Raw genomic sequence first — 408,593 nt, 5'->3', positions numbered from 1 at the left:
GTGTTCATGCCTGACCAGGATCGTTTGAAACGATCAGGACCGCGGATCATAGCCTAAACTGAGCAAGAGATCTTCTGTTTCTCACAGATTCTTCCCGATTTATCCACAGGACTTTCCAGGAAAGGATAAGTGTAATCGATCCTGGGGAACTCCTGTACGCTTTCGCGCGCATATTGAAAAAATTAATAGGTAAAGGTGAGCAGACGCCTAAAAGATCGCATAAAGATCCAGGGCGATCCTTGCGCTTTACCTGGCAGTCCGTATAATTCTCCACCCGTCGCGCAATGCCCGTCATATGGCGTCAACGCTGCTTATTTTCCGCACAAAAAGGCGTGGAAAATCGCGGGAAAATAAGGAAAGAGAATTGACTCCGGAGTGTACAATTATTACAATCCGGCCTCTTTAATCACCCACACTGTGGCGTAAGTCGTTCAAAGTTTGTTCGGGTATACGCAAAAGTCAGTGAATTTATTCAAGTTTAGGTAGAAATCGCCATGAAACGCACTTTTCAACCGTCTGTACTGAAGCGCAACCGTTCTCACGGCTTCCGTGCTCGTATGGCTACTAAAAATGGTCGTCAGGTTCTGGCACGTCGTCGTGCTAAAGGCCGCGCTCGTCTGACCGTTTCCAAGTAATAAAGCTAACCCCTGAGTGGTTAAGCTCGCATTTCCCAGGGAGTTACGTTTGTTAACTCCCGCTCATTTCACATTCGTCTTCCAGCAACCTCAACGGGCTGGCACGCCGCAAATCACCATCCTCGGCCGCCTGAATTCGCTGGGGCATCCCCGTATCGGTCTTACCGTCGCCAAGAAAAATGTTCGACGTGCGCATGAACGCAACCGGATTAAACGTCTGACGCGTGAAAGCTTCCGTCTGCGCCAGCATGAACTTCCTGCAATGGATTTCGTGGTGGTGGCGAAAAAAGGGGTTGCCGACCTCGATAACCGTGCTCTCTCGGAAGCGTTGGAAAAATTATGGCGCCGCCACTGTCGCCTGGCTCGCGGGTCCTGATAGCCCTTATTCGGGTCTATCAACGCCTGATCAGTCCGCTGCTTGGGCCGCATTGTCGTTTCACGCCAACGTGCTCAAGCTACGGAATTGAGGCATTGCGCAGGTTTGGAGTGATAAAAGGCAGTTGGTTGACGGTGAAACGCGTATTAAAATGCCACCCTTTACACCCTGGTGGTGACGATCCCGTCCCGCCCGGACCATTTGATACCAGAGAACACTAACGATGGATTCGCAACGCAATCTTTTAGTCATCGCTTTGCTGTTCGTGTCTTTCATGATCTGGCAAGCCTGGGAGCAGGATAAAAATCCGCAACCTCAGACTCAACAGACCACGCAGACAACGACCACCGCAGCGGGTAGCGCCGCCGACCAGGGCGTACCAGCCAGTGGCCAGGGGAAAATGATTACGGTGAAAACCGATGTGCTTGATTTGACTATCAACACCCGTGGTGGTGATGTCGAGCAGGCCTTGCTCCCGGCTTACCCGAAAGAACTGGGTTCCAACGAACCGTTCCAGCTGCTGGAAACCACCCCGCAGTTTATCTATCAGGCGCAAAGCGGCCTGACAGGCCGCGACGGCCCGGATAACCCGGCGAACGGCCCGCGTCCGCTGTACAACGTCGAGAAAGAGGCGTTTGTACTGGCCGACGGTCAGAACGAACTGCAGGTTCCGATGACTTATACTGACGCCGCAGGCAACACGTTTACCAAAACGTTTGTCTTTAAGCGTGGCGATTATGCGGTTAACGTGAACTATAGCGTGCAGAACACCGGCGAAAAACCGCTGGAAGTCTCCACCTTTGGTCAGTTAAAACAATCCGTCAACCTGCCTCCTCATCGCGACACCGGCAGCAGCAACTTTGCGCTGCATACGTTCCGCGGCGCAGCGTACTCCACGCCGGATGAGAAGTATGAGAAATACAAATTCGACACTATTGCCGATAACGAAAACCTCAACGTCAGCTCCAAAGGCGGTTGGGTGGCAATGTTGCAACAGTATTTCGCTACCGCATGGATTCCGCGTAACGACGGCACCAACAATTTCTACACCGCCAATCTGGGTAACGGCATTGTCGCTATCGGCTATAAAGCGCAGCCGGTACTGGTACAGCCAGGCCAGACTGGCGCGATGACCAGCACCCTGTGGGTCGGCCCGGAAATTCAGGATAAAATGGCGGCTGTTGCACCGCACCTGGATTTGACCGTGGACTACGGCTGGTTGTGGTTCATCTCTCAGCCACTGTTCAAGTTGCTGAAGTGGATCCACAGCTTTGTGGGCAACTGGGGCTTCTCCATTATCATCATTACCTTTATCGTTCGCGGTATCATGTACCCGCTGACCAAAGCGCAGTACACATCAATGGCGAAGATGCGTATGCTGCAGCCGAAAATTCAGGCGATGCGCGAACGTCTTGGCGATGATAAACAGCGCCAAAGCCAGGAGATGATGGCCCTGTACAAAGCGGAGAAGGTTAACCCACTGGGCGGCTGCTTCCCGCTGATCATCCAGATGCCTATCTTCCTGGCGTTGTACTACATGCTGATGGGTTCCATTGAACTGCGTCATGCGCCGTTCGCGCTGTGGATTCATGACCTGTCCGCACAGGACCCGTACTACATTCTGCCGATCCTGATGGGCGTAACGATGTTCTTCATTCAGAAGATGTCGCCGACCACCGTGACCGACCCGATGCAGCAGAAGATCATGACCTTTATGCCGGTCATCTTTACGGTGTTCTTCCTGTGGTTCCCGTCAGGTCTGGTGCTGTACTATATCGTCAGCAACCTGGTCACCATCATTCAGCAGCAGCTGATTTACCGTGGTCTGGAGAAGCGTGGCCTGCATAGCCGCGAGAAGAAAAAATCCTGATTCGGTGTAGGCCGGATAAGGCGAAGCCGCCATCCGGCAAGGCGCGCCGGTCAGCCTGATGGCGCTAACGCTTATCAGGCCTACAATCAAAAGGCGGTCATATGACCGCCTTTTTTTATTGCAACAAAGTTGAGACTAACCATGAGCCATAACGACACTATCGTCGCCCAGGCAACCCCACCGGGACGCGGTGGCGTGGGTATCCTGCGTATCTCTGGTCTGAAGGCGCGCGACGTTGCGCAAGAGGTGCTGGGCAAGCTGCCGAAGCCGCGCTATGCCGACTACCTGCCGTTTAAAGACGTTGACGGCAGCGCGCTGGATCAGGGTATTGCGCTGTGGTTCCCCGGCCCGAACTCCTTCACCGGTGAAGATGTGCTGGAGCTACAAGGGCACGGCGGTCCGGTGATCCTGGACCTGCTGTTAAAACGTATCCTGACGCTTCCAGGCGTGCGCATTGCCCGACCGGGCGAGTTCTCCGAGCGAGCGTTCCTCAACGATAAGCTCGATTTAGCCCAGGCGGAAGCCATTGCCGACCTGATCGATGCCAGTTCCGAACAGGCGGCGCGTTCGGCGCTAAACTCGTTACAGGGGGCATTTTCCGCCCGCGTTAACCACCTTGTGGAAGCACTTACTCACCTGCGAATCTACGTCGAAGCGGCTATTGATTTTCCGGATGAGGAGATCGACTTTCTCTCTGACGGCAAAATCGAAGCGCAGCTCAATGGCGTCATCGCCGATCTTGACGCCGTGCGCACCGAAGCGCGCCAGGGTAGCCTGCTGCGCGAAGGGATGAAGGTAGTGATTGCCGGACGCCCGAATGCCGGGAAATCCAGCCTGCTGAATGCGCTGGCAGGCCGTGAAGCTGCCATTGTCACCGATATCGCCGGTACCACGCGCGACGTGTTGCGCGAGCATATTCACATCGACGGGATGCCGCTGCATATCATCGATACCGCCGGACTGCGCGACGCCAGCGACGAAGTTGAGCGTATCGGCATCGAACGCGCCTGGCAGGAGATTGAACAGGCCGATCGCGTGCTGTTTATGGTGGATGGCACCACGACGGACGCCGTTGACCCTGCCGACATCTGGCCGGACTTTATCGCCCGTCTGCCCAAAAATCTACCGATTACCGTGGTACGTAACAAGGCGGATATCACCGGCGAAACGCTGGGTATTAGTGAAGTAAATGGTCACTCACTGGTTCGCCTCTCGGCGCGTACCGGCGAAGGCGTCGACGTGCTGCGTAACCACCTCAAGCAGAGCATGGGTTTTGATACCAATATGGAAGGCGGCTTCCTGGCCCGCCGCCGTCACCTGCAGGCGCTGGCGGAAGCCGCTGAACATCTTGAGCAGGGCAAAGCACAGCTATTAGGCGCGTGGGCGGGGGAACTGCTGGCGGAAGAGTTGCGCCTGGCGCAGCAAAGCTTAAGCGAGATTACCGGCGAGTTTACCTCCGACGACCTGCTGGGACGGATTTTCTCCAGCTTCTGTATCGGCAAATAACGTTATGTTGCCCGGTGGCGCGATGCTTACCGGGCCTACAAACCCCGTAAGCCGGATAAGGCGTTTATGCTGCCATCCGACAGCAATGATTTCCCATGCGGAAATCACTGTTGTCCAAATGGCAACTCGTCTCGCGCAACGTCGCCCCGTATTCTTAGCGCCACACTTTTCGTGAGGCCGCTATGAAACGTTTTCTACTGTGTAGTTTTGCCCTGGTTTTACTCTATCCTGCCGGTATTGATATGTATCTGGTCGGTTTACCGCGTATAGCCGCCGATCTGAACGCCAGCGAGGCGCAGTTGCATATCGCCTTCTCCGTTTACCTGGCCGGAATGGCGACGGCCATGCTGTTTGCCGGGAAGATAGCCGACCAGTCAGGCCGCAAGCCGGTCGCGATCGTCGGCGCGCTCGTCTTTATGACGGCCTCACTGCTTTGTTCACGGGCGTCGGAAGGCTCGCTATTTCTGAGTGGGCGTTTTCTTCAGGGGGTAGGAGCAGGCGGCTGCTATGTGGTGGCGTTCGCCATTCTGCGCGACACGCTCGACGAGCATCGTCGGGCGAAAGTGCTGTCATTATTGAATGGGATTACCTGTATTGTGCCGGTACTCGCCCCGGTGATGGGGCATTTGATTATGCTTCGTTTCCCCTGGCAAAGTCTGTTCTATACGATGTCCGCGATGGGCATTATTGTGGGCCTGTTATCACTGTTTATCCTGCGCGAGACGCGCCCGGCAAGGCTGGCTCCACGCGATTTATCACGATCGTCGCCCGCCGCCGAGTCGCTGGTTAACCGTTTTTTCGTCAGTCGACTGGCGATCACCACCCTTAGCGTGTCGGTGATCCTGACCTTCGTCAATGCCTCTCCAGTGCTGCTGATGGAGGTGATGGGATTTAGCCGTGGCGACTATGCCATTACCATGGCGCTCACCGCAGGCGTCAGCATGGTCGTCTCTTTTTCTACCCCTTTTGCGCTTGGGTTATTTAAGCCGCGAACCTTAATGCTCGTCTCACAGGGGCTGTTTTTGACGGCTGGCGTGACGTTAAGCCTTGCTCATACCAATACCGTCACGCTCTTTGGCCTGACGCTTATCTGCGCCGGATTCTCGGTTGGTTTTGGCGTCGCGATGAGCCAGGCGCTGGGGCCGTTTTCGCTGCGCGCCGGAGTGGCCAGTTCCACGCTGGGTATCGCGCAGGTTTGCGGTTCATCACTGTGGATTTGGCTGGCGGCAATACTCGGTATCAGCGCGATGAATATGCTGATCGGGATTCTGATTGGTTGTAGCATAGTGAGTATTCTGCTGATCTTCTCCGTCACGCCCAACAGGTCCGTAGCCGAGCATGAAGAAATCCCTTACCAATCTCGATCTTAATCTGCTGTTATGCCTACAGTTACTCATGCAGGAGCGCAGCGTCACTAAAGCTGCAAAACGGATGAACGTAACACCCTCTGCGGTCAGCAAATCGCTGGCGAAACTCCGGGCATGGTTTGACGATCCGCTGTTCGTCAATACGCCGCTGGGCCTGGCGCCGACGCCGCTGATGGTCAGTATGGAGCAAAGTCTGGCGGACTGGATGCAGATGGGGAACCAACTGCTTGATAAGCCGCATCATCAAACGCCGCGCGGTTTAAAATTTGAGTTGGCGGCAGAGTCGCCGCTGATGATGATTATGTTTAATTCACTGTCGCAGCAGATTTATCAGCGCTATCCGCAGGCTACCATTAAGGTTCGCAACTGGGATTATGACTCGCTGGAGGCGATTACGCGTGGGGAAGTCGATATCGGATTTACCGGACGCGAAAGCCATCCCCGCTCGCGAGAATTGCTCAGTCTGTTGCCGCTCGCGATTGATTTTGAGGTGTTGTTTAGCGATTTGCCGTGGGTCTGGCTGCGGGAAGATCATCCGGCGCTGCGCGAAGCGTGGGATCTGGACACATTTCTGCGCTACCCGCATATCAGTATTTGCTGGGAGCAAAGCGATACCTGGGCGCTGGATGATGTCCTGCAAGAAATGGGACGCAAACGCCATATTGCGTTGAGCCTGCCGGGGTTCGAGCAGTCGCTCTTTATGGCCGCCCAGCCGGATCACACCCTGATAGCAACCGCGCCGCGCTATTGCCAGCACTACAATCAGCTCCACCAGCTACCGTTAGTGGCGCGCCCCCTGCCTTTTGATGCGCAACAGCGGGAAAAGCTGATGGTGCCGTTTACCCTATTATGGCACAAACGTAATAGTCATAATCCCAAGATTGTGTGGCTACGACAGGCTATCAACACGCTCTGCCGTCGCCTTATCTGACCACCTGCGTTGATAAATTAACCTTCCTCTTACCAGAAATATCACCGTCTGATTAAAGAACCTTCTGAAATTGAATTTTTAGCGCGTAAAACCTGTCCATAATTTACGTTAATGTTACTCTCGTCATTATCACGGCCCATTAATCACGGAGCGAAAAATGGCGACTCACTTTGCCAGAGGGATACTTACGGAGGGACAGTTGGTTTCAATTCGTCTCTCTTCGTCTTGCCATATTGAAGCCAGAAACCTGCCTGCTCACCGACGAACGCGTTTTCTCGCCTCCAGAGGCCTTCTTGCCGAACTGATGTTTATGCTGTACGGAATTAGCGAGCTGCCGGAAATCATTATTCAGGCGAAAGGTAAACCCGCGTTTCGTGACAAAAATCTGCCAGGTTTTTCTATCTCCTACGCCGGAAATATGGTTGGCGTGGCGTTGACCACCGAAGGAGAGTGCGGGCTGGATATGGAATTACAGCGCACCTCCCGCGGCTTTCACCATCCGCATTCGCTCGAACGCCACCCTTTCTCCCGCAATGAAAACTTATGGGTAGCCAATCAAAACGATCCCAACGAAGCGCGAGCGCAACTCATCACATTGCGCCAGAGCGTGTTAAAACTCACCGGCGATGTCATGAATGACGATCCGCGGGAGCTGCAACTTTTACCCGTTGCCGGACGCCTGAAGTGCGCGCATGTCACACAGCTTGAAGCCGTATGCGATGCGGAAGATGTGCTGGTATGGTCCGTAACCGTTACGCCAGCGATAGAAAAATTAAAAGTGTGGGAGTTCGATGGCAAACTGGGCTGGAAAAGCCTGCCCGATATCCAGACGCGCGCCAATGAGCCAACCGGCCGTCTGATGCGATTCGCCCAACTCCCCGCCGCCAAATCGTATACGCTTAATCGTTCATAATGAAAAAAGGGGCACGTATGTCTGAAACGCTGAATGTGGTTACACTGCTGGGAAGTTTACGCAAAGGTTCCTTTAACGGGATGGTGGCGCGTACGCTGCCTAAAGTCGCGCCGGCAGGAATGACGGTATCGCCGCTGCCTTCGATCGGGGATATTCCGCTGTATGACGCCGATATCCAGCAGGAAGAGGGATTTCCAGCCAGCGTAGAGGCGCTGGCGGAGCAGATTCGCAACGCTGACGGCGTCGTCATTGTGACGCCGGAATATAACTATTCCGTTCCCGGCGGCCTGAAGAATGCCATCGACTGGCTATCCCGTCTGCCTGAGCAGCCGCTGGCGGGTAAGCCCGTTCTTATCCAGACCAGTTCAATGGGGGCGATTGGCGGCGCGCGCTGCCAGTATCATCTGCGCCAGATTCTGGTGTTCCTTGATGCGATGGTGATGAATAAACCGGAGTTTATGGGCGGCGTGATTCAGAATAAAGTCGACCCGCAGACTGGAGAAGTGGTGGATCAGGGAACGTTAGATCATTTGACCGGTCAGCTGACCGCATTTGGCGAGTTTATTCAGCGCGTTAAAGCGTAAGTTATTTAAAAACCCTCCCCCGATGGGGCGAGGGTTCATTTCATCAGTGTGCGTCAATAAACACAATCTTCAGCACGAATAACAGCGCGACAATCACTACGCACGGGCTAAGGTCGCGTAGGCGGCCTGTCCCGATTTTCATCACGCAGTAAGAGATAAAGCCCAGCGCGATACCTTCGGTGATCGAGAAGCTAAACGGCATCATTACCGCCGTAATAAACGCCGGGACCGATTCGGTTAAATCCTGCCAGTTTACCCGCGCCAGGCTGGAGGTCATCAGCACGCCGACGTAAATCAGCGCGCCCGCCGCCGCGTAAGGCGGCACCATGCCCGCCAGCGGCGACAGGAAGATAACCAGCAGGAACAAAATACCGACCACCACCGCCGTCAAACCGGTGCGACCGCCCACCGAAACGCCGGAAGACGATTCAATATAAGCGGTCACAGAAGACGTTCCGACAAATGCGCCAGTGACGGAAGAGATACTATCAACAAACAGTGCCTGCTTCATGCGCGGGAATTTGCCTTTCTCATCCGCCAGGCCGGCTTTATCGGTCACGCCAATCAGCGTACCGGAGGAGTCAAACAGGTTTACCAGCATGAAGGAGAAAATAACCCCCGCCAGGCCAAGATTGAACGAGCCTGCCAAATCGACATGCCCTACCACGCTGGTGACGCTTGGCGGCGCGGAGACAATGCCGTTGTAGTGTACATCGCCCATCATCCAGCCAAGCAGCGTCGTGACGATGATGGACACCAGCACCGCCGCATGAATGTTGCGCGAAGCGAGAATCGCAATAATAAAGAATCCGAGAACCCCCAGCAGCACGCTGTGCGAGGTCAGGTTGCCGATGCTGACCAGCGTTTCCGGATTTGCGACAATCACGCCGGCGTTTTTCAGCCCCATCATGCCAATAAACAGGCCGATGCCGCTGGTGATGCCCACGCGCAGGCTGACCGGAATGTTGGCGATCATCCAGTAACGCACGCGGAAGATAGTCAGCAATAAAAGACCAACAGCGCCCCAGAAAATGGCGCCCATGCCTACCTGCCACGGCAGTCCCATTGCCTGAACAACCACGAAGGCAAAGAACGCATTCAGCCCCATCGCGGGCGCCAGCGCCACCGGCAGGTTAGCGAACAGGCCCATCAGAATGCTGCCAAAGGCTGCAATCAGACAGGTGGTCACAAAGACGGCGCTGGTGTCCATGCCAGCTACGCCCAGAATTTGCGGGTTAACAAAAACGATATAAACCATCGTCAGGAAAGTGGTAAAACCGGCGATCACTTCGGTTCGTGCCGTCGTGCCATGTTCGCGCAGTTTAAACACGCGTTCCAGCATACCCTGACCAGAAGCCTGGGTGGTGTGTTGTTGACTCATTATCAATTTCCGGAGAAAGGAGGGAAAATTCGCCGTTATCCTATACCAAAATGCGACACCTGGCGCAGTTGTGTGGTAATTTTTTTCACTCAATTTGTTAGTACGGCAACGATTGCGTCCCCTCATTCAGCATTACGTAAACGTTAAACTTGTTAAAATGGAAATGACATGTCCCAAATCGAAGCGGTGTTTTTTGACTGTGACGGCACGCTGGTCGACAGTGAAGTGATTTGCTCGCGCGCCTATGTCACTATGTTCCGGCAGTTCGGCATTACGCTTGAGCTCACGGAAGTATTCAGACGCTTTAAAGGCGTAAAGCTCTACGAAATTATCGATACCATCAGTAAAGAGCATGGCGTTGCGCTGGCAAAGGCGGAGCTGGAACCCGTGTATCGCGCCGAGGTTGCGCGCCTGTTCGATACCGAACTGGAAGCGATCGCGGGCGCAAATACCCTGCTGGAGAGCATTAAGACGCCCATGTGCGTGGTATCCAACGGGCCGGTCAGTAAGATGCAGCATTCGCTGGGTAAACTGGGCATGTTGCATCATTTTCCCGATTTGCTGTTTAGCGGTTACGATATTCAACGCTGGAAGCCCGATCCGGCGCTGATGCTCCATGCGGCGAACGCCATGAAGGTCAATGTTGAGAAGTGTATTCTGGTGGATGATTCCAGCGCAGGCGCGCAGTCAGGAATTGCGGCGGGAATGGAAGTGTTTTATTTCTGCGCCGATCCGCATAACAAGCCGATCGATCACCCTAACGTGACGACGTTTACCGATTTGGCGCAGTTGCCGGGATTGTGGAAAGCGCGCGGGTGGGAGATTACGCGTTAACTGAAATGCCGGATGGCGCTGACGCTTATCCGGCCTACAGCATCTGTACCTGTAGGCCGGATAAGCGCAGCGCCACCGGGCAAAAGAATGAGATTTACTCTTTCGGATCTTTCCCCGCCAGCAGCTTATCCAGCTCATCGCCGCCCACGTGACGGAAATCTTGCCCCTTCACGAAGTAGAAGATGTATTCGCAGATATTCTGGCAGCGGTCGCCGATACGCTCGATAGAGCGCGCGCAGAATAACGCGGTCAGCACGCTGGGAATGGTGCGCGAGTCTTCCATCATGTAGGTCATCAGCTGACGCACGATGCCTTCATATTCCTGGTCAACTTTCTTGTCTTCACGGTAGATACGCACCGCTTCGTCGAGATCCATGCGCGCGAACGCATCCAGCACGTCGTGTAGCATCTGCACGGTGTGGCGACCCAGCGACTCCAGGCTGACCAGCAGTGGCTGGTGCTGCTGGGAGAATTTCTCCAGCGCGGTACGGCAGATTTTATCCGCCACGTCGCCAATGCGCTCCAGTTCGGCGATGGTTTTGATAATCGCCATTACCAGGCGCAGGTCACTCGCCGTCGGCTGGCGCTTGGCGATAATACGCACACAGGCTTCATCGATGGCGACTTCCATCATATTAACCTGATGGTCGCCTTCTACCACGCGCTTCGCCAGCTCGCTGTCCTGGTTGTGCATGGCGGTGATAGCGTCAGAAAGCTGCTGCTCCACCATGCCGCCCATGGTCATTACCTGAGTGCGGATGCTTTCCAGTTCTGCGTTGAACTGGCCGGAAATATGTTTATTAAGGTTCAGACTGTCCATTACGCACTCCTGAATTAACCGTAACGACCGGTGATATAGTCTTCTGTTTGTTTCTTCGCGGGCTTGGTGAACAGATCGTCCGTGTTGCTGAACTCAATCAACTCGCCCAGGTACATAAACGCCGTATGATCGGAGCAACGTGCCGCCTGCTGCATGTTGTGGGTCACGATCACCACGGTGTAATCCTGTTTCAGCTCGGTGATCAGCTCTTCAATACGCCCGGTGGAGATCGGATCCAGAGCTGAACATGGCTCATCCAGCAGCAACACTTCCGGGCGAATGGCGATACCACGCGCAATGCACAGGCGCTGCTGCTGACCACCGGAGAGAGAGTACCCGCTCTGGTGCAATTTATCTTTGGTTTCGTTCCATAATGCGGCTTTGGTCAACGCCCACTGCACGCGCTCGTCCATATCGGCGCGAGACAGCTTCTCAAACAGACGCACGCCAAAGGCGATATTGTCATAGATGGACATCGGGAACGGCGTCGGCTTCTGGAATACCATCCCCACTTTTGCGCGCAGCAGCGCGATATCCTGGGTGTTGGTGAGAATATTGTCGCCATCCAGCAGAATTTCACCTTCCGCGCGCTGCTCCGGATAAAGCGAATACATTTTATTGAAGGTACGCAGTAGCGTTGATTTACCGCAGCCGGATGGCCCGATAAATGCCGTTACCTGATTCTTCGCGATATCCAGATTAATGTTCTTCAGGGCATGGAATTTGCCGTAGTAGAAGTTCAAATCACGAACCTGAATCTTACTCGGGGCAGTTTCAACCATACTCATTTCACTCTTTTCCTCATCCAGCGCCGCATCCGCCACGCCGTAAAATAATGCCTGATGGCGCTACGCTTATCAGGCCTACAATGTCTTTAACCGTGTTTTTTCTTCGCGAAAACAACACGCGCCAGAATATTCAGCAGCAGTACGCACAGGGTAATAATCAGCACGCCCGCCCAGGCTAATTGTTGCCATTCGGCAAACGGGCTCATCGCGAATTTAAAGATGGTCACCGGCAGGTTGGCGATCGGCTGCATCATGTCGGTGCTCCAGAACTGGTTCGAGAGCGCGGTAAACAACAATGGCGCCGTTTCCCCGGCGATACGGGCAATGGCCAGCAGAATACCGGTCATAATGCCGGAGATAGAGGCTTTCAGCGTAATCGCGGAGATCATCTTCCACTTCGGCGTACCCAGCGCGTAGGCGGCTTCACGCAGGCTATCCGGCACCAGCTTGAGCATGTTTTCAGTGGTACGGATAACGATCGGTACCTGCAACAGCGCCAGCGCAATCACCCCTGCCCAACCGGAGAAGTGCTGCATCTGCGCCACCACGATGGTGTAAACAAACAGCCCCACAACAATTGACGGCGCGGAAAGCAGAATGTCGTTAATAAAGCGAATGACTTCGGCGAGCCAGGATTTACGGCCATATTCCGCCAGATAGATCCCGGCCATAATCCCCAGCGGCGTACCCAATACGGTAGCCCAGAGAATCAACAATCCACTCCCCGCCAGGGCGTTCGCCAGCCCGCCGCCCGCCGTGTTCGGCGGCGGCGTCATTTCGGTAAACAACGCCAGCGACATACCATCAATGCCGCGCGTGATGGTGGACATCAAAATCCAGATCAGCCAGAACAGGCCAAATGCCATCGTCGCCATTGAGAGCGTTAGTGCGATACGATTCTTCATGCGGCGACGCGCCTGCATCTTGCGACGGGATTCCGCGAGCTGCGCGGTGTTCTGCATATCAAGCGTAGCCATTAACGTGCTCCCTCGTTCTTCGCCAGACGCATAATCATGAACTTAGACGCCGCCAGGACGATAAAGGTGATCACAAACAGGATCAGCCCCAGCTCCATCAACGCTGCCACGTGCAGACCCGATTCCGCCTCAGCGAATTCGTTCGCCAGCGCGGAAGTGATGCTGTTGCCCGGCATGTACAGCGACGCGCTGTCGAGCTGGTAGGTGTTGCCGATGATAAAAGTGACCGCCATCGTTTCACCCAGAGCACGGCCCAGTCCCAGCATAATGCCGCCGATCACGCCATTTTTGGTGAACGGTAGCACGATGCGCCAGATAACTTCCCAGGTAGTACAGCCGATACCGTAAGCGGACTCTTTCATCATTACCGGCGTTTGCTCGAAGACGTCGCGCATAACCGCCGCAATGTAGGGAATGATCATGATGGCGAGGATGACGCCCGCCGCCAGAATGCCGATACCAAACGCCGGGCCGGAGAACAGCGCGCCGACAAAAGGAATGTTGGAAAGAATATTGCCGACCGGCTCCTGGAAGTACGTCGCAAACAGCGGCGCGAAGATAAACAGCCCCCACATGCCGTACACGATACTGGGAATTGCCGCCAGCAGTTCAATGGCGATGCCGAGCGGACGCTTTAGCCAGCCTGGCGCCAGCTCGGTTAAAAACAGGGCAATGCCGAAACTGACCGGAACGGCGATCAGCAGTGCGATAAAGGAGGTCACCAGCGTGCCGTAAATGGGCACCAGTGCGCCGTAGATATCGTTTGGCGCGTCCCATTCCTTAGTCCAAAGAAATGAGAAACCAAATTTCTGAATACTTGGCCAGGAGGAGATGATCAATGAGACGATAATACCGCCCAACATCAATAGCACAATCAGCGCAGCCAGTTTTACCAGCGCGCTGAAAATCATGTCGCCTTTTTTACCCGGCGGGTTAAAAGCAGGCTTGGTTGCAGCCATAAATTACTCTTTCCATTAAACGCGTTTTACGACGTTGCCCCCTGCCGGATGGCGCTACGCTTATCCGGCCTACAACGTGGGCCTGCGGTCGAAACCGTAGGGCGGATAAGCGTAGCGCCATCCGCCAATTCGTTAATTAATACAGCGCCTTACCGTTGCTGTCTTTTATACTGGTCTTCCAGGCAGTACGAACCTGCTCAACGACGTTATCCGGCAGGCTGGCGTAGTCCAGATCATTCGCCTGTTTAGCGCCATTTTTGTAGGCCCAGTCGAAGAACTTCAGCACTTCAGCACCCTGCTCAGGTTTCTTCTGCGCTTTGTGGACCAGGATAAAGGTGGTGGAGGTGATTGGCCACACATCGTCACCTTTCTGGTTGGTCAGATCCTGCGCGAAGGTTTTGCTCCAGTCTGCGCCTTTCGCCGCATTAGAGAAGCTCTCTTCCGTCGGGCTTACCGGTTTGCCGTCGGCAGAAACCAGTTTGGTGTAGGCCAGGTTGTTCTGCTTGGCATACGCATACTCAACGTAGCCAATAGCGCCTGGCAGACGCTGTACAAATGCCGCGATGCCGTCGTTACCTTTACCGCCCAGGCCGGTTGGCCAGTTCACGGTAGAACCCGCGCCCACTTTCGATTTCCACTCGTCGTTGACTTTCGCCAGGTAACTGGTGAACACGAAGGAGGTACCGGAACCGTCAGCGCGACGCACCACAGCGATGTTCTGAGAAGGCAGCTTCACGCCTGGGTTCAGTTTGGTGATGGCTTCATCATCCCACTTTTTGATTTTACCGAGGTAGATGTCACCCAGCGTTTTACCATCCAGCACCAGTTCGCCGGATTTGAGGCCTGGAATATTCACCGCCAGCACCACGCCGCCGATCACAGTCGGAAACTGGAACAGGCCTTCCTGATTCAGTTTTTCGTCAGACAGCGGCGCATCGGAAGCGCCAAAATCAACGGTATTCGCGGTGATTTGTTTCACGCCGCCGGAAGAGCCTATCCCCTGGTAATTAACTTTGTTACCGGTTTCTTTCTGGTAGGTATCCGCCCATTTGGCATACACCGGCGCAGGAAACGTTGCACCGGCACCTGTCAGGCTTGCTGCTGCAAAGGCAGAGAACGCGCTCATCGATAAGGTCGCGGCGACAACAGTTGCGACAGTGGTACGCATAACTTTCATAATGTCTCCTGCACGGTTTCGGTAAATCATTGTTTGAGTTGCTACGATGAGCAAAATAGGACAAATTGATGACAGTTATATGTCTTGATTATGACGGTTTGATGACAATGGAAATAAAAAAGCTGGCCCGGGGAGACACCAGACCAGCCTGCAGGGGGAGATGAATTAAACTGTTTGCGCAACCACAGACGGTTTCAATAGCGCGTACATCAGGCCGCAGACAATCGTGCCCAGGGCAATCGAGAGCAGGTACTGCATCACATGTTCCACCGCATGCGGGATCGCCAGGACAAAGAGGCCGCCGTGTGGCGCCATCAGTGTACAACCGAAATACATGGACAGTCCCCCGGCGATTGCGCCACCGACCATCGTGGAAGGGATGACGCGCATCGGGTCTCGCGCGGCGAAGGGAATCGCCCCTTCAGAGATAAAGCACAGCCCCAGGATAAAAGATGCATTACCCGCTTCATGCTCAGCGGCATTGAATTTCGCTCTGGCCGCCCAGGTTGCGACGCCCATTCCTAATGCCGGTACCATCCCTGCCGCCATAATAGCCGCCATTGGCATATAAGAATGAGAAGCCAGTAAACCAACGCCGAAGGTATACGCAGCTTTATTCACCGGCCCGCCAAGGTCAAAACCTTGCATTGCGCCCAGCAACATTCCCAGCAAGATCGCATTCGTAGAGGTCATATTCCCCAGGAACGTCGTCAGCCCCTCCATCACCGCAGAAACGGGGCCACCCACCACGTAAATCATGATAAGGCCGATAATCAGCGTAGACAGTAGCGGCAGAACCAGCACAGGTTTAAGCGCTTCCATCGACGCCGGCAGCTTAATATTTTGCGCCAGAAACCGTACGCTGTAACCGGCCAGAAAACCGGCCACAATCCCACCCAGGAAACCAGCGCCGCACAGGCTGGCCAACATCCCGCCAATAAGCCCCGGGGCCAGACCCGGACGATCGGCAATTGAGAAGGCAATAAACCCAGCCAGTACCGGCACCATCAGCGCAAAGGCCGCCTTACCGCCGATTTGAAATAACGCAGCCGCCAGCGTGTCCGGCTCGTTGAAGGCCTGGATACCGAAGACAAAAGAGAGCGCGATACACAACCCTCCCGCAACCACCAGGGGAAGCATATGGGATACGCCGGTCATTAAATGCTTATAAACGCCGGGTAGCTCTGTTTTACCAGCTGAAGAAGAGCGCCCGGCACTCCCCTGATAGACCTCGGCGCTATTGAAAGCATTATCCATTTCCTGCGCACTCTTTTTTAGCGCCGCGCCGGTACTGGTGCGATAGAGTCTTTTGCCAACAAAGCCTGACAGATCCAGTTCAATATCCGCCGCGATAATCACCACATCCGCCTGCGCTATCTCTTCCGCGGTCAGCGTGTTCTTCGCCCCGACGGAACCGCGGGTTTCAACCTTGATCCAGTCACCACGCTTGCGGGCTTCAATTTCCAACGCTTCTGCCGCCATAAAGGTATGGGCGACGCCCGTCGGACAGGCCGTCACAGCAACAATTTTTTTAGTCATAGTAGGGTACCCTGTTCTTTTAATTTAAAGAAAAAGCGGGAAAAAAATGTTACAGACGTGACCAGGCCGCGGCTTTCTGGAACAGCGCGTCATCCGGGCGAATCCCGGTATAAAGGACAAATTGCTCCACGGCCTGAATAGCAAACACTTCGGAACCGGTAATCACGGTTTTACCGCGTTCACGGGCGTAGCGGATCAGCGGCGTGACGGGCGGTAGCGCCACCACATCAAAGATAACGCTTGCCTTATCCACTTCCTGTTCGGAATAAGAAAGTTTGTCGGCATCATTACCGCCAGCCATTCCGATAGGCGTGGCGTTAATTAACAAATCAGCTTCAATACCGTCGGTATCCGGGCGCCATTCATAGCCATAGAGTTCGGCCAGTTGTTTACCTGACGCTTCATCAATCGCGACAATATAACCACGGGTAAACCCCGCATCCTTCAGCGCGCAGGCCACCGCCTTTGCCATACCACCGCTGCCACGCAAAGCAAACACCAGGTCGGGAGAGACCTTGTAATTCGCCAGCAAGCGAGCTATTGCAATGTAATCGGTGTTGTACGCCTTCAGATGGCCATTGGTATTCACAATGGTATTAACTGAGTGAATGGCCTGAGCGGAAGCATCCAGTTCATCCACCAGCGGAATGCAGGCTTCTTTAAATGGCATAGAGATCGCGCACCCACGGATCCCCAGACCGCGCACGCCGCTAATGGCCTGCGTAAGATCGGTCGGCGAGAAAGCTTTGTAGAGATAATTGAGATCCAGCGCTTCGTACAGATAGTTGTGAAAGCGTGTACCGAAGTTACTTGGGCGTGCCGCCAGGGACATGCAGACCTGCGTGTCTTTATTAATGCGCTTTGTCATGATGAATCCTCATAGAAGTTGCGATAGAGAAAATCATCGGCTAAAAAGGGGATATTAAAAATTGCTCATTCCCGTTCGGGAAATTTCACCTTTTATGACAACCCGGCACACTGAACAAAAATATTTAAAGCTACTCCAGCACTATGGCGACAAGCCTGTTAGCGTGACATTACAGGAGCTGGCGGATGTGTTGTTCTGCACCCGGCGGCATATGCGTAATCTGTTGCTTCAGATGCAGGAGGCAAAGTGGCTCATCTGGCAATCACAGGCCGGACGTGGGCATCGCGCCCGGCTTCACCTGCGCTATAAACCAGAACAGCTGTTAAGCGAAAAGGCGGAGCAGTTGCTGGAGTCTGGTCATGTTGATCAGGCCATTCAACTGCTGGGTAAAAATAAGCACCAGGTGGCGCAACTGTTGCGTTCAAAGCTGGGCTATAGCGTGCGGGCAGACTATCAGCGGCTGTGCATCCCCTATTACCGGACAATGCCGTCGCTATGCCCCGGCATACCGTTGCGTCGCTCTGAGCAGCATCTGGTCAGGCAGATTTTTAGCGGCCTGACGCGCATAAATGAGGAAAAAGGTGAAATCGAAGCCGATCTTGCCCACCACTGGCGGCAGATTGATCCACTGCGCTGGCGTTTTTATCTGCGCCCCGCCGTCCTCTGGCATGATGGTCAGGAGCTGACGATCGACGCGGTTATCGCTTCACTGACCCGCAGCGCTAAGCTGCCGTTGTTCTCGCACTTGCAGACCATTCAGGCCACCGGGCCGCTGAGTCTTGAAATTACGCTGGCGCACCCGGATAACCGACTGCCGCTGCTGCTCAGTCATATTGATGCCATGATCCTACCGCCTGATCATACACAACGCGCTGATTTCCCGGCACATCCTGTGGGGACTGGCCCTTATGAGGTGGTGGAAAACAATGGCTTTCATCTGCAAATGAAGGCCTTTGACCACTACTTTGGTCTGCGCGGGCTGCTGGATGAAGTGGAGGTCTTTATCTGGCCGAATTTAACGGAGACAGACAACCTGGCGGAATCGCTGTCGGATAACGACACGGCAGCCTGGCTCAGCTCCAGCCTGAGCGATGAGGATTACGTTTCCGGACGGCTTAGCCAGGTAGCGGGCAAACCTTCTGACAACCTGCGCGAGATGTTTCTTGAGCGTGGAGGCTATTTTTTATTATGCGACAGCCGCTCCCCGCACTGGCATACCGCCGAACATCGCCGCTGGCTGCGGGAAACACTCAGCCCTTACGCCATACTCCAGCATCTGAGTGAGGCAATTCGCCCCTTCTGGGTACCGGGCGGCAGCCTGCTGTCCTCCTGGTTTCATACTATTGAGGCGGGCCCGGCCTGTTCACCTTTTATCTCGTCGTCGCCCTACGCGAAACTGCGTCTGGCCTATCACGATCAGCACCCTGAATTTCCAATGCTTCTGGATATCATGCAAAAGATCATGCGCCAGCAGGGCATTTTACTTGAGGGCGTTGCACTGAATTATGATGACTGGGCAAGCGGCAAGGCCGAGGTTGATCTCTGGCTGGGGACAGTTAATTTCCCCATTCCCGAAGAGTGGAACGTCGGTACATGGCTGCTGGGCTCCCCTTTACTGCGCCACGCCATCAGCGGTGGGGATGATGCGCTGCTGGCCCAATGGGAAACCCAGTGGCATGCCGAAACCATCAGCGCGGAACAACTGGTCAGGGAAACCACCCGTTCAGGCTGGCTACAACCGCTTTTTCACCACTGGATGCGACTCAAAGGCCCCGACCGGGCCAGGGGGATCCACCTGAATAACCTGGGGTGGTTTGATTTCCGATCCACCTGGATTGAGCCAGGGCCTTAAAGAAGAGAATGTGACCGGGTGCCCGTAGCGCAGGCCGGCGTAGCACCTCTTAGTCGCTCTTCAGCCACCATAGAGAAAGAACAGCGCCTGTCACGGCGCACAAAAAAAGGCCGTCTATCGACGGCCTTCTGCCTGGTACTACATTTGTACTTACTCTACGGTAACCGATTTCGCCAGGTTACGCGGCTGGTCAACGTCGGTGCCTTTAATCAGCGCCACGTGATACGCCAGCAGTTGCAGCGGAACGGTGTAGAAGATAGGCGCAATGACCTCTTCCACATGCGGCATCTCGATGATGTGCATGTTGTCGCTGCTCACAAAACCCGCATCCTGATCGGCGAAGACGTACAACTGACCGCCACGCGCGCGAACTTCTTCGATGTTGGATTTCAGTTTCTCCAGCAGTTCGTTGTTCGGCGCCACCACAATCACCGGCATATCGGCGTCAATCAGCGCCAACGGCCCGTGTTTCAGCTCGCCTGCAGCATAGGCTTCCGCGTGAATGTAAGAGATCTCTTTCAGCTTCAGCGCGCCTTCGAGCGCAATCGGATATTGATCGCCACGCCCCAGGAACAGCGCATGGTGTTTGTCAGAGAAATCTTCCGCCAGGGCTTCGATACGTTTGTCCTGCGACAGCATCTGCTCAATACGGCTCGGCAGCGCCTGTAGGCCATGAACGATATCATGCTCAATGGACGCATCCAGACCTTTCAGACGCGCCAGTTTCGCCACCAGCATCAACAGCACGGTTAACTGGGTGGTGAAGGCTTTGGTAGATGCTACGCCAATTTCCGTACCCGCGTTGGTCATCAGCGCCAGATCGGATTCACGCACCAGCGAAGATCCCGGCACGTTACAAATGGCCAGAGAGCCCAAATATCCCAGCTCTTTCGACAGACGCAGGCCAGCCAGGGTATCTGCCGTTTCGCCAGACTGTGACAGGGTAATCATCAGGCTGTTACGACGCACGGCAGATTTGCGATAGCGGAATTCAGAGGCGATTTCAACGTCGCACGGAATACCTGCCAGCGATTCAAACCAGTAACGGGAAACCATACCGGAGTTGTAAGACGTACCGCAGGCGAGGATCTGAATATGCTCAACCTTTGACAGCAGTTCGTCGGCGTTCGGTCCCAGCTCGCTTAAATCCACCTGACCGTGGCTGATGCGCCCGGTAAGGGTGTTTTTGATCGCGTTCGGCTGTTCGTAGATTTCTTTCTGCATGTAGTGGCGGTAAATACCTTTATCGCCCGCGTCATATTGCAGATTGGATTCGATATCCTGACGTTTTACTTCCGCGCCGGTGTTATCGAAGATATTTACCGAACGGCGAGTGATTTCAGCGATATCGCCCTCTTCAAGGAAGATAAAGCGACGAGTCACTGGCAACAGCGCCAGCTGGTCAGAAGCGATAAAGTTTTCGCCCATACCCAAGCCAATCACCAACGGGCTACCAGAACGTGCCGCCAGTAGGGTATCCGGGTGACGGGTATCCATGATCACTGTACCGTACGCACCACGCAGTTGCGGGATAGCACGTAGAACAGCCTCACGCAGAGTACCTCCCTGTTTCAGTTCCCAGTTTACCAGGTGTGCAATCACTTCGGTGTCGGTTTCAGAAACGAAGGTATAGCCACGCGCTTTTAATGCTTCACGCAGCGGTTCATGGTTTTCGATGATGCCGTTATGCACCACCACAATGTGTTCAGAAACATGCGGATGCGCGTTAGCTTCTGAAGGTTCACCGTGCGTCGCCCAACGCGTGTGAGCAATACCGGTGCCGCCATGCAGAGGATGTTCTTCCGCTGCCTGAGCCAGCATCTGGACTTTACCGAGGCGACGCAGACGGGTCATATGACCTTCTGCATCAACCACGGCCAGACCGGCAGAGTCATATCCGCGGTATTCCAGACGACGTAAACCTTCGAGAAGGATTTCAGCTACATCACGCTGCGCGATAGCGCCAACAATTCCACACATAGTTTTATTTCCTGATTATGGCATTACGCCATGCGTTGTCGCTGACCTGTATGCCCGTCGTTGCGGGCGCCCCGAGCCTTGTAGAGAGTGGGGTTATTTTTATAAGTACTGCTCATGGAGCGGAGGATTATTTTATCCTCTCATCTCCGGTCTGCCGGATGGCACTGACGCTTATCCGGCTTACAAAATCACTTTTTCTTCACCGGACGCTGCCAGCCTTGCTTATGTACCTGCGGCACGCGGCTTAATACCAGTTCATTGTCGGCTACATTACGAGTGACGGTAGTCCCTGCGGCGATGGTGGCACCTTTACCAACAGTAACCGGCGCCACCAGTTGGGTATCGGAGCCGACAAACACATCGTCGCCAATAACCGTTTTGAATTTGTTCGCGCCATCATAGTTACAGGTGATGGTCCCCGCGCCGATATTCACGTTGTCGCCAATTTCCGCATCGCCCAGATAGGTCAGGTGACCGGCTTTAGAACCTTTACCCAGACGCGCTTTTTTCATCTCAACAAAATTGCCGACGTGAGCGCCCGCTAACAGCTCTGCGCCGGGACGCAGGCGAGCAAACGGACCGATGGTGCAGGCCGCTTCCAGATGCGCATCTTCCACCACGCTGTATGGGCTAATTTCGCAGTCATCGCCAATAACGCTGTTTTTAATAATGCACCCCGCGCCGATCTTCACGCGGTGACCGAGCGTCACGTTACCTTCGATGATAACGTTAGCGTCAATTTCCACATCACGCCCGTGAGCCAGATTACCGCGCAGATCAAAACGAGCCGGATCGCGCAACATAACGCCGGATAACAGCAGTTTCTCCGCCTGTTCGGCCTGGTAAATACGCTCCAGACGAGAAAGCTGTAGACGGTTATTCACGCCGTCCGTTTCGCTGATGCGAGCCGGATGCACCGCGGCGATTTCCCGTCCTTCATGATAAGCCAGCGCAATGATATCAGTGATGTAATATTCACCCTGCGCATTATTGTTAGTCAGCTTAGACAACCAGCGTTTCAGGTCCGCGCCGTTGGCGATCAGAATACCGGTGTTAATTTCCTGGATCTGACGCTGTTCATCAGTGGCGTCTTTATGTTCAACGATGCCGGTCACTTTACCGTTTTCACGCGTAATACGGCCATAGCCGCTCGGATCGTCCAGCTTCACGGTTAATAACCCAATACCACCCTGCGGTTTGGCATCGCGCAGGCGCTGTAAGGTTTCAACCGAAATCAGCGGCACGTCGCCGTAAAGCATTAAAATATCTTCATCGTCGCTAAAGAAGGGCGCGGCCTGCTGCATTGCGTGACCTGTTCCCAACTGTTCCGCCTGAAGCACCCAGTTCAGCTTGTCATCTTTCAGGGTCTGTTTTAACAACTCGCCACCGTGGCCATAGACCAGATGAACCTGTGCGGCCCCTAATTTAGTAGCTGCATCAATGACATGCTGCACCATGGGTTTACCCGCCAGCGTGTGCAGCACTTTAGGAATATCGGAATACATGCGCGTGCCTTTACCTGCGGCAAGGATCACTACGCTCATAGCACTATTTAACATACGCGTCCTGACTGTAATTTGAGAACGAATTTATACTGTTTCACGTTGAAAATACTACATTTTTTTCATCGTAAAATGGAAGAAGGATAAAACGCTCACCGGGATAACATCCCCGCCTGCTAATGAATCATTTTCGTTCATTACCGCGCCTCTTGTCTCCTGAAAAGTAAAAACACCCGCGTATTGGCAACGTAGCCCGATGTTTTTGCTGTTTTTTTACTCCATAAATAAAGAAGATAACGTAATAAAGCGCAGGGGAGCCAGAAAAGCAAAAACCAGCGACAGAGGCCGCTGGTTTTCCGTTGCGCGTATTTTTTACTTAATTACGCGACATAAAAATCCGCAAAATATACCAGAACATGGTCGCGATAGAAGCAAACAGATGTAATGCCGCGCCAGCAGGGCGATCGGTAGGGTAATGGTGAATAATGTTAGAAGTATCGTAAAGTATAAACCCGGCGCACAGCAGTACCATTAGCGCAGAAAACCAGACACCCAGCGAGAAGCCGCAGATGACGCTGGCAATAATCGCGCCAAAAGCAATGAACCCAGCCATAGTCAGAAACGAGCGCAGAAAAGAAAAGTCTTTTTTTATGGAAAAAGCGGTAAACGTCAGACCGCCGACCAGCAACAGAGTCGTTATTGCCGCCGCGCCAATGCTCGACGGGTTAATATACGCCGCCACCGTTAACAGGGGGGCAAAAATCAGGGATTCTGCCAACACATAAATCCCCAGCCCGATAAGTTGCGTTTGATTAGTCCACGCATTATCCGCCAGACAGGTCGCCAGCATTCCCACCAGCATAAAAGCGCCGAGAACAACCAACCAGCTATATCTTCCACCAGCCAGCAGCACATCAAGCGCATACTCCCCGACCCCTATAAAACTCCACGCCGCGCTCAACACGATAAAACCGACGATGGCGACGGCGAGATGAAGATAAGCGCGACGAATAAAGGTAGTACGATCAATCCTTGAGTCGGGTTGTGGACCCGCAAAGGATGGCTGAAATGACATAGTAATAATCCCTCATTTTATGCAATAAAAACGCATCCATTCCTTCCTTCTTCGCACAATGTGCAGATGCCAATGCCAGAAAGAAGGATTTAATGAAAACAGCGCTGTCGCTGAAAACGCATCGCCTTCAGCCGCTTGTTTTTGTCGTTGCTAGTTTATCGAATAAAAATTGAGAGGATAAAAAAAAACCAGTCCGCAATCAGACTGGTTTTATGCTTTCAAGCCGGTGTTACATCGCTTTTTTGGTCAACTCGATAACGCGCAGTTTAGCGATCGCTTTGGCCAGTTCCGCAGACGCCTGAGCGTAATCCACGTCACCGTGCGAGCTCTTAATGTGCTCTTCGGCTTTACGCTTCGCTTCCAGGGCTCGCGCTTCGTCGAGATCCTGACCGCGAATCGCGGTATCCGCCAGAACGGTCACGCTGCCAGGCTGCACTTCCAGAATACCGCCGGACAGATAGATAAACTCTTCATGACCGTGCTGCTTAACGATGCGAATCATACCAGGCTTAATGGCGGTGAGCAGCGGCGCGTGCCCCGGGTAAATCCCCAGTTCGCCTTCGCTACCCGTAACCTGGATTTTCTCGACCAGACCGGAGAACATTTGTTGCTCCGCGCTGACGACATCCAGGTGGTAAGTCATTGCCATATCACCCTCCGATTAAGGCGTTAAAGTTTTTTGGCTTTTTCCACGGCTTCGTCGATGGAACCGACCATGTAGAACGCCTGCTCCGGCAGGTGATCGTATTCGCCTTCCATGATGCCTTTAAAGCCACGGATGGTGTCTTTCAGGGAGACGTATTTGCCCGGAGAACCGGTAAATACTTCCGCCACGAAGAACGGCTGGGACAGGAAGCGCTGAATTTTACGCGCGCGAGCTACCACCAGTTTATCTTCTTCAGACAGTTCATCCATACCGAGGATGGCGATGATGTCTTTCAGTTCCTGATAACGCTGCAGGATGGACTGAACGCCACGCGCGGTGTCGTAGTGTTCCTGACCAACAACCAGCGGATCCAGCTGACGGCTGGTGGAGTCCAGCGGGTCAACGGCCGGGTAGATACCCAGGGATGCGATCTGACGGCTCAGTACCACGGTTGCATCTAAGTGCGCAAAGGTGGTGGCTGGAGACGGGTCAGTCAAGTCATCCGCCGGTACGTATACCGCCTGTACGGAGGTGATAGAACCGGTTTTGGTGGAGGTGATACGTTCCTGCAGAACGCCCATCTCTTCCGCCAGAGTCGGCTGGTAACCTACTGCGGAAGGCATACGGCCCAGCAGTGCGGATACTTCCGTACCGGCCAGGGTGTAACGATAGATGTTATCGACGAACAGCAGTACGTCACGACCTTCGTCACGGAATTTCTCCGCCATGGTCAGGCCGGTCAGTGCAACGCGCAGACGGTTTCCCGGCGGCTCGTTCATCTGGCCATACACCAGGGATACTTTATCGATAACGTTGGAGTCGGTCATTTCGTGGTAGAAGTCGTTACCCTCACGAGTACGTTCACCTACGCCCGCAAACACTGAGTAACCGGAGTGCTCGATCGCGATGTTACGAATAAGCTCCATCATGTTTACGGTTTTACCTACACCCGCACCACCGAACAGACCGACTTTACCGCCCTTCGCGAACGGACACATCAGGTCGATAACTTTGATACCGGTTTCCAGCAGTTCCTGAGAGTTTGACAACTCTTCGTAGGAAGGCGCTGCGCGGTGAATCGCCCAACGCTCTTCTTCGCCGATCTCGCCTTTCATGTCGACCGGTTCGCCCAGGACGTTCATGATACGACCCAGCGTGGCTTTACCTACCGGGACTTCGATCGGGTGTTCGAGATCTTTTACATCCAGACCGCGACGCAGACCGTCAGAAGACCCCATCGCGATGGTACGCACAATACCGCCGCCAAGCTGCTGCTGAACTTCCAGCACCAGCTTCTCATTACCATTCTGCACCTCAAGAGCATCGTACACGCGTGGTACGGCATCCTGAGGGAACTCGACGTCGACCACGGCGCCGATTACCTGGACAATCTTTCCAGTAGCCATCTTAAATCCTCTACGAAATAACCTGGTTAAACCGCGGCGGCCCCCGAGACGATCTCGGTGAGTTCCTGAGTAATGCTGGCCTGACGAGCTTTGTTGTATACCAACTGCAGCTCTTTAATCAGGCTGCCGCCATTATCGGTTGCGGCTTTCATCGCCACCATTCGTGCGGCCTGCTCGCTGGCCAGGTTTTCTACCACGCCCTGATAAACCTGAGACTCCACATAACGACGCAGGAGAGTATCCAGCAGCGCTTTCGGGTCTGGTTCATACAGGTAATCCCAGGCTTTACGCTTCAGATCATCATCTTCTGACGCCGGCAGCGGCAGCAGTTGAGTGATCGTCGGCACCTGAGACATGGTGTTAATAAATTTGTTGCTGACAATGTAAAGCTTGTCCAGACGGCCTTCGTCGTAGGCCTGCAACATCACTTTAACCGGACCGATCAGTTCGGACAGAGAAGGGTTATCCCCCATACCTGTCACCTGAGCGACAACGTTGCCGCCTACGGAATTAAAGAATGACACGCCCTTAGAGCCGATCATTGCGAGTTCGCACTGAACGCCTTTATCGGACCATGCCTTCATATCCGCCAGCAGCTTTTTGAACAGGTTAATGTTCAAGCCACCGCACAAACCACGGTCGGTCGACACTACCAGGTAGCCCACGCGTTTAACGTCGCGCTCTTCCAGGTAGGGGTGCTTATATTCCAGATTACCGTTCGCAAGGTGACCAATCACTTTGCGCATGGTCTCTGCATAAGGACGGCTGGCCGCCATGCGATCCTGCGATTTACGCATTTTGGAAGCGGCGACCATCTCCATCGCTTTAGTGATCTTTTGCGTGTTCTGGACGCTTGCGATCTTACTACGTATCTCTTTTGCGCCGGCCATGAGCTTCTCCTCAATGCCTTACGGCCTGCCCTAAGGCAAGCCGCCAGACGTTACCAGGACTGGGTTGCTTTGAAGGAATCGAGGATGCCTTTCAGCTTGCCTTCGATTTCGTCGTTATAGCCACCGGACTGGTTGATCTCTTGCATCAGCGGAGCGTGATCACGGTCGACGTAAGCCAGCAGTGCGGCTTCGAAGCTACCGATTTTCGCCAGTTCGACATCCGCCAGATAACCACGTTCTGCTGCGAACAGAACCAGAGACTGCTGCGCGACGGACATCGGCGCATACTGTTTCTGTTTCAGCAGTTCGGTCACTTTCTGACCGTGGTCAAGCTGTTTACGGGTGGCATCGTCAAGGTCGGATGCAAACTGAGAGAACGCCGCCAGTTCACGATACTGCGCCAGCGCGGTACGAATACCACCGGACAGTTTTTTCATGATCTTGGTCTGGGCTGCGCCACCTACACGGGATACCGAGATACCCGGGTTAACCGCAGGACGAATACCGGCGTTAAACAGGTTAGATTCCAGAAAGATCTGACCATCGGTAATGGAAATTACGTTGGTCGGAACGAACGCGGAAACGTCACCTGCCTGCGTTTCGATAATCGGCAGCGCGGTCAGAGAGCCGGTTTTCCCTTTCACTTCACCTTTGGTGAAGGCTTCGACGTAGTCGGCGTTAACACGCGCAGCACGCTCCAGCAGACGAGAGTGGAGGTAGAATACGTCGCCCGGGAATGCTTCACGTCCTGGCGGACGACGGAGCAGCAGGGAGATCTGACGGTAAGCAACAGCCTGTTTAGACAGGTCATCGTAAATGATCAGCGCATCTTCGCCGCGGTCGCGGAAGTATTCGCCCATTGCGCAACCGGCATATGGCGCCAGGTATTGCAGCGCAGCGGATTCGGACGCGGTCGCCACCACAACAATGGTGTTAGCCAGCGCGCCGTGTTCTTCCAGTTTGCGCACCACGTTAGAGATGGTGGACGCTTTCTGGCCGATAGCGACATAGATACATTTAATGCCGGAATCGCGCTGGTTGATGATGGCGTCGATAGCCAGCGCGGTTTTACCGGTCTGACGGTCACCGATGATCAGTTCACGCTGACCACGACCGATTGGGATCATGGAGTCAACGGCTTTATAGCCGGTCTGCACCGGCTGATCGACAGACTGACGATCGATAACGCCCGGCGCAATCGCTTCAACGGCAGAGAAGCCGTCATTATCAACCGGACCTTTACCGTCGATTGGCGCACCCAGGGTGTTTACCACACGTCCCAGCAGGCCGCGGCCAACCGGAACTTCCAGGATACGACCCGTACATTTAACCTTCATGCCTTCGGCAAGGTCAGCGTATGGACCCATGACTACCGCACCCACGGAGTCGCGCTCCAGGTTCAGTGCAATAGCGTAACGGTTACCCGGCAGGGAGATCATTTCACCCTGCATACAATCGGCCAGGCCGTGAATGCGGATAACACCGTCACTGACAGAAACAATAGTACCTTCGTTGTGAGCTTCGCTCACCACATTGAACTGAGCAATGCGCTGCTTGATCAGTTCGCTGATTTCGGTGGAATTCAGTTGCATGCTCCAGTCCCCTTAAGACTGCAAGACGTCTGCAAGGCGCTCAAGACGGCCGCGTACGCTGCCATCAATGACCATATCACCCGCCCGGATGATAACGCCTGCCATTACAGACTTATCGATTTTGCAATTCAGCTTCACTTTGCGTGACAGACGTTTTTCCATCGCGGCGCTGATTTTCGAAAGCTGCTCTTCACTCAATGCGGTTGCCGACGTAACTTCTACCTCGGAGGTAGCTTCACTGGCGGCACGCAGATGAATAAACTGCTCCAGAACATCCGGGAGCGCGTTCAGACGATTATTTTCAGCCATCACCCGAATCAGGTTCTGACCGTTTTCGTCTAACTGCTCACCGCAGACTGCGATAAACGACTCAGCGAGCGTTTCCGGCGCCAGCGCGCCAGAGAGAAGCTCTGCCATTTGTTCGTTCTTGGTTACCTCGGCGGCAAACGCCAGCATATCCTGCCAGCGCTCTACACTTTGGTGTTCAACGGCAAAGTCAAAAGCTGCTTTGGCGTAGGGGCGAGCTACCGTAACAAATTCAGACATCAGCCCCTCCCTCCTTACAGTTCAGCGACAAGTTTATCCACGATGTCGCTGTTAGCAGCTTCATCCACGGAACGTTCGATGATCTTCTCGGCGCCAGCAACAGCCAGGATAGCAACTTGCTTACGCAGCTCTTCACGGGCGCGTTTACGCTCGGCTTCAATTTCCGCCTGCGCCTGCGCCACGATTTTAGTACGTTCCTGCTCTGCTTCAGTTTTGGCTTCGTCCAGGATCTGAGCGCGGCGTTTGTTTGCCTGCTCGATGATTACCTGAGCTTCCGCTTTCGCTTTTTTCAGCTGGTCGGTCGCGCTGGCCTTTGCAAGGTCAAGATCCTTATGTGCTCGTTCAGCAGAAGCGAGACCGTCAGCAATTTCTTTCTGACGTTTCTCGATGGCTGCCATTAACGGCGGCCATACGTACTTCATGCAAAACCAGACAAAGAGAATAAACGCGATGGCCTGGCCGAGGATTGTTGCGTTAAGATTCACAGCACAATGCCTCTATCTAGTTAACCTTCTGATATTGCTCTTAATTCAAGCAACGCTTACTACGCGACAGCGAACATCACGTACAGACCCAGACCTACAGCGATCATCGGGATAGCATCCACCAGACCCATAACGATAAAGAACTGAGTACGCAGCAGAGGAATCAGATCAGGTTGACGCGCCGCGCCTTCCAGGAATTTACCCCCGAGGATGCCGATACCGATCGCAGCACCGATTGCCGCCAGACCCATCATCACAGCGGCAGCCATGTACAGCAGATCCATATTCAGGTTTTCCATGACAGTCTCCAGTTTGTTTCAGTTAAAACGTAGTAGTGTTGGTAAATTAATGCTCTTCGGACGCCATCGACAGATAGACAATCGTCAGAACCATGAAAATGAAGGCTTGCAGCGTAATAATCAGGATGTGGAAAATGGCCCACGGCACATTCAGAATCCACTGTGACCACCACGGCAACAGACCAGCAATCAGAATGAAAATCAGCTCACCGGCATACATGTTGCCGAACAGTCGCAGACCGAGAGAAACCGGTTTGGACAGCAGACTTACCCCTTCAAGGATTAAGTTGACAGGAATGAACGCCCAGTGATTGAACGGCTGCAGCGTCAACTCTTTAGCGAAGCCGCCGATGCCTTTCATTTTGATGCTGTAGAACAGAATAAGGATGAATACGCCCAACGCCATCGACAGGGTGATGTTGACGTCAGCAGACGGCACCACGCGCGTTGCCGGCAGACCCAGCCAATGCTCAGCGATATACGGCAGCAGGTCGATAGGCAGTAAGTCCATCAGGTTCATAAGGAATACCCAGACGAAAATCGTCAGGGCCAGCGGCGCAATCAGCTTGCTTTTGCCATGGTACATGTCTTTGACGCTGCCATGCACAAAGCCGACTATCAGCTCAATCGCGGTCTGAAACTTGCCTGGCACGCCGCTGGTCGCTTTTTTAGCAACGCTACGGAACATCACCAGAAACAACAGACCCAGCACCACCGAGAAGAACATGGAGTCAATATTGAGCGTCCAGAAGGTGGCTGGGGGGTTCTGCGGATCCACCAGCGAGAAAGTACGCAGGTCCAGCTGAAGGTTATTCAGATGGTGTCCTATGTATTCCTGCGGCGTCATATTTTCTGAAGCCATGATGCCTTTTACCCTTTGTTGTTAATTACAGCCGGCGCCAGTATCTGAACCACCAGCACCAAAACCCACGTAACGATCAGCGGCAAAAACACCGCCTTTAAAACCGCCAACGCCACCACCAGTAAAACCAGCATCGCTAACACCTTGAAGGCTTCACCGAAGGCGAAAGTCCAGGACACGCGGCCCTTAGCAGGTGTATGCGCCTGGTGACGCCAGGCAAATATCATAAACAACATATTAGGCAGTGCCACTGCCAATCCCCCACATACTGCGGAGATGCCCCAGAAGGGGTCTTTGAGGCAAAACAGCAATCCACTTGCTATTACCGCCAGAAACTGAATGAACAGAAGCTTACGAGCAACGTTTCGACTCACGAGCGACACAGACATCACGTTTTTACTCCTGCTCACTTCGGGGTATGCCGCGTGTCGTATAAAACGTTCTTTAAGACTTAGAGTCAAGCATCAAAAAGCGGTCAAATTATACGGTGCGCACCCGTGATTTCAAACAATAAGTAGCCAAAAGGTGAATAAATGTTTAAATATTTTTCTCTGGCCCGCATTTTTAACTTTTAGCCAAAGTGTGAACGATCGTACAAAACTGCAAATAGCGCGAAAACACTGGCGATAAAGCGTGCACCAGATCACACATTAAACATATTCATGCTTACGCAATTCATTTACGTGTCAATTCATGCCTTTTCATCTTTTTGATATTTAAGCGTAAAACCAGGTACTGTTTTAAAAATACCAGCTTACACCTTAAAAACGCCCCATTGACATTTATAATAAAAATTTAACAAGCAAAAGTGATTTTTCGATTCGATTTTTAGCAGACTGATATTTACAAAGTTGATTACTCTCTGTTTTAACAAAAGAAGCGACGTTGTCATGTTGAAACGAAACCGTAAATCCAGAGTTAAATGTAACAACGCTGAAATGCGTTATACCTGTCGATTTTTAACACAAGCCGCGTCGTTTTTTTTCTATTTTTTTTGATAAAAATTAAACTTTGTTTGACTTAATAATCACCAGATGCCGCTCGCCTTCCAGTTGCGGAACCCGTAATTTTTCAACAGATTCGACGCTAAAATCGTCAGGTAGTGAGGCAATTTCATCCCCTGGCAAATGCCCTTTTAAGGCATAAAAACGCCCTTTCTCTCCCGGCAGCTGGTGACACCAGCTCACCATATCATTCAACGATGCGAAAGCGCGGCTGATAACGCCATCAAACGGCGGTTCGGAAGGATAGGCTTCAACGCGGCTTTGAACCGGCGTGATGTTTTCCAGTTTCAGTTCGTGCTGAACCTGACGCAGAAAACGTACCCGCTTGCCCAGGCTGTCGAGTAAGGTGAAATGCGCGTCAGGGAGAACAATAGCCAGCGGGATGCCCGGCAGCCCCGGTCCTGTTCCTACATCGATAAAACGCTGTCCCTGAAGATACGGCGCAACGACTATGCTGTCGAGAATATGGCGTACCAACATTTCGTTGGGATCCCGCACTGACGTCAGGTTGTATGCTTTGTTCCATTTGTGCAGCATATCAACGTAGGCGACCAGCAGCGTTTTCTGGTGATCGGTAAGAGAAATACCGGCATCAGCCAGCAGACGAGAGAGTTTGTTGAGCACGGTCATTACCTGTTAATAATCAAATGCCCGATGCGCTTTCGCTTATCGGGCCTACAAATTTGTAGGGCGGGTAAGCGAAGCGCCCCCGCCAAATTAGTGTTATCAAGCGCTACGACGCAGCATACCTTGTTTTTTCAGCCATACCAGCAGAATGGAGATTGCCGCAGGCGTAACGCCGGAGATACGCGATGCCTGGCCGATAGACGCCGGTTTATGATCGTTCAGCTTGGCGATAACTTCGTTCGACAGACCGGAAACCTGACGATAATCCAGCGTGGCAGGCAGCAACGTATTCTCGTTACGTAGTTGTTTTTCAATCTCATCCTGCTGGCGAGCGATATACCCTTCGTATTTGACCTGGATTTCCACCTGCTCAGCGGCTTGCTCATCTTCAAGCGCAGGCGCGAATGCGGCAAGCGAAGTGAGCTGCGCGTAGGTCATTTCCGGACGACGTAACAGATCTTCGCCGCTGGCCTCACGGGAGAGAGGCGTGGTCAAATGCGTATTCACTTCATCGGCGGATTCCGCAGACGGCGTTACCCATGTCGATTTCAGCCGCTGACGTTCGCGTTCGATATTTTCCAGCTTCTCGTTGAAGCGCGCCCAGCGTTCATCATCCACCAGACCCAGCTCGCGGCCCATTTCGGTCAGACGCAGATCGGCGTTGTCCTCACGCAGCATCAGGCGATATTCGGCGCGGGAGGTAAACATGCGATACGGCTCTTTGGTGCCCAGCGTACAGAGATCGTCCACCAGCACGCCGAGATAAGCCTGAGAGCGCGCAGGCGCCCAGCCCTCTTTGTCGGCGGAAAGACGCGCGGCATTCAGACCAGCGAGCAAGCCCTGCGCCGCAGCCTCTTCATAGCCGGTAGTACCGTTGATTTGACCAGCAAAGAACAGGCCGTGAATAAATTTACTTTCCAGAGTCGGTTTCAGATCGCGCGGGTCGAAGAAATCGTACTCAATCGCGTAACCAGGGCGAACGATCTTCGCGTTCTCCATACCCTGCATGGAACGGACAATCTGCATCTGCACGTCAAACGGCAGGCTGGTGGAGATACCGTTAGGGTAAATCTCGTTAGAGGTCAGTCCTTCCGGCTCAAGAAAGATCTGATGCTGGTTACGATCGGCAAAACGCATCACCTTGTCTTCGATCGAAGGACAGTAGCGTGGGCCGATCCCTTCGATCACGCCAGCGTACATTGGGCTACGATCGAGGTTATTACGAATCACGTCATGGGTTTTCTCATTGGTATGCGTGATGTAACACGGCACCTGTTGCGGATGCTGAGAAGCATTCCCCATAAACGAGAAAACCGGCATCGGGTTATCGCCATGCTGTTGAGCCAACACGCTGAAATCGATAGTACGCGCATCAATACGCGGCGGTGTGCCGGTTTTCAGGCGGCTGACGCGTAGCGGGAGCTCACGCAGACGGCGAGACAGCGGGATGGATGGCGGATCGCCAGCACGACCGCCGCTGTAGTTATCCAGACCAATATGAATTTTGCCGTCCAGGAAGGTTCCGACGGTCAGCACCACCGCTTTCGCGCGGAATTTGAGCCCCATTTGGGTCACTGCGCCGACAACGCGATCGTTTTCGACAATCAGATCTTCAACCGCTTGCTGGAAGATCATCAGATTCGGCTGGTTCTCCAGCGCGGTACGCACCGCCTGGCGGTATAAGACTCGATCCGCCTGAGCCCGGGTAGCGCGAACGGCCGGACCTTTGCTGGCGTTTAGTATCCTAAACTGAATACCTGCCTGATCGATCGCTTTCGCCATCAGACCGCCGAGCGCATCCACCTCTTTTACCAGATGTCCCTTTCCAATACCGCCGATCGCCGGGTTGCAGCTCATCTGTCCCAACGTGTCAATATTGTGTGTCAAAAGCAGAGTCTGTTGACCCATACGCGCCGCGGCCATCGCGGCCTCAGTGCCTGCATGACCCCCGCCAATAATAATGACGTCAAAAGGATCCTGATAAAACATGGTAATTGCCTCGCATAACGCGGTGTGAAAATGGATTGAAGCCCGGGCGGTGGATTCTACTCAACTTTAGCCGATGGAGAAAGCCCCGGGATCCGGGCTATTAAAAAGAAGATCTTTTTATTTAGAGATCTGTTCTATTGTGATCTCTTATTAGGATCGCACCAGGCTGTGGATAACCCGGATCCTGTAATAAAGATCAACGCGTTGGAAAGGATCACTAGCTGTGAATGATCGGTGATCGTGGCCCGTATAAGCTGGGATCAAAACGGGTACTTATACACAACTCAAAAAGTGAACAACGGTTATTCTTTGGATAACTACCGGTTGATCCAAGCTTTCCACCAGATTTATCCACAATGGATCGCACGATCTTTACACTTATTTGAGTAAATTAATCCAGGATCCGAGCCAAATCTCCGCTGGATCTTCCGGAATCTCATGTTCAAGGATGTTGATCTTCAGTGTTTCCCCAACCTGTTTTGCGCCAGCGCCTTTCAGTTCCGCTTCTATTTTCTCAATCGCGCCGCAAAACGTGTCGTATTCTCGACTGCCAATGCCAATTGCGCCGAAACGTACCGCGGAAAGATCGGGTTTCTGCGTCTGAAGGTCTTCATAGAAAGGGGTCAGGTTGTCCGGAATGTCTCCGGCGCCGTGCGTTGAGCTGATTATCAGCCAGATCCCGGAAGTTGACAGATCCTCGAATAACGGACCGTGCACCGTTTCGGTTGAAAAACCGGCAGCTTCCAGCTTTTCCGCCAGATGTTCCGCGACGTATTCGGCGCCGCCCAGGGTGCTGCCGCTGATAAGAGTAATGTCTGCCATTGATCGCTCGCTCAGGTAAAGAGGCTGCATTGTACTCTGTGAACGAGCTGGGATCTACCTGTGGAAAAATGTGGGATTAAAAAAGCCGATCATGGCTTGATGGTGCGCATGATCGGGTTCTGCAAGACGATCAGTGTCTCAGTGGACTGAATTTCATCAATTGTTTGGATCTTGTTGATAAGTACGTGCTGAAGCGCGTCGATTGATTTACACATTACTTTTATAAAGATGCTGTAGTGACCGGTGGTGTAATACGCTTCCGTCACTTCATCCAGGCTTTCCAGCCGGGCCAGTGCGGAGGGATAGTCTTTGGCGCTTTTGAGAATGATGCCAATAAAGCAGCCCACATCGTAGCCCAGCTGTTTGGGGCTGACGTCAATCCGTGCGCCAGTAATAATCCCGGCCTGCTTCATTTTCTCGACGCGAACGTGAATGGTTCCAGGGCTAACGCCAAATTGTTTGGCCAGTTCGGCGTAGGCAGTGCGGGCATTTTCCATTAAGGCGTCAAGTATGCCGCGGTCCAGATTGTCGATCTGATAATTTTCCATCGCTTTTTCTTATTCAGATTAATGATTATCTCTATTTTAGCCATTATTTTTAACGAATCAAAACCGAAGTTAGCTTTTTATCTGTTGATTATTGAATAGTGCTCTCGTTTTGTTGCTTAATCATAGGCAACAGGACGCAGGAGTAAAAAAATGAAAACCGCTTACATTGCCAAACAACGTCAAATTAGCTTCGTGAAATCACATTTCTCTCGCCAGCTGGAGGAGCGTCTGGGTCTGATTGAGGTCCAGGCGCCGATCCTGAGTCGCGTAGGAGATGGTACGCAGGATAATTTGTCCGGCTGTGAAAAAGCGGTGCAGGTAAAAGTGAAAGCGTTGCCTGACGCCCAGTTCGAAGTGGTGCATTCACTGGCGAAGTGGAAACGTCAAACCCTGGGGCAGCATGACTTCAGCGCGGGCGAAGGGCTGTACACGCACATGAAAGCCCTTCGCCCCGATGAAGACCGACTCTCTCCGCTCCACTCGGTCTATGTGGATCAGTGGGACTGGGAGCGTGTCATGGGCGATGGCGAGCGCCAATTTTCCACCCTGAAAAGCACAGTAGAGGCTATATGGGCAGGTATTAAGGCGACGGAAGCGGAAGTGCATAAACAGTTTGGTCTGGCGCCGTTCCTGCCAGAGCAAATTCAGTTTGTTCACAGCCAGGAGCTGTTGTCTCGCTATCCGGATCTGGATGCGAAAGGGCGCGAACGCGCGATCGCCAAAGAACTTGGCGCCGTTTTCCTGGTGGGGATCGGCGGTAAACTGAGCGATGGCCACCGCCATGATGTACGTGCGCCTGATTATGATGACTGGAGCTCCGCATCTGAGCTGGGCTACGCCGGTCTGAACGGCGATATCCTGGTGTGGAACCCGGTGCTGGAAGATGCGTTTGAGCTTTCCTCTATGGGTATCCGCGTAGATGCCGATACGCTGATGCGCCAGCTGGCGTTGACCGGTGATGAAGATCGTTTGCAACTGGAGTGGCATCAGGCGCTGCTGCGCGGCGAAATGCCGCAGACCATCGGCGGCGGGATTGGGCAGTCGCGTCTGACGATGTTGCTGCTGCAATTGCCGCATATTGGTCAGGTGCAGTGCGGCGTATGGCCCGCGCAGGTTCGCGAAAGCATTCCTGCTATTTTATAAGCCGTTAGCGCCGCCAGCGTCTCAGCAGGCGGCTTCGCATCCCGGTGTCAAAGCGCCAGATATGATCGAAAATGCGCATGATGCCGGGTTTGCCGTGCGCCGACATCGCCACCGCATGGAATCGATGCTGGTGAAGACGCTGCAACTCTCCCACTTTGCTCACCACGTCATCCGGCAAGCGCTGGGCGATAAAATCCGAAATGACCACCGCATCGGCATCAAACCATTCCCGTCCCTGCATTCTTTCAATAATGGCGCGAAAACAGCTGGCGATATCCGTGCCGCCGCGAAAACGTTGACTTAAAAAGCGGATGGCCTGCTCGATACCTTCCGGGCCGGAGAGTTCATAGCGCACAACGTCAGTGGAAAACAGCATAATAAAGCAGCGGCGGTTATCCGCCAGCGCAACGCGCATCAACGCCAGGCAGAACGCTTTTGCGCACTGCTCGTTAAATCCCCCCATCGAGCCTGAAGTATCGACGCAGACAATAAACGGTCCGCGCGGCTGCTCGTCGACATCCTGGTGTACTACCGGCCGTTCGGTCACTTTCTCACGCCACGCTTCGCCATGCAGGCGATAGGTGAGGAGCTGTTTTTCCACTAACCGGCGGTAAAATTCATATTCCAGCTCGGTGATGCCGAGCGTCGCCAGCTCTGGCGGCAACAGGCGCAGAATATCATCGCTTTGCTGAATACCGTCAACCTGCTCCGGCACCGTAGCGGGTTCGCGTACCAGTGTACGAAAGGTTTCCATCGGCGCGTCTTTTTTCGGTACCGATTTGGCTTCCCGCGAACGTCCCAGTTGTTCCGCCAGTTGCATTAGCTCCGGCTGGGCGGCGAGAAATTCGCCGTATTTGACGATCAGTTGATAATCACCACGTTTAAGCTGGCCCGCGCTCATATCCCACAGGCGGCCTGCGGCATTATCATTTTCCGCTAGCGTCGGTTCCAGTTGCCCGCTCAACGTCATCCGTTCCTGAACGTCACTCAGCAACTGCTCGCGCTCTTCTTCCAGTAGTTGCTGGTTTAACGTGGTGGCCTGCACCACCAGACTTAACCGCCAGCGTTGCAAAAAAAGCGTGTGTAGCGCAGGGGTAAAGGTACTGTTGCTCTCCGTCAACTGCTTCGCCTGCGCGGCATACGGTGAATGCAGGCGGTGAAGCAACGCCAGTATTTGCGGCAGTTGCACGATGAACTGTGGTGTAGAGAGAAGCTGGCTTTGCTGATAACACATGACCTCTTCCATGAGTTCCGGCGGAACGTGTGCGTCTTTAAGACGGCTGCGTAGCGCTTCCCGCCAGCGCGGGAGATCGGCGGTCACGGCGTTTTTTAAACGCGGAAACTTTTCAAAGAAAATGACCAGCTGTGGGGAAGCCAGTAGCGCAAGGATCATCTCTTCGACCATTCCCTCTTCGCTGACGGCCAGCATGGTATTTAGCGTATCCAGCGTCAGCATTGTTGCGCCTGGCGGATCTGTTCTCCTACATCCTGCAGGCTGGCCTCAATGCGCCCTAACCAGTCGCTGTGAATAAACAGGCAATGTTGCTGCTCGCTGAAGCGGGTATGCTGCTGGCGCCAGTCGTTTTCTAACGTTTCCAGCTGCTGTTTGATCTCCGCAGGCATACTGTCTTCAGCCGCTCCCGGTAACGCCAGACGGGTACCTTGTAGACTGATGTCGCGCACCACCAAATGTTGAGCGTTATCGACTTCCATATTCAACGTTTGGGCAAAGCCGATCCCGTTCAGTTTGCCGCGGATCTCGCCGCCTTTGGTCAGCCAAAGTTCCAGCGCGCTGCGGTCAAAGGTAATATGGATCACTTCCATATCATGCAGTTTTAGCGGTTTTTGTAGCAATAACGTCAACGTTGACGCGCTGGCTTCCGGCGGTAAAGTGTAATGCGGGCGGCGGCTGAACATACCGCCTTCTTTAATGACGGTGAAGGCGGTTTTATCGCTTTGCTGTTGCTGCAACTGGAGGCGACGCTGGACGATACCGCCGAGGCGAGTCAGCATGGCCTGCTGCTGCCAGGCGTGTCCGGTCATCAATATTTCCAGTTGCTGTTGCATGAGATTCAGACTCTGCGCGTCATACCACAAGCAATCTTTTAGCAGGATAAGGTCAATCGGCGCAACCGCGTCGCGTCCGCTAAAGAAGGCGCTGGCCTGTAACAGGCGGATGGCTTTCTTCCAGCGACGGTCGGAGACATAAGGCGCATTCGGCAAATTATCCAGCTGTTGGCGCAGAGTAAATATCAGCTCAAAGATCGGATCAGGGAGTGAAATCGCGCCGATATCTTTTTGCCACTGTTGATATTCTTCGTCGCTAACCTGTAACGAGGCAGGGACCGGGTTATCGCTCTCATCCTGCTGATTAACCAGCATGGAGCGGAAATTGGCTTTATCCTGAACTTTATCCAGCCACAGGCGAATCAACATTCGGTCGTACAAGGCTTCCAGGCTGCTGTCCGCTTCGGGCAGTTCGTTAGAGGCCGCCACCAGCAGCCGCATCGGAATTTTTTCCTCAAACGCGCCGTTGCGGAAATGGCGTTCGTTAATGGCGGTCAGCAATGTGTTCAGGATAGCGGGCCCGGCTTTCCAGATTTCATCCAGAAAAACGATTTCGGCTTCGGGAAGGTAGCCGGTCGTTAAGCGTTCATAGCGACCTTCATCTTTCAGCGCCTGAATAGAGAGCGGTCCAAAAACCTCTTCCGGCGTGGAAAAGCGTGTCATCAGATATTCAAAAGCGCGGGCGCGCTGGAAAGCAAACTTCAGGCGGCGGGCAATCAGACTCTTGGCGATACCGGGCGGGCCCAACAAAAAGACGCTTTCACCGCTTAACGCCGCCAGTAGGCACAGGCGTATGGCGTGACTACGTTCATACAGCCCCTTCTCAAGGGCGCTGCTCAGACGGGAAATTCTTTCCGCTAATAAATGTGGGTGAGCCATAATAAAGAGGCGTCCTTTCGACAAATGGATCATGCTAATTGCGAGTATAGACGTTTCACCACCGGGGCTATAATCGTCTGATGCGCTGTTTATTTTTCTTTGAGCCAGGTTAATCTGGCTTCATTTAGGGGTACGATTTTATGATTAATCGTGCATACTGTGCGCTTTTTTGTGGGCCAAGGGACTAAGCACACATTTCATATCTATACACTCATTCATTCAAACTACATCAAGGCGGCAAAGGAGTGAATCCCCTGGCACTGACTTAAACGTGTGACTGGGGTAAGCGAATGCAGCCGACAAGGAGGTAGCGTGAAGGGTGACGTGTATAAACGAAAGATGAGTCTATGAGCACTGATAATAAGCAATCGTTGCCTGCGATTACCCTCGCAGCTATTGGGGTTGTCTACGGTGATATTGGTACCAGCCCGCTTTATACGCTTCGTGAATGTTTGTCCGGTCAGTTTGGTTTTGGCGTTGAACGAGATGCCGTGTTTGGTTTTCTGTCGCTGATCTTCTGGCTACTCATCTTTGTGGTTTCCATCAAATATCTCACCTTCGTGATGCGCGCCGATAACGCGGGTGAAGGTGGAATTTTGACGCTGATGTCGCTTGCCGGGCGTAATACCTCGGCGCGCACCACATCCATGTTAGTTATCATGGGACTGATAGGCGGCAGCTTCTTCTATGGCGAAGTGGTGATTACGCCGGCGATTTCGGTGATGTCGGCGATTGAAGGCCTGGAGATTGTCGCGCCGCAGCTGGATACCTGGATTGTCCCACTCTCCATTATTGTGCTGACTCTGTTGTTTATGATTCAGAAGCACGGTACGGGAATGGTAGGGAAACTCTTTGCGCCGATCATGCTGACCTGGTTTTTAATCCTGGCGGTACTTGGCCTGCGCAGTATCATCGCCAATCCTGAAGTGTTACATGCGCTGAATCCTGTCTGGGCGGTACGTTTTTTCCTTGAATATAAAACCGTATCATTTATTGCGTTGGGCGCGGTGGTGCTGTCGATTACCGGCGTAGAGGCGTTGTACGCCGATATGGGACACTTCGGTAAGTTCCCGATTCGCCTGGCGTGGTTTACCGTGGTACTGCCGTCGTTAGTACTGAACTACTTTGGTCAGGGCGCATTGCTACTAAAGCATCCGGAAGCGATTAAAAATCCCTTCTTCCTGTTGGCGCCGGACTGGGCGTTAATTCCGCTGCTGATTCTGGCCGCGCTGGCGACGGTGATCGCCTCCCAGGCGGTCATTTCCGGCGTCTTTTCGCTGACGCGTCAGGCCGTGCGTCTTGGCTATTTGTCGCCAATGCGCATTATCCATACCTCCGAGATGGAGTCCGGTCAGATCTATATCCCTTTCGTTAACTGGCTGCTTTATTTCGCGGTCGTGGTTGTTATTGTTAGCTTTGAGCACTCCAGCAACCTGGCGGCGGCCTATGGCATCGCCGTGACCGGCACGATGGTGCTGACGTCTATTCTTTCTACGACCGTGGCGCGTAAGAACTGGCACTGGAACAAATATTTTGTCGCGCTGATCCTCATCGCGTTCCTGTGCGTGGATATCCCGCTGTTCTCGGCTAACCTCGACAAATTGTTGTCCGGCGGTTGGCTGCCGCTGAGCCTGGGTCTGATCATGTTCACGATCATGACCACCTGGAAGAGCGAGCGTTTCCGTCTGTTGCGTCGTATGCATGAACACGGTAATTCGCTGGAAGCGATGATTGCTTCACTGGAGAAGTCACCGCCGGTTCGGGTGCCGGGTACTGCCGTATACATGTCGCGCGCGCTCAGTGTGATCCCTTTTGCTTTATTGCATAACCTGAAGCACAACAAAGTGTTGCATGAGCGCGTAATCTTATTGACGTTGCGTACGGAAGATGCGCCTTATGTGCATAACGTTCGCCGGGTGCAGATTGAGCAGTTGTCTCCGACATTCTGGCGCGTGGTGGCCAGCTACGGCTGGCGCGAAACGCCAAACGTTGAAGAGGTGTTCCACCGCTGCGGTCTGGAAGGGCTTAGCTGTCGGATGATGGAAACGTCGTTCTTTATGTCGCACGAGTCGTTGATTGTCGGCAAACGCCCGTGGTATTTGCGTTTGCGCGGTAAACTGTATTTGTTGCTGCAACGTAACGCTCTGCGCGCGCCGGATCAGTTCGAGATCCCGCCTAACCGCGTGATTGAGTTAGGAACGCAGGTCGAGATTTAACCTCCTATCACCATGCCGGGGGCCGCGTTGGCTTACCCGGCCTGGCCAATCCGTAGATTCCCACAAGATAATCGCCATCGGGCGATTATCTTCATCTGATTTCCGCTAGCGAAACGTTTCGACGGCGATCACAATTCTGTTACGTCATGATGGTTTTATGAACACATCCAGGGTTACACTGCGGCCAGCGAAACGTTTCGCTAGTGGAGCAGAAAAATGAAGAAAGGCACCGTACTCAACTCTGAAATCTCGTCGGTCATTTCCCGTCTGGGGCATACTGATACTCTGGTGGTCTGTGATGCGGGTTTACCTATCCCGAATAGCACCGCGCGTATCGATATGGCACTAACCCAGGGCGTACCTTCTTTTATGCAGGTGGTGGATGTTGTGACCCGGGAAATGCAGGTTGAGGCGGCGATTCTTGCAACGGAAATCAAACAACAGAATCCGCAGCTCCACGAAACGTTGCTCACTCACCTTGAGCAACTGCAGCAACACCAGGGAAACACCATAAAAATTAGTTATACGACACACGAACAATTCAAAAAATTGACTGCAGACAGTCAGGCGGTGATTCGCAGCGGGGAGTGTTCCCCGTATGCGAACGTCATTCTTTGCGCTGGCGTCACTTTCTGAGGCCGCTATGGACGCATTACTGCAACTCAAAGGGATCGATAAAGCGTTCCCCGGCGTGAAGGCTCTCTCCGGCGCCGCGTTAAACGTTTATCCTGGCCGCGTTATGGCGCTGGTGGGGGAAAACGGCGCCGGAAAATCCACCATGATGAAAGTATTAACCGGCATCTATACGCGAGATGCAGGATCGTTGTTATGGCTGGGTAAAGAGACCACCTTTAACGGGCCTAAATCGTCTCAGGAAGCCGGGATCGGCATTATTCATCAGGAACTGAACCTGATTCCGCAGTTGACCATTGCGGAAAATATCTTCCTGGGCCGTGAATTTGTGAATCGCTTTGGCAAAATCGACTGGAAAAAGATGTATGCCGAAGCCGACCACCTCTTAGCCAAACTCAATCTGCGCTTTAAGAGCGATAAGCTGGTGGGCGAACTCTCTATCGGCGATCAGCAAATGGTGGAAATCGCCAAAGTGCTGAGCTTCGAATCCAAAGTCATCATTATGGATGAACCGACCGATGCGCTGACCGACACTGAAACCGACTCTCTGTTCCGCGTTATCCGCGAATTAAAATCGCAGGGGCGCGGCATTGTCTATATCTCTCACCGTATGAAAGAGATTTTCGAAATTTGCGATGACGTGACGGTCTTCCGCGATGGGCAATTTATCGCCGAGCGTGAAGTGGCCACGTTGACCGAAGATTCTCTTATCGAAATGATGGTGGGACGTAAGCTGGAAGATCAGTACCCGCATCTGGATAACGCGCCGGGTGAGATTCGCCTCAAGGTCGATAATCTGTGCGGACCGGGCGTGAATGATGTCTCTTTTGTGCTGCGAAAAGGCGAGATTCTTGGCATTTCCGGCCTGATGGGCGCCGGTCGCACCGAGCTGATGAAAGTATTGTACGGCGCGATGCCGCGAACCAGCGGTTACGTGACGCTTGATGGACACGAAGTGGTGACGCGTTCTCCGCAGGACGGGCTGGCCAATGGCATCGTTTATATCTCTGAAGACCGTAAGCGCGATGGACTGGTGCTCGGCATGTCAGTTAAAGAGAATATGTCGCTGACGGCGCTGGACTATTTCAGCCGCGCTGGCGGAAGCCTGAAACACAAAGATGAGCAACAGGCGGTGGGGGATTTTATCCGTCTGTTCAACGTCAAGACACCGTCAATGGAACAGGCGATAGGCCTGCTTTCTGGCGGTAATCAGCAAAAAGTGGCGATTGCCCGCGGGTTGATGACGCGCCCGAAAGTGCTCATTCTCGACGAGCCGACCCGCGGCGTGGACGTCGGCGCCAAGAAAGAGATTTACCAGCTTATCAACCAGTTTAAGGCCGACGGCCTGAGCATCATTCTGGTCTCATCTGAGATGCCAGAAGTATTAGGCATGAGCGATCGCATCATCGTCATGCATGAAGGGCATCTCAGCGGTGAATTTACTCGCGAGCAGGCCACCCAGGAAGTGTTAATGGCTGCCGCAGTGGGCAAGCTTAATCGCGTGAATCAGGAGTAAAAAAGATGACAACCCAGGCTGTTTCTGGTCGCCGTTATTTCACTAAAGCGTGGCTTCTTGAGCAGAAGTCGCTCATTGCCCTGCTGGTGTTGATCGCGATTGTTTCGACGTTGAGCCCCAACTTTTTTACCGTTAATAATCTGTTCAATATTCTTCAACAGACCTCCGTCAACGCCATTATGGCGGTGGGGATGACGTTGGTGATTCTGACATCGGGGATCGATCTGTCCGTCGGTTCCCTGCTGGCGCTCACCGGCGCGGTTGCCGCTTCAATCGTCGGCGTTGAAGTGAATGCGCTGGTCGCGGTTGCCGCCGCGCTGGCGCTGGGCGCTGCGATTGGCGCCGTCACTGGCGTTATCGTCGCGAAAGGCCGCGTACAGGCGTTTATCGCTACGCTGGTGATGATGCTGCTACTGCGCGGCGTGACGATGGTTTACACCGACGGTAGCCCTGTCAACACTGGCTTTACCGATAACGCCGATCTGTTTGGCTGGTTCGGTATCGGCCGTCCGCTGGGCGTTCCTACGCCGGTCTGGATCATGGCCATCGTCTTTATCGCCGCCTGGTATATGCTGCATCACACCCGTCTGGGACGCTATATCTACGCGCTGGGCGGTAACGAAGCGGCGACGCGTCTGTCTGGCATTAGCGTGAGCAAAGTGAAAATTATCGTCTATTCACTTTGCGGCCTGACAGCGTCGCTGGCGGGCATCATTGAAGTGGCGCGCCTCTCTTCCGCGCAGCCGACGGCGGGTACCGGCTATGAGCTGGATGCTATTGCCGCCGTGGTGCTTGGCGGCACCAGCCTTGCAGGCGGTAAAGGACGCATTGTTGGGACATTGATCGGCGCATTGATTCTCGGCTTCCTTAATAATGGTTTGAATTTGTTAGGTGTTTCCTCCTATTACCAGATGATCGTCAAAGCGGTGGTGATTTTGCTGGCGGTACTGGTAGACAACAAAAAGCAGTAACAACGACTACAGGACATCTGAAATATGAACATGAAAAAACTGGCTACCCTGGTATCTGCTGTTGCGCTGAGCGCCACCGTGAGCGCGAATGCAATGGCGAAAGACACCATTGCGCTGGTGATCTCTACCCTCAATAACCCCTTCTTCGTGTCGTTAAAAGACGGGGCGCAAAAAGAGGCGGATAAACTGGGTTATAACCTGGTGGTGCTGGACTCCCAGAACAACCCTGCCAAAGAGCTGGCGAACGTGCAGGATTTAACCGTTCGCGGGACCAAAATTCTGCTGATCAACCCGACTGACTCCGATGCGGTGGGTAACGCGGTGAAGATGGCGAACCAGGCGAAGATTCCGGTTATCACGCTTGACCGCCAGGCAACCAAAGGCGATGTCGTCAGCCATATCGCGTCTGATAACGTGCTGGGCGGTAAGATCGCTGGCGACTATATCGCGAAAAAAGCTGGCGAAGGCGCTAAAGTGATTGAGTTGCAAGGCATTGCCGGAACATCTGCGGCGCGTGAGCGTGGCGAAGGTTTCCAGCAGGCGGTAGCCGCTCACAAATTTAATGTCCTGGCCAGCCAGCCTGCCGATTTCGACCGTACTAAGGGTCTGAACGTCATGCAGAACCTGTTGACCGCGCATCCGGATGTTCAGGCTGTCTTCGCCCAGAACGATGAAATGGCGCTGGGCGCACTGCGCGCGCTGCAAACTGCCGGTAAAGCAGATGTGATGGTGGTTGGATTTGACGGTACGCCGGATGGCGAAAAGGCCGTAAAAGATGGCAAACTGGCAGCGACTATCGCTCAGTTACCGGATCAAATCGGCGCCAAAGGCGTTGAGGTGGCGGATAAGGTGCTGAAAGGCGAAAAAGTTCAGGCCAAATATCCGGTTGACCTGAAACTGGTCATCAAGCAGTAATAAACGACACGGGTCAACTATGGCCTGATGGCGACAGAAATACGCGAGCCTCCGCTGAGGTGAACGTAAAAAAAGAAAAGCAGGGCACGCGCCACCCTAACCGGTGGCGCACTTTGACGTGGAACCCCGAATATGAAAACCGCAGGTAATCTCATCGTCCTTGGCAGCATTAATGCCGATCATATCCTTAATCTTGAGTCCTTCCCTACCCCGGGTGAAACGGTAACCGGTAGCCATTATCAGGTCGCGTTTGGCGGGAAAGGCGCGAATCAGGCGGTTGCTGCGGGACGTAGCGGGGCAAATATTGCGTTTATCGCCTGCACGGGCGATGACGATATTGGCGACAGTATTCGTAAACAATTAGTCAGCGATCGTATTGATATCGCGCCAGTTAGCGTCATTAAAGGCGAGTCTACCGGGGTGGCGCTGATTTTCGTTAATGGCGAAGGCGAGAATGTCATCGGTATTCATGCCGGAGCGAATGCCGCGTTATCGCCGGCGTTGGTTGATGCGCAACGTGAACGTATCGCGCAGGCGGATGCGTTACTGATGCAGCTGGAATCGCCGCTGGAAAGCGTACTGGCGGCGGCGAAAATCGCCCATCAACATCATACTACTGTTGCGCTTAACCCGGCGCCTGCCCGTGAGCTACCGGATGAACTGCTGGCGCTGGTGGACATCATCACGCCAAATGAAACGGAAGCTGAAAAGCTGACGGGCGTGCGTGTGGAAAATGACAACGATGCCGCGAAAGCTGCGCAGGTTTTGCATGATAAAGGCATTCGAACCGTATTAATTACCTTAGGAAGCCGTGGCGTCTGGGCCAGCGTAGACGGCGAGGGCCGCCGCGTTCCTGGATTTAGCGTTGAGGCTGTCGATACCATTGCCGCCGGAGATACGTTTAACGGCGCCTTTATCACCGCGATACTGGAGGAGACGCCGTTGCCGGAAGCGATTCGCTTTGCCCATGCCGCCGCCGCGATTGCCGTAACGCGTAAAGGCGCGCAACCGTCCGTTCCGTGGCGCGAAGAGATAGAAGCGTTTTTACATCAGCAGGGGTAACGCTTGGCTACTATGAAAGATGTTGCCCGCCTGGCGGGAGTCTCTACATCGACGGTCTCTCACGTTATTAACAAAGATCGCTTTGTGAGTGAGACGATAACCGAAAAAGTTGAAGCGGCGATTAAATCACTTAACTATGCGCCTTCCGCGCTGGCGCGAAGCCTCAAGTTAAACCAGACCCGCACGATTGGTATGCTAATTACCGCCAGTACCAACCCTTTTTATTCCGAACTGGTGCGCGGCGTTGAGCGAAGCTGTTTTGAGCGCGGTTATAGTCTGGTGCTGTGCAATACCGAAGGCGACGAGCAACGGATGAACCGTAACCTGGAGACGCTGATGCAAAAACGGGTAGACGGTTTACTGCTGCTGTGTACCGAAACGCATCAGCCTTCTCGGGAAATCATGGAGCGTTATCCGTCTATTCCTACCGTCATGATGGACTGGTCGCCGTTTGATGGTGAGGGCGATAGCGATCTCATTCAGGATAATTCGTTGTTAGGCGGCGATCTTGCGACCCAACACCTTATCGATAAAGGATTTACCCGAATAGCCTGTATTACCGGCCCGCTGGACAAAACGCCAGCGCGTTTGCGGCTGGAAGGGTATCGGGCGGCGATGAAACGCGCAGGGCTGGTTATTCCGCAAGGCTATGAGATCACCGGCGATTTTGAATTTGGCGGCGGCTTTGACGCCATGCAGGCGTTACTCGCCCATCAACAGCGACCGCAAGCGGTTTTTACCGGAAACGATGCGATGGCTGTCGGCGCCTATCAGGCGCTATATCAGGCGGGGCTTCGTATTCCGCAGGATATGGCGGTCATTGGCTATGATGATATTGAGCTGGCGCGCTATATGACGCCGCCGCTGACGACTATCCATCAGCCGAAAGATGAATTGGGCGAGCTGGCTATTGATGTGTTGATTCATCGGATGGCGCAGCCCGCCTTGCAACAACAGCGACTTCAGCTTACTCCGGTTTTGACGGTGCGTGGGTCGGTTTAGATTTATGCCGTTCTTTAATCAGATTGTTGCCGTCTTTGGCTCTTAGCAGCATAAACATCAGCGCGGACACGATAGTGATCGCCCCCATCGTGATAAAGGTGTAGTGGAACTGTTCCACGGTACTGGTGCCCGCAAAACCTTCATAAATACGTAACACCGCCGCGCTGATCGCCACGCCTAAACTGATAGACAATTGCTGCGTAACCGCCAGAACGCTGTTGCCGCTGCTGGCGTTATCGTCCGTCAGATCCGCAAGAGTAATTGTATTCATTGCCGTAAATTGAGTGGACATCGCCATTCCAAGAATGAATAGCGGCAGTACGAGCATCCAGATCGGCATGGCGGGAGATTGAAACGAAAACTGGGCAATCATCAGACCGATAAATACCGTAATGCCGACCAGAGTCTTCCGGTATCCCAAACGTCGCAAAACCTGCGTTACGGTCGATTTCGCGATAATAGAACCCAAAGCTGTCGGCGCCATCATGCAGCCGGCGATCAGAGCCGGGTAGCCAAAACCAACCTGTAGCATTAACGGCATCAAAAAAGGTACGCAGCCTGTCCCCAGACGCGTGGCGAGGTTGCCGGCAATACCGACGGAAAATGTGCGTGTCTTAAACAGCGATAGTGATATTAACGGTGTCGGATGACGGCGGGCGTGGCGGATATAGGCCAATAGTAGAACGATACTGCAAAAAATAATGGCGGATGCGATCCATGTCGCCACAATCTTTTCGCCAAACAGTTCCATTCCGCTGGAAAATAAAACCAGACTTAACCCAAAAAGAAAGAAGCCGGTCATGTCAAACTTGCGACGCGGCGTGGTGAAGTTGGGCATATATTTGCGGGCATACAGAATGCCTGCAACACCAATGGGAATATTAATCAGGAAGATCCAGTGCCAGCTTGCCCAGGTCACCAGTACGCCGCCTAATACCGGCCCCAGAATCGGACCTACCAGCCCCGGCATAGTGACAAAGTTAAGAACAGGCAGCAGCTCACTACGCGGATAGGCTCGCAATAACGCAAGCCGCGCCACTGGCATCATCATCGCTCCGCCGACGCCTTGTACGACGCGAAAAATAACCAATTCAGATAGTGAACTGGAGAGCGCGCAGGCCAGCGAGCCTAACGTAAACAGACTTACGGCAACCATAAAGACGCGACGCGTACCGAAGCGGTCAGCCAGCCAGCCGCTTACCGGAATTAACATAGCTACTGTCAGGGTATAACTGATAATAGCGGACTGCATGGCGAGTGGTGAACGGTTAAGGCTATGCGCAATAGCCGGTAAAGCGGTATTCAAAATGGTGGCGTCTAGCGCCTGCATAAAGAAGGCCATCGCCGCGATCCACGGCAGGCCAGCCATACTGCGCGCTTTTTTGCTGGTCATTCAATATCCTGTTAATTATCTGGTCTTTCATTGGGCGCTATTAACAACGCCTGGCAGGCCTGGAAAGCGCGTTCGCCGTCGCCATCAGCGATGGCATCAACAATGGCCTGGTGCAAATCCAGCTTTACCACCTCGTTATAGGTGATTGAGGTAAAGTAAGTGTGATAAACCGAATGAAATAGCGTCGCAAAAGAGATTAGAAAGGGATTGGCGCTCATTTCGTAGATATGCTCGTGCCATGCCATATCCACTTCAATCCATCGTTCACGCTTAAAATGCTTTTTCAGCGCGACCATCTCTTCCATTAAGGCATTAAGCCGCGCTTTCTGCTCCGGTGTGCCAAGAGTCGCCGCCAGCAGGCAGGCTTGCGGCTCCAGGCTAATACGCATCACCAGAAAATGATCTACCACCTGATGAAAATTTTCTTCCGTCATCCACCAGGTCAGCAGCTCTTGATCCAGAAAGTTCCAGTTTCCCTGCGGCATCACCCGCGTACCAATGCGCGGACGGGGTAGCACCATACCTTTAGCCGTCAACGTTTTCACCGCTTCGCGAACTGCCGTTCGACTTACGCCGTACTGCTCGCCCAGTTCTATTTCGCCGGGAAGAATCGTACCAGGGGCGTAGTCACCCTTTAATATCCGCTGCGCCAGCTTTTCAGCCAGAACATAGGATAGATTTTTCTGTGCGGCTAATTGTTGTGCGCTTAAAGGCATGAATGTTCTTCCTTTCTCTTTCGTTTGGTTATTAGTATGCCACCTGGAAGTGTGATTGCAGTTGCAATAACGGCAATTTGCTTATTTTATGGCACGTTAAGCACGCCATTGATGAAAAAAGAGACACTCAGAAAATTATTTTAAATTTCCTCTTGTCAGGCAGAAATAACTCCCTATAATGCGCCACCACTGACACGGAACAACGGCATACAGGCCGCCGGGTCAGCGGGGTTCAGACCAGAACCTCACGGAGAAAAGCGAAAATAAACGCTTGACTCTGAAGCGGGAAAGCGTAATATGCACACCCCGCGCCGCTGAGAAAAAGCGAAGCGGCACTGCTCTTTAACAATTTATCAGACAATCTGTGTGGGCACTCGAAGATACGGATTCTTGACGTCGCAAGACGAAAAATGAATACCAAGTCTCAAGAGTGAACACGTAATTCATTACGAAGTTTAATTCATTGAGCATCAAACTTTTAAATTGAAGAGTTTGATCATGGCTCAGATTGAACGCTGGCGGCAGGCCTAACACATGCAAGTCGAACGGTAACAGGAAGCAGCTTGCTGCTTTGCTGACGAGTGGCGGACGGGTGAGTAATGTCTGGGAAACTGCCTGATGGAGGGGGATAACTACTGGAAACGGTGGCTAATACCGCATAACGTCGCAAGACCAAAGAGGGGGACCTTCGGGCCTCTTGCCATCAGATGTGCCCAGATGGGATTAGCTTGTTGGTGAGGTAACGGCTCACCAAGGCGACGATCCCTAGCTGGTCTGAGAGGATGACCAGCCACACTGGAACTGAGACACGGTCCAGACTCCTACGGGAGGCAGCAGTGGGGAATATTGCACAATGGGCGCAAGCCTGATGCAGCCATGCCGCGTGTATGAAGAAGGCCTTCGGGTTGTAAAGTACTTTCAGCGGGGAGGAAGGTGTTGTGGTTAATAACCGCAGCAATTGACGTTACCCGCAGAAGAAGCACCGGCTAACTCCGTGCCAGCAGCCGCGGTAATACGGAGGGTGCAAGCGTTAATCGGAATTACTGGGCGTAAAGCGCACGCAGGCGGTCTGTCAAGTCGGATGTGAAATCCCCGGGCTCAACCTGGGAACTGCATTCGAAACTGGCAGGCTTGAGTCTTGTAGAGGGGGGTAGAATTCCAGGTGTAGCGGTGAAATGCGTAGAGATCTGGAGGAATACCGGTGGCGAAGGCGGCCCCCTGGACAAAGACTGACGCTCAGGTGCGAAAGCGTGGGGAGCAAACAGGATTAGATACCCTGGTAGTCCACGCCGTAAACGATGTCTACTTGGAGGTTGTGCCCTTGAGGCGTGGCTTCCGGAGCTAACGCGTTAAGTAGACCGCCTGGGGAGTACGGCCGCAAGGTTAAAACTCAAATGAATTGACGGGGGCCCGCACAAGCGGTGGAGCATGTGGTTTAATTCGATGCAACGCGAAGAACCTTACCTGGTCTTGACATCCACGGAAGTTTTCAGAGATGAGAATGTGCCTTCGGGAACCGTGAGACAGGTGCTGCATGGCTGTCGTCAGCTCGTGTTGTGAAATGTTGGGTTAAGTCCCGCAACGAGCGCAACCCTTATCCTTTGTTGCCAGCGGTCCGGCCGGGAACTCAAAGGAGACTGCCAGTGATAAACTGGAGGAAGGTGGGGATGACGTCAAGTCATCATGGCCCTTACGACCAGGGCTACACACGTGCTACAATGGCGCATACAAAGAGAAGCGACCTCGCGAGAGCAAGCGGACCTCATAAAGTGCGTCGTAGTCCGGATTGGAGTCTGCAACTCGACTCCATGAAGTCGGAATCGCTAGTAATCGTGGATCAGAATGCCACGGTGAATACGTTCCCGGGCCTTGTACACACCGCCCGTCACACCATGGGAGTGGGTTGCAAAAGAAGTAGGTAGCTTAACCTTCGGGAGGGCGCTTACCACTTTGTGATTCATGACTGGGGTGAAGTCGTAACAAGGTAACCGTAGGGGAACCTGCGGTTGGATCACCTCCTTACCTTAAAGAAGCGTACTTTGCAGTGCTCACACAGATTGTCTGATGAAAAGTGAATAGCAAGGCGTCTTGCGATTGAGACTTCAGTGTCCCCTTCGTCTAGAGGCCCAGGACACCGCCCTTTCACGGCGGTAACAGGGGTTCGAATCCCCTAGGGGACGCCACTTGCTGGTTTGTGAGTGAAAGTCACCTGCCTTAATATCTCAAAACTGACTTACGAGTCACGTTTGAGATATTTGCTCTTTAAAAATCTGGATCAAGCTGAAAATTGAAACACAGAACAACGAAAGTTGTTCGTGAGTCTCTCAAATTTTCGCAACGCGAAGTGAAACATCTTCGGGTTGTGAGGTTAAGCGACTAAGCGTACACGGTGGATGCCCTGGCAGTCAGAGGCGATGAAGGGCGTGCTAATCTGCGATAAGCGCCGGTAAGGTGATATGAACCGTTATAACCGGCGATACCCGAATGGGGAAACCCAGTGTGTTTCGACACACTATCATTAACTGAATCCATAGGTTAATGAGGCGAACCGGGGGAACTGAAACATCTAAGTACCCCGAGGAAAAGAAATCAACCGAGATTCCCCCAGTAGCGGCGAGCGAACGGGGAGGAGCCCAGAGCCTGAATCAGCATATGTGTTAGTGGAAGCGTCTGGAAAGGCGCGCGATACAGGGTGACAGCCCCGTACACAAAAGCGCATGTGCTGTGAGCTCGATGAGTAGGGCGGGACACGTGGTATCCTGTCTGAATATGGGGGGACCATCCTCCAAGGCTAAATACTCCTGACTGACCGATAGTGAACCAGTACCGTGAGGGAAAGGCGAAAAGAACCCCGGCGAGGGGAGTGAAAAAGAACCTGAAACCGTGTACGTACAAGCAGTGGGAGCACCCTTTGGGGTGTGACTGCGTACCTTTTGTATAATGGGTCAGCGACTTATATTCTGTAGCAAGGTTAACCGAATAGGGGAGCCGGAGGGAAACCGAGTCTTAATTGGGCGTTAAGTTGCAGGGTATAGACCCGAAACCCGGTGATCTAGCCATGGGCAGGTTGAAGGTTGGGTAACACTAACTGGAGGACCGAACCGACTAATGTTGAAAAATTAGCGGATGACCTGTGGCTGGGGGTGAAAGGCCAATCAAACCGGGAGATAGCTGGTTCTCCCCGAAAGCTATTTAGGTAGCGCCTCGTGAATTCATCTCCGGGGGTAGAGCACTGTTTCGGCTAGGGGGCCATCCCGGCTTACCAACCCGATGCAAACTGCGAATACCGGAGAATGTTATCACGGGAGACACACGGCGGGTGCTAACGTCCGTCGTGAAGAGGGAAACAACCCAGACCGCCAGCTAAGGTCCCAAAGTCATGGTTAAGTGGGAAACGATGTGGGAAGGCCCAGACAGCCAGGATGTTGGCTTAGAAGCAGCCATCATTTAAAGAAAGCGTAATAGCTCACTGGTCGAGTCGGCCTGCGCGGAAGATGTAACGGGGCTAAACCATGCACCGAAGCTGCGGCAGCGACGCTGATGCGTTGTTGGGTAGGGGAGCGTTCTGTAAGCCTGCGAAGGTGGCCTGTGAGGGTTGCTGGAGGTATCAGAAGTGCGAATGCTGACATAAGTAACGATAAAGCGGGTGAAAAGCCCGCTCGCCGGAAGACCAAGGGTTCCTGTCCAACGTTAATCGGGGCAGGGTGAGTCGACCCCTAAGGCGAGGCCGAAAGGCGTAGTCGATGGGAAACGGGTTAATATTCCCGTACTTGGTGTTACTGCGAAGGGGGGACGGAGAAGGCTATGTTGGCCGGGCGACGGTTGTCCCGGTTTAAGCGTGTAGGTGTGTGTTCCAGGTAAATCCGGTTCACTTTAACACTGAGGCGTGATGACGAGGCACTACGGTGCTGAAGCAACAAATGCCCTGCTTCCAGGAAAAGCCTCTAAGCATCAGGTAACATCAAATCGTACCCCAAACCGACACAGGTGGTCAGGTAGAGAATACCAAGGCGCTTGAGAGAACTCGGGTGAAGGAACTAGGCAAAATGGTGCCGTAACTTCGGGAGAAGGCACGCTGACACGTAGGTGAAGTGATTTACTCATGGAGCTGAAGTCAGTCGAAGATACCAGCTGGCTGCAACTGTTTATTAAAAACACAGCACTGTGCAAACACGAAAGTGGACGTATACGGTGTGACGCCTGCCCGGTGCCGGAAGGTTAATTGATGGGGTCAGCGCAAGCGAAGCTCCTGATCGAAGCCCCGGTAAACGGCGGCCGTAACTATAACGGTCCTAAGGTAGCGAAATTCCTTGTCGGGTAAGTTCCGACCTGCACGAATGGCGTAATGATGGCCAGGCTGTCTCCACCCGAGACTCAGTGAAATTGAACTCGCTGTGAAGATGCAGTGTACCCGCGGCAAGACGGAAAGACCCCGTGAACCTTTACTATAGCTTGACACTGAACATTGAGCCTTGATGTGTAGGATAGGTGGGAGGCTTTGAAGTGTGGACGCCAGTCTGCATGGAGCCGGCCTTGAAATACCACCCTTTAATGTTTGATGTTCTAACGTGGACCCGTGATCCGGGTTGCGGACAGTGTCTGGTGGGTAGTTTGACTGGGGCGGTCTCCTCCTAAAGAGTAACGGAGGAGCACGAAGGTTGGCTAATCCTGGTCGGACATCAGGAGGTTAGTGCAATGGCATAAGCCAGCTTGACTGCGAGCGTGACGGCGCGAGCAGGTGCGAAAGCAGGTCATAGTGATCCGGTGGTTCTGAATGGAAGGGCCATCGCTCAACGGATAAAAGGTACTCCGGGGATAACAGGCTGATACCGCCCAAGAGTTCATATCGACGGCGGTGTTTGGCACCTCGATGTCGGCTCATCACATCCTGGGGCTGAAGTAGGTCCCAAGGGTATGGCTGTTCGCCATTTAAAGTGGTACGCGAGCTGGGTTTAGAACGTCGTGAGACAGTTCGGTCCCTATCTGCCGTGGGCGCTGGAGAACTGAGGGGGGCTGCTCCTAGTACGAGAGGACCGGAGTGGACGCATCACTGGTGTTCGGGTTGTCATGCCAATGGCACTGCCCGGTAGCTAAATGCGGAAGAGATAAGTGCTGAAAGCATCTAAGCACGAAACTTGCCCCGAGATGAGTTCTCCCTGAGACTTAGAGTCTCCTGAAGGAACGTTGAAGACGACGACGTTGATAGGCCGGGTGTGTAAGCGCAGCGATGCGTTGAGCTAACCGGTACTAATGAACCGTGAGGCTTAACCTTACAACGCCGAAGATGTTTTGGCGGTTGAGAGATGATTTTCAGCACTGATTCCGGATTTTCGGGAACGAAAGATAAAAGATTCGTTTCCGGCAACAGAATTTGCCTGGCGGCACTAGCGCGGTGGTCCCACCTGACCCCATGCCGAACTCAGAAGTGAAACGCCGTAGCGCCGATGGTAGTGTGGGGTCTCCCCATGCGAGAGTAGGGAACTGCCAGGCATCAAATTAAGCAGTAAGCCGGTCATAGACTGGTGGTTGTAAAAGAATTCGGTGGAGCGGTAGTTCAGTTGGTTAGAATACCTGCCTGTCACGCAGGGGGTCGCGGGTTCGAGTCCCGTCCGTTCCGCCACCCTAATTAGGGGCGTAGTTCAATTGGTAGAGCACCGGTCTCCAAAACCGGGTGTTGGGAGTTCGAGTCTCTCCGCCCCTGCCAGAAATAATCCTTAGCATCTGCTAAGGATTTTTTTTTGCCTGAAATTACCTGATTACCTGGTCAGGTAATCGTAAGTTCCCTTCTTTTTCTTTTCATCATTTTCATTGGTCATCCAGCACATCCGTTTTTAACAGATCGCAGATCAGCGAGTATTTATCGCTATTTTGCAGCCAAATGGCGTATAGCGGCCGTGAAAGCGTTGCGCTGTCGGCAACGGTATGTAATCCGCCCTTTTCATTTACCCAGTTTACAGGAAGCCAGCTACAGCCATTTAATGCGCTAAGCTGCTGTCGGGCGAGTTCGGCTGAGCTGGTTGTTAATACCGGCACTTCATCTGCTGCGATCAGCCCTGTTTCATGCTGTTGGAAGTCTGGTCCCCACTCCAGCCGCAGATAATTGAGTTCTGATTTCTTACGGGCAGGGCTGCTGCAATATAACGCCAAAGTGAAGTGCCCTAACAGCTGACTGCTGAACTCATCCATTTTGGGCGCTTCGGTAGTAATGAGGAGATCAAGCTGGCGTTCATGAAGTTGCTTCACAAGCGATTGCCGTTGAGCGATTCTGGCTTCGAATTGCAGGCCGCTTTGCGGCTCCTGTAGTTGGTACAGTCGACCCAGCCAGGCGTTAAGCATACACTCCCATAAAGACGCGCTGGCGCCGATGGAAAACTCGTTATGGCGTGAGGTATGCGCCACCTCTTTACGTGCCGCCTGCCACGTATTCATCAGCGTTTCCGCATACGGTAAAAGTTTTTCGCCAGCCGTGGTTAAACGGATATTGTTTCTGTGCCGCGTAAAAAGGTTTACGCCCAGTTGATTCTCCAGTTGCCTGATACGAAAGCTCACCGCGGATTGCGTCAGGTAAAGTGCTTCTGCGGCCCGCCCGAAATGGCGTGTCCGGCTAACTTCCAGGAAAGTTTTTAACAATTCCGTATCCACTGTGCTCTCCACAAAATTATTTGTCGTTATGATTTAAATGTTTTGTTTTACACTCTGTCAAGCGTAACTAATACTCCGCGCCATAAATAGCTCAGACAAAGAATTAGGAGCGTGCAGGATGGCGGAAAGCTTTACGACGACTAATCGATATTTTGACAATAAACATTATCCACGTGGATTCTCTCGTCACGGTGATTTTACGATTAAAGAGGCACAACTGCTTGAGCGTCATGGTCATGCCTTTAATGATCTGGATCTTGGCAAGCGTGAGCCTGTGACTGAAGAAGAGAAGCTGTTTGTAGCGGTATGCCGCGGTGAACGCGAGCCGGTAACGGATGCAGAACGCGTCTGGTCCAAGTATATGACGCGTATCAAGCGTCCAAAACGCTTCCACACCTTGTCTGGCGGCAAGCCGCAAGTTGAAGGCGCAGAAGACTACACCGAAGCTGATGATTAATAAAAAGGGCGTAATGCCCTTTTTTTACGCCAACAGCTTTTGCAAATGAATTAACAACCTGTCTATCGCCCGATAGCTTACCGCCTCCTGCAAATGCTGACGCGAGATCTGGTCAGCCAGTTCTATGTCGGCAATGGTTCTGGCCACTTTTAGTAAACGCTGCCAGGCGCGAATGGATAATCCAAGATGCACCAGCGTGTCTTCAAGCCAGCGGGCGTCATCGTGATGCAATACACAATATTTTTGGATTTCGCGACCCTCCAGACGCGCGTTTAACTTCTTCTGGCGTCGGTACTGCCGTTCATGGGCGGCGATGACCCGCTTTTTTACCGTAGCGCTGCTCTCACCCTTTGAGGCATGTTGGCTAAGAATCCCGGGCGGTGGAAGCGGTATCTCAAGCGAAGGTCAAAACGATCAAGAAACGGGCCTGACAACCGATTAAGGTAACGTAGTGTCTGTTCTGGCGTGCAGCGATTATGGTTTCCCTGATAATGTCCGGTCGGGCTGGGATTCATTGCGGCGATTAACTGGAACCTCGCAGGGTACGTTATTTTCGCTCTGGTACGGGATAAATGGATTTGACCGGATTCTATAGGTTCACGTAGCGCATCCAGTGTGCGTCGTTCAAATTCAGGCAATTCATCAAGGAACAAAATTCCGTTGTGCGCCAGCGATATCTCTCCTGGGGCGGGTATTGCGCCGCCGCCGACCATAGCAGTAAGTGAGGCGCTATGATGAGGTGAGCGAAAGGGGCGTTGCTGCCATCGTTTTTGTACCGTATCGGCATTAACCAGACTGAGGATCGCGGCGCTTTCCAATGCTTCTTCATTGCTTAATGGTGGAAGAATCCCGCTCAGTCGACTGGCCAACATGGTTTTACCCGTACCCGGCGGGCCGATCAATAGCAGATTATGTCCCCCTGCCGCTGTAATCTCCAGGCCGCGTTTACCCTGCTCCTGACCGATCACATCGCGAAGATCGGCAGTTGCGGTAGGCGATGCCATATCCTGAGCTAAAGGTCTTTCCAGGGCGTGTTTCCCTTCCAGAAAGGCGCAGACGGTTTGTAGATGATCGGCGATAAAACATCCTTCTTTGCTGATAAGCCCAACCTCCGCCGCGTTCTCTGTTGCGACGATAATATTTCTGCCGGCCCTGATGGCTTCCGTTGCACTTGATATTGCGCCAGGAACGCCGCGTAATGCGCCTGTAAGCGCTAACTCACCCACCAGCTCATATGCCTCAAGATTCGACGCTGTAAGCTGCTCAGACGCGGCCAGAAGCGCAACAGCAATAGGCAGGTCATACCTTCCGCCCTCTTTCGGTAGATCGGCTGGAGCAAGGTTAATGGTTATTTTTTTAGCCGGAAATTCATATCCGCTATTAATAATCGCACTACGTACCCGGTCACGCGCCTCTTTTACCGTGGTTTCCGGTAGGCCAACCATGGTTAGTCCCGGTAATCCATTACTGATATGCACCTCTATAGTGATAGGCGGCGCATTGACGCCAAGTGCGGCGCGGGTATGAACAATCGCCAGTGACATAATCCCTCCTGTTACGTGGATTATGCGGAATAGAAGAGAAAATCGAATTACTGACTTTTTGTTTTTTAGCGGCTGCTTCCTGAATTTTGGCGTCATTTTCAGGCAAGAAACATCAAACTGGAAGAACGCTCGCAGAAGCGAAAAGAAGGAAAACAGGGTGTAGAGTGCGCCAAAAGGGGGAGGAAAACGTGAAAATTTTTCAGTTGCTAATTTTTCTTATAAAAAACAAAGCCCTTGTAGGCATTCACCTGCATTATCTGAAACGTGGTTAAAAAAATATCTTGTGCTATTGGCAAAACCTATGGTAACTCTTTAGGTATTCCTTCGAACAAGATGCAAGAATAGACAAAAATGACAGCCCTTCTACGAGTGATTAGCCTGGTCGTGATTAGCGTGGTGGTGATTATTATCCCACCGTGCGGGGCTGCACTTGGACGAGGAAAGGCTTAGAAATCAAGCCTTAACGAACTAAGACCCCCGCACCGAAAGGTCCGGGGGTTTTTTTTGGCCTGAAAAACTTAAGCGAGGAGCAGAGCGTGAATAACAGCATAAAATTCTGTTTCTCAAGATTTACGACGGGGATGTAACTATGAACGGGGCACAGTGGGTGGTACATGCTTTGCGAGCGCAGGGGGTGAAAACCGTATTTGGTTATCCTGGTGGCGCAATTATGCCGGTTTACGACGCGTTGTATGACGGTGGTGTGGAGCATTTGTTGTGCCGACACGAGCAGGGTGCCGCAATGGCGGCAATCGGTTATGCCCGTTCTACCGGCAAAACCGGTGTTTGTATCGCCACTTCCGGCCCTGGCGCCACTAACCTGATCACTGGCCTGGCGGATGCGTTGTTAGATTCGGTCCCCGTCGTCGCGATCACGGGTCAGGTTTCCGCCCCGTTCATCGGCACTGATGCGTTCCAGGAGGTGGATGTGTTAGGGCTGTCGCTGGCCTGTACCAAACACAGCTTCCTGGTGCAGTCGCTGGCAGAGCTGCCTCGTATCATGGCGGAGGCTTTTGAAGTCGCCAACGCTGGTCGTCCTGGCCCGGTTCTGGTGGATATCCCGAAAGATATCCAGTTGGCCAGCGGTGAGCTGGAACCCTGGTTTACTACCGTTGATAACGAAGCGACTTTCCCGCAGGCTGATGTGGAACAGGCGCGCCAGATGCTGGAACAGGCGAAAAAACCCATGCTGTACGTCGGCGGTGGAGTTGGTATGGCGCAGGCGGTTCCGGCGCTGCGTAAATTTATCGCGGTAACGCAAATGCCAGTTACCTGCACGCTGAAAGGGCTGGGAGCTGTTGAAGCTGATTATCCGTACTATCTGGGCATGCTGGGAATGCACGGTACTAAAGCGGCTAATTTCGCGGTGCAAGAGTGTGATTTACTGATCGCCGTTGGTGCACGTTTTGATGACCGGGTGACCGGTAAGCTGAATACGTTTGCGCCGAACGCCAGCGTAATCCATATGGATATCGACCCGGCGGAAATGAACAAACTGCGTCAGGCACACGTCGCGTTGCAGGGCGATTTAAATTCGCTGTTGCCGGCATTACAGCAACCGCTGAAGATCGACGCATGGCGTCAGTCCTGTGCAGAGCTGCGCGCAGAAAACGCCTGGCGCTATGACCATCCTGGCGAGACTATCTATGCGCCGTTGTTGTTGAAGCAATTGTCGGAACGCAAACCCGCAGACAGCGTGGTGACGACGGATGTGGGGCAGCATCAGATGTGGTCAGCCCAGCATATGACTTACACCCGCCCGGAGAACTTCATCACTTCCAGCGGTCTGGGGACGATGGGATTCGGCTTACCGGCGGCCGTTGGCGCGCAGGTAGCGCGACCGAATGATACCGTTATCTGTATCTCCGGTGACGGCTCATTCATGATGAATGTTCAGGAGTTGGGCACCGTAAAACGCAAGCAGTTACCGTTGAAGATAGTCTTACTCGACAACCAGCGGTTAGGGATGGTTCGACAATGGCAGCAACTGTTTTTCCAGGAGCGATATAGCGAAACCACCCTGACCGATAACCCCGATTTCCTCATGCTGGCCAGCGCCTTCGGCATTCCAGGCCAGCACATTACTCGTAAAGACCAGGTTGAAGCGGCACTCGACACGATGTTGGCAAGCGAAGGGCCGTACCTGCTTCACGTCTCAATCGACGAACTTGAAAATGTCTGGCCGTTGGTGCCGCCTGGCGCCAGTAACTCTGAAATGCTGGAGAAATTATCATGATGCAACATCAGGTCAATGTATCGGCACGCTTTAATCCAGAAACCTTAGAACGTGTTTTACGCGTGGTGCGCCATCGTGGTTTTCAGGTGTGCTCCATGAATATGGAAGCCGCGACCGATGCGCAGAATATAAATATTGAATTGACCGTTGCCAGTCCCCGGTCGGTCGACTTACTGTTTAGTCAGTTAAGTAAACTGGTAGATGTTGCGCATGTCGCAATCTGCCAGAGCGCTGCCACATCACAACAAATCCGCGCCTGAGCGCAAAAGGAAGAAAAATGACGACGAAAAAAGCTGATTATATTTGGTTCAATGGCGAGATGGTGCGCTGGGAAGACGCGAAGGTTCACGTAATGTCTCACGCGCTGCACTACGGTACGTCGGTATTTGAAGGGATTCGGTGCTACGACTCTCACAAAGGCCCGGTAGTGTTTCGTCATCGTGAACATATGCAGCGCCTGCGCGACTCAGCAAAAATTTATCGTTTTCCGGTTTCCCAGAGCATTGATGAGCTGATGGAAGCCTGCCGCGACGTAATTCGTAAAAATAATCTGACCAGCGCCTATATCCGTCCGTTGGTATTTGTCGGCGATGTCGGTATGGGCGTTAACCCGCCCCCGGGATACACCACTGACGTCATCATCGCCGCGTTCCCGTGGGGGGCATACCTGGGCGCCGAAGCGCTGGATCAGGGGATCGATGCGATGGTTTCTTCCTGGAATCGCGCTGCGCCGAACACCATTCCAACCGCTGCGAAAGCGGGCGGTAACTACCTCTCCTCACTGCTGGTGGGTAGCGAAGCGCGCCGCCACGGCTATCAGGAAGGCATCGCCCTGGATGTAAACGGCTATATCTCCGAAGGCGCAGGTGAAAACCTGTTTGAGGTAAAAGATGGCGTGCTGTTTACTCCGCCGTTTACCTCTTCCGCGCTGCCAGGCATTACTCGCGACGCGATTATCAAACTGGCGAAAGAGCTGGGTATTGAAGTGCGTGAGCAGGTGCTGTCCCGTGAATCGCTGTATCTGGCCGACGAAGTGTTTATGTCCGGAACCGCGGCAGAAATTACTCCGGTACGCAGCGTTGATGGTATCCAGGTAGGTGAAGGCCGTTGCGGCCCTGTTACCAAGCGTATTCAACAAGCCTTCTTTGGTCTCTTCACTGGAGAAACCGAGGATAAATGGGGCTGGTTGGATCCGGTAAATTCATAATAAATAAAATTAATATTTTCCCAAAATAATTTGCGTCACAGGAAGGCGGCAACGCAGCGAATCCCCAGGGCTTACTGTAGTAAGTGACTGGGGTGAGTGAGGCAGCCAACGCACCTGTGGCGTGAAGTATGAAGGGAAAAGATGGGGAGTAAATAAAGCATGCCTAAGTACCGTTCCGCCACCACCACTCATGGTCGTAATATGGCGGGTGCCCGCGCGCTGTGGCGCGCCACCGGAATGACCGACAGTGATTTTGGCAAACCGATTATCGCCGTGGTGAACTCATTCACTCAGTTTGTGCCGGGTCACGTTCATCTGCGCGATCTCGGTAAGCTGGTCGCCGAACAGATTGAAGCTTCCGGCGGTGTGGCGAAAGAGTTCAACACTATTGCCGTGGATGACGGGATCGCCATGGGGCACGGGGGTATGCTCTATTCACTGCCGTCGCGCGAGCTGATCGCCGACTCCGTGGAGTACATGGTGAACGCTCACTGCGCTGACGCGATGGTGTGTATCTCTAACTGCGACAAAATCACCCCAGGGATGCTCATGGCCTCGCTGCGCCTGAATATTCCGGTGATCTTTGTTTCCGGCGGACCGATGGAAGCCGGGAAAACCAAACTGTCCGATCAGATCATCAAGCTCGATCTGGTTGATGCCATGATTCAGGGCGCGGACCCGAAAGTCTCTGACGATCAAAGTAACCAGGTTGAGCGCTCCGCGTGTCCAACCTGCGGCTCCTGCTCCGGCATGTTTACCGCTAACTCCATGAATTGCCTGACCGAAGCGCTGGGCCTGTCGCAGCCGGGCAACGGTTCGCTGCTGGCGACCCATGCTGACCGGAAGCAGTTGTTCCTCAATGCCGGTAAGCGGATTGTTGAACTGACTAAACGCTATTACGAGCAGGATGACGAAAGTGCACTGCCGCGTAACATCGCCAGCAAAGCCGCGTTTGAGAATGCGATGACGCTGGATATTGCGATGGGCGGTTCGACCAATACCGTTCTGCATCTACTGGCGGCGGCGCAGGAAGCGGAAATCGACTTCACCATGAGTGATATCGACAAGCTGTCCCGCAAGGTGCCGCAGCTGTGTAAAGTGGCGCCAAGTACCCAGAAATACCATATGGAAGACGTTCACCGTGCCGGCGGTGTGCTGGGTATTTTAGGCGAGCTGGATCGCGCCGGGCTGCTGAACCGCAACGTGAAAAACGTATTAGGCCTGACGCTGCCACAAACGCTGGAACAGTACGACATCACGGTTACGCAGGACGAAGCGGTTAAAAAAATGTTCCGTGCTGGCCCTGCCGGTATTCGTACTACCCAGGCATTCTCGCAGGATTGTCGCTGGGATTCGCTGGATGACGACCGCGCAGCGGGTTGCATCCGCTCGCTGGAATATGCCTATAGCAAAGACGGCGGTCTGGCGGTGCTGTATGGCAACTTCGCCGAAAACGGCTGCATCGTTAAAACCGCGGGCGTCGATGATAGCATCCTTAAATTCACCGGCCCGGCGAAAGTATATGAAAGCCAGGACGACGCGGTAGAGGCGATTCTCGGCGGCAAAGTAGTGGAAGGCGATGTAGTCGTGATCCGCTACGAAGGGCCGAAAGGCGGGCCGGGAATGCAGGAAATGCTCTATCCGACCAGTTTCCTGAAGTCGATGGGGCTGGGCAAAGCCTGCGCGCTCATCACCGATGGGCGTTTCTCCGGCGGTACTTCGGGTCTTTCCATCGGCCACGTCTCGCCGGAAGCGGCCAGCGGCGGCACTATTGCGCTGATTGAAGATGGCGACACCATTGCGATTGATATCCCGAACCGCAGCATTCAGTTGCAGTTGAACGAGGCTGAAATCGCCGCACGCCGCGAGGCGCAAGAAGCTCGTGGCGACAAAGCCTGGACGCCGAAAAATCGTCAGCGTCAGGTTTCGTTTGCCCTGCGTGCCTACGCCAGCCTGGCGACCAGCGCCGATAAAGGCGCGGTGCGCGATAAATCGAAACTGGGAGGTTGATGATGGCGGAATCTCAACCTCTGTCAGTCGCGCCGGAAGGGGCGGAGTATCTGCGCGCGGTGCTACGCGCGCCAGTATACGAAGCGGCGCAGGTGACGCCGCTGCAAAAAATGGAAAAGCTCTCGTCACGTCTGGATAACGTTATTCTCGTCAAACGCGAAGACCGGCAGCCGGTACATAGCTTTAAGCTGCGCGGCGCTTACGCGATGATGGCCGGATTGACCGAAGAACAAAAAGCCCACGGCGTGATTACTGCGTCGGCGGGGAATCATGCACAGGGCGTGGCGTTTTCCTCTGCGCGGCTTGGCGTGAAGTCGCTGATCGTCATGCCAAAAGCAACGGCGGATATTAAAGTCGATGCGGTACGCGGTTTTGGCGGCGAAGTGCTGTTGCACGGCGCTAATTTTGATGAAGCGAAAGCGAAAGCTATTGAGCTGGCGCAGCAGCAGGGTTTTACCTGGGTGCCGCCGTTTGATCACCCAATGGTGATCGCCGGGCAGGGCACGCTGGCGCTGGAGCTGCTTCAGCAGGATTCGCATCTCGATCGTGTCTTTGTGCCGGTTGGTGGTGGCGGCCTGGCTGCTGGCGTAGCGGTACTGATCAAACAACTGATGCCGCAAATCAAAGTGATTGCCATCGAAGCGGAGGATTCCGCCTGCCTGAAAGCGGCGTTGGAAGCCGGTCATCCAGTGGATCTCCCGCGCGTTGGGTTATTTGCTGAAGGCGTGGCGGTAAAACGTATCGGCGACGAAACCTTCCGCCTGTGCCAGGAATATCTCGACGATATTATTACAGTCGATAGCGACGCGATCTGCGCGGCGATGAAAGATCTGTTTGAAGATGTGCGTGCGGTGGCGGAGCCGTCCGGCGCGCTGGCGCTGGCGGGGATGAAAAAATATATCGCCCAGCACAATATTCGCGGCGAACGCCTGGCGCACGTCCTTTCCGGCGCCAACGTCAACTTCCACGGCTTGCGCTATGTGTCTGAACGCTGCGAGCTGGGGGAACAGCGCGAAGCGTTACTGGCGGTGACCATTCCGGAAGAAAAGGGGAGCTTCCTCAAATTCTGCCAGTTGCTTGGCGGGCGTATGGTCACTGAATTTAACTACCGTTTTGCCGACGCGAAAAATGCCTGTATTTTTGTCGGCGTCCGCGTCAGTCAGGGGCTGGAGGAGCGAAAAGAGATTATCACCCAACTGTGCGACGGCGGTTATAGCGTAGTGGATCTCTCCGACGATGAAATGGCGAAGCTGCATGTGCGCTATATGGTCGGCGGACGCCCCTCCAAGCCATTACAGGAGCGTTTGTATAGTTTCGAATTTCCGGAGTCGCCCGGCGCGTTGCTCAAATTCCTGCATACGCTTGGCACGCACTGGAATATTTCGTTATTCCATTACCGCAGCCACGGTACCGATTATGGCCGCGTGCTGGCGGCGTTCGAGTTAGGCGATCATGAGCCGGATTTCGAAACCCGGCTGCATGAGCTGGGCTATGAATGCCATGATGAGAGCAATAACCCGGCGTTCCGGTTCTTTCTGGCGGGGTAGGAATAGTGATGACCGGAAGAAATGTCTCCTTCCGGTCATCTGCATAGACGGCGCGTCAGGGAGTGGGATAATAAACTGACGATCGCTATGAGTAAGGGCAAAAAGATGGCTGGACGCTTTCAGGGATTTGCACAAGAAGGGCTCAATTTTCTTCAGCAGGTTTGTATTGAGAACGACAAAGCCTGGTTCGATGAGCACCGCTTTATCTACGAAAGAAGCCTTCTGACTCCATTCCGCGCGCTGGTGGACGACCTTGCTCCAGCGATGCTGGAAATCGATCCACTGCTGGAAACCCGACCCGCCATCGGTAAAACCCTGTCGCGTATTCACCGCGATACCCGTTTCTCGCACGACAAATCGCTGTACCGCAGCCGGATGTGGCTGACCTTTAAGCGTTCAGCTAAAAACTGGATCGATGCGCCAGCCTACTTTTTTGAAATCAGCCCCGATACTCTACGCTATGGGTTGGGTTACTACAGCGCCAGCAAATCTACGATGGATCTGTTTCGCCATACGTTGAGGAAGCGGCCTGATGCGTTTTTACAGGTTGCCGAATGCTGCAGCCCGCCGTTTGAGCTGGTGGGGGAAAGCTATAAGCGGCTGCTGGCCAAAGATCTCGACCCGGCGATACCCGACTGGTATCAGCGTAAAACGTTTGCCGTGATGGTGACGGATAATGACGTAGAAAAACTCTTCCATGCCGATCTGGTCACACGGCTGGCCGAGAGTTTCCAACAGTTGGAGCCGCTGTACCAGTGGCTGATGACGGTGGAAACCATGAAGCAGGTGAACCCGGCGGATTTATAAAAGATTGCCGTTATGTATTAACATTTTTCGGGATAAAGTGTATTTCCAGGAATCGCCCTTTACCTACCTGGTGAGGCCCTTCCATTATAACAAATAACTGATTTTCCCTGATCTGGAGATAATGCTCATCATTGAATGTGAAAGCCAGGCTAACAATGAAAGGGAAATCAAAAAGTTCAATTTCTCCTTCGACAAAGGTGATGCCCCAATATTCATCCGTGAGGGACGGTATGACAATGTCGGGTCGATACCCTTTTATCGGTAAGAGTTTTCGCTTCGTAGAATCAAATTCTACTTCTGCACGGACATAGTTGCCTGAATTTCCGCCCATAGCAGCATGGGGCTCCTTAAAGATACGCGCAGTCTTACTGTTTTTTGGGAGCATAAGCCGACTCTTGTTATTTCATCACTGTCTCTCGAACGTATTTATCTAATTTGTCCGATTCATAAAATGCCATACACCGCTCCAGCACGTTATTAGCGTCTTTAGCGCTATCGGGGTGGAGCGCCATCGTTAAGCGGTCAAAGCCTTCTGTTTCTTTGGCGACGAATTTAAGGAATGGTTTCCATTTCCCGGCATTATCTAACGCGTAGGTTTTAACTAAAAACGACATATCATGGCCTGGAGCATAAAAAGCATCCGGCGGAATGCGTTTATGATAGTTATCAACAAGGCACTGCTTTAACGCCAGATGCTTTACATCCTGTACGGTAATGCCCGTCGGTTTAGCCTGTACGCTGAAGCATATCGCTACCAGTGCAGATAACAGCATTATTTTTGTGCGCATTTTATTACCTTATCAACCCTGAACAATTTTCCAGAACGCATCAATTAGCGGCTCATGCAGCCGCTTTTTTTGCGCGCAGACGCCAAGCTCAAACGGCGTTTTTTCATCGCTGCGTTCTAAAATCATCACCCGGTTGCGCACCGGTTCCGGGCTGTTTTCCAGCACCACTTCCGGCAGCAGCGCCACGCCGCAGCCCAGCGCCACCATTGAAACCATCGCTTCATGACCGCCGACGGTGGCGTAAATCTGCGGATTGCTGATTTTATGGCGGCGAAACCACAGCTCAATGCGGCGGCGTACCGGCCCCTGATCGGCCATGATAAACGGCACCGTCGACCAGTCGGGCTTATCGACCGACACCTGATTGCGCACCGGGCAGGGCAGCGCCGGGGCGATCAGCACCACCGCCAGATTTTCCAGCATCGAAAACGCCACCGCGCCGGGTAGCGTTTCCGGCTTACCAGCAATCGCCAGATCGGCCTCGCCGGTGACCACTTTGTCCATGGCATCGGCGGCGTCGCCGGTGGTGAGCTTAATTTCCACCGAGGGATGTTCGGCGCGAAAACGGTCGAGGATCGGCGGCAGATGACTGTATGCCGCGGTCACCGAGCAGAAAATATGCAGTTCGCCGGAAAGGGATGGCCCCTGCTGATCGAGGGTATGGCGCAACTGCTGATATTGCAAAAGCGTCTGTTGGGCAAACACTCGCAGCTCTTCGCCGGCTTCGGTCAGCGTGACCGTGCGGTTATCGCGCACAAACAGCGGCTGGCCGAGATCTTCTTCCAGCCGCTGAATCTGCCGGGAGAGCGTGGAGGGACTGACGTGCATCGCCCGCGCGCTGCGGCCAAAGTGGCGGCTTTCCGCCAGATGCAGGAAGGTTTTTAGATCGCGTAAATCCACAGACAGACCTCCGGTTTTTGACGTTGCATAAACCGCAACATAACGTTGTGAATATATCAATTTCCGCAATAAATTTCCTGTTGTAATGTGGGTTCATTCGCACAGATAGCAATCTGTAAACCGAACAATAAGCGCGACAACACAACATCACGGAGTACACCATCATGGCTAACTACTTTAATACACTGAATCTGCGCCAGCAGCTGGCGCAGCTGGGTAAATGTCGCTTTATGGGCCGCGACGAATTCGCCGATGGCGCGAGCTACCTGCAGGGTAAAAAAGTGGTCATCGTCGGCTGTGGCGCTCAGGGGCTGAACCAGGGCCTGAACATGCGTGACTCCGGTCTGGATATTTCCTACGCCCTGCGTAAAGAAGCCATTACTGAGAAGCGTGCTTCCTGGCGTAAAGCGACCGAAAACGGCTTCAAAGTGGGTACCTACGAAGAGCTGATCCCGCAGGCTGACCTGGTGGTTAACCTGACGCCAGACAAACAGCACTCCGACGTGGTGCGCTCCGTACAGCCGCTGATGAAAGACGGCGCGGCGCTGGGCTATTCACACGGCTTCAACATCGTGGAAGTGGGCGAGCAGATCCGTAAAGACATCACCGTGGTGATGGTGGCGCCGAAGTGTCCGGGCACCGAAGTGCGCGAAGAGTACAAACGTGGTTTCGGCGTGCCGACGCTGATCGCCGTTCACCCGGAAAACGACCCGAAAGGCGAAGGCATGGCGATTGCGAAAGCCTGGGTTGCGGCCACCGGCGGTCACCGTGCGGGCGTACTGGAATCTTCTTTCGTTGCGGAAGTGAAATCTGACCTGATGGGCGAGCAGACTATTCTGTGCGGTATGCTGCAGGCCGGTTCTCTGCTGTGCTTCGACAAGCTGGTGGCAGAAGGCACCGACCCGGCATACGCCGAAAAACTGATTCAGTTCGGCTGGGAAACCATCACCGAAGCGCTGAAGCAGGGCGGCATCACTCTGATGATGGACCGTCTGTCTAACCCGGCGAAACTGCGTGCTTACGCGCTGTCCGAGCAATTGAAAGAGATCATGGCACCGCTGTTCCAGAAACACATGGATGACATCATCTCCGGCGAATTCTCTTCCGGCATGATGGCTGACTGGGCTAACGACGATAAGAAACTGCTGACCTGGCGTGAAGAGACCGGCAAAACCGCGTTCGAAACCGCACCGCAGTTTGAAGGTAAAATCGGCGAGCAGGAGTACTTCGATAAAGGCGTGCTGATGATTGCGATGGTGAAAGCGGGCGTTGAGCTGGCGTTCGAAACCATGGTCGATTCCGGCATCATCGAAGAGTCCGCTTACTACGAATCACTGCACGAACTGCCGCTGATCGCCAACACCATCGCCCGTAAGCGTCTGTACGAAATGAACGTGGTTATCTCCGATACCGCAGAATACGGTAACTACCTGTTCTCTTACGCTTGCGTACCGCTGCTGAAACCGTTTATGGCGGAATTGCAACCGGGCGATCTGGGTAGTGCTATCCCGGAAGGCGCGGTAGACAACGCACAGCTTCGCGACGTGAACGATGCGATTCGTAGTCATGCGATTGAGCAGGTAGGTAAGAAACTGCGCGGCTATATGACGGATATGAAGCGTATTGCGGTAGCGGGTTGATATACCTTGTCGGGTGGCGCTAGCGCTTACCCGACCTACAAAATCAAGCAGACGATGTAGGCCGGGTAAGGCGTAGCCGCTACCCGGCTTTTTATTTGCGATACAATACTTTAATGATGTGGTAACCGAACTGGGTATGCAGCGGGCCGGTTGGCTCCAGTACCGGGCAGGAAAATACTACTTTATCGAATGCCGGAACCATCTGGCCCTGACGAAATTCGCCTAAATGACCGCCTTTTTTACCGGATGGGCAGATAGAATGCTTCTTCGCCAGCTTCTCAAAATCGCCGCCGTTTTTAATTTGCTCCAGAAGATCTAAAGCCAGTTTCTCTTCTTTTACAAGAATATGCAGTGCTGCTGCCATTTTTGCCATTATTGAGTTCTCACGTCGCAAAGATTGGCCGTCACTTTATCACTCCTTAGGCCGTCAGACATATACTCTTCGCCATTACAGGACAGATGTCCCGCCTGATTTAATGAACCGGGAGATAAGCGGCATTTTTAGCGGGCGTATTTCGGATGCGCGGGACGGCGGTCCTGTCCTTTCTGACAAGGGGCGAGATACCATGAACATAATGAAAAACGCAGAATTTCCAGACGACTGGCTTTTAGGGCTACGCCAGGTTGTACGCGACCCAGTGCTCTATGAATTACTCAAATACTGCCCGTTGGAAATCATGCAGTGTTGGCGATTTGACGACATTTCCCGCGGCGCGCTTATCTGCCGCCAGGGGGAAATATGCCAGCAATTTTCACTCATCGTGGCCGGTGAAGTGGATGTTTTTTACGAAGCTGAAGATGGACGCCGTTACCGGCAGGCGCGTTATGGCAAAGGAGACATGCTGGGTGAGCTAGAGATATTTGAGTCGCGGCATTACATCTGTTCTGTCGTAGCCGTCGGCAATGTACAGCTACTCAGCCTGCCGCAAGCGCATTTTTGCCGCTGGCTGACGCTGGATAACCACTTTAACCAGCGAATGCTGCGGTTTTTCAGCCAACAGTATTACCAGTTGTCGAAAAAGGCCAGTAGCGACAATTTGTACTCGCTGCATCAACGCGTATGCCAGGCATTATGGCTGCGTTATCAACAATATGAATCAACCACTATTTTGCTTGATAAGCAGAATCTTGGTCAGGAATTTGCGGCGACGACGCGCAGTATCAACCGGATACTGCACGATCTGAAATCGCTGAACATTATCGATACCGACGGTGAGCGGATCATTTTACTGGCTTCTGAAAAACTCAAACAGGAGGCGGAAATCTGAACCTCTCAGAACAATAAGGAGACGGGAGATGCAACCCCATATTCGGCTTAACACAAGCATGACCCGCGCGAAATATGCGCTTTTGCCCGGCGATCCCGGACGGGTGGATAGAATCGCCCGTTTTCTTGATAAGGCTGAGATTCTGGGGCAAAACCGGGAGTTTCGCGCGGCGCGCGGTTGGTACCAGGGTGTTGAAATAGTCGTGCTTTCCACGGGAATCGGCGGACCGTCAACCGCTATCGCCATTGAGGAGTTACGCCAGGTTGGCGTCAACTCGCTAATCCGTATCGGTAGTTGCGGCGCGTTGCAGGACTCGCTGGCGTTGGGCGATGTGATCATCGCCCACGGCGCGGTGGCTGACGACGGCGCCAGCAAAACCTATGCGCCCGCCAGTTATCCGGCCTGTGCGGACCCGTATCTTACCGCCACGCTGATACAGCAGGCGAAACAGATGAACATCTCTGCCGTTTGCGGGCTGGTGCGCAGCCATGACAGTTTTTATACCGATCGCGAAGCTGAACTGGATGCCGAATGGTCGGCCAGGGGAGTTCTCGGCGCGGATATGGAAACCGCCGCGCTGATGGTGGTGGGGGCGTTACGTGGGCTGCGTACCGCGTCGTTGCTAAACGTGGTCGTCGCGCATAGTGGCTGTCTGGAGAGCAGCATTAACCATTATGTTCAGCAGGAAACCTTGTGCCAGCAAGGTGAAGAGCGCCAGATTTCTTTGGCGCTTCAGGCCATTTATTTCGATAGTTTGCAAGGAGAGCAATGATGGACTTTTTCATCATTAACAATGTAATGGTCAACATTCCTCTCGGCGAGGGAGGGTATGCGCTGTCGTGGATTGAGGCTATCGGCACCGTCTTTGGCTTATTGTGCATCTGGTGCGCCAGCCGGGAAAAAATCATTAATTACCTGTTTGGTTTGATTAACGTCACTCTGTTTGCCGCCATCTTTTTTCAGATTCAACTGTATGCCAGCTTGCTACTTCAGGTGTTTTTCTTTGCGGCGAATATTTACGGCTGGTACGCATGGAGCCGGCAGAATGACGCCCGGGAAGCCGCTCTGAAAGTACGCTGGCTTTCTCGTCAACAAACATGGAGGTTGGGGGGCATATGTATTATCGCCATTCTGCTGATGACGTGGTTTATCGATCCGGTCTTCGCTATGTTGACCCGCGTTATGCTCGCTCTGCTGCAAACGATAGGTATGCAGGTGGCGATGCCTGAACTCCAGCCGGACGCGTTCCCGTTCTGGGATTCCACCATGCTGGTGTTGTCGATTGCGGCGATGGTGCTGATGACCCGCAAGTACGTGGAAAACTGGCTGCTGTGGGTGATTATTGATGTAATTAGCGTCGTGATCTATGCAGTACAGGGCGTTTATGCGATGTCGCTTGAGTATGTTCTGCTGACGGCGATCGCGCTAATGGGTTCTTACAGTTGGATCAAGAGCGCACAGCGTAATGGCTATACGCCGCTTGCCGCCAGAGCCTGCTGATTGACCTTTTCCAGGCTGCCTGAAAAAGCAGCCTGGTCTTCTCTGGGCCTCGCTTTCTGCTACAATCCCTCCCCCGTTCGAAGATTGAGCACTATTCCCATGCGTTTAAATCCCGGCCAACAACACGCTGTCGAATTCGTCACCGGACCCTGCTTGGTGCTGGCAGGAGCGGGTTCTGGTAAAACTCGCGTAATTACCAATAAAATCGCCCACCTGATCCGCGGATGCGGCTATCAGGCCCGGCATATTGCGGCGGTGACGTTTACCAACAAGGCCGCGCGTGAGATGAAAGAACGCGTCGGGCAGACGCTCGGCCGTAAGGAAGCGCGCGGTTTGATGATCTCCACCTTTCATACGCTAGGGCTGGATATTATTAAGCGCGAGTACGCTGCGCTGGGGATGAAATCGAACTTTTCATTGTTTGACGATACCGACCAGGTCGCCTTGCTCAAAGAGCTGACCGAAGGCCTGATCGAAGACGACAAGGTTCTGTTGCAACAGCTGATCTCCACGATCTCCAACTGGAAAAACGATCTCAAAACGCCTGCGCAGGCGGCGGCCGGGGCGAAAGGTGAACGCGATCGTATTTTTGCTCACTGCTACGGGCTTTATGACGCCCATATGAAGGCATGCAACGTTCTCGATTTTGATGATTTGATTTTGCTGCCGACGCTGCTGCTGCAACGCAATGACGAGGTGCGCGAGCGCTGGCAGAATAAAATTCGTTATCTGCTGGTGGATGAATATCAGGATACTAACACCAGCCAGTATGAGTTGGTTAAGCTGCTGGTCGGGCAACGCGCGCGCTTTACGGTCGTAGGCGATGACGATCAGTCTATCTACTCCTGGCGCGGGGCGCGTCCGCAAAACCTGGTGTTACTGAGCCAGGACTTTCCGGCGCTGCAGGTGATTAAACTGGAGCAAAACTATCGTTCTTCGGGCCGCATCCTGAAAGCGGCGAATATTCTCATCGCCAACAATCCGCACGTTTTTGAAAAGCGCCTCTTTTCCGAGCTCGGTTACGGCGCGGAACTCAAAGTGTTAAGCGCAAACAATGAAGAGCATGAAGCTGAGCGCGTTACCGGCGAACTGATTGCCCATCACTTTGTAAACAAGACCCAGTACAAGGATTACGCCATTCTGTATCGCGGGAATCATCAGTCGCGGGTATTTGAAAAATTCCTCATGCAGAACCGTATTCCGTACAAAATTTCCGGCGGCACCTCATTTTTCTCCCGTCCGGAGATTAAAGACCTGCTGGCCTACCTGCGGGTGTTGACCAACCCGGATGATGACAGCGCTTTCCTGCGCATCGTGAATACGCCAAAACGCGAAATCGGTCCGGCCACTCTGCAAAAACTGGGTGAATGGGCAATGACGCGTAATAAAAGCCTGTTTACCGCCAGCTTTGATATGGGGCTTAGCCAAAAGCTGACCGGACGTGGTTACGATTCATTGACGCGTTTTACCCACTGGCTGGGGGAAATCCAGCGTCTGGCCGAACGCGAGCCTGTCGCCGCCGTGCGCGATCTCATCCACGGTATTGACTATGAATCCTGGTTGTACGAAACCTCGCCGAGCCCCAAAGCGGCGGAAATGCGTATGAAAAACGTTAACCAGCTCTTTAGCTGGATGACTGAGATGCTGGAAGGCAACGAACTCGATGAGCCGATGACGCTGACCCAGGTGGTTACACGCTTTACGCTGCGCGATATGATGGAGCGCGGCGAGAGCGAAGAAGAGCTGGATCAGGTACAGTTGATGACGCTTCATGCATCGAAAGGACTGGAGTTCCCGTATGTCTATATGGTGGGAATGGAAGAAGGATTTTTGCCGCATCAAAGCAGCATTGACGAAGATAACATTGAGGAAGAGCGTCGGCTGGCCTATGTCGGGATCACTCGCGCGCAGAAAGAGCTCACCTTTACATTATGTAAAGAGCGCCGTCAGTATGGGGAACTGGTGCGCCCGGAACCCAGTCGCTTCCTGTTAGAACTGCCGCAGGATGATTTAATCTGGGAGCAGGAGCGCAAAGTGGTAAGCGCTGAGGAGCGAATGCAAAAAGGGCAAAGTCACCTGGCTAATCTGAAAGCCATGATGGCGGCAAAGCGAGCGAAATCGTAGGCCGGATAAGCGAAGCGCCATCCGGCAATCAGACTACGGTTAGCGAACGTCCAGCGGCCAGTGTACATAGCTTTGCCACTGGCTTTCCTGATCAATCAACTCTTTACCCAGCGGGTGATGCGCCAGCCAGTCGCCAGGCAAGGTTAACGTCAGATTTTCATTTAGCGCCTGTAGCGTAATTTCTGGTACCAGATCGTCACGACGGCGACCGGCAAAAAGAATCGCCAGGCGCAGCAAACGGCATAGCTGTTCCGCAACACGGGGCGGTACCGCGTTTTGCTGATGAAGCGAAGAGAGATCGACCGGATTGGTCTGATTCAGTAAGAGGGTGGCGAGCAACTTTTTCTGCGCGGGCGTATAGCCAGGCAGATCCAAATGGCGTACTAAATAGGCGGCATGATAGGGCGCCTGTTTAAAATCAACGCTCAGACCGATCTCATGCAACTGGCAAGCGCTAAGCAACAGTTCACGACTGATAGGCTCAATATGCCAAGCATTTTCTACCTGTTTGAGGAAGTTATCTGCCAGCTTCGCTACGCGGTTCGCCTGATCGGTATCGACGATAAACCGACGCTGAATGTTTCGCAGCGTGCGGCTGCGGATATCCTGATCTACCGCCAGATGCAACATCCCATACACCAGCCCTTCGCGTAACGCGCCGCCTGCCAGCGTCATGCTCTGGATGTTCAGCTCGGTAAATATCGCGATCAGAATAGCCAGCCCACTTGGGAAAACCAGCGCGCGTTCCAGCGTCAGGCCTTCGATTTCCAGCTCTTCCAGACGCCCGCACTGTATCGCGCGTTGTTTTAGCTGCTGCAGTTTGGCGAGCGTAATGCGCTCGTCCATCCCCTGCGCCATCATGATTTCCTGCAATGCCTGTACGGTGCCGGAGGCACCCACGCAGACCTTCCAGCCATGAAAACGCAGTTCATCGGCGACCGGACGCAGTACATCGCGCGCGGCCTTCTCCGCATCATCAAAGTTTTCTTGCGCCAGATTACGATCGCTAAAATAGCGTTCAAGCCACGTTACGCAGCCCATCGACAGGCTAAACAGCGACGTGGTTTGCGCGCCAGTGCCGGTAACCAGTTCAGTGCTGGCGCCGCCGATATCCACCACCAGCCGCTGATCTGCGCCGCCGGTGGTATGAGCGACCCCCTGATAAATTAGCCGCGCCTCTTCTTCGCCGCTGATAACCTGCACCGGACAACCAAGGATAGTCTGCGCTTTCGCGATAAATTCCCCTGCATTGACGGCGAGACGCAATGTTGCGGTGGCAACCACGCGGATTTGCGGCTGCGGAATATCCTGCAAACGTTCAGCAAACAGACGCAGGCATTGCCAGCCGCGTTCCATCGCTTCGGCTGAAAGGTGGTTGTCGTTGTTCAGACCCGCGGCCAGACGCACCTTGCGTTTTATTCGGGTCAGCGTCTGGATGCTTCCCGCCGCCTCGCGCACGACCAGCATATGAAAACTATTGGAACCGAGATCAATAGCGGCATACAACGAGGTGGAATTCATACACTTCATCCTTCAACCTGTATCCGTGTTGGCTGCGTACTCTTCCTAAGCTCATCGGGATTTGTTTTCTTGCCGCCTTGATACAGGCTAAATGATTTTGTGTATGGCATAACTTTTCTTAACCTGAACGACGACGATTACGCGGAGCGCCAGCGCGGCGCGGACCATTGCCAGGACGCGAACGCGTCAGGCGCAACGGCTTGGGCAGATCGTTCATGAGCGCTTCCGGATTGTATTTGCTGACCGGAATCGAGTGGCCGATATAGCTCTCAATGGCGGGCAGATTCAGCGCATACTCTTCGCAAGCCAGGCTGATGGAATGTCCGCTGGCGCCAGCGCGACCGGTACGACCGATACGGTGAACATAGTCTTCACAATCATCTGGCAGATCGTAGTTAAAGACGTGCGTTACGGCGGGGATATGCAACCCGCGCGCCGCGACATCGGTCGCCACAAGAATATCCAGATCGCCGCGGGTGAACTCATCCAGAATCCGCAGGCGCTTTTTCTGCGCGACGTCACCGGTCAGCAGACCAACACGATGACCATCTGCCGCCAGATGTCCCCAGATATCTTCGCAACGATGCTTGGTGTTGGCGAAAATAATGGCGCGATCCGGCCACTCTTCTTCGATCAGCGTTTGCAGTAAACGCATTTTCTCTTCATTAGAGGGGTAGAAAAGCTCTTCTTTAATGCGGTGGCCGGTCTTTTGCTCCGGTTCCACTTCAACATATTCGGCGTTGTTCATCTGTTCAAACGCCAGCTCGCGAACCCGATAAGACAGGGTGGCGGAGAACAACATGTTCAGACGCTGCGCAGCCGGCGGCATACGACGGAACAGCCAGCGGATATCTTTAATAAAGCCCAAATCGTACATGCGATCGGCTTCATCGAGTACGACGACCTGAATGGCGCCGAGGTTAATGTGGTTTTGTTTGGCGTAGTCGATCAGTCGGCCCGTCGTACCAATAAGAATATCAACGCCGCTTTCCAGCACTTTAAGCTGCTTGTCGTAACCATCGCCGCCGTAAGCCAGGCCTAATTTTAAGCCTGTCGCTTGCGCCAACGGCTCCGCGTCTGCGTGAATTTGTACGGCTAATTCACGCGTCGGCGCCATGATCAGCGCGCGCGGCTGGTTCACCTTGCGATCGTCGATCGCGGGATGAGAAAGTAAATAATGAAACGTTGACGTCAGAAACGCCATCGTTTTCCCGGTACCGGTTTGCGCCTGCCCTGCAACGTCACGACCCGCCAGCGTTAGCGGAAGGGCCAGTGCCTGAATGGGCGTACAATTATAAAACCCTTTTTTTTCAAGGGCTTCAACCACCTGTGGGTGCAGGGCGAAGTCGGAAAACTTCTGTTCTGTTAAATGTGTTTTGCTCATAGTGTGGTAGAATATCAGCTTACTATTGCTTTACGAAAGCGTATCCGGTGAAATAAAGTCAACCTTTGTTGGCGAAGTTAACATCAGCACCTCGTTGGTTAATGCTACACCAACACGCCAGGCTTATTCCTGTGGAGTTATATATGAGCGATAAAATTATTCACCTGACTGACGACAGTTTTGACACGGATGTACTCAAAGCGGACGGGGCTATCCTCGTTGATTTCTGGGCAGAGTGGTGCGGGCCGTGTAAAATGATCGCTCCGATTCTGGATGAAATCGCTGACGAATATCAGGGCAAATTGACCGTTGCCAAACTGAACATTGACCAGAACCCAGGTACTGCGCCTAAATATGGCATCCGCGGTATTCCGACTCTGCTGCTGTTTAAAAACGGCGAAGTGGCGGCAACCAAAGTAGGCGCACTGTCTAAAGGTCAGTTGAAAGAGTTTCTCGACGCCAATCTGGCGTAATACCTTTTATACGTCGAATGACAAAGGCGCTGTATGGTCAGGCGTCTGTCATTCGACGAATGATTAAGGTATCAGGCAGTTTCGTGGCGTCTGTTGTCCTTACGTTATTCTTAAATTGTCAGGATCTCTGGACGCCCGGTCTGAGTCGTGCTAAGTTAGTATTGACTTCGAATTAAACATACCTTATTAAGTTTGAATCTGGTTTTATCCGTCACTTCCCGTTTTTTCTCGCACGAGAAGTGGAAAGATTCCTGGCTCTTCGCTCATTCCGTCTTGTCGTTTCAGTTCTGCGTACTTTCCTGTGACCAGACAGCGAACAGACATGAGTTGATAGCCGTAAACAGGCATGGATGACCCTGCCATACCATTCACAACATTAAGTTCGAGATTTACCCCAAGTTTAAGAACTCACACCATTATGAATCTTACCGAATTAAAGAATACGCCGGTTTCTGAGCTGATCACTCTCGGCGAAAGTATGGGGCTGGAAAACCTGGCCCGTATGCGCAAGCAGGACATTATTTTTGCCATCCTGAAGCAGCACGCAAAGAGTGGCGAAGATATCTTTGGCGACGGTGTGCTGGAGATATTGCAGGATGGATTTGGTTTCCTCCGTTCTGCAGACAGCTCCTACCTCGCCGGTCCTGATGATATCTACGTTTCCCCCAGCCAAATCCGCCGTTTCAACCTCCGCACTGGTGATACCATTTCTGGTAAGATTCGCCCGCCGAAAGAAGGTGAACGCTATTTTGCGCTGTTGAAAGTTAACGAAGTTAACTACGACAAACCGGAAAACGCCCGTAACAAAATCCTCTTTGAGAACTTAACCCCGCTGCACGCAAACTCTCGTCTGCGTATGGAGCGTGGTAACGGTTCTACCGAAGACTTAACGGCACGCGTTCTGGATCTGGCTTCGCCGATCGGTCGCGGCCAGCGCGGTCTGATTGTCGCGCCGCCGAAGGCGGGTAAAACCATGCTGCTGCAGAACATCGCGCAGAGCATCGCGTATAACCACCCAGACTGCGTGCTGATGGTGCTGCTGATTGACGAACGTCCGGAAGAAGTGACCGAGATGCAGCGTCTGGTGAAAGGCGAAGTGGTTGCGTCTACCTTTGACGAACCGGCATCCCGCCACGTTCAGGTTGCCGAAATGGTTATCGAGAAGGCGAAACGTCTGGTTGAACACAAGAAAGACGTTATCATCCTGCTCGACTCCATCACCCGTCTGGCGCGTGCCTATAACACCGTGGTGCCGGCTTCCGGTAAAGTACTGACCGGTGGTGTGGACGCTAACGCCCTGCATCGTCCGAAGCGTTTCTTCGGCGCGGCGCGTAACGTGGAAGAGGGCGGTAGCCTGACGATCATCGCGACGGCGCTAATCGATACCGGTTCCAAGATGGACGAAGTTATCTACGAAGAGTTTAAAGGCACCGGTAACATGGAGCTGCATCTCTCGCGTAAGATCGCTGAAAAACGTGTCTTCCCGGCTATCGACTACAACCGTTCCGGTACCCGTAAAGAAGAGCTGCTCACCACTCAGGAAGAGCTGCAGAAAATGTGGATCCTGCGTAAAATCATCCATCCGATGGGTGAAATTGACGCGATGGAATTCCTCATTAACAAACTGGCGATGACCAAAACTAATGACGACTTTTTCGAGATGATGAAGCGCTCATAACCTGGTCTTTACCTGAAAACGCCACGTTTTTACGTGGCGTTTTTGTTTTGCGATTCATCTTAGCGTCATGTCATATAAACTGGTCATCGGGATATGCGCTACAGAGTAACACCATGCACAATACACATTGTTTGCGGTAAAAAGTGTAATGTTCTAACAGGTCTCTTCTAGGAGCTGGCGTAACGCATTATACTTTAAGGAAATGATATATGCTGAGAGCACATACACTGTGAAGTTACTCACCGCTTTATCTGAGCTAATCAGTATTTTTTTATTCACGACCATTTTTATTTTTCTTGCGCGAAAAGTAGCCATAAAAATTGGTTTAGTGGATAAACCAAACTTTCGTAAACGACATCAGGGTGTTATCCCATTAGTCGGCGGGATTTCTGTGTTTGCAGGAATCTGCTTTATGTTTGGCCTCTCGGATTACTACATACCGCACTTATCGCTATATCTTATTTGCGCTGGTGTATTGGTTTTTGTTGGTGCGATGGATGACCGTTTTGATATCAGTGTAAAAATTCGTGCTGTGGTTCAGGCCGTTATTGCGGTTGTAATGATGGTTATCGCAAAACTTCACTTAGGTAGCCTTGGTTACATCTTTGGGCCTTGGGAGTTAGTGCTTGGCCCCTTTGGCTATTTCCTTACCCTGTTTGCGGTATGGGCGGCGATCAACGCTTTCAATATGGTGGACGGTATTGACGGCCTGCTGGGGGGGTTATCCAGCGTCTCATTTGCGGCGATGGGGCTGATTTTATGGTTTGATGGTCAGACTAGCCTGGCAATGTGGTGCTTTGCCATGATCGCCGCGATTCTGCCTTACATTATGCTTAATCTCGGTATTTTGGGGCGGCGTTATAAAGTCTTTATGGGCGATGCCGGTAGTACACTGATTGGCTTTACCGTCATCTGGCTCTTACTGGAAACGACGCAGGGGAAAACTCACTCTATCAGCCCGGTTACTGCGCTATGGATTATCGCTATTCCATTGATGGATATGGTGGCGATTATGTATCGCCGTCTGCGTAAAGGGATGAGCCCCTTTTCCCCTGATCGCCAACATATTCATCATTTGGTTATGCGAGCAGGGTTTACTTCCCGCCAGGCATTTGTTCTTATTACGCTCGCAGCGGCGATTCTGGCGGGAGTAGGCGTAACGGCAGAATACTCTCATTTTGTTCCTGAATGGGTTATGTTGGTGCTCTTTTTGCTAGCATTCTTCCTCTATGGCTACTGCATTAAGCGGGCCTGGAAGGTGGCGAGATTTATTAAGCGTGTGAAGCGTCGCCTGCGCAGGCAACGTGAGAACCGGCCAAACTTAACCAAGTAAATGAGGATACGATGACACAACCATTACCGGGGGCACGCGCGGTGAGCGCTGAAAATGAACTGGATATTCGCGGGTTGTTTCGTACTTTATGGGCTGGCAAATTCTGGATTATCGGCATTGGCCTGCTATTTGCCCTTATCGCGTTAGCCTATACCTTTTTTGCTCGTCAGGAGTGGAGTGCGACGGCGATCACCGATCGCCCAACCGTAAATATGTTGGGCGGTTATTACTCCCAGCAGCAGTTTCTGCGCAACCTGGATATTAAGACCGATCCTGCTTCTTCCGATAAACCCTCGGTGATGGATGAAGCGTATAAAGAGTTCATCATGCAACTTGCCTCCTGGGATACGCGTCGCGATTTCTGGTTACAGACGGACTATTACAAGCAGCGAATGGTCGGGAATAGCAAAGCTGATGCGGCGATGCTTGATGAACTGATCAATAACATACAGTTTACGCCCGGCGATTTTACACGCGCCATCAACGACAATGTGAAGCTGATTGCTGAAACTGCGCCGGACGCCAATAATCTGCTGCGTCAGTATGTCGCATTCGCCAGCCAGCGGGCGGCGAGCCATCTGAATGATGAATTAAAAGGCGCCTGGGCTGCGCGTACCGTGCAGATGAAAGCGCAGGTCAAACGGCAGGAAGAGGTTGCGAAAGCGATCTATTCACGTCGTGTAAACAGTATTGAGCAGGCGCTCAAAATTGCGGAACAACATAATATTTCTCGTAGCGCGACGGATGTCCCGGCGGATGAATTACCGGACTCAGAGCTTTTTTTACTCGGTCGCCCTATGTTGCAGGCGCGTCTTGAAAATCTGCAAGCGGTTGGCCCTGCGTTCGATTTGGACTACTTTCAAAATCGGGCAATGTTGAATACGCTTAATGTGGGGCCGACCCTGGACCCTCGTTTTCAGACCTATCGTTATTTGCGTACGCCGGAAGAACCGGTAAAACGTGATAGCCCACGCCGAGCCTTCCTGATGATTATGTGGGGTATCGTTGGGGCGCTAATCGGTGCGGGCGTTGCCTTAACCCGTCGCCGCACGATTTAGCAACACCTCTGCAGTAGGGGGCTGGGCCCCTGCTGTCTATTCGAAGAGAATCGATGTGAAAGTACTGACTGTATTTGGTACACGACCGGAGGCCATTAAGATGGCGCCTCTGGTCCATGCGCTGGAAAAAGATCCTCATTTCGAGGCCAAAGTATGCGTTACTGCGCAGCATCGGGAGATGCTTGATCAGGTATTAACTCTTTTTTCTATTGTGCCTGATTACGATCTCAACATTATGCAGCCGGGACAGGGGTTGACGGAAATTACCTGCCGAATTCTGGAGGGATTAAAGCCGATCCTGGCAGATTTTAAACCTGATGTGGTGCTGGTTCATGGCGATACCACCACTACGATTGCTACCAGCCTGGCGGCTTTCTATCAACGAATTCCGGTAGGGCACGTAGAAGCCGGGTTGCGAACCGGCGATCTCTATTCCCCCTGGCCGGAAGAGGCAAACCGCACGCTGACCGGACATCTGGCGATGTACCACTTTGCGCCGACGGAAAACTCGCGGCAGAATCTGTTGCGGGAGAACATTCCGGATGAGCGCATTTTTGTCACTGGCAATACCGTTATCGACGCGCTGATCTGGGTACGCGATCGCGTTCTGACGAGCGATACATTACAGGCTGAACTGGCCGAGCAGTATCCTTTCCTCAACGCGAATAAGAAGATGATTTTAGTGACCGGTCATCGGCGTGAAAGCTTTGGTCAGGGCTTTGAGCATATCTGCCAGGCGCTGGCGGAAATCGCCGCCGCGAACCAGAATGTGCAAATTGTCTATCCGGTGCATCTCAATCCCAACGTCAGCGAACCTGTCAACCGTATCCTCGGCCATGTTGAAAACGTGGTACTGATTGAGCCGCAGGACTACTTACCTTTTGTCTGGCTGATGAATCACGCCTGGCTCATTCTGACCGATTCCGGCGGTATTCAGGAAGAAGCGCCGTCATTAGGTAAGCCGGTATTGGTCATGCGTGAAACCACAGAGCGTCCGGAAGCCATTACCGCTGGTACGGTAAGACTGATCGGCACGGACTCCCGGCGCATTGTGGCGGAAGTTATGCGTCTGCTGCACGACGAAAATGAATATCAAACTATGAGCCGCGCCCATAATCCTTATGGTGACGGGCAATCATGCGCGCGCATTTTACAGGCGTTAAAAAGTTATCGGGTATCGTTATGAGTTTTACGACCATTTCTGTTATTGGGCTGGGGTATATCGGATTACCGACTGCGGCCGCTTTTGCTTCCTGCCAGAAGCAGGTTATCGGCGTGGATATCAACCAACATGCGGTAGACACCATAAATCGCGGTGAAATTCACATCGTGGAGCCGGCGTTGGGCAATGTGGTGAAGATGGCGGTGGAAGGCGGCTTTCTGCGTGCGACGACGACACCTGTCGAGGCCGATGCGTACCTGATTGCCGTGCCGACGCCATTCAAAGGCGATCACGACCCTGACATGGCCTATGTGGAAGCCGCGGCGAAATCCATTGCGCCGGTATTAAAAAAAGGGGCACTGGTGATTCTGGAATCAACATCGCCGGTCGGCGCAACGGAGCAAATGGCCGGCTGGCTGGCCGGGATGCGCCCAGATCTGACCTTTCCCCAGCAGGCGGGCGAGCAGACCGACGTGAATATCGCCTATTGTCCGGAGCGTGTGCTGCCGGGTCAGGTGATGGTGGAACTCATTAAAAATGACCGCGTGATTGGCGGTATGACGCCAGTATGTTCGGCTCGCGCCAGCGCGCTGTACAAAATTTTCCTTGAGGGCGAATGCGTTGTCACCAACTCGCGCACCGCAGAGATGTGCAAGCTGACGGAAAATAGCTTCCGTGATGTGAATATCGCATTTGCGAATGAATTGTCGCTGATTTGCGCCGAACAGGGGATTAACGTCTGGGAATTGATCCGTCTGGCGAACCGCCATCCGCGCGTCAATATTTTGCAGCCGGGCCCAGGCGTTGGCGGGCACTGCATTGCGGTCGATCCGTGGTTTATTGTGGCGCAAAATCCGCAGCAGGCGAGACTGATTCGCACCGCGCGTGAAGTGAACGACGGCAAACCGCACTGGGTGGTCGATCAGGTAAAAGCCGCGGTCGCAGATTGCCTGGCGGCCACCGATAAACGCGCCAGCGAAGTGAAAATCGCCTGTTTTGGGCTGGCCTTTAAGCCGAATATCGACGATCTGCGCGAAAGCCCGGCGATGGGGATCGCGCAAAGTATCGCCCGCTGGCACAGCGGCGAAACCTTGGTCGTCGAACCGAATATCCATCAGTTGCCGAAAAAATTGGACGGACTTTGCACGCTGGCGAAACTGGACGCGGCGCTGGCCGCCGCCGATGTGCTGGTGATGCTGGTCGATCACGACGAATTTAAAGCGATTCCCGGCGATGCGGTTCATCAACGTTATGTGGTTGATACCAAAGGAGTCTGGCGCTGATGAAACGCATTCTGGTGACCGGCGGCGCGGGCTTTATCGGATCTGCGGTGGTGCGGCATATCATCCATGAAACGGCAGACGCGGTGGTGGTGGTGGATAAACTCACCTATGCGGGCAACCTGATGTCTCTGGCGTCGGTGGCGCAAAGCGACCGTTTCGCCTTTGAGAAGGTGGATATCTGCGATCGGGCATCACTGGAGCGAGTTTTCCAGCAGTATCAGCCCGATAGCGTGATGCACCTGGCGGCGGAAAGCCATGTAGACCGTTCCATCGACGGCCCCGCGGCGTTTATTGAAACGAATATCGTTGGTACTTACACCTTGCTGGAAGCCGCTCGCGCTTACTGGTCCGCGCTTGACGCGGACGCTAAAGCGGCGTTCCGCTTCCACCATATCTCCACCGATGAAGTGTATGGCGATCTGCATACTGCAGACGATTTCTTCACCGAAACCACGCCATATGCGCCAAGCAGCCCTTATTCCGCCTCCAAAGCCAGCAGCGACCATCTGGTACGCGCCTGGTTACGTACCTACGGTTTGCCTACGCTTGTCACCAACTGCTCTAATAACTACGGGCCCTACCATTTCCCGGAAAAACTGATCCCGCTGATGATTCTGAACGCGCTGGCGGGTAAACCATTGCCGGTCTATGGCAACGGCCAGCAAATTCGCGACTGGCTGTATGTGGAAGATCATGCCCGTGCGTTGTATCACGTGGTGACGAACGGCGCGGTGGGCGAAACGTATAATATCGGCGGTCATAACGAACGTAAAAATCTGGATGTGGTCAGGACGATCTGCGCTCTGCTGGAGGAACTGGCCCCGCAAAAACCGCAGGGTGTGGCGAATTATCACGATCTGATTACCTTCGTCGACGATCGACCCGGCCATGACTTACGTTATGCCATCGACGCGTCGAAAATCGCCCGCGAGCTGGGCTGGACGCCGCAGGAAACCTTCGAAAGCGGGATGCGAAAAACCGTTCAGTGGTATCTCGCCAATGAGGCCTGGTGGAAACCCGTGCAGGATGGCAGTTATCAGGGCGAACGCTTAGGACTGAAACGCTAAACGGCAGGTTCTTACTCCTGGAGGAGAAACGAATGAAAGGCATCATTCTGGCGGGAGGTTCCGGTACCCGGTTGCATCCCATTACGCGCGGCGTATCAAAGCAGCTTCTGCCCGTCTACGATAAACCGATGATTTACTATCCGTTATCGGTGCTAATGCTGGCGGGCATTCGTGAGATCTTGATCATCACCACGCCGGAGGATAAACGCGACTTTCAGCGTTTGCTGGGTGACGGCGCAGCGTTCGGTATCGATTTACACTATGCCGAACAGCCCAGTCCGGACGGGCTGGCGCAGGCCTTTATCATTGGCGAAACGTTCCTCAACGGTGAACCCTCATGCCTGGTATTGGGCGACAATATCTTTTTTGGTCAGGGTTTTAGCCCCAAACTCCGTCAGGTCGCGGCGCGTACCGAAGGCGCTACAGTATTTGGCTATCAGGTCATGGACCCGGAACGCTTTGGCGTCGTGGAGTTTGACGATGATTTTCGCGCGCTCTCGCTGGAAGAAAAGCCGAAACAGCCTAAATCTAACTGGGCGGTCACCGGCCTCTATTTCTATGACAGCAAGGTCGTCGAGTATGCGAAGCGCGTGAAACCGTCCGGGCGTGGCGAGCTGGAGATCACTTCTATCAACCAGATGTATCTGGAGGAAGGTAAGCTGACTGTTGAACTGCTGGGCCGCGGTTTCGCCTGGCTGGATACGGGCACCCACGACAGTCTGATTGAGGCGAGCACTTTTGTGCAGACGGTGGAAAAGCGCCAGGGCTTCAAAATTGCCTGTCTGGAGGAAATTGCCTGGCGCAACGGCTGGCTGGATGATGATGGTTTGAAACGCGCCGCCAGTCAGCTTGAAAAAACCGGCTATGGCCAATATTTACTGGAGTTGCTCCGTGCCCGTCCGCGCCAGTATTGAACCGTTACTCTGGGAAAATACGTTCTTTGGCGTGAATAGCGGCATTGTGCGTATCGATGCCTCAGCGCCCGAATTAACGCCAGAAGCGCTGCAGGCGTGGCAACGCGTGCAGGTAAAAGTGCCGGCTGAAAACATCGCCTGGCTGTCGGCGTTGCAATCGCTGGGATTCTCTTTGGTTGAAGGCGAAGTGGATTTTGCGTTGCCGGTAAAAGGGCATCGCGACCAGCATGGCGCGGAAATTGCACACCTTACGGACATTCCTGCTTTGCGTCAGTTGGCCGGAGAGGCGTTTACGCAGAGTCGTTTTCGCGCGCCGTGGTATGCGCCCGACGCCAGCGCCCGTTTTTACGCCCAGTGGATTGAGAATGCGGTACGCGGCACGTTTGATCACCAATGTCTGGTGCTTCGCACAGAGACAGGCGCTATCCGCGGTTACGTCTCGCTGCGGGAATTGAATGATACCGACGCGCGCATTGGCCTGTTGGCCGGACGCGGCGCGGGAGCGGAACTTATGCAGGCGGCGATCTGTTGGGCGCAGAGTCGCGGCAAAGCAACATTGCGGGTGGCGACCCAGTTGGGCAACACCGCCGCGCTTAAACGTTACATACAAAGCGGTGCCAACATCGAAAGCACTGCGTACTGGTTATACAGGTGACAACATGATTCCTTTTAATGCGCCGCCGGTGGTGGGAACCGAACTCGAATACATGCAGTCTGCAATGAGCAGCGGCAAACTGTGCGGCGACGGCGGCTTTACGCGCCGTTGCCAGCAGTGGCTGGAGCAACATTTCGGCAGCGCGAAGGTGTTGCTGACGCCTTCCTGTACCGCGTCGCTGGAGATGGCGGCTCTGTTGTTGGATATTCAGCCCGGCGATGAAGTGATCATGCCGAGCTTTACGTTTGTCTCCACCGCTAACGCTTTTGTCCTGCGCGGCGCGAAAATTGTGTTTGTCGATATTCGTCCGGATACGATGAATATTGACGAAACGCTGATTGAGGCGGCAATTACTGATAAAACCCGCGCTATCGTGCCGGTACACTACGCTGGCGTCGCTTGTGAAATGGACGTCATCATGGCGCTGGCGGATAAGTATAATCTGTTCGTTGTCGAGGATGCCGCCCAGGGCGTGATGTCCACGTACAAAGGGCGCGCGTTAGGAACGATCGGTCACATCGGCTGTTTTAGCTTCCATGAAACCAAAAATTACACCGCTGGCGGCGAAGGCGGCGCGACGCTGATCAACGATCGTACGCTGATTGAACGCGCGGAGATCATCCGCGAAAAAGGCACCAACCGCAGCCAGTTCTTCCGTGGTCAGGTGGACAAATACACCTGGCGGGATATCGGCTCCAGTTATTTGATGTCCGATCTGCAGGCTGCCTACCTGTGGGCGCAACTGGAGGCCGCCGATCGTATCAATCAACAGCGTCTGTCGCTGTGGCAGACTTACTACGATGCGTTAACGCCGCTGGCGCGCGCCGGGCGTATCGAGCTGCCTTCTATTCCGGAAAACTGCGGGCATAATGCCCACATGTTTTACATCAAACTGCGGGATATCGCCGATCGCAGCGCGCTGATTAATTTCCTGAAAGAGGCGGAAATCATGGCGGTATTCCATTACATTCCGCTGCATGATTGTCCGGCGGGCGATAAATTTGGCGAGTTTATCGGGGACGATGTCTACACCACAAAAGAGAGCGAACGTTTGTTGCGTCTGCCGCTGTTTTATAACCTTGCGCCCGTCGATCAACGAACGGTGATTACTACCTTGCTAAATTATTTCTCCTGATATGTCGCTTGCTAAAGCCTCCCTGTGGACGGCGGTCAGTACGCTGGTAAAAATTGGCGCCGGACTGCTGGTGGTGAAACTACTGGCCGTCTCTTTTGGTCCGGCGGGCGTCGGACAAGCGGGTAACTTCCGCCAGATGATCACCGTGCTGGGCGTATTGGCTGGTGCCGGGATATTTAACGGCGTTACCAAACTCGTCGCACAACATCATGATAACCCGGCGCAGTTACGTACCGTGGTGGGAACCTCCTCCGCGATGGTATTGGGTTTCTCTACGCTGCTGGCGCTGGTCTTCCTGCTGGCGGCGGCGCCGATTAGCCAGGGACTGTTCGGTCATACGGACTATCAAGGGCTGGTGCGTCTGGTTGCGCTGGTACAAATGGGGATCGCCTGGGCGAACCTGCTGCTGGCGCTAATGAAGGGCTTTCGTGACGCGTCGGGTAATGCCTTATCGTTAATTGTCGGCAGCTTTTTGGGCGTCGTCGCCTGGTATCTCTGCTACCGTGTCGGCGGCTATGAAGGCGCTCTGCTTGGCCTGGCGCTGGTGCCGGCGCTGGTGGTAGTGCCAGCCGGTATGATACTGATTAAGCGCGGCACCGTCCCGCTACGCTATCTCAAGCCCTCCTGGGACAACGGTCTGGCAGGGCAGCTTAGTAAATTTACCCTGATGGCGCTGATTACCTCCGTTACGATGCCGGTCGCCTATGTGATGATGCGAAACCAACTGGCCGCGCACTATAGCTGGAGCGATGTCGGGATCTGGCAGGGCGTGAGCAGTATTTCTGATGCCTATCTGCAATTTATCACCGCCTCCTTCAGCGTTTACCTGTTACCTACGCTCTCACGCCTGACGGAAAAACAGGACATTACGCGTGAAGTGGTAAAAGCGCTGAAATTTGTTTTACCGGCGGTCGCGGCGGCGAGTTTTACCGTCTGGCTACTGCGCGATTTTGCTATCTGGCTGCTTTTTTCCGCCAAATTCACCGCGATGCGCGATCTGTTCGCCTGGCAGTTAGTGGGCGACGTGCTGAAAGTCGGCGCCTATGTTTTCGGTTATCTGGTGATTGCCAAAGCGTCGTTGCGATTTTACATTCTGGCCGAAATTAGCCAGTTCATTCTGTTAACGGCGTTCGCTCACTGGCTGATTCCCGCTCACGGCGCGCTGGGTGCGGCACAGGCTTATATGGCCACCTATATTGTCTATTTTTCACTTTGTTGCGGCGTATTTTTACTCTGGCGTAGGCGAGCATGACTGTACTGATTCACGTCCTGGGATCGGATATCCCTCACCATAACCACACCGTGTTGCGGTTTTTCAATGATACGCTGGCCGCCACAAGCGAGCACGCGCGTGAATTTATGGTTGCTGGCGAAGATAACGGCTTCACGGAAAGCTGCCCGGCGCTCTCGCTTCGTTTTTATGGCAGTAAGAAAGCGCTGGCGCAGGCGGTCATCGCCAAAGCGAAAGCAAATCGTCGGCAGAGATTCTTCTTTCACGGTCAGTTCAACACCAGCCTGTGGCTGGCGCTGTTAAGCGGCGGTATTAAGCCAGCTCAGTTTTACTGGCATATCTGGGGCGCGGATCTCTACGAAGTGTCCCACGGGCTGAAATTCCGCCTTTTCTACCCGCTTCGTCGTATCGCGCAGGGACGAGTAGGGGGCGTATTCGCGACGCGCGGCGATCTCAGCTATTTTGCGCGCCAGCACCCGGGCGTACGCGGCGAGTTGCTCTATTTCCCGACGCGCATGGATCCTTCCCTGAACTCTATGGCAAAAGAGCGCCAACGTGCGGGAAAATTGACCATTTTGGTAGGGAACTCCGGCGATCGCAGTAACGAGCATATTACGGCGTTACGGGCGGTGTATCAGCAGTTTGGCGATACGGTAAACGTGGTGGTGCCGATGGGCTATCCGGCCAATAACCAGGCCTATATTGATGAGGTTCGTCAGGTCGGTCTGGCGCTATTTAGCGCCGAAAATCTACAAATTCTTAGCGAAAAAATGGAATTTGATGCCTATCTTGCGCTGTTGCGCCAGTGCGACCTCGGTTATTTTATTTTTGCCCGCCAACAGGGGATCGGGACGTTGTGCCTGCTAATTCAGGCCGATATCCCGTGCGTGTTGAATCGCGACAATCCTTTCTGGCAGGATATGGCGGAACAGCATCTGCCCGTTCTGTTTACCACGGACGATCTTAATGAGCAGGTCGTGCGCGAGGCGCAGCGTCAGCTCGCATCGGTAGATAAAAGCGGCATCACCTTCTTTAGCCCCAACTACCTGCAACCGTGGCATAATGCGTTGAGAATCGCCGCAGGAGAAGCCGAATGAGTTTAATGCAATTCAGCGGGCTGCTGGTGGTCTGGCTGCTCTCTACGCTGTTTATCGCCACGCTGACCTGGTTTGAATTTCGCCGCGTGCGTTTTAACTTCAACGTTTTCTTTTCGTTGCTGTTTTTGTTGACCTTCTTTTTTGGTTTTCCGCTAACCAGCGTGCTGGTATTTCGTTTCGACGTTGGCGTCGCGCCGCCGGAAATCTTATTGCAGGCTCTATTATCCGCCGCCTGTTTCTACGGCGTGTATTACGTGACCTATAAAACGCGTTTACGCAAACGCGTTGTGGATGTACCACGCAAGCCGCTATTTACCATGAACCGGGTGGAAACCCACCTTACCTGGGTGATCCTGATGGGCATCGCGCTGGTGAGCGTGGCGATTTTCTTTATGCATAACGGCTTTTTGCTGTTCCGGCTGCACTCCTACAGCCAGATCTTTTCCAGCGAAGTCTCCGGCGTGGCGTTAAAACGGTTCTTCTATTTCTTCATTCCGGCGATGCTGGTGGTCTATTTCCTGCGCCAGGACAGCAAAGCGTGGCTGTTCTTTCTGGTGAGCACCGTCGCGTTTGGTCTGTTGACCTACATGATTGTCGGCGGCACGCGCGCTAACATCATTATTGCGTTTGCTATCTTCCTGTTTATCGGCATTATTCGGGGCTGGATCAGCCTGTGGATGCTGGCAGCGGCGGGCGTGCTGGGGATTGTCGGTATGTTCTGGCTGGCGCTCAAACGCTACGGATTAAATGTGAGCGGCGATGAGGCGTTCTATACGTTTCTTTATCTGACGCGCGATACCTTTTCGCCGTGGGAGAATCTGGCGCTGCTGTTGCAAAATTACCACAATATCGATTTTCAGGGGCTGGCCCCTATCGTGCGTGATTTCTACGTCTTTATTCCCACTTGGTTATGGCCGGGACGACCCAGTATCGTGCTGAATTCTGCGAATTACTTCACCTGGGAAGTCCTGAACAACCATTCTGGCCTGGCGATATCGCCAACGCTTATCGGATCGCTGGTGGTCATGGGCGGGGCGCTGTTTATTCCGCTCGGCGCGATCGTCGTCGGGCTGATTATCAAATGGTTCGACTGGCTATATGAACTGGGTAACCGGGAGCCCAATCGCTATAAGGCGGCGATTCTGCACAGTTTCTGCTTTGGCGCCATCTTTAATATGATTGTGCTGGCGCGAGAAGGGCTGGATTCGTTTGTCTCGCGCGTGGTTTTCTTCCTGGTGGTTTTTGGCGCCAGCCTGCTGGTCGCTAAGCTTCTGTTCTGGTTATTTGATAGCGCCGGACTGATTCATAAACGTACAACTTCGCTCCCTCAGGCACAGGTGGAAGGAAAACTATGACTAACAATGCCGCTGCGCCCCTTTACTCGCTGCGAGGATTACCTCTGATTGGCTGGCGCGACATGTCACACGCGCTGAATTATCTGTTTACCGATGGACAACTGAAGCAAGGTACGTTGGTGGCAATCAACGCCGAAAAGCTGCTGACGGCGGAAGATAATCCGGAAGTCCGCGCGTTGATAGCGGCGGCGGAATTTAAATATGCCGATGGCATCAGCGTGGTGCGTTCAATACGTAAAAAATTTCCGCAGGCGCAGGTTTCTCGTGTGGCTGGCGCTGACCTTTGGGAAGCGTTAATGGCGCGCGCGGGTAAAGAAGGCACGCCGGTATTTCTTGTCGGCGGCAAGCCTGAGGTGCTGGCGCAGACGGAAGCAAAACTGCGGACGCAGTGGAACGTCAATATTGTGGGTAGCCAGGACGGTTACTTTACGCCGGAGCAGCGTCAGGCGCTATTTTCGCGTATCCATGCCAGCGGCGCGAAAATTGTCACCGTCGCGATGGGATCGCCAAAACAGGAATTGCTCATGCGCGATTGTCGGGAAGTGCATCCCCATGCGCTATATATGGGGGTGGGCGGTACCTATGATGTGTTTACCGGTCACGTCAAACGCGCCCCCAAAATATGGCAGAACCTGGGGCTGGAGTGGTTGTATCGTCTGCTTTCTCAACCGAAGCGTATTACCCGCCAGATGCGTCTGCTGCGCTACCTTCGCTGGCACTATACTGGCGATCTCTAATTCTCCCTTCTGATGACTTGAGCAGCGGATTGTGCTTATGGCGCTGCTCATTTACAACACAATCGATGATTTCTTACACAATAAGTGCATTTTTTTAATGCTCCATTTGCCATTTGTCCAAATTTAAGAAAATATTCGCAACAATCGATGTACCCATAACAATAACCGGTACTACCGGAACCGTTGCAAACACGACATGAGGATTTATGGCAGAGAAAAAACCGGAGCTACAGCGTGGGCTGGAAGCTCGTCATATTGAATTGATTGCCCTTGGGGGCACCATCGGCGTCGGACTCTTTATGGGCGCCGCCAGTACGCTGAAATGGGCGGGCCCGTCAGTGCTGCTGGCGTATATCATCGCCGGATTGTTCGTCTTTTTCATTATGCGTTCGATGGGGGAGATGCTCTTTCTGGAACCTGTTACCGGCTCCTTTGCCGTGTACGCCCACCGGTATATGAGTCCTTTTTTTGGCTATCTTACCGCCTGGTCATACTGGTTTATGTGGATGGCGGTCGGGATCTCGGAAATTACCGCCATTGGGGTCTACGTCCAGTTCTGGTTTCCGGAGATGGCGCAGTGGATACCGGCGCTGATTGCCGTCGGACTGGTCGCGTTGGCGAATCTGGCTGCGGTGCGCCTGTATGGTGAAATCGAGTTCTGGTTTGCGATGATCAAAGTCACCACGATTATTGTGATGATCATCATCGGTCTGGGGGTGATTTTCTTCGGCTTTGGTAACGGCGGCCAGGCGATTGGCTTTGGTAATCTGACCGAGCATGGCGGCTTTTTTGCTGGCGGCTGGAAAGGCTTTCTGACCGCATTATGTATCGTGGTGGCCTCTTATCAGGGGGTTGAGTTGATCGGTATTACCGCCGGTGAAGCGAAGAATCCGCAGGTGACGTTGCGTAGCGCGGTGGGTAAGGTGCTGTGGCGTATCCTAATTTTTTATGTTGGCGCGATTTTCGTGATCGTCACCATTTTCCCGTGGAATGAGATTGGCAGCAACGGCAGCCCCTTTGTACTCACCTTCGCGAAAATCGGCATCACCGCCGCGGCAGGCATTATCAACTTTGTCGTGCTGACGGCGGCGCTCTCCGGCTGTAACAGCGGAATGTATAGCTGTGGGCGTATGCTTTACGCGCTGGCGAAAAACCGTCAACTGCCGGCGGCAGTCGCGAAAGTCTCTCGCCACGGCGTGCCGGTCGCGGGCGTGGCGCTCTCTATTTTGATTTTGCTGGTAGGTTCTTGCCTGAACTACATCATCCCCAATCCGCAGCGCGTCTTTGTTTACGTTTATAGCGCCAGCGTACTGCCGGGGATGGTGCCGTGGTTTGTCATTCTGATTAGCCAACTGCGCTTTCGTCGGGCGCATAAAGAAGCGATTGCGGATCATCCTTTTCGTTCCATTATGTTCCCGTGGGCGAACTATTTGACGATGGCGTTTCTGGTTTGCGTTTTAATCGGCATGTACTTTAATGAAGATACGCGCATGTCGCTGTTTGTCGGCGTCATCTTCCTGCTGGCCGTCACGCTGGTCTACAAAGTTTTCGGTCTGAATCGTCACGGAACCGCCCACAAGGTGGGGGAATAAGCGCCAAAATGCGCAAAGCATAACCAAACGCGCATTTTATTTAAAAAGGCACTGGACAGCGGGGTGTGAAGTCCGTATTATCCACCCCCGCAACGGCGCTAAGCGCCCGTAGCTCAGCTGGATAGAGCGCTGCCCTCCGGAGGCAGAGGTCTCAGGTTCGAATCCTGTCGGGCGTACCATTTATTTAGGTGCTTGAGCTGCGGTGGTTTAATACCGCGTAAAAAGTTTCAGTGGTGGCTATAGCTCAGTTGGTAGAGCCCTGGATTGTGATTCCAGTTGTCGTGGGTTCGAATCCCATTAGCCACCCCATTAATATAGAGTTGTGAAACGCGAAGGTGGCGGAATTGGTAGACGCGCTAGCTTCAGGTGTTAGTGTCCTTACGGACGTGGGGGTTCAAGTCCCCCCCCTCGCACCACGACTCAATGAATTGAACTAAAAATTCAAAAAAGCAGTATATCGGCGAGTAGCGCAGCTTGGTAGCGCAACTGGTTTGGGACCAGTGGGTCGGAGGTTCGAATCCTCTCTCGCCGACCAATTTTGAACCCCGCTTCGGCGGGGTTTTTTGTTTTCTGTTTCTTTTCAACCGCTTATCCCGCACGTGTTGCCATTATGGTTTATTGGCGATATCCCAGGCTTTATTTGTCGCTATTCGGTGACGAATAATCTATTGATTTATAATCACTTTATAAAAAACATCCTGTTCTGTCTCCGCCAGGCGACACGCTAAAACCTCGCCAGCGGCGGGGGGATGACAATCGCGTGAATTCTCTACGTTTTTTTAATACCTGCGCCTGTTTTTTAGCGGTGCAAAGATGGCACGTTATGTGCAATAATGTACGGGTAGATGCTCATTCCATCTCTTATGTTCGCCTTCTGGCCTCATAAACTCAGGAATGATGCAGAGCCGTTTACGGTGCTTATCGTCCACTGACAGATGTCGCTTACGCCTCATCAAACACCCTGGACACAACGTTGAGTGAAGCACCCCTTTATGTTGTCATACAGACCTGTTTTGACGCCTGCCCCTTAACCGGGCAGGCGTTTTTTTATGCATCCCGAATGATTTTGTGTAGGCGGTAGGCCCGGTAAGCGAAGCGCCACCGGGCAAGGGGGGATTACTGCGGGGGATTGTTCTGTAATGTCAGCATCAGGCCGTCGCGCCGCATGGCGGCGGCCTCTTCCGGTTGATGCAGTCGATCAAGCGCATCGGCAAGCCAGGCATAATCATACGCGTCCGGGCGTTGTTTCAGCGCGGCGCGGAAAGCCAGAGTCGCCTCCTGCCATTCACCGTGTTTCATTAGCGACTGACCGAGTGTGCTCCATAACAGCGGGCGATCGCCTACTGTCTTAATTTGCTGGCGCAGCACTTTCTCCAGTTGTTCCGGATTATTGGTTCTGAGGCGAGGAATGGGCAGCACCAGTCGATCGTCATACTGGCGTTTCAGACCGTCGATGATAATCTGCTGCGCCATATCATGATCGTCACATTCGATCAGATGCTCGGCCATCGCGACCTGCAGCGCCACCTGATGGCGGGTTTTACGGCTTTGGTTTTTCCACCAGGTGCGTAATCCTTCGCTGCCCTGCTCGGCGCGCGCCTGATCCATGAGTCCTATCCACGCCTGTTGTTCGAGCATGGCGCGATGCGCTTCATCGCCAACGTGCGCTTTCGCCATGGATGGGATGATATCCAGTAAAGAACTCCATGCGCTGGTGCGAATATAGGCCTGCTCCGCCAGACGCAGAACTTCCGGGTGACGCGGCGTGACCTCCAGCAGTTTGTCCACGCCGTGACGCGCCGCGTGATTTTCATTGCGCGCCAGCTGTAAGCGCACGCGTGTAATCTCGACCGGGATGGTGTCGTTCCCCGCCAGCTCTGCCGCACGTTCAAGGTGCTGATTAGCGCGTGCTTCATCGCCGCGCTGCTGCGCCGCTTCTGCCGCCAGCAGATAATTTACCACCGGTTGTTCAGCATGGTCGGCATTTTTTGACATCAGCTTTTCAACCTGCTGATAGTCGCCCTCCGCCAGCTTCAGCAGCGCCTGTTCGGTCTGCTTGCGGGCGCGACGGCGTTTACGGCCGGCAAACCAACCGCGGGTGTGCGCGCCGGTACGAAACAGACGGCGTAGCAACCACTCAATGGCGAATAGCACCACCATAGCGACGATGAGAATGATCGCCAGGCCGGTGACGCTGGTTTCAATGTTGTAGTTATCGGTCTGGATTAACACATAGCCCTGGTGACCGGCTATCATCGGGCCGACCACGATACCCGCGAGCAACAACACAAAGAGCAATAATACTTTTAGCATCATTATTCTCCTTGCGGCGCGGCTGCCGGAGCGTCTGTCTGCGTGGCAGGCGCTGCCGTAGAGACTGTCGGTTGCGCCAGCAGATTACGCACGCGGGTTTGCATCAGTTTTTCAAGAATCGCCTGGCTTTCCAGGGTTTCCGGCAGATCCATCGTGATATTTTGCTGGCTTAATTTATCGACCTCCTCCAGGAAGGCTTTTGTCGCGGCGTCGTCAGTATCGTAATAAGCGCGAACCCAGGTCGAAACGTTATCCAGCGCCTGACGGTATGTTTCTTCCTGATGGCGTGGCACGGCCTGCGCGGCGACTAACAGGCGAGAGCGAATATTTTCGCGTAAATAGACGTCCTGGTTGGGCGCCAACAGCGGTACAGCGGTATCATCGCGGCGGCGAATGGTAATAAAGCTGTCCATAAAGTTCTGCCAGCTTTTTTGCAGGTTAACGCGCCATTCGCTTAGCGAGCTGGACAGCTCGCTGCTGTCTGAATCCATCGGCGAACCATCGGTATCGTTATCCGCCAGACGCAAGTTATCGATTTGGTTAGAGAGCTGATTGAGCTTGAGAATAATGCCGTCGTAGTCGATCTGCGCAACGGATGACAGGCTGGCGATATCGTCAGTAATCGCGCGTCGTGCGGTAATGAGGCTGGGGTCATTCATGTCCGCCAGACTGGCGTCAGCGCTTTTGAGCAACGCAGCGGCGGTAGTGACGTCCTGATCGCTCCACAGCTTACGTCCGGCGAGTTTCACCAGGAAATCAGCCTGCGCCAGCAGCCAGGTTTTAGCATCGCTGCCGGAAATAGTGGCGACTTTTTGTTGTACTTCATCAAGCTGTTTCGCCAGCGCCGCCTGTTGGCGATTCGCGTCATCTAACTGCGCCGCTTGTTTTTTGATAATCCCTTCCAGCTCCGCTTTTTGGCTCTCCTGTGCCTTTTGCAAGGCGGTTAGTTGCGTCGCCAGCGCATCGCTGGTTTCCGTTTGCGCGGTTGCTTGCTGTTTCCCCCAGCCATAAAGCCCAATACCTGCCGCCAGGGCAATCGCAATCGCCACCGCGCTTAATACCAGCGCGGCGCCGTTCTTACTTTTTTTCTCGGTATTAACTGGCTGTGGCGTGGTTTCCACGCTCTCCCTGGTCTCATCAACCACGGCGGAGGATTTTTCTTGTTCCGTCATTATGGCATCCCATTATGAGAGTTATTGTAATGCGCGCAACAGCGCATCGTTGTCGGCGTTATCAGCGACCTTAATATCTTGCCAGCCCAGTTCCCGGGCGAGGTGCGCCAGACGCTCACTGACGACCAATAGCCGACAGCGTAGTAACCAGTGCTCACGATACCACTGGGGAGTCAGCGACCAGAGCCGTTGCAACATCTCGCCGCTGGTAACAACAAGTGTTGTTACGCCGCGAGTATGCCAGCGCATCGCTTCTTCCGCGCCATCGTAATGTTTCGCACATCGTTGATAACATTCACAAAAACTGACTTCGGCTCCGCGAGCTGTCAGGGTTTCGCCCAGCAGTTCGCGGCCGCCATTGCCACGCAAAATCAGCGCGCGTTTGCCCGCAATATTTTGTAATTCAGGTAATTGTAGCAAGGCTTCGCTGATTTCCCGATCCAATGGATAACGAATATCGAACCCGCTAACGGTATGAAGGGCGAGCGCCGTGGTGCGGCCAATCGCGAAATAGCGCGGCGACGCAGGCCAGTTTCGACCATCCCGCTGGAGCTGGGCGTGAGCAAAGGCGACGGCGTGCTGTGAAAGGGCAAAAACCAGATCGTTTTCCGTCAGAGTCGCCAGGCGGTCGGCCAGGGTGGGTAGCTCCCGACCGGCGACAAATTCAATCAGTGGAAAACTCCAGGCCACCTGCCCCAGTGCGCGCAGACGGCTCACTAACGCTTCCCCTGCGGGAGAGGGGCGGGTGATCAGAATACTCATGCGGGCGTCTCGCCGTTATAAACTTCCGTCAGAATCGCGCGCGCGCCGTTTTCCAGCAGTTCCTCTGCAAGCGAGATGCCCATTTGCTCCGCCTGCTCGGGAGAACCACGACGTTCGCCGCGCACCATCACCGAACCGTCCGGCGCGCCAACCAGCGCGCGTAACCAAATTTCACCGTTGATGATTTCTGCATAGCTGCCAATCGGCACCTGACAACCGCCTTCCAGGCGGGTGTTCATAGCGCGTTCCGCCGTTACGCGTAGCGCGGTTTGCGAGTGATTCAACGGTGCGAGCAGCGCCTGCGTTCGCGCGTCGTCAAGACGACACTCAATCCCGACGGCGCCCTGGCCTACGGCAGGAAGTGAAACGTCGGGCGGCAAGGCTGTGCGAATGCGCGACTCCAGACCTAAGCGTTTCAGACCGGCCACGGCCAGGATAATGGCGTCATAGTCGCCGTTGTCCAGCTTGCCGAGACGTGTGCCGACGTTGCCGCGCAACGAACGGATAATGAGGTCCGGACGGCGCTCCGCCAGTTGACACTGACGACGCAAACTGGACGTCCCGACGATACTACCCGCGGGCAGATCGTCCAGACTGTGATATTTATTCGAGACAAACGCGTCGCGCGGATCTTCGCGCTCGCAAATGGTCACCAGACCGAGACCATCCGGGAAGGCCACCGGAACGTCTTTCATAGAGTGCACGGCGATATCAGCGCGCTTTTCCAGCAGCGCGATTTCAAGCTCTTTAACAAACAGTCCCTTACCGCCCACTTTCGCCAGGGGAGTATCGAGAATCACGTCGCCGCGTGTGACCATCGGCACCAGTTCTACCGTCAGTCCCGGATGGGTTGCCATCAATGCGTCTTTGACATAATGTGCCTGCCAAAGCGCAAGGGGACTTTGGCGTGTGGCAATTCTTAAAACATTGTCTAACATGCTTGTTACCGTCATTATCAATCATTGACCATCCTAACATCCTTATAGAGAGTATGTTAGTTTTCCGGTCACCGTGAGTGAGAGGATAAGGCGCAGTGTCGTCAATGACAGTGAATAATGACGAGAAACCGCCAGCCCGTATTTAAGAATTTACACGCAGCGAACGGTGCTACACTTGTATGTAGCGCATCTTTCTTTACGGTCAATGAGCAAGGTGTTAAATTGATCACGTTTTAGACCATTTTTTCGTCGGTATTGGATAAAAATATGCAGGCGAGAATGGGTAACGGTTATTTTTGACATACGGTTTATCCCGAATGGCGACGGTCAAGTACTGACCTGCACCATGACGGGTAGCAACATCAGGCGATACGTCTTGTACCTCTATATTGAGACTCTGAAACAGAGACTGGATGCCATAAATCAACTGCGTGTGGATCGCGCGCTTGCTGCCATGGGACCCGCTTTTCAGCAGGTTTACAGTCTTCTGCCGACATTATTGCACTATCACCATCCACTGATGCCGGGTTACCTTGATGGTAACGTTCCCAGCGGTATTTGCTTCTACACGCCTGATGAAACCCAACGCCACTATCTGAACGAACTTGAGCTGTACCGCGGTATGACGCCGCAGGACCCGCCGAAGGGCGAGCTGCCGATTACCGGCGTTTACACCATGGGCAGCACCTCCTCGGTCGGGCAGAGCTGCTCGTCCGACCTGGATATCTGGGTGTGCCATCAGTCCTGGCTCGACGGTGAAGAGCGTCAGTTGCTGCAACGTAAGTGTAGCCTGCTGGAAAGCTGGGCCGCCTCGCTTGGCGTTGAGGTGAGCTTCTTCCTGATCGACGAGAACCGTTTCCGCCATAACGAAAGCGGCAGTCTGGGCGGGGAAGACTGTGGTTCTACGCAGCATATCCTGTTGCTTGATGAGTTTTATCGTACCGCTGTGCGCCTGGCCGGGAAGCGTATCCTGTGGAGTATGGTGCCGTGCGACGAAGAAGAGCATTACGACGACTATGTCATGACGCTCTACGCGCAGGGCGTATTAACGCCAAATGAATGGCTGGATCTGGGGGGCTTAAGCTCGCTCTCCGCCGAAGAGTACTTTGGCGCCAGCCTGTGGCAGCTATACAAGAGCATTGACTCGCCGTACAAAGCAGTGCTGAAAACGCTGCTGCTGGAAGCCTACTCATGGGAATATCCCAACCCACGTCTGCTGGCGAAAGATATTAAACAACGTCTGCATGACGGTGAAATCGTATCGTTTGGACTCGATCCCTACTGCATGATGCTGGAACGGGTCACTGAATACCTGACGGCGATTGAAGATCCGACGCGGCTGGATTTAGTCCGCCGCTGCTTTTACCTGAAAGTGTGCGAGAAATTAAGTCGCGAGCGTGCCTGCGTAGGCTGGCGTCGGGAAGTATTAAGCCAGTTAGTCAGCGAGTGGGGATGGGACGACGCGCGTCTGACCATGCTCGATAATCGCGCAAACTGGAAAATCGATCAGGTGCGCGAAGCTCACAACGAATTGCTCGACGCCATGATGCAAAGCTATCGTAATCTGATTCGCTTTGCGCGGCGCAACAACCTCAGCGTGAGTGCCAGCCCGCAGGATATCGGCGTACTGACGCGTAAGCTGTACGCGGCGTTTGAAGCGTTGCCGGGTAAAGTCACGCTGGTGAACCCGCAGATATCGCCGGATCTGTCCGAGCCGAATTTAACCTTTATCCATGTGCCGCCGGGACGCGCCAACCGTTCAGGCTGGTATCTCTACAACCGCGCGCCGAACATGGATTCCATCATCAGTCATCAGCCGCTGGAATATAACCGTTATCTTAATAAGCTGGTCGCGTGGGCGTGGTTCAACGGCCTGCTGACGTCGCGAACGCATCTGTTTATTAAGGGCAACGGTATTGTCGACCTGCCTAAGTTGCAGGAGATGGTCGCCGATGTTTCGCACCATTTCCCGCTGCGCTTGCCTGCTCCGACGCCGAAAGCGCTCTACAGCCCCTGTGAAATTCGCCATCTGGCGATTATCGTTAACCTCGAATATGACCCGACGGCGGCGTTTCGCAATAAAGTGGTCCATTTTGACTTCCGTAAGCTGGACGTTTTCAGCTTTGGCGAAGAGCAAAACTGTCTGATAGGCAGTATCGACTTGTTATATCGCAACTCGTGGAACGAAGTGCGTACTCTGCACTTTAACGGCGAGCAGGCGATGATCGAAGCGCTGAAAACGATTCTGGGGAAAATGCACCAGGATGCCGCGCCGCCGGATAGCGTCGAAGTGTTCTGCTACAGTCAGCATCTTCGCGGTTTGATTCGTACCCGCGTGCAGCAGCTGGTCTCCGAATGTATCGAGCTACGTCTTTCCAGCACCCGTCAGGAGACCGGTCGATTCAAGGCGCTGCGGGTTTCCGGGCAGACGTGGGGACTATTCTTCGAACGCTTGAATGTCTCGGTGCAGAAGCTGGAGAACGCTATCGAATTCTACGGCGCGATTTCGCATAACAAGCTGCACGGGCTGTCGGTACAGGTGGAAACCAACCAGGTGAAATTGCCGTCAGTGGTGGATGGCTTCGCCAGCGAAGGGATTATCCAGTTCTTCTTTGAAGAAACGGGCGATGAGAAAGGCTTTAATATTTATATTCTGGATGAAAGTAACCGGGCGGAAGTGTATCACCACTGCGAGGGTAGCAAGGAAGAACTGGTGCGCGACGTCAGCCGCTTCTATTCGTCATCGCACGATCGCTTCACGTATGGCTCCAGTTTTATCAACTTTAACCTGCCGCAGTTCTACCAGATAGTGAAAACCGATGGCCGCGAGCAGGTGATCCCATTCCGTACGCAGCCTATCAACACCGTGCCGCCAGCAAACCAGGATCATGACGCGCCGCTATTGCAGCAGTATTTTTCCTGAGGATTTTTGCCCGGTGGCGGCTACGCCTTACCGGGCCTACAGTAAGCCGGATAAGCAAAGCGCATCCGGCAAATAAATCAACGAAAACTCACCTTTTCACCCGCCTGCTGCGTTGCCGCCTGCCCCAGCAGATCCCAGAAGGTTTCGCCGCTGCGATCGCAAATCCACTCGTCGCCTTTCAGGTCAAAGTGATAGCCGCCCTGTTTGGTCGCCAGCCATACCTGATGCAGCGGCTCCTGACGGTTAATAATGATTTTACTGCCGTTCTCAAAGCTGAGGGTCAGCACGCCGCCGTTGATTTCGCAGTCGATATCGCTGTCGCCGTCCCAGCTATCGAGGCGTTCTTCAATGGTGAGCCACAGGGCGTCAGCCAGGCGATGAAATTCACTGTCGTTCATTGTTTTATCCCGCTATTGAGTGATAGCGCCAGTATAAGGGGAAGCGTCAGCTTCTGGAACCGATACGCCTTAGCGTTGTGAGCGGTAAAGAATAAAACCCAGCGGTAGATAAATGGCGATAAATAGCGCACTGGCAATGAGGATGACGGACGCATTAACCGGGAAATGGTTCAGAGCCGACAGCATTGCTACCATCAGCACGACGCAGCTGCCGCAAAGGAGAAAATGCAGCAGGATTAGGGGATAGCGTGGCTTTGCTTTGATATCCAAAAGAGCGCTAAGCAGACCGAGTACCGCGCTTATCGTCAGGACTCCGGCAGCTTCAACACCGTTTATCGTGCCGTGCATAATGCTTTCAATAATGACGTAAATGCATGAACCGATCCCCACGCCCCGAAGGGCGTTTTTCAAATGTTTATCCAAGCGCGCAAAACGGCTTAGCGGCGTGATTTTTGGCATTCCTGTGCCTGCGTTATGATGATGATGTCTTTATTGTTGGTGTACCTGACGTTCCTATTCAGAGTATGCGTCTTATCCGGGCAGGGGGATGCTGTTCGGTAAAGCTGGCTGCCAATCCACGTATAAACGTAGCGGTTGTCATACGCAAAACGCTCGGTGACTTTTAGCGGCCCATTGATGCTAAACATCTGAATACCCTGACCTTGTTGGCTATCACGCATAAAATAGCTGTGCTCTTTTCCGGCGTTAATTTTCCGGTTCAGGAAGGGGGTTGCGCTATCCAGTTCCAGCGTTTCCAACTGGTCTTCGCCAAAAGGTGAGAGCCTCGCAATGTATAGCCGGTTCTTATATTGCGCTATGCGATCGTTAACCAGATGAAACTGACTCGGGTCAACGTTGGGAATGGTTTGCCAACGGCCCCACTCGCCGTCAGGTGACAGAGACTTGCGCCAGCGAACCGCTGTTTTGCCGATGTCAAAGGTGCCATCGGTTTTAACATAGGCTGTTTTTACGGAAGGATCGCGCGGGATACCCGTGGCGATAAAAGAGCCATCCTCCATGAGAGCGCCATCTAACTGGGCTATGCGGTAATCCACCCAATAGCCGTATCCTGAGTACGTTGTTTGCCATTTCACGCGTAGAGCTTTGGGATTGGGCGTGGGATAGCGCCACAGTTGAGCGCCATCAAACGCGTAAACATAGCGATCGTCGCGCGCGTACCATTTTTTGTAATGTGGGCTGTCGCCCAGATGCGCTTCTGTCTCGCCCGGAACGTGATAGTCCATCAGAATAAGCGGGCCAGCCGACTCGAATACCTGCAATCCGTCTTCTTCCTTAAAGTCGGATCGCGTTTTAGTGAGTAAATAACCGTGATGCCGCCCGGCATTAAAACGCTTGTCTATCACCAGATTTGGGTTATCCAGCGTGACGACATCCAGTTGGTTTTCGCCGAATTCCGTTTTCCTGATGACATAAAGCCGATCCTGATACTGCGCCACCGCATTACTGAGCGGATGAAATTGTTCCGGGTCAAGGCCGGGGATTTCGGCAAATTTACATCCCGGACCTTTACGCCACAGAACGCGTTTTTCCTGCAGGTTGAACGCATCACAGTGTTTTTCAATTTGCATGTCCCAATCCAGGTTGTTCTGGTTGAGAACGTAACGGTGCAAGCCGTTTTTATCGCGCCAGGTCAATAGAGAACCGGGCATCCAGCGCACCACGGAAAAGGTATCCGGATCGGCGTCCAATAGTTCGCCATTGAGCATTATTTTTGTACGCGTGCGGGCCAGCGTATCCCAGGGACCAAAGGGGACAGCGACACACGGATTAAATGTGGCGGAAAATTTACCGCGCTGATCCCAGGGCTTTTGCGCCAGAACGGTGAAACTGTCCGGGTCGCTCAGGCGATGCCCTTCGACATAAAGAAAGCGATCGTCGCGCAGCGTCAAGCCCATCAGGTCTGGTTTCCACTGGCTGCTGAATTCAACTTTGCGCAATGACTGTAAATTAACGCGGTTTTCGCCGCCGTTGTCATCCGTTCGTTTGCCTTCGTAATAGAGACTATTTTTATCAACACCGATTTTGCCAAAGGCGCGAAATGAGGCGACATCTACCGATGGCGTCCCCGGCGGATTACGCATGATTTTTCCACCGTACAGAATAACGCGTCCGTCGCTGTAGTAGGAAAAGTGCGGGAAGATAGCCTGTGCACCGGTATGAACGTGATCGGTCGTCAGGTCGGTGAGCGGTGGTTCCCTGTCCCACTCATCCTGAGTTGCTGGGTTAATCAATGAATTGGGTAACCGACGCAGGCGTTTGAAATTCACCTCCGGCAACGAAAGATTGTTCTCCTCTTCTGGCTGGAGATAAACCACGCCGCTGCCTTGCCGTTGATAAACATTGTGCGGAGATTCACTTAGCCGGCATCCCCAGGCGGGAGGCAGCAGAAGTGAAAGCGAAAAAAGGCAAAACAAATTACGATATTGCATAAGGTCATCCGGACGTGGTACGTAAACCTAAAGTGATTAGCAAAGCATGTTTCCTGATGTAAATGCGCAATAATCATGGCAACGCGCCGCTTTTCAGATTTTATAAAGAGCCCCTAAACGCTTGCTTTTACGCCTTCTCCTGCGATGATAGAAAATAGAAAGCATGAACTTACAGGCAATCCATAATGAAAAACGTGTTTAAGACACTCGCTGTACTTCTGACTCTGTTCAGCCTGACGGGCTGCGGTTTGAAAGGGCCGCTTTATTTCCCGCCAGCCGATAAAAATGCGCCGCCGCCGACGAAAAAAGTCGATTCGCAAACGCAGTCCACGATGCCCGATAAGAACGATCGCGCAACGGGAGATGGCCCGTCCCAGGTCAATTACTGAGGATAGTTTTCTGTCCCCGTGTGAACGGAGTGAATGATGCAATTCTCTAAAATGCATGGCCTTGGCAACGATTTTATGGTCGTCGACGCGGTAACGCAGAATGTCTTTTTTTCGCCGGAACTGATTCGTCGGCTATCCGACAGACACCTGGGCGTAGGGTTCGATCAGCTGCTGGTGGTTGAGCCGCCCTATGATCCTGAGTTGGACTTTCATTACCGCATCTTCAACGCCGACGGCAGTGAAGTCTCGCAGTGCGGCAATGGCGCGCGCTGTTTCGCGCGATTTGTTCGCCTGAAAGGGCTAACCAATAAACGCGATATTCGGGTCAGTACCGCGAATGGCCGGATGGTACTGAGCGTCACGGAAGATGAACTGGTGCGGGTGAATATGGGGGAGCCAAACTTTGAACCCGCGCAGGTGCCTTTTCGCGCCAACAAAGCGGAAAAGACGTATATTATGCGAGCGGCGGAACAGACCATACTGTGCGGCGTGGTTTCAATGGGCAATCCGCACTGTGTCATTCAGGTTGATAATGTCGACACGGCGGCTGTTGAAACACTGGGGCCGGTTCTGGAAAGCCATGAGCGTTTTCCGGAACGCGCCAACATTGGTTTTATGCAGGTTGTAAGACGTGAGCATATCCGGCTGCGAGTCTATGAACGCGGCGCAGGGGAGACCCGCGCGTGCGGCAGCGGCGCGTGCGCTGCCGTTGCCGTGGGGATTCAGCAGGGGCTGCTGGCTGAAGAAGTACGCGTGGAATTACCGGGCGGTCGGCTGGATATCGCCTGGAAAGGTCCGGGTCATCCGTTATACATGACTGGTCCGGCGGCACATATCTACGACGGATTTATCCATTTATGAAGCAACCAGAGGAAGAACTACAGGAAACGCTCACGGAACTGGACGATCGAGCGGTCGTCGATTACCTGCGCCACCACCCTGAGTTTTTTATCCGTAACGCCCATGCCGTGGAAGCGATGCGTGTTCCACATCCCGTGCGGGGAACGGTTTCGCTCGTTGAGTGGCATATGGCCCGCGCGCGTAATCACATCAATGTGCTTGAAGAAAATATGACGCTGCTGATGGAACAGGCTCATGCCAATGAAAGCCTGTTTTATCGCTTGCTGCATCTGCAAAGCCGTCTGGTCGCCGCGGATAGTCTGGATGAGATGCTGATGCGGTTTCACCGCTGGGCGCGCGATTTGGGGCTTGCCGGCGCGACGCTGCGTTTGTTCCCGGATCGGTGGCGTCTTGGCGCGCCATCGCGCTATACGCATCTGGCTTTAAACCGTCAGGCCTTCGAGCCGCTGCGTATTCAACGACTGGGACAGTCGCAGCATTATCTTGGCCCGCTAAACGGCCCGGAACTGCTGGTGGTCTTGCCGGAGGCGAAAGCTGTAGGCTCGGTAGCTATGTCGATGATGGGCAGCGATGGCGACCTCGGGGTGATTCTCTTCAGCAGCCGTGACCCGCACCACTATCAGCCTGGGCAGGGGACGCAGCTTTTACAGGAGATCGCGCTGATGCTGCCGGAACTGCTGGAACGCTGGATTAAACGCGTATGACGGATGTCGCGCTTTCTCTGGATGTCTCGCGGTTCCTGCGCTATTTAGGCGTGGAGCGCCAGCTTAGCCCCATTACCCTGCAGAACTACCAGCGTCAGCTTGATGCCATTATCGCTTTAGCCGGAGAAACCGGGCTGAAAAGCTGGCAACAATGTGACGCTGCGATTGTGCGCAGTTTTGCGGTGCGCAGTCGGCGTAAAGGGCTTGGCCCTGCCAGTCTGGCGCTACGTCTCTCGGCATTGCGAAGCTTTTTTGACTGGTTAGTCAGTCAGGGCGAATTGAAAGCTAACCCGGCGAAGGGTGTCTCCGCACCGAAAGCGCCGCGTCATCTGCCGAAAAATATTGATGTCGACGACGTTAACCGCCTGCTGGACATCGATCTTAACGATCCGCTCGCCGTACGTGATCGGGCGATGCTGGAGGTCATGTACGGCGCGGGACTGCGTTTATCCGAACTGGTTGGCCTGGATATAAAGCACCTCGATCTCGATACCGGCGAAGTGTGGGTAATGGGTAAAGGCAGCAAAGAGCGACGCCTGCCGATTGGCCGTAACGCGGTGACGTGGATTGAGCACTGGCTGGATCTGCGCGGACTGTTCGCCAGCGATGAAGAGGCGTTATTCCTGTCGAAGCTCGGCAAGCGTATCTCCGCGCGCAATGTCCAAAAACGGTTCGCCGAATGGGGCATAAAGCAGGGGCTAAACAGCCACGTGCATCCACATAAGCTGCGCCATTCGTTCGCGACCCATATGCTGGAATCGAGCGGCGATCTGCGCGGCGTGCAAGAGCTGCTGGGTCATGCCAACCTTTCCACCACCCAAATTTATACTCATCTTGATTTTCAACATCTTGCTTCAGTGTACGACGCGGCGCATCCGCGCGCTAAACGGGGGAAATAATGCGTTTTTACCGGCCTTTGGGGCGTATTGCCGCGCTCACCTTTGACCTGGATGATACCCTTTATGATAACCGTCCGGTGATTTTGCGTACTGAGCAGGAAGCGCTCGCTTTTATGCAAAATTATCACCCGTCGCTACGTTCGTTTCAAAACGTCGATTTACAGCGGATACGGCAGGCGGTGCGTGAAGCGGAGCCGGAAATCTATCATGACGTTACCCGCTGGCGCCATCGCGCGATAGAGCAGGCCATGCGGGATGCGGGATTATCGGCGCAGGAGGCCATTGCCGGCGCGAATGCGGCGATGATGCATTTTGCCAAATGGCGCAGCCAGATTGAGGTTCCGCAGGCTACCCATGAGACGTTACAGCAGCTTGCGAAAAAAAGGCCGCTGGTGGCGATCACTAACGGCAACGCCCAGCCGGAACTGTTTGGCCTCGGCGATTACTTTAAGTTTGTACTGCGCGCCGGCCCGGATGGACGTTCCAAGCCGTTTAGCGACATGTATTTCCTGGCGGCGGAAAAGCTGCATGTGCCGATCGGCGAGATCCTGCATGTCGGCGACGATCTGACTACCGATGTGGCTGGCGCTATTCGCTGTGGGATGCTGGCCTGCTGGATTAAACCTGAAAATGCCGACCTGATGCGGACGCAGGACAGCCGTTTACTGCCGCATATCGAAATTTCGCGGTTGGCATCTCTCACCTCGCTGATATAATCACCAGTAGTTCTGTATAAATTCCCAGTTATTCTGGCGGATGGCGTTATGCTTATCCGCCCTACGATAAGTAGCCCCGGTAAGCGAAGCGCCACCGGGCGTTTTTAGTTTTCATGTTTTTACGCGGCGGTGCCAATGGACGTTTCTTACCTGCTCGACAGCCTTAATGATAAACAGCGCGAAGCGGTGGCCGCGCCACGTAGCAACATGCTGGTGTTGGCGGGCGCGGGAAGCGGGAAAACCCGCGTGCTGGTGCACCGTATCGCCTGGTTACTGAGCGTAGAAAACAACTCGCCATATTCCATCATGGCGGTGACCTTTACCAACAAAGCGGCGGCGGAAATGCGCCATCGTATTGGCCAGTTGATGGGGACCAGCCAGGGCGGAATGTGGGTTGGGACGTTCCACGGTCTGGCGCACCGCCTGCTGCGCGCGCATCATATGGACGCTAATTTGCCGCAGGATTTCCAGATTCTCGACAGCGAAGATCAGATGCGTTTGCTTAAACGCCTGATTAAGGCGATGAATCTTGATGAGAAGCAGTGGCCGCCGCGTCAGGCGATGTGGTACATCAATAGCCAGAAAGACGAAGGGCTACGCCCGCACCATATCCAAAGCTATGGCAATCCGGTGGAACAGACCTGGCAGAAGGTGTATCAGGCCTATCAGGAAGCGTGCGATCGCGCTGGTCTGGTGGATTTTGCCGAGCTACTGCTGCGCGCTCATGAACTATGGCTGAACAAGCCGCACATCCTGCAACACTATCGCGAGCGGTTTACTAACATTCTGGTGGACGAATTCCAGGATACCAACAATATTCAGTACGCCTGGGTTCGTCTGCTGGCGGGCGATACCGGTAAAGTGATGATTGTCGGCGACGATGACCAGTCGATCTACGGCTGGCGCGGGGCCCAGGTAGAAAACATCCAGCGCTTCCTCAATGATTTCCCCGGCGCGCAGACCATTCGTCTGGAGCAGAATTACCGCTCGACCAGCAACATCCTTAGCGCGGCGAACGCTCTGATTGAGAATAACAATGGGCGTCTGGGTAAAAAACTGTGGACTGACGGCGTTGATGGCGAACCGATATCGCTGTACTGCGCTTTCAACGAACTGGATGAAGCGCGCTTTGTGGTTAACCGTATCAAAACCTGGCAGGACAACGGCGGCGCGCTTGCGCAATGCGCCATCCTTTATCGCAGCAACGCCCAGTCGCGCGTGCTGGAAGAAGCGTTATTACAGGCCAGTATGCCGTACCGGATTTACGGCGGTATGCGCTTCTTCGAACGCCAGGAGATCAAAGATGCGCTCTCTTATCTGCGTTTGATTGCCAATCGCAACGATGATGCCGCCTTTGAACGCGTGGTGAACACCCCGACGCGCGGCATCGGCGACCGTACGCTGGACGTGGTGCGCCAGACCTCGCGCGATCGCCAGCTAACATTGTGGCAAGCGTGCCGTGAATTGTTACAGGAAAAAGCCCTGGCCGGGCGTGCGGCCAGCGCGCTACAACGCTTTATGGAACTGATCGATGCTCTGGCGCAGGAAACCGCCGACATGCCGCTGCATGTGCAGACTGACCGGGTGATCAAAGATTCCGGCCTGCGCACCATGTATGAGCAAGAAAAAGGCGAGAAAGGCCAGACGCGCATCGAAAACTTAGAGGAACTGGTGACGGCGACGCGGCAGTTCAGCTACAACGACGAAGATGAAGATTTAATGCCGTTGCAGGCCTTCCTCTCTCATGCGGCGCTGGAAGCGGGCGAGGGGCAGGCGGATACCTGGCAGGATGCAGTACAGCTGATGACGCTGCACTCGGCCAAAGGGCTGGAGTTTCCGCAGGTGTTTATCGTCGGTATGGAAGAGGGCATGTTCCCCAGCCAGATGTCGCTGGATGAGGGCGGGCGTTTGGAAGAGGAGCGTCGTCTGGCCTACGTCGGCGTTACCCGTGCCATGCAGAAACTAACGCTAACCTATGCCGAAACGCGTCGTCTGTACGGTAAAGAGGTCTACCATCGCCCGTCGCGTTTTATCGGCGAACTGCCGGAGGAGTGCGTGGAAGAGGTCCGTCTGCGCGCCACCGTCAGTCGTCCGGTGAGCCATCAACGAATGGGAACGCCGCTGGCGGAAAACGACACAGGCTACAAACTCGGCCAACGCGTGCGCCATGCGAAGTTCGGCGAGGGAACTATTGTCAACCTGGAGGGCAGCGGCGAGCATAGCCGGTTGCAGGTGGCTTTTCAGGGGCAAGGGATCAAATGGCTGGTTGCCGCGTATGCGAAGCTGGAAACGGTTTGACCGGCTCTCATATTGCCGGATGGCACCTCTTATCCGGCCTACGCGCTGGCTAACATTTTGATTTGTAGGCCGGATAAGGCGAAGCCGCCATCCGGCGATATAGTGATGTTAATATTCTGAAATCATAGATAAATACTCTCACTCTGCTAACCTTTCTGCATAAGGGGAAATTATTGCTTTTTCGCGTTTCGTTGCGTGTTGACGGCAAATTTTTGCTGGCGTAACATGCGCCCACGATTACGCTAAGAGGACATTCGCCTTGGACACACCCAGTAGATACTGGCTCATTATCCTGTTATCCAGGATCAACTCCTAAGGCTATCCCTTTTTGCTGATAGCCTTAGCGGTTGTCAGCGACCTTTCATTTTTTCCCGTCGCGTTGAGTCAGGCTGTTTAATGGTCTGAAACCCAATTTGTTTCTGTGTGCCCATCTGAACTGTCCGATATTTTTACGCATTGGGAGTCCCGGTCATGCTGAGCGCATTTCAACTGGAAAAAAACCGACTGACCCGGCTGGAAGTCGAGGAGTCACAAAGCCTGATTGATGCCGTATGGGTTGATTTGGTCGAACCGGACGACGACGAGCGATTGCGCGTACAATCTGAGCTGGGCCAGAGTCTGGCGACGCGTCCTGAACTGGAAGATATCGAAGCATCCGCGCGCTTCTTTGAAGACGAAGACGGATTGCATATCCACTCCTTCTTCTTCTTCGAAGATGCGGAAGATCATGCCGGTAACTCTACGGTGGCATTCACTATTCGCGATGGCCGTCTGTTTACGCTGCGTGAACGCGAACTGCCCGCCTTCCGTCTGTATCGTATGCGCGCCCGCAGCCAGGCGATGGTCGACGGTAATGCATACGAATTACTGCTCGATCTGTTCGAAACCAAAATTGAACAGTTAGCGGATGAAATCGAAAACATCTACAGCGATCTGGAAAAACTGAGCCGCGTCATTATGGAAGGGCATCAGGGCGATGAATACGACGAAGCGCTCTCCACGCTGGCGGAACTGGAAGATATCGGCTGGAAGGTACGCCTGTGTCTGATGGATACCCAGCGCGCGCTGAACTTCCTGGTGCGCAAGGCGCGCTTACCGGGCGGGCAGCTGGAGCAGGCGCGTGAGATCCTGCGCGATATCGAATCTCTGCTGCCGCACAATGAATCGCTGTTCCAGAAGGTGAACTTTCTGATGCAGGCGGCGATGGGTTTTATCAACATCGAGCAGAACCGCATTATCAAAATCTTCTCGGTGGTTTCCGTGGTGTTCCTGCCGCCGACGCTGGTCGCTTCCAGCTATGGGATGAACTTCGAGTTTATGCCGGAACTGAAGTGGAGCTTTGGTTATCCAGGCGCGATTATCTTTATGATTCTGGCGGGGCTTGCGCCGTATCTGTACTTTAAGCGCAAGAACTGGCTGTAATATTGTGCCTGGTGGCGCTACGCTTACCAGGCCTACAGGATCAGGCATTTACGTCGCCATCCGGCAAAAAACGCTACATTTTCATGCGCGGTCTGCGATGGGTATAGACAGCATCCATCACGAAAATCGCCAGCGCGACCCAGATAAACGCAAATGTCACCATCTTATCCGCGCCCGGCACTTCGCCATAAAACGTCACCGCCAGTAAAAACATCAGCGTTGGGCCGATATACTGAAAGAAGCCCAGTGTAGAAAGACGCAGACGCGTAGCCGCTCCGGTGAAGCACAGCAGCGGAATCGTAGTGACCACACCCGCCGCCATTAACAGCAAGTTCAACGATAGTGCGTTTTGCCCCATATGGCTGGTAGGGCTATCGGCGATGCCAAACAGATAAATTGCCGCGACCGGCAACAGCCATAGCGTTTCGACCAGCATACCCGTCTGCGCTTCAACGGCGATCTTCTTACGCACCAGGCCGTAAAACGCAAAACTAAACGCCAGCCCCAGCGCGATAATCGGCAGCGAGCCAAAGGTCCAGAGTTGCACCAGCACGCCGCACACCGCCAGAATCACCGCCAGCCACTGCATTCGACGGAAGCGTTCGCCAAGAAAAATCATCCCCAGCAAGATGTTAACCAGCGGATTAATGAAATAACCCAGGCTGGCCTCCAGCATATGGTGATTATTTACCGCCCAAATGAACAATAGCCAGTTACCGCCGACCAGTACGGCGGACAGGGCCAGCAGAAAAATCTTCTTTGGCGTTTTCAGTAAGCGCTTAACCTGTCGCCACTGCCGGCTGACGCTAAGCAGCGCCATCATAAAGAAAAATGACCAAATCACGCGGTGCGTCAGGATCTCATCTGCGGGAACGTAATAGATCAGCTTGAAATACGCGGGGGCGATCCCCCAAATAAAATAGGCGGCAAGAGCGAGTAATACGCCCTGCCGTGTTTGTTTTGCGTCCATCCGGAAAACTCGTATCTGAAGTGTAACAACAGTTTACCTGCTTTTATCCCACCATATAAGTAGCGGTGGCGCTGGCGATGTACAGCTGATCTTCATTGTGTAATTCCACGCGGGCGACGGCCACTTTATTCCCTGCGCGCAGCAGGCTACTGGTGGCCGTAAAGCGGTTGCCTCTGCCCGGACGCAGGTAATCGACGCGCAGGTCAATCGTTCCCATCCGCGACAGGCGCTGGCGTAGTTCATCTTCGCTGATGGTTTCGTGGCGAGTTAGCGTGCTGCCGACGCATACCAGTCCGGCGGCGACATCCAGCGCAGAGGCGATCACGCCGCCGTGTAAAATGCTTTGCGCCCAGTTGCCGACCATCATCGGCTGGTTGTTAAAGGCCAGTTGGGCGAACGCTTTTTCATAGCGTTCCAGCTCCAGCCCTAACGCCCGATTAAACGGCATGTGGTAGACAAACATTTCACCCACTAATTTCAGAGCTTGTTCAGCGGTAAGTACAGCGGACATAGATTCCTGACACCTCATTGGTTAATGAAATGTTGATATTATGCTTCTTAATTGTTGTTTTCTACTTTAAGAAGGGATAACTAACGGCTATGTGTGTAAATATGTAAAAATGGTTGGCAGAGAATGATTCAAGCTGAAAATACTTCGTCAGGAGAACGTCAAGAATGCGGGCGATTTTGAGAGGGTTGTTGCCAGCCACGCTACTGCCATTAGCGGCATATGCACAAGAAGCTACGATAAAAGAGGTTCATGATGCGCCTGCAGTACGGGGAAGTATCATCGCTAACATGCTACAGGAGCATGATAACCCTTTTACGCTTTACCCTTATGACACGAACTACTTGATCTACACGAACACCAGCGATCTGAACAAAGAGGCCATAAGTACCTACAACTGGTCTGAAAACGCACGTAAAGATGAAGTGAAATTTCAGTTGAGCCTGGCGTTTCCGCTGTGGCGCGGAATACTGGGGCCGAACTCGGTACTGGGTGCTTCCTATACGCAGAAATCCTGGTGGCAGCTTTCCAACAGTAAAGAGTCTTCGCCGTTTCGCGAAACCAACTACGAACCGCAGCTTTTTCTTGGTTTTGCTACCGATTATCGCTTTGCCGGCTGGACGTTGCGCGACGTAGAGATGGGCTACAACCATGACTCTAACGGACGTTCGGACCCCACCTCGCGTAGCTGGAACCGTCTGTATACCCGTCTGATGGCCGAAAACGGTAACTGGCTGGTAGAGGTCAAACCGTGGTACGTGATTGGCAGTACCGACGATAATCCGGACATCACCAAATATATGGGTTATTACCAGCTTAAAATCGGTTATCACCTGGGCGAGGCGGTATTAAGCGCCAAAGGCCAGTACAACTGGAATACAGGCTACGGCGGCGCGGAAGTTGGATTAAGCTATCCGGTCACTAAACATGTCCGGCTTTATACTCAGGTGTACAGCGGCTATGGCGAATCGCTGATCGACTATAATTTTAATCAGACACGTGTCGGCGTCGGCGTGATGCTTAACGATATCTTCTGATTGGATTGTGTTTTAAACATTGCAGTTTCTCTCGCAGGCGCTGAAAATAGCGCCTGTTTTGATTTATGGTGAACGGGGTTAATGTGGCGCAGGCGGAAGTGTTGAATCTGGAATTAGGGGCCAAACAGGTTTTGCAGGAAACCTTTGGCTACCAACAGTTTCGCCCGGGCCAGGAAGCGATTATTGATACTGCGCTCTCCGGCCGCGACTGTCTGGTCGTCATGCCCACCGGCGGCGGCAAATCTCTGTGCTATCAAATCCCCGCGTTGTTGCTGGACGGATTGACCGTCGTCGTTTCGCCCCTGATCTCGTTGATGAAAGACCAGGTCGATCAGCTACTGGCGAACGGGGTGGCGGCGGCGTGCCTGAACTCTACTCAAAGCCGCGAGCAGCAGCTTGAGGTGATGGCGGGGTGCCGTACCGGACAGATTCGTCTGCTGTATATTGCGCCGGAACGTCTGATGCTGGACAACTTTCTTGATCATCTGGCGCACTGGAATCCGGTATTGCTGGCGGTGGATGAAGCGCACTGTATCTCGCAATGGGGACATGATTTCCGTCCGGAATATGCGGCTCTCGGTCAGCTTCGCCAGCGTTTTCCCGCTTTGCCGTTTATGGCATTGACCGCCACCGCCGACGACACCACGCGCCAGGATATTATTCGTCTGCTTGGGCTTAACGATCCGTTAATCCAGATCAGTAGCTTTGACCGACCGAATATCCGCTACATGCTGATGGAGAAGTTTAAGCCGCTCGACCAGCTAATGCGCTATGTTCAGGAGCAACGCGGCAAATCGGGTATCATCTACTGCAACAGTCGGGCGAAAGTGGAAGATACCGCCGCGCGCTTGCAAAGTCGTGGCATTAGCGCGGCGGCCTATCATGCGGGGCTGGAAAACGCTATTCGCGCCGATGTGCAGGAAAAATTTCAGCGCGACGATCTGCAAATCGTGGTGGCGACCGTCGCTTTTGGAATGGGCATAAACAAACCTAACGTACGTTTCGTCGTGCATTTCGATATCCCGCGCAATATTGAATCCTACTATCAGGAAACGGGCCGCGCCGGGCGCGACGGACTGCCTGCGGAAGCCATGCTATTTTACGATCCGGCTGACATGGCCTGGCTACGTCGTTGTCTGGAAGAGAAACCAGCCGGACAGCTTCAGGATATTGAACGGCATAAACTGAATGCGATGGGCGCTTTTGCCGAAGCGCAAACCTGCCGTCGCCTGGTGTTGCTTAATTACTTTGGCGAAGGCCGACAAGAACCGTGCGGCAACTGCGATATCTGTCTCGATCCGCCCAAACAATATGATGGCTTAAACGATGCCCAGATTGCGCTTTCTACCATTGGTCGGGTTAACCAGCGTTTTGGCATGGGCTACGTTGTCGAGGTGATCCGCGGCGCGAATAACCAACGCATCCGCGATTTCGGTCATGACAAACTCAAGGTTTATGGCATGGGACGCGAAAAGAGCCATGAGCACTGGGTGAGCGTGATTCGCCAGCTCATTCATCTGGGGCTGGTAATGCAAAATATTGCGCAGCACTCCGCATTACAGTTGACGGATGCCGCGCGTCCGGTACTCCGTGGAGACGTTCCGCTAAAGCTTGCGGTGCCGCGCATTGTCGCCCTCAAACCCCGCGTGATGCAGAAATCGTTCGGCGGTAATTACGATCGCAAATTGTTCGCTAAGTTGCGCAAGCTGCGTAAAGCTATCGCTGATGAAGAGAATATCCCGCCGTATGTGGTCTTTAACGACGCCACGCTGATAGAGATGGCGGAACAGATGCCGGTTTCCGCCAGCGAGATGTTAAGCGTTAACGGGGTTGGGATGCGCAAACTGGAGCGCTTCGGGAAAGAATTTATGGCGCTCATCCGCGCGCATGTCGATGGTGATGACGAAGAGTAGTCAGCCCGGCAAAAAAGTGCCAGGATGGTGACTCACTGAACTATTTCCCCGCGAGCCATTTTTATGTTGATGCTATTTTTCACCGTGGCAATGGTGCACATCGTTGCGCTAATGAGCCCCGGCCCCGACTTTTTCTTCGTGTCTCAAACTGCTGTCAGCCGTTCGCGTAAAGAAGCGATGATGGGCGTACTGGGCATTACCTGCGGCGTGATGGTATGGGCGGGCGTGGCGCTGCTTGGCCTGCATCTCATCATCGAAAAAATGGCCTGGCTGCATACGATCATTATGGTAGGCGGCGGCCTGTATCTGTGCTGGATGGGCTATCAGATGCTGCGCGGCGCGCTGAAAAAACAGGATGCGGCGGCGTCTTCTCCGCACATTGAACTGGCGCAGAGCGGGCGCAGCTTTCTCAAAGGGCTGCTGACCAATCTGTCGAATCCTAAAGCGATTATCTATTTTGGTTCCGTTTTTTCACTGTTTGTCGGCGATAACGTCGGCGCTGCGGCGCGCTGGGGTATTTTCGCGTTAATCACCCTGGAAACGCTGGCCTGGTTTACCGTAGTCGCCAGCCTGTTCGCGCTGCCGAAAATGCGCCGCGGCTATCAGCGTCTGGCGAAATGGATTGATGGCTTTGCCGGCGCTCTGTTTGCGGGCTTTGGTATTCACCTGATTATTTCGCGTTAATTTACCTCCGGGCCGGATAAACATCATCCGGCACGACTATCACGCGTGTCTTGCCAACGCCAGGAGCGCGCCTACCAGCATAAACAACGAACCAAACGCTTTATTCAGCGCCTTCATCTGCTTTGGTCCTTTAATCCAGGCGGCAATGCGCTGCGCCAGCGTGGCGTAACCGGTCATCACAATCATATCCACCACAATCGTGGTGACGCCGAGAATGAGGTACTGCGCCAGTTGCGGTTGCTGCGGCATGATGAATTGCGGAAACAGGGCGGCAAGAAAGACAATGCTTTTGGGATTGGTTAGATTGACAAATATCGCCCGTTTGAAGAGCCGACCCCGTGATTGCGTCTGGGCGAGAGTATGCAGATCGATAGCGCCTGCGGCGCGCCATTGCTGGATACCCAGCCAGATAAGATAAGCCGCGCCAGCCCATTTCAGAATTTCAAAAGCGAGGAGCGAGCGCGAAAAGAGCGTACCCAGTCCGACGCCCACCAGTACGATATGTATCCCCAGCCCGGTCTGGAGTCCGGCGATAGAAGCCGCTGCGCCACGATATCCATGGTTGATAGACGTCGTCATGGTATTGATGGCGCCTGAACCCGGAGAAAGACTCAGCAGAGTTGAGGTCAGTAGATAGGCGAACCACCATTCAAAGGTCATGCGAAACTCCCTGGTTGTCTGTTTTTGTGCCACAATACGCTACTGCCGCTGTGTTGTGTCAGGCACGACGCAAAAAACGATTTTACCTGGTAAACGAGGCCGAAAACCCGATGTTTCAGCAGCAAAATGACTGGGAAACAAGAGAAAATGCGTTTGCCGCTTTTGCTATGGGGCCGCTGACCGATTTCTGGCGTCAGCGGGAAGAGGCGGAGTTTATCGGCGTGGGTAACATTCCGGTGCGCTTTGTCCGTTTTCGGAATGATTCTAACGATCGGACGATCGTCATTTGTCCTGGCCGCATTGAGAGTTATGTAAAATACGCTGAACTGGCGTATGACCTTTTTCATCTCGGTTTTGATATCTTCATCATCGACCACCGTGGTCAAGGGCGCTCCGGGCGGATGTTATCGGACCCGCATCGGGGTCACGTTGATCATTTTAACGATTATGTTGAGGACTTAGCGGCGTTCTGGCAGCAGGAAATTGAGCCGGGGCCGTGGCGTAAGCGTTATATCCTGGCGCACTCAATGGGGGGCGCGATAGCCACCCTGTTCCTGCAACGCCATCGTGTGCGGTGCGACGCTATTGCGCTCACTGCGCCGATGTTTGGTATTGTGATACGCTTGCCTTCCTTTATGGTGCGCCATATTCTCGACTGGGCCGAAGGGCATCAGCGTATCCGTGAAGATTACGCTATTGGTACCGGTCAGTGGCGGGCGTTGCCGTTTGGGATGAATGCGCTGACCCACAGCCGCCAGCGTTATCAGCGCAACTTACGATTTTATGCCGACGAGCCGCAGCTGCGCGTTGGCGGCCCCACCTGGCATTGGGTACGCGAAGGCATTCTGGCGGGTGAGCAGGTACTGGCTGGGGCGAGCGATGACACGACGCCTACGCTACTGATTCAGGCGGAAGAAGAGCGGGTAGTGGATAACCGCACCCACGATCGTTTTTGTGAAATTCGCGCCGCGGCGGGATACCCTTGTGAAGGGGGAAAACCGCTGGTTATCAAAGGCGCGTACCATGAGATCCTTTTTGAAAAGGACGCCATGCGCTCAGTCGCGCTTAACGCCATTGTTGAATTTTTCAACAAGCCTAATTTATCCAGCGGAAATCGCTTTGCTTAGAGGTTAAATTTTATTATGTATCAGGTTGTTGCGTCTGATTTAGATGGCACGCTGCTCTCCCCCGACCATACGTTGTCCCCTTATGCCAAAGAGACTCTGAAGCTGTTGACCGCACGCGGCATCCATTTTGTCTTTGCCACTGGTCGTCATCATGTCGATGTAGGGCAAATCCGCGATAATCTTGAAATCAAGTCTTACATGATCACCTCCAACGGCGCGCGAGTGCACGATACCGACGGGAATTTGGTTTTTACGCATAATCTGGACAGCGACATTGCCAGCGACCTGTTCGGGGTGGTGAATGCGAACCCGGACATCGTGACTAACGTTTATCGCGACGACGAATGGTTTATGAATCGTCATCGCCCCGATGAAATGCGTTTTTTCAAAGAGGCGGTATTTAACTATTCGCTGTTTGAGCCTGCGCTGCTGGAGCCGGAGGGCGTCAGCAAAGTGTTTTTCACCAGCGACACTCATGAAAAGTTGTTGCCGCTGGAGCAGGCGATTAACGCGCGCTGGGGCGATCGGGTAAACGTGAGCTTCTCTACGCTAACCTGTCTGGAAGTGATGGCGGGCGGAGTGTCGAAAGGTCATGCGCTGGAAGCGGTCGCTCAGGCGATGGGGTACAGCCTGAAAGAGTGTATCGCCTTTGGCGACGGAATGAACGACGCTGAAATGCTCACGATGGCGGGCAAAGGCTGCATCATGGGCAATGCGCACCAGCGTCTGAAAGACCTGTATCCCGAACTTGAGGTGATCGGCATCAACGCGGATAACGCCGTGCCGCATTACCTGCGCGATCTTTTCTTACGTTGATGTGATTGTTTGTTATTTGACCAGTTGTCAACTTCACTCTCCGCTACAATGGGTGTTCCCTGTTTTAAGAGACATCCATTGTGGCGCTACTCATCATTACCACTATCCTGTGGGCTTTCTCCTTTAGTCTATTTGGCGAGTATCTTGCCGGGCATGTCGATAGCTATTTCGCGGTGCTGATACGCGTTGGGCTGGCGGCGCTCGTTTTTCTGCCGTTTTTGCGTTCTCGCGGGCACAACCTAAAAACCATCAGCCTGTATATGCTGGTGGGGGCGATGCAGCTTGGCATCATGTATATGTTGAGCTTCCATGCTTACCTCTACCTGACCGTATCCGAACTGTTGCTGTTTACCGTTCTGACGCCGCTCTATATCACGCTGATTTACGATGTGATGAGTCAGCGTCGTTTGCGCTGGGGCTATGCATTTAGCGCGTTGCTGGCGGTGATTGGCGCCGGGATTATTCGCTACGATCGCGTGACCGACCATTTTTGGGTCGGTTTGCTCCTGGTGCAGCTTTCTAATATCAGTTTCGCTATCGGAATGGTGGGGTATAAACGTCTGATGGAGACCCGTCCCATGCCGCAGCACAACGCCTTTGCGTGGTTCTATCTGGGGGCGTTTTTGGTGGCGGCGGTGGCGTGGTCGCTGTTGGGGAACGCGCAAAAGCTGCCGGAAACCACGCTGCAATGGAGCATTCTGGTGTTTCTCGGCGTGGTGGCGTCCGGCATTGGCTACTTTATGTGGAACTATGGCGCTACCCAGGTAGACGCCGGGACGCTGGGTATCATGAATAATATGCATGTTCCCGCAGGACTACTGGTTAATCTTGCCATCTGGCATCAGCAGCCCCACTGGCCAAGCTTTATTACAGGCGCGGCTGTGATCCTGGCTTCGCTGTGGGTGCATCGAAAATGGGTCGCTCCGCGCTCCGCACAAACGGCAGATGATCGCAGGCGTGATCCCGCGTCGAGCGAATAAACGCCTCGGTCACCGCCTGACGCTGGTCGCCGTCGCGCACGGCGGCATACAGGCGGCTCCACAGACCATCGCCCAGGGTTTTGGTCACCACCAGACCCTGGCGCTCAACGCTTTCCACCACCCAGTGCGGCAGGGCGGCAATGCCCATTCTGGCCGCCACCATCTGAATCAGCAGTAGCGTATTATCCACGCTTTTCAGCAGCGGACTGATACCCGCCGGTTGCAGGAAATGTCGCCAGACATCCAGTCGGCTGCGCTGCACCGGGTAAATCAACAGCGTTTCGCTGGCTAAATCTTCCGGCGTAATCTGCGTTTTGCTGGCCAGCGGATGGTCGGGCGCCAGCACCAGTCGGACTTCAAAATCAAACATCGGCGAATAATGCAGCCCGCTGCGCGGCAAAATATCCGACGTCATCACCAAATCCAGCTCGCCTTGTTGCAAGGCCGGTTGCGGATCAAAAGTGACGCCGGATGTGAAATCCATTTCTACCTGCGGCCAGCTTGCACGGAAGTTTTCCAGCGCCGGGGTCAGCCACTGAATACAGCTATGACATTCAATAGCGATGCGCAGACGAGTTTGCTGCGGTTCGTTGCACGCCTGCAGCGCACGGCTGATTTGCGGCAGCACCTGGTTTGCCAGTTGCAGCAGAACTTCCCCCTGCGGCGTAAAGCGCAGCGGCTGGCTTTTACGCACGAACAGGCGGAAGCCAAGGCGTTGTTCCAGATCGCTGAACTGATGAGACAGAGCGGATTGGGTCTGGTGCAGCACCGCAGCAGCAGCAGCCAGCGATCCACTATTCCGCAATGCCTGGAGTGTTTTCAGATGTTTAATTTCGATCATGAAAGTCCTTCACTTCGCCATGAACAAATTGCGCTTGAGGAATATACAGTACCTTTACATTATGGATGTGTAAACATCCAGACGTCTAAAACTCGTCATATTTCGACTTGCAGATGCGTTGGCTTCCTTGCTTACCCCAGTCACTTACTTCAGTAAGCTCCTGGGGATGCGCTGTGTCGCCGCCTTCCTGCAAGCCGAACTATTTAGAGTTTTACTTTCAGATTCAATAAAATAAGAGAGGAAGTAAAATGACAATATTGACTCACACCCTCGGTTTTCCTCGCGTTGGCCTGCGTCGCGAGTTGAAAAAAGCGCAAGAGAGCTACTGGGCGGGGAACTCAACGCGTGAAGCGTTACTGGCGGTGGGGCGCGAACTGCGCGCGCGTCACTGGGAGCAGCAGAAACAAGCGGGTATTGACCTGTTACCGGTAGGCGACTTTGCCTGGTACGACCATGTTCTGACCACCAGCCTGCTGTTAGGCAATGTGCCGGCTCGTCATCAGAACAACGACGGTTCCGTGGACATCGACACTCTGTTCCGCATTGGCCGCGGTCGCGCGCCAACCGGCGAACCGGCGGCGGCAGCGGAAATGACCAAATGGTTTAATACTAACTATCACTACATAGTACCGGAGTTCAGCAAAGGCCAGCAGTTCAGACTCACCTGGACACAGTTGCTGGAGGAAGTGGACGAAGCGCTGGCGCTGGGGCATAAGATCAAACCCGTACTGCTGGGGCCTGTCACGTATCTGTGGCTGGGTAAAGTGAAAGGCGAGCCGTTTGACCGCCTGACGTTGCTGAAAGACATTTTGCCAGTGTATCAGCACGTGCTGGCTGAACTGGCGAAGCGTGGTATTGAGTGGGTCCAAATTGATGAGCCAGCGCTGGTGCTGGAACTGCCGCAGGCGTGGCTGGATGCCTTCAAACCGGCTTACGACGCGCTCGCCGGCCAGGTGAAGCTGTTGCTGACGACCTATTTTGAAGGCGTGACGCCAAACCTGGACACTATTATCGCGCTACCGGTACAGGGGCTACATGTTGACCTCATTCATGGTAAAGATGATGTAGCGGAACTGCATCAACGTCTGCCGGTCGACTGGCTGCTTTCTGCAGGCTTGATTAACGGGCGTAATGTCTGGCGCGCCGATTTGACCGAAAAATACGCGCAGATTAACGCCATTGTGGGCAAACGCGCGCTGTGGGTAGCATCCTCCTGCTCTTTGCTGCACAGCCCGATCGATCTCAGCGTCGAAACGCGTCTGGATACGGAAGTTAAAAGCTGGTTTGCCTTTGCGCTGCAAAAATGCGGTGAACTGGCGTTGCTGCGCGATGCGCTGAACAGCGGCGAAACGGCGGCGCTTGAGGAATGGAGCGCACCGATTCAGGCTCGTCGTCACTCCCGCCGCGTACATAATGCCGCGGTAGAAAAACGCCTGGCGGCGATCACCGCGCAGGACAGCCAGCGTGAGAATCCGTATGAGGTGCGCGCTGAAGCGCAACGCGCCCGCTTTAAACTTCCCGCCTGGCCGACGACGACTATCGGTTCGTTTCCGCAAACCACGGAAATTCGCGGCCTGCGTCTGGACTTCAAAAAGGGCAACCTCGACGCGAATAACTACCGCACCGGCATCGCCGAACATATCAAACAGGCTATCATCGAGCAGGAGCGTTTAGGGCTGGATGTGCTGGTACACGGCGAAGCCGAGCGAAACGACATGGTGGAATACTTCGGCGAGCATCTGGACGGCTTCGTCTTTACCCAGAATGGTTGGGTGCAAAGCTATGGCTCCCGCTGTGTGAAACCGCCGGTAGTGATTGGCGATATCAGCCGTCCGGCACCGATTACCGTGGAGTGGGCGAAATATGCCCAGTCGCTGACCGACAAGCCGGTAAAAGGGATGTTGACCGGCCCGGTGACTATTCTTTGCTGGTCATTCCCCCGCGAAGACGTGACCCGCGAAACGATTGCGAAACAGATTGCGCTGGCGCTGCGTGATGAAGTCGCGGATCTGGAGGCGGCGGGGATTGGGATTATTCAGATCGACGAACCGGCGCTGCGCGAAGGTCTACCGCTGCGTCGCAGCGACTGGGACGCCTATCTGGAATGGGGTGTGGAAGCCTTCCGCATCAACGCGGCGGTGGCGAAGGATGAAACCCAGATCCACACCCACATGTGTTACTGCGAGTTCAACGACATTATGGATTCGATCGCCGCGCTGGATGCGGATGTGATCACCATTGAGACCTCCCGCTCGGATATGGAGTTGCTGGAGTCGTTCGAAGCGTTCGATTACCCGAACGAAATCGGGCCAGGCGTGTACGATATTCACTCGCCGAACGTGCCGAGCGTCGAGTGGATTGAAGCCCTGCTGAAGAAGGCGGCACAGCGTATTCCGGCGCAACGCCTGTGGGTGAATCCGGACTGCGGTCTGAAAACTCGCGGTTGGCCGGAAACCCGCGCGGCGTTAGCGAACATGGTCAAAGCGGCGCACAATCTGCGTCAGGCGAAATAACCCATCCTGGCCGCTGCGTTTATCCGACAGCAATGCGGCGCTACCTTTTGACGGGTAGCGCCCGTGTCTGACCTGATTAACAGCGCCTCTTTCTTCTCATTTCCCTTTTTCTTATTTTCCGCGCTGTCTTTTTCAGGATCTGGCTATTTGGCGATCTTGATAATAAAAAGGTTCTCCGTATGAATAACAATCAGGCGGATAGTGTCCCCGGAAGCAGCGCGGCGGATTTTATTGCCTCGCAGATCGTTTTTCCTGTCATGATCGCCCAGCGCTCTCATAGCACAAAACGAGGTTTTCCATTCTGTTATGTTCCCTGGCGACGGTAAACGTCGCATTGTCTCATGGCGCTGGTGAACCTTATTTTTTAACGGAGATGTCTGACATGGCGGTAGCAGGTTGTCACGTAATGACCAAACCCGGCGGCGCGATCTGCAATATTGATTGCACATATTGCTTCTATCTTGAAAAAGAGGCGCTGTACCCGGAACGCAATAAAAACTGGCGAATGTCGGACGAGACGCTGGAACAGTTTATACGCCAGCATATTGCCGCGCAGAGTGGCGACCGCATTGACTTTGCCTGGCAGGGCGGCGAACCGACCATGATGGGGCTACCGTTTTTCCGCCGGGTTGTCGCATTATGTGAAAAGTACGGCGATGGGCGAAAAATCACTCATGCGTTGCAGACGAACGGCATCCTGGTGAATGACGAGTGGGCGCGCTTTTTCGCTGAACAGCATTTTCTCATCGGTCTCTCTATCGACGGCCCGGCGTCGTTACACAACCACTATCGGCTTAATCGTGCTGGAAAAGGAACTCATGAACAGGTCGTCGCAGCAATGGCGCGGCTTAAAGCGCACCATGTCGACTTTAATACCTTAACCGTCGTGGGAAAACATAACGTCGGTCATGCAGCAGACGTCTACGAATTTCTTCTGGCGGCGGGATCGCGTTTTATTCAGTTTATCCCGCTGGTGGAGCGAATGAGCACCGATAACTCATCGGTACTTAATCTGGTGATGCCCGGCGAAAGCGCGGCGACGCTGGCGCCATGGACGGTACCGTCGTGGCAATATGGCGAATTTCTCAACCAGATCTTTGATATCTGGGTTCGTCGCGACGTAGACCGCGTCTATGTGCAGATGTTTGACGTGGCGTTAGCCGCCTGGACGGCGCAGAAGCCGATACTGTGTGTGCATTCCGAGACTTGTGAACATGCCTTCGCGTTGGAGTCGAACGGCGATCTCTACAACTGCGACCACTTTGTCTACCCGGAGCATCTGCTGGGGAATATCCACCAGCACAGCATCAAAACCTTAAATAATAGCGAGCGGGCTATTGCGTTTGGCGAGGCCAAGCGGGAGACCCTGACCGCCGATTGTCGTCGCTGTGACTACCGCTTTGCGTGTCATGGCGGCTGTCCGAAGCATCGCTTTGCCGTCTCGCCGTCCGGTCATCCTGCGCATAATTACTTGTGTGCGGGCTATAAGCATTTTTTCCAGCACGTTACGCCGTATATGAATGTCTGGCGGGAGCTGCTGGCGCAAGGCTATCCGATGGCATCGATCATGCGCTGGCTGGCGCAGGACGCGCGTAAAGATACAGGAGCCGTCAGTCGTAACCATCTCTGTCCCTGCGGCAGCGGCAAAAAATATAAAAAATGCTGTGGTAAAGCATAGCTAACGTGGCGATGACGCTTTGTTGAGCCTACACCGACTCCGGTCTCGTAGGCCCAACAAACATCGTAATGCGCTGTGGTTAGCCTTTTTTCCCACCGTACTGCGCGAACCATTCCAGCATTCTTTGCCAACCGTCTTTCGCTGAGGCTTCGTGGTAGCCCGGACGATAATCGGCATTAAACGCGTGCCCTGCATCGGGATAGACCACGATTTCCGCCTTCGCATTAGCGGCGCGTAGCGCCTGACGCATGGTTTCCACGCTCTCCTGTGGAATACTGGTATCCTGCCCGCCGTATAAACCCAGTACCGGCGCGTTAAGATCGGTGGCGATGTCAACGGGATGCTTCGGCGAATTGAGTGACGTGTCGCCTACCAGCTTGCCGTACCACGCTACCGCCGCTTTTAACTGTGGGTTGTGCGCGGCGTACAGCCAGGTAATCCGGCCTCCCCAACAAAAACCGGTGATCATTAGCCGATGCGCATCCCCGCCGTTGCGCGAAGCCCAACTGGCGACGTGATCCAGGTCGGCAAGGACTTGCGAATCGGGTACTTTAGCCACCAGCCCGCTCAATAATGTGGGTATATCGGCGAAATCATTGGGGTCGCCTTCGCGGAAATAGAGCTCTGGCGCGATAGCGAGATAGCCTTCCAGCGCCAGTCGTCGGCAAATATCGCGAATGTGTTCATGTACGCCAAAAATTTCCTGTACCACAATGACCACAGGCAATGCGCCGTCGCTCGCTTTTGGTCTGGCGTAATAGGCGGGCATATCGTCGCCCTGAGAGGGGATCGACGTTATCCCCGCGCTAATGGCCCCATCAGGCGTATGAATCATCGTAGGGGCAAGTGGGGAGGCTGCAGGTGCAAAGCCGGATGGATGTGTCGTTGTCATGGTATTCTCCGTACCCTTAAAAAATAGCGCAATCTTAACTATAGACAGTGTGTAACAAACCACATTGCCTTAAAGCGGCTATCTTTTGTGCAATGCCTGGCGATATTGATTATTTATTGTGATGTGCATCACTTTTTAATGGTAAGCGAGTGCAATTGTTTTACACCATAGTGATGGCTGTCACGAAAATATCTTTATGCCTTAGGTAAAGTGTCTTTTTGCTTCTTCTGACAAACCCGATTCACAGAGGAGTTTTATATGTCCAAGTCTGATGTTTTTCATCTCGGCCTCACCAAAAACGATTTACAAGGGGCCCAGCTCGCCATCGTCCCTGGCGATCCTGAGCGTGTGGAAAAGATCGCCGCGCTGATGGATAAGCCGGTTAAGCTGGCATCTCACCGCGAATTCACCTCCTGGCGCGCTGAGCTGGATGGCAAAGCAGTTATCGTTTGCTCTACCGGTATCGGCGGCCCGTCTACTTCTATTGCCGTGGAAGAACTGGCGCAACTGGGTATTCGTACCTTCTTGCGTATCGGCACCACGGGGGCTATTCAGCCGCACATCAACGTCGGCGACGTTCTGGTAACGACCGCATCCGTACGTCTGGATGGGGCGAGCCTGCATTTTGCGCCGATGGAATTCCCGGCGGTTGCCGACTTTGCCTGCACCACCGCGCTGGTTGAAGCCGCGAAATCGATTGGCGCCACGACTCACGTTGGCGTAACCGCCTCTTCCGACACTTTCTATCCGGGTCAGGAACGTTACGACACCTATTCTGGCCGCGTTGTTCGTCGCTTCAAAGGTTCTATGGAAGAGTGGCAGGCGATGGGCGTGATGAACTACGAAATGGAATCCGCTACGCTGTTAACCATGTGCGCAAGCCAGGGTTTACGCGCAGGTATGGTGGCGGGCGTTATCGTTAACCGTACCCAACAAGAGATTCCGAATGCGGAAACGATGAAACAAACTGAAAGCCACGCGGTGAAAATCGTCGTGGAAGCGGCCCGTCGTCTGCTGTAATTCTCCTCTCTTTTGCAAAGGCCGACGCGTTCGGCCTTTTCTTTTTGCGTGGCGCCTCGCAGGAAATTCCTTTTAAACTGGACGTTTATACAGCACAATTCTATTTTGTGCAGGACAGTGTGGTTCCAGGAGAGGTGTTGTGGATATTACTCTTATGATAAGCGCCGTCGTGGCGCTGGCGGCTGGGGCGGTGATTGGCTGGCTGGCGACGAAAGCGCACGCCGATCAAATCCGCGCCGATCTTATCGAAGAACGGCGTGAGCTGGATATCGAACTTAGCGCGGCCCGGCAGCAATTAGCGCAAGAAGCGCACTGGCGTAGTGAATGCGAGTTACTTAATAACGAACTGCGTAGCCTGCACAGTATCAATACCTCTCTGGAAGCCGATCTGCGTGAAGTCACGACCCGTCTGGAAGCGACTCAACAACACGCGGAAGACAAAATCCGTCAGATGATCAACAGCGAACAGCGTTTAAGCGAGCAGTTTGAAAATCTGGCGAACCGTATCTTTGAACACAGTAATCGTCGCGTAGACGAACAAAACCGACAAAGCCTGAATAGCCTGCTAACGCCGCTGCGTGAGCAACTGGACGGTTTTCGCCGCCAGGTTCAGGAGAGTTTTGGCAAAGAAGCGCAGGAGCGGCATACGCTGGCGCACGAAATTCGTAATTTGCAGCAGCTTAACGCGCAAATGGCGCAGGAAGCGATCAACCTGACGCGCGCCCTGAAAGGGGACAATAAGGCGCAAGGAAACTGGGGCGAAGTTGTGCTGGCGCGGGTGCTGGAGGCATCCGGACTGCGTGAAGGCTACGAATACGAAACCCAGGTCAGTATTGAGAACGATGCGCGCTCGCGGATGCAGCCGGATGTCATCGTCCGCTTGCCGCAGGGCAAAGATGTGGTCATCGACGCTAAAATGACGTTGGTCGCCTACGAGCGTTACTTTAACGCTGAAGATGACTACACGCGCGAGGCCGCTTTACAAGAGCACATCGCCTCGGTGCGCAATCATATTCGCTTACTGGGGCGTAAAGACTACCAGCAGCTTCCCGGCCTCCGCTCGCTGGACTATGTTCTGATGTTTATCCCCGTAGAACCCGCTTTCCTGCTGGCGTTAGATAAACAGCCCGAACTGATAACCGAGGCGCTAAAAAATAACATTATGCTGGTAAGCCCCACGACGCTGCTGGTGGCGTTACGGACAATCGCCAACCTGTGGCGCTATGAACACCAGAGCCGCAATGCGCAGCACATCGCAGACAGAGCCAGTAAGCTCTACGATAAAATGCGGTTGTTCGTTGATGATATGTCAGCGATCGGTCAGAGTCTGGATAAAGCGCAGGATAACTACCGCCAGGCGATGAAAAAACTTGCGTCGGGGCGTGGCAACGTTTTGGCGCAGGCAGAGGCCTTCCGGGGGCTAGGCGTGGAAATCAAACGCGAGATTAATCCGGATTTAGCGGAACAGGCCGTTACGCAAGATGAAGAATATCGTTTACGATCGATCCCTGAAGGGCGGCAGGATGAACATTATCCCAATGATGAACGGGTGAAGCAGCAGTTAAGTTAACCCATACGGAGTAGTTTAGCCCTGGCGCAGAGTAGGGCAAATTGGCCCAATCTGTTACACTTCTTGAACATTTTTATCGATAAGCAGGCACTGAGATGGTGGAAGATTCACAAGAAACGACGCACTTTGGCTTTCAGACCGTCGCTAAAGAGCAGAAAGCTGACATGGTGGCCCACGTTTTTCATTCTGTGGCGTCAAAATACGATGTGATGAATGATTTAATGTCATTTGGCATTCATCGTTTGTGGAAGCGCTTCACCATTGATTGCAGTGGCGTGCGTCGTGGACAAACCGTTCTCGATTTAGCGGGTGGTACGGGCGATCTTACCGCGAAATTTTCACGTATGGTCGGGGAAACTGGCAAAGTTATCCTGGCGGATATTAATGATTCTATGCTCAAAATGGGGCGTGAGAAGCTGCGTAATATCGGCGTGATCGGCAACGTAGAGTATGTGCAGGCGAATGCCGAAGCTCTGCCTTTCCCTGATAATACGTTTGATTGCATTACCATTTCGTTTGGTTTGCGCAATGTAACGGAAAAAGAAAAAGCGCTGCGGTCAATGTTCCGTGTGTTGAAACCCGGCGGACGTTTACTGGTGCTTGAATTTTCCAAGCCTATCATTGAGCCGCTGAGTAAAGCGTATGACGCCTATTCTTTCCATATTTTACCGCGTATTGGCTCGATGGTCGCGAACGATGCGGATAGCTATCGGTATCTCGCGGAATCCATCCGTATGCATCCCGATCAGGATACCTTAAAAGCCATGATGCAGGACGCCGGATTTGAGAGCGTGGATTATTACAATCTGACGGCGGGCGTTGTGGCATTGCACCGTGGTTATAAATTCTAGGAGGGTGGAATGCCTTTTAAACCCTTAGTGACCGCAGGAATTGAAGGTCTCCTCAATACGTTTCTGTATCGTTCGCCAGCGCTGAAATCAGCCAGAACGCGATTACAGGGAAAAGTACTGTGTGTGAAGCTAAAGGGATTTTCGACGCCATTAGTCCTGGTATTCAGCGAACGCCAGGTTGATGTGCTGGGGGCATGGGAAGGCGAAGCGGACTGTACGGTAATCACTCAAGCTAGCGTTTTGCCAAAACTACGCGATCGTCAGCAGTTGGCCGCGCTTATTCGCAGCGGCGAACTGGAAGTGCAGGGCGATATTCAGGTCGTGCAAAATTTTGTGGCGCTCGCCGATCTCGCCGAATTCGATCCTGCGGAGCTGTTGGCGCCATACACGGGTGATATCGCGGCGGAAAGTATCGGTAAGGTCGTGCGTGGCGGGGCTAAATTCCTGCGCCACGGGTTTCAACGCCAGCAGCGTTATGCCGCTGAAGCGATCACTGAAGAGTGGCGTATGGCGCCTGGCCCGCTGGAAGTCGCATGGTTTGCCGAAGAAACCGCGGCTGTTGAGCGCGCCGTAGATGCTCTGACCACACGGCTGGAAAAACTGGAGGCCAAATGACGCCAGGTGAAGTACGGCGCCTATATTTCATCATCCGCACGTTTTTAAGCTACGGCCTTGATGAACTCATCCCCCGAATGCGTCTTACACTGCCACTCCGATTATGGCGCTATTCGCTGTTCTGGATGCCAAACCGGCATAAAGATAAATTGCTGGGTGAACGATTAAGACTGGCGTTGCAAGAGCTGGGACCGGTCTGGATCAAATTTGGTCAGATGCTCTCCACACGCCGTGACCTGTTCCCGCCGCAAATCGCCGATCAGCTCGCTTTGCTCCAGGATAAAGTCGCGCCATTCGATGGTCGGCTGGCGAAAGCCCAGATTGAAGAGGCGATGGGGGGGCTACCAGTCGAAGCCTGGTTTGACGACTTTGATATCCAGCCTTTAGCGTCGGCGTCAATCGCCCAGGTACATACCGCGCGATTGAAATCAAACGGTAAAGAAGTGGTTATTAAGGTCATTCGCCCGGATATTTTGCCGGTAATTCAGGCAGACCTGAAACTGATTTATCGCCTTGCTCGCTGGGTACCACGCCTGTTGCCGGATGGGCGTCGTCTGCGCCCGACGGAAGTGGTGCGTGAGTATGAGAAAACGCTGATCGATGAGCTGAATCTGCTGCGGGAATCGGCCAACGCGATTCAGTTACGCCGCAATTTTGAAAATAGTCCCATGCTGTATATCCCGGAGGTGTACTCCGATTACTGTAGCCAGAACATGATGGTGATGGAGCGGATATACGGCATTCCGGTTTCGGATGTGGCGGCGCTGGAAAAGAACGGCACCAACATGAAACTGCTGGCGGAACGCGGGGTTAAAGTTTTCTTCACCCAGGTTTTCCGCGACAGCTTTTTCCATGCGGACATGCATCCGGGAAATATTTTTGTCAGCCATGAACACCCTGAAAATCCGCAATATATCGGCATTGACTGTGGTATCGTCGGGTCGCTAAACAAAGAAGATAAGCGCTATCTGGCAGAAAACTTTATCGCGTTTTTTAACCGCGATTACCGAAAGGTGGCGGAGCTGCATGTCGATTCAGGTTGGGTTCCGCCAGATACCAACGTTGAAGATTTTGAGTTTGCCATCCGCACCGTCTGTGAACCTATCTTTGAAAAGCCGCTCGCGGAAATCTCGTTTGGTCATGTGTTGTTAAACCTTTTCAATACAGCGCGTCGATTTAACATGGAAGTCCAGCCGCAACTGGTGTTGTTGCAGAAAACATTATTGTATGTTGAAGGGGTTGGGCGGCAACTTTATCCTCAGCTTGATTTGTGGAAAACGGCGAAGCCGTTTCTTGAGTCCTGGATCAAAGATCAGGTGGGTATTCCGGCTCTCACGCGGGCTCTTAAAGAAAAAGCGCCGTTCTGGGTCGAAAAAATGCCAGAAATACCTGAACTGGTGTACGACAGTTTGCGCCAGGGCAAATATTTACAGCACAGTGTTGATAAGATTGCGCGCGAGTTACAGGTAAACCATGTGCGCCAAAGCCAGTCTCGTTACTTATTGGGAATTGGCGCAACGCTGTTACTGAGCGGGTCATTCTTACTCGTTAACCGCCCTGAATGGGGATTGATGCCTGGCTGGCTCATGGTCGGCGGCGTAGTTGTCTGGCTGGTTGGCTGGCGTAAAACTCGTTGAGATTTTTTTATCGCTCAACGCCGGTTGTGTCACGCAGGTACATATTATCACTCGAGGCAGTACTCAGGCCGCAAGTCAATGTCGTCCCGGTCGTATGTAAAAGTATGTGAATAGGGCGGGCGAAAGCGGTTAACAAAGAGGCAGCGCGAAGGATAATGTGTATAATGCGGCCCTAATAATTCATCATCTATCACAGAGGAACATGTATGGGTGGTATCAGTATTTGGCAGTTGTTGATTGTTGCCGTTATCGTTGTACTGCTGTTCGGCACCAAAAAACTCGGTTCCATCGGTTCCGATCTTGGCGCGTCTATCAAAGGCTTTAAAAAGGCCATGAGCGATGATGATGCCAAACAGGATAAAACCAGTCAGGACGCTGATTTTACCGCTAAATCTATCGCGGATAAGCAAGGCGAAGCGAAAAAGGAAGACGCTAAAAGCCAAGATAAAGAGCAGGTATAATCCGTGTTTGATATCGGTTTTAGCGAACTGCTGTTAGTGTTCGTTATCGGCCTCATTGTGTTGGGGCCGCAACGATTGCCAGTAGCGGTAAAAACGGTAGCGGGCTGGATTCGCGCGTTGCGATCCCTTGCGACAACGGTTCAGAATGAACTGACTCAGGAACTGAAACTTCAGGAGTTCCAGGACAGTCTGAAAAAAGTCGAAAAGGCGAGCCTGGAAAATCTGACTCCCGAACTGAAAGCATCTATGGATGAACTGCGTCAGGCGGCGGAGTCGATGAAACGCACCTACAGCGCTAACGATCCCGAACAAGCGAGCGATGAAGCGCATACCATCCATAATCCGGTGGTAAAAGGGAACGAAACGCAGCATGAGGGCGTCACCCCTGCCGCCGCTGAAACACAGGTGAGCGCGCCGGAACAAAAGCCGGAGCCCGTTAAAGATAACGTGCCTGAGTCGACGGAAACCGCTTCCGTAGCCACGATAGACGCCGAGAAGAAATCCGCTGCGCCTGTTGTCGAATCTTCCCCCTCGTCGAGTGATAAACCGTAAACATGGCTGTAGAAGATACTCAACCGCTTATCACGCATCTGATCGAGTTGCGTAAGCGCCTGCTAAACTGCATCGTCGCAGTACTTCTGATTTTTCTGGCGTTAATTTATTTCGCCAATGATATTTATCATTTAGTCGCCGCACCGCTGATTAAACAGATGCCGCAAGGGGCGACAATGATTGCGACGGATGTGGCGTCGCCGTTTTTTACGCCTATCAAACTCACCTTCATGGTGTCTTTGATCTTATCCGCGCCTGTCATTTTGTACCAGGTTTGGGCCTTTATCGCCCCGGCGCTATATAAGCATGAGCGTCGTCTGGTCGTACCGCTGCTGGTATCCAGCTCGCTGCTTTTCTACATTGGTATGGCCTTCGCCTATTTTGTCGTATTCCCTTTGGCCTTTGGTTTCCTGACGCATACGGCGCCGGAAGGGGTACAGGTTTCGACAGATATCGCCAGCTATCTTAGCTTTGTCATGGCGCTTTTTATGGCCTTTGGCGTAGCCTTTGAAGTGCCGGTGGCGATTGTGTTGCTGTGCTGGATGGGCATCACCACGCCAGAAGATTTGCGTAAAAAACGGCCTTATATCCTGGTCGGGGCATTCATTGTGGGAATGCTGCTTACGCCGCCAGATGTTTTCTCGCAAACGTTGCTGGCGATACCGATGTACTGCCTGTTTGAAATTGGCGTTTTCTGCTCACGCTTTTATGTCGGTAAGCGACGGACGCGCGACGAAGATAACGAGGCCGAAACCGAAAAGGCCGAGCACACTGAAGACTAAACACAACCGCCCGCCAGGGCGGTTGTCATATGGGGGCAAGCATGTTTGATATTGGCGTTAATTTAACCAGTAGCCAGTTTGCAAAAGATCGTGATGATGTGGTCGCCCGTGCGTTTGCGGCGGGAGTAAAAGGTATGCTACTGACCGGAACGAACATCCATGAAAGCCAGCAGGCGTTAAAACTGGCGCGGCGCTACCCCCATTGTTGGTCGACGGCTGGCGTCCATCCCCATGACAGCAGTCAGTGGTCATCCGCGTCTGAAGACGCCATTATTGCGCTGGCGAACCAGCCGGAAGTCGTCGCTATCGGTGAGTGCGGGCTGGATTTCAATCGCAATTTTTCCACGCCGCAGGAGCAGGAGCGTGCCTTTCAGGCGCAGCTACAAATTGCCGCCGAATTGCAGATGCCAATCTTTATGCACTGCCGGGACGCGCATGAGCGATTTCTGGCATTGCTTGATCCCTGGCTGGATAGTCTTCCTGGTGCAATACTGCACTGCTTTACCGGTTCACGCCAGCAAATGCAGGCCTGTGTGGACAGAGGGCTCTATATCGGTATTACCGGGTGGGTTTGCGACGAACGACGCGGGCTTGAGCTACGTGAACTCTTACCGTTTATTCCAGCGGAAAAGCTACTGATAGAAACCGACGCGCCGTATCTGTTGCCTCGCGATCTTACGCCGAAACCAACGTCACGACGCAACGAGCCCGCGTATCTGCCTCACATCCTGGAGCGCATTGCGCTATGGCGTGGTGAAGATCCGCAATGGTTAGCGGCGATGACAGATGCCAACGCCAGAACCTTATTTGAGGTCGTATTCTGAACGATCGCTAAATCTTGCGAAAACCGGTGTTTTTTACGCTCTGCTTCACTTCTTTATTGAGTAAATTAAGCAGTAACATCGAACGCGTTTCGCCATCCGGTTCGGTAAAAATCGCTTTCAGCCCTTCAAATGCGCCTTCCGTGATGATGACGCTATCGCCGGGATAGGGGGTTTCAGGATCGACAACGCCTTCGGGCTTGTAGATAGAAAGCTGATGAATAACGCTGGAAGGCACGATCGCAGGATGCGCGCCAAAGCGCACAAAATGGCTGACGCCGCGCGTGGCGTTGATTGTAGTGGTATGTATCACTTCCGGATCAAATTCAACGAACAGATAATTAGGAAAGAGCGGTTCGCTGACGGAGGTACGTTTTCCGCGTACCATTTTTTCCAGGGTGATCATCGGTGTCAGGCAACTTACCGCTTGTCTTTCGAGGTGTTCCTGAGCACGCTGAAGTTGCCCGCGTTTGCAGTACAGTAAATACCAGGATTGCATAATGACTCTTATCCGCTTGTTCGGGGCGCAAGCATAGCAAAAGCCATGCGCGAAGTTAATTATACACTTCATCCTTTAAGCCGTATCTGGATTAGCGTTGGTTGCCAGAGTTCACGCTAATTTAACAAAAATACAGCATCCCGATGATGAACGCCGTATAATGATGCGCTTACCAAGAGGCTACAATGGACGCCATGAAATATCACGATTTACGCGACTTCCTGACGCTACTTGAGCAGCAGGGGGAACTAAAACGCATCACGCTACCTGTGGATCCTCATCTGGAAATCACGGAAATCGCTGACCGCACGCTGCGTGCCGGTGGACCGGCGTTGCTGTTTGAAAATCCTAAAGGTTACGCCATGCCGGTGCTGTGCAACCTTTTTGGCACGCCAAAACGCGTGGCGATGGGCATGGGGCAGGATGATGTTTCCGCATTACGGGAAGTGGGTAAATTATTAGCGTTTCTGAAAGAACCTGAGCCGCCGAAAGGCTTTCGCGATCTGTTTGACAAGCTGCCGCAGTTTAAGCAAGTGCTGAATATGCCGACGAAACGGTTACGCGGCGCGCCTTGCCAGCAGAAAATCGCGTCTGGCGATGATGTCGATTTAACGCGTCTTCCTGTCATGACCTGTTGGCCGGACGACGCCGCGCCGCTGATTACCTGGGGACTGACGGTAACGCGTGGTCCGCACAAAGAGCGGCAAAACCTGGGCATTTATCGTCAGCAGTTGATAGGTAAAAATAAGCTGATTATGCGCTGGCTGTCTCATCGCGGCGGCGCGCTGGATTTTCAGGAGTGGTTAGCCGCGCGTCCGGGTGAACGTTTCCCGGTCTCCGTCGCATTGGGCGCCGATCCGGCGACGATTCTTGGCGCCGTGACTCCTGTTCCCGATACTCTGTCGGAGTATGCCTTTGCGGGCTTGCTGCGCGGCACGAAAACTGAAGTGGTTAAATGCCTTTCTAACGATCTGGAAGTGCCTGCCAGCGCCGAGATTATCCTTGAAGGTTACATTGAGCCGGGAGAGATGGCGCCGGAAGGACCGTATGGCGATCATACGGGCTATTATAATGAAGTGGATAACTTTCCGGTCTTTACCGTCACGCATATTACGCAGCGTGAGGATGCCATCTATCACTCCACCTATACCGGGCGTCCGCCCGATGAGCCTGCGGTATTAGGGGTGGCGCTCAATGAAGTCTTCGTGCCTATTCTGCAAAAACAGTTTCCGGAAATCGTCGACTTTTATCTGCCGCCGGAAGGGTGTTCTTACCGCCTGGCGGTAGTGACGATGAAAAAGCAGTACGCTGGTCATGCGAAACGCGTCATGATGGGCGTCTGGTCGTTTTTGCGCCAGTTTATGTATACGAAATTTGTTATCGTTTGCGATGATGACGTTAACGCACGCGACTGGAATGATGTGATCTGGGCGATTACCACCCGTATGGACCCTGCGCGGGATACGGTGCTGGTTGAAAATACGCCGATTGACTACCTGGATTTTGCCTCGCCGGTCTCCGGGCTGGGTTCAAAAATGGGGCTGGATGCCACAAACAAATGGCCGGGCGAAACCCAACGCGAGTGGGGTCGTCCTATTGTTAAAGATCCTGAAGTTACCGCGCGTATTGATGCGATTTGGGATGAGCTGGCTATCTTTAAATAACTGAAAGCGGACATCGACATTTCAGGCTGCGGCGACTCGGCTTGAAAAATGTCGGTATTGACCCGACACCCGACAGAGGGAGCGCATGACAACCTTAAGCTGTAAAGTGACCTCGGTAGAAGCTATCACCGATACCGTATATCGGGTTCGTTTAGTGCCGGACGCGGCGTTTACATTCCGCGCTGGTCAGTATTTGATGGTCGTAATGGACGAGCGTGACAAACGCCCGTTTTCGATGGCCTCAACGCCGGACGAGAAAGGGTTTATTGAATTACACATTGGCGCTTCCGAGCTCAATCTGTATGCGATGGCGGTCATGGATCGGATTCTGAAAGACCGGGAAATCGTCGTCGATATTCCGCATGGCGACGCCTGGCTACGTGACGATGAAGAGCGTCCGTTGATTCTGATCGCGGGCGGTACGGGCTTTTCTTATGTGCGCTCCATCCTGTTGACGGCGTTAGCGCGCAACCCGAACCGCGATGTTACTATTTACTGGGGCGGCCGCGAAGAAAAGCACCTCTATGATCTCTCTGAGCTGGAAGCACTCTCTGTTAACCATCCGAATTTGCGTATTGAACCTGTTGTTGAGCAGCCGGAAGAAGGCTGGCGTGGACGTACAGGAACGGTACTTACGGCGGTATTGCAGGATTATGGTACGCTGGCGGGGCACGATATTTATATTGCCGGACGTTTTGAGATGGCGAAAATCGCCCGCGATCTGTTCTGTCATGAGCGTAACGCGCGGGAAGATCGTCTGTTTGGCGATGCGTTCGCATTTATTTAACTATTCTATGGGACGCAGTAGCGTCCCTTTTTACGTTAGCCTACCTAAAAGTCCTCTTAAATATTAATTAATCGTCAACTATAAAACCTTATGATATTGAATATCTACAGGCTTTGTATTGCGTGTAATAAATTAAGTAATATTATGTCCTGAGGCTATCAATAAAAATAGTTAATTATATATGCTTCATTTATTTTTATAAAAGAAACATAAAATGGAAAGTTAGTTATTTATTTATAAGATGGAGAGTGTTATGAAATTTAAATATGCTTTAACTTCTCTCGCATTATCTGTTGCAATTTTGTCATCAGTACCTTCTACTGCTTTCGCCATCGGCGGCGCCAGCGGCGCTAAAGTGGACTATCAGGTCCAGGGGAAAATTGGCGAAGTTGTTATGAACCCCTATGATATCGCGCCGCTAACCGCCGTTATTCGTAATGGCGGTTACCAGTTACGTGACGTGCATGTACGGATTGTACCCAAAGAAAATGGCCAGGAGATCGCGTATAAAGTTAATAATAAATACCTTTTAACGTATGGCGGTATTCCCGTCTTTGGTCTTTACCCAGATTATGTCAATACCGTTGAAGTTGAATATACAAGAATCCAGGGTAGTAAAACCGAAAATATAAAAGAAAGCTATAAAATGTATGCACCGCCTGCCTATATTGAATCAGCGGGTACAAAGGAAGAACAATCAGCACTCTTTACTATCGATGTTAAAAAGGTTTCCCCAGAATTTAAAGATCGCTTGTATCTTTTGAATAATACGAAAGATAAGTCTGGGAATGGAACGCGTACTGTCTGGAACAACCCTACTGGGGGTGCATTAGAATGGAACTTCACTACAGCTAACGCTATTATCGACACCTCCGGTGATATTCGTTGGTTTATGAATCCAAGTTCAATTTATGATTTAAAGTCAATTTATCGTGCTGGCGTTATGATGGGCTTTAAACAAAACCAGGATGGCGCACTATCGTGGGGCTACGGTCAGCGTTATGTGAAATACGATATCATGGGGCGTGAAATCTTTAACCGCCGCCTGCCGGATAATTATAACGATTTTTCACACTCAATGGATAACGCGGCCAACGGTCACTACTTCCTGCGTGTAGCCAGCTCTAACTATAAACGTCCTGATGGAAAAAATGTTCGTACCGTGCGTGATGTGATTGCCGAAGTTGATCAGAACGGCGTGGTAGTGGATGAATGGCGTCTGTTTGATATCCTCGATCCTTATCGTGATGTGATAATGAAAACCCTCGATCAGGGCGCTGTGTGCCTGAATATCGACGCCAGCCAGTCCGGCCATACGTTGAGCGAAGAAGATCTGGCGGCGCTGGACTCCTCCGACAAATTCGGGGATATCGTGGGTAGTGGGGCTGGCCGCAACTGGGCGCATGTCAACAGCGTCGACTATGACAGTGAAGATGATTCCATCATCATCAGCTCCCGCCACCAGAGTGCGATTATCAAAATCGGCCGCGATAAGAAAGTGAAGTGGATACTGGGTACGCCTGCTGGCTGGAAAGCGCCATTTAATGCCGCAATTCTGACGCCAGTGGATAGCAAAGGCCAAAAAATCGCCTGCCAGGACAGTGGCTGCGAGGGTGACTTCGACTGGACATGGACGCAACATACGGCCTTTAAAATTGATAGTAAGAGTAAAGGCGATATCTTATACCTTTCCGCTTTCGACAATGGCGATGGCCGCGGCTTAGAACAGCCTGCTATGCAGAGTATGAAATACAGCCGCTCCGTGATTTACAAAATCGACCAGAAAAACAAGACCGTCCAACAGATCTGGCAATACGGTAAAGAGCGCGGGAACGAGTGGTTTAGCCCGGTAACCTCTATCACCGAGTACCAGACTGACAAGAATTCTGTGTTCGTGTATTCCGCAACAGCAGGTGGTGCGTTTGATTTGTCGGTAGGCGCATTTACCAGCTTGCCTAATCCGTATCTGGAAGAGTTCAAATGGGGAGAAAAAGAGCCTGTGGTCGAAATGCAAATACATGGTGCGCGTGGATATCAGGCTATGCCATTTAGCCTGACCAAAGCGCTTACTGAGTAGAGCGGGCCATACGGTGAAAAAACCCGCCCCTGACGGGCGGGAAAAACGGCAACTAAACTGTTTCCCGTCATAATTCGCGCAGCCTCTTTGTTGGCTGCCTTTGCTCACCCCGGGCACATAGTTATCTATGTTCCCGGGGATTCGCTCAGTTGCCGCTGCGCTGCAATGCGAGTTATTTAGGGGATATTATCTTTGATTAAACCCGCTCAAACACCGTGGCGATGCCCTGACCCAGACCAATACACATCGTCGCCAGACCAAACTGCGCGTCTTTGCGCTCCATCAGGTTGATAAGCGTGGTGCTGATACGTGCTCCGGAGCAGCCGAGCGGATGACCAAGCGCGATCGCGCCGCCGTTGAGGTTGATCTTCTCGTCTATCTGCTCCATCAATCCCAGATCCTTAATGCATGGCAGGATCTGTGCGGCAAACGCTTCGTTCATCTCAAACACATCGATATCGCTGGCCGACAGTCCCGCTTTTTTCAACGCCAGTTTTGACGCCGGAACCGGCCCGTAACCCATAATTGACGGATCACAACCAACCACTGCCATTGAACGAATACGGGCGCGAGGTTTCAGGCCCAGCTCACGGGCACGACTTTCGCTCATTACCAGCATGGCGGCTGCGCCATCGGAAAGCGCGGATGAGGTGCCCGCCGTGACCGTGCCACTAACCGGATCAAATGCCGGACGCAGCGTTGATAGCGCTTCGACCGTGGTTTCCGGGCGGATCACTTCATCGTAGCTAAACTGCTTCAACACGCCGTCTGCATCATGACCGCCAGTTGGGATAATCTCCGTTTTGAATGCACCAGACTGGGTGGCGGCCCAGGCGCGAGCGTGAGAACGCGCGGCGAACTGGTCCTGCATTTCCCGGCTAATGCCGTGCAGGCGGGAGAGCATTTCCGCCGTTAGCCCCATCATCCCTGCCGCTTTGGCGACGTTGCGACTCAGACCCGGGTGAAAATCCACGCCGTGACTCATCGGCACGTGCCCCATATGCTCCACGCCGCCAACCAGACAAACCTGCGCATCGCCGGTCATGATCATTCGCGCTGCATCGTGTAACGCCTGCATCGAGGAACCACACAGACGGTTGACGGTGACCGCCGGTACCGAATGGGGAATTTCTGCCAGCAGCGCGGCGTTACGGGCAATGTTGAAGCCTTGCTCCAGCGTTTGTTGTACGCAGCCCCAGTAAATATCATCGAGGGTCGCCGCTGTAAGCGACGGATTACGCGCCAGCAGGCTACGCATTAAGTGGGCGGAGAGATCTTCTGCCCGCACGTTGCGAAACGCGCCGCCCTTCGAACGGCCCATCGGGGTGCGAATAGCATCGACAATGACAACCTGTTCCATTGTGACTCCTTAAGCCGTTTTCAGAGAACCAACCGGACGGGCTGGTTCAACCGGGGGATAATACGGTTCGTTATGGCGCGCTTTATTACGCAGCCCCTCCGGCACCTCATACAGCGGGCCGAGGTGTTGATACTGCTGCGCCATATCAAGATATTTCGCGCTGCCCTGTGTATCCAGCCAGCGGAATGCGCCGCCGTGGAACGGAGGAAAGCCCAGGCCGTAGACCAGCGCCATATCGGCTTCCGCCGGGCTTGCGATAATGCCTTCTTCCAGACAGCGAACCACTTCGTTAATCATCGGGATCATCATACGGGCGATTATCTCGTCGTCGCTGAAGTCGCGTTTCGGCTGGCTGACGCTTGCCAGCAGGTCATCCACCGCGGCATCTTCTTCTTTCTTCGGCTTACCCTTGCTGTCTTCTTTATAGCGCCAGAAGCCCAGACCGTTTTTTTGCCCAAAACGGCTGGCGTCAAACAATGCGTCGATCGCGTCGCGATACTCTTTCTGCATCCGTTGTGGGAAGCCTGCCGCCATTACCGCCTGCGCGTGGTGGGCGGTATCAATACCCACCACGTCGAGCAGATAGGCCGGGCCCATCGGCCAGCCGAACTGTTTTTCCATCACTTTATCGACCTTGCGGAAATCCGCGCCGTCGCGCAGCAGTTGACTGAAACCGGCGAAATAGGGGAACAGCACGCGGTTAACAAAGAAGCCGGGGCAGTCGTTGACTACAATCGGCGTCTTGCCCATTTTGCTTGCCCAGGCGACGACTTTGGCAATGGTTTCGTCTGAACTCTTCTCACCGCGGATGATTTCAACCAGCGGCATCCGGTGTACCGGGTTGAAGAAGTGCATTCCGCAAAAGTTTTCCGGACGTTCAAGGGCGCTTGCCAGTTCGCGAATTGGGATGGTAGAGGTATTTGAGGCCAGCACGGTTTCCGGGCGCACTTTCTGCTCGGTTTCCGCCAGTACCGCTTTTTTGACTTTCGGATTTTCGACCACCGCTTCGACAACAACATCTACGCGATCGAAACCGGCATAATCGAGAGTCGGGTGGATGGTCGAAATGACGCCCGCCAGCTTCAGACCGTCGATCTTGCCGCGCTCCAGCTGTTTGTTCAGCAGCTTGGCCGCTTCGGTCATGCCGAGGTTCAACGATTTATCGTTGATATCTTTCATGATAACCGGTACGCCTTTCCAGGCCGACTGGTAAGCGATACCGCCGCCCATAATGCCCGCGCCCAGTACGGCTGCCTGTTTCGGCGTCTCAATATCTTTGGTCAGCTTTTTGGCTTTACCTTTTACATATTGATCGTTGAGGAAGATACCGACCAGCGCACGAGCCTCATTGGTATGCGCCAGCGGAACAAAGCTTTTATTTTCCAGATTCAGCGCTTCTTCACGACCAAAACGCGCGGCGGCTTCAATGGTTTTCACTGCGGTCATCGGCGCCGGATAATGTTTACCCGCCGTTTGTGCGACCATGCCTTTAGCGATGGTAAAGCTCATCGCCGCTTCAATCTTACTGAGTTTCAACGGTTCCAGTTTCGGCTGGCGTTTAGCTCTCCAGTCGAGATCGCCGGTAATGGCCTGGCGTAATACGGCTATTGCGCCGTCGATCAGCTTCTCTTGTTTCACCACGCCATCGACCAGACCGATTTTCAGCGCCTGTTCGGCGCCGATATCTTTCCCGGCGGCAATGATCTCCAGCGCGCTGTCCGCGCCCAGCATACGCGGCATTCGCACCGAGCCGCCAAAGCCCGGCATGATGCCCAGTTTAGTTTCCGGCAGGCCAATACGGAGGTCTGGCGTCGCCAGACGGTAATCGGTGGCCAGCACGCATTCGCACCCGCCGCCCAGCGCATAGCCGTTTACGGCGGCAAGGGTCGGTACGGGTAAATCTTCCAGACGGTTAAAGACGCTATTAGCGAAATGCAGCCATTGGCTTAACTGCTCTTCGGGGACGAGGAACAGTGAAAGAAATTCGGTGATGTCCGCGCCGACAATAAAGGCCGCTTTATTCGAGCGCAGCAGCAGCCCTTTTAAATCGTGTTGCTTTTCCAGCACCTCAAGCGCCTGGCCGAGGCTGGCGACGGTTGCGGTGTCGAGTTTATTGACCGAGCCTGGAGCATCGAACACCAGTTCGGCGATGCCATCTTCCAGCCAGTCGAGGTACAGGGTGTCGCCTTTATAAAGCATGTCAGTCTCCTGAATCCACAAGGTGATCTGGTCGTACCAGATGAAGCGAAGTGTGTATTTTGTGTTAATAAAATGCAAATAAATGATTAAAGAAATGCCGATGTGATCACGCTCGGCAGAGATCACGCTCTCGTGGGGCGATGTGCTAAGATGCGGGAACTTGAGGTCAAAAAAACAGAAGGGTAAAAAATGGAATCACTGGCCGCGCTCTATAAAAATCATATTGTTACCTTACAAGAACGGACGCGCGATGTTCTGGCGCGCTTTAAGCTGGATGCGTTACTTATTCATTCCGGCGAGCTTTTCAACGTCTTTCTCGACGATCACCCTTATCCGTTTAAGGTCAATCCACAGTTTAAAGCGTGGGTGCCGGTAACTCAGGTTCCAAATTGCTGGCTGCTGGTCGATGGCGTCAACAAACCCAAATTGTGGTTTTATCTGCCGGTCGATTACTGGCATAACGTTGAACCGCTGCCAACGTCCTTCTGGACAGAAGAAGTCGAGGTCGTCGCCTTACCGAAAGCGGATGGCATCGGCAGCCAACTGCCTGCCGCGCGTGGCAATATCGGCTATATCGGCCCGGTTCCTGAGCGCGCGCTACAATTGGATATCGCTGCCAGCAACATCAACCCGAAAGGTGTTATCGACTATCTGCATTACTACCGCGCCTATAAAACGGATTATGAACTGGCCTGTATGCGCGAAGCGCAGAAAATGGCGGTGAGCGGTCATCGGGCGGCGGAAGAGGCCTTCCGTTCCGGCATGAGCGAGTTTGACATCAACCTGGCGTACCTGACCGCCACGGGACATCGCGATACCGATGTTCCGTACAGCAACATTGTGGCGCTGAACGAACATGCCGCCGTGCTGCATTACACGAAACTGGATCATCAGGCACCGTCTGAAATGCGCAGTTTCCTGCTGGATGCGGGCGCGGAATACAACGGCTACGCGGCGGATCTGACGCGAACCTGGTCGGCGAAAAGCGATAACGACTACGCCCACTTGGTGAAAGATGTTAACGACGAACAGTTGGCGCTGATCGCTACCATGAAGGCGGGCGTCAGCTATGTGGATTATCATATTCAGTTCCATCAACGCATCGCGAAGCTGCTGCGTAAACATCAAATCATTACCGACATGAGTGAAGAGGCGATGGTGGAAAATGATCTCACCGGGCCGTTTATGCCGCACGGTATTGGTCATCCGTTGGGTCTGCAGGTACACGATGTGGCCGGGTTTATGCAAGATGATTCCGGTACGCATCTCGCCGCGCCGTCCAAATACCCGTATCTGCGCTGCACGCGTGTGTTACAGCCGCGAATGGTGTTGACCATCGAACCGGGGATTTACTTCATCGAATCGCTGTTAGCGCCGTGGCGCGAAGGGCCATTCAGCAAGCACTTCAACTGGCAGAAAATTGAAGCGCTCAAGCCTTTCGGCGGTATTCGCATTGAAGATAACGTGGTCATCCACGAAAACGGCGTGGAAAACATGACGCGGGATTTAAAACTGGCGTAATGGACAGTTGGTTAATCCCTGCAGCGCCGGTCACCGTTGTTGAAGAGATCAAAAAAAGCCGCTTTATTACGCTATTGGCGCATACCGATGGCGTAGACGCGGCGAAAGCGTTTGTTGAGTTAGTCAGAGCTGAGCACCCTGATGCGCGCCACCATTGTGTGGCGTGGGTGGCGGGTGCGCCGGACGACTCACAGCAACTGGGCTTTTCAGACGACGGCGAACCGGCGGGAACGGCGGGCAAGCCGATGCTTGCGCAATTGATGGGCAGCGGCGTCGGAGAAATTACTGCCGTCGTCGTGCGCTACTATGGTGGTATTCTGCTGGGTACGGGCGGGCTGGTAAAAGCCTATGGCGGCGGTGTGAATCAGGCATTACGTCAGCTTGCCACACAACGCAAGACGCCATTAACCGAATATACTTTGCAGTGTGAGTACGGTCAGTTGGCCGGAATCGAAGCATTATTAGGACAGTTTGCCGGGAAGATCGTTTCCAGCGATTATCAGGCGTCTGTTCGGCTCAGGGTGGCGCTTCCTTTTGCTCATGTGAATGCATTTTCCACAAAACTGGCGGATTTTAGCCGTGGTTCATTGCAATTGTTAGCGATTGAAGAATAATCCCCACCTCATTTTTAAGAATAAAGGAAGCGGCAGAGATGCATTTTCGCGCCATTACCCGAATCGTTGGACTACTGGTTATCTTATTTTCGGGGACAATGATTCTCCCGGGACTGGTAGCGCTAATATATCGTGATGGCGCAGGAAGAGCGTTCACGCAGACCTTTTTTGTCGCGCTGGCGATCGGTTCCATACTGTGGTGGCCGAACCGTAGGGAAAAGGGCGAGCTGAAATCCCGCGAAGGATTTCTTATCGTGGTGCTGTTCTGGACCGTGCTGGGCAGCGTGGGTGCGCTGCCGTTTATTTTCTCGGAAAGCCCAAACCTCACCATTACCGATGCTTTTTTTGAATCGTTCTCCGGGTTAACCACCACGGGCGCCACTACGCTGGTGGGGCTGGATTCATTACCGCACGCCATTCTCTTTTATCGTCAGATGCTGCAATGGTTTGGCGGTATGGGGATCATTGTGCTGGCGGTGGCGATTCTCCCTATCCTCGGCGTCGGGGGGATGCAGCTCTATCGGGCAGAAATGCCGGGGCCGTTGAAAGATAACAAAATGCGCCCGCGTATTGCCGAGACGGCGAAAACGCTGTGGCTTATCTATGTCTTGCTAACGGTAGCCTGCGCGCTGGCGCTATGGTTTGCAGGGATGCCTGCGTTTGACGCTATCGGACACAGCTTCTCCACTATTGCTATCGGCGGCTTCTCAACGCATGACGCCAGCGTAGGCTATTTTGATAGTCCCACTATTAATACCATCATCGCTATTTTCCTGCTGATCTCCGGTTGTAACTATGGCCTGCATTTCTCTTTATTAAGCGGGCGTAGCCTGAAAGTATACTGGCGCGATCCGGAATTCCGCATGTTCATCGGCGTACAGTTGACGCTGGTGGTGATCTGCACGCTGGTACTGTGGTTCCATAATATCTACGACTCGGCGCTGACAACGCTAAATCAGGCGTTCTTCCAGGTTGTGTCGATGGCGACAACGGCAGGGTTTACCACGGACAGCATTGCGCGCTGGCCGCTGTTTTTGCCCGTCTTGCTGCTATGTTCCGCGTTTATTGGCGGTTGCGCCGGGTCAACGGGCGGGGGGTTAAAGGTCATCCGTATTCTGTTGTTGTTTAAACAGGGGAACCGCGAACTCAAACGTCTGGTGCATCCGAATGCCGTTTACAGTATTAAGCTGGGGAACCGGGCGCTGCCAGAACGTATTCTGGAAGCCGTCTGGGGATTCTTTTCTGCCTACGCGCTGGTATTTATCGTCAGTATGCTGGCTATTATCGCTACAGGCGTAGATGATTTCTCGGCTTTCGCCTCGGTAGTGGCTACGCTTAATAACCTGGGACCGGGGCTGGGGGTGGTTGCTGATAACTTCGCCAGTATGAATCCGGTTGCGAAATGGATACTCATCGCCAACATGCTATTTGGTCGTCTGGAAGTATTCACTTTGCTGGTACTTTTTACCCCGACTTTCTGGCGTGAATAATGGAGTAACACGTGAAAACATTGATTCTTTTCTCTACCCGGGACGGACAAACGCGCGAAATTGCCTCTTATCTGGCTTCTGAACTCAAAGAGATGGGGATCTGGGCCGATGTCGTTAATCTGCATCGCGCAGAAGAGCCGGACTGGGATAGCTATGATCGCGTAGTGATTGGCGCGTCTATTCGTTATGGTCATTACCACAGCGCCTTTCAGGAGTTCGTTAAGAAATACGCCACGCGGTTGAACGGAATGCCGAGTGCCTTTTATTCCGTTAACCTGGTGGCGCGTAAAGCTGAAAAACGGACGCCGCAGACTAACAGCTACGCGCGTAAGTTTTTAATGAGCTCTCCGTGGCGACCTGACTACTGTGCCGTCATTGCAGGCGCGCTTCGCTATCCCCGCTATCGCTGGTATGACCGTCTGATGATCAAGCTTATTATGAAGATGTCGGGCGGCGAAACGGATACCAGTAAAGAGGTGGTGTACACCGACTGGGAGCAGGTTACGCACTTTGCCCGTGAAATAGCCCATTTAACCAACAAATCGTCGGCAAAATAAACGCAAAGAATAAAAAGTGCGCACTCAGAAAATTATTTTAAATTTCCTCTTGTCAGGCAGAAATAACTCCCTATAATGCGCCACCACTGACACGGAACAACGGCATACAGGCCGCCGGGTCAGCGGGGTTCAGACCAGAACCTCACGGAGAAAAGCGAAAATAAACGCTTGACTCTGAAGCGGGAAAGCGTAATATGCACACCCCGCGCCGCTGAGAAAAGCGAAGCGGCACTGCTCTTTAACAATTTATCAGACAATCTGTGTGGGCACTCGAAGATACGGATTCTTGACGTCGCAAGACGAAAAATGAATACCAAGTCTCAAGAGTGAACACGTAATTCATTACGAAGTTTAATTCATTGAGCATCAAACTTTTAAATTGAAGAGTTTGATCATGGCTCAGATTGAACGCTGGCGGCAGGCCTAACACATGCAAGTCGAACGGTAACAGGAAGCAGCTTGCTGCTTTGCTGACGAGTGGCGGACGGGTGAGTAATGTCTGGGAAACTGCCTGATGGAGGGGGATAACTACTGGAAACGGTGGCTAATACCGCATAACGTCGCAAGACCAAAGAGGGGGACCTTCGGGCCTCTTGCCATCAGATGTGCCCAGATGGGATTAGCTTGTTGGTGAGGTAACGGCTCACCAAGGCGACGATCCCTAGCTGGTCTGAGAGGATGACCAGCCACACTGGAACTGAGACACGGTCCAGACTCCTACGGGAGGCAGCAGTGGGGAATATTGCACAATGGGCGCAAGCCTGATGCAGCCATGCCGCGTGTATGAAGAAGGCCTTCGGGTTGTAAAGTACTTTCAGCGGGGAGGAAGGTGTTGTGGTTAATAACCGCAGCAATTGACGTTACCCGCAGAAGAAGCACCGGCTAACTCCGTGCCAGCAGCCGCGGTAATACGGAGGGTGCAAGCGTTAATCGGAATTACTGGGCGTAAAGCGCACGCAGGCGGTCTGTCAAGTCGGATGTGAAATCCCCGGGCTCAACCTGGGAACTGCATTCGAAACTGGCAGGCTTGAGTCTTGTAGAGGGGGGTAGAATTCCAGGTGTAGCGGTGAAATGCGTAGAGATCTGGAGGAATACCGGTGGCGAAGGCGGCCCCCTGGACAAAGACTGACGCTCAGGTGCGAAAGCGTGGGGAGCAAACAGGATTAGATACCCTGGTAGTCCACGCCGTAAACGATGTCTACTTGGAGGTTGTGCCCTTGAGGCGTGGCTTCCGGAGCTAACGCGTTAAGTAGACCGCCTGGGGAGTACGGCCGCAAGGTTAAAACTCAAATGAATTGACGGGGGCCCGCACAAGCGGTGGAGCATGTGGTTTAATTCGATGCAACGCGAAGAACCTTACCTGGTCTTGACATCCACGGAAGTTTTCAGAGATGAGAATGTGCCTTCGGGAACCGTGAGACAGGTGCTGCATGGCTGTCGTCAGCTCGTGTTGTGAAATGTTGGGTTAAGTCCCGCAACGAGCGCAACCCTTATCCTTTGTTGCCAGCGGTCCGGCCGGGAACTCAAAGGAGACTGCCAGTGATAAACTGGAGGAAGGTGGGGATGACGTCAAGTCATCATGGCCCTTACGACCAGGGCTACACACGTGCTACAATGGCGCATACAAAGAGAAGCGACCTCGCGAGAGCAAGCGGACCTCATAAAGTGCGTCGTAGTCCGGATTGGAGTCTGCAACTCGACTCCATGAAGTCGGAATCGCTAGTAATCGTGGATCAGAATGCCACGGTGAATACGTTCCCGGGCCTTGTACACACCGCCCGTCACACCATGGGAGTGGGTTGCAAAAGAAGTAGGTAGCTTAACCTTCGGGAGGGCGCTTACCACTTTGTGATTCATGACTGGGGTGAAGTCGTAACAAGGTAACCGTAGGGGAACCTGCGGTTGGATCACCTCCTTACCTTAAAGAAGCGTACTTTGCAGTGCTCACACAGATTGTCTGATGAAAAACGAGCAGTAAAACCTCTACAGGCTTGTAGCTCAGGTGGTTAGAGCGCACCCCTGATAAGGGTGAGGTCGGTGGTTCAAGTCCACTCAGGCCTACCAGATTCGCTCCCGTGCTTTGTTGTGGCAAAGCTCGCATACTTCAGTATGCTTCGCTTCACCACGCCGCGCCCGGAAACGAATCAAAGGTAAGAGGTTCTGACTACACGATGGGGCTATAGCTCAGCTGGGAGAGCGCCTGCTTTGCACGCAGGAGGTCTGCGGTTCGATCCCGCATAGCTCCACCATCTCGTGAGTGTTTACGAAAAAATACTTCAGAGTGTACCTGAAAGGGTTCACTGCGAAGTTTTGCTCTTTAAAAATCTGGATCAAGCTGAAAATTGAAACACAGAGCAACGAAAGTTGTTCGTGAGTCTCTCAAATTTTCGCAACACGATGATTAATCGCGAGAAACATCTTCGGGTTGTGAGGTTAAGCGACTAAGCGTACACGGTGGATGCCCTGGCAGTCAGAGGCGATGAAGGGCGTGCTAATCTGCGATAAGCGCCGGTAAGGTGATATGAACCGTTATAACCGGCGATACCCGAATGGGGAAACCCAGTGTGTTTCGACACACTATCATTAACTGAATCCATAGGTTAATGAGGCGAACCGGGGGAACTGAAACATCTAAGTACCCCGAGGAAAAGAAATCAACCGAGATTCCCCCAGTAGCGGCGAGCGAACGGGGAGGAGCCCAGAGCCTGAATCAGCATATGTGTTAGTGGAAGCGTCTGGAAAGGCGCGCGATACAGGGTGACAGCCCCGTACACAAAAGCGCATGTGCTGTGAGCTCGATGAGTAGGGCGGGACACGTGGTATCCTGTCTGAATATGGGGGGACCATCCTCCAAGGCTAAATACTCCTGACTGACCGATAGTGAACCAGTACCGTGAGGGAAAGGCGAAAAGAACCCCGGCGAGGGGAGTGAAAAAGAACCTGAAACCGTGTACGTACAAGCAGTGGGAGCACCCTTTGGGGTGTGACTGCGTACCTTTTGTATAATGGGTCAGCGACTTATATTCTGTAGCAAGGTTAACCGAATAGGGGAGCCGGAGGGAAACCGAGTCTTAATTGGGCGTTAAGTTGCAGGGTATAGACCCGAAACCCGGTGATCTAGCCATGGGCAGGTTGAAGGTTGGGTAACACTAACTGGAGGACCGAACCGACTAATGTTGAAAAATTAGCGGATGACCTGTGGCTGGGGGTGAAAGGCCAATCAAACCGGGAGATAGCTGGTTCTCCCCGAAAGCTATTTAGGTAGCGCCTCGTGAATTCATCTCCGGGGGTAGAGCACTGTTTCGGCTAGGGGGCCATCCCGGCTTACCAACCCGATGCAAACTGCGAATACCGGAGAATGTTATCACGGGAGACACACGGCGGGTGCTAACGTCCGTCGTGAAGAGGGAAACAACCCAGACCGCCAGCTAAGGTCCCAAAGTCATGGTTAAGTGGGAAACGATGTGGGAAGGCCCAGACAGCCAGGATGTTGGCTTAGAAGCAGCCATCATTTAAAGAAAGCGTAATAGCTCACTGGTCGAGTCGGCCTGCGCGGAAGATGTAACGGGGCTAAACCATGCACCGAAGCTGCGGCAGCGACGCTGATGCGTTGTTGGGTAGGGGAGCGTTCTGTAAGCCTGCGAAGGTGGCCTGTGAGGGTTGCTGGAGGTATCAGAAGTGCGAATGCTGACATAAGTAACGATAAAGCGGGTGAAAAGCCCGCTCGCCGGAAGACCAAGGGTTCCTGTCCAACGTTAATCGGGGCAGGGTGAGTCGACCCCTAAGGCGAGGCCGAAAGGCGTAGTCGATGGGAAACGGGTTAATATTCCCGTACTTGGTGTTACTGCGAAGGGGGGACGGAGAAGGCTATGTTGGCCGGGCGACGGTTGTCCCGGTTTAAGCGTGTAGGTGTGTGTTCCAGGTAAATCCGGTTCACTTTAACACTGAGGCGTGATGACGAGGCACTACGGTGCTGAAGCAACAAATGCCCTGCTTCCAGGAAAAGCCTCTAAGCATCAGGTAACATCAAATCGTACCCCAAACCGACACAGGTGGTCAGGTAGAGAATACCAAGGCGCTTGAGAGAACTCGGGTGAAGGAACTAGGCAAAATGGTGCCGTAACTTCGGGAGAAGGCACGCTGACACGTAGGTGAAGTGATTTACTCATGGAGCTGAAGTCAGTCGAAGATACCAGCTGGCTGCAACTGTTTATTAAAAACACAGCACTGTGCAAACACGAAAGTGGACGTATACGGTGTGACGCCTGCCCGGTGCCGGAAGGTTAATTGATGGGGTCAGCGCAAGCGAAGCTCCTGATCGAAGCCCCGGTAAACGGCGGCCGTAACTATAACGGTCCTAAGGTAGCGAAATTCCTTGTCGGGTAAGTTCCGACCTGCACGAATGGCGTAATGATGGCCAGGCTGTCTCCACCCGAGACTCAGTGAAATTGAACTCGCTGTGAAGATGCAGTGTACCCGCGGCAAGACGGAAAGACCCCGTGAACCTTTACTATAGCTTGACACTGAACATTGAGCCTTGATGTGTAGGATAGGTGGGAGGCTTTGAAGTGTGGACGCCAGTCTGCATGGAGCCGGCCTTGAAATACCACCCTTTAATGTTTGATGTTCTAACGTGGACCCGTGATCCGGGTTGCGGACAGTGTCTGGTGGGTAGTTTGACTGGGGCGGTCTCCTCCTAAAGAGTAACGGAGGAGCACGAAGGTTGGCTAATCCTGGTCGGACATCAGGAGGTTAGTGCAATGGCATAAGCCAGCTTGACTGCGAGCGTGACGGCGCGAGCAGGTGCGAAAGCAGGTCATAGTGATCCGGTGGTTCTGAATGGAAGGGCCATCGCTCAACGGATAAAAGGTACTCCGGGGATAACAGGCTGATACCGCCCAAGAGTTCATATCGACGGCGGTGTTTGGCACCTCGATGTCGGCTCATCACATCCTGGGGCTGAAGTAGGTCCCAAGGGTATGGCTGTTCGCCATTTAAAGTGGTACGCGAGCTGGGTTTAGAACGTCGTGAGACAGTTCGGTCCCTATCTGCCGTGGGCGCTGGAGAACTGAGGGGGGCTGCTCCTAGTACGAGAGGACCGGAGTGGACGCATCACTGGTGTTCGGGTTGTCATGCCAATGGCACTGCCCGGTAGCTAAATGCGGAAGAGATAAGTGCTGAAAGCATCTAAGCACGAAACTTGCCCCGAGATGAGTTCTCCCTGAGACTTAGAGTCTCCTGAAGGAACGTTGAAGACGACGACGTTGATAGGCCGGGTGTGTAAGCGCAGCGATGCGTTGAGCTAACCGGTACTAATGAACCGTGAGGCTTAACCTTACAACGCCGAAGATGTTTTGGCGGTTGAGAGATGATTTTCAGCACTGATTCAGATTACATCAGAACGTAAAAACGGTCTGATAACAGAATTTGCCTGGCGGCACTAGCGCGGTGGTCCCACCTGACCCCATGCCGAACTCAGAAGTGAAACGCCGTAGCGCCGATGGTAGTGTGGGGTCTCCCCATGCGAGAGTAGGGAACTGCCAGGCATCAAATAAAACGAAGGGCCCTGTCGGAAGACAGGGCCTTTTGTTTTATCTGTAGTCTGTCGGTGAGCACTCTCCTGAGGAGGACAAATCCGCCGGGAGCGGATTTGAACGTTGCGCAGCAACGGCCCGGAGGGTGGCGGGCAGGACGCCCGCCATAAACTGCCAGGCATCAGACAAGTGAAGAAGCCCGTCCGTCAGGACGGGCTTTTTTGCGTGTGTGGTAACTGTAAAACCGTAGGCCTGATAAGCGCAGCGCCATCAGGCAACCGGCACCGCCGGATGGCAGCTTCGCCTTATCCGGCCTACAAGGTGCGTGCTTTCTCTAACCACCGCAAAATGAAGGCAGAAATCTGCGATACATCATTAAGATCCAAAACGGGTACCGCTACGGCAAGTGGAATATCACTGGCAACCGCAATAACATGCTCATCAAGAATTAATTCTTCCTCGTTGTGCCCACATCCCTGACGAAAAAGTAAGATCTTCGCAACTGCTTCGTGTTTAAACCCTTCTACCAGCACCATATCTAGCTTTGATGCATCCATCCGGCTCACCAGCCATGCCAGATCCAACTCTTCTTGCCCCGGCGTTTCAGTCATTAACGCCCAGCGCTGCTGACTGGCAACCAGCGTCTGTGCCGCCCCGGCCTTACGTAATTCGTAGCTATCTTTACCCGGTTTATCGACATCCATATCATGATGGGTATGCTTAATCAGCCCTGGCCGAATACCGTGCGCACAAAGTGCTGGGATCAGTTTTTTCAGCAGTGTTGTTTTTCCCGTGCCGCTCCACGCGGCAATGGCGAGTAGCGGTATCATGGTCTCTTTTGCCATTTCGCGAGTTCCTCCGGCGTGTTGACGTTCACAAATGCCTCCTTACAATCGCTGAAATCAACGGCGTGTCCGCCTACCTGGCGCATAAAAATCATTACCCGCCGCTCGCCTGCTTGCAAATAATCTGCCAACTGGGGCTCAACGGCACGATTAATCAACGCGATCGTTGGATGATCGCGTTCTCCATCATGAACCCAAACCACGGGTGCGCCATGACGCTGCGCTGCTAAACGATCGACCAGGTTGTGGGGGATACAGGGATTGTCACAGGGACAAAACAGAAACCAGTCGCCTGCTACCTGCTGAAAAACGGAAAGCATACCCGCCAGCGGACCGGGAAAGTCAGCGATTGAATCCGGAATGACTTTCAGGCCGCTGGCCTGGTAGATATCCAGATGGCGATTAGCACTAATGACGACCGTAGCAAGTTGTGGCGCGAGCGCGTCGGCAACGTGTCGCCAGAGCGGTTTCCCGTCCAGTTCAAGCAAACCTTTATCCGCACCTCCCATCCGCCGGGCTTTACCGCCTGCCAGCACCACGCCGGTTATTACTTCATCCAGATTCACCGATATCGCCTCTTTTATTGTGGGATTGACCCTGCTACCGTGTCTGTATCAAGAATAAGGAGCACAGCTATGAAATGTAAACGCCTGAATGAAGTCATTGAACTCCTCCAGCCAGCCTGGCAGAAAGAGCCTGATCTTAATCTGACGCAATTTTTGCAGAAACTGGCGAAAGAGTCAGGTTTTGACGGCAAACTGGAAGATTTAACTGATGATATCCTGATCTACCATCTGAAAATGCGCGATTCCGCCAAAGACGCCGCCATTCCAGGGATTCAAAAAGACTATGAAGAGGACTTTAAAACGGCGCTTTTACGCGCCCGCGGCGTTATTAAAGAGTAAAACCTTGTAAGCGGCGCCACCGAAATCGTCACGAAATGATATCCTGAATCATTCGTAGTATTTTCCGGATGATGGGATGAACGACAACGCTTTTACTTTCCAGACGCTACACCCGGAAACCATCATGGATGCGCTGTTTGAACAGGGGATCAGGGTGGATTCCGGGCTGACTCCACTAAACAGTTATGAAAACCGCGTCTATCAGTTTCAGGATGAAGACCGTCGACGTTTTGTCGTTAAGTTTTATCGTCCTGAACGCTGGTCTGTTGATCAAATTCGGGAAGAACACCAATTCGCGCTTGAACTGGTGAAGGATGAGGTTCCGGTTGCTGCTCCGCTCGCGTTTAATGGCCAGACGCTGTTAGCGCATCAGGGCTATCATTATGCCATTTTCCCCAGCGTAGGCGGTCGTCAGTTTGAAGCAGACAATATTGATCAGATGGAGGCGGTAGGGCGTTATCTTGGTCGATTGCATCAGACGGGGCGAAAACGTCCTTTCACTTTCCGGCCTGACATTGGGCTTGCAGAGTATCTTTTTGAACCTCGTCAGGTATTCGAAGATGCCGCACTGATTCCCTCCGGGCAAAAAGCGGCTTTCCTGAAAGCCACTGATACTCTACTGTCTGCAGTTACCGAATGCTGGCGCACCGATTTCGCCACGCTGCGATTGCACGGCGATTGTCATGCCGGCAACATTCTATGGCGTGATGGACCGCTGTTTGTCGATTTAGATGATGCCCGTAACGGTCCGGCGATACAGGATTTATGGATGCTGCTGAACGGCGACAAAGCCGAACAGCGAATGCAGCTTGAAACCATTATTGAAGCTTATGAAGAAGTTAGTGAGTTCGATACGGCTGAAATTGGCCTCATTGAACCTTTACGTGCCATGCGTTTAGTTTATTATCTTGCCTGGTTGATTCGTCGTTGGGGCGATCCTGCGTTTCCAAAAAACTTTCCCTGGTTAACAGGGGAAGATTACTGGCAGCGACAGACAACGACTTTTATTGAGCAGACTAAAATTTTGCACGAACCCCCTTTACAATTAACGCCAATGTATTAATCGGAGAGAGTTGATCATGAAAAAGATTTGGCTGGCGCTGGCTGGTATGGTTTTAGCTTTTAGCGCCTCGGCAGCACAGATCAGCGACGGTAAACAGTATATCACGCTGGATAAACCGGTCGCTGGCGAACCCCAGGTACTGGAGTTTTTCTCCTTCTACTGCCCACATTGTTATCAGTTTGAAGAAGTGCTTCATGTGTCTGACAATGTGAAGAAAAAGCTGCCGGAAGGCACCAAAATGACCAAGTACCACGTTGAGTTCCTGGGGCCGTTGGGCAAGGAGCTCACCCAGGCATGGGCGGTGGCGATGGCGTTGGGTGTAGAAGATAAAGTCACGGTCCCGCTGTTTGAAGCCGTACAGAAAACCCAGACAGTACAATCTGCCGCGGATATCCGTAAAGTGTTCGTTGATGCGGGCGTCAAAGGCGAAGATTACGATGCGGCATGGAACAGCTTCGTGGTGAAATCACTGGTTGCGCAACAGGAGAAGGCCGCGGCTGACCTGCAACTGCAGGGCGTTCCGGCGATGTTCGTCAATGGCAAATATCAGATTAACCCACAAGGCATGGATACCAGCAGCATGGATGTTTTTGTTCAGCAGTATGCTGATACCGTGAAATATTTGGTTGATAAAAAATAAAAAGAACGCCGGTCACTGACCGGCGTTTTTATAAGATGTTTTAATCTCTTCTATCTGTATATCTTTCTTATCCCACAGCGTATTAAGCCAACGTTGAAAACGGCGTTTGAATGTTTTGTCGTTCACGTAATCGCCGTGCAGTTCTTCATTTATGGGTTCCAGTTGCACCCGAATAACAATACGCGTCAGCCTACCGCTTAGCATATCGTAGAAGGGGTGACTATCGTTGTTTGGGTAACACAACGTAATATTAAGCAGCTTATCGAACTGTGAGCCTAAAACATTAATCGCCATTGCAATCCCGGCTGCTTTTGGCGGCAACAGATGTTGATAAGGTGAATGCGTTTGCTGACGTTTCTCATGCGTAAATCGCGAGCCTTCAACAAAGTTAACGATAGTGGTGGGATACCGACGAAACTTTTCGCAAGAGCGACGAGTTGTTTCAACATCTTTGCCGCGTCGATCGGGGTGGCGGAGCAGGTAGCTACGGGAGTAGCGCTTCATAAACGGCATATCTAATGCCCAGCACGCCAGGCCAATGAACGGCACCCAGGCCAATTGCTGTTTAAGAAAGTACTTATTCATTGGGATATGCTTGCGGAACAGAACGCAAAGCACAACGATATCGGCCCAGCTACGATGATTACAAATCAGTAAATACCAATTTTTCTTGCTCAGCCCTTCTAACCCTTCTACATCCCATTGCAAGTGCGGATTAAGGCGTAACAGCGCTGCAAGACCAGCACACCAGCAATACATCATGAAATTGCAGAAAATGGAGACCTTGCGCCAGATACCGGGAACAGGCAAAAGGAGCTTTACCATACCGGCAATGATGATCGGTACTGAGCAAACAATAGTGACCAGGATGGTCAATACGATACTCAATGGGAGCGTGATAGCCGCGAGTATTCTCGTCATAATAAATTATTCAAAAGTTAGCCATAAACGGTGCGCGAAAAGGGCGCAAGAGGCTGATTCTATCAGAAAACGATGCTAATGATGGCACTGAGTGAAATAGAAACACTCGTAACAACTATCCACATTATGATAACGGCATGAATCAGATAATCAGAAAAACGTGATGTTAACAACTCATTGAAAATAATGGGTAATTATTAAGAGGAGAAGGCTATCGCGCTGATTTTAAAGTAATGGTAAGAATTTACACACAAAGTTATCCACAGGTTTTTTTGCGAGCGATCCTGAAGATCGACAAAACTTTTCCGCAAATGCGGCGAAAAACTCAAGTTTTCCTCCTGTATGTGGCATCCTTTAACCATAATCTGTTAAACAGGCACGGACATTATGGTTCAGATCCCAGAAAATCCACTTATTCTCGTAGATGGCTCATCCTATCTCTATCGCGCCTATCATGCGTTTCCGCCGTTAACCAACAGCGCGGGAGAACCTACGGGCGCAATGTATGGTGTCCTCAACATGTTGCGCAGCCTGATCATGCAGTATCAGCCGACGCATGCTGCGGTGGTGTTTGACGCCAAAGGAAAAACCTTCCGTGATGAGCTCTTTGAACATTACAAATCGCATCGCCCTCCGATGCCGGATGATCTGCGTGCGCAAATAGAGCCGTTACATGCCATGGTTAAAGCCATGGGGTTACCTCTGCTGGCGGTCTCTGGCGTAGAAGCGGATGACGTTATCGGTACACTGGCGCGAGAAGCGGAGAAGGTGGGGCGTCCGGTATTAATCAGCACCGGCGATAAAGATATGGCACAGTTGGTGACGCCGAATATTACGCTGATCAACACCATGACTAACACCATCCTCGGCCCGGATGAAGTCGTTAATAAGTACGGTGTGCCGCCTGAGCTGATTATCGACTTTCTGGCGCTGATGGGGGACTCCTCGGATAATATTCCAGGCGTACCTGGCGTGGGTGAGAAGACGGCGCAAGCTTTGCTTCAGGGATTGGGCGGCCTGGATACGCTGTACGCCGAGCCGGAAAAAATTGCCGGTCTCACTTTCCGCGGCGCCAAAACGATGGCCGCTAAATTAGCGCAGAATAAAGACGTAGCGTACCTGTCTTATAAACTCGCCACCATTAAAACGGATGTTGAACTGGAGCTGACCTGCGAACAGCTTGAAGTACAGCAGCCGATTGCGGATGAACTGCTGGGCCTGTTTAAAAAATATGAGTTTAAGCGCTGGACGGCGGACGTTGAGTCCGGCAAATGGCTACAGGCAAAGGGCGCGAAACCGGCGGCCAAACCGCAGGAAACGGTCGTTATTGATGAATCGCCCAGCGAACCGGCAGCGGCGCTCTCTTATGAAAATTATGTCACTATTCTGGACGACGTTACGCTGGAAAGCTGGATTGAAAAGCTGAAAAAAGCGCCAGTTTTTGCTTTCGACACGGAGACCGACAGCCTGGATAATATCGCCGCCAACCTGGTGGGCCTCTCGTTTGCCATCGAACCTGGCGTTGCCGCGTATGTACCTGTCGCGCATGATTATCTGGACGCTCCGGATCAAATTTCCCGCCAGCGTGCTCTGGAACTGCTGAAGCCGCTGCTGGAAGATGAAAAAGTGCGCAAAGTGGGGCAAAACCTCAAGTACGATCGCGGCGTCTTGCAAAATTACGGTATTGAGCTGCGCGGTATCGCCTTCGATACCATGCTTGAGTCTTACATTCTGAACAGCGTCGCCGGACGCCATGATATGGACAGCTTGTCCGATCGTTGGCTGAAGCACAAAACTATCACCTTTGAAGACATTGCCGGTAAAGGTAAAAACCAGCTCACCTTTAACCAGATCGCACTGGAGGAAGCGGGGCGCTATGCGGCAGAAGATGCGGATGTCACGTTACAGTTGCATCTCAAAATGTGGCCAGAGCTCCAGCAGCACAAAGGCCCGCTGAATGTTTTCGAAAACATCGAAATGCCGCTGGTGCCGGTGCTGTCACGCGTTGAGCGCAATGGCGTAAAAATCGATCCTGCCGTCCTGCACAAACATTCGGAAGAAATCACACTACGTCTGGCGGAACTGGAAAAGAAAGCGCATGACATTGCGGGCGAGGCGTTCAACCTGTCCTCAACGAAGCAGTTGCAGACCATCCTGTTTGAAAAGCAGGGTATTAAGCCGCTGAAGAAAACGCCTGGCGGCGCGCCGTCAACGTCGGAAGAGGTGCTGGAGGAGCTGGCGCTGGACTATCCGCTGCCGAAAGTGATTCTGGAGTATCGTGGTCTGGCGAAGCTAAAATCCACCTATACCGATAAGCTGCCGCTGATGATTAACCCGAAAACCGGGCGCGTCCACACCTCCTATCATCAGGCGGTAACGGCGACGGGACGTTTATCGTCCACCGATCCGAACCTGCAAAATATTCCGGTGCGCAATGAAGAAGGCCGCCGCATTCGTCAGGCATTTATTGCGCCTGAGGATTATCTCATCGTATCTGCGGACTATTCACAGATTGAGCTGCGTATTATGGCGCATCTTTCCCGTGATAAAGGACTGCTTACGGCGTTCGCCGAAGGGAAGGATATTCACCGCGCAACGGCGGCGGAAGTCTTTGGCTTGCCGCTGGATAGCGTGACCGGGGAACAGCGCCGAAGTGCGAAAGCCATTAACTTTGGCCTGATTTACGGGATGAGCGCCTTCGGTCTTTCTCGCCAGCTTAATATTCCGCGTAAAGAGGCGCAGAAGTATATGGATCTCTACTTCGAACGCTACCCTGGCGTGCTGGAATATATGGAGCGCACACGCGCTCAGGCAAAAGAACAAGGTTATGTGGAAACGCTGGAGGGACGCCGCCTTTACCTGCCGGATATTAAATCCAGCAACGCGGCGCGGCGCGCGGGGGCGGAACGCGCGGCGATCAATGCTCCCATGCAAGGAACGGCTGCCGATATCATCAAGCGCGCCATGATTGCCGTCGATGCCTGGCTACAGGCCGAGCAGCCGCGCGTGCGGATGATTATGCAGGTACACGATGAATTAGTGTTCGAGGTGCATAAAGACGACTTAGATGCGGTATCAAAACGTATCCATCAGTTGATGGAAAACTGCACGCGTATTGATGTGCCGTTGCTGGTGGAAGTCGGTAGCGGAGAAAATTGGGATCAAGCGCACTAAGCATTTAAGGAATAACGCGCTTTTTTCGTAATTAAGCAACATAAGCACGGGGGTTTTGTGATGGGTATTAGAATTCCCTATGTAAAGAATGAAAAAAAATTACGAAAAGGTCTTTCTGTGTTGCTCAAAAAAGAGTAAAGTTATTCACGTAGGGTACAGAGGTAAGATGTTCTATCTTTCAGACCTTTTACTTCACGTAATCGGATTTGGCTGAATATTTTAGCCGCCCCAGTCAGTTTATGACTGGGGCGTTTTTTATTGGGCGTAAAAAAAGTTTCGCTCGCACCGTAGGCCGGATAAGACGCGCAGCGGCGCCATCCGGCATAGCGGATGATTATTCCCCGTCCTGAATCTCTTCGACCGGTGCCAGTTCGCTAAACCAGCTATCCAGCTTCTGACGTAACTTATCCACTCCCTGCTTTTTCAGCGAGGAAAACGCTTCTACCTGCACATCGCCATTAAAGGCCAGCACGGCTTCACGTACCATATTCAACTGCGCCTTGCGCGCGCCGCTGGCCAGTTTGTCCGCTTTGGTCAGCAGAACCAGAACCTGGATATTGCTCTCTACAGCCCACTGGATCATCTGCTGGTCGAGGTCTTTCAACGGATGGCGGATATCCATTAAAACGACTAAGCCCTGTAGGCTTTGACGTTTCTCCAGATATTCCCCCAGCGCGCGTTGCCACTTGCGTTTCATCTCTTCCGGGACTTCCGCGTAGCCATAGCCCGGCAGGTCGACCAACCGTTTGCCATCTACGACTTCAAACAGGTTAATCAATTGGGTACGGCCCGGCGTTTTAGAGGTGCGCGCAAGGCTTTTTTGGTTGGTCAACGTGTTCAGGGCGCTGGATTTGCCTGCATTGGAACGGCCAGCAAAAGCCACTTCAATTCCGCAATCGGAAGGTAAATGGCGAATATCAGGCGCACTCATCACAAAATGCGTCTGTTGATAATTCAGGTTAGTCAAAGCGGTCGTCTCCGTCAGTCAAAGCATTGTGGCGATTATACCTGAACGCCAGCAAAAGACGGATTTTTCGGCGCGGCGGTGCTGTAAGTAAAAGCCATACGCTTTGTGAGACATTGTCCATTGCATTTATGCGACATGACAGAGTCGTTGTCAGGCTCAAAGCCAGTTAATATAGTTAAATCATGAATTTATAGAAAGGTAATTGTCTGAAAAAAAGGGATTTGCCGTGTCGGTATCTTGTGAGTTTACCCCAAAAGAGTAAAGTAATGCACATAGCGAGGACGCTAACAGGATCAACGACTCAGGATGAGGGTCAGGAGCGCCAGGAGGCGAAGACACAGGATTGTCAGGAAGACAAACGTCCGGAGACGTTAGTAAAAGGAAATGGAAACAACATGGAATGTTCCAGGCTAAGGGAAAAACAGGGCGTGTTGATAGCCAACAGGGATGGTGGAACCCGTTAAGGGTCGTGAGTCAAGAAAAAAGGCGGCAGATTACTCTGTCGCCTTTTTTCTTTGCTTGCTTTCTGCTAGATTCCGCCTCAATTCTATACTGAATAAAACGGCTTAAAGATCTGACATCATGAAAAAACCAACCTCTGCACCGCGCAGTAAAGCCTTTGGCAAACAGCGTCGTAAAACGCGTGAAGAGTTAAACCAGGAGGCGCGCGACCGTAAACGCCTGAAAAAACATCGCGGTCATGCGCCGGGAAGTCGCGCGGCGGGCGGCAATTCCGCTTCGGGCGGCGGCAATCAGAATCAACAAAAAGATCCACGTATTGGCAGTAAAACACCTGTTCCATTGGGCGTGACTGAAAAAGTGACCCAACAGCATAAACCGAAAAGTGAGAAACCTATGCTTTCACCGCAGGCGGAGTTGGATTTACTGGAAACGGATGAGCGCCTGGATGCGCTGTTAGAACGTCTGGAAGCGGGCGAAACCCTGAGTGCGGAAGATCAAGCCTGGGTAGATGCCAAACTGGATCGTATTGATGAACTGATGCAGAAGCTTGGTCTGTCTTACGATGACGACGAAGAAGACGACGAAGAGGACGAGAAGCAGGAAGATATGATGCGCCTGCTAAGAGGCGGCAACTAACGGGTTTACACCGTGGGCTTGCCCGTCCTGCTTATAACCCTTCCGGTTATATGTTATCTGGTGTGGTTATTCGTTAAACTACAGCGATTGTCGCGGCGACAGAAATGGCTGCGCAGCCGGCTTGCCGCCCGTCATGGCGTGAAGCCGGTACGCCGTACCCGCCAGAGACGCCATCGGAAGGAGTGAGCATGTCTGAACAGCAAATAGACTGGGATCTGGCCCTGATCCAGAAATATAACTATTCCGGGCCACGATATACCTCGTACCCAACCGCGCTGGAGTTTTCTGAAGACTTCGAGGACGCCGCATTCTTGCAGGCTGTGGCGCGTTATCCTGAACGTCCGCTCTCGCTGTATGTGCATATCCCGTTTTGTCACAAGTTGTGTTATTTCTGCGGCTGCAACAAGATTGTCACCCGCCAACAGCATAAAGCTGACCAGTATCTTGACGCGCTTGAGCAGGAAATTCGTCATCGCGCGCCGCTGTTTGCAGACCGTCATGTCAGCCAGCTTCACTGGGGCGGCGGTACGCCTACTTACCTGAATAAAGCGCAAATCAGCCGCTTAATGACGCTGTTGCGTGAAAATTTCCACTTTAATACCGACGCGGAAATCTCGATCGAAGTCGATCCCCGTGAAATTGAGCTGGATGTGCTCGATCATTTACGTGCGGAAGGTTTTAACCGCCTGAGTATGGGGGTGCAGGACTTTAATAAAGAGGTGCAGCGCCTGGTTAACCGCGAGCAGGATGAAGAATTCATCTTTGCGCTGCTTAATCACGCCCGCGATATCGGCTTTACCTCGACCAATATCGATTTGATCTACGGTCTACCGAAACAGACGCCGGAAAGCTTCGCTTTCACGCTGAAGCGTGTGACGGAACTGAACCCCGATCGTTTGAGCGTCTTTAACTATGCGCATCTGCCAACGCTTTTTGCCGCCCAGCGTAAAATTAAAGATGCCGATTTACCCAGCGCGCAGCAGAAACTGGATATTTTGCAGGAGACGATCGTATCGCTTACTCAGGCTGGTTATCAGTTTATCGGGATGGACCATTTTGCCCGTCCGGACGACGAACTGGCCGTCGCGCAGCGCGAAGGCGTGCTGCACCGTAATTTTCAGGGCTATACGACCCAGGGCGATACCGATCTGCTGGGGATGGGGGTTTCTGCTATCAGCATGATTGGCGATGGCTACATGCAGAACCAGAAAGAGCTGAAGCGTTATTACCAGCAAGTGGATGAGCGGGGCAATGCGCTATGGCGTGGCATTACGCTGACCCGTGATGATTGCATTCGTCGCGATGTTATCAAAGCGCTGATTTGTAACTTCCGCCTGGATTTTAACGCTGTCGAACAGCAGTGGGGTTTGCATTTCGCTGAGTATTTTGCCGAAGATTTGCAGTTACTGTCGCCGCTGGCGAAAGATGGGCTGGTGGATATTAGCGAGAAGGGAATTCAGGTGACGGCGAAAGGTCGTTTGCTGATCCGCAATATCTGCATGTGCTTTGACGCGTATCTGCGCCAGAAAGCGCGGATGCAGCAGTTCTCGCGCGTCATTTAGCCGGGTTGCCCGGTGGCGCTGCGCTTACCGGGCCTACACGTTGCGACAACCTGTAGGCCGGATAAGCATTAGCGCCATCCGGCACATTGTCAGCTGAACAGTCCCACCAGCGCGGCACACAACACGGCGGCTAGCGCAGTTTGTGGCGTGTGGCTGTCGACCGCTCCACTCGATACCAGATTAATAATAGATTCTAACATAATGAATCCCCCCGTTTGCCGGGCATGATCATACTGAACTCATCGGAACAGTAAAGCGCAAAATAGCAGCGTTTTGCGCTCAATTATTAATCTTTACACTCGCGGGTAATGTTTACTCCATTCCCAGCTCTTTCAACTTCCGCGTTAGGGTGTTTCGCCCCCAACCGAGCAGCCTGGCGGCTTCCTGTTTATGACCCTGCGTATGGCGTAACGCCGTGGTCAGTAGCGTTCTTTCCAGTTCTGGCTGCGCTTCAGAAAGCAGGTTTTGATGACCGGATCGCAAGGCGCGGTCCGCCCATTGCGCCAGTAATGTAGCCCAGCTATCCGGCGGCAGGTGGGACGGGCTATCCGGCGCCGAGGCTTCAAACAGTTCGCCCGGTAAATCCTGGATCAATACCTCCTGTCCGGCGGCCATGACGGTGAGCCAGCGGCAGGTATTTTCTAACTGACGCACGTTACCAGGCCATGCCAGGCGCGTTAACGCCGTTTCGGTTTCCGGATGTAATAATTTGGCTTCCACGCCTAATTCACGGGCGGCGACCTGCAAAAAATGGCGCGCCAGGCGCGGAATATCCTCACGGCGCTCGCGCAACGGCGGAAGATGGATACGAATCACGTTCAGGCGGTGGAACAGGTCTTCGCGGAATTTCCCTTCCTGAACGCGTCGTTCGAGGTTCTGGTGGGTGGCGGCGATAATGCGCACATCCACTTTTACCGGCGCGTACCCGCCCACGCGGTAGAACTGTCCGTCAGCCAGCACGCGTAACAGACGAGTCTGGACATCCAGCGGCATATCGCCAATTTCGTCCAGAAACAGCGTGCCGCCGTCAGCCTGCTCGAAACGGCCCTGCCGGATGGTATTCGCCCCGGTAAAAGCGCCTTTCTCATGGCCAAACAGTTCGGATTCAATCAAATCTTTCGGGATGGCCGCCATATTGAGCGCGATAAACGGCGCTTTGGCGCGTGGGCTATGGCGATGTAGCGCATGGGCGACCAGTTCTTTACCGGTTCCTGATTCGCCGTTAATCAGCACGCTAATCGAAGAACGCGACAGCCGACCAATAATGCGAAACACATCCTGCATGGCGGGCGCTTCGCCTATCATGTCTGTTGTCGGGCCGTTAACCTCGATATTACGCGGCTGCTGCTGCTCCTGATAGTGGCTAATCGCGCGCTCGACCAGAGCGACGGCTTCATCAATATCAAACGGTTTAGGCAGATAATCAAACGCCCCCTGCTGATAGGCGCTCACGGCGGCATCTAAATCGGAATGCGCGGTCATAATGATGACCGGAAGCATCGGGTGACGCTGTTTAATCTGCTTTAATAGCGCCAGCCCGTCCATTCCCGGCATTCGGATATCCGACAGCAAGACGTCCGGCGTTTTACTGGCCAGCGCAGCCAGTACTTCATTACCATTCTCAAAAGTGGTACAGGTCAACCCTGCCCCGGCGAGAGCACGTTCAAGCACCCAACGGATGGAACTATCATCATCGACGACCCAGACTATTCCTCGTTGCATAAACACCTCTATTTCCGAATCGGCAGGTAAACCGAAAACTCGGTATGCCCCGGCCAACTGGTAAATTCAATTTTGCCGGCGTGTTGATCGATAAGATTGCGGGCGATAGATAACCCAAGCCCGGTGCCGCCTTCGCGACCGCTGACCATCGGGTAGAACAGCGTATCCTGTAAATGGGGAGGAATGCCCGGCCCATTGTCTTCAACGTCTATACGCGCCGCCAGGCGATAGCGTTCGCCATGCAGCGTTAACTGGAAGGCGGTACGGGTACGCAGCGTAATTTCGCCGCCTTCCGGCCCCAGCGCCTGCAAGGCATTGCGGACAATATTCAGCAGTACTTGCTCAATTTGTTCCGGGTCGTGCGGCAGTTCTGGCAGACTGGGGTCGTAATCGCGGATAAGCCGGACATTATCCGGCAGTTCCATCGACACCAGCGCCACCACGCGCTCCGCGACTTTATGTATGCTCTCGGTAATGTGCATTCCCGGGTGCTGCGGCCCCAGCAAACGATCGACAAGGTTGCGTAGCCTGTCGGCCTGTTCAATGATGACTTTGGTATATTCCGTTAGCGCCGGGTCGGGCAGCGCCTTGCTGAGTAGCTGCGCCGCGCCGCGCAGGCCGCCGAGCGGATTTTTGATTTCGTGTGCCAGACCGCGCACCAGATCGCGGGCGGCGATTTGCTGCGCGTGCTGCAACTGCTCCTGACTCAGACGACGCTGGTTATCCATCGGCGCCATTTCGAGCAGTATAAAATCGTCGGGCAGACGTTGGGCGGTCAAAGAGAGAATATGCGAGCGACTATCAATCACCAGCGTCACTTCGTTATCGGTAAAGCCTTGCCCTGCCGCTAAACTTTCGCGCATCAGGTCAATGTTTAACGAAAAATAGCTCAACAGTTCAGGTAACGGCGTCCCGAACAGTTTGCGTGAGCTTTGCGCGAGCAACTGCTGCGCGGCAGGGTTGGCGTAATGGATTGCCAGCGCGTCGTCGACCACCAGCACGCTGTTGATTAACGAATTGAGGATCTGCCCAGCATCGGGCTGTATGCCGCTTGCCATTCAGCAGTCTCCTGGAAAAGGTTGCACCATTTTAGTGCATTATAGCTTTTTACCACTAAAAAGCGCGTGAGATCAGATTGTTGGTGGAGAAAAAAGCCCATCCTGGGATGGGCTGAAAGTTTCCACGGCAACTCAAAAACTCCTGACGCCTTTCACGCTGCTGCTGCGTTGGCTGCCTTCGCTTACCCCAGTCTCATCGCTATCTATGCTCCTGGGGATGTGCTCAGTTGCCGCCTTGCAGCAACGCGAAATTCGTCGGATTTTTAATATACGATTAAACGCTGTAGTACAGCTCAAACTCTACCGGGTGCGGGGTCATACGCACGCGGTCATCTTCTTCGCGACGCAGCGCAATATACGCATCGATCGCTTCATCCGTGAACACGCCGCCTGCTTTCAGGAACTCGCGGTCCAGGTCCAGCGCGTTCAGCGCTTCTTCCAGAGAACCCGCTACCTGTGGGATCTCTTTCGCTTCTTCCGGCGGCAGGTCATACAGGTTTTTGTCCATGGCTTCGCCCGGGTGAATCTTATTCTTAATCCCGTCCAGACCGGCCATCAGCAGGGCGGCAAAGCACAGATATGGGTTAGCCGCCGGGTCCGGGAAGCGAACTTCGATACGGCGCGCTTTCGGAGACGCCACCACCGGAATACGGATGGAGGCGGAACGGTTACGGGCGGAGTAGGCCAGCATCACCGGCGCTTCGTAACCCGGGACCAGACGCTTGTAGGAGTTGGTGGTCGGGTTCGCCAGGGCGTTGATGGCTTTGGCGTGTTTGATGACGCCGCCGATGTAGTACAGCGCCTGCTCAGACAGACCGGCATATTTGTCGCCAGAGAACAGGTTGGTGCCGTTCTTCGCCAGCGACATGTGGCAGTGCATACCGGAACCGTTATCGCCGAACATCGGTTTTGGCATAAAGGTCGCGGTCTTACCGAAGCGGTGAGCCACGTTATGTACGACATATTTGTAAATCTGAATTTCGTCGGCTTTTTTGGTCATGGTGTTAAAGCGGGTCGCCACTTCGTTCTGACCTGCGGTCGCTACTTCGTGGTGGTGCGCTTCAACGACCAGGCCCATCTGCTCCATGACCAGACACATTTCAGAACGGATATCCTGCGCGGAGTCAACTGGCGGAACCGGGAAATAACCGCCTTTCACGCCCGGACGATGGCCTTTGTTGCCGCCTTCGTACTTGGTAGAGGAGTTCCAGGCGCCTTCAATATCGTCAATCGCCACATGTGAGCCGGAGATAGATGCGCCGAAGCGGATGTCGTCGAACAGGAAGAATTCAGGTTCCGGCCCAAACAGGACGGTATCGGCGATACCGGTCGCGCGCAGGTAGTCTTCCGCACGTTTTGCGATGGAACGTGGGTCACGGTCATAACCTTGCAGAGTGCCAGGCTCCAGGATGTCGCAACGGATAATCAGGGTAGAGTCCGCGAAGAACGGGTCGATAACCGCAGTGGACGCATCGGGCATCAGCACCATGTCGGATTCGTTAATGCCTTTCCAGCCGCCGATAGAGGAGCCGTCAAACATTTTGCCTTCTTCAAAGAATTCGGCATTTACCTGATGAGCAGGAATCGTGACGTGCTGTTCTTTGCCTTTGGTATCGGTGAAGCGCAGATCGACAAACTTCACTTCGTGCTCGTTCAGCATCGTCAAAACGTGTTCAGCGGACATACTTGTACTCTCCCGGATTGGTCATGGTCGGTCGTCGTGGTAACGAGATCTTCAATTCTGCTGGCCGTGTCGCCGTAAAAATATAAAGCGAAATCTGTGCCAACTTTCACATTGCCCCTAAAAGGCGTTATCATGCGCACCATCGTGCAAAAGGGCTGCACCACGGTGACTATGTTGCACCAAAATAGTGCTTTAATGTGAACATTAAGCACCACATTGGTGCAATAGAACGCAAGCCACCCTTTTAACGCTCCGTGAAAGCGATCACAAAGAGACTCTGCAATACTTGTTTGCGGAGGATGTTTGTGATCCTGTTTTGTAGTGCGATTAATCCGTGTACAATAACGCGCTATTTCTAATGCCTGAGGCAAAGTTGTGATCGAAAATTTGCGTAACATCGCCATCATCGCGCACGTTGACCATGGTAAAACTACCTTGGTTGATAAGCTGCTCCAGCAATCCGGTACGTTCGACGCGCGTGCCGAAACTCAAGAGCGAGTGATGGACTCCAACGATTTGGAGAAAGAGCGTGGTATTACTATCCTCGCTAAAAACACCGCTATTAAATGGAATGATTACCGTATCAACATCGTTGATACTCCCGGGCACGCTGACTTCGGTGGTGAAGTAGAGCGCGTCATGTCCATGGTTGACTCTGTGCTGCTGGTGGTTGACGCATTTGACGGCCCGATGCCGCAAACGCGCTTCGTGACCAAAAAAGCCTTTGCTCATGGCCTGAAACCTATTGTGGTTATCAACAAGGTTGACCGTCCTGGCGCGCGCCCTGACTGGGTTGTTGACCAGGTATTCGACCTGTTTGTTAACCTCGACGCGACCGACGAACAGCTGGACTTCCCGATCATCTACGCTTCGGCGCTGAACGGTATCGCGGGTCTGGACCACGAAGATATGGCGGAAGACATGACCCCGCTGTATCAGGCGATCGTTGATCATGTTCCGGCGCCGGACGTTGACCTCGATGGTCCGTTGCAGATGCAGATCTCCCAGCTGGACTACAACAACTATGTTGGCGTTATCGGCATTGGCCGTATCAAACGCGGCAAAGTGAAGCCGAACCAGCAGGTCACTATCATCGATAGTGAAGGGAAAACCCGTAACGCGAAAGTAGGTAAAGTGCTGACGCATCTGGGTCTGGAGCGTATCGACAGCGATATCGCCGAAGCGGGCGATATCATTGCGATCACCGGTCTGGGCGAGCTGAACATTTCCGACACCATCTGCGACCCGCAGAACGTTGAAGCGCTGCCGGCGCTGTCCGTTGATGAGCCAACCGTGTCTATGTTCTTCTGCGTTAACACCTCGCCGTTCTGCGGTAAAGAAGGTAAGTTTGTGACTTCTCGTCAAATTCTTGACCGTCTGAACAAAGAGCTGGTGCATAACGTGGCGCTGCGCGTTGAAGAAACCGAAGATGCGGATGCGTTCCGTGTATCCGGTCGTGGCGAACTGCACCTGTCCGTGCTGATTGAAAATATGCGTCGTGAAGGTTTCGAACTGGCGGTTTCCCGTCCGAAAGTTATCTTCCGTGAAATCGACGGTCGTAAACAAGAGCCGTACGAAAACGTGACGCTGGACGTCGAAGAGCAGCACCAGGGGTCTGTCATGCAGGCGCTGGGCGAGCGTAAAGGCGACCTGAAAAACATGAATCCGGACGGTAAAGGCCGCGTACGTCTCGACTACGTGATCCCAAGCCGTGGGCTGATTGGTTTCCGTTCAGAATTTATGACCATGACTTCCGGTACGGGTCTGCTGTACTCCACCTTCAGCCATTACGACGATATTCGTCCGGGTGAAGTGGGCCAGCGTCAGAACGGCGTACTGATCTCCAACGGTCAGGGTAAAGCGGTGGCGTTTGCGCTGTTCGGTTTGCAGGATCGCGGTAAGCTGTTCCTGGGTCACGGCGCGGAAGTTTACGAAGGCCAGATTATTGGTATTCACAGTCGCTCCAACGACCTGACGGTAAACTGCCTGACCGGTAAGAAACTGACCAACATGCGTGCGTCCGGTACGGATGAAGCGGTGATTCTGGTTCCGCCAATTAAAATGAGCCTTGAGCAAGCGCTGGAGTTCATTGATGACGACGAACTGGTAGAAGTCACCCCTACCTCTATCCGTATCCGTAAACGTCACCTGACGGAAAACGATCGCCGCCGTGCGAACCGTGGTCAGAAAGAAGAGTAATTAACGCTCTTACGGATAAAAACCCTGCCGAAATGAAAACTCGGCGGGGTTTTTTTATTCACATTGATAAAGGGATAAGGTTGCCAAAAAATCAGCAATCGCTGGCGTATTATGCCGACCAATGACGCTATCCGCATAAACCTTTGCCCGAGCGCTGGCATTCCCCATCGCGACGCCCAATCCGGCTAAACGTAGCATTTCCGCATCGTTATCATTATCGCCAAACGCCATCACTTCACGCATTGCGATATGCTGTTGCTGTGCATATCTGGCGAGGCTTTGTCCTTTGCTACACCCCTTCTGGAGAATATCCAGTTGATGATGCCAGGACCAGGTACAGCTTAGCTGTAATTCATGCTGTATAAACTCAGCAATATTTTGTAGTTGTTTTATGTGCCGATGAACGATGCTGATTTGCCAAATATTCTCCCTACTGCTTAGCTCATCAGCCTGAAAGATTATTTTATCATCAGCACGAATTGTCGGTTTAAGCGGATATACCCGCGCCAGTATTTTTTCCGTTTGTAAGTGCGTCAGCGGCTGCGGATGAAGGATCTGCTGTTGAGCCGGTTGATAAATATAACTTCCGTTACAACAGATCATCGGTTCGGTGAGCGCCAGCGTTTGATAATACGCATAGGCTTCACGATGAGAGCGACCGGTAACAAGCATTATTCGGCAGCCCATGTCCTGCATCTGACGGATAGCGGTTAGCGACTCTGGCAGAATTTGTTTATTACGGTTTAGCAGCGTTCCATCAAGATCAAAAGCGATTAAACGATATCGCATGAGCGCCCGATCCTAAAACAGCGTGAGGCATCCAGATGATTCAGCAATGGAATATCGAGACGGTGCTGATAAGCGAGAAAACAGTGGCATTGTTTTGCCTGGCAGGCGGGAGAATTAAGCCGTTGCTGATATAAATTACCCATTTTAATTTTGCTGATATGACAAGCAAAAAGATCGCCTTCTGCATTCATAAAAATACTTTTTCTTCCTGCGGTACAGATATCCAGCTGCGCTGGCCACTGCTGCGTTTCAATCACATACAGCGGATCGAGTTCGCCGAAGGCGATGGTTTCCTCAACGGTATGCCGGGTATTGGCACACTCGTTGGCGTTAAACCAAAAATAATTCTGGTCAGGCAACTGCTGGCGTAGCCAACGAAACTGGTCGATATCTTTCATACTGGCGACAGCCCCCGCGCACCAGGTTATTCCGGCGGCAGAGAGCGCTAAACACTGCTGGAGAAAGCGCTCAGCGGTAATTTGTGAGGGATGAAAAGAACACCATAACCGAAGCTTTGAGATATCTCCGCCGCCAGCATGAAATGACTCCAGCAATGACATTAACGAAAAAGAGGCGTTAGTTTGTATGCCGACCGCCTGAACATGAGGATAGCGGCTAATTTCTGCCAGCGCCGCCATGTAATAACGCAAGCGTAGCGCCTCGCCATAAGGCGTAATCATCACATTCAACGGCGTACCTAAAAGAGGCAAATGGTCAACCATGCGCCATAGCGCGGCTTCGTCGCGTTTTTTATCGTTGCGGGCGTGTTTATGGAACGGGCAATAGCCGCAATGATAATTACACGATTTAAGGTAGCCGCGATAAAACAGCGTGTGAATATCGCGCAGGGCGGGGATGCTCATCTCTGCCGATTCTCCCGTAGCATCACCTCAGGCGAAACGAACACAGGAGCAAGGCAATCGGATAATGCCATACCGGTCTCCGTTAGCCGGAGGCGACTGCCATTCTGATAGCAGTAACCCTGCCGTATGAAGAGTTCAAGGTCGGGGAAATCCCTTAGCGCATCGCTGGCAAAATATTGCTGATAATCGCTAAGAGAAAGTCCCTGCCAGAAAAATAGATTTTTAATGATAAAGCGGCGTTTCATTTCATCAGGGGGGAGCAGATAACCGTGATTAATGACGGTTTTATCCGCGCTGTCGATAAACGCCTGAATGATTTTTCGTGATGTTTGCAGGTTCGACGACCACGGCGAACAGTAATGCAGATTGCCAAGATAACTTCTGCCGCCCGCGCCGAGCGCCAGTGAGTTTTCAAATCCGCAGCTTTCCGCCGCGGCGAATGGCGCTGGATTAAGGACGAAACGGCGCATGGACGTTTGGGTGTAGCCCGCGTTGCGTAAAAGATCGCGGGCTACAACGTAGTAGCTATGCATATTTTCCTGGCGAGGCATATTATAAAGCGGATAAATAAACAGCTCTTCCGGTTGATAAACGAGCGCCTGATGTAACGATTCCGTCAGGCTTGCGTGAGTCTGGCCGGGAATGCCGTAAATAATATCAATATTGAGTGATGGAAAATGACCCGCCTTTAGCCACTCCAGCGCCTGGTGCGCGCTGGCGGCATTGTGGCGGCGATGCAGCGTATGTAACTCGCTATCATGAAAACTTTGTACGCCAATACTGACGCGATTAACGGAAAAGGCGTTTAATAGCGCTACTTTTTCTGCTGTGGTATCCGTAGGGGAAGTTTCAATTGTTTTATAAATATTCCAGTCAACATTGAGCACCTCAAAGACGGAAAAAAATAACTTTTCTAATTGCGCAATGTTTAATAGCAGAGGCGTGCCGCCGCCTACGGTAAAGCTTGCCCAGTGGACGGGCGCCAGCGCCATTTGTCGGCCCTGGGTAATAATCGCATCGATATAGCTATCAATGAACGTATTATCTGCGCCTGTGCAGGTAAATAAATTACAGAACCCGCAGCGACTTTGACAAAAGGGCATATGAACATACAGATGTGTGTCGTGCTCGTAAATGCGCGGTTTTACTTCGCTAAAGCTGACGTTCTCCAGCTCCCGATAAGCCGTCTTATGCGGATAACTGTACATATACTGACGATAAATATCATTGTTATTCATATTAATGATTACAGCTCAGCAAGAAATGCATATAGGGAACGGTATTAACGATCGGATGGTTAAAACTATGGAAATATTTCCCGTCTTCGCCATAGCAGGTACCGTGATCGGAGCAGACAATAACGAACGTTTCGCCGCCGGTTTGGCGGAAAATGTTCAGTAATCCGTCGATGCGGGCGTCGATATAGCGTAGCGCGGCGGCATGGGTCTCAACGGTATCGCCAAGGGCCGCGCCCTCCACGTAAAAATGGTTAGGATAATGAATCGTATCGATATTGATATACATCATGACCGGTTGGCTGCCAGCACGCTCGGCCATGATTTTCTGGATATAATGGATCTGGTTATCCATACTTTCTTTAACCGTACAGGCAAAGCGTGGATGCCAGTAACTCTCTTTAAACATCGACGGGAACACTTTTCCCATGCCGGAGCGGTTATTAAAGAAAGAGACGCCGCCAATACAGATGGTCTGGTAGCCTTTATTTTCCAGACTTTTTATCCATGTTGCGTCATCAAAGGCAAATGCATTTTTCGGCCCTTTACGACCAAGTCCGATATCTTTTGGGAAAAACAGCATGGTCTGATTAACGGTATCATCAATAGGTTTTGGCATAAAACCTGAAAACATGGCGTGATGCGAAGGCCAGGTAAAATTACCGGCCGCCTCGCATTTCGTCCATTGTCCATAATGATTAAGGTTGGGCGTATTTCCGGCGGTTTGTTCCTGAAGCGCAATATCGTAGCGTAACGAGTCCAGCACAATAAAAAGAATATGAGCGTTATTACTAATTAGCGCATTCATATCGAGTTCGCCATCGCCGGTGTCAATCGACGCGTGCAGCGAGACGGGGACTTCATCCATTGAATTATACATTTTGCTTCCTCATGGCCCGGATTTGCGCCTGATAAATTAGATTGTTCTGCTGCGCATCCTGATAAATCAAATCACCCTGGCCATTAATTTCAATAATATACGGCGTCAGGCTGGTGGTAAGTAAAACATCAATACCCGCTAAGCGAATGCCAGGGAAAAGTCGCATGGCATTTTGACAGAGCGTATCGATCTCAGTCACTTTTGCGGCAGATAACTCCAGACTTTCGAAGCAGTAAGCCTGGTTTTGCAGATGTAAGTTAGTAATGGGCTGCGAGGAGGTTCTGACCACTCGCCAGATAATTTCGCCATCCAGGCAGACGATGCGTAAATCATAGGTTTTATGCTTTACGCTGGCTTTGGGCAGCCACTGTTCGACGAGGTTTTCCTGCTGAAGAACGCCATCAATAATGAGCTGGATATCTTCTTTTTGACGATACTGTTGGATTTTTTTGCTGTTAAATAGCTGTTGTCCTGATATGGCAACTGCGCTGTAAAGCACCTGCTTTATGCCATCAGGATGGCGGCGCAAAGCGATAACGCCCGCCGCGCCAGAACCCAGCGAGGGTTTAATGAACACGCTGGCGACCCTTTTTTCCTCCATGATGGCGGTGAGATGTGCAAAACTTTTTACGTCTTCCGCTACCAACGGCGGCGTGGGGATGCCGTGTTCCAGTAAGCGCCGCTTGCAGCGTTTTTTATCCAACAGGTGAATGAGGCCCGCCGGATGGTTAAGCCATGTGACGCCAGGACGCGCCGCCATGTTCTGCAAAAAATGGATATAGTCCAGGCCGATCGCGTTTATTTTGCGGATGTCAGTTTCACTGTGTACTGGCGGGTCGATTTTAACGATGCCAGAGGTCAGCGAAGCGTCCAGCGCGTGCGGATGAGTCAGCGCCGTGACGGATTCCCCAAGTACGGCGGCAGCCTGCATAAAATAATGCGTGCGCTTGCTCTGACGGGGGCCAATGAGCGTAATCACAATAAATCCCTTTATCGGTGAGTAGGGGAATGTGCACATTCCCCAACACAATCACTCGGTGTACATCGCATTCATATAAATATCGCCATCGTAATCTTCAGGCTCCAGAGCTTCTGAAAGATTCAGGTTTATCGGCAGTGTGGCTTTTAGCTTTTCCTGCATCTCCGGCGTCAAATAGTGGTGGTGGAGATCGAGTGTTTCCAGATGCGCAATTCGGTCTTTATGCTCCAGCAGCGCCTCTGCGCCGTTGTCCGTTAAGGTACCGCATGAGAGTTCCAGCACTTCAAGCTGCGGCAGGATATTACTTTCCAGCACCCGGCGGGCGATATCATCCTGCTCTTCGCTGTTCATCAACCCCAGATGGGTGAGCTGAGGGAAAAGATCTTTCGATGCCAGCGCCATCACGTCATCCAGCGAACCGTCAAAACCGTATTCCTCTACGCCCAGGAAGAGCTTCAGCGTTTTTAATGCAGGGAGCTGCGCATTTTGTAGTTCGGCAAGTACGTTAGAAGGGATGCCGCCGGAAATGATTTCCAGGTGCTCCAGTTTCTCATGATGTATAGCGCCCAGTCGCAGATCCGACGCGCCTTTAATAATCAGTTCTTTCAGATTGGGTAACGCCGCATAGAGCCTGGAATAGTCACCTTGTTTAATCCAGGAGATCTCGCAGTCTTCGCTCTCCATATCACCGATAAACAGTGATTCCAGGTGAGCAAAGCGGGGGGCGTTCTCCACAATCATATCAATAATAGGCTGGCAGGTTTCGTCTTCCCAACAATCACCCCAGTTACCAATGGTCAGCGAGCGAAGCTTTGGCAGATCTTCATCGGTTAAAATTAAATTAATGAGCTGTTCCTGGGTTAATTCATTGTCCCAATCAATATTAAATCGCTTATTCATTTGTTTCCCTTCTCTATAAGCATGAATATGGTAAAACGCTTTGCGAATATTATCATGGCGCTTAGAGGCGGGATATCGGGAGTCTGATTCAGGATGAATGAGCGGGCAGAACAACTACCCGCTGTGATGCAGATTCGGAAAATAGAGGCGATAATATCAGAAGAAATACTTCGCCCCGATACGAATCTGGTTTTGCTCTCTATGGTAGGGGCCCACGTTACGATCTAACCAGCGTAATTCAAAGTAGGGCAACCAGTGTTCATTGATACGATAACGGAAGGTATTAGTGATTTCCCAATGATGCTTCGTACCATTACTACTATTAAAATCATTAACGTTATAAAAATAGTGTGGTTCAAAGGTATAAGAAAATTTATCGGTAATGGTAAAATTCCAATAGTTACCGATTTCATAGCTGTCATTATTATCCAGTTCGCCATTCAAATCGGTTGAACTATAATTATTGTGATTATATCGGTTACGTACCGTAAGATTAAACCACGGGGTAAATTTATAGTTAACATCCAGATAGACGGCGCCGCCGGAACCAATGCTTTTGTCGTTTATTAACCCCCCTGGCTGAATGGTTAATTTATCTGTAGGTTTAAATAACGGATACCAGCCCTCAATCTCATTATAACCATGCTTTAATTCATCATCACGCTGTAGCGTATAGGTATTGGTCAACATAATTCCGGCCCCCATATCGGAGTTATAGCCGACGCGCAGCATAAACTCCATTTGGTCAGACGCCAGGTTATAGGCCTCACGGTTTTCTACATAAGCGCCAGCAAAAACAGAGGTGGATATTACTGAAGTTAATATCACTAGAGTATTCAGAGATTTCATAATAAATCCATTTTTCAAATATAGGGAAGCCGCCACCCATCGGGATGGATAAAGCGGCAAGCGTCGTTTAATTATTTACAGTAGAAATACTTTGTTTATTATTAGTCGCGACAATTTGATTACCTGTTTTCTTTCGTTGGGCAATTTCCTCGATAATAAAAGCGAAACGTTGTTCATTGAGCTTATAAAAAAAGCCCATCGTTAGTGCTGCGATAATGGCAAGACCGCAAGGCCATAAAAAAATGAGCTGACGCAAACCAAGCAACGTGGTGTCACTTTGAGCTATGTTGGGGATATAACCGATTTGCGTCAGCATAATACCTGGCAAAAAGCCAGCAAGCGCAGCGGAAATTTTGCGGGAAAAGGTATAACCCGTATACACCGAGCCTTCAGCGCGAATACCCGTTTTCCATTCACCGTAGTCAACCGTATCCGGAACCAGCGCCCAGTTCAGGCTGTTGACGAAAGCGGTACCGAAAAAGGCGATACAAGAGAAAATAACAAACAGGAATGACGTTCCACCCCAGATAAAATTCAGGATATCGCCAACGGCCCACAATATCAGACCACCAAGATAAACCTGTTTTTTCCCGAAGCGTTTTACCGCAGCAGGTACTAATAAAACACCAATCAGGATACAGCCCATGCTGAAAAAACCCATCCATGACAACAAATGAATATCGTTCAGCACGTACTGAGAGTAATAAACCTGAATGGCCAGCTTGATATTAAAGGCGGCCAGCGTGCACAAATTGGCAACGCAGAGCACCAGCAGCGGCGGATTACGAAAAATCGCGCAGAAGGACTTCAATATGCTAGGTTTATGCGTGTCAGGCACGGTTTCGATATACCGTTCTTTCACCCCGCTAAAGCACCACCACATGCTGAACAGCCCGCAGACCGAAAAGATGACTGCTGCAATCAGATAACCCAGCGAAGGGGAACGGGTAAACAGCGCCTGAATAGGCATAAAACCTACGGTACAAAGAAGAAGGCCAATGGTAGCGCCGCCTTGTCGCCATGCGGCGAGCTGGGCGCGCTCATGCGGATTTTTGGTAATAGCGGGTACCATCGCGCCGTATGAGCAGTTCATCAGGCTGTAGAACAGACCGAACAACATAAACAGCACCGTCGCGAAGGCTGTTTTAACGGGTAAAGTAAAGTGAGTGGCAAAGAATTGCGCAGTAGCAACCAGAGCGACCGGAAATGACGCATACAGAATAAAAGGCCGAAACTTTCCTTTTGCGCCAATATTACGGCGTGAGTCCAGCAATACGCCGGTGAGCATATCGGTAAAAGCGGTGAAGAATTTCGCCACCAGAAAGATAATTCCACCGTAATATGCAGGCATCCCGAGTTCATCGGTATAAAACTTCAGTAGATACAGCGTACCGATACACAGCATCAGATTTGAGCCGAAATCGCCCACGCCATAGGCGCATTTTTCCCGCAGGCTCAACTTTAGCGTTAGCGGATCATGATTAGACATAATCGCCTCTCAAAACGCCCCGCAGGGCGTTATATTTTATTGTTGTTAAACCGTATGTTTCCGGGCCTCAATCTCTTCCACAATTCGCACGTACATCTTCTCGTTGAGGTTGTAGAAACAGCCCATCGCAATAATGGTGATGACCGCCAGCACGCAAGGATAAATAAAGATCAACTGGCGTAGGCCTTCGACGGTGCCTGCCGATTGCACCACATTCGGGATATAACCGATTTGCGTCAGCATCCAGCCGGGGAAGAACCCTGCCAGCGCCTGGGAGACCTTACGGAAGAAGGTGAAGCCGGTGTAAACCGTCCCTTCCGAGCGGACGCCGGTGCGCCATTCACCGTACTCCACCGTGTCGGAAACCAGCGCCCAGTTCAGGCTGTTGACGAAGGCGGAACCGAAGAACGCCAGGCAGGAGAAGGCGACAAAACTGACCGAGCCGCCGCCAAAGAAGTAGTTGAGCAGATCGCCCGCCACCCATATTAACAGCCCGCCGATATAGACTTTCTTCTTGCCAAAACGCCTTACAGCGCCGGGCATCAAAAAGACGCCGATAAAAATACAGCCCATGCTAAAGAAGCCCATCCAGGAGAGGAGGATCGGGTCGTTAAGAACGTACTGGGTGTAATAAACCTGAATCGCCAGTTTGACGTTGAAGGCGCCGAGAGTACAAAGGTTGGCGATACACAGAATAAACAGCGGACGGTTACCGGCGATGGCGCGGAACGACTGCAATAATCCGGGCTTTTGCGCGTTATCGACAGGTTTCACTTCGACGTAGCGCTCTTTAACGCCGGCGTAGCACAGCCACATAAATAGCAGGCCAAACAATGAAAATAGCGTGGCGGCGAAAATATAGCTGAGTTGGGCATTGCCTTCGATCAGGTTCATGACCGGCACAAAGCCAACGGTACACAGCAGCAGGCCGAGAGTGGCGCCGCCCTGACGCCACGCGGCAAGCGAGGCGCGTTCATCCGGGTTCTTGGTAATCGCGGGCACCATCGCGCCATACGAGCAGTTCATCATGCTGAAAACCAGCCCATACAGCATAAACAGCATCGTTGCGACGACGGTTTTTCCCGTCACCTCAAACGGTGTGCCGACAAAGTTAGCAATCGCCAGTAGCGTTACCGGAAATGCCGCGTAAAGCACGAACGGGCGGAATTTGCCCTTCGGACCAATTTTACGCCGCGAGTCGAGCATAATGCCGGTACCCATATCGGTAAATGCGGTAAAAAATTTGGCGATCAGGAAAATGATCCCGCCGTAAGTCCCTGGTAAACCCAGCACATCGGTATAAAATTTGAGTAAATAGAGGGTCCCGATATCTAACAGGATATTGGAACCTAAATCCCCCAGTCCATAGGCAAGTTTTTCTTTAAACGGCAAGCGTAGGGTTGCCGGATTCGATGATGTTTGACTCATTATTCTTCTCCATCTGCCCGCAGGTTTCCCTGCGGGCGAGCCGTATTAGATATTCCGTAAAGAAGCAAAAAGTGAAGCCCACTCGCTCTTCGCGCGATAGAAGACCGGCGGCTTGCCAATGGGCGCATCCACGGTAATTTCACCGCCGTGGTGAGCTTCGCCGGTCCAGATATTCACCCAGTGATCTTCCGGCAGGTACAGCGTCCAATCGCAACGCCCCTGCTCATAAACCGGCGCGACCAGCAGATCCTGACCGAGCAGATATTGATATTTCAGGGCGTAGGTTGCGGCATCGTTCTCGTAGTGCAGGAATAGCGGACGCATGACCGGCAGACCGGTAGCCGCGTTTTGCGCCACCGCCTGCTTGAGATACGGTTTCAGCGTGGTAAAGACGGTGGTCATGCGGGCAAAGTGGGCAATAGTTTCCGCGTCGCCGTCGAACTGCCAGTTATCGCCGGGGCGGTTGCCTTCATGGGTGCGCATCATCGGCGTAAAGGCGCTGAAATCGCACCAGCGCAGCAGCAACTCTTTGCTGCGTTTCATGTCAAACAGGGTGGTGTAGCCGCCGATATCGCTGTGATGCAGACCATGGCCGGTCATCGCCAGCGACAATGCCGCAGGTACTACCGAGGCCAGACCATCATCAAGGCTCCAGTCAACGTTCTGGTCACCTGCCCACATCATGGTGGAATACTTCTGGCTACCGGTGTAACCCGCACGCATAAAGAACAGGATCTCGCCGAGTTTGCCGGTCTCCTGTAGCGCTTCGTAGTTACATTTCGCCCACAGCGCAGGCCAGGCGTTATGCATGATCTCGGCGCTGACGCCGTTGTGCAGATACGTGTCGGTCGGCAGATATTCGCCGAAATCCGCCATCCAGCCGCTGCAGCCGAGCGCGATCATGTTCTTTTTGATGACGTCTTTGAACCAGTCGTAAGCTTCAGGATTGGTCAGATCGACCACGCCGCCATAGAATTCGCCAAACTCGACCAGATAGTCGCCGCCCGTGGCGTCTTTCGCCAGATAGCCGTGTTTCGCCGCCTCGGCGCAGAGGTCTTTATCACTGGCGACGTATGGATTGATATAAGAGAGGAACTGGACGCCTTCTTCTTTCCACTGTTTGATCCGGCTATCCAGTTGCGGATAGTTGTCGCTATTCCACTTCCAGTTCCACATCACGCGCTTGCCAAAGGAGGTCATGCGGATACCGGACCAGTCCTGCGCCCAAATACCGTTCACTTTTACGCCAGCGTTGCGCATGGTATCCAGTTTTTTCTGGCAAACTTCCGTACCGCCCTGAATGCCTAACGTGACGCCGTCGTAAACCCAGTCCGGCAGCTCCGGCTGGCGGCCTAACAGCGCAGTCAGTTTTTCCAGCAGGGCGATGTAGGTGTCGGCACACTCAAAACGCAGCGTAGTTTTATCTTCCCACAGCGCCAGTTCGTGATACTCCGGCGCGCTGAAGTCGAAATTCATATAACAGCTATTTTCAACGTGGCAGTAGTATTTTTGCGTGCTGACAAAGGTCGGTTGCGGGAAGAAGGTCCAGTAATAGTCGCCGCCGGCGTTCTCTTTGCAGTCTGCCTGCCAGGTGACATAGCTGGTTTTATTACGGCCAACGCCCTGTTCGCTGGTCCACAGCGGGAACGGCTTGCCGCGCAAATCGAAATAAGAGAACTGTTCGCCGCAGCCGTAGATATGGTCGTCTGGATTAGCTGCGAGGCGTAACCAGATACGGTTATGGTGCAGGTCGTCGTTTTGCAGATCCAACGTCAGGCGTCCCGCCTCATCGGCGGAGATGCGAAGGGTGGCGCTAATTGTTGCGCCACGGCTGAATTGTACCAGCCAGCCGTCGGGTAGCTCGCTGACCGTGGCCTCCGTTAATGCAATCTTCTCGTTAAGTTTGTCTTTGATACTAAAGTTGCCGCGAAACATATCAATGTCGGCAACGCCCGCGCCAATCCACAGACAGGGGGTTTCGGCGCTGTGGCGTAAAATCAGGCGCTGCTGCCAGCTAAGTGCAAAACCATCCTGTGATGTTGTCAGTTCAAAATCGGTTGACCGTTGTGGTAGAGAATTCATTGTAATCTCCGTGAATGTAGGGTAATTCGGTAATCCATTTGGGCTAGTCGCAGCCGATGGAAAAATGCAGTTGATGGATCGCTTTTGGGGCAAGATGAATCAGCGCGATCCCGGAATTAAATGCATCGGGCGGGCAGCTCATAGGCTCTACCGCGAGACCTTTTCGGCTGAGTTTTTCGCCGGTATAGATCTGTAGCCAGGGTTGGTTGCTGCGTAAAAATGTAGACATGTTCTGCGTTGGGCTGGTAAGTCTGACCTCCCACTCAGCCGGGGTAGTCGCGGTCTTAACCGCATGATCAAGGCGCGTTTCGCCGAGCAGGCATGATGCGGAAAAATCCCTGCCTGCGGGCAATTCTTCGCTTACAGGCAGTGTTAATACACAGCTATCGATGCTTTGCAGATTACAAGTCAAATAAGGATGTGCGCCCGCGCCATAAGGGGCTGATTTATCGCCAATGTTTTGCGTACGAATCAATACGTGCAGCCCACTGGCGGCATCTAACCGATAAATCACTTCCGATATCAACGCAAAGGGATAGCCGTAAGTGGGCGGCAGAAAAATCGTTAGCGACGCTTCCGTCGCCGACTGATAATTAATCTGCCAGTCTCGCCAGGCTAACAGACCGTGAATGGCGGTCTGCGAAACCGGGTCGTTAACGGCAAGCTGGAAAACCTTGCCGTTATAGGAGTAGCAGCCATTTGTCACGCGATTGGGCCAGGGAATCAATACTTTCCCCAGATGCGCCATGGGTATTTCTTCCGGTTTATGCGGGATGACCACATGGCGTCCATGATGGGTCAGTTCCGCCAGACCTGCGCCAACCGTGACGATTTTCGCCTGGTAATGGCCCGCATTAAGCTGAATAGTTTTTCCACCGCTGTGCATGGCTGCCATCCTCATGACCTATTTCGCGTTGATATCCAGGAGACCCGCCGCGACCGCTGGAGCCAGGCCCGGCGCCAGTGGCAGACGAGGAATGACCAGACAGTGCAGCAGATGGTAAATATCTTGCTTGCCGTCCCACACTTTGGTGGTCACTTTGTTATCGGCGTCCAGCTCTTGCCACCAGGAACCATTTTCATAGTCCATCAGGTACTTAATGCAGTAGTCCCACCATTTCTGATACCACTCTTCATACTGGCTATCGCCCGTCAGGGTGTAGAGGGCGTAGGCCGTACCCATCGCTTCCACAATCGGCCAGCGCACGCGTTCACGTACGATAGGTTTACCGTCCCAGTCGACTGAGTAGACAAAGCCGTCTGCGCCATCTGGCGCCCAGGCGTCGCGGATAGTGGCATGGAACAGACCTTTCGCGTCTTCCAGCAGCCAGGCGGGTGGCGTTTCGAAGCGGGCCTCCAGCGCAGCATGGAGATGGAGCATCAGACGGCCCCACTCAATCCAGTGACCTGGCGTACCGCCGTAGGCGCGGAAACGGTGGGCAGGATTATCTTTGTTGTAGTCGCGGATAGGGTTCCACTGTGAATCGAAGTGTTCATTGACGCGGTAATCACCGTTGCGCGCCACATCATGAATAATTACCGACGCGATACGCAGCGCGCGATCCAGCCATTTTTTGTCATGGGTAACGTCATAAACAATCAGGAACGCTTCGACGGCGTGCATATTGGCGTTGCCGCCACGGTAGTCTTCGGTTTTGCTAAAGGCTTCGTCCCAGGACTCCAGGCACATCTGCTCTTCTTCACTCCAGAAGTATTTCTCAATCACTTCTATGGTGTAATCCAGCAATTTCCTGGCTTCAGGATGCCCGGTCGTGACGGCGCTGGCCGCGCCCAGCAAGGCGAAGAAGTGTTGATAACCCTGTTTAGAGGCATCTACCACGCCCTGATCATTAACGCAGGCATACCAGCCTGCCGTATTTTTTGTCGCGCAGCGCGCCGTTCATGGCTTTGATGCCATGATCGACCAGATCATAAGCGCCCGGTCGGCCCATCGACGCCGCCACGGAATAAACGTGCAGCATACGCGCCGTGATCCAAAGATGGGTGCCCATCTCTTCTTTGATTTGCCCTTTATTTCCCAGCCAGCCGAAGCCTGTCGGCACCGCGGCGTTTTTACCGAAATTAAAGATGCGGTCGGTTTCCTGCTCCAGCCAGCGGTTGTGGCTCAACGTGTTAAACCATTTCATTCTTTCATCCTCGTATTAACGACGTTTTGCCATCATTTCATCGACGATCTCGCCCAGACGTTGCAATTTAGGCGCGGAAACATCACGTAGCATCAGCTCGGTATCCGGTAAACCAATCACTGATGACCAGACCGCGCGTCCCGCCAGGAACCCGGATGCGCCAGCTTCCATGGCGACCCTGACCGCGCGAGGGAACAGTTTTTCGTCCACACCGGAAGAGAGGATGACCCACGGCATATTGATATGCCCATTCAGGCGTTGTGAGGCGGTAAGAAGATCGGAACGCGCGCCTTTGCCGTAGAGCGGCATTTCAACTTTGTAAAGATCGGCGCCGCTGTCGCCCAGCTCTTTGGCCGCATCGATAATCGCCTGCTCGCGATCGAACTTGTCGCCGCAGCGCGGCGGACGTACAACCGGTTCGATAATGCTCAGCAAACCATTGGAGTGACATAATTCATTGAATTCTTTGACCATATCCAGACGCTGCTGCGCGTCTTCGTCGCTGCGCCACAGCACCAACAGTTTTAAGGCTTTCGCGCCATCCCGTTTTACCGCCTGCGCATTAATTTTTTTATCAATGACCACGTTATCAACGGGAATACCGTTGCCCGGGATGAAATCATCCGCCGCGACGATCATGGCGCAGCTTTTAGCGACCGCGTTTTGTTCTACGGCCTGGCGATAACAGAACTGCTGATCCAGCAGAACGGCAGAGGCATACGGGGAAAGAATTTTCGCCGCATTCACTTTGAAATCCGTCAGCACGCTATCGGCAACGGGTGTTTTCGCACCAGCAGCAGCAAACATTAAACGCATCGCCTCGCGCTGATCGACAGCCAGCATGGCAAACCCGCCGGACGCTCGCGTAATGTCTTTGATGGTGTAGTTGTTCATTCAATTTTCCTTTATACAGTCGTTACTTTTTTACGTTGGCGGTCAGCCCGGCGCTGATGCGCACCTGCTCCAGGATGGCGCTCCAGTCTTCCCGACCGCGGCCTGCGGCCCGCGCCAGGTTATAAACTTCCCGGGAGGCGGCACCGAGCGGCATCGGTACGTGCAGTTGATTGGCGACATCCAACGCGATGCCAAGATCTTTGTGCGCCAGATCGATCATGAAGGCGGGAGACAGATCCCCTTTCATCACTTTATTCGGCCAGGTGGTGGTGAAATGCCCTTTGCCTGCGGCAGTGCCGCTCATCACTTTTAAAGCCACGTCGAAGGAAAGCCTCAGCGCTTCACACAGCACGGCGGCTTCGGCGGAGAGCGCATTTAGCGCAATACTCATGTAGTTGTTGATCAGTTTTACGCGAATACCCATTCCCGGGCCGCCGGTGTTGACCAGCTCATTACCCATCGCCATCAGAACAGGGGTAGCGCGCTCTACTTGCTCCGCCGTACCGCCTGCCAGCAGCAACAATGTGCCGGTAATCGCGTTGTCGGATGTCCGGCCTACCGGCACATCCATCATGCTGAACCCTTTGCTCTGCATGTCGGCAATCAGCTTATCGGTTTGCAACGGATGAATAGTGGACATATCAATGACCAGCGCTTCACGGGAAAGAGTTTCACAAACGCCTTGCTCGCCAAACAAAACGGAACGAACCAGATCGCCGTTCGGGAGCATGGTGATAACAAATTCAGCGCCGATGGTTGCCTGAGCCGGGCTGCTTGCAGGTTGCGCGCCTTTGTCTACCAGACGCTGTACGGCGTCGTGATTAACATCGAAGACGCTGAGTTGATGGCCCTGCTTTAGCAGATTGCTCGCCATAGGAGAGCCCATCTGTCCCAACCCGATAAATGCTATAACTGCCATATCGTTCTCCTGAACACGGTGGTGTCATTTTTTGTCATTAATGAGCCTTTTCTGTCTGTTTGTGATCGTATTTGTAATTTATAGTCAAAAAATTGACAGCCGTCACTTTTTAAACATTTCGTGAAATTAAAATGAGCACATCGAAAATGCTTGAGGAATGACCATGGTTCGTATTGCTTGTGTAGGTATTACCGTGATGGATCGCATCTATTACGTGGAAGGATTACCGACAGAAGGGGGTAAATATGTGGCGAAGCGCTATACGGAAGTGGGCGGCGGGCCTGCGGCGACCGCTGCCGTGGCTGCGGCGAAATTGGGCGCGCAGGTGGACTTTATTGGCCGTGTGGGCGATGACGACACCGGAAACAGCCTGCTGGCGGAACTGGAATCCCTGGGGGTAAATACCCGCTATACCCGCCGCTACACGCAGGCCATGTCGTCGCAGTCAGCGATTATGGTGGATGCCAAAGGAGAGCGGATTATCGTTAATTATCCCAGCCCGGATTTATTGCCTGACGCCGACTGGCTTAACGACATCGATTTTTCGCAGTGGGATGTGGTGTTGGCGGATGTGCGCTGGCATGACGGCGCAAAACAGGCGTTTACGCTGGCGCGTCAGGCTGGCGTCATGACTGTTCTTGATGGCGATATTACGCCGCAGGATATTAGCGAGCTGGTGGCGTTAAGCGACCACGCCGCCTTCTCCGAGCCAGGGCTGGCACGCCTGACGGGGATGAGCGAAGCCATTGATGCGCTAAAAAAAGCACAAATGCTCACAAATGGACATGTCTATGTCACGCGAGGCAGTGAAGGCTGCAACTGGTTGGAAAAAGCGGCGGTACGCCACCAACCGGGTTTTACCGTGGAGGTGGTGGATACTACCGGCGCGGGCGATGTTTTTCATGGCGCACTGGCATTTGGCCTGGCAAGCGGATACGCCATCGAAGAGGCTGTCAGATTCGCCAGCGGCGTTGCCGCGCTGAAGTGTACGCGCCCAGGTGGCCGGGCGGGTATCCCTGATTGTGAGCAAACCCGATCTTTCTTGTCACTTTTTGTATAATATGAGCAGTAGGAAGCTTTTAGAGGAATGCTCATGAGTCTTACCGAACTGACCGGTAATCCGCGACACGATCGGCTGTTAATGCTAATTGATGAGCGCGGCTATATGAATATCGATGAGTTAGCCAGTTTGTTGGAGGTCTCTACCCAGACGGTTCGCCGCGATATTCGTAAATTAAGCGAGCAGGGGCTGATTACGCGTCATCACGGCGGCGCTGGCAGAGCGTCCAGTGTGGTCAATACCGCCTTTGAGCAGCGAGAGGTCTCCTGGACGCAAGAGAAAAAAGCCATTGCGGAAGCCGTGGCTGACTATATTCCGGATGGCTCCACGATATTTATCACGATTGGAACGACGGTTGAGCAGGTGGCGCGCGCGCTGCTCAACCATAATCATCTGCGCATTATCACCAATAGCCTGCGCGTCGCGCACATTCTTTATAATAACCCTCGCTTTGAAGTGATGGTGCCTGGCGGCACGCTGCGCCCGCATAATAGCGGCATTATCGGGCCATCCGCGGCGGCGTTTGTGGCGGGGTTCCGGGCTGACTATCTCGTCACCAGCGTAGGCGCGATAGAGAGCGATGGCGCGTTACTGGAGTTTGATGTCAACGAAGCCAGCGTAGTGAAAACCATGATGGCTCACTCGCGACATATTTTGCTGGCCGCCGATCATACGAAATACCATGCTTCTGCGGCGGTTGAGATCGGCAATGTGTCACAGATTACCGCTCTGTTTACGGACGAGTATCCCGGTCCGGCATTACAGAATTTACTTCAATCCCAGCAAATCGAAGTGGTTCAGGTGAGTCCTTCGCTGGACGACGCCGTTTCAGCGTGACAAGCGCCCTTGCGCCGGAGGGTCGCGTCAGCGCTTTATCCGGCCAATAAAACGGCGCTGTGATGCAGGCGATATTGAACATCGTCTACGTTTCTATTGTCTTTTTGTTAATTGATTTATAAAGGGATACATAGTCAAACTTCTCCTTTCCCGCTACAGTTATTCATCCCCGGTTAGCAAGGAGAATGACATGCTCTACATCTTTGATTTAGGTAATGTGATTGTCGACATCGACTTTAACCGCGTATTAGGTGTGTGGAGCGATCTGAGTCGAGTACCGCTGGCTTCGCTGAAGCAAAAATTTACGATGGGCGAGACTTTTCACCAACATGAACGCGGTGAGATAACGGACGAAGCGTTTGCTGAAGCTTTCTGTCATGAAATGGCGTTATCGCTCAGTTATGAACAATTTGCGCACGGCTGGCAGGCGGTATTTGTCGGATTACGGCCCGAAGTGATTGCTATCATGCATAAACTGCGCGAGCAGGGGCATCGCGTGGTGGTGCTATCCAATACTAACCGACTGCATACCCACTTCTGGCCGGAGGAATACCCGGAGGTGCGCGCTGCCGCCGACCATATCTATTTATCGCAGGATTTGGGAATGCGTAAGCCGGAAGCGCGTATTTATCAGCACGTCCTGCAGAAAGAAGGTTTTTCCGCTGCCGATGCGGTCTTTTTCGACGACAATGCCGATAATATAGAAGGGGCCAACCAGTTGGGGATCACCAGCATTCTGGTGAAGGATAAAGCCACCATCCCTGACTACTTCGCGAAGCTGTTATGCTAAAAACCGTTCACCAAAAAGCTGGACGCCATACGCGCCCTGTTCGGGCCTGGCTCAAGCTATTATGGCAGCGTATCGATGAGGATAATATGACGACTCTGGCGGGAAATCTCGCCTATGTCTCATTACTCTCCTTAGTACCGCTTATTGCCGTCGTTTTTGCCCTTTTCGCTGCTTTTCCGATGTTTTCTGATGTCAGCATTCAGTTACGCCATTTTATTTTTGCTAACTTTATGCCAGCCACCGGAGACGTGATTCAGCGCTATATTGAGCAGTTTGTCGCTAACTCCAACAAAATGACGGCGGTGGGCGCCTGTGGACTGATTGTGACGGCATTGCTGTTGATGTACGCCATTGATAGCGCCTTAAACACTATCTGGCGCAGCAAACGCACACGGCCAAAAGTGTACTCTTTTGCGGTGTACTGGATGATCCTCACGCTCGGCCCGCTTCTCGCTGGCGCCAGCCTGGCGATCAGCTCCTACCTGCTTTCTTTACGCTGGGCCAGCGATCTGAATACGGTCATCGACAATGTATTGCGCATCCTTCCGCTGCTGCTCTCGTGGATCTCATTCTGGTTACTTTACAGTATTGTCCCAACAACTCGCGTACCGAACCGTGACGCCCTTGTCGGCGCGTTTGTCGCAGCGTTGCTGTTCGAGGCCGGAAAGAAAGGTTTCGCGCTTTATATCACCATGTTCCCGTCATATCAGCTCATTTATGGCGTACTGGCAGTGATCCCTATCCTGTTTGTCTGGGTATACTGGACCTGGTGTATAGTCTTGCTTGGCGCAGAAATAACTGTCACTCTCGGGGAATACCGAAAACTCAAACAAGCCGCAGAACAAGAAGAAGCTGACCAACCATGATTGCATTAATTCAACGCGTAACCCGTGCCAGCGTCACCGTGGAGGACGAGGTGACGGGTAAAATCGGCCCAGGACTTTTGGTGTTATTGGGTGTCGAAAAAGAAGATGACGAACAAAAAGCGAATCGTCTGTGCGAGCGCGTGCTGGGATACCGTATCTTCAGCGATGCTGACGGCAAGATGAATCTGAATGTACAACAGGCTGGCGGCAGCGTGCTGGTGGTGTCGCAGTTTACGCTGGCGGCAGATACCGAGCGCGGTATGCGACCAAGCTTTTCCGGCGGGGCTGCGCCGGATCGCGCGCAGGCGCTTTATGAATATTTTGTCGAACGCTGCCGCCAGCAGGCGATAAACACGCAAACCGGACGCTTCGCTGCCGATATGCAGGTTGAGCTGGTTAATGACGGTCCCGTGACATTCTGGCTCCAGGTATGAGTCAGCTTCCGGCGTGGCCGCGGATAACAAGAGAGAGTACGGCTATGTATCACCTTCGAGTTCCGCAAACAGAAGAAGAATTAGAACGTTACTACCAGTTTCGCTGGGAGATGCTGCGTAAACCGCTGCACCAGCCGAAAGGGTCGGAACGGGATGGCTGGGATGCGTTGGCGCATCATCAAATGGTGGTGGACGAAGAAGGAAACTTAGTTGCAGTGGGCCGCCTGTATATCAATGCAGATAACGAGGCGTCTATTCGTTTTATGGCTGTACATCCCTCGGTACAGGATAAAGGGCTGGGGACATTAATGGCGATGACCCTGGAGTCTGTTGCCCGCCAGGAAGGCGTTAAGCGCGTCACCTGCAGCGCGCGCGAAGATGCGGTTGAGTTCTTTGCCAAACTCGGATTTGTCAATCAGGGGGAGATTACTACGCCCACAACCACGCCAATCCGCCATTTTCTGATGATTAAACCGGTAGCATCGCTGGATGATATCCTGCATCGCGGTGACTGGTGCGGGCAGCTTCAGCAGGCCTGGTATGAGCACATTCCATTGAGCGAAAAGATGGGGGTGCGCATTCAGCAGTACACCGGGCAAAAATTTATTACCACGATGCCGGAAACCGGTAATCAAAATCCGCATCATACGGTGTTTGCCGGCAGCCTGTTCTCCCTGGCGACGCTGACCGGATGGGGACTTATCTGGCTGATGCTCCGTGAACGCCACCTGGGCGGGACGATTATTCTTGCTGACGCCCATATTCGCTACAGTAAACCGATTAGCGGAAAGCCAAACGCCGTGGCTGATTTGGGCTCGCTAAGCGGTGATTTGGACAGGCTGGCGCGGGGTAAAAAAGCGCGTGTCCAGCTGCAGGTTGAACTCCTGGGCGGCGAGACCGCTGGGGCAATTTTCGAAGGCATTTATATCGTACTACCTGCGAAACCGTTCGGCCCGTATGAAGAGGGCGGGAATGAGGAGGAGTAGCTGGACATATCCAACTACTCGATGAAGGCATCCGCTGGTAGTTTAAAGCGTTGTGTAAGCGCTTTAATATGATTAACCGTTAGTGCTCTGCGGCCATTTAAGATGTTGCTGACGTTCGATTTAGAACCAAGTTCGTTGGCAAGATCTGCTGCTTTGAGACCGTATTGATCCATGAGCGTTCGCAATACTGAAACGCCAGGGGGCGTTTTCTCCAGGTGTTGGTTGAGTGCTTTGAATTCCGGCGCATGTTTTTCGTATTCACTGATTCGGGCACAGAGCAATTCAAATAGTGGGTTTTCAAGATCGTCGTGGTCGACCAGAAACTCCACTAGCGCTAGTGCCCTGCGATACTCATTGTCATTTCGGTCTTCCCCCATCAGTGGGACGCTTTTTACCGCATCGCTGAAGGTATCAACGATCTTTTTTGCGCTGGTTGCATCCATCTGACGATGAGTTCTCATTCTTTATTACCCCGATAATATGCGGTCAGTTTGTCATATTCGGCATGGGAAACGATATGTTTCACAAATATCTTATGTAACCTGAAATCTATGTAGGAAATGAGTCTCAGGCTGTTACCAGAAACATCAATCACCCACCATTTATCTCTGTACTTAAAATTATCCAGTGAAGGAATATACCGCTTCATCTCTTCAGGCTGAGTGAATGTTTTTTTCTCAAGAACATTCAGCAACTCAGTGAGGGCAAGCTCATGGTTTGGATACATGAGCATCGCTTCATTGAACGGTTTTCGGCTGATAACATGCACAATGTAGTTCCATTACAAAGTTTTCAACCTGAAAACAATTTAGCGCAACGTTATCCAGTTTTCAAGTTGAAAACAAAATTGAATTTTAGGTCATTTTGCCTGTTGATGGACTTACAACACGCCAGGCCACATCTCGCATGGCGCTTCGTGCCGTCTTGCTCACGCCGCCCAATTGGAAAAAACCGTGGATAACGCCGAGATAGCGCTGGCAAGTACACGCCACGCCCTGGTCGTTCAGACGGTGATATAGCGCTTCGCCTTCATCACGCAGTGGGTCGAACTCTGCGGTGAGGATATGCACCGGCGGTAAACCGGCAAAATCTTCACGCCATATCGGACTGGCTTCCGGGTGACGGAGGTCGGTACCCTGGAGATACATTTCGAAGCCTGATAGTAGTGTGTCGCGGGTGATGATGTAGTCTTGCCCGTTGCTGGCATAGCTGGGGAAACTGGCAGTAGCGTCAAGCATCGGGTAGATCAACAGCAGCTTCGCCGGAGACCAGTGGGCGGTGGATTTCAGGCGTAGCGCGCTGACCAATGCCAAATGCCCGCCTGCGCTATCGCCAGCAAGCGTGATACGTTCACGATCGATACCTAACTGCTCCGCGTATTGATGGACGATATTGGCTCCGCGTTCAGCGTCGTCATGAGCCGCAGGGAAGGTGTGCTCTGGCGCAAGGCGATACTGAATGGCAATCACCTTACAGCCGCTTTTCCAGGCCAGTTGCCGTAGCTGGGGGTCATGAGTCAGAAAGCCGCCGCTAACAAAACAGCCGCCGTGATAGTAGAGGATACAGGGTAGCGAACCTGATGCGTTTAGCGGCGAAACGACGCGAAATGTCATCCCTTCCAGCACGATATCTTCAGATTTTACGCGAATCTCTTTCTCGCCCGCCAGCGACGTGCTGGCAATATAACCCGCCCTCCGATCATCAATATTCTGCTCTCGTGAAGAGGGGCGGCCCGCAGCGATAAACCCGGCGACCAGTTCGGCAATTCCTTTTTCCAGTGGCATATAAGGCTCCTTAAGCTGTATGTATGTACAGTTTATAACCTGATTTGTTGGGGATGGAAAGTGGTGAAATGAGGGGATAATGATTCTGGATAGAGGTTCGCAAAAAATGGAATGCGGTTGGCGCTGGGTTTTTAATTTTTGTACTGTGAAATGATGATGCTATACGCCATTGACGTATAGATTATTTTCACTACTATAAGCCAATGGCGTAGGGAATATGCAATTCATAGAAACGGAACTCTTTACTGAAGATGTTAAAAAACTGCTCGATGATGATGAATACCATAAGCTTCAGGTTTTTATGGCTCAGCATCCAGATTGTGGTGATGTCATTCAGGAAACGGGCGGCCTGAGAAAAATGCGCTGGGGAGCGCGAGGCAAAGGAAAGCGCAGTGGCGTACGAATTATCTATTTTCATCGTAGTCAACGGTATGAGGTTCGCTTGCTTCTGATTTATCAAAAAGGCATTAAAGATGATCTCACGCCGCAGGAAAAAGCGGTGCTTCGTATGCTGAATGAGAGGTGGTAGATGGATAAAGTGTTATTTGAGCGATTAACTCAAAGTATGTCTCAAATGAATGAAATCATTGAAGGGACCCGTGAGCCTTCTCGTACCTTTCATATTGATGCAATGAAGATTAAAGAAATACGGCAGGCATCTGGGTTGTCGCAATCTAAGTTTGCAGAACTGATTTCGGTCAACGTGGATACGCTGCGCAACTGGGAGCAAGGAAGACGTTCACCGACAGGGCCAGCCAAAGCGTTACTTCGCGCCATTGCCAACGACCCGAGAAACGTTATACAAGCATTGCGTTATTGAGCAATGATCCGGCTAACGTAGATTGCTAGCCGGTATACCAGAGAACTTATTCCCCTTCGCCAGGGAACAGGAACGGGTTGATGGAACTGCGGGCGAAGCCCTCCTGTTCCATGCGCGCGTCCAGCACCAGCGAGGCGAGGTCGTCGGCCACTGCTTCTACTTTCGGGTCTTTTTCCTGATACAGAATCTTCAGGTAAGTCCCGCAATCGCCGCAGCTTTCGGCTTTCACCGCAGCCTGCTCATTTTCCAGCGACCAGTAGTGTAAGTCGCGGCTCTGTTCGCAGTTACTGCATTTTACGCGCACGACATGCCATTCGGTTTCGCACAGGTTACAGTGCAGATAACGCAGCCCCTGCGTGGTGCCGATCTGCACCATGCTGGAGACCGGCATCGAACCGCACACCGGGCAATACTGGCGCGCTTCACCGTATTCCGCGCGGGCTTTGCCTGGAATCAAGCTGGCCATTTGCGCCCAGTAAAGGGAGAGCGCGGCCCAGATAAACGGGGCTTTATCGCTGCTGACGGAGGCAAAATCCGAGGCAAACAGCGCGCTGGCCATCTGCTCCAGTTCCTGCTCTGAGGCTTTCTCCAGGTTCTCAATCACCGCCAGCGCGGGGCCGCTCATCTCGGGTTTTAGCTCGGCAATTAACGAATGCAGCAGTTTTTGCCAGTGCTTATCACGCGGCAGCACGTGGATATCCAGCGGCGGCTTGCCCTGGTCGTTCGCTTCTTTAATACGTGCGGTCAGATCCATCTCCAGCGGATGGTCGTACAGCACCACTTCCTGCGCGTGCGCGATAAGCGCGGCAAAGCGCAGGTAATCGCCCAGCGGGTTATTTTCAGCCAGCTCGCGCAGACGTTCGGCGCGGCGGTTGTAGACGTTTTTGAGTCGGGGGAACAATAACGGCGGAATCATATCCGCCGTACGTTTCTCGCTCGACCCCAGCTCATCTTGCGGGATTATGCGAATACTCATTCAGTTTCTTTTTCCGTTGTCTTGCGGACTTCTCGGTACCAGCGTGGGTGATGTTTCTTCGCCCACGACCGGGTTACCCAGCCTTCCACCATCGCGGTAATGGTGCCTTTCACCCAAAGGGCGGCGTAGATATGCACCATGATAACCACAATTAACGCTACTGCGGCAAAAGAATGCAACATTAACGCGAATCGGATCACCGGGATTGAGAAAGCAGGCGCAAAGTACGGACGCCAGATAATTACCCCGCTTACCAGCAGCAGCACCAGGAAGATAATCGCCGCCCAGAATACGCATTTCTGGCCGAAGTTATAACGCCCGGTGTCACCCACTTCCTCGTTGACGACGATCTTACGAATATTCTTCGCCCAAAAGATATCATCCCGATTGATTAGATTGTGGTGCCAATAACGGAAAAACATGATGATGAACGAGGCAAACATAACCACGCCCACAAACGGGTGCAGAATTCGCGCCAGTTGTGGGGTGCCCAGGATATGCATCAACCAGTTGAAGGATGGGAATAAAAAGCCCAGCCCGCTCACCGCCGCCAGCACGAAGCAGAAGGCGACGATCCAGTGGTTGATGCGTTCCGGCGCCGTATAGCGCACGATGGTGTCACGTCGTTTCATTTGCGCACCTCGTCTTTCTCTTCATGCAGGTTGTCATCTTCCTCTTCCGCGCGGTTCGGACCGACGCCGACATAGTGGAAGACGCTGGCGGCAAAGGTCGCGGCAAAACCGAACGCGGCGAGCGGTTTCCAGACGCCTTTCCAGAACTTAACGGTTTCGCTGATTTCCGGGTTTTCCGGCAGACCGTGATACAGATTCGGCTTGTCGGCATGATGCAGCACGTACATGACATGCGTACCGCCTACGCCCGCCGGATCGTACAGACCCGCATTGTCATAACCACGGGTTTTGAGTTCCGCCACCCGCTCGCCCGCCAGCGTTTTCATATCCTCTTTCGAGCCAAAATGAATGGCGCCGGTTGGACAGGTCTTCACGCAGGCCGGCTCCTGGCCGACCACCACACGGTCAACGCACAGCGTACATTTATAGACGCGGTTGTCTTCCGGGTTGAGGCGCGGCACGTTGAACGGGCAGCCAGCGATACAGTAGCCGCAGCCGATACACTGCTCGGACTGGAAGTCGACAATACCGTTAGCGTACTGAATGATCGCCCCTTCCGCCGGACAGGCTTTCAGGCAGCCTGGATCGGCGCAGTGCATACAGCCATCCTTACGGATCAGCCACTCCAGTTTGTCGTTCTGTTCCACTTCCGAGAAGCGCATCACCGTCCAGGATTTCGCGGTTAAGTCCGCCGGGTTGTCATACACCCCGACGTTATTGCCCACTTCATCACGGATGTCGTTCCACTCGGAGCACGCCACCTGACACGCTTTACAGCCGATACAGGTGGTGACGTCGATGAGTTTCGCCACCTCTTCCTGGTGGTCCCGCGCCTGGGGCGCGGGGGTGAAACCGTTAGTGGCGGAACGACGAATGATGTCTTGCGATTGATAAGCCATAGGTCGTCTCCGTTACACCTTTTCCACGTTCACAAGGAAGGATTTAAACTCCGGCGTTTGCGTGTTCGCATCGCCGACGAAAGGCGTTAACGTATTGGCGATAAAACCTTTTTTCGCCACGCCTTCGTAACCCCAGTGAATAGGAATACCGATGGTATCGATATCCTTGCCGTCCGCTTTCAGCGTGCGAATACGCTTGGTCACCACCGCTTTGGCTTTGATATAGCCGCGGTTTGAGGAGACCTTCACGGTATCGCCATGCGCGATGCCGAGCTTATTCGCCAGTTTCTCGCCAATTTCCACAAACTGTTCCGGCTGGGCGATAGCGTTAAGCAACGCGTGCTTGGTCCAGTAGTGGAAGTGCTCGGTCAGACGGTAAGTGGTTCCGACATACGGGAACTTATCCGCTTTACCCAGCGCGTCGGCATCGTCTTTAAAGATACGGGCGGCAGGGTTAGAGATAACGTTCGGGTGCAGCGGGTTAGTGCCCAGCGGCGTTTCAAACGGCTCGTAGTGTTCCGGGAACGGCCCTTCCGCCATCTTATCGATGGCAAACAGGCGACCCATCCCTTCCGGCTGCATGATAAACGGTCCGACGTCGCTGCCGGGCGCGGCGGCGCTGTAGTCCGGAATATCCCATCCGGCCCATTTTCCGCCTTCCCATTTCAGTAGCTGACGTTTCGGGTCCCAGGGATTACCCTGCGGATCGGCGGAGGCGCGGTTATAGAGGATGCGGCGGTTAAGCGGCCATGCCCATGCCCAGCCCAGCGTGTTGCCGAGACCAGACGGGTCGGCGTTATCACGACGCGCCATCATGTTGCCTTCCGGCGTCCAGCTACCGGCGAAAATCCAGCAGCCGCTGGACGTCGTACCGTCATCGCGCAGTTGCGCGAACGAACTGAGCTGTTGACCTTTCTTCACCACCACCGCGCCGGTTGCCGGGTCGATAAGATCGGCCAGCGCTTTACCGTTACTTTCCATCGCCACTTCTTCAGAGGCGGGTTCGTATGGTTTGGTGTAGTTCCAGGTCATATTCAGCACCTGTTCCGGGTTGGCGCCGCCCTGTTCAGAGTACATCTTACGCAGGCGTAAGAAGATACCGGCGAGGATTTCGCCGTCGGTCATGGCAATTCCCGGGGCGTCTGCGCCCTTCCAGTGCCACTGTAACCAGCGACCGGAGTTAACGATGGAACCATTTTCCTCGGCAAAACAGGTGGAAGGCAGACGGAACACTTCGGTCTGGATTTTTGCGGGATCAACGTCGTTCGACTCACCGTGGTTTTGCCAGAAGGTGGACGTTTCGGTGTTGAGCGGATCGATAGTCACCAGGTACTTCAGTTTGGAAAGCGACGCGACCACTTTGTTTTTGTTCGGGAATGAGGCCACCGGGTTAAAGCCCTGGCAGATATAGCCGTTGACCTTGCCCTGTTTCATCATCTCGAAGTACTGCAACACGTCGTAGCCTTTGTCCCACTTCGGTAGCCAGTCGAAGCCCCAGCTGTTTTCCGCTGTCGCTTTATCACCAAAGAAGGCCTTCATCATTGAGACGAAGAATTTCGGATAGTTACCCCAGTAGTTGACCTGATCCTTCAACAATGGCTTCGGCGTATTGGCAGCCAGATAGGTTTGCAAATCGGTCTGTTTTTCGCTCGGCAGCGTCAGGTAGCCCGGCAAACTTTGCGACAGCAGTCCTAAGTCGGTCAGTCCCTGAATATTGGAGTGACCGCGCAGGGCGTTAACGCCGCCGCCCGCCATCCCCATGTTACCGAGCAGAAGCTGGATCATCGCCATAGTACGGATGTTCTGCGCGCCGATGGAATGCTGCGTCCAGCCCAGCGCGTACAGGAACGACGCGGTTTTATCTTTTGCGCTGGTTTCTGCAATGTACTCGCACACTTTCAGGAAGTCCGCTTTCGGCGTACCGCAGATATTTTCTACCACGTCCGGCGTATAGCGTGAGACATGCTGTTTCAACAGATTCCAGACACAGCGCGGGTGTTGCAGTGTCGTATCGCGTTTGGCAAAACCGTTTTCGTCCAGCTCATAGTGCCAACTGGTTTTATCGTACTGCCGCTTATCTGCGTCGTAGCCGGTGAACAGACCATCATCGAAGCCAAAATCTTCACGCACGATCAGGCTGGCATTGGTATAGGCCTCGGTGTATTCACGGTTGTATTTTTCGTTGGTCAGCAGATACAGCATCACGCCTGACAAGAAGGCAATGTCAGTACCAGAGCGTATTGGCGCATAGAAATCGGCCACCGACGCGGTACGCGTAAAGCGCGGATCGATCACAATCAGCTTCGCGCCGTTGTGAATTTTGGCTTCCATCGCCCAGCGGAACCCGACCGGGTGAGCTTCTGCGGCGTTACCGCCCATCACCACGACGAGGTTGGCGTTCTTGATGTCGACCCAGTGGTTGGTCATCGCACCGCGACCAAATGTTGGAGCAAGACTTGCTACCGTTGGTCCGTGTCAGACACGCGCCTGGTTGTCGACCGCGAGCATACCCAGCGCGCGGGAGAATTTTTGCGTTAAATAACCCGTCTCGTTACTGGATGCGGAAGCGCACAGCATCCCGGTGGTGAGCCAGCGGTTAACGGTAACGCCTTCGGCGTTCTGCGCCTGATAGTTGGCGTCGCGATCTTCCTTCATCAGTTTAGCGATGCGGTCAAAGGCTTCTTCCCAACTGATCTGTTGCCACTTATCTGAACCCGGCGCGCGGTATTGCGGGAATTTCAGGCGGCTTTCAGAGTGGATAAAGTCCACCAGACCGGCCCCTTTCGGGCACAGCGCGCCACGGCTTACCGGATGATCCGGGTCCCCTTCGATATGGAAAATAGATGCTTTGGCGTTTTTCGCACCGTCGCCGAGGCTGTACATTAACAGCCCGCAGCCAACGGAACAGTAGGTGCAGGTGTTACGGGTTTCGCGGGTGCGCAGCAGTTTATATTGCCGTGTTTCCGCTAGCGCTACGCCGGGCGCGAAGCCCAGTGCCGCCGCCGTGGTGCCTGCCATACCGCCAGCGCAGATCTTAAAGAACTGCCTTCTGCTGACCTGCATGGTTTGCTCCTTGTTTCGACATTGTCACTTCTCTTTCACATTTCTCTATCCGAAACGCTCAGGGAGTGGTTGTTATTTTTCTTTGCGGACGGGCCCGCAAAGGTTCAGAATTGGATAAATTTTCCTCCATCCGGGAGGAGTTGTAACAGAATACCATAATGTTGGTGTGTGTGTTCTTATATGGTTAAAAGAAAGTGAACAATATACTGTCTGAAGAAGTCCTAAATGTGACTGATTTCACAACCTCACGCCAGTTGGCTCTCTGGAAACGCGAGGATTTGCAGTCCCCCCAACTTGATGATGTTGCCGAGGAAGTGCCTGTGGCACTGGTGTATAACGGTATTTCGCATGTCGTTATGATGGCCTCTCCAAAAGATCTGACGCATTTTGCAATGGGGTTTTCTCTGTCGGAAGGGATCATTGACAGCCCGCGTGAAATCTATGGCATGGACGTTGTACCGTCCTGTAACGGACTTGAAGTGCAGATTGATCTTTCCAGCCGTCGATTTATGGGGCTGAAAGCGCGTCGTCGCGCGTTGGCCGGACGCACCGGTTGCGGCGTGTGTGGCGTGGAACAGCTCAATGACATCGGTAAGCCGGTGCAACCGCTGCCGTTTAGCCAAACGTTTAATCTCGGTAACCTTGATCGCGCGTTAAAACATCTGAATGATTTTCAACCGACGGGTAAGCTGACGGGTTGTACGCACGCTGCGGCGTGGGTCATGCCGTCGGGTGAACTGGCGGGGGGCCATGAAGATGTCGGACGCCACGTTGCGCTGGATAAACTGCTCGGCCGCCGCGCCACGGAGGGTGAGGAATGGCGGCAAGGCGCGGCGCTGGTTTCCAGTCGCGCGAGTTACGAAATGGTGCAGAAGTCGGCGATGTGCGGTGTGGAAATTTTGTTTGCGGTTTCTGCTGCCACCACGCTCGCGGTTGACGTCGCTGAACGGTGTAATCTTACGCTGGTGGGGTTCTGTAAGCCGGGTCGGGCGACGATTTATACCCATCCGCAGCGGTTAATCGCAGACTAAAATAGTACCCTCTACATTTGCGTAAAATATATATTATTAATTTAATATATATTTTATGTAGAATGATGGTGTATGAAATATATATTTTCTGGATTTTACAGCCTCTCTTAATAACGGAATGACGTATAGTGGCGAGGCCATATTTTCGTTAAAATAAGAGAACCCCAATGTAAATATACAAAAGGCAATTAAATGAAAAGGAATTTATTATCCTCAGCGATAATCATTGCGCTAATGACCCTGGGCGCAACAGGATGTGATGACAATAATGTTAAAACCGAGGCGACTCCGGCCGCCAGCAGTCAGCCTGCGACGCCAGCGCCTTCTCAGACGCCGGAAACGCAATCTGACGAAAGTCCAGCGCAGCCCTCAGCAGCGAAGCCAGAAACGGCAACTCAGCCCCTGGCGGCGAAGCCAGAAACGCCAGCTCAGCCGGAGGTTGACGCTGAAGAAGTTTATAGTGAAAAAATGGATGTCTATATCGATTGTTTTAATAAACTTCAATTGCCCGTTCAGCACAGTCTGGCGCGTTACGCGGATTGGGTGAAAGACTTTAAAAAAGGTCCGACAGGGAAAGAGAGCCTGGTTTATGGCATTTATGGTATTACGGAGTCTTACATAACGAATTGCCAGAAAGAGATGAAACAGGTGGCCGCCTTAACGCCATTGCTTGAGCCTATTGATGGCGTTGCCGTTAGCTATATTGATAGCGCCGCCGCGCTGGGTAATACCATTAACGAAATGGAAAAATATTATACCCAGGAAAACTATAAAGATGATGCCTTTGCTAAAGGTAAGGCGCTGCATCAGACATTACTGAAGAATATTGAGGATTTTAAACCCGTCTCGGAAAAATATCATGAGGCTATTCAGGAAATAAATGACAAACGGCAATTGACACAGTTGAAGAGAATAGAAGAAGCGGAAGGTAAAACATTTAACTATTATTCTCTGGCTGTCATGATCTCGGCAAAGCAGATCAACAAGGTTATTTCTGCCGATACCTTTGATGCCGAAGCGATGATGAAAAAAGTCGCGGAACTGGAAACAATGATTGCGCAATTGAAAGAAGTGAATACTGATGGCCGTAATTCTTCATTCATCAGCTCTGCGGCTGATTATCAGCTACAAGCTAAAAAATATATTCGTCGCATCAGAGACAATGTTGAGTATTCTGATTTTGAAAAGAAACGGGTGCAGGACCCTGCAACAGGATGGATGGTTGCGGATTCTTATCCGGCGTCGTTGAGAAGTTATAACGAGATGGTGGATGATTATAACCGCCTGCGTTGAGTGACGGCACATTATCTGTGTGCAGGCTGGCGCAAGTGCCTATAAAATTACGCTATAACGCCAATAAAAAGCGCCGATCAGGCGCTTTTTTCGTTTATGTATTCTTCATCAGGCAATATCCGTAAAAATAGCTGACGTAAACATTAACTAAAGAGAGCTATTAGAAAAACCAGTAATCTGAAGCTATCATAAGATGTTGACGTCACGCTGGAAGGTACTGGTAGTGTAATTGAGGATCGGCATTTATATGGAAAGCATTTATCCCGCCTGATGCGAAAATTCTGAGCCACTTCAGCATAGGGCGGCCCAGCCTTCATCACTTATAGGGTGTCACGTCCAACTGTTCTGTAAGACGTTAATTAATACCCGCCATTCGTAATAACGCGGTCACTACCGCAGCGGCGATAATCACCACAATAAGCGGCATTTTACGCCAGGCTAAAAATACGGCGAAGCCAACCCCAAGAACGCGCGCCATTCCGGCAAAATGTTCGCCTTCGTAAAAGGTGGTCGCCAGCGCGACGGAGAATAGCAGCACCGTTGCCGCATCCGAGAGCAGCGCCTGTGAACGCTCAGACAGCGCCAGACGGCTGCCAAGTTTCGCGCCGCCGAGGCGCATCAAATAGGTTCCCGCAGACAAAAGAGCAATACCGATAATAAATAGCGTCATATTGCCCATTATTTTTTCCTCGCCAGTAGGCCAAGCAGCGAAAGCAACACCGGCAATCCGGCAGCCACAAAGGGAACGGCGGCAAGCGACAGCGCGGCGCCGCTGCAACCACGAATCAATGTGGTGCGGTTTTTAAACGCCGGGATCACCAGCGCCAGTAAGATTGCCGGAAATACGGCATCCAGACCGATGGTTTCTGGGGCAGGGAGCAGTTTGCCGACACCTGCGCCAATCAGTGTGCCAATCGGCCAGAATAGGGCGACGCCCAGACCGCATAGCCAGTAGGCGGCTTTACGTTGTTCGGGTGTTTTTTGCGACAGGCCGAACACCACGCTCTCATCATTCATAATATGGCAGCCGAAAAAGCTGGCGGCGCGGGTGCCAACCAAATCGCGCACCGTTACGCCAAACGGCACGTGGCGCGCATTCACCAGCAGTCCTGCCGCCGCCGCCGCTAACGGATTGCCGCCGCTGGCAACAATGCCGATAAACATAAATTCGGACGCGCCCGCCAGCACAAAAATAGAGAGGACAAACGGCACCCACAGAGGGAAACCGTAGGCCATCGCCAGTGAGCCATAGGACATGCCGACGACGCCCACGGCCAGGCACACTAAAAATATCGCTTTTATCGTGTCTCCCTTGAGACAGGAAAAATAGTGTTTCATCTTCTTTAGTCATATCGAACGAATTTTCATTATAATGAACGGAACAGATTTGCTTTACAAGACGAACATTTCGTTCGTTATAGTGAACGTTGGATGCTTTATGACACAACCTATTAGCGTCATTGCCAGAAGTCTGGTACGCGAACGCCAGCGAACCGGACTGTCGCTGGCGGAGATTGCGCGGCGCGCAGGCATCGCTAAATCTACGCTTTCACAACTGGAAGCAGGGAACGGCAACCCCAGTCTGGAGACGTTATGGTCGCTATGCGTCGCGCTCGACATTCCCTTTGCCAGGCTGCTGGAGCCGCAGGTACAAAAAACGCAGGTGATTCGCCGCGGAGAGGGCACCAAAGTCGTGGCGGAGCAGGCGCATTATCAGGCGATATTACTGGCGGCGTGTCCGCCCGGCGCGCGGCGTGATATCTATCTGCTGTTGACGCAGCCGGGGGCCGACCGGATCTCTCACCCGCATCCGCCGGGGTCGGTGGAACATATTATTGTTACGCAGGGAAAAGCCCTCGTCGGCTTAACCGAGGCGCCGGAAGAGCTGGCGGAGGGCGATTACATTTGTTATCCCGGCGACCAGGCGCATATCTTTAAAGCGCTGGAACCGGATACTCAGGCTATCCTGGTAGCGGAGCAGAATTGAAATTGCCGGATGGCGGCGTAACCGCCTTATCCGGCCGACAAAAAATAAAACCGTAGGCCCGGTAAGCTTGCGCCACCGGGCACACGACTTACTGCAGATAGAACACCTCTTTTAGCTCTGCGCTGACCGGGCTGTTATCCGGATTCGCGGGCATAACGTCACGCATATGTTTCCACCAACGCTGGCAAACGTCGGTGCTGGCAACGGCATTCCAGCGCTCCTCGGATTCAATCTCAACGGTGGCGAACAGCAGATTGCGCTCCTGATCGAGATAAATCGCGTAGTGATGCGCGCCGTGAGATTTTAATACGGCTTCCAGCTCCGGCCAGATTGGGTTATGACGACGCTGATACTCCTCGTGCGCGTCGGCATTTACCTGCATCACAAAGGCTTTGCGGATCATAACGCCTCCAGGTACAGCTCGCGAACTTCATCGCGGCTGGCGGTGCGCGGGTTACACGGCGCGCACGGGTCGGCGAGGGCTTTATCCAGCCAGCCTTCGATATCTTCTTTTGTGACGCCCAGCTTGCTGAAACCTTCTGGAATGCCGACGCGTTTGCTCAGCGTACGGATAGCGTTAATCGCTTCCTGACTTGCGGCTTCGTCAGACATACCGCGCGTCTCCACGCCCATCGCCTGTGCGATGCGGGCAAAACGCGCGACGGCGTTCGGACGGTTAAAGTTCTCGACAATTGGCAGCAGGATAGCGTTGCAGACGCCGTGCGGCAGATTGTGGGTTGCGCCCGGCTGGTGCGCCAGCGCGTGAACCAGCCCCAAACCGGCGCTGTTGAACGCCATACCCGCCAGGTACTGGCCGAATGCCATTTGCTCACGGGCTTCGAGGTTATGGCCATCGTCAACCGCTTTCGGTAGCCACACATTGATTAAGCGAATCGCTTCCAGCGCGTTAGCGTCGGTGAGCGGATGCGCGCCAACGGAGACATAGGCTTCCACCGCATGGGTCAGGGCATCCATGCCGGTTGCGGCGGTCACAGACGCCGGGATTTCCAGCATGACGCTGGCGTCATCCACGGCAATATCCGGGATGATATTCGGGTCGATGATCACCTCTTTGACCTTACGGGCAGAGTCGATAATCACCGCGTTGCTGGTCATCTCGGCCGCGGTACCTGCCGTAGTATTAATCGCTACCAGCGGTACGCCGGCGTTTTTCACTTTGCCGACGCCGGAGTAGGCGGTAGATGGACCTGGGTTGGCGGTCAGAATTTTCACCGCTTTAGCGGTATCGATCGGGCTGCCGCCGCCGAAGGCGATAATGTAGTCACATTCTGCGCTCTGATACGCCGCAAAACCTTTCTGCACCAGCTCTTCTGTCGGGTTTGGGAACACCTCATCAAACAGGTGGTAAGACATTTGATGTTCATCCAGTGCGCTAAACAGGCTATCCAGCAGGCCCAGCTTTACCAGTTGACCATCGGTAACGATCAGCGCTTTGCCCCATTGCTTATTCGCCACGAGGTTCACCATATCGGCAATCGCTCCAGCGCCATGCAGGCTAATTTTTGGCAGTGCCAACATAAAGCTCATCACTATTCTCCTTAAAAAAATTCCCTGTTGCCCGATGGCGCTACGCTTATCGGGCCTACGGTAAAATGCGCACCGACCTGTAGGCCGGATAAGGCAAAGCCGCATCCGGCGTTGAGTTGGGAGGTATTAGTACAGCGCTACGGCGCTGGCCAGCGGTGTCACGCCAAAACGTTTGCCGAGGGCGACCAGTTCTTCGCGCGTGATGGTCTGCTTCATACCGCCCATCGAATAGATTTTGACTAATACCTCAGCGGATTTCTCTGCGGTATCTATCAAACCGAAGGTTTCATCCAGCGTAGGTCCGCTTCCGAACACGCCGTGGAACGGCCACAGTACCAGCGAATGTTTCTGCATTTCTTGCGCGGTGGCCTGGCCGATTTCATCGGTGCCTGGCACCATCCACGGCAGAATGCCGACACCGTCCGGGAATACCACCAGGCATTCGGTGCTGCCTTCCCACAGTTTGCGGGTGATCAGCGCAGTGTTGTTTTCCAGTACGTAGGTGAGGGCGATCAGGTTAGTCGCATGGCAATGCATAATGACGCGGTCTTTGCCGTGGGTGGCTTTGATGCGTTCGCAGTGGGAGAGGAAATGCGCCGGGAGTTCAGAGGTGGGGACCGCGTCGTGGGTTAAGCCCCACAGAATGTGGTAGCCTGCGCCGTCGCTGTCGATTTTGACCACGCCTAAATTAGCTGCCGGATCGAGCTGCACGTTGCGGAAGAATTTGCCGGAACCGGTAACGATAAACGGCGTATTCGCCAGCAGCGGCATGGGTTGACTTAGCGCGATATAGCGCGGTTTTTCGTGGAAATTAGCCGCAAAAGGCGCGATATCGGTTTCATCCAGACGCAGCGTCAGGTTACCGCCATTACGTTCGTCCCACCCTTTCAGCCACGCATCAGACGTGGCTTTAATCATGCCCTGGACAAACCAGGAATCGGTAATATTTTGCATGTTCGTGTTCCCATTCATTGCCCGAAGGTTATTCGGGTCTTACGTAGGCCGGATAAGCGCAGCGCCATCCGGCAATCGTGTTTCATTTATTGCCGGATGGCGACGCGGGCGTCTTATCCGGCCTACAAATCAGGTGTCGCTGTCAGCTACGTTTGCTCAGGATCTCTTTTTCGTAGGTGCGAACGCTGTCCAGCCACTGGCTGCCAGTCGGCGTGTCGTGACGCTGGCAATACATTTCCCAGACGGCCTGCCACGGCAGAGATTTCTGCTCTTCCAGCAGCGCCAGACGCGCGGTGTAATCGCCGCTGGCTTCAAGCTGACGCAGTTGATCTGTGGGTTCCAGCAGAGCGCGCAGCAGCGCTTTTTTCATGTTGCGGGTACCGATAACCCACGCGGCGACACGGTTGATAGAGGCGTCGAAGAAATCCAGGCCGATATGCACACGGTCGAACAGGTTATGACGGACGATCTCGCTGGCAATTGCCTGGGTTTCATCGTCCAGGAGCACCACGTGGTCGCTATCCCAGCGTACCGGGCGGCTGACGTGCAGCAGCAGCCGTGGCACGTAGAGCATGGCGGCGGAAATTTTGTCGGAAATCACTTCAGTGGGATGGAAGTGGCCCGCATCCAGGCACAGCGCGGTCTGACGGCTGGTGGCGTAGCCCATGTAGAACTCATTGGAGCCGACGGTGTAGCTTTCCGCGCCGATGCCAAACAGTTTGCTTTCGACGGCGTCGATGTGGTGCGCCGGGTCGAATTTCTCGCTAATGACCTCATCCAGCGCTTCCAGCAGGCGCTGGCGCGGGGCTAAACGGTCGACGGTAATGTCTTTCATGCCGTCCGGGATCCAGATGTTCATCACCGACGGCGTACCGAGCTGCTCACCAAAGTATGCCGAGACGCGGCGGCTGGCCTTGCAGTGATCGATCCAGAACTGGCGAATTTTCGCGTCTGGATGAGAGAGGGTAAAACCGTCAGCGCTCAGTGGATGAGAAAAACAGGTGGGGTTGAAATCCAGCCCCAGCCGGTTCGCTTTCGCCCACTCCACCCAGTTTTTAAAATGCTCCGGTTTGATCTGGTCGCGGGCAACCGGCGTATCCGACTCAAGGTAGATAGCGTGCAGGTTCAGCCGTTTTGGGCCTGGGATCAGGCGCAGCGCCTGTTCCAGATCGGCGCGCAGTTCGGTGGCGTTACGCGCTTTGCCCGGATAGTTGCCGGTTGACTGAATTCCGCCCGTCAGCGAACCTTCCGGGTTCTCGAATCCGGCAACATCGTCGCCCTGCCAGCAGTGCATGGAAACCGGCAGGCGATCGAGCTGGCGCAGCGCCTCCTCGACATCAATACCTACTGCGGCGAAACGTTGTTTTGCCAGTTCCCAGGCTTGTTCCAGTTGAGTGGTCATGCGCAAAGCTCCTTTGTCTGTCGTTTGGGTTGAAACTGCGCAACGTGGCGGGCAATTTCACTATCAGGATTAGGGATATAGGTTGTCAGGTCGTAGTTAGCGCTGACGACCTGACGGAAGTCATCGACGTTGTTTAATTCGTCGAGGGTCATAAGCTGAATACCAATATTGCCAAGGGTGGAGGCTTCAACCGGCCCGGCCATCACGCGAATACCACATGCATCGGCGCACAACTGGTTGAGTAGCGCGTTTTGGCATCCGCCGCCGACAATATGCAGTTGGGTAAATTTTTCACCGCGCAGATTTGCCAGTTCGTGCAGAATGTCGGCATACAACAGCGCCAGACTGTCGAAAATGCAGCGCGCCAGTTCGGCATCGCTGACGGGAACGGGCTGGTCGGTCTCGCGACAGGCGGCCTGGATTTCAGCGCGCATATCGTCAGGATTGATAAAGCGATCGTCATTCGGGTTAATCAGGAAACGGCAGGCCGGCAGCGCTTCTGTTTGGGCAATAAGCGCAGGCAGATCGGTAATGCGCCGTTCTTTCAGCACACGCTGGAGCAGCCACAAACCCATAATGTTTTTCAGTACCCGATAACGCCCTTCTGCGCCGCCTTCGTTGGTGATATTGGCAGCCAGCGCCTCGTCAGTGGTGTAGGGCATTTTGCTTTCAAAACCCATCAACGACCAGGTGCCTGAAGACAGGTAAGCGCTATGTTTATTTGCCAGCGGAGAGGCAATAACGGCGCTGGCGGTATCGTGGCTGGCGACGGCTACCACCGGAATACGGTTGCCCTGCGGGCAAATCCAGTCGCCGATAACATTGCCAGGGTGCGAGGGGCGGCCGAACCAGCCCTTTTTCGCGCCAGTCCACGCCAGCAGGGTATCGTCCCAGTCATCGGTATTGATATTGACCAATTGGGTGGTCGTGGCGTTGGTGTATTCCCAGTTCATTTCACCGGTCAGGCGGTAGCTGAAATAATCGGGCATCAGCAGCGCATGAGCGACCTGCGCCGTTAACTCAGGCTGTTGCTTCGTCAGCGCGCGTAACTGATAGATGGTGTTAAACGGCAGAAACTGAATCCCGCTGCGGCGATAGATTTCGCTTTTGCCGATCTGGACCAGCGCTTGCGACATGATGCCCGTGGTACGGTTATCGCGGTAGGATACCGGCAGGCCGACACGCTGACCTTGTTTATCCAGCAGGACATAATCGACGCCCCAGGTGTCGATGCCGATGCTGTCGATAAGAATGCCTTCATTGCAGACTTTCTTCAGACCAAGACGGATATCCTTTTCCAGACTGTCGATGTCCCAGGTGTCAAACCCGTCTGTTTTTTGTAGGCAGTTCACAAAACGGTGAATTTCACGTAGCGTCAGGGTACGGTGTTTGCTGTCGTAACGCGCCAGCATCACGCGCCCGCTGGATGCGCCGAGATCAACCGCGACACAATGGCGAAAAGTCATAATCAGGTCCTTCTTAGAGTCATTGCGCACAGTCTAAAAAAGCCCTCAAAGACCTACCTTCTCGTTACTGACAGGAAAATGAGCCGCTGGCAACAAGGCAAAGATGAACGTGATAGCGTTCACAGTTTCTACTAATAGGCCGGTGTGATGTCGTCCGCATTTCCCGCTTTTTCCCGCCTTTTCTTGAAAAAAAGACCATGTTTGCGCGCTTTAGCGTCAAAAATTTAAGGTGAGGCCGATAGCCCTTAATTACTATTCGGACATGTTGAATTCAGGAGGAAGCAACCATGACCGTACTGCATAGCGTGGATTTTTTTCCATCAGGTAAAGCGCCCGTGGCGATTGAACCCCGTCTGCCGCAAGCCGCTTTCCCTGAACATCATCATGATTTTCATGAAATCGTGATTGTGGAACACGGTACGGGCATTCATGTATTCAACGGGCAGCCGTATACCATCAGCGGCGGTACCGTGTGTTTTGTTCGCGATCACGACCGGCATTTATATGAACATACCGACAACCTATGCCTGACGAATGTACTGTGGCGTTCGCCGGACGCTTTCCAATTCCTGGCGGGGCTGGATCAATTGCTGCCGCAGGAGCAGGATGGTTACTATCCTTCGCACTGGCGGGTGAATCAGAGTGTGTTGCAGCAGGTGCGCCAGTTGGTCGGTCTGATGGAGCGCGCCGGAGACAGCATGGATGCGCCTGCCGTGGCGAATCGCGAAATTTTGTTTATGCAACTACTGGTGTTGTTGCGCCGCAGTAGCCTGATGGAAGGCGCAACCAATAACGACGCCAAACTCAACCAACTGATGGCATGGCTGGAAGAACATTTTGCGGAGGAGGTCTGCTGGGAGGCGGTAGCTGAACAGTTTTCGCTGTCGCTACGCACGCTGCATCGTCAGCTTAAACAGCATACCGGGCTGACGCCGCAACGTTACCTTAATCGCCTGCGTTTGATCAAAGCCCGGCATTTATTACGCCATAGCGATCATAGCGTGACAGAAATCGCGTACCGCTGCGGTTTTGGCGACAGTAACCACTTTTCGACTCTGTTTCGCCGAGAATTTAACTGGTCGCCGCGGGATATCCGTCAGGGACGCGATGCGATAATCCAGTAACGCGAACGCTATCAACGTTTTCGTCGCCAATATGCTGATAATTATACCCTTTAATACCGGATGGCGGCTGCGCCTTACCTGGCCTACGGCGGCGAGCGGTAGACAGAATAAGCGTAGCGCCATCCGGCAAGCATTCAACATGAGGTGCTGCGGTGGCAAATCAGTTAATCCTTTTGAAAAAAGATTTTTTTACTGATGAGCAGCAGGCCGTTACGGTTGCCGATCGCTATCCACAGGATGTTTTTGCGGAACATACGCATGAGTTTTGTGAACTGGTGATGGTCTGGCGGGGCAATGGCCTACACGTTCTTAATGAGCGCCCATACAGAATTACCCGCGGCGATCTGTTTTACATTCGTGCTGAAGACAAACACTCCTATACCTCCGTTAACGATCTGGTGCTGCAAAATATCATTTACTGCCCGGAGCGTTTGAAACTCAATGTAAACTGGCAGGCGATGATTCCCGGCTTTCAGGGAGCGCAGTGGCATCCTCACTGGCGGCTGGGCAGTATGGGAATGAATCAGGCGCGGCAGGTCATTAACCAGCTTGAACATGAGAGTAATGGGCGCGATCCGCTGGCGAATGAGATGGCGGAATTGCTGTTTGGTCAACTGGTGATGACGTTAAAACGGCATCGCTACGCGACCGACGATCTTCCGGCAACCTCCAGAGAAACCCTGTTGGATAAATTAATTACCGCTTTGGCTAATAGCCTTGAGCGTCCCTTTGCGCTGGATGCGTTTTGCCAGCAGGAACAATGCAGCGAACGGGTGCTGCGGCAGCAGTTTCGCGCCCAAACCGGGATGACGATTAATCAATATTTACGCCAGGTCCGTATTTGCCACGCGCAGTATCTGCTTCAGCATAGCCCGCTGATGATTAGTGAGATTTCGATGCAGTGCGGTTTTGAAGATAGTAATTATTTTTCAGTGGTGTTCACGCGGGAAACCGGGATGACGCCGAGCCAATGGCGCCATCTCAGTAATCAAAGCGATTAACTGGCCATGCCTAAACCGACAATATTCGCCGCGATAATAATTACCACGCAGCCGAGGCTTAATACGGCAACGGGACGGCGGCCAGCATTTTTCCACTCTTTTAGCACCAGACCGACAAGCCCCCCGCACAGCACATAGAAGCTCATGTGCAGCATCCAGCTCATGTAGTCATATTGCGCTGGAATGCGCGCGTGACCCCAGGCATAGAAAAAGAACTGCAAATACCACATCAGACCGCCAAGCGCGGACAGCAGAATATTGCTGATAATCAACGGTCTTGCCAGCGAGAAGTCGGCTTTTATCGACAGATTTTGTACTTTTGCCAGGCGGATAAAACAGAAACCGAGGTTAACCAGCGCGCCGCCGCCCATAATCACCACGTAACTCGGCAGCGCGACATAGAGCGGGTCAACGCCAAGCGCGGCAGCAGCTTCATGCATCGGTTTCGCGGCGTTCATGGCAAAAGACATCCCCGCCGAGAAAATACCGCACATCACTGCCAGCAGAAGCCCTTTCTTCAGATTGAACTCCTCCGCTTTAATGCCCATTTTGCGTTCTTTTAACTGTCCGGCGCGCGTCACAATCCCGACGCCGATCAGCGCGACAAAAACGCCAAGTAGCGTCATGCGTCCCCCTTCGGTATGGATTAACACATCGAAGTTACCGTTGATGATAGGCGTCATCAGCGTGCCGACGATAAGCGTAATGCCAATAGCGATGCCGATACCCATCGACATCCCGAGATAACGCATAGTCAGACCGTAGTTAATATTGCCGATGCCCCACATGGCGCCGAACAGAAAAACCGGTAAAAGGGTGGAGAGGTTAAACTGTCCATAATAGGCCCAGAAATCAGGCAGTAACAGAGCGCTAATTGTCCACGGCAGAATAAGCCAGGAGACGATGCCGCCCACTGACCACATGGTTTCCCATGACCACTGTTTCACTTGCTTGAACGGAGCATAGAAGCAGGCTGCACTGGCCGCCCCTATCAAATGCCAGAAAATACCCATCGTAATCGCGTTACTCATGACATGTTCCTCATTATTTTTTATGGACGGGATACCCCTTCCGTTTGCATGAGTTTAAAAATTACGCCGCCTGGTAACCTTATAACGATTGCCGCCGTTGGGTGTATTCTGGCAATCAGCACGTTAATGAAGTGATTAACTTCACGTTTTAAAAAAGTCGGAGCGCATCATGACCGTCTGGATGTTATTTAAATCAGTGGGTAATATTGGTTTTCTAAAATACCTTCATCATAACGACACGAAACGACTTAGCTGGCAGCAATGCAAAGAAAACGCTGCGTGAGCTCACATAATGGGAATAGTCTGACTTACCGTTTGATAAAAAGGTAGTTATACAGTAATTATTTAGTTGTTTTATTTGTATTTACAATTTAAATATATTGAAATTAACGTTAGGAATCAATGAAATATAAATATAGGGAAATCCCTATATTGGCTTTGTTGATGGTGTTTTGATTTTTATGTTATATGGCGAATATAAATTTCATTTATTTTATTTTGCTTTTTGAACATTATCCCAATTTTAAATTAAAGATCTTTGCCTATATTGTCGCCATTCACATTGCGTATTATGGTTGTAACGGCCTGACATAAAACAACGTTTTAATTTTAAATTAAATGGATTCTGTTATGAGAAAATCTCTTTTCTTACTATTACCTCTTGTTGTAACAAATGCGCATGCAGTATATGTCGATGTTCGTCATGAATATCTTGACGACAGTAAAGCTAACTATGACCGTGCGTATATTTCTCATCGGTTTGCGAATGGTTTTGGTTTTGCGATAGAAGCTATCTCAAAATCAGGCGGGGATGACACCAATAAAGCGTTTAATGACCTGGAAACACAGGGCAACGAATATACGATAAGCTACCAATTTAAAACCGGTGATGTCGCCTGGCAACCGGGTTTTGTGCTGGAAACCGGCAATGGTTACTCTACCTATAAGCCTTACTTCCGCGCGACGTGGACATTAAATGAAAGCTGGTGGGTTGGTGCGCGCTATCGTTTTGAATATGTACGCCGTTCTTCTGATATCCGTGATGATGATACCATCAATCGTATGGATGTCTGGGCGGGTTATAAATGGAACAACTTTGACTGGACAATCGAAGGAATTTATAAGAAAGCTGATAAATATGATCTTTACGATGGCGGCAAAGATAACTATGAATATAACTTCAGAACTGCCTATATTATTGATCAATGGTCGCCATTCGTTGAGGTAGGTAATGTTTCCGTCAATAGCAACAGCGATGAAAGACAAACCCGTTTCCGCGTGGGTATAGGCTACACATTCTAATCATTATCCCTGTTTATTATTTATTCCCTTTTCCGGCTACTTTATAGGTAGCCGGTTTTTTTTACCTGGTGATGACCTGCGGATAATTATTATCGTGCGTTGGCCGGATAAGACGCGAATCGCCATCCGGCAACGAGATGTGCAGGAAACTATGCGCTTACATGATGCCCAGTAGACGGGGTAAGAACAGTGTGATTTCCGGAATGTAGGTAATTAATAACAGAACGCCGATAATCGCGCCGTAAAAAGGCAGCAACGGTTTAATCACTTCCTCAACTTTGACCTTACCGACGCTCGCCCCGACATATAAACCACTGCCAACTGGCGGCGTAATAGTGCCAATCGCCAGGTTATAGATCATGATAATGCCGAAATGCACCGGATCGACGCCCAGTTTAGCCATGATCGGCAGCAGAATCGGGGTAAAAATCAGAATGGCCGGACCGATATCCATAAATGCGCCGATAATCAACAAAAAGACGGTAATGACTAACAGGATAACCAGTTTATTGGCGGAAATACCGAGGATCATATCGCTCAGCGCCGCAGGAATATTGGTGATCGACATCGAGAAGGACATCGCCGAAGAGGTTGCCAGCAGGAACATGATGACCCCGGTCATTACCACTGTCTGGAGCAAAATCGAAGGCAAATCCTTAATTTTCAGCGTGCGGTAAAACACCATCGTCAGCAATAACGTATACACCACGGCAATCGCGGAGGCTTCAATGGCGGTGAAAATCCCCTGCACAATGCCGCCGACAATAATCACGATCAGCAGCAGGCTGGGAATGGCCTCAACGGCAACTTTTAGCGCCATGCCTTTTTGGACGGTGAAGAAAACCCGATAATTTCGACGCTTAGCGACCACCAGCGTGACCAGCATACAGCCAACGCCCCACAGCACACCCGCAACCAGACCGCCGGCGAACAGAGCGGCAATCGATGTTCCCCCGCTTGCCAGCGCATAAAGGATAAAAGCCGTGGTGGGCGGAATTAACATTCCCGTCGGCGCGGAGGCGATATTCACCGCGGCCGCAAAGCCGCGATCGTAACCTTCGCGCGCGCTCATCGGCACCATCACGCCGCCGATGGAGGTTGAGGCGGCAATTGCCGATCCGGAAATTGCACCAAACATCATATTGCCGACGATGTTGGTGTAAGAGAGCGAGCCGGGCAGTTTGCCAGTAAACAGTTTGGCAAAATTGACCAGCCGGGCGGCAATTCCCCCGCTATTCATGATCACCCCGGACAAAACGAAGAACGGCACGGCCAGCAAGGCAAAACTGTCCAGGCTGGAGAACATTTTTTGCGCGGTGGCGAACATCGAAATATCGAAAGGCAGTACCAGCATCATGGTGCTGAAAGAGGCGATAACGATGCAGATCCCGATAGGCGCGCCCATGGCCAGTAAAACAACAAAGACGGCAATTAGCGTACAGGACGCAAAAATAGGGTCAATCATGTGATTTCTCCAGAGTGTGCTCAGTGGTATCCGTGGCGGAATGGATAGCTTTCAGGGCGTCAACGATATTCAGCAGCCCATAGAGGATGATCAGTACGCCCGCGCAGGGGAGCGCGTAATAAATTTTCCCCATCGGGATGCCCAGCGCAGGGGAGATTTGCAGCATAGAAATCGCAGAAATCTTTAAGCCGCCGATAATCAATACCCAAATGGAAAATGCGATAAAAATGACCTGCAGGATAATATCCCACCAGCCGCGAATCGTCGGCGACACCTTATCCAGTAAGAGAGTCAGGCTAATATGCTGTTTCTGACCGGCGACAAAAGCCATGCCCAGCATTGATACCCACACCAGGAGAAATCGCAGCATCTCTTCGGTAAGGGTGCTGGGAACGCCCAGAATGTAGCGGCTCACCACCTGCCAGCAGGCGATGCCAACCATTATCGCCAGCACCAGGCAACAGATAGCGCCCAGCAATAAATCAAGTCCTTTTCTGAATGTGTTCATCTTAATTTCCTGATTAGATTAATTTTTTGCTGTCTGGATACGTTGATACAGCCCGTAAAGCCGCGGTTTGTTTTTCAGACCGTCGTAAATAGGCTGTACTGCCTTCTGGAAGGGTTTTTTGTCGATCTCGTAGAATTCAACGTTGAAATCTTTTACCGCCGCCAGCCTGGTTTTCTCTATTTCCTTGTCCCATGCGGCTTTCTCAAATTCGATCGACGCCTTGATGGCGGCTTCGACGATGCGCTGCTGTTCCGGCGTCAGCTTTTCCAGCGTGAGGGTACTCATTAGCAGGATATCGGGAATGCGGGTGTGCATATCGTAGGTGTAATAACGGGCGACTTCGCCGTGGCGGGCGATGGTGAGAGCGAACTCATTGTTTTCCGCGCCGTCGAGAATGCCTTGTTGTAACGAGGTATAGACCTCCGCCTGGCTCATGGCGATGGGCGAAGCGCCCAGCAGTTTGAGAGTTTGGATCGCCGTCTCACTCTGCATGACGCGGATCTTCTTCCCGCGTAAATCCTCAATGCGTTTAACCGGCGCTTTGCTCATATAAAAATTACGCGCGCCGGAATCATACCAGCCTACGCCGACAAACCCCTGTGCGGCGGTGGACTGATAAACAGGCTCCATCACCTGTGGGTTATCCATTACGCGGTAGTATTCATCGACGGTGGCAAACAGGTAGGGAAGTGAGAACACGCCGTACTCAGGCGAAAAACTCTCCATCAGCCCGGACGACACTTTAGTGATGTCGACGACGCCGACCTGCGTCAACTCCACCAGTTCGCGCTCGCCGCCAAGCTGTCCGTCCGGGAAGTACTGTACTTTGATATCGCCGCCCGTTTTCTCTTCAACTTGCTGCCCCAGGAAGTGCAACGCATCTTTTACCGGCTGGCTATTTTCAGCGTAGGCCAGGCGCAAAATGGTTTCGCCGTGGGAGAAGAAAGAGAGTGTGGAGAGTAAGGCCAACGTAGCCAGACGTATAAAACCAGGTTGCTTCATAATTCCCTCGCAATTGTAATAATTTACCGGGAATGTAATTGCATGGTGAAATTATAACCTTCTTGATTTTGCCACCGATGACAAAATTTGGCACCAAAAGAAAGATTTTGAAACCCTGTTTCACATTTCATGATTTCCAGGAATTCATCAACAGGCGGTTTCGGTTGGAGGCGTAAAAAACGGTTTTTTTCAGCGGATGCCGTAACGTTTATAACCCTGGAAAAAGTACGGCATTGATAATCATTTTCAATATCATTTAATTAACTATAATGAACCAACTGCTTACGCGGCGTTAACACTGTGCCGCTCGACAATAATGGAGATGATTATGAGTTATACACTGCCATCCCTGCCGTACGCTTATGATGCACTGGAACCGCACTTCGATAAGCAGACGATGGAGATTCACCACACCAAACACCATCAAACCTATGTCAACAACGCTAACGCGGCGCTGGAAAACCTGCCTGAGTTTGCTGACCTGCCGGCTGAAGAACTGATTACTAAACTGGACCAGGTGCCAGCGGACAAAAAAACCGTGCTGCGTAACAACGCCGGCGGCCACGCTAACCACAGCCTGTTCTGGAAAGGGCTGAAAAAAGGCACCACTCTGCAGGGCGACCTGAAAGCGGCTATCGAGCGTGACTTCGGTTCCGTTGACAACTTCAAAGCTGAATTCGAAAAAGCAGCAGCAACCCGTTTCGGCTCCGGCTGGGCGTGGCTGGTGCTGAAAGGCGACAAACTGGCTGTGGTTTCTACCGCAAACCAGGATTCCCCGCTGATGGGTGAAGCCATTTCCGGCGCTTCCGGCTTCCCGATCCTGGGTCTGGACGTGTGGGAACACGCTTACTACCTGAAATTCCAGAACCGCCGCCCGGACTACATCAAAGAGTTCTGGAACGTGGTGAACTGGGACGAAGCAGCAGCGCGTTTCGCCGCTAAAAAATAATTTGCATTGCACGTCTGTAGAAGCGAGTCTGATGACTCGCTTTTTTTGTATCCGCGTAAGGAGCAGCAGATGCATTATCCGGTTGACGTGTTTATTGGCAAAATTCGTGACTATGACGGCAGCCGCCCGAGCGCTATCGCCAAGGTGCAAATCGACGGCGAACTTATGCTGACCGAGCTGGGTCTGGCAGGCGATCAGCAGGCCGAAAAGAAAATCCACGGCGGCCCCGACCGCGCGCTATGCCATTACCCCCGTGAACACTATGCTGATTGGATTCGCCAGTTCCCCGAGCAGGCGACGCTGTTTTGCGCCCCGGCGTTTGGCGAGAATCTGTCGACGGACGGAATGACCGAACACAACGTGTTTATTGGCGATATCTACCGCTGGGGCGAGGCGTTGATCCAGGTCACTCAGCCGCGCTCTCCATGCTTTAAACTTAATTTCCACTTTGCCATCAGCGACATGGCCCTCCTTATGCAGAACAGCGGAAAAACCGGCTGGCTGTATCGGGTCATTGCGCCAGGTAAAGTCTCCAGCGATGCGCCGCTGGAACTGGCGTCGCGTCTGAGCGATGTCTCGATTCATGAAGCGGGTGTTATCGCCTGGTCTATGCCGTTTGATGACGAACAATATCATCGGCTGCTGAGCGCCGCCGGGCTGTCGGCGAGCTGGAGCCGCACCATGCAGAAGCGTCGTTTGAGCGGCAAAATTGAAGATAGCGCCAGACGGCTGTGGGGTGATAAAACTCCGCCAAAATGAAAGGAAGGGTTATGACTGAAGCTGAAAATGCGGTGGCGATCGTAAAAGAATTTTTGGTGGCCTCGATGATTCCTGATGCTGAACGCGCCGCAACGTATATGCACCCGGAGGTGAAAATTACCTTCACCGGAGGCCGGGCGATGGCGGGCGCGGCAGATATCGCGCAGTTTAACGGCGCTCGCTACAAGTGGGTGAAGAAGGCGCTGGGCGAGTTTGATGCGGTGCAGCATGATGATTACGTTGTGATTTATTCCAACGGTACGTTGTATGGCGAATGGCCCGACGGTCGCCCGTTTGCCGATAACCGCTTTATCGACCGCTTCGAAGTGCGCGATGGCAAAATTACCCGGATGGACGTGTGGAATGACAGCGCCGAGTGGATTTTAGCGCCAGACATTTCCCGGTAAATCTCGACGGCGAGATAAAAAATCGGCCTGCATTCGCAGGCCGATGGTTTTTAGGTTCGCTTGTACAGCGGTAGCCACAGCGTGAGCCGCAACCCGCCGAGCGGGCTATCGTCAGCCTTAACCCAGCCGCGGTGCTGCTGCATGGCGCTTTCGACAATCGCCAGACCCAGGCCAGTACCACCGGATTCACGGTCGCGCGCCTCATCAGTGCGATAGAACGGACGGAAGATCTGCTCGCGGTCTTCAGGGCTGACGCCCGGCCCGTCGTCATCGACCGTGATCGTAATACCGTCTTTATCCACCGAGAAGCCGACTTCAATCTTCGTATGTGAATAGCGCAGCGCATTACGAACAATATTTTCCAGCGCGCTTTCCAGCGCGTTTGGGTTGCCATAGAGCGGCCACGGCCCCGGCGGATAATTTACCGTTAACGACTTGCCCATCTGTTCGGCTTCAAAGGCGGCGTTATCCAGCACTTCGCCCCATAGCTGATTGGCTTTCATCGTTTCGCTGACCAGCGCGTTTTTCTGTTGGTTACGCGACATCACCAGCAGGTCATTGATCATGCTGTCCAGACGCTGCGCTTCGGTTTCAATACGCTCCAGCTCTTTGCTTTCGCCGCCACGACGACGCAGCAGCGCGGTACCCAGTTGCAGGCGCGTAAGGGGCGTTCGCAGCTCATGGGAGATATCTGACAGCAAACGCTGCTGCGAGGTCATCATCCGTTCCAGCGCCGTCACCATCTGGTTAAAACTGGCGCCAGCGGCGAGGAACTCCTGCGGACCCGCCTCCAGCTCCGGATGCTGACGCAGGTTGCCTTGCGCCACTTCATCAGCCGCGTTTTTCAACTTACGCGCCGGTTTCGCCAGACTCCATGCCAGCCATAGTAAGAGCGGCGAACTGACCAGCATCGTGACAATGAGCAACAGGAGCGGGCGGTCAAACAGCAGATTAATAAAATCGGATTGCGAACTGCTGGCCGGTCGAATCAGGTAAAGCTGGTAATTATCCTCTCCGTCGCGAACGGAGAACGGCCCCACCATCTCTACGCGGCCATATTTTTTCTTCTGCGGATGATCGGCGTTATCCGCCTGACCAATGAAGTTACGAATGATCTGCATTTCGCTGCGTTCAGCGCCGATCACGCGTCCTTCAGAGGTCACCAGTAATAACCGCTGTCCAGGCGGCGCCCACTTATCGATCGCGCGGAACAGGCGACGCCACCACATCAGGTCGTTGGGTGGATCGTTCGCAAGTTCAGCTTCTACATGTTGCTCTATCATCAATCCCTGGCGCTGCTCGCTGTCCAGCAGCTCGGTCATCTGGCGTGAATCGAGCTTGGGCAACATCAGTACCAGCATTAGCACCAGCGCCAGCGTCAACCAGAAGATGGCGAAGATGCGCGCGGTTAAACTTCCTATCATGAAGCGGAAACCATCAGATAGCCGCGACCACGCAATGTTTTAAACCACGGGTGACCGTCTTTGCGTTCCGGCAGTTTGCGGCGCAGGTTAGAAATATGCATATCAATAGCGCGATCGAACGGCGTCAGGCGCTTGCCCAGCACTTCCTGACTTAAATGTTCACGGGAAACCACCTGGCCGAGGTGTTGCGCCAGCAAATAGAGCAGGGTGAACTCCGTACCGGTCAGCTCCAGCGTTTGGCCATCGAAACTGGCTTCCTGGCGGCCCGGATTAAGGCTTAGCGCATCGACTTCCAGCGTCGGCGAGCCGTTGTCGCTGCTCTGCTGCTGTTCGCTCCAGTGGGAACGGCGCAAAATAGCCCTGATGCGCGCTACCAGCTCGCGGTCGTTAAACGGTTTGGGCAAATAGTCGTCCGCGCCCAGCTCAAGGCCGAGAACGCGATCCAGCTCGCTGCCGCGCGCGGTCAGCATAATGACAGGCGTCTGGTGTGTCTGGCGAAGCGCTTTCAACGTATCGATACCGTTTTTCTTCGGCATCATGACGTCAAGCAAAAGTAAATCGATGCTGTCATCCAAAAGCTCAAGCGCCTGCTCGCCGTCGTGGGCCACCAGGACATTAAAACCTTCCATTTCGAGGAGCTCTTTTAACAGGGAAGTCAGCTCTCGGTCATCATCAACTAACAGGATTTTATTCATTGTTTACGTACCTCCGAGGCAGAAATTACGTCATCAGGCGTCGCTAATCCATGACTTTACGTTGTTTTACACCCCCTGACGCATGTTTGCAGCCCGAATCGTAAACTGTCTCTCGTTGAATCGCGACAGAAAAGATTTTGGGAGCAAGCGATGCGCAAAGTTACCGCTGCTGTTATGGCCTCAACGCTGGCATTCAGTTTTTTAAGCCACGCAGCTGAAGTTGTTACAAGCGATAACTGGCACCCCGGTGACGGGACCACGCAGCGTAGCGCGCAAAATCATATGTTTGACGGCATAAGTTTAACCGAACATCAGCGTCAGCAGATGCGAGATCTTATGCAACAGGCAAGGCACGAACAGCCTCCTGTTAATGTTAGCGAAATGGAGACAATGCATCGGCTTGTCACCGCAGAAAAATTTGATGAAAGCGCTGTGCGCGCTCAGGCAGAAAAAATGGCGCAAGAGCAGGTTGCCCGCCAGGTCGAAATGGCCCGCGTGCGTAACCAGATGTATCGCCTGTTAACGCCGGAGCAGCAAGCGGTTTTGAATGAAAAGCATCAGCAACGAATGGAGCAACTGCGCGACGTGGCGCAATGGCAAAAAAGTTCATCGTTGAAATTATTGAGTAGTAGCAACTCACGTTCCCAGTAACAACCCTGTTTTCCTTGCCATAGACACCATCCCTGTCTTCCCCCACATGATGTGGGGGTTTTTTTTATCTCCAGTTTGTCATTCTGTTATTAGCTTACTGTTTTAAACCATCCGTTATACTACCGGCAGAAGATAGCGGGAGTATTTATGAATCAAACTTATGGACGGCTGGTTAGCCGGGCGGCTATCGCGGCAACAGCGATGGCATCAGCGTTACTTTTGATCAAAATTTTTGCGTGGTGGTATACGGGATCGGTGAGTATTCTGGCGGCGTTGGTGGACTCGCTGGTGGATATTGCCGCGTCATTGACGAATTTGTTGGTCGTGCGTTATTCGCTGCAACCCGCAGATGATGAACACACGTTTGGGCACGGTAAAGCGGAGTCGCTGGCGGCGCTGGCGCAAAGTATGTTTATTTCCGGTTCGGCGTTGTTTCTGTTTTTGACCAGTATCCAGAATCTGATTAAGCCGACGCCAATGAACGACCCCGGCGTGGGGATTGGCGTTACCGTCATCGCTCTGATATGCACTATTATACTGGTCACGTTTCAGCGCTGGGTGGTACGCAAGACCCAAAGTCAGGCGGTACGGGCGGATATGCTTCATTATCAGTCTGATGTTATGATGAACGGAGCGATTCTTATCGCGCTGGGGTTATCCTGGTACGGTTGGCATCGTGCGGATGCCCTGTTTGCGTTAGGTATCGGCATCTATATTTTGTATAGCGCGTTACGTATGGGGTATGAGGCGGTGCAGTCATTATTGGATCGCGCGCTGCCCGATGCGGAACGACAGGAAATTATTGATATCGTGACGTCATGGCCGGGAGTCAGCGGCGCGCACGATCTCCGCACGCGGCAGTCAGGGCCGACCCGCTTTATTCAGATTCATTTGGAAATGGAAGATAATCTGCCGCTCGTTCAGGCGCATTTAGTGGCTGAACAGGTAGAGCAGGCGATTTTGCGGCGTTTTCCGGGTTCAGATGTCATTATTCATCAGGATCCCTGTTCAGTCGTCCCCACGGAAGGCAAGAAGTTCGAGCTTGTATAATTGATTGTTAAAAAGTGAGCCAGGCCAGCATTTTGTGTATAAATTACCGCCATTTGGCCTGACCTGAATCAATTCAGCAGGAAGGGATTGTTATACTATCTGTATATTCGTTGGATCGTTTCGAAGTGCGAAATCGGCTTCCGGCAATAGATTTCATTTTGCATTCCAAAGTTCAGAGGTAGTCATGATTAAGAAAATCGGTGTGTTGACAAGCGGCGGTGATGCGCCGGGCATGAACGCGGCAATCCGCGGTGTTGTGCGCGCAGCGTTGACGGAAGGGCTGGAAGTCATGGGCATTTATGACGGCTATCTGGGCCTGTATGAAGATCGTATGGTTCAGCTTGACCGTTACAGCGTATCTGACATGATCAACCGTGGCGGTACTTTCCTCGGTTCCGCCCGTTTCCCGGAATTCCGTGACGAAAATATTCGCGCTGTCGCGATCGAAAACCTGAAAAAACGCGGTATCGATGCGCTGGTAGTTATTGGCGGCGACGGTTCTTATATGGGTGCAAAACGTCTGACTGAAATGGGCTTCCCGTGCATCGGTCTGCCAGGCACTATCGATAACGACATCAAAGGCACCGACTACACTATCGGCTACTTCACTGCTCTCGGCACTGTAGTGGAAGCGATTGACCGTCTGCGTGACACCTCCTCTTCTCACCAGCGTATCTCTATCGTTGAGGTGATGGGCCGTTATTGCGGCGACCTGACGTTGGCGGCGGCTATTGCTGGCGGCTGTGAGTTTATCGTGGTGCCGGAAGTTGAATTTAATCGCGAAGATCTGGTGGCGGAAATCAAAGCCGGGATCGCGAAAGGGAAAAAACACGCTATCGTCGCTATCACCGAACATATGTGTGATGTTGATGAACTGGCGCACTTTATTGAAAAAGAAACGGGCCGTGAAACGCGTGCGACGGTGCTCGGCCACATTCAGCGCGGTGGTTCCCCGGTACCTTACGATCGCATTCTGGCTTCCCGTATGGGCGCGTATGCTATTGACCTGCTGCTGGAAGGCCATGGCGGTCGTTGTGTTGGTATCCAGAACGAGCAGCTTGTTCATCATGACATCATCGATGCGATTGAAAACATGAAGCGTCCGTTCAAAAGCGACTGGATGGAGTGCGCGAAAAAACTGTACTGATTGTTTTTGCGCGCCTGATGGCGCTACGCTTATCAGGCCTACAGGTTGCAGAAACGTGTAGGCCGGATTAGGCGCTAGCCGCCATTCGGCAATCCCTCAGATTTATTCCTCGAAGTTATAGCCAATCTTTTTTTATTCTTTAATGTTTGGATCTCTTTCTGGCACGCTTTGCTCATCACAACACAACATAAGCGAGTCGGGCGATGAAAAAGTGGGGCGTGGGGTTCACATTATTGCTGGCGTCAACCAGCATTCTGGCAAAGGATATTCAGTTACTTAACGTATCGTACGATCCAACGCGTGAGCTGTACGAGCAGTACAACAAAGCGTTTAGCGCGCACTGGAAGCAGGAAACCGGCGACAACGTCGTGATCCGCCAATCGCACGGCGGTTCGGGTAAACAGGCGACTTCCGTTATTAACGGCATTGAAGCCGATGTCGTGACGCTGGCGCTGGCTTACGATGTGGACGCTATTGCGGAACGTGGTCGTATCGATAAAGACTGGATCAAGCGTTTGCCGGATAACTCAGCACCTTACACCTCCACCATCGTTTTCCTGGTCCGTAAAGGCAATCCAAAACAAATTCATGACTGGAACGATCTGATTAAACCCGGTGTGTCGGTGATTACGCCAAACCCGAAAAGCTCCGGCGGCGCACGCTGGAACTATCTGGCAGCATGGGGCTACGCCCTGCACCACAACAATAACGATCAGGCCAAAGCGCAGGACTTTGTCAAAGCCCTGTTTAAAAACGTTGAAGTGCTGGACTCCGGCGCGCGCGGCTCAACCAATACTTTCGTTGAACGCGGTATCGGTGATGTGCTGATTGCCTGGGAAAACGAAGCGCTACTGGCGACGAATGAACTGGGTAAAGATAAATTCGAGATAGTGACCCCGAGTGAATCTATTCTCGCAGAGCCGACCGTGTCCGTGGTGGATAAAGTCGTTGAGAAGAAAGGGACGAATGCGGTGGCGGAAGCGTATCTGAAGTATCTCTACTCGCCGGAAGGGCAGGAGATAGCAGCGAAAAACTTCTACCGTCCGCGCGATGCTGACGTGGCGAAAAAATACGACGATGCGTTTCCGAAGCTGAAGCTGTTCACCATTGACGAGGTGTTTGGCGGCTGGGCGAAGGCGCAAAAAGATCACTTCGCTAATGGCGGTACGTTCGACCAAATCAGCAAACGCTAAACCGTTTATAAACCCGGTAACGTATTATGTTACCGGGTTTTTTCTTTGCCACAATTTTGCGTTACTCTTCCCCGTCTATGGGTCACAGGGAACGCATATCATGAAAAAAACAGGTTACTTTTTACTGGCGGTGATAGTGATTGTCGCCGCGGCGGGCGTCGGTTACTGGAAATTTTCCGGCAACCCTGATGCATTACGGGAAATCGTGCTTGAACAATGCCTGCCCGATCAGTTACAGCATCAAAATCCAGCGCCTTGCGCGGAAGTCAAACCTCGCGCCGGCTATGTCGTCTTTAAAGATCGTCACGGTCCGTTGCAATATTTATTGATGCCCACCTACCGTATCAACGGTACAGAAAGCCCGCTATTGCTGGAACCCGCTACGCCCAACTTTTTCTGGCTGGCCTGGCAGGCTCGCGGCTATATGAGTAAAAAATACGGGCATGATATTCCGGATAGCGCAGTCTCGCTGGCGATTAATTCGCGGCTTGGTCGTTCACAGGACCATTTGCATATCCATATTTCTTGCATCCGTCCTGACGTTCGGGAACAATTGGATAACGATCTCACGCGCATCAGCACTCGTTGGCTTCCGCTACCGGGCGACCTGATGGGGCATGAATACCTGGCGCGCCGGGTAACCGAGAGCGAACTGGCGCAGCGTAGTCCGTTTATGATGTTGGCGGAAGAGGTGCCGGAAGCGCGCGATCATATGGGACGCTATGGGCTGGCGGTGGTACGCCAAAGCGATGGCTCTTTTGTCCTGCTGGCGACCGAGCGTAATTTACTGACCTTCAACCGCGCATCGGCGGAAGAGATTCAGGACCATAGTTGCGCCATTTTGTCTTCCCGCTGATTTTCGTTCCACCCCCTGCTCATTATCTTATTGATTCTTATCCCGGTTTAAAACTGGGGTAAGATCGTGTCTATAAAAATATGTGAAACCGATCAAAAGATATAAAGGTATACCTTTATATCTTTTTGTGGTTAGTTACACTCTCTTCATAGCCTCCATAGATTGTCTGGTGGATGGCTTATATAAAAACGTTTTTATTTCATGTAGTGACATCATTAATTGTTCACCAGATTTGCGCTGTTAAGCGTAAAGGAATATCAACATGAAACTTTCTATCGTGGAAAAAATCGGCTTCGGCGCGGGAGATATGGCGATAAACGTTGTGATTATCGCCATGCAGCTGCTCCTCGCCTATTTCTATACCGATATCTACGGCCTGAGCGCCGCTGATGTTGGCGTACTGTTTGTGGTTGTGCGGATGATTGATGCCATTATCGATCCGGCCATGGGGGTTCTGACCGATAAACTGAACACGCGCTGGGGGCGTTACCGCCCGTGGCTGCTGTGGTTTGCCATTCCTTTTGGCTTTGCCGTTTATTTGATGTTTATTACGCCTGATATGGCTTATATGGCCAAACTGGCATGGGCCTATGGCACCTATATTCTTATGACCCTGGTCTATACCGCGATCACCATTCCCTATATTTCGATGATTGGCGTGATTACCAGCGACCCCGTCGAACGGTTAAGCGCCAACGGTTATCGTTTTGTGATGACCAAGATTGCCGCTTTCCTGGTGACTATCGTCGTACCGATGCTTGCCGTCTGGCTGGGGCAGGGCAACAAGGCGCTGGGCTATCAGTTTTCGATGGGGCTGATGGGGGCGATGGGCGCCCTGCTGTTTATCTTCTGTTTTCTTACCACGCGTGAACGCAGCGAGCCGGAAATTACCTCGCTATCGGTGGGGAAACAGTTTAAATATCTGTTACGTAACGATCAGTGGATTATTCTCGGCGTTGTTATTCTGCTGCTGATGTGCGGTTATGTTATTCGCGGTTCCGTTGCCGCTTATTACGCTAAGTATTATCTGAACGGCGGAGATAACCTGATTTCACCCTTCCTGACTACCGGCGTCATCGCTTCAATTTTAGCGATGATCGCCACCACCTGGATAACCAAGTTCTGGGACAAAATTAAGATGTTCCGCTACACCCAGATTATTACCTTTGTCCTGAGCGCGCTGATGTATTTCTCCGTCGGGCGTGAAAATCTTGTCCTGGCGTTTGCGTTCTATTTTCTTATTAATTTCTTCTGCGATATGCAAATGCCGGTGTTCTGGTCCTCTATCGCCGAAGCGGTGGATTACGGAGAAAAGAAAACCGGCCTGCGCGTTTCCGGGTTGGCGTTTGGCGGCATCCTCTTCTTCCAGAAGTTTGGGATGGGGATCGCGGGCGGGATACTCGGATTCCTGCTGAGCCACTTTGGCTATCAGGCCGATGTTGAACAGACCGCACGTTCGCTCACCGGTATTGCGCTGATGATGACGCTCATTCCGGCTCTGTTCCACCTTGCGGTTGGGCTGCTTATGAAAAAGTATCTGATTAATAATGAATATTATCGAGATATTCAGCTTGCCCTGGCGCAGAAACAGGCATAAGGAGGCGCAAATGAAGGCCATGAATAAGGTTTGGGTTATCGGCGATGCCTCCGTTGACCTGGTACCGGAAAAGCAGAACAGCTATCTGAAATGCCCCGGCGGAGCGTCGGCGAATGTGGGGGTATGCGTTGCCAGGCTGGGCGGAGAGTGCGGTTTTATTGGCTGTCTTGGCGACGATGACGCCGGCCGTTTCCTGCGCCAGGTTTTTCAGGATAACGGTGTGGATGTCTCTTTTCTACGCATGGATCCGGCCCTGACCAGCGCGGTGCTGATCGTCAACCTGACGGCTGATGGGGAGCGCAGCTTTACCTATCTGGTGCATCCGGGTGCCGATACCTACGTCTCGCCGCAGGACCTGCCGCCGTTCAGGCAGCACGAATGGTTTTACTTCAGCTCAATTGGCCTCACCGACAGGCCCGCTCGCGAAGCATGTCTTGAGGGAGCGAGAAGAATGCGTGAAGCGGGTGGTTACGTACTGTTTGACGTCAATCTGCGCAGCAAAATGTGGCGCAATACCGATGAAATCCCTGAGCTGATCGCCCGCTCCACCGCGCTGGCTTCTATCTGTAAAGTCTCGGCAGATGAGCTGTGCCAGCTCAGCGGCGCCAGCCACTGGCAGGATGCGCGTTATTACCTGCGCGATCTGGGCTGCGACACCACCATCATTTCGCTGGGGGCCGATGGCGCGCTGTTGATTACCGCCGAGGGGGAGCTCCATTTTCCCGCACCGCGCGTCGATGTCGTCGATACCACCGGGGCAGGCGATGCTTTTGTCGGCGGCCTGCTGTTCACCCTTTCCCGCGCAAATTGCTGGGATCATGCCCTGCTGGCGGAAGCCATCAGCAATGCCAATGCCTGCGGCGCTATGGCGGTGACGGCAAAAGGCGCAATGACCGCTCTGCCGTTTCCCGACCAGCTAAACACTTTTCTGTCCAGCCATTCGCTGGCACAAGCCATGACCGTGAAATAAGGAGTCATCATGCACGTTGATCAAAACAAAATACTGGGATGCCTGGTGGGTGCCGCCGCCGCGGACGCGATGGGAGCCGCGACGGAAGTACGCACCCAGCAGCAAATAAAAGACTATTTTGGCGGCTGGGTGACGACCTTTCAAAAACCGCCTGCGGACACGTTTGGCCGCTGCAACGAAGCAGGGATGTGCACGGATGATTTTATTCAGGCGAAGTACATTATGGACGCGCTGCTGCGCCATCAACGCCAGGTCAGCGACGAGGCGATGCGCGAGGCTTTTCAGCAGTGGCTGGATTACCCGTACTACGCCAACTTTACCGGCCCGACGACGCGTGCGGCAATGAAGGCAATATTCAATGATAACCGTGCCTCTTTACAGGGTGAGCTGGAAGGCGAGAAACAGTCGGTACAGATTATTAATAAGGGTAACGCGGAGGCAACGAACGGCGCCGCCATGAAGATTTGGCCAGCGGCGGTGCTGCATCCGGGTGATATTGACGCGGCGATTGACTGCGCGCTGCAGATTTGCCGCTTTACCCATAATAACGTGCTGGCGATGTCCGGCGCAGCGGCGATGGCGGCGGCAACCAGCGAGGCGTTAAGAGCGCAGACCAACGCAGACAGCATTATTGCCGCCGGTATTTACGGTGCGCAAAGAGGCTATCTGCTGGCGCAGGAGCAAGGTGCGATGATGGTGGCAGGTCCTTCCGTTGCCCGACGCATTGAGCTGGCCGTAGATATCGGTAAACGTCATCGCCATTGGGAAACGGCGGTGGTGGAACTTGCTGATATTATTGGCTCCGGGCTGCACGTGAGTGAAGCGGTGCCGGCGGCCTTTGGCCTGTTCGCGTGTTGTCCGAATTCTGCCGTAGATGCTATTATCTCCGGCGTTAATATCGGCAATGATACTGATACTGTCGCCACCATGGTCGGGGCGATTTCCGGCGCATTCCATGGCGTGGAGGCTTTTCCCGCCGATTATTTAACGACTTTGGATCGTATGAATCATTTCGATTTGGCAGAACTGGCCAGGCAAATCGCAGGGTAGCGAATTCACCCTGCCGGGGACGGTAAAACGTCCCCTGCTGGCGAAGACGTGAGGTGCGCAGCTTGCAGGTTGATAAAACGAGCTTTACTCCGCTTTATAAGCAACTATTTTTTATCATCTGTCAGCAGATCCAGAACGGGTCTTTGCCTTTAGGCAGCCAGTTGCCGACGCAAAAAGAGGTCGCCAGGGCTTATAACGTTTCGCTGATTGTGGTTAAACAGGCCTGGAGCGAACTGATCAATGCGGGCATTATTTCGTCGCAGCGCGGGAGTGGTTCGGTGGTGTGCTCGGTACCGGAAGGCGTGAGCTACGGGCACACGTTTCGCGGTATTACCCGCGATCTCCAGGACGCCAGCGTGGCGATTGAGAACCGTATTCTGGAAATCGCGCCGCGCCGCGCGCGCGACGCTCAGGCAGACGGCTTGAGCCTGCCCGCACAGCATCACTATCTCTATATTTCGCGTATTCGTTGCCTGAATAACCGTCCATTTAACCATGAGAAAATTTATCTCGATCTTAGCTTCTTTCCCGATCTGCAACTCACACCGCAGGCGCTGGAGCATACGTCGCTTTATTCGTTATTAAACGTCACAAGCGACTCGGCGATAGAAAAAGTTGAGGCGATTTTACCTTCCGCTGACCTGTGCGAAAAATTGCAAATCGCCGCCAATAAACCGCTGTTATCCGTCGCCAGGCAGACGTTTCAGGCCGGGAAGGACAGCCCTTTTGAGTATTGCCGCTATTACGTGCTGTCTGAATACTTTGGTGAAATTCATTATCACTGATCTGTCCGCTTAATCCTGCGATAACCCCACTATATCTGGCGTTTACCTGCCTGACTGTCCGTCGTATTCTTGCTGAAAAAATCGTCAGGAGACAGGTATGTCGCTCTGGTTGTCCCATCCTCTTTTCCTCCCTTCCATCATCGTTGGCGTTACTATCCTTCTGTGGGCGACTTCGCTACTGCCGGAGTTTATGACCGCACTGCTATTTTTTGCTGTGGCGATGGGACCAGGGAAAGTTCCTGCGCGGGCGGGGATGCTGTGATGTATCGCGCTGGCGGGGGTACGCCAAAGCGATGGCTCTTTTGTCCTGCTGGCGACCGAGCGTAATTTACTGACCTTCAATCGCGCTTCTGCCGAGGAAATTCAGGATCATCAGTGTGATATCTTGAACCAACAGGTCATCAAATGACAGCTTGATATTGCATTAACGAATGCCGTTTGGAGGCCGGACAAGGCTCTCGTGGCGCTATCCGGCAAAATCTGGCGATGGCGCGGGCGTTACCAGGCCGGTGGATCCGCGGGGTGGCTGTCATTTTCCAGATGCGGCGATTTAATAAACACGCCTTTCCAGGGTTTATCGCCGTTATTAATGAGATAATGCGCCTCCCCAGGTTCGCACTGTAAAACATCTCCAGTTTGCAGGATATGAGGTGTTCCTTCCAGATACAGGCACACTTCACCGCTTAGGGTATAAAAAATCTCACAAGCGGTATTATGGCGATGGTTAGGGAATGACTGCCCTGGTTGTAGTATGACGACGCCCATATCGCAGCCCGGCCCACGGATTAAGTATTTAGGGCCATTATCGCCAAAGCGGTATTCATGATTCTTCTCATTCGTTTTTTGCATGCTTATTCTCCTGTTACAGGCCTGGCGCTTTCCAGAGGGATGTCGTTAAGCCACCATCGACCAGCGCGCGTTGATCCTGATAAACGGCCTGCCATTTTTCTCTGGCCTGCTGGTAGACAGCGAAATTTTCAGGATTAGGTTTATGCTCCCGATCCCAGCGCACTAGCTTTTCTCCCGTTTCCGCCAGCGATGGCCAGATACCCACGCCAACGCCTGCGGCAATAGCGCACCCTAGCGCGGTAGCTTCTTTGACGACAGGTACGTGAACGGTGAGTCCCGTAACGTCGGCAAGGATTTGGCTCCATAATTTGCCTTTAGATCCTCCACCGGCAAAAACCAGCGAGTCGGCCTGTACGCCGGAAAACGCGGCAATTTGCTGTAAATTGCAGGCGGAAACAATGGCGGCATTCTCTTCCAGCGCGCGAAATAGGGTCGCTTTATTACACTTTTCAGGATCGATAGACAGATTGATAAACGACGGAGCGGCATGGTACCAGCGTTTAAAACGCATAACGTCAGAGAAGATGGGCATCACACCGTGCGCGCCGGGAGGAACCCGGCTGGCCATATCTTCCAGCAGGGAATACGCATCAATACCTAACCTTTCAGCGATTAGTTTTTCCTCGGCGCAAAAGGCGTCGCGGAACCAACGCATCGTTAACCCAGTAAAAAAGCTAATAGATTCGGTTTGTACCATACCGGGGATCACATGAGGATTGATGCGAACGTTCATGTTTGGGTCGGTGACCGGCGTGGGAAGATTGACGACCTGTTGCCAGAAGGTTCCGCCCAGCACGGCCGTTTGCGCCGGGCGTACGACGCCCAGCCCCAGACAGCCTAACTGCACATCGCCGCCGCCAACGATGACCGGCGTACCCGCTTGCAGGTCGCACTGTTCAGCCGCTTTCTGTGAAATGTGACCGAGCAGCGTCCCGGTTTCTTTTACCGGCGAGAGAATGTCAGAACGCAGGCCCGCCATCTGTAACAGGCTACGTTTCCAGTTGCGGGTCACCAGATCCAATAACCCCGTCGTGCCTGCGTTGGAGGGATCGACCGCCAGTTCGCCGCTGAGCATAAAGGCCATCCAGTCGCTGATCATAGTGACGGTTGACGCGCGATGATAAATATCCGGACGATGGTGGGCAAGCCAGAGCAGACGCGGAATAGCGCTGAGCGCCAGCGTTTGCCCGGAGCAACGATAAACTTCCTCCTCAAAGGTGTTATCGTGCAGCTCTTTTAATTCACTGACTTCGTGCGCCGCGCGGGCGTCAACATTAGCGCAGGCCCAAATTGGTTCGCCGTTACTGTCATAAATAACAATGCCTTCACGCATCGAGCAGGCCGATACGGCAGCGATAGCCGTTGCAGGGATGGCGGCTTTCTGTAGTGCCTGACGGATACACTGGCAAGCCAGTTGCCAGTTTTTGGCAAGATCAAACTCCATCGAACCAGGCACATCCGGCACGGCCAGATGCTGCCATTCCGCTTGACCGACAGCTATTTGCTTTCCTTGTAGATCAAAAATTACTGCTCTGACGCTACCGGTACCGGCGTCAAGAGCCATCAGGTAATGTCCTGATTCAGTATGGGTACAGAGTCGAGCCATTTTTTTATCCTCGGCTATTTTTACATCGTTACATAAAATCCTGTCAGTTATTGTTTATTGAATTGAGGTAAGTGTTATTTTATTTTTTATTTTTCAATAAGTTGAATTATTTTCCCTGCGGTTTTCTGATCGGTAACCAGCGCATTGATATAGTTACCGCGCATAGCGGCAATAATAGCTTCTGCTTTTTGTTCGCCGCCGGCGACGCCAATCACGGTTGGGATCGTGGAAAGTGAATTTAACTTCAGGCCAATTAATTCGTTATGGATTTTGATGTCTGGAATAATTTCGCCATGAGCATCAAAAAAATAGCCCAGAATATCGCCTACTGCGCCTTTGCGGCCAATCATGAGTTGTTCACCCTGAGTGATATAGCCGGATTTTAAGATACTGGCTTGATCTTTCTGGTTAATTGCCCCAATCCCCACGATGGCGGCATCGGCAGCTTGCGCTGTGAGCATCACATCCCGCACGCTATTTTCATTGCGCAGCGTGCAGGCAATTTCCTGCGATGATGCGCGCAGCGGCGCGGGCATAATACTTACGCTACAAGCGGCATCAAGCTGGCCTATTCCGGTCATATACGGCCCCACGCCGCCGGATAACGTGACCAGTCGGATTTGTTGCGCCGAGATAAATCCGCTGAGGCGTTTTAATGTGGTCATCGTGGCTTCGCCAAAGCCGACGGCCAGTAGTTGCTGTGGCCGCAGTGACTCCATCAACATATGGGCGGCGCCGATTCCTAAGCGCAGACCAATATCGGCATCGGGTAATGCCGGCAGCACGCGGATATTCTGCAATGCGAAGTGGTTACGCAAGGCATTTTCATACTCAAGACACCCTTCGAAACGGGAGTTGATTTGTACGCGAATAATACCGGACTGATGCCCTTTCTCCAGCAGACGAGAAACCTTTAGCCGGGTTAGCCCCAGACGCTCGCTGATTTCACTCTGCGTCAATCCATCGTGATAGTAGAACCAGGCAATACGCGCCACCTGCTCTTCTTCGCACATTCCATAATCAGATACCAACGTATTATCGCTCATTGTCATAACCTGGCTTTACTTTGAACATTTCTAAATCATTAACACAATTGTTCAGTTATCACTCCGAAATAACCGTGATTAACGCCACAAAAACGCGCCAAATCTGAACATTTATCATCTAAAAATTCATTTATTCAGAAAACGTGATCTGGATGAGAGTTTTTTGACCAAATAACTACTACCGTTTTGAACAATTTCTTTTTCAAAAAACATTTGTTCAGTCCCGTCAGTCAACATTGAGGGAGCGGAGGCAACATGCAAATCAGTCACAATACTGCATCCCCTCTGATTTGTGTGCAGAACATTTATAAAAGTTATTCCGGCGTCGAAGTACTAAAGGGAATTGACTTTACTCTGCATGCGGGAGAGGTGCACGCATTGCTTGGCGGCAATGGTGCGGGTAAATCAACATTAATGAAGATTATTGCCGGTATAGTCCCGCCAGATGGAGGGACTATCGATATTGCTGGTGTGCGTTGCAGTCATTTAACGCCTCTGAAGGCGCACCAGTATGGCATTTACCTGGTTCCCCAGGAGCCTCTGTTATTTCCGAGTTTATCTGTGCGGGAAAATATCTTGTTTGGCTTGCAGGGACGTCAGGCCTCCACGGAAAAAATGCAGCAGCTATTAAAGGCGATGGGATGCCAACTCGATCCGGCGAGCGCTGCGGGTACGCTTGATGTTGCAGACCGCCAGATCGTTGAAATTATGCGCGGCTTGATGCGCGACTCGCGAATCTTAATTCTTGATGAGCCCACGGCGTCGTTAACGCCAGCCGAAACTGACCGGTTATTTACGCGTTTGCAAGAGTTGCTGAAAAAGGGTGTCGGAATTGTATTTATTTCTCATAAGCTACCAGAAATTAGACAGTTAGCTCACTGCGTTAGCGTGATGCGTGACGGTAAAATCGCATTATTCGGAAAAACGCATGACCTTTCTACCGACGAGATTATTCAAGCTATCACCCCGGCAACGCAGGGCGTCAGTCTTTCCGCGAATCAAAAGTTGTGGCTGGAATTGCCTGGCAGCCGCCCGCAGAACGAACGCGGCGCGACGGTATTAGCGCTGGAGTCACTGACGGGCGAAGGTTTTATGAATATCAACCTTGAGGTGCGGGCAGGCGAAATACTTGGTCTGGCCGGGTTGGTCGGCGCGGGACGCACAGAACTGGCTGAAACGCTGTACGGTATTAGACCGGTCAATGCGGGGCGGATGCTGTTCAATGGTGAAGAAATTAACGCCCTGACAACCCAACAGCGGTTGCAGCTCGGCCTGGTCTATTTGCCGGAAGATCGGCAGTCATCCGGGCTGTATCTTGACGCTTCCCTGGCATGGAATGTCTGTTCGCTGACCCACAACCAAAAAGGATTTTGGATAAAGCCCCAGCGGGATAACGCCACTCTTGAACGTTACCACCGCGCGTTAAATATCAAACTCAATAATGCCGAACAGGCGGCGCGTACTTTATCCGGCGGTAACCAGCAAAAAGTATTGATTGCTAAATGCCTGGAAGCCTCTCCGCAATTACTGATTGTCGATGAACCGACCCGCGGTGTCGATGTCTCCGCCCGCAGCGATATTTATCAGCTGTTGCGCAGTATCGCGCAACAAAATGTCGCAGTGCTGTTTATTTCCTCCGATCTGGAAGAGATAGAGCAGATGGCCGATCGCGTATATGTCATGCACCAGGGGGAACTGGGGGGGCCTGCGTTATGCGGCGAGGAAATTAACGTTGATACCATCATGCACGTTGCGTTTGGCGAACATGGTGCGTCGGAGGCAACATGTTGAAATTCATCCAAAATAATCGGGAAGCGACGGCACTGCTGGCAATAGTCTGTTTATTCGTGTTTCCTGGCGCGCTGGATAGCCAGTATTTGAGCGTGCAAACGCTGACAATGGTTTTCAGTAGCGCGCAAATTTTGATGCTGTTGGCGATTGGCGCGACGATGGTAATGCTCACCCGCAATATTGATGTATCGGTGGGCTCGACGACAGGCATGTGCGCGGTATTGCTGGGAGTGATGTTAAACGCCGGCTATAGCCTGCCGGTCGCCTGCCTGGCCACACTAATATTAGGAATTGTCGCCGGATTTTTTAATGGCGTACTGGTTGCCTGGTTGAAGATACCCGCCATTGTCGCCACGCTGGGAACGCTGGGCTTGTATCGTGGGATCATGCTGCTATGGACAGGGGGGAAATGGATTGAAGGATTACCCGCAGGCTTAAAGCAACTCTCTGCTCCTGTGTTTCTGGGAATTTCCGCAATCGGCTGGTTTACCCTGGTGTTAGCGCTGCTTATGGCCTGGCTCCTGGCGAAAACCGCCTTTGGCCGCAATTTTTACGCCACCGGCGATAACCTGCAGGGTGCCCGGCAATTGGGTGTCCGTACCGAGATGGTACGCATCATGGCATTTTCACTTAATGGCGGTATGGCGGCATTGGCTGGAATCGTGTTTGCCTCGCAGATTGGCTTCATTCCCAATCAAACCGGCACGGGGCTGGAAATGAAAGCCATCGCGGCCTGCGTATTGGGGGGAATTAGCCTGTTAGGCGGGTCAGGCACGGTCATCGGCGCTATTCTCGGCGCTTATTTTCTTACGCAAATCGATAGTGTGTTAGTGCTGCTGCGTATCCCCGCCTGGTGGAACGATTTTATTGCTGGCCTGGTATTGTTGGGCGTACTGGTATTCGATGGGCGGCTGCGTTGTGCATTACAACGCAATCTGCGCCGCCAGAAATATGCCCGTTTTATATCACCACCCACTCCACTACAGACGGAAGCAAAAACGCACGCACAACAGAATAAAAACAAAGAGGTGGCATAATGAATCCATGGCGACGCTATAGCTGGGAAATTGCGCTGGCAGCCTTATTGATCTTTGAAATTCTGGCTTTCGGTCTGATTAATCCACGTTTATTAGATATTAATGTCTTACTTTTTAGCACTAGCGATTTTATTTGTATCGGTATTGTCGCTTTGCCGCTAACAATGGTTATTGTCAGCGGTGGTATGGATATTTCATTTGGTTCTACAATCGGGCTATGCGCGATTACCCTGGGTGTGCTGTTTCAGCTCGGTATGCCGCTACCTTTAGCGATTATTATTACCCTACTACTCGGCGCAATATGTGGGCTGATAAATGCCGGACTTATTATTTATACCGGCGTAAACCCGTTGGTGATTACCCTGGGAACCATGTATTTATTTGGTGGTAGCGCATTATTGTTATCTGGTATGGCTGGCGCCACGGGTTATGAAGGTATTGGTGGATTTCCCACAGCGTTCACTGACTTTTCCAATATTTCATTTCTTGGTATTCCCATGCCGCTTATTTTTTTTCTTGTGTGCTGTCTGTTTTTCTGGCTGCTCATGCATCGCACGCATATGGGACGCAACGTTTTCCTGATTGGCCAGAGCGCCCGTGTCGCGCAGTACAGCGCGATCCCGGTGAATCGCACGTTGTATACCGTGTATGCCATGACCGGATGCGCCTCCGCGATCGCCGCCGTATTACTGGTTTCTTACTTTGGCTCCGCACGTTCGGATCTGGGCGCCTCTTTCCTGATGCCGGCTATTACGGCGGTTGTGCTGGGAGGCGCCAATATTTATGGCGGCTCCGGGTCGATTATGGGGTCCGCGTTGGCGGCGCTGCTGGTGGGATTTTTACAGCAGGGGCTACAGATGGCCGGAGTGCCGAATCAAATTTCCAGCGCATTGTCCGGTGCGCTTCTCATTGTTGTTGTCGTTGGTCGTTCCGTCAGTTTGCATCGTCACCAAATCCTTGAATGGTACTCACGCCGTCGCAATGCGCATCAGGCATGATTTCCTTTTGAAATTTATGGAGAAAAAAATGGCAAGACACAGCATTAAAATGATCGCCTTACTCACTGCGTTTGGTCTGGCATCTGCGGTAATGACCGTGCAGGCGGCAGAGCGGATTGCTTTTATTCCCAAACTGGTTGGCGTGGGCTTTTTTACCAGTGGCGGCAATGGCGCGCAGGAAGCGGGAAAAGCGCTGGGTATTGACGTAACTTACGATGGCCCTACAGAGCCCAGCGTCTCAGGCCAGGTTCAACTGGTGAATAACTTTGTCAATCAGGGGTATGACGCCATTATCGTTTCTGCCGTTTCGCCTGATGGCCTGTGCCCGGCGTTGAAGCGGGCAATGCAAAGAGGCGTGAAAATATTAACCTGGGATTCCGATACCAAGCCGGAGTGCCGTTCTTACTATATCAATCAAGGGACGCCAAAACAGCTCGGCAGCATGCTGGTAGAGATGGCCGCTCATCAGGTGGACAAAGAGAAAGCGAAAGTCGCTTTCTTCTATTCCAGCCCAACGGTGACCGACCAGAACCAGTGGGTAAAAGAAGCTAAAGCCAAAATTAGCCAGGAACATCCGGGGTGGGAGATAGTCACTACCCAGTTTGGCTATAACGATGCCACGAAATCGCTCCAGACGGCGGAAGGTATCATCAAAGCGTATCCCGATCTGGATGCCATCATCGCGCCTGACGCTAACGCTTTACCTGCTGCGGCACAGGCGGCGGAGAACCTTAAACGCAATAATCTCGCGATTGTTGGTTTTAGTACGCCGAATGTAATGCGCCCTTATGTTCAGCGCGGCACTGTTAAAGAGTTTGGCCTGTGGGATGTCGTCCAACAGGGAAAAATTTCCGTATATGTCGCCAACGCGTTGCTGAAAAATATGCCAATGAATGTCGGTGATTCACTGGATATTCCCGGCATCGGCAAAGTCACCGTTTCACCTAATAGTGAGCAGGGATATCACTATGAGGCAAAAGGTAACGGCATTGTGTTATTGCCGGAGCGTGTCATTTTCAACAAAGACAATATCGACAAATATGATTTCTGATAACTGTTATGTATCGACGGAGTAAAGAATGGCTGATTTAGATGATATTAAAGATGGCAAAGATTTTCACACCGATAAACCACAAACTAACACTTTGTTCGCATTAAAAGGCTGTGGCGCGCTGGATTGGGGAATGCAGTCCAGACTGGCGAGGATTTTTAATCCCAAGACCAGAAAAACGGTCATGCTGGCCTTTGACCATGGATATTTCCAGGGGCCGACAACCGGACTTGAGCGTATTGATATCAATATTGCGCCGCTCTTTGAATATGCTGATGTCTTAATGTGTACTCGCGGCATATTACGCAGTGTGGTACCTCCGGCAATCAATAAACCAGTCGTTTTACGCGCGTCCGGGGCGAATTCTATTCTCACTGAATTAAGCAATGAGGCGGTTGCGGTGGCGATGGATGACGCTGTGCGGTTGAATAGCTGTGCTGCTGCCGCACAGGTTTATATTGGTAGTGAGCATGAACATCAGTCGATTAAAAATATTATTCAACTGATTGATGCCGGGTTACGCGTCGGGATGCCAATAATGGCAGTGACCGGGGTGGGTAAAGATATGGCTCGCGACCAGCGTTATTTTTCACTGGCAACGCGTATCGCTGCGGAAATGGGGGCGCAAATTATCAAAACGTATTATGTCGATAAAGGTTTTGAGCGTATTGCGGCAGGTTGTCCGGTGCCGATTGTCATCGCCGGCGGTAAAAAACTGCCTGAACGTGAAGCATTGGAAATGTGCTATCAGGCGATTGACCAGGGGGCTTCTGGCGTAGATATGGGGCGTAATATATTCCAGTCAGAAGATCCGGTAGCCATGATTAAAGCGGTACATGCTGTCGTTCATCATAACGAAACAGCAGAGCGTGCTTATGAGCTGTTTTTGAGTGAGAAAGGTTAAATGAGATCGCTTCCCCATCTTTTACCGATGCGAGGAGATGGGGATGACTGTTATTTTATTTGGAATAATCAGGGGGTTAATGATGCACGTTACGCTGGTTGAAATTAACGTTCATGATGACAAGGTTGAACAATTTATCGATGTTTTTCGGCAAAATCATCTGGGCTCAATTAAAGAGCCGGGTAACTTGCGTTTTGATGTTCTGCAGGATCCGCAGGTGCCTACGCGATTTTATATTTATGAAGCCTACGTTGATGAACAGGCCGTCGCTTTTCATAAGACAACGCCACACTATAAAACTTGCGTGGAGCAGCTTGAACCGTTGATGACCGGTCCTCGGACAAAAAAAGTTTTTATGGGTTTGATGCCTTAAGGAGCGCTCATGAACAGCCAGTTTGCCGGATTAACGCGCGAAGCATGTGTGGCATTGTTAGCGTCATATCCGCTTAGTGTGGGTATTCTGGCAGGGCAGTGGATTGCGTTGCATCGCTATCTGCAACAGTTGGAAGCGTTAAACCAGCCGCTGTTGCATTTGGATTTGATGGATGGTCAATTTTGCCCGCAGTTTACCGTTGGGCCATGGGCAGTTGGGCAACTGCCGCAAACCTTTATCAAAGATGTTCATTTGATGGTAGCGGATCAATGGACGGCGGCGCAAGCCTGCGTGAAGGCGGGCGCACACTGCATCACGCTTCAGGCTGAAGGCGATATTCATCTGCATCATACGCTAAGCTGGCTTGGTCAGCAGACCGTGCCCGTTATTGGCGGTGAAATGCCGGTGATCCGGGGGATTAGTTTATGCCCGGCAACGCCTCTGGATGTCATTGTCCCCATTCTGAGCGACATCGAGGTTATTCAACTACTGGCAGTGAACCCTGGATACGGCAGTAAAATGCGCTCCAGTGATTTGCACGAGCGCGTGGCGCAGCTTCTCTGTCTACTTGGTGATAAACGCGAAGGTAAAATTATCGTTATTGATGGGTCGTTAACGCAGGAGCAATTGCCTTCGCTGATTGCACAGGGCATCGATCGTGTTGTTTCTGGTAGTGCGTTATTTCGTGATGATCGGCTGGTTGAGAATACGCGGAGCTGGAGGGCGATGTTTAAGGTTGCCGGGGATACTACTTTCTTACCCTCCACAGCATAAATGCCGGATGGCGGCTTTACCTTATCAGGCCTACATAAGCACTCGGCTGGTAGGCCTGATAAGCACAGCGCCATCAGACATTGATCGGCAATTAAGCCTGTTTAGCAGCTTCTGCTGCTTTCACGATCACCGCGAAAGCGTCAGCTTTCAGAGAAGCACCGCCAACCAGCGCGCCGTCGATGTCCGGCTGCGCGAACAGTTCGGCTGCGTTGGAGGCATTAACAGAACCGCCGTACTGGATAATGACCTGTTCAGCGATTTTCGCGTCAGCTTTAGCAATGTGGTCACGGATGAATTTGTGAACCGCCTGCGCCTGCGCAGGAGTTGCAGATTTACCGGTACCGATCGCCCATACGGGTTCATAAGCGATAACCGCGCCTTCAAAGGCTGCCGCGCCCTGCGTTTTCAGTACCGCGTCGATCTGGCGTGCGCATACTTCTTCTGTTTTGCCCGCTTCGTTTTCCGCTTCGGTTTCACCGATGCACAGTACCGGCGTCAGACCTTGTTCTTTCAGTACGGCGAATTTTTTGGCGATCAGCTCGTCAGATTCTTTGTGATAAGTACGACGCTCGGAGTGGCCGATAATAATGTACTGCGCGCCGATATCCTTCAGCATTTCAGCCGAAGTTTCACCGGTGAATGCGCCAGACAGATTCAGATCAACGTTCTGCGCGCCCAGCATGATGTGGCTGCCGGCAGCAGCGCGTTTCGCCAGATCGATATACATTTCCGGCGGAGCGATTGCCACGTCGCAGCCTGCTACGCCCGTCAGTTCTTTACGCAGGTTAGCCACCAGTTCGTTTACCATGTGGCGGCTGCCGTTCAGTTTCCAGTTACCCATCACTAAAGGATGTCGCATTTCATTTCTCCACGCTTAGTCAGCGAATTAAGGAAGATGGCCGCTCGTCAGAGCAGCATGGTCTGTGAAACAGTATAGAGATTCATCCCCGGAAAGGCTTTGCTTTTTGTCATCAATTCGCCCCTTCCAGATTTTCAGATAACGCCAGCTTAATCGGTTCAACCGCGAAGGTCAGCCCCTTTTCGCCGTTATCTGCGACAACATAACGTACCGCGCCTTCTGTCTCGGCGTAATAGTGTTTACCTTTACCGGCGATAAGCATCTTTTGCAGTTTTTTCTGGCTTTGCTCTTTTGTCAGCAACGGGGCGACAGTACGAATAATGGCGGCCATATATTCCAGCGCTTTCGCTTTCGCCGCTTTCTGTTCCGGCCCCTGAATGGGCAGCCAGGTAATCTGCATACTTTTCACTTTGAGCGTACCGCGCTCCAACGCCGTGGAGGCATACAGATTTTCGTTAATCTTACTGGCGGCGCGGGTCAGATTCGCCTTATCGCGGCTATTCTCAATGGCGCGAAATTCATTGAGCGGCAGATCGGGATTCTGGCGGTTAAAGTTCTCACGAAACTGGCTAATAGAAAGATCAAAGGTTGGCGAGCCCGCCAGCAGATAGGGCGCTGTCGTGGTCGATGAAGAGAGCTGCGCGTGCGCCGTTATGCTGGCGGTGAGAGCAGAAAACAACAGTAGAAACAGAGTACATCCTGGCTTCATCAATCTTACCTTTCGTTAGGACTGCTCACGATTAAAACGATAACTGTCGGGCTTGTCAAAAGGGTAAACTGTAGCGGAAGGCAAAATATAAGGAACTTACATGACCATACAGCAATGGTTATTCTCATTTAAAGGGCGTATCGGACGCCGTGATTTCTGGATTTGGATCGGCCTCTGGTTTGCCGGGATGCTGGCGCTATTTTCGCTGGCGGGGAAAAATCTGCTTGATATCCAAACGGCGGCATTTTGCCTGGTGTGCCTGCTGTGGCCGACCGCCGCCGTCATGGTCAAACGTCTGCATGACCGGGGACGTTCCGGCGCGTGGGCGTTGCTAATGATTCTGGCGTGGATGCTGCTGGCCGGAAACTGGGTGATGCTGCCGGGGATGTGGCAGTGGGTCGTCGGGCGATTTATTCCGACGCTGATCCTGGTGATGATGCTTATCGATCTGGGCGCGTTTGTCGGTGTTCAGGGGGAAAATAAGTTTGGGAAAGCGACACAGGACGTGAAGTTTAAAGCAGAATCGTAAACGGGCGGTAAACCGTAATTTGCCCGGTGGCGCTGACGCTTACCGGGCCCACAGATTGGTGATGATTTGCAGGAGGCCGGATAAGCCCCAGCCGCCATTCGGTAAAACATCACCAGTAATGTTCAGCCGTCATCTGCCCCGGTCGGCGGCGCAGATGTTTAGTCATCTGTCGGGTCTCTTTCAGCAGTTGCTGCGTATCGCGCACCATCTGCGGGTTCCCGCACAGCATGACGTGGCTGGTCTCTTTATCCATCGGTAATCCAACGGCTTTTTCCAGCTCGCCGTTTTCAATGAGCGCTGGCACGCGTCCGGTAAGCGAGCCTGGCACGCTCTCCCGGCTGACCACCGTTTGGATGCGCAGCTTGCCTTCATAACGCTGTTGCAGTTCCAGCATTAGCGGCAGATAGCTTAAATCGGCGGCGAAGCGTGCGGCGTGGACCAAGACCAGATTTTTAAAGCGCGCGACATCCTGGCCATATTGCAGAATAGACAAATACGGGCCAATAGCGGTTCCGGTTGCCAGCATCCATAGCGTCTCGCAGTCAGGCACTTCATCCAGTACAAAGAAACCCGACGCGTCGCTGACCACTTGCACCTCATCGCCAGGTTTTAGCGCTGCCAGCCGCGGGCTGAGCTTTCCTTGCGGCACCGTCACCAGATAAAACTCTAAATTCGGATTGTCAGGCGCATTGACATAGGAATACGCGCGCTGAACGCGCTCGCCATCGATCTCCAGTCCGAGTTTGGTAAATTGGCCTGCAGTAAAAGGATTAATGGGGGCGTGAACGGTCAGGCTGAACAGTGCGTCAGTCCAGTTTTGCACCTTAGTGACTTTACCTGTTACCCAATCGGCCATGGTTTTCTCCTGTTCTGAATCGCTAACCTTATCTTCGTTCGTCAGGAGAAAGATTTCCAGCCCCGCGAGGCTGGAAGGCTCTAACTAACAAATGCGCTAGAGGATATGCGCCTGCACATCCGGATCTTTACGATCAAGATAGTGGATCGACTGAATGCGGCGGATGGTGCGTGATTTGCCGCGGATCAGCAGTGTTTCCGTCGTGGCAATATGGCCTTTTCGGCTAATTCCTTCCAGCAGATCGCCTTTCGTGATGCCGGTCGCGGAGAAAATAACGTTATCGCTACGCGCCATATCGCCCAGGCATAACGCCTTGCCCGCTTCAATGCCCATTGCTTTGCAGCGCGCCAGTTCCTGTTCGCCAATGCGGCGGTTTTCTTCGCTGTCGCCTTTCACGTCATGGCGCGCCAGCAGACGCCCCTGCATATCGCCGTCCAGCGCGCGGATCACCGCTGCGGATACCACGCCTTCTGGTGCGCCGCCAATCCCGTACAGCACGTCGACTTCGCTATCCGGCATACAGGTCAGAATTGAGGCCGCGACGTCGCCGTCAGGAATGGCAAACACGCGTACGCCCAGTTTAGCCATCTCTGCGATAACCTCGTCATGACGCGGTTTTGCCAGAATAGTCACGGTCAGATCGCCAAGCGGTTTACCCAGCGCATCCGCGATGTTGCGCAGGTTATCCGCCAGCGGCAGGTTGAGATCAATTGCCCCTTTGGCGCCCGGACCGACAATCAGTTTTTCCATATACATATCGGGCGCATTCAGGAAACAGCCTTTATCGCCGACCGCCAGCACCGCCAGCGCGTTCGCCTGACCCATCGCCGTCATGCGCGTGCCCTCAATCGGATCGACGGCGATATCTACCGCATCGCCGTGGCCAGTACCGACTTTCTCGCCGATATAGAGCATCGGGGCCTCGTCGATTTCGCCTTCGCCAATCACGATGGTGCCGTCAATGTTGACCTGGTTGAGCATGATACGCATGGCGTTGACCGCCGCGCCGTCCGCGGTATTTTTATCGCCGCGTCCCAGCCATTTGTAGCCAGCCAGCGCCGCCGCTTCGGTCACACGGGAAAATTCGATGGCAAGTTCTCGTCTCATAAAAAACTCGTAGCAAAAAGGAGTGGCGCGCAGTGTAGCACAGGGGAAGGAGGGAATAATTGATGTGTGTGCGGAGTTGCCCCCGCACAAAGATTTTGCCGGATGGCGACCTTACTTGTCGTGCTCTTCCCACGCCATTGCGCGTTTAACCGCTTTCTTCCAGCCGCTGTAACGGTAGTTACGCTCGGTGGTTTCAATGCCGGGGCGGAATTCTCGTTCAATGACGGCTTTTTCCTGCAGCTCGTCCAGGTTCTGCCAGTAACCGACGGCCAGACCAGCCAGATAGGCGGCGCCCAGCGCGGTCACTTCGCGCACTTCCGGGCGTTCCACCCGCGTGCCGAGAATATCTGACTGGAACTGCATCAGGAAGTTGTTGGCCACTGCGCCGCCGTCCACACGCAGAGCGTGCAGGCGGATACCGGAGTCGGCCTGCATCGCTTCCAGTACGTCGCGGGTCTGGTAAGCGATGGATTCGAGCGTCGCGCGGATAATGTGATTAGAGTTCACGCCGCGGGTCAGGCCAAAAATGGCACCGCGGGCATACGGATCCCAGTACGGCGCGCCCAGACCGGTGAAGGCCGGAACCACGTAGACACCGTTGGTATCTTTCACTTTCGTGGCGAAATATTCGGAGTCGAACGCGTCGCTGATGAGCTTCATTTCATCACGCAGCCATTGAATGGACGCTCCCGCCATAAACACCGCGCCTTCCAGCGCATAGTTGACTTCGCCGCTTGGGCCGCAGGCGATGGTGGTCAGCAGGCCGTTTTCCGATTTTACCGCTTTCTCGCCGGTGTTCATCAGCATAAAGCAGCCGGTGCCGTAGGTGTTCTTTGCCATTCCTTCCTTTACGCACAGTTGGCCGAATAGCGCGGCCTGCTGATCCCCGGCAATCCCGGCGATAGGAATACGTGTACCGCCTTTACCGCCAATATTGGTCTGGCCGTAGACTTCGGAGGACTTACGTACCTGGGGCAGCATCGCGCGTGGGATATCCAGCACGTCCAGCATCTTATCGTCCCAGTCCAAATCATGGATGTTGAACAGCATGGTTCGTGAGGCGTTGGTGTAATCCGTAACGTGGACGCGGCCCTGCGTCATCTTCCAGATAAGCCAGGTATCCACCGTACCGAACAGCAGCTCGCCACGCTTCGCGCGTTCGCGCGAACCTTCCACATGGTCAAGGATCCATTTCACTTTAGTGCCAGAGAAGTACGGGTCGACGACCAGACCGGTATTGTCGCGGATGTAATCTTCCAGGCCGTCGCGTTTAAGCTGTTCGCAAATATCGGCGGTACGACGGCACTGCCAGACAATAGCGTTGTATATCGGTTTGCCGGTTTCACGTTCCCAGACGATCGCGGTTTCACGTTGGTTGGTGATACCGATAGCGGCAATCTGATCGGAACTGATATCGGCCTTAGCCAGCACTTCTACCAGCGTTGAGCTTTGGGACGCCCAAATTTCCATCGGGTCGTGTTCTACCCAGCCTGGCTTAGGATAAATTTGCTCAAATTCACGCTGTGATACGCTGACGATATTCGCGTCATGATCCATAACGACCGCGCGGGAGCTGGTGGTACCCTGGTCGAGCGCAACGATATATTTTTTTTCAGTCATAATTTTGTCCCGTAATCAGATTACAGCGAAGCATTTTGTTGTGTGGTCGCGGTGGAGTCCTTCTCTTCCACGACGCAGGTATCGCACGGCAAATGACGGCCAATAAATTTGCGATAAGCAAACGCGCCCAGAATGGCGCCGACGATGGGGCCAAACAGCGGCACCAGGAAGTAAGGAATGTCTCTACCGCCGGTAAACGCAATTTCACCCCAGCCGGCAAGCCCGGCGAACATTTTGGGGCCAAAGTCACGCGCCGGATTCATCGCAAATCCGGTCAACGGCCCCATAGAGGCACCGATAACGGCGATCAGTAAACCAATGAGCAGTGGCGCAAGCGGACCGCGAGGTACGCCGTTGCCGTCGTCGGTCAGCGCCAGAATCAGCCCCATCAGAATAGCGGTAATCACCATTTCAACCGCGAAGGCCTGCACAAAATTGATATGAGGATTCGGGTAAGTTGAGAAAATGCCTGCGAGATCGAGACTTTCAACGCTGCCACGGACGATATGGTGGGTTTGTTCGAAGTCCACAAAAAGATTGTAATAAAGCCCGTAAACTAACGCCGCTGCGCAAAAGGCGCCGGCAACTTGAGAAATAATAAAAGGAACAACTTTACGTTTGTCGAAACAGGCAAATAGCCAGAGTGCGATGGTCACTGCCGGGTTCAGGTGTGCGCCAGAAACACCTGCCGTCAGGTAGATAGCCATCGCTACTCCCAGACCCCAGATGACGCTGATTTCCCACTGTCCAAAAGTAGCTCCGGCAACTTTAAGCGCAGCGACACAACCCACACCGAAAAAAATCAACAACCCGGTACCGAGGAATTCAGCAATGCACTGGCCTTTTAAGGTTGATGTTTGACTCATAATCGGATCCTGAAGAGTATGTAATGATTATTGGTATGCGAGGAGGTCATGGACATCCACGATGCCCTGTAGGCACACTGTTAATTTATCGTTAACGAGCAAAAACGAGAAATATCGAAATCAAAATGTGTGTACTGCGTCAATAAAATGAGCGTTATCGCGCCATGAGGCGCATTTTGAGACAGCAGAAGAGAGTGAATTGAATCATTTCATTAACCAATATGTTAACACTTTTAAGTTATTGAATGAATGTTACCAGGAGATGGATGAAAATTGCTGCAAACCGCGATCTACGCGGTATGTCGCTGGACAGCGAGAGCGGGGCTTCATACAATCGACACTATATATTGTGCGCGTTTACGTGAAGCGTCGCCTTGCAATTCAGGAGAGGTAAGATCATGTCTTTAGAAGTGTTTGAGAAACTGGAAGCAAAAGTACAGCAGGCGATTGACACCATCACCCTGTTACAGATGGAAATTGAAGAGCTGAAAGAAAAGAACAACAGCCTGACGCAGGAAGTGCAGTCTGCACAGCATCAGCGTGAAGAACTCGAGCGTGAAAATAATTCTCTGAAGGAACAGCAGAGCGGCTGGCAGGAACGTTTGCAGGCGCTGCTTGGTCGTATGGAAGAAGTCTAATCCTCGTCATATTTCACGTTATGGCGGCGTTGGCTGCGTGCGTTCACCCCAGTCACATAGTGGCCTATGCTCCTGGGGATTCACTTACTTGCCGCCTTGCCCTGACGCGAAATCTATAGAGGATTTAGAATGCGGATACCGGTGGGCCGGATAAGGCGTAAGCTGCTATCCGGCAATCAGCGACAACGCATAAAAAAGGCGCCTTACGGCGCCTTTTTTGATCACTCGATATCAAGCGGGTCTTCGGAAAGGATAATCCCGGTGTTGTCGGCATAGAGATGATCGCCGGAGAAGAACGTCACGCCGCCGAAATTGACGCGCACATCGCTTTCCCCAATGCCTTCACCTGCGGCGCCAACCGGAATGGCGGCGATCGCCTGAATGCCGATATCCAGCTCTTCCAGATCGTCCACCTGACGCACCGCGCCATAGATAACCAGCCCTTCCCATTCATTTTGCGTGGCCAGACGCGCCAGCTCCGCATCGACTAATGCACGGCGGACAGAACCGCCGCCATCGACCAGCAGAACCCGACCACGGCCATTTTGTTCGAGCAGATCGTACAGCAACCCGTTGTCCTCGAAACATTTTACCGTGATGATTTGTCCGCCAAACGACGACCGTCCTCCAAAATTGGAGAACAGCGGTTCCACGACGTTGACATCTTCCTGATAGATGTCACAAAGCTCGGAAGTATCGTATTTCATAGGCTTAACGTTCAGTTGCTGCGAGAATTTTTAGTATATCGCGCTAAGTATACTGTTGGCAAAATCATCAATTGTTAATTGATATTTGTCAGTTAAACGGCCCACTGACTTAAGAGTATCCCAATCACAAATAACAGGTTGGTTAACAACGCGCCTTTAACGGTACGTTCAAGCATCGGGCGCATTGCCGCAGGCTCCCTTTCGCGCATTACGTAGCGCGCTTGTTTAATGAGCAATGGCGCGGCCAGAATAAACAACCATCCCCACGGACTGTGTAGCGAGAGCAGATTAAACAGCGCCAGACAGAGCAGCGCGCCTAGCAACAGGCAGGCGTGATAACGACGCGCGTTGACATCGCCGAGTCGTACCACAAGGGTGTTTTTGCCGTTCTCTCTGTCGCTATTAATATCGCGCAGATTATTAATATTCAGCACCGCCGTCGCCAGTAAACCGCAGGCGGTGGCCGGGAGAATTAGCGCCGGAATCAACGTATGCGCCTGGAGATACCAGCTCCCCATGACACTTAGCCAGCCAAAGAATACCAGGACAGAGATATCACCCAGCCCGATATAACCGTAGGGCCGATTACCCACGGTGTAGGTGATGGCGGCGATAATCGACAGCCCGCCCAAAATCAGGAAGCCGACAAAATCGGTTAACGTATGGCACGCGACCGCCACCAGCGCCAGTCCGGAGATACAGATCAGCACGACGGTAATGATTAACGCCCGCTTCATCTCCTGCCGGGTGATGACGCCTTTTTGCATCCCCCGCAGCGGCCCGATGCGATCCGGTTTATCACTGCCTTTGACAGCGTCGCCGTAATCGTTGGCGAGGTTGGATAAAATTTGCAGCAGCCCGGCGGTGATAAGGGCCAGCAGTGCGACCAGAGGATCGAAATAGCCTTGCCACCATGCCAGGGCCGTACCGACGATAATCGCCGCAAAGGCGAGGGGTAAGGTTTTGGGTCGTAAGCTTTCCAGCCAGGCCTGGGTGCGGCTAATTTGTTGTTGTTCAGTCATATTTAGCGCCAATAAAAATGGGGCTTTTCAGCCCCATCAACAGTGATGAAAATGCATTGGACGCGATTATAAGATAAAACGACTTAGATCTTCATCTGCGACCAGCGCATCCAGATGTTTGCTCACATATTCCGCATCAATTGTGATGTTTTGGCCGTGCAGATCGCTGGCGTTATAGGAAATCTCTTCCATCAGACGCTCCAGTACGGTATGCAGACGGCGCGCGCCGATGTTTTCGGTGGTTTCGTTAACCTGCCAGGCGGCTTCGGCAATACGTTTAATACCGGAATCGGTGAACTCGATATTGACGCCTTCAGTTGCCATCAGCGCTTTATACTGCACGGTGACGGAGGCGTTTGGCTCGGTCAAAATGCGTTCGAAATCGCTGGTGGTCAGCGCCTGAAGTTCAACGCGAATCGGCAGACGGCCCTGCAGTTCCGGGATCAGATCAGACGGCTTCGCCACCTGGAACGCGCCAGAGGCGATAAACAGAATATGATCCGTTTTGACCATCCCGTGTTTGGTCGAAACCGTGCAGCCTTCTACCAGCGGCAGTAAGTCGCGCTGTACGCCTTCGCGTGAAACATCCGGGCCGGAGGTTTCGCCACGCTTACAAATTTTGTCAATTTCATCGATAAACACGATGCCGTGCTGTTCAACCGCGTCGATAGCGTCCTGTTTCAGCTCTTCCGGGTTGACCAGCTTAGCAGCCTCTTCTTCAACCAACAGTTTCATCGCGTCTTTAATTTTCAGCTTACGCGGTTTCTGTTTCTGACCACCCAGGTTCTGGAACATAGACTGCAACTGGCTGGTCATTTCTTCCATGCCCGGAGGCGCCATAATCTCTACGCCCATCGGCGCGGCGGCGAGGTTAATCTCGATCTCTTTATCGTCGAGCTGGCCTTCGCGCAGTTTTTTGCGGAACGTTTGACGGGCGGCAGAAGGCTCCTGCTGCTGTTCGGCCTGGCCCCAGTTATTTTTTGCGGGTGGGATCAGTACGTCGAGAATACGTTCTTCCGCCAACTCTTCCGCACGATAGCGGTTTTTCTCGATAGCCTGTACGCGAACCATTTTCACAGCGGCATCGGTCAGATCGCGGATGATAGAGTCCACTTCTTTCCCGACGTAGCCCACTTCGGTGAATTTGGTGGCTTCGACTTTAATGAACGGCGCGTTGGCGAGTTTCGCCAGACGACGGGCGATTTCGGTTTTACCGACGCCGGTTGGGCCAATCATCAGAATATTTTTCGGCGTTACTTCGTGGCGCAGCTCTTCATCAAGCTGCATACGACGCCAGCGGTTACGCAATGCAATCGCCACGGAACGCTTTGCGTTATCCTGGCCGATAATGTGTTTGTTCAGTTCGCTGACAATTTCGCGTGGGGTCATTTCAGACATGAGAGGTCCTTACGCTTTGGCGGTCAATTCTTCAATGGTGTGGAAATGGTTGGTGTAAATGCAGATATCGCCTGCAATATCCAACGCCTTTTCAGCAATTTCGCGCGCGCCGAGCTCGGTATTTTCCAACAGAGCGCGAGCGGCAGCCTGGGCATAAGGACCGCCGGAGCCGATAGCAATTAAATCGTTTTCAGGTTGCACGACATCGCCGTTACCCGTGATGATGAGCGAGGCGGTTTCATCCGCGACGGCCAGCAACGCTTCCAGTTTGCGTAGCATACGGTCGGTACGCCAGTCTTTCGCCAGTTCAACGGCGGCTTTGACCAGGTGCCCCTGATGCATTTCCAGTTTACGTTCAAACAGCTCGAACAGCGTGAATGCATCCGCAGTACCGCCCGCAAAGCCCGCAATGACCTTGTCGTTGTAGAGGCGGCGGACTTTCTTCACGTTGCCTTTCATTACTGTGTTACCCAGTGTGGCCTGACCATCACCGGCGATTACCACGTGGCCGTTACGGCGTACGCTTACTATTGTTGTCACGAGCAGACCCCTTGGTTACTAATGCTGAATTGCGGCCCCGTACGGCGTACGGGGCATAATGCAAGTATAGATGGGGGAGATTTTGAGGGTTTCAACCCCCGGTGGCGAGTCGAATGCAGTTTGTATGGCCCGCCATCTTCAGACGGTTAATGGTGCTGTCGGCATTTTCTTTACCTTTCACCGGCCCGATAACCACGCGATTCCAGCCGTTATTGGTGGTAATTTTGGAGTCAAAGCCTTCAAACGCCAGCTGAGCGCGGACGCTTTCTGCCTGCTCGGCGCCTTTGAATGAACCACATTGCACCATCCAGCGACGCTCATCTTTTTTCTCTGCTGTCGCCTTCGGCGCTTCAGGCGCGCGCGTAATTGGTGCGGCTTTCGGCGCTGCCGCGCTGGTATGCGCCGGCGTTTGCAGCAAATCCTGATAAGGTTGCTGCGAGGCCGTCTGCTTCGGCGGCTGACTTTGGCGCGCGGGTTGCGCCGGGGCGGACTGTACCGTGCGTGTTTGTGGCTGCTCGTTTACCCGCGGCTGCGTACGTGGTTGCTGAACAGGCTGCGTTTGAGCCCACTGCTGCTGCTGCTGCTGCGCCTGACGCTGGCGCTGTAGCGTTTGCTGGCGTTGTTCTGGCGTCTGCTCGTTCCACGGCACTTCGTTAAGTTGCGTCGGCTGCTGACGCATATCCGCCTGCATCTGCTCCAGGAGTTGACGCTGCTCGCTGGTGAGCTGATTCGGATTCATGACTTCGCCGCCGGCGGACGGTTCCGTTGGCGTGCGCACGCCCGGCTGGCGACTTTCCAGCTCTTTGATGTAACGCCAGCGCTCTTCCGGTTTTGGCGGAAGCCCATTGCCGGTGACTTTCTGGTTTTGTAGCGTTTCGGACTCTTCTTTCTTATGGTGAGTAATGAAGTACAGACCGCCGATAAAGGTCACAAGGACGGCTGCCGCAATCGCGACCATTGCCGGCGAGACGGCAGGCATGTTGCTTTGCTTCTTCCGTGAGTTCCGTGAGGTGCTCTTTTTGCGCCGCGAAGGAGCCGGTTGGCCGCGACGTACATAATCTCGTTGTGCCACTATCGTTTCGCTGTATTTATTCGTTCGTCAGCCCGTCATGTTACTGAAGCGGCGGGCCTTTGACCAGACAGGTGAGTCTTAAAGCTATTTACTTTAGGGTAAAGCGCGCGTAGAACCGCGAATAATCAGCTCGCAATCCATTAAACGCGAGCCGCTGCTCACATTTTGCCCCTGCATCTGATCGAGTAACAGCAGCATCGCCTCGCGACCAATGTCAAAACGCGGCTGCGCCACGGTTGTCAATGGAGGATCGCAAAACTCGGCCAGCGCGATATTGTCAAAGCCGATAATCGACAGATCGTCAGGCACTTTCAGACCCTGGCGCTTGGCCCAGGAGAGGGCGCCCAGCGCCATTACGTCGCTATGACAAAAGACGGCGGTAGGCGGCAACGGTTGCTCAAGCAACTGCTTTAATGCGTTTGCCCCGGCTTCAAAGGTAAAGTCGCCACGGGCGATGTAATGCGGATCGACCACAATGCCACTGCGTCTTAATGCCTGTACGTAACCTTGTAAGCGATAGTGACAGAGCGGCATATCTTCCGGCCCCGCAATACAACCAATCCGCTTGTGGCCCAAATCCAACAGGTAGTTCATGGCATTGAACGCGGCGGTGAGGTTATCGATATGTACCGTCGGCAGTTCAAGCTCCGGCGCAAACTCATTCGACATCACCATCGGGGGCAAATTGCGCTGCTCCTCAACGCTGGCGTCAAAGGGCAGTCGGGAACTGAGAAGTACCATGCCGTCGATCTGTTTGGTGATGATGAGATTAAGAAAGGTTTTTTCTTTCTGGTTTTGATGGGCGCAATCGCCAATCAGCACCAGATACCCCTGTTCTGCCGCGGTCACTTCGATACCGCGGATAATTTCACTGAAGAAGGGATCGCAAATATCCGGGACAATCACCAAAATCGTACGGGATTCATTGCGTTTTACATTTCGCCCCATCGACTGCGGGAAATAACCCACTTCAAGCGCGGCCTGTTCAACCCGGCTACGGGTCGACTGGGAGACTTTATCGGGGTTCATTAACGCGCGGGATACGGTTGCCGTAGAGACTTTCGCCTTCAACGCAACATCCTTCATCGTAGCGGCAGTAACCTGCTTGTTCGATTTCACTCTTTCTCCTCGCCTGGGAACTGCTGGCGCAGATCTATCCCTGGTAACACTCATCGAAAACATTTTTATCAGATAGTGCGTGGAAGCGGTTACAGAATTTTCATAAAAAGTGTGATGGATCTTTAATTTTACGATCCGCCTCGCATCGTGAGGACTATCCTTCAATCGGATCGACGTCCAGAACCCATTTAACTTTCCGCGCTTCAGGGAGCGTATTGATCAACGCCAGCGTGCCGCTGATGATGTGTTGCAGGCGAATCCGTGAAGGATGCTGAAGTAAAATTTGCCAGCGATAGCGGCCGCCGCGTTTTGGCGCGAGGGCCGGAACCGGACCTAAGATCCACAGCTTATCGTCTGATAGCGGGCTGGCCTGAATCAGATTACGCAACTGCTGGAGAAAGACGGGCGCCTGCTGATTGTTGTGATCCTCTGCGCGAATAATGACGTGGCTGGTCCACGGCGGAAGCTGGAGCGTTTGCCGTTCCGCCAGCGCCTGCTCCGCAAACGCATCATAGCCTTTATACAGTAACGTTTGCAGCAGGGGATGCTCAGGATGGTGCGTTTGGAGCACCACTTCGCCCTGTTTACCCGCGCGCCCGGCGCGGCCGGAAACCTGAGTGTAGAGCTGGGCGAAGCGTTCCGCCGAACGAAAATCTGCGGAAAAAAGCGCGCCATCGACGTCCAGCAACGCCACCAGCGTGACGTCCGGGAAGTGATGGCCTTTCGCCAGCATTTGTGTGCCTATCAGAATGCGCGCTCCGCCGCGGTGAACTTCCGCCAGATGCTGCTCCAGCGCGCCTTTACGACTGGTGGTATCACGGTCGATTCGTGAGATCGGCACGCCGGGGAAGAAGGGCGCCAGCACCTGCTCCAGCTGTTCCGTCCCTAACCCAACCGGTAGCATATGTGTGGAGCCGCAGGAGGGGCACTGACGCGGTACCGGACGCTGGCTGTCGCAGTGATGACAGCGTAAATGATGCTGCGCCTGGTGCAGCGTGTAGTAGTGATCGCAACGCGGGCACTCCGCAATCCAGCCGCAGTCGTGGCAAAGCAGCGCGGGCGCGAATCCCCGGCGGTTAAGAAATAAAATTACCTGATTGTCGGCCTGGAGATGTTGGCGCATACGGGCGATAAGGGCGGGCGCCAGTCCCGCCTGAAGACGCTGGCCTTTTAAATCCAGTACATGCTGCAGGGCTGGGCGGGCGTTGCCTGCGCGCCGCGTCAGACGCAGCATCCGGTATTTTTTCTGCCGCACGTTGCATAGCGTTTCCAGGGCTGGGGTGGCGGAGCCGAGAATAATCGGGATCTGTTCGCTATGGGCGCGATACACAGCCAAATCGCGGGCATGGTAGCGCCACCCTTCCTGCTGTTTATAAGAGCTGTCGTGCTCTTCGTCGATGACAATCACGCCAAGATTTTTAAACGGCGTAAACAGCGAGGAGCGCGTGCCGATGACAATCGCCGCTTCGCCGTTTTTCGCTTTCAGCCATGCCGAAAGACGCTCGCTGTCGTTTAGCCCGGAATGCAGCACTTCCACCGGCGCGTTAAAACGTTCGCGAAAACGGGCGATCGTTTGCGGCGTCAGGCCGATTTCCGGCACCATCACCAGCGCCTGTTTGCCCTGGGCGAGGACGTTTTCCAGCACGCTCAGATACACTTCGGTCTTGCCGGAACCGGTTACGCCTGCCAGCAACCAGGCGGAGAAACCGTCCGACGCGCTGTGAATCGCGCCGACCGCTGTCGCCTGTTCGGTATTTAGCCGCAGGCGCTCTCCTGCGACGGCATAATGCTCCCGCCAGTCGGTAAACGCGGGCGTTTCACTGGCAAGCTCACAAAGCCCCTTACGCCGCAGCGTTTGCAGCGTGGCGTCAGTAAAATCAAGCTCGGCTACCTGATAGCGCCAGATCTTTCCTTGCCGTAGCGCCGCCAGCGCCTGTTGTTGTTTGGCGGAGCGTTTCAGGCTGTTGATGTCGGCGGCTTGCCCCTCTTCGGTGGCGAACCAATACCATAGGGGCGCGTTGCTGGCTGGTTTTCCCTGACGCAGTAAAACCGGCAGAGCGTGAAACAGAACGTCGCCGAGGGGATGGTGGTAGTAATCCGCCGCCCAGAGGAGTAAGCGCCAGATGGAGGGAGAAAAGATGGGCTCGTTATCCAGGATTTCAATGACCGATTTTAATTCATCGAGCGGCAATTCGCTGTGGTCGCTAACCGAGACGACAATGCCCACGCGCTCTTGCTGCTTGCCGAACGGAACGCGCACGCGGCACCCGGCTTTGGCGACCTCGCCTTCCGGCAGCAGGTAATCAAAGGTTCGGGGAAGCGGAACGGGCAAGGCAACGTGCGCGACGGACATAGCATCTTCCTGACTTGAAATTTCGTCGGGTAGTATACACATTACGATAAGGGAGCGCGGATCAGTTTGCATACGGTGGTCAAATTCTGTATGATTCGCCGCCTTTGGTGCGTGTTGTGAGCATCAAACCCTTTACTATTAACTTCGCGTGGTGTCTGGCGTTAGGGCTGGAAGAGCGACGCGGCCTTACACTGAGGTTCCCCATGAAAAAAGGTATTCACCCGAATTACGTAGAAATTACTGCAACCTGTTCTTGCGGTAATGTTATCAAAACCCACTCTACCGTGGGTCACGACCTGAACCTGGACGTGTGCGGCAAATGCCACCCGTTCTTCACTGGTAAGCAGCGTGTTGTTGATACCGGTGGTCGTGTTGAGCGCTTCAACAAGCGCTTCAGCATCCCTGGCAGCAAATAAGTTACCGCCAGAAAAAAAGCGCCGCAGGGCGCTTTTTTTGTTTTCTAGGGATAACAGTATTTGTTCAGACACATTCTGTGATCCGTAATCGCTTTCATTACGCTTCCTGCCGTGAGTTTTAACGAAGGATTTATAGTCAGTCCCGCGCTTTCCAGCCCCTTCGCTGTCCATTTATTGCAGGTATTGAGTATGCCGTAGCGGCCATTCGCGGCGTAAAACTGGCTATCGCCGTAAATTCCTTGTTTTAACGGAATCAGATTACCCTCTGCGTCACGCGCAAAGCTGCGGCCCAGATAACGCATCAGACTGTTACGCTGGTTTGTGTGCAGGAGCAGTGATTTTATCTCGCTACCGGCGAAATAGCGTTCTGGTTTACCGGAAAAGGCGACGATGTGCATAACCGCGCCGGATGACCAGAACATGGCCTGGAGCGTAAGCGCGGTGGTTATTTCTTGTGACTGATAAAAGCCCTTATCTCCCCAGCCGATTTCATACCACTGCGTCTCCTGAGCGAACCGTTTTTTAAGCTGTGGCAGAACGGTATTAACATCATGGGCCGGCGCAATAATTCCCGTGTGCCAGCCATGACTGACGATATAGATTTCCGTCGGGGAGGGATGTCCGCCTGTCGTAGGTTTTACGGCTTGTGGAAAGGTTGTGCAGCCATATAGCAATAAACTTAACCAGGCGATAAAGAGATTTTTCATGACATATCACCAGTAAAGGCGCGGTATGTTGTGGCGTTTGTCTAATGACGCAGCGCTTATCGGGTCGGTACCGGATTGGTAATCCATTGATATTTTTACATTCCTCTTCGAGGGCAATAAGGTGGATGTCGTAACTACAATACGTTTTAACCATTCAGGCGGAAGTTGGCTTCCGCCTGTTTTACTTTTACTATCTCGCTTTATTTTTTAAACATCTGCTCTGGATCGATAATCAGCGCCCGATAACCCAGCATACCGGCACGGTTACTGTGTACTTTTAGCTCCAGCATCACATCCTGAGTACCGTCTTTGACTTCATCCAGAACGGAAACGATCGGTTTTGTACCGCTCATTCCCGCTGTAGCCGAGTACATGAACATCGTTTTGGTTTCCGGGCGATATTCCGTGACGGAAGTAATGGCGCTGTACCAGTCAAAACCGCGCTCTTTACCATATTCCCACATTTGGGAAACCGTCATATTTTTTTCGTCAATTTGATATTCCACGCCGCGGGAATATTTCATTGATGGCATGGCCGGTTGTTCCATGCCGCGCGCATCGCCGTTATCAAAGGCGGTCACGACGGTTTTACCTCCGGTGCTTTTGGATGGCACTAACCAACCGGTATGTTGTGTCCATGTCCAGTCAAATCCACCGTCGCAGTGGTGCGCTTCGCAGGTTAGTGGTTTACCGTTGCTGTCTACGGGTTTCAGCACTTTTTTCGCCAGTTCGCCTTTCCAGCCGGATGGATCGGAAAGTATCCATTTCACTTTTTTATCGCGACCAATTTTGATGATGGCAGACTGGTGGCGCGAGCTAATGATAATGCTGTCGTCGCGAGGATCGTAGCTGACGGAGTTAACATGTGCCCAGTTGCGGCCCGGGCCGGAGCCCGCGATATCGCCGAAGGGTTGTTTTGCAAGCTGCTCTTTGGTCATGACCTGACCGGAATGTTCGGCATCGACGCTCAAACATACCGCTCCCTGATCCATCGCCAGAATAACGTCGTCACGATAGGGGTCGAGGATTTTTGGCAGATCCCAGTAATCGACGGTATCGCCGTTCTGGTCAACTTCAAGAATATGATCACGCACAGTATTGATGGTGTATTTACCATTTAATGGATAATTTTCTTTTGCGACACGCAGCAGGTAGGTGCCTTTCGGCGTTTCGGTAATGGCGTGCGAAAAATCAATAAATCCTTTTGGCAGTCGTTTATCGGAAATAACGCGGCCTAAGAAATCATATTTAAAGTAACGTTGACCCTGACCAAAAATAAGATTGCCATCGTTAACCTGATGGAAGCTCATCATGGAACCAAAGCGCGTTATATCATCCTGGTTACGGAATTTATCAATATTCATATAGCCGCGAACGTCGCCATTCGTATCGCTAATCCAGTTGATACCGGTATAATCCCAGTTCGCCGCGCCGCCTGCGACATGCATAATGTGGCCGGCTCTTGGCATCCCTGTTATATGGTTAAAAAGATATAAGCGATTTTTAAGCGAGCTATCGACTTTAACCGGTTCTACCGTAGGAAGAACGGCAGTTTGCCCGGTAGTAGAGGGCAATGATACCGGTGCGGCGTAAATGGACCACGTATAAGTTTGTTTTTTACCTTCTTCAGTCCAGTCAACTTTAACCTTATTGACATAATCTGGATACAAGCCAAATACAGGTATGCCGTCATGGGTATTTATAGCCTGCGGGCCGACATCATAACTGATCGGGATGCCTTTTTCCCCTTTCCCTAAAACGGTAACCTTCACGTCCTGTACATTATGATTGGCTTTATTAATGATTGCTGTTAATGGGAAAACGCCGCCGTAGGGAGCGACATCGACCATACCTAATGGCCCTTCATGTACTGGAATGACATCTGCTGATGCGACCATTGGCCTGTTTGGGTCTAAAACGCCTGAGGCTAAAACGCTGCCGCTCAAACACAGGCAACATAATACAGGTAAGACTTTCCTTGTAAATAACATGTTTATTTCCCCATTCGATATTATCGATAAGTTGAATGTATATTAACTTCCTTATTTGTTGGAGATGAAAAAACATTTAAAAAAGTAAAACAATCCGCGGAGGGGAATAATGATGCTGGTCACAAATATGAGGTATTCATGGTCTTTTTAACAATACTCATCGTTATACTATTTGTTCAGTAAATATATGGTGGTGTATTATTATTCATGTGCGCTTTGCTACGTGAAACTTTAAATAAAGATTGGAAGTTTAAATATAATAAAATTATATCGGTTATGGCATGTCGGGAATTTTTTTTCAGGAAAGTAACGAAGAGAAACTTATCATGTCTGACAAATTTATCTATCGAGGGCTATTCGGGAAGATGAACATTTAGAAAAATGTCGGAGATAGCCGCGTACAGGGGGAATCGTTAAAAAAGCGCGGCCAGAGGCGTTCTGACCGCATGCTTTGCTATCAGTATTCCCACGTTTCCGGGTCAATCCCCATCTCACGCATGATCTCTTTTGCCGCTTCCGGGATTTCATCGCTGCGCTCTTTTCGCAGATCGGCATCATCCGGCAAGGGTTGCCCGGTAAAGGCGTGCAGAAATGCTTCACACAACAGCTCGCTGTTGGTGGCGTGGCGCAGGTTGTTCACCTGACGACGCGTACGTTCATCGGTGAGGATTTTTAACACCTTCAGAGGAATGGAAACCGTAATTTTTTTGACTTGCTCACTCTTCTTACCGTGCTCAGCGTATGGGCTGATATATTCGCCGCTCCATTCAGCCATGAGATACTTAATCCTCTTCGTCATTAATATTGAGGTCTGAACCTGAGCCCGGACCATAATCGCGCGTAGTTTACCGTAGTGGCGCGGCCCTGACACGAAGTTAGCGGTCGCAGATGTGCGCTAATGCATATAATTTTAACGGCTATTTGCGGTTTGCTCAATCTATACGCAAAGAAGTTTAGATGTCCAGATGTATTGACGTCTATTGTGGTAGTGGTTAATCTGTGGCCTGACTTTCACCGACTCAGCCAGGAATATCTTCATATGACGCGTAAACAGGCCACTATCGCAGTGCGTAGCGGATTAAACGACGACGAGCAATACGGCTGCGTTGTGCCGCCAATCCATCTCTCCAGTACCTATAACTTTACCGGTTTCAATGAGCCGCGCGCGCATGATTATTCCCGCCGCGGTAATCCCACGCGTGATGTGGTTCAGCGCGCATTAGCGGAACTGGAAGGCGGCGCGGGCGCGGTATTGACGAATACCGGCATGTCGGCGATTCATCTGGTCACCACCGTTTTCCTCAAGCCGGGCGATCTGCTGGTCGCGCCGCATGATTGCTATGGTGGCAGTTATCGTCTGTTTGACAGTCTGGCGACACGCGGCTGTTATCGTGTGCGGTTTGTCGATCAGGGCGATGAACGTGCCTTACAGGCGGCGCTGGAAGAAAAACCGAAGCTGGTGCTGGTAGAAAGTCCAAGTAATCCATTGTTACGCGTGGTGGATATTGCGAAAATCTGTCGGCTGGCGCGCGAGGCGGGCGCAGTGAGCGTCGTTGATAACACGTTTTTAAGCCCGGCGCTGCAAAATCCGCTGGCGTTGGGTGCCGATCTGGTGTTGCATTCATGCACGAAATATCTCAACGGTCATTCGGATGTCGTGGCCGGCGTGGTGATTGCTAAAGATCCGGAAATGGTCACTGAACTGGCGTGGTGGGCGAATAATATTGGCGTGACGGGCGGGGCGTTTGATAGTTATCTGCTGCTGCGTGGTTTGCGAACTCTGGTGCCGCGTATGGAGCTGGCGCAGCGCAACGCGCAGGCGATTGTGGATTACCTGCAAACCCAGCCGTTGGTGAAAAAACTGTATCACCCGTCGCTGCCGGAAAATCAGGGGCATGAAATTGCCGCGCGCCAGCAAAAAGGCTTTGGCGCAATGTTGAGTTTTGAACTGGATGGGGATGAGGAGACGCTGCGTCGTTTTCTGGGCGGGCTGTCGCTGTTTACGCTGGCGGAATCTTTAGGGGGAGTGGAAAGTTTGATCTCTCACGCCGCCACCATGACGCATGCCGGTATGTCGCCGCAGGCGCGTGCCGCCGCCGGGATCTCCGAAACGCTACTGCGTATCTCCACCGGTATTGAAGATGGCGAAGATTTAATTGCCGACCTGGAAAATGGCTTCCGGGCTGCAAACAAGGGGTAAACATGAGTGTGATTGCGCAGGCAGGGGCGAAAGGTCGTCAACTGCATAAATTTGGCGGCAGTAGTCTGGCGGATGTGAAGTGTTACCTGCGTGTCGCAGGCATTATGGCGGAGTATTCGCAGCCTGACGATATGATGGTAGTGTCCGCCGCAGGCAGTACCACCAACCAGTTGATTAGCTGGCTCAAGTTAAGCCAGACCGATCGCCTTTCTGCGCATCAGGTATTACAGACGTTACGCCGCTACCAGTGCGATCTGATTAGCGGGCTGCTTCCCGCCGACGCGGCAGATGACTTAACCAGCGCTTTTATCAGCGATCTGGAACGTCTTGCCGCCTTGCTCGACGGCGGCGTAACGGATGCCGTCTATGCCGAGATTGTCGGACACGGCGAAATTTGGTCGGCGAGATTGATGTCCGCCGTCCTGAATCAGCAGGGGCTGGATGCCGCCTGGCTGGACGCGCGCGCATTTTTACGCGCCGAACGCGCCGCACAGCCGCAGGTTGATGAAGGGCTATCTTATCCTTTATTGCAACAGCTACTGGCGCAGCATCCTGGCAAACGTCTGGTCGTGACCGGCTTTATCAGCCGCAATCATGATGGCGAAACGGTCCTGTTAGGCCGGAACGGTTCCGACTATTCCGCCACGCAAATCGGCGCGCTGGCGGGCGTTTCCCGCGTGACCATCTGGAGCGATGTCGCGGGCGTTTATAGTGCCGACCCGCGCAAAGTGAAAGATGCCTGCCTGCTGCCGTTGCTGCGTTTGGACGAAGCCAGCGAGCTGGCGCGTCTGGCGGCGCCTGTTCTGCACGCCCGCACGCTACAGCCAGTGTCCGGCAGCGATATCGATTTGCAGTTGCGCTGTAGCTACACGCCGGATCAAGGTTCAACCCGAATTGAACGGGTGCTGGCTTCCGGGACGGGCGCGCGTATCGTGACCAGTCACGATGATATCTGTCTGATTGAGTTTCAGGTGCCCGCCAGCCAGGATTTCAGGCTGGCGCATAAAGAGCTCGACCACATTTTAAAACGGGCGCAGGTGCGTCCGCTGGCGGTGGGCGTGCATCGCGATCGCCAGTTATTACAGTTCTGCTATACCGCCGAGGTAGCGGATAGCGTACTGAAACTCCTCGACGATGTCGGGCTGCCGGGCGAATTGCGCCTGCGGCAGGGGCTGGCGCTGGTGGCGATGGTCGGTGCGGGCGTTACTCGCAATCCGCTACACTGCCATCGCTTCTGGCAGCAGTTGAAAGGTCAGCCAGTGGAGTTTACTTGGCAGTCGGAGGAGGGCATCAGTCTGGTGGCGGTGCTGCGTACCGGCCCGACTGAGAGCCTGATTCAGGGGCTGCACCAGTCTGTTTTCCGCGCCGAAAAACGCATTGGCCTGATGCTGTTCGGTAAGGGGAACATCGGCTCCCGTTGGCTGGAACTATTTGCCCGTGAACAAAGCACGCTTTCCGCGCGTACTGGTTTTGAATTTGTGCTGGCGGGCGTGGTGGATAGCCGCCGTAGCCTGTTGAATTATGAAGGGCTGGACGCCAGCCGCGCGCTGGCATTCTTTGATGATGAAGCCGTTGAGCAGGACGAAGAGTCGCTATTCCTGTGGATGCGTGCGCATCCGTATGATGATTTAGTGGTGCTGGATGTGACAGCAAGCGAGCAACTGGCCGATCAGTACCTTGATTTCGCCAGCCACGGTTTTCATGTGATTAGCGCCAATAAACTGGCGGGCGCAAGCGCCAGCGATAAGTATCGCCAGATTCATGACGCGTTTGAAAAAACCGGGCGTTACTGGCTGTATAACGCCACCGTGGGCGCGGGATTGCCGATCAACCACACTGTGCGGGATCTGATTGACAGCGGCGATACGATTCTCTCGATCAGCGGGATCTTCTCCGGGACGCTATCCTGGCTGTTCCTGCAATTTGACGGTACGGTGCCTTTCACCGATCTGGTGGATCAGGCCTGGCAGCAGGGGTTGACGGAACCCGATCCGCGCGTCGATCTTTCCGGAAAAGATGTCATGCGTAAGCTGGTGATTCTGGCGCGCGAGGCGGGATACGACATCGAGCCGGATCAGGTGCGTGTAGAATCGTTGGTGCCGGCGCATTGTGAAGAAGGGTCTATCGATCACTTTTTCGAAAACGGCGACGCGCTGAATGAACAGATGGTACAGCGTCTGGAAGCAGCCCGCGAACTGGGGCTGGTGTTGCGTTATGTGGCGCGTTTCGACGCCAATGGCAAAGCGCGCGTCGGCGTTGAAGCGGTGCGTCCGGAGCATCCGCTGGCGGCGCTGCTGCCGTGCGATAATGTCTTTGCTATTGAAAGCCGCTGGTATCGCGATAACCCGCTGGTGATCCGTGGGCCGGGCGCGGGTCGCGATGTGACCGCCGGGGCGATTCAGTCTGACATCAACCGCCTGGCGCAGCTATTGTAATACGCCTGCCTGCCGGATAGCGGCTTCGCCAGATCCGGCAGCGGGCAAACCGGGGTATCTGTTTATTCTTCGTCAGATGCGTTTTCTGCATTGGCGACGATAAATCGGTTCATCTTCGCCTGAATAATGGCTATGCCGACAGGGGGGAACAGCAAGGCCCAAAATAGCGCCCAGCCGCTCTGTATCCCCGTATTTTCGTTTGCATTCTCCAGCAATGTTCGGATTTCATCGCTAAGCGTCAGACACAATATTGCTGTGCTATGATAAGCCTGACTACGTCAGATGGGCCATTTACGCAAACGAGAATAACACCAATACGATCGGCTGGAATAGACAGTGATTTACTCCAAAAATAAACACCATACGACGATCCCAGCGAACTGATAAAAGAGAGCACCAAAAAGAAAAAAGTGATCCCCCAGAATCGATAGCTACTCAGGAGATCGGCGCAGGTCCATTTTTTATCTGACATTGACGGTAAAGTAATTTCCATATTTATCCCTTGTTTTCCATAGAAAATAAGAATGTATAGAACTATTTAACTTGATAATAAATATTGATTATGTGAACAACGTTTATAGCCGATCTTAACTTAAAACGAAGGGCCATTTTATCAAATAGTTCTATTCTTTTTCAGCGTGTAAAAGCAGGATGTGAGGTGATTAAATCTATAACGCCTCCTGAATGATATTCTGTGATTTTTTATGCGTGGCATTACATCATTGGGTTAAATGTGATTCCATTGTGAGTTATATTTTTCCGTCAGCAAATACAGAATTTGCGTGACGCGTTTGGCGGAATAGTGGGCGCTTTGCTGGAATTCAGGTTGTTGCCATAGCCAGGTAACAAAGCGGCGACTGGCCGCCAGATTAACGGCGACACCTTGTTCTAAGTGGGAACCAGTTAACGAACAGACCATTTTGCGGTTGTGACCTTGCCCCCAGAGTTGCCACTGATTTTGCCACCATCCCTGCCATGTTTTGCCTAACAGTTGCCACTCTGCGCGGCAATCGTCATCGTTTATCTCTTCCTCAACGAACCACAGCGAGGAGAGACGCTGGCGAAACCGCTCCGCCCATGCCGTAATGACCGCGCCGCGCAAAAAACACTCATGGGCAATGATGTGTGTCGCGACATCAGGAAAGCGGTTTTTCAGCACCCGAAAATGACCATGCGCCGTAATGACCGGGCGAAGTATTGTTCCTTGCGCGTTACGTTTAAGCGCCGCCGGGCCATACTGAATCTCATCGAACTGGCTGCGCTGTAAAAATTGCCGTTCTTTAATGGCGATACGGTGGATAATATCGCCATCCTCACCCTCGGGCGGCGCAATTCCTTTCCAGTGGTAATGCAAACTCTTTCCGGCATAAAGTAACGTGAAATTGCTGGAAAGGTGAAGAATATTGCCGCGAACAGCGTCAAAACTGAATAAAAAGTACAATTGCTGGAAGGCATTCGCTCCCTGAAACGGTACGAGCAGCGGAATACTGCAAATCTGTTCCGGCGTTTCGGCGGCATTCAGCGCGTGCTGTTTTGGCGTCCAGACCTTCTTACAGTACTGGCACTGAAGTCGCTGCGTTCCGCCGGGATTACGTCCATAACGAATGCATGCTTTTTGATAGCAGTCGGGACAAAAGTAACCATGCTCTTTGGCATATTGCGCGATATAAGCAGACGCCCAGCGGCGAAATTCCCCCTCGTTGAAGAGCGGCGGATAGCTGCCGCAGGCTCGACAATGCAATGCCGGATAACCCAGGCGATAGTCCGGCCACACATAATCCGGCGAGTCAGGCAGCCCAAGATTGCGACAACCAGCGCTTTTGCAGGCATTAATGGTGAACAGAGGCGGCATACATTTTACCAACGATTTTTGCAGGTCGTTGATTCTGCCTTCATAAAACGGTACGCGGGTGTGAGGACTCTCACATAAAAAAACCTTTCAGAACGTAACGTAGCGAATCTTTATATGACTGAAAGGGACTTATTTATGAAAGTAAAACTGCTTGCTGCCGGTATTTTGTTCACGCTGCCGTTCTGGGCCTGCGCCAAAGATGTCACCATTATTTACACCAACGATCTACACGCCCATGTGGAGCCTTATAAAGTGCCGTGGATTGCTGACGGTAAACGCGATATTGGCGGTTGGGCCAATATCACTACGCTGGTGAAGCAGGAAAAAGCCAAAAATAAGGCGACGTGGTTTTTTGATGCCGGAGATTACTTTACCGGACCGTATATCAGCAGTCTGACGAAGGGTAAAGCGATTATCGATATTTTGAATACCATGCAGTATGACGCTGCCACTATCGGTAATCATGAGTTCGATCATGGTTGGGACAATACATTGTTGCAACTGAGCCGGGCAAAATTCCCTATCGTGCAGGGCAATATTTTTTATGAGGACAGCAGTAAATCCTTCTGGGATAAGCCGTACACCATTGTTGAAAAAGATGGCGTCAAGATTGGCGTAATCGGCTTACACGGTGTCTTTGCTTTTAATGATACGGTTTCCGCCGCGACGCGCGTAGGCATTGAGGCACGCGATGAAATTAAGTGGCTGCAACGTTACATTGATGAACTTAAAGGTAAAGTCGATCTGACCGTCGCGCTGATTCACGAAGGCACCCCGGCCCGCCAGTCCAGCATGGGAAATACCGATGTGCGACGCGCGCTGGATAAAGATATTCAGACCGCAAGTCAGGTAAAAGGGCTGGATATTTTGATTACCGGCCACGCGCATGTCGGTACGCCGGAACCGATTAAAGTCGGTAATACGCTGATCCTCTCAACGGACAGCGGCGGCATTGATGTCGGCAAACTGGTGCTGGACTACCAGGAAAAGCCGCATCAGTTTACGGTGAAGAACTTCGAGCTGAAGACCATTTTTGCTGATGAGTGGAAGCCCGATCCGCAAACGAAACAGGTGATCGACGGCTGGAACAAAAAGCTCGATAAAGTCGTGCAGCAGACGGTGGCCCAGTCGCCGGTTGAGTTGACCCGCGCGTATGGCGAATCGTCGTCGCTGGGGAATCTGGCGGCGGATGCGCTGCTTTTTACGGCGGGGAAAGACACCCAGTTAGCGCTTACTAACTCTGGCGGTATCCGCAACGAAATCCCGGCTGGCGCGGTGACGATGGGGGCGGTAATCAGTACCTTCCCGTTCCCTAATGAACTGGTCACGATGGATTTAACCGGTAAACAATTGCGCAGCCTGATGGAGCATGGCGCCGGATTAAGCAACGGCGTATTGCAGGTGTCTAAAGGGCTGGAGATGAAGTATGACAGCAGCAAACCTCTCGGCCAGCGGGTTACCGTGCTGACGCTCAATGGCAAACCGATTGACGATGCGGCGGTTTATCACATCGCCACCAACAGCTTCCTTGCCGACGGCGGCGATGGTTTTGCGGCGTTCACGGAAGGCCAGGCGCGGAATACCTCCGGCGGCTACTATGTGTCGAATGCGATAGTTGATTACTTTAAGGCGGGCAACACCATCACGGATGAGCAGCTCAAAGGGATGCGCGTTGCGGATGTGAAGAAGTAATTTCCCCTGCCGCGGCGCGTTCAGTGTCGCGGCGTGACATGAAGAAAATTCAACTTTGCTGAATATTCCTCATTCTTTGGCGTGATTTTTCAGTTGACGTCCTTCTGCTTTTCCGTCATTTTTACATCTGGACGTCTAAACGGATAGATGTTTACAACACAACAAATAATAACATGCGATTGATGAGGTAAGGTATGAGCTTTTTTCACGCCAACCAGCGGGAAGCCCTGAATCAGAGCCTGGCGGAAGTACAGGGTCAGATTAACGTTTCGTTTGAATTTTTCCCGCCGCGCACCAGTGAAATGGAGCAAACCCTGTGGAACTCCATCGATCGCCTGAGCAGTCTGAAACCGAAGTTTGTTTCGGTAACGTATGGCGCCAACTCTGGAGAACGTGACCGCACTCATAGCGTTATTAAAGGCATTAAAGAGCGTACTGGGCTTGAGGCCGCGCCGCACCTTACCTGTATTGACGCCACGCGCGATGAGCTGCGCACCATCGCCCGCGACTACTGGAATAACGGTATCCGCCACATTGTTGCTTTGCGCGGCGATTTGCCGCCGGGCAGCGGTAAGCCGGAGATGTACGCCGCCGATCTGGTTGGTTTGCTCAAAGAGGTGGCCGATTTCGATATTTCAGTAGCGGCCTATCCGGAGGTACATCCGGAAGCGAAAAGCGCGCAGGCCGATCTGCTTAATCTGAAGCGTAAAGTGGATGCTGGCGCTAACCGCGCGATAACCCAATTTTTCTTCGATGTGGAAAGCTATCTGCGTTTTCGTGACCGCTGTGTTTCCGCCGGTATCGACGTAGAAATTATTCCCGGCATTTTACCGGTGTCTAATTTTAAACAGGCGAAAAAATTTGCCGATATGACCAATGTCCGCATTCCGTCCTGGATGTCACTGATGTTTGAGGGGCTGGATGATGACGCAGAAACCCGCAAGCTGGTGGGCGCTAACATTGCGATGGACATGGTGAAAATTTTAAGCCGCGAAGGAGTGAAGGATTTCCACTTCTACACGTTGAATCGTGCGGAAATGAGTTATGCCATTTGCCACACGCTGGGCGTAAGACCCGGTTTATAATCTCCAGCTCCCTGCCGGGAGCTTTATTACACCTCATATTGATCTACATCTCTGTAACTAAAAATATAAAAGGTATTAGCTATCGAATCTGTGGATTAATTCAACTATATCTATTTGCTCCTGGTGTATATCGTAACGGTAACACTTTAAAAGGGAGCTGAGATATGAGCACGACCGACGATACCCATAACACGTTATCCACTGGAAAATGTCCTTTCCATCAGGGGGGGCATGACCGAAGCGCAGGCGCAGGGACAGCCAGCCGCGACTGGTGGCCGAACCAGCTTCGTGTGGATCTTTTGAATCAACATTCCAACCGTTCTAACCCGTTGGGTGAAGACTTTGACTACCGCAAAGAGTTTAGCAAGTTAGACTACTCCGCCCTGAAAGGGGATCTCAAGGCGCTGCTGACCGATTCACAACCGTGGTGGCCCGCCGACTGGGGCAGCTATGTCGGTTTGTTTATTCGTATGGCCTGGCATGGCGCTGGCACCTACCGTTCTATTGATGGTCGTGGCGGCGCGGGTCGTGGTCAACAGCGTTTTGCGCCGCTTAACTCCTGGCCGGATAACGTCAGCCTGGATAAGGCGCGTCGTTTGTTGTGGCCGATTAAGCAGAAATATGGCCAGAAAATTTCCTGGGCCGACCTGTTTATTCTGGCGGGTAACGTGGCGCTGGAAAACTCCGGCTTCCGTACCTTCGGTTTCGGCGCCGGGCGTGAAGATGTCTGGGAACCGGATCTGGATGTGAACTGGGGCGATGAAAAAGCCTGGTTGACTCACCGACACCCTGAAGCGCTGGCAAAAGCGCCGCTGGGCGCGACCGAGATGGGCCTTATCTACGTTAACCCGGAAGGGCCGGATCACAGCGGCGAACCACTTTCTGCCGCCGCCGCTATTCGCGCTACCTTTGGCAATATGGGGATGAACGACGAAGAGACCGTGGCGTTGATCGCTGGCGGGCATACCCTCGGTAAAACCCACGGCGCGGCAGCGGCATCCCATGTAGGGGCCGATCCGGAAGCCGCGCCGATTGAAGCGCAGGGCTTAGGTTGGGCCAGCAGCTATGGTAGCGGCGTTGGCGCGGATGCTATCACCTCCGGGCTGGAAGTGGTCTGGACGCAGACGCCGACCCAGTGGAGCAACTATTTCTTCGAGAACCTGTTCAAATATGAGTGGGTACAAACCCGTAGTCCGGCTGGCGCTATCCAGTTTGAAGCGGTAGACGCGCCGGACATCATCCCGGACCCGTTCGATCCGTCGAAAAAACGTAAGCCAACCATGCTGGTCACCGACCTGACGCTGCGTTTTGATCCGGAGTTCGAGAAGATTTCCCGTCGTTTCCTTAACGATCCGCAGGCCTTTAATGAAGCCTTTGCTCGTGCCTGGTTCAAACTGACGCACAGAGATATGGGACCAAAAGCGCGTTACATCGGACCGGAAGTGCCGAAAGAAGATCTGATCTGGCAGGACCCGTTGCCGCAACCGCTCTATCAGCCAACGCAGGAAGACATTATCAACCTGAAAGCGGCGATCGCTGCATCCGGGCTTTCTATTAGCGAGATGGTTTCGGTTGCCTGGGCATCCGCGTCTACTTTCCGCGGCGGCGATAAGCGTGGCGGCGCTAACGGCGCGCGTCTGGCATTAGCGCCTCAGCGCGACTGGGAGGTCAACGCCGTTGCGGCTCGCGTTCTGCCGGTATTAGAAGAGATCCAGAAAACGACGAATAAAGCCTCGCTGGCCGATATTATTGTGCTGGCGGGCGTGGTTGGTATCGAGCAGGCGGCCGCTGCTGCGGGTGTCAGCATCAGCGTACCTTTTGCGCCGGGCCGGGTGGATGCGCGTCAGGATCAGACCGACATCGAGATGTTCTCGCTGCTTGAACCGATTGCCGATGGATTCCGTAACTATCGTGCGCGTCTGGATGTGTCGACGACCGAATCGCTGTTGATTGATAAAGCGCAGCAGTTAACGTTGACCGCGCCGGAAATGACGGTACTGGTTGGCGGGATGCGTGTGCTGGGAACCAACTTTGACGGCAGCCAGAACGGTGTCTTTACCGACAGACCGGGCGTGCTCAGCACAGACTTCTTCGCTAATCTGCTGGATATGCGTTACGAGTGGAAGCCCACCGACGACGCTAATGAGCTGTTCGAAGGCCGGGATCGTCTGACTGGCGAGGTGAAATACACGGCAACCCGCGCCGATCTGGTGTTTGGTTCCAACTCCGTACTGCGCGCGCTGGCGGAAGTTTACGCGTGTAGCGATGCGCACGAGAAGTTTGTGAAGGACTTCGTCGCGGCATGGGTGAAAGTGATGAACCTGGACCGTTTCGATCTGTTGTAAATCTTATGCCGGATGACGCTAACGCTTATCCGGCCTACCGTCTCATATGCCCACCGGGCAAAAAAATCCCCGCGCAATTGCGGGGATTTTTCATTGCAAGCCGACCTTATTCCCATTCCTGCAAAAAGCGTTGACCATACTGGTCGGCGACCAGCAGCGCGGCGTACACTTCATCCGGCGTTGCGCCGCCAGGCATGTTATGAATAGTTTCACCTTCTGCGCAGGAGGCTTCCGCGACGGTGCGCATTTTGGCCGGGATATCCTGTTTAATATCCAGTTGCGCCAGCGTAATCGGCAGGCCAACGGAATGGCACAGCGCCGCAACGGTTTCGATTTCTTCGACCGGCGCGTTTTCCAGCACCAGTTGCGTCAGCGTACCGAAAGCGACCTTCTCACCGTGATAATAGTGGTGCGCATCCGGAATCGCCGTTAAACCGTTATGAATCGCGTGCGCTGCGGCCAGACCGCCGCTTTCAAAACCGACCCCGCTCAGGTAGGTGTTGGCTTCGATGACGCGCTCCAGCGCTGGCGTGACGACGTGCTGTTCGGCGGCCAACATGGCTTTTTCGCCTTCTTCGATCAGCGTGTTATAGCATAGCTCCGCCAGCGCCAGCGCGGCCTGTGTACACTTGCCGCCCGCCATTGTGGTGGCGCCGCTGCGTGAGCAGGCGCGCGCTTCAAACCAGGTCGCCAGTGCATCGCCGATACCGGCTGCCAGCAGACGCGCCGGCGCGCCCGCCACTATCTGCGTATCGACAATGACCATATTCGGGTTATGCGGCAGCAGCAGATAACGGTCAAACTCACCGGCATCCGTATAAATAACCGAGAGCGCGCTGCACGGTGCGTCGGTAGAGGCGATGGTCGGCGCGATAGCGACCGGGACGTTCATAAAATGCGCCAGCGCTTTGGCGGTATCCAGCGTTTTACCGCCGCCGATACCCAGTACGGCGCCACACTGACTTTTTTCGGCGACGGCGCGCAGCCTGTCGATCTCATTTTGCGAACATTCGCCGCCAAACGGGGCGATTTCTACTGACAAACCGGCATCCGTCAGGCTTTTGCGCAGCGTCTCTTCGGCAAATCCCAGCACGAATTTATCGCCCACAACCAGCCAGTTGTTCGCCATTGGTTTTAAATAATCGCCAAGACGCGCGATGACGTTTGCACCCTGAATATACTTACCTGGTGACTGAATAATGCGATCCATACATTTCTCCCCTACAGGTTCAGATTACCAAAAGCGTTTTTCCAGTCTTGCTCAAACCTCTCTATTGCTGACTCTACCGCAGGCGTATTGAGCATTTGTTGCGCTACATCTAAAGGAAGGGTAATCGCCTGGCAACCTGCCAGTAAGCAATCCAGCGCCTGCCGCGGTGTTTTAAAGCTGGCCGCCAGCACCATGCTGTCGGGAGCGTGATGTTCCAGTAGCGTTTGCAGCTCCTGAACCATACGAATGCCATCGCCGCCCTGCGCATCAACGCGGTTGACGTAGGGAGCGACATATTTTGCGCCCGCCAGCGCCGCCAGCAGGCCCTGCGATGCGCTGTAGACGGCGGTGCCCAGCGTCACGATGCCTTCTTTTTTCAGCAATTTAATCGCTGCAAGACCTTCGGCGGTCACCGGAATTTTAACCACAATGCCGGGGATGGCGTTATTCAGCCGTTTGGCTTCTTCCACCATCCCTTTCGCGTCGCGGCTCATGGTCTGCGCAAATAAAGTGCCTTCTTCGCCGATGGCGTTTTGCAGCCTGGGCAGCACATCCCAGATAGATTCTTTGCTGGCTGCCACAATGCTTGGATTGGTGGTGACGCCGGCAATCGGGAAAATGCGCGCCAGACGTTCAACTTCCGCTACGTTAGCGGTATCCAGATAGAGTTCCATAGTCTTTCTCTTCGTGAGTTTTCGTTATGGACAGGATAAAGGAGCGTGTCCCGGATGCGCTATGTGACAAATCTGCCAAAAACTGGACAAATGTGATGCTCTTGGTAAAGTGTGATTTACTTCACAAGTTGGTGATGATTAACGTATAACGTGCTGTTGTATGCCATGTGGGGGAGTGAGGTTTTTGCATTGATATTACAATAATCCAGTAAATGCGCGTTTTATCTACTGTATTCTCTTTATTGGCGTGTGGATTATTTCTCCGTTAGCTGGCTGTGATACTGGCGGCGATACTCCGACGGCGAGCGTTCCGTATTTTTGCGAAACAGGCGGCAGAAATAGTTACTGTCGACAAAGCCGCAGCGGTGCGCCACCTCTTTCACTTTCAGGTCATAGCCCTTCAGCAACGTTTTGGCGTGTTCCAGTCGCGTATGGTTCAGGTATTCGTTAAAGCCGATGGCCCCCGTTTTCTGGAACAGGTGCGAGAGGTAATTTGGCGAGATATAAAACGCCTGTGCTACCGATTCGCGCGTCAACGGCGCGGCGTAGCGTTCATCAATATACTCCCGAATGGCTTCAAAAAGCGCGCGGCTGCGGGAGGCGGTCTGGATTTGGCTGCCGAGCAGATCGCGGCAATGGCTTAGTAGGCTGGCGACAATCAATCTGGCCGTTTGCTGCTCTTGCGGCTGCATCTGCATCTCATTAAGCGTTTGTAACAGGAACGAGCCTATACGCGGGCCGCGGCGCGCAACGTGCTGTTTCGTGAGGTTTTGATGCTGCTGACCATCCCAGTGGACTACGCTGAAACCTAACTGCTGTTTGCCAAACAGAATGCTCAGGGTGGTGACGGGCGTTTGCCACTGCGGGATGTTCCAGCCGCCAGCCGGAACGTAGAGAACATCGCAAGGAATGAGCGGGGCGGTAATGCTCATGTCAGTAAGCTCGCCCTCCAGCACAATCTCCAGCCGCGGAAAATCCACCTGGTACGCCAGTTCCGGCGCTGGGCCGCTGGCGCTGGCAAAATAAATCTGGCGCAGCGGCAGCGGACCGTTGATGAGACGGGAGAGAAGGTGGCTGACGTCGTGATACATGATAATCCCCTGCCGATCGCAAACAGAGGAAACAGTAACGTCGAAAACCGATGTCCTCAAGCGATTATTGCCGGATAGCGGCGCTTTGCGCCTTATCCGGACTACGGGAGAGAAGCACGCCAGGCCCGATAAGCGTTAGCGTTATCGGGCAGCATACAGGCTATTGATTACCGACCTGATCGCCATACGGCAACGTATCATAATCAATCAGCGCGTTTTTCTTATACGGGTTGCCAATCCAGCGCGTGGTCTCTTTGAACTGCGGGTTGGTGATGGAACGTGTCGGGTCGTAACCATCATAGGTCAGGCCCGCTAAGTCCGACCAGGTATGGATAAGCTCGGAACTGCTGTACTTACGATCGACATCCTGTGAGAAGTCGCGCGGATGCGCCGCCTGCCATTTCTCTGAGGTCCACAGCAGGAACGGCACCGTATACATATGACGGGTTGGCGAATCTTCGTTTCGTCCCTGCGTCTTATGCGGCGGCGTGTCATACACTTCTTCACCGTGATCGGAGAAGTAGAGCAGGAAACCGTTCGGATCGGTCGCTTTATAGTCCTTAATCAGGCTGGCGACAACATAGTCGTTATACAGATTCGCGTTGTCGTAATCGTTATACGACTCCAGTTCGTCGCTGCTTAATCCCGGCGGAACATGGTCGGTTTTACCATCAAACTTGCCCTGGTTTTCTGGATAGCGGAACTTGTATTTAATGTGCGTTCCCAGCAGATGCACAATAATGAATTTTTTCGGCGCCGGGTCGGCTAACACCGCTTTAAACGGCGCCAGCACGTTGCTGTCATATTCGCGTGCGCTTTGAGTGCGCTGCTGGTTCATATAGAACTGCTTATCAGTCTGCTTAGAGAACACGGTCAGCATGGTATTACGCGCCGTCATCGTCTGCTGGTTAGTGATCCAGAAGGTTTTATACCCGGCCTGTTTCATCATATTCATCAACGATGGCTTCGTCAGATACCAGTCCGGGTTCTTTTCGTCCGCGAATGTTAGCGCCTGTTGCAGAATCTCAATGGTGTACGGTCGCGAAGTTACCACGTTATTAAACACGGTCAGCCCGGGGTCGGTTTTATGCAGCGCGTCCAGTTCCGGCGTGGTTTCGCGCGGATAACCGTACAGGCTCATACGGCCACGCTGGGTCGATTCGCCAATCACCAGTACCAGCGTGCGCGGCGCATCGCCGGAGTGGTCCTGGAAGTTAGCCAGCGGCGGCAGGGCATCGTTTTCATTCAGCAGTTTATTCAGCGAAGCGAGCTGTAAACGGTACTGATAGTAGCCAGTAATAAATTGCCACGGCGCGGCGGGTTCCATTCGTGACGCCAGGCTATCCAGCGTTTTCTCCATCGACTTATGCTTGATAAAGGTATTCATCGCGATGGGATGGAGGATCAGCCCGTACAGCAGGGCAAACGACACCAGGTAGCGCCAGGGCGATGGAATATAAACCGGGCGCAGACGTGTCCACAGCAGAATCGCCGCTACCGTATAAGCCAGGGCGACAAGAACAATTTTCAGACTGAAATATTGGCTTAAATATTCGCTGGCTTCATTGGCGTTGGTTTCAAACATCACAAACAGCACGCTTTGCGAGAACTCCTGCCCGTAGATTACGTAATAGCTCAGCGCCGCCAGCGAGGCGGCCCAAAGTACGACGCCAATAACGGCAGCAATAATCCGGATGCGGCCTGGAAACAGAAAGACCGGGATCAGCCACAGTGAGCTGTACAGTAGCGAATCCCGCAGACCGTTTGTCCCACTGTATCCGGTGAGATAAATAATGGCCTGCAGGAGGGTGGAAAAGAACCAAAAGTAGAGCAGTGCCCAGCCCAGGGCTTTCCAGCTAAACGCGGGTTTAGTCTGGAGTAATGTGGATTGCATAATGAGAGCCTGTCTTTAATCGTAGCGCCAAACGTAACGCCTGAACCTTAAAAGAATCTGAAGCAAACCTGCTTTATGCCGCACGTTTTGCTAAGAAAGATTTACAAATGCATAAAATGCAGACAGGAATATATTGAAAAAATGACGAGGATGACAGCAGTATTTCATGCCGCCCCCACATAACTGCGTGAGGGCGGCTTTCTTTTGGCGTTAGCCGGTGTTGCGCATACCGGCGGCGACGCCCGCAATCGTGACCATCAACGCCTGTTCGACGCGAGGATCGGGCGATTTGCCCTGCTCTTCAGTCAGACGGGAACGATACAGCAATTCGGCCTGCAACACGTTTAATGGATCGGTATAAACGTTTCTTAACTGAATGGACTCCGCAATCCACGGTAAGTCGGCCATCAGGTGCGAATCGTTGGCAATCGCCAGCACCACTTTAATGTCTTCTTCCAGCAGGTCTCGTAGCTCTTTGCCCAGCGGCCAAAGCGTTTTCGCCACCAGGCGCTGATCGTAATAGTCGGCCAGCCACAGGTCGGCTTTCGAGAACACCATTTCCAGCATCCCAAGACGCGTGGAGAAGAACGGCCAGTCGCGGCACATGGCTTCCAGTTCGCTTTGTTTACCGTCTTCCACCACTTTTTGCAGCGCAGTACCCGCGCCCAGCCAGGCTGGCAGCATCAGGCGGTTTTGCGTCCAGGCGAAGATCCACGGAATCGCGCGCAGCGATTCGACGCCGCCAGTTGGACGACGTTTCGCCGGACGTGAGCCGAGCGGCAATTTGCCCAGCTCTTGCTCCGGCGTCGCGGAGCGGAAGTACGGTACAAAGTCTTTATTTTCGCGCACGTAGCCGCGGTAGGTTTCACAGGAGATGACGGAAAGCTCATCCATAATATGACGCCAGCTGTCTTTCGGTTCCGGCGGCGGCAGCAGGTTTGCTTCCAGAATTGCGCTGGTGTAAAGCGAGAGGCTGCTGACGGTGACTTCCGGCAGGCCGTATTTGAAGCGGATCATCTCGCCCTGCTCGGTCACGCGCAGACCGCCTTTCAGACTGCCTGGCGGTTGCGAAAGCAGCGCCGCGTGGGCTGGCGCGCCGCCACGGCCAATAGAGCCGCCGCGGCCGTGGAAGAGGGTGAGCTCGATGCCAGCTTTTTCACAAGTTTTGATCAGAGCGTCCTGCGCCTGATACTGCGCCCATGACGCGGCCATAACGCCGGCGTCTTTCGCCGAGTCGGAGTAGCCGATCATGACCATCTGCTTACCCTGAATCAGCCCGCGATACCAGTCGATATTCAACAACTGGGTCATCACGTCGTCGGCGTTGTTCAGGTCGTCGAGGGTTTCAAACAGCGGCGCGACCGGCATGGCAAAGCCGATACCTGCCTCTTTCAGCAGCAGATGCACAGCCAGCACATCAGACGGCGTTTTCGCCATTGAAATTACGTAGGCGGCGATCGACCCTTTTGGCGCTTCGGCAATAACCTTGCAGGTTTCAAGCACTTCGCGGGTATCGTTGCTCGGCTCCCAGTTACGCGGCAGCAGCGGACGTTTGGAGTTCAGCTCGCGGATCAGGAAGGCCTGCTTGTCGGCTTCCGACCAGCTTTCGTAGTCGCCAATACCAAGGTAGCGGGTAATTTCGCCCAGCGCTTCGGTATGGCGGGTGCTCTCCTGACGGATATCAATACGCACCAGCGGTACGCCGAAACACTTCACGCGGCGGAGCGTGTCGAGTAACTCGCCGTTGGCGATAATGCCCATGCCGCAGGCCTGTAACGACTGGTAGCAGGCGTACAGAGGTTCCCAGAGCTGCTCGTTTTGCGTCAGCAGGCCATCCGGTTTGGGCAGTTTCTCGCCTTTCAGACGCGCTTCCAGCCAGGACTGGGTCGCCATCAGACGGGCGCGCAATTTTTTCATCAGGTAGCGATACGGCTCAGACGCGCCTTCTTCGCCCACTAACGCCAGCAGCTCCGGCGTGGCGTCGACCATCGACAGTTCTGATACCAGAACATGAATGTCTTTCAGGAACAGATCGGTGGCTTTCCAGCGGCTTAACAAGAGCACGTGGCGGGTGATATCCGCCGTCACGTTCGGGTTGCCGTCACGGTCGCCGCCCATCCAGGAGGTAAAACGTACCGGCACAAAATCCACCGGCAATTTGTAGCCGAGATTTTCTTCCAGCTGTTCGTTCAGTTCACGCAGATAGTTAGGTACGCCCTGCCACAGGCTGTTCTCAACCACGGCGAAGCCCCATTTGGCTTCATCCACCGGGCTTGGGCGCTGCTTGCGGATCTCATCCGTATGCCAGGATTGGGCAATCAACTGGCGCAGGCGACGCATTACCTGGTGGCGTTCGTAGTCGGCGATATCGGTATTATCAAGCTGTTTCAGACAGTTATTGATTTCACCCATCTTGTGAATAAGCGTACGGCGGGTAATTTCTGTCGGATGGGCGGTTAACACCAACTCCAGAGACAGCGACTCTACCGCTTTTTTGATGGTTGCGTCGTTGAGGTCCGGTTGGTTTTTCAGTTTGCGCAGAGTGCGGGCAATCACTTCCGGGTTGCTGGCGGCTTCGCCTTTTGGCGAAATGCTGTGGTATTGCTCGGCAGTATTGGCCAGGTTCAGGAACTGACTAAACGCGCGCGCAACTGGCAGCAGCTCGTCATTAGACAAGTTTTGTAGCGTGGTGAGCAGCTCCTGGCGATTAGCTTCATTGCCGGCGCGTGAAGATTTGGATAGCTTACGGATTGTTTCTACGCGATCAAGAATGTGTTCTCCCAGCGCATCCTTGATGGTTTCTCCCAGCACCTTGCCGAGCATACTGACATTACTACGCAACGCGGAATATTGTTCGTTCATATGATCCCAGACACCCCATCTCTGTTGTAATTGTCCTGCATCTTTCACGCTGCGGCGGCGTTGGCTGCGCTCTCCCACCCAGGTCACTTACTTATGTAAGCTCCCTGGGATGTGCTCGTTTGCCGTCTTGCCGCAACGCGAAATCTTTCGGACCAAGCTTTTTCACATCACTTCTCATCTTTATAAAGCCACGTAAAACCCGTGGCGTCAATTACTGCGAAATCGGTTCAGCAAACGAAAAAATGGCGGTAATTTATTAAAGTTAATTCGCATCGTGCCAAATAAGAAATGCTTATGAACATGTGGCGTAGAGATGCCGGATGGCGCTGCGCTTATCCGGCCTACAAGACGGGGGAGGCCCGGTAAACATCGTGTCACCGGGCAATATGCATTAATGCCAGCAAAAATGGTGTACTACCTGGGTAATCAATTCCCGGGTTGGCTTAATAAAACGCGTTTCGAGATATTCATCCGGCTGATGCGCCTGATTAATTGAGCCCGGACCAAGCACCAGCGTTGGGCATAATGTCTGCATAAACGGCGCTTCAGTACAGTAGTTCACCACGTCGGTTTTTGTTCCCAACAGTTTTTCTACTACTTCAACCAGTTGGTGGTCCGGTGGACACTCGTAACCTGGAATCGGCGGATGTAATTCCGCCACCGTCAGGCGGCCCGGCCAGCGTTCGCTTACCGGGGCCAGCGCGTCGTTAAGCAGTCCATTAAGGTCGTTTAACGTCATGCCCGGCAGTGGACGAATATCCATATGCAATTCGCAGCAGGCGCAGATACGGTTTGAGGCATCGCCGCCGTGGATATGGCCCAGATTCAGCGTTGGATACGGAACGGTAAACGCCTCGTAGTGATACCGCGCTTTCAGCGAGTCACGCAGTTGCATGATATGGCCAATCGCATCGTGCATCAGTTCAATGGCGTTAACCCCACGCGCCGGGTCGCTGGAATGACCGGACTGCCCCAGGACGCGAACGACATTAGAGATATGCCCTTTGTGCGCGCGTATCGGTTGCAACGACGTCGGTTCGCCAATGATCGCGCAGTCCGGACGTAATGCCGTGGTTTCGGAAAAATAACGCGCCCCCGCCATGCTGGTCTCTTCATCGGCGGTCGCCAGAATGTAGAGCGGCTTTTTCAACTTTGTGACGTCAACGTCACGTAGCGCGTCCAGAATAAAAGCGAAGAAGCCTTTCATATCCGCAGTGCCCAGACCATAGAGCTTATTGTCGTGCTCGGTCAGCGTGAACGGGTCGCGCGTCCAGCGTCCGTCATCAAAGGGAACCGTGTCGGTATGGCCGGTCAGCAGCAAACCGCCCGCGCCATGTCCGGTGCTGGCGAGCATATTAAATTTGTTTCGCGTCCCTGGAACCGGTTGAACCTCTACGTTGAAACCAAGATCGCTGAACCAGCCTGCAAGCAAAGTGATTAAAGACGCATTACTTTGATCCAGGGATTCTTCGGTTGCGCTTATCGACGGTGTGGCAATCAAAGCGCGGTAAATCTCGATAAATGGCGGTAAAACGTTTTTCATTGTTGACACACCTCAGGTCATGATAGTATCAATATTCATGCATTAATTATGAATAAAAATACATTAACGTTGAGCATAAAGGAACCCGATGTTGAATACGCTGATTGTAGGCGCTAGCGGTTATGCGGGCGCAGAGCTTGTAAGCTACGTAAATCGCCACCCACATATGACCATAACCGCTTTGACCGTCTCAGCGCAAAGCAATGATGCAGGAAAGTTAATTTCTGATTTACATCCGCAGTTAAAAGGGATTGTCGACCTGCCATTGCAACCGATGTCGGATGTACGTGATTTTAGTGCAGATGTTGATGTGGTGTTCCTGGCGACAGCGCATGAAGTGAGCCACGATCTGGCGCCGCAATTTTTACAGGCCGGATGCGTCGTATTCGATCTTTCCGGCGCGTTTCGGGTAAACGATCGCGCCTTCTATGAAAAGTACTACGGATTTACTCATCAGTATCCTGAGCTGCTGGAGCAGGCGGTGTACGGTCTGGCGGAGTGGAATGCCGATAAACTGAACACGGCGAATCTGATTGCGGTTCCTGGTTGCTATCCAACCGCAGCGCAGTTGTCGCTAAAACCGCTGATTGACGGCGGTCTTTTGGATCTGACGCAGTGGCCGGTAATTAATGCCACCAGCGGGGTGAGCGGCGCGGGGCGCAAGGCGGCAATATCGAACAGTTTCTGTGAAGTGAGTTTGCAACCGTATGGCGTGTTTACGCATCGTCATCAGCCGGAAATCGCCGCCCATCTGGGCGCGGAGGTCATCTTCACCCCGCATCTGGGGAATTTCCCGCGCGGGATTCTGGAAACCATTACCTGCCGCCTGAAAGCGGGAGTAACCCATGCGCAGGTCGCCGACGTGTTGCAAAAAGCCTATGGCGACAAACCGCTGGTGCGCCTGTATGACAAAGGCGTTCCGGCGTTAAAGAACGTCGTCGGGCTGCCGTTCTGCGATATTGGTTTTGCCGTCCAGGGCGAACATCTGATTGTGGTGGCAACCGAAGACAACTTGTTGAAAGGCGCAGCGGCGCAGGCGGTGCAGTGCGCTAATATTCGTTTTGGCTTCGCTGAAACGCAGTCTCTTATTTAAGGGTGAAATGATGAATCCATTAATTATCAAGCTGGGTGGCGTATTACTGGATAGCGAAGAGGCTCTGGAACGTCTTTTTACCGCGCTGGTCAACTATCGTGAGTCCCATCAGCGTCCGCTGGTGATTGTTCACGGCGGCGGTTGCGTGGTGGATGAGCTGATGAAAGGGCTTAATTTGCCAGTGAAAAAGAAAGACGGCCTGCGCGTGACGCCTGCCGATCAGATTGGCATCATTACCGGCGCGCTGGCGGGAACCGCTAACAAAACTCTGCTGGCCTGGGCGAAGAAACACCATATCGCCTCTGTTGGTCTGTTTCTGGGCGATGGCGACAGCGTAAAAGTGACCCAACTCGATGAAGCTTTAGGCCACGTCGGGCTGGCACAGCCGGGGTCGCCGAAGCTGATTAACATGCTGCTGGAAAATGGCTTTCTGCCGGTGGTCAGCTCCATTGGCGTAACAGACGACGGCCAACTGATGAACGTCAACGCCGATCAGGCGGCAACCGCGCTGGCGGCGACGCTGGGGGCCGATCTGATCCTGCTTTCTGACGTGAGCGGTATTCTGGACGGCAAAGGCCAGCGTATCGCCGAAATGACGGCGTCCAAAGCCGAGCAGCTTATCGACCAGGGCATTATTACCGACGGGATGATTGTGAAAGTGAATGCGGCTCTCGATGCTGCGCGGGCGCTGGGTCGCCCGGTGGATATCGCTTCCTGGCGTCATGCGGAGCAACTGCCGGCGCTGTTTAACGGCACGCCGATTGGCACGCGTATTCTGGCTTAACTATTTGTTCGCCCGATGGCGGCTGCGCCTTATCGGGCCTACGTGAACAGAAATTATAGGCCGGATAAGCGTAGCGCCATCCGGCAGTGAAATTTGAAGAATTTAAGGAAGTCTATTATGGCACTTTGGGGTGGGCGTTTTACACAGGCGGCAGACCAGCGGTTTAAACAATTCAATGATTCGTTGCGCTTCGATTACCGTCTGGCGGAGCAGGATATTGTCGGTTCTGTGGCCTGGTCCAAAGCATTGGTCACGGTAGGCGTACTGACTGCCGATGAGCAACGACAGTTGGAAGAAGCGCTGAACGTGCTGCTGGAGGAGGTTCGCGCGAATCCGCAGCAAATCCTGCAAAGCGATGCGGAAGATATCCATAGCTGGGTGGAAGGTAAGCTCATCGACAAAGTGGGTCAGTTGGGTAAAAAGCTGCACACCGGACGCAGCCGTAACGATCAGGTGGCGACAGACCTGAAACTGTGGTGCAAAGAGACGGTGAGGGAACTGCTTACCGCTAACCGCCAGCTACAGAGCGCGCTGGTGGAAACCGCGCAGGCGAACCAGGACGCGGTAATGCCGGGATATACCCATCTGCAACGCGCGCAGCCGGTGACTTTCGCCCACTGGTGTCTCGCGTATGTCGAAATGCTGGCGCGCGATGAAAGCCGCCTGCAGGACACGCTTAAACGTCTGGACGTGAGTCCGCTAGGTTGCGGCGCGTTGGCGGGAACGGCCTATGAAATTGACCGTGAACAATTGGCAGGCTGGCTGGGCTTTACGTCTGCGACCCGCAACAGCCTGGACAGCGTGTCTGATCGTGACCACGTACTGGAACTGCTTTCTGATGCGGCTATCGGCATGGTGCATCTGTCACGCTTCGCGGAGGATCTGATTTTCTTTAATTCTGGTGAAGCGGGTTTTGTAGAGCTTTCTGACCGCGTGACTTCCGGTTCATCGTTAATGCCGCAGAAGAAAAACCCGGACGCGCTGGAGCTGATTCGCGGTAAGTGCGGTCGCGTACAAGGGGCGCTAACCGGCATGATGATGACCTTAAAAGGTCTGCCGCTGGCGTATAACAAAGATATGCAGGAAGACAAAGAAGGGCTGTTCGATGCGCTCGATACCTGGCTTGACTGCCTGCATATGGCGGCGTTGGTGCTGGACGGTATTCAGGTGAAACGCCTACGTTGTCAGGACGCGGCGCAACAGGGGTATGCCAACGCCACGGAGCTGGCGGATTACCTGGTCGCGAAAGGCGTGCCGTTCCGCGAAGCGCACCATATTGTCGGCGAAGCGGTGGTAGAAGCTATTCGCCAGGGTAAGCCGCTGGAAGCGTTGCCGCTGGCCGATTTACAGAAATTCAGCCGCGTGATTGGCGACGATGTGTATCCGATATTGTCTTTGCAGTCGTGTCTGGATAAACGGGCGGCAAAAGGCGGCGTTTCTCCGCAGCAGGTGGCGCAGGCCATCGACGATGCCAGGGCGCGCCTCGCGTTGTAGGCCTTATAAGCGTAGCGCTATCAGGTAATACTGCCCGGCCGAGCATCAGCGACGCCGGGCTTTTTTACGCAAAAAAAAGCGGACCAGAGGTCCGCAAAAGTTCACGTTGGCTTTAGTTATTTCGGGTTCGAGAGATACCCTCTGAACGGGCGGTGTCTTCAAGGGTTAAACGAGAAACCGCTCCGTTCTGTGATGTATTATTAATCAGAAAGGTTGATAGGGATAATCGTTCATTGCTATGCTACCTATCGCCATGAACTATCGTGGCGACGGAGGATGAATAATGAATATTCGTGATCTTGAATATCTGGTGGCGTTAGCCGAACATCGCCATTTCCGGCGAGCGGCGGACTCCTGTCACGTCAGCCAGCCAACCCTTAGTGGGCAAATACGTAAGCTGGAAGATGAGCTGGGCGTTATGCTGCTGGAGCGTACGAGCCGTAAGGTGCTGTTTACCCAGGCGGGCTTACTGCTGGTGGATCAGGCGCGTACCGTACTGCGTGAGGTCAAGGTGCTCAAGGAGATGGCAAGCCAACAAGGCGAGACGATGTCCGGCCCGCTGCATATTGGTTTAATCCCAACGATTGGTCCCTATTTGCTGCCGCTTATCATTCCAATGTTGCACCAGACTTTCCCGAAGCTGGAAATGTATCTGCATGAGGCGCAAACGCATCAGTTGTTAGCGCAACTCGATAGCGGCAAGCTTGACTGCGCTATTCTGGCGCTGGTGAAAGAGAGCGAGGCGTTTATCGAAGTGCCGCTGTTTGATGAGCCCATGATGCTGGCTATTTATGAGGATCATCCGTGGGCGAATCGCGATCGCGTGCCGATGTCCGACCTGGCGGGCGAGAAATTGCTGATGCTGGAAGATGGCCACTGTCTGCGCGATCAGGCGATGGGGTTCTGTTTTGAAGCGGGAGCGGATGAAGATACCCATTTCCGGGCGACCAGTCTGGAAACGCTGCGCAACATGGTGGCGGCGGGCAGTGGTATTACACTACTCCCCGCGCTGGCCGTACCGCAGGAGCGTAAGCGCGACGGCGTGGTTTATCTGCCATGCATTAAGCCGGAGCCGCGTCGTACCGTGGGGCTGGTTTATCGCCCGGGATCGCCGCTGCGTAGCCGTTATGAGCAACTGGCAGAGGCCATCCGTGGCGCAATGGATGGCCATTTCGACAAGGCGTTAAAACAGGCGGTTTAAGCCGTTCAACGCCGCAACCCGATAAGCTTCCGCCATGGTTGGGTAGTTAAAGGTGGTGTTAACGAAGTATTCAATGGTGTTACCGCCACCTTTCTGCTCCATGATCGCCTGGCCGATATGAATAATTTCGGCGGCGCGTTCGCCAAAGCAGTGAATCCCCAGAATTTCTTTGGTTTCGCGGTGGAAGAGAATTTTTAGCGTGCCGACGTTCATGCCGACGATTTGCGCTCGCGCCAGATGCTTAAACTGCGCGCGGCCCACTTCGTAAGGCACTTTCATTGCCGTTAACTGCTGCTCGGTTTTGCCGACAGAACTGATTTCCGGAATGGTATAAATCCCGGTGGGGATATCTTCGATAAGATGCGCGGTCGCTTCGCCTTTCACCAGCGCCTGCGCTGCAATACGCCCCTGATCGTAGGCGGCGGAGGCCAGACTGGGATAGCCAATCACGTCGCCCACCGCATAGACGTGCGGCAGGGCGGTCTGGTACATACTGTTGACTTTGAGCTGTCCACGGCTGTCTGTTTCCAGACCAATATTCTCCAGCGCCAGCGAATCGGTGTTACCGGTACGGCCATTAGCATAGAGCAGGCAGTCAGCCTTCAGTTTTTTACCGGATTTCAGGTGCATGATGACGCCATCATCGCAGCCTTCGATTTTCTCATACTCTTCATTGTGGCGAATAACCACGCCGCTATTCCAGAAATGGTAAGAGAGAGAGTCGGACATCTCCTGATCGAGAAAGGCCAGCAGGCGATCGCGGGTGTTGATCAGATCCACTTTCACATCCATACCGCGGAAGATGGACGCATATTCGCAGCCGATAACGCCGGCGCCGTAAATAATAACGTGGCGCGGTTCATGGTGGAGACTCAGGATTGAGTCGCTGTCATAAATGCGCGGATGCGAGAAATCCACATCATTGGGATGGTAAGGACGCGAACCACAGGCAATAACAAATTTTTCTGCCGTCAGGGTTTCAACCGTGCCGTCATGGCATTCCAGCGCCAGGGTATGTTCGTCAATAAAATGGGCGTTGCCCTGCAAGATTTCACAGTGGTTACGCTCATAAAACCCCTGACGCATACGCGTTTGTTGATTAATCACGTTATCGGCATGATTAAGGATATCGGCGAAAGAAGATCGAAGGAGACGGGAGTGGTCGCTATAGAGCGGGTTTTGATTAAATTCAATAATGCGGCTGACGGCGTGGCGAAGGGCTTTGGATGGAATGGTGCCCCAGTGGGTACATCCGCCGCCAACGTTATGATAACGCTCAATCACCGCGACGCGTGCTCCTTGCTTAACCAGACCCATTGCAGCGCCTTCACCGCCGGGGCCTGACCCTATGACGACTGCATCATAATCCCAGGAATGTGGCATGGTATTACTCACCTGTTTTTATACATAAAATAAACACGATGATAACATTTGCCCAGCTTTAACCCAATTATCGTTGTGCTTTTTTGCGAAGCCGGAGCACAAACTGTCTGTAAACAATCATTCACAATCCAGTGTGAACCCGTTACTTTTATTCTCTGGTATAGTGCCGAATAAGGCATATGGAAGGATTCAGACATTGTGATGGGTGTTAGAGCGCAACAAAAAGAAAAAACCCGGCGTTCGCTGGTGGAAGCCGCATTCAGCCAACTGAGCGCTGAGCGGAGTTTCGCCAGCCTGAGTTTGCGTGAGGTGGCGCGTGAAGCGGGCATTGCGCCAACGTCGTTTTACCGTCATTTTCGCGATGTCGATGAACTCGGTCTGACGATGGTGGATGAAAGCGGTCTGATGCTGCGTCAGTTGATGCGTCAGGCGCGACAGCGCATCGCGAAAGGCGGCAGCGTCATTCGCACGTCGGTCTCCACATTTATGGAGTTTATCGGCAACAACCCCAACGCCTTCCGTCTGTTGTTGCGCGAGCGTTCCGGCACTTCAGCGGCGTTTCGTGCCGCCGTCGCGCGGGAGATTCAGCATTTTATTGCGGAACTTGCCGACTATCTGGAACTCGAAAACCATATGCCGCGCGCGTTTACTGAAGCCCAGGCCGAAGCGATGGTGACTATTGTTTTTAGCGCGGGCGCAGAGGCGTTGGACATCGGCGCTGAACAGCGTCGGCAATTAGAAGAGCGGCTGGTATTGCAACTGCGCATGATTGCGAAAGGGGCGTATTACTGGTATCGCCGTGAGCAAGAGAAAATAGCACATCATTCCGAATAACGTGAAGGACGAGTAATGAAACAGTCAGGTCAAGATAAAGGTACGCTGTTGCTGGCGCTCATCGCTGGCTTATCGATTAACGGCACATTCGCGGCGCTGTTTAGCGCTATTGTGCCGTTCTCCGTATTCCCGGTTATCTCGCTGGTGCTGACGGTATATTGCCTGCATCAGCGCTACCAAAATCGTACTATGCCGGTAGGTTTGCCGGGGTTGGCCGCCGCTTGTTTCATTCTTGGCGTTTTACTGTATAGCACCGTCGTGCGTGCAGAATATCCGGATATTGGCTCTAATTTCTTCCCGGCGGTGCTGTCGGTGATTCTGGTATTCTGGATTGGCTTTAAACTGCGTAACCGCAAGCAGGACACCGCGGAATAGTGTGCGAATGCCGGATGGCGGTATAACCGGCCATCCGACGTACATTTTACCTTGCGGTGAGTAATACCCCGCATTCCATATGATGCGTATACGGGAACTGATCGAATAGCGCCAGGCGAGACACCGTGTGCGTCTGGCTTAACGTTTCCAGGTTTTTGCACAACGTTTCCGGATTGCAGGAAATGTACAGAATACGTGGATAAGCCTGCACCATTTTTTCCGTTTCGCTGTCCAGACCGCTGCGCGGCGGATCGACAAAAATGGTTTCGCACTGATAGCGCTTCAGGTCGATCCCCTGCAGGCGGTTAAACTCACGAACGCCATTCATCGCCTGGGTAAACTCTTCCGCCGCCATGCGAATAATTTGTACATTATCAATATGATTAGCGGCAATATTGTACTGTGCGGCAGCGACGGACGGTTTGGCGATTTCGGTTGCCAGCACGCGGTCAAAATTGCGCGCCAGCGCTAAAGAAAAATTGCCGTTGCCGCAATACAACTCAAGCAGATCGCCTTTTGAGTCTTTCGTCACCTCCAGCGCCCACTCTAACATCTGAATATTCATGGCGGCGTTTGGCTGCGTAAAGCTGTTTTCGACCTGGCGGTAGATCATCTCTTTACCTGCCACAGGCAGACGCTCATCAATATAATCCTGATCCAATTCGATTTTAGTTTTAGTGGCCCGGCCAATCAGGTGTACGTTCAGACCTTGCGCGCGTAAAGCATCGCGTAACGCAGTGGCGGCTTCACGCCACTCTTCGTCCAGCTTCTTATGGTACAGCAACGACACTACCGCCTGGTTGCTCAAGGTCGTGAGATAATCGATCTGGAACAGCTTATGCCGCAGTGCATGATTATCGCGCACGCCGGCAATCATCGCCTTCATTAAGGTATTAATCAGTTGGCTGGCCGCCGGGAAGGTGTCAACGCGAATCCGGCTTTTGGTCTGCTGATCAAACATAATGTGGTACAGGTCATCGCCGTCATGCCACAGGCGAAATTCCGCACGCATACGATAGTGACTGACCGGCGAGCGAAATACTTCCGGAACCAGGCCAGAAAACGGCGCCATCATACTCTGCAAGCGCGCCACTTTTTCGGCCAGCTGCGCCTCATACTGTTCTGTCGGAAGATGTTCGGGGGTCATATCGCATCCTGAATAATAAAAGTACGCGGGGATTGTAGGGATTGCTCAGTGGATGTCCAGCTATTGATGATTTCTGATTTGTGATGCGCGGTCTGGACAGGGTGTTGTGACAGACGGTAGCATCCGTGGGCCGGTCCTGTGAGTTAATAGGGAATCCAGTGAAAATCTGGAGCTGACGCGCAGCGGTAAGGAAAGGTGAGATGAGAGCGTAAGCAGACACTGCCTCCGGCGGGAAGTCATCATTTCTGCTATCCAGCCAACGGATAACCCTCCAAGCCCGAAGACCTGCCGGCTAACGTCGCATCTGGTTTTTCATCATCGCGTACTATCGATGAAGCCTGCGGCATCCTTCTTATATTGTGGATGCTTTACAATGATTAAAAAAGCTACGCTGCTGACGGCGTTCTCCGTCACGGCCTTTTCCGCTTGGGCGCAGGACACTAGCCCGGATACCCTGGTTGTCACCGCCAACCGTTTTCAGCAGCCGCGCAGCGCGGTTCTGGCGCCCGTTACCATCGTGACGCGTCAGGATATTGAACGCTGGCAATCGACCTCCGTAAATGATGTTCTGCGCCGTTTGCCTGGCGTCGATATTGCGCAGAGCGGCGGCGCCGGACAAAACTCCTCCATTTTCATTCGCGGCACCAACTCCAGCCATGTACTGGTATTGATTGACGGCGTGCGTCTGAATTTAGCAGGCGTGAGCGGGTCCGCCGATCTCAGCCAGTTCCCGGTGTCGCTGGTACAGCGCATTGAATATATTCGCGGTCCGCGCTCCGCTATTTATGGTTCCGATGCTATCGGCGGCGTAGTGAATATCATTACGACGCGCGATAACCCAGGCACAGAATTAACCGCTGGGTGGGGAAGCAATAGCTACCAGAATTACGACATCTCGACGCAACAGCAACTTGGCGAAAACACGCGGGCGACGTTGATCGGCGATTACGAATACACCAAAGGGTTTGACGTGGTAGCGAAAGGCGGTACCGGGATGCAGGCGCAGCCTGACCGGGACGGCTTTTTGAGTAAAACGCTTTATGGCGCGTTAGAGCATACCTTTTCTGAGCGCTGGAGCGGATTCGTGCGTGGTTATGGCTACGATAACCGTACCGATTACGACGCCTATTACTCGCCGGGCTCGCCGCTGATTGATACACGCAAACTTTATAGCCAAAGCTGGGACGCCGGGCTGCGCTTTAATGGCGAACGTATTCAGTCTCAGCTGGTTTCAAGCTATAGCCACAGTAAAGATTACAACTATGATCCGCACTATGGCCGGTATGATACCTCCGCCACGCTGGATGAGATGAAACAGTACAATGTTCAATGGACCAACAGTGTGGTCGTGGGGCACGGTAATGTTGGGGCGGGCGTAGACTGGCAGAAACAGACTACCACGCCAGGTACCGGCTATGTGCCCGAGGGATATGACCAGCGTAATACTGGGGTTTACCTGACAGGATTACAACAATTGGGTGACTTCACTCTGGAAGCGGCGGCGCGCAGTGATGACAACTCCCAGTTTGGTCGTCATGGTACATGGCAAACCAGCGCGGGATGGGAGTTTATAGAAGGTTATCGCTTTATTGCCTCCTACGGAACCTCCTACAAAGCGCCTAATTTGGGCCAACTGTATGGTTATTATGGTAATCCGAACCTGAATCCTGAAAAGAGTAAACAGTGGGAAGGCGCATTTGAAGGGCTAACCGCTGGCGTCAGCTGGCGTATTTCAGGTTATCGTAACGATATTAATGACATGATCGATTATGACGATCATCTGCAAAAATATTACAACGAAGGCAAGGCGCGCATTAAAGGTATTGAGGCGACGGCGAATTTCGATACCGGACCGTTAACGCATACGGTCAGTTATGATTACGTTGATGCGCGTAATGCGATTACTGATACGCCATTACCCCGGCGTTCCAAACAGATGGCAAAATATCAACTTGACTGGGACGTTTACGATTTTGACTGGGGGGTGACATATCAATACCTTGGTTCCCGCTATGATTCGGACTACTCCGCTTACCCATACCGGACAGTAAAAATGGGCGGCGTCAGTTTATGGGATCTTACGGTTGCATATCCGGTCACCTCACATCTGACAGTTCGTGGTAAAATAGCCAACCTGTTCGACAAAGATTACGAGACAGTTTATGGCTACCAAACTGCAGGACGAGAATACACCTTGTCTGGCAGCTACACCTTCTGAACCACGTCCCACCGTGCTGGTATTTGATTCCGGCGTCGGTGGATTGTCGGTCTATGATGAGATTCGGCGGCTCCTGCCGGATCTCCACTATATATATGCTTTCGATAACGTGGCTTTCCCCTACGGGGAAAAGAGCGAAACGTTTATCGTCGAGCGCGTTGTCGAGATTGTGACTGCGGTACAGCAGCGCTATCCCCTTTCACTGGCGGTGATTGCTTGCAATACCGCCAGTACGGTCTCACTTCCCGCATTACGTGAAAAGTTTGCCTTCCCGGTAGTGGGCGTTGTGCCTGCGATTAAACCAGCGGCGCGGCTGACCGCCAATGGCGTCGTCGGGCTACTGGCGACGAGAGCGACGGTCAAACGTCCTTATACTCACGAGCTGATTGCGCGCTTCGCCAATGAATGTCAGATAGCGATGTTGGGGTCGGCAGAACTGGTGGAACTGGCGGAAGCTAAATTACATGGCGACTCGGTCTCGCTGGAAGAGCTGCGCCGCATATTACGCCCATGGCTACGAATGCCGGAGCCGCCTGATACGGTCGTTCTGGGGTGTACGCATTTCCCTCTATTACGGGACGAGCTTTTGCAAGTCCTGCCCGAAGGGACGCGGTTAGTGGATTCCGGCGCGGCGATAGCGCGTCGTACAGCCTGGCTGTTGGAACATGAAGCGCCGGATGCAAAATCAACCGATGCCAATATTGCTTATTGCATGGCAATGACGCCAGGAGCTGAACAATTATTACCCGTTTTACAGCGTCATGGCTTTGAAACGCTCGAAAAACTGGCGGTTTAATGGCGTTTTGGGTAAATACCAGGCACTTGAGAAATTATTTTAAATTTCCTCTTGTCAGGCAGAAATAACTCCCTATAATGCGCCACCACTGACACGGAACAACGGCACACAGGCCGCCGGGTCAGCGGGGTTCAGACCAGAACCTCACGGAGAAAAGCGAAAATAAACGCTTGACTCTGAAGCGGGAAAGCGTAATATGCACACCCCGCGCCGCTGAGAAAAAGCGAAGCGGCACTGCTCTTTAACAATTTATCAGACAATCTGTGTGGGCACTCGAAGATACGGATTCTTGACGTCGCAAGACGAAAATGAATACCAAGTCTCAAGAGTGAACACGTAATTCATTACGAAGTTTAATTCTTTGAGCATCAAACTTTTAAATTGAAGAGTTTGATCATGGCTCAGATTGAACGCTGGCGGCAGGCCTAACACATGCAAGTCGAACGGTAACAGGAAGCAGCTTGCTGCTTCGCTGACGAGTGGCGGACGGGTGAGTAATGTCTGGGAAACTGCCTGATGGAGGGGGATAACTACTGGAAACGGTGGCTAATACCGCATAACGTCGCAAGACCAAAGAGGGGGACCTTCGGGCCTCTTGCCATCAGATGTGCCCAGATGGGATTAGCTTGTTGGTGAGGTAACGGCTCACCAAGGCGACGATCCCTAGCTGGTCTGAGAGGATGACCAGCCACACTGGAACTGAGACACGGTCCAGACTCCTACGGGAGGCAGCAGTGGGGAATATTGCACAATGGGCGCAAGCCTGATGCAGCCATGCCGCGTGTATGAAGAAGGCCTTCGGGTTGTAAAGTACTTTCAGCGGGGAGGAAGGTGTTGTGGTTAATAACCGCAGCAATTGACGTTACCCGCAGAAGAAGCACCGGCTAACTCCGTGCCAGCAGCCGCGGTAATACGGAGGGTGCAAGCGTTAATCGGAATTACTGGGCGTAAAGCGCACGCAGGCGGTCTGTCAAGTCGGATGTGAAATCCCCGGGCTCAACCTGGGAACTGCATTCGAAACTGGCAGGCTTGAGTCTTGTAGAGGGGGGTAGAATTCCAGGTGTAGCGGTGAAATGCGTAGAGATCTGGAGGAATACCGGTGGCGAAGGCGGCCCCCTGGACAAAGACTGACGCTCAGGTGCGAAAGCGTGGGGAGCAAACAGGATTAGATACCCTGGTAGTCCACGCCGTAAACGATGTCTACTTGGAGGTTGTGCCCTTGAGGCGTGGCTTCCGGAGCTAACGCGTTAAGTAGACCGCCTGGGGAGTACGGCCGCAAGGTTAAAACTCAAATGAATTGACGGGGGCCCGCACAAGCGGTGGAGCATGTGGTTTAATTCGATGCAACGCGAAGAACCTTACCTGGTCTTGACATCCACAGAACTTTCCAGAGATGGATTGGTGCCTTCGGGAACTGTGAGACAGGTGCTGCATGGCTGTCGTCAGCTCGTGTTGTGAAATGTTGGGTTAAGTCCCGCAACGAGCGCAACCCTTATCCTTTGTTGCCAGCGGTTAGGCCGGGAACTCAAAGGAGACTGCCAGTGATAAACTGGAGGAAGGTGGGGATGACGTCAAGTCATCATGGCCCTTACGACCAGGGCTACACACGTGCTACAATGGCGCATACAAAGAGAAGCGACCTCGCGAGAGCAAGCGGACCTCATAAAGTGCGTCGTAGTCCGGATTGGAGTCTGCAACTCGACTCCATGAAGTCGGAATCGCTAGTAATCGTGGATCAGAATGCCACGGTGAATACGTTCCCGGGCCTTGTACACACCGCCCGTCACACCATGGGAGTGGGTTGCAAAAGAAGTAGGTAGCTTAACCTTCGGGAGGGCGCTTACCACTTTGTGATTCATGACTGGGGTGAAGTCGTAACAAGGTAACCGTAGGGGAACCTGCGGTTGGATCACCTCCTTACCTTAAAGAAGCGTACTTTGCAGTGCTCACACAGATTGTCTGATGAAAAACGAGCAGTAAAACCTCTACAGGCTTGTAGCTCAGGTGGTTAGAGCGCACCCCTGATAAGGGTGAGGTCGGTGGTTCAAGTCCACTCAGGCCTACCAAATTTTCCCTGAATACTGCGTTGTGAAATAACTCACATACTGATGTATGCTTCGTTATTCCACGCCTTGTCTCAGGAAAAATTATCGGTAAAGAGGTTCTGACTACACGATGGGGCTATAGCTCAGCTGGGAGAGCGCCTGCTTTGCACGCAGGAGGTCTGCGGTTCGATCCCGCATAGCTCCACCATCTCGTGAGTGTTTACGAAAAAATACTTCAGAGTGTACCTGAAAGGGTTCACTGCGAAGTTTTGCTCTTTAAAAATCTGGATCAAGCTGAAAATTGAAACACAGAACAACGAAAGTTGTTCGTGAGTCTCTCAAATTTTCGCAACACGATGATGAATCACAAGAAACATCTTCGGGTTGTGAGGTTAAGCGACTAAGCGTACACGGTGGATGCCCTGGCAGTCAGAGGCGATGAAGGACGTGCTAATCTGCGATAAGCGCCGGTAAGGTGATATGAACCGTTATAACCGGCGATTTCCGAATGGGGAAACCCAGTGTGACTCGTCACACTATCATTAACTGAATCCATAGGTTAATGAGGCGAACCGGGGGAACTGAAACATCTAAGTACCCCGAGGAAAAGAAATCAACCGAGATTCCCCCAGTAGCGGCGAGCGAACGGGGAGGAGCCCAGAGCCTGAATCAGCATGTGTGTTAGTGGAAGCGTCTGGAAAGGCGCGCGATACAGGGTGACAGCCCCGTACACAAAAGCGCATGTGCTGTGAGCTCGATGAGTAGGGCGGGACACGTGGTATCCTGTCTGAATATGGGGGGACCATCCTCCAAGGCTAAATACTCCTGACTGACCGATAGTGAACCAGTACCGTGAGGGAAAGGCGAAAAGAACCCCGGCGAGGGGAGTGAAAAAGAACCTGAAACCGTGTACGTACAAGCAGTGGGAGCCCCACCACTAAGCCAGTGGTGAACTCCACATACGCATCCTTTGCTGAGGATACGGTTAACGGAGCGAAAGCGACGTTCAACCTCAAAAGAAGCAGAGGGGGCTTAGTGGTGGGGTGACTGCGTACCTTTTGTATAATGGGTCAGCGACTTATATTCTGTAGCAAGGTTAACCGAATAGGGGAGCCGGAGGGAAACCGAGTCTTAACCGGGCGTTAAGTTGCAGGGTATAGACCCGAAACCCGGTGATCTAGCCATGGGCAGGTTGAAGGTTGGGTAACACTAACTGGAGGACCGAACCGACTAATGTTGAAAAATTAGCGGATGACCTGTGGCTGGGGGTGAAAGGCCAATCAAACCGGGAGATAGCTGGTTCTCCCCGAAAGCTATTTAGGTAGCGCCTCGTGAATTCATCTCCGGGGGTAGAGCACTGTTTCGGCTAGGGGGCCATCCCGGCTTACCAACCCGATGCAAACTGCGAATACCGGAGAATGTTATCACGGGAGACACACGGCGGGTGCTAACGTCCGTCGTGAAGAGGGAAACAACCCAGACCGCCAGCTAAGGTCCCAAAGTCATGGTTAAGTGGGAAACGATGTGGGAAGGCCCAGACAGCCAGGATGTTGGCTTAGAAGCAGCCATCATTTAAAGAAAGCGTAATAGCTCACTGGTCGAGTCGGCCTGCGCGGAAGATGTAACGGGGCTAAACCATGCACCGAAGCTGCGGCAGCGACGCTGATGCGTTGTTGGGTAGGGGAGCGTTCTGTAAGCCTGCGAAGGTGGCCTGTGAGGGTTGCTGGAGGTATCAGAAGTGCGAATGCTGACATAAGTAACGATAAAGCGGGTGAAAAGCCCGCTCGCCGGAAGACCAAGGGTTCCTGTCCAACGTTAATCGGGGCAGGGTGAGTCGACCCCTAAGGCGAGGCCGAAAGGCGTAGTCGATGGGAAACGGGTTAATATTCCCGTACTTGGTGTTACTGCGAAGGGGGGACGGAGAAGGCTATGTTGGCCGGGCGACGGTTGTCCCGGTTTAAGCGTGTAGGTGTGTGTTCCAGGTAAATCCGGTTCACTTTAACACTGAGGCGTGATGACGAGGCACTACGGTGCTGAAGCAACAAATGCCCTGCTTCCAGGAAAAGCCTCTAAGCATCAGGTAACATCAAATCGTACCCCAAACCGACACAGGTGGTCAGGTAGAGAATACCAAGGCGCTTGAGAGAACTCGGGTGAAGGAACTAGGCAAAATGGTGCCGTAACTTCGGGAGAAGGCACGCTGACACGTAGGTGAAGTGATTTACTCATGGAGCTGAAGTCAGTCGAAGATACCAGCTGGCTGCAACTGTTTATTAAAAACACAGCACTGTGCAAACACGAAAGTGGACGTATACGGTGTGACGCCTGCCCGGTGCCGGAAGGTTAATTGATGGGGTCAGCGCAAGCGAAGCTCCTGATCGAAGCCCCGGTAAACGGCGGCCGTAACTATAACGGTCCTAAGGTAGCGAAATTCCTTGTCGGGTAAGTTCCGACCTGCACGAATGGCGTAATGATGGCCAGGCTGTCTCCACCCGAGACTCAGTGAAATTGAACTCGCTGTGAAGATGCAGTGTACCCGCGGCAAGACGGAAAGACCCCGTGAACCTTTACTATAGCTTGACACTGAACATTGAGCCTTGATGTGTAGGATAGGTGGGAGGCTTTGAAGTGTGGACGCCAGTCTGCATGGAGCCGGCCTTGAAATACCACCCTTTAATGTTTGATGTTCTAACGTGGACCCGTGATCCGGGTTGCGGACAGTGTCTGGTGGGTAGTTTGACTGGGGCGGTCTCCTCCTAAAGAGTAACGGAGGAGCACGAAGGTTGGCTAATCCTGGTCGGACATCAGGAGGTTAGTGCAATGGCATAAGCCAGCTTGACTGCGAGCGTGACGGCGCGAGCAGGTGCGAAAGCAGGTCATAGTGATCCGGTGGTTCTGAATGGAAGGGCCATCGCTCAACGGATAAAAGGTACTCCGGGGATAACAGGCTGATACCGCCCAAGAGTTCATATCGACGGCGGTGTTTGGCACCTCGATGTCGGCTCATCACATCCTGGGGCTGAAGTAGGTCCCAAGGGTATGGCTGTTCGCCATTTAAAGTGGTACGCGAGCTGGGTTTAGAACGTCGTGAGACAGTTCGGTCCCTATCTGCCGTGGGCGCTGGAGAACTGAGGGGGGCTGCTCCTAGTACGAGAGGACCGGAGTGGACGCATCACTGGTGTTCGGGTTGTCATGCCAATGGCACTGCCCGGTAGCTAAATGCGGAAGAGATAAGTGCTGAAAGCATCTAAGCACGAAACTTGCCCCGAGATGAGTTCTCCCTGAGACTTAGAGTCTCCTGAAGGAACGTTGAAGACGACGACGTTGATAGGCCGGGTGTGTAAGCGCAGCGATGCGTTGAGCTAACCGGTACTAATGAACCGTGAGGCTTAACCTTACAACGCCGAAGATGTTTTGGCGGTTGAGAGATGATTTTCAGCACTGATTCCGGATTTTCGGGAACGAAAGATAAAAGATTCGTTTCCGGCAACAGAATTTGCCTGGCGGCACTAGCGCGGTGGTCCCACCTGACCCCATGCCGAACTCAGAAGTGAAACGCCGTAGCGCCGATGGTAGTGTGGGGTCTCCCCATGCGAGAGTAGGGAACTGCCAGGCATCAAATAAAACGAAGGGCCCTGTCGGAAGACAGGGCCTTTTGTTTTATCTGTAGTCTGCCGGTGAGCACTCGTTGCGCAGCAACGGCCCGTAGGGTGGCGGGCAGGACGCCCGCCATAAACTGCCAGGCATCAAATTAGTGAAGAAGCCCGTCCGTCAGGACGGGCTTTTTTGCGTGTGTGGTAACTGTAAAAATGCAGGCCTGATAAGCGCAGCGCCATCAGGCAACCTGCACCGCCGGATGGCAGCTTCGCCTTATCCGGCCTACGGCATCGACACAATGCCTGTGTATACCGCCTTATTCCGTCGACATAACCGCAAGCCTTCCCTACATAGATGCGGTAAACTAAGCCTGATTTTGCATCAGGAAAGCAGCCATGACCCACTCCCTAAAACCCTGGAATACCTTCGGCATTGATCATTGTGCAAAGCACATCGTATGCGCTGAAAACGAACAACAACTACTGAGCGCCTGGCAGCAAGCAACTCGTGAGGGACTGCCGGTTATGATCCTGGGTGAAGGAAGCAATGTCCTGTTTCTGGAAAATTACGCCGGCACCGTGATCCTTAACCGCCTGAAAGGCATTGAGGTCAATGAAACCGCGGACGCCTGGCACCTACACGTCGGCGCAGGCGAAAACTGGCATCAGCTGGTTCGCTACGCGCTGGACAACAACATGCCCGGCCTGGAGAATCTGGCGCTCATCCCTGGCTGCGTTGGTTCCTCGCCTATACAGAATATTGGCGCGTATGGCGTAGAACTACAGCGCGTCTGCGACTATGTTGACTGCGTTGAACTGGAAACGGGAAAACGTCTGCGTTTGTCTGCGGCGGAATGCCGTTTCGGCTATCGTGACAGCATCTTCAAAAATGAATATCAGGATCGCGTTGCGATCGTCGCGGTGGGTCTGCGTTTATCAAAGCAATGGCAGCCGGTGTTGACCTATGGCGATCTTACTTGTCTGGACCCGAAAACGGTCACCGCGCAACAGGTGTTTGATGCTGTATGCCATATGCGCACCACAAAATTGCCGGATCCTAAAGTGAATGGCAATGCGGGCAGCTTTTTTAAAAATCCCGTTGTCGCAGCCGATATCGCTATGGAACTGTTAGAACGATTTCCCAACGCGCCGCATTACCCTCAGGCAGACGGCTCAGTGAAGCTGGCGGCAGGCTGGCTGATAGACCAATGTCAGTTGAAAGGCGTCGCCATTGGCGGCGCTGCGGTACATCGCCAACAGGCGCTGGTATTGATTAATGCGAATGATGCGACAAGTAAAGATGTGGTGGCGCTGGCGCATCATGTCCGGCAAAAAGTGGGTGAAAAATTTAATGTCTGGCTGGAGCCTGAGGTTCGCTTTATTGGTCGGTCCGGAGAGGTGAACGCTGTGGAGAGCATTGCATGAAAGATACTACCGTTCCCCTGACGCTAATCTCACTACTTGCCGACGGAGAGTTTCACTCAGGCGAGCAGTTGGGTGAACGGCTGGGAATGAGCCGCGCGGCGATTAATAAACATATCCAGACATTACGCGACTGGGGAGTAGATGTATTTACCGTTCCGGGGAAAGGATATAGCTTGCCGGAACCCATCCAGTTACTGGATGCTGACCGTATTCATAGCCAACTGGATAGCGGAAACGTGGCGGTATTGCCCGTTATCGATTCAACCAATCAGTATTTACTTGATCGAATTGGCGAGCTGCGCTCAGGCGATGCCTGTGTAGCAGAATACCAACAGGCAGGGCGTGGTCGTCGCGGGCGTAAATGGTTCTCACCGTTTGGCGCGAATCTATATCTTTCAATGTACTGGCGTCTGGAGCAGGGGCCTGCGGCGGCAATAGGCTTGAGTCTGGTCATTGGAATTGTGATGGCGGAAGTGCTGCGTGAACTGGGCGCTGATAAAGTTCGTGTGAAGTGGCCTAACGACCTCTACCTGCTGGATCGCAAACTGGCGGGTATTCTGGTCGAGTTAACCGGTAAAACGGGCGATGCCGCACAAATAGTGATTGGCGCTGGTATTAACATGGCAATGCGTCGTGTAGAAGAGGACGTGATAAATCAGGGATGGATCACGTTGCAGGAGGCCGGAATTACGCTCGACCGCAATATGCTGGCCGCAAAGCTGATTTATAAGCTACGTGCTGCGCTTGAGCTTTTTGAGCAAGAAGGTCTTTCTCCTTATCTTTCGCGCTGGAAAAAACTGGATAATTTTATTGATCGTCCGGTAAAACTAATTATTGGCGACAAAGAAATATTTGGTATTTCTCGCGGCATTGATACTCAGGGCGCATTATTGCTTGAACAGGATGGTGTGATTAAACCCTGGATGGGCGGAGAAATATCGCTGCGAAGCGCCGAATAGTAAAAAAGGGGAGTCGGTACTCCCCTTTTTTCTGTTATTTCCGCAATCTTACCTGTTCCACCGCATGGTTAGCGCTCTTGGTCATAATAAGGCTGGCACGTTCTCGCGTGGGTAAAATATTTTGTTTTAAATTCAACCAGTTAATTTCTTTCCAAAGCGAAGCTGCTGTATTAACAGCTTCTTCTTTAGATAATTTCGCATAATTGTGGAAATAAGAGTCAGGATCGGTAAACGCCCCTTCGCGGAATTTCAGGAAGCGATTGATATACCACGTCTGAAGAAGTTCTTCTGGCGCATCAACGTAAATAGAGAAATCAACGAAATCAGAGACAAATACATGGTGCGGATCGTGAGGATAATCCATACCGCTTTGTAAAACATTCAAACCTTCAAGAATCAATATATCAGGCTGAGCGACGGTTTTATCCCCTTCAGGAATAACATCGTAAATCAAATGAGAATAGACTGGCGCCGTCACGTTCGGTACGCCCGACTTGAGGTCAGAAACGAATTTCACCAGTCGGTGCATATCATACGATTCGGGGAACCCCTTTTTCTTCATTAACCCGCGTTCTTTCAACACCTGGTTTGGGTGGAGGAAGCCGTCTGTGGTAATCAATTCAACACGGCGGTGTTCCGGCCAGCGACTCAGCAACGCTTGCAGAACGCGTGCTGTCGTGCTTTTACCCACTGCGACGCTGCCCGCGATACTGATGATGTAAGGGATTCGCTGGCCGTTAGTGCCCAGAAACTGTTCCAGGACAGCCTGACGACGCAGATTTGAACTGATATAGAAATTTAGCAAACGGGAGAGGGGTAAATATATTTCTGCAACTTCTTCCAGCGATAAATCTTCATTAATGCCTTTTAACTGCGCGATCTCATCCTCGGTCAGGGTCATCGGCACAGAATCGCGAAGCGCAGCCCACTGGCTGCGATCAAACTGTAGGTAAGGCGTCATTAACGATTGCTCTTTTATACTCATAAGCATGTTTCTGGCTGCTATTGCTACATCAGTTCAGCGATGAACGAGGGCCATCCCTGACATGCAACGGCACGTCACATTTAAGTTAATTTGGACAATGGGCAGGAGGGTAACACCAGATGGGGAGGAATAATAAGAAAAAATCTCGCTATGAAAGCTATCCCTGAGAAGCAATGTGACGAATATACCAGATACAGAAGATTGCTTTCTATCGACGGAGCGTTGAAATGCCGCGTCGTATCCTGGTCAGACGGTCGGTAAAATGCCGAAAATTTATGCTCTCTTGTTTGAAATTAGAGCATTTTTGTCTCTTATAGAGCAAAATGTGAGCGATAGAACATTTTATGCAATTTTTTAGTTGCATGAGCACGCAGGTCTCCATAGAATGCGCGCTACTTGATGCCGACTTAGCTCAGTAGGTAGAGCAACTGACTTGTAATCAGTAGGTCACCAGTTCGATTCCGGTAGTCGGCACCATCAAGTCCGGTGGGGTTCCCGAGCGGCCAAAGGGAGCAGACTGTAAATCTGCCGTCACAGACTTCGAAGGTTCGAATCCTTCCCCCACCACCATTTTCGGCCGCGCGATGGCGCAGCCCGAGACGATAAGTTCGCTTACCGGCTCGAATAAAGAGAGTTTCTCTCGATATTCAGTGCAGAATGAAAATCAGGTAGCCGAGTTCCAGGATGCGGGCATCGTATAATGGCTATTACCTCAGCCTTCCAAGCTGATGATGCGGGTTCGATTCCCGCTGCCCGCTCCAAGATGTGCTGATATAGCTCAGTTGGTAGAGCGCACCCTTGGTAAGGGTGAGGTCGGCAGTTCGAATCTGCCTATCAGCACCACTTCTTTTCTCCTTCCTGTTTTTCTCTTCTGTTTATTAGCATTCAACAAGTCGGGCGTGTTGCCTGGTTGATGTGGTGATATCACCGATTTATCCGTGTCTTAGAGGGACAATCGATGTCTAAAGAAAAGTTTGAACGTACAAAACCGCACGTTAACGTCGGTACTATCGGCCACGTTGACCATGGTAAAACAACGCTGACCGCTGCCATTACTACCGTACTGGCTAAAACCTACGGCGGTGCCGCCCGCGCATTCGACCAGATCGATAACGCGCCGGAAGAAAAAGCGCGTGGTATCACCATCAACACTTCTCACGTTGAATACGATACCCCGACCCGCCACTACGCACACGTAGACTGCCCGGGGCACGCCGACTATGTTAAAAACATGATCACCGGTGCTGCGCAGATGGACGGCGCGATCCTGGTTGTTGCTGCGACTGACGGCCCGATGCCGCAGACTCGTGAGCACATCCTGCTGGGTCGTCAGGTAGGCGTTCCGTACATCATCGTGTTCCTGAACAAATGCGACATGGTTGATGACGAAGAGCTGCTGGAACTGGTTGAAATGGAAGTTCGTGAACTTCTGTCTCAGTACGACTTCCCGGGCGACGACACGCCGATCGTTCGTGGTTCTGCTCTGAAAGCGCTGGAAGGCGACGCAGAGTGGGAAGCGAAAATTATCGAACTGGCTGGCTTCCTGGATTCTTACATTCCGGAACCAGAGCGTGCGATTGACAAGCCGTTCCTGCTGCCGATCGAAGACGTATTCTCCATCTCCGGTCGTGGTACCGTTGTTACCGGTCGTGTAGAACGCGGTATCATCAAAGTGGGCGAAGAAGTTGAAATCGTTGGTATCAAAGAGACTCAGAAGTCTACCTGTACTGGCGTTGAAATGTTCCGTAAACTGCTGGACGAAGGCCGTGCCGGTGAGAACGTAGGTGTTCTGCTGCGTGGTATCAAACGTGAAGAAATCGAACGTGGTCAGGTACTGGCTAAGCCGGGCACCATCAAGCCGCACACCAAGTTCGAATCTGAAGTGTACATTCTGTCCAAAGATGAAGGCGGCCGTCATACTCCGTTCTTCAAAGGCTACCGTCCGCAGTTCTACTTCCGTACTACTGACGTGACTGGTACCATCGAACTGCCGGAAGGCGTAGAGATGGTAATGCCGGGCGACAACATCAAAATGGTTGTTACCCTGATCCACCCGATCGCGATGGACGACGGTCTGCGTTTCGCAATCCGTGAAGGCGGCCGTACCGTTGGCGCGGGCGTTGTTGCTAAAGTTCTCGGCTAATCGCTGATAACATTTGACGCAATGCGCAATAAAAGGGCATCATTTGATGCCCTTTTTGCACGCTTTCACACCAGAACCTGGCTCATCAGTGATTTTATTTGTCATAATCATTGCTGAGACAGGCTCTGTAGAGGGCGTATAATCCGAAAGGCGAATAAGCGTTTCGATTTGGATTGCCTCGCGATTGCGGGGTGAAAATGTTTGTAGAATACTTCTGACAGGTTGGTTTATGAGTGCGAATACCGAAGCTCAAGGGAGCGGGCGCGGCCTGGAAGCGATGAAGTGGATAGTTGTTGCCATATTGCTGATCGTCGCAATCGTCGGCAACTACCTCTATCGCGACATGATGCTGCCGCTGCGTGCGCTGGCCGTAGTAATTCTGATTGCTGCAGCGGGTGGTGTCGCGCTGTTGACGACAAAAGGTAAAGCAACCGTTGCTTTTGCCCGTGAAGCGAGAACCGAAGTCCGTAAGGTCATTTGGCCGACTCGCCAGGAAACGCTGCACACCACGCTGATCGTCGCTGCGGTTACCGCAGTTATGTCACTGATCCTGTGGGGACTGGATGGTATTCTGGTTCGCCTGGTATCCTTTATCACTGGCCTGAGGTTCTGAGATGTCTGAAGCACCTAAAAAGCGCTGGTACGTCGTTCAGGCGTTTTCCGGTTTTGAAGGCCGCGTAGCCACATCGCTGCGCGAGCATATCAAATTACACAATATGGAAGAGCTGTTTGGCGAAGTCATGGTGCCGACTGAAGAAGTCGTTGAGATCCGTGGCGGCCAGCGTCGCAAAAGCGAACGCAAATTCTTCCCGGGTTACGTTCTGGTCCAGATGGTCATGAACGACGCAAGCTGGCACCTGGTGCGTAGCGTGCCGCGTGTGATGGGCTTTATCGGCGGTACCTCTGACCGTCCGGCGCCGATCAGCGACAAAGAAGTCGATGCGATCATGAACCGCCTGCAGCAGGTTGGCGATAAGCCGCGGCCGAAAACTCTGTTTGAACCGGGTGAAATGGTTCGTGTTAACGACGGTCCGTTCGCAGACTTTAACGGCGTTGTCGAAGAAGTCGATTATGAGAAGTCTCGCCTGAAAGTGTCTGTTTCTATCTTCGGTCGTGCGACCCCGGTAGAGCTGGACTTCAGCCAGGTTGAGAAAGCGTAAGGCTGCGATCAAAAAAGCAGCGATCTAATCGTTGCATAGGGCGCGAAATTGACATACAATTTCGCGCCTTTTGTTTTTATGGGCCTTATGCCCATAAAGCGATATTTATCACGGGGAGCTTCTTTGAAGCGATACTACCCAATTCGAGGAATTTAGAATGGCTAAGAAAGTACAAGCCTACGTCAAGCTGCAGGTTGCAGCTGGTATGGCGAACCCGAGTCCGCCGGTTGGTCCAGCACTGGGTCAGCAGGGTGTGAACATCATGGAATTCTGCAAAGCGTTCAACGCAAAAACGGATTCCATCGAAAAAGGTCTGCCGATTCCGGTTGTTATTACCGTTTACGCTGACCGTTCTTTCACCTTCGTTACCAAAACGCCTCCGGCAGCTGTTCTGCTGAAAAAAGCGGCTGGTATCAAGTCTGGTTCCGGCAAGCCGAACAAAGACAAAGTAGGTAAAATTTCCCGCGCTCAGCTGCAGGAAATCGCGCAGACCAAAGCTGCCGACATGACCGGTGCCGACATTGAAGCGATGACTCGCTCCATCGAAGGTACTGCACGTTCCATGGGCCTGGTAGTGGAGGACTAAGAAATGGCTAAACTGACCAAGCGTATGCGCGTGATCCGTGAAAAAGTTGATGCGACCAAACAGTACGACATCAACGAAGCTATTGCCCTGCTGAAAGAGCTGGCCACTGCTAAATTCAACGAAAGCGTTGACGTTGCCGTTAACCTCGGCATCGATGCTCGTAAATCTGACCAGAACGTTCGTGGCGCGACTGTACTGCCGCACGGTACTGGCCGTTCTGTTCGCGTTGCCGTATTTACCCAGGGCCCGAACGCTGAAGCAGCTAAAGCTGCTGGCGCTGAGCTGGTAGGTATGGAAGATCTGGCTGACCAGATCAAGAAAGGCGAAATGAACTTCGACGTTGTTATCGCATCCCCGGATGCAATGCGCGTTGTTGGCCAGCTGGGCCAGGTTCTGGGTCCGCGCGGCCTGATGCCAAACCCGAAAGTCGGTACCGTAACGCCGAACGTTGCTGAAGCGGTTAAGAACGCTAAAGCAGGTCAGGTTCGTTACCGTAACGACAAAAACGGCATCATCCACACCACCATCGGTAAAGTGGACTTTGACGCTGACAAACTGAAAGAAAACCTGGAAGCTCTGCTGGTTGCGCTGAAAAAAGCAAAACCGAGCCAGGCGAAAGGCGTGTACATCAAGAAAGTTAGCATCTCCACCACCATGGGTGCTGGCGTTGCCGTTGATCAGGCTGGTCTGAGCGCATCTGCGAACTAAGATTAGTCTTTACGTGGGCGGTGATTTTGTCTACAATCTTACCCCCACGTATTCTGCTAGTTGCAGACGTATATCCGAGATATTCGGGTTGTGGTAAGGCGGCAACTGAGTGAGTCGCCAGGAGCATAGCTAACTATGTGACTGGTGCGAACGAAGGAAGCCAACGCCGCCACAAGCTGAATAGCGGCGGATAGAAAAGATTTGTTCGTTGGAGCCTGGCCTATCCAGGCCTCCGTCGAAGACCGCAGGCGTCTCGCAAGAGGCTTAATCCCCTGCGTAGACGGTGACAGAACGCTAAGATTATTTTTGATACTCTGGCTTGTTTCTGCTCACCGTATTAAGACGCTCTTCTCGTTGAGATGAGTGAAGTGAGTTCCGGAACATGAGTTCCGGCAAACATCCAGGAGCAAAGCTAATGGCTTTAAATCTTCAAGACAAACAAGCGATTGTTGCTGAAGTCAGCGAAGTAGCCAAAGGCGCGCTGTCTGCAGTAGTTGCGGATTCCCGTGGCGTAACTGTAGATAAAATGACTGAACTGCGTAAAGCAGGTCGTGAAGCTGGCGTATACATGCGTGTTGTTCGTAACACCCTGCTGCGTCGCGTCGTTGAAGGTACTCAGTTCGAGTGCCTGAAAGACACGTTTGTTGGTCCGACCCTGATTGCATACTCTATGGAACACCCGGGCGCTGCTGCTCGTCTGTTCAAAGAGTTCGCGAAAGCGAATGCAAAATTTGAGGTCAAAGCTGCAGCCTTTGAAGGTGAGCTGATCCCGGCGTCTCAGATCGACCGCCTGGCAACTCTGCCGACCTACGAAGAAGCAATTGCACGCCTGATGGCAACCATGAAAGAAGCTTCGGCTGGCAAACTGGTTCGCACACTGGCTGCTGTACGCGATGCAAAAGAAGCTGCGTAATCGCAGTTGTCTTTATCAAGCATTTGCTTACGTATAAACTTATTCTGATATTCAGGAACAATTTAAATGTCTATCACTAAAGATCAAATCATTGAAGCAGTATCCGCTATGTCCGTAATGGACGTTGTAGAACTGATTTCTGCAATGGAAGAAAAATTCGGTGTTTCCGCTGCTGCTGCTGTCGCTGTAGCTGCTGGCCCGGCTGAAGCTGCTGAAGAAAAAACTGAATTCGACGTAATTCTGAAAGCTGCTGGCGCTAACAAAGTTGCTGTTATCAAAGCAGTACGTGGCGCAACTGGCCTGGGTCTGAAAGAAGCTAAAGACCTGGTAGAATCTGCTCCGGCCGCTCTGAAAGAAGGCGTGAGCAAAGATGACGCTGAAGCACTGAAAAAATCTCTGGAAGAAGCTGGCGCTGAAGTTGAAGTTAAATAAGCCAACCCTTCCGGTTGCAGCCTGAGAAATCAGGCTGATGGCTGGTGACTTTTTAGTCACCAGCCTTTTTGCGCTGTAAGGCGCCAGTAGCGTTTCACACTGTTTGACTACTGCTGTGCCTTTCAATGCTTGTTTCTATCGACGACTTAATATACTGCGACAGAGCGTACGTTCTGTGTAAATCGCAATGAAATGGTTTAAGCGTGATAGCAACAGGCATTGCGGAAAGTATCCATTTTCCGGTCAACAAAATAGTGTTGCACAAACTGTCCCCCGCAGGACAGATGGGTCGACTTGTCAGCGAGCTGAGGAACCCTATGGTTTACTCCTATACCGAGAAAAAACGTATTCGTAAGGATTTTGGTAAACGTCCACAAGTTCTGGATGTACCTTATCTCCTTTCTATCCAGCTTGACTCGTTTCAGAAGTTTATCGAGCAAGATCCTGAAGGGCAGTACGGCCTGGAAGCAGCCTTCCGTTCCGTGTTCCCGATTCAGAGCTACAGCGGTAATTCCGAGCTGCAGTACGTCAGCTACCGCCTTGGCGAACCGGTGTTTGACGTTCAGGAATGTCAGATCCGTGGCGTGACCTATTCCGCACCGCTGCGCGTAAAACTGCGTCTGGTGATCTACGAGCGCGAAGCGCCGGAAGGCACCGTTAAAGACATTAAAGAACAAGAAGTCTACATGGGCGAAATTCCGCTCATGACCGACAACGGTACCTTTGTTATCAACGGTACTGAGCGTGTTATCGTTTCTCAGCTGCACCGTAGTCCGGGCGTCTTCTTTGACTCCGACAAAGGTAAAACCCACTCTTCGGGTAAAGTGCTGTATAACGCGCGCATCATTCCTTACCGTGGTTCCTGGCTGGACTTCGAATTCGATCCGAAGGACAACCTGTTCGTGCGTATCGACCGTCGCCGTAAACTGCCTGCGACCATCATCCTGCGTGCGCTGAACTACACCACTGAGCAGATCCTTGACCTGTTCTTTGAGAAAGTCGTCTTCGAAATTCGCGACAACAAACTGCAGATGGAGCTGATTCCAGAACGTCTGCGTGGCGAAACCGCGTCGTTCGATATCGAAGCTAACGGCAAAGTGTACGTTGAAAAAGGCCGTCGCATTACCGCGCGTCACATCCGTCAGCTGGAAAAAGACGATATCAAGCATATCGAAGTTCCGGTTGAGTACATCGCAGGTAAAGTCGTCTCTAAAGACTACGTTGACGAATCCACTGGCGAGCTGATCTGCGCGGCGAACATGGAGCTGAGCCTGGATCTGCTGGCTAAGCTGAGCCAGTCCGGCCACAAGCGTATCGAAACGCTGTTTACCAACGATCTGGACCACGGCCCGTACATTTCTGAAACGGTACGCGTCGACCCAACTAACGATCGTTTGAGCGCGCTGGTAGAAATCTATCGCATGATGCGCCCTGGTGAGCCGCCGACTCGTGAAGCGGCTGAAAGCCTGTTTGAGAACCTGTTCTTCTCCGAAGACCGCTATGACCTGTCTGCGGTGGGTCGTATGAAGTTCAACCGTTCTCTGCTGCGCGACGAAATCGAAGGTTCTGGTATCCTGAGCAAAGACGACATCATTGATGTCATGAAGAAGCTCATCGATATCCGTAACGGTAAAGGCGAAGTGGATGATATCGACCACCTCGGCAACCGTCGTATCCGTTCCGTCGGCGAAATGGCGGAAAACCAGTTCCGCGTTGGCCTGGTGCGTGTAGAGCGTGCGGTGAAAGAGCGTCTGTCTCTGGGCGATCTGGATACCCTGATGCCTCAGGATATGATCAACGCCAAGCCGATTTCCGCGGCAGTGAAAGAGTTCTTTGGTTCCAGCCAGCTGTCTCAGTTTATGGACCAGAACAACCCGCTGTCTGAGATTACGCACAAACGTCGTATCTCCGCACTCGGCCCAGGCGGTCTGACCCGCGAACGCGCAGGCTTCGAAGTTCGAGACGTACACCCGACGCACTACGGTCGCGTATGTCCAATCGAAACGCCGGAAGGTCCGAACATCGGTCTGATCAACTCCCTGTCCGTGTACGCACAGACTAACGAATATGGCTTCCTTGAGACGCCGTACCGTCGTGTGGTTGATGGCGTGGTCACTGACGAAATTCATTACCTGTCTGCTATCGAAGAAGGCAACTACGTTATCGCTCAGGCGAACTCCAACCTGGATGACGAAGGCCACTTTGTAGAAGATCTGGTTACCTGCCGTAGCAAAGGCGAATCCAGCTTGTTCAGCCGTGACCAGGTTGACTACATGGACGTTTCCACCCAGCAGGTGGTCTCCGTCGGTGCGTCCCTGATCCCGTTCCTGGAACACGATGACGCCAACCGTGCATTGATGGGTGCGAACATGCAACGTCAGGCGGTTCCGACTCTGCGTGCTGATAAGCCGCTGGTGGGTACCGGTATGGAACGTGCTGTCGCCGTCGACTCCGGTGTTACTGCAGTAGCTAAACGTGGCGGTACTGTTCAGTACGTGGATGCGTCCCGTATCGTTATCAAAGTTAACGAAGACGAGATGTACCCGGGTGAAGCAGGTATCGACATCTATAACCTGACCAAATACACCCGCTCTAACCAGAACACCTGTATCAACCAGATGCCATGTGTGTCTCTGGGCGAGCCGGTTGAACGCGGCGACGTGCTGGCAGACGGTCCGTCCACCGACCTCGGTGAACTGGCGCTCGGTCAGAACATGCGCGTGGCGTTCATGCCGTGGAACGGCTACAACTTCGAAGACTCCATCCTCGTATCCGAGCGTGTTGTCCAGGAAGACCGTTTCACCACCATCCACATTCAGGAACTGGCGTGCGTGTCCCGTGACACCAAGCTGGGGCCGGAAGAGATCACCGCTGATATCCCGAACGTGGGTGAAGCTGCGCTCTCCAAACTGGATGAATCCGGTATCGTTTACATCGGCGCGGAAGTGACCGGCGGTGACATTCTGGTCGGTAAGGTGACGCCGAAAGGTGAAACCCAACTGACGCCGGAAGAGAAACTGCTGCGTGCGATCTTCGGTGAGAAAGCGTCTGACGTTAAAGACTCTTCTCTGCGCGTACCTAACGGTGTCTCCGGTACGGTTATCGACGTTCAGGTCTTTACTCGCGATGGCGTAGAAAAAGACAAACGTGCTTTGGAAATCGAAGAGATGCAGCTCAAGCAGGCGAAAAAAGACCTGTCTGAAGAACTGCAGATCCTCGAAGCGGGCCTGTTTAGCCGTATCCGTGCGGTGCTGGTTTCCGGCGGCGTTGAAGCTGAGAAGCTCGACAAACTGCCGCGCGACCGCTGGCTGGAACTCGGTCTGACCGACGAAGAGAAACAAAATCAGCTGGAACAACTGGCTGAGCAGTATGACGAACTGAAACACGAGTTCGAGAAAAAACTTGAAGCGAAGCGCCGTAAAATCACCCAGGGCGACGATCTGGCGCCGGGCGTGCTGAAGATCGTGAAGGTCTATCTGGCCGTTAAACGCCGTATCCAGCCGGGTGATAAGATGGCAGGTCGTCACGGTAACAAGGGTGTTATCTCTAAGATCAACCCGATCGAAGACATGCCTTACGATGAAAACGGCACGCCGGTAGACATCGTACTGAACCCGCTGGGCGTACCGTCTCGTATGAACATCGGTCAGATTCTGGAAACCCACCTGGGTATGGCTGCGAAAGGTATCGGCGATAAGATCAACGCCATGCTGAAACAGCAGCAGGAAGTCGCGAAACTGCGCGAATTCATCCAGCGTGCCTACGATCTGGGCGCCGACGTTCGTCAGAAAGTCGACCTGAGCACCTTCAGCGATGATGAAGTGCTGCGTCTGGCAGAAAACCTGCGTAAAGGTATGCCGATTGCCACACCAGTGTTTGACGGTGCGAAAGAAGCGGAAATCAAAGAGCTGCTGAAACTGGGCGACCTGCCGACCTCCGGTCAGATCACCCTGTTCGATGGCCGTACGGGTGAACAGTTCGAACGTCCGGTAACCGTCGGTTACATGTACATGCTGAAACTGAACCACCTGGTTGATGACAAGATGCATGCGCGTTCTACCGGTTCTTACAGCCTGGTTACTCAGCAGCCGCTGGGTGGTAAGGCGCAGTTCGGTGGTCAGCGCTTCGGGGAGATGGAAGTGTGGGCGCTGGAAGCTTACGGCGCCGCCTACACCCTGCAGGAAATGCTCACCGTTAAGTCTGATGACGTGAACGGCCGTACTAAGATGTATAAGAACATCGTGGACGGCAACCATCAGATGGAACCGGGTATGCCGGAATCCTTCAACGTTCTGTTGAAAGAGATCCGCTCGCTGGGCATCAACATCGAACTGGAAGACGAGTAATTCTCGCTCAAACAGGTCACTGGTGTCGGGGTAAAACCCGACACCAGATTGTGCTAACTCCGACGGGAGCAAATCCGTGAAAGATTTATTAAAGTTTCTGAAAGCGCAGACTAAAACCGAAGAGTTTGATGCGATCAAAATTGCTCTGGCTTCGCCAGACATGATCCGTTCATGGTCTTTCGGTGAAGTTAAAAAGCCGGAAACCATCAACTACCGTACGTTCAAACCTGAGCGTGACGGCCTTTTCTGCGCCCGTATCTTTGGGCCGGTAAAAGACTACGAGTGCCTGTGCGGTAAGTACAAGCGCCTGAAACACCGTGGTGTTATTTGTGAGAAGTGCGGCGTTGAAGTGACCCAGACCAAAGTACGCCGTGAGCGTATGGGCCACATTGAGCTGGCGTCTCCGACTGCTCACATCTGGTTCCTGAAATCGCTGCCGTCCCGTATCGGTCTGCTGCTCGATATGCCGTTGCGTGATATCGAACGCGTACTGTACTTCGAATCTTATGTGGTTATCGAAGGCGGTATGACCAACCTGGAACGTCAACAGATCCTGACTGAAGAACAGTATCTGGACGCGCTGGAAGAGTTCGGTGACGAATTCGACGCGAAGATGGGTGCGGAAGCTATCCAGGCCCTGCTGAAGAGCATGGATCTGGAGCAAGAGTGTGAAACTCTGCGCGAAGAGCTGAACGAAACCAACTCCGAAACCAAGCGTAAGAAGCTGACCAAGCGTATCAAACTGCTGGAAGCCTTCGTACAGTCTGGCAACAAGCCAGAGTGGATGATCCTGACCGTTCTGCCGGTTCTGCCGCCAGATCTGCGTCCGCTGGTTCCGCTGGATGGTGGTCGTTTCGCCACGTCAGATCTGAACGATCTGTATCGTCGCGTCATTAACCGTAACAACCGTCTGAAGCGTCTGCTGGATCTGGCTGCGCCGGACATCATCGTACGCAACGAAAAACGTATGCTGCAGGAAGCGGTTGACGCCCTGCTGGATAACGGTCGTCGCGGTCGTGCGATCACCGGTTCTAACAAGCGTCCTCTGAAATCTTTGGCCGACATGATCAAAGGTAAACAGGGTCGTTTCCGTCAGAACCTGCTCGGTAAGCGTGTTGACTACTCCGGTCGTTCTGTTATCACCGTAGGTCCATACCTGCGTCTGCACCAGTGCGGTCTGCCGAAGAAAATGGCGCTGGAGCTGTTTAAACCGTTCATCTACGGCAAGCTGGAACTGCGTGGCCTTGCCACCACCATCAAAGCCGCGAAAAAAATGGTTGAGCGCGAAGAAGCTGTCGTTTGGGATATCCTGGACGAAGTGATCCGCGAACACCCGGTACTGCTGAACCGTGCGCCGACTCTGCACCGTCTGGGTATCCAGGCCTTTGAACCGGTTCTGATCGAAGGTAAAGCTATCCAGCTGCACCCGCTGGTCTGTGCGGCATATAACGCCGACTTCGATGGTGACCAGATGGCTGTTCACGTACCGCTGACGCTGGAAGCCCAGCTTGAAGCGCGTGCGCTGATGATGTCTACCAACAACATCCTGTCTCCGGCGAACGGCGAACCTATCATCGTTCCGTCTCAGGACGTGGTATTGGGTCTGTACTACATGACCCGTGACTGTGTTAACGCCAAAGGCGAAGGCATGGTGCTGACTGGCCCGAAAGAAGCTGAGCGTATCTATCGCGCAGGTCTGGCCTCTCTGCATGCGCGCGTTAAAGTGCGTATCACTGAATATGAAAAAGATGAAAACGGCGAATTCGTTGCGCACACCAGCCTGAAAGACACGACCGTTGGTCGCGCCATTCTGTGGATGATCGTACCGAAAGGTCTGCCTTTCTCCATCGTCAACCAGGCGCTGGGCAAGAAAGCGATCTCCAAAATGCTGAACACTTGCTACCGTATTCTGGGTCTGAAACCGACCGTTATTTTTGCGGACCAGACGATGTACACCGGCTTTGCTTATGCAGCGCGTTCAGGTGCGTCCGTTGGTATTGATGACATGGTCATCCCGGAGAAAAAACACGAGATCATCTCTGAGGCGGAAGCTGAAGTTGCCGAGATCCAGGAGCAGTTCCAGTCCGGTCTGGTAACCGCTGGCGAACGCTATAACAAAGTTATCGATATCTGGGCTGCGGCGAACGATCGTGTATCCAAAGCGATGATGGATAACCTGCAAACCGAAACCGTGATTAACCGTGACGGCCAGGAAGAGCAGCAGGTTTCCTTCAACAGCATCTACATGATGGCCGACTCCGGTGCGCGTGGTTCTGCGGCACAGATTCGTCAGCTGGCCGGTATGCGTGGTCTGATGGCGAAGCCGGATGGCTCCATCATCGAAACGCCAATCACTGCGAACTTCCGTGAAGGTCTGAACGTACTCCAGTACTTCATCTCCACGCACGGTGCGCGTAAAGGTCTGGCGGATACCGCACTGAAAACCGCGAACTCCGGTTACCTGACTCGTCGTCTGGTTGACGTCGCGCAGGATCTGGTGGTGACCGAAGATGACTGTGGTACGCACGAAGGTATCCTGATGACCCCGGTTATCGAGGGTGGCGACGTGAAAGAGCCGCTGCGTGACCGCGTTCTGGGCCGTGTGACAGCGGAAGATGTGCTGAAACCGGGTACCGCGGACATTCTGGTTCCACGCAACACGCTGCTGCACGAACAGTGGTGTGACCTGCTGGAAGCAAACTCCGTTGACGCCGTTAAAGTGCGTTCCGTTGTATCCTGCGACACCGACTTTGGTGTATGTGCGCACTGCTATGGTCGTGACCTGGCGCGTGGCCACATCATCAACAAAGGTGAAGCTATCGGCGTTATCGCGGCACAGTCCATCGGTGAACCGGGTACACAGCTGACGATGCGTACGTTCCACATCGGTGGTGCGGCATCGCGTGCGGCTGCTGAATCCAGCATCCAGGTGAAAAATAAAGGTAGCATCAAGCTCAGCAACGTGAAGTCGGTTGTGAACTCCAGCGGTAAACTGGTTATCACTTCTCGTAACACCGAACTGAAGCTGATCGACGAATTCGGTCGTACCAAAGAGAGCTATAAAGTACCTTATGGCGCTGTCATGGCGAAAGGTGATGGCGAGCAGGTTGCCGGCGGCGAAACCGTGGCAAACTGGGACCCGCACACCATGCCGGTTATCACCGAAGTGAGTGGTTTCATCCGCTTCACTGACATGATCGACGGTCAGACCATTACGCGTCAGACCGACGAACTGACCGGTTTGTCTTCGCTGGTGGTTCTGGATTCGGCTGAACGTACTACTGGTGGTAAGGATCTGCGTCCGGCGCTGAAAATCGTTGATGCTCAGGGTAATGACGTGCTGATCCCCGGTACCGATATGCCTGCGCAGTACTTCCTGCCGGGTAAAGCGATTGTACAGCTGGAAGATGGCGTACAGATCAGTTCTGGTGACACCCTGGCGCGTATTCCGCAGGAATCCGGCGGTACCAAGGATATCACCGGTGGTCTGCCGCGCGTTGCGGACCTGTTCGAAGCGCGTCGTCCGAAAGAGCCGGCAATCCTTGCTGAAATCGCAGGTATCGTTTCCTTCGGTAAAGAAACCAAAGGCAAACGTCGTCTGGTGATTACGCCGGTTGATGGTAGTGACCCGTACGAAGAGATGATTCCGAAATGGCGTCAGCTCAACGTGTTCGAAGGGGAACGTGTAGAACGTGGTGATGTGATTTCCGATGGTCCGGAAGCGCCGCACGACATTCTGCGTCTGCGTGGCGTTCATGCTGTGACGCGTTACATTGTTAACGAAGTTCAGGATGTATACCGTCTGCAGGGCGTTAAGATTAACGATAAACACATCGAAGTTATCGTTCGTCAGATGCTGCGTAAAGCGACCATCGAAAGCGCCGGTAGTTCCGACTTCCTGGAAGGCGAACAGGTTGAATACTCTCGCGTCAAGATCGCTAATCGCGAGCTGGAAGCGAACGGCAAAGTGGGGGCTACCTTCTCCCGCGATCTGCTGGGTATCACCAAAGCGTCTCTGGCAACCGAATCGTTCATCTCTGCCGCATCGTTCCAGGAGACCACGCGTGTCCTGACCGAAGCAGCCGTTGCGGGCAAACGCGACGAACTGCGCGGCCTGAAAGAGAACGTTATCGTGGGTCGTCTGATTCCGGCCGGTACCGGTTATGCGTACCACCAGGATCGTATGCGCCGTCGCGCCGCAGGCGAGCAGCCAGCAGCACCGCAGGTCACTGCGGAAGATGCATCTGCCAGCCTGGCAGAACTGCTGAACGCAGGTCTGGGCGGTTCTGATAACGAGTAATCGTTAAATGGTGGAGGGGTATTTGTCCCTCCACCAGCTTCATGCTGGATACCGAATCCCGGGTCGCTTGTCTACAAGGAAAGAAAATGCCAGCGATTATTTCATTAATCTATTTAATGTTTAGTCTTTTGGTATTTACAAAAAAGATAACCATTTCAAACGTTCTGTCCGCTTTTTTATTGTTTCTATCGTTATATATACTTCACCATAAATCATTACTTATATTTATTTATTGTCTTATTATTATTGTCGCCACCGTTATTCTTCATCGAGTCAAAATCAGCGCGGATAAAAAAGCCGTATTTTATTTTTCAATGCCATGCTGGCTCTTGATTTTATCTGTAATTATAAATTTAATGAATAAATAAATTATTTTTTATGACTCTTGTTTCTCGTATTATTGGTGAAAACTCACTATCACTGGTTATATGAATAAATTGTCCAGTTTTTGCATTATATTTTGCCATCGCACAGGGAAGACTATTACCGCCGTTAGCCATAACAAATTTTGCTTTTGTATTACGATAAAGATTGACGCCAGGAATGGGGTTTTGACCGAATGTATAAGGCGTTGGGACACTTACATTATGTTTGTTTGAGAACCACTTTGCTAAAATCCCGCCAACGCCATCAACCGGCATAATAAAAGTAGAGAATCCACAATACTCAAAATTGAATTTTTTACCATTGGGTTTGTTTTTTTCTGTAACATTAAATCCAAATGTGACTTTAAATTTATCCCATAAATCTAAGTTATTAAAGTCTATTGGCTCGCCATTATAAAATGCCTGCTGTTCATACATTAAATGATAAACCTGTTTTATTGGTTGTTTACGCGGGACATTTTAAATTATTAAATGGAGTATTTAATTCCATTAAGGTCTTTAGGCCGAAAAAACACACAGACGACTTTATAATCGGATAACGCACCAATCCCAGATGTCCGAGGATGTAGTGCGTATAGGTAAAATGATATGTATTATCTCAGACCTGATCTGACAGTTACCGGTTATTTATACAGATATCTGTCAGATTACATCTGGCTTAAATTTTCCTCAGCCCAGATGCGTTTTCCATCAAGTAACGTTACCATCGGCGTCCGGCCGCAACACATTTTTCCCTGATGGGTTCGCCCCTGATTCCCGTTGTTCTGGGGCATCATTTTATGGACAAAAACGATCAGCAGACACGGTTGGAAGAGGGGGGCGCCAGCGAAATTACAGTCAGGAACGCTGCCCAAAAACTTCAAGTTCACCGCTATTTCGATAATCCAGTGGCCAGCCCTCGGTCGTCAATTACTGATGAAGGGGAGAAGGCTGGGCAAAAATGAGGAAGGGATACTTTGCCCTGGTCAGCTTCTGTTGCTGACGATGACAAAATAAAAAAACGGGAGGTCGATAACAATCTCCCGTTTTTCACATTACGTACTCGCTTGTGAAATACTAATGCGTTTACATACGGGTTCACCGCATTTGCGAAGTGCGCCCCAGCCAACTGTCCCAGTCTTTCCAGACGGGCTGTAACCCTTGCGCGCTTAACGCGCTTGCTACGGCTTCAGGCCGACGGGCATCGTGGGGAGAAAACTGCTCAAGTTCCGGATGATCGTCAGCGTAGCCACCGGGCTGGGTTTTCGAGAAGGCGCTAACGTTGTTGATCGCCAACGGGATCACGTTATCGCGAAACCACGGCGATTCGCGGGTGGAGAGTGATAATTCAATTTCCGGCGCCAATAACCGGAAAGCGCAAATCGTTTGCACCAGTTGCTTTTCATCCATCACAGATGCGGGTTCCACACCGCCAGTACACGGACGCAGACGCGGGAAGGAAACAGAATAGCGACTCTGCCAGTAGTGTTTCTGCATCCACAACAGATGCTCCGCCACCATATAGCAGTCCACCCGCCAACTGTCAGAAAGCCCAATCAGCGCGCCAAGACCGATTTTGTCGATACCTGCCCGGCCTAACCGATCCGGCGTTTCCAGCCGCCAGAAAAAGTCCTGTTTCTTTCCCTTCAGGTGATGCTGTGCATAGATTGCCTCATGGTAAGTTTCCTGATAAACCATCACGCCATCGATCCCCAGCGTTTTGAGCTCCGCATAGTTTTCTTGCGACAAGGGCTGGACTTCCATCTGTAATGATGAAAATTGGCGGCGAATAGCCGGTAAATGACGACGGAAATAGTCCATGCCCACTTTGCTCTGGTGTTCGCCGGTGACCAACAGCAGATGCTCAAAGCCCAGTTTACGGATAGCATCGCACTCCCTTTGAATATCCACCTCATCCAGCGTTTTACGCTTAATGCGGTTGCTCATCGAAAAACCGCAGTAGGTACAGTCGTTGGCGCACAGGTTTGAGAGATAAAGCGGCACGTAGAAACTGACGGTGTTGCCAAAGCGTTGTCGGGTCAGCCTTTGTGCCCGCTGCGCCATCGGTTCCAGATAATCGGCGGCGGCGGGGGAGAGTAATGCCATCAGATCGTCCCGGCTAAGCTGTGGAGTGTTAAGCGCACATTCCACGTCAGTGGCGGTTTTACCGTTGATGCGCAGGCGAATATCGTCCCACTCCAGTTGCCGCCAGCGATCGGTGAAGGTTTTCATGCTAACGCCTCCAGAAATCCGGTGAGCGGGCTGGTGGCGCTGGCGTAGGGGCTACGATTACCCGGCACAGCCTGGCGCGCCAGTACTCCCGCTTCTACAGCCAGGCGGAAAGCGGTTGCCATCATCACCGGGTCATCCGCCACGGCAATTGCGGTGTTGACCAGTACCGCATCTGCGCCCATTTCCAGCGCCTGCGTCGCGTGGCTGGGGACGCCGATCCCGGCGTCGACCACCACCGGTACGGTGGACTGCTGGATAATAATCTCCAGCATCGCTTTGGTTTCCAGCCCCTGATTCGAACCGATAGGCGCGCCAAGCGGCATCACCGCCGCGCAGCCGACCTCTTCCAGCCGCTTGCACAACACCGGATCCGCGCCGCAGTAGGGCAGCACCACAAAACCCTGCTTCACCAGCGCCTCGGCGGCTTTTAGCGTTTCAATCGGGTCCGGCAATAGCCAGCGGGCGTCCGGGTGGATTTCTAATTTCAGCCAGTGGGTACCCAGCGCTTCACGCGCCAGTTGGGCGGCGAAAATCGCCTCTTCGGCAGTTTTCGCCCCTGAAGTATTGGGCAGCAGCGTGACGCCCGCTTCAATGAGCGGCATGAGGATAGCGTCGTTGTGCTGACGTAAATCCACGCGCTTCATCGCCAGCGTCACCAACTGGCTGCCGGAGGCGCGAATCGCCTCGACCATCAGCTGCGACGAAGCAAATTTTCCGGTGCCGGTGAACAGATGTGAATTAAACGTTTTGTCGGCAATACGTAACATCTCAACCTCCTGCTATAACGTGAAAAAGCAGGATCTGGTCGCCTTCCTGCACGATATGTTGCCGCCATTGCTCGCGTGGCAGGATCTGCTGATTGAGCGCCAGCGCCGCGCCCGGTTTAAGCTGATTAAGCGCAGCAAGCAGCTCATTGACGGTTTGCCCTGCGGCGCACTGCATCGGTTCATCATTGAAATGAATCTGCATGTTGCCCTCCGCAGACCGGACAGCCGCTGGCACGACGCAGCGCCAGGCTGCGCCACTGGCTGGTTTTACCGTCAAACAGGCGTAGCTCGCCACTCGGCGTTTCCATCCCGCTGAGTAATTTGATTGCCTCCAGCGCCTGCAAAGTGCCCATCACGCCAACAACCGGTCCGACGATACCGGCGGTACGGCAGTTGCGTTCAGGCTCGACATCGTCCGGCCACAGGCAGCGGTAACAGCCTTGTTCCCACGGTGGTGTGAGGACCATTAGCTGGCCGCCAAAGCCGACGGCGCTGGCGGAAATTAACGGAGTGTTGAGCGCCACGCAGGCGGCGTTAATTTCCTGGCGCGTGGCCATGTTGTCGGTACAGTCGAGCACTACGTCGGCACGCGCGACCGCATGTCGGAGCGCCTCGCCTTGCAGCCGCTGTTGGAGCGACACCAGTTCGATATCCGGGTTGAGCCGTGTCAGGCGCTGCCGGGCAACCTGAGATTTTGAACCTGCGATATCATCGGTGGTAAATAGAATCTGGCGCTGCAAATTGCTCAGATGAATGTCGTCATCGTCTACCAGCGTCAGTTTGCCGATGCCTGCTCCCGTCAGATACAGCGCGGCGGGTGAACCCAACCCGCCTAAACCCACGATCAGGACATGACTCGCGAGCAACTTTTGCTGGCCTTCAATGGCTATATCGCCGAGCAGGATCTGGCGGCTATAACGCATAAAGTCACGGTCATTCATCGCCAACTCCCGCAATATCCAGTAACTGCGCGGTAGCGGCGCGCCAGTCGGCGGCCTGAGTAATGGCGCTGACCACGGCAATACTGCCGACGCCGGTCGCCAGCACCGACGGGGCGCGTTCAAGGCTGATGCCGCCGATCGCGACGGTCGGGTAATCCGCCAGTCGTTCAATATGACTGGCCAGCTGCGCCAGCCCCTGCGGGGCGGAAGGCATCTGCTTGGTTTGCGTGGGGAAGACATGACCCAGCGCGATATAAGAAGGCTTAGCGGCGAGCGCGATGTCTATCTCCATATCATCGTGAGTCGATACGCCCAGGCGTAGCCCCGCCGCCTGAATCGCCTCCAGGTCGGTGGTTTCCAGGTCTTCCTGGCCCAGATGCACGCCGTAAGCGCGGTGCTTAATTGCCAGACGCCAGTAATCGTTGATGAACAGCCGGGCGTCATAACGACGCCCCAGTGCGATGGCGGCGATAATGTCCGCTTCCACCTCTTCATCGCGTTTATCTTTGATACGCAACTGGATCGTGCGCACGCCCGCCTCCAGCAGGCGTTCAATCCATTGCACGCTGTCCACCACCGGGTAAAGCCCGAGGCGAAACGGTACGGTCGGGAAATCAGGCTGATACATCAGACTTCCTCCCGCTTGAGATAGATTTCGCCGCCTTTGGCGCGGAAGTTTTCCGACATATCCGCCATCCCGACTTCAATAGTTTGCGCGGCGGCGTAATCACGAACTTCCTGGCTGATTTTCATTGAGCAGAATTTCGGCCCGCACATCGAGCAAAAGTGCGCCACTTTGCCGGACTCCTGTGGCAGGGTTTCATCGTGCCAGGCGCGGGCGGTGAACGGGTCGAGCGCGAGGTTAAACTGATCCTCCCAGCGGAATTCAAAGCGCGCTTTCGACATCGCGTTATCGCGAATCTGCGCGCCCGGATGCCCTTTGGCTAAGTCAGCGGCGTGGGCGGCGATCTTGTAGGTGATCAGCCCCTGCTTCACATCTTCTTTGTTCGGCAGGCCGAGATGCTCTTTCGGCGTCACGTAACACAGCATCGCACAGCCGAACCAGCCGATCATCGCCGCGCCAATGCCGGAGGTGAAGTGGTCATAGCCCGGCGCGATATCGGTAGTCAGCGGCCCTAAGGTGTAGAACGGCGCTTCATGGCAGTGCTCCAGCTCTTCGGTCATGTTGCGCTGAATCATATGCATCGGCACGTGGCCCGGGCCTTCAATCATCACCTGCACGTCGTATTCCCAGGCGATTTTGGTCAGCTCGCCCAGCGTATGCAGCTCGGAGAACTGCGCTTCGTCGTTCGCGTCCTGAATCGATCCCGGTCGCAGGCCGTCGCCCAGCGACAGGGAAACGTCGTAGGCGGCGCAGATTTCGCAAATCTCGCGGAAATGTTCGAACAGGAAGTTCTCTTTGTGATGGGAGAGACACCACTTCGCCATGATCGAACCGCCGCGCGAGACAATGCCGGTCAGGCGCTTGGCGGTCATCGGCACGTAACGCAGCAGCACGCCCGCGTGAATGGTGAAGTAGTCGACGCCCTGTTCGGCCTGCTCCAGCAGCGTGTCGCGGAAGGCTTCCCAGGTAAGATCCTCGGCGATCCCGTTGACCTTTTCCAGCGCCTGGTAGATCGGCACCGTGCCGATTGGTACTGGGCTATTACGCAGGATCCACTCACGGGTTTCGTGAATATAGCGCCCGGTGGAAAGGTCCATTACCGTATCCGCCCCCCAGCGCGTCGCCCACACCAGTTTTTCCACCTCTTCTTCGATAGAGGAGGTCACCGCCGAGTTGCCGATATTGGCGTTGACCTTCACCAGGAAGTTGCGGCCAATAATCATCGGCTCCGATTCCGGGTGGTTGATGTTGGCGGGGATGATGGCGCGTCCGGCGGCGACTTCATCACGCACGAATTCCGGGGTGATGTTTTCCGGCAGGCGTGCGCCAAAGCTCATCCCCGGATGCTGGTGGCGCAGTACTTCACTGCGAATGCGCTCGCGGCCCATATTTTCACGGATGGCGATGAACTCCATTTCGGGAGTGACGATCCCGTTGCGGGCGTAGTGTAACTGGGTGACGCGCTTGCCCGCTTTAGCGCGTTTTGGCGTCAGCAGGCCGGTAAAACGCAGATCGTCCAGGCCATCGTCGGCCAGACGTTCTCTGGTATAAGCCGAGCTACGGTCGTCTAATTCTTCGCTATCGTTACGTGCGTCAATCCATGGCTGGCGCAGTTTCGCCAGACCCTGCTGGACGTTAATCGCCACCTCAGGATCGCCATAGGGGCCGGAGGTGTCGTACACCGGCACGGCTTCGTTCTCTTCAAACTGCGGGTTGTCTTTGCTGCCGCCGATGAGCGTTGGGCTAAGTTGAATTTCGCGCATCGGTACGCGAATATCATGCTGCGAACCGGTCACGTAGATGCGTTTCGAGTTGGGAAATGCGGTGCCTTCCAGCGTATCGATAAAATGCTGGGCTTTAGCGCGCTGCTCGCGGCGGGTTAACGTTGTTGTAGACATAGCTCATTCCAAAAAATTAAGGACGTGGCTTGTCAGACGACGGATGGAGTAATGGATGTGCGCCGCCCGTAAAGGCAGCAGCATAAAGCAGAATTACTCTTGTTCCCTTCGCAGGTATTAACCTGATCAGGTTCCGCGGATCCCGAATTAACGGTCTCAGCCTTTTCCACTTCATCCTTCGCGCTGCCTCTTCGTTGGCTTCGTCCGCTCACTCCAGTCACTTACTTATGTAAGCTCCTGGAGATTCACCGACTTGCCGCCTTGACGCATCACGAACGCTTTTGTGGAAAATTAGCACTCCGACAAGATAACCGCCCCTCCGAAGAGGGGGCTGAAGTAAACTACCCGTTACTCGCGCAGAACTCAAGCGGGACGTTTGACTCTGGCGCCGTCGTGCATCGCGTCAAACACCAGCATAATCAGCTTGTCTTCCAGCACAAAGCGGGCTTCCAGCGCTTCGCCGATATCTGACAGAGCTTGTTGAAATTCGAGACAATTATCGTGATCGATGGCAGTTTCCAGGCTGGTGTCGTAATAATCCATAATGCGCTGCGTATTATCTTCCAGCAGCGGCCAGATTTTTGCCGCATGTAAAAGCTGACCGTTTCCTTCCAATTTATGGAGAATACGTTCATAAATACTGAAGTGCCCGGCGGAAAGGTAATCGACCAGGCTCTGACAAAAATTATCCAGCGCTTTTTCATTCAGCCGCATGTACGATTCTTTGCCAGGCTTAATGCCAACCAGGTTGTAGTAAGCCACGAGCAGGTGCTTACGTACATCCAGCCAGCGATCGACCAGTTTGTTGCTTCCGCCAACGCGCTCCGTCAGGTTTTCCAGCTGGTTTAGCATGATTGTCTCCGCAAGTTAGATAAAGGCTGCTCGCCATGAATGTAAAAATAATGTTAACAACATGCCAGTGAAGCAAAGGTAGTGCAAGAGCTATGGATCGTATAATTGAAAAATTAGAGAGTGGCTGGTGGATCGTCAGCCATGAACAAAAATTATGGTTGCCGTATGGGGAATTACCACACGGGCTGGCAGCAAATTTCGATCTTGTGGGGCAGCGCGCACTCCGGATAGGTGAATGGCAAGGCGAGCCCGTCTGGCTGGTGTTACAGCATCGACGCCATGATATGGGATCGGTTCGCCAGGTTATCGATCAGGATGCCGGGCTGTTCCAACTGGCGGGACGTGGCGTACAGTTGGCGGAGTTTTACCGATCGCATAAATTTTGCGGCTATTGCGGGCACCCTATGCACCCGAGTAAAACCGAATGGGCGATGCTGTGCAGCCATTGCCGCGAGCGTTACTACCCGCAAATCGCCCCTTGCATTATCGTCGCGATCCGCCGTGAGGATTCGATCCTCCTTGCCCAGCATGTTCGCCACCGCAACGGCGTGCATACGGTACTGGCCGGGTTTGTTGAAGTCGGCGAAACCTTAGAACAGGCGGTCGCGCGAGAGGTAATGGAGGAGAGCGGCATTAAGGTGAAAAATCTGCGCTATGTGACTTCCCAGCCGTGGCCTTTCCCGCAGTCGCTGATGACCGCTTTCATGGCGGAGTACGACAGCGGCGATATCGTCATCGACCCGAAAGAGCTGTTGGAAGCAAATTGGTACCGTTATGACGATCTGCCGCTACTGCCGCCGCCGGGCACCGTCGCGCGCCGTTTGATCGAAGATACGGTGGCAATGTGTCGGGCTGAATATGATTGACATGTTACACTGGGCGCATCAACGCTAAAGGAATGTAAAAATGACCGAACTCAAAAACGATCGTTATCTACGTGCGCTGCTGCGCCAGCCCGTTGATGTTACGCCAGTGTGGATGATGCGCCAGGCGGGCCGTTATCTACCGGAGTACAAAGCCACTCGCGCTCAGGCGGGCGATTTTATGTCGCTGTGCAAAAATGCCGAACTGGCCTGCGAGGTCACTTTACAGCCGCTGCGCCGTTATCCGCTTGATGCGGCGATCCTTTTCTCGGATATCCTGACGATTCCGGACGCGATGGGCCTGGGGCTCTATTTTGAAGCCGGGGAAGGCCCGCGCTTTACGGCTCCTGTCACCTGCAAAGCCGATGTCGATAAGCTGCCCATTCCCGCTCCGGAAGATGAACTGGGTTATGTGATGAATGCGGTGCGTACGATTCGCCGCGAACTAAAAGGCGAGGTTCCGCTGATTGGCTTTTCCGGCAGCCCGTGGACGCTGGCGACTTACATGGTGGAAGGCGGCAGTAGCAAAGCCTTCACGGTGATTAAAAAGATGATGTACGCTGACCCGCAGGCGTTGCATCTGCTGCTGGATAAGTTGGCGAAAAGCGTCACGCTGTACCTCAACGCGCAAATCAAAGCGGGCGCGCAGTCGGTGATGATTTTCGACACCTGGGGCGGCGTGCTGACTGGCCGCGATTACCAGCAGTTCTCCCTCTACTACATGCATAAAATCGTCGATGGCCTGCTGCGTGAAAACGACGGTCGCCGTGTGCCGGTAACGCTGTTCACTAAAGGTGGCGGTCAGTGGCTGGAGGCGATGGCGGAAACCGGCTGCGACGCGCTGGGTCTCGACTGGACGACAGATATCGCCGATGCGCGCCGTCGCGTTGGCCATAAAGTGGCGCTGCAGGGCAATATGGACCCCTCGATGCTGTATGCGCCGCCGGCACGGATCGAAGACGAGGTAGCGACTATACTTGCTGGTTTCGGTCAGGGAGAAGGGCACGTCTTTAATCTTGGACATGGCATCCATCAGGATGTGCCGCCAGAACATGCTGGCGCATTTGTGGAGGCAGTGCACCGACTTTCTGCGCAGTATCACAACTAAGGAGTTAGTATGGATCTCGCGTCGCTACGCGCTCAACAGATAGAACTTGCTTCATCGGTTTGCCGCGAAGATCGGTTGGACAAAGATCCGCCAGCGTTTATCGGCGGGGCGGACGTCGGTTTTGAGCAGGGGGGCGAGGTGACGCGGGCGGCGATGGTATTGCTGAAATATCCGTCGCTTGAACTGGTAGAGTACAAGGTGGCGCGTATTGCCACCACTATGCCGTATATCCCCGGCTTTCTCTCTTTTCGTGAATATCCTGCGCTGCTGGCGGCGTGGGAACAGCTCTCGCAAAAGCCCGATTTGCTGTTTGTGGACGGTCACGGTATTTCGCATCCGCGTCGGCTTGGCGTCGCCAGTCATTTTGGACTGTTGGTGGACGTGCCAACCATCGGTGTAGCGAAAAAACGGCTATGCGGTAAATTTGAACCACTTTCCACCGAACCTGGCGCACTTAGCCCCTTAATGGATAAAGGCGAGCAACTGGCGTGGGTATGGCGCAGCAAGGCGCGCTGTAATCCGCTGTTTATCGCGACGGGGCACCGGGTCAGTACTGACAGCGCGCTGGCGTGGGTACAGCGTTGTATGAAAGGGTATCGCCTGCCGGAGCCGACGCGCTGGGCGGATGCCGTCGCTTCCGGGCGTCCGGCGTTTATTCGTTGGCAAGAAATTCAGCGCTGATTCAGGTAAACTGCCGCTAATTTCCGATTCGAGATTCCATCATGTTACAAAACCCGATTCATTTGCGTCTGGAGCGGCTGGAAAGCTGGCAGCACGTTACCTTTATGGCCTGCTTGTGCGAGCGCATGTACCCGAACTACGCCATGTTTTGCAAGCAGACGGGATTCGGCGACGGACAGATCTACCGTCGCATTCTGGATCTGATCTGGGAAACCCTGACGGTGAAAGATGCAAAGGTCAATTTCGATAGCCAACTGGAGAAGTTTGAAGAGGCAATTCCGGCAGCCGACGACTATGATCTGTACGGCGTTTATCCGGCGATTGATGCCTGTGTCGCATTAAGCGAATTAATGCATTCTCGTCTTAGCGGCGAAACGCTGGAACACGCTATTGAGGTTAGTAAGACTTCTATTACTACGGTGGCGATGTTGGAAATGACTCAGGCTGGTCGGGAAATGACCGATGAGGAGCTCAAAACGAACCCTGCCGTTGAACAGGAATGGGATATTCAGTGGGAAATATTCCGACTTTTAGCCGACTGCGAAGAACGCGATATTGAACTGATAAAAGGGCTCAGGGCAGACCTGCGCGAGGCTGGTGAGAGCAATATCGGTATAAATTTTCAGCAATGACACCAGAAAACGTGATTTAACGTCTGATTTGTCGTGCCATAAGGCTTCCCTTATGCCCCCCGTCTGGTCTACATTTGGGAGGCGAAAAAAAGTGGCTATCGGTGCGTGTATGCAGGAGAGTGCTTTTCTGGCATTTCCGTCGCACTCGATGCTTAGCAAGCGATAAACACATTGTAAGGATAACTTATGAACAAGACTCAACTGATTGATGTAATTGCAGACAAAGCAGAACTGTCCAAAACCCAGGCTAAAGCTGCTCTGGAATCCACTCTGGCTGCTATTACTGAGTCTCTGAAAGAAGGCGATGCTGTACAACTGGTTGGTTTCGGTACCTTCAAAGTGAACCACCGTGCTGAGCGCACTGGCCGTAACCCACAGACCGGTAAAGAAATCAAAATCGCCGCCGCTAACGTACCGGCGTTTGTTTCTGGTAAAGCGCTGAAAGACGCAGTTAAGTAAGACGCGTAGCTGTGAACAGTTTTATCGAAGGGGCTCGTCAGCCCCTTTTGTCTGTCTGGCGTCGCGCGTTTCTGTTTTCTGGCGCGCTGTTGCTGACTGCCTGCAGTCATAACGCTTCACCGCCTCCGTTTACTGCCAGCGGCTTTGCCGGCGATCACGGCGCGGTGCGTATCTGGCGTAAAGATACGAACGATGAAGTCCATCTGCTTTCTGTTTTTAGCCCGTGGCATAGCGGCAGCACGACGACCAGCGAATATCGTTGGCAGGGTGATACGCTTTCGCTTATTGAACTCAATATTTACAGCAAACCGCCAGAACATATTCGCGCGCGTTTCGACGCTCATGGCGAACTCAGTTTTATGCAGCGTGAAGTTGGGGGGCAGAAGCAGCAGCTTTCCAACGATCAGATTGCCTTGTATCGCTATCGCGCCGAACAAATCCGTCAGACCAGCGACGCCTTGCGCCTGGGGCGGGTCATACTACGCCAGGGACGCTGGCACGCCGACCATACGGTAACCACCTGTGAAGGTGAAACGCTGAAACCGGATCTGGATTCCTGGGCAATAAGCCACATTGAGCGCCGCCAGAACCGCTCATCGGTAGAGGTGAGCGTAGCATGGCTGGAGGCGCCGGAAGGATCGCAACTTTTGCTGGTGGCGAATTCAGATTTCTGTCACTGGCAGCCGCAAGCGAAAACCTTTTGATGGAATACCGAATGGCGAAGCCGCCATTCGGCAAACATGCTTTACCAGTTTCCCATACCCATATGACCGCCGCCGCGATGATAACCGCCGCCATAGCCGCCGCAACCGCCATAGCCCATTCCTGCGCCGCGTGGTATGCCAGCCTGCGCCATCGCGACATCCCGTTTCACGCGTTGCTCATCTAACTTCTGGCCTAATGACTCCATCTCTTTGGCAACCGCATTAATTTTCGCAGTATCCGGCGAACTGGCGGTCAGTAGCGCGTTATATTCATAACGTTTGGATATCAGTTGCTGGCGCAGCGCGCTGGTCTGCGTATAGTAATCATCATAAATCTTCTGCGCCGTCGCCTGCTGTTCCGTGGTCAACGGGCTACCTCCCTGTTGCCACATACCGTCATTGTTGCCCCAGTGATGTCCGGCGAAGGCGGCGCCGGAGCTCAGGGCCAAAAGAGAGAGGGCGATTAGCGCGATAGCTGATTTATTGTTCCGTTTCATTTTGCGTTCTCCTGTTGCTCATCTTATCCTCTCTCTTGCATCTTCCGTGCCAGGTAACTATTCCTTGTCGGGCAGCGAGTTAACCCGCTTCAGGCGGCAAAAAGCGAGTAAAAATGACTCGCATGACCCGCCTGGCGAGTCATTTTTACCCACCCGTATCCGAAAGGGTGTGCGACAACGCGCGGTTATGCGGAGCGCAGAATGGCATGATCTCTGCTTAAGTAAGGAAAATAAAAACGAGCCGGGGAAGCCTGTGAGTTTTATACGATTACATAAAGATGCCGCTGCAACGTGGTTGAGTCGGCTGTTACCTGCGGCGATCTTCATTCTGGTGGGGCTATTTTCCATTATGGTCATTCGCGACTATGGCCGTGAGAGCGCTGCCGCCAGGCAGACGCTGCTGGAAAAGGGAAATGTACTCATTCGCGCTCTGGAGTCCGGCACGCGAGTAGGTATGGGAATGCGGATGCATCACGCGCAGCAGCAGACATTGCTGGAAGAGATGGCGGGTCAGCCAGGCGTGTTGTGGTTCGCCGTAACGGATGCGCAGGGGGTAATCATCACTCATAGCAACCCTGGCATGGTGGGTAAATCGCTCTATTCCGCATCTGAAATGCATCAACTAAACCCCGGGCCGCAGGAGCGTTGGCGGCGTGTCGACGTTGCTGCTAACGGCGAGACGGTGCCTGCGCTGGAAATTTACCGCCAGTTCCAGCCGCTTTTCGGTATGAGAGGTCACGGTATGAGGGGGCACGGCATGTCGCGTAGCGCCAATGACGACGAACCAGCGAAACAAACTATTTTTATTGCCTTTGACGCCAGCGAGCTGGCCGCGACACAGGCAAGGGAGTGGCGTAATACGCTGATTGTTTTGTCTGCGTTAGCGACGGTGCTGTTGGCAACGTTACTGGCGTTTTTTTGGCATCAGCGTTATCAGCGCTCGCACAGAGAACTGCTTGATGCAATGAAGCGTAAAGAAAAGCTGGTGGCGATGGGGCATCTGGCGGCGGGCGTCGCGCACGAAATTCGTAACCCGCTCTCGTCCATCAAAGGGCTGGCGAAATACTTTGCCGAGCGCACGCCAGCCGGCGGCGAGTCGCATGAACTGGCGCAGGTGATGGCCAAAGAGGCCGATCGTTTGAACCGGGTGGTAAGCGAATTGCTCGAACTGGTAAAGCCCGCGCATCTGACGCTCCAGGCGGTTAACCTCAATGATATTATTACTCACTCCCTGAATCTGGTCAGTCAGGATGCCCAAAGCAGAGAGATTCAGTTGAGATTCACGGCGAATGAGACGCTTAAGCGTATTCAGGCTGACCCGGACAGGCTGACTCAGGTGCTGTTGAATTTGTACCTGAACGCTATTCATGCGATTGGCCGCCAGGGAACGATTACCGTAGAGGCAAAAGACAGTGGGACCGACCGCGTTATCATCACTGTTACCGATAGCGGGAAAGGGATCGCCCCGGATCAGTTGGAGGCGATTTTTACACCTTATTTTACGACCAAAGCTGACGGGACAGGCCTGGGGCTGGCGGTGGTGCAAAATATCATCGAACAGCATGGCGGCGCGATTAAGGTGAAAAGTATTGAGGGTAAAGGCGCGGTCTTTACTATCTGGTTGCCAGTGATAGCGAGACAACAGGATTAACAAGGGTGATACGCGGAAAAATCGATATTCTGGTTGTGGATGATGATGTAAGCCACTGCACGATTTTACAGGCTCTGCTTCGGGGTTGGGGCTATAACGTCGCTCTGGCCTACAGTGGGCATGATGCGTTGGCTCAGGTGCGTGAGAAAGTCTTTGATCTGGTACTGTGCGATGTGCGTATGGCGGAGATGGACGGTATCGCCACGCTGAAGGAGATTAAAGCGCTCAACCCCGCCATTCCGATTTTGATTATGACGGCATTCTCCAGCGTGGAAACGGCGGTAGAGGCGTTGAAAGCCGGCGCGCTCGACTATTTAATTAAACCGCTGGATTTTGACCGTCTGCAGGAGACGCTGGAAAAGGCGTTGGCGCATACGCGGGAAACGGGCGCTGAATTGCCATCGGCGTCGGCTGCGCAGTTTGGCATGATTGGCAGCAGTCCGGCGATGCAACATTTACTGAATGAAATCGCGATGGTCGCACCATCAGACGCCACGGTATTGATTCACGGAGACTCCGGCACGGGTAAAGAGCTGGTGGCGCGGGCGCTACACGCCTGTAGCGCCAGGAGCGATAGACCGCTGGTCACGCTCAACTGCGCCGCGCTTAATGAATCGCTGCTGGAGTCTGAGCTGTTCGGACACGAAAAAGGCGCGTTTACCGGCGCGGATAAACGTCGGGAGGGACGCTTTGTCGAAGCTGACGGCGGGACATTGTTTCTTGATGAAATCGGCGATATCTCGCCGTTAATGCAGGTACGTTTGCTGCGGGCGATTCAGGAGCGCGAAGTGCAACGCGTGGGAAGTAACCAGACGATATCTGTGGATGTTCGGTTAATTGCCGCTACCCACCGCGATCTGGCGGAAGAGGTAAGTGCCGGTCGCTTTCGCCAGGATCTCTATTACCGCCTGAATGTGGTGGCGATTGAAATGCCTTCTTTGCGCCAGCGTCGGGAAGATATTCCGCTACTGGCAGACCATTTTCTGCGGCGTTTTGCCGAACGTAACCGCAAAGCGGTGAAGGGGTTTACGCCGCAGGCGATGGATCTGCTGATCCACTACGACTGGCCGGGCAATATCCGTGAGCTGGAAAACGCTATCGAGCGGGCGGTGGTGTTGCTAACGGGAGAATACATTTCTGAACGCGAATTGCCTCTCGCTATTGCCGCGACGCCGATAAAAACGGAATACAGTGGTGAGATCCAACCGTTGGTCGATGTGGAAAAAGAGATCATTCTGGCGGCGCTGGAAAAAACGGGCGGCAACAAAACGGAAGCCGCCCGCCAATTGGGCATTACGCGCAAAACGCTGCTGGCTAAACTCAGCCGTTAGTTTTGCTCACGCTCGATGGCGCGCCAGCCGATGTCGTTACGGCTGAAGCTGCCGTCCCAGCGGATGTCGGTCATCAGAGCGTAAGCGCGTTTCTGCGCCTCAGCCACGGTGTGGCCCAGCGCGGTGGCGCACAGGACGCGTCCGCCGCTGGTGAGCACACGGTCGTCATCGGCAAGTTTGGTTCCAGCATGGAAGACCTTACCGTCAGCCACTTCTTCCAGCGGCAGACCGTGGATCTCGTCGCCGGTGTTGTAGCTGCCCGGATAACCGCCCGCAGCGATCACCACGCCTAATGAAGCGCGCTCGTCCCACTCGGAAGTTTTCTCATCCAGCTTGCCGTCACAGGCGGCGAGGCAAAGATCCACCAGATCCGACTTCATGCGCAGCATGATCGGCTGGGTTTCCGGATCGCCGAAGCGGCAGTTGAACTCGATAACTTTCGGGTTGCCCTGCTTGTCGATCATCAGACCCGCATACAGGAAGCCGGTATAGGTGTTACCTTCCGCGGCCATGCCTTTCACGGTTGGCCAAATGATGCGTTCCATGGTGCGCTGATGCACTTCATCAGTTACCACCGGCGCTGGTGAGTAGGCCCCCATACCGCCGGTGTTCGGGCCGGTATCGCCGTTGCCGACGCGTTTGTGGTCCTGGCTGGTGGCCATCGGCAGCACGTGCTCGCCGTCGACCATCACGATAAAGCTCGCTTCTTCGCCGTCGAGGAACTCTTCAATCACGATACGGTGGCCCGCGTCGCCAAAGGCGTTGCCTGCCAGCATGTCATGGACGGCGGCTTCGGCTTCTTCAAGCGTCATCGCCACGATAACGCCTTTGCCCGCAGCCAGACCATCGGCCTTGATGACGATCGGCGCGCCTTTCTCGCGCAGATACGCCAGGGCAGGCTCAATCTCGGTGAAATTCTGGTATTCCGCCGTCGGAATCTGGTGACGGGCGAGGAAATCTTTGGTGAAGGCTTTGGAGCCTTCCAGTTGGGCGGCCCCTTCGGTTGGGCCGAAGATCTTCAGGCCCGCCGCGCGGAACGCATCGACCACGCCAATCACCAGCGGCGCTTCCGGGCCGACGATGGTCAGATCAATCTTCTCGTCCCGGGCAAAGCTCAGCAGCGCCGGAATATCGGTGACGCCGATAGCCACGTTCTGCAACGCGGGCTCCAGCGCGGTACCGGCGTTACCCGGTGCGACAAAAACGGTATCAACCAGCGGCGACTGTGCGGCTTTCCAGGCCAGCGCGTGTTCGCGCCCGCCGTTACCAATGACTAAAACTTTCATCGTCTGCTCCCTGAATTAATGGCGGAAGTGGCGCATGTCGGTGAAGATCATCGCAATACCGTGTTCATCGGCAGCGGCAATGACTTCATCATCACGGATAGAACCGCCTGGCTGGATAACGCAGCTCACGCCGACAGCGGCAGCGGCATCAATACCATCGCGGAACGGGAAGAACGCGTCGGAAGCCATGGCTGAGCCTTTCACTTCCAGACCTTCATCAGCGGCTTTAATCCCGGCGATTTTGGCGGAGTACACGCGGCTCATCTGGCCTGCGCCTATACCGATGGTCATGTTCTCTTTGGCATACACAATAGCGTTGGATTTCACGAACTTGGCTACCTTCCAGCAGAACAGCGCGTCACGCAGCTCCTGCTCGGTCGGCTGGCGTTTGGACACCACGCGCAGTTCAGCTTCACTCACCATACCCAGATCCCTGTCCTGAACCAGCAGGCCACCGTTAACGCGTTTGAAATCCAGGCCCGGAACGCGGCTTGCCCATTGGCCGCAGGTCAGAACACGGACGTTCTGCTTGGCAGCGGTGATTTTCAGCGCTTCTTCGCTTGCGGATGGGGCGATGATCACTTCGACAAACTGACGAGAAATGATGGCCTGTGCGGTTTCCGCATCCAGCTCACGGTTAAAGGCGATAATGCCGCCGAACGCGGAGGTCGGGTCGGTTTTATAGGCGCGATCGTAAGCGTCGAGAATAGAGGTACTTACCGCCACGCCGCACGGGTTAGCGTGCTTGACGATTACGCAGGCTGGCTCGTTGAACTCTTTCACACACTCCAGCGCCGCGTCGGTATCAGCGATGTTGTTATAAGAGAGCGCTTTGCCCTGCACCTGTTGTGCGGTGGCAACGGACGCTTCTTTCACATTCTCTTCTATATAGAAGGCAGCTTGCTGGTGGCTGTTCTCGCCGTAGCGCATATCCTGCTTCTTAATGAAGTTCAGGTTCAGCGTACGCGGGAAGCGACCGGCGGCTTCTTTGCTTTCACCGTGGTAGGCCGGAACCATGCTGCCGAAGTAGTTAGCGATCATGCTGTCGTAGGCGGCGGTGTGTTCGAAGGCTTTAATCGCGAGATCGAAACGGGTGTCGAGGGTCAAAGAACCTTCGTTAGCGTCCATCTCTTTAATAATGGCGTCGTAGTCGCTGCTCTTCACCACGATGGCCACGTCTTTATGGTTCTTCGCGGCGGAGCGCACCATGGTCGGGCCGCCGATATCGATGTTCTCTACTGCATCTTCCAGCGAGCAACCAACGCGTGCAACGGTTTCGGCGAACGGATACAGGTTAACGACAACCATATCGATAGGGGCGATGTGGTGCTGTTCCATAATGGCATCGTCCTGGCCGCGACGGCCGAGGATGCCGCCGTGTACTTTTGGATGCAGGGTCTTTACGCGTCCATCCATCATTTCCGGGAAACCGGTGTAATCGGAAACTTCGGTCACCGGCAGGCCTTTTTCTGCTAACAGGCGGGCGGTGCCCCCCGTAGACAGCAGTTCCACACCGCGTGCGGAAAGTGCCTGGGCGAATTCGATGATACCGGCCTTGTCAGAAACACTGAGCAGAGCGCGGCGGACTGGACGACGTTGTTGCATGGTAAATCCCCTGGATTTGACGATTACAGAGAGCGTTAGCTGAATTTTTCGTAAAAAACTCAGCTAACGCCCCTTATGGGGCATTCTCATTTTGCGGCGACATTGTAACGAAAACGTTTGCGCAACGCTCGCGAATTTTTCTTTTAAATTCTGGCCCCGCTTTTATCCCTGAAAGATCGTTTGCAGAGTGAGAAGATCCAGGAAATGAACGCGCATTTTGTGGATAAGTCTGTGCGTAAATGGGTATAACCAGGGGTTTTGCTGGGGAATGCAGCAAACAGTCATTTTTCTGCAATTTTTCTATTGCGGTCAGCAGAGAACTCCCTATAATGCGCCTCCATCGACACGGCGGATGTGAATTACTTCACACAAACAGCCGGTCGGTTGAAGAGAAAAATCCTGAAATTCAGGGTTGACTCTGAAAGAGGAAAGCGTAATATACGCCACCTCGCGACGGTGAGCTGAAAGCCGCGTCGCACCTGCTCTTTAACAATTTATCAGACAATCTGTGTGGGCACTCGAAGATACGGATTCTTAACGTCCTAGGACGAAAAATGAATACCAAGTCTCAAGAGTGAACACGTAATTCATTACGAAGTTTAATTCATTGAGCATCAAACTTTTAAATTGAAGAGTTTGATCATGGCTCAGATTGAACGCTGGCGGCAGGCCTAACACATGCAAGTCGAACGGTAACAGGAAGCAGCTTGCTGCTTTGCTGACGAGTGGCGGACGGGTGAGTAATGTCTGGGAAACTGCCTGATGGAGGGGGATAACTACTGGAAACGGTGGCTAATACCGCATAACGTCGCAAGACCAAAGAGGGGGACCTTCGGGCCTCTTGCCATCAGATGTGCCCAGATGGGATTAGCTTGTTGGTGAGGTAACGGCTCACCAAGGCGACGATCCCTAGCTGGTCTGAGAGGATGACCAGCCACACTGGAACTGAGACACGGTCCAGACTCCTACGGGAGGCAGCAGTGGGGAATATTGCACAATGGGCGCAAGCCTGATGCAGCCATGCCGCGTGTATGAAGAAGGCCTTCGGGTTGTAAAGTACTTTCAGCGGGGAGGAAGGTGTTGTGGTTAATAACCGCAGCAATTGACGTTACCCGCAGAAGAAGCACCGGCTAACTCCGTGCCAGCAGCCGCGGTAATACGGAGGGTGCAAGCGTTAATCGGAATTACTGGGCGTAAAGCGCACGCAGGCGGTCTGTCAAGTCGGATGTGAAATCCCCGGGCTCAACCTGGGAACTGCATTCGAAACTGGCAGGCTTGAGTCTTGTAGAGGGGGGTAGAATTCCAGGTGTAGCGGTGAAATGCGTAGAGATCTGGAGGAATACCGGTGGCGAAGGCGGCCCCCTGGACAAAGACTGACGCTCAGGTGCGAAAGCGTGGGGAGCAAACAGGATTAGATACCCTGGTAGTCCACGCCGTAAACGATGTCTACTTGGAGGTTGTGCCCTTGAGGCGTGGCTTCCGGAGCTAACGCGTTAAGTAGACCGCCTGGGGAGTACGGCCGCAAGGTTAAAACTCAAATGAATTGACGGGGGCCCGCACAAGCGGTGGAGCATGTGGTTTAATTCGATGCAACGCGAAGAACCTTACCTGGTCTTGACATCCACGGAAGTTTTCAGAGATGAGAATGTGCCTTCGGGAACCGTGAGACAGGTGCTGCATGGCTGTCGTCAGCTCGTGTTGTGAAATGTTGGGTTAAGTCCCGCAACGAGCGCAACCCTTATCCTTTGTTGCCAGCGGTCCGGCCGGGAACTCAAAGGAGACTGCCAGTGATAAACTGGAGGAAGGTGGGGATGACGTCAAGTCATCATGGCCCTTACGACCAGGGCTACACACGTGCTACAATGGCGCATACAAAGAGAAGCGACCTCGCGAGAGCAAGCGGACCTCATAAAGTGCGTCGTAGTCCGGATTGGAGTCTGCAACTCGACTCCATGAAGTCGGAATCGCTAGTAATCGTGGATCAGAATGCCACGGTGAATACGTTCCCGGGCCTTGTACACACCGCCCGTCACACCATGGGAGTGGGTTGCAAAAGAAGTAGGTAGCTTAACCTTCGGGAGGGCGCTTACCACTTTGTGATTCATGACTGGGGTGAAGTCGTAACAAGGTAACCGTAGGGGAACCTGCGGTTGGATCACCTCCTTACCTTAAAGAAGCGTACTTTGCAGTGCTCACACAGATTGTCTGATGAAAAGTGAATAGCAAGGCGTCTTGCGATTGAGACTTCAGTGTCCCCTTCGTCTAGAGGCCCAGGACACCGCCCTTTCACGGCGGTAACAGGGGTTCGAATCCCCTAGGGGACGCCACTTGCTGGTTTGTGAGTGAAAGTCACCTGCCTTAATATCTCAAAACTGACTTACGAGTCACGTTTGAGATATTTGCTCTTTAAAAATCTGGATCAAGCTGAAAATTGAAACACAGAACAACGAAAGTTGTTCGTGAGTCTCTCAAATTTTCGCAACGCGAAGTGAAACATCTTCGGGTTGTGAGGTTAAGCGACTAAGCGTACACGGTGGATGCCCTGGCAGTCAGAGGCGATGAAGGGCGTGCTAATCTGCGATAAGCGCCGGTAAGGTGATATGAACCGTTATAACCGGCGATACCCGAATGGGGAAACCCAGTGTGTTTCGACACACTATCATTAACTGAATCCATAGGTTAATGAGGCGAACCGGGGGAACTGAAACATCTAAGTACCCCGAGGAAAAGAAATCAACCGAGATTCCCCCAGTAGCGGCGAGCGAACGGGGAGGAGCCCAGAGCCTGAATCAGCATATGTGTTAGTGGAAGCGTCTGGAAAGGCGCGCGATACAGGGTGACAGCCCCGTACACAAAAGCGCATGTGCTGTGAGCTCGATGAGTAGGGCGGGACACGTGGTATCCTGTCTGAATATGGGGGGACCATCCTCCAAGGCTAAATACTCCTGACTGACCGATAGTGAACCAGTACCGTGAGGGAAAGGCGAAAAGAACCCCGGCGAGGGGAGTGAAAAAGAACCTGAAACCGTGTACGTACAAGCAGTGGGAGCACCCTTTGGGGTGTGACTGCGTACCTTTTGTATAATGGGTCAGCGACTTATATTCTGTAGCAAGGTTAACCGAATAGGGGAGCCGGAGGGAAACCGAGTCTTAATTGGGCGTTAAGTTGCAGGGTATAGACCCGAAACCCGGTGATCTAGCCATGGGCAGGTTGAAGGTTGGGTAACACTAACTGGAGGACCGAACCGACTAATGTTGAAAAATTAGCGGATGACCTGTGGCTGGGGGTGAAAGGCCAATCAAACCGGGAGATAGCTGGTTCTCCCCGAAAGCTATTTAGGTAGCGCCTCGTGAATTCATCTCCGGGGGTAGAGCACTGTTTCGGCTAGGGGGCCATCCCGGCTTACCAACCCGATGCAAACTGCGAATACCGGAGAATGTTATCACGGGAGACACACGGCGGGTGCTAACGTCCGTCGTGAAGAGGGAAACAACCCAGACCGCCAGCTAAGGTCCCAAAGTCATGGTTAAGTGGGAAACGATGTGGGAAGGCCCAGACAGCCAGGATGTTGGCTTAGAAGCAGCCATCATTTAAAGAAAGCGTAATAGCTCACTGGTCGAGTCGGCCTGCGCGGAAGATGTAACGGGGCTAAACCATGCACCGAAGCTGCGGCAGCGACGCTGATGCGTTGTTGGGTAGGGGAGCGTTCTGTAAGCCTGCGAAGGTGGCCTGTGAGGGTTGCTGGAGGTATCAGAAGTGCGAATGCTGACATAAGTAACGATAAAGCGGGTGAAAAGCCCGCTCGCCGGAAGACCAAGGGTTCCTGTCCAACGTTAATCGGGGCAGGGTGAGTCGACCCCTAAGGCGAGGCCGAAAGGCGTAGTCGATGGGAAACGGGTTAATATTCCCGTACTTGGTGTTACTGCGAAGGGGGGACGGAGAAGGCTATGTTGGCCGGGCGACGGTTGTCCCGGTTTAAGCGTGTAGGTGTGTGTTCCAGGTAAATCCGGTTCACTTTAACACTGAGGCGTGATGACGAGGCACTACGGTGCTGAAGCAACAAATGCCCTGCTTCCAGGAAAAGCCTCTAAGCATCAGGTAACATCAAATCGTACCCCAAACCGACACAGGTGGTCAGGTAGAGAATACCAAGGCGCTTGAGAGAACTCGGGTGAAGGAACTAGGCAAAATGGTGCCGTAACTTCGGGAGAAGGCACGCTGACACGTAGGTGAAGTGATTTACTCATGGAGCTGAAGTCAGTCGAAGATACCAGCTGGCTGCAACTGTTTATTAAAAACACAGCACTGTGCAAACACGAAAGTGGACGTATACGGTGTGACGCCTGCCCGGTGCCGGAAGGTTAATTGATGGGGTCAGCGCAAGCGAAGCTCCTGATCGAAGCCCCGGTAAACGGCGGCCGTAACTATAACGGTCCTAAGGTAGCGAAATTCCTTGTCGGGTAAGTTCCGACCTGCACGAATGGCGTAATGATGGCCAGGCTGTCTCCACCCGAGACTCAGTGAAATTGAACTCGCTGTGAAGATGCAGTGTACCCGCGGCAAGACGGAAAGACCCCGTGAACCTTTACTATAGCTTGACACTGAACATTGAGCCTTGATGTGTAGGATAGGTGGGAGGCTTTGAAGTGTGGACGCCAGTCTGCATGGAGCCGGCCTTGAAATACCACCCTTTAATGTTTGATGTTCTAACGTGGACCCGTGATCCGGGTTGCGGACAGTGTCTGGTGGGTAGTTTGACTGGGGCGGTCTCCTCCTAAAGAGTAACGGAGGAGCACGAAGGTTGGCTAATCCTGGTCGGACATCAGGAGGTTAGTGCAATGGCATAAGCCAGCTTGACTGCGAGCGTGACGGCGCGAGCAGGTGCGAAAGCAGGTCATAGTGATCCGGTGGTTCTGAATGGAAGGGCCATCGCTCAACGGATAAAAGGTACTCCGGGGATAACAGGCTGATACCGCCCAAGAGTTCATATCGACGGCGGTGTTTGGCACCTCGATGTCGGCTCATCACATCCTGGGGCTGAAGTAGGTCCCAAGGGTATGGCTGTTCGCCATTTAAAGTGGTACGCGAGCTGGGTTTAGAACGTCGTGAGACAGTTCGGTCCCTATCTGCCGTGGGCGCTGGAGAACTGAGGGGGGCTGCTCCTAGTACGAGAGGACCGGAGTGGACGCATCACTGGTGTTCGGGTTGTCATGCCAATGGCACTGCCCGGTAGCTAAATGCGGAAGAGATAAGTGCTGAAAGCATCTAAGCACGAAACTTGCCCCGAGATGAGTTCTCCCTGAGACTTAGAGTCTCCTGAAGGAACGTTGAAGACGACGACGTTGATAGGCCGGGTGTGTAAGCGCAGCGATGCGTTGAGCTAACCGGTACTAATGAACCGTGAGGCTTAACCTTACAACGCCGAAGATGTTTTGGCGGACTGAGAGACGATTTTCAGCTTTGATTACAGATTTTCGGGAACGAAAGATTTTACGCTGAGGCAAGGCGGCAAATGAAGGAAAGGAAGGAGCATACTGAAGTATGTGACTGACTTTGCGAATGCAGCCAACGCAGCATCGGTGTAAAAGATTCGTTTCCGGCAACAGAATTTGCCTGGCGGCAGTAGCGCGGTGGTCCCACCTGACCCCATGCCGAACTCAGAAGTGAAACGCCGTAGCGCCGATGGTAGTGTGGGGTCTCCCCATGCGAGAGTAGGGAACTGCCAGGCATCAAATAAAACGAAGGGCCCTGTCGGAAGACAGGGCCTTTTGTTTTATCTGTGGTCTGCCGGTGAGCACTCTCCTGAGGAGGACAAATCCGCCGGGAGCGGATTTGAACGTTGCGCAGCAACGGCCCGTAGGGTGGCGGGCAGGACGCCCGCCATAAACTGCCAGGCATCAGACAAGTGAAGAAGCCCGTCCGTCTGGACGGGCTTCTTTGCGTGTGTGGTAACTGTAAAAATGCAGGCCTGATAAGCGCAGCGCCATCAGGCAACCGGCACCGCCGGATGGCAGTTTCGCCTTATCCGGCCTGTATGCACTTATCAGGCAGCACCACTACTCACGGATAAATTAAATTCAACAATGGATACGGTTTCCCAAGATCGTCAACCTCCGAACGTCCCGTCACCTTAAATCCCATTTTCTTATAAAATCCAACAGCTTGTGTATTTTGCTCGTTAACATTGGTTGTCAACCCCGGCGCCAGTGTTAACGCATGTTCAACTAATCTCTTACCGATACCCTGACCACGCACGTCCGGATCGACAAACAGCGCATCCATATGTTCGCCGGTAAGCAGCATAAATCCTACCGGCTCATCCTGATCGGTCACGGCAACCCATAGTGGCGCTTCTGGCAGAAAATCGCTCACCAGTTCTTCCAGTTCGGCCCGATAAGCGTTTGACAGAAAATCGTGCGTGGCATCGACTGAGCGACGCCAGATCGCAATCAGTTTTTCCCCTTCCTCATGCCTTGAACGGCGAATGTTAATCATCATCTTCACTCCTTTTTTGCTTACTTCTATTCTAATGCAAATGCTGTCGTGAAACTTTCTCACCTTGAACTTGCAGACTCGACATTCGCCTGATTTCTGAGTATCTTCAGCTATCTGGATGTCTAAACGTTTAAACGTATGTCGTGAGGTTATCAGGTTATGCCGATTCGCGTGCTGGACGAGCTACCCGCCGTCAATTTTTTACGTGAGGAGAATGTCTTCGTCATGACGACTTCTCGCGCATCAGGTCAGGAAATTCGCCCGCTAAAGGTACTTATCCTTAACCTGATGCCGAAGAAGATTGAAACGGAAAATCAGTTTCTGCGCTTGCTATCGAACTCGCCATTACAGGTCGATATTCAACTACTGCGGATAGATGCCCGCGAGTCGAGGAACACGCCAGCCGAGCATCTGAACAACTTTTACTGTAACTTCGACGATATCTGCGATCAGAACTTTGATGGGCTTATCGTGACCGGAGCGCCGCTGGGTCTGGTGGAGTTTAATGACGTGGCTTACTGGCCGCAGATTAGGCAGGTGCTGGAATGGGCGAAAGATCACGTTACTTCGACGCTATTTGTCTGTTGGGCCGTTCAGGCCGCACTCAATATTCTTTATGGTATCCCTAAGCAGACCCGTACAGATAAACTTTCCGGCGTCTATGAACATCACATCCTTCATCCTCATGCTCTGTTGACGCGTGGTTTTGATGATTCGTTTCTTGCGCCACACTCACGCTATGCCGATTTCCCGGCGGCGCTAATACGGGATTATACGGATCTTGAAATTCTGGCCGAAACAGAAGAGGGGGATGCGTACCTGTTTGCCAGCAAAGATAAACGTATTGCGTTTGTCACCGGTCATCCTGAATATGACGCCCATACGTTAGCGGGTGAATATTTTCGTGACGTTGAGGCCGGGTTAAATCCGGAGGTTCCGTACAACTATTTCCCAAAAAACGATCCGCAAAACATACCGCGCGCAACCTGGCGCAGCCACGGTAATTTACTGTTTACTAACTGGCTCAACTATTATGTCTACCAGATTACGCCATATGATCTGCGTCACATGAATCCAACCCTGGATTAATCTTCTGCTCCTGACGATCCTAAAGCGTTTCAGCATGTTGAATCAGGCACCTTCGGGTGCCTTTTTTATTTCCGAAACGCACCTCATCATGTAATTAAATTTAATTTATATTGTTATCAATAGGTTAATGTATAATTAAATTAAAAATGGAAATTGTTTTTGATTTTGAAATTTAATTGAGTAGTCTTAGTTGTGTTGAACGAAAAGCGCACAGTGATCCTTCGTTCGCATTGGGGATGTATCTGGATCAACAACGAGGAGCTGCATGATGAATCCACAGGCAACCACAACTGATGAATTAACCTTTACCAGGCCGCAAGGCGAGCTGGAAAAGCAAGTCCTGACCGCTGAGGCAGTCGAGTTTTTGACGGAGTTAGTTACCCGTTTTACGCCAAAACGCAATAAACTCCTGGCTGCACGTATCCAGCAACAGCAGGATATTGATAACGGTAAGTTGCCTGATTTTATTTCGGAAACCACTTCCATTAGAGAAAGTAATTGGCAGATTCGTGGTATTCCGGCGGATTTACAGGATCGCCGAGTAGAAATTACCGGGCCGGTTGAACGTAAAATGGTGATTAATGCCCTGAACGCAAACGTGAAAGTGTTTATGGCGGATTTTGAAGACTCGCTGGCGCCGGACTGGAATAAAGTTATGGATGGTCAAATCAACCTGCGTGATGCGGTGAACGGCACCATTAGCTATACCAACGAAGCCGGAAAAATCTATCAGCTCAAGCCCGATCCGGCCGTATTGATTTGTCGTGTACGTGGTCTACATCTGCCAGAAAAACATGTTACCTGGCGGGGGGAAGCCATTCCCGGCAGCCTGTTTGATTTTGCTCTGTACTTTTTCCACAACTATAAAGCGCTGCTCGCTAAAGGTAGCGGCCCGTATTTTTACCTGCCGAAAACGCAAGCCTGGCAGGAAGCAGCCTGGTGGAGTGAAGTTTTCAGCTACGCCGAAGACCGCTTCAATCTACCGCGCGGTACGATCAAAGCGACCCTGTTGATTGAAACGCTGCCTGCTGTTTTCCAGATGGATGAGATTCTTCATGCGCTGCGTGATCATATCGTCGGTCTCAACTGTGGTCGCTGGGATTATATTTTCAGCTATATCAAAACGTTGAAAAATTACCCGGATCGCGTCTTGCCGGACAGGCAGGTGGTAACGATGGACAAACCGTTTCTGAGCGCCTACTCGCGCCTGCTAATCAAAACCTGTCACAAGCGCGGCGCGTTCGCGATGGGCGGTATGGCGGCGTTTATCCCGAGCAAAGACGTTGAACGCAACAATCAGGTCCTTGCCAAAGTGAAAGCGGATAAAGCGCTGGAAGCGAACAACGGCCACGACGGCACGTGGATTGCGCATCCCGGGTTGGCGGATACCGCAATGGCCGTCTTTAACGAGGTACTGGGCGAGCACAAAAATCAGCTGTTCATTACCCGTGATGAAGATGCGCCGATTACCGCTGAACAGTTACTGGAGCCATGTGAAGGCGAACGCACAGAAGCGGGAATGCGCGCCAATATTCGCGTGGCAGTGCAGTACATTGAAGCGTGGATCTCCGGCAATGGCTGTGTACCGATTTACGGTCTGATGGAGGATGCCGCGACGGCGGAAATCTCACGAACCTCTATCTGGCAGTGGATTCACCATGAGAAAACACTGAGCAATGGAAAACCCGTAACGAAAACGCTTTTCCGCGAAATGTTGGCGGAAGAGATGCGGGTAATCCAGGACGAACTGGGCGAGCACCGCTACAGCAGCGGGCGCTTCGACGATGCCGCACGTCTGATGGAGCAAATCACCACCTCAGATGACTTAATCGACTTCCTCACCCTGCCGGGCTATCGCTTACTGGCTTAATTCACCACATAACAATATGGAGCATCTGCACATGAAAACCCGTACTCAACAAATCGAAGAATTACAGAAAGAGTGGACACAACCGCGCTGGGAAGGCATCACCCGCCCGTACAGCGCGGAGGAGGTGGTGAAATTACGCGGCTCGGTTAACCCGGAATGCACGCTGGCGCAGCTCGGCGCCGCGAAAATGTGGCGGCTGTTGCACGGTGAAGCGAAAAAAGGCTATATCAACAGCCTTGGCGCGCTGACTGGCGGTCAGGCGTTGCAGCAGGCGAAAGCCGGTATTGAGGCGATTTATCTTTCAGGCTGGCAGGTGGCGGCAGATGCCAACCTTGCATCCAGCATGTATCCGGATCAATCGTTGTACCCGGCAAACTCTGTTCCGGCGGTAGTGGATCGGATCAACAACACTTTCCGTCGTGCAGATCAGATCCAGTGGGCATCCGGTATTGAACCCAACGATCCGCGCTATGTGGATTACTTCCTGCCGATCGTTGCTGATGCGGAAGCCGGTTTTGGCGGCGTTCTGAATGCCTTCGAACTGATGAAATCGATGATTGAAGCCGGTGCAGCGGCCGTTCACTTCGAAGATCAGCTGGCGTCGGTGAAGAAATGCGGCCATATGGGCGGCAAGGTGCTGGTCCCCACGCAGGAGGCGATTCAGAAACTGATTGCTGCGCGTCTGGCCGCTGATGTGATGGGCGTCCCGACGCTGGTGATTGCGCGTACCGATGCGGATGCGGCAGATCTGATTACCTCCGACTGCGATCCCTATGACAGCGGTTTCATTACCGGCGAACGCACCAGCGAAGGTTTCTACCGCACCCATGCGGGCATTGAGCAGGCGATCAGCCGCGGTCTGGCGTATGCCCCGTATGCCGATCTGGTATGGTGCGAAACCTCTACGCCGGATCTCGAACTGGCGCGTCGTTTTGCCGATGCTATCCACGCGAAGTATCCGGGCAAACTGCTGGCCTATAACTGTTCACCATCCTTCAACTGGCAGAAGAATCTGGACGACAAGACCATTGCCAGCTTCCAGCAGCAGTTGTCGGACATGGGTTACAAATACCAGTTTATTACCCTGGCGGGCATCCACAGCATGTGGTTCAACATGTTCGACCTGGCACATGCATACGCTCAGGGCGAGGGCATGAAACACTATGTTGAGAAGGTTCAACAACCCGAGTTCGCCGCGGCGAAAGATGGCTACACCTTTGTTTCCCACCAGCAGGAAGTGGGTACTGGTTACTTCGACAAAGTCACCACCATTATTCAGGGCGGCGCGTCATCCGTTACCGCATTAACGGGTTCCACCGAAGAATCGCAGTTTTGATTGATGCCCGGTGGCGCTGCGCTTACCGGGCCTACAGATAGCGTAGGCCGGATAAGCGAACGCGCCATCCGGCATGACGTGGTGCCGAATGAGGGAAAAAAATGCCGCGTGGCCTGGAATTACTGATTGCTCAAACCATCCTGCAAGGCTTTGACGCGCAGTATGGTCGATTTCTGGAAGTGACTTCCGGCGCGCAGCAGCGTTTTGAACAGGCCGACTGGCACGCCGTCCAACAGGCGATGAAAAGCCGTATCCACCTCTATGATCATCATGTGGGCTTGGTGGTGGAGCAACTGCGCTGTATTACCGATGGCAAAAGTACCGACGCGGATTTCCTTTTACGCGTTAAAGAGCATTACACCCGGCTGTTGCCGGATTACCCGCGCTTCGAGATTGCGGAGAGCTTTTTCAACTCCGTTTATTGCCGGTTATTTGACCACCGCTCGTTAACACCCGAGCGGTTGTTTATTTTCAGTTCGCAACCGGAGCGCCGCTTTCGTACTATCCCGCGCCCGCTGGCCAAAGACTTCTTTCCCGATCACGGTTGGGAGCCGCTGTTGATGCGCATACTCAGTGACTTACCGCTGCGTCTGCCCTGGCAGAATAAAAGCCGGGATATCCGCTATATTATCGCGCACCTGACTGAAACACTGGGCGAGGACGCGCTACCTCGCTGCCATGTCCAGGTGGCGAATGAGTTGTTTTACCGTAATAAAGCGGCCTGGCTGGTAGGTAAATTAACCACACCTGACGGTACGCTGCCGTTTTTATTGCCGATTCATCGCACTGATGAGGGTGAACTATTTGTCGATACCTGCCTGACCACCACGGCAGAAGCGAGCATTGTGTTTGGTTTTGCCCGCTCTTATTTTATGGTGTATGCGCCGCTGCCTGCCGCGCTGGTTGAGTGGTTGCGTGAAATCCTGCCGGGTAAAACCACTGCCGAACTGTATATGGCGATTGGCTGCCAGAAACATGCGAAAACCGAAAGCTACCGCGAATATTTGTGTTATCTGGCTGAAAGCGATGAGAAATTCATTGAGGCGCCTGGTATCCGCGGCATGGTGATGCTGGTGTTTACCCTGCCAGGTTTCGACCGGGTATTTAAAATCATTAAAGACAAATTCGCCCCGCAGAAAGAGATGTCTGCCGCCCATGTGCGTGCCTGTTATCAACTGGTAAAAGAGCATGATCGCGTCGGTCGTATGGCGGATACCCAGGAGTTTGAGAATTTCGTACTGGATAAACGGCAAATTGATCCGGCGCTGATGGCGCTGTTACGGCAAGAAGCGCCAGAGAAGATTACCGATCTTGGGGAACATATCGTCATTCGCCATCTCTATATTGAACGGCGCATGGTGCCGCTCAATATCTGGCTGGAACAGGTAGAAGGCCAGCAGTTGCGCGATGCGATAGAAGAATATGGTAATGCGATTCGCCAGCTTGCCGCCGCTAATATTTTCCCCGGCGATATGTTGTTTAAAAACTTTGGCGTTACCCGTCATGGTCGCGTGGTGTTCTATGACTACGATGAAATTTGCTACATGACGGAAGTGAATTTCCGCGATATTCCGCCAGCGCGTTATCCGGAAGACGAACTGGCCAGCGAACCCTGGTATAGCGTCTCGCCAGGTGATGTTTTCCCGGAGGAGTTTCGCCACTGGCTGTGTGCCGATCCGCGTATCGGGCCATTGTTTGAAGAGATGCATGCCGACCTGTTTCGCGCCGATTACTGGCGCGCGCTACAGACGCGTATTAAAGAAGGGCATGTAGAAGATGTGTATGCCTATCGTCGTCGCCAGCGCTTTAGCGTGCGTTACGGCGCGATCTCAAGTACGGCGAACTCTTCGTAAACCAGTTCCATCTCCGGCGACCAATTACCCTCGCGCTCAAAAAAGGCCCGGTGTGCCGCTTGCCAGTACGCCAGGCTAAGATCGCCTTCGCCTTCCAGTGCGGCGAGATCGGCGCTCATCTCGTTAAAACGGATCAGCCTGAGCGCCAGCGTGCGTATGACGCACACGGCGTCGCCTGTGCCGTTGAGCACAATGTGATATGACCCGGGCGTGACAGGGGGCTGCTCTTTCTGATAGCTAACCAGCGAGCTACAGGTGCCACGCTTTTTACCGGCGACCACTAGCGCCGCCAGCTCGTCGGCCAGCGTCGGCGAATCACCGAAAGACCAACAGAAGGCCTGTGGGTACTTCTCCTGCCAGTATAATTTCAGGCTGCTCATTTCAGCGAGTTCCACCATAGGCCAGCGTCACCTCTTTCGCCGCTTTAATCACCATGGCGCCAAGTTCGGTGACGCGATCGTCAGTAATGCGTGAGCAGGGGCCGGAAATAGAGAGGGCCGCAAACGGTTCGCGGTGTTCGTCATAAATACACGAGGCCACGCAGCGCAGACCGAGCGCATGTTCTTCATCGTCAAACGAATAGCCGCGCTTGCGCGTCTGGGCCAAATCGTCTTTCAGATGCAGCGGCGACACCAGCGTCGCATGGGTATAAGCGTGCAACCCCTTGCGGTGCAGCAGACTGGTAACCTGTTCCTCACTGAGCTGTGATAAAAACGCCTTGCCCGCGCCAGAGGCGTGCATGGGCAGCTTGCCGCCAATAGGCGCGGACATACGCATCAGCTGCGTACACTGCACCTGGTCGATAATAATGGCCTGATGGTCGCTCTGGTCGAGTACGGCAAGGTTTACCGTTTCGCCGGAGTCCTCCATCAGTTTGCGCAAAATCGGATGGACAATCGCCAGCAGATTACGGCTCTGTAAGAAGCTGCTGCCGACGATAAACGCATGTGCGCCTACGGCCCAGTGGCCCAGCTCACCGACCTGGCGGACAAAACCCTGCTGCTGCATGGTGGTGAGTAGACGGTGAGTAGTGGAATTAGGCAAACCCGCCTGTTGCGCCAGTTCGGTCAGCGCGACGCTGCCGTTGGACTCGGCAATCCACTCCAGCAGCTTCAGACCGCGAGTTAAAGACTGAACCTGCCCGGTTACGGGTGCAGTGGTAGCGGCAGGTTTTCTCCCGCGTTTCGCGGGAACAGGGGCAACCATGGCAGACTCCTTTTTCTGTATCGTGGAAATCATTTTCGTTTTATTCAATTATAATGCAAGAGTTCCTGAACTGATCGGATGAGTGACATCACAGGATGCCCGATGGCGCTTCGCTTATCAGGCCTACGCTTTGGGAGCCGCCAAAGTAATTTGTAGGCTGGATAGGGCGCTTGCGCCGCCATCCGGCAAAACGGAACCAATAGCGCCAGCAAGCTGAACATGTCTCATGTTGCCCGTTGTTCTCTTTTCCGCCAGCACGCTTTGTGCCAGTATGGCTCGTTACGTGGAGCGTTGTCGGGAGCGAGTGTGAGCAGCAAAGTTGAACAACTGCGTGCGCAGTTAAATGAACGTATTCTGGTGCTGGACGGCGGTATGGGCACCATGATCCAGAGCTATCGTCTACATGAAGAAGATTTCCGCGGGGAGCGCTTTGCCGACTGGCCCTGCGACCTGAAAGGCAACAATGACCTGCTGGTACTCAGCAAGCCGGAGGTGATCGCCGCTATCCACAACGCCTACTTTGAGGCTGGCGCGGATATCATCGAAACCAACACCTTTAACTCGACAACCATTGCGATGGCGGATTACCGGATGGAATCCCTGTCGGCGGAAATTAACTATGCGGCGGCCAAACTGGCGCGCGCCTGCGCCGATGAATGGACGGCGCGAACACCAGAAAAACCACGCTTTGTTGCGGGCGTGCTTGGTCCAACTAACCGCACGGCCTCCATTTCGCCGGACGTCAACGACCCGGCGTTTCGTAATATCACCTTCGATCAGCTGGTGGCGGCCTACCGTGAATCCACCAAAGCGCTGGTGGAAGGTGGCGTAGATCTGATTCTGATTGAGACCGTCTTTGACACCCTGAATGCGAAAGCGGCGGTGTTTGCGGTGAAAGAAGAGTTTGAAGCGCTGGGCGTTGATCTGCCGATCATGATTTCCGGCACCATCACCGACGCCTCTGGTCGCACCCTCTCCGGCCAGACTACCGAAGCCTTTTATAACTCGCTGCGCCACGCCGAGGCGCTCACTTTTGGCCTTAACTGCGCGCTGGGGCCAGATGAACTGCGCCAGTACGTCCAGGAACTGTCGCGGATTGCCGAATGCTACGTCACCGCGCACCCGAACGCCGGCCTGCCGAACGCTTTCGGCGAGTACGACCTCGACGCCGACACCATGGCGAAACAGATTCGCGAATGGGCGGAGGCGGGCTTCCTGAATATCGTTGGCGGCTGCTGCGGCACCACGCCGGAGCATATTGCGGCGATGAGCCGCGCCGTTGCCGGTTTGCCGCCGCGCCAGCTGCCGGATATCCCGGTTGCCTGCCGCCTTTCCGGCCTGGAGCCGCTGAACATTGGCGACGACAGCCTGTTTGTCAACGTCGGCGAACGTACTAACGTCACCGGCTCGGCCAAATTTAAACGGCTGATCAAAGAAGAGAAATACAGCGAAGCGCTGGATGTCGCCCGTCAGCAGGTCGAAAGCGGCGCGCAGATTATTGATATCAACATGGATGAGGGGATGCTCGACGCCGAAGCGGCGATGGTGCGTTTCCTCAGCCTGATTGCCGGTGAGCCGGATATTGCCCGTGTACCAATCATGATCGACTCCTCCAAATGGGAGGTTATCGAAAAAGGGCTGAAGTGCATTCAGGGTAAAGGCATCGTCAACTCTATTTCGATGAAAGAGGGCGTGGAAGCTTTTATTCATCATGCGAAGTTGCTACGTCGCTACGGCGCGGCAGTGGTGGTGATGGCCTTTGATGAGCAGGGGCAGGCCGATACCCGCGAGCGTAAAATCGAGATTTGCCGCCGGGCGTACAAAATTCTCACCGAAGAGGTGGGCTTCCCGCCGGAAGACATCATCTTCGACCCGAATATCTTCGCCGTGGCGACCGGTATTGAAGAGCACAACAACTATGCGCAGGACTTTATCGGCGCTTGCGAAGATATTAAACGCGAGCTGCCGCATGCGCTGATCTCCGGCGGCGTGTCTAACGTGTCCTTCTCGTTCCGCGGCAACGACCCGGTACGTGAGGCTATCCACGCGGTATTCCTCTACTACGCCATCCGCAACGGCATGGACATGGGCATCGTCAACGCCGGGCAATTGGCGATTTATGACGACCTGCCTGCCGAACTGCGCGATGCGGTTGAAGATGTCATTCTTAACCGTCGCGATGACGGCACTGAGCGTTTGCTGGATTTGGCGGAGAAATACCGCGGCAGCAAAACCGACGAAGCTGCCAACGCCCAGCAGGCGGAATGGCGTAGCTGGGACGTGAAAAAGCGTCTCGAATACTCGCTGGTGAAAGGCATTACCGAATTTATCGAACAGGATACCGAAGAAGCCCGCCAGCAGGCCTCCCGCCCGATTGAGGTGATCGAAGGGCCGCTGATGGACGGCATGAACGTGGTCGGCGACCTGTTCGGCGAAGGGAAAATGTTCCTGCCGCAGGTGGTGAAATCCGCTCGCGTGATGAAACAAGCGGTGGCTTACCTGGAGCCGTTTATTGAAGCCAGCAAAGAAAAAGGCTCCAGCAACGGCAAGATGGTCATCGCCACCGTGAAGGGCGATGTGCACGACATTGGCAAGAACATTGTTGGCGTGGTGCTGCAATGCAACAACTACGAAATCGTCGATCTTGGCGTGATGGTGCCAGCGGAGAAAATCCTCAGAACGGCGCGTGAAGTGAATGCCGATCTGATCGGTCTTTCCGGGCTTATCACCCCGTCGCTGGACGAGATGGTCAACGTGGCGAAAGAGATGGAGCGTCAGGGCTTTACTATCCCGCTACTGATCGGCGGCGCAACCACTTCGAAAGCGCACACCGCGGTGAAAATCGAGCAGAACTACAGCGGTCCGACGGTCTACGTGCAGAATGCTTCGCGTACCGTGGGCGTGGTGGCGGCGCTACTCTCCGACACCCAGCGCGATGACTTTGTCGCCCGTACCCGCAAAGAGTACGAAACCGTGCGTATTCAGCACGCCCGCAAAAAACCGCGCACGCCGCCGGTCACGCTGGAAGCGGCGCGCGATAACGATCTGGCATTCGATTGGGAACGCTACACCCCGCCAGTAGCCCACCGTCTGGGCGTGCAGGAGGTAGAAGCCAGCATCGAAACGCTGCGCAACTACATCGACTGGACGCCGTTCTTTATGACCTGGTCGCTGGCCGGCAAATACCCGCGTATTCTGGAAGATGAAGTGGTGGGCGTTGAGGCGCAGCGCCTGTTTAAAGACGCCAACGACATGCTGGATAAACTGAGCGCGGAGAAACTGTTGAATCCGCGTGGCGTGGTGGGCTTGTTCCCGGCGAACCGTGTGGGTGACGACATCGAAATCTATCGCGACGAAACCCGTACTCATGTTCTGACGGTCAGCCACCACCTGCGCCAGCAGACTGAGAAAGTCGGTTTTGCCAACTACTGTCTGGCGGATTTTGTCGCGCCGAAATTGTCCGGAAAAGCGGACTACATCGGCGCGTTTGCCGTCACCGGCGGTCTTGAAGAAGACGCCCTGGCTGATGCTTACGAAGCGCAACACGACGACTATAACAAGATCATGGTGAAAGCGATTGCCGACCGTCTGGCGGAAGCGTTTGCCGAGTACCTGCATGAGCGTGTACGTAAGGTTTACTGGGGATATGCGCCGAACGAGAGCCTGAGTAACGACGAATTAATCCGCGAAAACTACCAGGGGATTCGCCCGGCGCCGGGTTATCCTGCCTGCCCGGAACATACCGAAAAAGGCACTATCTGGCAGCTACTGGATGTCGAAAAACACACCGGGATGAAGCTCACCGAATCTTTCGCCATGTGGCCTGGCGCGTCGGTCTCCGGCTGGTACTTCAGCCATCCTGAGAGCAAATACTTCGCGGTAGCGCAGATTCAACGCGATCAGGTGACAGATTATGCTTTCCGTAAAGGAATGAGCGTTGAGAACGTTGAGCGGTGGCTGGCGCCGAACCTGGGTTACGATGCGGACTGATTCATAAAATCGTCACTTTTCCTTACAACATACAAGGCACTCATTGGGTGCCTTGTCTCTTTCTTACAATTAAACCCTTATACTGAAGGAAGGCTCTACGCTGAATTTGCCGGATGGCGGCGTAAACGCCTTATCCAGCATACCGTATTACGTATGGTAAGCCCGGTGGCGTGCAACGCCAGCAGGCCTTAACGCTGTGCGCCATCAGGCAATTTATCGCAAGTGAGCTTCAGGAAAACGTATAACGATAAGGAGAACCTGACGCCGTGTTAACTTTGCTCCATCTACTTTCTGCCGTTGCGCTGTTGGTATGGGGAACACATATCGTTCGTACTGGCGTAATGCGCGTGTTTGGCGCGCGTCTACGTACTGTCCTCAGCCGCAGCGTGGAAAAGAAACCGCTCGCCTTTTGTGCGGGTATCGGTGTTACCGCGCTGGTACAAAGCAGTAACGCCACCACTTTATTGGTAACGTCGTTTGTCGCCCAGGATCTTGTCGCCCTGACGCCAGCTCTGGTGATTGTGCTGGGCGCTGATGTGGGTACTGCGCTAATGGCGCGTATTCTCACCTTTGACTTGTCGTGGCTATCGCCGCTGCTGATTTTTATTGGCGTGATTTTCTTTTTGGGACGTAAGCAGTCCCGCGCCGGGCAGCTGGGTCGCGTCGGTATCGGGCTTGGCCTGATTCTACTGGCGCTGGAGCTGATTGTGCAGGCGGTGACGCCGATCACTCAAGCTAATGGCGTGCAGGTCATTTTCGCGTCGCTGACGGGCGACATTATGCTGGATGCGCTGATTGGCGCGATGTTCGCTATTATCAGTTATTCCAGCCTGGCGGCGGTGTTGCTGACGGCGACCCTGACGGCGGCGGGGATTATATCGTTCCCGGTGGCGTTGTGCCTGGTCATCGGCGCCAATCTGGGATCGGGGCTGCTGGCGATGCTCAATAACAGCGCCGCCAATGCTGCCGCGCGTCGCGTAGCGCTCGGCAGCCTATTGTTCAAATTGATCGGCAGCCTGGTCATCCTGCCGTTTGTCCATCCGCTGGCGAATCTGATGGATGAGCTATCGCTACCGAAATCAGAGCTGGTGATCTATTTCCACGTTTTCTATAACCTGGTGCGCTGCCTGGCGATGGTGCCATTTGCCGAGCTGATGGCGCGTTTTTGTAAACGAATTATTCGTGATGAGCCTGAACTGGATACCCATCTGAAGCCGAAACATCTGGATGTCAGCGCGCTGGATACGCCAACGCTGGCGCTGGCTAATGCTGCCCGCGAGGTGTTGCGCATTGGCGATGCGATGGAACAGATGATGGAAGGGCTAAAAAAGGTCATGCACGGCGAACCGCGTGAAGAGAAAGCGCTGCGCAAGCTGGCGGATGACGTTAACGTGCTCTACACCGCGATTAAGCTTTATCTGGCGCGAATGCCAAAAGACGAGCTGGCGGCGGAGGAGTCCCGCCGGTGGGCGGAGATTATTGAGATGGCCCTGAACCTCGAACAGGCGTCGGATATTATCGAGCGAATGGGCAGTGAGATTGCCGACAAGTCGCTGGCGGCGCGTCGGGCATTTTCAGAAGAAGGATTGAAAGAGCTGGATGCGCTTTACGATCAACTGCTCAGTAATCTGCAACTGGCGATGTCGGTCTTTTTCTCCGGTGATGTCACCAGCGCCCGTCGGTTGCGCCGCAGTAAACATCGCTTCCGTATACTTAATCGCCGATACTCACATGCGCATGTCGACCGCCTGCACCAGCAGAACGTGCAAAGCATTGAAACCAGCTCGCTCCATTTAGGGCTGCTGGGCGATATGAAGCGTCTTAACTCACTGTTCTGTTCGGTCGCCTATAGCGTACTGGAACAGCCGGATCAGGACGAGGAACGGGGCGAGTATTAAGTGAAATGCCGGATGGCGGAGCCTACGGAGAACATGCGCGTAGGCCCGCCATTCGGCATTCAATGTGGACAGGGATTAAAAGCGATGACCCGCTTCCAGCGCCACGGCTTCTTCGCCCGCTTTAAACACCCAGGTGGTATTCGGGCCGCCGAGAACCGCCTGGCCGTTGCTCACCTGAATCCAGTTACCTTCCGGCAAACCAATCACTGTCAGTTCCGGCGCGACCACCAGCAGTTCGCGAATACGCTGCTCGCGGGTCTCGCCCTTATGACCTTCCGGCAAGGCGTTAGTGAAGTGAGGATTAATTTGCATCGGGAACAGATCCAGCGCGTCGAAACCGTTTGGATCGACGATCGGCATATCGTTGGTCGTGCGGATAGTCGGGCAGGCAAGGTTAGCGCCCGCGCTCCAGCCGATATACAGTGCGCCGCGTTTTACCCTGTCCGCCATCGGCGCCAGCAGCCCGCGTTCACGCGATTCTTTCAGTAGCTGGAAGGTATTTCCGCCGCCGACAATAATGATTTCCGCTTTCTCAATCGCTGCAAGCGGATCGGCGACACGATGAATCCCTGTGACGTTTATCCCTAATGGCGCAAGTACCTCTGCGGTTTTATCCGTGTACTCGTCCCATGTTTGCGTGACGCCGGCAAACGGAATAAACACGGCTGAGCGTCGACCGTTCAATTGATTCGCTATCAGCGGCAGAGCGTGTTCCAGCCAGGCTTTACCCGGCAGCGTCGAGTTACTTAATAAAAGCAGTTCCATTACTTCTCCACCTCATCAGGAAATGTCAAAACGTAATAATGCTACCATTATCCATTTAATGTCTTACTGATATGGCTCATGATGTTGCGCGTGTTACAGGCAACGCGCGGTCGCTAAAAGTGACGCCAGGCCAGATCTGCTATCTGGTATCGCCTGAAAAATTACAGGTATAATCCGCAAAATTATTTAACACGTTTAGAGACGAAAATGGCAAAACTGACCTTACAAGAGCAACTGCTACAAGCGGGATTAGTGACCAGCAAAAAAATGGCCAAAGTCCAGCGCACGGCTAAAAAATCACGCGTTCAGGCTCGTGAGGCCAGAGAGGCGGTGGAAGAAAATAAAAAGGCGCAACTTGAGCGTGATAAACAACTCAGTGAACAGCAAAAACAAGCGGTTTTAGCGAAAGAGTTTAAAGCTCAGGTTAAGCAACTTATTGAAATGAATAGAATCAATGTCTCTAAAGGCGATATTGGTTTTAACTTCACCGATAATAACGTCATCAAAAAAATAGACGTGGATAAGCTCACCCAGACGCAACTGATTAATGGGCGTCTCGCGATTGCGCGTCTGGTTATCAATAACAGCGGTGAATGTGAATATGCGATTATTCCCGCGAGCGTCGCTGATAAAATCGCACAACGAGATGCGGACAGTATTGTCGTAAACAGTGCGCTGAGTCAGGAAGAGCAGGACGAAGATGATCCGTATGCCGATTTTAAAGTTCCTGACGATTTGATGTGGTAAGTCACATTCCCGACGTTTATGTAGAAAAATTTCTCAGAGAGTAAATATGCTGACTGACACATCTACCCGGCTTAATAAATATATCAGTGAAAGCGGCATCTGTTCGCGTCGCGAGGCGGACCGTTTTATCGAACAGGGCAATGTTTTTATCAACGGCAAACGCGCCGCCATTGGCGATCAGGTGGTCGCCGGGGATGTTGTTAAAGTAAATGGTCGGTTGATTGAGCCGCGAGAAGCGGATGATTTAGTGCTGATTGCGCTGAATAAACCGGTTGGCATTGTCAGTACCACTGAAGACGGCGAACGCGACAATATTGTCGATTTTGTGAACCACAGCAAACGTATCTTCCCGATTGGTCGTCTGGATAAAGACTCGCAGGGGCTGATATTTCTGACTAACCACGGCGATCTGGTCAATAAGATTCTGCGTGCCGGTAACGATCACGAAAAAGAGTATCTGGTGACGGTGGATAAACCGATTACCGACGAGTTTATTCGCGGTATGGGCGCTGGCGTGCCGATTCTGGGTACCGTCACCAAAAAATGTAAGGTGAAAAAAGAGGCGCCGTTTGTCTTTCGCATTACCCTGGTGCAGGGATTAAACCGTCAGATCCGCCGTATGTGTGAATACTTTGGTTATGAAGTGACGAAACTGGAGCGTACGCGCATTATGAACGTCAGCCTGAGCGGGATTCCGCTGGGCGAGTGGCGCGATCTGACGGACGATGAGCTGATCGATCTGTTTAAGTTGATTGAGCGTTCCTCTTCCGAAGCCAAACCAAAGGCCAAAGCGAAGCCGAAGACCACGGGTATTAAGCGACCGGTCGTTGCGATCGAAAAAAGCAATGAGAAAGCGCGCCCGGCATCAAGCGGTAAGCGCTTTACCTCGCCGGGACGAAAGAAGAAAGGACGTTAACGTCTGCCGCGCGTCGGCGTATTCGCCGACCAGGAGAATGACGCTTCCGTATCGGGTTTATACGCCTGCTTTTTCTTCAACTGGCGGGCTTTTTTCGCTTCAGCCTCACGCAGCGCCATCAGCTTATCGATGTACTCCTTTTTTACGCTGTTGGTCTCAGAATTGGTCAGTGGACGCCCGTGCGCAATACGGGCGCGGTCCAGCAACGTTTTCAGTTCGCGCTGTTCGCGCTCGGTCATCTCTTTTTGAGTAATGCGGGGGAGTGCCATACGGGTGCCCTCAGTTAGCCGATGCATTTAGAGCCTATCCCATTAGGGCTATTTTACTTGCCATTTTAGACCTGGGCAGTGCTCAAAATCCTCACGTACTACGTGTACGCTCCGGTTTTTGCGCGCTGTCCGTGTCCAAACTGGCTGCGCCAATAACGCCTGGTGGGATAGGCTCTTAGTCTACGGCAATACGCAACGGGCGGATAGCGCTCAGTCAGCAATCCGCAGCTTTCCGGCGAAATCCTGTGGCGTATAACCCGTTGACGTAAATCCTTTATCCGTGATGATGTTATCGATTTCTTTTACGCTTGCGATGCACATCACACCGTCCTGACCAAATTTGGTATGGTCGGCGAGAATCACTGATTTTTTGCTCATCGCAATCATGGCTTTGGCAACGTAGGCTTCTTCAAAGCTCTTCACCAACACGCCATGCTGGGGAGAAATGCCGCCAGCGCCAATAAAACAGATATCCGCGTGAATCGCGTTAATCTGCTGACACACCGAGACGCCGAGGTTGGCGCGAAAATGGTAATCATATTCGCCGCCTAATACATACACGCGGGCCTGCAGGTTATGCTCTTTAATTTTATCGGCAATCAGGGCTGAATTGGTAATCACGGAAAAAGCGAGAGGCGGTAATTGCTCGGCCAGAATAAGGTTAGTTGTACAGGAATCAATAAACAATGTATCCCGTTCACTGACCATTTCGGCGGCAAGTTTGCCAATCGCTATTTTCTCTTCGCGATGCGCCTCTATTCTTGCGCTAAACGCATCCTCCTGGACAACTTGCTTTTTGACTGCGCCCCCATGAATCTTAGTGATTTTGCCCTCAGATTCCAGTAAGGAGAGATCGCGACGAATGGTTTCTGAGGTGACGTTGAGCATTTCCGATAATTTAATAACGGTGACTTCACCGAATTTGTTTAATTCATCAAGAATATGTTTTCGTCTTTTAATTGGATTCATTATCTTTCGCCGCCGTCAACCTTTGGCGCATGGTAACTGGATGCGTAAGGCAACGCAACCACTCCAACGCATGGACGATACCCTCCTCATCATTCGTGGCAGTCACATAGCCGGCCTGCCGCTTTACTGCATCCGGCGCGTTGCCCATTGCGATGCTGATTCCGGCGGCGGCAAACATGCTGACATCATTCTGCTGATCGCCAATCGCGACCACCTTGTCAGAAGATATATTTAAATAATGAATTAATTTATCGATTATGAACCCTTTATTTATATCGGCTCTTTGAATATCAATATAATTTTCTCCCGTGACAACCGCATAATATCCACAAGGCAGGTGATTATTCACTTCTGTACACAGAGTATCTATCTCCGAAGATGCGGCAACAAGTGTAATTTTATATATATTGCGACGATTAAAGATATTTTCTGCAGTTTCAGTTATAAGCGGTAACTCAAATAAGCGGGCTTCATATGTTGTCCAGGGTGCAATTAGTCTATCGTCACGATGGTGAATTGCTTCGGCGCTAAAAAAGTGGTGGTGATAGCGGGAAAGAGAAATATGTTGGTCAATATTCCATAGATCTGTGGCGGTCAGCGGGGCAGCATGAATAATGCGCGGCCCCGCCATCTCCAGCAGGCGTCCGCAGTTAAAACCGGCGCACCAGCTAAACAACCTATCAACCTGTTGCTGGCGTAGCAGGCGTACCATTGAGGAGACCGGTCTGGCGGAACATGCCGCCAGCAGACCACCGTTCTGGCGGAACGCAATCAGCGCCTGGCGCGTGCGCGGGCTGATTGTTTTCTGCGAGGTGAGTAATGTTCCATCCAGATCGGTGATCAACAACATCTCTCGTTCCCTGATATCAATGAACAATAAACGGCGTAACGGCTTCTTTGGCGGCGTTGCACACCATGTTGTCGATAGCAGTACCGACCACCAGAATATTGACCCCGGTATCTTTAAACGCTTTCGCGTTGGCGAGGTTAATCCCGCCTTCCGCCAGCGTCGGAACATCCACCGCGCCGACCAACGCCCGCAGGCGATCTTTAATCATCTGCGGGATATCGCCTGCCGCTACGCCTTCATAGCTCATGCCTGTCATCAGACCAATCATATCCACGCCGATATCCTGCATTCGCTTCGCCACGCTGGCGACCTCTTCCGGCGTGCGTGCAGGAATACCGAAAGTATGCAGATCGTCAGGATGGCCAATGTAGGCATCGACAGTCAGACCATACTGATGGGCGAGATTAACGATGTCCTGCAGATCGTCCCAGTCGGATTTATGCGTATGTAAACCGTCGGCCCCAGCGCGGGCAATCTCCAGAATTTCCGTTTCGCTGAGCGGCACCGGTAAGGTTTCGGTAAAACCGCCGGCGATACCAACGGTGATAAAAATATCGTCCGGGACCACATTACGCACACCGTGTACGGCCTCAGCCATCTGGCTATTGGTGATTTCGTGACGAATCTGCTCCGCCGCGTGCATGTTGCTCACGCCTTTGTGTCCACGCGCCAGCGCCAACGCAGGGTGGTTCGGCTCCAGTAGCTTAACGCCAGCCTCACACACGGCTTTCGCCAGGCGCGCATCGTCGCCGGTTATTCCTGTGCTGAGGATGGTTTGCCCGCCGTGAAGTGTGATGGCTTCTTTCACTTTCTGTAACGCTTTGGCGCGTTTTTTATTCATATCGCCTTTAAACATGGTGTACCTCTGGTGTTGGTGCATTAATTAACGGCTGTCGTTGTTGATTCGCTCTGTACGACAGGTTTGAAACGGTTAGCAATAATGGTGGTAAGGCAGGTCATCGCCATTGTGGCAATCATTACGATGGCCATCTGGAGCGCATTGCTGGATAAGAACGGTGAGGCGAAAGCCGGAACATAGGCCACGCCTTTGACGTTAAAAAAGCCCAGCATCATGCCGCCCATTCCGGCCCAAAAAATGGCGGAGCCAAAAACAATTTTGTTGGCGAACATGAAGGGATAGGCGGATTCAACAAAGGTGCCAAAGCCCAGGTTAATGAGCAGGCCCGGCGTAGCAACGGCAGCTTCGCTTTTTTCACGCGGGGCGATCACATTGGCAAGGTTAATACCTGCGGCCACCATCACCAGACCGACCATATCGACCGCGCCGAGGAAGCTGACGCCGGATTTTTCCATCTCCAGCAGCACCAACGGCAGGATCACCGCGTGATAGACGCCGCCGAGAATGGCAGGCCAGATAACCAGACCAGCCAGCAGCCCGGCAAGAATTGGGCTGAATGCCAGCGTGCTTTCGATAGCCAGTTTGATGTAATTACCCGCAGATAGCGCCAGCGGACTCAGCAGATAGTGCATGATTAACCCAGCGGCAAGGCCCGATATCCCACCGGCGACGATGTTGACGGTAGTCATTGGGAAGCGCCAGTTCAGGCACAGCTCGAACAGCCAACGGACGAAAATCCCCGCCATTACACCGCCGATAATGCCGCCGATAAGACCGCCCTCTACGGAAAGCACGCCAGCGACGACCCCGGCCACAATTGAAACTTCATCCAGTTCGGAAATCTGTTTTGCCGCCAGTACCGCGACTAACACCGGCAGACCTTTTAGTAAGATTTCAAAGATATCGTTAAGTTTTTCCAGTCCTGGTATGTGGCTCAGGGCGAGTACAATCGCCATGGCGATAAAGCCTGGTAGCGCAGGGATCATGATGCTACGAATGTTAAAACGTTTGAGCAGGCTTTTTCCGGAACCGCTCTGCGAGGGCGAAGCGCTACCCAACTGTGGTTTGTACTTGATACCCCAATGTTTACACAGTGACGCCACGAAGGAGACGGCGCGGGTACGGCTGGTGGTGCCGGTTGTTCCGGAGGTCGCGACCACATTCGCCCCCTTTGCCGCCACCAGCGCCATGGAGGTTCCCCCGGTGCCGACAATCGGTGTTTTCATCTCAACGGCGGCGGCAAAAACGGCCTGGTTCGCCTTTACCGGATCGGCGCTCATTACCACGATCCCATCGATCTCACCGCAGCGGATCATCTCAGCGATTTGGCGATCGCTTTCTACTACCGAGGTGTTTACCTCCGAAAGTTTGCCCTGAAATATGCGCTGTGGTTTTTGTTGGTTTTCTGTGGTTAATGCATAAACCGATGCCGGGGTATCGGGTTTGGCGACGTCCATCGAGGCTTCTGCCGCGATAAACTGTACGGCGGCCACATTCACGCCCGCAGCCTCACACTGCTGATAAATCTCCTGGAGTAACTTCTCTGGCTCGGCGCCACCCAGGTTGTAGAGGTTGCCTCCACTGCTTCCAATAATCGCAATTTTTTTCATAGCGGCCTCAAATAGGGTAAGGGGGTTATCTGTGTTGTAGTGCAATCATAATTCCAACTAAAACAAAATAAAGCAACAATGAAAAAAGTGGGATTATACCAAAAGATATCAATTTTTAAATGTAACTCATTAAAATATAATGATTAATTTATGTTTTTGCTTTGTGTTTTTTTGTGTGGTTTTGTGACGAGGTTCAAAATGGGGAGTGCATAAATAGGGGAAAGTTGCCCATGTTGGTGGGACGAGTAGGGTGTTGCGGATTCCTGAGCAGTATTCCGCCGGCAGCGCCTGGCGCGGGAACCGCCGGATGACGTGCCTGCGTCGTCATCCGGCAGCGTATTGCCTGATAGCGCTCACCCGCTGTCGTGTCAGGGCGATTATTCAAATAAGTTCTGATGTAGCTTTTGCACCACTTTCTCGGCATCGTCTCCCGGCACGAGGAAGCACAGATTGTGGCTGGAGGCGCCGTAACAAATCATGCGAATGTTGAACGGTTCCAGGACGCCAAACACTTCTTTACCAACGCCGCAGGCTTTTGACAGGTTGTTGCCAATCAGCGCGACCAGCGCCAGTCCTTCTTCGACTTCTACCCGACACAGCGCGGAAAGCTCCATCAATAAGGATTGGGTCAGTAACGTATCGCCCGTGGAGGTGGAGCCGGTAGTATCCAGCGTCAGCGCGACGCTCACCTCCGAAGTGGTAATCAGATCTACCGAAATATTATGCCGCGCCAGAATGCCGAACACCTCAGCCAGGAAACCTCGCGAGTGCAGCATATTCAGGCTGTGCAGCGTCAATAGCGTTTGATTGCGGCGCAGCGCCAGCGCGCGGAACAGCGGCGGGTTTTGGGTTTTATTGCACACCAGCGTACCGCCCGCTTGCGGATCTTTACTGGAGCCAACGAAGACCGGGATATCGCTACGCACGGCCGGGAGTAAGGTGGCTGGATGCAGTACTTTTGCGCCGAAGGTTGCCATCTCCGCCGCTTCTTCAAAGTCGATTTCATCAATTCGCTGCGCGACGGGCACCACGCGCGGGTCGGTGGTGTAAATACCGGGCACATCTGTCCAGATATCAACCCGCGCGGCGTGGAGCGCTTCAGCCAGCAACGCTGCCGTATAGTCGCTGCCGCCGCGGCCTAACGTCGTGGTGCGGCCTTTGCTTTCACTGCCGATAAAGCCCTGAGTAATGACCAAAGTTTCGTTCAGGCGCGGGAGCAACTGCTGCGCGGCCAGTTCCGCAAGCGCTGCGACGTCCGGTTCCGCACGACCAAAGCGATCGCTGGTACGCATCACTTTGCGCACGTCGAACCAGTGGGCCTGTACGTCGCGTTCACGCAGGATCTCAACAAATAGCAGGGTAGACATCAGCTCGCCGTGGCTGACCAGTTCATCGGTCAGGGCTGCCGATGTCGCCAGCGATGCCGCCTCCGCCAGAATAGTGATGTTTTCCAGCAGGCGTTCAATCTCTTCGCGAATGACATTCGGATGACGCAGACGATCAAGGATATCGAACTGGATTTTACGGATGGCGTCGAGCGTAGCGAAACGTTCGCCAGGCTCCATCCCTTCGGCCAGCGCCACCAGCAGATTAGTGATGCCGGCAGACGCGGAAAGCACGACTAAACGAACATTGGCGTCGGAAAGTACGATATCCGCGCTACGGTTCATGGCGTCAAAATCAGCGACGCTGGTACCGCCAAATTTGGAAACAACGATCTCTGTCATATCAACCTCGTGTCAGGAAATGAAAAACGCGACCATGGCACAAGGGCAGAACAGAAACCGGTGCAGGCGCAAATGCAAGTAACGTATTTATAAATAAAAGTTGTGGCCTGGACTGTCAACGTTGGGATTATGCGGATTTTTTATGCTGAGTTTAGGCTCAGTAACAGCGCTTATAACCCCGATACCCGTTTGTAGTATGTTGGCTTATCTATGCGCCCGGCGACTCACCCACTTGCTGCCTTTCTGCACCTCGAATTATTTAGGGTATATACTTTTTATCCTCATTCGACAGTGCCTGGGGCAACGGCACTAAAACAATCACACTTTTCTGTGACTGGCGTTACAATCGATCCCAGTCACAATTCTCAAATCAGAAGAGTATTGCTAATGAAAAACATCAATCCAACGCAGACTTCTGCCTGGCAGGCGCTCCAGAAACACTACGATGAAATGAAAGACGTTACGATCGCTGAGCTTTTCGCGAACGATAGCGACCGTTTCGCTAAATTTTCCGCGACGTTTGACGATCTGATGCTGGTGGACTTCTCCAAAAACCGCATCACCGAAGAGACGCTGGCAAAATTACAGGATCTGGCGAAAGAGACCGATCTGGCCGGCGCGATTAAATCCATGTTCTCCGGCGAGAAGATCAACCGCACCGAAGACCGCGCCGTGCTGCACGTGGCGCTGCGTAACCGTAGCAATACGCCGATCATCGTGGACGGCAAAGATGTGATGCCGGAAGTGAACGCCGTGCTTGAGAAAATGAAAACTTTCTCGCAAGCGATTATCTCCGGTCAGTGGAAAGGCTACACCGGTAAGGCCATCACCGACGTGGTGAACATCGGTATCGGCGGTTCCGACCTCGGCCCGTTCATGGTGACGGAAGCGCTGCGTCCGTATAAAAATCATCTGACTATGCACTTCGTCTCTAACGTTGATGGTACCCACATCGCTGAAGTGCTGAAAAAAGTGAACCCGGAAACGACTCTGTTCCTGGTGGCGTCGAAAACCTTCACCACGCAGGAAACCATGACCAACGCCCACAGCGCGCGCGACTGGTTCCTGAAAAGTGCAGGCGATGAAAAACACGTGGCGAAACACTTTGCTGCGCTCTCCACTAACGCCAAAGCGGTCGGCGAATTTGGTATCGACACGGCCAATATGTTCGAGTTCTGGGACTGGGTCGGCGGTCGTTACTCGCTGTGGTCTGCCATCGGGCTGTCCATTATTCTGTCCGTCGGTTTCGACAACTTTGTCGAGCTGCTTTCCGGCGCGCACGCGATGGACAAGCATTTCTCCACCACTCCGGCGGAGAAAAACCTACCCATTCTGCTGGCGTTGATTGGCATCTGGTACAACAATTTCTTCGGCGCGGAAACCGAAGCCATTCTGCCGTACGACCAGTATATGCACCGTTTCGCCGCCTACTTCCAGCAGGGCAACATGGAATCCAACGGTAAATACGTTGACCGTAACGGCAACGCCGTGGATTACCAGACAGGCCCAATTATCTGGGGCGAACCAGGCACCAACGGTCAGCACGCGTTTTATCAATTGATTCACCAGGGTACTAAAATGGTGCCGTGTGATTTTATCGCCCCGGCTATCACCCATAACCCGCTATCCGATCATCATCAGAAGCTGCTGTCTAACTTCTTCGCGCAGACCGAAGCGCTGGCGTTTGGTAAATCCCGCGAGGTGGTTGAGCAGGAATATCGCGATCAGGGTAAAGATCCGGCGCAGCTTGAACACGTTGTGCCATTCAAAGTGTTTGAAGGCAACCGCCCGACCAACTCTATCCTGCTGCGCGAAATTACGCCATTCAGCCTGGGCGCGCTGATTGCGCTGTATGAGCATAAAATCTTTACGCAGGGCGCCATCCTGAACATCTTTACTTTCGACCAGTGGGGCGTTGAGTTGGGTAAACAGTTGGCTAACCGTATTCTGCCGGAGCTGGGCGATGATAAAGCTATTTCGTCCCATGATAGCTCTACCAACGGTCTGATTAACCGTTATAAAGCCTGGCGCGCCTGATGGCGCTGCGCTTATCCGGTCTACGTAATGCATAGCGTCTGTAGGCCGGATAAGGCGTTTCGCCGCCATCCGGCAAAAAGAGAATAAGATAATAAAAAAGCCGATATTCACATCGGCTTTTTTTATAAGATAATTCCGCTTGTCCGTCTTTATCCCCACAATTTTATATTGAGCTTAATCCTAAAATAAGCAATAACCAGAAAATCACTCTGCGTTACTTTCAGATTATACGGATGCCGATGTCTTTTATTTTAATTTTAACTTATTGATTTTATTTGTTTGTTAATTAAACAATGTAGGCGTTACTTCTTTAAAGTTTAATTATCCTAAAACCTCGCTGTTATTTCTCCCGGACATAATCCGCCTGCTTTGGTTGTGTATACTCGGTAGCGCCCGAAATTCTTTTGGGTAAATCTCCATTCATTCAATGAAGGGAAATTATGATGAAAAAAGTACTGTATGGCATTTTTGCCATAACCGCGCTTGCGGCGACATCTGTCTCGGCAGCCCCCGTTCAGGTGGGTGAAGCGGCAGGGTCGGCAGCGACGTCGGTATCGGCGGGAAGTTCCTCCGCCACCAGCGTTAGCACCGTAAGTTCGGCGGTGGGCGTCGCGTTAGCGGCAACCGGCGGCGGCGATGGTTCCAATACCGGAACCACGACCACCACGACCACCAGTACCCAGTAGTATCGGTACGTTTAACCATAACCACACTCCGGTGTGGTTATTTTGCCCCTCTGGAGAAGCGTCGTGAAGCGACTCGCACTTATCCTGATTTGCCTGCTATTACAGGCGTGTTCGGCCACCACTAAAGGCTTGGGCGATTCACTGTGGGACAGTTTGTTCGGTACGCCAGGCGTACAGCTAACGGATGACGATATTCAAAACATGCCTTATGCCAGCCAGTACATGCAGCTTAACGGCGGTCCTCAACTGTTTGTGGTGCTCGCTTTCTCGGAAAACGGGCAGCAGAAATGGGTGACGCAGGATGGCGCGACGATCGTGACACAGCATGGCCGTCTGGTCAAAACGCTGCTCAGCGGCGACAACCTGATCGATGTGAATAATCTGGCGGCCGACCCGCTGGCGAAACCAGGACAGATTATCGATGGCGCGACCTGGACTCGCACCCTGGGCTGGACCGAACATCGCCAGGTGCGTTACGCCACCGCCCGTTCCGTTTTTACATGGCGAGGGACCGATAGCGTTAGCGTCGGCAGTGAAGAGACCGCCGTGCGGGTGCTGGATGAAGAAGTGACGACCGATCAAACGCGTTGGCGTAATCGCTACTGGGTTGATAGCGAAGGCCAAATTCGCCAGACGGAACAGTATTTGGGCGCGAATTACTTTCCGGTGAAAACCACGCTGATTAAGGCGGCAAAATCATGATGAAAAGGACGATAAGCGCGCTGGCGCTGGCCTTTGTCGCGTCATCCGCCTTTGCCAGCGGCACTGTTACCGTTTTTACCCAAGGTAATAGCGAGCCTAAAACGCTGACAGACGCTGAGCGTCTGCTCGATTTAGTCGGACAGCCGCGCCTGGCAACGAGCTGGTGGCCTGCGGCGGTGATAGGCGAAGAACAGGCGACCGTGACGGCGCGTCAGCAGCAGCAGGAACTTCTCGGGCGACTGGCGGCGCTCAGCGCTGAGGAAGACGGCGATGCGGCGGCGGCGATAAACACACTGCGCCGACAGATTCAGGCGCTGAAGGTGACGGGCAGACAATTCGTGAATCTTGATCCTGACGTGGTGCGGGTGAGCGAACGAGGTAACCCGCCGCTGCAAGGTCACTACACGCTCTGGGTCGGGCCGCAACCCACGCAGGTGACGCTCTTTGGCTTGATTAGCCAGCCGGGCAGCCAGCCGTTCGTCCCTGGGCGGGACGTCGCCAGTTATCTTGAGGGTCAGCGCTTACTCAGCGGCGCGGATCGTAGCTATGCCTGGGTGGTTTACCCTGATGGACGCAGCCAAAAAGCGCCGGTGGCTTACTGGAATAAGCGTCATATCGAGCCGATGCCCGGCAGCATTATTTTTGTCGGTTTTGCCGATTCCCTTTGGCGCGGCACGCCGGAGGCGATGAATGCCGACATTCTTCATACCCTGACGCAGCGGATACCGGAATAATGAAAAAAACACATCTGCTCAGCGTGCTGGCGCTGGGTATTAGCGCGGCCTGCCATGCCGAAACATATCCAGCCCCTGTTGGGCCTTCACAATCTGACTTTGGCGGCGTGGGCCTGCTGCAAACGCCGACAGCGCGTATGGCGCGTGAAGGGGAGATGAGCCTGAACTATCGCGATAACGATCAGTACCGCTACTACTCGGCTTCGGTTCAGCTTTTCCCGTGGCTGGAAACCACGTTGCGCTATACCGATGTCCGTACGAAAAAGTACAGCAGCGTGGAATCATTCTCCGGTGACCAGACTTACAAAGATAAAGCGTTTGATGTGAAACTGCGGTTGTGGGAAGAGAGTTACTGGATGCCGCAGGTGGCGGTTGGCGCGCGCGATATCGGCGGGACGGGGCTGTTTGATGCGGAATATATTGTAGCGAGTAAGGCCTGGGGGCCGTTTGATTTTTCATTAGGTCTCGGCTGGGGCTATCTTGGCACCAGCGGCAATGTGTCTAATCCTTTTTGTTCGTATAGTGATAAATTCTGTTCGCGTGATAACAGTTATAAAGAGGCAGGTTCCGTCGACGGTAGCGATATGTTTCACGGCCCGGCCTCGCTGTTTGGCGGCGTGGAATACCAGACCCCGTGGCAACCGCTACGCCTGAAGCTGGAGTATGAAGGCAATAACTATCAGCAGGATTTTGCGGGTAAACTGGAGCAGAAGAGCAAGTTTAACGTCGGCGCCATTTACCGCGTCACCGATTGGGCCGACGTTAACCTCAGCTACGAGCGCGGCAACACCTTTATGTTTGGCGTTACGCTGCGCACCAATTTCAACGATTTACGTCCCGCGTATCATGACAATTCACGCCCGAAATACCGTCCACAGCCGCAGGATGCCATCCTGCAACATTCGGTAGTGGCTAATCAATTAACGTTATTGAAATATAATGCTGGTCTGGCGGACCCGAAAATCCAGGTCAAAGGCGATACGCTGTACGTTACCGGTGAACAGGTGAAGTACCGCGACTCCCGTGAAGGGATCGTGCGCGCTAACCGGATCGTCATGAACGATCTGCCGGAGGGGATCCGCACGATCCGCGTGACGGAAAACCGCCTTAATCTGCCGCAGGTCACCACTGAAACCGATGTCGCCAGCCTGAAACGCCATCTGGAAGGCGAACCGCTGGGACATGAAACCCCGCTGGTGCAAAAACGCGTAGAGCCGATCGTGCCAGAGAGTACTGAACAGGGCTGGTATATCGACAAGTCGCGCATTGATTTTCATCTTGATCCCGTGCTGAATCAGTCGGTAGGCGGCCCGGAAAACTTCTATATGTATCAGTTGGGCGTAATGGGAACTGCGGATCTGTGGGTCACGGATCATCTGCTCACCACGGGCAGCGTGTTTGCCAATATCGCCAACAACTACGACAAATTTAACTACACCAATCCGCCGAAGGATTCGCATCTGCCGCGGGTGCGTACGCATGTCCGTGAGTATGTGCAGAATGATGTTTATGTGAATAACCTACAGGCCAACTACTTCCAGTATTTTGGCAATGGTTTCTATGGGCAGGTCTACGGTGGTTATCTGGAGACCATGTTTGGCGGTGCCGGGGCGGAAGTCCTGTATCGCCCGATAGACAGCAATTGGGCGTTTGGTCTGGATGCCAACTACGTGAAACAGCGTGACTGGCGTAGCGCGCAGGATATGATGAAGTTTACCGATTACAGCGTGAAGACCGGACATTTGACCGCATACTGGACGCCGTCGTTCGCCCAGGATGTGCTGGTGAAAGCCAGCGTTGGTCAGTATCTGGCGGGCGATAAAGGCGGTACGCTGGAGATCGCCAAACGCTTCGATAGCGGCGTCGTTGTCGGCGGTTACGCGACGATTACCGATGCGTCGCCGGATGAATATGGGGAAGGGGATTTTACCAAAGGCGTATATGTTTCCGTGCCGCTGGATCTCTTCTCGTCCGGCCCAACCCGAACTCGTGCGGCAATTGGCTGGACGCCGCTGACGCGTGACGGTGGTCAACAGCTTGGGCGTAAGTTTGGCCTGTATGATATGACCAGTGACAGGAGCGTAAATTTCCGTTAATACTCAGGCCGGATAAGGCGTTCAAAGCGCTATCCGGCAAATTATCTTATTGAACAAAATATAAACATAAATAAAAAATATAGATGCTCGTCACATTTGTGCGTTATACAGAAACCTCGCCGCAGAGAAAGAGGGGGCTGTTATGATGCCATTATCGCGCTCACGTCTTGAGTTTATCGCCACGATTTTACAAAACGTACTAAATTTGGGGCTGCTTACCCTCGGTCTGATCCTGGTCGTTTTTCTCGGTAAAGAGACGGTGCATCTGGCGGATGCATTATTCGTGCCTGAGCAAGCCAGCAAATATGAACTGGTGGAAGGGCTGGTGATCTACTTTCTTTATTTCGAATTTATTGCGCTGATTGTGAAGTACTTTAAGTCTGGCCTTCACTTTCCGCTGCGCTATTTCGTGTACATTGGGATCACGGCGATTGTGCGCCTGATCATTGTCGATCATAAAACGCCAATGGATGTATTACTCTATTCGGCGGCGATCCTCCTGTTGGTTATCACGTTGTGGTTATGTAATTCGAACCGACTACGGCGAGAATAGGCGTCGCCACACCGTAACGGACGTACGGCGTGGCGATAAATCAGCTTATTGTATGGCGGCTTTCGGCGTTTTCTCTTCTGCTGGCGTCCATAACTTCTCAAGTTCTTCCAGCGTTTTGCCTTTGGTTTCCGGCACGAACTTCCACATAAACAGCGCCGCCAGAATACCCATACAACCGTAAATCCAGTAGGAGAAACCGTTGTGGAAATGGGAAACCAGCCACGAATTTTTGTCCATCATCGGGAAGGTCCAGGAGACGAAGTAGTTCGCCAGCCACTGCGCGGCGACGGCAATGGCGAGCGCTTTGCCACGAATCGCGTTCGGGAAGATTTCTGCCAGCAGCACCCAACAAACCGGTCCCCAGGACATGGCAAATGCGGCGACGTAAAACAGCATCGACAGCAGCGCTATCAGCCCGGAAGCCTGGGTGTAAAACGCGGTGCCAAGGCTGAACATCCCAAGAGCCATACCCAATGCGCCAATAATTTGCAGCGGTTTGCGACCAAATTTATCTACCGTCATGATGGCCAGCACGGTGAAGCTCAGGTTGATTACGCCGACAATAATGGTCTGCAAGAGCGCCACGTCGGTGCTGGCCCCTAACGTTTTAAACACTTCCGGCGCGTAGTAGAGCACGACGTTAATGCCGACAAACTGCTGGAAGACGGACAGCATCACGCCAATGACTATCACGCCCACGCCAAACATCAACAGGCGTCCGCCGGTTTTACGACCATGCTCCAGAGACTGGTTGATCTCCTGCATGGCCTGGGTAGTGAGGCTGCTACCCATAATTTTGCGCAGAATGCCCTCCGCCTGTTCGTGTTTGCCACGTGCCATCAGCCAGCGCGGGCTTTCCGGTACGGTATACAGCAGCAGTAAAAACAGCAGGGCGGGAATACTTTCGGAAGCAAACATATATCGCCAGCCATCGGTATTCAGCCAGTTAGCGTCACCAGAGCGGGCAATGAAATAGTTAACGCAATACACCAACAGTTGACCAAAAATAATGGCGAACTGGTTAAAGGAAACCAGTTTCCCACGAATATGCGCTGGAGCCAGTTCAGCAATATACATCGGTGAGAGCATTGAGGCTAAACCAACGCCAATACCACCAATGATGCGATAAATAACAAATTCGGGGACATATCCGGCCAAATAAACAGGTACGGCATTATCTGGGTTAATCGTGGTAAATCCTAATTCTGGCCATGCGGAGCCAATACCGGAAATAAAGAACAGCAGAGCGGCGATTTTCAGCGAGTCCCGACGACCAAAGCGGTTACTGCAATAACCGCCCAGCGCACCGCCGATGATGCAGCCAATCAACGCACTGGCGACGCAGAAGCCCAATAGCGAGTTGGCGGCGGATTCACTTAAATGTTGCGGAGCGACAAACACGGTATTTAAGGATTCTACCGTTCCGGATATGACGGCAGTGTCATAGCCGAATAATAACCCTCCTAATGTTGCGACTAAGGTAATGGAAAAAATATAGCGGGAATTATAGTGGGTGTTCATTCAGACCTGCCTTAGAGGATACAGCTCTTTTGATCAGTGTCGTGATGGTGAATTTAACAGGCAGGGAAGACAATTATCATTTTTTACATTGCAATTATGTTTTGTCTTTTCTGTGATCTTAATTCTGTTTAATTTGTCTGTTTTCAGGCGGTAAATATAATTGCAGTGATGGGGGCCACGAAAGGAAATAATCGTAACAGCAATGCAAAATAACATAAAAAAAGCGCTCCGAAGAGCGCCAAAATACGACCATAAGTGGGGATAACATAAGTTGAGGGCAGTGGCATTGCCCGTTGCCGGGCAGGTACTTCGATAAGACTTAACCTTTCACACCCCCTGCCGTCAGGCCGTTGACCAGCCAACGTTGCGCCAACAGGAACACCAGGGTGATAGGAATAGCGGAAAGGACGGCGGCGGCGGCAAAGTCGCCCCACAAATAGTTTTGCGGGTTGAGATATTGCTGCATACCCACGGCCAGCGTATAGCTGTCCACATCGCGCAGTAACAACGAGGCGACCGGAACTTCGGTAATCGCCGCGATGAACGACAGAATAAACACCACCGCCAGAATCGGTACGGAAAGCGGCAGCAGCACCAGGCGAAATGCCTGCCACGGGGTTGCGCCATCCAGCGCGGCGGCCTCTTCCAGCGAGCTGTCGATAGTTTCGAAGTAGCCTTTAATCGTCCAGACATGCAGCGCAATGCCGCCAAGATAGGCGAAGATCACGCCGCCATGCGTATTCAGACCGATAAATGGAATGTATTGTCCCAGGCGGTCAAATAACGCATACAGCGCCACCAGAGACAAAACCGCCGGAAACATCTGGAAAATCAGCATCCCCTTGAGCAGTGTTGCTTTACCTGGAAAACGCATTCGTGCGAAAGCGTAGGCGCAGGTGGTGGAGAGCGCCACGATGCCGATGGCGGTAATACCGGCGATTTTCACCGAGTTCCACAGCCACAGCAGGACCGGGAAGGGAGGCGGCGTTACCCGACCATCCGCATGTTCCACGCTGAAACCCAGCGCCAGCCGCCAGTGTTCCCAGGAGATTTTATCCGGGATCAGGCTTCCGGTGGCGAAGTTCCCCTCACGTAGCGAGATAGCGATGACCATCAGCAGCGGGAACATGATCGCCGCGATGAAAATCAGCAGCCCCAGGTGCGTGATGAAGAGACGTAATTTTTGAGATTTGGGTTGGACCATAGCCATTGTTATTATCTCCCTTAATCAAACTTCATACGCGTGGCTTTCAAGTTCACGATGGCCAGCGCGCCTACCAGCAGGAAGATCAGCGTGGCAATGGCCGCCGCCAGACCGAAGTCCTGACCGCCGCCGCCTTCAAAGGCGATACGGTAGGTGTAGCTGACGAGCAGATCGGTATAACCGGCAGGCGTGGTGGTGCCGAGGCGGTCTGGCCCGCCGTTGGTCAATAACTGAATCAGGACAAAGTTATTAAAGTTAAAGGCGAAGCTGGCGATCATCAGCGGCGTTAGCGGCTTAATCAGCAGCGGTAAGGTGATTTTAAAGAAATTCTGAAATGGACCGGCGCCGTCCATTGCGGAGGCTTCGTACAGGTCATCCGGAATCGCTTTCAGCAGTCCCATGCACAGGATCATCATGTAGGGATAGCCCAGCCAGGTATTCACGATAATCACCATTGCCCGCGCGGTGTTGGGGGCGCTGAACCAGGCAGGTTTAATGCCAAACAGCGCGCTCAGCATCATATTGATTTCGCCAAAGCTTTGGTTGAATAACCCTTTGAAAATCAAAATTGAAATAAACGACGGTACGGCGTAGGGCAGAATCAGCAGGACGCGGTAGATAGCTTTACCTTTCAGCGCTTCCCACTGTACGAGGCAGGCCAATACCATCCCAACCGCCACGGTTAACACCACAGTGAGGACCGAAAAGACCACGGTCCAGACGAAGATAGCGAAAAAAGGCTTCTGGATCCCTTCGTCGGTAAAGACGCGCGTAAAGTTTTTCGCGCCGATAGTAACGGTATAACCAGGACTGAGTTTTTCATCACCCCAGCTTCCGTCGGCGTTGATCGACTGATAATAACCGCTATCGTTGTTTGGCCGGTATTTTACGCCGCTCTGGTTATTGGTAAGCAGGCCATCATCAGCCAGTGTGTACAGCGGACGGGTACCGGAAAACTGACGTAGCGAGCTCATAATCACTTTACTTTCATCCGGCAGGACGGCGGTTATCTGGTTCAACGCCAGACGGTTCTGGGTGATTATTCGCAGATTGGCGCGTTCGCCGCCCGGCAGGGCATCAGTCTCTTTCAGCTGTAATTTTTGTTCGCCGCCGAAGGAAAATGCGTCAGACAGGTAATGTTTGCCCGTTTCTCCGTCGGTGAGGGCCAGTTGCCACTCGTTGCCGGCCGGGTAAAGACCGAAGTTATAGGTTTTTCCCGCCTGATAAGAACGGTCCATCAGCACTTGCTGGGCGCGTTCAAAGGTGAGCTGGTTGGTGCTGCTGTAGTTAGTAAAGGCGATGGCGATGGTGCACACCAGCGGGAATAGCACAAACAGCCCCATGCCGGCGAGGCCAGGGTAAACGTAGCGCCAGGCGTAGGTTTTACGATTTGCGAAAATATACAGGCCAGCAGAGCTTAAAATCAGCGTCATGATGGCGAACAGATACTCCCCTTGTACGTACATTAAAACTACAAGGTAACCCACCAGCAGGCCCAGAAGACCAATTACTGACCATTTAAGCTGGTCGCTTTGCCACCAGTGTTTCTTTTTAATGACATTCATGGGGGTTTTCCTCTACAGCGTTGAAACTTCCTGGCCGGAGATGTGCCTGATGGCGCTGCGCTTATCAGGCCTACGGTGTGTTGTAGGCCGGATAAGGCATTTATGCCGCCATCCGGCACAGGCTCGCGGCATTACTTAGTGATACGGCTTTGTGCATCTTTCAGCGCGGCATCCACGGTTTGACGGCCGCTGGCGGCGTTGATCACAGCCGTACGTACCGCATACCAGAAGGCGGACATCTGCGGAATATTAGGCATGATCTCGCCTTTCTGGGCGTTATCCATGGTGGCGGCGATACGGGGGTCTTTCGCTAACTGCTCCTGGAAAGATTTCAGCGCCACGGCGCCCAGCGGTTTATCTTTGTTCACCGCTTCCAGACCCTGATCGGTCAGCAGGTAGTTTTCGAGGAACTCTTTCGCCAGCTCTTTATTCGGGCTGGCAGCGTTAATCCCCGCGCTCAGCACGCCGACGAACGGTTTCGAGGGTTTGCCTTTGAAGGTCGGCAGCAGGGTGACACCGTAGTTGACTTTGCTCTTGTCGATGTTCGACCATGCCCACGGGCCGTTGATGGTCATTGCCGTTTCGCCTTTATTGAAGGCTGCTTCGGCGATGGAGTAATCGGTATCGGCGCTCATATTTTTGTTCTTGATCATATCGATCAGGAAAGTCAGACCCGCTTTCGCGCCGGCGTTGTCGACGCCAACGTCTTTCACGTCATACTTGCCGTTTTCAAATTTGAACGCGTAACCGCCGTCAGCGGCGATCAAAGGCCAGGTGAAATACGGCTCTTGCAGGTTGAACATTATCGCCGACTTCCCTTTCGCTTTTAGTTCTTTATCCAGCGCCGGGATCTCTTCCCAGGTTTTCGGCGGGTTCGGGACGAGGTCTTTGTTATAAATCAGGGAGAGGGCTTCAACGGCGATGGGGTAGGCGATCAGCTTGCCGTTATAACGTACCGCATCCCAGGTGAACGGATAGAGTTTGTCCTGAAACGCTTTATCCGGAGTGACCTCCGCCAGCAGACCAGACTGCGCGTAGCCGCCAAAACGGTCGTGCGCCCAGAAGATAATGTCAGGACCGTCGCCGGTGGCTGCCACCTGCGGGAATTTCTCTTCCAGCTTATCCGGGTGCTCAACGGTCACTTTAATGCCGGTGTCTTGCTCAAATTTTTTACCGACCTCGGCCAGACCGTTATAGCCCTTGTCGCCGTTGATCCAGATAACCAGTTTACCTTCTTCAATTTTGGCGAGAGCCGGGGCGGAAATCATCATCGTCGTAAGTGCGGATAATGCGAGGATGCCTACGCCAGTTTTAATCTTCATATCTCCCATCCTTTTTGGTGATGTACACAGAGGTGGTTTAACGGTCTCTAGTTTCTTTATACGACAACCTCTTTCCATCCTCCCCGCCCCTACGCCCCACCCCGGCTTTATGTGATCTGTGTTACATAAATGTGAGTAATGCGTGCTGGCGCACATAAAAACACGCCGATTTTTGCGGGCGGCATCACGAAATTCCTTTTCTGTCCGCGCCCGTGGTCTCAGGCGCTGTGTCCTCATCCTCCCGCCTCCTCCCCCATAAAAAAGCCGGGGGGTGGAGGATTTACCCCAGTCAGGGATCGCGCATAGTCAGGCCATCATGAATGTTGCTGTCAATGACAGGTTGTAACGAAGGGAGAAGGGCATGGCGAGCGTACAGCTACGAAATGTAACGAAAGCCTGGGGTGACGTGGTGGTATCGAAAGATATTAACCTCGATATCCATGACGGGGAGTTCGTGGTGTTTGTCGGACCGTCAGGCTGTGGTAAATCGACCTTGCTGCGTATGATCGCCGGGCTTGAAACCATTACCAGTGGCGACCTGTTTATCGGGGAAACCCGTATGAATGATATTCCGCCTGCCGAGCGCGGCGTGGGCATGGTATTCCAGTCTTATGCGCTCTATCCCCATCTCTCCGTTGCAGAAAACATGTCTTTCGGCCTCAAGCTGGCGGGCGCCAAAAAAGAGGTTATGAATCAACGCGTCAACCAGGTGGCGGAAGTGCTGCAACTGGCGCATCTGCTGGAACGTAAGCCAAAAGCGCTTTCCGGCGGTCAGCGTCAGCGCGTAGCGATTGGCCGCACGCTGGTAGCGGAGCCGCGTGTGTTTTTGCTGGATGAACCGCTCTCTAACCTGGATGCCGCACTACGCGTGCAGATGCGCATTGAAATTTCTCGCCTGCATAAACGTCTGGGCCGCACGATGATTTACGTCACCCACGATCAGGTCGAGGCGATGACGCTGGCCGACAAAATCGTGGTGCTGGACGCCGGTCGCGTCGCGCAGGTCGGTAAGCCGCTGGAGCTGTACCACTATCCGGCGGACCGCTTTGTCGCGGGCTTCATCGGCTCGCCGAAGATGAACTTCCTGCCGGTGAAAGTGACCGCCACCGCGATTGAACAAGTCCAGGTCGAACTGCCGAATCGCCAGCAAATCTGGCTGCCGGTCGAAAGTCGCGGCGTGCAGGTCGGCGCCAATATGTCTTTAGGCATTCGGCCGGAACACCTGCTGCCGAGCGATATCGCCGATGTCACCCTGGAAGGTGAAGTCCAGGTGGTCGAGCAGTTAGGGCACGAAACACAAATTCATATCCAGATCCCCGCCATCCGTCAAAACCTGGTTTATCGCCAGAATGACGTGGTGCTGGTAGAAGAGGGCGCCACATTCGCTATCGGCCTGCCGCCAGAGCGCTGTCATCTGTTCCGCGAGGATGGCAGCGCATGTCGTCGTCTGCATCAAGAGCCGGGTGTTTAAGGCCTCCATAAAAAAACGAAACGCAAAACCATTCGCAGTTTTAGAAGGTGGCAGCGTTTAAAGAAAAGCAATGATCTCAGGAGATAGAATGATGATTACTCTGCGCAAACTCCCTCTGGCGGTTGCTGTCGCAGCGGGCGTAATGTCCGCTCAGGCAATGGCTGTCGATTTCCACGGTTACGCCCGTTCCGGTATTGGCTGGACGGGAAGCGGCGGCGAACAACAATGTTTCCAGGTGACCGGTGCACAAAGTAAATACCGTCTCGGTAACGAATGTGAAACCTATGCGGAACTGAAACTGGGCCAGGAAGTGTGGAAAGAGGGCGATAAGAGCTTCTATTTCGACACCAACGTCGCCTATTCGGTTAACCAGCAGAACGACTGGGAATCGACCGATCCCGCCTTCCGCGAAGCGAACGTGCAGGGTAAAAACCTGATTGAATGGCTGCCGGGCTCTACCATCTGGGCCGGTAAGCGCTTCTATCAGCGTCATGACGTACACATGATCGACTTCTACTACTGGGATATTTCAGGTCCTGGCGCGGGTATCGAAAATATCGATCTGGGCTTCGGTAAGCTTTCACTGGCGGCGACCCGCTCTACTGAAGCGGGCGGCTCTTACACCTTCAGCAGCCAGAATATTTATGATGAAGTGAAAGATACCGCTAACGACGTCTTTGACGTACGTCTGGCTGGTCTGCAAACGAACCCGGACGGCGTACTGGAGCTGGGCGTTGATTACGGTCGCGCCAATACGACCGATGGTTATAAGCTGGCTGATGGGGCATCGAAAGACGGCTGGATGTTCACCGCCGAACACACGCAAAGCATGTTGAAAGGCTATAACAAGTTTGTCGTGCAATATGCCACCGATGCCATGACCACGCAGGGTAAAGGCCAGGCGCGTGGTTCCGACGGTTCTTCATCTTTCACTGAAGAATTGCCTGATGGAACCAAAATTAATTATGCCAATAAGGTCATCAATAATAATGGCGATATGTGGCGTATTTTGGATCATGGCGCCATCTCGCTTGGTGATAAATGGGATTTGATGTACGTCGGTATGTACCAGAATATCGATTGGGATAATAACCTGGGTACTGAGTGGTGGACCGTGGGCGTACGTCCAATGTACAAGTGGACGCCAATCATGAGTACCCTGCTGGAAGTCGGCTACGACAACGTGAAATCTCAGCAGACCGGCGATCGTAACAATCAATATAAAATCACCCTGGCGCAACAGTGGCAGGCGGGCGACAGCATCTGGTCGCGTCCGGCTATCCGTATTTTCGCCACCTACGCGAAATGGGATGAGAAATGGGGCTATATCAAAGACGGCGATAACATTTCCCGTTATGCCGCAGCGACTAACTCCGGCATTTCCACCAATAGCCGTGGCGATAGCGATGAGTGGACCTTCGGCGCCCAGATGGAAATCTGGTGGTAATACGATGGTCGTCTGACGTAACGAGGGGCGCAAGCCCCTCTGAAACATCAGGTCTGATGATGCTTGTAAGCCGAATAAGGCGCCAGCCGCCATTCGGCGATATGTTTGGGTTGGCGCGCTATTGCCTGGCTACCGCTGAACCCGCCTTATTGAGGTGAGAATAATGAAAATGAAGAAAAGTCTCGTTGCCCTCTGTTTAACCGCAGGGCTGTTCGCCAGCGTGCCGGGTATCAGCCTGGCGGAAGTGAACTATGTACCGCAAAATACCAGCGCCGCGCCTGCTATTCCTGCTGCTGCGCTACAGCAATTAACCTGGACGCCTGTAGATCAGTCAAAAACGCAGTCTACCCAACTGGCGACTGGCGGCCAGCGCCTTGACGTCGCCGGCATTACCGGCCCGGTCGCCGCTTATAGTGTTCCGGCGAATATCGGCGAGCTGACATTAACTCTGACCAGCGAGGTCAATAAGCAAGCCAGCGTTTTTGCGCCAAACGTGTTGATTCTTGACCAAAATATGACGCCTTCGGCGTTCTTCCCCAGCAGTTACTTTACTTATCAGCAGCCGGGCGTCATGAGCGCAGACCGGCTGGAAGGCGTGATGCGCCTGACGCCTGCGTTGGGGCAGCAGAAACTCTATGTTCTGGTGTTTACGACCGAAAAAGATCTTCAGCAAACCACTACGCTGCTCGATCCGGCAAAAGCCTACGCCAAAGGCGTCGGTAACTCTATCCCGGATATTCCCGATCCAGTTGCTCGCCATACCACTGACGGCGTGGTGAAACTGAAGGTGAAAACCAACAGCAGCTCCAGCGTATTGGTCGGGCCGTTGTTTGGCTCGTCCGGTGCCGGGCCGGTAACGGTAGGCAATACCGCCGCGCCGGTCGCTGCGCCAGCGCCAGTCGCGCCGAAGAAAAGCGAACCGATGTTGAACGATACGGAAAGCTACTTTAATAAAGCGATTAAGGATGCCGTAGCGAAAGGTGACGTCGATAAAGCGCTGAAACTGCTTGATGAGGCCGAACGTCTGGGATCGACATCTGCCCGTTCCACCTTTATCAGCAGTGTAAAAGGCAAGGGGTAATTGTTTCCCCACAGTGCTGATTTTGCAGCAACTGGTGCGTCTCCTGGCGCACCTTTTTTTATCATTTCATGCGAATTGTTATTTTTTTGTTGCGCAACAGATCACTTAATTGTGATTGCGCCCCCCGTAATGTCTTTTCTGAGATACAATGACTTTAGGTTATGAATCGGAGAGTAAGGCATGTCACACCCTGCGTTAACGCAACTGCGTGCGCTGCGCTATTTTGATGCGATTCCTGCGCTTGAACCCCATTTGCTGGACTGGCTGTTGCTGGAAGATTCTATGACTAAACGTTTTGAGCAACTGGGAAAGCGGGTAAGCGTGACGCTGATTCGGGAAGCGTTTGTCGGCCAAAGTGAGGTCGAGGAAGCATCAGGTTTACTGCCATCCGAATCCCGCTACTGGTTACGTGAGATACTGCTTTGCGCTGACGGCGAGCCCTGGCTTGCCGGACGTACCGTGGTACCGGAATCCACGCTGTGCGGACCTGAACAGGTCTTACAACATCTGGGTAAAACCCCGCTTGGACGTTATCTATTTACATCATCGACACTGACCCGCGATTTTATTGAAATTGGACGCGATGCAACGCTATGGGGGCGCCGCTCTCGACTGCGGTTGAGCGGAAAACCGCTGTTGCTTACCGAGCTTTTTTTACCTGCATCGCCGCTGTACTGAGAGGAAGATAAAGATGGAGTGGAGTCTGACGCAGAGTAAGCTGCTGGCGTTTCACCGTTTGATGCGTACAGATAAGCCTATTGGCGCGTTGCTGCTGCTCTGGCCGACGCTTTGGGCGCTATGGGTGGCGACACCGGGTATGCCTCAGCTGTGGATTTTGGCGGTTTTTGTCGCTGGCGTGTGGTTAATGCGCGCGGCGGGCTGCGTGGTAAATGATTATGCCGATCGTAAATTTGACGGACATGTAAAACGTACGGTCAACCGGCCTTTACCCAGCGGCGCCGTGACAGAGAAAGAAGCGCGCAACCTGTTTGTGGTACTGGTGCTGCTGGCGTTTCTGTTGGTGCTGACGCTGAACGCGATGACGATTCTGCTTTCCGTGGCGGCGTTGGCGTTGGCCTGGGTTTATCCCTTTATGAAACGCTACACCCACCTGCCGCAGGTCGTGCTGGGGGCCGCTTTCGGCTGGTCAATCCCCATGGCGTTCGCCGCGGTGAGCGAATCCCTGCCGTTGAGCTGCTGGCTGATGTTCCTCGCCAATATTCTCTGGGCGGTGGCTTACGATACGCAATATGCGATGGTCGACAGAGATGATGATATCAAGATAGGCATTAAATCGACGGCGATCCTGTTTGGTCGTTATGACACATTGATTATCGGGATTCTGCAGCTTGGCGTCATGGCGTTAATGGCGCTGATCGGCTGGTTGAATGGTCTGGGATGGGGATATTACTGGGCTGTGCTGGTGGCGGGCGCGCTGTTTGTCTACCAGCAAAAACTGATTGCGAACCGTGAACGTGAAGCCTGCTTTAAAGCCTTTATGAACAATAACTACGTTGGCCTGGTGCTATTTTTAGGGCTGGCGATGAGTTACTGGCACTTCTGATGTCATGCCGGGCGGACCCGGCCTACAAAGCCAAAATTTTCAATACGTCATATCAGTTGCCCGATAAGCTTACGCCATCGGGCATTTCAGGCACTGGCTTACTCGCCCTGCGTCGCGCTTTCAATCGTCAGACGGACATCAGAGGTAATCAGATCGGCAAGCATCTGATATATCTTCATCGTTTCTGCCGGTTCGGCATCGCCCGTATCACTGATATAACCCTCATCCCGTAGCGTCAACACGAGTGAACTGAACACCGCTTTGTCGAAAAACTCCGGCGCGTTAATACCGTGCAGGACAGACAGACGTTGCGCCACGGTACGGCTTTCTTTCTCCAGCGTACTGCGGTTGATGGACGGATTGGCGCTCAACAGCCAGAACGTAATGGCATAACGCTGTAGCGTTTCACGCGCGCCTGCCGCCAGCAGCTGCAGCGTACGGGAATGCGCCGGGTTGATATGCAGTTCATCATCCTGCAGGGTGATTAGCCCCTGACGCTGCATTTCACTGGCCAGAGCGTCAATGACCGAGGCTAACTCCTCGCGCTCCCAGCGCAGGAACAGCTCCGCTTTTAACATCGGATAGAGCGCTTCAACATGCTGCTGCAACGCATCACGCGAAATGCGACGATGCTGGGTGATAATCGCCGCCATCAGCGAAGGCATAATCAACATATGCGCGATATTGTTACGATAGTAGGTCATCAACACCGCCTGCTCGCGCGGCAGAATGATGATATCGCCAATGGTGTCTTTCTCGACCTCAAACTTATTCATCTGCAGCGCGTGAGCGATGAGCTCGCCAGCGCTGGCGGCAGGAACGGTTGAGTCTGTGGAATAAGGGACATTGCGCATCAGATCGAGATAGCAATCAAGCTGCTCGGTGAGCTGCTCGCGGGTGAGCGAGCGCTGACGCGACGCTAACAGCGCGGTACAACACAGGTTCATCGCGTTTGCCGCGCCAGCGTTGTTAATACGCACCATCAGATCGGCGGCGATACTATTTACCGTCGGCGTCAGCCAGGCTGGGCGTATGGCCTCTATAGGGTCTATAGATTCGCGCCACTCCGGCACATGCTGGTTCAGGTACGTCATGAGCGGCATCGGTTCGCCAAAGTTAACGTAGCCCTGACCCAGATTGCGCAGCTTGCTCAAGCCTTTCAGCATCTGCGGCAGGCTCTCTTTCTCTTTTGTCGCGCCGCGCAGTTCTTTCGCATAGGTGCCCACTTCCATGACGTGCTCATAGCCGATGTAAATAGGCACTAACGTAATTGGACGGGTACCGCCGCGCAGCATCGCCTGGATAGTCATCGACAGGGTGCCGGTTTTCGGATCTAACAAACGTCCGGTACGCGAACGTCCTCCTTCGACAAAATACTCAACCGAGTAGCCGCGGCTGAACAGCTCGCCCAGGTATTCGCGAAAGACGGTGGAATAGAGTTTATTCCCCTTAAAGGTGCGACGAATAAAGAACGCGCCCAGACGACGGAAAATTGGGCCAGCGGGCCAGAAATTAAGGTTAATACCGGCGGCAATGTGCGGCGGAACCAGTCCCTGATGGTACAGCACATAAGAAAGGAGCAAATAGTCCATATGGCTGCGGTGACAGGGTACATAGACGATTTCATGCCCGTCGTGCGCCAGTTGGCGTACGCGCTCGGCGTTATGCACGTTAATCCCCTGGTACAGTCGGTTCCAGGTAAACCCCAAAATCCTGTCGGTCAAACGAATCATCTCGTAAGAGAAGTTCGCCGCGATCTCTTCCATCAGCGCAATGGCGTTTTGCTGCGCTTTTTCATGAGAGATTTTCTTACTGCGCGCTTCGTCTTCTACCGCGCGAGCGATCGCTTTCGAGGCCAGCAGTTTGTTAAACAGATCCTGACGAGCGGGCAGGCGTGGGCCAACCGCCGCCAGGCGCTGGCGAGCAAAGTGCATACGCGCCACGCGAGCCAGCTTCTGCGCGATGATTTTATCGGTGCCGTGTTCATCAGCCATACGACGCAATGAGACGGACGGCGAGAATCGGACAAAGCTATCGCGACCCAGCCAGGAGATGGCAAAGAATTTCTGTACGCCGTTCAGCATACGTAAAGGCGGGTTATCTTCTCCCTTTTCACGACCCGGCGCGCGGCCAAACATCACGGAAACGGGCACCATCTGCACGTCCAAAGCCGGATTACTCCGATGCAGATCGAGATAATCGTGAAAAAGTTTCACCGACTCTTCTTTTGGCGTGTAATAGGTAAAGACACGCGGTCCGCCGTGAATAAATACATAGCGTGGCAACAGCGCGCCGTCGATCTCCAGCGGCTCCAGCGGATCCGGGAGATCGTGCGCCAGACATTGAGCCCGCAGCGTCAGTAAGTCCGCTTTTGAGTTGTATGGCAAGACATACATAATGGGGCGAGAAGTATCGAGCCCCAATTCCTGGGCGGGTTCCGCCGGAATAGACTTGCTTTTTACCAGTATGCTTAATGGTAAATTCAGTAATTTGTAGTAAATTCGTGGCCAGCCGGACATAAACGATGTAAAGCCTCTGGTTAATAATGCAAATGCGGTGCAAGGATATCAGAAAGTTTAGCGAATTTCTGTTGTATCCCGTCATACTTCGCGCTGCGTTACGGCAGTTCGAATCGTGCAGGGCAACCGTATAATGTCATTGACGTTAATAATGTAAAAAGGTTCTTTTGATGGCCAATAATACCACTGGATTCACCAGAATTATCAAAGCGGCAGGATATTCCTGGAAAGGATTTCGCGCCGCATGGACTCACGAAGCGGCGTTTCGCCAGGAAAGTATCGCGGTATTGCTGGGCGTCATCATCGCCTGCTGGCTGGATGTGGATGCGATTACCCGTGTGTTATTGATAGGTTCCGTTTTACTTATCATGATTGTTGAAATCCTCAACAGCGCTATTGAAGCGGTCGTGGACCGCATCGGTTCTGAATACCATGAGCTTTCCGGCCGTGCGAAAGATATGGGATCGGCTGCGGTGCTACTGTCTATTTTCGTTGCCCTGATGACCTGGGGCATCCTGTTATGGTCACATTTTCGATAAAGGTTCCAAATTTTATAAATCTCTTGTTTTTTGCGCCGTTTGTGGTTCCAAAATCACCTTTAACTGTATATACTCACAGCATAACTGTATATACACCCAGGGGGCGGAATGAAAGCGTTAACGGCCAGGCAACAAGAGGTGTTTGATCTCATCCGGGATCACATCAGCCAGACAGGTATGCCACCGACGCGTGCGGAAATCGCGCAGCGTTTGGGGTTCCGTTCCCCAAACGCTGCGGAAGAACACCTTAAAGCGCTGGCGCGCAAAGGGGTGCTTGAAATCGTTTCCGGCGCATCGCGAGGTATCCGTCTGTTACAGGAAGAAGAGGACGGATTACCGCTTGTCGGGCGTGTCGCGGCGGGTGAACCGCTTCTTGCGCAGCAGCATATTGAAGGCCATTACCAGGTCGATCCTTCACTGTTCAAACCCAGCGCCGATTTCCTGCTGCGCGTGAGCGGTATGTCGATGAAAGACATCGGTATTATGGATGGGGATTTGCTGGCGGTACATAAAACGCAGGACGTCCGTAATGGCCAGGTGGTTGTCGCTCGCATTGACGATGAAGTGACAGTAAAACGCCTGAAAAAGCAGGGCAATAAAGTGGAGTTGCTGCCGGAAAACAGTGAGTTTACACCGATAGTGGTGGATCTGCGCGAACAAAGCTTTACGATTGAAGGGCTGGCGGTAGGCGTCATTCGCAACGGGGAATGGTTGTAATCTCTTTTTAATCTCCTTGTAAGCCGTCATCCGGCAATCGTGCAGCCTGATGGCGCTGCGCTATCAGGCCTACGGGAATGCAGTTCCTGAGATGATTAATTTGTAGGCCGGATAAGGCGTTACGTCGCCATCCGGCAATGCGCTCGTTTCGTTTAACTCCTTGTCAGGCTTTTCTCCATGCCGCTTTTTACCTCCTCTGATAAAGCTCTCTGGCGTCTCGCGCTGCCGATGATTTTTTCTAACATCACCGTCCCCTTACTGGGGCTGGTTGATACGGCGGTGATTGGTCATCTGGACAGCCCGGTTTTCCTGGGCGGCGTGGCGGTGGGCGCGACTGCCACCAGCTTTCTTTTCATGCTGCTGCTATTTCTACGTATGAGCACCACCGGACTAACGGCGCAGGCATTTGGCGCCAAAAATCCGCAGGCGTTAGCCCGGGCGCTCATTCAACCGTTATTGCTGGCACTGGGCGCTGGCGTGATGATTGTGCTATTTCGCACGCCGCTTATCGAGCTGGCTTTACATATTGTCGGCGGGAACGACGCTGTCCTGGTGCAGGCGAGACGCTTCCTTGAAATTCGTTGGCTAAGCGCTCCCGCGTCACTGGCGAATCTGGTGCTGCTCGGGTGGCTGTTAGGCGTTCAGTATGCGCGGGCGCCGGTTATCTTGTTGGTCGTGGGCAATATCCTCAACATCGCGCTCGACCTGTGGCTGGTGATGGGACTTCATATGAACGTGCAGGGCGCCGCCCTGGCGACGGTCATCGCAGAATATGCCACATTACTGATCGGCTTTATGATGGTACGTAAAGTTCTCCATCTCCGCGGTGTGTCGCTGGATATGCTAAAACAGGCCTGGCGCGGCAACGTGCGCCGCCTTTTAGCGCTCAATCGCGATATCATGCTGCGCTCATTGCTCCTTCAGCTTTGTTTTGGCGCAATCACGGTGTCAGGCGCGCGGCTGGGCAGCGATATTATCGCGGTAAATGCAGTCCTGATGACCTTACTCACCTTTACGGCCTATGCGCTGGACGGTTTTGCTTATGCGGTGGAGGCGCACTCCGGTCAGGCTTACGGCGCGCGTGACGGTAGCAAGCTACTGGACGTCTGGCGAGCGGCGTGTCGTCAGTCAGGAATTGTGGCCTTGTTGTTTTCCACAGTCTATGCCCTGGCAGGCGAACATATTGTCGCGTTACTGACCTCATTGCCGCAAATACAGCTACTGGCGGATCGGTATCTTATCTGGCAGGTGGTATTACCGCTGGTGGGCGTATGGTGCTATCTGCTCGACGGTATGTTTATTGGCGCGACGCGCGCTGCCGAAATGCGCAATAGCATGGCTGTCGCCGCGGGAGGATTCGCGCTGACGCTCTTCGCTCTGCCGGTATTAGGAAATCATGGTTTATGGCTGGCATTAACCGTGTTCCTGGCGCTTCGCGGTCTGTCGTTGAGCCTTATCTGGCGTCGTCACTGGCGCGAGGGTACATGGTTTGCCAGATCGTGACGGTTAAAAATTCTGAATATAAAACCGAAGGCCGAATTCCTGCCTACAATTATTATCACGTCCAGCAGAAATTGCAGTGCATTTGGGCGAATAACACCTGCTATTCCTAACCGAATGATGAGGACAAGATGATGAATAAAGACGAAGCCGGCGGTAACTGGAAACAGTTTAAAGGTAAAATGAAAGAACAATGGGGCAAACTGACCGATGACGATATGACCGTTATCGAAGGTAAACGCGACCAACTGGTAGGTAAAATCCAGGAGCGTTACGGTTACCAGAAAGATCAGGCGGAAAAAGAGGTTGTTGACTGGGAAACCCGTAACAACTATCGCTGGTAATATGTTTTCCCCTACCAGGAGTACATGGATGTGCTTCCCCCTGTTTGCCTGTGAATGCGGGCGTGCCCCTCTCTACTGCCGCCCGTTTTTCCGTTCAGGCTAACGTGGTTTTTTCTTCACCAGCACCGAGTGATCGTGACCACAGTCGCCCGGATGGCGACACGCTTCCACTTCTACGCACGCAGGGCACAGACCGTGCGCCTCAATAACGTTATGTCGTAGCGCAAAGCCCATTTTAGCCGCCAGCGTATGCATGATGTCTTCCACGCCCTCGGCACACTCTTCCTTCACCACGCCGCAACGATCGCAGATAAACATGGCCGAGCTGTGCGTCGGCTGGTCGAACAGGTGGCAAACCACATAACTATTGGTGGATTCCACTTTATGGACAAAACCCTGTTCGAGCAAAAAATCCAGCGCGCGGTAGATGGTGGGCGGTTTGGCCTGTGGTTCCGTTTCGCGCAGCAAATCGAGCAAATCGTATGCGCTGATGGCACCCTGTTGCAGACTCATCAGGCGCAGCACTTCGAGGCGCTGAGGCGTCAGGCGCACGTTGCGCTGCGCGCAGAGTTTTTCAGCTTGCGCCAGTAACTCTTGCGTTGTGGTCTTTTCCATGTAGCACCTCGAATGGCATGAAAGTCTAATCCGCTACTTTACCACGAGCTGCTTAAAACTCTGAAATTACCCCGCGACAATATATCGCCTGCTAAGCTTTTCCGCGCCAGTATTCTCATCTATACCTAATGAGGGTCGATATTATAACAACAGGATTTAACATCACTATTTCACAGCAATAGTTCGCCTCTGTCCGGTAAAGCGTGGCGGAGGAATTACTTCACCTGATAATAAGATGGGCTAACTGTGAACAAAAACGTCAAACTTTCACTGATTGCTATTGCGGTCTCGCTTTTTATGGCAAAGCAGGCGAGCGCCGCCAATACCTGGACGGAAGCGCGTAATGACGCAATGGGCGGGACGGGCGTTGCGTCCGCGAATTATGGCAGCGGAGTACTATTAAATCCGGCGTTACTGGCAAAAGCCAAACCGGAAGACAATATCACTGTTGTCCTTCCTGCGGTCGGCGTCCAGATTACGGATAAAGACAATCTCCAGGATGAAATTGACGATATCAGCGATAAAGTGGATTACTACGATGAGGTCGTCGATAACCTTACGCTGGGGCAAATTCTGCTCAATCCGCGAGGCGTGCTGAATCAATTTCAGGGCGCCGCGCGCGACCTGGCCGATGAGCTGGAATATCTCAACGGAAAAACCGCCCGCGCCAATGCCGGCGCCGGGTTGGCGGTAAGTATTCCAGGGCAAACGCTTTCCGTGGCGTTTATCGCCAAAGGTTATGCGCATGGGCGCGTGAGTTCGTCCATTGATCAGAACGATATTCAGTATCTGCGCGATATCCAGCATGATGAACGTGTCGCGCTTCGTGAAGCAGGACGCGCTGCTTTGCTGGGGTCTGACGAAATTACAAAGCATTTAAACTCTACCGCGTCGGGGCGGGTAGCGATTGTATCTGACTACGGTATTGCGCTGGCGAAGCAGTTTGTGGTGGGCGAGGTGCCTGTTTCCATTGGCGTTACGCCAAAACTGCAAAAAACCTGGCTCTATAACTACACCACCTCAATTTATAACTACGACAGTAGCGACTGGAATAGCAGCCGTTATCGCAATGACGATACGGGTTTTAACATTGATGCGGGGCTTGCTGCCGATATCGGTGAAAACTGGACGCTGGGGCTGAGCGGGCAAAATTTGGTATCTCGCGATATCGATACGAAAGATATTTACATCACTAATGGTATGACGGGAGAAACCACCAACTACAAAGATACATACCAAATCCGCCCCCTGGTTACCGCGGGCGTCGCATGGCATAACGATTTGCTGACCGTAAGCGCCGATGGCGATCTGACGGAAACGAAAGGCTTTAAGAGCGAAGACAATTCACAGTACGTGGGTGTCGGCACTGAAGTTCGACCGTTGTCATGGCTGGCGGTGCGCGCAGGGTATCGTGCGGATGTGAAAAATAACGATAGCAATGTAGTTACCGGCGGTCTTGGTTTTGCGCCCTTTAACCGTGTGCATCTCGACTTAATGGGACTGTACGGCGAAGATGAAACCTGGGGGGCAGGCGCGCAGCTTACAATGACATTCTGAGGTGCTTTCACCGGAGGCGCTACGCCTCCGGTTTAGCGTTATGCTATAGTAACGCCCCTTTTTTAACCGGATGCTTATTTATTCGCCATGCAGCCTGAAACCCAGTCCTCCGCTTTTCCTGCTTATCGCTTCTCCATCGCGCCTATGCTCGACTGGACGGACAGACATTGCCGCTATTTCCTGCGTTTGCTGTCTCGCCAGACGCTGCTCTACACCGAAATGGTGACCACGGGCGCGATTATTCACGGTAAGGGTGACTATCTGGCTTACAGCGAAGAAGAGCATCCGGTCGCTCTACAGCTTGGTGGAAGCGATCCGGCTCAGCTTGCGCATTGTGCAAAGCTGGCGGAAGCGCGTGGCTACGATGAAATTAACCTCAACGTGGGGTGCCCCTCCGATCGCGTGCAAAACGGTATGTTTGGCGCCTGTTTGATGGGCAATGCGCAACTGGTCGCCGATTGTGTTAAAGCCATGCGTGATGTCGTCTCGATTCCGGTAACGGTAAAAACCCGCATTGGTATTGACGATCAGGACAGCTATGCGTTTCTGTGTGATTTCATCAATACGGTTTCCGGTCAGGGCGAATGCGAGATGTTTATTATCCATGCGCGCAAAGCCTGGCTTTCTGGCTTAAGCCCGAAAGAAAATCGTGAGATCCCGCCGCTGGATTACCCGCGCGTCTATCAGCTAAAGCGGGATTTTCCGCACCTGACCATGTCCATTAACGGCGGCATCAAATCGCTGGAAGAGGCGAAGGAGCACCTGCGCCATATGGATGGCGTCATGGTTGGCCGCGAAGCTTATCAGAATCCGGGTATACTGGCCGCGGTGGATCGGGAGATCTTTGGCGCCGATACCACCGATGCCGACCCGGTTACGGTGGTTCGCGCGATGTATCCCTATATTGAGCGTGAATTGAGCCAGGGAGCGTATCTGGGGCATATCACTCGCCATATGCTGGGGTTGTTCCAGGGCATCCCCGGCGCGCGGCAGTGGCGTCGCTATCTGAGCGAAAACGCCCATAAAGCTGGCGCGGATGTTGCTGTACTGGAGCAGGCGCTAAAACTGGTAGCAGACAAGCGTTAAAAGTTCGCCAAAAATTAGTCAATCTTACCACGCTCTGTGCAGTCTTGCAGGGCGTTTTCTTTATATATCAAAAACATAAATATTGGCATGATTTTTGTAATAGCTTACCTGACCAAACCCGGTAAGCGCCGTGCCGCCGGGCAATGCCATCTTTATGGGGAGCGACTATGCTGGAACTACTTTTTGTGCTTGGCTTTTTTCTGATGTTAATGGTGACGGGCGTCTCCTTGCTGGGCATTCTGGCCGCGCTGGTTGTAGCGACTGCCGTCATGTTCCTGGGCGGAATGTTCGCCCTGATGATCAAGCTGTTACCGTGGCTACTGCTGGCGGTGGCTGTGGTGTGGGTGATCAAAGCAGTAAAAACGCCAAAAATCCCACAGTATCAGCGCAATAACCGTCGGTTTTACTAAGGTATTGAGCGGTTCGTCACAACCTGGAACTTTGCCCTCACAGGCAAATAGGAATCGATTATTAAATCTGTCATGATTGCGCAGGTAACGAATTCATCGCGCTGTACCCTACATACAGCCGAACAAAAAAAGAAAGGGCTTCCCGGGTGGAAGCCCAATTTCTTTGCAGAGCTATTACGGAATCAGCAGGCTTGAGCCCTGTGTGGCCCGGCTTTCCAGCACTTCATGCGCGCGACGGGCATCTTTTAACGCATAGCGTTGATTTTCAGCCACATCAACTTTAATCACGCCGCTGGCGATCAATGAGAACAATTCATTGCTGGCTTCGGTTAGTTCTTCACGCGTCGTAATATACCCCTGTAGTGAAGGTCGCGTGGCATACAGGGAACCTTTCTGATTCAGAATACCTAAATTCACGCCGGTGACGGGGCCGGACGCATTGCCGAAACTGACCATCAGTCCCCGACGTTGCAGGCAGTCCAGTGAGGCTTCCCAGGTATCTTTCCCCACGGAGTCATAGACCACGCGGACTTTTTTGCCGCCGGTGATCTCTTTTACCCGTTCTACAATGCTCTCCTCACGGTAATTAATTACCTGCCAGGCGCCGGCGTCCAGCGCCCGCTGCGCTTTTTGCGCGCTACCGACGGTACCGATAAGCTTCGCGCCCAGCGCTTTCGCCCATTGGCAGGCGATCAGACCGACGCCGCCCGCAGCGGCATGAAACAGGAAGGGTTCGTCGGGTTTCACTTCATAGGTTTTGCGCAACAGGTAAAAAACGGTCAATCCCTTGAGAAAAGAGGCTGCCGCCTGTTCGAAGGAAATGGCGTCAGGTAAAATCGCGGCTTTATCTGCGGGGACGTTATGGACGGAACTGTAAGCGCCGAGCGTTGACTGCGCGTAGACGACGCGATCGCCCACGCGAATGTGCTCCACGCCGTTGCCGACTTTACTGACCACACCCGCAGCTTCGGTTCCCAGGCCCGCAGGCAACGACGGGGGCGGATAGAGTCCGCTACGGATATAGGTGTCGATGAAGTTGATACCAATGGCTTTGTTCTCAACCTGGATTTCGTGTTCCGCCGGTTCCGTTGGCGTAAACTCCACGGTCTGAAGCACTTCCGGACCACCATGCTTGTGAAATTCAATACGCGTTGCCATGCTTCCTCCAAAAGAAATGTGGTAATCTTTCGACCCAATCACTATCTCGGTAACTCCATTCACTATGGCAGGAAATAAACCCTTCAACAAACCACAGACTGATGCCCGCGACCGCGATCCGCAGGTTGCCGGGATAAAAGTACCGCCGCACTCGATTGAAGCGGAACAGTCGGTGTTGGGCGGTTTAATGCTGGATAACGAGCGCTGGGACGATGTGGCCGAGCGCGTGGTGGCGGAAGATTTCTATACCCGCCCGCATCGCCATATCTTTACGGAGATGGGGCGCTTGCAGGAAAGCGGCAGTCCTATCGACCTGATTACGCTCGCGGAATCGCTGGAGCGGCAGGGCCAACTGGACAGCGTCGGCGGTTTCGCCTATCTGGCGGAGTTGTCTAAAAACACGCCAAGCGCGGCGAATATCAGTGCTTATGCGGACATTGTGCGCGAACGCGCCGTGGTCCGCGATATGATCGCGGTGGCGCATGAAATTGCGGACGCTGGTTACGATCCACAGGGGCGTAATAGCGACGAACTGCTGGATCTGGCGGAGTCGCGCGTCTTCCAGATCGCGGAAAACCGGGCCAACAAAGACGAAGGCCCGAAAAGCATCGACCAGATTCTCGACGCTACCGTGGCGCGTATTGAGCAGTTGTTCCAGCAACCGCACGATGGCGTTACAGGCGTGGATACCGGCTATCAGGATCTCAATAAAAAGACGGCAGGGTTACAGCGTTCGGATTTGATTATCGTCGCGGCGCGTCCCTCCATGGGTAAAACCACTTTTGCGATGAACCTCTGCGAAAATGCGGCGATGTTGCAGGATAAACCGGTACTGATCTTCAGTCTGGAGATGCCCGGCGAACAGATCATGATGCGTATGCTGGCCTCGCTGTCCCGCGTCGATCAGACACGTATTCGTACCGGTCAACTCGATGATGAAGACTGGGCGCGAATCTCCGGCACGATGGGCATTCTGCTGGAGAAACGCAATATGTATATTGACGACTCCTCAGGTCTTACGCCGACAGAAGTCCGTTCGCGCGCGCGGCGTATTTTCCGCGAACATGGCGGGTTAAGTCTGATTATGATCGACTACCTGCAATTGATGCGTGTGCCGTCGCTTTCTGATAACCGTACTCTGGAAATCGCCGAAATTTCCCGCTCGTTGAAAGCGCTGGCGAAGGAACTCCAGGTGCCAGTCGTGGCGCTATCGCAGCTTAACCGCTCCCTGGAACAACGCGCGGATAAACGTCCGGTGAACTCCGACCTGCGTGAATCCGGCTCTATTGAACAGGATGCCGACTTAATTATGTTTATCTACCGTGATGAGGTTTATCACGAGAACAGCGACTTAAAAGGCATTGCTGAAATTATTATTGGTAAGCAACGTAACGGTCCTATCGGTACGGTTCGTCTGACGTTCAATGGTCAGTGGTCGCGCTTCGATAACTATGCGGGACCGCAATACGATGATGAGTAACTCTCCGTCATTCTGTTAACAAGGAATTCAAATGCAAGCGGCAACAGTCGTCATTAACCGCCGCGCTCTGCGACACAACCTGCAACGTCTGCGTGAACTGGCGCCTGCCAGTAAGCTGGTTGCGGTGGTGAAAGCGAACGCTTATGGACACGGTCTTCTGGAGACCGCGCGAACGCTCCCTGATGCTGACGCTTTTGGCGTGGCGCGTCTTGAAGAGGCTCTACGTCTGCGAGCGGGCGGGATCACGCAGCCTATCCTGCTGCTGGAGGGTTTTTTCGACGCCGCCGATCTGCCGACCATTTCCGCGCAATGTCTGCATACCGCCGTACATAATCAGGAGCAGCTTGCCGCCCTGGAGGCGGTGGAGCTGGCGGAGCCAGTAACGGTCTGGATGAAACTGGATACCGGTATGCATCGTCTCGGCGTGCGTCCCGAAGAGGCGGAGGCGTTCTACCAGCGTCTGACGCACTGTAAAAATGTACGCCAGCCGGTGAATATCGTCAGCCATTTTGCCCGTGCGGATGAGCCGGAATGCGGCGCTACCGAACATCAGCTCGACATTTTTAATGCCTTCTGTCAGGGTAAACCCGGTCAGCGCTCTATTGCCGCGTCTGGCGGTATTCTGCTGTGGCCGCAGTCTCACTTTGACTGGGCGCGTCCGGGCATCATTTTGTATGGCGTATCGCCGCTGGAACACAAACCCTGGGGGCCGGATTTTGGTTTTCAGCCGGTGATGTCTTTAACCTCCAGTTTGATCGCGGTGCGTGACCACAAAGCGGGCGAACCGGTGGGCTACGGCGGGACATGGGTGAGTGAGCGCGACACGCGCCTGGGCGTGGTGGCTATGGGTTATGGCGATGGCTACCCACGAGCGGCGCCTTCCGGTACGCCAGTGCTGGTCAATGGTCGCGAAGTCCCGATTGTCGGGCGGGTGGCGATGGATATGATTTGCGTGGATTTGGGGCCAAACGCGCAGGATAACGCGGGCGATCCGGTGGTCTTATGGGGCGAAGGTCTGCCGGTTGAACGTATCGCTGAAATGACAAAAGTAAGTGCTTACGAACTTATCACGCGCCTGACTTCAAGGGTGGCGATGAAGTATATTGATTAAATACGCGGCAGGCCGGGTGGCGCTTGCGCTTATCCGGCTTGTCTCGCGCATTGGCTGTAGGCCGGATAAGACGTTCACGCCGCCATCCGGCAATATGCGCATCCACCACAACATCCTCTCGATCTTCTCGTCCTTCCGGTTTATTGTGTTATTTCCTGCCCTCTGTAAACCTGGAGAACCATCGCGTGTTTCAAAAAGTTGACGCCTATGCCGGCGATCCGATTCTTTCACTGATGGAGCGTTTTAAAGACGACTCCCGTCACGACAAAGTAAATCTGAGCATTGGCCTGTATTACAACGAAGACGGGATTATCCCACAGCTCAAAACGGTGGCCGAAGCCGAAGCCCGGCTTAACGCGCAGCCGCATGGCGCTTCGCTGTACCTGCCGATGGAAGGACTCAATACTTATCGCCATACTATCGCGCCTTTGCTCTTTGGCGCCGATCACCCGGTTCTTCAGCAACAGCGCGTGGCTACTATCCAGACATTAGGCGGTTCCGGCGCGCTGAAAGTGGGCGCGGATTTCCTGAAGCGTTATTTCCCCGACGCAGGCGTATGGGTGAGCGACCCTACCTGGGAAAACCATATTGCGATATTTGCCGGGGCAGGATTCGAAGTGAGTACTTACCCCTGGTATGACGACGCGACCAACGGCATCCGTTTTAACGATCTGCTGGCCACGCTGAATACGTTACCTGCGCGCAGTATCGTGCTGCTGCACCCCTGTTGTCACAACCCGACCGGGGCGGATTTAACGCCTTCGCAATGGGATGCGGTAATTGAAATAGTGAAAGCGCGCGATCTGATTCCGTTCCTTGATATTGCCTATCAGGGGTTTGGCGCAGGCATGGACGAGGATGCTTACGCTATTCGCGCCATTGCCAGCGCTGGGTTACCTGCGTTAGTCAGTAATTCTTTTTCGAAGATTTTCTCGCTGTACGGCGAGCGCGTCGGCGGCCTGTCCGTGGTGTGTGAAGATGCTGAAATTGCCGCGCGGGTTCTGGGACAGCTAAAAGCGACGGTGCGCCGAATTTACTCCAGTCCGCCGTGTTTCGGCGCTCAGGTGGTCGCTACGGTCCTGGGCGATGAGGCGTTAAAAGCGGGCTGGCTGGCGGAAGTCGACGCGATGCGTAACCGCATTATATCGATGCGCCAGACGCTGGTGAAGGAGCTGAAGGCGGAGATGCCTGACCGCAACTTTGATTACTTGTTAGAGCAGCGCGGTATGTTCAGCTATACCGGGTTAAGCGAGGAGCAGGTCGAGCGGTTGCGCGATGAGTTTGGCGTTTACCTGATTGCCAGTGGCCGTATGTGTGTCGCCGGGCTTAATGCTTCAAATGTACACCGCGTGGCGAAGGCATTTGCCGCTGTCATGTAATATTCAGGCCGGACGGCGATAACATTGCCCTCCGGTCTGACAATAGCTGTTGTGATCATCCTCTTTTTTCGTAACAAAACCGCAGATAATCCTTCCTTTTGACCGTTACTGGCGTTATGGTCAGATAGTTTTTTGAGCAAAGACTCATCTTGATAATTATAATATTTTGAATTTTAAGGGAAAAGCATGAAAAAAATAACCCTGGCGCTAAGTGCCGTCTGTTTATTGTTTACGCTAAACCATTCCGCGAATGCGTTAGTATCTTCCCCTTCGACGCTCAATCCGGGCACTAACGTTGCAAAACTCGCGGAACAAGCGCCTGTCCATTGGGTCTCTGTCGCCCAGATTGAAAACAGCCTCACCGGACGCCCGCCGATGGCGGTCGGCTTTGATATTGACGACACCGTGTTATTTTCCAGCCCCGGATTCTGGCGCGGAAAGAAAACCTACTCCCCGGACAGCGACGATTATCTGAAAAATCCGGCCTTTTGGGAAAAAATGAACAACGGCTGGGATGAGTTCAGTATTCCAAAAGAAGTGGCCCGACAGCTCATTGATATGCATGTTCGTCGTGGCGACAGTATTTACTTTGTCACTGGTCGTAGTCAGACGAAAACGGAAACCGTGTCGAAAACGCTGGCGGATAACTTCCATATTCCGGCGGCGAATATGAATCCGGTGATTTTCGCCGGCGATAAACCGGGACAAAATACGAAAGTTCAGTGGCTGCAGGAGAAGAACATGCGTATCTTCTACGGCGATTCGGATAACGATATTACTGCGGCTCGTGATTGTGGTATCCGCGGTATTCGTATCCTGCGCGCGGCTAACTCCACCTACAAACCGCTGCCGCAGGCAGGAGCGTTTGGCGAGGAAGTCATTGTCAACTCGGAGTACTAAAAATCAGGAGAGCGACAGGCTCTCCTTTTTTGCATGATTTTTGCACAAACTTGCCCCGCTGGCTTTTACCTTTTCCAGACTTGCTGCACACTATTCAGGAGACGTTTGTTTTTAGGAAGGAGCAGCCTATGTGGTATCAGCGCACCATTACACTGAGCGAGAAGCCGCGCGGGTTTCATCTGATAACAGATGAAATTATCGATAAATTGTCTGGCTTACCGCCTGTCGAAACGGGTTTGCTGCATCTGTTGTTGCTACACACCTCGGCCTCGCTGACGCTAAACGAAAACTGCGATCCCACCGTGCGCGCTGATATGGAGCGCCATTTCCTGAAAACCGTTCCCGATAATGCGGCGTATGAACATGATTACGAAGGCGCGGATGACATGCCTTCGCATATTAAGTCGTCAGTATTGGGCGTCTCGTTGCTGCTGCCTGTACGCCAGGGGCGTTTACAGTTAGGAACATGGCAAGGTATCTGGTTGGGAGAGCACCGTATTCACGGCGGTCCACGTAAAATCATCGCGACACTACAAGGGGAATGATAATGACCATTTCGGAATTACTGCAATACTGCATGGCAAAACCTGGCGCAGAGCAGAGCGTCCACAGCGACTGGAAAGCGACGCAAATTAAAGTGGAAGATGTACTTTTCGCGATGGTAAAAGAAGTTGAAGGACGCCCGGCAGCCTCTCTCAAAACCAGCCCGGAACTGGCAGAGTTGTTACGTCAGCAGCACAGCGATGTACGACCGAGTCGGCACCTTAATAAAGCGCACTGGAGCACGGTCTATCTGGACGGATCGCTGCCCGACTCACAACTCTATTATCTGGTCGATGCCTCTTATCAACAGGCGGTAAATGCGCTGCCGGAAGATAAACGCAAGCAGTTGCCGCAGTCCTGATTATAGCGCGCCGACCAACAACGCCAGGGCGATATCAATGAGGCGGATGACCGTAGACCGGATACGGCTGCCGAGGGCGATTTGCGCATTATTGGCGCGTAGCCTGGCGAGGTCCCGCTGTCCTTCCAGCAGAATAATCATATCGTCGTCGTCCAGCCAGCCGCGAGCATGTTCCTGAAGCGCGCGGGCGATAAACGCAGCGGACTCGCGTATACCGTCGTCGCTGTCTTCTCTTGCCTGCTTATACGCCTGGATAAACTCGGCAATCGCCGAGAAGGCTACAGGATGTTCGGCCCGGGCGGTGGTCATCAGGTTATGTATTTCGTTAATAGACGCCATTTTCTTCTCCCTGAGTACAGCGGGCGCCCCAATGCAGACACTCACCCTGTATGGCTAATTTCCAGACCTGATTATTTTGCTGTTGGTATCTCTCAGCCTGGATGTAAGTAAGTGGTTGCTTACGTTGCATAACCCGCGCATAAAGACGCAAATAGTGATTTTTCAGCAGCGCCAGATTATCGAGTCGGTGTTTATCCCCACCTTGACGGGCGACCCGCTCAGCCTGAAAAAATGTCTGGCGGATATCGCGGTCATCCTTGAGCAGTGTCTCTTTTTGCCACGGTATTCGCGCTGCGTCCTGCAGGAAGCGGGTTGAGCGCGCTTGTAATAGCGTCAGTTGTTGAAAAGCCACGGCGCTAAAGCGGTCAGGCAGCGTACAGGCGGATAAAAACAGGCACAGCAGTAGTGTGATTGCGTAGGGCAACTTCATGGTGTTTTCCATAACAGACCGTTTGCGCTATCACATGTCAGAGCGAGGCGGCACGCAAATCACAAATGCTCAACACGGATACAATGAGGTGGGATGAGGAAAAATGATGCCGCTTCCCGGCGAATCGGAAAGCGGCGTGAAGGTTATTTGAGCATAGGTTTAAGGAAGCGGGCGGTATGCGACGCCTCGCACTCCGCCACGGTTTCCGGCGTACCGGAGACGAGAATTTCGCCGCCGCCGCTGCCGCCTTCCGGGCCGAGGTCGACAATCCAGTCCGCCGTTTTAATGACGTCCAGGTTGTGTTCGATCACCACGATGGTGTTGCCCTGATCGCGCAACTGATGCAGAACGTCAAGCAACTGCTGAATATCAGCAAAGTGCAGGCCGGTGGTCGGCTCGTCGAGAATATACAGCGTCTGCCCGGTGCCGCGCTTCGACAGTTCGCGCGCCAGCTTCACGCGCTGGGCCTCGCCGCCGGAAAGCGTCGTCGCCGACTGACCAAGACGGATATAGGTCAGCCCCACGTCCATCAGCGTCTGCAGCTTACGCGCCAGCGCCGGAACCGCATCAAAGAACTCACGCGCTTCTTCAATGGTCATATCCAGCACTTCGTGGATGGTCTTGCCTTTGTACTTAATCTCCAGCGTTTCCCGGTTATAGCGCTTGCCTTTGCACTGGTCGCACGGCACGTAAATATCCGGCAGAAAGTGCATTTCGACTTTAATGACGCCATCGCCCTGGCACGCTTCGCAGCGACCGCCGCGCACGTTGAAGCTGAATCGCCCTGGCGTATAGCCGCGCGAGCGAGACTCCGGCACGCCAGCAAAAAGCTCACGAACCGGGGTGAAGACGCCCGTATAGGTCGCCGGGTTGGAACGCGGGGTACGCCCGATTGGGCTCTGGTCGATATCAATCACTTTATCGAAATGTTCCAGCCCCTGAATATCCCGATACGGCGCCGGTTCGGCGATAGTCGCCCCGTTTAACTGACGCTGGGCGATGGGGAACAGCGTGTCGTTAATCAGCGTCGATTTACCGGAACCCGAGACGCCGGTGATACAGGTAAACAGCCCTACCGGTAGCGTAAGGGTCACATCTTTCAGATTGTTGCCGCGCGCGCCGGTGAGTTTGAGCACTTTTTCTGGATTTGCCGGCACGCGTTGTTTCGGCACTTCAATTTTGCGTTTACCGCTCATGTACTGGCCAGTCAGTGATTCCGGTACCGCCATAATGGCTTCCAGCGGGCCTTCCGCCACCACCTCGCCGCCGTGAACGCCCGCGCCGGGGCCAATATCAATCACATGGTCGGCGGCGCGGATGGCGTCTTCATCGTGTTCCACCACAATCACGGTATTGCCAAGATTGCGCAGATGAATCAGCGTACCCAGCAGCCGTTCGTTATCGCGCTGGTGCAGACCGATGGACGGTTCATCCAGCACATACATCACGCCGACTAACCCGGCGCCTATCTGGCTCGCCAGACGAATACGCTGGGCTTCGCCGCCGGAAAGCGTTTCTGCCGAGCGGGAGAGCGTGAGATAGTTCAGGCCGACGTTCACCAGAAACTTGAGGCGATCGCCGATCTCTTTTAGCACTTTTTCGGCGATTTTCGCCCGTTGCCCGGAAAGCTTGAGATTAGTGAAAAAATCCATCGCATGGCCAATGCTCATATCGGAAATAGCAGGCAGCGGCGTATTTTCCACAAATACATGGCGCGCTTCGCGATTCAGTCGCGTTCCTTCACAGCTGGCGCAGGGGCGATTACTGATGAATTTCGCCAGCTCTTCGCGCACCGCGCTGGATTCCGTTTCTTTATAACGGCGCTCCATATTATGCAGCACGCCTTCGAACGGATGGCGGCGCACGGAGGTATCGCCGCGATCGTTCATATATTTAAATTCGATGTTCTCTTTGCCGGAACCGTACAGCACGACTTTGTGTACGTTGGCGCTGAGGCTTGCCCACGGCGCATCCACGTCGAACTTATAGTGTTCCGCCAGCGACTTGAGCATTTGAAAGTAGTAAAAATTGCGACGATCCCAACCACGAATCGCGCCGCCTGCCAGCGACAGGTCGGGATTCTGGATCACGCGGTCCGGATCGAAATATTGCTGAACGCCGAGGCCGTCACAGGTCGGGCAGGCGCCTGCCGGGTTGTTGAACGAGAACAGACGCGGTTCCAGCTCGCGCATACTGTAGCCGCAAATCGGACAGGCAAAATTGGCGGAGAACAGAAGCTCCTCCGCTTTCTCATCGTCCATATCGGCAACAACCGCCGTGCCGCCGGATAATTCCAGCGCCGTTTCGAACGACTCCGCCAGGCGTTGGGAAAGATCGTTGCGAACTTTGAAGCGATCGATCACCACCTCAATAGTATGTTTCTTTTGCAGCTCCAGCTTCGGCGGATCGGAGAGATCGCAGACTTCGCCGTCAATACGGGCGCGAATGTAACCCTGGCTTGCCAGATTTTCCAGCGTTTTGGTGTGTTCGCCTTTACGCTCTTTAATAATCGGCGCCAGCAGCATCAGACGTTTGCCTTCCGGCTGTGACAGCGCGTTATCGACCATCTGGCTAACGGTTTGCGCCGCCAGCGGCACGTCATGATCCGGACAACGCGGCTCGCCCACGCGGGCAAACAGCAGGCGCAGGTAGTCGTGGATCTCGGTAATAGTACCCACCGTAGAGCGCGGGTTGTGCGATGTCGATTTCTGTTCAATTGAGATCGCGGGCGATAGCCCCTCAATATGGTCGACATCCGGTTTTTCCATGAGCGACAAAAACTGCCGCGCGTAAGCGGAGAGCGATTCAACGTAACGACGCTGCCCTTCGGCATACAGAGTGTCGAAAGCCAGTGAGGATTTGCCTGAACCCGAAAGCCCGGTCACGACAATCAGTTTGTCGCGGGGGATGACGAGGTTAATATTTTTGAGATTATGGGTGCGGGCGCCCCGAACTTCGATCTTATCCATTCACCTTTCCCGGTAGAGACTCGGATGCCTGGTTTGTTTGAAGGACAAACGGCAGAAACGGCTAATTATGACACAATTTAACCTGTTTGAATATACAGTATTGGAATGCATCTTCAGCTAAAGTATGCAACAATATGAGGTTCGCGCGAGTGACCTGGAACCTGCATCGCAGCTATTAAAATGCTACGTGGAAATGGTACACTCACGCGTTTACACTATTTATGAAACGTATTCAGGAGACTCAATTATGGCCAGCAGAGGCGTAAACAAGGTGATTCTCGTTGGTAATCTGGGCCAGGACCCGGAAGTACGCTATATGCCGAGTGGCGGCGCTGTCGCCAACTTAACGCTGGCTACTTCTGAATCCTGGCGCGATAAGCAGACCGGCGAAATGAAAGAGCAGACTGAATGGCACCGGGTGGTGATGTTCGGCAAACTGGCGGAAGTGGCCGGCGAATATCTGCGTAAAGGTTCTCAGGTGTATATCGAAGGTCAATTGCGTACCCGCAAGTGGACCGATCAGAGTGGCCAGGAACGCTATACGACTGAAATTAACGTTCCGCAGATCGGCGGCGTGATGCAGATGCTGGGTGGTCGTCAGGGCGGCGGCGCACCGGCAGGCGGTCAGCAGCAGGGGGGTTGGGGTCAACCGCAACAACCTCAGCAGCCACAGGGCGGCAACCAGTTCAGCGGCGGCGCGCAGTCGCGTCCACAGCAATCCGCGCCAGCGCCGTCTAACGAACCGCCAATGGATTTTGACGACGACATTCCGTTCTGATTTTTGGTAAAAAACTCAAAGCGTTATTTGCATTTTCGCTATAGTTCTCGTCTGCTGAAATGCCTGGTGTAAACCAGGCATTTTCTTACCTGGTATTATTGTCTTTGTCTCCCTTTCAAAAAAGAGAAGCGCATATCTTACGGAAAAATGTCGCTTATCGCCTCTGGCCGACTCGCCTCGGCACATCATTATCCAGCCGAAGTTCATAAATGTACTGCAATAACCCGGATTGTCTTAAATATGAAAGAGAAATCTCATCTGCAAAATATATAATTTATAGCCATTTTTTGACAACAAAAAGATATTATAAAATAACGTTAGAGAATGGTCGGTATTATCAATGGTTAATTAAATGTTTGCTTTAGCTTGTGATGCGCTCAAATATGATATGTGCATCTTGCTTTATTTTTAATTGCTGAAGATAAAGTTGTTACTTATAGCTGGCTTTATATAAAAAATGGTTTTATTTATGTATTTTTTTACGCAATTCTGATTTTTTACTCCCCACTTATTATATTTTTAATGATTTAAGTTATATTGAAGTCCCTATGACCCTATGTTTTAATTGTGAAAATTCATTTTATCCTCTGGAGGCAAATTTATTAAATACGTATGATTATAACGCGTATTAAAAAGAAATATGTCCTTAAAATGATTTAGAGTTTCAATGATTAGCTAACAAATCTATTTATCGGCGAGTGGTTTTAATTTGCTGATGACTATTTTTTATTTATGAGCTGAGAGCTTATGCGATACCTATTATTGGGGAAGATATAGTTAGTGCAATAATTGATGTCTACCTAATTAAAAAATAAAGAGTGTTTTTAATTAAAGCACTCATCTTTGTTGTGGGCGCATAAAAATGGCGTCATTGTTTTTATTTTTCTGATTACGAGATGTAGGAAAACTGAAATCTATAAAGCGTATTGGTAGCAGGAAGCCAAGGGCGGTAGCGTTCACTTTCTGAATAAGTTGAGCATCCTTTATCCTTTCTAATCCACAAAAACATTTTATTCACAATGTAATATCAGGAGACAACATGGAAGACGAAAGTAATCCGTGGCCTAGTTTTGTTGATACATTCTCTACGGTATTGTGCATTTTTATATTTCTTATGTTGGTGTTTGCACTTAATAATATGATTATTATGTATGACAACTCAATTAAAGTTTATAAAGCAAATATAGAGAATAAGACTAAATCTACTGCTCAAAATAGCGGAGCCAATGACAATTCAAATCCTAATGAAATAGTTAATAAGGAAGTGAATACTCAAGATGTGTCGGACGGAATGACTACAATGTCAGGTAAGGAGGTTGGAGTATACGATATCGCCGATGGTCAGAAAATTGATATAACATCTACAAAAAATGAGCTTGTTATTACGTATCATGGCAGGCTGAGAAGCTTTTCAGAAGAGGACACCCATAAAATAAAGGCTTGGTTAGAAGACAAAATCAATAGTAATTTATTGATAGAAATGGTTATTCCTCAGGCAGACATCTCTTTCTCTGACTCTTTACGACTGGGATATGAACGGGGAATTATTTTAATGAAAGAGATTAAGAAGATATATCCTGATGTAGTTATTGACATGAGTGTTAACTCCGCAGCATCAAGTACAACGAGTAAAGCTATTATCACGACTATTAATAAAAAGGTGTCAGAGTGAAATATATAAATCATTACCGCTATTTGTTTGTCTGTTTTTTCCTTGCCATACTCCCTTTTTCCGCTTTATCTTTTCCCGGTATAAGAGAGTATGTTTTTGATAACTTTATGGTTTCTGCAATTTACAATGGAGTCATTATTGCCATTTATATTACAGGCTCTTTGTGTGCATTATTCACTATTTTTAAAAATATTTCAGCAAAAGACATATTAATAGCTCAGGACGCCAGCAGAAAAAATAGTATTCTTTCTAACCTCAATCAGATTTTGTTTTCCGGAGAACCCAAACAGTGTGATTTCAATTTGCTGATGGAATTAGATGACAATGTGTCTACCGCCCGTAACCAACGATTGTCATTTATTATGAGTTGTAGCAATGTGTCGACGCTTGTTGGCCTGTTGGGGACGTTTGCGGGTCTGTCTATTACGATTGGTTCAATCGGGAATTTATTGAGCTCGCCATCAGATGTTGGCGGTGATAATGCAAGTAATACACTCAATATGATCGTGACAATGGTAGCGTCGCTTTCTGAACCATTGAAAGGGATGAATACCGCATTTGTATCTTCTATCTATGGTGTTGTTTGCGCCATACTCCTGACCTCACAAAGTGTTTTTGTTCGCAGCTCCTATTCCCTTGTTTCTACGGAAATCAAAAAATTAAAAATCATAAGCAACAGATCCAATAATAAACAACGAAGCCTGCGGGTTGAATCAGAGACGCTTGTAGAATTTAAAGAGTTGTTTAAAGCGTTTTTTGATAACTACCTGACAGTTGAAAACTTACGGACGCAGGATGAAGAAAAGAAACGAGTGATGCTATCAGATAGCTTTGTCACTTTGCAAAACCGACTATCGGATAACTCAGCAAAACTGGAACAACTTTCTACGCTGATTGATGGTTATCTGGTAAGCAGTAACGAAAATCTCAAAAAATTATCTGACGGTGTAATAACAATTACCTCTCGTTTATCTGAAGGTAATATCCTGCTTGCTGATAATAATGCACGGCTGGAGGCAATGAGTACAATACAAAATATTATAGACAAAAAGAATGATTCAATAATGGCATCAGTTGATAAATGTTATCAGGAATCTCTTTCACATGGTAAGACCATAAACGATATTGCCGCTGGCAGTGCCGATATTTCTCATACTCTCGATGGGCTGAGAAAAGAAATGGATGAGGATATGAACAATGTTCATTTAGCGCTATCCGATCTATCGGCTACTGATAAAAAGATTATTGCCAATACTAAAGAGATTAGTGCTGAAATGGTTAGCTACCGTGATACCTATATGCCATTAATGGAAAAAATAACATCTATGCACCAGGAAATAGTAAAGCAACGTTTGTTAAACAAGGAGGAAAAAAATGAAGATTAAGATGTTTTTTCTGACGACTGCTTTTATTACACAAAGCACATACGCCAGCGAGCTTCCGGTCATTCCTCTAAGAGACTTAGTTAATGCCGCATTAACGCATCAGCCCTCTGTTGCTGTTTCATATTATGAGACTGAAAAGAAAAACAGTGACTTAGATATTTCACGGGCAGCACTTTATCCTACCCTGGATCTAACATCTGGCCTTAATAATAACAGGAAAGAGTCATCAGGTACCGAGAGAAACGTTGAAAATAAGGTGTCTTTATCATACCGAATAACGGACTTTGGAGTGAGGGGGGCTAATATCAGGAAATCTGAATACGAAAGAGATAATAGTAAAACTGACTATGAAAAAACAAAGAATATAGTGTCTCAGGAGGTTGTGACAACCTATTATAACATCAGTAAATATCGTGAAATGATTGATGGCGTAAATCTGGAGAAAGAGTTTTATAAAAAGATGCTGGAAACTTTTTCGCTGTTGGTATCTTCCGGTGTAGCGATGCAATCTGATATGCGTAAAGTACAAGTATCTATCGATGCATTAAATACCCGAAGCATTATGTATCAGTCGATGTTGGATGATGAAATGTATAAAATGCAGAATATGACTGGTCTGAATTTATCACCAGTTCAGATTCAAAGCGATGAAAAATTCAACCTCTTCAAAAAATATATCTTTGTCGAAAGTCCTGAAAAACTTATGGACATGGTGATGAAATACAATGATGACTATAAGATGCTTGTCAATACCCGAAAAGCCGCGACCGAAGATATTAATGCCGCAAAATCATCCTATTTTCCGACTGTAGATCTCGTTTCCAGCTATGTACAGAATAACCCGAGCGGTAGTGCCAAAAAAAGTGATTATGAAGATGAATTCAAAACGGGTATCAATGTCAGTTTCAACATTTTTAATGGGTTCAGAAATTCAGCCCAGGAAAGAAAAATGGTGGCAAGTTACTCGCAGGCTAAGCTGCAAATTGACGATTTTTTGATTAAAACGCGTTATAACATTGATTCACAACTTTCAAGATACGCCGCTGCAAAAGAGACTTACTCAGTGGCGGAACGTTCACATACAAACGCGTTACAGCTTACTGAATTATATGAGCAGGAGTTTCAGTTAGGGCAAAAAAGTTTGCTTGATTTAATTTCAAGCCGTAATGAAGCATTTCAGGCATATGTAAGCATGATCGACAGCAAATATAGCCTGTATATTTTAAAGTTACAGCAACTCTCATTGATTTTTCATTTAATGGATTATTTAAAAGGAAATACTGAAAGTGAGTTAAATGTAATGAAATGAATAGAAGACAAAGCGATCATCTCATGATGATAATTATTTCTTTGACGATCTTAATTATTATCCTTACCTACTTTATAGAAATTAATTCAGTGGTTCATGGTCAGGGCGTTATCACCACTAAAGATAATGCTCAGTTAATATCTCTTTCTAAAGGAGGGACGATACAAGATATTTATGTAGCCGAGGGTGATACTGTAAAAAAAGGAGAACTCCTTGCAAAGGTCGTTAACCTTGATCTGCAAAAAGAATATCAAAGGTATAGAACTCAAAAAGGGTATCTGGATAAAGATGTTAACGAAATATCTTTCATTCTTGATAAAGAAAATGAGAGTGGATTGATTACCCTGGATGGCACCCGTTCTTTAAGTAATAAAGAGGTAAAAGCGAATATTGAATTAGTGCATAGTCAGATAAGAGCTAAAGAGTTAAAAAAAACCTCTCTTGATTCTGAGATTAGCGGATTACAAGAGAAGCTGAGTTCGAAAGAAAAAGAACTCGCATTGCTTGCCGAAGAAATAAATATTCTTTCCCCACTGGTAAAAAAAGGAATTAGCCCATATACCAATTTTCTTAACAAGAAACAGGCGTATATAAAAGTTAAGTCTGAAATTAATGATATTGAAAGTAGCATTACTTTAAAAAAAGATGATATTGAGTTGGTTGTTAATGATATTGAGGCGCTTAATAATGAATTGCGACTATCTTTATCTAAAATAATATCTAAAAATCTTCAGGAACTTGAGGTTGTTAACTCTACATTAAAAGTAATAGAGAAGCAGATAAATGAGGAGGATATCTATTCACCGGTTGACGGTGTAATTTATAAAATCAATAAAAGTGCCACTACTCATGGTGGTGTGATTCAGGCGGCGGACTTACTTTTTGAAATAAAACCAAAAGTAAGGACTATGCTGGCCGATGTGAAAATATTACCCAAATACCGTGACCAAATATATGTAGATGAAGCCGTTAAACTGGATGTGCAGTCAATTATCCAACCAAAGATAAAATCGTATAATGCGACTATCGATAATATTAGCCCTGATTCCTATGAGGAAAATACCGGAGGAACAATTCAGCGTTATTATAAAGTAATTATTGCATTCGATGTTAATGAAGATGATTTACGGTGGTTAAAACCAGGTATGACTGTTGACGCCAGTGTAATTACCGGAAAACACAGCATTATGGAATACCTGTTATCTCCCTTGATGAAAGGCGTGGACAAAGCCTTTTCAGAACCCGTTAATACTAAACGATTAAATACACCTTGAGAGTGAATATAATATTATGGGAAATAAAAGCATACAAAAGTTTTTTGCCGATCAAAATTCTGTAATTGATTTATCTTCTTTGGGTAATGCCAAAGGCGCAAAAGTTTCTCTTTCCGGGCCAGACATGAACATTACGACGCCGCATGGGTCAGTGATCATTGTCAATGGCGCTCTTTATTCAAGTATCAAAGGCAATAACCTCGCTGTTAAATTTAAAGATAAGACTATTACCGGCGCTAAAATTCTGGGCAGCGTAGATTTAAAAGATATTCAACTAGAGAGAATTGACAGCTCATTGGTTGATTCTGCTCAGGTAGAAAAGAAAGGTAATGGCAAACGACGAAATAAGAAGGAAGAAGAGGAATTAAAAAAGCAGCTTGACGAGGCTGAAAACGCAAAGAAAGAAGCTGATAAGGCGAAGGAAGAAGCTGAGAAAGCTAAGGAGGCTGCAGAAAAAGCGCTCAATGAAGCGTTTGAAGTACAGAACTCGTCAAAGCAAATTGAAGAAATGCTGCAGAACTTTTTGGCTGACAATGTAGCAAAAGACAATCTGGCTCAGCAAAGCGATGCTTCCCAGCAAAATACACAGGCTAAAGCAACGCAGGCTTCTAAACAGAACGATGCTGAAAAAGTTCTTCCTCAACCTATTAATAAAAATACCAGCACTGGCAAAAGTAATAGCAGTAAAAATGAGGAAAATAAGCTCGATGCCGAGTCTGTTAAAGAGCCGCTTAAAGTCACATTAGCGCTTGCGGCCGAGAGTAACAGCGGTAGCAAAGATGATAGTATAACTAATTTTACCAAACCTCAGTTTGTAGGTAGCACTGCTCCCAATGCCACGGTCATTATTAAAATTAATGGTATTGCTGTCGGTCAGGCTGTAGCGGATAGTTTGGGTAACTTCACCTTCACTGCGCCTGAAACATTGACTGATGGAACATACAATCTGGAGGCAGAGGCCAAGACTGCTGATGGGAGCGGTAGCGCCAAACTTGTCATTACTATCGATTCCGTTACCGATAAGCCAACATTTGAACTTTCGCCTGAAAGTAGTGTGTCTGGTCATAAGGGCTTAACGCCGACCTTGACGCCTTCAATTGTTGGTACGGCGGAAGAGAATGCCAAGGTTGACATTTATGTAGATAATAAACTGGTTGCCAGCGTTGATGTCGATAAAGATGGAAACTGGAGTTATGAATTTAAAGATAATGAACTATCTGAGGGCGAAAATAGTATAAAAGTCGTTGCCGTGGATAAAGCAGGTAATAAAAACGAAACGACGGATAGTATCATAACCGACACCATTGCTCCGGAAAAGCCGACGATTGAGCTGGATGATAGTAGTGATTCCGGCATTAAAAATGACAGCATTACTAATAGCACCCTGCCAACATTTATTGGTGTGGCGGAACCCGGTTCTACAGTCTCTATTTATCTTGGACTTAAACATCTTGGTGAGGTCATTGTTGCTAAAG

The 408,593-nt window shown here is 52.8% G+C and carries 350 protein-coding genes, 16 tRNA genes, 12 rRNA genes, 9 pseudogenes and 2 riboswitches (1 of these 389 running past the window's edge); of the genes and pseudogenes, 231 read left to right on the top strand and 156 right to left on the bottom strand.

The window, feature by feature from the left end; translation table 11 throughout:
• Positions 1-494 precede the first annotated feature (494 nt).
• From rpmH to LDB27_RS22260, 9 genes are all read left to right on the top strand, one after another.
• Positions 495-635 (top strand): 50S ribosomal protein L34, encoded by a 141-nt coding sequence (rpmH, locus tag LDB27_RS22300; protein WP_000831330.1) that lies wholly within the window; start codon positions 495-497, stop codon positions 633-635.
• 16 nt (positions 636-651) lie between these two features.
• On the top strand, positions 652-1,011 hold the full coding sequence (gene rnpA, locus LDB27_RS22295) for a ribonuclease P protein component (protein WP_000239725.1): 360 nt from the start codon (positions 652-654) through the stop codon (positions 1,009-1,011).
• A complete protein-coding gene (gene yidD, locus LDB27_RS22290) occupies positions 975-1,232 on the top strand; it encodes a membrane protein insertion efficiency factor YidD (protein ID WP_001307474.1) in 258 nt (85 codons plus the stop codon). The genes rnpA and yidD overlap by 37 nt, the downstream gene beginning before the upstream one ends.
• A gap of 2 nt (positions 1,233-1,234) precedes the next feature.
• Entirely contained in the window at positions 1,235-2,881 is a 1,647-nt protein-coding gene (gene yidC, locus LDB27_RS22285) for a membrane protein insertase YidC (RefSeq protein ID WP_000378283.1), read from the top strand.
• 141 nt (positions 2,882-3,022) lie between these two features.
• Positions 3,023-4,387, top strand: coding sequence for a tRNA uridine-5-carboxymethylaminomethyl(34) synthesis GTPase MnmE (gene mnmE / locus LDB27_RS22280; protein WP_000019081.1), 1,365 nt, complete (start codon positions 3,023-3,025; stop codon positions 4,385-4,387).
• A 182-nt stretch (positions 4,388-4,569) separates the two neighbouring features.
• On the top strand, positions 4,570-5,757 hold the full coding sequence (locus LDB27_RS22275; RefSeq protein WP_000819623.1) for an MFS transporter: 1,188 nt from the start codon (positions 4,570-4,572) through the stop codon (positions 5,755-5,757).
• Entirely contained in the window at positions 5,726-6,685 is a 960-nt protein-coding gene (gene yidZ / locus LDB27_RS22270; protein ID WP_000749365.1) for an HTH-type transcriptional regulator YidZ, read from the top strand. The genes LDB27_RS22275 and yidZ overlap by 32 nt, the downstream gene beginning before the upstream one ends.
• A gap of 157 nt (positions 6,686-6,842) precedes the next feature.
• Positions 6,843-7,598 (top strand): 4'-phosphopantetheinyl transferase family protein, encoded by a 756-nt coding sequence (locus LDB27_RS22265; RefSeq protein ID WP_000190678.1) that lies wholly within the window; start codon positions 6,843-6,845, stop codon positions 7,596-7,598.
• Positions 7,598-8,182: an NADPH-dependent FMN reductase gene (locus tag LDB27_RS22260; RefSeq protein WP_001527038.1), complete on the top strand. Its 585-nt coding sequence runs from the start codon at positions 7,598-7,600 to the stop codon at positions 8,180-8,182. Before LDB27_RS22265 ends, LDB27_RS22260 begins: the two co-directional genes overlap by 1 nt.
• A 43-nt stretch (positions 8,183-8,225) precedes the next feature.
• Here LDB27_RS22260 and adeP read toward each other — a convergent pair whose 3' ends face one another.
• Positions 8,226-9,563 (bottom strand): adenine permease AdeP, encoded by a 1,338-nt coding sequence (gene adeP / locus LDB27_RS22255; protein WP_001519317.1) that lies wholly within the window; start codon positions 9,561-9,563, stop codon positions 8,226-8,228.
• 168 nt (positions 9,564-9,731) lie between these two features.
• Here adeP and yieH point away from each other — a divergent pair, with 168 nt between their 5' ends.
• On the top strand, positions 9,732-10,397 hold the full coding sequence (gene yieH, locus LDB27_RS22250) for a 6-phosphogluconate phosphatase (protein WP_000078081.1): 666 nt from the start codon (positions 9,732-9,734) through the stop codon (positions 10,395-10,397).
• 94 nt (positions 10,398-10,491) lie between these two features.
• Here yieH and phoU read toward each other — a convergent pair whose 3' ends face one another.
• The 7 genes from phoU to LDB27_RS22215 all read right to left on the bottom strand — a co-directional run bounded on the left by phoU (position 10,492) and on the right by LDB27_RS22215 (position 17,525).
• The gene (phoU, locus tag LDB27_RS22245; protein WP_000377800.1) at positions 10,492-11,217 is read right to left on the bottom strand and encodes a phosphate signaling complex protein PhoU; all 726 of its coding nucleotides are present in this window, start codon (positions 11,215-11,217) and stop codon (positions 10,492-10,494) included.
• 14 nt (positions 11,218-11,231) lie between these two features.
• Positions 11,232-12,005: a phosphate ABC transporter ATP-binding protein PstB gene (gene pstB / locus LDB27_RS22240; protein WP_000063118.1), complete on the bottom strand. Its 774-nt coding sequence runs from the start codon at positions 12,003-12,005 to the stop codon at positions 11,232-11,234.
• 86 nt (positions 12,006-12,091) lie between these two features.
• Positions 12,092-12,982, bottom strand: a complete 891-nt coding sequence (gene pstA, locus LDB27_RS22235) for a phosphate ABC transporter permease PstA (protein ID WP_000212199.1) — start codon at positions 12,980-12,982, stop codon at positions 12,092-12,094.
• Positions 12,982-13,941, bottom strand: a complete 960-nt coding sequence (pstC, locus tag LDB27_RS22230; RefSeq protein ID WP_000741630.1) for a phosphate ABC transporter permease PstC — start codon at positions 13,939-13,941, stop codon at positions 12,982-12,984. The genes pstA and pstC overlap by 1 nt, the downstream gene beginning before the upstream one ends.
• Positions 13,942-14,077: 136 nt before the next feature.
• Complete coding sequence (gene pstS / locus LDB27_RS22225) at positions 14,078-15,118, bottom strand: phosphate ABC transporter substrate-binding protein PstS (RefSeq protein WP_000867131.1); 1,041 nt, start codon at positions 15,116-15,118, stop codon at positions 14,078-14,080.
• A gap of 165 nt (positions 15,119-15,283) precedes the next feature.
• Positions 15,284-16,657: a fructose-specific PTS transporter subunit EIIC gene (locus tag LDB27_RS22220; protein ID WP_000162542.1), complete on the bottom strand. Its 1,374-nt coding sequence runs from the start codon at positions 16,655-16,657 to the stop codon at positions 15,284-15,286.
• A 49-nt stretch (positions 16,658-16,706) separates the two neighbouring features.
• Complete coding sequence (locus tag LDB27_RS22215) at positions 16,707-17,525, bottom strand: shikimate 5-dehydrogenase (protein WP_000166709.1); 819 nt, start codon at positions 17,523-17,525, stop codon at positions 16,707-16,709.
• A gap of 94 nt (positions 17,526-17,619) precedes the next feature.
• Here LDB27_RS22215 and LDB27_RS22210 point away from each other — a divergent pair, with 94 nt between their 5' ends.
• Entirely contained in the window at positions 17,620-19,377 is a 1,758-nt protein-coding gene (locus LDB27_RS22210) for an SgrR family transcriptional regulator (RefSeq protein ID WP_000213169.1), read from the top strand.
• A 150-nt stretch (positions 19,378-19,527) separates the two neighbouring features.
• On the opposite strand, the gene glmS is transcribed toward LDB27_RS22210, so the two are convergent.
• The 16 genes from glmS to asnC all read right to left on the bottom strand — a co-directional run bounded on the left by glmS (position 19,528) and on the right by asnC (position 35,650).
• Positions 19,528-21,357, bottom strand: a complete 1,830-nt coding sequence (gene glmS / locus LDB27_RS22205) for a glutamine--fructose-6-phosphate transaminase (isomerizing) (RefSeq protein ID WP_000334059.1) — start codon at positions 21,355-21,357, stop codon at positions 19,528-19,530.
• A 188-nt stretch (positions 21,358-21,545) separates the two neighbouring features.
• The gene (gene glmU, locus LDB27_RS22200) at positions 21,546-22,916 is read right to left on the bottom strand and encodes a bifunctional UDP-N-acetylglucosamine diphosphorylase/glucosamine-1-phosphate N-acetyltransferase GlmU (protein WP_000934845.1); all 1,371 of its coding nucleotides are present in this window, start codon (positions 22,914-22,916) and stop codon (positions 21,546-21,548) included.
• Between the two features lie 319 nt (positions 22,917-23,235).
• Positions 23,236-23,934: a Bax inhibitor-1 family protein gene (locus LDB27_RS22195; RefSeq protein WP_000009902.1), complete on the bottom strand. Its 699-nt coding sequence runs from the start codon at positions 23,932-23,934 to the stop codon at positions 23,236-23,238.
• Between the two features lie 229 nt (positions 23,935-24,163).
• A complete protein-coding gene (locus LDB27_RS22190; protein ID WP_001251971.1) occupies positions 24,164-24,583 on the bottom strand; it encodes a F0F1 ATP synthase subunit epsilon in 420 nt (139 codons plus the stop codon).
• Positions 24,584-24,603: 20 nt separating this feature from the next.
• Positions 24,604-25,986 (bottom strand): F0F1 ATP synthase subunit beta, encoded by a 1,383-nt coding sequence (atpD, locus tag LDB27_RS22185; RefSeq protein ID WP_000190499.1) that lies wholly within the window; start codon positions 25,984-25,986, stop codon positions 24,604-24,606.
• A 26-nt stretch (positions 25,987-26,012) separates the two neighbouring features.
• Positions 26,013-26,876 carry a F0F1 ATP synthase subunit gamma gene (gene atpG, locus LDB27_RS22180; RefSeq protein WP_000896506.1) on the bottom strand — a complete coding sequence of 288 codons (864 nt, stop codon included), beginning with the start codon at positions 26,874-26,876 and terminating at the stop codon, positions 26,013-26,015.
• A 50-nt stretch (positions 26,877-26,926) separates the two neighbouring features.
• Complete coding sequence (atpA, locus tag LDB27_RS22175) at positions 26,927-28,468, bottom strand: F0F1 ATP synthase subunit alpha (RefSeq protein WP_001176751.1); 1,542 nt, start codon at positions 28,466-28,468, stop codon at positions 26,927-26,929.
• 12 nt (positions 28,469-28,480) lie between these two features.
• Entirely contained in the window at positions 28,481-29,014 is a 534-nt protein-coding gene (gene atpH / locus LDB27_RS22170; protein WP_001288957.1) for a F0F1 ATP synthase subunit delta, read from the bottom strand.
• A gap of 14 nt (positions 29,015-29,028) precedes the next feature.
• Complete coding sequence (gene atpF, locus LDB27_RS22165) at positions 29,029-29,499, bottom strand: F0F1 ATP synthase subunit B (protein WP_001052212.1); 471 nt, start codon at positions 29,497-29,499, stop codon at positions 29,029-29,031.
• Between the two features lie 59 nt (positions 29,500-29,558).
• Positions 29,559-29,798, bottom strand: coding sequence for a F0F1 ATP synthase subunit C (gene atpE / locus LDB27_RS22160; RefSeq protein ID WP_000429386.1), 240 nt, complete (start codon positions 29,796-29,798; stop codon positions 29,559-29,561).
• A 46-nt stretch (positions 29,799-29,844) separates the two neighbouring features.
• A complete protein-coding gene (atpB, locus tag LDB27_RS22155; protein ID WP_000135632.1) occupies positions 29,845-30,660 on the bottom strand; it encodes a F0F1 ATP synthase subunit A in 816 nt (271 codons plus the stop codon).
• A gap of 8 nt (positions 30,661-30,668) precedes the next feature.
• The gene (gene atpI, locus LDB27_RS22150; protein ID WP_000116685.1) at positions 30,669-31,049 is read right to left on the bottom strand and encodes a F0F1 ATP synthase subunit I; all 381 of its coding nucleotides are present in this window, start codon (positions 31,047-31,049) and stop codon (positions 30,669-30,671) included.
• A gap of 615 nt (positions 31,050-31,664) precedes the next feature.
• Positions 31,665-32,288, bottom strand: coding sequence for a 16S rRNA (guanine(527)-N(7))-methyltransferase RsmG (gene rsmG / locus LDB27_RS22145; RefSeq protein WP_001531211.1), 624 nt, complete (start codon positions 32,286-32,288; stop codon positions 31,665-31,667).
• A 102-nt stretch (positions 32,289-32,390) separates the two neighbouring features.
• Positions 32,391-34,280: a tRNA uridine-5-carboxymethylaminomethyl(34) synthesis enzyme MnmG gene (gene mnmG / locus LDB27_RS22140; RefSeq protein WP_000499873.1), complete on the bottom strand. Its 1,890-nt coding sequence runs from the start codon at positions 34,278-34,280 to the stop codon at positions 32,391-32,393.
• 378 nt (positions 34,281-34,658) lie between these two features.
• A complete protein-coding gene (gene mioC, locus LDB27_RS22135; protein WP_001531212.1) occupies positions 34,659-35,102 on the bottom strand; it encodes an FMN-binding protein MioC in 444 nt (147 codons plus the stop codon).
• 89 nt (positions 35,103-35,191) lie between these two features.
• Entirely contained in the window at positions 35,192-35,650 is a 459-nt protein-coding gene (asnC, locus tag LDB27_RS22130) for a transcriptional regulator AsnC (RefSeq protein ID WP_000433016.1), read from the bottom strand.
• A gap of 150 nt (positions 35,651-35,800) precedes the next feature.
• On the opposite strand from asnC, the gene asnA reads away from it, so the two are divergent.
• Positions 35,801-36,793 carry an aspartate--ammonia ligase gene (gene asnA / locus LDB27_RS22125; protein WP_000845123.1) on the top strand — a complete coding sequence of 331 codons (993 nt, stop codon included), beginning with the start codon at positions 35,801-35,803 and terminating at the stop codon, positions 36,791-36,793.
• Between the two features lie 4 nt (positions 36,794-36,797).
• Here asnA and viaA read toward each other — a convergent pair whose 3' ends face one another.
• Together viaA and ravA are read right to left on the bottom strand one after the other, a co-directional pair.
• A complete protein-coding gene (viaA, locus tag LDB27_RS22120; RefSeq protein WP_000956581.1) occupies positions 36,798-38,249 on the bottom strand; it encodes an ATPase RavA stimulator ViaA in 1,452 nt (483 codons plus the stop codon).
• Positions 38,243-39,739 (bottom strand): ATPase RavA, encoded by a 1,497-nt coding sequence (ravA, locus tag LDB27_RS22115; protein WP_000940983.1) that lies wholly within the window; start codon positions 39,737-39,739, stop codon positions 38,243-38,245. Before ravA ends, viaA begins: the two co-directional genes overlap by 7 nt.
• Positions 39,740-40,086: 347 nt before the next feature.
• On the opposite strand from ravA, the gene kup reads away from it, so the two are divergent.
• The 7 genes from kup to rbsR all read left to right on the top strand — a co-directional run bounded on the left by kup (position 40,087) and on the right by rbsR (position 48,054).
• Complete coding sequence (gene kup / locus LDB27_RS22110; RefSeq protein WP_000102338.1) at positions 40,087-41,955, top strand: low affinity potassium transporter Kup; 1,869 nt, start codon at positions 40,087-40,089, stop codon at positions 41,953-41,955.
• A gap of 216 nt (positions 41,956-42,171) precedes the next feature.
• Positions 42,172-42,591, top strand: coding sequence for a D-ribose pyranase (gene rbsD, locus LDB27_RS22105; protein WP_000715944.1), 420 nt, complete (start codon positions 42,172-42,174; stop codon positions 42,589-42,591).
• A 7-nt stretch (positions 42,592-42,598) separates the two neighbouring features.
• Positions 42,599-44,104, top strand: a complete 1,506-nt coding sequence (gene rbsA / locus LDB27_RS22100) for a ribose ABC transporter ATP-binding protein RbsA (RefSeq protein ID WP_000339359.1) — start codon at positions 42,599-42,601, stop codon at positions 44,102-44,104.
• 5 nt (positions 44,105-44,109) lie between these two features.
• Positions 44,110-45,075: a ribose ABC transporter permease gene (rbsC, locus tag LDB27_RS22095; RefSeq protein ID WP_000211345.1), complete on the top strand. Its 966-nt coding sequence runs from the start codon at positions 44,110-44,112 to the stop codon at positions 45,073-45,075.
• 24 nt (positions 45,076-45,099) lie between these two features.
• Positions 45,100-45,990, top strand: coding sequence for a ribose ABC transporter substrate-binding protein RbsB (gene rbsB, locus LDB27_RS22090; RefSeq protein ID WP_001056260.1), 891 nt, complete (start codon positions 45,100-45,102; stop codon positions 45,988-45,990).
• Between the two features lie 132 nt (positions 45,991-46,122).
• Complete coding sequence (gene rbsK / locus LDB27_RS22085) at positions 46,123-47,052, top strand: ribokinase (RefSeq protein WP_000844733.1); 930 nt, start codon at positions 46,123-46,125, stop codon at positions 47,050-47,052.
• Between the two features lie 3 nt (positions 47,053-47,055).
• Complete coding sequence (gene rbsR, locus LDB27_RS22080) at positions 47,056-48,054, top strand: ribose operon transcriptional repressor RbsR (RefSeq protein WP_000224488.1); 999 nt, start codon at positions 47,056-47,058, stop codon at positions 48,052-48,054.
• On the opposite strand, the gene mdtD is transcribed toward rbsR, so the two are convergent.
• Entirely contained in the window at positions 48,020-49,447 is a 1,428-nt protein-coding gene (mdtD, locus tag LDB27_RS22075; protein ID WP_000202071.1) for a multidrug transporter subunit MdtD, read from the bottom strand. The genes rbsR and mdtD overlap by 35 nt on opposite strands.
• Positions 49,448-49,458: 11 nt before the next feature.
• A complete protein-coding gene (locus LDB27_RS22070; protein WP_001131144.1) occupies positions 49,459-50,163 on the bottom strand; it encodes a FadR/GntR family transcriptional regulator in 705 nt (234 codons plus the stop codon).
• A gap of 480 nt (positions 50,164-50,643) precedes the next feature.
• Between LDB27_RS22070 and LDB27_RS22065 the strand changes: the two genes are divergently transcribed.
• From LDB27_RS22065 to LDB27_RS22040, 6 genes are all read left to right on the top strand, one after another.
• Positions 50,644-52,185 (top strand): 16S ribosomal RNA (locus LDB27_RS22065).
• A gap of 85 nt (positions 52,186-52,270) precedes the next feature.
• A tRNA-Glu gene (locus LDB27_RS22060) sits at positions 52,271-52,346 on the top strand.
• A 183-nt stretch (positions 52,347-52,529) separates the two neighbouring features.
• Positions 52,530-55,435 (top strand): 23S ribosomal RNA (locus LDB27_RS22055).
• A 102-nt stretch (positions 55,436-55,537) separates the two neighbouring features.
• Positions 55,538-55,653 (top strand): 5S ribosomal RNA (rrf, locus tag LDB27_RS22050).
• The 16S, 23S and 5S rRNA genes sit together here with 3 tRNA genes alongside, the layout of an rRNA operon.
• A gap of 53 nt (positions 55,654-55,706) precedes the next feature.
• Positions 55,707-55,783: transfer RNA gene (locus LDB27_RS22045), tRNA-Asp, on the top strand.
• Between the two features lie 8 nt (positions 55,784-55,791).
• Positions 55,792-55,867, top strand: a tRNA-Trp gene (locus tag LDB27_RS22040).
• Between the two features lie 101 nt (positions 55,868-55,968).
• On the opposite strand, the gene hdfR is transcribed toward LDB27_RS22040, so the two are convergent.
• The gene (gene hdfR / locus LDB27_RS22035) at positions 55,969-56,817 is read right to left on the bottom strand and encodes an HTH-type transcriptional regulator HdfR (RefSeq protein WP_001657826.1); all 849 of its coding nucleotides are present in this window, start codon (positions 56,815-56,817) and stop codon (positions 55,969-55,971) included.
• Between the two features lie 106 nt (positions 56,818-56,923).
• Here hdfR and maoP point away from each other — a divergent pair, with 106 nt between their 5' ends.
• On the top strand, positions 56,924-57,262 hold the full coding sequence (gene maoP, locus LDB27_RS22030; RefSeq protein ID WP_000840996.1) for a macrodomain Ori organization protein MaoP: 339 nt from the start codon (positions 56,924-56,926) through the stop codon (positions 57,260-57,262).
• A 24-nt stretch (positions 57,263-57,286) separates the two neighbouring features.
• Here the strand turns inward: maoP and LDB27_RS22025 are convergent.
• Positions 57,287-58,806, bottom strand: a pseudogene (locus LDB27_RS22025) (YifB family Mg chelatase-like AAA ATPase).
• A gap of 351 nt (positions 58,807-59,157) precedes the next feature.
• Between LDB27_RS22025 and ilvL the strand changes: the two are divergent.
• The 8 genes from ilvL (at position 59,158) to LDB27_RS21985 (ending at position 66,613) form a co-directional block, all read left to right on the top strand.
• Positions 59,158-59,256 carry an ilv operon leader peptide gene (gene ilvL, locus LDB27_RS22020; protein ID WP_001311244.1) on the top strand — a complete coding sequence of 33 codons (99 nt, stop codon included), beginning with the start codon at positions 59,158-59,160 and terminating at the stop codon, positions 59,254-59,256.
• An 86-nt stretch (positions 59,257-59,342) separates the two neighbouring features.
• Entirely contained in the window at positions 59,343-59,393 is a 51-nt protein-coding gene (gene ilvX, locus LDB27_RS22015) for a peptide IlvX (RefSeq protein WP_192930503.1), read from the top strand.
• Positions 59,394-59,395: 2 nt separating this feature from the next.
• Positions 59,396-61,042 (top strand): acetolactate synthase 2 catalytic subunit, encoded by a 1,647-nt coding sequence (gene ilvG / locus LDB27_RS22010; protein ID WP_001012565.1) that lies wholly within the window; start codon positions 59,396-59,398, stop codon positions 61,040-61,042.
• A complete protein-coding gene (gene ilvM / locus LDB27_RS22005; RefSeq protein ID WP_000983260.1) occupies positions 61,039-61,302 on the top strand; it encodes an acetolactate synthase 2 small subunit in 264 nt (87 codons plus the stop codon). Before ilvG ends, ilvM begins: the two co-directional genes overlap by 4 nt.
• A 17-nt stretch (positions 61,303-61,319) precedes the next feature.
• Positions 61,320-62,249, top strand: a complete 930-nt coding sequence (gene ilvE, locus LDB27_RS22000) for a branched-chain-amino-acid transaminase (protein WP_000208528.1) — start codon at positions 61,320-61,322, stop codon at positions 62,247-62,249.
• Positions 62,250-62,408: 159 nt separating this feature from the next.
• Positions 62,409-64,259: a dihydroxy-acid dehydratase gene (ilvD, locus tag LDB27_RS21995; protein WP_001127441.1), complete on the top strand. Its 1,851-nt coding sequence runs from the start codon at positions 62,409-62,411 to the stop codon at positions 64,257-64,259.
• Positions 64,260-64,261: 2 nt separating this feature from the next.
• Entirely contained in the window at positions 64,262-65,806 is a 1,545-nt protein-coding gene (ilvA, locus tag LDB27_RS21990; protein ID WP_001530886.1) for a threonine ammonia-lyase, biosynthetic, read from the top strand.
• A gap of 105 nt (positions 65,807-65,911) precedes the next feature.
• Positions 65,912-66,613, top strand: a complete 702-nt coding sequence (locus tag LDB27_RS21985) for a DUF2461 domain-containing protein (protein ID WP_001609033.1) — start codon at positions 65,912-65,914, stop codon at positions 66,611-66,613.
• Between the two features lie 10 nt (positions 66,614-66,623).
• Here LDB27_RS21985 and LDB27_RS21980 read toward each other — a convergent pair whose 3' ends face one another.
• The 3 genes from LDB27_RS21980 to ilvY are packed head-to-tail and all read right to left on the bottom strand — an operon-like array spanning position 66,624 to position 68,301.
• Positions 66,624-66,998: a hypothetical protein gene (locus LDB27_RS21980; protein ID WP_000937043.1), complete on the bottom strand. Its 375-nt coding sequence runs from the start codon at positions 66,996-66,998 to the stop codon at positions 66,624-66,626.
• Positions 66,999-67,011: 13 nt separating this feature from the next.
• Entirely contained in the window at positions 67,012-67,401 is a 390-nt protein-coding gene (locus LDB27_RS21975) for a hypothetical protein (RefSeq protein ID WP_001259309.1), read from the bottom strand.
• A 12-nt stretch (positions 67,402-67,413) separates the two neighbouring features.
• Positions 67,414-68,301 carry an HTH-type transcriptional activator IlvY gene (ilvY, locus tag LDB27_RS21970; protein WP_001530887.1) on the bottom strand — a complete coding sequence of 296 codons (888 nt, stop codon included), beginning with the start codon at positions 68,299-68,301 and terminating at the stop codon, positions 67,414-67,416.
• A gap of 164 nt (positions 68,302-68,465) precedes the next feature.
• Here ilvY and ilvC point away from each other — a divergent pair, with 164 nt between their 5' ends.
• On the top strand, positions 68,466-69,941 hold the full coding sequence (gene ilvC / locus LDB27_RS21965; protein ID WP_000024953.1) for a ketol-acid reductoisomerase: 1,476 nt from the start codon (positions 68,466-68,468) through the stop codon (positions 69,939-69,941).
• 91 nt (positions 69,942-70,032) lie between these two features.
• Here the strand turns inward: ilvC and ppiC are convergent, their stop codons facing one another.
• Positions 70,033-70,314 carry a peptidylprolyl isomerase PpiC gene (gene ppiC, locus LDB27_RS21960; RefSeq protein WP_001096806.1) on the bottom strand — a complete coding sequence of 94 codons (282 nt, stop codon included), beginning with the start codon at positions 70,312-70,314 and terminating at the stop codon, positions 70,033-70,035.
• Positions 70,315-70,507: 193 nt separating this feature from the next.
• On the opposite strand from ppiC, the gene LDB27_RS21955 reads away from it, so the two are divergent.
• The 4 genes from LDB27_RS21955 (at position 70,508) to rep (ending at position 74,833) form a co-directional block, all read left to right on the top strand.
• Positions 70,508-71,209, top strand: coding sequence for a Crp/Fnr family transcriptional regulator (locus LDB27_RS21955; protein ID WP_001024341.1), 702 nt, complete (start codon positions 70,508-70,510; stop codon positions 71,207-71,209).
• Positions 71,210-71,237: 28 nt separating this feature from the next.
• The gene (locus LDB27_RS21950; protein ID WP_001182425.1) at positions 71,238-71,981 is read left to right on the top strand and encodes a nucleoside phosphorylase; all 744 of its coding nucleotides are present in this window, start codon (positions 71,238-71,240) and stop codon (positions 71,979-71,981) included.
• A complete protein-coding gene (gene pnuC / locus LDB27_RS21945) occupies positions 71,981-72,709 on the top strand; it encodes a nicotinamide riboside transporter PnuC (protein WP_001543647.1) in 729 nt (242 codons plus the stop codon). Before LDB27_RS21950 ends, pnuC begins: the two co-directional genes overlap by 1 nt.
• Positions 72,710-72,808: 99 nt before the next feature.
• Positions 72,809-74,833, top strand: a complete 2,025-nt coding sequence (gene rep, locus LDB27_RS21940) for a DNA helicase Rep (RefSeq protein WP_001238842.1) — start codon at positions 72,809-72,811, stop codon at positions 74,831-74,833.
• A gap of 39 nt (positions 74,834-74,872) precedes the next feature.
• Here rep and gppA read toward each other — a convergent pair whose 3' ends face one another.
• Both gppA and rhlB read right to left on the bottom strand, forming a co-directional pair.
• Positions 74,873-76,354: a guanosine-5'-triphosphate,3'-diphosphate diphosphatase gene (gppA, locus tag LDB27_RS21935; protein WP_001089447.1), complete on the bottom strand. Its 1,482-nt coding sequence runs from the start codon at positions 76,352-76,354 to the stop codon at positions 74,873-74,875.
• Between the two features lie 118 nt (positions 76,355-76,472).
• Positions 76,473-77,738 carry an ATP-dependent RNA helicase RhlB gene (gene rhlB, locus LDB27_RS21930; RefSeq protein ID WP_000047525.1) on the bottom strand — a complete coding sequence of 422 codons (1,266 nt, stop codon included), beginning with the start codon at positions 77,736-77,738 and terminating at the stop codon, positions 76,473-76,475.
• A gap of 143 nt (positions 77,739-77,881) precedes the next feature.
• On the opposite strand from rhlB, the gene trxA reads away from it, so the two are divergent.
• The 20 genes from trxA (at position 77,882) to LDB27_RS21830 (ending at position 95,043) form a co-directional block, all read left to right on the top strand.
• A complete protein-coding gene (gene trxA / locus LDB27_RS21925) occupies positions 77,882-78,211 on the top strand; it encodes a thioredoxin TrxA (RefSeq protein ID WP_001280776.1) in 330 nt (109 codons plus the stop codon).
• 247 nt (positions 78,212-78,458) lie between these two features.
• The gene (locus tag LDB27_RS21920; RefSeq protein WP_134820045.1) at positions 78,459-78,542 is read left to right on the top strand and encodes a rho operon leader peptide; all 84 of its coding nucleotides are present in this window, start codon (positions 78,459-78,461) and stop codon (positions 78,540-78,542) included.
• Positions 78,543-78,629: 87 nt separating this feature from the next.
• Positions 78,630-79,889 (top strand): transcription termination factor Rho, encoded by a 1,260-nt coding sequence (gene rho / locus LDB27_RS21915; RefSeq protein ID WP_001054532.1) that lies wholly within the window; start codon positions 78,630-78,632, stop codon positions 79,887-79,889.
• A 229-nt stretch (positions 79,890-80,118) separates the two neighbouring features.
• Complete coding sequence (wecA, locus tag LDB27_RS21910) at positions 80,119-81,222, top strand: UDP-N-acetylglucosamine--undecaprenyl-phosphate N-acetylglucosaminephosphotransferase (protein WP_000771937.1); 1,104 nt, start codon at positions 80,119-80,121, stop codon at positions 81,220-81,222.
• Positions 81,223-81,233: 11 nt separating this feature from the next.
• Complete coding sequence (wzzE, locus tag LDB27_RS21905) at positions 81,234-82,280, top strand: ECA polysaccharide chain length modulation protein (RefSeq protein WP_000193413.1); 1,047 nt, start codon at positions 81,234-81,236, stop codon at positions 82,278-82,280.
• 55 nt (positions 82,281-82,335) lie between these two features.
• Complete coding sequence (gene wecB / locus LDB27_RS21900; protein ID WP_000866685.1) at positions 82,336-83,466, top strand: non-hydrolyzing UDP-N-acetylglucosamine 2-epimerase; 1,131 nt, start codon at positions 82,336-82,338, stop codon at positions 83,464-83,466.
• The gene (gene wecC, locus LDB27_RS21895) at positions 83,463-84,725 is read left to right on the top strand and encodes a UDP-N-acetyl-D-mannosamine dehydrogenase (protein WP_000011224.1); all 1,263 of its coding nucleotides are present in this window, start codon (positions 83,463-83,465) and stop codon (positions 84,723-84,725) included. The genes wecB and wecC overlap by 4 nt, the downstream gene beginning before the upstream one ends.
• The gene (gene rffG, locus LDB27_RS21890; RefSeq protein WP_000822143.1) at positions 84,725-85,792 is read left to right on the top strand and encodes a dTDP-glucose 4,6-dehydratase; all 1,068 of its coding nucleotides are present in this window, start codon (positions 84,725-84,727) and stop codon (positions 85,790-85,792) included. The genes wecC and rffG overlap by 1 nt, the downstream gene beginning before the upstream one ends.
• A 32-nt stretch (positions 85,793-85,824) precedes the next feature.
• Positions 85,825-86,706, top strand: a complete 882-nt coding sequence (gene rfbA, locus LDB27_RS21885) for a glucose-1-phosphate thymidylyltransferase RfbA (protein ID WP_000676077.1) — start codon at positions 85,825-85,827, stop codon at positions 86,704-86,706.
• Positions 86,684-87,361, top strand: coding sequence for a dTDP-4-amino-4,6-dideoxy-D-galactose acyltransferase (gene rffC / locus LDB27_RS21880; protein ID WP_001145156.1), 678 nt, complete (start codon positions 86,684-86,686; stop codon positions 87,359-87,361). The genes rfbA and rffC overlap by 23 nt, the downstream gene beginning before the upstream one ends.
• A 4-nt stretch (positions 87,362-87,365) precedes the next feature.
• Entirely contained in the window at positions 87,366-88,496 is a 1,131-nt protein-coding gene (gene rffA, locus LDB27_RS21875) for a dTDP-4-amino-4,6-dideoxygalactose transaminase (RefSeq protein ID WP_000612080.1), read from the top strand.
• A 1-nt stretch (position 88,497) separates the two neighbouring features.
• Positions 88,498-89,748 carry a lipid III flippase WzxE gene (gene wzxE, locus LDB27_RS21870; protein WP_000050298.1) on the top strand — a complete coding sequence of 417 codons (1,251 nt, stop codon included), beginning with the start codon at positions 88,498-88,500 and terminating at the stop codon, positions 89,746-89,748.
• Positions 89,745-90,824 carry a TDP-N-acetylfucosamine:lipid II N-acetylfucosaminyltransferase gene (locus LDB27_RS21865; RefSeq protein ID WP_000217190.1) on the top strand — a complete coding sequence of 360 codons (1,080 nt, stop codon included), beginning with the start codon at positions 89,745-89,747 and terminating at the stop codon, positions 90,822-90,824. The genes wzxE and LDB27_RS21865 overlap by 4 nt, the downstream gene beginning before the upstream one ends.
• Entirely contained in the window at positions 90,821-92,179 is a 1,359-nt protein-coding gene (wzyE, locus tag LDB27_RS21860) for an ECA oligosaccharide polymerase (protein ID WP_000055605.1), read from the top strand. Before LDB27_RS21865 ends, wzyE begins: the two co-directional genes overlap by 4 nt.
• Positions 92,176-92,916: a lipopolysaccharide N-acetylmannosaminouronosyltransferase gene (gene wecG / locus LDB27_RS21855; RefSeq protein WP_225519899.1), complete on the top strand. Its 741-nt coding sequence runs from the start codon at positions 92,176-92,178 to the stop codon at positions 92,914-92,916. The genes wzyE and wecG overlap by 4 nt, the downstream gene beginning before the upstream one ends.
• A 206-nt stretch (positions 92,917-93,122) precedes the next feature.
• Positions 93,123-94,508 (top strand): bifunctional threonine/serine APC transporter ThrP, encoded by a 1,386-nt coding sequence (gene thrP, locus LDB27_RS21850; RefSeq protein WP_000818378.1) that lies wholly within the window; start codon positions 93,123-93,125, stop codon positions 94,506-94,508.
• Positions 94,509-94,610: 102 nt separating this feature from the next.
• Positions 94,611-94,687, top strand: a tRNA-Arg gene (locus tag LDB27_RS21845).
• 54 nt (positions 94,688-94,741) lie between these two features.
• Positions 94,742-94,817: transfer RNA gene (locus tag LDB27_RS21840), tRNA-His, on the top strand.
• A gap of 20 nt (positions 94,818-94,837) precedes the next feature.
• Positions 94,838-94,924, top strand: a tRNA-Leu gene (locus LDB27_RS21835).
• A gap of 42 nt (positions 94,925-94,966) precedes the next feature.
• A tRNA-Pro gene (locus LDB27_RS21830) sits at positions 94,967-95,043 on the top strand.
• A 581-nt stretch (positions 95,044-95,624) separates the two neighbouring features.
• Here LDB27_RS21830 and hemY read toward each other — a convergent pair.
• Genes hemY through hemC form a run of 4 tightly spaced genes read right to left on the bottom strand, consistent with a single transcriptional unit; the run spans position 95,625 to position 99,693 of the window.
• Positions 95,625-96,821, bottom strand: a complete 1,197-nt coding sequence (gene hemY / locus LDB27_RS21825; RefSeq protein ID WP_001546072.1) for a protoheme IX biogenesis protein HemY — start codon at positions 96,819-96,821, stop codon at positions 95,625-95,627.
• 2 nt (positions 96,822-96,823) lie between these two features.
• A complete protein-coding gene (gene hemX / locus LDB27_RS21820; protein WP_000138960.1) occupies positions 96,824-97,993 on the bottom strand; it encodes a uroporphyrinogen-III C-methyltransferase in 1,170 nt (389 codons plus the stop codon).
• A 21-nt stretch (positions 97,994-98,014) separates the two neighbouring features.
• Complete coding sequence (gene hemD, locus LDB27_RS21815; protein ID WP_000025495.1) at positions 98,015-98,755, bottom strand: uroporphyrinogen-III synthase; 741 nt, start codon at positions 98,753-98,755, stop codon at positions 98,015-98,017.
• Positions 98,752-99,693: a hydroxymethylbilane synthase gene (gene hemC / locus LDB27_RS21810; RefSeq protein ID WP_001521319.1), complete on the bottom strand. Its 942-nt coding sequence runs from the start codon at positions 99,691-99,693 to the stop codon at positions 98,752-98,754. Before hemC ends, hemD begins: the two co-directional genes overlap by 4 nt.
• Positions 99,694-100,069: 376 nt before the next feature.
• Here hemC and cyaA point away from each other — a divergent pair, with 376 nt between their 5' ends.
• Positions 100,070-102,616: a class I adenylate cyclase gene (gene cyaA / locus LDB27_RS21805; RefSeq protein ID WP_000281719.1), complete on the top strand. Its 2,547-nt coding sequence runs from the start codon at positions 100,070-100,072 to the stop codon at positions 102,614-102,616.
• Positions 102,617-102,693: 77 nt separating this feature from the next.
• On the opposite strand, the gene cyaY is transcribed toward cyaA, so the two are convergent.
• From cyaY to LDB27_RS21790, 3 genes are all read right to left on the bottom strand, one after another.
• Positions 102,694-103,014 (bottom strand): iron donor protein CyaY, encoded by a 321-nt coding sequence (gene cyaY, locus LDB27_RS21800; RefSeq protein ID WP_000999928.1) that lies wholly within the window; start codon positions 103,012-103,014, stop codon positions 102,694-102,696.
• Between the two features lie 69 nt (positions 103,015-103,083).
• Complete coding sequence (locus LDB27_RS21795; protein ID WP_001124433.1) at positions 103,084-103,473, bottom strand: DUF3021 family protein; 390 nt, start codon at positions 103,471-103,473, stop codon at positions 103,084-103,086.
• Complete coding sequence (locus LDB27_RS21790; protein ID WP_001530890.1) at positions 103,452-105,464, bottom strand: hypothetical protein; 2,013 nt, start codon at positions 105,462-105,464, stop codon at positions 103,452-103,454. Before LDB27_RS21790 ends, LDB27_RS21795 begins: the two co-directional genes overlap by 22 nt.
• Positions 105,465-105,649: 185 nt before the next feature.
• Between LDB27_RS21790 and lptM the strand changes: the two genes are divergently transcribed.
• From lptM to corA, 8 genes are all read left to right on the top strand, one after another.
• On the top strand, positions 105,650-105,853 hold the full coding sequence (gene lptM / locus LDB27_RS21785) for an LPS translocon maturation chaperone LptM (RefSeq protein WP_000799903.1): 204 nt from the start codon (positions 105,650-105,652) through the stop codon (positions 105,851-105,853).
• 36 nt (positions 105,854-105,889) lie between these two features.
• Complete coding sequence (gene dapF / locus LDB27_RS21780; RefSeq protein ID WP_001160671.1) at positions 105,890-106,714, top strand: diaminopimelate epimerase; 825 nt, start codon at positions 105,890-105,892, stop codon at positions 106,712-106,714.
• Complete coding sequence (locus LDB27_RS21775; RefSeq protein WP_000812760.1) at positions 106,711-107,418, top strand: DUF484 domain-containing protein; 708 nt, start codon at positions 106,711-106,713, stop codon at positions 107,416-107,418. Before dapF ends, LDB27_RS21775 begins: the two co-directional genes overlap by 4 nt.
• Positions 107,415-108,317 carry a tyrosine recombinase XerC gene (xerC, locus tag LDB27_RS21770; RefSeq protein ID WP_000132868.1) on the top strand — a complete coding sequence of 301 codons (903 nt, stop codon included), beginning with the start codon at positions 107,415-107,417 and terminating at the stop codon, positions 108,315-108,317. The genes LDB27_RS21775 and xerC overlap by 4 nt, the downstream gene beginning before the upstream one ends.
• Complete coding sequence (yigB, locus tag LDB27_RS21765; RefSeq protein ID WP_001213559.1) at positions 108,317-109,033, top strand: 5-amino-6-(5-phospho-D-ribitylamino)uracil phosphatase YigB; 717 nt, start codon at positions 108,317-108,319, stop codon at positions 109,031-109,033. Before xerC ends, yigB begins: the two co-directional genes overlap by 1 nt.
• A 135-nt stretch (positions 109,034-109,168) precedes the next feature.
• A complete protein-coding gene (uvrD, locus tag LDB27_RS21760) occupies positions 109,169-111,331 on the top strand; it encodes a DNA helicase II (protein ID WP_000383436.1) in 2,163 nt (720 codons plus the stop codon).
• A 259-nt stretch (positions 111,332-111,590) separates the two neighbouring features.
• A complete protein-coding gene (gene ysgD, locus LDB27_RS21755) occupies positions 111,591-111,647 on the top strand; it encodes a YsgD/CorL family protein (RefSeq protein ID WP_213083418.1) in 57 nt (18 codons plus the stop codon).
• A 155-nt stretch (positions 111,648-111,802) separates the two neighbouring features.
• Positions 111,803-112,753: a magnesium/cobalt transporter CorA gene (gene corA, locus LDB27_RS21750; protein WP_000947139.1), complete on the top strand. Its 951-nt coding sequence runs from the start codon at positions 111,803-111,805 to the stop codon at positions 112,751-112,753.
• 73 nt (positions 112,754-112,826) lie between these two features.
• Here the strand turns inward: corA and rarD are convergent, their stop codons facing one another.
• Positions 112,827-113,723: an EamA family transporter RarD gene (rarD, locus tag LDB27_RS21745; RefSeq protein ID WP_000339073.1), complete on the bottom strand. Its 897-nt coding sequence runs from the start codon at positions 113,721-113,723 to the stop codon at positions 112,827-112,829.
• A 43-nt stretch (positions 113,724-113,766) separates the two neighbouring features.
• Positions 113,767-114,234 carry an acyl-CoA thioesterase YigI gene (gene yigI / locus LDB27_RS21740; protein ID WP_001277136.1) on the bottom strand — a complete coding sequence of 156 codons (468 nt, stop codon included), beginning with the start codon at positions 114,232-114,234 and terminating at the stop codon, positions 113,767-113,769.
• A gap of 164 nt (positions 114,235-114,398) precedes the next feature.
• Between yigI and pldA the strand changes: the two genes are divergently transcribed.
• The 3 genes from pldA to rhtC all read left to right on the top strand — a co-directional run bounded on the left by pldA (position 114,399) and on the right by rhtC (position 117,865).
• Positions 114,399-115,268 carry a phospholipase A gene (pldA, locus tag LDB27_RS21735; RefSeq protein ID WP_001201692.1) on the top strand — a complete coding sequence of 290 codons (870 nt, stop codon included), beginning with the start codon at positions 114,399-114,401 and terminating at the stop codon, positions 115,266-115,268.
• 83 nt (positions 115,269-115,351) lie between these two features.
• Entirely contained in the window at positions 115,352-117,181 is a 1,830-nt protein-coding gene (gene recQ / locus LDB27_RS21730) for an ATP-dependent DNA helicase RecQ (protein ID WP_001614753.1), read from the top strand.
• A 63-nt stretch (positions 117,182-117,244) separates the two neighbouring features.
• Positions 117,245-117,865, top strand: a complete 621-nt coding sequence (rhtC, locus tag LDB27_RS21725; protein ID WP_000928814.1) for a threonine export protein RhtC — start codon at positions 117,245-117,247, stop codon at positions 117,863-117,865.
• Between the two features lie 39 nt (positions 117,866-117,904).
• On the opposite strand, the gene rhtB is transcribed toward rhtC, so the two are convergent.
• On the bottom strand, positions 117,905-118,525 hold the full coding sequence (rhtB, locus tag LDB27_RS21720; protein WP_000142522.1) for a homoserine/homoserine lactone efflux protein: 621 nt from the start codon (positions 118,523-118,525) through the stop codon (positions 117,905-117,907).
• Between the two features lie 110 nt (positions 118,526-118,635).
• Between rhtB and pldB the strand changes: the two genes are divergently transcribed.
• The 3 genes from pldB (at position 118,636) to LDB27_RS21705 (ending at position 121,448) form a co-directional block, all read left to right on the top strand.
• On the top strand, positions 118,636-119,652 hold the full coding sequence (gene pldB / locus LDB27_RS21715) for a lysophospholipase L2 (protein ID WP_000487685.1): 1,017 nt from the start codon (positions 118,636-118,638) through the stop codon (positions 119,650-119,652).
• Between the two features lie 15 nt (positions 119,653-119,667).
• Positions 119,668-120,468: a sugar/pyridoxal phosphate phosphatase YigL gene (gene yigL / locus LDB27_RS21710; RefSeq protein ID WP_000285338.1), complete on the top strand. Its 801-nt coding sequence runs from the start codon at positions 119,668-119,670 to the stop codon at positions 120,466-120,468.
• Positions 120,469-120,548: 80 nt separating this feature from the next.
• A complete protein-coding gene (locus LDB27_RS21705) occupies positions 120,549-121,448 on the top strand; it encodes a carboxylate/amino acid/amine transporter (protein ID WP_001196254.1) in 900 nt (299 codons plus the stop codon).
• On the opposite strand, the gene metR is transcribed toward LDB27_RS21705, so the two are convergent.
• Positions 121,336-122,289, bottom strand: a complete 954-nt coding sequence (metR, locus tag LDB27_RS21700; protein WP_000569786.1) for an HTH-type transcriptional regulator MetR — start codon at positions 122,287-122,289, stop codon at positions 121,336-121,338. The two genes, LDB27_RS21705 and metR, sit on opposite strands and share 113 nt — an antisense overlap.
• A 248-nt stretch (positions 122,290-122,537) precedes the next feature.
• Here metR and metE point away from each other — a divergent pair, with 248 nt between their 5' ends.
• Together metE and LDB27_RS21690 are read left to right on the top strand one after the other, a co-directional pair.
• Entirely contained in the window at positions 122,538-124,802 is a 2,265-nt protein-coding gene (gene metE / locus LDB27_RS21695; RefSeq protein WP_000154179.1) for a 5-methyltetrahydropteroyltriglutamate--homocysteine S-methyltransferase, read from the top strand.
• A gap of 334 nt (positions 124,803-125,136) precedes the next feature.
• Positions 125,137-126,480: an anaerobic sulfatase maturase gene (locus tag LDB27_RS21690; protein ID WP_225519898.1), complete on the top strand. Its 1,344-nt coding sequence runs from the start codon at positions 125,137-125,139 to the stop codon at positions 126,478-126,480.
• Between the two features lie 79 nt (positions 126,481-126,559).
• On the opposite strand, the gene LDB27_RS21685 is transcribed toward LDB27_RS21690, so the two are convergent.
• Positions 126,560-127,372, bottom strand: a complete 813-nt coding sequence (locus LDB27_RS21685; RefSeq protein ID WP_000213959.1) for a dienelactone hydrolase family protein — start codon at positions 127,370-127,372, stop codon at positions 126,560-126,562.
• Between the two features lie 258 nt (positions 127,373-127,630).
• On the opposite strand from LDB27_RS21685, the gene udp reads away from it, so the two are divergent.
• The 9 genes from udp to tatD all read left to right on the top strand — a co-directional run bounded on the left by udp (position 127,631) and on the right by tatD (position 135,684).
• A complete protein-coding gene (gene udp, locus LDB27_RS21680) occupies positions 127,631-128,392 on the top strand; it encodes a uridine phosphorylase (RefSeq protein ID WP_000045169.1) in 762 nt (253 codons plus the stop codon).
• A gap of 139 nt (positions 128,393-128,531) precedes the next feature.
• Positions 128,532-129,962 carry a DNA recombination protein RmuC gene (gene rmuC, locus LDB27_RS21675; protein WP_000355562.1) on the top strand — a complete coding sequence of 477 codons (1,431 nt, stop codon included), beginning with the start codon at positions 128,532-128,534 and terminating at the stop codon, positions 129,960-129,962.
• A gap of 95 nt (positions 129,963-130,057) precedes the next feature.
• Positions 130,058-130,813 carry a bifunctional demethylmenaquinone methyltransferase/2-methoxy-6-polyprenyl-1,4-benzoquinol methylase UbiE gene (gene ubiE / locus LDB27_RS21670; protein WP_000229009.1) on the top strand — a complete coding sequence of 252 codons (756 nt, stop codon included), beginning with the start codon at positions 130,058-130,060 and terminating at the stop codon, positions 130,811-130,813.
• A 9-nt stretch (positions 130,814-130,822) separates the two neighbouring features.
• On the top strand, positions 130,823-131,428 hold the full coding sequence (ubiJ, locus tag LDB27_RS21665; protein ID WP_001116092.1) for a ubiquinone biosynthesis protein UbiJ: 606 nt from the start codon (positions 130,823-130,825) through the stop codon (positions 131,426-131,428).
• Entirely contained in the window at positions 131,425-133,065 is a 1,641-nt protein-coding gene (gene ubiB, locus LDB27_RS21660; protein WP_000187559.1) for a ubiquinone biosynthesis regulatory protein kinase UbiB, read from the top strand. The genes ubiJ and ubiB overlap by 4 nt, the downstream gene beginning before the upstream one ends.
• Before the next feature lie 206 nt (positions 133,066-133,271).
• A complete protein-coding gene (gene tatA / locus LDB27_RS21655; protein ID WP_000508972.1) occupies positions 133,272-133,526 on the top strand; it encodes a Sec-independent protein translocase subunit TatA in 255 nt (84 codons plus the stop codon).
• A gap of 3 nt (positions 133,527-133,529) precedes the next feature.
• Positions 133,530-134,078 carry a Sec-independent protein translocase protein TatB gene (gene tatB, locus LDB27_RS21650; protein ID WP_000459615.1) on the top strand — a complete coding sequence of 183 codons (549 nt, stop codon included), beginning with the start codon at positions 133,530-133,532 and terminating at the stop codon, positions 134,076-134,078.
• A 2-nt stretch (positions 134,079-134,080) separates the two neighbouring features.
• Positions 134,081-134,860, top strand: a complete 780-nt coding sequence (tatC, locus tag LDB27_RS21645; RefSeq protein ID WP_000257554.1) for a Sec-independent protein translocase subunit TatC — start codon at positions 134,081-134,083, stop codon at positions 134,858-134,860.
• Positions 134,861-134,901: 41 nt separating this feature from the next.
• A complete protein-coding gene (gene tatD, locus LDB27_RS21640; protein WP_000459642.1) occupies positions 134,902-135,684 on the top strand; it encodes a 3'-5' ssDNA/RNA exonuclease TatD in 783 nt (260 codons plus the stop codon).
• Positions 135,685-135,691: 7 nt separating this feature from the next.
• Here tatD and rfaH read toward each other — a convergent pair whose 3' ends face one another.
• Complete coding sequence (rfaH, locus tag LDB27_RS21635) at positions 135,692-136,180, bottom strand: transcription/translation regulatory transformer protein RfaH (protein WP_001192410.1); 489 nt, start codon at positions 136,178-136,180, stop codon at positions 135,692-135,694.
• A 185-nt stretch (positions 136,181-136,365) separates the two neighbouring features.
• Here rfaH and ubiD point away from each other — a divergent pair, with 185 nt between their 5' ends.
• The 3 genes from ubiD to LDB27_RS21620 all read left to right on the top strand — a co-directional run bounded on the left by ubiD (position 136,366) and on the right by LDB27_RS21620 (position 140,708).
• Entirely contained in the window at positions 136,366-137,844 is a 1,479-nt protein-coding gene (ubiD, locus tag LDB27_RS21630) for a 4-hydroxy-3-polyprenylbenzoate decarboxylase (protein WP_000339760.1), read from the top strand.
• An 85-nt stretch (positions 137,845-137,929) separates the two neighbouring features.
• Positions 137,930-138,631, top strand: a complete 702-nt coding sequence (fre, locus tag LDB27_RS21625; protein ID WP_000209838.1) for an NAD(P)H-flavin reductase — start codon at positions 137,930-137,932, stop codon at positions 138,629-138,631.
• Positions 138,632-138,884: 253 nt separating this feature from the next.
• Positions 138,885-140,708: an aryl-sulfate sulfotransferase gene (locus LDB27_RS21620; protein ID WP_000669888.1), complete on the top strand. Its 1,824-nt coding sequence runs from the start codon at positions 138,885-138,887 to the stop codon at positions 140,706-140,708.
• A gap of 196 nt (positions 140,709-140,904) precedes the next feature.
• Here LDB27_RS21620 and fadA read toward each other — a convergent pair whose 3' ends face one another.
• Positions 140,905-142,068, bottom strand: a complete 1,164-nt coding sequence (gene fadA / locus LDB27_RS21615; protein WP_000438783.1) for an acetyl-CoA C-acyltransferase FadA — start codon at positions 142,066-142,068, stop codon at positions 140,905-140,907.
• A gap of 9 nt (positions 142,069-142,077) precedes the next feature.
• On the bottom strand, positions 142,078-144,267 hold the full coding sequence (gene fadB, locus LDB27_RS21610; RefSeq protein ID WP_000966013.1) for a fatty acid oxidation complex subunit alpha FadB: 2,190 nt from the start codon (positions 144,265-144,267) through the stop codon (positions 142,078-142,080).
• A gap of 189 nt (positions 144,268-144,456) precedes the next feature.
• Between fadB and pepQ the strand changes: the two genes are divergently transcribed.
• The 9 genes from pepQ to rrf (LDB27_RS21565) all read left to right on the top strand — a co-directional run bounded on the left by pepQ (position 144,457) and on the right by rrf (LDB27_RS21565) (position 153,995).
• Positions 144,457-145,788 (top strand): Xaa-Pro dipeptidase, encoded by a 1,332-nt coding sequence (pepQ, locus tag LDB27_RS21605; protein ID WP_000444529.1) that lies wholly within the window; start codon positions 144,457-144,459, stop codon positions 145,786-145,788.
• Positions 145,788-146,402 carry an IMPACT family protein gene (locus LDB27_RS21600; RefSeq protein ID WP_000378893.1) on the top strand — a complete coding sequence of 205 codons (615 nt, stop codon included), beginning with the start codon at positions 145,788-145,790 and terminating at the stop codon, positions 146,400-146,402. Before pepQ ends, LDB27_RS21600 begins: the two co-directional genes overlap by 1 nt.
• A gap of 38 nt (positions 146,403-146,440) precedes the next feature.
• Complete coding sequence (gene trkH, locus LDB27_RS21595) at positions 146,441-147,892, top strand: Trk system potassium transporter TrkH (RefSeq protein ID WP_000545688.1); 1,452 nt, start codon at positions 146,441-146,443, stop codon at positions 147,890-147,892.
• An 11-nt stretch (positions 147,893-147,903) separates the two neighbouring features.
• On the top strand, positions 147,904-148,449 hold the full coding sequence (hemG, locus tag LDB27_RS21590; protein WP_000853983.1) for a menaquinone-dependent protoporphyrinogen IX dehydrogenase: 546 nt from the start codon (positions 147,904-147,906) through the stop codon (positions 148,447-148,449).
• A gap of 376 nt (positions 148,450-148,825) precedes the next feature.
• Positions 148,826-150,367, top strand: a 16S ribosomal RNA gene (locus LDB27_RS21585).
• A 69-nt stretch (positions 150,368-150,436) separates the two neighbouring features.
• Positions 150,437-150,513: transfer RNA gene (locus tag LDB27_RS21580), tRNA-Ile, on the top strand.
• A gap of 109 nt (positions 150,514-150,622) precedes the next feature.
• Positions 150,623-150,698, top strand: a tRNA-Ala gene (locus tag LDB27_RS21575).
• 182 nt (positions 150,699-150,880) lie between these two features.
• Positions 150,881-153,786, top strand: a 23S ribosomal RNA gene (locus LDB27_RS21570).
• A 93-nt stretch (positions 153,787-153,879) separates the two neighbouring features.
• Positions 153,880-153,995, top strand: a 5S ribosomal RNA gene (gene rrf / locus LDB27_RS21565).
• Positions 153,996-154,297: 302 nt separating this feature from the next.
• Here the strand turns inward: rrf (LDB27_RS21565) and mobB are convergent.
• Both mobB and mobA read right to left on the bottom strand, forming a co-directional pair.
• Positions 154,298-154,813 carry a molybdopterin-guanine dinucleotide biosynthesis protein MobB gene (gene mobB, locus LDB27_RS21560; RefSeq protein ID WP_023972551.1) on the bottom strand — a complete coding sequence of 172 codons (516 nt, stop codon included), beginning with the start codon at positions 154,811-154,813 and terminating at the stop codon, positions 154,298-154,300.
• Complete coding sequence (gene mobA, locus LDB27_RS21555; RefSeq protein WP_001046876.1) at positions 154,810-155,394, bottom strand: molybdenum cofactor guanylyltransferase MobA; 585 nt, start codon at positions 155,392-155,394, stop codon at positions 154,810-154,812. Before mobA ends, mobB begins: the two co-directional genes overlap by 4 nt.
• A 69-nt stretch (positions 155,395-155,463) precedes the next feature.
• On the opposite strand from mobA, the gene LDB27_RS21550 reads away from it, so the two are divergent.
• From LDB27_RS21550 to dsbA, 3 genes are all read left to right on the top strand, one after another.
• The gene (locus LDB27_RS21550) at positions 155,464-155,733 is read left to right on the top strand and encodes a YihD family protein (RefSeq protein WP_000649858.1); all 270 of its coding nucleotides are present in this window, start codon (positions 155,464-155,466) and stop codon (positions 155,731-155,733) included.
• A gap of 76 nt (positions 155,734-155,809) precedes the next feature.
• Complete coding sequence (locus LDB27_RS21545; protein ID WP_000999264.1) at positions 155,810-156,796, top strand: serine/threonine protein kinase; 987 nt, start codon at positions 155,810-155,812, stop codon at positions 156,794-156,796.
• Positions 156,797-156,812: 16 nt separating this feature from the next.
• Positions 156,813-157,436 carry a thiol:disulfide interchange protein DsbA gene (gene dsbA, locus LDB27_RS21540; protein ID WP_000725364.1) on the top strand — a complete coding sequence of 208 codons (624 nt, stop codon included), beginning with the start codon at positions 156,813-156,815 and terminating at the stop codon, positions 157,434-157,436.
• A 12-nt stretch (positions 157,437-157,448) separates the two neighbouring features.
• Here the strand turns inward: dsbA and LDB27_RS21535 are convergent, their stop codons facing one another.
• Positions 157,449-158,357, bottom strand: a complete 909-nt coding sequence (locus tag LDB27_RS21535) for an acyltransferase (RefSeq protein WP_000196891.1) — start codon at positions 158,355-158,357, stop codon at positions 157,449-157,451.
• Positions 158,358-158,744: 387 nt separating this feature from the next.
• On the opposite strand from LDB27_RS21535, the gene polA reads away from it, so the two are divergent.
• A complete protein-coding gene (gene polA / locus LDB27_RS21530; RefSeq protein ID WP_000249961.1) occupies positions 158,745-161,531 on the top strand; it encodes a DNA polymerase I in 2,787 nt (928 codons plus the stop codon).
• Positions 161,532-161,865: 334 nt separating this feature from the next.
• On the opposite strand, the gene yihA is transcribed toward polA, so the two are convergent.
• Positions 161,866-162,498 (bottom strand): ribosome biogenesis GTP-binding protein YihA/YsxC, encoded by a 633-nt coding sequence (gene yihA, locus LDB27_RS21525; RefSeq protein WP_000183327.1) that lies wholly within the window; start codon positions 162,496-162,498, stop codon positions 161,866-161,868.
• A gap of 239 nt (positions 162,499-162,737) precedes the next feature.
• On the opposite strand from yihA, the gene LDB27_RS21520 reads away from it, so the two are divergent.
• From LDB27_RS21520 to hemN, 3 genes are all read left to right on the top strand, one after another.
• Positions 162,738-162,962: a hypothetical protein gene (locus LDB27_RS21520; protein ID WP_001541209.1), complete on the top strand. Its 225-nt coding sequence runs from the start codon at positions 162,738-162,740 to the stop codon at positions 162,960-162,962.
• A gap of 118 nt (positions 162,963-163,080) precedes the next feature.
• Positions 163,081-163,596: a Der GTPase-activating protein YihI gene (gene yihI, locus LDB27_RS21515; RefSeq protein WP_000743292.1), complete on the top strand. Its 516-nt coding sequence runs from the start codon at positions 163,081-163,083 to the stop codon at positions 163,594-163,596.
• A gap of 188 nt (positions 163,597-163,784) precedes the next feature.
• Positions 163,785-165,158, top strand: a complete 1,374-nt coding sequence (gene hemN / locus LDB27_RS21510) for an oxygen-independent coproporphyrinogen III oxidase (RefSeq protein WP_000003520.1) — start codon at positions 163,785-163,787, stop codon at positions 165,156-165,158.
• Between the two features lie 89 nt (positions 165,159-165,247).
• On the opposite strand, the gene LDB27_RS21505 is transcribed toward hemN, so the two are convergent.
• The 4 genes from LDB27_RS21505 to glnA all read right to left on the bottom strand — a co-directional run bounded on the left by LDB27_RS21505 (position 165,248) and on the right by glnA (position 169,622).
• Entirely contained in the window at positions 165,248-165,358 is a 111-nt protein-coding gene (locus tag LDB27_RS21505; RefSeq protein ID WP_001578131.1) for a YshB family small membrane protein, read from the bottom strand.
• A 112-nt stretch (positions 165,359-165,470) separates the two neighbouring features.
• Positions 165,471-166,880 carry a nitrogen regulation protein NR(I) gene (gene glnG, locus LDB27_RS21500; protein WP_001188782.1) on the bottom strand — a complete coding sequence of 470 codons (1,410 nt, stop codon included), beginning with the start codon at positions 166,878-166,880 and terminating at the stop codon, positions 165,471-165,473.
• 8 nt (positions 166,881-166,888) lie between these two features.
• On the bottom strand, positions 166,889-167,938 hold the full coding sequence (glnL, locus tag LDB27_RS21495; protein ID WP_000146194.1) for a nitrogen regulation protein NR(II): 1,050 nt from the start codon (positions 167,936-167,938) through the stop codon (positions 166,889-166,891).
• A 274-nt stretch (positions 167,939-168,212) separates the two neighbouring features.
• Positions 168,213-169,622, bottom strand: a complete 1,410-nt coding sequence (glnA, locus tag LDB27_RS21490; RefSeq protein ID WP_001271699.1) for a glutamate--ammonia ligase — start codon at positions 169,620-169,622, stop codon at positions 168,213-168,215.
• Positions 169,623-169,997: 375 nt separating this feature from the next.
• Between glnA and typA the strand changes: the two genes are divergently transcribed.
• Positions 169,998-171,821: a ribosome-dependent GTPase TypA gene (gene typA, locus LDB27_RS21485; RefSeq protein ID WP_000572064.1), complete on the top strand. Its 1,824-nt coding sequence runs from the start codon at positions 169,998-170,000 to the stop codon at positions 171,819-171,821.
• Positions 171,822-171,875: 54 nt separating this feature from the next.
• Here the strand turns inward: typA and LDB27_RS21480 are convergent, their stop codons facing one another.
• The 14 genes and pseudogenes from LDB27_RS21480 to yihU all read right to left on the bottom strand — a co-directional run bounded on the left by LDB27_RS21480 (position 171,876) and on the right by yihU (position 187,275).
• Complete coding sequence (locus LDB27_RS21480; protein ID WP_001270597.1) at positions 171,876-172,610, bottom strand: Cof-type HAD-IIB family hydrolase; 735 nt, start codon at positions 172,608-172,610, stop codon at positions 171,876-171,878.
• Positions 172,595-173,473 (bottom strand): STM4011 family radical SAM protein, encoded by an 879-nt coding sequence (locus LDB27_RS21475; RefSeq protein WP_001530741.1) that lies wholly within the window; start codon positions 173,471-173,473, stop codon positions 172,595-172,597. Before LDB27_RS21475 ends, LDB27_RS21480 begins: the two co-directional genes overlap by 16 nt.
• A complete protein-coding gene (locus LDB27_RS21470) occupies positions 173,470-174,711 on the bottom strand; it encodes an STM4012 family radical SAM protein (RefSeq protein ID WP_001062057.1) in 1,242 nt (413 codons plus the stop codon). The genes LDB27_RS21475 and LDB27_RS21470 overlap by 4 nt, the downstream gene beginning before the upstream one ends.
• A 1-nt stretch (position 174,712) precedes the next feature.
• Positions 174,713-175,588 (bottom strand): STM4013/SEN3800 family hydrolase, encoded by an 876-nt coding sequence (locus LDB27_RS21465; protein ID WP_225519897.1) that lies wholly within the window; start codon positions 175,586-175,588, stop codon positions 174,713-174,715.
• Entirely contained in the window at positions 175,581-176,606 is a 1,026-nt protein-coding gene (locus tag LDB27_RS21460; RefSeq protein WP_077906410.1) for an STM4014 family protein, read from the bottom strand. Before LDB27_RS21460 ends, LDB27_RS21465 begins: the two co-directional genes overlap by 8 nt.
• 12 nt (positions 176,607-176,618) lie before the next feature.
• Positions 176,619-177,467 carry an STM4015 family protein gene (locus LDB27_RS21455; RefSeq protein WP_001042074.1) on the bottom strand — a complete coding sequence of 283 codons (849 nt, stop codon included), beginning with the start codon at positions 177,465-177,467 and terminating at the stop codon, positions 176,619-176,621.
• A gap of 156 nt (positions 177,468-177,623) precedes the next feature.
• Positions 177,624-178,316, bottom strand: coding sequence for a porin OmpL (gene ompL / locus LDB27_RS21450; protein WP_000838829.1), 693 nt, complete (start codon positions 178,314-178,316; stop codon positions 177,624-177,626).
• Positions 178,317-178,383: 67 nt separating this feature from the next.
• Complete coding sequence (locus LDB27_RS21445) at positions 178,384-179,805, bottom strand: MFS transporter (protein ID WP_000064884.1); 1,422 nt, start codon at positions 179,803-179,805, stop codon at positions 178,384-178,386.
• Between the two features lie 45 nt (positions 179,806-179,850).
• A complete protein-coding gene (locus tag LDB27_RS21440) occupies positions 179,851-181,233 on the bottom strand; it encodes an MFS transporter (protein ID WP_000084250.1) in 1,383 nt (460 codons plus the stop codon).
• Between the two features lie 45 nt (positions 181,234-181,278).
• The gene (locus LDB27_RS21435) at positions 181,279-183,315 is read right to left on the bottom strand and encodes an alpha-glucosidase (protein ID WP_001087035.1); all 2,037 of its coding nucleotides are present in this window, start codon (positions 183,313-183,315) and stop codon (positions 181,279-181,281) included.
• Positions 183,316-183,358: 43 nt separating this feature from the next.
• Positions 183,359-184,216, bottom strand: coding sequence for an aldose-1-epimerase (locus LDB27_RS21430; protein WP_023230959.1), 858 nt, complete (start codon positions 184,214-184,216; stop codon positions 183,359-183,361).
• Positions 184,217-184,219: 3 nt separating this feature from the next.
• Positions 184,220-185,462 (bottom strand): annotated as a pseudogene (gene yihS / locus LDB27_RS21425) (sulfoquinovose isomerase).
• Between the two features lie 15 nt (positions 185,463-185,477).
• A complete protein-coding gene (gene yihT / locus LDB27_RS21420; RefSeq protein ID WP_001067413.1) occupies positions 185,478-186,356 on the bottom strand; it encodes a sulfofructosephosphate aldolase in 879 nt (292 codons plus the stop codon).
• Between the two features lie 22 nt (positions 186,357-186,378).
• Entirely contained in the window at positions 186,379-187,275 is an 897-nt protein-coding gene (gene yihU / locus LDB27_RS21415) for a sulfolactaldehyde 3-reductase (RefSeq protein WP_000268241.1), read from the bottom strand.
• Between the two features lie 163 nt (positions 187,276-187,438).
• Here yihU and LDB27_RS21410 point away from each other — a divergent pair, with 163 nt between their 5' ends.
• The 6 genes from LDB27_RS21410 (at position 187,439) to fabY (ending at position 192,248) form a co-directional block, all read left to right on the top strand.
• Complete coding sequence (locus LDB27_RS21410) at positions 187,439-188,335, top strand: sugar kinase (RefSeq protein WP_001520529.1); 897 nt, start codon at positions 187,439-187,441, stop codon at positions 188,333-188,335.
• 33 nt (positions 188,336-188,368) lie between these two features.
• Entirely contained in the window at positions 188,369-189,172 is an 804-nt protein-coding gene (locus LDB27_RS21405) for a DeoR/GlpR family DNA-binding transcription regulator (protein WP_000059693.1), read from the top strand.
• Positions 189,173-189,362: 190 nt separating this feature from the next.
• A complete protein-coding gene (gene yihX / locus LDB27_RS21400) occupies positions 189,363-189,962 on the top strand; it encodes a glucose-1-phosphatase (RefSeq protein ID WP_000965695.1) in 600 nt (199 codons plus the stop codon).
• Positions 189,956-190,828: a virulence factor BrkB family protein gene (locus LDB27_RS21395; protein WP_000921423.1), complete on the top strand. Its 873-nt coding sequence runs from the start codon at positions 189,956-189,958 to the stop codon at positions 190,826-190,828. Before yihX ends, LDB27_RS21395 begins: the two co-directional genes overlap by 7 nt.
• Positions 190,825-191,262 (top strand): D-aminoacyl-tRNA deacylase, encoded by a 438-nt coding sequence (gene dtd / locus LDB27_RS21390; protein WP_000560974.1) that lies wholly within the window; start codon positions 190,825-190,827, stop codon positions 191,260-191,262. Before LDB27_RS21395 ends, dtd begins: the two co-directional genes overlap by 4 nt.
• A 44-nt stretch (positions 191,263-191,306) precedes the next feature.
• Positions 191,307-192,248, top strand: coding sequence for a fatty acid biosynthesis protein FabY (fabY, locus tag LDB27_RS21385; RefSeq protein WP_001518251.1), 942 nt, complete (start codon positions 191,307-191,309; stop codon positions 192,246-192,248).
• Between the two features lie 14 nt (positions 192,249-192,262).
• On the opposite strand, the gene LDB27_RS21380 is transcribed toward fabY, so the two are convergent.
• The 3 genes from LDB27_RS21380 to LDB27_RS21370 form a co-directional block, all read right to left on the bottom strand.
• Positions 192,263-192,709 carry a helix-turn-helix domain-containing protein gene (locus tag LDB27_RS21380; RefSeq protein ID WP_001259009.1) on the bottom strand — a complete coding sequence of 149 codons (447 nt, stop codon included), beginning with the start codon at positions 192,707-192,709 and terminating at the stop codon, positions 192,263-192,265.
• On the bottom strand, positions 192,706-193,017 hold the full coding sequence (locus LDB27_RS21375; RefSeq protein WP_000558166.1) for a type II toxin-antitoxin system HigB family toxin: 312 nt from the start codon (positions 193,015-193,017) through the stop codon (positions 192,706-192,708). Before LDB27_RS21375 ends, LDB27_RS21380 begins: the two co-directional genes overlap by 4 nt.
• 85 nt (positions 193,018-193,102) lie before the next feature.
• Entirely contained in the window at positions 193,103-194,032 is a 930-nt protein-coding gene (locus LDB27_RS21370; RefSeq protein ID WP_001127691.1) for an alpha/beta hydrolase, read from the bottom strand.
• A 217-nt stretch (positions 194,033-194,249) separates the two neighbouring features.
• On the opposite strand from LDB27_RS21370, the gene LDB27_RS21365 reads away from it, so the two are divergent.
• A complete protein-coding gene (locus LDB27_RS21365) occupies positions 194,250-194,561 on the top strand; it encodes a cytotoxic translational repressor of toxin-antitoxin stability system (protein ID WP_001159631.1) in 312 nt (103 codons plus the stop codon).
• Positions 194,562-194,852 (top strand): helix-turn-helix domain-containing protein, encoded by a 291-nt coding sequence (locus LDB27_RS21360; protein ID WP_000362050.1) that lies wholly within the window; start codon positions 194,562-194,564, stop codon positions 194,850-194,852.
• A gap of 46 nt (positions 194,853-194,898) precedes the next feature.
• On the opposite strand, the gene fdhE is transcribed toward LDB27_RS21360, so the two are convergent.
• The 4 genes from fdhE to fdnG are packed head-to-tail and all read right to left on the bottom strand — an operon-like array spanning position 194,899 to position 200,422.
• A complete protein-coding gene (gene fdhE / locus LDB27_RS21355; RefSeq protein WP_000027730.1) occupies positions 194,899-195,828 on the bottom strand; it encodes a formate dehydrogenase accessory protein FdhE in 930 nt (309 codons plus the stop codon).
• Complete coding sequence (gene fdoI, locus LDB27_RS21350; protein WP_000829025.1) at positions 195,825-196,460, bottom strand: formate dehydrogenase cytochrome b556 subunit; 636 nt, start codon at positions 196,458-196,460, stop codon at positions 195,825-195,827. Before fdoI ends, fdhE begins: the two co-directional genes overlap by 4 nt.
• Positions 196,457-197,359, bottom strand: a complete 903-nt coding sequence (fdxH, locus tag LDB27_RS21345; protein ID WP_000331364.1) for a formate dehydrogenase subunit beta — start codon at positions 197,357-197,359, stop codon at positions 196,457-196,459. The genes fdoI and fdxH overlap by 4 nt, the downstream gene beginning before the upstream one ends.
• 12 nt (positions 197,360-197,371) lie before the next feature.
• The gene (fdnG, locus tag LDB27_RS21340; protein WP_077248424.1) at positions 197,372-200,422 is read right to left on the bottom strand and encodes a formate dehydrogenase-N subunit alpha; all 3,051 of its coding nucleotides are present in this window, start codon (positions 200,420-200,422) and stop codon (positions 197,372-197,374) included.
• A 194-nt stretch (positions 200,423-200,616) separates the two neighbouring features.
• Here fdnG and fdhD point away from each other — a divergent pair, with 194 nt between their 5' ends.
• The gene (gene fdhD / locus LDB27_RS21335) at positions 200,617-201,453 is read left to right on the top strand and encodes a formate dehydrogenase accessory sulfurtransferase FdhD (RefSeq protein WP_001059735.1); all 837 of its coding nucleotides are present in this window, start codon (positions 200,617-200,619) and stop codon (positions 201,451-201,453) included.
• 192 nt (positions 201,454-201,645) lie between these two features.
• Positions 201,646-202,746: a YiiG family protein gene (locus LDB27_RS21330; RefSeq protein WP_000828035.1), complete on the top strand. Its 1,101-nt coding sequence runs from the start codon at positions 201,646-201,648 to the stop codon at positions 202,744-202,746.
• Between the two features lie 355 nt (positions 202,747-203,101).
• Here the strand turns inward: LDB27_RS21330 and LDB27_RS21325 are convergent, their stop codons facing one another.
• Both LDB27_RS21325 and LDB27_RS21320 read right to left on the bottom strand, forming a co-directional pair.
• Positions 203,102-203,425 carry an AzlD domain-containing protein gene (locus tag LDB27_RS21325; protein WP_000527677.1) on the bottom strand — a complete coding sequence of 108 codons (324 nt, stop codon included), beginning with the start codon at positions 203,423-203,425 and terminating at the stop codon, positions 203,102-203,104.
• Entirely contained in the window at positions 203,425-204,084 is a 660-nt protein-coding gene (locus LDB27_RS21320) for an AzlC family ABC transporter permease (RefSeq protein ID WP_000683586.1), read from the bottom strand. The genes LDB27_RS21325 and LDB27_RS21320 overlap by 1 nt, the downstream gene beginning before the upstream one ends.
• Before the next feature lie 100 nt (positions 204,085-204,184).
• On the opposite strand from LDB27_RS21320, the gene LDB27_RS21315 reads away from it, so the two are divergent.
• On the top strand, positions 204,185-204,733 hold the full coding sequence (locus tag LDB27_RS21315) for a helix-turn-helix domain-containing protein (RefSeq protein WP_001517951.1): 549 nt from the start codon (positions 204,185-204,187) through the stop codon (positions 204,731-204,733).
• Positions 204,734-204,821: 88 nt separating this feature from the next.
• Here LDB27_RS21315 and rhaM read toward each other — a convergent pair whose 3' ends face one another.
• The 5 genes from rhaM to rhaB all read right to left on the bottom strand — a co-directional run bounded on the left by rhaM (position 204,822) and on the right by rhaB (position 210,103).
• Complete coding sequence (gene rhaM / locus LDB27_RS21310; RefSeq protein WP_000619478.1) at positions 204,822-205,136, bottom strand: L-rhamnose mutarotase; 315 nt, start codon at positions 205,134-205,136, stop codon at positions 204,822-204,824.
• The gene (fucO, locus tag LDB27_RS21305) at positions 205,133-206,281 is read right to left on the bottom strand and encodes a lactaldehyde reductase (protein ID WP_000009253.1); all 1,149 of its coding nucleotides are present in this window, start codon (positions 206,279-206,281) and stop codon (positions 205,133-205,135) included. The genes rhaM and fucO overlap by 4 nt, the downstream gene beginning before the upstream one ends.
• A gap of 126 nt (positions 206,282-206,407) precedes the next feature.
• Positions 206,408-207,235 (bottom strand): rhamnulose-1-phosphate aldolase, encoded by an 828-nt coding sequence (gene rhaD, locus LDB27_RS21300; RefSeq protein ID WP_001179696.1) that lies wholly within the window; start codon positions 207,233-207,235, stop codon positions 206,408-206,410.
• A gap of 142 nt (positions 207,236-207,377) precedes the next feature.
• The gene (locus LDB27_RS21295; RefSeq protein ID WP_000211472.1) at positions 207,378-208,637 is read right to left on the bottom strand and encodes an L-rhamnose isomerase; all 1,260 of its coding nucleotides are present in this window, start codon (positions 208,635-208,637) and stop codon (positions 207,378-207,380) included.
• Complete coding sequence (gene rhaB, locus LDB27_RS21290; RefSeq protein ID WP_000143973.1) at positions 208,634-210,103, bottom strand: rhamnulokinase; 1,470 nt, start codon at positions 210,101-210,103, stop codon at positions 208,634-208,636. The genes LDB27_RS21295 and rhaB overlap by 4 nt, the downstream gene beginning before the upstream one ends.
• Positions 210,104-210,390: 287 nt before the next feature.
• Here rhaB and rhaS point away from each other — a divergent pair, with 287 nt between their 5' ends.
• Both rhaS and rhaR read left to right on the top strand, forming a co-directional pair.
• The gene (gene rhaS / locus LDB27_RS21285; protein WP_000217116.1) at positions 210,391-211,227 is read left to right on the top strand and encodes an HTH-type transcriptional activator RhaS; all 837 of its coding nucleotides are present in this window, start codon (positions 210,391-210,393) and stop codon (positions 211,225-211,227) included.
• Positions 211,228-211,379: 152 nt separating this feature from the next.
• Positions 211,380-212,228, top strand: coding sequence for an HTH-type transcriptional activator RhaR (rhaR, locus tag LDB27_RS21280; RefSeq protein WP_000013292.1), 849 nt, complete (start codon positions 211,380-211,382; stop codon positions 212,226-212,228).
• Here the strand turns inward: rhaR and rhaT are convergent.
• Positions 212,225-213,259 carry an L-rhamnose/proton symporter RhaT gene (rhaT, locus tag LDB27_RS21275; protein ID WP_000063541.1) on the bottom strand — a complete coding sequence of 345 codons (1,035 nt, stop codon included), beginning with the start codon at positions 213,257-213,259 and terminating at the stop codon, positions 212,225-212,227. The genes rhaR and rhaT overlap by 4 nt on opposite strands.
• A 618-nt stretch (positions 213,260-213,877) precedes the next feature.
• Between rhaT and LDB27_RS21270 the strand changes: the two genes are divergently transcribed.
• Positions 213,878-214,561, top strand: coding sequence for an oligogalacturonate-specific porin KdgM family protein (locus LDB27_RS21270; protein ID WP_000378716.1), 684 nt, complete (start codon positions 213,878-213,880; stop codon positions 214,559-214,561).
• A gap of 157 nt (positions 214,562-214,718) precedes the next feature.
• Here LDB27_RS21270 and LDB27_RS21265 read toward each other — a convergent pair whose 3' ends face one another.
• The 3 genes from LDB27_RS21265 to LDB27_RS21255 are packed head-to-tail and all read right to left on the bottom strand — an operon-like array spanning position 214,719 to position 217,536.
• The gene (locus LDB27_RS21265) at positions 214,719-216,026 is read right to left on the bottom strand and encodes a TRAP transporter large permease (RefSeq protein ID WP_000566800.1); all 1,308 of its coding nucleotides are present in this window, start codon (positions 216,024-216,026) and stop codon (positions 214,719-214,721) included.
• Positions 216,019-216,534: a TRAP transporter small permease gene (locus LDB27_RS21260; RefSeq protein WP_001091413.1), complete on the bottom strand. Its 516-nt coding sequence runs from the start codon at positions 216,532-216,534 to the stop codon at positions 216,019-216,021. Before LDB27_RS21260 ends, LDB27_RS21265 begins: the two co-directional genes overlap by 8 nt.
• Positions 216,535-216,552: 18 nt before the next feature.
• Positions 216,553-217,536, bottom strand: a complete 984-nt coding sequence (locus LDB27_RS21255) for a TRAP transporter substrate-binding protein (protein WP_000812816.1) — start codon at positions 217,534-217,536, stop codon at positions 216,553-216,555.
• A 328-nt stretch (positions 217,537-217,864) separates the two neighbouring features.
• On the opposite strand from LDB27_RS21255, the gene sodA reads away from it, so the two are divergent.
• From sodA to LDB27_RS21240, 3 genes are all read left to right on the top strand, one after another.
• Positions 217,865-218,485: a superoxide dismutase [Mn] gene (gene sodA / locus LDB27_RS21250; RefSeq protein WP_000122628.1), complete on the top strand. Its 621-nt coding sequence runs from the start codon at positions 217,865-217,867 to the stop codon at positions 218,483-218,485.
• A gap of 69 nt (positions 218,486-218,554) precedes the next feature.
• Complete coding sequence (gene yiiM, locus LDB27_RS21245; RefSeq protein ID WP_000559223.1) at positions 218,555-219,244, top strand: 6-hydroxyaminopurine reductase; 690 nt, start codon at positions 218,555-218,557, stop codon at positions 219,242-219,244.
• Between the two features lie 11 nt (positions 219,245-219,255).
• Entirely contained in the window at positions 219,256-219,651 is a 396-nt protein-coding gene (locus tag LDB27_RS21240) for a nuclear transport factor 2 family protein (protein ID WP_000133441.1), read from the top strand.
• A gap of 50 nt (positions 219,652-219,701) precedes the next feature.
• Here LDB27_RS21240 and cpxA read toward each other — a convergent pair whose 3' ends face one another.
• Together cpxA and cpxR are read right to left on the bottom strand one after the other, a co-directional pair.
• Complete coding sequence (gene cpxA, locus LDB27_RS21235) at positions 219,702-221,075, bottom strand: envelope stress sensor histidine kinase CpxA (protein WP_000580402.1); 1,374 nt, start codon at positions 221,073-221,075, stop codon at positions 219,702-219,704.
• On the bottom strand, positions 221,072-221,770 hold the full coding sequence (cpxR, locus tag LDB27_RS21230) for an envelope stress response regulator transcription factor CpxR (protein ID WP_001033731.1): 699 nt from the start codon (positions 221,768-221,770) through the stop codon (positions 221,072-221,074). Before cpxR ends, cpxA begins: the two co-directional genes overlap by 4 nt.
• A gap of 150 nt (positions 221,771-221,920) precedes the next feature.
• On the opposite strand from cpxR, the gene cpxP reads away from it, so the two are divergent.
• The 11 genes and pseudogenes from cpxP to LDB27_RS21175 form a co-directional block, all read left to right on the top strand.
• Entirely contained in the window at positions 221,921-222,421 is a 501-nt protein-coding gene (gene cpxP, locus LDB27_RS21225; RefSeq protein ID WP_001233468.1) for a cell-envelope stress modulator CpxP, read from the top strand.
• Positions 222,422-222,568: 147 nt separating this feature from the next.
• Complete coding sequence (gene fieF / locus LDB27_RS21220; protein ID WP_001077322.1) at positions 222,569-223,471, top strand: CDF family cation-efflux transporter FieF; 903 nt, start codon at positions 222,569-222,571, stop codon at positions 223,469-223,471.
• A gap of 184 nt (positions 223,472-223,655) precedes the next feature.
• Positions 223,656-224,618 (top strand): 6-phosphofructokinase, encoded by a 963-nt coding sequence (gene pfkA, locus LDB27_RS21215; protein ID WP_000591793.1) that lies wholly within the window; start codon positions 223,656-223,658, stop codon positions 224,616-224,618.
• Positions 224,619-224,821: 203 nt separating this feature from the next.
• Entirely contained in the window at positions 224,822-225,811 is a 990-nt protein-coding gene (locus LDB27_RS21210) for a sulfate ABC transporter substrate-binding protein (RefSeq protein ID WP_000758707.1), read from the top strand.
• A 100-nt stretch (positions 225,812-225,911) separates the two neighbouring features.
• Positions 225,912-226,667 carry a CDP-diacylglycerol diphosphatase gene (locus tag LDB27_RS21205; protein ID WP_000750757.1) on the top strand — a complete coding sequence of 252 codons (756 nt, stop codon included), beginning with the start codon at positions 225,912-225,914 and terminating at the stop codon, positions 226,665-226,667.
• Positions 226,668-226,929: 262 nt separating this feature from the next.
• Positions 226,930-228,264: an MFS transporter gene (locus LDB27_RS21200; RefSeq protein ID WP_000777307.1), complete on the top strand. Its 1,335-nt coding sequence runs from the start codon at positions 226,930-226,932 to the stop codon at positions 228,262-228,264.
• 10 nt (positions 228,265-228,274) lie between these two features.
• On the top strand, positions 228,275-229,234 hold the full coding sequence (locus LDB27_RS21195; RefSeq protein WP_000646489.1) for an aminoimidazole riboside kinase: 960 nt from the start codon (positions 228,275-228,277) through the stop codon (positions 229,232-229,234).
• A 9-nt stretch (positions 229,235-229,243) separates the two neighbouring features.
• Complete coding sequence (locus LDB27_RS21190) at positions 229,244-230,284, top strand: ADP-ribosylglycohydrolase family protein (protein ID WP_000557882.1); 1,041 nt, start codon at positions 229,244-229,246, stop codon at positions 230,282-230,284.
• A gap of 62 nt (positions 230,285-230,346) precedes the next feature.
• Positions 230,347-231,069, top strand: a complete 723-nt coding sequence (locus LDB27_RS21185) for a GntR family transcriptional regulator (RefSeq protein ID WP_001518326.1) — start codon at positions 230,347-230,349, stop codon at positions 231,067-231,069.
• Between the two features lie 97 nt (positions 231,070-231,166).
• Positions 231,167-231,292 (top strand): annotated as a pseudogene (locus LDB27_RS21180) (hypothetical protein); the annotation flags it as partial.
• 45 nt (positions 231,293-231,337) lie between these two features.
• Positions 231,338-231,478, top strand: a pseudogene (locus LDB27_RS21175) (CDP-diacylglycerol diphosphatase); the annotation flags it as partial.
• Between the two features lie 89 nt (positions 231,479-231,567).
• Here LDB27_RS21175 and LDB27_RS21170 read toward each other — a convergent pair.
• From LDB27_RS21170 to lsrR, 3 genes are all read right to left on the bottom strand, one after another.
• Positions 231,568-231,918: a cupin domain-containing protein gene (locus LDB27_RS21170; protein ID WP_001173080.1), complete on the bottom strand. Its 351-nt coding sequence runs from the start codon at positions 231,916-231,918 to the stop codon at positions 231,568-231,570.
• A gap of 13 nt (positions 231,919-231,931) precedes the next feature.
• Positions 231,932-233,524, bottom strand: coding sequence for an autoinducer-2 kinase (gene lsrK / locus LDB27_RS21165; protein WP_000113088.1), 1,593 nt, complete (start codon positions 233,522-233,524; stop codon positions 231,932-231,934).
• Between the two features lie 86 nt (positions 233,525-233,610).
• Positions 233,611-234,570: a transcriptional regulator LsrR gene (gene lsrR, locus LDB27_RS21160; RefSeq protein WP_001283049.1), complete on the bottom strand. Its 960-nt coding sequence runs from the start codon at positions 234,568-234,570 to the stop codon at positions 233,611-233,613.
• A 255-nt stretch (positions 234,571-234,825) separates the two neighbouring features.
• Between lsrR and lsrA the strand changes: the two genes are divergently transcribed.
• The 7 genes from lsrA (at position 234,826) to LDB27_RS21125 (ending at position 241,498) form a co-directional block, all read left to right on the top strand.
• Complete coding sequence (gene lsrA / locus LDB27_RS21155) at positions 234,826-236,361, top strand: autoinducer 2 ABC transporter ATP-binding protein LsrA (RefSeq protein ID WP_001167248.1); 1,536 nt, start codon at positions 234,826-234,828, stop codon at positions 236,359-236,361.
• Positions 236,355-237,398: an autoinducer 2 ABC transporter permease LsrC gene (gene lsrC / locus LDB27_RS21150; RefSeq protein WP_000911134.1), complete on the top strand. Its 1,044-nt coding sequence runs from the start codon at positions 236,355-236,357 to the stop codon at positions 237,396-237,398. The genes lsrA and lsrC overlap by 7 nt, the downstream gene beginning before the upstream one ends.
• Positions 237,398-238,396, top strand: coding sequence for an autoinducer 2 ABC transporter permease LsrD (lsrD, locus tag LDB27_RS21145; protein WP_001070415.1), 999 nt, complete (start codon positions 237,398-237,400; stop codon positions 238,394-238,396). The genes lsrC and lsrD overlap by 1 nt, the downstream gene beginning before the upstream one ends.
• 28 nt (positions 238,397-238,424) lie before the next feature.
• Positions 238,425-239,447 (top strand): autoinducer 2 ABC transporter substrate-binding protein LsrB, encoded by a 1,023-nt coding sequence (gene lsrB, locus LDB27_RS21140; RefSeq protein WP_000090739.1) that lies wholly within the window; start codon positions 238,425-238,427, stop codon positions 239,445-239,447.
• Between the two features lie 28 nt (positions 239,448-239,475).
• Positions 239,476-240,351, top strand: coding sequence for a 3-hydroxy-5-phosphonooxypentane-2,4-dione thiolase (gene lsrF, locus LDB27_RS21135; RefSeq protein WP_000774146.1), 876 nt, complete (start codon positions 239,476-239,478; stop codon positions 240,349-240,351).
• Positions 240,352-240,433: 82 nt separating this feature from the next.
• Positions 240,434-240,724, top strand: coding sequence for a (4S)-4-hydroxy-5-phosphonooxypentane-2,3-dione isomerase (gene lsrG, locus LDB27_RS21130; RefSeq protein WP_001543603.1), 291 nt, complete (start codon positions 240,434-240,436; stop codon positions 240,722-240,724).
• A gap of 9 nt (positions 240,725-240,733) precedes the next feature.
• Positions 240,734-241,498: an epimerase gene (locus LDB27_RS21125; RefSeq protein WP_001088052.1), complete on the top strand. Its 765-nt coding sequence runs from the start codon at positions 240,734-240,736 to the stop codon at positions 241,496-241,498.
• 91 nt (positions 241,499-241,589) lie between these two features.
• On the opposite strand, the gene tpiA is transcribed toward LDB27_RS21125, so the two are convergent.
• Positions 241,590-242,357: a triose-phosphate isomerase gene (gene tpiA / locus LDB27_RS21120; protein ID WP_001216339.1), complete on the bottom strand. Its 768-nt coding sequence runs from the start codon at positions 242,355-242,357 to the stop codon at positions 241,590-241,592.
• A gap of 112 nt (positions 242,358-242,469) precedes the next feature.
• A complete protein-coding gene (locus LDB27_RS21115) occupies positions 242,470-243,066 on the bottom strand; it encodes a YiiQ family protein (protein ID WP_000802241.1) in 597 nt (198 codons plus the stop codon).
• Positions 243,067-243,166: 100 nt separating this feature from the next.
• Here LDB27_RS21115 and LDB27_RS21110 point away from each other — a divergent pair, with 100 nt between their 5' ends.
• Positions 243,167-243,595: a DUF805 domain-containing protein gene (locus LDB27_RS21110; protein ID WP_000155238.1), complete on the top strand. Its 429-nt coding sequence runs from the start codon at positions 243,167-243,169 to the stop codon at positions 243,593-243,595.
• Positions 243,596-243,704: 109 nt separating this feature from the next.
• Here LDB27_RS21110 and fpr read toward each other — a convergent pair whose 3' ends face one another.
• The 4 genes from fpr to LDB27_RS21090 form a co-directional block, all read right to left on the bottom strand.
• The gene (gene fpr, locus LDB27_RS21105; protein ID WP_000796304.1) at positions 243,705-244,451 is read right to left on the bottom strand and encodes a ferredoxin--NADP(+) reductase; all 747 of its coding nucleotides are present in this window, start codon (positions 244,449-244,451) and stop codon (positions 243,705-243,707) included.
• Positions 244,452-244,547: 96 nt separating this feature from the next.
• Positions 244,548-245,558: a class II fructose-bisphosphatase gene (gene glpX / locus LDB27_RS21100; RefSeq protein ID WP_001250624.1), complete on the bottom strand. Its 1,011-nt coding sequence runs from the start codon at positions 245,556-245,558 to the stop codon at positions 244,548-244,550.
• A 111-nt stretch (positions 245,559-245,669) separates the two neighbouring features.
• Positions 245,670-247,178, bottom strand: a complete 1,509-nt coding sequence (gene glpK / locus LDB27_RS21095; protein ID WP_000136809.1) for a glycerol kinase GlpK — start codon at positions 247,176-247,178, stop codon at positions 245,670-245,672.
• A gap of 20 nt (positions 247,179-247,198) precedes the next feature.
• A complete protein-coding gene (locus LDB27_RS21090; protein WP_000084285.1) occupies positions 247,199-248,044 on the bottom strand; it encodes an MIP/aquaporin family protein in 846 nt (281 codons plus the stop codon).
• 398 nt (positions 248,045-248,442) lie between these two features.
• On the opposite strand from LDB27_RS21090, the gene zapB reads away from it, so the two are divergent.
• Positions 248,443-248,682 carry a septal ring assembly protein ZapB gene (zapB, locus tag LDB27_RS21085; RefSeq protein WP_000051370.1) on the top strand — a complete coding sequence of 80 codons (240 nt, stop codon included), beginning with the start codon at positions 248,443-248,445 and terminating at the stop codon, positions 248,680-248,682.
• Between the two features lie 221 nt (positions 248,683-248,903).
• Here zapB and rraA read toward each other — a convergent pair whose 3' ends face one another.
• The 7 genes from rraA to priA form a co-directional block, all read right to left on the bottom strand.
• Positions 248,904-249,389, bottom strand: coding sequence for a ribonuclease E activity regulator RraA (rraA, locus tag LDB27_RS21080; RefSeq protein WP_000872918.1), 486 nt, complete (start codon positions 249,387-249,389; stop codon positions 248,904-248,906).
• A 92-nt stretch (positions 249,390-249,481) separates the two neighbouring features.
• Complete coding sequence (gene menA / locus LDB27_RS21075) at positions 249,482-250,411, bottom strand: 1,4-dihydroxy-2-naphthoate polyprenyltransferase (RefSeq protein WP_000139639.1); 930 nt, start codon at positions 250,409-250,411, stop codon at positions 249,482-249,484.
• A 66-nt stretch (positions 250,412-250,477) separates the two neighbouring features.
• A complete protein-coding gene (hslU, locus tag LDB27_RS21070; RefSeq protein WP_001293360.1) occupies positions 250,478-251,809 on the bottom strand; it encodes an HslU--HslV peptidase ATPase subunit in 1,332 nt (443 codons plus the stop codon).
• A gap of 9 nt (positions 251,810-251,818) precedes the next feature.
• Complete coding sequence (gene hslV / locus LDB27_RS21065) at positions 251,819-252,349, bottom strand: ATP-dependent protease subunit HslV (protein WP_000208240.1); 531 nt, start codon at positions 252,347-252,349, stop codon at positions 251,819-251,821.
• 91 nt (positions 252,350-252,440) lie between these two features.
• Entirely contained in the window at positions 252,441-253,421 is a 981-nt protein-coding gene (gene ftsN, locus LDB27_RS21060; RefSeq protein ID WP_000068807.1) for a cell division protein FtsN, read from the bottom strand.
• Positions 253,422-253,514: 93 nt separating this feature from the next.
• On the bottom strand, positions 253,515-254,540 hold the full coding sequence (cytR, locus tag LDB27_RS21055) for a DNA-binding transcriptional regulator CytR (protein ID WP_000841337.1): 1,026 nt from the start codon (positions 254,538-254,540) through the stop codon (positions 253,515-253,517).
• 154 nt (positions 254,541-254,694) lie between these two features.
• Positions 254,695-256,893, bottom strand: a complete 2,199-nt coding sequence (priA, locus tag LDB27_RS21050; protein WP_000109374.1) for a primosomal protein N' — start codon at positions 256,891-256,893, stop codon at positions 254,695-254,697.
• A gap of 203 nt (positions 256,894-257,096) precedes the next feature.
• Between priA and rpmE the strand changes: the two genes are divergently transcribed.
• Entirely contained in the window at positions 257,097-257,309 is a 213-nt protein-coding gene (gene rpmE, locus LDB27_RS21045; protein ID WP_000715284.1) for a 50S ribosomal protein L31, read from the top strand.
• 44 nt (positions 257,310-257,353) lie between these two features.
• Here rpmE and LDB27_RS21040 read toward each other — a convergent pair whose 3' ends face one another.
• The 3 genes from LDB27_RS21040 to metJ form a co-directional block, all read right to left on the bottom strand.
• Positions 257,354-258,016 carry a TIGR02117 family protein gene (locus LDB27_RS21040; RefSeq protein WP_000792791.1) on the bottom strand — a complete coding sequence of 221 codons (663 nt, stop codon included), beginning with the start codon at positions 258,014-258,016 and terminating at the stop codon, positions 257,354-257,356.
• Between the two features lie 200 nt (positions 258,017-258,216).
• On the bottom strand, positions 258,217-260,007 hold the full coding sequence (locus tag LDB27_RS21035; RefSeq protein ID WP_000899639.1) for an aryl-sulfate sulfotransferase: 1,791 nt from the start codon (positions 260,005-260,007) through the stop codon (positions 258,217-258,219).
• A 457-nt stretch (positions 260,008-260,464) separates the two neighbouring features.
• The gene (metJ, locus tag LDB27_RS21030; protein WP_000852811.1) at positions 260,465-260,782 is read right to left on the bottom strand and encodes a met regulon transcriptional regulator MetJ; all 318 of its coding nucleotides are present in this window, start codon (positions 260,780-260,782) and stop codon (positions 260,465-260,467) included.
• Between the two features lie 264 nt (positions 260,783-261,046).
• On the opposite strand from metJ, the gene metB reads away from it, so the two are divergent.
• Positions 261,047-262,207 carry a cystathionine gamma-synthase gene (gene metB, locus LDB27_RS21025; protein ID WP_000197211.1) on the top strand — a complete coding sequence of 387 codons (1,161 nt, stop codon included), beginning with the start codon at positions 261,047-261,049 and terminating at the stop codon, positions 262,205-262,207.
• Between the two features lie 2 nt (positions 262,208-262,209).
• Complete coding sequence (gene metL / locus LDB27_RS21020; RefSeq protein WP_000110807.1) at positions 262,210-264,642, top strand: bifunctional aspartate kinase/homoserine dehydrogenase II; 2,433 nt, start codon at positions 262,210-262,212, stop codon at positions 264,640-264,642.
• Between the two features lie 62 nt (positions 264,643-264,704).
• Here the strand turns inward: metL and LDB27_RS21015 are convergent.
• Together LDB27_RS21015 and LDB27_RS21010 are read right to left on the bottom strand one after the other, a co-directional pair.
• A pseudogene (locus tag LDB27_RS21015) lies at positions 264,705-265,135 on the bottom strand (hypothetical protein).
• Positions 265,136-265,369: 234 nt separating this feature from the next.
• Positions 265,370-266,494, bottom strand: a complete 1,125-nt coding sequence (locus tag LDB27_RS21010) for a hypothetical protein (protein ID WP_001134819.1) — start codon at positions 266,492-266,494, stop codon at positions 265,370-265,372.
• Between the two features lie 135 nt (positions 266,495-266,629).
• On the opposite strand from LDB27_RS21010, the gene LDB27_RS21005 reads away from it, so the two are divergent.
• The 3 genes from LDB27_RS21005 (at position 266,630) to katG (ending at position 271,616) form a co-directional block, all read left to right on the top strand.
• A complete protein-coding gene (locus tag LDB27_RS21005) occupies positions 266,630-268,186 on the top strand; it encodes a bifunctional metallophosphatase/5'-nucleotidase (protein WP_000865258.1) in 1,557 nt (518 codons plus the stop codon).
• Between the two features lie 194 nt (positions 268,187-268,380).
• Positions 268,381-269,271, top strand: a complete 891-nt coding sequence (metF, locus tag LDB27_RS21000; protein WP_000007507.1) for a methylenetetrahydrofolate reductase — start codon at positions 268,381-268,383, stop codon at positions 269,269-269,271.
• A 164-nt stretch (positions 269,272-269,435) separates the two neighbouring features.
• Positions 269,436-271,616, top strand: coding sequence for a catalase/peroxidase HPI (gene katG / locus LDB27_RS20995; RefSeq protein ID WP_000108114.1), 2,181 nt, complete (start codon positions 269,436-269,438; stop codon positions 271,614-271,616).
• Between the two features lie 106 nt (positions 271,617-271,722).
• Here katG and gldA read toward each other — a convergent pair whose 3' ends face one another.
• The 6 genes from gldA to argE all read right to left on the bottom strand — a co-directional run bounded on the left by gldA (position 271,723) and on the right by argE (position 280,890).
• Positions 271,723-272,826 carry a bifunctional L-1,2-propanediol dehydrogenase/glycerol dehydrogenase gene (gene gldA / locus LDB27_RS20990; RefSeq protein ID WP_000374031.1) on the bottom strand — a complete coding sequence of 368 codons (1,104 nt, stop codon included), beginning with the start codon at positions 272,824-272,826 and terminating at the stop codon, positions 271,723-271,725.
• Between the two features lie 11 nt (positions 272,827-272,837).
• A complete protein-coding gene (gene fsa / locus LDB27_RS20985; protein ID WP_023231233.1) occupies positions 272,838-273,500 on the bottom strand; it encodes a fructose-6-phosphate aldolase in 663 nt (220 codons plus the stop codon).
• Between the two features lie 254 nt (positions 273,501-273,754).
• A complete protein-coding gene (locus LDB27_RS20980; RefSeq protein WP_000274595.1) occupies positions 273,755-274,591 on the bottom strand; it encodes a helix-turn-helix transcriptional regulator in 837 nt (278 codons plus the stop codon).
• 160 nt (positions 274,592-274,751) lie between these two features.
• Positions 274,752-276,485 carry a phosphoethanolamine transferase CptA gene (locus tag LDB27_RS20975; RefSeq protein WP_225519896.1) on the bottom strand — a complete coding sequence of 578 codons (1,734 nt, stop codon included), beginning with the start codon at positions 276,483-276,485 and terminating at the stop codon, positions 274,752-274,754.
• Between the two features lie 210 nt (positions 276,486-276,695).
• Positions 276,696-279,347 carry a phosphoenolpyruvate carboxylase gene (gene ppc / locus LDB27_RS20970; protein WP_001005549.1) on the bottom strand — a complete coding sequence of 884 codons (2,652 nt, stop codon included), beginning with the start codon at positions 279,345-279,347 and terminating at the stop codon, positions 276,696-276,698.
• Between the two features lie 391 nt (positions 279,348-279,738).
• The gene (argE, locus tag LDB27_RS20965) at positions 279,739-280,890 is read right to left on the bottom strand and encodes an acetylornithine deacetylase (protein WP_000800208.1); all 1,152 of its coding nucleotides are present in this window, start codon (positions 280,888-280,890) and stop codon (positions 279,739-279,741) included.
• A gap of 88 nt (positions 280,891-280,978) precedes the next feature.
• Here argE and argC point away from each other — a divergent pair, with 88 nt between their 5' ends.
• From argC to oxyR, 4 genes are all read left to right on the top strand, one after another.
• Complete coding sequence (gene argC, locus LDB27_RS20960; protein ID WP_000935332.1) at positions 280,979-281,983, top strand: N-acetyl-gamma-glutamyl-phosphate reductase; 1,005 nt, start codon at positions 280,979-280,981, stop codon at positions 281,981-281,983.
• A 7-nt stretch (positions 281,984-281,990) separates the two neighbouring features.
• Positions 281,991-282,767 (top strand): acetylglutamate kinase, encoded by a 777-nt coding sequence (argB, locus tag LDB27_RS20955; protein ID WP_086776771.1) that lies wholly within the window; start codon positions 281,991-281,993, stop codon positions 282,765-282,767.
• A gap of 117 nt (positions 282,768-282,884) precedes the next feature.
• Positions 282,885-284,261, top strand: a complete 1,377-nt coding sequence (gene argH / locus LDB27_RS20950) for an argininosuccinate lyase (protein WP_001230050.1) — start codon at positions 282,885-282,887, stop codon at positions 284,259-284,261.
• Positions 284,262-284,544: 283 nt separating this feature from the next.
• Entirely contained in the window at positions 284,545-285,462 is a 918-nt protein-coding gene (gene oxyR / locus LDB27_RS20945) for a DNA-binding transcriptional regulator OxyR (RefSeq protein WP_001025919.1), read from the top strand.
• On the opposite strand, the gene sthA is transcribed toward oxyR, so the two are convergent.
• Positions 285,445-286,845 (bottom strand): Si-specific NAD(P)(+) transhydrogenase, encoded by a 1,401-nt coding sequence (gene sthA, locus LDB27_RS20940; protein ID WP_001120789.1) that lies wholly within the window; start codon positions 286,843-286,845, stop codon positions 285,445-285,447. The genes oxyR and sthA overlap by 18 nt on opposite strands.
• A gap of 198 nt (positions 286,846-287,043) precedes the next feature.
• Between sthA and fabR the strand changes: the two genes are divergently transcribed.
• Positions 287,044-287,679: an HTH-type transcriptional repressor FabR gene (gene fabR, locus LDB27_RS20935; protein WP_000971958.1), complete on the top strand. Its 636-nt coding sequence runs from the start codon at positions 287,044-287,046 to the stop codon at positions 287,677-287,679.
• A gap of 15 nt (positions 287,680-287,694) precedes the next feature.
• Positions 287,695-288,054: a YijD family membrane protein gene (locus tag LDB27_RS20930; protein WP_000813838.1), complete on the top strand. Its 360-nt coding sequence runs from the start codon at positions 287,695-287,697 to the stop codon at positions 288,052-288,054.
• A 46-nt stretch (positions 288,055-288,100) separates the two neighbouring features.
• Here LDB27_RS20930 and trmA read toward each other — a convergent pair whose 3' ends face one another.
• The gene (trmA, locus tag LDB27_RS20925; RefSeq protein WP_000186979.1) at positions 288,101-289,201 is read right to left on the bottom strand and encodes a tRNA (uridine(54)-C5)-methyltransferase TrmA; all 1,101 of its coding nucleotides are present in this window, start codon (positions 289,199-289,201) and stop codon (positions 288,101-288,103) included.
• A gap of 114 nt (positions 289,202-289,315) precedes the next feature.
• A riboswitch (cobalamin riboswitch) is annotated at positions 289,316-289,509 on the top strand.
• 65 nt (positions 289,510-289,574) lie between these two features.
• On the opposite strand from trmA, the gene btuB reads away from it, so the two are divergent.
• The 9 genes from btuB to birA all read left to right on the top strand — a co-directional run bounded on the left by btuB (position 289,575) and on the right by birA (position 300,240).
• Positions 289,575-291,419, top strand: a complete 1,845-nt coding sequence (gene btuB, locus LDB27_RS20920) for a TonB-dependent vitamin B12 receptor BtuB (RefSeq protein WP_000591409.1) — start codon at positions 289,575-289,577, stop codon at positions 291,417-291,419.
• Positions 291,364-292,215 (top strand): glutamate racemase, encoded by an 852-nt coding sequence (murI, locus tag LDB27_RS20915; protein WP_225519895.1) that lies wholly within the window; start codon positions 291,364-291,366, stop codon positions 292,213-292,215. The genes btuB and murI overlap by 56 nt, the downstream gene beginning before the upstream one ends.
• Positions 292,216-292,593: 378 nt before the next feature.
• A 16S ribosomal RNA gene (locus LDB27_RS20910) occupies positions 292,594-294,135 on the top strand.
• A gap of 69 nt (positions 294,136-294,204) precedes the next feature.
• Positions 294,205-294,281, top strand: a tRNA-Ile gene (locus LDB27_RS20905).
• Positions 294,282-294,392: 111 nt separating this feature from the next.
• Positions 294,393-294,468 (top strand) — tRNA-Ala (locus LDB27_RS20900).
• Between the two features lie 182 nt (positions 294,469-294,650).
• A 23S ribosomal RNA gene (locus LDB27_RS20895) occupies positions 294,651-297,657 on the top strand.
• Between the two features lie 102 nt (positions 297,658-297,759).
• Positions 297,760-297,875: ribosomal RNA gene (gene rrf, locus LDB27_RS20890) — 5S ribosomal RNA — on the top strand.
• 377 nt (positions 297,876-298,252) lie between these two features.
• Positions 298,253-299,281, top strand: a complete 1,029-nt coding sequence (murB, locus tag LDB27_RS20885; RefSeq protein WP_000149794.1) for a UDP-N-acetylmuramate dehydrogenase — start codon at positions 298,253-298,255, stop codon at positions 299,279-299,281.
• Positions 299,278-300,240, top strand: a complete 963-nt coding sequence (gene birA / locus LDB27_RS20880; RefSeq protein ID WP_000655746.1) for a bifunctional biotin--[acetyl-CoA-carboxylase] ligase/biotin operon repressor BirA — start codon at positions 299,278-299,280, stop codon at positions 300,238-300,240. The genes murB and birA overlap by 4 nt, the downstream gene beginning before the upstream one ends.
• Before the next feature lie 34 nt (positions 300,241-300,274).
• On the opposite strand, the gene coaA is transcribed toward birA, so the two are convergent.
• Positions 300,275-301,225, bottom strand: a complete 951-nt coding sequence (gene coaA, locus LDB27_RS20875) for a type I pantothenate kinase (RefSeq protein WP_000023068.1) — start codon at positions 301,223-301,225, stop codon at positions 300,275-300,277.
• Positions 301,226-301,433: 208 nt separating this feature from the next.
• The gene (locus LDB27_RS20870; RefSeq protein WP_031615617.1) at positions 301,434-301,607 is read right to left on the bottom strand and encodes a hypothetical protein; all 174 of its coding nucleotides are present in this window, start codon (positions 301,605-301,607) and stop codon (positions 301,434-301,436) included.
• 19 nt (positions 301,608-301,626) lie between these two features.
• Here LDB27_RS20870 and LDB27_RS20865 point away from each other — a divergent pair.
• The 14 genes from LDB27_RS20865 (at position 301,627) to LDB27_RS20800 (ending at position 316,181) form a co-directional block, all read left to right on the top strand.
• A tRNA-Thr gene (locus tag LDB27_RS20865) sits at positions 301,627-301,702 on the top strand.
• An 8-nt stretch (positions 301,703-301,710) separates the two neighbouring features.
• Positions 301,711-301,795: transfer RNA gene (locus tag LDB27_RS20860), tRNA-Tyr, on the top strand.
• Positions 301,796-301,911: 116 nt separating this feature from the next.
• Positions 301,912-301,986, top strand: a tRNA-Gly gene (locus LDB27_RS20855).
• Positions 301,987-301,992: 6 nt separating this feature from the next.
• A tRNA-Thr gene (locus LDB27_RS20850) sits at positions 301,993-302,068 on the top strand.
• Between the two features lie 115 nt (positions 302,069-302,183).
• On the top strand, positions 302,184-303,368 hold the full coding sequence (gene tuf, locus LDB27_RS20845) for an elongation factor Tu (protein ID WP_000031748.1): 1,185 nt from the start codon (positions 302,184-302,186) through the stop codon (positions 303,366-303,368).
• Between the two features lie 229 nt (positions 303,369-303,597).
• Complete coding sequence (gene secE, locus LDB27_RS20840; RefSeq protein WP_001275691.1) at positions 303,598-303,981, top strand: preprotein translocase subunit SecE; 384 nt, start codon at positions 303,598-303,600, stop codon at positions 303,979-303,981.
• Position 303,982: 1 nt separating this feature from the next.
• Positions 303,983-304,528 (top strand): transcription termination/antitermination protein NusG, encoded by a 546-nt coding sequence (gene nusG / locus LDB27_RS20835; RefSeq protein ID WP_001287521.1) that lies wholly within the window; start codon positions 303,983-303,985, stop codon positions 304,526-304,528.
• A gap of 157 nt (positions 304,529-304,685) precedes the next feature.
• Positions 304,686-305,114 (top strand): 50S ribosomal protein L11, encoded by a 429-nt coding sequence (gene rplK / locus LDB27_RS20830; protein ID WP_001085926.1) that lies wholly within the window; start codon positions 304,686-304,688, stop codon positions 305,112-305,114.
• 3 nt (positions 305,115-305,117) lie between these two features.
• Positions 305,118-305,822: a 50S ribosomal protein L1 gene (gene rplA / locus LDB27_RS20825; RefSeq protein ID WP_001096676.1), complete on the top strand. Its 705-nt coding sequence runs from the start codon at positions 305,118-305,120 to the stop codon at positions 305,820-305,822.
• Positions 305,823-306,237: 415 nt separating this feature from the next.
• Positions 306,238-306,735, top strand: a complete 498-nt coding sequence (gene rplJ / locus LDB27_RS20820) for a 50S ribosomal protein L10 (RefSeq protein WP_001207203.1) — start codon at positions 306,238-306,240, stop codon at positions 306,733-306,735.
• Between the two features lie 66 nt (positions 306,736-306,801).
• A complete protein-coding gene (rplL, locus tag LDB27_RS20815) occupies positions 306,802-307,167 on the top strand; it encodes a 50S ribosomal protein L7/L12 (protein ID WP_000028882.1) in 366 nt (121 codons plus the stop codon).
• Between the two features lie 317 nt (positions 307,168-307,484).
• Positions 307,485-311,513, top strand: a complete 4,029-nt coding sequence (gene rpoB / locus LDB27_RS20810; protein WP_000263105.1) for a DNA-directed RNA polymerase subunit beta — start codon at positions 307,485-307,487, stop codon at positions 311,511-311,513.
• A 76-nt stretch (positions 311,514-311,589) separates the two neighbouring features.
• Positions 311,590-315,813, top strand: a complete 4,224-nt coding sequence (gene rpoC / locus LDB27_RS20805; protein ID WP_000653963.1) for a DNA-directed RNA polymerase subunit beta' — start codon at positions 311,590-311,592, stop codon at positions 315,811-315,813.
• 41 nt (positions 315,814-315,854) lie between these two features.
• Positions 315,855-316,181 carry a hypothetical protein gene (locus LDB27_RS20800; protein WP_077905316.1) on the top strand — a complete coding sequence of 109 codons (327 nt, stop codon included), beginning with the start codon at positions 315,855-315,857 and terminating at the stop codon, positions 316,179-316,181.
• Here LDB27_RS20800 and LDB27_RS20795 read toward each other — a convergent pair.
• Both LDB27_RS20795 and LDB27_RS24010 read right to left on the bottom strand, forming a co-directional pair.
• A pseudogene (locus tag LDB27_RS20795) lies at positions 316,167-316,525 on the bottom strand (cytoplasmic protein). The gene LDB27_RS20800 and the pseudogene LDB27_RS20795 sit on opposite strands and share 15 nt — an antisense overlap.
• 321 nt (positions 316,526-316,846) lie before the next feature.
• Positions 316,847-316,954: pseudogene (locus LDB27_RS24010) on the bottom strand (IS481 family transposase); the annotation flags it as partial.
• Here LDB27_RS24010 and LDB27_RS20790 point away from each other — a divergent pair.
• Positions 316,937-317,123 (top strand): annotated as a pseudogene (locus LDB27_RS20790) (hypothetical protein); the annotation flags it as partial. The pseudogenes LDB27_RS24010 and LDB27_RS20790 overlap by 18 nt on opposite strands.
• A 153-nt stretch (positions 317,124-317,276) precedes the next feature.
• On the opposite strand, the gene thiH reads toward LDB27_RS20790, so the two are convergent.
• The 7 genes from thiH to rsd form a co-directional block, all read right to left on the bottom strand.
• Complete coding sequence (gene thiH / locus LDB27_RS20785; protein ID WP_000847574.1) at positions 317,277-318,410, bottom strand: 2-iminoacetate synthase ThiH; 1,134 nt, start codon at positions 318,408-318,410, stop codon at positions 317,277-317,279.
• On the bottom strand, positions 318,407-319,177 hold the full coding sequence (gene thiG, locus LDB27_RS20780; protein WP_000944125.1) for a thiazole synthase: 771 nt from the start codon (positions 319,175-319,177) through the stop codon (positions 318,407-318,409). The genes thiH and thiG overlap by 4 nt, the downstream gene beginning before the upstream one ends.
• Before the next feature lies 1 nt (position 319,178).
• Positions 319,179-319,379 (bottom strand): sulfur carrier protein ThiS, encoded by a 201-nt coding sequence (gene thiS / locus LDB27_RS20775; protein ID WP_001165560.1) that lies wholly within the window; start codon positions 319,377-319,379, stop codon positions 319,179-319,181.
• Entirely contained in the window at positions 319,360-320,118 is a 759-nt protein-coding gene (locus LDB27_RS20770) for a HesA/MoeB/ThiF family protein (RefSeq protein ID WP_000999765.1), read from the bottom strand. The genes thiS and LDB27_RS20770 overlap by 20 nt, the downstream gene beginning before the upstream one ends.
• Positions 320,111-320,746, bottom strand: coding sequence for a thiamine phosphate synthase (gene thiE, locus LDB27_RS20765; RefSeq protein WP_000284649.1), 636 nt, complete (start codon positions 320,744-320,746; stop codon positions 320,111-320,113). Before thiE ends, LDB27_RS20770 begins: the two co-directional genes overlap by 8 nt.
• Positions 320,746-322,641 (bottom strand): phosphomethylpyrimidine synthase ThiC, encoded by a 1,896-nt coding sequence (gene thiC / locus LDB27_RS20760; protein ID WP_000108416.1) that lies wholly within the window; start codon positions 322,639-322,641, stop codon positions 320,746-320,748. Before thiC ends, thiE begins: the two co-directional genes overlap by 1 nt.
• Before the next feature lie 86 nt (positions 322,642-322,727).
• Positions 322,728-322,952, bottom strand: a riboswitch (TPP riboswitch).
• Positions 322,953-323,004: 52 nt separating this feature from the next.
• The gene (gene rsd / locus LDB27_RS20755) at positions 323,005-323,493 is read right to left on the bottom strand and encodes a sigma D regulator (RefSeq protein ID WP_000934317.1); all 489 of its coding nucleotides are present in this window, start codon (positions 323,491-323,493) and stop codon (positions 323,005-323,007) included.
• Positions 323,494-323,585: 92 nt separating this feature from the next.
• On the opposite strand from rsd, the gene nudC reads away from it, so the two are divergent.
• From nudC to LDB27_RS20725, 6 genes are all read left to right on the top strand, one after another.
• Positions 323,586-324,359 (top strand): NAD(+) diphosphatase, encoded by a 774-nt coding sequence (nudC, locus tag LDB27_RS20750; RefSeq protein WP_000373956.1) that lies wholly within the window; start codon positions 323,586-323,588, stop codon positions 324,357-324,359.
• Between the two features lie 40 nt (positions 324,360-324,399).
• Positions 324,400-325,464 carry a uroporphyrinogen decarboxylase gene (gene hemE / locus LDB27_RS20745; protein ID WP_000137617.1) on the top strand — a complete coding sequence of 355 codons (1,065 nt, stop codon included), beginning with the start codon at positions 324,400-324,402 and terminating at the stop codon, positions 325,462-325,464.
• Between the two features lie 9 nt (positions 325,465-325,473).
• Positions 325,474-326,145, top strand: coding sequence for a deoxyribonuclease V (nfi, locus tag LDB27_RS20740; RefSeq protein ID WP_000362362.1), 672 nt, complete (start codon positions 325,474-325,476; stop codon positions 326,143-326,145).
• A 41-nt stretch (positions 326,146-326,186) separates the two neighbouring features.
• Complete coding sequence (locus LDB27_RS20735; RefSeq protein ID WP_000940094.1) at positions 326,187-326,777, top strand: YjaG family protein; 591 nt, start codon at positions 326,187-326,189, stop codon at positions 326,775-326,777.
• 186 nt (positions 326,778-326,963) lie between these two features.
• A complete protein-coding gene (hupA, locus tag LDB27_RS20730; protein ID WP_001044509.1) occupies positions 326,964-327,236 on the top strand; it encodes a nucleoid-associated protein HU-alpha in 273 nt (90 codons plus the stop codon).
• 11 nt (positions 327,237-327,247) lie between these two features.
• Positions 327,248-327,940: a DUF1481 domain-containing protein gene (locus tag LDB27_RS20725; RefSeq protein ID WP_001083932.1), complete on the top strand. Its 693-nt coding sequence runs from the start codon at positions 327,248-327,250 to the stop codon at positions 327,938-327,940.
• Positions 327,941-327,981: 41 nt separating this feature from the next.
• Here the strand turns inward: LDB27_RS20725 and zraP are convergent, their stop codons facing one another.
• Positions 327,982-328,437, bottom strand: coding sequence for a zinc resistance sensor/chaperone ZraP (gene zraP, locus LDB27_RS20720; protein WP_000828129.1), 456 nt, complete (start codon positions 328,435-328,437; stop codon positions 327,982-327,984).
• Between the two features lie 253 nt (positions 328,438-328,690).
• Here zraP and zraS point away from each other — a divergent pair, with 253 nt between their 5' ends.
• Both zraS and zraR read left to right on the top strand, forming a co-directional pair.
• Positions 328,691-330,088 carry a two-component system sensor histidine kinase ZraS gene (gene zraS, locus LDB27_RS20715; protein WP_001531183.1) on the top strand — a complete coding sequence of 466 codons (1,398 nt, stop codon included), beginning with the start codon at positions 328,691-328,693 and terminating at the stop codon, positions 330,086-330,088.
• Positions 330,089-330,093: 5 nt separating this feature from the next.
• A complete protein-coding gene (gene zraR / locus LDB27_RS20710; protein ID WP_000617940.1) occupies positions 330,094-331,419 on the top strand; it encodes a sigma-54-dependent response regulator transcription factor ZraR in 1,326 nt (441 codons plus the stop codon).
• On the opposite strand, the gene purD is transcribed toward zraR, so the two are convergent.
• Both purD and purH read right to left on the bottom strand, forming a co-directional pair.
• Positions 331,416-332,705 (bottom strand): phosphoribosylamine--glycine ligase, encoded by a 1,290-nt coding sequence (gene purD / locus LDB27_RS20705; RefSeq protein WP_000866786.1) that lies wholly within the window; start codon positions 332,703-332,705, stop codon positions 331,416-331,418. The two genes, zraR and purD, sit on opposite strands and share 4 nt — an antisense overlap.
• Before the next feature lie 15 nt (positions 332,706-332,720).
• Entirely contained in the window at positions 332,721-334,310 is a 1,590-nt protein-coding gene (gene purH, locus LDB27_RS20700; protein ID WP_001187520.1) for a bifunctional phosphoribosylaminoimidazolecarboxamide formyltransferase/IMP cyclohydrolase, read from the bottom strand.
• Between the two features lie 624 nt (positions 334,311-334,934).
• On the opposite strand from purH, the gene LDB27_RS20695 reads away from it, so the two are divergent.
• The 4 genes from LDB27_RS20695 to rrf (LDB27_RS20680) all read left to right on the top strand — a co-directional run bounded on the left by LDB27_RS20695 (position 334,935) and on the right by rrf (LDB27_RS20680) (position 340,039).
• Positions 334,935-336,476, top strand: a 16S ribosomal RNA gene (locus tag LDB27_RS20695).
• Positions 336,477-336,561: 85 nt separating this feature from the next.
• A tRNA-Glu gene (locus LDB27_RS20690) sits at positions 336,562-336,637 on the top strand.
• 183 nt (positions 336,638-336,820) lie between these two features.
• Positions 336,821-339,726: ribosomal RNA gene (locus LDB27_RS20685) — 23S ribosomal RNA — on the top strand.
• Between the two features lie 197 nt (positions 339,727-339,923).
• A 5S ribosomal RNA gene (gene rrf, locus LDB27_RS20680) occupies positions 339,924-340,039 on the top strand.
• 332 nt (positions 340,040-340,371) lie between these two features.
• Here the strand turns inward: rrf (LDB27_RS20680) and LDB27_RS20675 are convergent.
• The gene (locus LDB27_RS20675; protein WP_000973248.1) at positions 340,372-340,809 is read right to left on the bottom strand and encodes an acetyltransferase; all 438 of its coding nucleotides are present in this window, start codon (positions 340,807-340,809) and stop codon (positions 340,372-340,374) included.
• A 156-nt stretch (positions 340,810-340,965) separates the two neighbouring features.
• On the opposite strand from LDB27_RS20675, the gene metA reads away from it, so the two are divergent.
• The 4 genes from metA to aceK all read left to right on the top strand — a co-directional run bounded on the left by metA (position 340,966) and on the right by aceK (position 346,954).
• Positions 340,966-341,895, top strand: coding sequence for a homoserine O-acetyltransferase MetA (gene metA / locus LDB27_RS20670; RefSeq protein WP_001122767.1), 930 nt, complete (start codon positions 340,966-340,968; stop codon positions 341,893-341,895).
• A 268-nt stretch (positions 341,896-342,163) separates the two neighbouring features.
• On the top strand, positions 342,164-343,765 hold the full coding sequence (gene aceB / locus LDB27_RS20665) for a malate synthase A (RefSeq protein WP_001069378.1): 1,602 nt from the start codon (positions 342,164-342,166) through the stop codon (positions 343,763-343,765).
• A 31-nt stretch (positions 343,766-343,796) separates the two neighbouring features.
• Positions 343,797-345,101 carry an isocitrate lyase gene (aceA, locus tag LDB27_RS20660; protein WP_000857878.1) on the top strand — a complete coding sequence of 435 codons (1,305 nt, stop codon included), beginning with the start codon at positions 343,797-343,799 and terminating at the stop codon, positions 345,099-345,101.
• 101 nt (positions 345,102-345,202) lie between these two features.
• Positions 345,203-346,954, top strand: a complete 1,752-nt coding sequence (aceK, locus tag LDB27_RS20655) for a bifunctional isocitrate dehydrogenase kinase/phosphatase (RefSeq protein WP_001137266.1) — start codon at positions 345,203-345,205, stop codon at positions 346,952-346,954.
• Here aceK and LDB27_RS20650 read toward each other — a convergent pair.
• Together LDB27_RS20650 and iclR are read right to left on the bottom strand one after the other, a co-directional pair.
• Positions 346,918-347,325: an ASCH domain-containing protein gene (locus LDB27_RS20650; protein WP_077905741.1), complete on the bottom strand. Its 408-nt coding sequence runs from the start codon at positions 347,323-347,325 to the stop codon at positions 346,918-346,920. The two genes, aceK and LDB27_RS20650, sit on opposite strands and share 37 nt — an antisense overlap.
• Before the next feature lie 10 nt (positions 347,326-347,335).
• A complete protein-coding gene (iclR, locus tag LDB27_RS20645) occupies positions 347,336-348,160 on the bottom strand; it encodes a glyoxylate bypass operon transcriptional repressor IclR (protein WP_000226434.1) in 825 nt (274 codons plus the stop codon).
• A gap of 306 nt (positions 348,161-348,466) precedes the next feature.
• On the opposite strand from iclR, the gene metH reads away from it, so the two are divergent.
• Both metH and LDB27_RS20635 read left to right on the top strand, forming a co-directional pair.
• A complete protein-coding gene (metH, locus tag LDB27_RS20640) occupies positions 348,467-352,150 on the top strand; it encodes a methionine synthase (protein WP_000095976.1) in 3,684 nt (1,227 codons plus the stop codon).
• 266 nt (positions 352,151-352,416) lie between these two features.
• The gene (locus LDB27_RS20635) at positions 352,417-354,048 is read left to right on the top strand and encodes a Na/Pi cotransporter family protein (protein ID WP_000956811.1); all 1,632 of its coding nucleotides are present in this window, start codon (positions 352,417-352,419) and stop codon (positions 354,046-354,048) included.
• 75 nt (positions 354,049-354,123) lie between these two features.
• On the opposite strand, the gene pepE is transcribed toward LDB27_RS20635, so the two are convergent.
• Complete coding sequence (pepE, locus tag LDB27_RS20630) at positions 354,124-354,813, bottom strand: dipeptidase PepE (RefSeq protein WP_225519894.1); 690 nt, start codon at positions 354,811-354,813, stop codon at positions 354,124-354,126.
• Positions 354,814-354,884: 71 nt separating this feature from the next.
• Between pepE and LDB27_RS20625 the strand changes: the two genes are divergently transcribed.
• From LDB27_RS20625 to rluF, 3 genes are read left to right on the top strand one after another with little or no spacing between them, the layout of a single operon-like run.
• Positions 354,885-354,986: a hypothetical protein gene (locus LDB27_RS20625; protein ID WP_001576533.1), complete on the top strand. Its 102-nt coding sequence runs from the start codon at positions 354,885-354,887 to the stop codon at positions 354,984-354,986.
• A 34-nt stretch (positions 354,987-355,020) separates the two neighbouring features.
• The gene (locus LDB27_RS20620) at positions 355,021-355,560 is read left to right on the top strand and encodes a DUF2058 domain-containing protein (protein WP_001096724.1); all 540 of its coding nucleotides are present in this window, start codon (positions 355,021-355,023) and stop codon (positions 355,558-355,560) included.
• Positions 355,561-355,606: 46 nt separating this feature from the next.
• On the top strand, positions 355,607-356,476 hold the full coding sequence (gene rluF, locus LDB27_RS20615; protein ID WP_000954618.1) for a 23S rRNA pseudouridine(2604) synthase RluF: 870 nt from the start codon (positions 355,607-355,609) through the stop codon (positions 356,474-356,476).
• Here rluF and LDB27_RS20610 read toward each other — a convergent pair.
• The 6 genes from LDB27_RS20610 to lysC all read right to left on the bottom strand — a co-directional run bounded on the left by LDB27_RS20610 (position 356,473) and on the right by lysC (position 362,760).
• Complete coding sequence (locus tag LDB27_RS20610) at positions 356,473-356,745, bottom strand: DUF3811 domain-containing protein (protein ID WP_001207628.1); 273 nt, start codon at positions 356,743-356,745, stop codon at positions 356,473-356,475. The genes rluF and LDB27_RS20610 overlap by 4 nt on opposite strands.
• A gap of 210 nt (positions 356,746-356,955) precedes the next feature.
• Positions 356,956-357,714, bottom strand: coding sequence for a DeoR/GlpR family DNA-binding transcription regulator (locus LDB27_RS20605; protein ID WP_001068171.1), 759 nt, complete (start codon positions 357,712-357,714; stop codon positions 356,956-356,958).
• Positions 357,701-358,564: a Cof-type HAD-IIB family hydrolase gene (locus LDB27_RS20600; RefSeq protein ID WP_000924654.1), complete on the bottom strand. Its 864-nt coding sequence runs from the start codon at positions 358,562-358,564 to the stop codon at positions 357,701-357,703. Before LDB27_RS20600 ends, LDB27_RS20605 begins: the two co-directional genes overlap by 14 nt.
• A 16-nt stretch (positions 358,565-358,580) precedes the next feature.
• Positions 358,581-359,420 carry a hypothetical protein gene (locus LDB27_RS20595; protein WP_000472332.1) on the bottom strand — a complete coding sequence of 280 codons (840 nt, stop codon included), beginning with the start codon at positions 359,418-359,420 and terminating at the stop codon, positions 358,581-358,583.
• 23 nt (positions 359,421-359,443) lie between these two features.
• The gene (locus LDB27_RS20590) at positions 359,444-361,033 is read right to left on the bottom strand and encodes a PTS sugar transporter (protein WP_000716847.1); all 1,590 of its coding nucleotides are present in this window, start codon (positions 361,031-361,033) and stop codon (positions 359,444-359,446) included.
• A 377-nt stretch (positions 361,034-361,410) separates the two neighbouring features.
• Positions 361,411-362,760: a lysine-sensitive aspartokinase 3 gene (gene lysC, locus LDB27_RS20585; RefSeq protein WP_000136392.1), complete on the bottom strand. Its 1,350-nt coding sequence runs from the start codon at positions 362,758-362,760 to the stop codon at positions 361,411-361,413.
• 387 nt (positions 362,761-363,147) lie between these two features.
• Here lysC and pgi point away from each other — a divergent pair, with 387 nt between their 5' ends.
• From pgi to psiE, 6 genes are all read left to right on the top strand, one after another.
• Positions 363,148-364,797 (top strand): glucose-6-phosphate isomerase, encoded by a 1,650-nt coding sequence (gene pgi / locus LDB27_RS20580; protein WP_000790032.1) that lies wholly within the window; start codon positions 363,148-363,150, stop codon positions 364,795-364,797.
• 443 nt (positions 364,798-365,240) lie between these two features.
• Positions 365,241-365,483: an exopolysaccharide production protein YjbE gene (gene yjbE, locus LDB27_RS20575; RefSeq protein WP_001541297.1), complete on the top strand. Its 243-nt coding sequence runs from the start codon at positions 365,241-365,243 to the stop codon at positions 365,481-365,483.
• Between the two features lie 63 nt (positions 365,484-365,546).
• Positions 365,547-366,185: a YjbF family lipoprotein gene (locus LDB27_RS20570; RefSeq protein ID WP_000824809.1), complete on the top strand. Its 639-nt coding sequence runs from the start codon at positions 365,547-365,549 to the stop codon at positions 366,183-366,185.
• Positions 366,182-366,919 (top strand): capsule biosynthesis GfcC family protein, encoded by a 738-nt coding sequence (locus LDB27_RS20565; RefSeq protein ID WP_000977973.1) that lies wholly within the window; start codon positions 366,182-366,184, stop codon positions 366,917-366,919. Before LDB27_RS20570 ends, LDB27_RS20565 begins: the two co-directional genes overlap by 4 nt.
• Positions 366,919-369,015 (top strand): YjbH domain-containing protein, encoded by a 2,097-nt coding sequence (locus LDB27_RS20560; protein ID WP_000750798.1) that lies wholly within the window; start codon positions 366,919-366,921, stop codon positions 369,013-369,015. The genes LDB27_RS20565 and LDB27_RS20560 overlap by 1 nt, the downstream gene beginning before the upstream one ends.
• A gap of 142 nt (positions 369,016-369,157) precedes the next feature.
• On the top strand, positions 369,158-369,568 hold the full coding sequence (gene psiE, locus LDB27_RS20555; RefSeq protein ID WP_000982752.1) for a phosphate-starvation-inducible protein PsiE: 411 nt from the start codon (positions 369,158-369,160) through the stop codon (positions 369,566-369,568).
• Between the two features lie 45 nt (positions 369,569-369,613).
• Here psiE and xylE read toward each other — a convergent pair whose 3' ends face one another.
• The 3 genes from xylE to malF all read right to left on the bottom strand — a co-directional run bounded on the left by xylE (position 369,614) and on the right by malF (position 373,858).
• The gene (gene xylE / locus LDB27_RS20550) at positions 369,614-371,089 is read right to left on the bottom strand and encodes a D-xylose transporter XylE (protein ID WP_001091898.1); all 1,476 of its coding nucleotides are present in this window, start codon (positions 371,087-371,089) and stop codon (positions 369,614-369,616) included.
• A 319-nt stretch (positions 371,090-371,408) separates the two neighbouring features.
• On the bottom strand, positions 371,409-372,299 hold the full coding sequence (malG, locus tag LDB27_RS20545) for a maltose ABC transporter permease MalG (RefSeq protein WP_001252081.1): 891 nt from the start codon (positions 372,297-372,299) through the stop codon (positions 371,409-371,411).
• A gap of 14 nt (positions 372,300-372,313) precedes the next feature.
• Positions 372,314-373,858 carry a maltose ABC transporter permease MalF gene (malF, locus tag LDB27_RS20540; RefSeq protein WP_001100758.1) on the bottom strand — a complete coding sequence of 515 codons (1,545 nt, stop codon included), beginning with the start codon at positions 373,856-373,858 and terminating at the stop codon, positions 372,314-372,316.
• Between the two features lie 42 nt (positions 373,859-373,900).
• Between malF and LDB27_RS24005 the strand changes: the two are divergent.
• Positions 373,901-374,041 (top strand): annotated as a pseudogene (locus LDB27_RS24005) (hypothetical protein); the annotation flags it as partial.
• Here the strand turns inward: LDB27_RS24005 and malE are convergent.
• Positions 373,990-375,180, bottom strand: coding sequence for a maltose/maltodextrin ABC transporter substrate-binding protein MalE (gene malE / locus LDB27_RS20535; protein WP_000695415.1), 1,191 nt, complete (start codon positions 375,178-375,180; stop codon positions 373,990-373,992). The pseudogene LDB27_RS24005 and the gene malE overlap by 52 nt on opposite strands.
• 361 nt (positions 375,181-375,541) lie before the next feature.
• On the opposite strand from malE, the gene malK reads away from it, so the two are divergent.
• The 5 genes from malK to ubiA all read left to right on the top strand — a co-directional run bounded on the left by malK (position 375,542) and on the right by ubiA (position 380,743).
• On the top strand, positions 375,542-376,651 hold the full coding sequence (malK, locus tag LDB27_RS20530) for a maltose/maltodextrin ABC transporter ATP-binding protein MalK (protein WP_000179176.1): 1,110 nt from the start codon (positions 375,542-375,544) through the stop codon (positions 376,649-376,651).
• A gap of 88 nt (positions 376,652-376,739) precedes the next feature.
• On the top strand, positions 376,740-378,098 hold the full coding sequence (locus tag LDB27_RS20525) for a maltoporin (protein WP_000973678.1): 1,359 nt from the start codon (positions 376,740-376,742) through the stop codon (positions 378,096-378,098).
• 163 nt (positions 378,099-378,261) lie between these two features.
• A complete protein-coding gene (gene malM, locus LDB27_RS20520) occupies positions 378,262-379,179 on the top strand; it encodes a maltose operon protein MalM (RefSeq protein WP_000782494.1) in 918 nt (305 codons plus the stop codon).
• Between the two features lie 180 nt (positions 379,180-379,359).
• Positions 379,360-379,857, top strand: a complete 498-nt coding sequence (ubiC, locus tag LDB27_RS20515) for a chorismate lyase (protein WP_000019217.1) — start codon at positions 379,360-379,362, stop codon at positions 379,855-379,857.
• A 13-nt stretch (positions 379,858-379,870) separates the two neighbouring features.
• Entirely contained in the window at positions 379,871-380,743 is an 873-nt protein-coding gene (ubiA, locus tag LDB27_RS20510; protein ID WP_000455249.1) for a 4-hydroxybenzoate octaprenyltransferase, read from the top strand.
• A gap of 98 nt (positions 380,744-380,841) precedes the next feature.
• Here the strand turns inward: ubiA and plsB are convergent, their stop codons facing one another.
• Complete coding sequence (gene plsB / locus LDB27_RS20505; RefSeq protein ID WP_000017357.1) at positions 380,842-383,262, bottom strand: glycerol-3-phosphate 1-O-acyltransferase PlsB; 2,421 nt, start codon at positions 383,260-383,262, stop codon at positions 380,842-380,844.
• Positions 383,263-383,432: 170 nt separating this feature from the next.
• Between plsB and LDB27_RS20500 the strand changes: the two genes are divergently transcribed.
• The 5 genes from LDB27_RS20500 (at position 383,433) to LDB27_RS20480 (ending at position 386,362) form a co-directional block, all read left to right on the top strand.
• Positions 383,433-383,801 carry a diacylglycerol kinase gene (locus LDB27_RS20500; protein ID WP_000002900.1) on the top strand — a complete coding sequence of 123 codons (369 nt, stop codon included), beginning with the start codon at positions 383,433-383,435 and terminating at the stop codon, positions 383,799-383,801.
• A 108-nt stretch (positions 383,802-383,909) separates the two neighbouring features.
• Positions 383,910-384,518 (top strand): transcriptional repressor LexA, encoded by a 609-nt coding sequence (gene lexA / locus LDB27_RS20495; RefSeq protein WP_000646079.1) that lies wholly within the window; start codon positions 383,910-383,912, stop codon positions 384,516-384,518.
• Positions 384,519-384,695: 177 nt separating this feature from the next.
• Positions 384,696-386,021, top strand: a complete 1,326-nt coding sequence (gene dinF, locus LDB27_RS20490) for an MATE family efflux transporter DinF (RefSeq protein WP_001128112.1) — start codon at positions 384,696-384,698, stop codon at positions 386,019-386,021.
• Positions 386,018-386,131 carry a hypothetical protein gene (locus LDB27_RS20485; protein ID WP_001575282.1) on the top strand — a complete coding sequence of 38 codons (114 nt, stop codon included), beginning with the start codon at positions 386,018-386,020 and terminating at the stop codon, positions 386,129-386,131. Before dinF ends, LDB27_RS20485 begins: the two co-directional genes overlap by 4 nt.
• 21 nt (positions 386,132-386,152) lie before the next feature.
• Entirely contained in the window at positions 386,153-386,362 is a 210-nt protein-coding gene (locus LDB27_RS20480; RefSeq protein ID WP_001030592.1) for a CsbD family protein, read from the top strand.
• Positions 386,363-386,461: 99 nt separating this feature from the next.
• Here LDB27_RS20480 and zur read toward each other — a convergent pair whose 3' ends face one another.
• Positions 386,462-386,977 carry a zinc uptake transcriptional repressor Zur gene (gene zur, locus LDB27_RS20475; protein WP_000416271.1) on the bottom strand — a complete coding sequence of 172 codons (516 nt, stop codon included), beginning with the start codon at positions 386,975-386,977 and terminating at the stop codon, positions 386,462-386,464.
• 246 nt (positions 386,978-387,223) lie between these two features.
• On the opposite strand from zur, the gene LDB27_RS20470 reads away from it, so the two are divergent.
• From LDB27_RS20470 to pspG, 3 genes are all read left to right on the top strand, one after another.
• Entirely contained in the window at positions 387,224-388,534 is a 1,311-nt protein-coding gene (locus tag LDB27_RS20470) for a conjugal transfer protein TraF (RefSeq protein WP_001039338.1), read from the top strand.
• Positions 388,535-388,621: 87 nt separating this feature from the next.
• The gene (gene dusA, locus LDB27_RS20465; protein ID WP_001527561.1) at positions 388,622-389,620 is read left to right on the top strand and encodes a tRNA dihydrouridine(20/20a) synthase DusA; all 999 of its coding nucleotides are present in this window, start codon (positions 388,622-388,624) and stop codon (positions 389,618-389,620) included.
• A 167-nt stretch (positions 389,621-389,787) separates the two neighbouring features.
• Positions 389,788-390,030, top strand: coding sequence for an envelope stress response protein PspG (gene pspG, locus LDB27_RS20460; RefSeq protein ID WP_000891414.1), 243 nt, complete (start codon positions 389,788-389,790; stop codon positions 390,028-390,030).
• 174 nt (positions 390,031-390,204) lie between these two features.
• On the opposite strand, the gene LDB27_RS20455 is transcribed toward pspG, so the two are convergent.
• A complete protein-coding gene (locus tag LDB27_RS20455) occupies positions 390,205-391,188 on the bottom strand; it encodes a quinone oxidoreductase (protein ID WP_000235555.1) in 984 nt (327 codons plus the stop codon).
• Positions 391,189-391,252: 64 nt separating this feature from the next.
• On the opposite strand from LDB27_RS20455, the gene dnaB reads away from it, so the two are divergent.
• From dnaB to LDB27_RS20425, 6 genes are all read left to right on the top strand, one after another.
• The gene (dnaB, locus tag LDB27_RS20450) at positions 391,253-392,668 is read left to right on the top strand and encodes a replicative DNA helicase (protein WP_000918353.1); all 1,416 of its coding nucleotides are present in this window, start codon (positions 391,253-391,255) and stop codon (positions 392,666-392,668) included.
• Between the two features lie 31 nt (positions 392,669-392,699).
• A complete protein-coding gene (alr, locus tag LDB27_RS20445) occupies positions 392,700-393,779 on the top strand; it encodes an alanine racemase (protein ID WP_001147297.1) in 1,080 nt (359 codons plus the stop codon).
• A gap of 185 nt (positions 393,780-393,964) precedes the next feature.
• On the top strand, positions 393,965-395,158 hold the full coding sequence (gene tyrB / locus LDB27_RS20440) for an aromatic amino acid transaminase (protein ID WP_000486906.1): 1,194 nt from the start codon (positions 393,965-393,967) through the stop codon (positions 395,156-395,158).
• 186 nt (positions 395,159-395,344) lie between these two features.
• Complete coding sequence (gene aphA, locus LDB27_RS20435; RefSeq protein WP_000724436.1) at positions 395,345-396,058, top strand: acid phosphatase AphA; 714 nt, start codon at positions 395,345-395,347, stop codon at positions 396,056-396,058.
• 128 nt (positions 396,059-396,186) lie between these two features.
• A complete protein-coding gene (locus LDB27_RS20430) occupies positions 396,187-396,603 on the top strand; it encodes a secondary thiamine-phosphate synthase enzyme YjbQ (RefSeq protein WP_000270392.1) in 417 nt (138 codons plus the stop codon).
• Positions 396,604-396,605: 2 nt separating this feature from the next.
• Positions 396,606-396,962: an MmcQ/YjbR family DNA-binding protein gene (locus LDB27_RS20425; RefSeq protein ID WP_000155665.1), complete on the top strand. Its 357-nt coding sequence runs from the start codon at positions 396,606-396,608 to the stop codon at positions 396,960-396,962.
• Here the strand turns inward: LDB27_RS20425 and LDB27_RS20420 are convergent, their stop codons facing one another.
• The 3 genes from LDB27_RS20420 to uvrA all read right to left on the bottom strand — a co-directional run bounded on the left by LDB27_RS20420 (position 396,963) and on the right by uvrA (position 400,700).
• Positions 396,963-397,301, bottom strand: coding sequence for a hypothetical protein (locus tag LDB27_RS20420; protein WP_000146585.1), 339 nt, complete (start codon positions 397,299-397,301; stop codon positions 396,963-396,965).
• Positions 397,288-397,743, bottom strand: coding sequence for a hypothetical protein (locus tag LDB27_RS20415; RefSeq protein WP_000432213.1), 456 nt, complete (start codon positions 397,741-397,743; stop codon positions 397,288-397,290). Before LDB27_RS20415 ends, LDB27_RS20420 begins: the two co-directional genes overlap by 14 nt.
• 131 nt (positions 397,744-397,874) lie before the next feature.
• On the bottom strand, positions 397,875-400,700 hold the full coding sequence (uvrA, locus tag LDB27_RS20410; RefSeq protein ID WP_000357713.1) for an excinuclease ABC subunit UvrA: 2,826 nt from the start codon (positions 400,698-400,700) through the stop codon (positions 397,875-397,877).
• Positions 400,701-400,947: 247 nt separating this feature from the next.
• On the opposite strand from uvrA, the gene ssb1 reads away from it, so the two are divergent.
• The 6 genes from ssb1 to siiE form a co-directional block, all read left to right on the top strand.
• A complete protein-coding gene (ssb1, locus tag LDB27_RS20405; protein WP_000168322.1) occupies positions 400,948-401,478 on the top strand; it encodes a single-stranded DNA-binding protein SSB1 in 531 nt (176 codons plus the stop codon).
• Between the two features lie 1,039 nt (positions 401,479-402,517).
• Complete coding sequence (gene siiA, locus LDB27_RS20400) at positions 402,518-403,150, top strand: SPI-4 type I secretion system auxiliary protein SiiA (protein ID WP_000389240.1); 633 nt, start codon at positions 402,518-402,520, stop codon at positions 403,148-403,150.
• Positions 403,147-404,535: a MotA/TolQ/ExbB proton channel family protein gene (locus LDB27_RS20395; RefSeq protein ID WP_000875200.1), complete on the top strand. Its 1,389-nt coding sequence runs from the start codon at positions 403,147-403,149 to the stop codon at positions 404,533-404,535. Before siiA ends, LDB27_RS20395 begins: the two co-directional genes overlap by 4 nt.
• Positions 404,525-405,844, top strand: a complete 1,320-nt coding sequence (siiC, locus tag LDB27_RS20390) for an SPI-4 type I secretion system protein SiiC (protein WP_225519893.1) — start codon at positions 404,525-404,527, stop codon at positions 405,842-405,844. The genes LDB27_RS20395 and siiC overlap by 11 nt, the downstream gene beginning before the upstream one ends.
• Positions 405,841-407,118 carry an SPI-4 type I secretion system protein SiiD gene (siiD, locus tag LDB27_RS20385; protein ID WP_225519892.1) on the top strand — a complete coding sequence of 426 codons (1,278 nt, stop codon included), beginning with the start codon at positions 405,841-405,843 and terminating at the stop codon, positions 407,116-407,118. Before siiC ends, siiD begins: the two co-directional genes overlap by 4 nt.
• Positions 407,119-407,134: 16 nt before the next feature.
• On the top strand, positions 407,135-408,593 hold the 5' end (the start) of the coding sequence (siiE, locus tag LDB27_RS20380; protein ID WP_046380565.1) for a non-fimbrial adhesin SiiE. Its footprint extends 15,227 nt past the window's final position; only the first 1,459 of its 16,686 coding nucleotides appear in the window; the start codon lies at positions 407,135-407,137; its stop codon lies off the right edge, out of view.

Origin of the sequence: Salmonella sp. JXY0409-18 (genome assembly GCF_020268625.1) — a bacterium.
Taxonomy (GTDB): domain Bacteria; phylum Pseudomonadota; class Gammaproteobacteria; order Enterobacterales; family Enterobacteriaceae; genus Salmonella; species Salmonella enterica.
Note: the sequence above shows the minus strand (reverse complement) of the source record. Positions and strands in the feature narration are given on the sequence as shown.

Bases quoted from the DNA above. Each gene is read 5' to 3' on its own strand.
- LDB27_RS21505 (WP_001578131.1), bottom strand. From the start codon at position 165,358: ATGTTAGAATCTATTATTAATCTGGTATCGAGTGGAGCGGTCGACAGC.
- priA (WP_000109374.1), bottom strand. From the start codon at position 256,893: ATGTCCGTCGCGCACGTTGCCTTGCCCGTTCCGCTTCCCCGAACCTTT.
- cyaY (WP_000999928.1), bottom strand. From the start codon at position 103,014: ATGAACGACAGTGAATTTCATCGCCTGGCTGACGCCCTGTGGCTCACC.
- LDB27_RS21035 (WP_000899639.1), bottom strand. From the start codon at position 260,007: ATGTTATTTACAAGGAAAGTCTTACCTGTATTATGTTGCCTGTGTTTG.
- fadB (WP_000966013.1), bottom strand. From the start codon at position 144,267: ATGCTTTATAAAGGCGACACCCTGTACCTCGACTGGCTGGAAGATGGC.
- lsrA (WP_001167248.1), top strand. From the start codon at position 234,826: ATGCAAATCAGTCACAATACTGCATCCCCTCTGATTTGTGTGCAGAAC.
- wecC (WP_000011224.1), top strand. From the start codon at position 83,463: ATGAGTTTTACGACCATTTCTGTTATTGGGCTGGGGTATATCGGATTA.
- LDB27_RS21790 (WP_001530890.1), bottom strand. From the start codon at position 105,464: ATGCAATATCGTAATTTGTTTTGCCTTTTTTCGCTTTCACTTCTGCTG.
- LDB27_RS21115 (WP_000802241.1), bottom strand. From the start codon at position 243,066: ATGAAGCCAGGATGTACTCTGTTTCTACTGTTGTTTTCTGCTCTCACC.
- ilvC (WP_000024953.1), top strand. From the start codon at position 68,466: ATGGCTAACTACTTTAATACACTGAATCTGCGCCAGCAGCTGGCGCAG.
- LDB27_RS21985 (WP_001609033.1), top strand. From the start codon at position 65,912: ATGGCTGGACGCTTTCAGGGATTTGCACAAGAAGGGCTCAATTTTCTT.
- metL (WP_000110807.1), top strand. From the start codon at position 262,210: ATGAGTGTGATTGCGCAGGCAGGGGCGAAAGGTCGTCAACTGCATAAA.
- rho (WP_001054532.1), top strand. From the start codon at position 78,630: ATGAATCTTACCGAATTAAAGAATACGCCGGTTTCTGAGCTGATCACT.
- LDB27_RS21125 (WP_001088052.1), top strand. From the start codon at position 240,734: ATGAACAGCCAGTTTGCCGGATTAACGCGCGAAGCATGTGTGGCATTG.
- LDB27_RS20415 (WP_000432213.1), bottom strand. From the start codon at position 397,743: ATGGAAAACACCATGAAGTTGCCCTACGCAATCACACTACTGCTGTGC.
- LDB27_RS20800 (WP_077905316.1), top strand. From the start codon at position 315,855: ATGCTGGATACCGAATCCCGGGTCGCTTGTCTACAAGGAAAGAAAATG.
- mioC (WP_001531212.1), bottom strand. From the start codon at position 35,102: ATGGCAGACATTACTCTTATCAGCGGCAGCACCCTGGGCGGCGCCGAA.
- LDB27_RS21240 (WP_000133441.1), top strand. From the start codon at position 219,256: ATGACTGAAGCTGAAAATGCGGTGGCGATCGTAAAAGAATTTTTGGTG.
- uvrD (WP_000383436.1), top strand. From the start codon at position 109,169: ATGGACGTTTCTTACCTGCTCGACAGCCTTAATGATAAACAGCGCGAA.
- iclR (WP_000226434.1), bottom strand. From the start codon at position 348,160: ATGGTTGCCCCTGTTCCCGCGAAACGCGGGAGAAAACCTGCCGCTACC.
- LDB27_RS21260 (WP_001091413.1), bottom strand. From the start codon at position 216,534: ATGAACACATTCAGAAAAGGACTTGATTTATTGCTGGGCGCTATCTGT.
- atpE (WP_000429386.1), bottom strand. From the start codon at position 29,798: ATGGAAAACCTGAATATGGATCTGCTGTACATGGCTGCCGCTGTGATG.
- LDB27_RS21205 (WP_000750757.1), top strand. From the start codon at position 225,912: ATGAAAAAAACAGGTTACTTTTTACTGGCGGTGATAGTGATTGTCGCC.
- aceB (WP_001069378.1), top strand. From the start codon at position 342,164: ATGAATCCACAGGCAACCACAACTGATGAATTAACCTTTACCAGGCCG.
- ilvM (WP_000983260.1), top strand. From the start codon at position 61,039: ATGATGCAACATCAGGTCAATGTATCGGCACGCTTTAATCCAGAAACC.
- rhaM (WP_000619478.1), bottom strand. From the start codon at position 205,136: ATGATCCGCAAAGCCTTTGTGATGCAGGTAAATGCCGACGCGCACGAG.
- LDB27_RS21480 (WP_001270597.1), bottom strand. From the start codon at position 172,610: ATGCGATATCGTTTAATCGCTTTTGATCTTGATGGAACGCTGCTAAAC.
- LDB27_RS22275 (WP_000819623.1), top strand. From the start codon at position 4,570: ATGAAACGTTTTCTACTGTGTAGTTTTGCCCTGGTTTTACTCTATCCT.
- LDB27_RS21170 (WP_001173080.1), bottom strand. From the start codon at position 231,918: ATGCAAAAAACGAATGAGAAGAATCATGAATACCGCTTTGGCGATAAT.
- LDB27_RS21535 (WP_000196891.1), bottom strand. From the start codon at position 158,357: ATGACGAGAATACTCGCGGCTATCACGCTCCCATTGAGTATCGTATTG.
- yihI (WP_000743292.1), top strand. From the start codon at position 163,081: ATGAAAAAACCAACCTCTGCACCGCGCAGTAAAGCCTTTGGCAAACAG.
- LDB27_RS22070 (WP_001131144.1), bottom strand. From the start codon at position 50,163: ATGCCTTTAAGCGCACAACAATTAGCCGCACAGAAAAATCTATCCTAT.
- LDB27_RS20420 (WP_000146585.1), bottom strand. From the start codon at position 397,301: ATGGCGTCTATTAACGAAATACATAACCTGATGACCACCGCCCGGGCC.
- rfbA (WP_000676077.1), top strand. From the start codon at position 85,825: ATGAAAGGCATCATTCTGGCGGGAGGTTCCGGTACCCGGTTGCATCCC.
- fadA (WP_000438783.1), bottom strand. From the start codon at position 142,068: ATGGAACAGGTTGTCATTGTCGATGCTATTCGCACCCCGATGGGCCGT.
- wzxE (WP_000050298.1), top strand. From the start codon at position 88,498: ATGTCGCTTGCTAAAGCCTCCCTGTGGACGGCGGTCAGTACGCTGGTA.
- yidZ (WP_000749365.1), top strand. From the start codon at position 5,726: ATGAAGAAATCCCTTACCAATCTCGATCTTAATCTGCTGTTATGCCTA.
- LDB27_RS21010 (WP_001134819.1), bottom strand. From the start codon at position 266,494: ATGCCGCCTCTGTTCACCATTAATGCCTGCAAAAGCGCTGGTTGTCGC.
- udp (WP_000045169.1), top strand. From the start codon at position 127,631: ATGTCCAAGTCTGATGTTTTTCATCTCGGCCTCACCAAAAACGATTTA.
- LDB27_RS21465 (WP_225519897.1), bottom strand. From the start codon at position 175,588: ATGTATAATTCAATGGATGAAGTCCCCGTCTCGCTGCACGCGTCGATT.
- LDB27_RS20735 (WP_000940094.1), top strand. From the start codon at position 326,187: ATGTTACAAAACCCGATTCATTTGCGTCTGGAGCGGCTGGAAAGCTGG.
- polA (WP_000249961.1), top strand. From the start codon at position 158,745: ATGGTTCAGATCCCAGAAAATCCACTTATTCTCGTAGATGGCTCATCC.
- yjbE (WP_001541297.1), top strand. From the start codon at position 365,241: ATGAAAAAAGTACTGTATGGCATTTTTGCCATAACCGCGCTTGCGGCG.
- adeP (WP_001519317.1), bottom strand. From the start codon at position 9,563: ATGAGTCAACAACACACCACCCAGGCTTCTGGTCAGGGTATGCTGGAA.
- LDB27_RS22210 (WP_000213169.1), top strand. From the start codon at position 17,620: ATGACAACCCGGCACACTGAACAAAAATATTTAAAGCTACTCCAGCAC.
- argE (WP_000800208.1), bottom strand. From the start codon at position 280,890: ATGAAAAACGTTTTACCGCCATTTATCGAGATTTACCGCGCTTTGATT.
- trkH (WP_000545688.1), top strand. From the start codon at position 146,441: ATGCATTTTCGCGCCATTACCCGAATCGTTGGACTACTGGTTATCTTA.
- atpA (WP_001176751.1), bottom strand. From the start codon at position 28,468: ATGCAACTGAATTCCACCGAAATCAGCGAACTGATCAAGCAGCGCATT.
- LDB27_RS21440 (WP_000084250.1), bottom strand. From the start codon at position 181,233: ATGAGTCAAACATCATCGAATCCGGCAACCCTACGCTTGCCGTTTAAA.
- atpD (WP_000190499.1), bottom strand. From the start codon at position 25,986: ATGGCTACTGGAAAGATTGTCCAGGTAATCGGCGCCGTGGTCGACGTC.
- murI (WP_225519895.1), top strand. From the start codon at position 291,364: ATGGCTACCAAACTGCAGGACGAGAATACACCTTGTCTGGCAGCTACA.
- zraP (WP_000828129.1), bottom strand. From the start codon at position 328,437: ATGAAACGGAACAATAAATCAGCTATCGCGCTAATCGCCCTCTCTCTT.
- purD (WP_000866786.1), bottom strand. From the start codon at position 332,705: ATGAAAGTTTTAGTCATTGGTAACGGCGGGCGCGAACACGCGCTGGCC.
- pepQ (WP_000444529.1), top strand. From the start codon at position 144,457: ATGGAATCACTGGCCGCGCTCTATAAAAATCATATTGTTACCTTACAA.
- LDB27_RS21550 (WP_000649858.1), top strand. From the start codon at position 155,464: ATGAAATGTAAACGCCTGAATGAAGTCATTGAACTCCTCCAGCCAGCC.
- LDB27_RS22265 (WP_000190678.1), top strand. From the start codon at position 6,843: ATGGCGACTCACTTTGCCAGAGGGATACTTACGGAGGGACAGTTGGTT.
- ssb1 (WP_000168322.1), top strand. From the start codon at position 400,948: ATGGCCAGCAGAGGCGTAAACAAGGTGATTCTCGTTGGTAATCTGGGC.
- fucO (WP_000009253.1), bottom strand. From the start codon at position 206,281: ATGAGCTTTATGTTGGCACTGCCAAAAATTAGCCTGCATGGCGCTGGA.
- LDB27_RS21395 (WP_000921423.1), top strand. From the start codon at position 189,956: ATGCTAAAAACCGTTCACCAAAAAGCTGGACGCCATACGCGCCCTGTT.
- yidD (WP_001307474.1), top strand. From the start codon at position 975: ATGGCGCCGCCACTGTCGCCTGGCTCGCGGGTCCTGATAGCCCTTATT.
- yigI (WP_001277136.1), bottom strand. From the start codon at position 114,234: ATGTCCGCTGTACTTACCGCTGAACAAGCTCTGAAATTAGTGGGTGAA.
- ubiE (WP_000229009.1), top strand. From the start codon at position 130,058: ATGGTGGAAGATTCACAAGAAACGACGCACTTTGGCTTTCAGACCGTC.
- yigB (WP_001213559.1), top strand. From the start codon at position 108,317: ATGCGTTTTTACCGGCCTTTGGGGCGTATTGCCGCGCTCACCTTTGAC.
- pfkA (WP_000591793.1), top strand. From the start codon at position 223,656: ATGATTAAGAAAATCGGTGTGTTGACAAGCGGCGGTGATGCGCCGGGC.
- rffG (WP_000822143.1), top strand. From the start codon at position 84,725: ATGAAACGCATTCTGGTGACCGGCGGCGCGGGCTTTATCGGATCTGCG.
- mnmE (WP_000019081.1), top strand. From the start codon at position 3,023: ATGAGCCATAACGACACTATCGTCGCCCAGGCAACCCCACCGGGACGC.
- LDB27_RS20480 (WP_001030592.1), top strand. From the start codon at position 386,153: ATGAATAAAGACGAAGCCGGCGGTAACTGGAAACAGTTTAAAGGTAAA.
- siiC (WP_225519893.1), top strand. From the start codon at position 404,525: ATGAAGATTAAGATGTTTTTTCTGACGACTGCTTTTATTACACAAAGC.
- pldA (WP_001201692.1), top strand. From the start codon at position 114,399: ATGCGGGCGATTTTGAGAGGGTTGTTGCCAGCCACGCTACTGCCATTA.
- hupA (WP_001044509.1), top strand. From the start codon at position 326,964: ATGAACAAGACTCAACTGATTGATGTAATTGCAGACAAAGCAGAACTG.
- birA (WP_000655746.1), top strand. From the start codon at position 299,278: ATGAAAGATACTACCGTTCCCCTGACGCTAATCTCACTACTTGCCGAC.
- atpG (WP_000896506.1), bottom strand. From the start codon at position 26,876: ATGGCCGGCGCAAAAGAGATACGTAGTAAGATCGCAAGCGTCCAGAAC.
- ubiJ (WP_001116092.1), top strand. From the start codon at position 130,823: ATGCCTTTTAAACCCTTAGTGACCGCAGGAATTGAAGGTCTCCTCAAT.
- tatD (WP_000459642.1), top strand. From the start codon at position 134,902: ATGTTTGATATTGGCGTTAATTTAACCAGTAGCCAGTTTGCAAAAGAT.
- btuB (WP_000591409.1), top strand. From the start codon at position 289,575: ATGATTAAAAAAGCTACGCTGCTGACGGCGTTCTCCGTCACGGCCTTT.
- lsrR (WP_001283049.1), bottom strand. From the start codon at position 234,570: ATGAGCGATAATACGTTGGTATCTGATTATGGAATGTGCGAAGAAGAG.
- rffA (WP_000612080.1), top strand. From the start codon at position 87,366: ATGATTCCTTTTAATGCGCCGCCGGTGGTGGGAACCGAACTCGAATAC.
- LDB27_RS21455 (WP_001042074.1), bottom strand. From the start codon at position 177,467: ATGAATAAGCGATTTAATATTGATTGGGACAATGAATTAACCCAGGAA.
- rhaS (WP_000217116.1), top strand. From the start codon at position 210,391: ATGACCGTACTGCATAGCGTGGATTTTTTTCCATCAGGTAAAGCGCCC.
- LDB27_RS22215 (WP_000166709.1), bottom strand. From the start codon at position 17,525: ATGACAAAGCGCATTAATAAAGACACGCAGGTCTGCATGTCCCTGGCG.
- LDB27_RS21265 (WP_000566800.1), bottom strand. From the start codon at position 216,026: ATGATTGACCCTATTTTTGCGTCCTGTACGCTAATTGCCGTCTTTGTT.
- glmU (WP_000934845.1), bottom strand. From the start codon at position 22,916: ATGTTAAATAGTGCTATGAGCGTAGTGATCCTTGCCGCAGGTAAAGGC.
- LDB27_RS21040 (WP_000792791.1), bottom strand. From the start codon at position 258,016: ATGAAAAATCTCTTTATCGCCTGGTTAAGTTTATTGCTATATGGCTGC.
- lsrF (WP_000774146.1), top strand. From the start codon at position 239,476: ATGGCTGATTTAGATGATATTAAAGATGGCAAAGATTTTCACACCGAT.
- lexA (WP_000646079.1), top strand. From the start codon at position 383,910: ATGAAAGCGTTAACGGCCAGGCAACAAGAGGTGTTTGATCTCATCCGG.
- fabY (WP_001518251.1), top strand. From the start codon at position 191,307: ATGTATCACCTTCGAGTTCCGCAAACAGAAGAAGAATTAGAACGTTAC.
- ppc (WP_001005549.1), bottom strand. From the start codon at position 279,347: ATGAACGAACAATATTCCGCGTTGCGTAGTAATGTCAGTATGCTCGGC.
- rplJ (WP_001207203.1), top strand. From the start codon at position 306,238: ATGGCTTTAAATCTTCAAGACAAACAAGCGATTGTTGCTGAAGTCAGC.
- dapF (WP_001160671.1), top strand. From the start codon at position 105,890: ATGCAATTCTCTAAAATGCATGGCCTTGGCAACGATTTTATGGTCGTC.
- metF (WP_000007507.1), top strand. From the start codon at position 268,381: ATGAGCTTTTTTCACGCCAACCAGCGGGAAGCCCTGAATCAGAGCCTG.
- thiG (WP_000944125.1), bottom strand. From the start codon at position 319,177: ATGTTACGTATTGCCGACAAAACGTTTAATTCACATCTGTTCACCGGC.
- LDB27_RS20870 (WP_031615617.1), bottom strand. From the start codon at position 301,607: ATGGAGACCTGCGTGCTCATGCAACTAAAAAATTGCATAAAATGTTCT.
- glnA (WP_001271699.1), bottom strand. From the start codon at position 169,622: ATGTCCGCTGAACACGTTTTGACGATGCTGAACGAGCACGAAGTGAAG.
- hemX (WP_000138960.1), bottom strand. From the start codon at position 97,993: ATGACGGAACAAGAAAAATCCTCCGCCGTGGTTGATGAGACCAGGGAG.
- ilvE (WP_000208528.1), top strand. From the start codon at position 61,320: ATGACGACGAAAAAAGCTGATTATATTTGGTTCAATGGCGAGATGGTG.
- menA (WP_000139639.1), bottom strand. From the start codon at position 250,411: ATGACTGAACAACAACAAATTAGCCGCACCCAGGCCTGGCTGGAAAGC.
- fdhE (WP_000027730.1), bottom strand. From the start codon at position 195,828: ATGAGTATTCGCATAATCCCGCAAGATGAGCTGGGGTCGAGCGAGAAA.
- LDB27_RS22220 (WP_000162542.1), bottom strand. From the start codon at position 16,657: ATGACTAAAAAAATTGTTGCTGTGACGGCCTGTCCGACGGGCGTCGCC.
- LDB27_RS20975 (WP_225519896.1), bottom strand. From the start codon at position 276,485: ATGCAATCCACATTACTCCAGACTAAACCCGCGTTTAGCTGGAAAGCC.
- yieH (WP_000078081.1), top strand. From the start codon at position 9,732: ATGTCCCAAATCGAAGCGGTGTTTTTTGACTGTGACGGCACGCTGGTC.
- katG (WP_000108114.1), top strand. From the start codon at position 269,436: ATGAGCACGACCGACGATACCCATAACACGTTATCCACTGGAAAATGT.
- LDB27_RS21370 (WP_001127691.1), bottom strand. From the start codon at position 194,032: ATGCCACTGGAAAAAGGAATTGCCGAACTGGTCGCCGGGTTTATCGCT.
- rbsD (WP_000715944.1), top strand. From the start codon at position 42,172: ATGAAGAAAGGCACCGTACTCAACTCTGAAATCTCGTCGGTCATTTCC.
- siiD (WP_225519892.1), top strand. From the start codon at position 405,841: ATGAATAGAAGACAAAGCGATCATCTCATGATGATAATTATTTCTTTG.
- LDB27_RS21005 (WP_000865258.1), top strand. From the start codon at position 266,630: ATGAAAGTAAAACTGCTTGCTGCCGGTATTTTGTTCACGCTGCCGTTC.
- LDB27_RS21980 (WP_000937043.1), bottom strand. From the start codon at position 66,998: ATGCTCCCAAAAAACAGTAAGACTGCGCGTATCTTTAAGGAGCCCCAT.
- LDB27_RS20675 (WP_000973248.1), bottom strand. From the start codon at position 340,809: ATGATGATTAACATTCGCCGTTCAAGGCATGAGGAAGGGGAAAAACTG.
- thiH (WP_000847574.1), bottom strand. From the start codon at position 318,410: ATGAAAACCTTCACCGATCGCTGGCGGCAACTGGAGTGGGACGATATT.
- pldB (WP_000487685.1), top strand. From the start codon at position 118,636: ATGTTTCAGCAGCAAAATGACTGGGAAACAAGAGAAAATGCGTTTGCC.
- rsd (WP_000934317.1), bottom strand. From the start codon at position 323,493: ATGCTAAACCAGCTGGAAAACCTGACGGAGCGCGTTGGCGGAAGCAAC.
- fdoI (WP_000829025.1), bottom strand. From the start codon at position 196,460: ATGAAACGACGTGACACCATCGTGCGCTATACGGCGCCGGAACGCATC.
- cpxR (WP_001033731.1), bottom strand. From the start codon at position 221,770: ATGAATAAAATCCTGTTAGTTGATGATGACCGAGAGCTGACTTCCCTG.
- ubiC (WP_000019217.1), top strand. From the start codon at position 379,360: ATGTCACACCCTGCGTTAACGCAACTGCGTGCGCTGCGCTATTTTGAT.
- fre (WP_000209838.1), top strand. From the start codon at position 137,930: ATGACAACCTTAAGCTGTAAAGTGACCTCGGTAGAAGCTATCACCGAT.
- LDB27_RS20565 (WP_000977973.1), top strand. From the start codon at position 366,182: ATGATGAAAAGGACGATAAGCGCGCTGGCGCTGGCCTTTGTCGCGTCA.
- xerC (WP_000132868.1), top strand. From the start codon at position 107,415: ATGACGGATGTCGCGCTTTCTCTGGATGTCTCGCGGTTCCTGCGCTAT.
- xylE (WP_001091898.1), bottom strand. From the start codon at position 371,089: ATGAACACCCACTATAATTCCCGCTATATTTTTTCCATTACCTTAGTC.
- alr (WP_001147297.1), top strand. From the start codon at position 392,700: ATGCAAGCGGCAACAGTCGTCATTAACCGCCGCGCTCTGCGACACAAC.
- nudC (WP_000373956.1), top strand. From the start codon at position 323,586: ATGGATCGTATAATTGAAAAATTAGAGAGTGGCTGGTGGATCGTCAGC.
- pstS (WP_000867131.1), bottom strand. From the start codon at position 15,118: ATGAAAGTTATGCGTACCACTGTCGCAACTGTTGTCGCCGCGACCTTA.
- plsB (WP_000017357.1), bottom strand. From the start codon at position 383,262: ATGTCCGGCTGGCCACGAATTTACTACAAATTACTGAATTTACCATTA.
- pstA (WP_000212199.1), bottom strand. From the start codon at position 12,982: ATGGCTACGCTTGATATGCAGAACACCGCGCAGCTCGCGGAATCCCGT.
- argH (WP_001230050.1), top strand. From the start codon at position 282,885: ATGGCACTTTGGGGTGGGCGTTTTACACAGGCGGCAGACCAGCGGTTT.
- LDB27_RS20500 (WP_000002900.1), top strand. From the start codon at position 383,433: ATGGCCAATAATACCACTGGATTCACCAGAATTATCAAAGCGGCAGGA.
- gldA (WP_000374031.1), bottom strand. From the start codon at position 272,826: ATGGATCGCATTATTCAGTCACCAGGTAAGTATATTCAGGGTGCAAAC.
- lsrC (WP_000911134.1), top strand. From the start codon at position 236,355: ATGTTGAAATTCATCCAAAATAATCGGGAAGCGACGGCACTGCTGGCA.
- zapB (WP_000051370.1), top strand. From the start codon at position 248,443: ATGTCTTTAGAAGTGTTTGAGAAACTGGAAGCAAAAGTACAGCAGGCG.
- LDB27_RS20425 (WP_000155665.1), top strand. From the start codon at position 396,606: ATGACCATTTCGGAATTACTGCAATACTGCATGGCAAAACCTGGCGCA.
- malM (WP_000782494.1), top strand. From the start codon at position 378,262: ATGAAAATGAAGAAAAGTCTCGTTGCCCTCTGTTTAACCGCAGGGCTG.
- yiiM (WP_000559223.1), top strand. From the start codon at position 218,555: ATGCATTATCCGGTTGACGTGTTTATTGGCAAAATTCGTGACTATGAC.
- metA (WP_001122767.1), top strand. From the start codon at position 340,966: ATGCCGATTCGCGTGCTGGACGAGCTACCCGCCGTCAATTTTTTACGT.
- LDB27_RS21200 (WP_000777307.1), top strand. From the start codon at position 226,930: ATGAAACTTTCTATCGTGGAAAAAATCGGCTTCGGCGCGGGAGATATG.
- ubiA (WP_000455249.1), top strand. From the start codon at position 379,871: ATGGAGTGGAGTCTGACGCAGAGTAAGCTGCTGGCGTTTCACCGTTTG.
- phoU (WP_000377800.1), bottom strand. From the start codon at position 11,217: ATGGACAGTCTGAACCTTAATAAACATATTTCCGGCCAGTTCAACGCA.
- LDB27_RS21315 (WP_001517951.1), top strand. From the start codon at position 204,185: ATGACACAACCTATTAGCGTCATTGCCAGAAGTCTGGTACGCGAACGC.
- LDB27_RS21470 (WP_001062057.1), bottom strand. From the start codon at position 174,711: ATGAATAACAATGATATTTATCGTCAGTATATGTACAGTTATCCGCAT.
- rhtC (WP_000928814.1), top strand. From the start codon at position 117,245: ATGTTGATGCTATTTTTCACCGTGGCAATGGTGCACATCGTTGCGCTA.
- maoP (WP_000840996.1), top strand. From the start codon at position 56,924: ATGGCGGAAAGCTTTACGACGACTAATCGATATTTTGACAATAAACAT.
- LDB27_RS21195 (WP_000646489.1), top strand. From the start codon at position 228,275: ATGAAGGCCATGAATAAGGTTTGGGTTATCGGCGATGCCTCCGTTGAC.
- LDB27_RS20595 (WP_000472332.1), bottom strand. From the start codon at position 359,420: ATGTTTAAAGGCGATATGAATAAAAAACGCGCCAAAGCGTTACAGAAA.
- LDB27_RS21210 (WP_000758707.1), top strand. From the start codon at position 224,822: ATGAAAAAGTGGGGCGTGGGGTTCACATTATTGCTGGCGTCAACCAGC.
- uvrA (WP_000357713.1), bottom strand. From the start codon at position 400,700: ATGGATAAGATCGAAGTTCGGGGCGCCCGCACCCATAATCTCAAAAAT.
- LDB27_RS20605 (WP_001068171.1), bottom strand. From the start codon at position 357,714: ATGAATCCAATTAAAAGACGAAAACATATTCTTGATGAATTAAACAAA.
- fdxH (WP_000331364.1), bottom strand. From the start codon at position 197,359: ATGGCTTATCAATCGCAAGACATCATTCGTCGTTCCGCCACTAACGGT.
- LDB27_RS21190 (WP_000557882.1), top strand. From the start codon at position 229,244: ATGCACGTTGATCAAAACAAAATACTGGGATGCCTGGTGGGTGCCGCC.
- LDB27_RS20430 (WP_000270392.1), top strand. From the start codon at position 396,187: ATGTGGTATCAGCGCACCATTACACTGAGCGAGAAGCCGCGCGGGTTT.
- LDB27_RS21775 (WP_000812760.1), top strand. From the start codon at position 106,711: ATGAAGCAACCAGAGGAAGAACTACAGGAAACGCTCACGGAACTGGAC.
- ilvL (WP_001311244.1), top strand. From the start codon at position 59,158: ATGACAGCCCTTCTACGAGTGATTAGCCTGGTCGTGATTAGCGTGGTG.
- wzzE (WP_000193413.1), top strand. From the start codon at position 81,234: ATGACACAACCATTACCGGGGGCACGCGCGGTGAGCGCTGAAAATGAA.
- LDB27_RS21475 (WP_001530741.1), bottom strand. From the start codon at position 173,473: ATGAGCATCCCCGCCCTGCGCGATATTCACACGCTGTTTTATCGCGGC.
- hemD (WP_000025495.1), bottom strand. From the start codon at position 98,755: ATGAGTATTCTGATCACCCGCCCCTCTCCCGCAGGGGAAGCGTTAGTG.
- murB (WP_000149794.1), top strand. From the start codon at position 298,253: ATGACCCACTCCCTAAAACCCTGGAATACCTTCGGCATTGATCATTGT.
- metJ (WP_000852811.1), bottom strand. From the start codon at position 260,782: ATGGCTGAATGGAGCGGCGAATATATCAGCCCATACGCTGAGCACGGT.
- dtd (WP_000560974.1), top strand. From the start codon at position 190,825: ATGATTGCATTAATTCAACGCGTAACCCGTGCCAGCGTCACCGTGGAG.
- LDB27_RS20525 (WP_000973678.1), top strand. From the start codon at position 376,740: ATGATGATTACTCTGCGCAAACTCCCTCTGGCGGTTGCTGTCGCAGCG.
- fsa (WP_023231233.1), bottom strand. From the start codon at position 273,500: ATGGAACTCTATCTGGATACCGCTAACGTAGCGGAAGTTGAACGTCTG.
- tuf (WP_000031748.1), top strand. From the start codon at position 302,184: ATGTCTAAAGAAAAGTTTGAACGTACAAAACCGCACGTTAACGTCGGT.
- yigL (WP_000285338.1), top strand. From the start codon at position 119,668: ATGTATCAGGTTGTTGCGTCTGATTTAGATGGCACGCTGCTCTCCCCC.
- yihT (WP_001067413.1), bottom strand. From the start codon at position 186,356: ATGAACAACTACACCATCAAAGACATTACGCGAGCGTCCGGCGGGTTT.
- dinF (WP_001128112.1), top strand. From the start codon at position 384,696: ATGCCGCTTTTTACCTCCTCTGATAAAGCTCTCTGGCGTCTCGCGCTG.
- LDB27_RS21405 (WP_000059693.1), top strand. From the start codon at position 188,369: ATGAGTCTTACCGAACTGACCGGTAATCCGCGACACGATCGGCTGTTA.
- tatC (WP_000257554.1), top strand. From the start codon at position 134,081: ATGGCTGTAGAAGATACTCAACCGCTTATCACGCATCTGATCGAGTTG.
- thrP (WP_000818378.1), top strand. From the start codon at position 93,123: ATGGCAGAGAAAAAACCGGAGCTACAGCGTGGGCTGGAAGCTCGTCAT.
- mnmG (WP_000499873.1), bottom strand. From the start codon at position 34,280: ATGTTTTATCAGGATCCTTTTGACGTCATTATTATTGGCGGGGGTCAT.
- LDB27_RS21950 (WP_001182425.1), top strand. From the start codon at position 71,238: ATGCAACCCCATATTCGGCTTAACACAAGCATGACCCGCGCGAAATAT.
- aceK (WP_001137266.1), top strand. From the start codon at position 345,203: ATGCCGCGTGGCCTGGAATTACTGATTGCTCAAACCATCCTGCAAGGC.
- sodA (WP_000122628.1), top strand. From the start codon at position 217,865: ATGAGTTATACACTGCCATCCCTGCCGTACGCTTATGATGCACTGGAA.
- ilvG (WP_001012565.1), top strand. From the start codon at position 59,396: ATGAACGGGGCACAGTGGGTGGTACATGCTTTGCGAGCGCAGGGGGTG.
- ilvA (WP_001530886.1), top strand. From the start codon at position 64,262: ATGGCGGAATCTCAACCTCTGTCAGTCGCGCCGGAAGGGGCGGAGTAT.
- glmS (WP_000334059.1), bottom strand. From the start codon at position 21,357: ATGTGTGGAATTGTTGGCGCTATCGCGCAGCGTGATGTAGCTGAAATC.
- LDB27_RS21380 (WP_001259009.1), bottom strand. From the start codon at position 192,709: ATGAGAACTCATCGTCAGATGGATGCAACCAGCGCAAAAAAGATCGTT.
- LDB27_RS20625 (WP_001576533.1), top strand. From the start codon at position 354,885: ATGGCTCATGATGTTGCGCGTGTTACAGGCAACGCGCGGTCGCTAAAA.
- mobB (WP_023972551.1), bottom strand. From the start codon at position 154,813: ATGATACCGCTACTCGCCATTGCCGCGTGGAGCGGCACGGGAAAAACA.
- LDB27_RS21435 (WP_001087035.1), bottom strand. From the start codon at position 183,315: ATGAATTCTCTACCACAACGGTCAACCGATTTTGAACTGACAACATCA.
- thiS (WP_001165560.1), bottom strand. From the start codon at position 319,379: ATGCAGATTCATTTCAATGATGAACCGATGCAGTGCGCCGCAGGGCAA.
- rplK (WP_001085926.1), top strand. From the start codon at position 304,686: ATGGCTAAGAAAGTACAAGCCTACGTCAAGCTGCAGGTTGCAGCTGGT.
- rpmE (WP_000715284.1), top strand. From the start codon at position 257,097: ATGAAAAAAGGTATTCACCCGAATTACGTAGAAATTACTGCAACCTGT.
- LDB27_RS22190 (WP_001251971.1), bottom strand. From the start codon at position 24,583: ATGGCAATGACTTACCACCTGGATGTCGTCAGCGCGGAGCAACAAATG.
- LDB27_RS22195 (WP_000009902.1), bottom strand. From the start codon at position 23,934: ATGTCATTTCAGCCATCCTTTGCGGGTCCACAACCCGACTCAAGGATT.
- LDB27_RS21325 (WP_000527677.1), bottom strand. From the start codon at position 203,425: ATGGGCAATATGACGCTATTTATTATCGGTATTGCTCTTTTGTCTGCG.
- siiA (WP_000389240.1), top strand. From the start codon at position 402,518: ATGGAAGACGAAAGTAATCCGTGGCCTAGTTTTGTTGATACATTCTCT.
- LDB27_RS21795 (WP_001124433.1), bottom strand. From the start codon at position 103,473: ATGCCAAAAATCACGCCGCTAAGCCGTTTTGCGCGCTTGGATAAACAT.
- LDB27_RS20620 (WP_001096724.1), top strand. From the start codon at position 355,021: ATGGCAAAACTGACCTTACAAGAGCAACTGCTACAAGCGGGATTAGTG.
- rhaT (WP_000063541.1), bottom strand. From the start codon at position 213,259: ATGAGTAACGCGATTACGATGGGTATTTTCTGGCATTTGATAGGGGCG.
- aphA (WP_000724436.1), top strand. From the start codon at position 395,345: ATGAAAAAAATAACCCTGGCGCTAAGTGCCGTCTGTTTATTGTTTACG.
- malK (WP_000179176.1), top strand. From the start codon at position 375,542: ATGGCGAGCGTACAGCTACGAAATGTAACGAAAGCCTGGGGTGACGTG.
- pstB (WP_000063118.1), bottom strand. From the start codon at position 12,005: ATGAGTATGGTTGAAACTGCCCCGAGTAAGATTCAGGTTCGTGATTTG.
- yihX (WP_000965695.1), top strand. From the start codon at position 189,363: ATGCTCTACATCTTTGATTTAGGTAATGTGATTGTCGACATCGACTTT.
- metR (WP_000569786.1), bottom strand. From the start codon at position 122,289: ATGATCGAAATTAAACATCTGAAAACACTCCAGGCATTGCGGAATAGT.
- zur (WP_000416271.1), bottom strand. From the start codon at position 386,977: ATGGAAAAGACCACAACGCAAGAGTTACTGGCGCAAGCTGAAAAACTC.
- rbsC (WP_000211345.1), top strand. From the start codon at position 44,110: ATGACAACCCAGGCTGTTTCTGGTCGCCGTTATTTCACTAAAGCGTGG.
- aceA (WP_000857878.1), top strand. From the start codon at position 343,797: ATGAAAACCCGTACTCAACAAATCGAAGAATTACAGAAAGAGTGGACA.
- trxA (WP_001280776.1), top strand. From the start codon at position 77,882: ATGAGCGATAAAATTATTCACCTGACTGACGACAGTTTTGACACGGAT.
- pepE (WP_225519894.1), bottom strand. From the start codon at position 354,813: ATGGAACTGCTTTTATTAAGTAACTCGACGCTGCCGGGTAAAGCCTGG.
- LDB27_RS21430 (WP_023230959.1), bottom strand. From the start codon at position 184,216: ATGAGGATGGCAGCCATGCACAGCGGTGGAAAAACTATTCAGCTTAAT.
- atpB (WP_000135632.1), bottom strand. From the start codon at position 30,660: ATGGCTTCAGAAAATATGACGCCGCAGGAATACATAGGACACCATCTG.
- psiE (WP_000982752.1), top strand. From the start codon at position 369,158: ATGATGCCATTATCGCGCTCACGTCTTGAGTTTATCGCCACGATTTTA.
- ilvD (WP_001127441.1), top strand. From the start codon at position 62,409: ATGCCTAAGTACCGTTCCGCCACCACCACTCATGGTCGTAATATGGCG.
- rarD (WP_000339073.1), bottom strand. From the start codon at position 113,723: ATGGACGCAAAACAAACACGGCAGGGCGTATTACTCGCTCTTGCCGCC.
- LDB27_RS20560 (WP_000750798.1), top strand. From the start codon at position 366,919: ATGAAAAAAACACATCTGCTCAGCGTGCTGGCGCTGGGTATTAGCGCG.
- rbsB (WP_001056260.1), top strand. From the start codon at position 45,100: ATGAACATGAAAAAACTGGCTACCCTGGTATCTGCTGTTGCGCTGAGC.
- hslU (WP_001293360.1), bottom strand. From the start codon at position 251,809: ATGTCTGAAATGACCCCACGCGAAATTGTCAGCGAACTGAACAAACAC.
- LDB27_RS21320 (WP_000683586.1), bottom strand. From the start codon at position 204,084: ATGAAACACTATTTTTCCTGTCTCAAGGGAGACACGATAAAAGCGATA.
- rpoB (WP_000263105.1), top strand. From the start codon at position 307,485: ATGGTTTACTCCTATACCGAGAAAAAACGTATTCGTAAGGATTTTGGT.
- cpxP (WP_001233468.1), top strand. From the start codon at position 221,921: ATGCGCAAAGTTACCGCTGCTGTTATGGCCTCAACGCTGGCATTCAGT.
- hemN (WP_000003520.1), top strand. From the start codon at position 163,785: ATGTCTGAACAGCAAATAGACTGGGATCTGGCCCTGATCCAGAAATAT.
- rraA (WP_000872918.1), bottom strand. From the start codon at position 249,389: ATGAAATACGATACTTCCGAGCTTTGTGACATCTATCAGGAAGATGTC.
- hemC (WP_001521319.1), bottom strand. From the start codon at position 99,693: ATGTTAGACAATGTTTTAAGAATTGCCACACGCCAAAGTCCCCTTGCG.
- asnA (WP_000845123.1), top strand. From the start codon at position 35,801: ATGAAAACCGCTTACATTGCCAAACAACGTCAAATTAGCTTCGTGAAA.
- LDB27_RS20770 (WP_000999765.1), bottom strand. From the start codon at position 320,118: ATGAATGACCGTGACTTTATGCGTTATAGCCGCCAGATCCTGCTCGGC.
- ompL (WP_000838829.1), bottom strand. From the start codon at position 178,316: ATGAAATCTCTGAATACTCTAGTGATATTAACTTCAGTAATATCCACC.
- ravA (WP_000940983.1), bottom strand. From the start codon at position 39,739: ATGGCTCACCCACATTTATTAGCGGAAAGAATTTCCCGTCTGAGCAGC.
- LDB27_RS21410 (WP_001520529.1), top strand. From the start codon at position 187,439: ATGGTTCGTATTGCTTGTGTAGGTATTACCGTGATGGATCGCATCTAT.
- rplL (WP_000028882.1), top strand. From the start codon at position 306,802: ATGTCTATCACTAAAGATCAAATCATTGAAGCAGTATCCGCTATGTCC.
- nusG (WP_001287521.1), top strand. From the start codon at position 303,983: ATGTCTGAAGCACCTAAAAAGCGCTGGTACGTCGTTCAGGCGTTTTCC.
- corA (WP_000947139.1), top strand. From the start codon at position 111,803: ATGCTGAGCGCATTTCAACTGGAAAAAAACCGACTGACCCGGCTGGAA.
- rpmH (WP_000831330.1), top strand. From the start codon at position 495: ATGAAACGCACTTTTCAACCGTCTGTACTGAAGCGCAACCGTTCTCAC.
- rep (WP_001238842.1), top strand. From the start codon at position 72,809: ATGCGTTTAAATCCCGGCCAACAACACGCTGTCGAATTCGTCACCGGA.
- LDB27_RS21360 (WP_000362050.1), top strand. From the start codon at position 194,562: ATGGATAAAGTGTTATTTGAGCGATTAACTCAAAGTATGTCTCAAATG.
- lsrK (WP_000113088.1), bottom strand. From the start codon at position 233,524: ATGGCTCGACTCTGTACCCATACTGAATCAGGACATTACCTGATGGCT.
- ppiC (WP_001096806.1), bottom strand. From the start codon at position 70,314: ATGGCAAAAATGGCAGCAGCACTGCATATTCTTGTAAAAGAAGAGAAA.
- LDB27_RS21090 (WP_000084285.1), bottom strand. From the start codon at position 248,044: ATGAGTCAAACATCAACCTTAAAAGGCCAGTGCATTGCTGAATTCCTC.
- ubiB (WP_000187559.1), top strand. From the start codon at position 131,425: ATGACGCCAGGTGAAGTACGGCGCCTATATTTCATCATCCGCACGTTT.
- LDB27_RS20590 (WP_000716847.1), bottom strand. From the start codon at position 361,033: ATGAAAAAAATTGCGATTATTGGAAGCAGTGGAGGCAACCTCTACAAC.
- LDB27_RS21445 (WP_000064884.1), bottom strand. From the start codon at position 179,805: ATGTCTAATCATGATCCGCTAACGCTAAAGTTGAGCCTGCGGGAAAAA.
- wecG (WP_225519899.1), top strand. From the start codon at position 92,176: ATGACTAACAATGCCGCTGCGCCCCTTTACTCGCTGCGAGGATTACCT.
- purH (WP_001187520.1), bottom strand. From the start codon at position 334,310: ATGCAACAACGTCGTCCAGTCCGCCGCGCTCTGCTCAGTGTTTCTGAC.
- kup (WP_000102338.1), top strand. From the start codon at position 40,087: ATGAGCACTGATAATAAGCAATCGTTGCCTGCGATTACCCTCGCAGCT.
- gppA (WP_001089447.1), bottom strand. From the start codon at position 76,354: ATGAATTCCACCTCGTTGTATGCCGCTATTGATCTCGGTTCCAATAGT.
- glnG (WP_001188782.1), bottom strand. From the start codon at position 166,880: ATGCAACGAGGAATAGTCTGGGTCGTCGATGATGATAGTTCCATCCGT.
- atpH (WP_001288957.1), bottom strand. From the start codon at position 29,014: ATGTCTGAATTTGTTACGGTAGCTCGCCCCTACGCCAAAGCAGCTTTT.
- lsrG (WP_001543603.1), top strand. From the start codon at position 240,434: ATGCACGTTACGCTGGTTGAAATTAACGTTCATGATGACAAGGTTGAA.
- LDB27_RS21270 (WP_000378716.1), top strand. From the start codon at position 213,878: ATGGATTCTGTTATGAGAAAATCTCTTTTCTTACTATTACCTCTTGTT.
- rplA (WP_001096676.1), top strand. From the start codon at position 305,118: ATGGCTAAACTGACCAAGCGTATGCGCGTGATCCGTGAAAAAGTTGAT.
- LDB27_RS21685 (WP_000213959.1), bottom strand. From the start codon at position 127,372: ATGACAACGACACATCCATCCGGCTTTGCACCTGCAGCCTCCCCACTT.
- argC (WP_000935332.1), top strand. From the start codon at position 280,979: ATGTTGAATACGCTGATTGTAGGCGCTAGCGGTTATGCGGGCGCAGAG.
- thiE (WP_000284649.1), bottom strand. From the start codon at position 320,746: ATGTATCAGCCTGATTTCCCGACCGTACCGTTTCGCCTCGGGCTTTAC.
- secE (WP_001275691.1), top strand. From the start codon at position 303,598: ATGAGTGCGAATACCGAAGCTCAAGGGAGCGGGCGCGGCCTGGAAGCG.
- rhtB (WP_000142522.1), bottom strand. From the start codon at position 118,525: ATGACCTTTGAATGGTGGTTCGCCTATCTACTGACCTCAACTCTGCTG.
- tatA (WP_000508972.1), top strand. From the start codon at position 133,272: ATGGGTGGTATCAGTATTTGGCAGTTGTTGATTGTTGCCGTTATCGTT.
- metE (WP_000154179.1), top strand. From the start codon at position 122,538: ATGACAATATTGACTCACACCCTCGGTTTTCCTCGCGTTGGCCTGCGT.
- LDB27_RS21460 (WP_077906410.1), bottom strand. From the start codon at position 176,606: ATGTGCACATTCCCCTACTCACCGATAAAGGGATTTATTGTGATTACG.
- pgi (WP_000790032.1), top strand. From the start codon at position 363,148: ATGAAAAACATCAATCCAACGCAGACTTCTGCCTGGCAGGCGCTCCAG.
- lsrD (WP_001070415.1), top strand. From the start codon at position 237,398: ATGAATCCATGGCGACGCTATAGCTGGGAAATTGCGCTGGCAGCCTTA.
- LDB27_RS21955 (WP_001024341.1), top strand. From the start codon at position 70,508: ATGAACATAATGAAAAACGCAGAATTTCCAGACGACTGGCTTTTAGGG.
- yidC (WP_000378283.1), top strand. From the start codon at position 1,235: ATGGATTCGCAACGCAATCTTTTAGTCATCGCTTTGCTGTTCGTGTCT.
- argB (WP_086776771.1), top strand. From the start codon at position 281,991: ATGATGAATCCATTAATTATCAAGCTGGGTGGCGTATTACTGGATAGC.
- fieF (WP_001077322.1), top strand. From the start codon at position 222,569: ATGAATCAAACTTATGGACGGCTGGTTAGCCGGGCGGCTATCGCGGCA.
- mdtD (WP_000202071.1), bottom strand. From the start codon at position 49,447: ATGACCAGCAAAAAAGCGCGCAGTATGGCTGGCCTGCCGTGGATCGCG.
- nfi (WP_000362362.1), top strand. From the start codon at position 325,474: ATGGATCTCGCGTCGCTACGCGCTCAACAGATAGAACTTGCTTCATCG.
- LDB27_RS22260 (WP_001527038.1), top strand. From the start codon at position 7,598: ATGAAAAAAGGGGCACGTATGTCTGAAACGCTGAATGTGGTTACACTG.
- viaA (WP_000956581.1), bottom strand. From the start codon at position 38,249: ATGCTGACGCTGGATACGCTAAATACCATGCTGGCCGTCAGCGAAGAG.
- glpK (WP_000136809.1), bottom strand. From the start codon at position 247,178: ATGACTGAAAAAAAATATATCGTTGCGCTCGACCAGGGTACCACCAGC.
- metB (WP_000197211.1), top strand. From the start codon at position 261,047: ATGACGCGTAAACAGGCCACTATCGCAGTGCGTAGCGGATTAAACGAC.
- LDB27_RS20455 (WP_000235555.1), bottom strand. From the start codon at position 391,188: ATGGCAACGCGTATTGAATTTCACAAGCATGGTGGTCCGGAAGTGCTT.
- pspG (WP_000891414.1), top strand. From the start codon at position 389,788: ATGCTGGAACTACTTTTTGTGCTTGGCTTTTTTCTGATGTTAATGGTG.
- rbsA (WP_000339359.1), top strand. From the start codon at position 42,599: ATGGACGCATTACTGCAACTCAAAGGGATCGATAAAGCGTTCCCCGGC.
- LDB27_RS21365 (WP_001159631.1), top strand. From the start codon at position 194,250: ATGCAATTCATAGAAACGGAACTCTTTACTGAAGATGTTAAAAAACTG.
- tpiA (WP_001216339.1), bottom strand. From the start codon at position 242,357: ATGCGACATCCTTTAGTGATGGGTAACTGGAAACTGAACGGCAGCCGC.
- oxyR (WP_001025919.1), top strand. From the start codon at position 284,545: ATGAATATTCGTGATCTTGAATATCTGGTGGCGTTAGCCGAACATCGC.
- rhaD (WP_001179696.1), bottom strand. From the start codon at position 207,235: ATGCAAAATATTACCGATTCCTGGTTTGTCCAGGGCATGATTAAAGCC.
- LDB27_RS21295 (WP_000211472.1), bottom strand. From the start codon at position 208,637: ATGACCACTCAACTGGAACAAGCCTGGGAACTGGCAAAACAACGTTTC.
- dsbA (WP_000725364.1), top strand. From the start codon at position 156,813: ATGAAAAAGATTTGGCTGGCGCTGGCTGGTATGGTTTTAGCTTTTAGC.
- atpI (WP_000116685.1), bottom strand. From the start codon at position 31,049: ATGTCTGTGTCGCTCGTGAGTCGAAACGTTGCTCGTAAGCTTCTGTTC.
- LDB27_RS21600 (WP_000378893.1), top strand. From the start codon at position 145,788: ATGGACAGTTGGTTAATCCCTGCAGCGCCGGTCACCGTTGTTGAAGAG.
- hemY (WP_001546072.1), bottom strand. From the start codon at position 96,821: ATGCTAAAAGTATTATTGCTCTTTGTGTTGTTGCTCGCGGGTATCGTG.
- LDB27_RS21330 (WP_000828035.1), top strand. From the start codon at position 201,646: ATGAAAAGGAATTTATTATCCTCAGCGATAATCATTGCGCTAATGACC.
- pnuC (WP_001543647.1), top strand. From the start codon at position 71,981: ATGGACTTTTTCATCATTAACAATGTAATGGTCAACATTCCTCTCGGC.
- LDB27_RS21620 (WP_000669888.1), top strand. From the start codon at position 138,885: ATGAAATTTAAATATGCTTTAACTTCTCTCGCATTATCTGTTGCAATT.
- LDB27_RS20600 (WP_000924654.1), bottom strand. From the start codon at position 358,564: ATGTTGTTGATCACCGATCTGGATGGAACATTACTCACCTCGCAGAAA.
- cpxA (WP_000580402.1), bottom strand. From the start codon at position 221,075: ATGATAGGAAGTTTAACCGCGCGCATCTTCGCCATCTTCTGGTTGACG.
- lysC (WP_000136392.1), bottom strand. From the start codon at position 362,760: ATGACAGAGATCGTTGTTTCCAAATTTGGCGGTACCAGCGTCGCTGAT.
- LDB27_RS21865 (WP_000217190.1), top strand. From the start codon at position 89,745: ATGACTGTACTGATTCACGTCCTGGGATCGGATATCCCTCACCATAAC.
- yihU (WP_000268241.1), bottom strand. From the start codon at position 187,275: ATGGCAGTTATAGCATTTATCGGGTTGGGACAGATGGGCTCTCCTATG.
- malG (WP_001252081.1), bottom strand. From the start codon at position 372,299: ATGGCTATGGTCCAACCCAAATCTCAAAAATTACGTCTCTTCATCACG.
- malF (WP_001100758.1), bottom strand. From the start codon at position 373,858: ATGAATGTCATTAAAAAGAAACACTGGTGGCAAAGCGACCAGCTTAAA.
- rhlB (WP_000047525.1), bottom strand. From the start codon at position 77,738: ATGAGCAAAACACATTTAACAGAACAGAAGTTTTCCGACTTCGCCCTG.
- dusA (WP_001527561.1), top strand. From the start codon at position 388,622: ATGCAGCCTGAAACCCAGTCCTCCGCTTTTCCTGCTTATCGCTTCTCC.
- coaA (WP_000023068.1), bottom strand. From the start codon at position 301,225: ATGAGTATAAAAGAGCAATCGTTAATGACGCCTTACCTACAGTTTGAT.
- asnC (WP_000433016.1), bottom strand. From the start codon at position 35,650: ATGGAAAATTATCAGATCGACAATCTGGACCGCGGCATACTTGACGCC.
- rhaB (WP_000143973.1), bottom strand. From the start codon at position 210,103: ATGACTTTTCGCCATTGTGTCGCGGTTGATCTCGGCGCATCCAGCGGG.
- dnaB (WP_000918353.1), top strand. From the start codon at position 391,253: ATGGCAGGAAATAAACCCTTCAACAAACCACAGACTGATGCCCGCGAC.
- LDB27_RS21110 (WP_000155238.1), top strand. From the start codon at position 243,167: ATGACCATACAGCAATGGTTATTCTCATTTAAAGGGCGTATCGGACGC.
- malE (WP_000695415.1), bottom strand. From the start codon at position 375,180: ATGAAGATTAAAACTGGCGTAGGCATCCTCGCATTATCCGCACTTACG.
- lptM (WP_000799903.1), top strand. From the start codon at position 105,650: ATGAAAAACGTGTTTAAGACACTCGCTGTACTTCTGACTCTGTTCAGC.
- glpX (WP_001250624.1), bottom strand. From the start codon at position 245,558: ATGAGACGAGAACTTGCCATCGAATTTTCCCGTGTGACCGAAGCGGCG.
- fpr (WP_000796304.1), bottom strand. From the start codon at position 244,451: ATGGCCGATTGGGTAACAGGTAAAGTCACTAAGGTGCAAAACTGGACT.
- hemE (WP_000137617.1), top strand. From the start codon at position 324,400: ATGACCGAACTCAAAAACGATCGTTATCTACGTGCGCTGCTGCGCCAG.
- rbsK (WP_000844733.1), top strand. From the start codon at position 46,123: ATGAAAACCGCAGGTAATCTCATCGTCCTTGGCAGCATTAATGCCGAT.
- LDB27_RS21545 (WP_000999264.1), top strand. From the start codon at position 155,810: ATGAACGACAACGCTTTTACTTTCCAGACGCTACACCCGGAAACCATC.
- sthA (WP_001120789.1), bottom strand. From the start codon at position 286,845: ATGCCACATTCCTGGGATTATGATGCAGTCGTCATAGGGTCAGGCCCC.
- LDB27_RS21975 (WP_001259309.1), bottom strand. From the start codon at position 67,401: ATGCGCACAAAAATAATGCTGTTATCTGCACTGGTAGCGATATGCTTC.
- pstC (WP_000741630.1), bottom strand. From the start codon at position 13,941: ATGGCTGCAACCAAGCCTGCTTTTAACCCGCCGGGTAAAAAAGGCGAC.
- wzyE (WP_000055605.1), top strand. From the start codon at position 90,821: ATGAGTTTAATGCAATTCAGCGGGCTGCTGGTGGTCTGGCTGCTCTCT.
- trmA (WP_000186979.1), bottom strand. From the start codon at position 289,201: ATGACCCCCGAACATCTTCCGACAGAACAGTATGAGGCGCAGCTGGCC.
- thiC (WP_000108416.1), bottom strand. From the start codon at position 322,641: ATGTCTACAACAACGTTAACCCGCCGCGAGCAGCGCGCTAAAGCCCAG.
- LDB27_RS20980 (WP_000274595.1), bottom strand. From the start codon at position 274,591: ATGTATCACGACGTCAGCCACCTTCTCTCCCGTCTCATCAACGGTCCG.
- ubiD (WP_000339760.1), top strand. From the start codon at position 136,366: ATGGACGCCATGAAATATCACGATTTACGCGACTTCCTGACGCTACTT.
- LDB27_RS21255 (WP_000812816.1), bottom strand. From the start codon at position 217,536: ATGAAGCAACCTGGTTTTATACGTCTGGCTACGTTGGCCTTACTCTCC.
- LDB27_RS20930 (WP_000813838.1), top strand. From the start codon at position 287,695: ATGAAACAGTCAGGTCAAGATAAAGGTACGCTGTTGCTGGCGCTCATC.
- rluF (WP_000954618.1), top strand. From the start codon at position 355,607: ATGCTGACTGACACATCTACCCGGCTTAATAAATATATCAGTGAAAGC.
- LDB27_RS20610 (WP_001207628.1), bottom strand. From the start codon at position 356,745: ATGGCACTCCCCCGCATTACTCAAAAAGAGATGACCGAGCGCGAACAG.
- lsrB (WP_000090739.1), top strand. From the start codon at position 238,425: ATGGCAAGACACAGCATTAAAATGATCGCCTTACTCACTGCGTTTGGT.
- glnL (WP_000146194.1), bottom strand. From the start codon at position 167,938: ATGGCAAGCGGCATACAGCCCGATGCTGGGCAGATCCTCAATTCGTTA.
- rfaH (WP_001192410.1), bottom strand. From the start codon at position 136,180: ATGCAATCCTGGTATTTACTGTACTGCAAACGCGGGCAACTTCAGCGT.